The organism is Agromyces flavus (assembly GCF_900104685.1).
GTDB lineage: Bacteria > Actinomycetota > Actinomycetes > Actinomycetales > Microbacteriaceae > Agromyces > Agromyces flavus.
In genome coordinates this window covers 618,774-1,077,575 of sequence record NZ_LT629755.1, presented here as the reverse complement: position 1 = coordinate 1,077,575, position 458,802 = coordinate 618,774, and the positions used below count along the sequence as shown (strand labels likewise).

Below are 458,802 nucleotides of genomic sequence, written 5' to 3'. Positions count from 1 at the left end.
CGTCGGCCGAGAGCCGCTTGGCGGCGGCCTCGAACGAGATGCGCGTGCGGGTGGAGTCCTCGAAGAAGAGGTTCACGACCGTGCGGCCGCGGAGGGTCGGCAGCTTCTTGACCTCGCGCTCCTGGACGGCCGCCATGTCCTCGGCGACGTCGAGCAGGCCGATCGCGTCGTCGCGCGCGAGGTCGCGCGTGCTGAGCAGGTGCCTCACTCGTCGCCTCCCTCGATCGTCACGGCGTCGTCGCCGTCGACCTCGGCGAGCCGCACGTTGATGCGTTCACGCGCGGAGCTCGGCAGGTTCTTGCCGACGTAGTCGGCGCGGATCGGGAACTCCCGGTGCCCGCGGTCGACGAGCACGGCCAGTCGCACGGCGCGGGCACGACCGAGGTCGGCGAGCGCGTCGAAGGCGGCGCGGATGGTGCGCCCGGAATAGAGCACGTCGTCGACGAGCACGACGACCCGGCCGTCGATGCCGTCGCCCGGCACCTGCGTGGGGTGCGTCGCGCGCACCGGGTTGCGGCCCAGGTCGTCGCGGTACATCGTCACGTCGAGGGCGCCTGCGGGCACCTCGGCGCCGGCGATCCGGGAGACGATCCGCGCGAGTCGCTCGGCCAGCACCACGCCGCGCGTGGGGATGCCGAGGAGGACGAGATCATCGGCGCCGCGATTGGCTTCGAGGATCTCATGGGCGATGCGGGTCAACGCCCGCTCGAGGTCGGCCTGCTGGAGCACGGTGCGCACAGCGATGCAGACTCCCTTCTCCGCCTCACGGGACGGACTTCAAGGTTGTCGGTCGATCGATCCTACCAGCGGCACGGTGGAGCGGATGCCGCGGCTCCCGTCGTTCCGCTGGACGTTCCGCTACGGTTCGATCCATGCGAACGCGTCCGAGCCGCACTGTCGGCGCCGTCCTCGCGCTCATCGCCGCAGCGTGGGCGTTCGTGCTCCTGCCTCCGCAGCAGGCGGTGTGGTCCGGTGCCTACGCCATGCCACGCTGGCTGTTCGAGCTGAACCGGCTCTCGCCGTACGACGCCGTGCGGGACTGGCTGGTCGCCAACGGGCAACCCGACTTCTACCTCGTCTTCGGGGCCGCGGCCTCCGCGTCGTTCCTGCTGATCTGGCTCGCGACGGGTCCCGCGTTCGCAGCGCTCGGCTGGTCGGGACGGGCGCTCGGCTGGCTCGTGCTGCTGGGTGCCGCGATCACGCTGCTGAGCTACCTCAACCATCCGGATGACGCGCCGCTGCACGCCCTGTGGGGCGCCGAGGCGTTCGTGCTCATCGCGATCGGGCTCTGGGCCGTGGTCGTCGCGATCGCCGCCCCGCGCCGCGCCGGCATCCCCGCGTGGGAGCGCGTCGTGCTCGGCTGCACCCTGCCCATCCTCGTGCTCGCGACGCTCGGGCTCAGCTACTACCCGCACGGGACCCTGGTCGGACTCGGCCTCGAGGCCGCCGCGCTGGCGGCCTGGGGCGCGCGCCCTCCTCGCGCGAGTCCGGCGACGGTGGCCCCGGAGCCGGGCATCGCGGAGCGCGCAGCCTGAACGAGCGGAAGGGGCGCGACATCGTCTGTCGCGCCCCTTCCGGGTCGAGTGGCTCGGCGATCACCGGGTCTCGCTCCGCCCGCGAAGCACCCGAGAGGCGACGACGAGCGCCGCGGCGACGAGCACCACGTTCTTGGCGACGTACTGTCCGAGGAGGGTGGGGCCCGCCGCGGTGATGAGCTGGTCGGTGAAGAAGACGATCGGCGAGAAGATCCCCACGAAGGCGACCGCCAGGACCACCAGGCCCAGGCGCGCGTACCGGCCGGAGATGATCAGCAGGCCGGCGGTCGTCTCGATGACCGCCGTGAGGATCATGGCGAGCTGGCCGCCGACGATGCCGAACGTGAGGACACCCCAGGTCGCCTCGACGAGCGACTCGACCGGGCTCACGCCGGGGAAGAACTTCAGGACGCCGAACACGGCGAAGACGGCGCCGAGGGCGACGCGGAGGGCCGGGATGCTCCAGCGCTCGAGGAACGCCTTCAGGGCGGCCTCGGCTGCGGCGAAGCGGGCGAGAAGCGGCCGTACCCCCGCGAACGCGGGACGGTGCGACACGGGATGGAGCCGAGTGGGGGCGGAGAGCGTGGACATGGTGGTGCTCCTTCCAGAGCGACGTTGTGGGTGACATGCCGGAATGCGGCGATGTCATCCATGGAACCGGCGCGCGCTCGTGCCCGGATCCGGGCGCATCCCGGATCGCAGCGAGGGTTCCCCCTCCGTTTCCGTGCGGGTCGTCCCGGACGTCGTCTCGGGGTCGTGCGACATCCGCCCCTCTTCGGGGGCCGCGGCCCGACCGGCTCACGTGGTGCCATCGCACATGGCCGACGTGATGATCGCGGTGATGCCGTTCGCCGGGCACGTGGCACCGTTGGCGGCCGTTGCGAAGGCCTTCCTCGAGGACGGGCACGCGGTCCGCGTGTACACGGGCTCCGCGTACCGCGATCGATTCGACGCCACCGGGGCGGACGTCGTGACGTGGTCGCGCGCGCCGGACTTCGACGAGTACGACCTTCCGGCGACGTTCCCGACGCTCCGTGGCCGCAAGGGACCGATGCAGGCACTCGCGAACGTCGAGCATGTCTTCATCCGGACCGCCGCTGCGCAGGGCGACGACCTGCTGGCGGCCTACCAGGAGCGTCCATGGGACCTGATCGTCGCCGATGCCCTCAGCCTCGGTGCGCGGTTCGCGTCGGAGCACACCGTGACGCCCTGGGTAACCGTGTCAGTCGTTCCGCTCGCGATCCCCACGCCGGAGCTGCCGCCGCCGGGCTTCGCGATCCGGCCTGCGGGCGGACCGCTCGGACACGCGCGGGACCGGCTTCTGCACGCGATCCTTCCGATCGCGACCCGTCGACTCCGAGAGGCGTACGACGCACAGCGCGCGGCATCACGGCTCGGCCCGTCGCCGCAGCCCTTCGAACACGCCTTCCACTCCCCCGAGCTCGTCTGCGCAACCGGGATCCCGGAGCTCGAATGGCCTCGCAGCGGCTGGCCGGTCGCGGTGGAGTTCGTCGGATCGCTCACCCCGACCGGCGTCGTCGATGCCGCGTCCCCGCCGTGGTGGGATGACGTTCCCGCCGACCGCCCTATCGTCCACGTCACCCAGGGCACGCTGAACGTCCATCCCGACGACCTCATCCGTCCGGCGTTCACCGCGCTCGGCCGCCAGCCTGTCTCGATCGTCGCAGCGACCGGGCGCGCCGAAACGCCCGGGCTGCCGTTCCCCTCGCCGCCCAACGCGTTCGTGACCGGGCTGATCGACTACGCGAGGCTGCTGCCGAGAACGACCGCGATGATCACGAACGGCGGGTGGGGCGGCGTCCTCGCCGCCCTCTCGCACGGCGTCCCGCTCATCGTCGCCGGAGGCGACTTCGACAAGCCGGAGATCGCCGCGCGCGTCGCATGGGCGGGCGCCGGGATCGACCTGCGAACGGGCACTCCGAAGCCGCGGGCGATCCTCCGGGCGTGGCGCCGGCTGTCGAGCGATCCCGGCTATCGGGAGCGCGCCGAGCACCTCGGCCGCGAACTGCGCCGGCACGACGGGCCGCGCGAGGTCGTCGAGCACGCCATGCGGCTGCTCGACGACCGCAGATCCGGCTCTGCGCGGTGAGCGCGGTGCCGCGTGTCAGCCCTTGGAGTGGGAGACGGCCGCGAGCAGGCCGTTGACGAAACCGGCGGAGTCATCGGTCGAGAGCACCGTCGCCGCCTCGACGGCCTCGCTGATCGCGACGGGGTCGGGCACCTCGTCGTTGTAGACGATCTCCCACACGCCGATCCGCAGCAGGGCCCGGTCGACCGCGGGCATGCGCTCGAGCGTCCAGCCGCGCGAATGCGTCGTGATGAGCTCGTCGATCTCGTCGCGGTGATCGACGATCCCGTCGACGATCTCGCGTGCGTAGAGCCACGACGCCTGTCGCTCGGGCTCGTTGACGGCGCGCTCGGCCTCGACGGCGAGCAACTGCTCGACCGGCACCTGGCGCATGTCGGCCGCGTAGAGCAGGTCGAGGGCGCGCTTGCGCGCCTTCGTACGGGCGCTCACTAGTTCACACGGCCGAGGTACTCGCCCGAGCGGGTGTCGACCTTGACCTTCGTGCCCGTCTCGAGGAACAGCGGCACCTGGATCTCGTAGCCGGTCTCGACCGTCGCGGCCTTGGTGCCGCCGGTGGAGCGGTCGCCCTGCAGGCCGGGCTCGGTGTAGGTGATCTCGAGCACGACCGACGCGGGCAGGTCGATGTAGAGCGGGTTGCCGTTGTTCAGGGCGATGGTGACGGCCTGGTTCTCGAGCATGAAGTTCTTGGCGTCGCCCACGATGGTCGCCGGAACGGTGATCTGGTCGTAGTCGGTCGCGTCCATGAACACGAAGCCGTCGCCGTCGCTGTAGAGGTAGGTGAAGTCGCGGCGGTCGACGTTCTCGATGTCGACCTTGGCACCGGCGTTGTACGTGCGGTCGACGACCTTGCCGCTGACGACGTTCTTCAGCTTGGTGCGCACGAACGCGCCGCCCTTGCCGGGCTTGACGTGCTGGAACTCGATGACGCTCCAGAGCTGGCCGTCGATGTTGAGGACGACGCCGTTCTTGATGTCCGCGGTGCTTGCCATGGGTGGTCCGTTCGGTGGAGGAAGGGGAAGTCGATGGGCACGCGGGTGCGCGTGCGACCGATCGATTCTAGTCGAGACTACGGATGGCGCAGCAGCCAGTCGATCGCGAGCCGGTACGAGTCGGCTCCGAACCCCGCGATCACGCCCGTCGCCACCCCCGAGATGACGCTCGTGTGCCGGAACGCCTCACGCGCGTGCGGATTGGAGAGATGCACCTCGACGAGCGGGACGCCGGCCGTCTTCAGCTGCGCCGCGGCATCCCGCAGCGCATAGCTGTAGTGGGTGAACGCCGCCGGGTTCAGCACCACGGGCGTGCCGCGGTCGACGGCCTCGTGGAGCCATCCGACCAGCTCGCCCTCGTCGTCGGTCTGCCGCAGGTCGATCTCGACGCCGTCGGGCACGGAGGACGCGAGGTCGGCGCCGATGTCGGCGAGCGTCTGCGAGCCGTACACCTCGGGCTCGCGGGAGCCCAGCCGGCCGAGGTTCGGCCCGTTCAGGACGAGGATCGTGGTCATGCTCGAAGCCTATCCGCGCGGCATCCGCTCGCCCGCCGGCAGGTCAGGAGGCGATCTCCTGGTAGGCCGCGAAGAGCAGGGACTGGTCGGGCGCGAGCATCACCGTGGGCTTGGCGAGGTCGTCGAGGACGATGAACCGGAGCTGTCCGGCGCGCGCCTTCTTGTCACGCTGCATCGTCGCGAGCAGCGTGTTCCACCGCCCGGCCGGGTAGCTCGTCGGCAGGCTCAGCAGGTCGAGCACGCGCTTGTGCCGGTCGGCGACCTCGTCGGAGAGGCGGCCGGAGAGCCGGCCGAGCTCGGCCGCGAAGGCCATGCCGACGGCGATCGCGGCGCCGTGCCGCCACTGGTAGCGTTCCGCGTGCTCGACGGCGTGGCCGAGCGTGTGGCCGTAGTTGAGGATCTCGCGGACGCCGGCCTCGCGGAAGTCCTCGCTCACGACCTCGGCCTTCATGCGGATCGCGAGTTCGACCACGCGGCGGAACTGGGGCGTCGACGGGTCGGTCGCGACATCGGGGTCGGCCTCGATGATGTCGAGGATCTCGGGGTACCGGATGAACCCGGCCTTCACGATCTCGGCGAAGCCCGCCAGGATCTCGTTGCGCGGCAGGGTGTCGAGCAGCTCGAGGTCGCAGAGCACTGCCGTGGGCGCGTGGAACACGCCGACCAGGTTCTTGCCCTCGTTGGTGTTGATGCCCGTCTTGCCGCCGACCGCCGCGTCGACCATGCCGAGGACCGACGTGGGCATCTGCACGATGCGGACGCCACGCAGCCACGTCGCGGCGACGAAGCCCGCGAGATCGGTGATCGCTCCCCCGCCGACCCCGACGATGACATCGGTGCGCGTGAAGTCGGCCTGCCCGAGGATCTGCCAGCAGAACGCGGCGACCTCGACGCGCTTTGCCTGCTCGGCATCGGGAACCTCGGCCAGAAGCACGTCGTACCGATCGAGGAGCGACTCGCGCAGCGCGGCAGCCCGCGCTCCCAGAGTCGGCGGATGCACGATGAGCACCTTGGCGGCACCGCCCCCGATCGCGTCGGCGAGGCCGGCGATCACGCCGCGGCCGACGTTGACGTCGTAGCCCGTCTCGCCTCCGACTCGGATGGTGGTGGTGGCGTCCTCGGTCATGCTCGTGCTCCGGCCCACTCGGTGATCTCGGCGACGATCCTCGCGACCGAGCGGCGCGAGGTGTCGATGGTGAGGCCGGCGACCTCGGCGTACAGCGGCCGACGCTCGTCGCGGATGCGGATCCAGCGCTCGAGGCCGCCGTCCGCGATGAGCGGCCGGGTGCCGCCGCTCAGCCGCGGTGCGACCGCATCGGCCGACACCTGCAGCCAGACGACGGCGAGGCCGGCGAGGTCGCGGCGCGTCGCGGGGTCGAGCACCGCTCCGCCGCCGAGCGAGACGACCGCCTCCTCGCGCAGCGCTTCGGCGACCACCTCGCGCTCGACAGCGCGGAAGAACGACTCGCCCTCACGGGCGAAGATCTCCTCGATCGGACCGTGACGCTCGACGATGCGCTGGTCGGTGTCGACGAAGGGCGCGCCGACGGAGGTCGCGAGCCGCGAGCCGACCCGCGACTTGCCCGCGCCCATCGGCCCGACGAGCACGATCGGCAGCGGCACGGGCCGCGGCGCGCTCGCCGCCGGCCCGCCCGGCACGTCAGGCACGGACCGCGTCGGGGGTCGCGACCTCGCTCGCGAGCGCATCGGGGATCGCGGCGAGATACGCCTCGAGGTTCCGGCGCGTCTCGACGACCGAGTCGCCGCCGAACTTCTCGAGCAGCGCGTTCGCGAGCGTGAGCGCGACCATGGCCTCGGCCACCACGCCCGCCGCAGGCACGGCGCAGACGTCGGAGCGCTGGTGGTGCGCCGGCGCGGGCTCTCCCGTGGCGACATCGACGGTGGGAAGCGCGCGCGGCACGGTCGCGATGGGCTTCATGCCCGCGCGCACGCGCAGCACCGTGCCGGTCGACATGCCGCCCTCGGTGCCGCCGGCGCGATCGCTCGCGCGCACGATCCGGCCGTCGGCGAGGTGCAGCTCGTCGTGCGCGGCCGACCCGCGCCGCGTGGTCGTGAGGAAGCCGTCGCCGACCTCGACGCCCTTGATCGCCTGGATGCCCATGAGCGCGGCCGCGAGCTGCGCGTCGAGCCGGCGGTCCCAGTGCACGTGCGATCCGAGCCCCGGCGGAAGCCCGTAGGCGAGCACCTCGACGACGCCGCCGAGCGTGTCACCCTCCTTGTGCGCGTCGTCGACCTCTGCGACCATCCGCGCGCTGGTCTCGGCGTCGAAGCAGCGCAGGGGGTCGGCGTCGAGCGCGTCGACGTCGGACGGCATGGGCAGCGCGCTGCCCTCGGGAACGCGGACCGGCCCGATGGCGACGGTGTGCGACACGAGCCGGATGCCGAGCTCGCCGAGGAACGCACGGGCCACCGCGCCGAGCGCCACGCGCGCCGCGGTCTCGCGGGCGCTCGCACGCTCGAGCACCGGACGCGCCTCGTCGAAGCCGTACTTCTGCATGCCCACGAGGTCGGCGTGACCGGGACGCGGGCGCGTCAGCGGCGCACCGCGACCCCGCCCCAGCGTCTCGGGGTCGACGGGCTCGGGGCTCATGACCTGCTCCCACTTGGGCCATTCGGTGTTCCCGATCCGCAGGGCGACGGGGCTGCCGAGCGTCAGGCCGTGCCGGACACCGCCGGAGATCGCCAGCTCGTCCTGCTCGAACTTCATGCGCGCGCCGCGCCCGTAGCCGAGCTTGCGGCGGGCGAGATCGGCGCGGATGTCGTCGAGCGTGACGGGGATGCCGGCGGGAAGTCCCTCGAGGATCGCGACCAGCTCGGGGCCGTGCGATTCACCGGCGGTGAGCCAACGGAGCATGCCCACCATCCTCCCACAGCGCCGTCAGAGGGCCCGACGCATGACGTCGAGCACGCCCTCCTCGTCGGGCAGCGGCGCGAGCGGATCTCCGCCCACGAAGATGCGCACCTGCAACAGCGCCTGGTGCAGCAGCATCTCGAGCCCGTGCACGACGCGACCGCCGCGCTCGAGCCACGACGATGCCAGGAGCGTCGGCCACGGCGCGTACGCGACGTCGAGCAGCGTGGCCGCCGCGATCGGGTCCGAGGGCACCATTCCGAGGTCGGTGCCGCCCGGCACCGTGCTGATGACGAGGTCGGCGGGCGCGTGCTCTGCGAGCCGGGCGATCGGGCGGGTCTCGATCACGAGGCCCATGGCGTGGCCCAATTCGACGACGGATGCCGCGCGGCCGGCGTCGCGCACGCAGACCTCGACGCTCAGCGCCCCCAGTTCGGCCATCGCGATCAGCGCCGACGCGGCCGTGGCGCCTCCCCCGACCAGCACGCCGTGCCGGATCTCGTTGATGCCGGCGTCCGCGAGCGCGCGGACGATCCCGCCGATGTCGGTGTTGAAGCCGAGCCGGCTGCCGTCGTCGGCGAGCAGCAGCGTGTTGACGGCACCCGCGCGCTCGGCGAGCCGCTCCACGTCGTCGGCGATCTCGAGCGCCTCGGGCTTGAGGGGCATCGTGAGCGAGAGCCCCCGCCATTCGGGCCCGAGCCGATCCAGGTACGCGGCAAGCTCGCCCTCGCCGACCTCGGCGCGCTCGTACGCCCAGTCGGTGAGCCCGAGGCGGTCGTAGGCCGCCCGATGCAGCGCGGGGCTCTTGGAGTGCGCGATCGGCGAGCCCAACACCGCGAGTCGACGCGGACGACGGGCGCCGCGAGGGAGGGGCGCGCCCGTGGCATCCGTCGGCTCGGCCATCTACCCGTTCTCCTCCAGGTACTGCAGGAACTGCTGGACCGCGGCCTCGTGCTCCTCGAGCGTGGCCGAGAACACCGTCTCACCCGTCTCGAGGTTCACCGTCACGAAGTACAGCCACGGCCCGTCGGCCGGGTTGAGCGCCGCGTCGATCGCGACGTCGCCCGGGTTGCCGATCGGACCCGGCGGCAGGCCCGGGTGCACGTAGGTGTTGTACGTGTTGCTCGCATCGGCGCGCTCGGCGTCCGACGTCTCGACGGTCGAGTCGTCGCCGATGCCGTAGTGCACCGTCGAGTCGAACTGCAGCAGTCCGCTCGGGAACTGGTTCGGGTCGAGGCGGTTGCGGATGACGCGCGAGACCTTGTACGAGTCATCCGCCGAGCCCGCCTCGCGCTCGATGAGCGACGCGATGACGACCGTCTCCCAGCGCTGCTCGACGGGCACGCCGGCCGCGTCGAGCGCCTCGAACGACCGGTCGACGAGGGTCTGCACGACCTCCTGCGCCGTGACGTCGGGCGGGAACGTGTAGGTCGCCGGGAACAGGAACCCCTCGACGGAGGTCGCCTCGGCGGGCAGCCCGAGCGCCTGCGGATCGGCCGCCGCCGCCTGGAGCTCCTCGAGCGGGATGCCCGTGGCGGACGAGGCCGCCGCGAGCGCGTCGCGCGCCCAGAGCCCTTCCTGGATCACGAAGGTGTTCTCGAGCTTGTTCTCGGGGTCGAGCAGCGCATCGAGGGCGGCCTTCGCGCTCATCTCGCTCGCGAGCTGGTACGCGCCCGGGTAGAACGTGGGATGCGGCGACCGACTCGTCACCTCGTCGATGAACGCCTCGGCGGAGGCCACGACGCCCTCCTCCTCGAGGTTCGCCGCGATCGTCTCGCCGCCGTCGCCCTCGTTGATCATGAAGACGAGTTCGCCCTCGCCCGAACCGGTGTAGTCGGCGGGCGGCTCGAATCGCTGGAAGAACGCCGTGACCGGCTCCTGCAGCACGAAGAACCAGGCGCCCGCCCCGATGCCGACGAGCACGAGGAGCGCCACCAGGCAGCCGATCGCGCCGCGTCCGCGCTTGCGACCCGGGCCGCCCTGATCGCTCTCGCCGTGGGGGTCGATTGCCGCCGCGCGGCGATCCGAGCGGGAGGGCCGCGGGGCGGGATCGTCGTCCCAGGGTGCGAAGAGGTCGGCTCCGTCATCCTGCGCGTCGTGCACCACGGGACTGCGGCGCGGCGTCGCGGTACGGACGCGCTCCTCGCCGTCGGCGGTCGCTCCCGCCGCGAGCGCGTCGTCGCGGCCGTACGCGTCGTCGGAGTCGAACCCGTGGTCGACGGCCGTCGCCTCGCGCGGGGCACGCGTCGGCGCGGCGGCCGCGAGCTGCGCCTCGTACGCGAGGCGCTCCTGCTCGGCGCGCCACTCCTGCTCGGCCAGTCGCTCCTGCTCGGCCCGCCACTCCTGCTCGGCCAGTCGCTCCTGCTCGGCCCGCCACTCCTGCTCGGCCAGTCGCTCCTGCTCGGCCCGCCACTCCTGCTCGGCCAGTCGCTCCTGCTCGGCCCGCCACTGCTCCTTCGCCACGCGCTCCTGCTCGGCGCGCCATTCCTGCTCGGCGCGGCGCTCTTCCAGCTCTGCATTCCGACGGCGCTCCGCCTCGGCCTCGCGCTGCTCGATCTCACGGAGTTCGCGTCGGCTGCGCGGCGCCCGCGCCTCGCGCGCGCCATCCGGAGGAGTCGGCCGGTCGGAGCCGCGGCGACGCTCTGGGGGGAGCTGGGTCACGGGATTTCAGGATCCTTCGTCGGGGAGGACGGTTCGTCCGGGGGCGGTGCCCGATGCCCGCTCGGCATCGATGGCATGTTGCAGAATGATAACGGCTGCAGCTTGGTCGATGATCGGACGCTGCTTCTTCGACGACTTCCCCGCGGAACGCAGCGCCTGCTGTGCGCTGACGGTCGACATGCGCTCATCGACCAGGCGAACGTGTGCCCCCGTCGCCGCGAGCCGTCCGGCGAACGCGACGGCGTCGGCGGTCGACGCCGTCGGCTGGCCCGACAGCGAGAGCGGGTTGCCGACGACGAGTTCGATCGCCTCGTGCTCGGCGGCCAGGTCGAGGATGCGTCGGACGTCGCCGTCGTCGCCCTCGGCGCTCCTCGCGACCGTCTCGACCGGGACCGCGAGGATCACCGAGGGGTCGCAGCGCGCCACGCCGATGCGGGCCCGGCCGACGTCGATGCCGAGCCGCGCACCGGGACGCATGGTCATCCGCCGATCGCCGAGCGCGCGGCCGACAGCGCCGCGGGAATGGCGGCGAGGTCGTTGCCGCCGCCCTGGGCGAGGTCGGGCTTGCCGCCTCCACCACCGCCGAGGGCCGCGGCCATCGCCTTGGCGATGGCGCCGGCGTTCGCGCCCGCATCGCGAGCGGCGGGCGACGTCGCGGCGATCGCGAGCGGCTTGCCTCCGACCTCGCCGACGAGCGCGACGACGGATGCCGCGTCGCCGAGCCGGGCTCGGACGGAGGTCGCCAGCGAACGCAGCTCGTCACCGGATCCGATCCGGCCGACCGCCTCGATCACCGCGAGCACCTCACCGGCCCGCTGGGCCGTGGCTGCGAGCTCGGGGACGCGGTCGCTGAGCGCCTTCGCCTCGTAGGCCTGGATCTTCTTCTCGGCCGCCTTGAGGCTGGTGATCAGCTCGCCGACGCGATCGACGAGCGACTCGGGGCGCGTCTTCAGGGTCGAGGTGAGCTCCTGCACGAGCGTGCGCTCGGCCGCGAAGCGCCGGAACGCGTCCTGGCCGACGAGCGACTCCACACGGCGGTTCGACGCGCCCACCGACGACTCGCCGATGATGTTGATCATGCCGACCTCGGCGCTGCGCGCGACATGGGTCCCGGCGCAGAGTTCACGCGACCACGGGCCGCCGATGTCCACGACTCGCACGATATCGCCGTACTTCTCGCCGAACAGGGCCATGGCGCCGAGCGCCTTGGCCTCGTCGATCGGGAGCTCACGCGTGACGACCTCGAGGTTCTCGCGCACGGCGCCGTTCGCGACCTCCTCGATCTCGCTGCGCGTCTCGGCCGACAAGGCCTGGTTCCAGCCGTAGTCGAGACGCAGGTAGCCCGCCTTGTTGAACGAACCGGACTGGTGCGCGGTCGGCCCGAGCACCTCGCGCAGCGCGGCGTGCACGAGGTGCGTGCCGGAGTGCGCCTGGGTCGCCCCGCGGCGGTAGTCCTCGTCGACGAGGGTCGTCGCCGGAACGCCGACGCCCACCTCGCCGGAGGTCACCGTCACCGTGTGGCTGATGAGCCCCTTCACGGGCTTCTGCACGTCGAGCACTTCGAGCTCGAACCCGTCGCCCACGATGCGGCCCTGGTCGGGCGCCTGGCCGCCGGATTCGGCATACAACGAGGTCTCGGCGAGGATCACCTCGGCGGTCTGGCCCGCGATCGCGCGCTGCGCGGGCCGCCCGTCGACGAGGATGCCGAGCACGGTCGAGTCGGTCGTCAGGTCGGTGTAGCCCGTGAAGACGGTCTCGCCCTTCGCGCGGAAATCGCTGTACACCGACAGGTCGGCCAGTACCTTCTTCTTCGACTTCGCATCGGCCTTGGCGCGCGAGCGCTGGTCGGACATGAGGGTGTCGAACGCCTGTCGGTCGACCGCGAGCCCGGCCTCCTCGGCCATCTCGAGCGTGAGCTCGATCGGGAAGCCGTACGTGTCGTGGAGCAGGAAGGCGGTGTCGCCCGCGAGCCGGTCGGAACCCGCCTGCTTGGTCTTCGCGACCGCCGTGTCGAGGATCGACGTTCCCGCGGAGAGCGTGCGGAGGAACGCCGCCTCCTCGCCCACGGCGAGCTGCTCGATCTTCGCGTAATCGGTCGCGACCTCGGGGTAGGCGGCCTGCATCGCGTCGCGGGATGCCGCGAACAGGTCGTGGAACGTGGGCCCCTCGACCCCGAGCAGGCGCATGGCGCGGATGCTGCGACGCAGCAGGCGACGGAGGATGTACCCGCGGCCCTCGTTCGACGGAGTGACCCCATCGCTCATGAGCATGAGCGACGAGCGGATGTGGTCGGCGATCACGCGCATGCGCACGTCGTCGTCGTGGTCGGCGCCGTACCGTCGCCCGGAGAGCTCGGCCGCCCGGTCGAGCACCGGCCGCACCTGGTCGATCTCGTACATGTTGTCGACGCCCTGCTTGATGAACGCGACGCGCTCGAGGCCCATGCCGGTGTCGATGTTCTTCTTCGGCAGCTCGCGAACGATCGTGAAGTCGGTCTTCGACTTCACGTCGGCAATCAGGTACTGCATGAAGACCAGGTTCCAGATCTCCACGTAGCGGTCGTCGTCGGTCGCGGGTCCGCCGTCGATGCCGTACTCCGGGCCGCGGTCGAAGAAGATCTCCGAGCAGGGGCCGGCGGGGCCGGGCTGGCCGGTGTGCCAGTAGTTCGTGTCCTTGCCGAGGCCCTGGATGCGGTCGTCGGGCAGTCCGGCGACCCGCCTCCAGATGTCGCGCGCCTCGTCGTCGTCCTCGTAGACCGTGACCCAGAGATCCTTCGGGTCGAAGCCGTAGCCGCCGTCGGCCTCGGGCATGGTGAGGAGGTCCCACGCGAACGAGATCGCGCCCTCCTTGAAGTAGTCGCCGAACGAGAAGTTGCCGTTCATCTGGAAGAACGTGCCGTGGCGAGGGGTCTTGCCGACCTCTTCGATGTCGTTCGTGCGGATGCACTTCTGCACGCTGGTCGCCCGGTCGTACGGTGCAGGCACGACACCGGTCAGGTACGGCACGAAGGGCACCATCCCCGCGACCGTGAACAGCAGCGAGGGGTCGTCGGACACGAGCGAGGCCGACGGCACGACCGTGTGGCCGCGTGCGGCGAAGAAGTCAAGCCAGCGCTGGCGGATCTCGGCAGTCTGCATGGTTCCGTTCTGGTTCCTGGAATGGTGGAGCGTCCCGCGCGAGAGCGAGAGAGGTCGTGGAGGCGGAGCTAGCGGCCCTCGACGGCGGGCGCCTCGGCGGCGCGCAGCTCGGCCTCGCGTGCGTGGTACCCCTCGGCGACGGCGCGGCCGAATGCTCGCGCCTTCGCGTCGAGGCCGGCGAAGAACTCGCGGCCCTGCGCGGTGCGGTTGACCTGGTGCGCGACGGCGAACCCCGCCGCGACGCCGACGGCGAACCACAGGATGCTCTTCACGTGTCACTCCTCGAGAGGTCGAGCCCGGCAGCGTGCGCTGCGCACGCATTCATTCAGTCTAGGGCGTGGAGGGCACCGCGCGATGGGACGACGAACGGGGCCGCGGCGAACCGCGACCCCGTTCGGTGAGCCGTCCGACTAGCGGGCGGCGTAGTACTCGACGACGAGCTGCACGTCACACGTGACGGGCACCTCGGCGCGCTTCGGGCGACGCACGAGCTTGGCCTGCAGCTTGTCGAGCTCGACCTCGAGGTAGCCCGGGAGCTTCGGGAGCACGTCGACGTGGCCGCCGGCCGCGGCGACCTGGAACGGCTCGGTGCCCTCGGAGCGCTGCTTGACGCCGATGACCTGGCCCGGCTTCACGCGGAACGAGGGACGGTCGACGATGCCGCCGTCGACGGTGATGTGGCGGTGCACGACGAACTGGCGGGCCTGCGCGATGGTGCGGGCGAAGCCGGCGCGGAGCACGAGCGCGTCGAGGCGCATCTCGAGCAGCTCGACGAGGTTCTCACCCGTCAGGCCCTCGGTACGGCGCGCCTCGTTGAACGCGATGCGGAGCTGCTTCTCGCGGATGCCGTACTGGGCGCGCAGGCGCTGCTTCTCGCGCAGACGCACGGCGTAGTCGGAGTCCTGCTTGCGCTTGGTGCGGCCGTGCTCACCGGGAGCGTACGGGCGCTTCTCGAGGTACTTGGCGGCCTTCGGGGTGAGGGCGACGCCGAGCGCCCGGGAGAGGCGGGTCTTGCTGCGTGACTGGTTCGACACAAGTGTCCTTTCGGAAGAATCTCAAATGCGATTTCACGGCGCGCGGTCGCGCCGGAAGTCCGTGTCAGAGGGATTCGCCAAGGGTGGATCGGCTACAGATCGCACCCGTTCGCCGGTGATCCTCTCGCAGCCGCGCTCGAGGACCTGGCTTCAGGCCAACGTCGATGGTATCACGGGGAGGTCGCGACGCTCGACCCGCGCGCGACGTGCGACGCCCTCAGCGCTCGTCGCGCACGATGCGGCGCAGCTTGGCGAGGCGTGCCGAGACCTCGCGCTCGTTGCCGTGCTCGGTCGGTGCATAGTAGACCGCTCCGCGCAACGGATCGGGAAGGTACTGCTGCGGGACCACGCCGATCGGATCGTCGTGCGGATAGACGTAGCCCTTGCCGTGCCCGAGCCGCTTCGCACCGGGATAGTGCGCGTCGCGGAGATGCTTGGGCACCCGCCCCGCCTTGCCGGCGCGCACGTCGGCGATCGCGCGGTCGATGCCGAGGTACGCCGCGTTCGACTTCGGCGCCGTCGCGAGGTGCACGACCGCCTGGGCGAGCGGGATCCGGCCCTCGGGCATGCCGATGTACTGCACCGCGTCGGCCGCGGCGACCGCGACGCCCAGCGCGGTGGGGTCGGCCATGCCGATGTCTTCCGAGGCGAGCACGATGATGCGGCGCGCGATGAAGCGCGGATCTTCGCCGGCTTCGATCATGCGCGCCAGGTAGTGCAGCGCGGCGTCGACATCACTGCCCCTCACCGACTTGATGAACGCGGAGATGACGTCGTAGTGCTCGTCGCCGTCGCGGTCGTACCGGAGCAGCGCGCGGTCGACCGCGCGGGCGACGACTTCGGGCGTGATGACGGGTCGCGTCGCCCGGGCCGCCGCGTCGGCCGCGGCATCCGTGTCGTCGTCGCCCTCGCCCTCGCCCGCCGCGGCGTGCGCGGCCTCGCTCACCGCAGACACCGACGCCGCCTCGAGGGCGGTGAGCGCGCGTCGCGCGTCGCCCGAGGCCAGCCGCACGATCGCCGCGCGCGCCTCGGGCGTGAGCTCGACGGCACTGTCGAGGCCGCGCGGGTCGGCCACCGCGCGATCGACGAGCATGGCGAGGTCGTCGTCGTCGAGCGTCTCGAGCGTGAGCAGGAGGGAACGCGAGAGCAGCGGGGAGATGACCGAGAACGAGGGATTCTCGGTGGTCGCCGCGACGAGGATGACCCATCCGTTCTCGACGCCCGGCAGCAGGGCATCCTGTTGCGCCTTGGTGAAGCGGTGGATCTCGTCGAGGAAGAGGACGGTCGAGAGCCCGTACAGGTCGCGGTTGGCGCGCGCCTCCTCCATGACCTGCCGAACGTCGCGGACGCCGGCCGTGACGGCCGAGAGCTCGACGAACTTGCGCCCCGACGAGCGGGCGATCGCCTGCGCGAGCGTGGTCTTGCCGGTGCCGGGAGGGCCCCAGAGGATGACCGACACCGCACCCGACTCACCCGAGCGGTCGGCGGCCAGCGCCACGAGCGGTGAGCCGGGAGTGAGGAGGTGCTTCTGGCCCGCGACCTCGTCGAGGCTCCGCGGGCGCATGCGCACCGCGAGGGGGGTCGCGCCGGAACGCAGCCCCGGAGCCGAATCCACCATGCCGACCAGCGTAGCCGCGGCATCCGACACCGACGCCGCGGCCCGCACCGGCTGATTGGCACGCCGGGCCCGCTCCCCCGTAGAGTCTCCCCGCAGGACCCCCGAAGGAGCAGCGTGGCAGCGAACGACCGTCAGGCGCGCGAGGAGCGTGCGCGCCTCCGCACCTACCAGGCACGTCAGGAGGTGCACCGCCGCGCGGTGCACCGTCGCAGGCGCGACAACGTCATCGCGGGAGTGGGCCTCGCCGTCGTGCTCGCGCTGGCGGTCGGAGCGCAGCTGTTCTACTTCAACGGCGGACCGGGCGCTCCGGAGGCGTCGCCGACGCCCACGCCCTCCGCCACGCCGGCGGCCGTGCCCTCCGCCGACCTCGCCGAGGACCGCACCTGGACCGGTGCGCTCACACTGAACGACACGGCGCTCTCGGTCGAGCTCGACGGCGCCGCGGCGCCCCAGGCGGTCTCGAGCACGATCAGCCTCGTCGAGGACGGCTTCTACGACGGGGTCTCGTGCCACCGCCTGACGACCGAGGGCATCTTCGTGCTGCAGTGCGGCGACCCGAACGGCGACGGGACGGGCGGTCCCGGCTACAACTACGGTCCGATCGAGAACGCGCCGGCCGACGGCGTCTACCCCGCGGGCACCATCGCCATGGCCCGCCAGCCGGGGAACGCCGAGAGCCAGGGCAGCCAGTTCTTCATCGTCTACGAGGACACCACGCTGCCCGCCGACGACGCCGGCGGCTACACCGTGATCGGACGCGTCACCTCGGGACTCGACGCCCTCGTCGCCGACGTGACCGACCTCGGCACCTCCGACGGCTCCACGGACGGCCCGCCCGCCCAGCCGGTGACCATCACGGGCTTCTCCCTCGAGTGAGAGGAGCGGGCCCCGAACACCGTCGCGATGGTGACCGGGGGCCGGGCGGTCTCCCGATCCGGGGGTGCAATAGGCTTGATGCCGTCATCCGCCGCGCACGCGGCATCCGACGAACGACAGGGTGAATCAGTGACCGATTCAGCACAGCAGCCGTGGGGCCGCGTCGACGAGACGGGCACCGTCTTCGTGCGGACCAGCGAGGGCGAGCGCGAGGTCGGGCAGTACCCCGACGCCACCCCGGAAGAGGCGCTGGCGTACTTCGAGCGCAAGTACGCCGACCTCGCCGGAGCCGTCGGGCTGCTCGAGCAGCGAGTGCGTCGCGGTGCCCCGGCGGCGGATGTCGCGAAGGCCGTCGCCACCCTCCAGGAGAGCGTTGCGAACGCCCACGCCGTCGGCGACCTCGAGTCGCTCTCGCGTCGCCTCGAGGCGCTCTCGGGCACCACGCAGGAGCTCACGGCGCAGCAGCAGGCCGAGGCCAAGGCGGCGCTGCAGGAGGCGATCGCCGAGCGGACGCGCATCGTCGAGCAGGCCGAGGCGCTCGCCGCACAGGACCCGTCGAAGACGCAGTGGAAGCAGACGAGCGCCGAGCTCGACGCCCTCTTCGCGCAGTGGCAGAAGCACCAGCAGGACGGCCCGCGCCTGCCCAAGGGCGAGGCCAACGAGCTGTGGAAGCGGTTCCGCGCCGCCCGCTCGACCATCGAGCAGCACCGCAAGGCGTTCTTCGCAGAGCTCGATGCGGCGCATCGCGACGTCCGCCAGCGCAAGCAGCGCCTCATCGAGCGCGCCGAGGCGCTCGCCCCCCGCGGCGCCGACGGCGTGGCCGAGTACCGGGCCCTGCTCGACGAGTGGAAGCAGGCGGGACGCGCCGGCAAGAAGGTCGACGACACGCTCTGGGCGAAGTTCAAGGCCGCCGGCGACGTGCTCTTCCAGGCCAAGGCCGAAGTCGACGCGAAGGACAACGAGGAGTACCGCGCCAACCTCACCGAGAAGCTCGCGCTCCTCGACGAGGCCGACAAGCTGCTCGCCTCGAAGGACGCGCGTGCGGCTCGGAACGCCCTCAACGGGATCCAGCGCCGATGGGACGAGATCGGTCGCGTCCCACGCGACCAGGTCCGCTCGGTCGAGGATCGCCTGCGGAAGGTCGAGAACCACGTGCGCACGCTCGAGGACGAGCGCTGGGAGCGCGAGGACCCCGAGAAGAAGGCGCGCTCCGAGGGCATGCTGGGCCAGCTGCACGACGCCATCGCCAAGCTCGAATCCGAGCTTGCGGCCGCCGAGGCTTCGGGCGACGCGAAGGCCGCCGCGACCGCGCGCGAGGCGCTCGAGGCACGGCGCGCCTGGCTCAAGGCCGTCGGCGGCTGACGCCCGGCGCGCGATCCGTCCACACGGGCGGGGCGCCCGGCGTTGTCCACAGGACGCCCGGGGCGAGCTCCGCGGCACTCATCGGATGGCGCAGCATGGGGGCATGGCAAGGCTCCCCGCGGTGCTCGGCACCGATGACCTCCCGCTCGCCGAGCTCTCCGCGGCGCGCCTCGACGGCGAGCTGTTCCGCTTGGGCGCCGGGTGGTGCCCGATCGACGAGCCCGACCTGCCCGCGCTGCGCGCCGCCGCCGTCGGGCCGCGCCGCCCCCCGCCGATGATCATCGAGCGACGGTCGGCGGCATGGGTGCACGGCGCACTCCCCCGTCCCCCGCAGGTCGCCGAGTACTGCGTGCCGCACGAGAGCCGGGTGGCCGTACGCACCGATCCCGGCTGCGTCGTGCGCGAGGTGGCCATCGACGCGTCCGACATCGCCGAATACGGCGGCGTCCGATGCACGACGGTCGAGCGAACGGTCTTCGACCTGGTGCGGGATGTCGCCGCCGACGAGGAGGCGACGATCGAGATCGTGCGGACGCTGTTCACCGCGGCGCCGTGGGCCCGCCATCCGGTGCACCGCCGCGTCTCGTCGGCGCACCGGCTGCCGCATCGCGCGGTGGCGCTGCGCCGGCTCGCGGGCGCGCTCGCCGCCTAGCCGTCGTTGACGCGGTAGACGTCGTACACCGCGTCGATGCGGCGCACGGCGTTGAGCACCCGGTCCAAGTGGGTCGTGTCGCCCATCTCGAAGACGAACCGGCTGAGCGCGAGACGGTCGGTCCCGGTCGACACGTTCGCCGAGAGGATGTTGACGTGGTGCTCCGACAGCACGCGCGTGACGTCCGAGAGGAGTCCGGCCCGATCGAGCGCCTCGATCTGGATCTGCACCAGGAAGACGCTCTTCGAGCTCGGCGCCCACTCGACGTCGATCATCCGCTCGGGCTCGCGAAGCAGCGACTGCACGTTGTGGCACGACGACTGGTGCACCGAGACGCCCGAACCCCGCGTGATGAATCCCACGATCTCGTCGCCCGGGACGGGCGTGCAGCAACGCGCCAGCTTCACGAGGATGTCGGGGGCGCCGCGCACGAGCACGCCCGAGTCGCTGTGTCGCGGGAGCGGCCTCGTGCGGACCGGGATGGGAAGGTCGGGCTCGTCGACGTCGTCGACGTCGCGCACGAGCGCCACGACCTTCTCGATGACCGACTGCGTGGAGACGTGCCCCTCGCCGACCGCGGCGTACAGCGACGAGACGTCGTCGTAGCGCAGCTGCGCGGCGACCTCGGCGAAGGACTCCTGGCTCATCAGCTTCTGGAGCGGCAGGTTCTGCTTGCGCATCGCGCGGGCGATGGCGTCGCGACCGTGCTCGATGGCCTCGTCGCGGCGCTCCTTGGTGAACCACTGGCGGATCTTGCTCCGGGCCCGCGGGCTCTTGACGAAGTTCAGCCAGTCCTTGCTCGGGCCCGAGTCGGGGTTCTTCGACGTGAACACCTCGACCACGTCGCCGCTGTTCAGCGTGCTCTCGAGCGGCACCAGCCGGCCGTTGACCTTGGCGCCCATCGTGCGGTGACCGACCTCGGTGTGGACCGCATACGCGAAGTCGACGGGAGTCGCACCAGCGGGCAGGCCGATGACCCGGCCCTTGGGCGTGAAGACGTAGACCTCCTTGGCGCCGATCTCGAAGCGCAGCGAGTCGAGGAACTCGCCGGGGTCGGCGGTCTCGGCCTGCCAGTCGGAGATGTGCGCCAGCCAGGCCATGTCGGCCTCGTCGCGCGAGCTCGCGACCTCGGCGCGACCACCGGCCATCCGCTCCTTGTACTTCCAGTGGGCGGCGACACCGTACTCGGCGCGCTGGTGCATGTCGTGCGTGCGGATCTGGATCTCGACCGGGCGCCCCTTCGGGCCGATCACGGTCGTGTGCAGCGACTGGTAGAGGTTGAACTTCGGTGTCGCGATGTAGTCCTTGAACCGCCCCGGGAGCGGCGTCCAGCGCGCGTGGATCGAGCCGAGGATGGCGTAGCAGTCGCGCACGGTGTTCACGAGCACGCGGATGCCGACGAGATCGTAGATCTCGTCGAAGTCGCGGCCGCGCACGATCATCTTCTGGTAGATCGAGTAGTACTGCTTGGGTCGCCCGACGACCTTGCCGCGGATGCGGGCGGCCTTGAGATCCTCTGAGACCATGTCGATCACCGACTGGACGTACTGCTCGCGCTGCGGCGTCCGGCCCTTCACGAGGCTCTCGATCTCGGCGTAGAGCTTCGGGTAGAGCACCGCGAAGGAGAGGTCCTCGAGCTCCCACTTGATCGTCTGGATGCCGAGGCGGTGTGCGAGGGGCGCGTAGATCTCGAGCGTCTCGGTCGCCTTGCGCGCGGCGGAGTCGGCCGGGACGAAACCCCACGTGCGGGCGTTGTGCAGGCGGTCGGCGAGCTTGATGATGAGCACGCGGATGTCCTTCGACATCGCGACGATCATCTTCCGGACGGTCTCGGCCTGGGTGGAGTCGCCGTACTTGACCTTGTCGAGCTTCGTGACTCCATCGACGAGCATCGCGATCTCGTCGCCGAAGTCGGCGCGCAGCTGGTCGAGCGTGTATGCCGTGTCTTCCACCGTGTCGTGGAGCAGGGCCGCGGCCACGGCCTTCGAGCCGATGCCGAGGTCGGCGAGGATCTGCGCGACCGCGATCGGATGTGTGATGTACGGCTCACCGCTGCGGCGCTTCTGCCCTTCGTGCGCACGCTCGGCGACCGTGTAGGCGCGCTCGATCACCGAGAGGTCGGCCTTCGGATGGTGCATCCGCACGGTTCGGAGGACGGTGTCGACCGCGCCGGTCGGCAGGGCCTTCGAGAAGATCCGGGGTACGAGACGGCGCAGCGATGCCGTCGAGTTGACTCCGGTCTCGGTCATGCCCGCACCTCCAGACCTCAATTATCACCGCTCCGGGAGGAGCCGTGCGCCACCGAGGTCGGCGGGCACGGACCCTCAGGAGACGGGGACGGGACTCACGCCTGCGGCGGCCGAGCCGCCCGCGCGCTCGCGCTCCTTCAGCACCTTCTGGTCGTGCCGCTTGATCTCGGGCTCACCCTCTCGCAGCTGCGAGTAGAGCGGTGCGGCGATGAACACCGTCGACCACGTTCCGACGAGGATGCCGATGAGCAGCGCAAGGGAGATGTCGCGAAGGGTGTCGGCACCGAGCACGCCGGCACCGATGAACAGGATCGCGGCGACCGGCAGGGCGGCGACGACGCTCGTGTTGATCGAGCGCACCAGCGTCTGGTTCACCGCGAGGTTCACCGATTCGGCGAAGGTGCGGCGGGATTCCTGTCCGTCTTCGGCCGTGTTCTCGCGGATCTTGTCGAACACCACGACGGTGTCGTACAGCGAGTAGCTCAGGATCGTCAGCACACCGATGGTGGCGGCCGGGCTGATCTCGAAGCCGACCGCTGCATAGATGCCGACCGTGGCGATCAGGTCGCCGACGAGGGCGATGATGGCCGCGAGCGACATCTTCCACGTGCGGAAGTACAGCGCCATGATGATGGCGGCGAGCAGGACGAAGGCGATGAGGCCGATGAGGGCCTGCCTCGTCACGTCGGCGCCCCAGCTCGGGCCGATGAACGACGAGGTCACCTCGGACTCGGGCACGTCGTACGCCTCGGCCAGCGCGGCGGTGATCTCACGCGACTCGGCCTGCTCGAGCTGCTCGGTCTGCACGCGCACGCCGTCGCCGCCCACGATCGTGACGTGCGACACCGCACCCGGGACGACGGAGGCGACGGCATCGCTCGCGGGCTGAGTGGTCGCGTCCTGCACCCCGGCGATCTGGAACTGCGATCCGCCACGGAACTCGATGCTGAAGTTCACGCCTCGCAGCAGCGGAATCGCGATCGAGAGGATGATCAGCACCGCCGCGACGGCGTACCACTTCTTGCGGCCGCCGACGAAGTTGAACGAGCGCTTGCCCGTGTAGAGGTCGTTGCCGAACTGGGTGAGCCGGTTGGCCATCAGGACTCCTTGCCTTCGCCGGCGCCGACGGTGGCGTCGACCTGTGCTGCCTTGCGCTCGGCGATCGTCTGGCGCTTCTGCGCCTCGCGCGAGCTGGAGGCCGCCTTCTTCGCCGGCACGGCGACCGGCTTGCGGAACTCGGCACGGCCCCGGTAGACGGCGCCGAGCGCCTGCGGGTCGAGGCCCGACCAGGTGTGTCCGCTCGAGAAGAAGCGCGTCTGCGCGAGCAGCTGCAGCATCGGGTGGGTGAACAGGATCACGACGACGACATCGATGATCGTCGTCAGTCCGAGGGTGTAGGCGAAGCCCTTGACGCTGCCGACCGCGAGGATGAAGAGCACCACCGCGGCGAGCAGGTTGACGCCCTTGGACGCCAGGATCGTGCGGAACGCGCGCTTCCAACCGGCCTCGACGGCGCCGACGAGCGGACGGCCGTCGCGCAACTCGTCGCGCACGCGCTCGAAGTACACGATGAACGAGTCGGCCGTGAAGCCGATCGCGACGATCAGACCGGCGATACCGGCGAGCGAGAGCCGGTAGCCCTCGCGCCACGACAGGATCGTGATCGACAGGTAGGTGATGAGCCCCACGATCACGAGCGAGGCGATCGTGACGCTGCCGAGGGCGCGGTACTGGAACAGCGTGTAGATGACGACCAGGATGAGGCCGATGAGGCCGGCGATGAGGCCCGACTGCAGCTGCGAGGTACCGAGCGTCGCCGAGATGGTGTCGGACGACTGCACCTCGAAGCTGATCGGCAGCGCGCCGAACTTCAGCTGGTCGGCCAGGGCCTTCGAGGACTGCTGGTCGAAGTTGCCGGTGACCTGCGGCCGGCCGTCGGTGATCACGCCGTTCATCTGCGGCGCGGAGAGCACCGCGCCGTCGAGCACGAATGCGAACTGGTCGCGCGGCGTCTGTCCGTTGAGCGCGAACAGGCGCTGGCTCACCTCGGCGAACTGCTCGGTGCCGCGGTCGTTGAAGACGATGTTGACCGCCCACTGACCGGTCGAAGCGCCGGTCTGCGTCTGCACCATGCCGTTGGTCGCGTCGACGATGTCCTCACCGCTGACCTCGACCGGGCCGAGCAGGTACTTGATCTGGCGCGTGGTGTCGCACGTCACGAGCGGCTCGTCGGACGCCGCGACGTTGGCCTCGCCCTCGTCGAGCGCGGCGCAGTCGAAGGTGTCGAACTCGTCCTGCAGCGCGGGCGTGACCCAGTTCGGGTCGCTCGCGTCGGTCGGCTCGACGGTCGGAGTCGCCTGGAGCTCCTCCTCGGCGCCGTCGGTCGGCTCGGGGCTCGCGCTCGGGTCGATCGACTGGTTCGTCGCGGCATCCGCGAGCAGCACCGGACGCAGCTCGAGCTTGGCCGACGACTCGATGCGGTTGCGCGTCTGCTCGTCGAGCTCGCCCGGGATGCGGACGACCACGTTCGAACCCTCGGTGTTGATCTCGGCCTCGGCGACGCCCGAGGCGTCGACGCGCTGGCGGATGATCGAGACCGCCTGGTCGAGCTGCTCCTGCGAGACCGAGGCACCAGCCTCGACCTGCGGCGCGAGGATGATCTGCGTTCCGCCCTCGAGGTCGAGCGCGAGCTTCGGCGTCCACGAGCCGTTGCCCCAGATCACGCCGGCGGCGTTGATGCCGAACAGGGCGATGATGATGACGCCGAGCCACGTGAGGGATCGCACCGCCTTGCGGACGGGCGTGGGTCGGGAGGACCGCTTGGATGGTGCAGCCACTGATTCTGCTTTCTGTGCCGGAGCCCGGGCGTCGTCGCGCGGGCCGAGCGGTGGATGAGCTCTAGTCGTCGGACTTCTTGACGTCGGGCGTCTCGTCGCCCGGCGTCTCGTCGACGCGCTCGCCGAACTCGGGCTCGCCCTCTACCGCGGCCGGCGTCGTCGCCTCGACCGCGTCGACGACGCGCGCGATGGTCTGGCGGTGGACCGTCAGCACGGTGCCCGGGGTCGACTCGAGCTCCACCTGGTTCTCCTCTTCGTCGATGGAGAGGATCGTGCCGAACAGCCCGAAGTTGGTCATGACCTTGGCGCCCGGGACGACCTTCGTCTGCAGCTCGCGCGCGTCGCTCTGGCGCTTGCGCGAGTTGCGGAACATGAAGAAGATCAGCACCGCCAGGACGGCGAGCATGATGATGGTGAACGGGTCGAAGACCATGGGGTGGAAACCTTCCGGGGTGCGCAGCGCGCACGATCAAGGGCGGGGCGGCCGAAGCCTCCAAGGATTATAGGTCATCGATCGGAAGGGTCGTCGGACCCTCCACACCCTCGCGCACGAGCCCGAAGTGACGCCAGGCCGCCGGGGTCGCGACGCGCCCGCGCGGCGTGCGCGTGATCAGCCCGATTCGCACGAGGAAGGGCTCGACGACGGCCTCGATGGTCTCGGCCTCCTCGCCGACCGAAACGGCCAGCGTGTTGAGCCCGACGGGGCCACCGCCGAACCGCGTCAGGATCGTCATCATCACCGCGCGATCGAGCCGGTCGAGCCCGAGCGGGTCGACGTCGTACAGCTCGAGCGCCGCGCGGACGGCGTCGACATCGGCGCGCCCCCCGTGGACCAGGGCGTAGTCGCGGACGCGTCGCAGCAGCCGATTCGCGATGCGCGGAGTACCGCGGCACCGCCCGGCGATCTCGGCGATCGCCTCGCCGTCGATCGCGAGGCCGAGCATGGTGGCCGCGCGCGCGAGGACCTGCTCGAGCTCGGCCTCGTCATAGAACTCGAGGTGCGCGGTGAAGCCGAAGCGGTCGCGCAGCGGGTTGGGCAGCAGGCCGGCGCGAGTGGTCGCCCCGACCAGCGTGAACGGCGCGAGATCGAGGGGCACCGACGTGGCGCCGGCGCCCTTGCCGACCATGATGTCGATGCGGAAGTCCTCCATGGCGAGGTAGAGCATCTCTTCTGCCGAACGGGCCATGCGGTGGATCTCGTCGATGAAGAGCACCTCGCCCGGCACGAGCGAGGACAGGATGGCGGCGAGGTCGCCCGCGTGCTGGATGGCGGGACCGCTCGACATGCGCAACGGCCGGCCTCCCTCGTGGGCCACGATCATCGCGAGGGTCGTCTTGCCCAGCCCGGGAGGTCCGGCGAGCAGGATGTGGTCGGGCGTGCGCTGCTGGAGGGCCGCCGCCGAGAGCAGCAGCTGCAGCTGGCCCCGCACCCGGGTCTGCCCCACGAACTCCTCGAGGCTGCGCGGCCGGAGCGCGCCTTCGAAGGCGAGCTCGGCCTCGGACGCGAGCACGGGATCGGTGAGGTCGACCTCGGCGTCGCTCATCGCGCCCTCGCAGCCGACTGCGCCGGGCCCAGCCGAGCGAGCGTCAGGCGAAGCAGGGCGGGCACGGAGGCCGCCGCGACCGGATCGGCCGTCTCGAGGGTCTCGGCGAGCGCCTCGCCGGCGAGCTTCTCGGACCAGCCGAGCCCGGTCAGCGCGGCGAGGACGTCGTCGGCGATGCCACCGGCGGCGACCGGCGCACCCGACGGCGCAACGACGGGAGCGACCAGCTTGCCGGCGAGCGAGACCGTGATGAGCTTGGCCGTCTTGGGCCCGATGCCGCTCACGCGCCGGAACGCGGCGTCGTCGTCGGACTCGACGGCGCGAGCGACCTCGATCGGCGACATCGCCGAGAGCACGCCGAGCGCCGACTTCGGCCCCACCCCGGTCACGCCGATGAGCAGCTCGAACACGTCGAGCTCGTCTCGCGTCGCGAAGCCGAAGAGGGTCATCGCGTCTTCTCGCACGATGAGGGCGGTGTGCACGAACACGTCGTCGCCCTGGCGGCTGGACAGCACGAACGCCGGGGTGGCGTGCACCAGGTAGCCGACGCCCGCGACGTCGACGACGAGCGTTCCGCCGGAAGCCGAGGCCACACGGCCGCGCAGGGAGGAGATCACTCCTTCACCCTACGGGCGGCCCCCGACACGGCCGCGGCACGCTCAGCGGCGCGCCATGCCCTCTGTGCGGGCGTCAGCCCGGATCCGTCCCCGGCGCCGGAGGCTCGGGCACCCGCCGCGTCCGCGATCGCCGCGCCGGCGACTCCGCCGGTCCGCCACGCATGGCAGATCGCGAGCGCGAGGGCGTCCGCGGCATCCGCCGGCTTCGGCACGGCCTCGAGCCCGAGGATGCGGGCAACCATCGCGCCCACCTGCTTCTTGTCGGCGCGGCCGTACCCGGTGATCGCCGCCTTGACCTCGCTGGGCGTGTGCAGGGCGACCGGCAGCGCGCGTCGTTCGGCGATGAGCATCGCGACGCCCGAGATCTGCGCCGTGCCCATGATCGTCGACACGTCGCTGCGCGCGAACACGCGCTCGAGCGCCACGGCCTGCGGCCGGAGCTCCTCGACGATCGCCTCGAGCCCGTCGGCGATGCGGGCGAGCCGGCCCGGCGTCGCGAGTTCCGCGGGCGAGCGCAGCACCACCACGTCGACGAGGGTCGCGGTCCGGTCGGGCGCGACGTCGACGACGCCCACGCCGCAGCGGGTCAGCCCGGGGTCGATGCCGAGGACCCGCACCGCGACTACTCCGACTCGTTCTCGAGCTCGGCCTGCACCTCGGGCGTGAGGTCGAAGTTGCTGTAGACGTTCTGCACGTCGTCGCTGTCTTCCAGCGCGTCGATCAGACGGAAGACCTTCTTGGCGGTCTCGGCGTCGATCTCGACCTTGAGGTTGGGTACGAACTCGATGTCGGCCGACTCGTAGTCGAGGCCCGCCTCCTGCAGCGCCTTGCGCACCTCGACCATGTCGGAGGGCTCGGTGACGACCTCGAATCCCTGGGCGTGCGGCTCGATCTCCTCGGCGCCGGCCTCGAGGGCGGCCATCATGACGTCGTCCTCGGTCGTGCCGTCGCCGCTGACGACGATGACGCCCTTGCGGGTGAAGTTGTACGCGACCGAGCCCGGGTCGGCGAGCGTGCCGCCGTTGCGGCTGAGCCCGGTGCGGACCTCGGCGGCGGCGCGGTTCTTGTTGTCGGTGAGCACCTCGATCATGAGGGCCACGCCGTTCGGCCCGTACGCCTCGTACGTGATGTTCTGGTACTCGACCGCCTCGCCGCCGATGCCGGCGCCTCGCTTGATGGCACGGTCGATGTTGTCGTTCGGGACCGAGGTCTTCTTGGCCTTCTGCACGGCGTCGTACAGGGTGGGGTTGCCGTTGAGGTCGGCGCCGCCGAGCTTGGCCGCGACCTCGATGTTCTTGATGAGCTTGGCGAACGACTTCGCGCGGCGCGCGTCGATGACGGCCTTCTTGTGCTTGGTCGTCGCCCACTTGGAATGCCCGGACATGCGTCTCCCGTAACGGTGATCAGTACCGGGACATTCTAGGCCAGCGCACCGCCGTCACCGTCGACGCGGGCTCGGCGGGCCGTACCGGGGGGGATGCCGCGGCGGGGCGGTCTGCGTCGCCTCACGCGAAGGCGGCCGCCGCTCGGTCGGGGAAGAGCCGCACGAGTGCCCGCTCGTACTGCCGCCGGCCGATGACGCGGTAGGCGACGCGGATCGGGGCCGGCAGCTGGGTCGCGACCCACTCGTCGCGTTCGGCCTCGGGCACGCTGTCGATCATGAGCCCCAGCAGCAGGAAGACGGGCAGCGGCGGCTTGTGGCGACGCGCGTGGCGATGGATGTCGTCCCACTCCTCGTCGGAGAGCACGGCGTCGAGCACCGGGAACGCGTCGCGCTCCTCGTCGGCGAGGTGCTCCACGAGCAGGCGGTCGACCTCGTCGAGCTCGGCGGCCAGCCTCGCGGCCGCCGCGGCGTTCGCATGCGTCGCCCACTCGTCGATCAGCACGTCGACGGCGTCGAGACGATCGGAGACCGCCTGATGCTGGCGGATCATGAGCGCCACGTGGAGGCCGCAGGCCGGCGCCCGGTCGCGCATCGGGTCCCAGAAGAACTCGTCCTCGGTGCGGTGGTGCACGTGCAGCAGCGTCGTGATGCCGTGCAGGTGCTTCGCGAGGAACCTGGCGCGATCGGTGTCGCCCGGCTCGACATCCCGCACGAGACGCGGGGCGTCGGCGAAGAGCCGGCGGAAGATCCGGTGGATCACCACCACCTCGTCGCTGCGGCAGGTCGTGGCCGGGGCGGCGTCGAGCGCAGGTGCGCCGGTGCTGGGAAGTCGAGTGGTCATGCCCGAACACAACCGGATGTCGCGATCCGCCGCGCCCGTGCGGTCCCCCGTCCCACCCCGGGGCCATCCCCCGTTCATGGCCGGGGATGGCACTGAGTCCGCCTGACGGGCATACCGCAGGCGGCGCCATCATCAGAGCAGCTTCTCGAGCGTGCGCAGGTTCCGGTTGGTGGTGGTCGGCTTGAACGCGGGCCTCGCGAGCACCTTCGCGAATCCGGTGTCGACCGTGGTGCCCTTGACCGGGTTCCAGTAGACGACGCCGTCTCCGCGTTCGAGCGGATCCGCATGGGGGTCCGGCTCGCCTGCGGCCGTCATGAGCTCGTCGACGACCGATGGCTCCGAGGCGAAGACGACGTACGGCTGACGCGACGCATCGGTCGCATCGAACGGGAACGCCGCGACGATCGCCCGGAGGCGGCTGGGCGTGATCAGGACGATCCACGCCTCGTACCCGAAGCGGTCCGACAGGGCCCGCTCGATGTCGCGCTTCAGCGCGGCGGCATCCGCTCGATCGCTCTCGAACGCGACATTGCCGCTGGCGAGCACGGTCCGCACCCCGGTGAAGCCGAGCCCGGCGAACGTCTCGCGCAACTCGGCGGACTTGACCGTGACGCCGCCGACATTGACTCCGCGCAGCAGCGCGATCCAGTCGCTCATGCGGCCAGCGTAGGGCGGCCCGCCGTCATGGCCCGGGAATCCGCACCCCGACGGCGCGTGCCTCGAGCGCGGCCAGCGCTCGGATGGTTTCGCCGTCGCCACGACGCCATCCCGCGGCGGCGTCGGCGTCGGCGGCGAGGACGTCGAACAGGCTGCGGTCGGTCAGCGCGCGCAGCGCGAGCAGGTCGGCGCCGCCCGGACGCGTGAGGAGCGTGGTCGTGCGCCGCGCGCGAACCGCGCGCACGAGGCGTGGCGCCACCCACAGCAGGAGCACCACCCCGATGGGCAGGGCCGCGATGCCGATCGCGGCGAACAGCGCGATCCAGCCGACCACGTCCTGCTGTCCGCGACCCACCGACTCGAGCGTCGCCCCTGCCGCGCTGGCTCCGTCGAACGGTGCGGCGATGCCGGACCCGATGATCGGCACGTCGGCGAGGGTGTCCCCGATGTCGGTCATGCTGCCGCGGAATCCCGTGCCGGCCTCCTCGAGCTGCCGGCCCAGTGCGGCGAACTCCGTCACGAATCCGTGGAAGACCACGGCGGCCCACACCGCCACGGCGACCAACGCGAGCGCGACGAGGTCTCCGATGACCTGCGCCACACGGCGGCCGGCGAAATCCGAGTACAGCTTCATGCCCCCAACTCTGGCGTGGTCGCGGGCTCCTGCGCTATGCGATCGCCGCGGATGCCGACGCCGCGGCGCCCGCGCGTGCGCGCACCTTCGCGAGGAAGTACTCGTGGAACCGCACGTCGCCCTGGATCTCGGGGTGGAAGCTCGTGCCGATGAGGTCGCCCTGCTCGACGGCGACGACGCGGCCGTCGGGCAACGAGGCGAGCGGGGCGGCCTTCTCGCCCAGCGACTCCACGACCGGCCCGCGGATGAACACCGCGCGGACGGGCTCGCCGCCGAGCGCCGGGACCTCGAGATCGGTCTCGAACGACTGGTTCTGCGATCCGAACGCGTTGCGGCGCACGACCACGTCGAGCCCGCCGAAGTTCTGCTGGCCGTCGATCGCGTCGAGCAGCGTATCGGCGATCATGATGAGCCCCGCGCACGTTCCGTAGACGGGGAGTCCCTCGGCGATGCGGCGCCGCAGCGGCTCGGCGACCCCGAACGCGCGCGACAGCTTGTCCATGACGGTCGACTCGCCGCCGGGGATGACGAGACCGTCGAGCCCCTCCACGTCCTCGGGTCGCCGGACGAGCACGACCCGGGCGCCGAGCTCGGCCAGCACGCGCGCGTGCTCGCGGAAGTCGCCCTGCAGGGCGAGCACGCCGACCGTGGGGCCCGTGGCATCCGCGCGCCCCACGGACTCGTCGCGAAGCGTCACCATCCGCGCTCTGCGAGGCGGTGCGGCGCGGCGAGGTCGGCGACGTTGATGCCGACCATCGCCTCACCGAGCCCGCGCGAGACCTCGGCGATGACCTTCGGGTCGTCGTAGAACGTGGTCGCCTTCACGATCGCGGCGGCGCGCTGCTCGGGGCTGCCCGACTTGAAGATGCCCGAGCCCACGAACACGCCGTCGGCGCCGAGCTGCATCATCATCGCGGCGTCGGCGGGGGTGGCCACGCCGCCCGCGGTGAACAGCACCACCGGGAGCTTGCCCGTCTCTGCGACCTCCAGTACGAGCTCGTACGGCGCCTGCAGCTCCTTGGCCGCGACGTAGACCTCGTCGCGCGTCATCGACTTGAGCTGGTTGATCTCGGAGGTGATCTTGCGGATGTGCTTGGTGGCCTCGGACACGTCGCCCGTGCCCGCCTCGCCCTTCGAGCGGATCATCGCCGCGCCCTCGTTGATGCGTCGCAGCGCCTCGCCCAGGTTGGTCGCGCCGCACACGAAGGGGGTCGTGAACGCCCACTTGTCGATGTGGTTGACGTAATCGGCCGGTGAGAGCACCTCGGACTCGTCGATGTAGTCGACGTCGAGCGCCTGCAGGACCTGCGCCTCGACGAAGTGGCCGATGCGGGCCTTGGCCATGACGGGGATGGACACCTCGGCGATGATCGCCTCGATCAGGTCGGGGTCGCTCATCCGCGCGACACCGCCCTGCGCCCGGATGTCGGCCGGGACGCGCTCGAGGGCCATGACGGCCACGGCTCCGGCGTCCTCGGCGATGCGCGCCTGCTCCGGCGTGACGACGTCCATGATCACGCCGCCCTTCAGCATCTCGGCGAGGCCGCGCTTCACGCGGCTGGAGCCGGTCTGGGCAGTGCTCATCGGTGGTTCCCTTCGACGGATGACGCGCGATCGCGCAACTCGCGGACAAGACGGTTGCTTGGCCTAGGCCAAAAGATAGCATGGTCCCGACCTTGCTCTCAGACCAACGACGGATCGTGACATGACCCTCGAGATCACCGGCCGGTCGGCCGCCGACATCGCCGCCAGCGTCCGCGCGCTCATCGAACGCGGTGCGCTGTCACCCGGCGACCCGCTGCCGCCGGTGCGCAATCTCGCCGACGACCTCGGAGTGAACCGGAACACCGCGGTGGCGGCGTACCGGCAGCTCACGCAGGCGGGCATGGTCGTCACGCGCGGCCGCGGCGGCACCCGCGTGGCCGGCCGCTCCCCCGTCGCCCAGGAGGGCTTCGCCGCCGACAGCGTCCTCCGCGACGTCGCGACCGGAAACCCCGACCCGGACCTGATCCCCGACCCCTCTCGCGCCCTCACGGGCATGGCGGGCCGGCCGGTGCTCTACGGCGAGCCGGTGATCGACCCCGACCTCGAGCGCTGGGCCGACGCCTGGATGCGCGCCGACCTCGCGCCGTCCGACCTGCGACTCACGATCACGAGCGGCGCGGCCGACGCGGTCGAGCGCCTCCTCGCCCAGGCCCTCGTCCGCGACGACGCGGTCGCGCTCGAGGATCCGTGCTTCCTCACCAGCATCCACACGGTCCGCGTCGGCGGCTATCGCCCGGTCCCGGTCCCGGTCGACGACGAGGGCATGACCGTCGAGGGGCTTCGTGCGGCGCTCGACCAAGGCGTCCGCGCGGTGGTGTGCACGCCGAGGGCGCAGAATCCCACGGGCGCGAGCCTCTCCGAGCGACGCGCCGAGCAGCTGCGCGAGTTGCTCCGCGCCCACCCGTACGTCCTCGTCATCGAGGACGACCACTTCTCGATGCTCTCGCGCCGCCCCTTCCGCTCGCTCATCGGGCCCGACCACCGTCGCTGGGCGCTCGTCCGCTCGGTGTCGAAGTTCCTCGGTCCCGACATGTGCCTCGCGGTCACGGCCTCCGACCCCGACACCGCCGAACGGCTCGCCATGCGGCTCACGCCCGGCACGACCTGGGTGAGTCATCTCCTGCAGCGCCTCACGCTCGCGCTCGTGACCGACCCGTCGGTCGTGTCGGCCATCGGCGAGGCCGGTGCGCACTACGCCGCACGCAACGACGCGTTCGCCGCACGACTGACCGGGCTCGGCCTGCCCGCCGCAGCCGGCGATGGGCTGAACCTCTGGATCGCGCTCCCGGTGCCGGCGCGGGATGTGTCGGAGCACCTCATGCGGCGCGGCTGGCTCGCTCGAGCCGGCGACGAGTTCGCGCTCGGCGACGCCTCCGCATCGCGCCGGCTCCGGCTCACGGTGCACGACCTGGGCGAGGCCGACGCCGACCGCCTCGCGACGGACATCGTCGGCGCCGTTCGCGCTGCAGGCGGACGCCTCATCCCGACCGGGATGGAATGATCGAGGGGTGAAGGTCCTCTCGATCCAGTCCGCAGTCGCCTACGGCCACGTCGGCAACTCCGCGGCCGTCTTCCCGCTCCAGCGCATCGGCGTCGAGGTCATGCCGGTCTACACGGTCAACTTCTCGAACCACACCGGCTACGGGGCGTGGCGCGGGCCGCTCATCGACCCCGTCGACGTGCGCGAGGTCATCAACGGCATCGAGGACCGCGGCGCGTTCCCGAAGATCGACGTCGTCCTCTCGGGCTACCAGGGATCCGAGGGCATCGCCGACGTCATCCTCGACGCGGTCGGGCGCATCAAGGCAGCGAACCCCGAGGCCGTCTACTCGTGCGACCCGGTCATGGGCAATGCGAAGAGCGGATGCTTCGTGGCGCCCGCCATCCCGGTGCTGCTGCGCGATCGCGTGGTGCCCGCCGCCGACCTGATCACGCCGAACCAGTTCGAGCTCGGCTACCTCACCGGGACCGAACCCGACACACTCGAGACGACGCTCGAATCGGTCGACCTCGCGCGCGCGACGGGCCCGCGCACCGTGCTCGTCACGAGCGTCGAGCGGCCCGACCGCGAGGAGGGCACGATCGAGATGCTCGCGGTCGACGACCGGGGCGCGTGGATCGTGCAGACCCCGCTGCTGCCGATGAAGGCCAACGGGTCGGGGGACGTCACGGCCGCGCTCTTCACCGCGCACTACCGCCGCACGGGCGACGCGGCCGACGCGCTCGCACGCACCGCGTCGAGCGTGTTCGACCTGCTCGCGAACACCCACGAATCGGGTGAGCGCGAGCTGCAGCTCGTCGAGTCGCAGGAGTCCTACGCCCACCCGGTCATGCAGTTCGAGGTTCGCCGGGTCGGCTGACCGGGCTCAGCTCGGCCAGGCGTCGGCGATCTCCTGCCGCACCTCGCCGAGCAGGCGCGGGATCGCCTTGGTGCCGGCCACGATCGGGAAGAAGTTCGCGTCGAGCGCCCATCGCGGCACGATGTGCTGGTGCAGGTGCTCGGCGATGCCGGCTCCGGCGATACGGCCCTGGTTCATGCCGAGGTTGAAGCCGTCGCACCTCGACACCTGCTTGACGGTGCGCATCGCGATCTGCGTGAGCTCGCCGATCTCGGCGACCTCATCGGCGTTCGCCTGGTCGTAGGTCGCGATGTGCCGGTACGGGCAGACGAGCAGGTGTCCGCTGTTGTACGGGAACAGGTTGAGCAGCACGAACGCGTGCTCCCCGCGGGCCACGATGAGCGACTGCTCGTCGGAGAGCTTCGGCGCCCGGCAGAACGGGCACGTGTGCTCGTCGGGCTGCTCGCCCTGCTGGATGTACACGAGCCGATGCGGGGTCCAGAGCCGCTGGAACGCGTCGGGAACCCCGGCCAGGTCCGACGAGGCATCCGTCGGGACGCCGTCGAACTCGCCGTGGTCGTAGGAGGTCATGCGAACAGGTCGTCCCTCGTCGTCACCTGGCGACGGTCGGCGACGGCGTCGAGGATGCGCCGCTCGGCCTCGGCGATCGACACGCCGTTCTCCTGCGTGCCGTCGCGGAACCGGAAGCTCACGGTCTCGCCGGTGCGGTCGTTCTCGCCCGCGATGAGCTGGATCGGCACCTTCTGGGTGGTGTGCGTGCGGATCTTCTTCTGCATGCGGTCGTCGCTCGTGTCGAGCTCGGTGCGCACGCCCGCACCCGCGAGCTGGGTCAGGATGCCGCCGAGGTACGGCGCGTACTCGTCGGCCACCGGGATCCCGACGACCTGCACGGGAGCGAGCCACACCGGGAACGCGCCGGCGTAGTGCTCGGTGAGCACGCCGAAGAACCGCTCGATCGAGCCGAACTTCGCCGAATGGATCATGACCGGCTGCTGGTGCGTGCCATCCGCTGCGGTGTACTGCAGCCCGAAGCCCTCGGGCTGGTTGAAGTCGTACTGGATCGTCGACATCTGCCAGGTGCGGCCGATCGCGTCGCGGGCCTGCACCGAGATCTTGGGTCCGTAGAACGCGGCCCCGCCCGGGTCGGGCACGAGCTCGAGGCCCGAGCGTTCGGCGACCTCGCGCAGCACGTTCGTCGCGATCTCCCACTGCTCGTCGGAGCCCTTGAACTTGTCGGAGGCGTCGTCGCGCGTCGAGAGCTCGAGGTAGAAGTCCTCGAGGCCGAAGTCGCGCAGGAGGCCCAGCACGAAGTTCAGCAGGTGCTCGATCTCGGCGGGCGCCTGCTCGGGCGTGACGTAGCTGTGCGAGTCGTCCTGGGTGAGTCCGCGCACGCGCGTGAGCCCCTGCACGACGCCCGACTTCTCGTACCGGTAGACGGTGCCGAACTCGAAGAACCGCAGCGGGAGGTCGCGGTAGGACCGGCCGCGCGAGCGGTAGATGAGGTTCTGCATCGGGCAGTTCATCGCCTTGAGGTAGTACTCGCTGTTCTCGAGCTCCATGGGCGGGAACATCGTGTCCTTGTAGTACGGCAGGTGACCCGACAGCTCGAAGACGTGCGACTTCGTGATGTGCGGGGTCGAGACGTATTGGAAGCCCTCCTCGATGTGGCGCCGGCGGACGTAGTCCTCCATCTCGCGCTTGATCACGCCGCCCTTCGGGTGGAAGACGGGCAAGCCCGACCCGATCTCCTCGGGGAAGCTGAACAGGTCGAGCTCGGCGCCGAGCTTGCGGTGGTCGCGTCGCGCCGCCTCCTCGAGCCGGTGCTGGTACTCGCGGAGCTCGTCCTTGGTGGGCCACGCGGTCCCGTAGATGCGCTGCAGCTGCGGGTTCTTCTCGGAACCGCGCCAGTACGCCGCGGCGACCCGCATGAGCGCCCAGCCGTTGCCGATCATGCGCGTGCTCGGCAGGTGCGGCCCGCGACAGAGGTCCTTCCAGGCGACCTCGCCGGTCTTCGGGTCGACGTTGTCGTAGATCGTCAGCTCGGAACCGCCGACCTCGACCGACTCGCTCTCCTCGAACTGCTCGGTGCCGGTGGCGTGACCCTTCAGGCCGATGAGCTCGAGCTTGTACGGCTCGTCGGCCAGTTCGGCACGAGCCTCGTCGTCGCTCACGACGCGGCGCACGAACCGCTGCCCGGAGCGGACGATGCGCGCCATCTCCTTGTCGAGTGCCTTGAGGTCGTCGGGCGTGAACGGCTCGGCGACGTCGAAGTCGTAGTAGAAGCCGTCGGTCACGGGAGGCCCGATGCCGAGCTTGGCGTCGGGATTGACCTTCTGCACGGCCTGCGCCAGCACGTGCGCGGTGGAGTGCCGCAGGATGGCGAGACCGTCGGGCGAATCGATGGCGACCGGCTCGACGACATCGGTGTCCGTCACCGTCGTGGCGAGGTCCTTCAGCTCGCCGTTGACGCGCATCGCGACGACGGACCGGTCGGTGAAGAGCTCGAAGCCATCGGCCACTGGATCCACTCCCTGAGAGGTTGAGACGAACCCTTCAACTGTAGTGCGCGGCCGGCCGCGGACCAGCGCTCGCGGTTACTCCCCCGTCCGCTCCTTCGCAACCGCCTTCCGTGCGCGAGGGCGGGCTGCTTCGCTGTCCCAACCGGTCGACCCCTGGCCCTGGAACAAGGAGATGGTCGTGTGAGGATCCTGCTCTGGCACGTGCACGGCGGCTGGACCGACGCGTTCGTCCGCGGTCCGCACGAGTACCTCGTGCCCGTCGACGACCGGCGCGGGCCTTGGGGGCTCGGGCGAGACGACCGCGACTGGCCCGCCGCTCGCGAGGTGCCGTTCGCCGCACTGCGCGACGAGGAGGTCGACCTCGTCGTGCTGCAGCGGACCGAGGAGCTCGTGCTCGCGGAGGCCCTGCTCGGTCGCAAGCCGGGGGCGGAGGTGCCGGCGGTCTTCGTCGAGCACAACACGCCGCAGCCGCACGCCGCGACCACGCGGCATCCGCTCGCCGACCGCGATGACCTGCTCGTCGTGCACGTCACCCACTTCAACGAGCTCATGTGGGACGTCGGCCGCACCAGATCGACGGTGGTCGAGCATGGCGTGCCGGACCCCGGGCACCGGTACGTCGGCGACCTGGAGCGGCTGGCCGTCGTCGTGAACGAGCCCGTCCGCCGCGGCCGGATCACGGGGACCGACCTGCTCCCCCGGTTCACGGCGGCCGGCGGGATCGATGTCTTCGGCATCGACGCCGACCGGGTCCCGGCGGCGCTCGACATCGATCCGCAACGCGTGCGGCCGAGCGGGAACCTCTCGACGTCCGAGCTGCACGCCGCGATGGCGCGACGGCGCCTCTACCTGCACCCTGTGCGGTGGACGTCCCTCGGGCTCTCGCTGATCGAGGCCATGCACCTCGGGATGCCGGTCGTCGCGCTGCAGACGACCGAGGCCGCACGTGCGATCCCGCCCGGGGCCGGCTTCGTCTCGGCGAACGTCGGCGAGCTGGTCGCGGCAGCACGTTGGCTGCTCGAGGACCATGACGAGGCGATCCGGCTCGGCGCCGCAGGGCGCGAGGCGGCCCTTGAGCGGTACCGTCTGTCGCGGTTCCTGACCGACTGGGACGCCGTCATCGCCGACGAGGTCGAACGAGCGCGCGGGCGCGGGCGCGTCGTCGCGCTCAAGGGAGCCGGGGCGGGAAGCCGGCCTCTCGGGCGGGTCGGATGATGACCCGATCCGCAGGCGGGTGTCGGCTGGTGCGGAAACAGAAGAACCCCCGATCGCTCGGGGGTTCGTGTGGTGGGCGATACTGGGATCGAACCAGTGACCTCTTCCGTGTCAGGGAAGCGCGCTACCGCTGCGCCAATCGCCCGGGTTGAGTGAGCAGCGAGGTGCTCGTCTCGAGGTGGATACGGGATTCGAACCCGTGTATACGGCTTTGCAGGCCGCTGCCTCGCCTCTCGGCCAATCCACCGTTGCTTGGGTTCACCACCAAAGAACAGAACCGGCTTGCGCCGGTCTGATCAGAGCGGATGACGAGACTCGAACTCGCGACCCTCACCTTGGCAAGGTGATGCGCTACCAACTGCGCCACATCCGCGTTGTCGCTGTTTCGGCGACAGAGAGACTCTAACGGATGACGCGAACGAATCACAAACCGAGCGAGCCGAGTGGCACGTTCGCCCCGGTCACAGGGGCATTCCGAGCGCACATCCCGGGCGTGTCGGCGTGTTCGGGGCCCGCTCGGGACGCTGATCGCACTCCGTCCCGAGCGGGTCGCGCTGCCCCGGTGCGTCGACGCGCCCGGGCGCTGCGCCGATGTGCGTCACCCGCCCGGCGTGGGCTAGTATCGACTTCGCGGTCACGACCACCTCGTCGGCCGCACGACCTCGGGCGATTGGCGCAGCTGGTAGCGCGCTTCCTTCACACGGAAGAGGTCGTCGGTTCGAGCCCGGCATCGCCCACCACGAAGCCCCCGGTCCGCCGGGGGCTTTCGTCGTTCCCGCCCTAGCGCCGTGCGCCCCAGCCGTAGCGCTCCTCGAGCGCGGCGACGAGCCGTCCGTACCGATCGCGGTCGAGCGAGGCCGCCTCACGGCGCATCCCGCCGGCGTGGACCCGGAACACGCGATCCAGCCGGGCCCAACTCGGCCGCCCCTGCGGATCCCACGGCCCGGCGCCGAGCGCGAGCGCGTTGCGATCATGGTCGCGCGGCGTGCTCGTGAGCTGCACGGCCAGGAACTCCCCCGGCGCGCCCGCGGCGACGACCACCACGGGCCGGTCCTTGCCGCGACCGTCGTGCTCCTCGTAGGGCACCCACGTCCACACGACCTCGCCGGGGTCGGGCTCGCCGTCTCGATCGGGCGTGTACGAGAAGCGCACGCGTCCGATCCGAGCGGGGTCGAGCTCGACCGTCGCCGATGGACCCGTTCGACCGGGCCAGGACTCGTCGCCCTCCGCGCGCGGCCGCGGCGCGACATCCGGCAACCGACCCCGCCCCGAGCCGGTGAGCGAACGGATGACGCGCCCGAGGGCGGTGAGGAAGCGGCGGGTGTCTGGCACACCCGCACACTACCCTCACCGCCCTCGCGGTGATCCGGAGGATCAGACGGTCTCGAGCTCGTAGCCCTTCTCACCGTGCACGACCGTGTCGATGCCGGCGACCTCGTCCTCGTTCTTCACGCGGAAGCCGATCGTCTTCTGGATGATGAAGCCGATGACGTAGGCGAGCGTGAACGAGTAGAGCAGGACGGCGAGGGCCGCGATGGCCTGGACGAGCAGCTGCGTGCCGTCGCCGCCCATGAAGAGGCCGGTGCCGTTGGCGAAGAAGCCGATGTAGAGCGTGCCGATCAGGCCGCCGACGAGATGGATGCCCACCACGTCGAGCGAGTCGTCGAAGCCCCACTTGAACTTCAGGTCGATCGCGAGGGCGCAGACGGCACCCGCGATGACGCCGAGCAGGATGGCCCAGACCGGGTCGAGCGCGGCGCAGGCCGGGGTGATCGCGACGAGGCCGGCGACGGCGCCCGAGGCGGCGCCGACGGAGGTCGGCTTGCCATCGCGGATCTTCTCGACCACGAGCCAGGCGAGCAGCGCCGCGGCGGGAGCGGCGATCGTGTTCACGAACGCGAGCGCGGCCACGCCGTCGGCGGCGAGCTCCGAACCGGCGTTGAAGCCGAACCATCCGAACCACAGAAGCCCGGCGCCGAGGAGCACGAACGGCGGGTTGTGGGGCACGTGCGCGCCCTTCGAGAAGCCGACGCGCTTTCCGAGCACCAGGGCGAGCGCGAGCGCGGCCGCACCGGCGTTGATGTGGACCGCGGTACCGCCCGCGAAGTCGATCACGCCGAGCCCGAAGAACTCCTGCATGCCGTACGTCGTCCAGCCGCCGTACGCGAACGATCCGTCGTCGGCGAGGCCGAAGTTGAAGACCCAGCTCGCGACCGGGAAGTAGACCACGGTCGCCCAGATGGCGGCGAAGATCATCCACGCGCCGAACTTGGCGCGGTCGGCGATGGCGCCCGAGACGAGCGCGACCGTGAGGATCGCGAAGGTCGCCTGGAAAGCCACGAAGGCCAGCGGCGGGTAGGCGGCACCCTCAGGTGTCTCCAGCAGGCTGGTGAGGCCGATGGCCGACCAGTCGATGGACCACGGCGGGACCAGGCCCTCGGAGCCGGGGAACGCGATGGCGTATCCGTAGAGGACCCACAGCACGCCGATCAGGCCGAGCGCGCCGAAGCTGAGCATCATCATGCTGATCACGCTCTTGGCCTTGACGAGGCCGCCGTAGAAGAACGCGAGTCCGGGGGTCATCAGCAGGACGAGGGCTGCCGCGATCAGCAGGAACGCGGTGTTGCCTTGATCCATGTCGAACCTCTCTCAAGAATCTGGGGGGGCAGGTGCTGAACAGTTTCTTGAGAGGACGTTTCCGAACACGGCGTCGGATGTTTCGCGGTCGTTACGGGATTCGGCGTCGCGTAAACACCATGTTTCGCGGACCGGAGGATCGGATGTGAACTCGCGTCGCGCCGGCATCCGATCGCCCCGCGCGGCGTCGGCCGATGATCAGTCGTGCGGCGGGAGCTCGCCGGTCGTGAGGGCGATCATGCGCGACATCGAGCGCAGGTACTTCTTGCGGTATCCGCCCGAGAGCATGTCACCGCCGAAGACCCCGTCGAGCGGGACGCCGCTCGCGATGATCGGCACCTCGGCGTCGTAGACGCGGTCGATGAACGCGACGAGCCGCAGCGCGGCGTTCTGGTCGGTCAGCTCGTGGACCCCGGTGAGCGCGATGATCTCGAGCCCGTCGATGAGCTTGATGTACTTCGACGGGTGCACGGTCGCCAGGTGTGCGATGAGCGCGTCGAACGTGTCGAGCGAGACCCGATGGCCCCGGCCGGCGAGGGCGGACGCCGCGTGCTGCACGCTCGCGTCGTCGCCCTGCGTCTCGCTGTGCCCCTCGGTGTCGCGGCGACGGTAGTCGAGGCCGTCGATCCGCAGCGTCTCGAAGTTCGACGAGAGTGCATGGATCTCGCGGAGGAAGTCGGCGGCTGCGAAGCGCCCTTCGCCGAGCGCGTTCGGCGGCGTGTTCGATGTCGCGGCGACGCGCGTGCCACCGGCCATGAGCTCGCCCAGGAAGCGCGTCATGAGCATGGTGTCGCCTGGGTCGTCGAGCTCGAACTCGTCGATGCAGACCAGGCGCGCGCCGCGCAGCAGCTCGACGGCCGGCGCATAGCCGAGCGCGCCGACGAGGGCCGTGTATTCGATGAACGTGCCGAAGTACTTGGGTCCGTGGGCGACGTGCCACAGCGCCGCGAGCAGGTGCGTCTTGCCGACGCCGAAGCCGCCGTCGAGGTAGACGCCGGGCAGCTCGATGCGCGCAGGCCGCTTGCGCGAGAAGAACCCGCCGGGGCGCTGCGCCGCGCGCCATGCTCCGGCGAACTCCTTGAGCCGGTCGAGCGCGGCCTGCTGCGACGGGAAGTCGGGGTCGGGCCGGTACGACTCGAAGGAGGCGTGCTCGAACTGGGGCGGCGGCACCAGTTCGGAGGCGATCTCCGCACCGGTGATGGTGGGGTTCCGGTCGACGAGGCGCTCGGGGGCGGATGTCGCTGCAGTGGTCATCGGCGAGGGGCTCCCGTGTTGCACATGGTGACGGGCCCGGTGACGCCGACCGGCGCGCCGCGTAGATTCGTGGTGGACAGGTGACCAGCCTAGTCCGACGCCCCGCACCCCTCGTCCGACCGGACGACCCCAGGAGGTCCCCATGCCCGTCGATTTCGACCCCGCCGCCAAGCTGGCCGAGTACGCGCACCCCGAGCGCCTCGTCACCACCGAATGGCTCGCCGAGCGGCTCGGCCGGCCGGGCCTCGTCGTCGTCGAGTCCGACGAGGACGTCCTGCTCTACGAGACCGGGCATATCCCGGGCGCAGCCAAGGTCGACTGGCACACCGAGCTCAACGACCCGGTCGTGCGCGACTACCTGAACGGCGAGCAGTTCGCGGCGCTCGTCGGCTCCAAGGGCATCGCGCGCGACTCGACCGTCGTCATCTACGGCGACAAGAACAACTGGTGGGCGGCGTACGCACTCTGGGTCTTCACGCTGTTCGGGCACGCGGACGTGCGCCTGCTCGACGGCGGCCGCGACAAGTGGATCGCCGAGGGGCGGCCGCTCACAACCGAGCCGGCCACGGTCGTCCCCGTCGAGTACCCCGTCGTCGAGCGCGACGACTCCACCGTGCGTGCCTTCAAGGAGGACGTGCTCGCCCACCTCGGCAAGCCCCTCATCGACGTGCGCTCCCCCGAGGAGTACTCGGGCGAGCGCACGAGCGCCCCCGCCTATCCCGAGGAGGGTGCACTTCGGGCGGGCCACATCCCGACCGCGGCATCCGTGCCCTGGGCTCGCGCCGCCGCCGACGACGGCACGTTCCGCTCGCGCGCCGAGCTCGAGGCGATCTACCGCGACGAGGTGGGGCTGCAGGACGACGACGAGATCATCGCCTACTGCCGCATCGGCGAGCGCTCGAGCCACACCTGGTTCGTGCTCGAGCACCTCCTCGGCTACGACCACGTGCGCAACTACGACGGCTCGTGGACCGAGTGGGGCAGCGCCGTACGCGTCCCGATCGTGACGGGCACCGCACGCGGCGAGCTGCCCGCCCGCTGAGCCGGGGAACCCTCCAGCCGCCGGATGGGAGAATGGTCGGGATGGATGCCACGACCCTGCCCGCCGCACTCGCCGAGACGCGCGAGGACTTCCTCGCCCTCGGCGTGAAGGACCGCCTCACCCTGCTGCTCGACTTCTCGAACGAGCTCCCCGAGCTGCCCGAGCGGTACCGCGATCACCCTGACCTGCTCGAGCGCGTCGAGGAATGCCAATCGCCGGTGTACATCTTCGTCGAGCTGGATGACGCGGGGCGCGTGCACATGCATGCGACGGCTCCCGCCGAAGCGCCGACCACGCGCGGGTTCGCCTCGATCCTGGCGCAGGGACTCGACGGGCTCACGCCCGACGAGGTGATGGCGATCCCGTCCGATTACCCGCAGTCGCTGGGGCTGAACGAGGCGGTCTCGCCGCTCCGCGTGCGCGGCATGTCGGGCATGCTGGCGCGGGCCAAGCGTCAACTGTCGGCGCGACTGGCCGCCTGAGCAAACGGTTCAGCGCGCGGCGAGCCAATCGCGAACGAGCCCGCTCCAGCGCTCGGGATCGAAGTTCCACAGCCGCGTGTGGCGCGCCTCGTCGAAGACCTCGAACCGCACGAGGTCGGCGCGGACCGCCGCGAGCCGGCGCGACCCGTCGATCGGCACGAAGCCGTCGTCCTCGCTGTGCATGAGCAGGATCGGCACGTCGAGCTCATCGGCCCGAGCCACGGCATCGAGCGCCTCGAGGTCGATCGGGGCCGCCAGGCCCGTGAGCGTCCCGGCGACCGGCGCGCTGAGGACGCGCGCGACGGCGCCGCCGAGCTCGGCGGGCCAGCCGAGGGCACGGCCCTGGAATCGGAGGATGTCGGGCCAGTCGACCGCCGGCGACTCGAGCATCACGCCGACGAGGTGCTCTCGGACCTCGGCGGACCGGAGCACGGTCTGCAGCACGATGGACCCCCCCATCGACCATCCCATGAGCACGGTGCGCCGGGCGCCATGGGCCACCGCGTACCTGACCGCGGCGACCACGTCCTCCCACTCGGTGCCGCCCAGGCCGTAGCGGCGATCCTCGCTCTCGGGCGCCTCGCCGTCGTTGCGATAGGAGATCACGAGGGTCGACCAGCCGGCCTCGCGGGCCGGGGACACCGCGCGAAGCGTCTCGTGACGCTTCGCGCCTCGACCGTGCACCTGCACGACCCAGTCGGTCGAGGGCGCACCGGTCGTGTCAGGAGCCGGGATGAACCAGGCGGGCGCCGGTCCGAGCGGCGTTTCGACGACCACGTTCTCGTAGTGGTCGCCGACCTCCCACGGACCGAGGTGGTACCAGCCGCTGAGCCGGCCTCGCCCCGCACGGTCCAGGCGTCCGAAGTCGACGGCCTCGATCCGACGGCGCACCCGGTGGCCGTCGTCGTCGACCACCTCGCCGAGCCGGGCATGGCCCGAATCGTGCTCGAACCAGAGACCGTACCGGCCCGGGACGCGGGTGTCGGGGTTCGACGTGAGGGTGAGCTCGCCCGCGGCGAGATCGACGCTCTCGATGCGCAGGTCGTCCTCGCGCTGGGGTTCGGGGGTGACGACCCGACGCGCGAACACGACGGCGGTCGCGGCGGTCGCGGCGACGGCCGCGGCACCGAGCACCGCCACGCCGCCCAGCACTGCAGCGACCGGTCCCACCGTGCGCTCGAGTCGTGACATCCTGCCTCCCGGCTCTCGGCTGCTTCGCCGCGAGGTCGCGGCGCGCCGCCACGGACCCCCCTGATCCAGACTCTAGTCTGCACACGTGTCCGACTCGGCGGTGCCACCCCCGGAGTTCGCCGCGGCGCTCGCGTCGCTGCGGGGCGCCGCGCCGCGCCCGGAACTGCGGGTGTCCGAGATCACCGCGCCGTCCTCGCTCGCCCCGTGGGCCGTCGCCCTCTCGGCCGATGTCGGCACGGGCCGCCACGGCGACGACTCCGAGCTCGGCACCGGGCGGTTCGTGCTGCTCTACGACCCCGCCGAACCGGAGTCCTGGGGCGGCCGGTTCCGCGTGGTGTGCTTCGCGCAGGCGCCGCTCGAGACCGACATCGGCACCGACCCGTTCCTCGCCGAGGTGGCGTGGTCGTGGCTCGTCGACGCGCTCGACGCTCGTGGCGCCAAGTACGTCGCGGCATCGGGCACGGTGACGAAGATCCTCTCCACCGGGTTCGGCGAGCTCGCCCGCCAGGGCGACGGTGCCGAACTCGAACTCCGGGCCTCGTGGACCCCGCTCGATGAGGCGGCGGGCCCGCATGTGGAAGGGTGGAGTGAGTTGCTGTGCATGCTGGCAGGGCTGCCTCCATCGTCCGAGGGGGTGACGGCCCTTCCGCGACGGAGGAGGAGACGTGGCTGACGAGTTCCACGTGATCGGCTCCCGCGATGAGTACGACGAGGCCGTCGAGCGCATCGCGGGCGGCGAGGGGCCCGTGGCCGTCGATGCCGAACGTGCGAGCGGGTTCCGCTACTCCCAACGGGCCTACCTCATCCAGCTCTACCGCCGCGGCGCGGGCACGTTCCTGTTCGACCCGACCGAGCTCGACGGATTCGACGACCTCCAGTCGGTCATCCGCGACGTCGAGTGGGACCTGCACGCCGCGAGCCAGGACCTCGCGTGCCTGCGCGAGGTCGGACTCGACCCCGAGCGGATCTTCGACACGGAGCTCGCGGCGCGCCTGCTCGGCATGCCGCGCGTCGGGCTGGCCTCCGTGGTCGAGGAGCTCCTCGGCATCCGGCTCGCGAAGGAGCACTCGGCGGCCGACTGGTCGACGAGGCCGCTCCCCCAGCCCTGGCTGCGCTACGCCGCACTCGACGTGGAGCTGCTCGTCGACGTCCGCGACGAGCTCGCGCAACGGCTCGATCAGGCCGGCAAGTCCGACATCGCGGCGCAGGAGTTCGAGGCCACCATCCGTCGCGAGGCGAAGCCGCCCGCAGCCGAGCCGTGGCGCCGACTGAGCGGCATCCATTCGCTGCGCTCACCCCGCAACCTCGCGGTCGCTCGTGCGCTCTGGCAGGCTCGTGACTCGCTCGCCGCCGAGGTTGACACGGCACCCGGACGGCTCATTCCCGACGCCTCGATCCTCGCGGTGGCGAAGTCGCTGCCCGAGTCCAAGCGCGCGCTGGCCGATCTCAAGGCGTTCAACGGGCGCGCCAGCCGTACCGAGCTCGACCGGTGGTGGTCGGCCATCGAGGAGGCGCGCACGGCAGCTCCGCCCGCCGCGCGGGTGCCGAGCGACGCGCCGCCGCCGCCGCGTGCGTGGGCCGCCCGCAACCCGGAGGCCGACGCACGGCTCCGGCTCGCGAAGGCCGCGCTGGCCGATGTGGCGGAGCGGATGGACATGCCCGTCGAGAACCTGCTCACGCCCGATCACCTGCGCCGTGTCGCGTGGCATCCGCCCGCCGAGCCGTCGGCCGAGCACATCGCCGAGGCCCTCGCCGCGCTCGGTGCCAGGCCATGGCAGCTTGAGGCAACCACACAGATAATCGCCGATGCGTTTGTGAAGGCGGCACAATCGCTGGAGGACGCGACGCACGAGGCTTCGTAGGAACCGCCAACCGATTCCGCGTGCTCGGGATGCGTTCCTAGGATCGGGGCATTCCTCACTCGAAAAGGGAGCTGCAGCGTGGCTGAACGAGCTGATGTCGTGTTCGTCGACGGGGTCCGTACCCCGTTCGGACGGGCCGGCGAAAAGGGCATGTACTGGAACACGAGGGCCGACGACCTCGCCGTCAAGGCGATCAGCGGTCTCCTCGAGCGCAACCCCAACCTGCCCACCGACCGAGTGGACGACGTGGCCATCGCCGCCACCACCCAGCAGGGCGACCAAGGCCTGACGCTCGGCCGCACCGCGGCGATCCTCGCGGGCCTCCCGCTGAGCGTGCCCGGCTTCGCGATCGACCGTATGTGCGCGGGCGCGATGACCGCCGTGACCACCACCGGCGCCGGCATCGGCTTCGGCCAGTACGACGTCGTGATCGCCGGCGGTGTCGAGCACATGGGCCGCCACCCGATGGGCCTCGACGCCGACCCCAACCCGCGCTTCCTCGCCGAGAAGCTCGTCGCGGCCGACGCGCTGAACATGGGCAACACGGCCGAGCGCCTGCACGACCGCTTCCCCGAGCTCACCAAGGAGCGCAGCGACCGCTTCGGCATGCTCAGCCAGCAGAAGGTGCAGGCCGCCTACGACGCCGGGCAGATCCAGCCCGACCTCGTGCCGGTCGCGATCCGCACCCCGGAGGGCTGGGGCCTCGCCACCGAGGACGAGGGCCGCCGCCCCGAGACCACCATGGAGGGACTCGCGACCCTGAAGACCCCGTTCCGGCCCCACGGCAAGGTGACGGCCGGCAACGCCTCACCGCTCACCGACGGCGCGACGGCGTCGATCCTCGCCAGCGCGGATGCGGCGAAGGAACTCGGCCTGCCCACCAAGATGCGCATGGTGAGCTTCGGCTTCGCCGGCGTGCAGCCCGAGGTCATGGGCATCGGACCCATCCCGTCGACCGAGAAGGCGCTGAAGCGCGCCGGCCTGAAGATCGACGACATCGGCCTGTTCGAGCTCAACGAGGCGTTCGCCGTGCAGGTGCTGAGCTTCCTCGACCACTTCGGCATCGACGACGAGGATCCGCGCGTCAACCAGTGGGGCGGCGCCATCGCGATCGGCCACCCGCTCGCGGCGTCGGGCGTCCGCCTCATGATCCAGCTCGCCCGCCAGTTCGAGCAGCACCCCGAGGTGCGATACGGCCTCACGGCGATGTGCGTCGGCCTCGGCCAGGGCGGCAGCGTCATCTGGGAGAACCCGCACCACAAGCGCTACGGAAAGGGCCGCTGAAACAGATGACCGACTACTCGAAGATCGACTTCTCCGAGCTGGCCGCGGCGTTCGCCGACGACGAGGTCGTGACGCACTCGTACGTGCGCGACGTCCGCCTGCCGTCGGGCAAGGTGCTCGCACTCATCACGCTCGACAACGGGCGCGACCACACCCGGCCCTCCACGCTGGGGCCGGTGACGATGCTCGAACTCGGCGACCGGCTCGACGAGCTGAAGGCGCGCGCCGCCGCGGGCGAGATCAATGCCGTCGCGATCACGGGCAAGCCGTACTTCCTCGCCGCCGGCGCCGACCTGTCGAAGGTCGGCGAGATCCCGAGCCGCGACATCGCGCTGAAGATGGGCCAGCTCGGCCACCTGGTCTTCGGCAAGCTCGGCGAGCTCGGCGTTCCGTCGTTCACGTTCATCAACGGGCTCGCCCTCGGCGGCGGCCTCGAGGTCGCGCTGAACTCCGACTACCGCACCGTGGATGCCTCGGCGCCGGCGATCGCGCTGCCCGAGGTGTTCCTCGGCATCGTGCCGGCCTGGGGCGGCGCCTACCTGCTGCCGAACCTCATCGGCATCGAGAACGCGCTCCGCGTCGTCGTCGAGAACCCGTTGAAGAACAACCGCATGCTGAAGGCGAAGGACGCCCTCGAGCTCGGCATCGCCGACGTCATGTTCTCGCCGGTCAACTTCCTCGAGGACTCCCTCAAGTGGGCCGACGGCGTGCTCGGGGGCACGATCGTCGTCAAGCGGCCGAACGCTCCCGGCAAGCTCGAGCGGCTCGCCAAGTGGGACATCGCGATCAACATCGCCCGCAAGAGCCTCGAGGGCAAGATCGGCACCACCGCCAAGTCCCCGTACGTCGCACTCGACCTGCTCAAGGCCGCGAAGTCCGGCACGCGAGCCGAGGCGTTCGAGCGCGAGGACGAGGCGCTCGCCGACCTCGTCGCGGGCGACCAGTTCGTGGCATCCATCTACGCCTTCAACCTCGTGCAGAAGCGCGCGAAGCGCCCTGCCGGCGCGCCCGACAAGGACCTCGCACGCAAGGTCACCAAGGTCGGCATCATCGGGGCCGGCCTCATGGCCAGCCAGTTCGCCATCCTCTTCGTGCGCCGACTGCAGGTCCCCGTGGTCATCACCGACCTCGACCAGGCGCGGGTCGACAAGGGCCTCGGATACATCCGCGATGAGATCGGCACGCTCGAGCAGAAGGGACGCATCGACGCCGACGAGGCGAACCGACTGCGGGCGCTCGTGACGGGCACGACCGACAAGGCGGACTTCGCCGACTGCGACTGGGTCATCGAGGCCGTCTTCGAGGACCTGGCCGTCAAGCAGCAGGTCTTCGCCGAGGTCGAGCCCTTCCTTTCGGAGACTGCGGTGATCGCGACCAACACGTCGTCGCTCTCGGTCGAGCAGATCGGCGCCAAGCTCGCCCACCCCGAGCGCGTCGTCGGCTTCCACTTCTTCAACCCCGTGGCCGTCATGCCGCTCCTCGAGATCGTGAAGGCGCCGGCCACCGACGACGAGACCCTGGCCACGGCATTTGCCGTCGCCGCGAAGCTCAAGAAGAGCGCGGTGCTCACCGCCGACGCGCCCGGGTTCGTCGTGAACCGCCTGCTCGCCAAGGTCATGGGCGAGGCCGCGCGTGCGGTCGACGAGGGCACGCCCGTGCCGGTCGTCGAGAAGGCGCTCGCGCCGATCGGCCTGCCGATGGGCCCGTTCGAGCTCATCGACCTCGTCGGCTGGGCGGTCGCCGCACACGTGCAGGACACCATGGTCCGGGAGTTCCCCGAGCGGTTCTACTCGTCGGAGAACCTGCACGCGCTCGCGAAGCTCGGCGGCCCCGTCGTCGAGAAGGACAAGCACGGCAAGGTCACCGACCTCTCGAAGGACGCCAAGAAGGCGATCACCGTGGGCAAGTCCCCCGTCGACGAGGCGACCATCCTCCGTCGCGTCGAGGACGAGCTCGCGGGCGAGATCAAGCTCATGCTCGATGAAGAGGTCGTCGCGGCGGCCGAGGACATCGACCTGTGCCTCATCCTCGGAGCGGGCTGGCCGTTCCAGGCGGGCGGGGCGACCCCCTACCTCGACCGGGTCGGCGCATCCGAGCGCGTGTTCGGCGACACGTTCCACCACCCGCCGATCCGCGGCGTGGGCGCCTGACGAGACCGCGTACGAACGGCCCCCGACGCAGGATGTCGGGGGCCGTTCGTATGCTCGGCCGGTGACCAAGATCCAGTACTACGTGGCGTCCACGCTCGACGGCTTCATCGCCGACGAGCACGACGACCTCTCCTGGCTGCTGCAGTTCGGCATGGCCGACTTCAGCGAATCGTACGACCGGTTCTTCGCCGACGTCGGAGCGCTCGTGCTGGGTGCCACGACCTACGAGTGGGTCCTCCGCGAGGGCGCCGGATGGCCCTACGGCTCGCTGGCCACGTGGGTGTTCACGCACCGCGAGCTCCAAGTGCCCGAGGGCGCCGACATCCGCTTCGTCTCCGGACCCGTCGCGCCGGTCGCCGATGCCGCCGTCGCGGCCGCCGGCGAACGGAACGTCTGGGTCGTCGGCGGCGGTCCCGTCGCTGCCCAGTTCCTCGAGGCCGGGCGGCTCGACGAACTGCTGGTCACCTACATGCCCGTGGCGCTCGGACGCGGGCGCCCGCTGTTCCCTGTTGCGGCGGTGACGCCGCCCCTGCGGCTGGCCGGCGTCACGACGATGGGCGATGCGGTCGAACACGTCTACCGCATCGGCTGAGTGCCGTCACACCCGAGGCTGCGGACTCGTGTCGGCCGGAACGTCGATGCCCGCGTTGCGCGCGTGCGGCAGCTTGCTGCCGAGCACCATCGCGGTCACGTCGCGCGCGATGTGCTGCGGGGTCAGGCCGACGCGCTCCAGGATGTCGCCGCGCGCGCCATGGTCGAGGAACTCGTCGGGCAGGCCCACTTCGGTGACGGCCGTGTCGACGCCGGCCTCGCGCAGGTCCTGGCGGATCCGCGTGCCGATGCCGCCGACCCGGATGCCGTCCTCGATGCTCACGACGATCCGGTAGTCGGCCGAGAGGGCGATCACGCTGTCGGGCACGGGAACGACCCAGCGCGGGTCGACGACCGTGGCGCCGATCCCCTGCGCTTCGAGCCGCTTCGCGACCTCGAGCCCGATGCCCGCCATCGGGCCCACGGTCACCACGAGGACATCCTTGCGCTCGGATTCGACGAGCACGTCGACGCCGTCGTGGGTGCGGCGGACGGCGTCGTACTCGGTGCCGACGGTGCCCTTGGGAAACCGCAGCACAGTGGGGCCGTCGCTCACGCGGGTGGCCTCGCCGAGTTCCTCGGCCAGCCGCACGGAGTCACGGGGCGCTGCGATGCGGATGCCGGGCACCACCTGCAGGATCGAGAGGTCCCACACGCCGTGGTGGCTGGGGCCGTCCGGTCCGGTCACGCCGGCCCGGTCGAGCACGAACGTCACGCCGGCCTTGTGGAGTGCGACATCCATGAGCACCTGGTCGAAGGCGCGGTTGATGAACGTGGCGTACACGGCCACGACGGGGTGCAGGCCGCCGAACGCCAGGCCGGCGGCCGACGTCGCGGCGTGCTGCTCGGCGATGCCCACGTCGAACACGCGGCCCGGGAAGCGCTCGGCCATGCGGTGCAGCCCGGTCGGTCGCAGCATCGCGGCCGTGATGCCGACCAGGCGCTCGTCGCGTTCGGCGAGGCTCACGAGCTCGTCGGCGAAGACGCTGGTCCACGAGGGTGCCGACGCGGTCTCGAGCGATTCACCGGACTCGGGATCGATCTGGCCGACCGCATGGAACTGGTCGGCGACATCGCGACGCGCCGGCTCGTAGCCGCGGCCCTTCTCGGTGATGGTGTGCACGATGACGGGCGCACCGTAGGACTTCGCCTGGCGGAGCGCCTCCTCGACGGCTCGCTCGTCGTGCCCGTCGATGGGGCCGATGTACTTGATGTCGAGGTTCGAGTAGAGGGCCTCGTTGCCGCTGAACCGGCTGAGGAAGCCGTGCAGGCCGCCGCGCACGCCGCGGTAGATCGCCCGCCCGGGCGAGCCGAGCCGGTCGAACGCGCTCCGGCTGCGCAGGTGGAGGGTGCGGTACGACTGCTTGGTGCGCACCGAGTTCAGGAACCGCGCCATCCCGCCGATGGTCGGGGCGTACGACCGGCCGTTGTCGTTGACGACGACCACGAGGTTGCGCGTGTTGTCGTCGGAGATGTTGTTGAGCGCCTCCCACGTCATGCCGCCCGTGAGCGCACCGTCGCCGACGACCGCGACGACGTGGCGGTCGCCCTGCCCGGTCATCTCGAACGCCTTGGAGATCCCGTCGGCCCACGACAGGGAGCTCGACGCGTGCGAGCTCTCGACCACGTCGTGCTCGGACTCGGAACGCTGCGGATAGCCCGCCATTCCCCCGGTCTGCCGGAGCGTCGACAGGTCGCGGCGACCGGTGAGCAGCTTGTGCACGTACGACTGGTGGCCCGTGTCGAAGATGATCGGGTCGCGCGGCGAGTCGAACACGCGGTGGATCGCGATCGTCAGCTCGACCACGCCGAGGTTCGGGCCGAGATGCCCGCCGGTCTTCGACACGCTCGCGACGAGGACTTCACGGATCTCACGGGCCAGTTCATCGAGCTGGTCGTGCGTCAACGCGTCGAGATCGCGGGGTCCGCGGATCGTGTCGAGCAGCCTCATGCGTCGTGCCTCCGGAGCTGTGGGCGGCTGGTGCCACGGTTTCGTTCGAGTGTACGCCGGGGCACCTGTGAGCCCGGGCAGAGATCGGGGGCGGCGGGCCGAAGCCCGCCGCCCCCGATCCGGGTCGGTCTCAGACGAGCGAACGCAGGACGTACTGCAGGATCCCGCCGTTGCGGTAGTAGTCGGCCTCACCGGGCGTGTCGATGCGCACGACCGCATCGAACTCGACCGTCGCCTTGCCCTCTGGCGACTGCTCGCTCGGCTCGGCGACCACGTGGACCGTCTTGGGCGTGACCCCCTCGTTGAGCTGCTCGAGCCCCGTGATCGAGACGATCTCGGTGCCGTCGAGGCCCAGCGAGTCGGCCGACTCGCCGGCTGGGAACTGCAGCGGCACGACGCCCATGCCGATGAGGTTCGAGCGGTGGATCCGCTCGAAGCTCTCGGTGATGACGGCCTTGACGCCGAGCAGGTTCGTGCCCTTCGCGGCCCAGTCGCGACTCGAGCCCGAGCCGTATTCCTTGCCGCCGAAGATCACCAGCGGCGTGCCCTGCGCCTGGTAGTTCATCGACGCGTCGTAGATGAACGACTGGGGGCCGCCCGCCTGCGTGAAGTCGCGCGTGTACCCGCCCTCGACGCCGTCGAGGAGCTGGTTCTTCAGGCGGATGTTCGCGAAGGTGCCGCGGATCATGACCTCGTGGTTGCCGCGACGCGAGCCGTAGGAGTTGAAGTCCTTGCGGTCGACGCCGTGCTCGGTCAGGTACTGGCCCGCCGGGCTGTCGGCCTTGATCGAACCGGCCGGCGAGATGTGGTCGGTCGTCACCGAGTCGCCGAGCTTGGCGAGCACGCGCGCGCCCGCGATGTCGGTGACCGGCGTGATCTCGAGCGCCATCCCGTCGAAGTACGGAGGCTTGCGGACGTAGGTCGACTCGGCGTCCCACTCGAAGGTCGCGCCGGTCGGCGTCGGCAGGTTGCGCCACCGCTCGTCGCCCTCGAAGACGCTCGCGTACTGGCGCGTGAACATCTCCTCGTTGATCGACTCGTCGATGGTCTTCTGCACCTCGGCGGCGTCGGGCCAGATGTCCTTCAGGAAGACGTCGTTGCCGTCGGAGTCCTGGCCGAGCGGGTCGGACTCGAAGTCGAAGTTCATCGACCCCGCGAGCGAGTATGCGATCACGAGCGGCGGGCTCGCGAGGTAGTTCATCTTCACGTCGGGGTTGATGCGGCCCTCGAAGTTGCGGTTGCCCGAGAGCACGGCGGTGACGGCGAGGTCGTTCTGCTGCACCGCCGCCGAGACCTCCTCGATGAGGGGGCCGGAGTTGCCGATGCACGTCGTGCAGCCGTAGCCGACGGTGTAGAAGCCGAGGTCCTCGAGGTCCTTGGTGAGACCGGACTTCTCGTAGTACTCGGTGACGACCTTCGAGCCGGGAGCGAGCGTGGTCTTCACCCACGGCTTGGCCTTGAGGCCCTTCTTCACGGCGTTGCGCGCGAGCAGGCCCGCCGCGAGCATGACCGACGGGTTCGACGTGTTCGTGCACGACGTGATCGCCGCGATGGTCACCGCGCCGTGGTCGAGCGTGTAGCTCGTGCCATCCGCCCCCTGCACCTGCGTCGGCTTCGAGGCCGTCTTGGGTGCGTGCGAGTGGTGGTGGTGCACGTGCAGGTTGTGCTCGTCCTCGGGCGTGTTGCCGGGCGGGTCGGACGCGGGGAACGACTCTGCGACCTCGAGGTCGACCAGGTCGTGCTCGACGTCGGCGTAGTTGGTGAGGTCCTTCTCGAACTGCCCCTTGGCGTCGGCGAGGACGATGCGGTCCTGCGGACGCTTCGGACCCGCGATCGAGGGGACCACGGTGGAGAGGTCGAGCTCGAGGTACTCGGAGAACACCGGCTCGTTGTCGGCGTCGTGCCAGAGCTTCTGCGCCTTGGAGTAGGCCTCGACGAGCGCGAGCTGCTCGTCGCTGCGGCCGGTGAGGCGCAGGTAGTCGATCGTGACGTCGTCGATCGGGAAGATCGCGGCGGTCGAGCCGAACTCGGGGCTCATGTTGCCGATCGTCGCCCGGTTGGCGAGGGGCACGGATGCCACGCCCGAGCCGTAGAACTCGACGAACTTGCCCACGACGCCGTGCTTGCGCAGCATGTCGGTGATCGTGAGCACGACGTCGGTCGCCGTGACGCCCATGGGGATCTCGCCCGACAGCTTGAAGCCGACGACCTTGGGGATGAGCATCGAGACGGGCTGGCCGAGCATCGCGGCCTCGGCCTCGATCCCGCCGACGCCCCAGCCGAGCACGCCGAGGCCGTTGACCATCGTGGTGTGCGAGTCGGTGCCGACGCAGGTGTCGGGGTAGGCCTGCAGCGCCCCGCCGACTTCGCGCGTGAAGGTGACGCGGGCGAGGTACTCGATGTTCACCTGGTGCACGATGCCCGTGCCCGGCGGGACGACCTTGAAGTCGTCGAACGCGGTCTGGCCCCAGCGCAGGAACTGGTAGCGCTCACCGTTGCGCTCGTACTCGATCTCGACGTTGCGCTCGAACGCGTCGGGGCGCCCGAAGAGGTCGGCGATGACGGAGTGGTCGATGACCATCTCGGCCGGCGCGAGCGGGTTGATCTTGTTGGGGTCGCCGCCGAGCGAGGACACCGCCTCGCGCATGGTGGCGAGGTCGACGATGCAGGGCACGCCGGTGAAGTCCTGCATGACCACGCGCGCGGGCGTGAACTGGATCTCGGTGTCGGGCTCGGCCGTCGGCACCCACGACCCGAGGGCCTCGATCTGGTCCTTGGTGACGTTCGCGCCGTCTTCGGTGCGGAGCAGGTTCTCGAGGAGCACCTTCAGGCTGAAGGGGAGCTTCTCGTGCCCGGCGACGGTGTCGATCCGGTAGATCTCGTAGGAGGTGTCCCCGACTTGGAGCGTGTCCTTCGCTCCGAAACTGTTCACTGCAGACACGATGTCCTCTCCTTCGCGGATGCCGCCGACGCGACGTTCGTGGGCGGTGCCCGTGCCCTGGCTGCGGGCCCGCCCCAGCAAGGCTAGCCCAACGGCATCGCCTGCCGACAGGCTCGCGCCGGCACCCGTGATTTATCTCGATATCGAGATAACTGTATCACTCGGCGGCGGCCTGCTTCGCCGGGTAGACGGCGCGGACCACGAGCCACGAGAACACCAGCAGCAGCGCGTACAACGGGACGCCCATCAGCAGGCGCGTGGCGCCGAGCGCCTCGACGTTCCCCGCGAAGTAGAACGGAACCTGGACGAGCAGGCGGGCGACGAACATGCCCAGCCACACGAGCGTCAGGAACTGCATGGCCCGATAGGTGCGCTTGCGGCGTCGCCACTCGGTGCCGTCGCCCATGAGGAAGCCGACGACCAGTCCGACGAGCGGCCAGCGCACGAGCAGGGACACCAGGAGGGCGGTCGCGTACGCGGCGTTGGTGTAGAAGCCGAGGACGTAGTTGTCCTCCGCCCGACCCGTCCACAGCGACAGCGCCGCCGACGCCCCCACGCCGATGAGGCCCGCGATGGCCTGCGTCGGCTGGCTTCGGGTGATGAAGCGCACGATCGTGAAGACGACCGCGAGTCCGACGGACGCGACCAGCGCCCACACGAGTTCGCGGGTGAACGTGTAGACGATCAGGAAGACCAGGCCGGGAAGGATGGCCTCGGCGAGCCCGCGGATGCCGCCGAGCGCCCCGATGAGGTCGGCCGGCGTGAGCGAGTCCTCACGCGCGATCCGCCCGAGCCCCGAGCGCTCCGCGGCCGCCGCGAGCGACTGGCTCAGTTCGTCGGAGGGCGACGCGCCCGACGGCGAGGCGTCCCCGCCGGGGACATCGGGCTCGGACCGGGCGTCGCGCTGCTCGTCGGTCACGCCGTCGGACCGCCGGAGGACGGTGCCGGCATGCGAAGCGGGATCAGGTCGCGCGGCGGCATCGGCGTGGTGCCGCGCACCACGACGATGGAACGGAACAGGTCCTCGACCTTGGCCGCGGCGACCGGGTCGGCCGCCGCCTCGCCGGCGATCACGCCGCGGAGGAACCAGCGGGGTCCGTCGACGCCGATGAACCGGGCGAGGCGCATCTGGCCGGCCTGGCCGTCGGGCGTGGCGACGGGGATCTGAGCCAGCAGCTCCGGCCCGAAGGATCCCTCGCGGACCGTCGTCGTGCCGCCCTGGCGTGCGATCTGCTCGGCGATCTGGTCGCGGATCTCGTGCCACAGCCCGCTCGAACGCGGCGCGGCGAACGGCTGGACCTGCAGGGTCGAGTTGGCGTAGTCGAGTCCGACCGCCACGACGCGCTTGGTGCCCTCCTCGACCTCGAGGCGCAGGTGCAGGCCCTCGCGGGGCAGCACCTTGACGCCGCCGAGGTCGACGTACGGGCGGACCGGATTGGCCTCGGCCTCGTCGAGGGGACCGTTCGTCGCCCGGTCGGCGGGCGCGGACTTGGGGTGATCGACGGGGATGTCGTCGATGTTCTCGATGTCGCTCACGCGTGTACTCCTGACTGGTGTGCCCCGAAACCGGTGGACCCGAATCCGCCCTCGCCGCGCAAGCTGCCCGGAAGCCGTTCGACCTCGACGAACCGCGCGCGACTGACCGGCATGACGACGAGCTGGGCGATGCGGTCGCCCGCCTCGATCCGGTACGCGTCGCGCGCGTCGGTGTTCAGCAGCGCGACCTTGATCTCGCCGCGGTAGCCCGCATCGACGGTGCCCGGCGCGTTGACGATCGTGATGCCGTGCTTGAAGGCCAGGCCCGATCGCGGCACCACGAAGGCGACGTACCCATCGGGCAGCGCGATCGCGACCCCGGTTCCGACCGTCGCCCGCTCCCCCGGCTCCAGCACCACCGCTTCGGCGGCGTGGAGGTCGGCGCCCGCATCGCCCGGGTGGGCGTACGCGGGCAGGCGGTCGGCCGTGATCAGCACATCGACGGAATCGGTCACCGTTCGAGGGTAGTGCAGAAGTCTGGTCTGATAGACCCATGCCCGAGTACCGCGAACGGCTGTGGCCGACGCCCTGGATCTACCTGACGAGCCTGCTGCTGATCCCCGCGAGCATCCTGGTGCTCGCGCCCGTTTCGGTCCCGGCGGGCATCGTCACCGGCGTGCTCATGTATGCGGCGGTCGCGGGCTCGCTGTCGTTCACCGCACCGGTGATCGAGGTCGCCGACCGGATGTTCCGTGCCGGACGTGCCGAGATCCCGCTCGAGTACACGGGCATCGCGATTCCGGCGCTCGACGAGGCGGCACGCACGGAACGCGGCACCGGCCTGGATGCGCGTGCGTTCCTCGTCATCCGAGGGTGGATCCGCGACGTCGTGCGCGTGCCGATCACCGATGCGGCCGATCCGGCGCCGTACTGGCTGGTCTCGTCGCGCCATCCGAATGAACTGGCCGCCGCGATCAACGGATCGCGACGGCCACGGGTCGAAGAGGAGCAGGCCTAGGCGGCGCACTCCAGGCAGATCGGACCGAGCTTCGTCTCGTGGTCGATCTGCGAGCGGTGCTTCACGAGGAAGCAGTTCACGCAGGTGAACTCGTCGGCCTGCGGCGGGAGCACGACGACATCGAGCTCGACGTCGGACAGGTCGGCACCCGCCAGGTCGAAGCTGCCGGGGTTGTCGGCGTCCTCGACGTCGACGACACCCGACATCTTGTCGGGCACGCGCTCCTTGAGGGCCTCGATCGACTCGGAGTCGTCTTCGGTCTTCCGCGGCGCGTCGTAATCCGTTGCCATTCCCATCCCTTTTTCGGTGCCGAGGATTCGGCGGCCATAGTCTGCATCAATTCGATGGCGTAAGCAAACCGCTCACGAGCCGTCGTATCCGGTTGATTGGACAACTTCCGGCACGCCCGCCGTATTCCCGAGCCGTGCTTCGGCCGCGTGGCATCCTTGGGCGGAGACGAAGGCACGGAAGGGCTCTCGCGATGCAGGAACTGAAGGTGATCGGTGTCGAGAACGGCGCCCTCGTCGCGGCCTCCGATGACGGGGCGCGATTCCGGATCGAGATCGACGAGGTGCTGCAGTCCCGCATCCGTCACGCGGTGCCGCCGGCCGAGACGGGTCCGAAGCTGTCGCCCCGCGAAGTGCAGGCGCACATCCGCTCCGGGCTGTCGGCCGAAGAGGTCGCCGAGCTGACGGGTGCGTCCGTCGACTACATCCGCCGCTTCGAGGGGCCGGTGATCGCCGAGCGCGAACACGTGGTCACCTCGGCACTCGCGGTCCCCGTGCATGCCGCCGAGCACAGCGATTCCGACGAGCCGGCGTCGTTCGGCACGGTCGTGCGCGAGCGCCTGGCCGGCCTCGGCGCCCACGGCGAACGGTGGGCCAGCTGGAAGGACGAGGAGCGCGGCTGGATGGTCAAGCTCGAGTTCACGGCCGACGGCATCGACCACGACGCGCGGTGGTCGTTCGAGCACCGCAAGCAGGCGCTGCATCCGCAGAACGCCGACGCGATGACCCTCTCCCGGCACGGCGAGGTGCGCGGCGGCATGATCCCGCGCCTGCGCGCGGTCGCGCCCGATGACGAGCAGTCCCGGTTCGACAGCGGGGCCTTCACGTTCGACGTCCCGGATGTCGCGAACGACGACACCGCACCGCAGCCCGATCTCGTCGGGCCGCGCCAGCAGCCGGCACCCGCTCCCGCGTCCAGCCCGGCCGTCGCACGGGCGGCCATCAAGCGCGCCGACGAGCCCGAGCCGCCGAGCGGCGAGACCGCCGACCTGCTCGAGGCGCTGCGGCGTCGGCGGGGCGAGCGCGAGGCGAGCGGCTCGGTCGAGCGGATGCCACCGCCGTCGCCGGTCGCGCCCGCATCGTCGATCCGCGCCGACGTGCCCGCCGCCGAACCCGCTCCGGCCTCGCCGTCCGGGTCCGCGTCTTCGTCCGCCGAGGACGTTCCCGCGCCCGAGAGTCCGGTGGGTGCCGCGGCCCGTGCGCTGTGGGGCGGCAAGGCCGCGAGCCAGGCGCCGCGTGCGAAGAAGGGTCGCGCCGCGATGCCGAGCTGGGACGAGATCGTCTTCGGCGCGCGCAGCGACGACGACCTGGCCTAGGCCCCAACCGACCCGCCTCGCGCAGAGCTCGATCCGGCACCGCCGGGCCGCCTGCTGCCCTGCTATCATTCGAACACAGTTTCGAATGACGTGGAGGTCGGCATGCCGCGTACCCTCGAGCCCGCCGAGGTCTGGACCGGTGCCACGGGCGCACCCGAGCGGCTCGTGTGGCGGGCGCGGCGCTTCCGCGTCGACGACACGCCCACTCCCCTGGTCGGGCCGGCCGACTGGTGGCTCCCGTTCGACGGGCTCGACGTCGCTCCCGGCCGCCCGCCCCTCGCGATCACCGGCTGGCGGTTCCAGGCGAGCACCGCCGACGGCGAGACGCACGTGTTCGACGTCGGACACGACGGTCGGCACTGGCAGGTGCTGCGCGTCTTCGACTGAGCGTCGACCCGCGATGCGGTGGCGATGAGCCGGCTACGCCGACTTCTCGGCTCGCCTGGGCTTGGACGGAACGATCGTCGGCGCCGCGTTGTCGATGACGGTCTCCTTCGTCACGACGACCCGGGCCACGCCGGTGGTGGAGGGCACCTCGAACATGATCGGGCCGAGCACCTCCTCCATGATCGCGCGGAGGCCGCGCGCGCCGGTCTGGCGGAGCACCGCGAGATCGGCGATGGCCTCGAGCGCGGCGTGCTCGAAGTCGAGCTGAACGCCGTCGAGTTCGAACATCCGCTGGTACTGCTTGACCAGGGCGTTGCGGGGCTCGGTGAGGATCTCCATCAGCGCGGTGCGGTCGAGCGGGGTGACCGTCGCGACGACCGGGAGTCGCCCGATGAACTCGGGGATCAGGCCGAACTTGTGCAGGTCTTCGGGCAGCACCTCGCTGAAGAGCTCGGCCTCATCCTGCTTGGAGTGCAGGGGTGCGCCGAACCCGATGCCGCGCTTGCCCGCGCGCGACGAGATGATGTCCTCGAGTCCGGCGAAGGCGCCCGCCACGATGAAGAGCACGTTCGTCGTGTCGATCTGGATGAACTCCTGATGAGGGTGCTTGCGGCCGCCCTGCGGCGGTACCGAGGCCACCGTGCCCTCGAGGATCTTGAGCAGCGCCTGCTGCACGCCCTCGCCCGACACGTCGCGGGTGATCGACGGGTTCTCGGCCTTGCGCGCGATCTTGTCGACCTCGTCGATGTAGATGATGCCGGTCTCGGCGCGCTTGACGTCGTAGTCGGCCGCCTGGATCAGCTTGAGCAGGATGTTCTCGACGTCCTCGCCGACGTAGCCGGCCTCGGTCAGCGCCGTGGCATCCGCGACGGCGAAGGGCACGTTGAGCTGCTTGGCCAGCGTCTGCGCGAGGTAGGTCTTGCCGCACCCGGTCGGGCCGATGAGCAGGATGTTGGACTTGGCGATCTCGACGTCGTCGTGGGCGCGGTCGGCCGACGTGAGCGACGTCTTGGCTCGCACGCGCTTGTAGTGGTTGTACACCGCCACGGCCAGGGCGCGCTTGGCGGCATCCTGGCCGATCACGTACTCCTCGAGGAACGAGAAGATCTCCTTCGGCTTCGGCAGCTCGAACTCACCCGACTCCGGCTCGCCGGCCTCAGCGAGGCGTTCCTCGATGATCTCGTTGCACAGCTCGACGCACTCGTCGCAGATGTACACGCCCGGCCCGGCGATGAGCTGCTGCACCTGCTTCTGGCTCTTCCCGCAGAAGGAGCACTTGAGAAGGTCAGCACTCTCCCCGATGCGTGCCATCGCGTCCTCCCTCGCAACGAAATCTGATCCGAGCCTAGCCCGATGCGGCCCCGGTCGGGCCGATCCGCCACGGTTTGGCGGAAACGCGACGAACGAGGGGCGGATGCGTCATCCGCACCCGCCCCTCGTCGAACCGTCGGGCGCTATCGCGCGAGCGCCGGCAGCGTCTTGCGCGATGTGAGCACCTGGTCGATGAGCCCGTACTCGCGGGCCTCCTCGGCCGAGAGGATCTTGTCGCGGTCGATATCGGCGTTGACCTGCTCCATGGTGCGGTTGGAGTGCTTCGCGAGCGTCTCCTCGAGCCAGGTGCGCATGCGCAGGATCTCGGCGGCTTGGATCTCGATGTCGGACGCCTGGCCGTGACCGGCCTCGCCCATCGCCGGCTGGTGGATCAGCACGCGCGCGTTCGGCAGCGCGAGACGACGGCCGGGCGTGCCGGCCGCGGCGATCACGGCCGCCGCCGACGCCGCCTGCCCGAGCACGACGGTCTGGATCTGCGGACGGATGTACTGCATCGTGTCGTAGATCGCGGTCATGGCCGTGAACGAGCCGCCGGGCGAGTTGATGTACATCATGATGTCGCGGTCGGGGTCCATCGACTCGAGGACCAGCAGCTGCGCCATGATGTCGTCGGCCGACGCGTCGTCGACCTGCACGCCGAGGAAGATGATGCGGTCCTCGAAAAGCTTCGCGTAAGGGTCCTGGCGCTTGTAGCCGTAGGCCGTGCGCTCCTCGAAGCTCGGGAGGATGTACCGCGAGCCCGGGGCGGACACGCCGCTGAACGCGGCGCCGCCGAAAGCGGGGATGTTCATTCGCATTCTCTCTTTCTCAGGCCTTGGTGTCTTCGACCTCGGGGGCGGTGCCGCCGCCGCCGGACACGTCGAGCGCGGACTCGCGGATGTGATCGACGAAGCCGTACTCGAGCGCCTCGTGCGCGCTGAACCAGCGATCGCGGTCGCCGTCGCGGTTGATCTGCTCGACCGACTTGCCGGTCTGCGCCGCAGTGATCTCGGCGAGGCGCTTCTTCATGTCGAGGATGAGCTGCGCCTGCGTCTGGATGTCGCTCGCGGTGCCGCCGAAGCCGCCGTGCGGCTGGTGCAGCAGGACGCGCGCGTTGGGGGTGATGTACCGCTTGCCCTTGGTGCCGGCGGTCAGGAGGAGCTGTCCCATCGACGCGGCCATGCCGATGCCGACGGTGACGATGTCGTTCGGGACGAACTGCATCGTGTCGTAGATGGCCATGCCCGCCGTGATCGAGCCGCCGGGCGAGTTGATGTAGAGGTAGATGTCCTTCTTGGGGTCCTCGGCGGCGAGGAGCAGCAGCTTCGCGGCGATCTCGTTCGCGTTGTCGTCGCGCACCTCGGAGCCGAGCCAGATGATGCGGTCCTTCAGCAGTCGATCGAACACACTGGGCTGCAGTGTCGGTTCGGCCATGGATTTCGCTCCGTTTCCTTAGGCGTTGCAACGAATCTATCCGTTGGAACGCGCGTGAACCGGGCTGTTCGCCGTCGGCGGATGCCGCGCCGCGGAGCCGCCCCTCAGGGGGTCCTGCGAGTGCCGTCGACGCCCGGCGGGACCACGTCGCGCGCGTACGCGTCGATCGCGCGACCGTACTGGGCGAGGTGCGGTGCGAGGGCGACGAGGGCGACGGATGCCGCGGCATCCGGCCGTCCGAGGGTGGCGAGCGCGAGCGCACGGAAGGCGGCGACGGCGTCGGCCAGTTCGCCCGCGGAATCACCGATCGCGTCGAGGAGCTCGAGCGACTCGGCGGGTCGGCCGAGGTTGCGCACGGTGGACGCGAGCTGGATCTGCGCCTCGACGCGGGCGCGGCCCGCGAGGCCCAGTGCGAGCGCGCTGCGGTATCGGGGCTCGGCCTCCGCCTCCAGGCCTGCGAAGTCGCGCGCTCCGGCGGCCTCGAACGGACCGCGCGGGTCGTCCACGGGGAGTTCCGCGGCCAGCGCATCGATGCGGTCGATCACCGCGTCCTCGCCGATCTCGGCCGCCGTCGCCCAGACCTCGTCGACGCGGCGCTGCCAGTCGTCCATGGGTGTCCTCATCCTCTCGAAGACGACGGACGGGGTCGGGCAATGGTGCCCGACCCCGTCCGTGGTCGTCCGACGTACCGGTTACTCGGCGTCGGCCTTCTTGGCGGTGCGCTTGCGGGCCGGCTTCTTCTCGTCGACCGGCGCCTCGTCGGCCGCGGGAGCCTCGTCGGCATCCTCTGCCGCGGCCTTCTTGGTGGTGCGCTTTCGTGCCGGCTTCTTCTCGTCGGCAGTCGCCTCGTCGGCGGCGGCCTCATCGGCGGCGGGCTCGGCGGCCTCATCGGCGACGGCGGTGAACTCGGACAGGTCGACGGCGTTGCCGGCGGCATCCGCCACCTTGGCCTTGCCGAGTGCGATCGCGAGCGCCTTGTTGCGGGCGACCTCGCCCACCATGGCGGGGATCTGGCCGTTCTGGCTCAGGATCTGCACGAACTCGTTCGGTTCCATGCCGTACTGGGCGGCGCCCTGCACGAGGTACTGCGTGAGCTCCTCCTGCGAGACCTGGACCTTCTCGGCCTCGGCGATCTTGTCGAGGATGATCTGGGTCTGGAACGCCTTGGTGCTCGCCTCGGTGACCTCGGCGCGGTGCTCGTCGTCCTCGAGACGGCCCTCGGACTCGAGGTGGCGGTGCACCTCGTCCTCGATCACGCTGTCGGCGACGGGGACCTCGACCAGCTCGAGGAGCTTGTCGACGAGGAGGTCGCGCGCCTGGGTGCCCTGGCCGAAGGACTTGTTCTTGGCGACCTGCTCCTTGAGGCTGGCCGTGAGCTCGTCGAGCGTGTCGAACTCGCTCGCGATCTGCGCGAAGTCGTCGTCGGCCTCGGGGAGCTCGCGCTCCTTCACGGCAGTGACGGTGACCGTGATCTCGGCGGTCTCGCCCTGGTGGTCGCCGCCGAGCAGCTTCGAGTCGAAGGTCGTGGTCTCGCCCGCGGTGAGCGACTCGAGCGCCTCGTCGATGCCCTCGAGCAGCTCGCCCGAGCCGATCTCGTACGAGACGCCGCTGGCCGTGTCGACCTCGGCGCCGTCGATCGTGGCCACGAGGTCGAGGGTGACGAAGTCGCCGGTCTTCGCGGGACGGTCGACGGTGATCAGGGTGCCGAATCGGCTGCGGAGGCGCTCGAGCTCCTCGCCCACCTCGTCGTCGCCGACCTCGACCGAGTCGACGGTGAGCTCGAGGCCCGAGTAGTCGGGCAGTTCGATCTCGGGGCGCACGTCGACCTCGATGGCGAGGAGCAGGTCGCCCGAGAAGTCCTTCTCGTTCGGCCACTCGACGATGTCGGCCGACGGGCGGCCGAGCGGGCGGAGCTCGTGCTCGGCGACCGCGGCACGGTAGAAGCTGTCGAGACCCTCGTTGACGGCGTGCTCGAGCACGGCGGCCTTGCCGACCCGCTGGTCGATGATCGGAGCGGGCACCTTGCCCTTGCGGAAGCCGGGCACGTTGATCTGCTCGGCGATGTGCTCGTAGGCGTGGGCGATGCTGGGCTTCAGCTCCTCGGGCGTCACCGAGATGGTGAGCTTGGCGCGCGTCGGGCTCAGCTTCTCAACCGAAGTGGTCGGCATGGGGAAGTCTCTCCTGTTGTGTGAAGTACGTGGTCGAGCCGATGCGACTCGTCGGGGCGACAGGATTCGAACCTGCGACCTCCCGCTCCCAAAGCGGGCGCTCTAGCCAAGCTGAGCTACGCCCCGAGTCGCCGGCTTGACTCGCCGGTCCGGCGCGTCGGCGCGCCGAAGCACGCGATGCGCGGGATGGACCCGGGAAAGTCTACTGCACGCGTCGCGGCCGCCCCGCGTCGCGACCCGTCCGCAACCGTCCTGTGGACGGAGACTCCGTGTGCGCACCGAGGATCCGGCGTTCGGCGCGTGCCAGAGTGAGCGCATGACCGATCAGTCCCCGCCTTCGGCACCCGATCTGCGGCGCTGGCCGAGCGACCCTGCGCACCTGGTCGATGCGACGCTCTGTCCGGCCTGCTTCAGTCCGCTGCATCGGGTGGGCTGCGACGTGTGCGGGCTTCGGCTCGACGTGCCGGCCGCCGCAGAACTATTCGCCGCGGGCGTGCGCGTCCGGGATGCCGAACGTGAGCGCCAGGCCGTGATCGGATCGATGCGTGCCGCGCAGGCGCGAGCCGAGGTCGATGGGCGGCAGCCCATCCCGGCCGCACCGACCCCGCCCCCGCTGCCACCGGTGGCTCCCGAATCGGTCGCGTCCGTGCCCGTACCCATGCCCGCGCCGGTGCCGGTGCCGGTGACATCGGCCCCCGACCGCGGCTCGTCTCCCCCTCCTGAAGCGATCACGCCACCGCATGCGCCGGCCGGCACGCGCCCCCGACGGTCCGGCGTGCAGGTGCTCCTGCTCACCCTCGGCGTCGTCCTCCTCTCCGTCGCCGCGATCGTGTTCCTGCTCGTCGCCTACCTCGTCGCGACGCTCGAGGTGCGATCCGTCATCACGGCCGCGGCGAGCGTCCTCGTGCTCGCGCTCGCGTGGGTACTGCGTGCCCGGGGTCTCGGAGGCACGGCCGAGGGCGTCGCGGCGGTCGCGGTCGTGCTGCTCGTGCTCGACGTCTGGATCGTCCGCGCGAACGAGCTCTTCGGGACCGAGCGGCTCGACGAACTGGGCTACTGGGGCGGCGCGCTGCTGGTGGTCTCGGCGATCCTGGCCGCCGCTCGTTGGGTGAGCCGCGTGCGCGTCCCGGGATTCGCCGCGGCGGCGCTCGCGCCGGTCGGCGCCTTCCTCCTCGGGTTCGGCGCGTCACCCGATGACGAGGTCGGCACGGCGGCCTGGCTCGGCGGGCTGGCTGCCGTGGTCGCAGGCGCCATCGGCCAGTTCGTGCGGCCGACGGTGGAGCGCACCATCATGCTGGCCGGCGGGTTCGGCGGCGGTGCGATCGCGCTGGTCGCCGCGTCCTGGGCGCTCCCGACGATCTCGTGGGGCGCGACCTGTGCACTGCTCGCCTCGTCGGCGTCGTGGGTCGCGCTCCTCCTGGCTCGGTGGCGAGACGCCCGCACCACCGACGCCTGGACGCTCGGCGCCGCCGTCGCCGCGAGCGTCGCCGCGGCGCTCGCGCCGGCCATCGGCGCCGCATTCGAGCTCGATCGCGGCGAGGCGATCTGGATCGCCCCGGCATCCGCCGCCGGAGTCGCCGTCGTCGTTGCGGCGCTCACGCGTGCGGGCGGATCGCCCGGCCGCCACGCGATGGCCGCCTTCGTCGCCGCCGCCGTCGTCGCTGCCGCCGCCGCACTTCCGGCGATCCTCGTGGTTCCCGCACTCGCAGCCGACCTTCCCGCCGCGGCCATGGCCGGATGGCGCGCCGATGCGACTGCGCCACGCTCGCCCGGCGAACTGCTCGGCCTCGACGAGTTGCGCCTCGGCGCCGTGATCGCACCGCTCGCGCTCGCCGTCGGCGCCGTCATCGCGCTCGGCCTGCTGCGCCGACTCCGTCCGCTCGCCGCAGTTCCCACCGCGCTCGCGCTCACCGGCGCCGGCGCCGCCGCCGTCGCGGCTCCCACCCTCCTCGCGGTCATGGGCATCCTCCTCGGCGTGGCGATCGTCGCGCTGGTCGCCGCTGCGCTCCCCGCCGTCCGCTCCCTGCCGGGAGTCACCGCGGTGCTCGCCGTCTTCGGAGTGACCTCGGCCGCCACGGCCTGGGCCCTCTCGCACGCGAGTGTCGACCTGTGGTGGTGGGCGGTGCCCGTGGTGGTCGCGGCGGCCCTCGGCGGGCGTGCGCTCGCGAGCCGGGTATGGTCCGATCCGACCTCGGCCGTCGCCGCGCCGCTCCATACCGTCGCGGCGACCGCGATGGTGATCCTCGCCGCGTTCGCGCTGCCGGGATGGGCCATCGTGGCGGAGACGCCGTTCCCGGAGCCGTGGCGATCGGGAGTGTTCCTGCTCGCACTGACCGGTTCCGTCCTGGTGGCTGTGCCGGCGGCGTTCCCGCGGATGCCACGGACCGACCGCCTGGCGATCGTCGTCCCGTCGTTCGCAGCCGGCCTCGGCGGCAGCATCCTCCTCGCCGCCATGCCGCCCATGCCGCTCGACTGGATCCCGGCCGCCGTACTCGTCGGCTCCGGCGCGGCATGGATCCGATCCGACCTCATGCCCATCCGCCACGCGGCCGCAGCCATCGTGCCCGTCTCGATGGGATTCGCGGGCGCCGGACTCATGACGGCGTACGGGCCAACGGGCGGCGCGGGATACGGGATGGCCGCCGCGGCACTGCTGGCCGCCGTGCTCGCCCTCGTCGTCGTGCCGCACGATCAAACGACACATTGGGCGTGGAGCGGCGCCGTCGGCCTGGTCGCCCTCATCGCGCTCATCAGCACCATGGTCCCCCGGACGGACGCGGCCGAACCGTGGATCGTCCTGCTCGTCCTGGCACCCGTCCCGATCCTCATCGCAGCTCTCGACGGCGACCCGATCGGGGGCGCCTCGCCGACGCGCCACCTGTCCTGGCTGACGCTGGTGCTCGCGATCGGCAGCGTCTGGGCGTGGATCGGCGAGCAGGACGTGCGCGAGGTTGAGTCGTACACCCTCCCGCTCGCCGGGGCCCTGCTCGCCGCCGGCGCACTGATCATGTGGCGGCGCGCGTCGGTCGACGGCACCGCCGCCGGCCGGAGCGCCGTGCTTGCTTCCGCGGCCGCCGTCGCGGTGCTGCCCAGCGTCGCCACGGCCGGTGACTCGGAGCTCCGAGTGCTGGTCCTCGTCTCTTCCGGAACCGTCGCCGTCCTCGCGGGATTCTTCCTGCCGGAGCGTTTCCGAGGCGTGCCGGTGCGCATGCTCACAGTCGGTACCGGGTGGGTCGCGGTCACCGGCGCAGCCCTCGTTCGCGGCACCGCGGTCGCGCTGGGCGAACCCAGCCGGCTGATCATCGAGTTCTGGCCGCTCATCGCGCTCGCCGTGGGCCTCGCGGCGGCGGTCGCGTGGGTCCGCACGCAGAGCCGCCCCGCGGTCGCGGCCGAGTGGGCCTTCGTCGCCTCGGTGATCGCGGCGTGCGTCCCGACGCTGGCCGCCATCCTGGAGGATCGCCACGCACTGATCCGCGCGGCGGTCATGATGTCCGCGCTGGCCGTACTCCACATCGCCAATGCCGCCAGCGACGCACGGCCCATCGGCGGACCGGTCGTACGGTGGTCGAGCGTCGGGGCCTTCGTGGTCACCGGCATGCCCGCACTCACTGCCGGAACCGTCGATCCGTTCGACGTGGTGACCGTTCCGATCGCGATCGGACTGATCAGCGCGGGTTCCCTCGCACTGAGGAGGGACAGGACACTCGGCAGTTGGCCCGCACTCGGTCCGGGCCTGGCCGTGCTCCTGGTGCCGGCCCTCGTCGCCGACTGGACCGAACCCGAACTGTGGCGACTCGTCGCGCTCGGCGTGGTCTCCGCCGCGGCGGTCGCGGTCGGCGCAGCCCTCAGACTCCAGGCGCCGCTGCTCGTCGGCGGCGCGGTCCTCCTCGTCCATGGGATCGTGCAGCTCTGGCCGTACCTCAGCGCGTTCTACGAGGACGTGTGGTGGTGGCTGTGGCTCGGCATCGCCGGTGCGCTCCTCATCGCGATCGCGGCGACCTACGAACGCCAGGTGCGCCTCGCCCGCAGCGCCATCCGCACGATCGCAGCGCTCCGCTAGCCAGGCGCCCACGCCGACGCCGGTCACGGACCGGACCCGCCCGTGTACTACGATGATCGGGTGCCCGAGAGGGCGCACGGGGATGTAGCTCAATGGCAGAGCCTCAGTCTTCCAAACTGATGGTGCGGGTTCGATTCCCGTCATCCCCTCTCTGTGATGTCTCAGGACATCGTGAACGGCCGGACCCGCGGATGACGCGGGTCCGGCCGTTTCCGTTCCACCTCCTTCAGGGCCGGCAGAGGATTCTGCGATCAGGTGCATCCGATTCCCCGCCTGGAAGGGAAGTACAGGTATCGGGTGATCCCACCCGCCGACAGAAGGGGAAGTCCAATGAAGCGCATTCTCGCCACCGGATTCGTCGCCGCGCTCGCCACGTTCGGCGTCGCCGGCACCGCGCACGCTGCGCCCGCCGACGCGGCCTGCTTCGGTCAGGTGCACAAGACCATCAACACCGAGGGCGCCCTCGGATTCACGAACGTCGGCGACGTCGTCACGGCGCTCGGCGGCCAGGGCAAGAACGAGACCGCCAGGGGCATCTGCGGCGACTGACGCTCGCCGACCTCATCCACCCTGTCGTCGGCGGCTCGGAACCCCGTGTTCCGAGCCGCCGACTCGCGTGCCCGATGAGGTCCCTCCACGTCCCGTGCTCGGGAGTACTCTGGACGGTGCAGCAGCACCGTGGCCTCGAGGGGGTACGTCATGGGTGCAACCCGGTCGGAACGGACGCGGGTCATCGCCGATCTGGCGTGGCTCGGAGGAATGATCCAGGTGGCCTTCGGCACGGCCTTGCTCGTCGGCCCTGAGGCTCCCGTCGTCGCCGCGACGCTCGCGATGGTCGGCGGCGCGGCCGTGATGCTCGCCGGAACGCTCGTGCTGTTCGGCGTCCGCACCTCGTGGACCGTCGTCACGGTCGCCTTCGTGCTCTCCTTCGGAGCCGCGGTCTACGCGGCCTGGGTCGCCGCGCCCTACTGGAGGGGTGCCCTCATCGTGGCGGCGCTCGCGCTCGGCGGACTCGTCGTGGGATGGACGCAGCGCCGGCCCGCGCCACTCGATGCGCGCGCGGGTGATGCGTCGTGACGGGCTCGCCGTCGAACACGCGCTCAGGATCGCGGCACCGGTCGCGCATGCACCCGAGCCGGCCCGAATCGGGTCTGGCCGGCCGATGGACCGAGATCGACGGCATCGAGGTGTTCTACCGGGAGTCGCAGAACCCGCCCGACGCGCCGGTCATGATGCACGTGCACGGGTTCGGACTCTCGGGCCGGTACCTGCTCCCCACCGCGGAACGGCTCGGCGACGACTTCCACACGCTCGTCCCCGATCTCCCGGGCTTCGGGCGGAGCCAGCGGATGGCGAACGCCCTCGACGTCCCCGACCTGGCTCACGCCGCCGCGCGCTTCCTCGACGACCGCGGCGTCGAGGAAGTGACGCTCGTCGGAAACTCGATGGGATGTCCCGTCATCACGGAGTTCGCGTACCACCATCCCGACCGCCTCGAGCGAGCCGTGCTCGTCTCGCCCGCCGGCGGGCTGTTCAACCAGCCGCTCTCCCGCGCCATACGGCAGCTCAGCCGCGACGGCATGCGCGAACCGCCCCGCATGATCGGCGTCGCCGCGCCCGACTACCTCCGATTCGGCGTGCCGAGCACGCTCAGGATGTTCCGTGCGCTCACCCAGTACCCGTCCCTGGACCGGCTGCTGGACCTCAGCGTCCCGACGCTCGTGGTGATCGGCGATCGCGACCCGCTGATGCCGCCGCCGAGCCGCGTGCACGAGGTGGCGGCGATGACCGACTCGCACGTGCTCCTCGTGGGCATCCGCGGTGCCGCGCACGCCATCAACTTCAGCCACCCGGGCGAACTCGCTCACATCATCCGCCAGTTCATGGCCGACCGGCCGATCACGGACGACCCGGAGTCACCCGGGGTATCGCGCGTGGTCGAGATCCATCGCGGCCCGCACCATCCGCGACCCTCGACCGACTGAGACGAGCAGCCACGCCGTCAACCCCCCGCCGATCCGGTGGGAATCCCGGCGCGGCGTCCGACGTTCGGCGTAGCGTGGCATGCGTCACGTCATCGAGTGGAAGGGGACCACATGACCGACTCCAAGACCGCATCGAAGACCGCATCGCGGAAGCCCAAGGCACCGATGAAGGGGGCCGACCCCGAGGTCGCCTCGGGCGTGTCGCAGTTCTTCACCCCGATGGTCCATGAGCTGACCGCGCTCGCACTGAACGGGAAGCAGGCGCACTGGAACGTGCGCGGCCGCGACTTCCTCGAGGTGCACGAGTTTCTCGACGTCGTCGTGGAGCACGCGCAGGAATGGGCCGACCTCGCCGCCGAGCGGGTCGTCGCGCTCGGCCTGCCGATCGACGCACGCCTGGCGACCATCGCCAAGGAGAGCGATGCGGTGAACCCGTCGGCGGGCTTCAAGCAGTCCGACGAGACCATCACCGACGTGGTCGCGCAGATCGACGTCGCCACCGAGAAGGTCAACGCGGCGATCGAGGGCCTCGAGGAGCTCGACCCCACGAGCCAGGACGTCGCCATCGAGATCCGGCGCGGCCTCGACAAGGACCGCTGGTTCCTCGCGGCGCACGTGAGCGTGAAGTAATCGCGAGCGCCTCGCCGCCGCGAACGCGCGGCAGCGACGGGCCCGGGTGCACAATGCCGGTATGGCGGATGCGCCCGGGCCCGACCCGTCGCCGCCGGACTCCGGCGACGCGCTCGGAGCCGACGGCCTCACCGACGCCCAGAAGTCCCTCCGCGCCCAACTGCTCGCGACCGAACACTGGAGCCTGCTCGCGTCGCGCAGCACGACCCAAGGCGAAGTGCTCACGAGGATCGCGATCTTCCTCACCGTGGTCTCCGCCGGGCTCATCGGGCTCGGGATCCTCGGCAACGCGACCCAGTTCCGAGGATGGTTCGGAGTCGCGGCCCTCGGTGTCCTGTTCCTCCTGCTCCTGCTCGGCCTGATCACCATGCTCCGCGCCTTCAACACGGCGACGGAGGACCTCATGTACGTCCTCGCGATGAACCGGCTGCGGGCGGCGTACCTCGACCTCGACCCGGGCCTCGAGCCCTACCTGATGATGTCGCCGTTCGACGACATGCGAGGCTCGGAGGTCACGTACCACGTGTTCTTCCCGCGCCCGGCCACCCAGATCCTCGGCAGCTCGATGATGATCATCTCGGTCGTGACCTCCACCGTGGCCGGCCTCTTGGCGGGCGGGGTGGCGGCGTCGTTCGACGCGCCGGTCGGGGTGTGCGTCGCGGTGGGCGTCGTCGTCGGAATGGGCGCGCTCGTCTGGATGCTGCGCCGCGGGTACGACTTGTACCGTCGCGTGTGGCGCGAGCACACGCCGCTGCGACCTACGCCGCCGACGGCGTGAGGCCGCCTACCGGCGCAGCCACGCGAGCACGGCGAGCACGCGCCGGTGGTCGGTCCCGGAGTCCTCCAGCCCCAGCTTCTGGAAGATGGACGTCACGTTCTTCTCGACCGCCCCGACGCCGATGAACAACTGCGTGGCGATGCCCGAGTTGGTGCGACCCTCGGCCATGAGCTCGAGCACCTCGCGTTCGCGCGGCGTGAGGGCTGCGAGCGGGTCGCCGCGTCGCGAGAGGAGCTCCCGCACCACCTGCGGGTCGAGCACGGTGCCTCCGTCGTGCACGCGCTCGACCGCGTCCTGGAGGTCCTCGAGCGACGCGACGCGATCCTTCAGCAAGTAGCCCATACCGCCGTCGGCCGATGCGAGGAGCTCATGCGCGTACGTGCCCTCGACGTACTGGCTGAGCAGCAGCACCCCGAGCCCGGGCACCCGTCGTCGCAACTCGATGGCGGCTCGGACGCCCTCGCCGCGGAACGTCGGCGGCATGCGCACGTCGAGCACCGCGACATCCGGCCCCACCCGATCGACTTCGGACAGCAGCGCCTCGGCGTCGCCGTAGGCGCCGACCGTCTCGAAACCGGCCTCGTCGAACAGCCGCACGAGTCCCTCGCGCAGGAGCATCGAATCCTCGGCGAGCACGACGCGGATCGGACGGTCGGACGTGGCGGTCACGCGCCCACACTAGCGGCCGGCACGTACGGGAAGTGGGCGCCGATCACGGTCGGACCGCCGGCGGGGCTGTCGAGGACGAGCACCCCGCCGAGCCCTCGGACGCGCTCGTCGAGTCCGGCGAGCCCGTGGCCCGGCATCGCCGTCGCGCCGCCGTGCCCGTTGTCGGTGACCCAGAGGTCGAGCCAGTGACCGGAGGCGCCGGTGTCGCGAGTCGAGAGACGAAGCCGGATGGCGCTCGCCGACGAATGCTTGGCCGCGTTGGTGAGCAGCTCGGCCGCGATGAAGTACGCGTTGCGCTCGATCGCGGCGGGCAGCACGGCGTCCGCCGGGAGATCGAGCTCGAGTATCACCGGCACCGGGCTGCGACCGGCCAGCGATTCGAGCGCGCTCGCGAGGCCGCGGTCCTGCAGCAGCGGCGGCGCGAATCCGCGTGAGAGCGCGCGCAGCTCGTCCAGCGTGTCACGGGCCTGTTCGCGCGCCTCCCCCAGCAGCGAGCGTGCGGCGTCGGGGTCGGCCTCGAGCTTGCGCTCGATCGCGGCCAGGTCCATCTGCAGGCGCACGAGGCGCTGCTGCGGGCCGTCGTGGATGTCGCGCTCGAGGCGCCGCAGCGCGGCGTCCTCGGCCTGGACGGCCGCGCCGCGCGAGGCCGCGAGCTGCTGCACCTGGCGCTGGAGCGCCTCGGAGCGCCACGCTCCGAGCATGCCGCGCGCGATCTGATCGTGCATCCACGTGAGCCCAGCGGTCACGAACGGGAGCGTGAGGAGGAAGACGGCGCCGAGCAGGAACTGCGCGATGGATTCGCCGACCAGCGGCTCGACGTCGACGGCCGCGGCCCCTCCGGGCCAGATGCGGTCGAGCACCCACTCGTGCGGCCAGAACTCCCGCCCGTCCACGGGGATGAACATGGCCCAGAACCAGTACGTGACGCCGCCGAGACCGACCGCGAGCCAGACGACGGTGACGGTCCAGCTGAACAGCGCGACGATGGGGGCGACGATCATGCCGTGCAGCAGGTAGAGCCAGTAGTGCCCGTCGACGAAGGGAGCGAAGAAGGCACGCCACGGTCCGTCGCCGGCCGGGGCCGCGGCATCCCAGTTGGGTCGCCGGATCTCGGGGCGCCCGGCCCACGCCAGTCGCACGAGCTCGACCAGGCCGAAACCGCGTGCCGTGTAGAGCGCCGCGACCACGATCGCGAGGCCGACCACGACGACGAGCAGGCTCACGCCGGTCGAGAAGAGCGTGACGAGCACGACGAACCCGACGATCGCGATGGGGAATCCGAGCAGGAGGTAGCCGAGCTCGCGCGGCACCGCCGCCCACAGCCCGCCGTACCCGCGCCGTCGTCGCACGGCGGCGTCACCCGTCGGCTGTGCGGCGCGAGGCGCGCTCGCGGAGTCAATGGTGGTCATGATCGGTCTCCTCGGTCATCGTCGCACGCTGACCGGGCTCGACGACGGCGAACTGGCCCATCATCCCCTGGTCCTCGTGCCACAGCAGGTGGCAGTGGTACATGTACGGCGTGTCCGGATCGGCGTAGTCCTCGAACCGGAGGATCAGTTCGTACTCGGTCTCGGGCCGGACGAAGATCGTGTCCTTCCATCCGGCGAGCTCAGGCGGCGGCGCAGCGCCGTCGATCGATGCGATGCGGAACTGCACGTCGTGGACGTGGAAGCTGTGCGGCATCGCGCTGGCGTTCTCGACCCGCCAGCGTTCGGTGGTGCCGACGGTCGTCGAGTGGTCGATCCGGTCGAGCTGCATCTGCCGACCGTCGATCTGGAAGCCGTCGAGCGTGAAGGTCCGCGTCTCGACCACGTCCTCGGTGCCGACGGGCGGGAGGTCCGCGAGGCGGTCGGGCACGTCGGGGGCCGGGTCGAGCTCGGCTGCGGCGCGCAGCTCGAGCACGTCGAACTCGTCGGTCCCGCCGTTCATGGCCGCGATCGTGGGCTGCAGCCCCGCGGCGTCCGGCGTCATGACGGACTGGAGCGTGAGCCGCTCGCCGGGCGCCACGCGCACGAGCACCTCGGCGCGTTCGCCGGGCGAGAGCACGACGCGGTCGAGCGCGACGGATGCCTCGAGGAGCCCGCCGTCCGTCGCGATCAGCTCGGACTGCCGCCCGTCCTCCCACGTGAAGGCGTAGCTCCGGGCGGTCGATGCGTTCAGCAGCCGCAGCCGCACCAGCTCGTCATGGACCTCGGCGTACGGACCGCGCGCGCCGTTCACGAGCAGCTCGTCGCCGAGCCGGCCGGCGAAGCCCTGCGCGGACGACTCGATGCGACCCTCGTCGGTGAACGCGGCATCCTGGACGATGACCGGCAGGTCGTCGACACCGTACTCGCGCGGCAGCGGCAGCGCCGCCTCGGCGTCGTCGCGCACGAGGAACATGCCTGCGAGGCCGCGCGCGACGTGCTGCTCGGTCTCGCCGTGCGGGTGAGGGTGGTACCAGAGTGTCGCGGCGGGTTGGTCGATGGTCCACTCGGGCGACCATGCGCCACCGGGATCGATCATCTGGTGCGGACCGCCGTCCATCTCGGCGGGGAGGTGCATGCCGTGCCAGTGCACGATCGTCGCGACGTCCAGGCCGTTGGCGACGTCGACCCGCACGCGCTCGCCGCGATCGGCGACGAGCGTGGGCCCCAGGTAGGCGCCGTCGAAGCCCCAGGTCTCGCTCTCGACGCCGGGTGCGAATTCCGTCGTGCCGGCCTGCGCCTCGAGCGAGAAGACGCGGGTGCCGTCGGCGTCGATGGTCGACGGGGCGAGCGGCGGGATCGGCAGCGGCGTGTCGAAGTCGACCTCACCGACGGTCGACACGCGTGCCGGGCCGACGAGCCCGCACCCCGCGAACGCCACGGACACGGCGACGCCCGCGGCCAGGAGGCCGAGCGCAGTCGCAGCGGCGCGCGGGCGACGGACGGCGGAGGGTCGGGACGTGGCGATGCGAGCGTGCGGAGGCATGCATCCAGACTCGCGTCGGGTGCGCCGCCGCCCCAGCCGGCGGGCATCCGAAGCGGGACGGGGGTCAACCCCCGGCAGCGGTCGTGCCGGGGGCGTCAGCGAGCGTCGTGCGTGATGCGGCCCGCGAGGAGGGTGATCGTCACGGGCATCTCGCGCAGCTCGGCGCCCTCCGTTGCGACCGGGTCGCGCTCCACGATCGCGAGATCGGCCACTGCCCCCTCGCGGACCTCGGATCCGGCGCCGTCGGTCGACGCGGCGAGTGCGAGGCGCGCGTCGATCGCCTGCTCGGGATGCCAGGGCTCGCGGCCGTCGCGTGCGCGACCCACCGCGGCCGCGATGGCCGCCCACGGGTCGAGCCGCGCCACCGGCGCGTCCGAGCCGAGTGCGAGCTCGACGCCGGCGTCGGCGAGGTCGCGCAGCATGAACGCCCGATCGGTTCGTCCGGGCCAGTACCGCTCGGCGACGTCGCGGTCGTCCATCGCATGCTCGGGCTGCACGCTGGCCACGACGCCGAGACTCGCGAACCGCGCGAGGTCCTCGCGCCGCAGCAGCTGCGCGTGCTCGATGCTCGCGCGGCCGCCCCATCCGCTCGGCTGCACCGCTTCGAGCGCGTCGAGCGCGCGCTCGTTCGCGCGGTCGCCGATGGCGTGCACGGCCGGATCGAGGCCGATCTCACGGGCCCGCCGCAGGTGCGGCACGAGCTCGTCGTACGGCACGTTGGCCTGTCCGTACGGGTGCTCGTCGGGTCCGAGCCCGGGGTACGGGTCGACGCACCAGGCGGTGCGCGTGTTGAGCGAGCCGTCGGTGATCACCTTGTAGCCGCCCACCCGCACGAGCCCGTCGGTGCCCTCGATCGCGTCGCCCGTACGCAGTCGGGCATCGGCGGCGCGCTCGAGATGCTGGGTGTAGACGCCGAACCGCACGCGCAGGGCGTCGAAGCCCGCCGCGGCGCGACGCGCCCAGTCGTCGCGATTCCAGCGCATCTCGTAGTCGACCACGCCCACGACACCGCGTGCCGCGGCCGCGCGGGCGGCGTCGGCGACCCAGTCGTCCAGCACGTCGTCGGCGACGTCGTCGAGTTCGCGCACGAGCCGGAAGCAGTCGTCCTCGCGGAGCACGCCGCTCGCGCCGGCGCGCTCGAGCAGGCCGTGGCGGCGGCCGGCCGCGGAGTTCACCCAGCACGAGTGCAGGTCGCCCGACACCAGCACGACGGGGACGTCGCCGGCGACTCGGTCGAGCAGGTCGATGCGCTGCCGATCGGGCCAGAGGCCGTCGCGGTAGCCCATGCCGACCACCTCGCCGGCGCCGTCGCGCACGGCGGCCGCGACGAGCGCGGCCGCCTCGAGGGCCGAGGACACGGCGCCGAGGTCCAGGCGGCGCGCGGCCATCGCCCACTGCGCCAGGTGCACGTGCCGGTCCCACAGCCCGGGCACGATGAAGCGACCGTCGAGGTCGAGGCGTTCGGCAGCGGATGCCGCGTCCGCGACGCCACCCGCCGGTGCGGCTCCTGCGGGAACCACCGCCCGCACCGTTCCGTCGGCGACGTGCACGTCGACAGGCGCGTCGGCACCGGGCAGGCGCACGCCGGCGAGGAGCACGGGCGTCGCCGTCGGCGCGCCATCCGATCCGCTCACGCCTGGGCCGCCCGGAACGCCTCGTGCGTCCGACGCATCTCGGCCGCCAGCGCGGGGCTCGCGTACGGGCCGTCGCCCTCGAGCTCGGCGATGATGCGGTCGACGGTCTCGGCCGGCTTGTTCTGGCTCATCTTGTTCTTTGCGACGAAGCGCGTGATGGGGATGCGCAGGCCCACGGTGCCCGCCGAGATGCGGTCGGCGTACGCGGCGTTCTCGGGCGTCGATCGCATGCCGCGCGGCTCGGGCAGGCGCTGTTCGAAGTGGTCGACGAGGGCCTCGAGCACGCGCAGGTTCTCGTCGGCGTCGAGCAGTTCGGGCGTGCCGTGCAGGTGCGCGGTCACGAAGTTCCAGGTCGGCACCGCCGGGTTCGCGTCGTACCAACCGGGCGAGATGTAGCCGTGCGGGCCCTGCACGATCACGAGCACCTCATGGCGGCCGAGCTCGTGGACCTGCTCGTCGGGGCGGCCGACGTGCGTGAGCAGCACGATGCCCTCGGCGGTCTCGTCGAGCAGCACGGGGTAGTGCGACGCGACCAGCCCCGAGGCGTCCGTCATGCTCACGATCGTGGCCCACGGATGCTCGCGGACCAGCCGCTTGACGCCCTCCTCGCTGGCGAGGGTGAAGCTCGGGTTCTGTCTCATTCCGCTCCTAGGCCTGGCAGTACGGGCACCAGTACAGCTTGCGCCCGCCGATCTCCTCCATGGCGATGTTGGTGCCGCACACCCGGCACGGCAGCCCCTCGCGCTTGTACACCCAGTGCCGGTCGGCGCGGTTGGCCATCGCGGCCCGCCACGCCTCGTCGTCGAGGTCGTCCATGGTCATCATCTGGCCGGTCTCGACCCCGATGCGCAGCAGCTTCGCCCAGTCGCGCCAGAGGTGCCGCACGTGCTCCTCGGGCACCTGGCGGCCCGGCGTGTGCGGGTTCTGGCGCGCCCGGAACAGGAGCTCGGCACGGTAGACGTTGCCGATGCCCGAGACGACGTTCTGGTCCATGAGGAGGAGGCCGATCGGCGTCGGCTTGCGCCGCACGACGCTCGTGAACCGATCCTCGGCTTCGGGCCCGTCATAGAGGAGCGGGTCGGGGCCGAGCCGCGCGACCACCTGCTCGACCTGCGGTGGATCGAGCACTTCGCACGCCGTCGGCCCGCGGAGGTCGGCGACGACCGACTCGGTGAGGAGCCGGACGCGCACCTGCCCGACCGGTTCGGGCGGGAACGCCTCGAGCGCGTCGCCCTCGCCCTCGCGCTCGGACTCGGACATGCGCAGGCGCGTGCGACGGGGGGCGCCGATCGACGTGATCGAGTTCTCGCCGGCCGTGTCGAGCACGACGGCGTCGGGGTTCGGCCCGTCGAGGAACGTTCCCTTCTGGTTGGTCTGCCCCATGCGCCCGTTGGACGACGCGATGGTGGCATCCATCAGGATGTCGCCGGCGAAGTCCCACGCGCCGTACATGCCGAGGTGCACCCGCAGCCAGCGGTCGCCCTCGAAGCCGAGGAACATCTGCTTGCCCACGGCGCGGGCATCCGTCATCCGCCGCCCGTCGAGGTCGGCCGCGCCCTCGGCGAACCGGCCCTGGGGGCTCGAAGCGCGAACGAGATGGCCCACGAAGTTGCGCTCGAACTGGCGGGTGATGCGGTGGACGGAATGGCCCTCGGGCACCGGCGCTACTCCCCCGCCGGCGCCTCGGCCGACGCCTCGACACGCCGTGCTGAGCCCGTCGAAGCATCGACGCCCTTGCCCGCGATGTCGCCCGTGGTCTCGTACTCGGCGAGCTGCCCGATACGGCGCATGTGGCGCTCGTCGCCCGAGAACGGCTCGGCGATGAAGGCGTCGATGTAGCGGATCGCCTCTTCGACGGTGTGCTGGCGTGCGCCGATCGAGATCACGTTCGCATCGTTGTGCTGGCGCGCGAGGATCGCGGTGTCCATGCTCCAGACGAGCGCCGCGCGGATGCCGCGCACCTTGTTCGCGGCGATCTGCTCGCCGTTGCCCGACCCGCCGAACACGACACCGAGCGCGCGCACGCCCGCGGCCTGATCGCGTGCCACGGCGAGCGCGGCGTTGATGCAGAAGGCGGGGTAGTCGTCGAGCGCGTCGTACTCGGTGGGACCGTGGTCGACGACCTCGTGCCCGCCGTTGGTCAGGTGCGCCTGCAGCGTGCGGCTGAACTCGAGGCCGGCGTGGTCGGTCGCGATGTGGATGCGCATGGGGCAAGTCTAGGGATCCGGCACCCATCGGACGGCACGGCCGTGGGGCTGCGCCCACGCGAGCTGCACGCCGTCGAGTGCCACGACGACATCGGAGCTCTCGTTCGGCACGTCCTCGCGCACGCGGATGCCGGGCATCACGGTTCGCCCCTCCACCGAGAGCCAGTGTCCCGGGAGTCGGCGCACGTGCTCGGCGAAATGCGCTCGACCGGGAGCGTCGACGTAGGCGAGCACGGCGGTGTGGAATACAACGAGGGTCGCATCGGCCGGCGCCTCGGCGACGAGCGCGTCGAGCTCCGCATCGAGGTCGCCGGCCACGATGCGCGGGGGGTCGGCCGCCACGATCGCGGCAGCGGCCCGCAGGCGCGCGCGTCGGTCGTCGTGCTCGGGCCAGATGAGCGCGTCGAGCCACGCGAGGTCGTCGGGATCGCGGACGCCGAGCGGGTTGAGGTCGATGCCGCCACGCCAGACGACCTCGGGGAGGTGATCGGGCACGGGAACGGGCCCGGTCGTGGCGCAGTCGATGACGACCGGACTGGGTCCGTCGACGGGGTGGAGCAGCGGATGGCCCGGGTAACGGTAGCTGTACCGATCGGGGAAGAGGCAGAGTCCCGCGGACGTCCCGACCTCGAGGAGCGCGAGCGGACCGTCGATCGCGGCGAGCACCGGGATGTGGAGCGCGCATCGAGCCGCCTCGTTCGTCTGCGTGGCATGCGTCGAGGCCGTGGCCCGCACGTCGGACCAATGGGCTCGCAGCCAGTCGCGGAACGGCGGGTACGGCCCGGACGGCGCCCCGTGGAATCTCGCCGCCGTGAAGACGAGGTTCGGCTGTCGCTTCGCTGCGGGGAGCTCGTCGATGAGATCGATCGTTGCGGGATCGCCGGCGACGCCCAAGGCCCAGTCCGCGTAGACGGGCGACGTACCCCGCGCCTCGACCTCGGCGAACACCCGGTACCGTTCCGCGGTCGACTCCGCGGCATCCGTGCTCTCGCGCATACCGCCACGCTACGACCGCGTCAGGGCTGGGGTGCACGTCGCACGCGGGGCTAGGCTGATCGGGTTGCCCGCGCCACGAACGCCGGGCCGACGCATCCGTTCGACGCAGATGGAGACCCGCGTGCCTGGAGAGAACCTCACCCGCATCGAAGCCGAGGAGCGCGCCGCGCTCGTGACGGTGCACGACTACGACGTCAGGCTCGACGTCACGACCGGCCCGGAGGTGTTCCGCTCCGAGACGACCGTGCGGTTCGCCGCTCGCGAGGGGGCGTCGACGTTCATCGACGCGATCACGGCCGCCGTGCACTCGGTCACCCTCAACGGCGTCGAGCTCGACCCGGCCGAGGTGAGCGACGGCGTGCGCATCCAGCTTGCCGACCTGAAGGTCGAGAACGAGCTGACCGTCGTCGCCGATGGCCGCTACATGCACACGGGCGAGGGCCTGCACCGCTTCGTCGACCCGGTCGACGACGAGGTGTACCTCTACACGCAGTTCGAGGTGCCCGACTCGCGCCGCATGTACGCGGTGTTCGAGCAGCCCGACCTCAAGGCGGCATTCCGTTTCACGGTCACCGCGCCGGCGCACTGGCAGGTCGTGTCGAACTCGCCGACGCCCGAGCCGGTCGCCGCCCACGAGGGCGCCACGACCTGGGCGTTCGAGCCGACCCCGCGCATCTCGAGCTACATCACCGCGCTCATCGCAGGACCCTACGACGTCGTGCGCGACGAGCTGACCAGCGCCGACGGCCGGGTCGTCCCGCTCGGCGTCTTCGCGCGCAAGAGCCTCTCGGAGTACCTCGACGCCGACTACATCTTCGAGAAGACCAAGCAGGGCTTCGAGTACTTCGAGGCCAAGTTCGGAGTGCCGTACCCGTTCGCGAAGTACGACCAGCTGTTCGTGCCCGAGTACAACGCGGGTGCGATGGAGAACGCGGGTGCGGTCACCTTCACCGAGTTCTACGTGTTCCGCTCCAAGGTGACCGACGCCGTGAAGGAGCGCCGCGTCGTCACGATCCTGCATGAGCTCGCGCACATGTGGTTCGGCGACCTCGTGACCATGAAGTGGTGGAACGACCTGTGGCTGAACGAGTCGTTCGCCGAGTGGGCCTCGACGATCGCGACGGCCGAGGCGACCGAGTGGCACGGCGCGTGGACCACGTTCAACGCGATGGAGAAGAGCTGGGCGTACCGCCAGGACCAGCTGCCCTCGACGCACCCGATCGTCGCCGAGATCCGCGACCTCGAGGACGTGCTCGTCAACTTCGACGGCATCACGTACGCCAAGGGCGGTTCGGTGCTCAAGCAGCTTGCGGCCTGGGTGGGCGTCGACGCCTTCTTCGCCGGGGTCTCCGCGTACTTCCGCAAGCACGCCTGGGGCAACACGACGCTCGCCGACCTGCTCGCCGAGCTCGAGGTCGCGAGCGGCCGCGATCTCTCCGGGTGGTCCGGGCAGTGGCTCGAGACCGCGGGCGTCAACACGCTGCGTCCCGAGTTCGAGACCGACGACGACGCGCGCATCACCTCGTTCGCAGTCCTCCAGTCCGCGATCGCCGAGCACCCCACCATCCGCCCGCACCGCCTCGCGATCGGGTTCTACAACCTGAAGGACGGCAAGCTCGTGCGGGATCACCGCGTCGAGCTCGACGTCGACGGCGAGCGCACCGAGGTCGCCGAAGTCGTGGGCCTCGCGCGCCCCGACCTGGTGCTGCTCAACGACGACGACCTCGCGTACGCCAAGATCCGACTCGACGCGGCATCGCACGGCGTCGCCCTCGCCAACCTGTCCGAGATCGACGACTCGCTGGCGCGCGCGCTGGTGTGGGGCTCGGTGTGGGACGCCACGCGCGACGCCGAGACGCGGGCGACCGACTACCTGGCGCTCGTCCTCGGCAACATCGCGAGCGAGACCGAGTCGACGACGCTCCGCATCGTGCTGGCCAACGCGATCCTCGCCGCGAGCGCCTACACCGATCCCGCACGACGCGCCGACGCGCAGCGGCGGCTCGCCGACGGGTTCTGGGAGCTCTCGTCGCAGGCCGAGCCGGGCAGTGACGCGCAGTTCCAGTTCGTCAAGTCGTTCGCCGCGATCGCCGAGCGGGGATCGCACCTCGACGACCTCCAGGCACTCTACGAGGGCTCGCTCGAGCTCGACGGCCTCGCCGTCGACACCGACCTCGGCTGGGAGCTGCTCGTCGCGCTGGCCGCGGCCGGCCGGGCAGGCGATGACGAGATCGACGCGCGCCTCGCGACCGACGACACCGTGACCGGTCGCGAGGCGGCCGCGAAGGCCCGCGCCGCGATCCCGACCGTCGAGGCCAAGGAGCGCGCGTGGGCGTCGATCGTCGACGTCGACACCGCGTCGAACTCGGTCGTGCGCGACACCGCGGCCGGCTTCCTCCGCGCCGCCGACCCTGCGCTGCTCGAGGCGTTCGTCGAGCGCTATTTCGACATGCTCGAGCGCGTCTGGGAGCAGCGCAGCTACGCGATCGCCGAGAAGCTCGTCGACGGCCTCTACCCGTCGCCGCTCGCGAACGCCGCGCTGGCCGAGGCGAGCCGCGGATGGCTCGACGCCCACCCCGACGCGCCGCCGGCGCTGCGCCGCCTCGTCGTCGAGAGCCTCGCGGGCGTCGACCGCGCGGTGGCCGCCCAGCAGCGCGACGCGCAGGAGGCGTGAGGATGCCGGCTGCTGATCTCACCCGACTCGAAGCCGAGGAGCGGGCCGCCGTCGTGAGCGCGCCCGAGTACGAGGTCGTCCTCGACCTCACCGGCGACGACGGGCGGTTCCGCTCCGAGACCGTGGCGCGGTTCAGGGCGACGTCCGGTGCATCCACGTTCATCGAGTCCACCACGGTCGAGCTGCACGAGGTGATCCTGAACGGCGTCCGCCTCGACGCGGCATCCGTCTCGGACGGGCACCGGATCCGGCTCGACGGACTCGCTGCGGAGAACGAGCTGCGCGTGGTCTCCACGCGCGAGTACACGAACACCGGCGAGGGCCTGCATCGCTTCGTCGACCCGGTCGACGGCGAGGTGTACCTGTACACCGAGTTCGCGGTCGCCGAGGCGAATCGCGTGTACGCGGTGTTCGACCAGCCCGACCTGAAGGCGACGGTGCGGTTCACCATCACCGCACCCGAGCACTGGAGCGTGCTGAGCAACGCCCCCTCGCCCGAGGCCGTCGCGGGCGAGACATCCGGCACCGCCACGTGGGCGTTCGAGACCGGCCCCGTGATCTCGAGCTACATCGTCGCGATCATCGCGGGACCGTACGCCTCGTGGCGGGCGTCGGCGACGAGCCGCGACGGCCGCGAGGTCCCGCTCGGCCTGTTCACGCGCCGCTCGCTCGCGCAGTACGCCGAGCCCGAGGTCATGTTCGAGCTCGTCCGCGACGGGCTGGCGTTCTACGAGGCCGCGTTCGACGTGCCCTACCCGTACGGCAAGTACGACCAGATCTTCGTGCCCGAGTACAACTGGGGCGCCATGGAGAACGTGGGCGCGGTCACCTTCAACGAGTCGTACCTGTTCCGTTCGCGCGTGTCCGACGCGCGGCGCGAGCAGCGCGCGATCGTCGTGCTGCACGAGCTCAGCCACATGTGGTTCGGCAACTCGGTGACCATGAAGTGGTGGAACGACCTGTGGCTGAACGAGTCGTTCGCCACGTGGGCGTCGACCCTGGCCACCTCGCGCATCACCGAGTTCACCGACGTGTGGGCGACGTTCGCGACCGACGAGAAGACGCACGCGGCCGAGCAGGACCAGCTGCCCTCCACGCACCCGATCGTCGCCGACATCGAGCGGCTCGGCGACGTCGAGGTCAACTTCGACGCGATCACGTACGACAAGGGCGCCTCGGTGCTCAAGCAGCTCGTCGCATGGGTGGGGCTCGACGCGTTCCAGCGCGGCGTAGGCGCCTACCTCGCGAAGCACGCCGGTGGCAATGCGACGCTCGCCGACCTGCTCGCCGAGCTCGAGGCCGCGAGCGGGCGCGAGCTGGGCGACTGGTCGGGCAAGTGGCTCGAAACGGCCGGGGTGAACACCCTCCGCCTCGCGGTCGAGACGGATGCCGCGGGGCTGATCTCGTCGGCACAGGTGCTGCAGTCCGCCGCGGCCTCGCACCCGACGCTCCGGCCCCACCGCGTCGCGATCGGCGCGTACGACGACGTGGACGGCCGCCTGCAGCGCGTGCACCGCGTCGAACTCGACGTGGATGGCCCGACGACCGAGGTGCCGGGCCTGATCGGCCGCGCGCGGCCGGCCCTCCTGCTCGTGAACGACGACGACCTCACCTACGCGAAGGTCCGCCTCGACGACGCATCGTTCGGCACGGCGCGCGACCGGCTCGCCGAGATCGCCGACCCCGTGGCGCGCGCCGTCATCCTCGGATCCGCGTGGGACGGCGTCCGCGACGCCGAGCTGTCCGCCTCGGACTTCGTGCGGCTCGTCGTCTCGAGCGTCGGGCACGAGACGCAGTCCGCCGCACGCGCACTCGCGCTCGCCCGGCTCGAGATCGCGGTCGGTCGATACGTCGCCGAGGACCACCGCGCCGTGCTGGCCGAGGAGGCCGCCGACGCGGTGTGGGCTCTCGCCGAGCTCGCGCCGGCCGGTTCGGACGCGCAGCTGCAGTTCGTCAAGGCGTTCACTCGGCTGGCGTGCGTGCCCGCCCACGCCGACGTGCTCGACGCGCTCCGGTCTGGCGAGGTGCGGCTGGACGGGCTCGTGATCGACCTCGACCTGCGCTGGGAGATCACCATCGCCCGGGCCGCCCTCGGCGCGGCCGACGACGCGGAGATCGAGGCCGCACTCGCCGCCGACGACACTGCGAAGGGCCGCCAGCTCGCGGCGACCGCGAGCGCCGCGCGCCCCGATCAGGCGCTGAAGGATGCCGCGTGGCGGCGCGTGGCCACCGACACCACGCTGTCGAACGACGTCGCCCGGGCCGTCGCCGACGGGTGGCAGCGCACGATCGACCCCACGCTGCTCGCCGGCACGGTCGACGACTACCTCGCGATGCTCGAGCGCGTCTGGTCCGAGCGCAGCTTCACGATGGCGTCGCTCATCGTGCGGCGACTGTTCCCGGCACCGGTGATCGACCCCGAGCTCGCACGCCGCACGCGCGAGTGGCTCGAGGCCCATGCCGAGCCGTCGCCCCTCCATCGCCTCGTCGCCGAGCAGCTCTCCGAACTCGAACGCGCCCTCGCCGCGCGCGACCGCGACGCCGACGGCGTCGGGCACGCCGCCGCCTGACGCGGCCGCTGTCCCCTGATGGTCGGCGAGGCTGCACGACCGCGTCCAGCCCTCGCCGATCCGGCCTCAGTACACTGCTGCATCATGCGTCCGTTCGAAGAGCCCGCCCCCGAACCGATCGACATCTCCTCCCAGCTCGACGCGTTCTGGGCGACCCCGTGGGGCGCCATCCTCTCGAACGTGATCCAGGTCGCGCTGATCGTCCTGATCGCGCTCATCATCCGCTGGCTCCTGCACTTCGTGATCCGCCGGACCGTCAACCGGATCGTGACGGGCGTCAAGCGCAAGCAGGATGTCACCGACACGCAGGCCCTGGCCGCGTCACCCCTGGCCGCCGTACGCGTGGTGCAGCGCACCCGGACGCTCGGCTCGGTGCTGAAGAACATCGTGAACGTCACCCTGTTCATCGTGGTGCTGCTCGCGGTGGTCGGCATCCTCGCCCCGAACGTGCTCGGGTCGTTCACGCTGCTCTCGGCGGCGATCGGCGCGGGCCTCGGCTTCGGTGCGCAGAACATCGTCAAGGACGCACTCAACGGCCTGTTCATGGTCGTCGAGGACCAACTCGGCGTGGGCGACATCGTGGACCTGGGCTTCGCGACGGGCATCGTCGAGGAGGTCCGGATCCGCGTCACGAGCGTGCGCGACGTCAACGGCACGCTCTGGTTCGTCCGCAACGGCGAGATCCTGCGCGTCGGCAACATGTCGCAGGGCTGGGCCCGCGTGATCATCGACCTCGCGGTCCCCTACGAGGCCGACATCGACGAGGTCGAGGCGACGCTGCTGCGCACCGCGACCGAGATGGCGCAGACGGGCAAGTGGCGCTCGCGCATCCTCGAGAAGCCCGAGGTGTGGGGCCTCGAATCGGTGTCGGCCGAGGCCATGGTGATCCGCGTGGTGATGAAGGTCCGCACGTCGTCGAAGGACGACGTGGCGCGCGAACTCCGGGTGCGGCTGAAGAAGGCGCTCGACGAGATGGACCTGAAGCTCCCGAGCCTGTCGAGCGTGGTGCTGTCGGGCTTCGACGGCGTGACGCGCGTCAAGGGCGCGAAGCCGCCGAAGACCGCGCCGAACCCGGTGCTCGACCGCCAGCCGCCCTCCAAGCGCTCCCTGCGCGCCAAGCGGGCCGCCGCGTCGATCAGCGGCGCCGGTAGCGTCGCGGGCGATGCCGGACCCTCGACCGCCCTGCAGAAGCCCGTCAAGCCGGCGAAGCCGGCGAAGGACCCGGAGGCGTCGGACGGTCCGTCCGACGCCCAGACGAAGGACACCCCGTGAGCCTGCCCTCCCCCAGCTTCTACGACGAGATCGGCGGACGGGACACGTTCGTTCGGCTCGTGCACGAGTTCTACCGCGGCGTCGCGGACGACCCGGTGCTGCGCCCGATGTACCCCGAGCAGGACCTCGGCCCGGCGGAGGACCGCCTGCGCATGTTCCTCGAGCAGTACTGGGGCGGACCCACCACCTACAGCGAGCAGCGCGGCCATCCGCGCCTCCGGATGCGGCACCTGCCGTTCAAGGTGAACCCCGACGCGCGCGACCGCTGGCTGGCGCACATGCGCGCCGCGGTCGACACGCTCGAGCTCTCGCCCGTCGCCGAGGCGACGCTGTGGGACTATCTCCAGCGGGCGGCCTTCGCGATGGTCAACACCTTCGAGGAGTAGTCCGGCCGATCGCCCCATGCCCGCACCCCTGCGGCATCCGACGAGCCATCCGGTTGATCGGATACCGCGACCCGCCCGAGACGAAGGAGTCCCCCGTGGCCGCACCCTCCCCCGCCCCGCACCCCGAGTTCGATGCCATCGTGGTCGGCCACGGCCTCTCGGGCCTGGTGGCCGCCGCCGAGCTCGTCGACGCGGGCAAGCGCGTCGCCGTCATCGACCAGGAGTCCGACGCGAATCTCGGCGGGCAGGCGTGGTGGTCGTTCGGCGGGCTGTTCAACGTCGACTCGCCGGAGCAACGCCGGCTCGGGGTGCACGACTCGCTCGAGCTCGCTCGCGAGGACTGGCTCGGCAGCGCCGGCTTCGACCGCGACGAGGACGAGTGGGGCCGCCGCTGGGCCGAGGCGTACCTCCAATTCGCCGCGGGTGAGCAGCGGGCGTGGCTGCACGAGAAGGGCGTGCGGTTCTTCCCGATCGTCGGGTGGGCCGAGCGCGGCGGCGGCATGGCGATCGCACACGGCAATTCGGTTCCGCGCTTCCACATCACGTGGGGCACGGGTCCGGCGCTGGTCGCACCCTTCGAAGCCAAGGTGCGAGCAGGCGAGGCGGCCGGGCTCGTCGCGCTGCGGCCGCGGCACCGCGTCGACGAGCTCATCGTCGAGGACGGCGCGGTCGTCGGGGTGCGGGGCGCGGTGCTCGCGCCCGACGACGGCTCGCGCGGCGAGGCCTCCAATCGCGACGCGACCGGCGAGTTCGAACTGCGCGCACCGGCGGTCGTCGTCGCATCCGGCGGCATCGGGGGCAACCACGAGCTGGTGCGCGCCGCGTGGCCCGAACGACTCGGCGCTCCGCCCGCCACGATGCTGTCCGGCGTGCCGGAGTACGTGGACGGTCGCGGACTCGGCATCGCCGAGGCATCCGGTGCACGGCTCGTGAACGGCGACCGGATGTGGCACTACACCGAGGGGATCGAGAACTTCGACCCCGTCTGGCCGATGCACGGCATCCGCATCCTGCCCGGCCCTTCGTCCATGTGGTTCGACGCGACCGGCCGACGGCTCCCGCCGCCGCTCTTCCCGGGCTTCGACACGCTCGGCACGCTCGAGCACCTCGCGAGGACCGGTCACGACCACTCCTGGTTCGTGCTGACGCAGCGGATCATCGAGAAGGAGTTCGCGCTGTCGGGCAGCGAGCAGAACCCCGACCTGACGAACAAGGACATCATGCTGCTCGCCCAGCGCGTTCGCGCGGGGGCGACGGCGCCGGTGGAGGCGTTCAAGCAGCAGGGTGCCGACTTCATCGTCGCCGACACGCTCCCCGAGCTGCTCGACGGCATGCGACGGCTCTCCCCCGACGGGCTGCTCGACACCGCGAACGTCGAACGAGAGCTGGTCGCGCGCGATCGCGAGGTCGCGCACGAGTACTCCAAGGACCTCCAGCTCACCGCACTCCGCGGCGCCCGGAACTACGTGGGCGACAAGCTGCTGCGCGTCGCGCCTCCGCACCGGATCCTCGATCCGAAGGCGGGACCGCTCATCGCGGTCAAGCTGCACATCCTGACCCGCAAGAGCCTCGGGGGCATCCAGACCGACCTCTCCTCGCGCGCGCTCGGCGCCGACGGCACTCCGGTGCCCGGCCTCTACGCGGTCGGCGAGGCCGCAGGCTTCGGCGGCGGCGGCGTCCACGGGTACCGCTCGCTCGAGGGCACGTTCCTCGGCGGCTGCCTCTTCACCGGGCGCGCCGCGGGGCGTGCGATCGCCGGGCTCGCGACGCAGTGAATCCGAGCGGATGGCGCGGCGGCGCGCCATCCGCCGGACTCAGGCCTTGAGCGTCCAGGCCTTGCGACGCACGAGCACATGCCCGCGCCGCGAGCTGAGGCGCGTCCACGGCCCGGTCTCGAAGACCGAGATCGGGTCGTCGCCGAGGAAGCCGAGGCTGAAGGCGGCGAACGCCGCGCCGGCCGGCACGTACTCGAGCCCGTCGATGCCGCGGCCCCAGACCTCGGACCGCACGCGCTGCACGAGCTGCTCGCCGGTGCCATCGGGGATCGCCTTGGCGACCTCGTCGATGCCCGCTCGGGCCGCGCGCTCGAGGGTCGCGGCATCCGTCTCGCCCAGGGGCCGCCAGCCCCCGCGCGGCGGCGAGATGCCCGCCCACGTCACGGTGTTCACCTCGGGTGGGCGGGTCATCGTGACCGGACGGCCCTCGACCTCGTCGTCGTCTTCGCCGAGCGCGCCGCGCGCCCGCACGATCCGGTCGACGACCGAGCGCATCGGCACCACGACGTCGAAGTCGTCGGTCTCGAACAGCTGGAAGGTCCGCAGGCCCAGCACCGTGGGACTCTCGTCGAGGATGCCGCGCGGGTACAGGATCGCGGTGTAGACCGCGAGGATGCCGTTGCCGGCCACCAGGCGCACCGCACCGTCCTCGACGCGCGCCGCGCGCTGCAGGTACGTGTGGAGGTCGCCGAGCGACAAGCTGTCGGCGAGCGTGAATTGCTGGACCATGGCCTGTCTAGACTACCGAGAGAGCGCCGCGGCCCCCGCCGCCGGGCGCCCCCCGCCCGCGGGCGGTCCGGTGGCCGACCGACCCAGACGGAGGAACGATGAGCGGTTCGATCGACGGCCTGCTGAGCACGCTGCGGCTGACCGACACCGGCGCGCGCACCAACGAGGACATCTTCACCGGCCCGTCGCAGTGGATGCCGCTGGGCCGCGTGTTCGGCGGTCAGGTGCTCGCTCAGTCGATCGTCGCCGCAACCCACACGGTGCCCGACGACCGACGCATCCACTCGATGCACGGGTACTTCCTCCGACCCGGAGACGTGCAGCATCCGATCACGTTCTCGGTCGACCGCATCCACGATGGCCGGTCGTTCTCGACCCGGCGCACGCAGGCGTTCCAGCACGGCGAGCCGATCCTGTCGCTCATCGCGTCGTTCCAGACCCACGACGACGGGCTCGAGCACCAGCTCGAGATGCCCGACGACCTGCCCGATCCCGAGGGGCTGCCGACGACTGCCGACATCCTCGGCCACGTCGAGCACGACGTGGCGCGGTACTGGTCGAGCGAGCGCGCGTTCGACGTGCGGCACATCCCCTCGCCGGTGTACCTGACCGTCGACGGCGAGCGGATGCCTCGGCAGGCCGTCTGGATGAAGGCCTTCGGTCGCCTGCCCGACGACCCCCGCCAGCACCGCGCGGCGCTCGCGTACGCCAGCGACTACTCGATCCTCGAGCCGGTGCTGCGCGCGCACGGCGTCGCATGGGCCACGCCGGGCCTCAAGGTCGCAAGCCTCGACCACGCCATGTGGTGGCACCGCGACGCGCGGGTCGACGAGTGGCTGCTGTTCACGATGGAGTCGCCGTCGGCGAGCGGAGGTCGGGGCCTGTCGCTCGGCCGCATCTACACGCGCGAGGGCATGCTCGTGGCGAGCGTCGCGCAGGAGGGCATGGTGCGCGTGCCGGGCCCGCCGACGCCGGCATGAGGCGGCTCGCCGATCGCGGCGCGCCGCAGCTGCGTCACCGCCGCACATCCCTCGTGACGTGCTCCCGATATCGCAGAATGGCAGGGTGCCGCAGCACACGCGGCCTGACGAGGAGGCTGCACGATGGACGATGCCCGTGAACTGACGCGCCGGACGGCGATCGCCCTCGGCGGCGCCGGCGCGCTCGTCCTGGCCGGCTGCGCCCCCGGTGGAGACGGCGCCGGCGAATCCTCGGGCGGGTCCGGCGATTCGGGTTCGGGCCCGACCCCCAGCGCGGCGGCCGGCGAGGACGTCGCCGCGCTGGCCGACATCCCGGTGGGCGGCAGCATCTCCGCGACGATCGGCGACGAGCCCGTACTGCTCGCGCAGCCGACCGCCGGTGACGTGGTGGCCTTCAGCGCGATCTGCACCCACCAGCACTGCGTGGTCGCCCCTGCCGGCGAACGGTTCGAGTGCCCGTGCCACGGATCGGCGTTCGACGCGGCCACGGGCGAGGTGCTCAACGGGCCGGCATTGGAGCCGTTGCCGTCGGTCGCCGTGACGGTCGACGGCGACCGCGTGGTGACGAGCTGAGCACGCCGATGCTCGACTTCCAGTTCGCGGGGCTCCCGCTGCACGTCCTCCTCGTCCACGTCATGATCGTCGGCGTGCCGCTTCTCGCGGTGCTCCTCGTGGTCCTGTGCGCCTGGCCCGCCGCGCGCCGTGTGCTCTGGCTGCCGGTGCTGCTCGGCGCGCTGTTGCTGCTCGGCGTGATGTACCTCACGATCGAGGCGGGCGAGTGGCTCCAGGCGCGGGTGCCGGAGGCGCCGCTGATCGAGGCGCACACCGACCAGGGTGAGGACATCATCTGGTGGGCGATCGGCCTCGCGACGATCGCCGCATCGGTCGGTGCGCTCGCGATCGTCGAGAACCGCGAGCGACGCGGCCGAACCGATCCCGAGGTCGCGGCGAACCGCGGCATGACCGTATCGGCGCCGCGCCGCCGCCCGGGTCGCGTGGCCGTCGTGGCGCTGCTCTTGGTCGCGGCACTCGGCGTCGGCGCGGGCGCGGTGTGGACGATCGTGCAGATCGGCGAGTCGGGCACGCGCGCCGTGTGGGAGGGCTCGTTCAGCGACCAGCCGCTCTCGGATTGAGGCGCCCGCTCGGGCATCGACCGACGGGTCGGTTCAGCGCCGGCGGAACTCGAGCGATTCGCCGAGGTACGGCTCCCAGGCGGCGCGCTCCGCGTCGGTGATGCGCCGCGGCCGCTCGGTTGCGGCGTCGACCAGCACGATCGTCGTCACCGCGCGCGTGTAGAGCGTGCGGGGCTCGGCGCCCGCCGGCGAGTAGACCTCGTAGCAGACGTCGAGGCTCGCGCCACCCATGTGGCCGATCCACAGCTCGATGTCGAGCGGGAGCCGCTGGTACGGGATCGGAGCGAGGTACTCGACCTCCTGCCGCGCGATGAGGGTCAGCGTCGCGGAGCCCGGCGTCGCGTCGAGGACGGCGGTCGAGGCGCCGACGGCGTGCTCGGCTGTGCCGTCGTCGTTGACCCAGAACGCCTGGATGCGAGCCTCCTCGAGGAGGCTCAGCATCCGGGCATTGTTGACGTGCCCGTACGCGTCGAGGTCGCTCCATCGGAGTGGAGTGGGCACGTGCAGTCGCACGTCAGTCTCTCGTGAGCTTGCGGTACGTGGAGCGGTGGGGCTTCGCGGCCTCGGGGCCGAGGCGCTCGACCTTGTTCGCCTCGTACGCCTCGAAGTTGCCCTCGAACCAGTACCAGTTCGCGGGATCCTCGTCGGTGCCCTCGTACGCGAGGATGTGCGTGGCGATGCGGTCGAGGAACCACCGGTCGTGCGTGATGACCACCGCGCAGCCGGGGAACTCGAGCAGCGCGTTCTCGAGGCTGCCGAGCGTCTCGACGTCGAGGTCGTTCGTCGGCTCGTCGAGCAGCAGCAGGTTGCCGCCCTGCTTGAGGGTGAGCGCGAGGTTCAGCCGGTTGCGCTCACCGCCGGAGAGCACTCCGGCGCGCTTCTGCTGGTCGGGGCCCTTGAATCCGAACGTCGACACGTAGGCACGGCTGGGGATCTCGGTCTTGCCGACCTGGATGTAGTCGAGCCCGTCGGAGACGACCTCCCACAGGGTCTTGTTCGGGTCGATGCCGGTGCGCGACTGGTCGACGTACGAGATCTTGACGGTCTCGCCGATCTTGAGGTCGCCCCCGTCGAGCGGTTCGAGGCCGACGATCGTCTTGAAGAGGGTCGTCTTGCCGACGCCGTTCGGGCCGATGATGCCCACGATGCCGTTGCGCGGCAGCGAGAAGCTCAGCCCGTCGATCAACTGGCGGTCGCCGAAGCCCTTCTCGACCTTCTTGGCCTCGAGCACGACATCGCCCAGCCGGGGACCCGCAGGGATCTGGATCTCCTCGAAGTCGAGCTTGCGGGTGCGCTCGGCCTCGGCCGCCATCTCCTCGTAGCGCGCGAGACGCGCCTTGGACTTGGCCTGCCGGCCCTTCGCGTTCGAGCGCACCCACTCGAGCTCGTCCTTCAGGCGCTTCTGGAGCTTCTGGTCCTTCTTGCCCTGGACCTGGAGACGCTCGGCCTTCTTCTCGAGGTAGGTCGAGTAGTTGCCCTCGTACGGGTAGAGGCGACCGCGGTCTACCTCGCAGATCCACTCCGCGACGTGGTCGAGGAAGTACCGGTCGTGCGTGACCGCGAGGACCGCGCCCGGGTACTTCGCGAGGTGCTGCTCGAGCCAGAGCACGCTCTCGGCGTCGAGGTGGTTCGTGGGCTCGTCGAGGAGCAGCAGGTCGGGCTTCTGCAGCAGGAGCTTGCAGAGCGCGACGCGGCGCTTCTCACCGCCCGAGAGCACCGAGACCGGGGTGTCGCTCGGCGGGCAGCGCAGCGCGTCCATCGCCTGCTCGAGCTGCGAGTCGAGGTCCCACGCGTCGGCCGCATCGATGTCCTCCTGCAGCGTCCCCATCTCGGCCAGGAGCGCGTCGAAGTCGGCGTCGGGGTCGGCCATGGCCGCGGAGATCTCGTTGAACCGATCGATCTTCCCCTTGATCGGGCCGACGCCCTCCTGGACGTTCTCGAGGACCGTCTTCGACTCGTCGAGCTCGGGCTCCTGCATGAGGATGCCGACCGAGTACCCGGGCGTGAGCCGCGCCTCGCCGTTCGAGGGCTGGTCGATGCCGGCCATGATCTTCAGGATCGTGGACTTGCCCGCGCCGTTGGGACCGACGACACCGATCTTCGCTCCGGGCAGGAACGCCATCGTCACGTCGTCGAGGATGACCTTGTCGCCGACCGCCTTGCGGGCGCGCACCATTGAATAGATGTAATCCGCCATTTGCTACCAGTCTATGGGGCGCGTCTGGCCGATCAGGCAGTCACCGGTGCCGAGGGCTGGGCGCACCGCGCTGTGGTAGCCGTCGGACTTCGGGCCGTACTGGCCGACGAGGCACTCGCCCGCGAACCGCACCGAGAACTGGATCGAGTCGGCCGGATCACCGATGGTGGTCGCGTCGGCCGTGACCTGCATCGCGCTCTTCTCGAAACCGGCGGCGATCAGGGCATCGACGAAGTCGCGACCGCCCGCGCCGGCATCGGCGGCGATCGCCGCCCGGTTGATCGCATCGAAATAGGGCAGGTTGTCGGTCGCGGAGCCCTGGGGTCGCAGTGCCGGCGGCTCGGAGGCCGGCGGGACGGTCGCGCCGACCGACGGCGTCGCCTCCGGGCCGCTCGTGGACGGGGCGGGCGGCATGACCGCATCACGAGGCGTGCACGCCGCGAAGACGAGCACGCTCACGACGGTGATCGTCGCCGCGCCCACCGCCCGTCGCCGCATGCCACTCCTCGCCAGTCGTCGGCCGCCGCCCCTCGCGGTTGCCGGCAGCGCCGAGTCTATGGCCGACGGTTCGACCCGACGCGCCGCCCCGCGCCTCAGGCGCGAACGTCGTCGGCCACATGCTCCTCGAGTGCCTCATCGGCGTCGCGCAGTGGGACGTCGGAGGCCGACCCGTCACCGGAGAGAACCCAGCCGGCGCCCGGCGTCGCCCAGGCGTCTGCCGCCAGTGCGGCTTCGGTGGGCACGGCGTCGGTCGACGGGTCGTCGGAGGAGGCCGACGCGCGAGCCGCCGCCGACTTCGTGTACTCGGACGTGCCCCACGCCAGGTCGTGGCCGACCGAATCGGCCTCGATCTCGATCGCAAGCCCCGACTTCTCGGACGTCTGCCACTGGCGCACGCGGACGCGGCCGTGCACGACGACGCGCTGGCCCTTGCGCAGCGACTCGGCGGCGTTGACCGCGAGCTGGCGGAAGGTCGACACCGTGTACCAGTTGGTCTCGCCGTCGGTCCACTGGCCGGTCGCGCGGTCGAAGTAGCGGCGCGTCGATGCGAGCCGGAAGTTCGTGATCGGGAGTCCGGCGGGAGTGACGGTGTGCCGCGGGTCGCCGCCGATGGCGCCGGTCACGGTGATCTGGTCGGTCATGGGTGTGCTCCTCGGGTCGACGCCGCCGCGATTCGGCGACTCGCGGCATCCGGGGCCCTCGTGCCGGAACGACCCCGGATGCCGCTGACCACAGCATGCGCGGCGCCGGGCGCCATCCGTCGCCCCTGCCGTCGGCCCGTGGGAAACCGCGAACGACGCCGGGTTGTCGAGGAGGGCTCAGGCGACCACGAAGTCGGCGTACGATCGCCGGATCTTGTTGACCTTCGGCAGCGCGACGGCGAGGCAGTAGCCCTGGCCCGGGTTCTTCGCGAAGAAGTCCTGGTGGTACTCCTCGGCGGGGTAGTACTCGCCGAGCGGCTCGATGGTCGTCACGATGTCCCCGGGCCACCACTCCGCCGCGCGATCCCGCGCCTGCTCGAACAGCTCGCGCTGCCCGTCCTCCTGGAAGAACATCGCCGACCGGTACTGGGTCCCGACATCCGCTCCCTGACGGTTCAGCTGCGTCGGGTCGTGCAGGGTGAAGAACACGTCGAGGATCACCTCACGCGGGATCACGTCGGGGTCGAAGTCCACGCGGACCGCCTCGGCGTGACCCGTCGCGCCCGTGCACACCAGCTCATAGGACGGGTTCGGCACGGAACCACCGGTGTAGCCGGAGACGACGTCATCCACACCGCGAAGCGTGCGGTAGACGGCATCGAGGCACCAGAAGCATCCACCGGCCAGAACGAAGTTCTCCATCGCCTTAGGCTACCCACATGACCTACGCCGCCTCCCCCGACCGTTACGACCAGATGACGTACAACCGGATCGGGCGAAGCGGCCTCAAGCTCCCGGCGCTCTCGCTCGGGCTCTGGCACAACTTCGGCCACGACCGACCGCTCGACACCCAGCGCGCGATCGTGCGCCGCGCATTCGACCTCGGCGTCACGCACTTCGACCTCGCGAACAACTACGGGCCTCCGCCCGGCAGCGCCGAGGAGAACTTCGGGCGCCTGCTCGCGACCGACCTGAAGCCGTACCGCGACGAGCTCATCGTCTCGTCGAAGGCCGGCTACCTCATGTGGGACGGCCCCTACGGCGAGTGGGGCTCTCGCAAGAACCTGCTCGCATCGCTCGACCAGAGCCTCGGGCGCCTCGGCCTCGACTACGTCGACGTCTTCTATTCTCACCGTCCCGATCCCGACACCCCGGTGGAGGAGACGATGGGTGCGCTCGCGCACGCCGTCCGCCAGGGCAAGGCGCTCTACGCCGGCATCTCGAACTACTCGCCCGAGCAGACGCGGCGCGCCGCCGAGGCGCTCGCCGCCGAAGGCGTGCCGCTCACGATCCACCAGCCGCGGTACTCCATGTTCGACCGCCACATCGAGGACGGCCTCTTCCCGGTGCTCGACGAGGTCGGGGCGTCGGCGATCGTGTTCTCACCCCTCGCGCAGGGGCTGCTCACCGACCGCTACCTCTCCGGCGAGGTGCCCGCCGGCTCGCGGGCCGCGACGAGCCATTTCCTTCCCGCCGACCGCATCAGCGAGGACTACCTCGCGCGCGCGCGCACACTCAACGACATCGCGCTCGGGCGCGGCCAGTCCCTCGCGCAGCTCGCGCTCTCATGGGTGCTCCGCGTCCCGCAGGTCGCGAGTGCCCTGATCGGCGCATCGAGCGTCGCCCAGCTCGAGCAGAACGTCGCGGCCCTCGAGGCCGCGCCACTGACGCGCGAAGAGATCGAGGCGATCGAGCCCCACGCGGCGCACGGCACCGCGCTCGGCTGATCCCGCGGCGAGGCGCGCCGTGCGACCTGCGGCGGAGCGAACTCCCGCGGCGCTAGCCTGCGCACATGCAGTGGTGGAACGACTTCGTCGACTGGCTCGTCTCGGATGCCGCACGCCCGACTCTCTTCGCGGCGGCGGTCATCTTCGTCTCGCTCCTCGCCGCCGGCCTGCTGTCGGCCTGGATCGCCCGACGCGCGGTGCGCGGCATCATCCGCGAGCGTGATCGGGAGCTGCGCAACTCGGCCGTCGCCGCGCTCGTCGACGCCGCGACCGAGGCCTCCGTATGGAACTCGCTCACGCCGCAGGAGCAGGTGCTCGCCGATCGCGCGGTGGGCCAGGCCGACATCCAGCTGCGCCTCCTGCCTGTCCGTGGGGCGGATGTCGCGGCCGACTGGGCGGCCCACCAGCTCCACGAGCTCAAGCGCGCCTCGGCGACCTTCGGGTACCAGCTCGATCCGGCCGTGGTCGAGTTCCGCGAGCGCCTGCTCGAGTGGCAGCGTCATCCGTCGCGTACGCGACGCGACTTCAGGAACGACCTCGAGCGCTGGCGCCTGCAGCGCGACGAGCCCGGCGAGCAACTCGTCGCCGCGCAGGACTCGTGGGTCGCGACGCAGCATCACGACCGGTACGCACCCACGACGGGCGCGGAGACGCAGCCGGTTCCGCTCGACGCGTCGGCCTCCGAGGAGGACTCGGCGGACGCCGACACCGATCGGCGCCCGATCGGACAGCGCGACGCCGTCAGCGCCGACTGATCGCCCGCCCGGCGACTGCGGTCACTCCCGCCACCAGGCGTCGAACATCGTGACCGGCTCGGCGCGCTTGTGGCGCGTCTGCAGGAAGCGCGCCTCGATCTTCTCGGCGGCCGCCTCGTCGATCTCGCCACCCTCGAGGAACTCGTCGATGTCGGTGTAGCGCAGGCCGAGGTTCGCCTCGTCGGACTGACCGGGGTCATGATCGAGCAGGTCGGCGGTCGGCACCTTCTGGTAGAGCCGTTCGGGCGCGCCGAGGTGCACCATGAGCTCGCGGCCCTGCCGCTTGGTGAGGCCGGAGAGGGGGAGCACGTCGGCGCCGCCGTCGCCGTACTTGGTGAAGAAGCCGGTGACCGCCTCGGCGGCGTGGTCGGTGCCCACGACGAGCAGGCCGCCCTCGCCCGCGAGCGCGTACTGCGCGATCATGCGCATGCGGGCCTTGACGTTGCCCTTGCCGAAGTCGCTGATGGGCGCGCCGAGCGCCTCGGCGTAGTCGCTGGCCAAGCCGTCGACGCCACCCTTGACGTTGAAGTCGACGACCTCGGCCGGCTGGATGAAGTCGAGCGCGAGCTGCGCGTCGTCTTCGTCGCGCTGCACGCCGTAGGGAAGGCGAGCCGCCACGAACCGGGCGGCCCGACCCTCGGCGGCCATCTCGTCGACCGCGATCTGGCACAGCCGGCCGGCGAGGGAGGAATCCTGTCCGCCGCTGATGCCGAGGACCAGGCCCTTCGCGCCGGAAGCGGCGAGGTAGGCCTTCAGGAAGTCGACGCGCCGACGGACCTGCTCGGCCGGGTCGATGGAGGGCTCGACGTGCAGTTCTTCGATGATCCTGGCCTGGAGGTCGCGCATGCCACGACCCTACGGCACGCGTGTGACGGGCGGATGTCGCGGCCCCGGGGCTGCCCGGCGATGCCCTCGTCGGCTACCATGCGGACCAGCGCGAGAGGGGGATCCGCGTGACCGTCGACCTGTCCACGCTCGTGCTCGTGCCGGCGATCGCCGCGATCGCCCCGCTCGCGACACGCGCGGTCGGGCGCTGGCTGGCGATCCCGCTGGTCGTCTTCGAGATCACGCTCGGCATCCTGCTCGGGCCCGACGTGCTCGGCTGGGTCGAGCCCGACCGCTTCATCTCGCTCTTCGCCGACTTCGGCCTGGCGATGCTGTTCTACCTCGCCGGCCGGGAGATCGACTTCGCCGCGATCCGCGGCACGCCCACCGTCCGCGCGGGCATCGGCTGGCTGATCTCGCTCGTACTCGCGGTCGCGGTCGCCCTGCTGATCGAACCGGGCATCGGCGCCGCCTTCATCGCGATCGCGCTGACCTCGACCGCGCTCGGCGCTCTGCTGCCCATCCTCCGTGACGCCGGTCTCGTTCGCACGCCGTTCGGCGCGTCGATCCTCGCCATCGGGGCCGTCGGCGAGTTCGGGCCGCTCCTGGCCATCTCGCTGTTCCTCAGCGGCCGGTCGCCGCTCCACGCGGCCCTGGTGCTCATCGCGTTCGCCGTGATCGCGGGGGTGCTCATGTTCATCGCCGCGCGGGGCGACGGTGCCCGGCTGCACCGCGCGATCGAGGCGAGCCTGCACACGAGCGGGCAGTTCGTGGTCCGGCTCGTCATGTTCGTGCTGCTCTCGCTCGTCGCCCTCTCGATCTTCCTCGGGATCGACATGCTGCTCGGTGCCTTCGCGGCCGGCGTGCTCGGCAAGCTCCTGCTCCAGGGCGCGCCCGCACGAGAGGCCGAGATCACGGAGGCCAAGATCGAAGCCGTGGGATTCGGGCTCCTCGTGCCGGTGTTCTTCATCAACACCGGCATCACGTTCGACCTGCACGCGCTGGTGTCCGACACCCGCACGCTCGTGCTGCTGCCGGTCTTCGCGGTCCTGCTGCTCGTCACCCGAGGCATCCCGACCGCGCTGCTCGCGCGAAAGGGCTCGTCGGTGCGCGATCGGGTCTCGACCGGCTTCTTCGGTGCGACGGGCCTGCCGATCATCGTCGCGGTCACGGCGCTCGGAGTCGATGCCGGCGATCTCGACCCAGGTCTCGCGGCCGCTCTCGTGGGCGCTGGGCTCGTCTCGGTGCTGGTCTACCCGCTCGTGGCCCTGAGCATCCGGACGAGCCGGTCTCGGCGCCCTCGGCAGGAATCGAACCTGCGACCAAGAGATTAGAAGGCTCCTGCTCTATCCGCTGAGCTACGAGGGCCGATCGCCACCACGATACCCCAGCCGTCCGGACGCTCCGGGCAGCACGACCCAGCCGGTGTCGGGCCGCCGGATTAGACTCGCCGCATGGCATCCTCGAGTGACCGACTGGTCTGGATCGACTGCGAGATGACCGGGCTCGACCTCGAGGTCGACGAACTGGTCGAGATCGCGGTGGTCATCACCGACTACGACCTGAACCCCGTCGACGCCGGGATCGACATCGTGATCAAGCCCGACGCGAGCGCGCTCGAGTCGATGAGCGACTTCGTGCGCGCCATGCACACCGATTCGGGGCTCATCGACGAGATCCCGAACGGCGTCTCGCTGGCCGAAGCCGAGTACGAGGTGCTCGAATACGTGCTCAAGCACGTTCCCGACGAGCAGAAGGCCCCGCTCGCCGGGAACTCGATCGGCACCGACCGCGCGTTCCTCACCCGTTTCATGCCGCGGCTCGACGCGCACCTCCACTACCGCAACGTCGACGTCTCCTCGATCAAGGAGCTCGCCAAGCGCTGGTATCCGCGGGCATACTTCAACGCTCCTGCGAAGGACGGCGGCCACCGCGCCCTCGCCGACATCCTCGAGTCGATCCGCGAGCTGCAGTACTACCGCCGCGCGGTGTTCGTCGCCGACCCGGGTCCGACCAGCCAGGAACTGCAGGCCATCGCGGCCGACATCGTGGGCCATGGTGCGTCCGAGGACTCGCGCGAGGCCTCGCTCGAGCCCGCTCCCGTGTCATCGAGCGCCCCCAACGTGGTGTAATCTCGAAGGGTTGCCGATCGCGACGCGATCCGCACATGGTGGGTATAGCTCAGTTGGTAGAGCGCCTGGTTGTGGTCCAGGAGGTCGCGGGTTCAAGCCCCGTTACTCACCCCAAAGAGCGCCCGAGAGCGCCGGGTTGTGGTGCAGTACTCTGGGACGGGCCGCGGGTTCGAGCCCCGTCACTCACCCCAATGATTCCGGGAGCCGCCCGTGGAACTCGACGCCGAGGCCTTCGAGCAGCTCGTCGTCGATGAGCTCGACCAGCTCCCCGACGACATGGTCGACGGCCTCGAGAACGTCGTGTTCGTCGTCGAGGATCGCCCTGAAGACGGGTCGCTCGACCTGCTCGGCCTCTACGAGGGCACCGCACTGACCGAGCGCGACCGGTACGGGTTCGGCGAGATGCCCGACCGCATCGTGCTCTACCGCGAGCCCCTGCTCGCCGTCGCCGAGACCGAGGCCGAGCTCCGCGACGAGATCCACGTCACGCTCGTGCACGAGATCGCGCATTTCTACGGCATCGACGACGACCGGCTGCACGAGCTGGGCTGGGCATGACCGGCGCCGCGTTAGCCTGAGCGCATGAGTCGCTCCCCCGGACGCGTGATCGGCATCGCCGTCGGCACGCTCGCGATCCTCGCCGTCGGCGTGTACGGCCCGGCGATGCTGCTCGGCCCCCTGCCGGCGGTCTCCGTCCGCGTCGACGAAGCGCAGGCCGCCGCCGCCGAGCCGGCCGCCGTGGTCCTGCCCGACGATGGCGCGTCCGCCGTGGCGCTCGTCGGCGAGTCCGGCGAGGCCGAGCTCGTCGCCTCGCTCGCCGATGACGAGCCCGCGCCGATCGGCGGAGCGGCCAAGCTCGTCACCGCACTCGTGACGGTGGACTCGCTCCCCCTCGAGGAGGGGACGAGCGGTCCCGACATCCGGATCGGCGCCGCCGACTACTCGGCGTACCTCACCTATCAGGCAGAGGGGTCGCGCGCGTTGAAGGTCTCGCCCGGCGAGAACTGGAACGAGCGCGACGTCCTGCGTGCACTCATGCTCGCCTCGAGCAACAACCACGCCGACACGCTGGCGACGTGGTCCTTCGGCAGCGTCGAGAACTACGTTCGCGAGGCGAACGGATGGCTCGAGGAGCAGGGCTTCGCCACGCTTCGCGTCGCCGACGCGACCGGCTTGTCGGGCGAGAACGTGGGCACCGCGGCCGAACTTGCGCGGCTCGCGGGCCTCGTGCTCGCCGACCCGACGCTGGGACCGATGTTCCTCGCCGGCGAGGGACCGCTGGCGGCCGATGACCGCCGCATCCCCGATGTCATCGCGCACCTCGGCGGCGACGGGATCCGCGCGATGAGCCGCAGCTACACCGACGAGGCCGCGCTGTCCTTCGTGTTCACCGCCGAGATCGAGGTCGGCGACGAGACGCGGCGACTCGTGGGCGCCATGACGGGCGTCGACGACTACGAGACGCTCGATCCGGCCGTCCTGGCCGCCGTCGAGAGCATGCAAGCCGCCTCGGCGCCCATCGAGATCATCCCCGCGGGTGCCTCCTACGGCGAGGTGCGGGCCGCGTGGGGCGAGCGGGCGCGCCTCGTCGCGTCAGCTGCCCGAACGGATGCCGCCTTCGGTGCAGCGCCCGACGCGGCGACGGTCGCCGTCGAACCGTTCACCACCGCGGCGGCCGGACGACAGGTCGGCACCGTGACCGTGCGGCTCGGCGAACGCGACGTGAGCTCGGCACTCGAACTCGACGCGGCGATCCGCGACCCGGGGCCGGTCTGGCGACTCACGCACCCCGGCGAGCTGATCGGCGCGTTCCTCGACGGCAGCGCCTGACGGGCACGCGTCAGTCGTTCTCCTCGTCGTACTCGACCGGGTCGGAGTCGTCGGCGTCGAAACGGAAGCGCACGCGCAGCTGCCCGTTGACCTCGTGCTCCTCGACCGCGTCGTACCAGAACAGGGACTCGAGCCCGTCGACTGCGGCGACCATGCCGACGCGCTTCTCGGGCTTGCCGCCGACGAGCGCGCGCTGCTCGAAGTCGCCCTCGAGGGGGCCGTCGATGAACTCGGCGACGTAGGTCGATGCATCTGCCATGCCCCCACCGTAGTCCCGCGCGATGGCTCCGGTCATGCGCCGCGCGCGGCCCGGTCGCCGAGTCGGACCCGGATCACCGCGTGCTCGTTCAGCGCCGCCCGGACGAGGTACCGGCGCCAGTCCGCCTCCCACTCGTCCCAGTACGGGTCGAATGCGCCTCGGTCGCGCGCGAGCGCGCGCTCACGCCGCTCGATGTACGGTGCGTCGACCCAGACGCGGATGGCGTCGGGCCGATCCCGTCCGGCGCGGAAGGCGCCGCAGCCGTCGACGACGAGCGCCCGGCCCGGCCTGACCCGTTGCACTCCGCCGCCGCGGTCGGCGAGCCAGTCCCATCGGTGGACGGCGCCGACCGCGCCGCGCGAATTCGGCCCCACGAGCGAGACGGCCAATGCGGCCGCGCCGCGGCGAAGGCCGCGCCATCCGGGTATCGCCTCATCGACGCGCACCACGACGGGCTCGGCGCCCGGCCAGCCTCGCACGAGTACCGCGGCGAAGGTCGACTTGCCGGCACCGCTCGGCCCGTCCACCAGGACGAGCGGATGGCGTCGGCCCGCCGCGACGCGTCGGACCAGGCGCACCGCGGGCTCGAGCCCCATCGCGCCGCCGCGGGTCACGCCCACACCGGGTGGAACGTGCCCGCCCAGATCGACCCGGCGATCGCGATCGCCGCGATCGCGGCCGCCAGCACGAGCAGCACCGCGTCGACCAGCCCGACCCGCGATGGACGAGCCCAGGTGCGCGGCGCGTGCGCGCCGAATCCGCGGGCCTCCATCGCGGTGGCGAGCTTCGAGCCTCGCCGGATCGCGAGCACCAGCAGCGCGAACGCCATGGTCGCGGCGCGACGGATGGCGCCATGGTCGCCGATGCCCCGCGCTCGCCGAGCGAGCGACATCGCGCGCCAGTCCTCGACGAAGAGGCCCACGAGCCGCGTCGCCGCCAGTGCGCCGAGCACGAACCGCGCCGGGAGCCGGGCGATCTGCGCCAGCCCGTCGGCGAGGTCGGTCGGGTCGACGCGCATGAACAGCAGCGCGGCGGGCAGGCCGATCGCGAGGACGCGTACGGTGACCGCGATCGCGAGCTCGATCGAGCCATCGGTGATGCGCGCGAGCCACAGCTCCCAGTACACGGTGCCGGACGGCTCCCCGTAGAGGAGCATGCTGAGCCCGGCGACGGGAGCGGCGATCAGGATGGGCCAGGTCCGGCGTACGAGCACGGCCGGGGTCACGCCGGCCACGGCGAACAGCACGAGCTGGATGCCGAGCGCGATCGCGGCGCTCACCCAGTCGACGGTGAGCAGCAGCGGGGTCGTCAGCACCATCGCGGCCGCCAGCCGGGTGACCGGGTTCACGCGGTCGACGAACCGAAGCGTCGGCTGGACGTCGGTCGTGGCGAGCTCGTGCGCGGTCATGAGCGACTCCCGGCGGGGGCGCGCACGCCGAGCTCGAGCCGACGCTCGCCGAGCGAGGCGGTGAAGGCGAGGTCGTGGGTGACGGACAGCAGCGTGGTCCCACCCGCGACGAGCTCGTGCAGGAGTCGTACGAGCTCGACCCAGCCGAGGCGATCCTGTCCGAACGTCGGTTCGTCGAGGATCACGACCTCGGGACGGGTCGCGAGGACCGACCCCACCGAGAGCCGGCGGGCCTCGCCGCCGGAGAGCGTGAACGGATTGGCGCCCGCGAGATGATCGAGTCGGAGTCGTTCGAGGATCTCGCCGACGCGTGCGGTGACCGCGGCGGGACCGAGACCCAGCGCCCGCGGCGCCACGGCGACCTCGTCGCGGACGGTTGCGGCCACGAACTGGTGCTCCGGTTCCTGGAAGACCGTGCCGATCCGCGTGAGCAGGTCGCGCGAGCGCCACCGGACCGGGCTGCTCGGGAGCCCGCGCGCGAACCCGCTCGCGGCGATCACCGCGCCGGCGCGGGGTGCGAGCAGGCCGCCCAGCGTGAGCGCGAGCGTGGACTTGCCGGCGCCGTTGGGTCCGGTGAGCACGGTGGACGTCCCGCGCGGGAGCGCCAGCTCGAGCCCCTCGTGGAGCACCGTTCCGCGCGGTCGGCCGATGGCGAGGTCGCGCGTCGAGAGGAGCGCCGTGCCATCCGGAAGCGCGACGGTGGGCACGCCGGCCGCCGCCTCGGGCACGCCGAGCGGCACGCCGGGCACCCAGACGCCGGCGGCGGCCAACTCCGAGGCCCGCGCGGTGAGGATCTCGTCCGGCGCCCCGTCTGCGACGACGTCGCCGTCGGCGCCGAGGATGATCACGCGGTCGACGAGGTGCTGCCAGACCTCGACCCGGTGCTCCACGACGACGAGAGTCGCGCCCGTGCGCTCGAGGACGCGGCCGACGGCCTCGCGCACCTCGGCGACGCCCACCGGATCGAGGTTCGCCGTGGGCTCGTCGAGCAGGAGCAGCCCGGGCCGCATGGCGATCGCACCGGCGAGTGCGAGGCGCTGCTTCTGCCCGCCCGAGAGACGCGACGTCGGATGGTCCAGCGGAAGGTCGAGCCCCACCGCGTCGACCGCGTCCGCGACGCGACGCCAGATCTCCTCGCGCGGAACCCCGAGGTTCTCGCACCCGAACGCCACGTCGTCGCCGACTCGCGCCAGGATGACCTGGGAGTCGGGGTCCTGGAGCACGAGCCCGGCGCGCCCACGGGCTTCGGGTGCCGGCCGGCCGTCGATGCGCAGCGAGCCGACGGACTCGCCCTCATCGTCGCCTCCGAGGACGCCGGCGAGGGCGTGAAGCAGGGTCGACTTGCCGGAGCCGGATGGCCCGAGGAGCAGGACCCGCTCCCCCGGGTCGATCGCGAGGTCGATGCCCTGCAGCGCCGGGCGCACGCGGCCGGCGTGCCGCCACCCCCACCCCGTGGCGTCCACGCGGGCGGGGCGGGCGAGCGTGCGGTCGTGCTCCACGGGTCAGACCCGTCCGGTCACGTCCCGTCCGGCGGCGAATCGGTTGAGCGCGCCGGTCGCCGCGAGCGCGCGGACGACGAGCCAGCCGAGCAGTCCCGCGAGGATCGCGCCCGAGGCCACGACGGTGCCGAGGTAGAGGAACAGGAACTCGGCCGACTTCTGCAGGTTGCCGGACGTGAACAGCTCGAGCGTCCAGGCCCCCAGGCCCGCAGCCGCTCCGGCGAGCATCGCCGTGACGACGCCGAATCGGCGATAGCCCGTCGCGAGGAAGACCAGTTCAGCGCCCAGGCCCTGCGCGAGCCCGGAGTAGATGGTCTCGATGCCCCACTGGTTGCCGATGAGCGCGGAGACGATCGCCGCGAGCAGTTCGACGTAGAGGGCCGCACCCGGCTTGCGGATGATCAGGCCGCCGAGCACGCCGCCGATGAGCCAGATGCCGACGGCGACGCCCCCGAGTCCAGGCGTCAGCGCGTCGGCCGCGCTGAACCAGGCGTAGCCGACGTTGTTCCAGAAGAGGAACACCAGGCCGGTCGCCACGCCGATGACGCTCGCGACGACGATGTCGACGACGCGCCAGTGGGAGGTGCGCCGCGCGGACGTGTCGGTCGCCGTCTCGGCCGCGATCGGCTCGCCGGCGACGTCGTGGGTGCGGTCGGTGCCGCGGGTGGTCTCGTGCACTGTTCGTGCCCTTTCGTCAGGTGGAAAGCGGCACGGGAGATGAGATCGGATGCCCTCCCTGCGCTGGCATGACCCAGATCAGGTTCGACGGTCGAAGGTTGGAGAACCTTCCTCTCAGCCCGGCTCACCGGACTCCCGTGTTCGAGCACGAGTATACGCCCGCCGGCCGCGCATGACGCGCGCGTCGGCGGGCGGCGACGAGGATGCGCCTACTTCTTGAGCGCTCGGATGATGAGCCGCAGGGCCTTGCCGGTGACGGCGATGAACGGGATCGCGACGATGAGGACTCCGAGGATGTTGGGCTCGAATCGGACGTCGCCGCCACGGCTCACGTACGCGCCCAGCGGCACGGACCATCCCCCGCCCCCGCCGCCCGAGCCCTCGCCCTGCTCGGGGGCGCTCCCCGAGCCGCCGCCGAACCCGTACGCGCCGAGCGCGACGGGTACGACATCGACACCACCCAGCTGGACCTTGTCGGCATACGAGGTGCGGACCCCGACGCCGGCGACCTTGTCTGCGAGCTCGAGCACGAAATCAGCCATGCCGCCACGCTACCGGCGCCGAACCGACCCCGGTAGACCTTGACGGACGGAGCGAGTCGGCCACGTCACGGACGCGGGCGCTCCGACGACCGCCCCGACTCGTCGGCGTCGTCCCGCTCCCACCCGGCGCCGGCCGTCGGCATCAGGCCCGGCCCGCCGGGACGGACGAGCGCGGCCGGACGGACCGCGCCGCGACCGAACCTCCGGGTCACCTCATCGATGGTGCGCTCGGCATCGCGCCAGTCCTCGTCGGGGTCCCACAGCGGAGCGCCACCGCCCGCGTCGCGGAGTTGCTCGGCGCGCACGCCGATGAGGCGCACGCGACGCCCGTCGCCCACGAGCTCCCCGAGCGGGACGAGCGCCTCCTCGTAGATGCGGCGCGCGACATCGGTCGGCTCCGCGAGCGTGCGCGACCGGGTCACCGTGGTGAAGTCGCCGTAGCGGAGCTTCAGCGTCACCGTGCGCGCCACCAAGCCCGCCTTCCGCAGCCGCACGCCGACGTCGGCGGCGAGGCGGAGCAGCTCCCTGGCGATGTCGTCAGGCGCGACGAGGTCGTGGTCGAATGTCGTCTCGTGGCCGATGCTCTTCTCGACGCGCCGGGTCTCGACGTCACGCGGATCGATGCCGTTCGCCAACCGCGACAGCCGGGCGGCGAGCGCCGGGCCGACCGCCCGGGTCAGGGCGTCGAGCGGCATGGCGGCGACGTCGCCGACGGTGCGCAGTCCGAGCTTGAGCAGGGACTCCTCGGTCACGCGACCGACGCCCCACAGTGCCGAGACGGGCAGCGGGTGCAGGAACGCGGTGGTCTCGGCGGCCGGCACGACGAGCATGCCGTCGGGCTTGGCGCGACCCGACGCGACCTTCGCCACGTACTTGCTGGCGGCGACGCCCACCGAGCACGTGAGCCCGGTCTCGTCGTGCACGCGGCGTCGGATGGTCCAGGCGATCTCGGCCGGGCTGCCGTGCAGCCGGCGAGCGCCCGACACGTCGAGGAACGCCTCATCGATCGAGAGCGGCTCGACGAGCGGCGTGAGCTCGCGGAAGATCGTCATGACGCGGTCGGAGTACTCGGCGTACCTCCGGTAGTCGCCGCGCAGCACGACGGCGTTCGGACAGCGCTGCAGCGCGACCGACATCGGCATGGCCGAGTTGACGCCGTACCGGCGGGCCTCGTAGCTCGCCGCCGCCACGACGCCCCGGCCGGCGGTGCCGCCCACCAGCACGGGCTTGCCCCGAAGCTCGGGGCGTCGCAACAACTCGACGGAGACGAAGAAGGCATCCATGTCGACGTGCAGGATCGGCGTCGCCGAGTCGTCGACCGGACCCGTCGTGACCTGCCGCGACGAGCCGTCCTGCCTGCTCATGCTGGGACCCTAGCGGGGACCGCCGACCCGGGTCGGATCAGAACCCGCCGAAGTCGCCGCCCCCGAAGTCGCCGCCGAAGTCGCCTCCGAAGTCTCCGCCGGAGCCGCCCCAGTCGCCCCCGCCGAAGTCGCCGCCCGCGTCTCCCGCGCCCGCGTCGCCGGCGCCCGCGTCTCCGGCGTCGCCGCCGTCGGTGCCCGCGGCGTCAGCGCCGTCGGCTCCGGCCGCGTCGAACGACGAGGCATCGGGCAGGAACGCCTGCGCGATCGCCGACCCGATCACGACACCCGCAACGGTGCCGAGCAGCGAACTGCCGACCATCGACCCGAACGACGGACCGCCACGGCCGTATGCGCCGCCGCCTGCCGGCGCGCCCGCGAAGGCGCGCTCCATCGAGCCCGGCTGTCGCAGCTCCTGCCGGGTCGCAGCCCGGGCCAGGGACTGCGGGTCGTCGGACGCGAGCCGCTCCCCTGCCGGGGCCTGCTCGGAGAGCGAACGGAACACCTGCTGGCGCTGCTCGGGCGTGAGCTTCGCGAACGCCTCGGCGTGGACCGCTTCGATCGACTCGGGCGGCGCGGTGCGCAGGAGATAGCGGTAGCGCTCGATCGCGAGCTCGTCCTCGCTCAGCCGACGCTGCTGGGGCGCCTGCGGCACCTGCGGCGCGGACTGGCGGGCGCGATCGTCGTCGCCGCCGAAGAGTCGGTCAAGGAATCCCATGATGTCCTCACTCTCGTAGGGATCGACAGCGTATCGGCACCCGCCTCGAACGGGCTGGGAACCCGCTATTGCTCGCTGCCGGCCCGCTCGAGGACGAGCTCGCGCACGCGCGCAGCGTCGGCCTTGCCCTGCATCGCCTTCATGACCGCGCCGATGACGGCGCCCGCGGCCTGCACCTTGCCGTCGCGGATCTTCGCGAGCACGTCGGGCTGCGCAGCGAGTGCCTGGTCGATCGCGGCGACGAGCGCACCGTCGTCGGAGACGACGGCGAGGCCGCGCGCCTCGACGATCTCGCGCGGCGAGCCCTCGCCCGCGATGACGCCCTCGAGCACCTGGCGGGCGAGGCGGTCGGTGAGGGTGCCCTCGTCGACGAGCGCGGCGAGCTCGGCGACATCCACGGGCTCGACCAACTCGCTCGCATCGGTGCCCTGCGCGTTCGCGATGCGGGTCAGCTCGCCGGTCCACCACTTGCGCGCGGCGGCGGGCGTGGCGCCCGCCTCGACCGTGGCGAGCACCTCGTTGAGCAGGCCGCCGTTGACGACGCCCTGGAAGTCGATGTCGCTGAAGCCCCACTCGGCCTTGAGGCGGCGCCGACGCGTGGCCGGCGGCTCGGGCAGCGCGGCCCGCAGCTCCTCGATCAGCGCGGGGTCGGGCTCGACCGGCAGCAGGTCGGGCTCGGGGAAGTACCGGTAGTCGTCGGCATCGGACTTGGGGCGGCCGGGGCTCGTGGTGCCCGTGTCCTCGTGCCAGTGACGGGTCTCCTGCGTGATGGTGCCGCCGTCGGCGAGGATCGCCGCCTGCCGCTGGATCTCGTAGCGGACCGCGCGCTCGACCGAGCGCATCGAGTTGACGTTCTTCGTCTCAGTCCGCGTACCGAACTTCTCCTGGCCCTTGGGACGCAGCGAGACGTTCGCGTCGCAGCGCAGGTTGCCGCGCTCCATGCGCGCCTCGGAGATGCCGAGCGAGAGCACGATGTCGCGGATGGCGGCGACGTACGCGCGCGCGAGTGCTGGCGCATCCGCCCCGGCCCCGACCACGGGCTTCGTCACGATCTCGACGAGCGGCACGCCCGCGCGGTTGTAGTCGACGAGCGAGTACTCGGCGCCGTGGATGCGGCCGGTCGCGCCGACGTGCGTGAGCTTGCCCGCGTCCTCCTCCATGTGCGCCCGCTCGATCGCCACCTGGAAGACGCGGCCGTTCTCGAGCTCGACCTCGACCGACCCCTCGAACGCGATCGGCTCGTCGTACTGCGAGATCTGGTAGTTCTTGCCGAGGTCGGGGTAGAAGTAGTTCTTCCGAGCGAATCGGCTCGACGGCGCGATCGAGCAGCCGAGCGCGAGGCCCAGCGAGATCGAGTGACGCACGGCCGTGCCGTTGACGACCGGGAGGGAGCCGGGCAGGCCCATGTCGACCGGCGCGACGAGCGTGTTCGGCTCGGCGCCGTGGTAGGCGCTGTTGGCCGGGTTGGGTGCCGGCGAGAACATCTTCGTCGTGGTGTTGAGCTCGACGTGCACCTCGAGCCCGATCACCGGCTCGAAGCGCTCGAGGGCCTCGTCGAAGTCCATCAGTGCCGCGCGTGCCATCAGACCACGCCCTCCTCGGTCGCCATGAGTTCGTGGGTGGACAGGTCGGGGGCCTGCGCGAGCAGTGGACCGCCCCACTGGTCGACGAGCAGCGCCTCGAGCGCGCCGCCGACGTTGTAGAGGCGGGCGTCTTCGCGCGCCGGCGCCAGGAACTGGATGCCGACCGGGAGGCCGTCTTCAGGAGCGAGGCCCGCGGGCACCGAGATGCCGGGCACGCCCGCGAGGTTCGCCGGGATCGTCGCGACGTCGTTGAGGTACATCGCGAGCGGGTCGTCGAGCTTCTCGCCGAGCTTGAACGCCGTGGTCGGCGCGCTGGGCGTCGCGAGCACGTCGACCTTGCCGAATGCGGCGTCGAAGTCCTGCTGCACGAGCGTGCGGACCTTCTGCGCGCTGCCGTAGTAGGCGTCGTAGTAGCCGGCCGACAGGGCGTAGGTGCCGAGGATGATGCGGCGCTTGACCTCGGGACCGAAGCCGGCTTCGCGCGTCGCCGCCATGACCTCTTCGACCGTGCCGCCGCCGTCGGGCACGACGCGCAGGCCGAACCGAACGGAGTCGAACTTCGCGAGGTTCGACGAGGCCTCGGCGGGCAGGATCAGGTAATAGGCAGCGATCGAGTACTCGAAGCTCGGTGCGGCCACCTCGACGATCTCGGCGCCGTTGCGCTCGAGCAGTTCGAGCGCCTCGTGGAAGCGCTGGCGCACGCCCGCCTGGAAGCCGTCGGTGTCGAGCTCCTTCACCACGCCGATGCGCAGGCCCGAGACATCCGCTCGCCGCACGGCCTCTGCCATGGACGGCCACGGATCGGGGATCGAGGTCTGGTCGTGCGGATCGTGCCCGGCGATGACGTCGTGCAGGAGTGCCGCGTCGAGGACGGTGCGGCTGACCGGCCCGACCTGGTCGAGCGAGGACGCGAGTGCGATCGAGCCGTAGCGGCTCACTCCGCCGTACGTGGGCTTGGTGCCGACGGTTCCGGTCACGTGCGCGGGCTGGCGGATGGATCCACCGGTGTCGCTGCCGAGCGCCAGCGGCGCCTCGAAGGCCGCCACCGCGGCGGCGGACCCGCCGCCCGAACCACCCGGGATCCGCTCGAGGTCCCACGGGTTGTGCGTCGGGCCGTACGCCGAGTGCTCGGTCGAGGAGCCCATCGCGAACTCGTCCATGTTGGTCTTGCCGAGCAGCACCATGCCGGCCTCGCGCACCTTGCGCACGGGCGTCGCATCGTAGGGCGGCACCCAGCCCTCGAGGATCCGCGAGCCGGAGGTCGACGGCATGCCCTTGGTGACGAGCACGTCCTTGATCGCGATCGGCACGCCCGCGAGCGGGCCGAGCTCCTCGCCGGCGGCACGGCGACGATCGACCTCGGCGGCGGCCTCGAGTGCGGCGTCGTTGACGTGGAGGTACGCGTGGACGGCACCGTCGACAGCGGCGATGCGGTCGAGGTGCGCCTGGGTCGCCTCGACGGACGACACCTCGCGCGAGGAGAGCCGGTCGGCGAGGTCGGCCGCGCTCAGCCGGATCAGGTCGCTCACTGCTCCTCCCCCAGGATCGCCGTGACGACGAAGCGGGTGCCGTCGTGCTCGGGCGCGCCGGAGAGCACCTGCTCGAGGCTCAGGACGTCGGACGGGACGTCCTCGCGCAGCGGGTTGTGCAGCGGGATCGGGTGGCTCGTCGGCGAGACCTCGGGCGTGGCGACCTCGCTCACCTTCTCGACCGCCTGCATGATCTGGCCGAGTTCCGTGGTGAGGTGGCCGATCTCTTCCTCGGTGAGCGCGATGCGAGCGAGGTTCGCGAGGTGCGCGACCTGCTCGGCGCTGATTTCAGACATGCTGCTCCGTCGTATGGGGATGGGGATGCCAGCGATTCTATCGAGGCGCGCCGAACAGGCCGACGCCGTACTTCTGCAGCGCCTCGTACGCGTCGCCGTAGGTCTGCGGCTCGGCTTCGCCCTCGTCGCCGTACTTGGCGATGAGCATTCCGAGCAGGCCGCGTGCCGGTGGGCTGAGCGGAGCCGTGCGATGCGCCTCGGCCGGGTGCGGGGCGGATTCGGGATTCGGCGGCGTGTACTGGGGCGTGGTGGCCGGCCAGGTGAGCGGATGCCGCGGGGTGTCGAGGGTGAGCGCGTTGCGGAGGTCGGGCGCGCCGTCGTCGCGGTCGGTGAGGGGGTCGAGCTCGTGCAGCTTGCACAGGGTGGCGATCACGGACCCATGGTGCATCTGGTCGTGGATGATGCCACCCTCGGCGGTGTACGCCGAGATCGCGATGGCCGGGACACGGCAGCCCAGCCGGTCGAACGTGAATCCCATCTCACCGGGCTTCGCGTCGGGGTGCGGCGGCGTGGCCGACGGCGGCGCGACGTGGTCGTACGTGCCGCCGTGCTCGTCGAACGTCAGGAGCAGCATCGTGTTCATCGCGTTGGACCCGCCCTCGGTCGCGCTCGCGCGGATCGCGGAGTAGATGCGGTGGAGGAGCAGCTCGCCCGCGCGGACGTCGGAGATCGCGCTGTCGGTGACCTCTTCACCCTCGACCACGGTCTGGCGGAGCGGCCCCACCGGTGGGTGGAAGTCGTTGTGGTCGTAGATCATGCGCGGCTCCACGAACGAGTAGGGCGGGAGCTTCCCGTCCTCGACGTCGGTCCAGAACCGGGACATGGGCGCGAAGTGGTCGGTGCGCCAGTACTTCTCGAGTGCCGGCGCATGGATGAACCCGGTCAGCGAGATCAGCTGCAGGTCGTCGAAGTAGATCCGCCAGTCCAGCCCTGCGTCCTCCAGGCGGTTGAAGATGGTCGGCGCGGCCTTCGCCTCGAGCCACTTGAGGTAGCCGTCGTCGCCGCCGCGGTTGGTGACGAACCCGTGCGAGGTCGAGGCGTGGAAGAACGAACGGTTGCAGAACGTCTGGCTGGGCACCGCGCAGTGCCAGGCGTCGTAGACCGCGAAGCCCTTCGCGAGCGTGGTCGTGACGGGCAGCATCTCGGGCGAGAACGAGCCCATGATCTGGTGGATGTCCCGGTCACCGTCGTGCCGGACGTCGTGATCGACGTGGTGGGCGTAATCGACGACGAAGCCGCCCATGGTGGGTCTCGCACCGGCGTCGGGCGCGTTGTAGGGCTCGCGCATCTCGTCGACCGGTGCCGAGGCGTTCGACGCGGGGCGGATGGTGCCGAACAGCTGGGTGTTGACGTGGGGGAACTCCTCGCCCGGATCGGGGTCGGGCCGGCTCATGATCACGTCGGTCGGCCCGGCGTACACGTGCGCGGAAACGCTCGTGCCGGACGGATCGGTGTTCGCATACTCGCCGAATGCGAGCCCGTCGAACGTGGCCCGGTCAGGAAGGGTGTCGGCGTCGTAGAGCCAGCCGAGGAAGTTGTCGAAGGAGCGGTTCTCGCTCATGACCACCACGAGATGATCGAAGCCGGGCGTGCGTCGCGCCGTCGGCGTCGACGGGAGCGCGGCGATTCCCTCCGCCCCCTCGGTCACGCCCGCGGAGTGTCCGACGGTGGCGCCCACCGCGGCGGCGCCGCCGCCCGCGACCACTGCGGCGGCGCCGGCGACACCGCCGAGCTTCAGGAACTCGCGGCGCGACGCGCCGCTCGCCCGGGTCTCGTCGTCCCGGACGTCGTCGTCATCCGCCATGCGGCCCCCCTCAACCGAGCGCGTCGGGTCCTTCCGTGACGAGCACGGCGAACTGCGCCGCGTCGATCACGCGCACGCCGAGCTCTTCGGCTTTCGCCAGCTTGGAGCCGGCACCCGGACCGGCCGCGACGAAGTCCGTCTTCTTCGACACGCTCGACGCCGCCTTGCCGCCCGCGGCGATGATGGCCTCCTGCGCGCCTTCTCGGGTGAAGCCGTCGAGACTGCCCGTCGCCACGACCGTGAGGCCCGCGAGCACGCCGTCGATGTCGCCGGCCCGGCCGGGCCCGGGGTGCCCGGGCGTCGCGAACTGCACGCCCGCCGCCGCCCAGCGTTCGACGATCTCGCGATGCCAGTCGGCCTCGAACCAGTCGATGAGCGAGTCGGCGATGATGCCGCCGACGCCCTCGACGTGGGCGAGCTCCTCGCGGCTCGCGGCGCGGATCGCCTCGAGTGAGCCGAAGTGCTCGGCGAGCGCGCGCGCGGCGACCGGACCGACGTGCCGGATGTTGAGTGCCACGAGCAGCCGCCACAACGGCTTGGTCTTGGCCTTCTCGAGCTCGTCGAGCAGCTTGGTCGCCGCGCCCGAGGGAAGCAGTTCACGATGGGACTTGCGGACGCCGGCCCTGCGGCGCTCGGCCTGGTCGAGGTGCTCGGTGCCGGGCGGATAGGTCGCCGGGCCGTACTTCTGGAACGGTGCACGTCGGACGGGCTCGCCCGTCGCGTCGTCGATCTTGACCTCGCCGGTCTCGGCGTCGCGCACGACGACCTGGATCGGGATGAGCTCGTCGAGCGTCAGGTCGAAGAGCCGGGCCTCGGTCTCGAGCGGGGGGACGGCCGGAACGGTCGGCTGCGTGAGCGCTGCGGCCGTGACCTCGCCGAGGGCCTCGATGTCGAGCGCACCGCGCGACCCGATGTGCTCGACCCGGCCGCGCACCTGCGCCGGACACGACTCGGCGTTCGGGCACCGCAGGTCGATGTCGCCCTCCTTCATCGGGCGGAGCGGCGTGCCGCACTCGGGGCACTCGGACGGCATGTGCCATTCGCGCTCGGTTCCGTCGCGCAGCTGCTCGACCGCGCCGAGGATCTCGGGGATCACGTCGCCCGCCTTGCGCAGCACGACGGTGTCGCCGATCATCACGCCCTTGGCCTTCACGATGCCCTGGTTGTGGAGCGTCGCCTGTCGCACCGTCGATCCGGCGACCTTGACGGGCTCCATGATCGCGTAGGGGGTCGCCCGGCCGGTGCGACCCACGCCCACGGCGATGTCGATGAGCTTCGTGTGCACCTCTTCGGGCGGGTACTTGAACGCGATCGCCCATCTCGGCGCACGGCTGGTTGATCCGAGCTCGTCGTGCAGGGCGAGCTCGTCGACCTTGACGACGATGCCGTCGATCTCGTGCTCGATGTCGTGCCGGTGCTCGCCCCAGTGCTCGATGAACCCGGCGACCTCGTCGACCGATGGGAGCACGCGGCTGTACGGCGACACCGGGAGTCCCCACCCCGCGAGCAGCGCGTAGATGTCGGACTGCGCCTCGACGGGCGGGCGCTCCCACGCCCCGATGCCGTGCAGGTACAACGAGAGCCGGCCGAGCCGATCGCGCATGAGCTCGAGGTCGAACGCGCTCTTGCGCTCGCGCCGCTGCCTGAGGCTGCCGGCCGCGGTGTTCCGTGCGTTGGCGAACTCGGGGAACCTGGTCTTGATGGACGCCTCGGGCCGGCCCTTCGCCAGCTCGTCGGCCACATACGCCGCCTGGAGATCGCGCTGCCGCCGGTTGAGCGCCTCGAACTCGCTCGTCGCGAGGAACACCTCGCCGCGCACCTCGAAGAACGAGGGGAACCCGTCTCCGGAGAGCCGGCTCGGGATCGCCGGGATGAGCTCGACGTTCTCGGTGATGTCTTCTCCGACACGGCCGTCGCCGCGTGTGGTCGCCGTCTCGAGCACGCCGTCGCGGTACGCGAGGCTGATCGCGAGCCCGTCGATCTTGAGTTCGCTGAGCCACTGCACCGGTCGCGCGGCATCCCGCTCCGCCTTCACCGCCCACTCGCGGAACTCGTCGACGGAGAACACGTTGTCGAGGCTCAGCATGCGCTCGGCGTGCTCATGCTCCGGGAATCCGGCGGAGGCGACTACCGCACCGACCTGCTGGGTCGGACTGTCTTGGCCGACGAGTTCGGGGAACGCGCGCTCGAGCGCCTCCAACCGGTGGAACGCCGTGTCGTACTCGGCGTCGGAGAGCGGCGAATCGCCGTCGCCGTAATAGGCGAGGCGCGCACGGTCGATCAGCTCGGTGAGCCGTTCGACCTCGGCGCGTGCGGTCTCGAAGTCGGCTGCGATGTCGCTCACACGGGCAATCCTAGGAGCCGCCTCCGACGTCGGGGCTGGCTCGGACCGGCTGCCCCGGAGAATCGCGGGCCCCGGGGCTCCGCCTCACGTGACGACGAGTGGGGTGCGCGGCCCCAGCCGCGCACCCCTCTTCGGCGCCGCGCCCCGCCCCCGGGCGTCAGGCGCCGAAGCCGGCGGCGTCCACCTTGCGGTGGTACCGCGTCCCGGCCTTGCCGCCGAGGATGGCTCCGCCGAGGCTCGCCAGGATGACCAGCACCAGCGTGACGATGCCGGCGACCGTCAGTTCGCCCTCGGTCACGGGGATCCGCGGGAAGGTGTTGAGGTTCGCGAGGATGTCGTACTGCGAGCCGGCGATCGCTGCGATGACGGCACCGACGACGGCGATGACGATGGCCCACAGCCAGACGGCGAGGCCCTGCTTCATGCCGTTGAACCGCGCCATCCGACCGGCCACGTAGCCGCCGGCGAAGTAGGCGACGAACAGGATCACGAGCAGCGCGATGGCGCCGACGATGCCGATCGTCTGGGCGTTCTCGGCGGCGGCCTCGTCGACCGCCTCGCCGAGCGTGCCGAGCCCCAGCGCCGCGCCGGTCGCGGCCAGCAGCGCAGTGAGCAGCACGGCGACGCCGACGGCCGTCAGCCAGCCGAAGAACGCCGAGCCGAACTTGATGCCGCCGTACCGCTGGCGCTGCCGGTCCACGACCGCGGCTCGCAGCGCCGGGTCGGACACGAGTCGCTCGTCCCGAGCGGCGTCGCGGTGACGGGCCGCCACCTCGCGGTCGTCGCGGACGCCGTCGCCGTCGCGGTCCGCCGCGACCTCGCGGTCGTCGCGGACGCCGTCGCGGTCCCGGTCCACGCCGACCTCGCGGTCGTCGCGGTCGCCGTCGCCGTCGCGGTCCGCCGGAGTCGGCGGATACGGATCGCGGGCGGGTCGATCGGATGAGGTGCTCATGACAGGTCCCCTCTCGTGGTGTGCGCCGCACACGGGTGGTGCCTGCGGCGCCGTTCCCGACGATACGGCGGCGAGGGGTCGGCGTCAGGGGCCTTGACAGAGGGCGTCGAAGCGCCCTCACGGTGCAGCGAACGTACGGCCGACGTTCAGGTTGGGCAGCTCAGCGTCGGCGCACCGGCCAGTGAGCCGTGTCAGGCCTCGAGCCCGACGCGGTCGACCCGCCGGTGGTAGCGCACGCCCACCGTTCCGCCGAGCACGGCGCCCCCGATGCTCACGAGCACCAGGGCGACCGCGGCACCGATCCAGGCGACGGTGACGAGCTCGACCGAGACGGGGATGCTGGGCACGGCGTCCCGTCCGGCGGCGACGAAGCCGAAGCGCCCGTCGAGCAGGCCGATCGCGACGGCGGCGGCGATGCCGATGACGACGGCCCAGCCCCAGACGGCGAGACCCTGCGCGGCGCCGCTGAACCGCGCCATCCGCCCGGCCACGTAGCCGCCGCAGTAGAAGGAGACGAGCACGATCGCGAGGATGATGCCGATCACGATCCACCCGACGGTGACGCCGTCGAACGGACCGAGCCCGCCGGTCGCCCACGGGTCGGGGATGACATCCAGCCCGATCACGGCCGTCACGACGACGACGACGCCCGCGAGGATGGCCCCGGTCGCCGTGGCCGTGAGCCAGCCGAAGAACGCCGACCCGATCTTGGGACCGCCGAACGCCTCGCGCTGTCGTTCCGCGACCTCTTCCACCGTGATCGGACGTTCGTCGATCGGGTCGTCCCACTGTCGGGGCGCCGGATCGATCACGGCGGTCGTCGCCGTGGTCGGAGCCGGTTCCAGGTTCCGGAAGGGCTCGGCGGGGTCTCGGTTCGGGTCGGCGGGGTACAGCGGGTAGGACACGACGGCTCCTCGGACTCGCGCGCGCCGGTGGGGGTGGCCGGCGCCAACCCCAGAGAATCTACGCGATCCACCCCCGATCGGGGTACACGACGCACTCAGGCGTCAGCCGGCACCGCGCTCACCGTCCGGTCGATCGTGCACTGGCCGAGCACGCGCGTGCCGACGTAGACCACCGCGGTCTGGCCTGGTGCGACGCCGTCGAGCGGCGTGTCGGGAAAGACGACGAGCTCGGTCGAGCCCGAGGAATCCGCCTGGACTCGTGCGACCGCCGGCACCGGATCGGCGTGCGCGCGGATCTGCACCTCGCAGGCGAACGGATCGGCAGGCTCGGCGGGCGGCTCCCCCGCCCAGGTGTACCGCGAACCGGCGATCTCGGCGATCGCGAGCGCCTCCTTCGGCCCGACGACGACGGTGTTCTCCTTCGGGCGCACCTCGAGCACGAAGCGCGGCTTGCCGTCGGCGGCCGGGGTGCCCAGCCGCAGGCCCCGCCGCTGGCCGACCGTGTAGGCGTGCGCACCCTCGTGCGAGCCGACGACGGCGCCGGTGCGGTCGATGATGTCGCCGGTGGCGACGCCGACCTTCTCGCCGAGCCATCCGCGCGTGTCGCCGTCGGGGATGAAGCAGATGTCGTGGGAGTCGGGCTTCTGGGCGACGCTCAGACCACGGCGCGCGGCCTCGTCGCGCACGAGCTGCTTCGACGGCGTCTCGCCGAGCGGGAAGTAGGCGTGTGCGAGCTGCTCGGCCGTGAGCACCCCGAGCACGTACGACTGGTCCTTGGCCCACGCGCTTGCGCGGTGCAGCTCACGGCGGCCCGCGGCATCCGTCAGGATCGTCGCGTAGTGCCCGGTGCACACGGCGTCGAACCCGAGCGCGAGCGCCTTCTCGAGGAGCGCCGCGAACTTGATGCGCTCATTGCACCGCATGCACGGGTTGGGGGTGCGGCCCGCGGCGTACTCGGCGATGAAGTCGTCGACGACGTCGGCCTTGAACCGCTCGGAGAAGTCCCACACGTAGTACGGGATGCCGAGCACGTTCGCGGCCCGCTGGGCGTCCATCGAGTCCTCGATCGTGCAGCAGCCGCGGCTTCCCGTGCGCAGCGTGCCGGGCATGCGGCTGAGCGCGAGGTGCACGCCGACCACGTCGTGCCCCGCGTCGACGGCGCGCGCCGCCGCGACGGCGCTGTCGACGCCGCCGCTCATCGCTGCCAGGACCCGCATGGGTTCCAGTGTACGAACCCGGTCCTGAGCGGATGCCGCGCGGCCGCCCGATCAGCGGTCGAAGCTCGTGACCCTGTCGGCCATGCCCGCGCGAGTCGCGCGCTCGACCGCACCGGGCAGCGCCGCGAGGAACGCGTCGACGTCGGCGTCGGTCGTGGACCACCCGAGCGTGATGCGCAACGCCCCGCGCGCCTCGGCCTCGGTGCGACCCATCGCCAGCAGCACGTGCGACGGCTCGGGCACGCCGGCCTGGCAGGCCGATCCGGTCGAGACGGCGACGCCCGCGGCATCCAGCAGGAACAGCAGCGAGTCGCCCTCGCAGCCCGGGAAGGAGAAGTGCGCGTTCCCCGGAAGCCGGGCGCCGGGGTCGGAATCCCCGGAGAGTCGCGCGTCGGGCACGGCGTCCGCGACGCCCGCGACGAGCCGATCGCGCTGCCGCGCCATCCGCTCGTGCTCGATCTCGCGCTGTTGGGCCGCGACGCGGGCCGCCGCCGCGAACCCCGCCGCGGCCGCGACATCCTGCGTGCCCGAGCGGATGCGACGCTGCTGCCCGCCGCCGTGCAGGAGCGGCTCGATATGCGTCGACCGGTCGAGCACGAGGGCGCCGATACCGACGGGCCCGCCGATCTTGTGGGCCGAGACGCTGATCGCGACCAGGCCCGAGCCCGCAGGCGCGGCCGTGTCGCGCCGCACCGCGTGCAGGTCGATCGGCACGTGCCCGTACGCGGCGATGGCATCGACGTGGAGCGGCACGCCGGCTCGCGCGCAGAGCTCGGCCGCCTCGCGCACCGGCTCGATCGTGCCGACCTCGTTGTTCGCCCAGAGCATCGTGACGAGGGCGACGGATGCCGCGTCGCGCTCGAGCGCGGCGGCGAGCGCGTCGACCCGGAGCCGGCCCACCTCGTCGACCGGGAGTTCCTCGACCTCGGCGCCCTCGACCTCGGCCAGCCATCCGACGGTGTCGAGCGTGGCGTGGTGCTCGCCGGCGGGCAGGAGGATGCGGCGGGCGCCGGCCTCGCGGTGACGGCGCCAGTACAGCCCCTTGATCGCGAGGTTCACGGCCTCGGTGCCGCTGCCCGTGAAGACGACCTCGATCGGGTCGGCGCCGAGCGTCGCCGCGACCTGCTCGCGCGACTCCTCGAGCAGGCGCTTGGCGTTCTGGCCCGCGCTGTGGATCGACGCCGGGTTGCCGACGAGGTGCAGCGCGCTCGTCATCGCGTCGATCGCCTCGGGGCGCAGCGGGGTCGTCGCCGCGTGATCGAGGTAGACGGGGTCGCGGCCGGGCATCGCGCACCTCCTGATCGGGAACCGGTTCCCTTCGAACTACTGTAGTTCGCATGTCTTCGGCCGATCCGCTCCGCGACCTCGGGGTGCGCACCGGACCGGACGGAGGCACCGTCCGGGTGTGGTCCGAGCACGCGACGTCCGTGGAGCTGGTCGTCTTCGATCCCGAGGACCTCGATTGGGCCGCGGCCCGAGTGCCGCTCGTGCGGGGTGCAGACGGGGTGTGGGAGGCGGCGTCGGCGGCACTGGTCACCGGCGCACGGTACGGGCTCAGGGTGGACGGTCCGGCGGGCGTCGAGCATGCCTTCAATCCCGTCCACACGCTCCTCGATCCGTGGGCGCGCGGTCTGCAGGTGGCGGGCGACGGCTCCTGGCGCGGCGTCGTGCTCGATTCGCTCGCCAGCGAGGGGTTCGATTGGGCCGGTGCGGCGAAGCCGCGCGTGGCACTCGACCACACGGTCGTCTACGAGGCCCACGTCCGAGGATTCAGCCGACTCAATCCTCGGATCCCCGAGGCGCTCCGCGGCACCTACGCGGGCCTCGCGCATGACGCGTCGCTCGAGTACCTGACCGGGCTCGGCGTCACCACGATCGAACTGCTCCCGGTGCAGGCGTTCGTCCCCGAGCAGCGGCTCGTCCGGCAGGGGCAGGTCAACTACTGGGGATACAACACGCTCGGATTCTTCGCGCCGCACACCCCGTACGCGAGCGCCGCGGCGCAGGCGGGCGGTCCCGCCGCGGTGCGGCGCGAGTTCGCGGGCATGGTCAAGCGGCTGCACGAAGCGGGCCTCGAGGTCGTGCTCGACGTGGTGTACAACCACACCGCCGAGGAGGGTCGGCAGGGTCCGACGTACAGCTTCCGCGGCATCGACAATGCGGCGTACTACCGGCACGACGTGCACGGCCGCTACGTCGACACCACCGGCTGCGGCAACACCCTCGACTTCGGCCACGACGCGCCGGTTCGACTCGTGCTCGACTCGATGCGGTACTGGGCCGAGGAACTCCAGGTCGACGGATTCCGCCTCGACCTCGCGGCGACGCTCGGACGCGACGAGCTCGGCGCGTACTCCCCCGACCATCCGCTCCTGCAGGGCATGCTCGCCGATCCCGTCATCGGCGCCTCGAAGCTCATCGCCGAGCCGTGGGACGTCGGCCCGTTCGGCTGGCAGACGGGCAACTTCGCGGCGGGCTTCAGCGAGTGGAACGACCGCTACCGCGACCGCATGCGCGACTTCTGGCTCGGCGACCTGCGTCGCGAGCGCGCGGGCGAGGCGGGCAGCGGCATCGGCCGCTTCGCCACGCGACTCGCCGGATCGTCCAACACGTTCGCCCACGAGCGCGGGCCGCTCGCGAGCCTCAACTTCATCACCGCGCACGACGGGTTCACGCTCGCCGACCTCACGGCCTACGACGTCAAGCACAACCTCGGCAACGGCGAGCACAACCGGGACGGCGCCGACCACAACAACTCCTTCAACCACGGCGTCGAGGGGCCGACGGATGACGGGACCATCGCCGCGGCGCGCCGGCGCAGCATCCGGAACCTGCTCGGCACGCTGCTGCTGTCGGCCGGCGTGCCGATGCTCACCGCCGGCGACGAGTACGGTCGCAGCCAGCGCGGCAACAACAACGCGTACTGCCACGACTCCGAGCTGACCTGGCTCGCGTGGGACGGCGGCGATCGCGACACCGCACTCGAGGCGACCGCGCGGCACCTGCTGCGCCTGCGCCGCGAGAACCCGGCATTGCGGCCGGTCCGCTACGGCCGCTTCGGCGAGACCGTGCCGAGCGCGTCGCAGATGGACTGGTACAACGCCGACGGCGCGACCATGACCATCGACCACTGGAACGACGCCTCGCAGCGCACGCTGCAGTTCATGGCGGCCTCGACGCCCGAGTTCGAGGAGTACAACCGGATCCTGCTCGTCGTGCACGCCTCGGAGACCGAGGCCGCGGTGCTCCTTCCCGACCACCCCGGCGTCGAGGACTACGAGCTGCTGTGGGACTCCGCGCGCGAGGAGCCCGACGGCGACCTCGGCACGAGATTCGAGCCGGGCGATCGGATGCCGGTGGCGCCGCAGTCGATGCGGCTGTTCCGCGCGCACGGCGAGCCCTCCCCCGGGCCGGTCGATACGGCAGCCGCGAGCATCGACGTCGACGTACTGCCGGATGCCGACGATGCGACCGCGCCCGACGAGCGCGCGAGGGCGCAGTGATGGCCAGGAGGGCGGATGCCTCGGTCGGAACGCCCGCGACGGTCGCGCTGACGCGCGCCGGCATCGCCTTCACGGCGCACCCCTACGAGCACGACCCGCGCGCCGCGGCCTACGGACTCGAGGCCGCGGAGAAGCTCGGGATCGAGCCGGCACGCGTGTTCAAGACCCTGCTCGCGACCGTCGACGGCGGGCTCGCGGTCGGCATCGTGCCGGTCGCGGACCAGCTCGACCTGAAGGCGCTCGCGGCGGCGCTCGGCGGCAAGCGCGCCGAGATGACCGACCCCGCGCTCGCGGAGCGCAAGACCGGCTACGTCGTCGGCGGCATCAGTCCGATCGGGCAGAAGACGCCGCTGCCGACCGTGCTCGACGAGAGCGCCATCCTCTGCGAGACGGTGTTCGTCTCGGGTGGACGCCGCGGCCTCGACCTGGAACTGACGCCCGACGACCTCCTCGCGATCACCGCCGGCCGCTACGCCCCGATCGCCCGCCCGCGCTGAGTTCGGCGGACACGTCCGTTTCAGGAACACGGAGGCTTCTCAGGACCATCTCGCAGATGCGGTCCTGATCAGCCTCCGTCTTCCTGAAACAGCGTGTGGGTCAGGAGGCGGCGGCGACGAGGCCGAGTTCGGCGGTCGTGAGCAGCATCGGATGGCGCGGCACGACGCGCACCGTGTACCCGAACGCCCCGGCGCGGTCGAGCGTGATCGTGCCGACGTAGACGCGGGTCGCGGCATCCGTCGTCGACTCGCCGTCGGGATCGAGCACGGCCACTCGGGCGTCGTCGATGCGGTCGTCGCCGTGCGAATGGCCGAAGACCACCTCGACGGACACGTCGTCGGGGCTCAGCCAGCCGAGCGCGACGTGGGCGCGCAGGTGCAGCTGGTCGCCCACGTGCGGCGTCGAGTCGAGCCCGCCCGACTCGACGTGCGAGACCTGCACGCCCTCCCACGCGGCCCGCACGCCCGCGACCCATTCCGCGAGCTCGCGAGCCCGCTTTGCGCCGTTCGCGGCGACGAGCTCGGCGTGTTCGGCCGCGGGCCGGTACAGGCGCTCGACGTACTCGCGCACCATCCGGTCGGCTCCGAGCTCGGGCGCGAGGTGCGTGAGCGTTCGGCGCACGCGCGTCATCCACTCGGTCGGCACGCCGTCGTGGTCGCGGTCGTAGAACAGTCGCGTGATGCGGTGCTCGATGAGGTCGTACAGGGCGGATGCCTCGATACGGTCGCGCTCGGACGCATCGGGCGCGGCATCCGCCGTCGGGATGACCCAGCCGTGGTCGTCGGCGGCGTACTCGGCCCACCATCCGTCGAGGATCGAGAGGTTGAGCGCCCCGTTCATCGCGGCCTTCATGCCCGACGTGCCGCACGCCTCGAGCGGGCGGAGCGGGTTGTTCATCCACACGTCGCAGCCCGGGTAGAGCGTCTCGGCCATGCCCATGTCGTAGTCGGGCAGGAACACGATGCGTTCGCGGAGCTCGGGCCGCTGCGCGAACTGCACGAGGCGCTGGATGAGGCGCTTGCCCTCCTCGTCGGCCGGGTGCGCCTTGCCCGCGATCACGAACTGCACCGGACGGTCGGGGTTGGTGAGGATCGCGGCGAGGCGCTCGGGATCCTGCAGCATGAGGGTGAGCCGCTTGTAGGTCGGCACGCGCCGCGCGAACCCGATCGTGAGCACGTCGGGATCGAGCACACGTCGCACCCAGTCGGGCGCGACGGCGCCGGCGTGCTGGTCGGCCCACGCGGCTGCCAGGCGACGGCGGGCGTCCTCGACGAGCTGGAGCCGCATGCCGCGCTTGACGCTCCACAGCTCGGCGTCGCTCACGGCGGGGCTCAGCCAGTCGGCGTGCTCGGTGTCGCCCGTGCCGAGGCGCTCCTCGGCGAGCTCGAGCAGGGCGGGGTCGGTCCATGTCGGCGCGTGGACGCCGTTGGTGATGGAGGTGATCGGCACCTCGTCGGCGTCGAAGCCGGGCCAGAGGCTGGCGAACATGGATCGGCTGACCTCGCCGTGCAGTTTGGAGACGCCGTTCGCGTGCTGCGCGAGCCGCAGGCCCATCATGGCCATGTTGAACGCGCTCTCGTCGGGATGCACCCCGGGCTCCAGGCCGAGCGGCAGCGCATCGGCGGGATCGACGCCGGGCAGCAGGCCCGATTCCAGGTACTGCGCCACGAGCGCGCGATCGAATCGATCGATGCCCGCGGGCACGGGCGTGTGCGTCGTGAACACCGTGCCGGCCCGGACGACCTGCAGGGCCTCGGCGAACGTGAGCCCCTCGCCGATGCACGCCGAGATGCGCTCGAGGCCGAGGAAGCCCGCATGCCCCTCGTTCATGTGGAACACGTCGGGGAGCGGTCGCGCCACGAGCTCGGACCATGCGCGCAGCGCCCGGACCCCGCCGATGCCGAGCAGCAGCTCCTGCTGCAGCCGGTGCTCGCCGCCGCCGCCGTAGAGCCGGTCGGTGACCTGGCGCAGGTCGTCGTCGTTCGCCGGGATGTCGGTGTCGAGCAGCAGCAGCGTCACCCGGCCGACGGCCGCCTGCCAGACGCGCGCGTGCAGGCTGCGGTCGCCCGGGACGGCGAGCGTGACCTGGACCGGCGTGCCATCCGCCCGGCGCAGCACCGAGAGCGGCAGCCCGTCGGGGTCGAGCGCCGGGTAGCGCTCCTGCTGCCAGCCGTCGGGCGCGATGGCCTGCGAGAAGTAGCCGGCCTTGTAGAACAGGCCCACCGCGACGAGCGGCACGCCCAGGTCGGATGCCGCCTTGAGGTGGTCGCCTGCGAGGATGCCGAGTCCGCCCGAGTACTGCGGCAGCGCGGCGGTGATGCCGAACTCGGGCGAGAAGTACGCGATCGTCTTCGGCGTCCCGAGGGCGAGGGACTGGTACCAGCGCGGCTCCCCGAGATATGCGCGCAGCGCGTCGCGCTCGCGCTCGGCCCAGCCGAGGTAGCCCTCGTCGTTCGCGAGTTCGTCGAGGCGGCGCGGGTCGACGTCGCCGAGGAACGCGATGGGGTCGCGCTCCGAGCGCCGCCATCCGACCGGGTCGATGTGCTCGAACAGCCGACGGGTCGGCTCGTGCCACGACCAGCGGAGGTTCGCGGCGAGCTCCTCGAGCGCGCTGAGCTGCGGCGGCACCACGGCCCGGACGGTGAACTTGCGGATCGGCTTCACGGGTTCAACCCTAAGCGGGGTCGTGTGTCCGGCAGGTGAACGGATGCCTCTGCTCCGCTCGGGATCCGTAACCAAAGGTTTTGGACACAAGCTTTGGTAAGGTGAGGGACATGCGAGCGGATGTCGCCGAGTGGCCGCCCGTCGAGTACGAGGCCCGTGCGTGGGTGCGGACGGGCGCCGAGATCGCCTCGCGCCGCGCGCTCCGCGCCGCGAGCGGCCCGTATCGCGCGTCCGTCCCGCCGCTCATCGCCGATCGCCGGGCGATCCTGTCACCCGAGGTCCTGGCGACGGCCGACGACGCCAGCCGCGAGCTGACGCGATTCGACAGCGAGGTCGGACACATCACGGCACCGTTCGCCGCCATCCTGCTGCGGACTGAGAGCGCCTCGAGCTCCGAGGTGGAACGGCTCACGGCGAGCGCGAAGCAGGTCGCACTCGCCGAGCTCGGGCAGGCGCGATCCGGCAACGCGCGACTCGTGGTGGCCAACGTCCACGCGATGAACGCGGCGATCGACCTCGCCGACCGCCTCGACGAGGCCGCGATCATCATGATGCATCGCGCGCTCCTCGAGGAGACGGCACCTGGGGTCGTCGGCGGCTGGCGCTCCGAGCAGGTCTGGATCGGCGGCGGATCGATCTCGCCGCACTCGGCCGAGTTCGTGCCGCCCCACCACGATCGCGTCCCCCAGCTCATGGCCGACATGATGCGCTTCGTACAGCGGACCGACCTGCCGGTGCTCGCGCACGCGGCGCTCGCGCACGCGCAGTTCGAGACCATCCACCCGTTCCCCGATGGGAACGGCCGGACCGGGCGCGCGCTCATCCAGTCGATGCTGCGTGCCGGCGGAGTAACGGAGAATGTCGCGGTGCCGGTCTCGGCCGGGCTCCTCCATAACACCGAGGGGTACTTCGGTGCGCTCGACGCCTATCGGGCGGGCCGGGCCGAGGAGATCGTCGACGCCCTCTCGGAGGCGTCGTTCGCCGCGGTCGAGAACGGTCGTGCCCTGGTCGCCGACATCCGGGAGGCGTCCGCACGGTGGAACGCCGTCGTGACGGCGCGCGCCCATTCGTCGGTGCACCGCGTGACGGCCTTCCTGCTCACGCAGCCCGTCGTCAACGTGCAGGCCGTGGCTGCGGCCGTCGACGTGAGCGAGGTCGCCGCCGCGGGCGCCCTGACCCGGCTCGAGGAGGCCGGCGTGCTGAGCAGGGCCTCGAGTGGCCCCCGCTACCGCGTCTGGCAGGCCGACGAGATCCTCGCCGCGCTCGATGCGTTCGCCGCGCGAGCGCGCCGACGACGACGGGCGGCGCACTAGCTCCCGGCGGCACGCTGCGCAACCCGGCCTGCCGTTCCCCCGGCATCCGCGCTACGGTCGGAACGTGACCAGCCGACCCGTTCGTGCCGGCCGGATCCCCGTGACCCGGCTCACGCCCGCCCTGCCAGATCCGCGTTGGAATCCGAAGGCGTTCGCCGGGGAGGTGGTCCCGTTCCGCGCCACGGTCTTCCGCGAGGGGCACGACCTGGTCGGCGCGATGCTGGTCCTCACCGATCCCGCTGGAGCGGTGCAGCGGCACCGGATGACGGCCCTCGCGGCGGGCACCGATCGCTGGGAGGCGCGGGTCCGGCTCGACGGGATCGGCACCTGGACGTGGCACGTGACGGGCTTCGGCGACGAAGTGGGCACGTGGATCCACGACGCCGAGGTGAAGATCGACGCGGGAGTGGACGTCGAGCTCATGTACGAGATCGGCGCGCGCCTCGCCGAGCGCGCGGCGGCCCAGCCCGAGCGTCCGGCCGCCGTCCGCAAGCGGCTGAAGGCCTACGCGACGGCCCTTCGCGACACGGCGGCCGCGCCATCCGCTCGCCGCGCGCTGCTGCACGACCCCGTGCTCGCCGAGTTCGACGCGCGACCGCTCGCACGGTTCACGACCGACTCCGAGGAGCAGGCGCTGCTCGTCGAGCGCCGTCGAGCGGGCGTCGGCTCGTGGTACGAGTTCTTCCCCCGCTCCGAGGGGGCGCGGCAGCTCAAGAAGAACGGCGCCTGGAAGTCCGGGACGTTCCGGACCGCGCAGAAGCGGCTCGACGGCGTGGCGGCGATGGGCTTCGATGTCGTCTACCTGCCGCCGATCCATCCGATCGGCGTCGCATTCCGCAAGGGACCGAACAACACGCTCACCCCGGGGCCGCACGACCCGGGCTCGCCGTGGGCGATCGGTTCGGCCGCAGGCGGTCATGACACGGTCCACCCCGACCTGGGCAGCCTGGCGGACTTCCGCGCCTTCGTGCGTCGCGCCGCCGCGCTCGGCATCGAGATCGCGCTCGACCTCGCGCTGCAGGCCTCCCCCGACCACCCGTGGGTCGCCGAGCACCCCGAGTGGTTCACGACCCTGCCCGACGGCACGATCGCCTACGCCGAGAACCCGCCTAAGAAGTACCAGGACATCTATCCCGTGAACTTCGACGACGACTTCGAGGGTCTCGTCGCCGAGGTGACGAGGATCGTGCGGCTCTGGATGAAGCAGGGCGTGCGCATCTTCCGCGTCGACAACCCGCACACCAAGCCGCTCGCGTTCTGGGAGCGGCTCATCGGCGACATCAACGCGACCGACCCCGACGTCGTGTTCCTCGCCGAGGCGTTCACGCGCCCGGCCATGATGCAGGCCCTCGCGATGGTCGGCTTCCAGCAGTCGTACTCGTACTTCACGTGGCGGAACACCAAGGCCGAGCTCGAGGAGTTCCTGACGAGCGTGTCGCAGGAGACCGCCGACTTCATGCGGCCCAACCTCTTCGTGAACACGCCCGACATCCTGACCGAGTACCTCCAGTTCGGCGGCCCGGCGGCCTTCACGGTGCGGGCGACGATCGCCGCGACCGCCGCCCCGCTCTGGGGTGTGTACTCGGGCTTCGAGCTGTTCGAGTCGGTCGCGCGCCCGGGCGCCGAAGAGGCCATCGACAACGAGAAGTACGAGTACAAGCCTCGCGACTTCGCCGCAGCCGAGGCCGAGGGCCGGTCGCTCGCGCTCTACCTCGGCATCCTCAACCGCATCCGCGCCGAGCACCCCGCGCTGGGGCAGCTGCGCAACATCCGCTTCCACTACAGCGACGACGACTCGGTGCTGGTGTACTCCAAGCACTTGGAGGGCCGATTCATCGACGGGCGCGCCGACGACGACCACGACACGATCCTCGTCGTGGCCAACGTCGATCCGCACTCGGTGCGCGAGACCACCGTGCACCTCGACCTCGCGGCCATCGACGTGCCCGCCGACCGTCCGTTCGCGGTCGAGGACCTCGTCACCGGCGAGCGCTGGGACTGGGGTGAGCACAACTACGTCCGGCTGGACGCGTTCACCCAGCCCGTCCACATCCTCCGAGTGATTCGAGGCGCCTCATGACCGACACCTCCCACGTCCAGGCGCCGGCGGTGTCCGATGACCTGCTCCTCGCGGTCGCCGAGGGGCGTCACCACGAGCCGCATGCGGTGCTCGGACAGCACGGGTTCGACGCGCCCGGACAGGGCGGTGCGCACACCGTCATCCGCGTGCGACGCCCGCTCGCGGCGTCCGTCGACGCGTTGCTCGACGACGGCACCGAGCTGTCGCTCGAGCACGTCGCGCACGGAGTCTGGGCGGGGTCGGGTCCGTTCGGGCCGACGGGCTACCGGGTGCGCGCCCGCTACGGCGACGGCAGCGAGTGGACGACCGACGACCCCTACCGGTACGCGCCCACGATCGGCGAGGTCGACCTGCACCTCATCGGCGAGGGCCGGCACGAGGAGCTGTGGAAGGTGCTGGGCGCGCACCACCGCGAGTTCCCGTCGGTGACGGGCCCGCTCCGCGGCGTCTCGTTCACGGTCTGGGCGCCGCGGGCACGCGCCGTCCGGGTCGTAGGCGACTTCAATCGCTGGGACGGCACCGGCCACGCCATGCGGAACATGGGCTCGAGCGGTGTGTGGGAGCTGTTCGTGCCCGACCTCGAGCCGGGTGCCGCCTACAAGTACGAGATCCTCGCCCAGTCGGGTGAGTGGATCATGAAAGCCGACCCCATGGCGCGTCGCGCCGAGGTGGCACCCGCCACCGCCTCGATCGTCACCACGTCGCAGCACGAGTGGGCCGACGGCGACTGGATGGCGGGGCGCGCGCAAGCGAATCCGCACGAGCTGCCCATGAGCATCTACGAGCTGCACCTCGGCTCGTGGCGCCCCGGCAAGGGCTACCGGGACATCGCCGACGAGCTCATCGAGTACCTGGAGTGGCTGGGCTACACGCACGTCGAGTTCCTGCCGCTGGCGGAGCATCCCTTCGGCGGCTCATGGGGCTACCAGGTGACCGGCTACTTCGCGATCACCTCGCGGTTCGGATCGGCCGACGACCTCAAGTACCTCATCGATCGGCTGCATCAGGCCGGCATCGGCGTGATCATGGACTGGGTGCCCGGCCACTTCCCCAAGGACGAGTGGGCGCTCGCGCGCTTCGACGGCGAGCCGCTCTACGAGCACGCCGACCCGCGACGCGGTGAGCAGAAGGACTGGGGCACCCTGGTCTTCGACTACGGCAACCCGCGCGTGCGCAACTTCCTCGTCGCCAACGCGTTGTTCTGGTTGGAGGAGATGCACGTCGACGGCCTGCGTGTCGATGCCGTCGCCTCGATGCTGTACCTCGACTACTCGCGCGACGAGGGCGAATGGCTGCCCAACTGGTACGGCGGCCGCGAGCACCTCGAGGCGATCGGCTTCCTGCAGGAGGCGACGGCGACGGCGTACAAGCGCAACCCCGGCGTCGTGATGATCGCCGAGGAGTCCACCTCGTGGCCCGGCGTCACGGCACCGACCTCCTCGGGCGGCCTCGGATTCGGCTACAAGTGGAACATGGGGTGGATGCACGACACCCTGCAGTACATCCAGCGCGACCCGATGTACCGCTCGCACCACCACGGCGAGCTCACGTTCTCGTTCCTGTACGCGTTCAGCGAGCACTTCATCCTTCCGATCAGCCACGACGAGGTCGTGCACGGCAAGGGCTCGCTCGTGCGCAAGATGCCGGGCGACCACTGGCAACAGCTCGCCAACACGCGCGCGTACCTGGCCTACATGTGGGCGCACCCGGGCAAGCAGCTCCTCTTCATGGGCCAGGAGTTCGGGCAGCTGTCGGAGTGGAGCGAGGAACGCGGCCTCGACTGGTGGATCCTCGACCAGCCGACCCACCGCCAGCTCGCCGAGCTCGTCGGCCGGCTCAACCGCACCTATCGCGACACGCCGGCCCTCTGGCAGCTCGACGACGACTCCGACGGGTTCGACTGGGTCGAGGGCGGCGCGGCCGACCTGAACGTGATCGCGTTCCTCCGGTACGACCGCGAGCGCGGGCCGCTGCTGTGCGTCGTGAACTTCGCGGGTCGACCGCACGAGGGGGTGCGATTGGGCCTGCCACTCGCCGGACGCTGGCGCGAGGTCCTGAACACGGACGCCACGGAGTTCGGCGGCTCGGGCGTGGGCAACCTCGGCGGCGTCGACGCGACCGACGAGCCCTGGGGCGGCAAGCCCGCCTCGGCGACGTTCACGCTGCCGCCGCTGGCGGCCGTCTGGTTCCGGCCCGAGTAGGCACGAGCCGGTCAGATCAGGTTCAGTACAGGAGCATCGCGAGCCGTTGGCGGGCGGCGCTCACGCGCGGGTCCTCGACTCCGACCACCTGGAACAGCTCGAGCAGGCGCTCGCGCACGGTGTTCTTGCCGACGGCGTCGAGCTTCGGGAACAGCTCGAGCAGGCGCGCGAACGCGTCCTCGACGTGCCCGCCCGACAGGTCGAGGTCGGCGACGTCGAGCTGCGCATCGATGTCGTCGGGGGCGGATGCCGCGCGGTTGCGGATCTCGTCGAGGGTCTTGCCCTGCAGTCGTCCGAGCAGGTTGGCCTGCGCCAGGCCCGCGACCGCGAGGTCGTCGCGCGGGTCCTGCGCGATCGCGGTCCGGTAGGCGGAAGCCGCGGCAACGTAGTCGCCCCGGCTGATGGCGTCGAACGCCTCCTGGTGCAGCGGGGGCAGCGGCTCCTCGACCGGCTCCTCCGGCTCGTCGGACTCCTCGGCGCCGTCAGCGCCCGGCACGCGGCCGTCGACGCCGTGGCGCGCGGCGATCTCGAGGAGCTGGTCGAAGACCTGCTCGATCACGTCGTCGGGTTGCCCGCCCTCGAACAGCGGCACGGGCTGCCCGCCGACGAGCGCGACGAGGGTCGGGATGGCGCGCGCCTGCAGGGCCTGCACGAGCTGCGGGCTGGCATCGGCGTCGGCTGCGGCCAGCACGAGCCGGCCGTCGCGCGCGCGGACGAGGCGTTCGAGGGTCTCGACGAGCTGCACGGACTGCTCGCTCCACGAGGCCCACAGCGCCACGACGACGGGGATCGAGCGCGAGAGCTCGAGGACCTGACCGAAGCCCTGGTCGTCGGTCGCGACGACCACCCCGCCCGGGACGGGGCCTCGCCCTGCGCCGCCGTTCGCGCCATCCTGCGCACGACGCTCCTCGCGGTGCACGAGTCCGGACAGGTCGACCGCGCCTCTGAGGTTGGCGGGCTGCTGCGGGGGAACGGCGTTCGTCACGGGACCTCCGATGCTCCGATGAGGGACTCCGACCAGCCGAGCAGGCGGATCTGCTCGTCGGCGCCGACGGCCGGGACGTAGAACATGAGCTGGATGCCGACGACGCGCTGGACGCCCTTGGCGCTCTTGTCGTCGAAGCCCGAGAGCGCACGGCCCGGTCCGGGCTCGAAGCCGACGGTTCCGCCGTCGTTGGGCGTGACCTTCTCGGTCTGGTTGATCGACACGGTCACGAGCGCGCCGGAGTCGTTGGTCGCGAGCGCGACGGTCGGGCTGTCGCCCACCACGTTCGAGAACGCGATGTCGGCCGTGTCGGGCAGGCTCTCGGCCGTCGCCTTCTGTCCCTCGACGCCGAGCTGCTGGAGGACCACGTCTCCCTCGGGGTCGAAGAACTCGGCGAACTCGGACTCGGGGCCCTTGAGCAGCACGTCGGCGTAGGCCGCGGCGACTTGGCCGGTCGGCATGACGAGTCCCTTGAACTCAGGGCTGATCGGCGGTGCGCCGATGCTCGCCGGAGCCACCTCGGGCACGTCGGCGTCGGGGACGAGAGCCGTCGCGTACACCACCTTGTAATTCTCGCGCGGCGACTCCTGGCGCATCACGAGCGCGGTCGGGGCGACCGTCTCGTCGTCGCTGTTCTTGGCGATCGTGAGGACGGTGCGCGGCCAGCCCGTGGCCTGCTGCGGCAGCGTGAGCGTCAGGGGGGCCGCCGGAATCGCGGGCAGCGCCGGGTGGTCGGTCACGGAGCCGCGGATGACGTAGTTGGCCTTGCGCGCCTGGAACGCGGGGCCGGCGAAGCGCTCGGTGAGGCGCTGGACGTCGCGCGACTCGTCGACCTCGGTGGTGAACACCGCGACGCTGCGCATGATGCGCTCCATCTGCGGGACGGTCACGGCCGGGACGACCTCGGCCTCGCCCTCGGCCGCGGTGTCATCGGCGGGCTGATCGGTCGCCGCGGGCGTCGCGGGTGCCGAGGTCTCGGGCGTCGCCGCGAAGTCGGGCCAGTAGTCCGACGAACACGCCGAGAGTGCGATCGCGGGGACGAGCAGCACCGGGAGCAGCGCGACGCGCCGGGCACGCCCCGACGTGCGACGGGGCCCGGCACCGGATGCCGCCGCTCGCTGCGATCGCGTCGGACGCGGCGCGCGCGTGAGCTTGCCCTTCGGTCCCTTCGGGAGGTTGCGCCGCGGGCCGCGCGACCGGCGATGCGCGAGCACCCCGGAGATCACGAGCGCGATGCCGACGAGGAACACGAGCCCGCCGCCGGCGATGAGCGGCCCCGCCCACGGCGTGGAGTTGTCGAGGGGCCAGGCGACGACGATCCGGCCCGGCGCGGGCTCGGTGCCGTCGGAGGCCAGGAGCACCGAGATGCCCTCGGGCACGTCGATGGTCGTGGTGAGCGTGCGATCGCCGGTCAGCTCGTCGAGCCACAGGTCGCTGCCGGCCGGCGAGGCGGCCGGCTCGGCCGTCTCCTCCGCGCCCTCGGCATCGGGCGCCGGAGTCGCTTCGGGCTCGGTCGTCTCGGGCGTCTCGCCCTCGGCCGACTGGCCCGCGACGACCTCGTTCGTGAACTCGCCCGCGTCGGCGTCGTACCCGACCGACACGTAGGAGTCGTCGCCGATCCACGCTTCCACGTCGTCCGTCCGCCCGTAGGCGAGGAACACGGTCTCCGATCCGGAGACCGTGATGGTCTGCTTGCCCGATTGCGCCGCGAGCGCCTCGGGCTCGAGCACGATGTAGTCCGCCTGATCCTCGACGACGGTTCCCAGGGAGATCCGATCGGGCTCCAGGAAGACCGTCCGTTGCGCGATGCCGAAGCCGATCATCACAGCCGCGGCGGCGAACGCCAGAATGGCGAGAACGAATCGCACGCAGTTACCTCCAGGCCGCTCACGCGGCATCCGACAAAGACACCCCACACTACCGACGCTGTCTGGGAGTCTCCTAACCGATGACTGGATGTCGCGGGCGGGCGTCGTCGGGCCGGACGGGGGGTACGGCGGACACGATCACAGGACGGACACGGTGCCCCCGGGGCGCGCCCGGCCGTATGATCGGAGGCGACCCGCGCGCCCCACAACCCCCCACATCGCGGGACACGGACCCCGGAGGAAGAATTGGCCGTCGAAGAGACCGAGTTCACGCAGGTATTCCGCGGATACGACAAGGACGAGGTCGACCGGAGCATCAACGCGCTCCGCCGCGAGATCATCACCGCGAACAACGCGACCGGCGAGCTGCAGAAGGAGAACAAGCGCCTCCTCACGCGCATCGACGAGCTGACCGGCGAGCTCGAGGAGGTCGGCAGCCCGACCTTCTCCGGCCTCGGCACCAAGCTCGAGAACACGCTGCGCGTCGCCGAGGAGCAGTCGACCCGGCTCATCGCGCAGGCCGACATCGACGCCGAGAAGCTCCGCCGCGCCGCGGAGGACGAGGCGCACCTCATGCGCTCCGACGCGCACGAGCTCGCCGAGCGCACCCTCTCCGAGGCGCGCGCCCAGGCCAACCGCCTGCTCGAGAACGCCCGTGCCGAGGCCGACGACATGGTCGCGCGTGCCCAGGAGGCGAGCGAGCAGCTGCGCGAGGACGCGAACCGCGACGCCGCGGCCATCCAGGGCGCCGCATCGACCGAGGTCGCCGAAGCGCGCTCGACCGCGAAGCGCGAGGCGGCCGCCCTGGTGGCCGAGGCCGAGCGCAAGGCGGCCGAGATGCTCGTCGCGGCGAACACCGAGGCCAACGAGGCGCGTGCCGCCGCCGCGGGCCTGCAGGAGGAGACCGAGCAGACCCGCGCCGAGGTCGCGATCGAGCTCGACCAGAAGCGGGCCGAGCTCGCCAAGGAGACCGAGCAGGCGCGCATCGACCTCGCCCGTGAGACCGAGCAGGCACGCCTCGACCTCGAGCGCGAGACCGCCGAGTCCCGGGCCGCGATCGAGGCCGAGGTCGAGGAGCGCCGCGCCGCGCTCGAGCACGAGCTCGAGCAGGCCCGCACCGACCTCGAGCGCGAGCTCGAGGCCGCGCGCGCCAAGCTCGTCGAGCAGCGCGAGCAGACCTCCGTCGACCTCGAGCGCGAGTCCGAGACCGCGCGCCTCAAACTCCAGCACGAGCTCGACCGCATCCGCGCGAAGCACGCCGCCGAGCTCGACCAGATGCGCGCCGACCTCGCCCTCGAGCAGGAGCAGGCCCGTGCGGACTTCGAGGCCGAGGCCGAGCAGGCCCGGATCGACCTCGACAACCAGCTCACGTCGATGAAGAAGAAGACGACGCACGAGGTGAACCGCATGCGTCGCGAGATCGAGCGGGCCCGCATGGACCTCGACGCCGAGCTCGCGACCAAGCGCGACGAGGCCGAGCAGGAGCTCCTGGCGGCGCAGCAGGAGGCGGCCGAGCAGACGAAGAAGTTCCTCGCCGACGCGAACGCCGAGCTCGAAGAGGCCATCGCCCGCACCAACCAGAGCCGTGCCGAGGCCGAGCGCCTCGAGACCGAGGTCCGCAGCGAGGCCGCTGCGTCCCGCGAGAAGGCCGACGAGGAGGCGCGCGAGCGGGTCGCCGCCGCGCACGCCCAGGCGCGCAAGCTCATCGCCGACGCCGAGGAGCGCACGCGGTCCCTCGTGGCCGACGCCGAGGACCGGCTCGCGCAGATCAAGATCGAGCGCGACGCGGTCGCCGGCTACTTCGAGAGCCTGCGCGGAGTCCTCACGCAGGCCGAGCAGGTCGCGAACCGGAAGTAATCGAGCGGAACGGGTCGGGGCGCGTCGGTGAGGATCCAGAACGCGTTCCGGCTCGCGCTCGTCGGCACGCTCGGCGTCGGCGTCGGCCTGCTGATCCTCTCCGCCGTCGCCAGCCTGTCGACGATCCTGACCTACATCGGAGCCGCGCTGTTCCTGGCCCTCGGCCTCGAGCCCGCCGTGAGCGGGCTCGAGCGCCGAGGGCTTCCGCGTTGGGGCGCGATCGTCCTCGTCATCCTCGGGGTCGCGGCCGTCGTCGCGGCCCTGCTCCTGGCAGTCATCCCGATCATCGTCGACCAGGTCGCCGAGCTCATCGCGCAGGTGCCCGGCATCGTCGCGCAGCTGAACCGCGTCGACTGGATCGAATGGCTCCAGGAGCAGTTCCCGCTGCTCAAGATCGACGAGATCAGCGAGCAGGCGGGCGCGGCGCTCACCGACTTCTTCACCAATCCCGACAAGCTGAGCGAGCTGCTGGGCGGCGTCTGGGCCGTCGCCCTCGCCATCGGGGGCGGGGTGTTCGCGGTCATCGTCGTCGCGGTGCTCACCGTGTACTTCACGGCGTCGCTCGACGCGATGAAGCGGGCCACGTATCAGCTGGTTCCCGCCTCACGACGCGCGCGGTTCGCCGACCTCACCGAGCAGATCACGCAGTCCGTCGGCCGCTACGTCATCGGGCAGGTGTCGCTCGCCGCCGTCAACGGCTTCCTGAGCTTCATGTTCCTGTCGATCATCCGCGCGCCGTTCCCCGCGGTGCTGGCGTTCATCGCCTTCCTCTTCTCGCTCGTGCCCCTCGTCGGCACGCTCACGGGCTCGATCATCATCGTGCTGCTCTGCCTGATCCCCGGGCTCGGGTCGCCCCTCACGGGGCTCGTGGCGGCGATCTACTACCTGATCTACATGCAGGTCGAGGCGTACGTGCTCTCGCCCAGGATCATGAGTCGCGCGGTCAAGGTTCCGGGCGCCCTGGTCGTCGTCGCCGCGCTCGCGGGCGGTGCGCTGCTGGGCATCCTCGGAGCGCTCGTCGCGATCCCCATCGCGGCCGCGGCACTGCTGATCATCAAGCAGGTCGTGATCCCGCGCCAGAACGAGCGCTGACGCGCCTCACGCCTCGGGCTGGGCGACGGATGCCGCGGGCCAGTGCGTCGGCAGCGGCAGCGCCGCCGGATTCACCGCGCGGACGATCTCCTCGAGTACTCGGCGCGTCTGCGACTCCCCCACCCAGAGGTGCTTGCCGCCCTCGACGTCGATGCGCGTGAGGTGCGGAAGGCCGGCGAACCGCTCTGCCGCCTCGGCGGGCTTCAGGTAGTCGTCGTGCTCGGGGATGATCGCCACGAGCGGCACCGGCGCCGAACGCCACCGTGCGAGCTCCTCGTCGGTGGTGCGGTGCAGGGGCGGCGACAGGAGCACGGCGCCCGCGATGCCGTGTTCGAGGCCGTACTTGAGGGCGAGTTCGGTGCCGAAGGACCAGCCCACGAGCCACGGGACGGGCAGGCCGCGTTCCTCGACGAAGCGCATCGCGGCAGCGACATCGGCGCGCTCGGCCAGGCCCTCGCCGAACGCACCCTCGCTCCGGCCCCGTGGCGACACCGTTCCGCGGGTGTTGAAGCGCAGCACGGCCAGGCCCGCGAGCGCCGGCAGCCGGGCGGCGGCCTTCCGGATGATGTGCGAATCCATGAACCCGCCGGCAGTGGGCAGCGGATGCAGCGTCACCAGCGTCGCGACGGGCGGACGGTCGACCGGGGTCGCCAGCTCGCCGACGAGCCGCAGCCCGTCGCTCGTGCGCAGCTCGATCTGCTCCCGGTGCGCCGGGAGTTCGACCCCCGCGCGGATCTCGGTCATCGTCTCGTCGGTCACGTCGGTCCGATCCTCCAGCAGTGCGTGTGCCAGTGCCGTCGCGAGGCGAGGTCGGCAGCGTCGCCGAGCACACCGTCGGCCCGCCACGCCACCAGGTGCGCGACACCCGGCTCGATCTCGAGGCGGCATCCCGGGCAGAGGTACGCCTTCACGGCCTGGGCCTCGCTCACGGGCTGCACGTTCCACTCGCGGCCTGCGCGCACCTCGGTGCGGCGCCATCCGGCCGTGAGCCGTTCGACGTCGAGTTCGGGATGCGGCTCGCGCGACTTGGCCGCACGACCACGGGAGCGGTGCGAGCGGGCCATGACCTCAAGTGTACGGTCGGCTCGGAGCGCGTCGGGTCGGCCGGTCAGTACCAGCCGTTGGCCTCGGAGTGCGCCCAGGCGCCGCAGGGCGTGCCGTACCGGCCCGAGATGTACCCGAGGCCCCATTCGATCTGGGTCGCGGCGTTCGTCTCCCAGTCGGCTCCCGCGGTCGCCATCTTCGAGCCGGGCAGCGCCTGCGGGATGCCGTACGCGCCACTGGGGTTGTACGCGTTCACCCGCCAGCCCGACTCGCGGTTCCACAGGGCGACGAGGCAGTCGAACTCGGTACTCGGCCAACCACGGGCCGCGACCGCACCGGCCGCGTACGCCTGCGCCGATCCGGGGTCGGGCACGATGGCGGGCGGCGCCCAGCCGGCACCGGCGGGCTCGGGCTCGGGCTCGGGCTTCTTCTCGACGAGGTAGCCCTCGGCGGCGACGGATGCCGCGGCGATGTCCCCGTCGACGGCGTACTCCTGGACGGCCTGCCCGCCGAAGCGGTCGACGGGCGTGTACGTCGACGAGGCGGTCGCGCCCGAGTACGGGTCGACGATGTTGACGAGCAGGAAGCTCACCGATGCGGCGAAGGCGAAGGTCACGGTCGCCGCCTGCTTGATCGGACCGGCGACGCGGTTCCGGGCGGGCGACGAGACGTTCGCGCGGGACGCCTCGCGCGCCCGCGGCGCCGGGTCGTCGCGGCGCATCGCCGCAGGGCGGACGGGAGCGGACGAGCGGGGCACGTTCACCCGCGCGTACTCGCGTGCGGAATCGGCCGGCGATACGCCATGCTCACCCGAATGCCTGCCCACGATTGGACGAGTGTATCGGAGGGACCCGTCCGGGTCGAACCGGACCGTCACCGGACGGCGAGCATCACGTCGACGACCGCGTCGAGGACGAGGTCGACCTGCGATTCCCGGTACCCACCGCGCTGCGCCGTGAAGACGACCCCGCGCACGTCATCGATCGCGATGGGCCATCCGTCGCGGAAGTACCGCGTGAGCCGTTCGGCGAATCGGTCGACCTCGCGCACGTTGTAGCCGAGCGCCAGCACGCTCACCCGATCGAAGCGCTCGCCCTCGGGGCGCGCGAGCCGGTTCGCCACGACCTGCGCGGTCGTGCGGGCCTCGGCGAGCCAGGCGTCGTCGCCGTGGAGGCGCGAGGCGATCTGGCGCTCGCGGTACGCGAAGGCGTCCTCGAGCCGCTCCATGGCCGCATCGACATGCGCCGTCGAGAAGCCGCCCTTCTGCATCGAGAAGGCGGTCAGGCGGATCCGCTCGGCATCGAGTTCGGGGTCCTCGCGCTGGGGGCGCCCGTCGTACGCGCGCCGGGCTCGCTGGAAGAAGTCCTCGACCTCGGTCGTCTTGTAGCCCAGCTGGTTCTTGCGGGCACGGGGGAACGTGGCATCCACCGCACCAGTATCGCGCACGTTCACCCGAACACCCGGAAGGCCGCGTAGGCGACCGCGGCCGACGGCAGGATCGAGTCGAGACGGTCGAGGACGCCGCCGTGCCCGGGCAGCCACGAGCTCATGTCCTTGATGCCGAGGTCGCGCTTGATGAGCGATTCGGCGAGGTCGCCGAGCGTGGCGCTCAGCATGATCGCGGCGCCGAACACGATCCCGAACCACCACGGTTCGCCGAGCATGAACACGGCCAGGATGACCCCCGCGAGCCCGCTCGAGAGCACCGCGCCGCCGAATCCCTCCCAGGTCTTCTTCGGGCTGATCACGGGGGCCATCGGATGCTTGCCGAAGGCGAGCCCGAACCCGTATGCGCCCGTGTCGGTCGCGACGACGATGATGATGAACGCGAGGGTCCACCACTGGCCGCCCTCGGCCGCCGTCAGCACGACCGCGAACGTCGCGAGGAACGTGACGTAGCCCTGCACGAAGATCCCCGCGCCGAGGTCGCGGGCGAGACCCCGCGAGCTGCTCGACGCCGCTCGCACGCTCGGCACCGCCTGCTCGGCGAGTCGCCAGGCCACGACGAGCACCATGCCGCCGAGCACGGCGATCAGCTGCCCGGCCGCGCCCCCGTAGTACGCCACCGGAACCGCCGCCACCGCGGCGACGACCGTGGGGATGCGCGGGACCAGGTACCCGCCGTGGCGCAGTGCCGCGGCGAGCTCGGAGCTGGCGAATCCGGCCACGACGACCGCGAAGACCATGAACAGCTCTTTGACGACGAGCAGGCTGAGCAGCAGCACGCCGCCGAACCCGAGGCCGATGAGGATCGCGACCAGCAGGTTCCGGCCCGTGCGTGCGTTGATGCGCTCCTGCGCCTGGTCGAACTGGGCGCGAGAGGTCTCGAGCTGCCGCTCCAGGTCGACGCGCGCTTGGTGCATCTGCGCGCGGAATTCCGCCCGCGTCGAATGCTGTTCGTCGCCGGCGTCCGGACCCTCGCCATCGGGGACGCCTGTCATGGTGGTCCTAGACCTCGAGGAGCTCGGCTTCCTTGCGCTTGAGCGCATCGTCGATCTGGTCGACGTGCGACTTCGTCACGTGCTCGAGCTCCTTCTCGCCGCGGGCCACCTCGTCGTCGCCGACCTCGCCCTTGAGCGCCTCGAGATCGTCCTTGGCCTTGCGCCGGATGTTGCGCACCGACACGCGCGCATCCTCGGCCTTGGATCGGACGATCTTCACGTACTCCTTGCGCCGCTCCTCGGTGAGCTCGGGGAGCGTGACGCGCACGATGTTGCCGTCGTTGGTGGGATTGGCGCCGAGGTTCGGGGTGTCGCGGATGGCCTGCTCGATGTCCTTCAGGGCGCTCTTGTCGTACGGCGTGACGACGAGCGTGCGCGCCTCCTGGTTCTGGAGCGAGGCGAGCTGCGACAGCGGCGTCGGCGTGCCGTAGTAGCTCACCATGATCTTCTGGAACAGCTGCGGGTTCGCGCGCCCGGTCCGGACGGTGGCGAAGTCGTCCTTCGCGACCTCGACGGCCTTCTGCATGCGTGCACTTGCTTCGGACAGAACATCCGCGATCACGGGGACTCCTTCTCTCGGGCTCGGGCCAGTCTATCGAGCGAGTGCCGGCTCGCCGTTGCTCACGACGGTGCCGAGTTCCTCGCCCAGGATGGCCTTGGTGACGTTGCCGGCGGGCTCCATCCCGAACACCAGCATGGGCATGCCGTTATCCATGCAGAGGCTGAACGCGGTCGAGTCGACGACCTTGAGGCCGCGCTGCAGCGCCTCCTGGTAGCTGATGCGATCGAGCTTGCGTGCGTCGGGGTTGGTGCGGGGGTCGTCGGTGTAGACGCCGTCGACTCCGTTCTTCGCCACGAGCACCACGTCGGCGTCGATCTCGAGCGCGCGCTGGGCGGCGACGGTGTCGGTCGAGAAGTAGGGCAGACCCGCTCCGGCGCCGAAGATCACGACCCGGCCCTTCTCCATGTGCCGCTCCGCGCGGCGCGGGATGTACGGCTCGGCGACCTGCGTCATCGAGATCGCGGACTGCACGCGCGTCTCGGCCCCGGCCTGCTCGAGGAAGTCCTGCAGGGCGAGGGAGTTCATGACCGTGCCCAGCATGCCCATGTAGTCGGCGCGCCCGCGATCCATCCCGCGCTCGGACAGCTCGGCGCCCCGGAAGAAGTTGCCGCCGCCGACGACGATCGCGACCTCGACGGTGCGTGCGGCGTCGGCGATCTCGCGGGCCATGGCACTGACCACGTCGGGATTGACCCCGAGCGCGCCGCCGCCGAACGCCTCCCCCGACAGCTTGAGCATGACCCTGCGCTTGCGTTCCGTCATCAGCGACCGATCCTTCCCCTCTGGGAGTCAAAACTAGTGGTTCGCCGGTCCGGACCGCAGCGACCCGACCCGTTCCGCCCGGCTGCGGGCCGGGCGGCATCCGGTGTGCCGCGAGGTGTCGCGGCATCCGGACACAGCAAAGGAGCCCGGATCGCCGAGGCGATCCGGACTCCCCTGTCGCAACTTACGCGCCGACCTTGAAGCGGGCGAAGTCGGTGACCGTGAGGCCCGCGTCCGAGACGACCTTGCCGACGGACAGCTTGTTGTCCTTGGCGTAGTCCTGCTCGAGCAGCGCGACCTGCTTGAAGAAGGCGCCGAGGCGACCCTCGACGATCTTCGGCAGCGCGGCCTCGGGCTTGCCCTCCTCGCGCGTGATCTGCTCGACGATCGTGCGCTCCTTCTCGACGGCCTCGGCCGGGACGTCCTCACGCGTGAGGTACTCCGGCGCGGCGAACGAGATGTGCTGCGCGATCGAGCGCGCGGTCTCGGCGTCGTCGCCCGAGTAGCCGAGGACCACGCCGACCTGCGGGGGCAGGTCCTTCGAGGTCTTGTGCAGGTAGATCGAGAAGTGCTCGCCCTTGACGAGGCGGACGCGGCGCAGCTCGACCTTCTCGCCGAGGATGGCGGCATCCTCGTCGATCACGACGGCGACGGTCTTGCCCTCGGCCGGCGCGGCCAGGGCGGCCTCGACGGTCTCGGCGCGAGCCGCGGCGACCGCCGCGAGCACGCGGTCGGCGAGACCGACGAACTTGTCGCCCTTGGCGACGAAGTCGGTCTCGCAGGCGAGCTCGATGAGGGTGGCCGTGCCGTCGCCGTTGTCGGCGGCGGCGACGAGGCCCTCGGCGGTCGAGCGGTCGGCCCGCTTCGCGTTGCCCTTCGCGCCCTTCAGGCGGAGGATCTCGACGGCCTTCTCGAGGTCGCCGTCGGCCTCGACGAGCGCGTTCTTGGTGTCGACCATGCCGGTGCCGAGGCGCTCGCGCAGGGTCTTGACGTCTTCGAGGGTGAAGTTGGCCATGTTGTGGCAGTCTCCTGGACTCGTGGTCTGGCTGGTGGAGTGGGGGTGTTACTTGGTCTCGGCAGCAGCCGCGCCCTCGGCGTCGGCCTCGGACTCGGTCGCGGCGACCTCGGCGGCCGCCTCGTCGACGACCTCGGCGGCTTCGGCCTGCGCCTCGGACTCGGTGCCGGCGACCTCGGCCGTCTCAGCGGACGACTGCGCGGGGGTCTCGGCAGCACCGGCCTGGAGCAGCTCCTGCTCCCACTCGGCGAGCGGCTCGGCCTCCTCGCCCTCCTCGGGCTTCTGGTGGCGCTGGATCAGGCCCTCGGCCGCGGCGTCGGCGATGATGCGCGTGAGCAGGCTCACGGAGCGGATCGCGTCGTCGTTGCCCGGGATGGGGTACTGGACCTCGTCGGGGTCGCAGTTGGTGTCGAGGATGCCGATCACGGGGATGCCCAGCTTCTTGGCCTCGTCGATCGCGAGGTGCTCCTTCTTGGTGTCGACCACCCAGAGCGCCGACGGCGTCTTCGCGAGGTTGCGGATGCCGCCGAGCGACTTGTGGAGCTTGTCGAGCTCGCGCTTCTTGAGGAGCAGCTCCTTCTTGGTGAAGCCCGAGGTGGTGCCCTCGAAGTCGAGCTCCTCGAGCTCCTTCATGCGCGCGAGGCGCTTGGAGACCGTGGCGAAGTTGGTGAGGAGGCCACCGAGCCAGCGCTGGTTGACGTAGGGCTGGCCGACGCGCGTCGCCTGCTCGGCGATCGACTCCTGCGCCTGCTTCTTGGTGCCGACGAAGAGGATGGTGCCGCCGTGGGCGACCGTCTCCTTGACGAAGTCGTAGGCCTTGTCGATGTAGGCCAGCGACTGCTGCAGGTCGATGATGTAGATGCCGGAACGCTCGGTGAAGATGAAGCGCTTCATCTTCGGGTTCCAACGGCGGGTCTGGTGCCCGAAGTGCACGCCGCTGTCGAGCAGCTGGCGGATGGTGACGACGGCCATGGCCGTACTCCTTCTGATCTCAGTTGTCGCTCCGGCCGGCGGCCGGGAGCCCTGGTGCCCGGCACGGCTCCGCCGGCTCGTGCTTCGAGGAGACGAGCGGGACTGAGTGGAGTCGGTGGCCGAATGGGCACGCGTAGTCGCCCCGACACGCGGGACGCTCCGGACATGCTATCACGCGGTCGCGCGCCGACCCGCCCTCCACAGGCGCGCATGGCGGGGTCCGATCCCCCTATGAATCACGGGTCAGGGGTACGGATGTCACGCCGGGCATGTTCGACGCATGACCCGCACCGCCCGCCATCCCGTCCCGCGCGCCGCGCTCGGCCTCCTCGTCGGTCTCACGCTGCTCGTCGCACCCGCGTCCGCGTCCGCATCACCGTCCGCGACGGTCCCCCGACCGGCTCGAGCCGATGCGGCCGCCGAGCCGACGTGGAGCTGGCCGGTCGGCCCGCCCATCGCACTCGTCGAGCCGTTCCGCGCACCGCCGACGCCGTACGCGGCGGGTCACCGCGGGATCGACCTGGCCGTGGCGCCGGGCGGATCGGTTCGCGCACCGGACGACGGGGTCGTCTCGTTCGCCGGGCCCGTGGCCGGACGACCGGTGCTCTCGATCGATCACGGTGACGGCGTCGTCAGTTCGATCGAACCCGTCGCGGCGTCCGTGACCGCAGGGGTCGCGGTCGCCGAAGGCGAGCCGATCGGCGTCGTCAGCTCCGGCGGCCACTGCGATGCTCGGTGCGTACACTTCGGCGTCCGCGTGCACGGCGAGTACGTCTCGCCCATGCTGTTCCTCGGGGGCGTCCCGCGCGCAGTGCTCCTCCCGCTCGCCGACTGAGTCGTGCCCCGATCGGGCATCGCACCGGTCACGCGCGCGGGTGCGCGGTCCGATACGTCTGCTTGAGCCGCTCGGCGGAGACGTGGGTGTAGATCTGCGTGGTGCCCAGGCTCGCGTGGCCCAGGAACTCCTGGACGGCGCGCAGGTCGGCGCCGCCGTCGAGCAGGTGCGTGGCCGCGCTGTGCCGGAAGGCGTGCGGTCCGGCCGGACCCGAGCCCGGGACGTCCCGAAGCAGGTCGGCGACGAGCCGGTGCACGCTCCGGACGCCGAGCCGCCCGCCGCGCACGCCGAGGAACGCGGCGCGGGTGCCATCGGCCGGCCCGGCTGATCGTCCGCCGTCGCCGCTCGCCGCGGTGAGGAGCACCCGCCTGGCGTGGTCGAGGTAGCGGTCGAGCGCCGCCGCAGCGGGTGCGCCGTACGGGACGACCCGCTCCTTGGCTCCCTTGCCCACGACGCGGACCGTCCGGTTGCCGCGGTCGATGTCGTCGACGTCGAGCCCGACCAATTCCGAGACGCGGAGTCCGCACGCGTAGAGCAGTTCGACGATCGCGAGATCCCGGACGTGAACCGGGTCTCCGTCCTGGGCCCTCGCGCCCAGGCCGGCGAGGAGCTCCCCGACCGCGGGAGCGGCGACCACCCGCGGGAGGGTGCGATTGGCCCTGGGCGCGCGCAGCCGGACCGCCGGATCGGCCGGAACTGCGCCGGTGCGTTCCATCCACGCCCCGAACCCGCGCGCTGAGGCCGCCCGCCGGGCGATCGTCGCCCTCGCCGAGCCGCGTTCGGTCGCGACCCAGAGCCAGTCCCGCAGGAGATCGAGGTCGAGTCCCGTCTGCGCGCGGACGCCACGCGACTCGGCGAACACGACGAGGTCGGCGAGGTCGGACGCGTACGCCGCGACGGTGTGGGGCGAATACCCGCGCTCGACCCGCACGTGGTCGAGGTACCGGTCGACGAGCGAATCGAGCGGGACGACGGCCGATGCGCGCGGGGCGCGCAACGATCCCGACCCGTCCGCGTCGGTCATCCGCCGGTGGCCTCGCGCTTCCGTGAGAAGCGTTCCAACCGGCCCGCGTCGTCGAGGTCTTCGACCTCGCGCAGGAACTGCTCGCCGAAGCTCGTGATCTCGGCGAATGCACCGACGGGTACGACCGAGCTGACGACGCCGTCGTCGAAGAAGTGCACGAGGGAGACCGAGTGCCCGCCGTCGATGCCCACGAGTTCGCGCGGCGGCGCGGAGAGGTCCATCGTGTACGCCAGCGAACCCGCGACGAACACCGGGATGCCCGCGAACTCGCCTTGGGTCGGGTAGTGCAGGTGCCCGCCGAGGATGGCGCGGACGTCGCGTCCGCGGATGACGTCGGCGAACTCGTCTTGGCCCCTGAGCTCGAGCACGTCCATGAGCGCGAGGGGCGTCGCGATCGGTGCATGGTGCAGGGCGACGACGGTTCCGTGCTCGGCCGGCTCGGCCAGGACCTCGTCGAGCCAGTTCAACGTGGAGCTCTCGAGCACGCCGTGGTGGTAGCCCGGAACGCTCGAGTCGAGGGTGACGATCCGCAGCCCATCGACCTCGATCACGCGGTTGACGGGCCCTCCAGGCTCGGGCTCGCCGAGGAGGATCTCGGCGAAGGGCGTGCGCTCGTCGTGGTTGCCCATGACCCAGATCAGCCGCGCACCGGTCTCGTCGGCGAGCGGCTGGAGCGCATCCCGGATGCGCCGATAGGCGTCGGGTTCGCCGAGGTCGGCGACGTCTCCGGTCACCAGGATGGCGGCGAGCGAGCCCGCGAGCCGCCGCAACTGCACGATCGCGCGATCGAGGTGCGCGACGGTGTCGGCGAGGCCGCCGAGCGGCGCGCCTCCGGCGAGGAAGTGCGTGTCACTGAGGTGTGCGATGACGTGGCGTGCCGCGGGGTACCGGCCGAGCCGAGGATGGTCCATGTCTACCTCCGCGGCCAGCCTAGAGCCACGGGCCGCGGCGGCGTCAGCGTCAGGCGGAGCGCCGCCGAACCCAGCCGTCGGCGACGCGCCGCGCCAGCCCGGTCGCTTCGAGGGCGCCGAGGCCGCCCAGGACCGCGCCGGTTCCGAGACGGGATCGCTCCGCCAGCTCGGAAACGGTCCGTGACCGGCGCACGCCGAGCGCGTCGAAGACGCGGCGTTCCGCTTCGGTCAGGTCGTCGAGCGCCCCGTGGACGCGTCGAAGGATGGCGCCGTCGTCGGTGGCGCCGTCGTCGGTGATGCCATCGCCCAGCGCGGCCCCGTCGAGGCCTTCGCCCTGGCTGGCTTCCGCCGGCAGGCGCGCCGCGACGAGTTCGGCCATCTGCGAGGCGTCCGTGACGCAGACCGCGTCGAACTCGCGCAGGAGGCGATGGCACCCCGCCGACGCCGGGCTCGTGACCGGGCCGGGTACCGCACCGAGCGGGCGACCGAGCGCCGCCGCGTGACCCGCGGTGTTCAGCGAGCCGGACCGGATGCCCGCCTCGAGCACGACCGTCGCATCGGCGGCTGCCGCAATCAACCTGTTGCGCTGGAGGAACCGCCAACGTGTGGGCGCCGCGCCGCACGGGAGTTCGGAGACGACCGCGCCGGTGTCGGCGACGCGGCCGAGCAGCGCCTCGTGACCGACCGGATAGAACCGGTCGACGCCGCCGGCGAGGAACGCCACCGTCGTGCCGCCGCTGGCGAGCGCGGATCGGTGGGCGGCGCCGTCGATGCCGTAGGCGCCGCCCGAGACGATCGCGAAGCCCCGATCCACGAGCCCTGCGGCCGCCTCGACCGTGACGTGCTCGCCGTAATGGGATGCGGCGCGCGCCCCGACGAGCGCGATGGAGGGCGACTCGGCGAGCGCATCGACGCGACCGCGCACCCACAGCGCGCGGGGCCCATGCGCCTCGAGTCCGCGCAGCCCGTCGGGCCAGGCCGCGTCGGAGGGGATCAGCAGACGCGCGCGCACTCGCGCCGCCTGCTCGACGGTCCGCACGAACGCCGCGTGGTCCACGCGCGGACGCCAGCGGTCCAGCCCCGCGACCAGCTCGCGTGCGGCGACCTCTGCACCGTGCTCGACGAGCGATGCGGACCACTCGGACTCGGGGCGGTGCTCGATGAGCGATGCGGCCGTCCATTCGACGCCCAGGGCGTCGATGATGCGCCCCAGCACGCCGTCGCCCGGTTCGGAGACGTATCCGAGGATGGCGGCGGCGACGACGGTAGACGCGGGCGCCGGATCATCGGCACCGCGCAGCACGAGGAGCGCTTCGGACACGTCGGCCGCGGTCGTCTCGAGCCGGCTCATGCCGCCATCCCCTGTCGCATGTGGAGCGCCCGGCCGACGTGCTCGGCCGCGGGCCGGTCGGCCCCCTCGAGGTCGGCGAGCGTCCACGCCGTCTTCAGCACGCGGTCGTACCCGCGCATCGTCACGGAGCCGCGTTCCAACGAGGCGTCGAGTGCCCGGGTGGCACGACCTCCGGGGTGCATGCCGCCCTCGCCGCGCAACCATGGCCCGGGTACCTGCGCATTGGTGCGCCACGGAGTCCCCTCGAGCCGGGCGGCGGCGGCGTGTCTCGCGCGGTCGACGATCGTACGGGCCTCAGCCGAGGTCAGGCGCCGCTCGTCGGCCGGCATCCGCAGCTTGGCCGGCGTGATGCGGTTCACCCAGAGCTGCAGGTCGACGCGATCGAGCAGCGGCCCGGAGATCCGCGCGAAGTACCGCCGCTTGGCCGATGCCGGGCACGTGCAGCCGTCGGAGGGCGAGTCGCCTCCGCCGCAGGGACACGGGTTCGCGGCGAGCACGAGCTGGAAGCGTGCGGGATAGGTCGCCACGGCGTTGGCGCGGTGGATGCTGATCTCGCCCGACTCGAGGGGCTGGCGCAGGGCGTCGAGCACCGACGACGGGAACTCGGGCGCCTCGTCGAGGAACAGCACCCCGTGCGAGGCGCGTGCGGCGGCGCCGGGCCGGATCACGCGGCTGCCGCCGCCCACCATGGCCGCGGCCGACGCGGTGTGGTGCGGCGCCTCGAAGGGCGGCCGGATCGAGAGCGTCCCGCCGACGCGCTGCCCGGCGAGGGAGCGCAGGGACGCGACCTCGAGGGCCGCCTCTGGACTGAGATCGGGCAGTATGCCGGGCAGTCGCGACGCCAGCATCGTCTTTCCGGCGCCGGGCGGACCGGCGAGGAGGAGATGATGCCCTCCCGCGGCCGCGGTGAGCAGCGCATCGATCGCCTCGGGGTTCCCGACCACATCGGCGAGGTCACCGGCGGGTGTTCGATCGCGGCCGGGGGTCGCCTCCGCGTCATCGGTGACCATCACGGGCTCGGCGAGGACGGCCGCCGCGTCGTCGAAGCGGCCGCCGTGTCGCACTGCGGCATCGAGCAGGGACGTGACGCCGACGACCTCGATGCCAGGGACGAGCCGCGCTTCGGCGGCGTTGGCCGTCGGCACCATGACGCGCTCCAGCCCTGCGCGCGCCGCCGCGAGGACGGACGGCAGGACGCCATGCGTCGGACGGAGCCGACCATCGAGGCCGAGTTCGCCGAGGTGCACGAAGCGATCGACCGAGGTCGGATCGACGCGCCCCGCAGCGGCGAGGCACGCCATCGCGATCGCCAGGTCGAATCCTGATCCCTGCTTCGGCAGGGCGGCGCGCGAGAGGTTGACCGTGAGCCGTCGTGACGGCAGCGGACAGCCGGCATTCGTCGCCGCCGACCGCACGCGCTCGCGTGCTTCACCCAGTGCGGCATCGGGCAGGCCGATGATGACGAAGGCGGGCAGCTGCGACGAGAGGTCGGCCTCGACCTCGACGACGGATCCGGCGAGACCGACGAGCGCGATGGAGCGCGTTCGCGCGACCGGCATCAGGCGATCCCCTCGAGGTGCTCGACGATCGCCGGCGACGAGGACGGCGCGAACACGGCGACCGCATCGATGCGGATGCGCCCGGCGGGAGCGCCGCGTTCGCCGCACCACTCGAGCGCCAGACGACGCAGGCGCGCGAGCTTGCGCGCGGTGATCGCCTCGAACGGGTGGCCGAAGCCGTCGCCGGCGCGCGTCTTGACCTCGACGAAGACGGTCTCGTCTCCGTCGCGCGCCACGAGGTCGAGTTCACCGTGGCGGCAGCGCCAGTTGCGGTCGATGACGCGCATGCCGCGCGACTCGAGGTGTTCGGCCGCGAGCTGTTCGCCGCGCCGTCCGAGTTCGGTGTTGTGGGCCATGTGCCCAAGGGTGCCGACTGAGGCCGGTTCACCGGCGCGACGGCGGCCGACCGGTGGCGAACCCGCTGCGCACGTTCCTCTGGGGAGGACGGCTCACGACCGTCGATCAGTCGGCGGGGTCGGACTCCGACTGCCCGAGCGGGATCGGCACGCCGTCGACCACGAGCGACTCGATCCTCGCGTTCCTCGGCGACTCGGGCCGGTCGTCGATGGAGGGTGGGCTGCTCTCCAGGACGCACGCCCGCTCCACGTCGACGTCTCGGATCGGGAACTCCGCGATGCGGCCGCGCGGGATCGGCACGAAGGTACCATCCACCTCGATGGTCTTCCATCCGGCCCCGACCTCGAGCACCAGGCGGTGCTCGCCCGTGAGCACCAGGGCGACCGTGGCCCGCGTGGGGCGGTGCGCCGCCCGCTCGTACGTGATGCCGGCCCGCCAGTCGGACGCACCCGGTGCCGCGGTGATGGTCGCGACCCCGTCCCGATCCTGTGCGGATGGCTCGGCGGGTGTGCGCTCGACAGGGCGGAGTGCGATCGGCGTCGTCTCCGCCGGCGCAGCGATCGGCTTCTCGGCGGTCGTACGCGTGGACGCGTCCACGTCGCCGCGACCGCGCAGCCCTCGGACCTCCCGAGCGAGCAGGATGGCGGATCCCACGTACCCGGCGGCGATCGCCAGGACCGACAGCGGCAGGACCCAGTCGGGCCCGGAGTCCCCGGCGCTGTCCCGGATCAACCCGCTGACGATATCGGTTCCGCTGGCGACGATCAGCCAGGCGCCCGGGAAGCCGAGACTGGCGGAGAACGTCGAGTCACCGGACCGGCGGGCCACGAGCCGGCCGCCGACGAGCAGCCACCCGCCGAGGAGGACCATCGCCACATCGAAGAAGAAATGGCTCCAGCCGACGAAGTCGAAGTCGTAGCGGCTGAGGCCGACCACCACGACGATCACGATCACCGTCGCCGCTGCGGAGATCACGGCGGGCACCATGCCGTCGCGTCCCGGACGTGCGAGGTAGTGGAGACACATGGCCGCGAGGCCGGCCGCCAGGACGATGAACGCGAGGGTGTACAGCGGGACGTCCTGCTCGGGCGTGGCGCCGAGGGCCAGAACGCCCGCGACCGCGAGCAGTCCCGCGGCGACGAACCCGAGCACCACGGCGGCGAGCCCGCCGCTCGAGCGTCCGACCGGCTGGACGACCGCCGGCTGTGGAGCAATGACCGCGGCGGCGGGCCGCTCCGAAGGTTCGGCCGGGACATGCGGGGCGTGCCCGGATGCACCCACGCGGGCCGCGTCCGCCGCCTCCGCCTCCGGCTCCAGCTCCAGCTCCGGCGCGACCTCGTCCTCCGATCCCGGAGCCTCCGGTTCCCCCGCACCGAGGGGTTCGGGCTCGACGAGCGGCGCCGGCGCCGCGACATCAGCGATCTCGAACAGCCGCGCGTCGCCGTCGCGGAGGAACAGCACAGGCGTCCCGAACTCCGTCGCGACCATCGCCCCGATGATGGCCCGGCGGGCGGGTGCGAGCGCGGCGTCGACCGGAAGGCCGCGCGCGAGGCCGGTGTACAGGCTCTCGCTGAAGGCGATGGCCGCATCATCCGTGATCTCGAACTGCATGCCGATGACCGCCGGGATGTCGAAGTTCACGAGGCTGGTCGCCACGCCGGAGAACGGGTCGACGTGCGAGGTGCGCGCGCCTTCGCAGGCGTTCAGGACGACCAGGCGCAGGCTCGCCTCATCCTGCAGCATGGCGCCGATGTCCTCGCCCGAGACGTCGTGCGCGCGGCCCTGGGGCGTCTCGAGCACGAGCACTCCGGATTCCGTCGCCTCGTCGTAGGCGCCGTGGCCGATGTAGTGCAGCACGTGGATGGTGTCGGGCTCGGCGATCCGTCGACCGAGTTCGCCGAGCGTCGCCCGGTCGAGCCAGGTGAGCTCGACGAGCCCCGCGCGTCGCGGTCCCTCGAGCGCGCGTTCGAGGTTGCGTCGCTCGGCATCGGCATCCAGCTCCGGATACCCCGACGGGCTGCTGACCATCGCGAGGATGCGCAGCGGCAACCGCACGGGATGCGGGTGCGGCGCGGAATCGACGTCGAGCGCGCGGACCACCGGGGTCATGGTCGACTGGGCGATGAACCGCGGCCGCTTGTACAGGAACTCCCACGGGAGGCGCATGAGCTCCGGTGAGCCGGACAGCCGCAGCGTGATGCGCAGGCCGCGTTCCCGCTCGGCCGCAGCGCTGCGGGCGGAGTAGTACACCGTGCCGACGTCCTCCCTGATGAGGGCGTCGAACAGCGTCGAGCCCAACTCCCGGATCGCCTGCATGCGGTCGTCCGCGCTGCCGCGCCGGCGACGAGCCAGTCCGACGCGCTGCACGAAGTCGTCGAGCTCGAGGTCGCTGATCGGGGGACGGAACGATCCTCGCGCGGTGCGTCCGTCGGGCGCGGTCGCGAGCACGCGATACGAGCCGTCGGCGTCGCGGTCGATGCGAAGCTGGAGGTCGTCGTATCCGTTCACCGCGATCACCCGCCCGCCGTGCGACCCCACTTCAGCGCGATGCGGAAGTTCGCGTCACCGCCGGCTCGCGCGATCACGAGGTTCGAGTCCGCCGAGATCTTCACCGAGAACTCCACCTCGACCTCGTCGGGCCACTCGGAGGATTCGCGGATCTCGCGGACGATGCCCGAGACGATCGGCCCGATCCGGCCCACGACCTGTTCGAGGCTCCGCCCGGCTTCGACCACCACCGACTCGGGGCGTCCGCCGCGCATGACCGGACCACCGGAGCCGAGCTCGGTCGTCTCGACGAGCACGGTCCCGCCGTCCTCCGATGTGAATGCGAGCACGTCCCCCACGGCGCATCACCCCCGACCCGTTCCGGCGGCTCTGGGCTCATCCTCCTCCGAATGGCGCACGAACGCCATCGGGGCCCGCCCCGAGATCAGGGCGACGGGGCGAGCGGATGTCGCGGGCTACTCCTCGAGCGCGAGGTCCTTCGGTAGCTCGAACTCGCGGGTCGCGAGCTCCTCGACGTTCACGTCCTTGAACGTCAGCACGCGCACGGCCTTCACGAAGCGATCGGCGCGGTAGACGTCCCAGACCCAGACGTCCTTCATCGTGAGCTCGAAGTAGAAGTCGTGCTCGGTGTCGCGCCGCACGAGCTCGACCTCGTTCGCGAGGTAGAACCGGCGTTCGGTCTCGACCACGTACTTGAACTGCGCCACGATGTCGCGGTATTCGCGGTAGAGCGCGAGCTCCACTTCACGGTCGTAGTCGTCGAACTCGTCCTCATCCATCGCTGATCATCCTACTTCGAGGTCGAACAGCGACGGCGCGGCTTCGGCGGGCCGCTCGTGCAGCCACGTCTGGCGGTGCAGCCCGCTCGGGCCGTGCTCGGCGATCGCGGCGAAGTGCGCCGGGCTCGAGTAGCCCTTGTTCTCGTGCCAGTGGTAGAGCGGCGTCTCGTCGTGCGCGCGGCGCATCCCGCGATCGCGGTGCACCTTGGCGATGACGGATGCCGCGGACACCGATGCGCAGTCGCGGTCGGCCTTGATCCGGGTGACAACCTGGGCGCGGTGCTCGATGGACTGGCTGAGCCAGTCGTAGTTGCCGTCGAGCAGCAGCGGGGCGCCGGCGACGAGCCCCCGGTCGATCGCGAGCCGTGCGAAGGCGCGCGCCCCGGCGAGGCCGAGGCAGGCCATGATGCCGAGGCGGTCGATCTCGTCGGCCGACGCCTCACCCACGGCGGACGTGAGCACCCAGGACGCGGCGCGCGGCGCCAGCAGTTCTCGCTTCGGCTCGGGCAGCATCTTCGAGTCCCGCAGGCCGGCCGGCATGCGGCGGACGGTCGCATCGATGACCACGATGCCGACGCTGACGGGGCCGGCGAGCGCGCCGCGGCCGACCTCGTCGCATGCGAGCACCACGGGCGCTCCCCCGGCCAGCAGTTCGCGCTCGATCCTCAACGTCGGCACGCCGGCGGGACTCACGTCACTCGGCTCCCTCGTCGACTCCGGCGAACACCTGCGGGTAGTTGTCGAGCCAGGTCCAGTGCGAGACGGGCCAGCTCACGACGACCGCGCGACCGACGACGTTCTCCATCGGCACGAAGCCCTTCAGCGGCGTCTCGGTGTTGTAGCGCGAGTCCTTCGAGTTGTAGCGGTTGTCGCCCATGACCCAGAGCGAGTCGTCGGGCACCGTGACATCGAAGTCGTCGCGGGAGACCTTGCTCTCGCCCGGCGGCAGCGCGACGTACGGCTCGTCGAGCGGCACGCCGTTGACGCTCATCTGCCCGAGCGCGTTGCAGCACACCACGTGGTCGCCGGGAAGGCCGATGACGCGCTTGACGAGGTGGTCGTTCGAGTCGGGGGCCGACAGCCCGACGAACGCGAGGAACCAGTCGACCGCGGCGACGAGGGGCGGCTGCGACTCCTCGGCGCGCGCGGGGAGCCATCCGCCCGGGTCCTTGAACACGACCACGTCGCCGTGCTCGATCGGCATGACCTCGGGCGTGAGCTGGTTGACGATGATCCGGTCGTCCTGCACGAGGGTCATCTCCATCGACTGCGACGGGATGAAGAACGACCTGATGAGGAAGGTCTTGATGAGGAACGACACCAGCACCGCGACGAGGAAGATCACCACCAGGTCGCGCAGGAACAGCAGTGTGCTCCGGCGGCGCGATGACGGCGTCCCGGAGTCGGCGCGTTCGTCGCGCGCGGTGCGTGTGTCTTCAGTCATGAAACGGCTCGAGCTCCCCGCCCCAGTCTAGGGGCGAGGAGCTCGTGCGGATGACGCGGTGCGATCGGGAAACGCCGATCAGTTCTCGCGCTTCTCCTTGATCTTGGCCTTCTTGCCGCGCAGCTCGCGGAGGTAGTACAGCTTGGCGCGACGGACGTCACCGCGGGTGACGACCTCGATGCGGTCGATGACCGGCGAGTGCACCGGGAACTTGCGCTCGACGCCGACCTGGAAGCTGATCTTGCGGACCGTGAAGGTCTCGCGCACGCCCTCGCCCTGGCGGCCGATGACGACGCCCTGGAAGACCTGGATGCGCGAGCGGCTGCCTTCGATGATGTTGACGTGCACCTTGACGGTGTCGCCGGGGCGGAAGTCCGGGATGTCGGAGCGGAGGCTCGCGGCGTCGACGTGGTCGAGGATGTGCATGATGGTTCGCTCTCTGCGCCCGCAACCGGTCGAACGCGGATCTGGATGGGAAAGTGTCTGGTGCCGCTTCGCGCGATTCCTCGCGGCGTGCGAGCCCCCCGGAGGCAGGGCCGTGCGGCGGCACGATCGTCCATTCTGCCAGATGGCAGGGCCTGCGGCCAAAAGCGGGTTGACGGATGGCGCGGTGCCGGCCGAGCCCGGTCGGCGGGCTTCAGTCGCGCCGCTGCTCCCAGCTGCGTTCCTCGCGGATCACGATGACCTCGCCGGCATCCTCGGGACGCCGCGTCTCGGCTCGCCCGGGGATGCCCGAACCCGGCGCCGCGCCACCCGTCGCGGCGAGTCGCTCGTACTCGGCCATGGTCGCTCGGACGCGGCGCGCGCCGTCGCTCAGCAGCCGCCAGATCGCGTACCAGAACGCGCCGATCGCACCGACCATCGCGAGGATCGCGAACGTGATGCCGGCGTCGCCGTAGAACCCCGCGCCGACGATGAGCAGGTGCCACACACCGAGGACCGCGACATCCGCCCAGTCGACGGCCCTGTCGCGTCGCACGTCGGGACGGGCCGCGATGAGCAGCGCCACGACCCCGAGCGTGATGAAGGCGATGGGCGTGGCGAACATGAGCCCGATGACGCCCCAGCCGCTCGAGCCGAAGATCGCGTAGCCGATGAGCAGCCACACGGGAAGCACGATCGCGGCGGCGAACTGCCACCGGTAGAACCCGCGTCGGATCAGCATGCCGCCAGCGTACCGAGGGCACCTGCGCGCGCGCCGGGTGTTCACTCAGGGCGGAGCCGACAGAATGGTCCACGGAGAGGATGAGCGTGATCGAACTGAGGACCCCTGCCGAGATCGAGCAGATGCGCCCCGCAGGCCGTTTCGTGGCGAGCGTGCTGGACGCCACGTCGAAGGCGGCCGCCGTGGGCGTGAACCTGCTCGAACTCGATGCGCTCGCGCACGAGATGATCCGCTCGGCGGGCGCTGAGAGCTGCTACATCGACTACCATCCCTCGTTCGGCGCGAGCCCGTTCGGCAAGGTGCTGTGCACCTCGGTGAACGACGCGGTCCTGCACGGCCTCCCCCGCGACTACCGGCTGAAGGACGGCGACCTGCTGAGCCTCGACTTCGCCGCCTCGGTCGACGGCTGGGTCGCCGACTCCGCCGTCTCGGTGGTCGTGGGGACGCCGCGCGATGAGGACCTGCGCCTCATCGACACGACGCAGCGCGCGCTCGAGGCGGGCATCGCGGCCGCGCGGCCGGGCAACCGCATCGGCGACATCTCGCGCGCGATCGCCGACGTGGCCAAGGCCGAGGGCCTCTCGATCAACACCGACTTCGGCGGCCACGGCGTCGGCCGCACCATGCACGGCGAGCCGCACGTGCCGAACAACGGCCGGCCCGGTCGTGGCATGCCGCTCAAGCCGGGCCTGGTGATCGCGATCGAGCCGTGGTTCCTCCACACGACCGACCGCATCTTCACCGACCCCGACGGCTGGACCCTCCGCAGCGCGGACGGCTCACGCGGCGCGCACTCCGAGCACACCGTCGCGATCACCGACGGCGACCCGATCGTGCTCACGAAGCGCGGCTGAGCCGGCCGGGGCTCGGCGCCGCGTCGCGTCATCCGTCGAGTTCGACCTCGATCATCCCGCCGACCACGCGCGTGCGATAGGTCCGCAGCGACAGGGTCGGATCGGTGAAGCACTCGCCCGTGCCGAGGTCGTACACCTCCTTGTGGAGGGGTGACGCGATGGTCGGACGGTCGCCGCGCGACCCGACGATGCCGCGCGCCATGACCGGTGCTCCCGTGTGCGGGTCGCGATGGTCGACCGCGTAGACCTCGTCGGCGGCGACGCGCACGAGCGCGACCCGTCGGGCGTCGAGCAGCGCGACCTCGCCCCATCCGGGTTCGAGGTCGGTCGCGGCGCACGCGCGCTGCCAAGTGGTCGTGATCTCGATGGTGGACGTCATCTCGGCTCCTCCGGCTCGGTGCCTCCGACGCTAGGCCCGCCGTGTTACCCGAGCCCCATCGCGCGTGTTTCGCGGCGGTGAAACCGTCCTCACACGGCCGTCCTCGGCTCGTAAGGTCCCGGAGCGGTTGCGTTACGACCACGAAACAGGGCCGAAACGCCCCCGCCCTACGCTCGCCGTCAACTCGAGCCGGGGAGGCCAGCCATGAACGAGACCGCGAACGCCGCGTCCGCCACGCGACACGTCGTCGTCGTCGGCGGCGGCCCGGCGGCGCACCGCCTGGCCGACAGCCTGCACGCGCGCGACACCGAGCGACGGCTGCGCGTGACCGTGGTCGGCGAGGAGCGCTGGGCGCCCTACGACCGGGTCGCGCTCAGCACGCGCCTGGCGGACGGCGGGACCGATCTGAGCCTGCCGGCGACGCCGTGGGACGACGGCCATGTTCGCCTGCTCACCGGCGAGCGCGTCGTCGCGGTCAGCCGCGCGACGGGCACGGCGACGACGGATTCGGGCCTGGAGCTCCGCTGGGACGAGCTCGTCCTCGCGACCGGGTCCAGCGCGCCGGTGCCCGAGATCCCCGGATCCGAGCACGCTCGCGTCTACCGCACCATCGACGACGTCGACGCGCTCGTCGCCGAGACACGTGAGCTGGCCGAACGTCTCGGCCGCGCGCCGCGCGCCGTCGTCGCGGGCGGCGGACTGCTCGGCCTCGAAGCGGCGGGCGGTCTCGCCGACCTCGGCGCCGACGCGGCGATCGTGCACTCGGGCAAGTGGCTCATGTCGGCCCAGCTCGACGAGGGCGCCGGACGCGCGCTCGGCCGCATCATCGCGGGCACGGGCATCGAACTGCACCTCGGGATCCGCCCCGCGAAGGTGCTCACCAGCAGCGGCGGCGTCGTGGGGGTGGAGCTCAACGACGGCCGCCGCGTCGACGCCGATCTCGTCGTGTTCGCGATCGGGATCGCGCCGCGCGACGAGCTGGCTCGAGCGATGGGGCTCGAGCTCGGCCCGCGCGGCGGCGTCGCCGTCGACACGGCGTGCGCGGCATCCGTGCCGAACGTCTGGGCCATCGGCGAGGTCGCGAGCGTCGAGGGCCGCTGCACGGGCCTCGTCGCGCCGGCGAACGCCATGGCCGAGGTGGTCGCCGATCGGCTTCTCGGCGGTGCGGCGGAGTTCACCACCGTCGACGACGCGACCAAGCTCAAGCTCGCCGGCGTGGATGTCGCGAGCTTCGGCGACGCGCTCGCGCGCACCGAGCAGGCGCTCGAGATCGTCTATGCCGACCCCGCGCGCGGGCTGTACCAGAAGCTCGTGATGACGGATGACGCGAAGACGCTGCTGGGCGGGATCTTCGTGGGCGACGCCTCGCCGTACGCGTCGCTGCGGCCGCTGCTCGGCACCGAGCTCTCGGGCGAGCCGGCAGCCTATCTCTCCGCATCGGGCATGGAGGCGCCGGGCGGCGACGAGCTCCCTGCGGCCGCGCTCGTCTGCGCGTGCAACAACGTCCCCGCCGGCGCCATCCGCGACGCGGTGACCGGGCCGCACGGCGGCCACGACGCGAGCTGCACCGAGCTGGGTGCGCTCAAGACGTGCACGCGCGCCGGCACCCAGTGCGGCTCGTGCGTGCCGCTCGTGAAGAAGCTGCTGGAAGCCGAGCTGAAGAAGTCGGGCCAGGCCGTCTCACGCGCGCTGTGCGAGCACTTCGCGATCTCGCGCCAGGAGCTGTTCGAGTCCATCCGGGTGCTCGAGCTCACCTCGTTCGAGGAGATCGTCGCGCGGCTCGGCACCGGACGGGGCTGCGACGTCTGCAAGCCCGTCGTCGCATCGATCCTCGCCGCCCAGCACGGCGCGTACATCCTCGACGGCGGTCGCGGCGGCCTCCAGGACACCAACGACCGCGCGATGGCGAACATGCAGAAGGACGGGACCTACTCGGTGGTCCCACGCATCCCGGCCGGCGAGATCACGCCGCAGAAGCTCGCGGTCATCGCGCAGGTCGCGACGGACTTCGGCCTCTACACGAAGATCACGGGCGGCCAGCGCATCGACCTGTTCGGCGCCCGCCTCGAGCAGCTGCCCGACATCTGGAGGCGGCTCGTCGACGCCGGATTCGAGTCGGGCCAGGCGTACGGCAAGGCGCTGCGCAACGTGAAGAGCTGCGTCGGGTCGACCTGGTGCCGCTACGGCGTGCAGGACTCGGTCGGCATGGCGATCCGCCTCGAGCTGCGCTACCGGGGCCTGCGCTCGCCGCACAAGCTGAAGTTCGGCGTCTCGGGCTGCGCGCGCGAGTGCGCCGAGGCGCGGGGCAAGGACGTCGGCGTGATCGCCACCGACCAGGGCTGGAACCTGTACGTCGGAGGGAACGGCGGCTTCCAGCCGGCGCACGCGCAGCTGCTGGCCGGGGACCTCGACGATGCGACGCTTCTCCGGTACATCGACCGCTACATCATGTACTACATCCGCACGGCCGACCGGCTGCAGCGGACCGCCCGCTGGATCGAGGACATCGAGGGCGGGCTGGCGCACGTGCGCGACGTCGTGGTGCACGACTCGCTCGGCCTCGCCGACGAGCTCGAAGCCGCGATGTCCAAGCACGTCGACACCTACGAGGACGAGTGGGCGGCCACGCTCGCCGACCCCGACCGGCTCAGACGATTCCGGTCCTTCGTGAACGCGCCGGAGGCCGCCGACACCCCGCTCGCGCGCATCGAGGAACGCGGGCAGCTGCGCCCGGCCACGGCCGAGGAGATCGCCCGCGGCGACGCGGTGCTGGTCGCCGGGCCCACCATTCCGGTGCGCGGGGCCGACGCATGACGGGCCGCGTCACGCTCGTCGGCGGCGGACCCGGCCGCGAGGACCTGCTGACCATCGCCGCCGTTCGGGCGCTCGGCGCCGCCGACGTCGTGCTCTACGACCGGCTCGCCCCGCACGCCAGGCTCGCCGAACTCGCTCCCGACGCCGAGCTCGTCGACGTCGGCAAGCGACCCGGGCATCACGCCATCCCGCAGCAGGAGATCGAGGCGCTGCTCGTCGGCCACGCGCTCGCGGGCCGGCACGCGGTCCGCCTCAAGGGCGGCGACCCCTACGTGCTCGGACGCGGCAGCGAGGAGGTGCTCGCCTGCCACCGCGCGGGGGTTCCCGTCGAGGTCGTCCCCGGCGTGACGAGCGCCGTCGCGGTCCCCGGCGCCGCCGGCATCCCGCTCACCCACCGCGGCGTCAGCCACCTGTTCACGGTCGTCTCAGGGCACGCGCCGCTCACCGACGACGAGCTGCGGCACCTCGCAGGCCTCGGCGGCACGATCGTCGTGCTCATGGGCGTGAACACGCTGCCGATGCTGACTGCCGGCCTCGCCCGGCACGGCATGCGCGCATCGATGCCCGTCGCGATCATCGAACGCGGCTTCCGCCGCGATCAGCGGACGACCCTCGCCGACCTCGGCGGCATCGTGACCCTCGCGGGCGTCGCGCGCGTGACCTCGCCGGCGGTCATCGTCGTGGGCGAGGTCGTTCGCCTTGCACACGACGGCGACCAGGACGCGAGCGTATTGATGGAACGCGCGGCCGGCCTTGCGGCGGTGGCCACATGACCGACCAGGCGGAGTGCGCGATCGGGTTCCGCCCCGACCAACTGCAGGGGTTCCGGATCGGCGTCACGAGCGACCGGCGATCCGGGGACCTCATCGACGCGTTCGTGCGCCGCGGCGCGCAGGTCCTGCACGCGCCGACCATCCGCATGGCGAACGCGAGCTCCGACGAGCCCGTCATCGCCGACACGCGCGCGATCATCGAGGCCCGCCCCGACGTCCTGCTCGCGACGACCGCCTACGGCGTCCGCCGGTGGTTCGAGGTCGCGGATGCCGCGGGGCTGGGCGACGACCTGCTCGACGCGCTGCACGAGACGGCGATCCTGGTCCGCGGCCCGAAGGCACGCGGCGGCATCCGGGCCGCGGGGCTCGACGACGTCGGCATGAGCGCGGAGGAGACGACCGAGTCGCTCATCGACGAGGTGCTCGCGAACCATCCGCGGGGACTCACCGTCGCGGTGCAGCTCCACGGCTACCTTCCGCCGGAGGCGCTCGACCGTCTGCGCGATGCGCACGACACGGTGCTCACGGTGGAGCCGTACCGGTGGATCGACCCCGACTTCACGGACGAGCGCGTGGACCGCCTGATCGAGGCCGCCTGCACGGGCGGCCTCGACTGCATCACGTTCACGAGCGCGCCGGCCGTCCACGCACTGCTCGGGGCCGCCGAGGCGCGAGGCCGCCACGACGACCTCATCGACGCGATGCGCGGGCCGGTCGTCGCGGCGGCGGTGGGTCCGGTCACTGCCGCGCCGCTGCTCACCGCCGGGATCGACGCGCTGCAGCCCGATCGCTTCCGGATGGGCGCGATGATCCGGCAGGTCTGCGAGCACCTCGAGACCGAGCGGATCGTCAGGCTCCAGACCCAGCTCGGTCCGCTCGCGCTGCGCGGCTCGGCCGTCGACCTCGGCGGACGCCGCGTCGAGCTCGCCCCGCTCGGCCTCGCGATCCTGCGCACGCTCGTGCAGGCGCGTGGCACCGTCGTCTCCCGGGACCGGCTCGCGGCGAGCATGCCGGGCACGACCGACGAGCACGCGCTCGAGGTCGCGCTGAGCCGGCTGCGTCAGACCCTCGGCGTGCCGGGGCTGATCGCCACGGTCGTCAAGCGCGGGTACCGGATCGATGTGTGACCACCGCCTCACACAGCCCACCTCCGAGGGTGAGCAAGTGGGAACGCAGGGTTCACAGCCCGCGCCATCCAGGGAAACACGGCGTCGATAGCGTCGGCGACACCACCTCGAATCCTCGAGACCGAGACCTCCCGGAGGCACCGATGACCGACACCATCCAGGCTCCCCCGCCCGCCGCGACGGATGCCGCGACCCGCACCGCGAGCGCGACCGACGAGGGACTCCTCACGACCCGGCCCGGCCGCTGGATCCACGGCTGGGACGCCGAGAACACCACCCAGTGGGAGCGCGAGGGCCGACGTATCGCCCGCCGCAACCTGAACTGGTCGATCTTCGCCGAGTTCCTCGGCTTCGTCGTCTGGCAGCTCTGGAGCATCGTGGCCGTGGCACTGCCCGCCGCCGGGTTCCAGCTCTCGACCGGCGAGCTGTTCTGGCTCATCTCGATCCCGAGCCTCGTGGGCGCGACGCTCCGCATCCCCTACTCGTTCCTCGTGCCGATCTTCGGCGGCCGCAACTGGACGATCATCTCGGCCGGCCTGCTGCTCGCCCCGACGATCGCCCTCGCGATCTGCGTGTCGAATCCCGAGACGCCGTTCGGCGTCCTCCTCGCGGCCGCCGCGCTCGCGGGCTTCGGGGGCGGGAACTTCGCGAGCTCGATGTCGAACATCACGTACTTCTACCCGCAGCGGGAGAAGGGCTGGGCGCTCGGATTGAACGCCGCCGGCGGCAACCTCGGCGCGTCGGTCGCGCAGTTCACGGTGCCGATCGTCATCACGATCGGCGCCGGCGCGACGCTGAACCTGCCGTTGGCCGGGCTCGTCTGGATCCCGCTCATCGTCGTGGCGATGTTCGGAGCGTGGCGGTACATGGACAACCTGTCCAACGCCAAGGCCGACCTCTCGGGTTCGGCCGCGGCGCTCAAGGAGCCGCACCTCTGGCTGCTGTCACTGCTCTACATCGGCACGTTCGGCTCGTTCATCGGCTTCGCGAGCGTGTTCCCCAAGCTCATCGCCGACCAGTTCCCCGAGTTCTCGGCCATCCACGTGCTCGGTGCGACCGTGTCGCTCGCGTTCCTCGGTGCACTCGTGGGCTCCCTCGCACGCCCGTACGGCGGCCGGCTCTCCGACCGCTTCGGCGGTGCGCGCATCACGATGATCGCGTTCGCCGCGATGGCCGGCATCACGGCGGCGGTACTCGCGACCCTGCCGCTCGGCAGTTTCTGGCTGTTCCTGGGCCTGTTCCTGATGCTGTTCGCCACAGCCGGAATCGGCAACGGCTCGACCTACCGGATGGTGCCGATCGTGTTCGCGATGCGGTCGGGGCGCGGCGCGGGCGACGTGTCGACGCAGCGCAAGGCCGCCGCCGCGCTCGGCCTCATCTCGGCGATCGGCGCGTACGGCGGCTTCCTGATCCCGCAGGCGCTGAACCTGTCGTTCCAGACGACCGGGAACTACGCGGGCGCGTTCCTCGGCTTCATCGCCGGGTACGTGGTGCTGCTCGCCCTCACGTGGGCGGTGTACGTCCGCCCCCGCCACCTCCGCGAGCACAAGATCTGAATCGAGCACGCATGACCGACGGCCCCGTCCCCACGCACTGCCCGTACTGCGCCCTGCAGTGCGCGATGACCCTCACGACGACGGATGTCGCGGACGCCGCGACCACACCCGTGACGGTCGCCGGCCGCGACTTCCCCACGAATCGCGGCGGGCTCTGCAAGAAGGGCTGGACGTCGGCGGAGCTGCTCCGAGCACCGTCTCGCCTCGGCGCCCCGCTCGTGCGGGGCGCCGATGGCGCGCTCCGGCAGGCGAGCTGGGACGAGGCCCTCGACCTCGTCGCGGCCCGGCTGCGCGACATCCGCTCGGAGCACGGCGCCGACGCGGTCGGCGTCTTCGGCGGCGGCGGACTCACGAACGAGAAGGCGTACCTGCTGGGCAAGTTCGCCCGGCTGGCGCTCGGCACGAGCCGGATCGACTACAACGGCCGGTACTGCATGTCGTCGGCCGCCGCCGCGGGCAACCGCGCGTTCGGCGTCGACCGCGGGCTGCCGTTCCCGCTGGCCGACCTCGACGACGCCGAGACGATCCTGCTGCTGGGCACCAACGTCGCCGAGACCATGCCGCCGTTCATCGGCCACCTCGCGGGCGCGCAGGCCGCGGGCGGGCTCGTCGTCGTCGACCCGCGGCGCACCGCGACCGCGAAGCTGACGGACGACGGCAAGGGGCTGCACGTGCAGCCGGCACCCGGCACCGACCTCGCGCTGCTGCTCGGCATCACGCACGTGGTGATCGCCGAGCGACTGATCGACGAGGCGTACGTCGCCGCGCGCACCACCGGGTTCGAATCCGTGCGACGCAGCGTCGCCTCGTGGTGGCCCGAGCGCGTGCAGGCCGTCACCGGGGTCGCCGCGCCGACCGTCCGGCGCCTCGCGCGTCGCCTGGCGGCCGGCGGCAACACGTACATCCTCACGGGCCGGGGCGTCGAGCAGCACGTCGACGGCACCGACACGGCGACGGCGGCCATCAACCTCGCACTGCTCCTCGGCCTGCCCGGGCGGCTCGGCAGCGGCTACGGCACGCTGACGGGCCAGGGCAACGGGCAGGGCGGGCGCGAGCACGGCCAGAAGTGCGACCAGCTCCCCGGCTACCGCAAGATCACCGATCCCGACGCCCGCGCGCACGTCGCCCGGGTGTGGGGCGTCGATCCGGCGGAGATCCCCGGCCCGGGGGTACCGGCCATCGAACTGCTCGGCTCGCTCGGCCAGCCCGGCGGCGTGCGAGCGCTCATGGTGCACGGCTCCAACCTCGTCGTCTCGTCGCCCAATGCGGCAGCGGTGCGCCGCGGGGTCGAGGCGCTCGACCTGCTCGTGGTGTGCGACTTCGTGCTCTCGGAGACCGCGGCGATGGCCGACGTCGTGCTGCCGGTGCTGCAGTGGGCCGAGGAGGAGGGGACGATGACGAACCTCGAGGGTCGCGTCATCCGTCGGCGTCGTGCCCTCGCCCCGCCGCCGAGCGCGCGCGACGAGCTGTGGATCATGCACGAGCTGGCGCGGCGACTGGGCTCGACTGCGGCCTTCGACACCGACCCCGAGGCGGTGTTCGAAGAGCTCCGGCTCGCGTCCGAGGGCGGCATCGCCGACTACTCGGGAATCGACTACGCACAGCTCGACGCCGGCGAGGCGATGTACTGGCCGTACCCTCGCGGAAGCGCCGGCACTCCCCGCCTCTTCGCGGACCGCTTCGCGCACCCCGACGGGCGCGCTCGGCTCGTCGCGGTCACGGTCCGCGCCGCGGCGCATCGCTCCGCGGCCCGGGGTGAGCTCACGCTCGTGACCGGCCGTCTGCTCGAGCACTACCAGAGCGGCGCGCAGACCCGACGGGTGCCCGAACTGCTCGAGGCACAGCCCGAACTGCGCGCGTCGCTGCATCCGGCCACCGCGGCCCGCCTCGGCATCGCCGACGGCGACCCCGTCGAGCTCGCGAACGGTCGCGGCACAGTGCGCGGCCGAGCACGGGTCACCACCGACATCCGGCCCGACGCGGTGTTCCTGCCGTTCCACTACGGCGACGATCAGGCGGCCAACCTGCTCACCTCCGACGCGGTCGATCCGATCTCGTCGATGCCCGAGTTCAAGACCAACCTCGTGCGCGTCACGAGCCTCGCGGAAGCCGGAGCCCCCGCATGACCGAACCGCTCAGGATCGTCCTCATCGGCTACGGGCCGGTCGGCGCCCGCTTCGTCGAGGAGCTGCTGCCCGAGGTCGCGGCCCGTCGCATCGTGGTCACGGTCGTCGGCGGCGAGCACGCGGAGGCGTACAACCGCGTGCTCGTGGCCGACTACGCGGTCGGCAACACCGAGCTGGACGCGATGCTCGTGGGCGACCGCGAGGCCGCACAAGCCGCCGGGGCGCGCGTGCTCCTCGGCGTGGCGGCGACCTCGATCGACCGCTCGGCGCGCGTCGTACGGTGCTCGAACGGCGAGGCGCTCCCCTACGACCGCGTGGTGCTCGCGACGGGCTCGCGGGCGAACGTGCCGACGCTCGACGGGGTCGAGCGGCACCGCCGAGACCTCGCGTCGCTCGAGAAGCACGCGTCGACGCTCGTGGCTCGCGACGACGCGCTCCCCGCGGGCATCACCGCGCTCCGCGACCTCGATGACGCGCAGCGCGTGCTCGAGGCGGTGCGCGGCCGCCGTCGCGTCATCGTACTCGGCGCAGGCGTGCTCGGGCTCGAGCTCGCCCTCGCGGCGCAGCACGCCGGAGCGCAGGTGTGCGTCGTGCACCACGGCCCGATCCCGATGCCGCGCAACCTCGACCGCGGGAGCGGACAGGTGCTGCGTGCGGCGCTGCGACGCACCGGCATCACGGTCATCGCCCACAGCCGAGCCGAAGCCGTCGGATTCCGCACCGACGAGGACGGCACTCGTCGGTTCGACATGCTCGTGACGGCCGACGGCAAGCAGCTCCGCGGCGACCTCCTCGTGCTCTCGTGCGGCGTGAGCCCGCGCAACGAGCTCGCCACGCTCGCGGGGCTGCGAACCGCCACGGGCGTCGTGGTCGGCCCCGACCTGCGGAGCTGGACCGACCCGGACGTGTACGCGATCGGCGACTGCGCGCAGGTCGTCGAGCGCACCGACGAGACCGCCGGACGGCGCGACCTCCCGGGCGCACCATCCGGCCTCATCGGACCGGGCTGGCGCCAGGCCTCGTGGCTCGCGGCCGCCCTGGCCGCCGAGGTGGCTGGCATCGGCACCGAGGCGGCGCTGCCCACCGAGCGCGAGCCGATCGTGATGCTCAAGGCCGAGCACGTCGACGTGGTGGCCGTCGGCGACGTCAGCGCAGATCCGTGGGACGACGACGCGCTCGCTCCGCGGCGGCGTGTCGCCCAGTGGGCCGACCCCGAGCACCTGCGCTACGTGAAGATGGTCACCGAGGACGGCGTCCTCACGGGGTTCGCGAGCGTCGGGATGCCGCGCACCGCGGCCGAGCTCACGCTGCTGTTCGAGCGGGGCGGCGAACTGCCCGCCGACCGGTCGTTGCTGCTCAGATTCGACGGGCCGGACTACGACCCCGCCGGGGACGCGGACGCCTTCGCACCCGAGACCACGGTGTGCTGGTGCAACGGCGTCACGGTCGGTCGCATCGAGGAGTCCGCCGCGTGCGGGCACGGGACCGTCGAGTGCGTCGGCCGCGACACCCGTGCCGGGACCGGGTGCGGCGGCTGCCGCGGCCGCATCGCGGAGGTGCTGGCGCGCACCGCGCAAGCGGACGGCGCGCCATCCCTCACCGCCTGAGCGTCTCGGGCGGGAGCGCCCTCAGGCGCGCTCGCGCCGCTCGTGCCCGACCGCGGCGTAGCGATCGATCACGAGGTCGACGAGCGCACGCGGCGCGGGCTCGTCGGGCAGCAGCAGCGGGTCGGCGATCACGTCGGCCCCGGAAGTCGTGGCCTGGTCGTAGAAGGTTCCCGGTGCGAGCAGGTACGGGCCGACGACCACGCGCGAACCCGGGTGCACCTCGCGGATCATCTCGATCGCGTCGGGCAGCCGCGGGATCGCCGCCGCGATGAACCCTGCGGTCACCGAGCGCCCGAGCCGCTGGCCCAGCCGCCGCGCCGTCTCGAAGCACTCGCGGACCGCGCGCGGATCGTTCGATCCGGCGGCGGCCAGGAGGACCGTGTCGCCGTCGGCGAGGCCGAGCTCGTCGAGTCGCTGCGCGAGCACCTCGACGAGGCGCTCGTCGGGTCCGAGCTCGGCGGCGAGCCGCGCGGAGCCGCCGATGCGGTCGAGTCCCAGCGAGAGCCCGGTGCGCACGTGGAAGCCCGCGGAGAGCACGAGCGGCACGATCACGGCATCCGGCTCGGCCGCCGCCTCGAGGGCTGAGCTGACGTCGACGTTGCTCGCATCCACGAACGTGATCGACACGCCCAGGTCGGGGCGGGCGGAGGCGACACCGTCGGCGAGGCGGATCACCGCCTCGCGGTTCGCGGTGGACGGCGTGCCGTGGGTCACGGCGACGAGACGGAGCGGGGGAAGTCCGGCGCGCTCCGGCGATCCTCCGGATCCACCCGTCCGTCCCATGACCCGACCCGCGCTTCCCGGCGGGATCCGGTGTCAGCCGCCGGTTTCGACGCTATTCAGGGCGTGTTTCACGGAACCGACCCGAGTGTTTCCGGCGCGTGAAGAGTCCCTCACTCGGGCGACGCGGACGCGTCATCGGCAAGGAGCTCGGGTCGCACGCGTCGCGTGCGCTCGACCTGCTGCTCGCGACGCCATTCGGCCACGCGGCCGTGGTGGCCGGAGAGCAGCACCGGCGGCACCTCGAGCCCGCGCCACACGGCGGGCTTGGTGTAGCTGGGGTATTCGAGCAGGCCGTCCTCGTGGGACTCCTCGACGAGGCTCTCGGGGTTGCCGACGACCCCGGGCACGAGCCGGCCCGCGGCCTCGATCATCGCCATCACGGCGACCTCGCCGCCGTTCAGCACGTAGTCGCCGAGGCTGATGGGGCGCACGCGCATGCGCGCGGCGTAGTGGTCGACCACGCGCTGGTCGATGCCCTCGTAGCGGCCGCACGCGAAGACCAGGTGCTCCTCGGCGGCGAGCTCGCGCGCGGTCTGCTGCGTGAAGGGCTCACCCGCCGGAGACGGCACCACGAGCAGCGCGTCGGACGGGCCGTCGCCGACGATCGCGTCGAGGGCCTCGCCCCAGGGCTCGGGCTTCATGACCATGCCGGCGCCACCGCCGTAGGGCGTATCGTCGACGGTGCGGTGCCGGTCGTGCGCGAAGTCGCGCAGGTCATGCGTGCGCACGTCGATCAGGCCGGTCTGCCGCGCCTTGCCGAGCAGCGACAGGTCGAGCACGTCGAAGAACGACGGGAAGATCGTGACGATGTCGATCCGCACGATCGGCTCCTAGTCGGCGTCGGGCCGGTCGTCGGATGCCTCGGCGTCGCCGCCGTCGGCGGGTTCGGGCTCGTCGGGCAGCTCCTCGAACAGGCCCGGCGGCGGGGTGACCGTGACGGTGCCCGCCTCGAGGTCGACGGCCGGAACGATGGCCGAGACGAACGGGACCATGACCTCACCGCGACCGGTCTTCACGACGAGGAGGTCCTGGGCGGGCAGGTGGTCGACGTGGGCGACCTCGCCGACCCGCTCGCCGTCGCGGATGACGGCCAGGCCGACGAGCTGGTGGTCGTACCAGGCATCCGGCTCCTGGTCCTCGTCGGCCGGCTGGTCGACCCAGAGGATGGCCTTGACGAGGGCCTCGGCCGCCGTGCGGTCGTCGACGCCCTCGAAGAACCCGACCGGATGGCCGTTGTACCAGCGCAGTTCGCGGAGGGTGAGGTGCTTGCCGTGCCACGGTGACGATTCGGGCACCTGGAGCGAGAACTCGGCGCCCGGCACGAAGCGGCGCTCGGGATCGTCGGTGTACAGCTCGAGCTTGATGGCGCCCTTGAGCCCGTGCGCCTTGGTCAGCCGGCCGACGCGGAGCTGCTGCGGGCGGTTCGCCGCGGCCACGTCAGTCGTCGGTGTCGACGACGTCGACACGGACCCGGCGACCGTCGGCGAGGGCGGCGACGATGGTGCGCAGCGCCTTCGCGGTGCGACCGGACCGCCCGATGACGCGGCCGAGGTCCTCGGGGTGCACGTGCACCTCGAGGACCTCGCCGCGTGCGCTCGACGCGGAGACGACCTTCACCTCGTCGGGGTGATCGACGATCCCCTTGACGAGGTGCTCGAGCGCGGAAGTGAGCAAGGCCTACGCCTCGTCCGATGCGGCCTCGTCGGCAGCCTCGGCGGCCGGCTCCTCGGCCTTGGCCGGCTTCTCGGCCTTGGGCTTGACGACCGACTTCTTGGCCTCGTCGACCGTGAACTCGGCCTTGGGCTCGGCGGTGCGGACGGTGCTCTTGGCGTCCTTGTCGCCCTTGAACTTGCCCCAGTCGCCGGTCAGCTTCAGGATGGCGCGGACCTGCTCGGTCGGCTGGGCGCCGACGCCGAGCCAGTACTGGGCGCGGTCGGACTTCACCTCGATGAACGAGGGCTCCTCGGTGGGGTGGTACTTGCCGATCTCCTCGATCACGCGACCGTCGCGCTTGGTGCGCGAGTCGGCGACGACGATGCGGTAGTACGGGGCACGGATCTTGCCGAGCCGCTTGAGACGGATCTTGACAGCCACGATTCTCCAGAATGTGTAGAAAGAGGTTGAACCGATCGCCTGGAGCGTGGGGTGCACACCCGGCGGAAGCTCGAAGGGTCGGACCACGGCCGGATAGAGGGTCGGGCGGCGGTCCAACCGCCTATTCTGCCAGATCCTCGCGCGGGCCGCGAACCGGGTCGGCCTCTCGGAGCGAGTCCACCCGCTGGCCGATCGACAATGCGCGCTACGTGACATATTACGCATTACTCCTTAGACTTGCCCGAATGGCCGGGGTACTCGATTCCATCCAGCTGATCGACGGCGTTGCGGTGGAGGCGCGCGTGACGATGCGCGCCGCGATCCGCGCCGTTCAGGAGCTCGTGCGCGGCGGGTTCGATCCCGACTCCGACCCGCCGCGGGGCATCGTCGACGTCCCCGGGGGCCAGCTGCTGCTCATGCCCTCCGCGATCGAGGGCCTCGCGGGTCAGAAGCTCGCCACCGTCGCGCCGGGCAATCCCGCGCGCGGCCTCGAGCGCATCCAGGCGGTCTACGTCGTCCTCGACGGCGACACGCTCGCCCCCGTCGCCATCATGGACGGCACGGCGCTCACGAGCCTGCGCACGCCCGCCGTGTCGGCCGCCGTGCTCGACGCCACGGCGACCCCCGACGCCTCGTCGCTCGTCGTGTTCGGCACCGGGCCGCAGGGCCTGCGTCACGTCGAGGCGACGGCCGCCGTCCGCGACCTGCGACGCGTGCGCATCGTGGGTCGCGACCGGGCGAAGGCCGAGCGCGCGAGCGACGCGGCGCGGGCGTACGTCCCGCACGCGGACGTCGCGGTGGGCGGCCCGGACGATGTCGCCGGCGCCGACCTCGTGGTCTGCGCGTCGACCGCGACCGAACCGCTCTTCGGCGCCGGACTCGTCTCCGACCGGGCCGCGATCGTCGCGGTCGGATCGCACGAGCCCGACCAGCGAGAGCTCCCCGGTACGCTCCTGGGCCGCGCCCAGGTCATCGTCGAGACCGGCCGCATCGCGCGCACGGAAGCGGGCGACGTCATCATGGCGGTGGCGGAGGGCCACCTCTCCCACGACGACGTCGTGCCGATGGCTCGCATCCTCGACGGCCGCCAGCCCGTGCGCTTCGACCGGCCGCGCGTGTTCAAGACCTGCGGCATGGGATGGCAGGACCTCGCCGTCGCGAGGCTCGCGCTCGAGACGGGCGTCGCCGGCGCCGGAGGGACGGACTGATGCGCTGGACCACCGAGGACTGGCACACGGCCGGCGAGCCGTTCCGCATCGTCGAGGGCGTGGCGACCCGAGGCGCCACCGTCGCCGAGCGACGGATCGACGCGATGACGGGCGACGCCGACGCGGTGCGCCGATTCCTCTGCCTCGAGCCGCGCGGCCACGACGACATGTACGGCGGATTCCTGACGCCGCCCGACGACGACGGCGCCGACTTCGGCGTGCTGTTCTGGCACAAGGACGGCTTCTCGACCGCCTGCGGGCACGGCACCATCGCCCTCGGCGAATGGGCGGTGCGCACCGGCCGCGTCCCAGCTCCCGACGATGGCGAGGCCGTCGTCACGATCGACGTCCCGAGCGGTCGGGTGCAGGCACGGGTGCAACGCGAGGACGGGCGCACGACCGGCGTGGTGTTCCGCAACGTCGAGTCGCGCGTGCTCGCGCGCGGCATCCGCCTGGCGACGACGCGCGGCGACGTCGAGGTCGACCTCGTGTTCGGCGGAGCCGTGTATGCGACCCTCCCCGCCGCGGCCCTCGGGCTCGACGTGACCCCCGGACACACAAGCGATCTCATCCGGCTGGGCCGCGAGATCAAGTGGGCGCTGAACGACCATCCGGCCGCGCAGCTCGAGGATGCCCACCTCTCGGGCGTCTACGGGACGATCCTCTTCGACGACCTGGGCCGCACCGACGACGGCCCATGGCAGCGCAACGTGACCGTGTTCGCCGACGGGGAGGTCGACCGCAGTCCCTGCGGCTCGGGCACGGCGGCGCGCGTCGCCCTGCTCGCGGACACGGGCGCCCTCGGCGACGACGAGGTCCTCACACACGACTCGATCATCGGCACGCGCTTCCGGGCCCGAGTGGCCGAGCGCACCGCCGACGGCGTGATCCCCGAGGTGACCGGGCAGGCCTACCGCGTGGGCCGGTGCGAGTTCGAGCTCGACGAGGGCGACCCGCTCGTCGACGGATTCAGCCTGCGCTGAGCACATGACGGCGCCCCGGGCACGAGATCGTCCCCGGGGCGCCGTCACGCGCCATCCGCCGTCGGCTCAGTACTCGCCCGCGAGGCTCCCCCACCCGGCCGAGCGACCGGCGGCGCTCCGACGCTGCGGAACGCCCCACGGGTTGTCGTCGCGCAGCGGCGGGGGAAGCAGGGCCTGCGGTGCGCCCTGGTACGCCACACCCCGGAGGAACCGGGTGATCGCCGCGGTGCCCACGCTCGTGGCATCCGTCGTCGTCGCCGGGAACGGACCGCCGTGCTGCATGGCGCTCGTCACCGACACCCCGGTCGGCCAGCCGCCGAACAGCACCCGGCCGCTCGTCTCGGCGAGGGCATCGACGAGTTCGGCGAGCCCGCCGTCGGCCAGCTCGTCGTCGCGCGCGTGCACGGTCGAGGTCAGGTTGCCGGGGAACAGCTCCCGATGCAGCTCGGGCAGCGCCGCGACGTCGTCGTATCGGACGATCACCGACAGCGGGCCGAAGGACTCCTCGAGCAGTTCGTCGCGGTGGTCGCGGAGCGTCTCCACGTCGACCTCGACGACGGTCGGGGTCGCGAACCGCTGGTCGTCCTCATCGACACGGACGGTGCCCTCGGCGAGGATCGACACCCCCCGCGCACCGAGCACGGAAGCGCGGCGCTCCTCGAAGGCGCGGCCGATGCCGGGATTGAGCAGGCGGTGCTCCGCGACGGTCGCCGCCGCCGCCGCGACCGGCTGGAGCGCGGCATCCGCCGGAACGAAGAGGAAGCCGGGCTTCGTGCACAACTGGCCCGCCGAGCCGGAGACCGAGCCGAGGAAGCCCTGCAGCAGTCCGGGCTCGCTCGCCACCGCGCCCGCGGTGGCGTACACCGGGTTGACGCTGCCGAGCTCGCCGTAGAACGGTATGGGACGCGGCCGCGAGGCCGCGATATCGGCGAGGAGACGGCCCACGTGGGTCGAGCCGGTGAACGCGCCCGCCCGGATGCGGTCGTCTCGGAGGAGCGCGACGCCGTTCTCCTGCCCCTCCACGAGCTGAAAGACGCCGTCGGGCATGCCCGCCGAGGCGAGTGCCGCCGCGACGACCTGCGCCGTCCGGCGCGAGAGCTCCGGGTGGCCCGAGTGCGCCTTCACGATGAGCGGGCACCCCGCGGCCAGCGCGGCCGCGGAGTCGCCGCCCGCGACCGAGAATGCGAACGGGAAGTTCGAGGCGGCGAAGTTCAGCACCGGCCCGACGGGCTCGAGCACGCGGCGCACGTCGGGTCGGGGGCCGATGACGTAGTCGGGGTCGGCGTCGTCGATGCGGGCGTCGAGGTACGCCCCGTCGACGATGACCTCGGCGAAGAGCCGCAACTGGTTCGTGGTGCGTCGCACCTCGCCGGTCAGCCTCGCCTCGGCGAGCCCGGTCTCGCGCGTCGCGATCGCGATGAGCTCCTCCGAGGCGGCGTCGAGCGCGTCGGCGACGGCGACGAGCGCCCGGGCGCGGGCGCGTGGCTCGGTGTCGGCGAAGGGGCGCGCCGCGCGCGCGGCGGCTGCGGCGATCCGGTCGGTGTCCATCGATCCTCCTGGTCGTCGGGTCGGGGCTCGCGTCAGAAGACGAAGCCCTCGGGGAACGGGTCGTCCTCGTCGAGGAAGTACTGGCCGATGCCGGTGACCCAGGCGCGGCCCGAGATCGTCGGCACGACCGCGGGCACGCCGCCGACCTCGGTCTCGCGCAGCAGCCGGCCGGTGAACTCGCTGCCGATGAACGACTCGTTCACGAAGTCGGTCTGGAGGGCGAGTTCGCCTCGTGCGTGCAGCTCGGCCATGCGGGCGCTGGTGCCCGTGCCGCAGGGCGAGCGGTCGAACCAGCCGGGATGGATCGCCATCGCATGGCGCGATCGCACCGCGTCGGAGCCCGGCGCGATGAACTCGACGTGATGCACGTGGTTCGCCCCCGAGAGCTCGGGATGGCGCGGCGGCTTCTGCTCGTTGATCGCGTCCATGATCGCGAGGCCGGCGCGCAGGATGTCGGCCTGGCGCGTCCGGTCGAACGGCAGCCCGACGGCGTCGAGGTCGACGAGGGCGTAGAAGTTGCCGCCGAACGCGACCGAGTAGGTCACCTCGCCGTAGCCGGGCACGTCGATCGTCTCGTCGATCCGCTCGACGAAGCTCGGCACGTTCTCGATGGTGACGCGCTTCGCCCGACCGCCCTCGACGTCGACGCGCGCGACGACGAGTCCCGCGGGCACGTCGAGCCGGATCTCGGTGACGGGCTCGGTCACCTCGACCATGCCAGTCTCGACGAGCACGGTGGCCACGCCGATCGTGCCGTGGCCGCACATCGGCAGGAACCCGCTCGCCTCGATGAAGACCACGCCCCAGTCGGCGTCGTCGCGCGCGGGCGGCTGGAGGAGTGCGCCGGACATCGAGGCGTGGCCCCGCGGCTCGTTCATGAGCATCCCCCGCAGCCCGTCGAGGTGCTCCATCGCCCAGAGGCGCCGCTCGTTCATCGTCGCACCGGGAATCCGGCCGACGCCGCCCGTGACGACGCGCGTCGGCATGCCCTCGGTGTGGGAGTCGACGGCCGAGACCACCCGGCGGGCTCGCATCAGGCGACCGCCGCCGATCGGGCCGCGAGTGCCGCGAGCGCGCGCTCGGTGTCGGCCGTCACCTGCGCGTGCTGCTCTGCCGAGAGCGGCCCGCGCGGCGGGCGGGTCGGGCCGCCGTACGAGTTTCCGCAGATGTCCATCGAGAGCTTGATGGCCTGCACGAACTCGGTGCGCGAATCCCAGCGGAACACCGCGACGAGCTGCTCGTACAGCGCCTTCGCCTCGTGCCACTTGCCGTCGGCGCACAGGCTGTACAGTTCGACCGCCTCGCGCGGGAAGGCGTTCGGGTAGCCGGCGAACCAGCCCACGGCGCCGTTCACCATGAGCTCGAACAGCACGTCGTCGGCGCCGGCGATGATGTCGATGTCGCACAGCTCCTTGATCTCGTAGACCCGGCGCACGTCGCCCGAGAACTCCTTGATCGCGACGACCTCGGGGATCTCGGCGAGCTTCGCGACCGTCGAGGGCACGAGGTCGACCTTGGTGTCGAACGGGTTGTTGTACGCCATGATCGGCAGCCCGACCTTCGCGACCTCCTCGAAGTGCGAGATGACCTCGCCCTCGTTGGCGCGGTACACCGTCGGCGGGAGCAGGAGCACGCCGTCGGCGCCGTCCTCGCGGGCGTACTCCGCCCACTTCCGTGCCTGGTGGCTGCCCACGCCGTGCGCACCGGCGATGACGATGCCGCGACCGTCGACGGCCTCGACGGCGACCTGGATGACCTTGCGACGCTCCTCGTCGGTGAGGGACGAGTACTCGCCGAGCGACCCGTTCGGGCCGACGCCGCGGCATCCGTTCGACATGAGGAAGTCGACGTGCTCGGCGAACCGGTCGTAGTCGACGGCGAGCCCCGCGGGGGCCGACGGGTCCTCCGTGAAGGCGAGGGTGGTGGCGACGACGACGCCGCCGAGGTCCATGTTCTGCTCGGTCATTGCTGCTCCTGGTGCTGGGTGTGGTGGTCGTGGAGGCCGGCGAGTTCCCCGATGCGGATCGAGGAGAGCACCGGCCGGTGGTCGTAGTCGACGGATGCGGCGACGAGCGCTTCGACGCTACGCCCGCACGTGCGGCCCTGGCACGCGCCGAGTCCGGCCCGGGTCGCGAGGCGCATCCCGCGGCTCGACGCGTCGGCGTACTCGGCGATGCGGGCCCGAGTGACCGACTCGCATCGGCAGACGATCGTGGCGTCGTCGAGCCACCCCGTCCATCCGGGTCGGATGGCGTGCGTCGCGAGTCGTTCAGCGAAGGCGTGCATGCGCCGCCGTGCGGCGAGGACGCCGCGGAGTCGGGGGTCGTCGAGCTGCCCGCCGGCGGCCGTGAATCCGGCGACGGCGCCCTCGGCGAGCGCCGCGTCGGCGCCAGCGATGCCGGTGACCTCGCCGGCCGCGAACACGCCGTCGGCCGTCGTGGCCTGGCGCTCGTCGACCTCGACGAAGCGGTCGGGCGAGATGGCGCAGCCGGCCTGGATCGCGGCCTCGAGGCGTGGCGTGAAGCCGTGCCCGAGGGCGACCGAGTCGCACTCGACGATTCGCCCGGCTCCCGGGACCGGGCGCCACTCGGCGTCGATGCGCTGCACGGTCACGGCCTCGACGGCGCGATCGCCGTGGATGCGGGTGACGGCGCTGCCGAATCGGTAGGGCGTGCGATGGCGGACCAGGTCGCCCACGTACTCCGCCAGCTCGCCGGCCTTGCCCGCGGCGCCCGCGAGCTGCCACGGCGATCGGCCCCAGCCGCGCACGATCGCGGCGGATCCGACGGCCTCGACGACCTCGGCGACCGTGCCGCCGGCCAGGCCGATGCTCGCGGCGACCGGCAGCAGGAAGGGTCCGGCGCCGGCGACGACCGTCCGCCGGCCCGGCGCCACACCGTCGCGCTTGGCGAGCGCCTGGGCGGCCCCGGCGGTGACGACGCCCGGCAGCGTCCATCCCGGCACCGGCAGGGCACGATCGTGCGCACCCGTCGCGATGACCAGGGCGTCGGCCTCGACCGTGAGGCCCGCCCGGCCGGCCGAGTCGGCCGGCCCGACGAGTGCGTGCACGCGGAGGCCGCCGTCGGTCTCGATGCGCCAGACGCTCGCCTGCGCGTGCACGGCCGCTCGGCCGAGGGCTCCGCGGAGCCGCTCGAAGCGCGCCCACTGGTGCTGCATGCGCCGGTCCGTCAGCGCTTCGTGGTGCCGCCAGAACTGTCCGCCCGGGCGCTCCGCCTCGTCGAGCACGGTGACCTGGGCGCCGCGTGCGAGGGCGGCCTGCGCGGCGGCGAGCCCGGCCGGTCCGGCTCCGAGGACGACGACGCGGCGGCTCATCGCGATTCCCGTTCGATCACGTCGCCGTCGCGCGCGGTGCGCTGGCAGGCGCGCACGCCCTCGACGCCGTTCACGGTCACGAGGCAGTCCTGGCAGATGCCGATGCCGCAGAAGACGCCGCGTTCGGCGCCGGCGGCAGTGCGCCAGCTGCGGTGCCCTGCGCCGATGAGGACGCCCGCGATGGTCTGCCCGTCGCGCCCCTCGAGCGCGGCCCCGTCGAGCACGATCCGGATGCTCATGCCGCCACCTCGAGACTCGCGCGCGTCGGCAGGAACGGCATCGGGTCGAGCGGCGCCGGTGTGCCGAGCACCGCATGCGCGATGAGCTCGCCGGTGGTCGGTGCGAGGCCGATGCCCGCGCCCTCGTGACCGGCGGCGTGGAAGAGCCCGTCGACGCGGCCGTCGGCGCCGATCACGGGAACGTGATCAGGCGTGTAGGGGCGGAACCCCACGTAGCTGCGAAGGAGCATCGTGCCGGCCAGGAACGGGAAGAGCCGCGTGGCCTTCGCGGCGATCTCGGTGATCGGGGCGAGCGTGTCGTCCGTCGAGAACCCGACGCGTTCGCGGCTGGAGCCGATCAGCACCGTGCCTGCGGGCGTCGACTCGACCACCGTCGACGTCTGGAGCGCGGCGTCGCTCGACCCGACGGCTCCGACGTAGTCGGCGTCGTACACCTTGTGGAACACGCGCTGCGGCATCGGCGTGGTGACCAGGATGGCGCCGCGTCGCGGCCTGATGTCGAGGCGAGCGCCCAGCAGCGATGCGACCGCGCCCGCCCACGGCCCGGCGCAGTTCACGACCGCGTCGGCCAGGATGTCCCCGTCCGGCGTGGCGACGCCGGCCAGGCGATCGCCGACCAGGACGGGCCCCGTGACCTCGGTGATACGGAACTCGGCACCGAGACGGCGAGCGCGCGCCAGCATCGCCTGCGTGGCGAGGCTCGGCTGCACCTGGGCGTCGTCGGGGTAGTGGATGCCGCGCACGACCTCGGGGCTGAGGTGCGGCTCGAGTCGGCGGAGCTCGTCGGCTGAGAGGGCATGGGCTCGGATGCCGATCACGCGCTGGGATGCGGCGAAGGCGTCGAGGGCGGCGGCACCGCCCTCGAATGCGACGACCACGCCGCCCTTCTCCTCGAACTCGGTCGCGGGCTGCCCCGGCCCCCGGTCGTCGTCGAGCCGCGCGGCGAGGTCGCGCCATGCGCGGCGGGCGACGATCGCCAGGTCGGCCTCGGCGCCGGGTGCCTTGTCGGAGACGAGGATGTTGCCCTCGCAACGGCTGGAGGTCTCGGCCGCGACACCGACGCGGTCCACGACGACGACCTCGGCGCCGGCTTCGGTCACCGCGAGCGCGCAGGACGCGCCGATGGCGCCCGCACCGACCACGACGACCCGCATACGCTGCCTCCTCCTTGTGATACGTGACATATTACTCACCCGTACGCGGATGCGCACCCGCGAATCGCGGGCACGCTCCGGTGTCAGGCGCCCAGATAGGCCTCGACCACGCGCGGATCGCGCGCGAGCTCATTCGCCGATCCCGAGAGCGTCACGGCTCCAGTCTCGATGACGTACGCCCGATGCGCGATCTTCAGCGCCGCGCGCGCGTTCTGCTCGACGAGCAGCACGGTCGTCCCCTGCGCGTTCACGGCCGAGACGACCTCCATGACCTGCTTCACGACGAGCGGCGCGAGGCCCATCGACGGCTCGTCGAGCAGCAGCAGCCTCGGGCCGCCGATGAGTGCGCGGCCGATCGCGACCATCTGCTGCTCGCCGCCAGAGAGGGTGCCGCCCTGCTGTCGGCGACGCTCCGCCAGGCGAGGCATGAGTTCGTACACGTGCGCGATCCGCTCGTCGATGCGGCGCTTGTCGCGCACCGAGTACCCGCCGAGCAGCAGGTTCTCGTGCACGGTCATCGTCGAGAAGATCCGCCGGCCCTCGGGCACGTGGATGAGTCCACTCGACACGATGTTCCACGGCTTCGCGGTCGCGAGATCGGTGCCGTTCCACCGCACCGAGCCGGCCTTGGGCCGGACGAGTCCCGACAGCAGGTTCATGGTCGTCGACTTGCCGGCACCGTTGTTGCCGAGCAGGCAGACGATCTCGCCCTCCCCCACGGTGAAGCTCAGCCGCCGCAGCGCGTGCACGCGCCCGTAGTAGACGTCGACGTCCTGCACCTCGAGCGCCGTCATCGCACGCCACCGTCCTTCCCATCGGATGCCGCGGCGCCGGCGGTCGCGCCAAGCACGTCGGCGATCGCCTCCGCCGACACCGTGCCGGTTCGCAACCGCGTCGCATCGATCGGTTCCGCGTCGTCATCGACGCCCAGGTAGGCCTCGATGACCAGCGGGTCCGCCTTGATCTCGGCGGGCGTACCGTCGGCGATCTCCTTGCCGTAGTTGAGCACGACGATCCGCTCCGCGAGTTCCATGACCATGCCCATGTCATGCTCGATGAGCACGACCGCGACGCCGAGGTCGCGGATCCGGCGGATCAGGGCCATGAGCGACTGCTTCTCGTTGTGGTTCAGGCCTGCCGCGGGCTCGTCGAGCAGCAGCAGCTTCGGGCTCGTGGCGAGCGCCCGGGCGATCTCGACCCGGCGCTGTTCGCCGTAGGGCAGCTGGCCCACGTAGAGGTCCTCGTCATCCTGGAAACCGACGAAGTCGAGCCATCCGCGCGCCTCGCGGACGCACGCCTCCTCGGCCCGGCGATATCCAGGCGTGTGCACGAGGGTCGACCAGAACCCCTCGCGCAGGTTGGCGTGCATGGCGGTCTTCACGTTCTCGAGCACCGAGAGCTCCCGGAACAGCCGGAGGTTTTGGAACGTCCGTGCCATCCCCCACTTCGTGACCCGCGACGGGAGCACCCGGTAGAAGCCGAAGCTCTGCAGCAGGTGCACGAGCCGAAGGGCGTGCCAGGGCTTGGGCACCTCTCGGACGATGCGCTTGCCGTCGAAGACGACCGAGCCGGATGTCGGGAGGTAGAAGCCCGAGATGCAGTTGAACGCGCTGGTCTTGCCGGCGCCGTTCGGTCCGATCACCGCGAGGATCTCGCCCTCGCGCACGTCGAAGCTGAGCCCGTCCACGGCCTTCACGCCGCCGAACTGCAGTCGCAGGTCGCGGACCTCGAGCACCGCGCTCATGCCTGCCTCCCTTCCTCGGCGTCGGTGGCGGGCAGGCCGTCGACCGACTCCATGACGCTCGGTTCGACGTCGGGCACGCCCTGGTCGATCGCGCCGACCGCCGAGGTGAACGGCGGTGGTTGCGGCCGTGTGCGCTTCAACCACGGCAGCACGGCCGTCGCCGGCCACAGCCCCGCGGGGCGGAACAGCATGACCACGACGAGCAGGATGCCGAAGATCAGGTATCGCCATTCGGCGAAATCCCGCAGGAGTTCGGGTGCGAGCGAGACGAACAGGGCGCCGATGATGACGCCGGGCGTCGAACCCATCCCGCCGAGCACGACCGCCATGAGGATCAGCGCCGAGTACAGGAACTGGAAGCTGTTGGGGCTGATCGCCGACAGGTGCGTCGACATGAGCTGTCCCGCCATCCCGGCCCAGACCGCGCCGATGATGTACGCCGAGATCTTCGCCACGTAGGTGTTGATGCCCATCGCCTCGGCAGCGTCCTCGTCGTCGCGCACGGCCTTCCATGCGCGGCCGAGCTTGCCCTTGGCGAGGCGGCCGGCGCCGATGACCCCGACGACGACCACGACGGTCGCGACGAAGTAGTAGAAGACGACGTACCCGGGGAATTCGAGGCCACCGATGGCGAAGCCGTCGTCGAAGCTCCAGCCGCCGAAGTCCCACGAGGGGATCCCGTGGATGCCCGACGGACCCCCGGTGATCTCCAGGTTGTTCGCGGTGATGCGGATGATCTCGCCGAAGCCGAGCGTGACGATCGCGAGGTAGTCGCTGCGCAGTCGGAGGGTCGGGCCGCCGATGATGACGCCCGCGACGATGCAGGCGACGATCGTGGCCGGGAGCGCGAGCCACATGGGGAATCCGAGCACGGTCGTGAAGATGCCGGACACGTAGGCGCCGACCGCGAAGAAGGCGATGTAGCCGAGGTCGAGGAGTCCGGCGTAGCCGACGACGACGTTCAGGCCCATGCAGAGCATGACGTAGATCAGCGCGCTCGTCGCGATGGACATCGTGTATCGGGAGGCGTCGAGGAAGGGCAGCACGGCGAGCAGCAGGACGGCGAGGACGCCGAGCGCGCGCAGGAAGCCGCTCTGCGAGGTGAAGACGCCGCGGGCCGGGCGCGGACGGTCGAACAGCGGGGCCGGCGCGCGCAGCGGCGCGTTCTTCAGCGCGAGGTCGAGGTCGCGTGCCATGTCACATCCTCTCCACGACGCGGGCGCCGAGCAGGCCCGTGGGCTTGAACGTGAGGAACAGGATCAGGAAGGCGAACGAGAACACGTCACGCCATTCGCCGCCGAACCAGGCGGCCCCGAACGATTCGAGCAGGCCGAGCAGGAGTCCGCCGAGCATCGCGCCGTAGAGGTTGCCGATGCCGCCGATGACGGCGGCCGTGAACGCCTTGAGCCCGATGATGAAGCCCATCAGGAAGTCGATCGAGCCGTAGTACGCACCGGCCATGACGCCCGCGGCACCGGCGAGCGCTGACCCGATGAAGAAGACGGTCGCGATGACGCGGTTGACGTTTACGCCCATGAGCTGGGCCCCCTGCGGGTCGAGCGCGATCGCGCGCATGGCGCGGCCCTCGCGGGTCCGCTCGACGATGTGCGCCAGCACGAGCATGAGCGCCGCGGCGATGACCACGAGCACGAGCTGCGAGGCGGTGATGCGCATGCCGGCGAAGTCGAAGCCGGTCGACTCGAGCCGGATGGGGAACGCCTCGGGATTCGGGCCGAAGATCTGGCGCACGCCGTACTCGAGCGTGAACGAGACGCCGATCGCGGTGATCAGCACGGCGAGTCGCGGGCTCTTCCGCAGTGGCCGGTAGGCGATCCGCTCGATGCCGACGCCGATGAGGCCGGTCGTGACCATCGAGAGCAGCAGGATGACCACGAGCAGCGGGATCGAGGTCTCGTTCGAGATCCCGAACGCGTTGAGGGTGAAGAACCCGACGAACGCGCCGAGCATGTAGAGGTCGCCGTGCGCGAAGTTCAGCAGCTTGATGATCCCGTAGACCATGCTGTAGCCGAGCGCGACGAGGGCGTAGAACGACCCGACGATGAGGCCGTTCCAGATGAGCTGCATCATGTGATCAGACTCCTTCCGATGGCGGTCGGGACGGGCGGCGCGCGGCCGCCCGTTCCCACGGCTCAGCCCTGCAGGTCGTCCTCGAGGACGAACGCACCGGACTCGGGGTCGATCCCGACGATGACGAACCCGCCGCCCGACAGGGTGTGGTCGTCGGTGAAGGTGAGCGGCCCCGCGAAGGTGTCGAACCCGTCGAGGGCCTCGATCGCGGCGATGACGTCGTCGGTCTCCGTGCTCCCTGCGTCCTCGATCGCCTGCGCCACGACGCGGACGGCGTCGTAGGACTGGGTCGAGTACGGGCCGGGTGCCTCACCCGCGAGCTCGGTGTACGAGGCGATCCAGTCGTCGGCGCCTTCGATCATGTCGGGCGTCTGGGTGAACGTCGCGACGACGTTGTCGGTGTAGCCGGGACCGGCGATCTCGGCGAACTTGGCGTCGACCGAGCCGTCGCCCACCAGGAAGGTGCCGTCGTAGCCCGCGTCGGTGGCCTGGCGGACGATCAAGCCGCCCTCCTGGTAGTAGCCGGTCCAGTAGACGAGGTCGGGCTGCTCGCTCGCCAGCTGCGTGGCCACGGCCGAGTAGTCGTTCTCGCCCGGCGTCACCGTCGCCTCGAACGCCACGTCGAGGCCCGCCTCGCCGGCCTGCTCGACGAAGGATGCTGCGAGGTCGGCCGAATAGGACGTGGCGTCGTCGATCGCCGCGACCGTGGTCGCACCGATCTTCTCGGCATACTGCACCGCGGCGGCGGCCTGCTGCGTGCCCGTGCCGTTGATGAGGAACACGCCGGGCAGCCCCTGGACGAGCTCGTTGGAGTTGGCGGCCGGGATGATCATCGGGATGCCGGCTTCGTCGAAGATCGGCAGCGTCGGAAGGGTCGCACCCGAGCAGTACCCGCCCACCGACGCGTGGACGCCGTCGGTCACGAGCTTGTTCGCACCGGCCACCGCCGTGGTGGCATCGCACGCGTCATCCTCGACGACGAGCTCGAGGTCGCGACCGAGCACGCCGCCGTCGGCGTTGAGCTCGTCGATCGCGAGCTGCGCGCCGTTCTGCATGTAGGCGCCGAACGCCGACTCGCTGCCCGAGAACGGCGCGAGCATGCCGAGCGTGATGGGCCCGTCCTCGCCGCCCTCGTCACCGCCGCCGGCGAGGCCGCCCGAACACCCGGTCAGGGCCAGCAGGAGGCTCGCGCCTGCGGCGAGCGGGAGGAGGCGCGCGCGGCGCCGGGGTCCGTGGGACATGGGTCTCTCCTCAATGCGACGTTGCAGGGACCCGCTCGCGCGTCATACGTGACATATCACTACGGGCGGTACGTGACATATTACCGATGCGCGGCGCGTGCGCAAGTCACCCGACTGGCGGGGGGACCGCGCTCGGGCGCTAGTCCTCCTGCCGACCGCTCCAGAGACCCGAGACGTGCCCGATGTGCCGTCGCATGAGTGCCTCGGCGCCCTCGCCGTCGCCCTCGACGAGCAGGCGGACGAGTTCGGCGTGCTCGAGCGACGAGTTCTCGAGCTCGTCGGAGTCGGCCAGGTTCACCAGGCCGACCAGTCGCGTCTGCTGCCGCAGCTCGCTCACGAGCTGCACGAGCCGTCGATTGCCGGTGCGTTCCAGCAATGCGAGGTGGAACCGGGTATCGGCTTCGAGGTAGTCCTCGAACCGCCCTTCCCGGCCGGCGCGCACGATCTCGTCGGCGAGGTCACGCAGCCGCGCGACGGTCTCGTCGGGCAGGCTGCCGGCCAGTGACCGCATCGGCGGCGCCTCGAGCAGGCGCCGGATCTCGCCGAGCTCGCGCAGCTCGTTGGCCGACACTGCGGTGACTTCGAACCCGCGATTGCGGAGGGGGCTCAGGAACCCCCGCCGGGCGAGGTTCAGCATCGCCTCGCGCACGGGGGTCGCACTGACCCCGAACTCGCCGGCGAGGGTCGGCACGGTCAGGACCGTGCCGGGGGCGAACTCGCCGGCCACGATGCGCGACGACAGCGTGCGCTCGACCTGTTCACGGAGGCTCAGCACCTCGAGCACGCGCATCGACGAGCCGCTCATCGTCCCTCGCAGTGGTGACGCATCATGCGGCACATCGTACTCGTACGTTACGTTCGCAACCCCGAGCCGATGCGGCCCCGTGCGATGATTGCCGCAGATTCCCGCTCGACCCGACGGAGGCGACCATGCCGATCGAGTTCGCACGGTCCGAGCGCTCGACCGTGGGCATCGAGTGGGAGATCGCCATCGTCGACCGGGCGAGCGGCCAGCTCGCGTCCGTGGGCGATCGGGTGCTCGCCGAGCTCGCCGGATCCGACGGCACGCCGCATCCATGGATCACCTCGGAGCTGCTCACCAACACCGTGGAGCTCGTAAGCGGCGTCCACCATCACGTGGCGGGCGCGGTCGACGACCTCACCGGGCAGGTCGCCGAAGTGCGCGCCGTGCTCGACCGCCTGGGCGAGTACGAACTCATCTGCAGCGGTTCGCATCCCTACAGCCAGTGGTACGACCAGCACCTCACAGACAAGGCCCGCTACCACAAGCTCATCGAGCGCACGCGCTGGTGGGGGCGCAACATGATGATCTGGGGCATCCACGTCCACGTCGGCATCGAGGAGCGCGACAAGGCACTGCCGATCCTCGACGGGATGCTCGCCTTCGTGCCGCATCTCCAGGCGTTGTCGGCATCCAGCCCCTACTGGGCCGGCGTCGAGACCGGCTACGCCTCGAACCGCGCGCTCATGTTCCAGCAGTTGCCCACGGCCGGACTGCCCTATCCGCTCCCCGACTGGGGCGCGTACGAGCGCTACGTCGACGACCTCGTGCGCACCGGTGTCATCGAGGACCACACCGAGGTGCGCTGGGACATCCGGCCGTCGCCGCGCTGGGGCACGGTCGAGGTGCGAGTCTGCGACGGCGTGTCGTCCGCCGACGAGATCGGCGCCATCGCGGCCCTCATCCAGTGCCTGGTCGAATGGATGTCGGGCCGGCTCGACGCCGGCGAGACGCTTCCGGTGCTGCAGCCGTGGTACGTGCGCGAGAACAAGTGGCGGGCGGCTCGCTACGGCATGGACGCCGAGGTCATCACGGACGTCGCAGGAACCGAGCGGCCCGTCGCCGACGACCTCGCCGACCTGGTCGACACGCTGTCCCCGATCGCCGACCGCCTCGGCTGCCGTCAGGAGCTCGAGCGCGTGCGACGGACGATCGAGGGCGGTGCGGGCTACCAGCGCCAATTGGCCGTCGCCGCCGAGCACGACGGCGACCTCACCGCGGTCGTCGCGCACCTCGCGCGCGAGCTCCGGGAGGGCACCGGCCGCTGAGCGCCGCAGCTACGCGGGGATCCGGCGCGTCCGGATCAGTTCGGAGAACCAGCGCGCACTCGCCTTCGGCAGCCGCTCGAGCGTGTCGTAGTCGACGCGCACGATGCCGAAGCGCTTCGAGTAGCCGTACCCCCACTCGAAGTTGTCCATGAGCGACCACACCTGGTAGCCGCGCAGGTCGACGCCGCGGGCCATGGCCCGGTGCGCGGCGGTGAAATGCCGGCGGAGGTAGTCGATGCGGTCGTGGTCGTCGACCTGCGGGCCGTCGGCGCCGTCGGTGACGACGTCGTCGAAGGCGGCGCCGTTCTCAGTCACCATGAGCGGCACCTCGGGGTAGGCGCCGTGCAGTGCCACCAGGAGGTCCTCGAGGCCCGACGGGTCGATGTTCCAGCCCATCGCGGTGTAGGGCCCGGGCTGCTCGAGGAACTCGACGTGCTCGGACCCGGGCCACGGCGTGCCGCCCATGTCCTTGTGCCCGTCGGCGTTCACGCGCGGCGAGACGCCGTCCCACATCCGCACCGTGACGGTCGAGTAGTAGTTGACGCCGAGCAGGTCGATGGGCTGGGCGATCAGCTCGGTGTCGCCGGGCTTGACGAACGCCCAGTCGGTGACCGCGGCCGTGTCCGCGATGACGTCCTCGGGATAGCCGTCGCCGAAGATCGGACCGAGGAACACCCGGTTCGCGAGCCCATCGATCCGCCGCGCGGCCTCGTGGCCGGTCTCGCCGGACGGGCGGATGACGTGGAGGTTCAACGTGATCGAGAACCCGGGGTCGTTGGTCACCACCTCGCGCAGCGCGCGGACCGCGAGTCCGTGCGCGAGGTTGAGGTGATGCACGGCGGCCAGCGCCTTGGCGCCGTCCATGAGCCCCGGTGCGTGCGCTCCGGACCCGTACCCGAGGTAGGAGGAGCACCACGGTTCGTTGAGCGTCGTCCACACGGAGACGCGGTCGCCGAGCCGCTCCCCCATGATGCGCGCGTACTCGGCGAACGCGTCGGCCGTCGCCCGGTTGGTCCAACCACCCTCGTCCTCGAGTGCCTGCGGGAGGTCCCAGTGGTACAGCGTCGCGATGGGGCGGATGCCGCGGGCGATGAGCCCGTCGACGAGGCGCTCGTAGAACGCGAGCCCGGCCTCGTTCGCGGGCCCGCGTCCGGTCGGCTGGATGCGCGGCCACGCGATCGAGAACCGGTACGCCTCGAGTCCGAGCTCGGCCATCAGGTCGAGGTCGGACTCCCAGCGGTGGTAGTGGTCGCACGCGACGTCGCCGGTGTCGCCGTTCCAGACCTTGCCGGGCGTGTGGCTGAACGTGTCCCAGATCGACGGTCCGCGGCCGTCCTCGCGCGCGGCACCCTCGATCTGGTACGACGCCGTCGCGGAACCCAGGAGGAAGTCGGGGGCGAACTCGAGGCCCGAATCGCGGTAGTCGGCGTTGCCGGTGGTCATCGTGCGCTCCGTCTCAGCGGCCGAGGAACTTCTGGAGTGCGGCGAGCTCCTCTTCGCTCGGCGCACCCTTCGCGCCGTCGCCGCCCAGGCCGAAGCCCGATCCGGCGGGCGCGTTCGAGGCGCCGGCCGGCGAGACGCCGGACGCGATCGCGGCGTTCTCGGCGGCGCGCTTGGCCGGGTTGCCCGAGCGCGAGCCCGACGACTTCTTCTTGCCCTTGGCGGCCTGGCGCTTGCCGCCGCCGTACGTGCCGACGCCCGGGATCGGCCCCATGCCCGGGACCTGCGGCACGCCGCCGCGAGCGACGGTCTTCATCATCTTCGCGGCCTGCTCGAACCGCTGCACGAGCTGGTTCACGTCGGTCACGGTCATGCCCGAGCCCTTGGCGATGCGCAGACGCCGCGACCCGTTGAGCAGCTTGGGATTGCGCCGCTCCGCGACCGTCATCGACTGGATGATCGCCTCGGTGCGCACGATCTCGCGCTCGTCGAAGTTCTCGAGCTGCTGCTTCATGCCACCCGCGCCCGGCAGCATGCCGAGCATCTTCTTGATCGAGCCCGCACCGCGCAGCTGCTGCATCTGCTTGAGGAAGTCCTCGAGCGTGAACTGCTCGGTCGCGAGCTTCTCGGCGACCTTGAGCGCCTCTTCCTCGTCGAAGGCCTGCTGGGCCTGCTCGATGAGCGTGAGGATGTCGCCGAGGTCGAGGATGCGGCTCGCCATGCGGTCGGGGTGGAACGGCTCGAAGTCGTCGAGCCCCTCACCCGTGGAGGCGAAGATGATCGGCCGGCCGGTGACGGAGGCCACGGAGAGCGCGGCGCCGCCACGTGCGTCGCCGTCGAGCTTGGAGAGCACCACGCCGGTGAAGTCGACGCCGTCCTGGAAGGCCTTGGCGGTGACCACCGCGTCCTGGCCGATCATCGCGTCGATGACGAACAGCACCTCGTCGGGGTTCGTCGCCTTGCGGATATCGGCGGCCTGCTTCATCATCTCGGCATCGACACCGAGGCGGCCGGCGGTGTCGATGATGACCACGTCGTGCTGGGCGCGCTGGGCCTGCGCCACCGCGTCCTTCGCGACGCGCACGGGATCGCCCACCCCGTTTCCGGGCTCGGGGGCGAACACCTGCACTCCGGCCTGCCCGCCGACGACCTGGAGCTGGTTGACCGCGTTCGGACGCTGCAGGTCGGCGGCGACGAGCAGCGGCGTGTGGCCGTCCTTCTTGAGCCACTTGGCGAGCTTGCCCGCGAGCGTGGTCTTGCCGGCGCCCTGGAGGCCCGCGAGCATGATGACCGTCGGCGGGGTCTTGGCGAACTGCAGGCGGCGCTGCTGCCCGCCGAGGATGCCGACGAGCTCCTCGTTGACGATCTGCACCACCTGCTGCGCGGGGTTCAGCGCCCGGTTCACCTCGTCGCCGAGCGCGCGCTCGCGCACGGTCGCGGTGAACGACTTCACGACGTCGAGCGAGACGTCGGCGTCGAGCAGCGCGCGCCGGATCTCGCGGACGGTGCCGTCGACGTCGGATGCGGAGAGCTTGCCCTTGGTGCGGAGGTTCTTGAACGTCTCGGTGAGACGGTCAGACAGGGTCCCGAACGTTGCCATAGTGGGCAGAAGTCTACTTGGCCCGGAAGGGCACCCGGTGTGCGCCCCTACGCGTCGTGGCGGACGTCGACGATCTCGCGCCCGATGTCGATCGTGGCGACCAGGCGGGCGTCGACGTCCTCGGGCGCGAGACCGTACTCGAACTCCGCGAACGTCTCGCCGTCGCGGTCGGCGTCGGGGCGGAGGTCGACGCGCACGAGCGAGAGGGATCGCAACGCGTCGATGTCCCGGTCGCCGGAGTCGCGCGTGATGGCGTCGGCTGCGGCATCCGCTTCATCGCCCTCGCCGTCGAGCACCGCCCGCAGGAAGCGCACGACCGGCGACGCGGACGAGTCGAGCTGGCCGACGAAGAGCGTTCGCAGCTCGTCGTCGACGAGCTCGAGCTCGCCGATCAGGGTCGCCGCGGCGTCGAGGGCCGCGGTCGAGACGAGGTCGGCATCGGCGTCGAGCACGACCTCGACGTCCTGGTCGGCGTACTGGAACCGCTCGGACCAGTAATCGCCGACGAGCCCGAAGTAGTCGTGTTCCATCGACATGCGCCCTCCCCCTCCCGTCAGCCGACGAGCTTCTGGGCGAACACGTGCGGCGTGAACCCCGTCAGGTCGTTGATGCCCTCGCCCTGCCCGATCAGCTTGATCGGCAGGCCCGTCTTCTCCTGCACGGCGATCACGAACCCGCCCTTCGCGGAGCCGTCGAGCTTGGTGAGCACGAGGCCGGTGACGCCCCCGTGCTCGATGAACGCCTCGGCCTGCGCGAGCCCGTTCTGGCCGGTCGTCGCGTCGAGCACGAGCAGCACCTCGCTGATGGGCGCCTGCTTCTCGACGACGCGCTTGATCTTCGAGAGCTCGTCCATGAGGCCGCCCTTGGTGTGCAGTCGCCCGGCGGTGTCGATGATGACGATCTCGGTTCCCGTGGCCTTCGCGTACTCGATGGTCTGGAAGGCGACCGACGCGGGGTCCTGGCCTTCGCGCTCGGGACGCACCACCTGGGCGCCGGCGCGCTCGGCCCACGTGGCGAGCTGCTCGACCGCTGCGGCGCGGAACGTGTCGGCCGCGCCCACGACGACGCTGCGGCCGTACGTGCGGAGGAACCGCGCGAACTTGCCGATCGTGGTGGTCTTGCCGACGCCGTTCACGCCGACGACGAGGACGACTGCGGGGCGCTCGGTGAGCTTGAGCGTCGGGTCGTACTTCGAGAGCCGTTCCTCGACGAGCTCGCGCAGCATCCGCTGGACATCGCGCGGGTCGGTCGTCTTGTACCGCTCGACCTGCGCCTTGATGCGGTCGACGATCTCCTCGGTCACGGCTGGTCCGAAATCGGCGCGGATGAGGGCCGACTCGAGGTCGTCCCAGGTGTCCTCGTCGATGGTCCTCGCGCCGAACACGTTGCGGAGGGCCGCGCCGAGCGACCACGATGCGCGTTCTGCCATGCCGTCCAGCCTACGGGCGATGCGGATGGCGCGAACTCACGCCGCGTCGGGTGCCGACCCTCCGGTCATCACGGCACCACCTGCAACGCCGACTTCGCGATCACCTGCTCGAGGACACCTCGGGGGTCCGCCTTCCGGCACTCGACGGAGATGATGAAGCCGAAGCCGGGCTGCACGAGCGCCCGCGCAGCGGTGACCGTACCCCCTCGGCCGTCCGCCTCCTCGTACAGACGGGCGCCGGCGAGGTCGTTGCCGGGGACACCGAGTGCGATCCCGCCGTCCTCCGCCGCGTCGGTCACCTCCTCAAAGGGGAGGTCGAGCCACACCGCGAGCAGTTCGTCACTCGCCGTCCGGTCCTCGCCGGAGGCGCGCGTTTCGGGGGTGAGAAGATTCTGCTCGAAATCAACCAGGCAGTCGCCGTCGTTCGCGCGGTACTGCCACGACCCGTCGTTCCCAGCGCCTTCGTCGAGCGTCCACGAAGGATCGGTGGTGAGTGCGCCGTCGACCCACGCTGCCGCGGACGTCTCGATCAGCTCGTCGCCCGCGTCGAAGTCGAGGGTGTCGACGACGTTCCAGTCCGCTCGGCCGATGCCGACGACCGAGCCATCCGGTCCGGCGACCTCGGCGAGATGGTCGAACAAGTCCTGGCTGCTCGCCCCGGTCATCCCTCCGGGTTCGCACTCGAGCCGGATGATCATGGCCGTGTCGAGGGCGCCGAGGACTCGCGCCGCGGCGAGCCAGGCGCCGCCGTCGCTTCGCGACCCGCCGAGGACGCGGAATTCGATGGTCATGTCGCGGCCGACGACGGGGTATGGCACGTCGGACCCGTTCTCGGCGATGGCTTCAGCAGGGATTCCCACGACCTGAGAGAAGTACTGGTCCGACAACGCGCGGTCATCCAGCGAGAGGTCGAGCCCGTCGAGCGAGCCGAACTGGTGCGACCGCGTGCTGACGCATCCCTGGTCGTCGAGGTGGACCTCCTCCCAATCGTCGCGCTGATGCACGACCGCATAGCCGTGCGCCATGTCAGCGGGGACGACATGCCAGCCCGCGATCCAGACCGCTGGGTCGAGGTCGGCTCCCGCCTCGAACGTCAGGACGTCGGGAAGCGGGTTCGCGTCCGGGGTCGGTTCGAACGGGGGCGCCGTCGACTCCTCCGGTTGGGACGGACTCGTGGTCTCCGCCACAGATCCGGCGGAACAGCCTGCGAGCGCGGCCACGACGATGGTGCTCACGAGCCACGGGAGCCACTTCTCGTCCGCCATGGGCGGATCATCCCACCGCAGCCGCCTCCCGCGACATCCCCCCGTACGGGGCTGCGGATACGCGATCAGGCCGCGCGCACGCGGATACCCGGGCCCGCGAAGCCTCGCAAGGCCTTGCCGCCAAGCCGGGCCTCGGGAAGCATCGGCCGCGACGGAAGGAGACCCCCATGCCCCTCGTCGGATTCCACGCGTCGCACGAGCAGCTTCCTCCGAGCGCGCTCCTCGACGCCGTCGTGCAGGCCGAGCAGGCCGGGTTCGAGGCCGCCATGTGCAGCGACCATTGGGCGCCCTGGAGTGTCCGGCAGGGCCACTCCGGCTACGCCTGGAGCTGGCTCGGCGCTGCCCTGCAGGCGACCTCGTTCACGCTCGGGGTCGTGACGGCGCCCGGCCAGCGCTACCACCCGGCCGTCGCTGCGCAGAAGATCGCGACGCTCGGCGAGATGTTCCCGGAGCGGTTCTGGGCCGCCCTCGGCAGCGGCGAGCGCATGAACGAGCACATCACCGGCGATCCGTGGCCCGACAAGGACACGCGCGACCGGCGGCTCGCCGAGTCGATCGACGTGATCCGGCGCCTGCTGGCCGGCGAGCAGGTCGACCAGGACGGCATCGTGCCGGTGCACGAGGCACGGCTCTGGACGCGGCCCGACGCCCCGCCGGCACTGCTCGCCGCCGCGGTCTCCCCCGAGACCGCGGTCGAGACCGCCGGCTGGGCCGACGGCGTCATCACGGTCGACCAGGACCGTGCCGCGCTCCGCGACTTCATGCAGGCCTACCGCGAGGCGGGCGGACGCGGCCCGATCTGCGTGCAGGTGCACCTCAGCTGGGCGCCCACCGACGAGCAGGCCGTGGCGATCGCGCACGACCAGTGGCGGCAGAGCCTGGTCCCCGCCCACGAGGCGTGGGAGCTCGAGCAGCCCGAGGACTTCGACCGTCGCACGGCGGACGCGACCCCCGAGAAGGTCGCGACGACGCTGCTCGCGACATCCGACACCGGCCGTCATCGCGACGCGCTGCTCGAGCTCGCCGACACGGGCGTCGACCGCATCTACCTGCACCACGTCGGCCAGGAGCAGCGCGGGTTCATCGATACGTTCGCCGAGCACGTCCTGCCCGAGCTCACGGCGGTGGGGCGATGAGGATCACGGACCGCAGCGACCTCTGGTGGAAGACCGCGGTGGTCTACTGCCTCGACGTCGAGAAGTACCTCGACTGGAACGACGACGGCGTGGGCGACTTCGAGGGGCTCGCCCACCGCCTCGACCACCTCGCGGGGCTGGGCGTGAGCTGCCTGTGGCTCATGCCGTTCCAGCCGTCTCCGCGCCGCGACGACGGATACGACATCACCGACTTCCTGACGGTCGACCCCCGGCTCGGCTCCCTCGGCGACTTCGTCGAGTTCATGCGGACGGCCCGGGACCGCGGGATGCGCGTCATCATCGACTTCGTCATGAACCACACGTCCGACCAGCACCCCTGGTTCCGCGAGGCGAGGCGCAGCCGCGAGTCGCGCTTCCGCGACTTCTACGTCTGGCGCGACGAACCGCCCGCGAAGCAGCAGGAGGTCGTCTTCCCGGGCGAGGAGTCGAGCGTGTGGGAGTACGACGAGCGCACCGACCAGTACTACCTGCACAGCTTCTACCGTCACCAGCCCGACCTCAACATCGCGAACCCGAGGGTTCGCGACGAGATCGCGAAGACCATGGGGTTCTGGCTCGAACTCGGCGTCTCGGGGTTCCGCGTCGACGCAGTGCCGTTCCTCATCGAACCGCCCGCCGGAGTCGACGTCGGCGATCCGCACGAGTTCCTCCGCGACATCCGTCGCTACCTGCAGCGCAGGTCGAGCGAGGCGATCATGCTCGGCGAGGTGAACCTGCCGTACGCCGGGCAGGTCGAGTTCTTCGGGCACGTCGACAAGCCCGCCGAGCTCGCCCTGCAGTTCGACTTCCCGGCCATGCAGCGCATGTACCTGTCGTTCGCACGCGAGGACGCGACCCCGCTCGCGGAGACGCTGGCGTCGCGACCGGAGCTGCGGATCGAGGCGCAATGGGCCAATTTCGTTCGCAACCACGACGAGCTGACCCTCGACCAGCTGAGCGACGACGAGCGCGAGGAGGTGTTCGACGCGTTCGCGCCCGAGGAGGACCAGCGCATCTACGGCCGGGGCATCGCCCGACGCCTGCCGCCGATGGTCGACGGCGACCCGCGCCGCGTCGAACTCGCGTACAGCCTGCTGTTCTCCCTGCCGGGCACGCCGGTGCTGTTCTACGGCGAGGAGATCGGCATGGGCGAGAACCCCGACCTCGGGGGGCGCATGGCCATGCGGTCGCCCATGCAGTGGTCGACCGAGGCGAACGGCGGGTTCTCGCGGGCTCCCGCACGCAAGCTCGTGGCGAAGCCGCCGACCGACGGGTACGCGCCGGAGCACGTCAACGTCGAGTCGCAGATGCACGACGAGGGCTCGCTGCTCGCGAAGATCCGGGTCTTCGCGCACCGGTTCCGGAGCTCGCCCGAGATCGGCTGGGGCCGGTTCGAACTGCTCGAGACCCGCGAACGGTCGGTGCTGGCGCATCGTCTCTCGGCCGACGTCGGCAGCTTCATCGCGGTGCACAACTTCGCCGCTCGGCCCGTCACCGTCGAGCTCGCCCTCGGCGAGGTGCCCGAGCAGGCGCGACTGTCCGACCTGCTGTCCGAGAACGTGGTCCCGATCGACGAGCGAGGCCGGGCCGAGGTGGAACTCGGCGCGTACGGGTACCGCTGGTTCCGCATCGTCGATTCCCGCGACCGCCGGCTCACCTGAGCCGTCGGGTTCGACGTCAGCTCGCCTTCGCCTCGAGCTCCTCGCGCACGCGCTGCCCCACGACCGCCGACACGCCGTCCTGGCGCATCGAGACGCCGTACAGCGCGTCGGCGATCTCCATCGTGCGCTTCTGGTGCGTGATGACGATGAGCTGGCTCGACTCGCGCAGGTCCTCGAACGTCGTGAGGAGGCGGCCGAGGTTCGCGTCGTCGAGCGCCGCCTCGACCTCGTCCATGATGTAGAACGGGCTCGGCCGCGCCTTGAAGATCGCGAGCAGCAGGGCGACGGCCGCGAGCGATCGCTCGCCGCCCGAGAGCAGCGACAGCCGCTCGATCTTCTTGCCGGCCGGCTTCACGCTCACCTCGATGCCGGTCGTGAGGAGGTCGTCGGGGTTCGTGAGCGAGATGCGGCCCTCGCCGCCCGGGAAGAGCACGGGGAAGACCTCGGTGAACGCGGCGCGCGTGTCCTCGAACGCGGCGCGGAAGATCGACTCCATGCGCCCGTCGATCTCCTCGATGATCGTGAGGAGATCCTTGCGGGTGTTCGCCAGGTCGGTGAGCTGCTCGGTCAGGAACTGGTGGCGCTGCTCGAGCGCCGCGAACTCCTCGAGGGCGAGCGGGTTGACACGGCCGAGCTGGGCGAGCTTGCGCTCGGCCGCCTGGAGGCGCTTCTGCTGGTCGGCGCGCTCGAAGGGCCGCGGCTCGGCGTCGGCATCGCCGTCGACCGGGATCGGCTGGTCGGGCCCGTACTCGGCGATGAGGACGTCCTCGCCGAGGCCGAGCTCGCTCTCGGCGCGCTCGACCAGCGAGGCGACGTGGAGCTTCTTCTCGTAGATGCGCAGCTCGAGGCCGTGCACGTCCTCCGTGACGGCGTGCAGGCGTTCGCGAACGGATGCCTCGGCGCGCCGCGCGGCCTGGACCTCCTCGTTGCGGCTCGCCCGCTCGGCCTCGGCCGCCGCGAGTGCGACGCGCGCCTCGGCGACGGACGCACCGATCGACGCGAGCACGGGCGGGAGCGCCTCGGCGACCCGCATCGCCGACGCGAGTTGCGCGCGGCGGACGACGGCCCGGCGAGCGGCCTCCTCGGCCGCGCGCCGTTCGGCGTCGTGCTGGCGCTCCATCGCGGCGATCCGCACCTCTTCCGCACGGACGCGCTCGCGCGCGGTCTCGAGCCGCAGGCGTGCCTCGACTTCGCTCTCGCGCGCACGCTCGAGCGCGCCGAGCGCGCCGTCGCGCCGCTCGGCCTCGAGCACGGGTCGCGGCTCGGACCTCGCCGCCTCGAGGTCGGCCTTGGCGTCCGCTGCGGCCCGGTCGGCCTCGGCGATCCGCTCCTCGGCGGTGCGCAGCGCTTCGGCGAGGCGCTCGGTCTCGCCGGCGGCGGCCTCGGCCTGCACGCGAGCCCGGTTGAGTGCCTCGGTGCGTTGGGCGAGCTTCGCGTCGAACTCCCGGAGCGCGGCGAGCGCCAGCTTGGACCGCTCCTTCGCGTGCTCGGCGAGGCCGCGCTGCTCGTCGAGGTCGAACCGCGCGCGCTCGATGTCGGCGCGGACCTCCTCGAGACGGGCCTGGGCGCGGTCGCGCTCGGCGAGCAGCTCGATGCGGCTCTGCGTGCGGCCGGAGCCGCCGCGCACGACGTAACGGCCGACCACCGTGCCGTCGCGCGTGATCACGGTCGCGGGCCGATCGAGCGCGGCCAGCCCGGGCTCCGCGACGCGCACCGCGTCGAGGTCGTCGGCGATGAGCACCTCGCCCAGCAGGCCGAGCACCCCGGATGGCGCGCCCACGACGTCGACCGCCGCGACCAGACCGGGCACCGCGAGCGCAGGCGGCGTGGCGCGACCGGGTTCCGCGATGGCGAGCGCCACGCGACCGAGATCGCCGTCCATCGCGGCCGAGACCGCGCGCAGGGCCGCATCGCGGTCGTCGACGAGGACCGACTCGGCCAGCGAGCCGAGCGCCGAGGCGATGGCCGCCTCGTATCCCGGTTCGACGCGCAGGTGCTCCGCGAGCAGCCCGCGCACGCCCGGGGTGCCGGAGGCGACGAGGGCCGCCGACCCGTCCTTCTGGTCGAGTGCGAGCGAGAGCGCCCCGACGCGCGCCCCGAGGGCATCGCGCTCGCGCTCGCGCTCGTGGAGTGCCTCGCGGAGCCGCTCGATCTCGGACTCGGCGTCGAAGACCGCGGCTTGGGCGAGTTCGTACGCCTCGTCGAGGTCGGTTTCCGCGCTCGGATCGGCATCGGACTCGGCTTCGACGCGTACGAGCTCGGCGGCGGCCGCCTCGCGCCGCAGCACCGCGGCATCGAGCGCATTGCGGTGCCGCAGCACCTCGCCGCGCACCGCCGCGAGCTTCGAGGCCGCCGCATCCGCGCGACCGGCGAGCTGCGACGCGCGCAGGTCGTAGGCGCTCACCCGCGCGGCCTGCGCCGCGATCTCCTCGTCGACGGCGTCGAGCACCGTCCTCGCCTCGCGCGTTGCGGACGCCGCCTGCTCGAGCCCTAACGCGGCGTCGCCGACGGTCTCGCGAATGCCCTCGAGTTCGGCGCGCGCGGCATCGATGTCGGCGCGCGTGAGCGTGGGCGCGGCCTCGGTGCCCTCATCGGCCGCCGAGAGCAGCGCGATCCGCTGTCGGGCGAGCGAATCGAGCGAGCGCAGGCGCGCCTCGGACTGCTCGAGCGCGAAGCTCACCGCACGTGCGACGTCGACCTCGTCGCCGCCGGGCGCCTGCTCGAGGCGATCAATGCGCGCCTGGTGCCGTTCGAGCTCCTGTTGCAGCACGAGGCGCTCGGCGTGGCGCTCATGCTCGGTCCGGCCCGCCGCATCGAGCGCGCGTCGCAACTCGACGACCTCGTCGGCCACGAGCCGGGCCTTCGCGTCGCGCACGACCGCGGCGATGCCGGCCGCCTCACGCGCGACCTCGGCCTGGCGTCCGAGCGGCTTGAGTTGACGTCGCAGTTCCGCCGCGAGGTCGGTCAGGCGCGTGAGGTTCGCCTGCATGGCATCGAGCTTGCGGAGCGTCTTCTCCTTGCGACGGCGGTGCTTGAGGATGCCCGCCGCCTCCTCGATGAAGCCGCGGCGGTCCTCGGGGCTCGCGTGCAGCACCTGGTCGAGCTGGCCCTGCCCGACGATGACGTGCATCTCGCGGCCGAGGCCCGAGTCGCTGAGCAGCTCCTGCACGTCGAGGAGGCGGCACTGCTCGCCGTTGATGGCGTACTCGCTGCCGCCGTTCCGGAAGAGCGTGCGCGAGATCGTGACCTCGCTGTACTCGATGGGCAGCGCGCCATCCGAGTTGTCGATCGTCAGGCTCACCTCGGCACGGCCGAGCGGGCCCCTCGTCGAGGTGCCGGCGAAGATGACGTCCTCCATCTTGCCGCCGCGCAGGGTCTTCGCGCCCTGCTCGCCCATGACCCACGCGAGCGCGTCGACGACGTTGGACTTGCCCGAGCCGTTGGGTCCGACGATGCAGGTCACCCCGGGCTCGAAGGCGAAGGTGGTCGGCTGCGCGAAGGACTTGAAGCCCTTCAGGGTGAGGCTCTTGAGGTACACGACCACCCTTCCGACTGCCGAGCGCTGCGGACTACGGTAACCGACGATCCGTCCGCGGCCGGTCGCGCTCGCCGCGCGAGCGCCGATCGGCCATTGCCGCGCGCCGGTACGCGCCGTAGGCTGGCGGGCTGCACGCACGTGGGCGAGAGGGGGCCGCGTGAGCATCGACATCCGCCCGATCGGGGTGCCCGAACGCCTGGACGGCGCCGACGGGGCCGAGCTCGGCGCATACGCCGAGCTGATCCGGCGCCTCGACGAGGAGACGCTGTCGACCGCCGACCTGAGCCGGCGACCGCGCGAACTGCTGGAGGACCTGCGCGAGTCCGACTACACGAAGCGCATCGCCTTCGGGGCGTTCGACGGCGGCCGGCTCGTCGGCTTCGCCGAGGTGCATTGGGAGCTCGACGACGAGGCCACGACCGCGTACATCCCCATGCTCGGCGTGGATGCGACCCGACGACGCGAGGGCATCGGCTCGAGGCTGCTCGCGGCGGCCGAGACGGCGGCGCGATCGGCGGGACACCCCACCACGGTGCTCTCAGCCGAGCACCTGATCGATGGCGACCCTGCCGGCACGCCGCGCGTGCGGGCGCCCCAGGGCGACGCGAGCATCGCAGCCGACGCGGCCACCGCCCGGTTCGCACACGCGCACGGCTATGCGCTCGGACAGCTCTACCGGATCAGCGCGATGGACGTCGCGGGTCGCGACGCCGAGTTCAGGGACCGCCTGGCCGCGGCGAGCGCGGCGGCGACCGACGCATACCGCGTCGTCTGCTGGACGGACCGGGCGCCCGAGGACCTCGTCGACTCGCTCGCGCACGCGCATGAGCGGATGTCCGTCGATCCTCCGGCCGGTGCCATCGCGTACGAGTTGGAACCGTGGGATGCCGCGCGGGTGCGCGATGAGGACGAGCGGTCCATCGCCTCAGGACGAACCAAGCTCACGGCCGCGGCCGTGGCACCCGACGGCGAGGTCGCGGGCTTCACCGAGCTCTCGCTCCTGCCGGACTCGCCCGCCGTCGAGCAGTGGGACACCATCGTGCTCGCACCGCACCGGGGACACCGGCTCGGCATGCGGATCAAGCTCGCCAACCTCGTCGCGCTCGGCGACCTCGACGCCGCGCGCGACCGCGTCTACACGTGGAACGCCGACGAGAACGAGCACATGCTCGCCATCAACGTGGCGCTGGGCTTCCGTCCGTTCGCGCTGGAGTCGACGTGGCAGCGACCGGCAGCTAAGCCGCCCGGCGCGGCATCCGGAGCCGCTGACACCGCGGGCAGCGGTGCGACGACCGGTTCATGAACGCCTCGCGCACGATCGGCGTGCCGCATCGCGGGCAGGGTCGGCCGGCCTGCCCGTAGGCGTTGAGCGAGTGGGCGAAGTAGCCCGACGCGCCGTTGACGTTGACGTACTGCGCGTCGAAGCTCGTGCCGCCCTCGGCGAGCGCCTTCTGCAGCACGGCCCGCACCGCCATGAGCAGTTCGCGCACACGTCGCGCGCTGAGGGTGTCGCCGGGCTGCTCGCCGTGCAGGCGCACGGCCCACAGCGCCTCGTCGGCGTAGATGTTGCCGATGCCCGAGACCAGGCTCTGGTCGAGCAGGATGCGCTTGACGGCCGACGTGCGACGACGCACCGCGGCCGAGAACGCATCGTCGCGGAAGGCCGGGTCGAACGGGTCGCGGGCGATGTGCGCGACCTGCGACGGGATCGATCGCGCCCAGGGCCCGGTGACGTCGGCGGAGAATCCCGCGACCTCGCCGTCAGCGGTCGGCAGCAGGCGATCCACCGCCATCGATCCGAAGATGCGCTGGTCGACGAAGTCGACGCGCAGCTCGCCGTGCGCCGGATGCTCGAGGTGCAGCCGGATGCGGGCGTGCCGGTCGTCGCCGGGATGGTCGGACGTGCGCAGCAGCAGCTGTCCGCTCATGCCGAGGTGGCCGACGAGTGCGTCGCCGCCGGCGAGCGGCATCCAGAGGAACTTGCCCCGGCGGACGGCCGCCTCGATGCGCTCGCCCGTGAGTCGTGCCTCGAAGTCGCCGGACGCCGCCGCGTGGCGTTTCAACGAGCGCGCGTCGAGCACCTCGACCCCCGCGATGCGAGCACCGGTGACCGCGGGCGCAAGACCGGCCCGCACGACCTCGACCTCGGGCAGCTCGGGCACGTCAGCGGTCGCTCAGGAGCGTCCACGCCTCGAGGGCTGCAGCCATCTCGGCCTGCTTCTTGCTCGAGCCCTCGCCGGACGCGGAGACGAGGTCGCCGACCGACACGGTCGCGACGAAGTGCTTGTTGTGGTCGGGCCCGCTCTCGGTGACGACGTACACGGGGGCGGGGGCGCTGCGGCGCGCCGCGATCTCCTGCAGGCTCGTCTTGGGGTCCATCGCGGCGCCGAAGCGCTCGGGATCCTTCATGAGCGGCGTGACCAGGCGCAGCACGAGGTCGGTCGCGACCTCGCCGCCGCGATCGAGGTAGACCGCGCCGATGATCGCCTCGACGGTGTCGGCGAGGATCGACGGCTTGTCGGCGCCGCCCGTCAGCGTCTCGCCCCGGCCCAGCCGGATGTAGGGTCCGAGCCCGATCGTGCGGGCGACCTCGGCGAGCGCGGCCGACGACACGAGGCTCGCGCGGCGCTTCGCCAGCTCGCCCTCGTCGAGCTCGGGGTGGTCGGTGAACAGCCGGAATGTGACGGCCTGGCCGAGGATCGAGTCGCCGAGGAACTCGAGGCGCTCGTTGGTCGGGATGCCGCCGTTCTCGTACGCGAACGACCGGTGCGTGAGTGCGAGGAGCAGGAGTTCGGGGTCGAGCTCGACGCGCAGCGTGCGCTGCAGCTCGGCGAGCTCGTCGGCCCCGGTGTCCGTACGCTCAGCGCGCCTCACGACCGGTCGTTCGGGAGTCTCGGGCCGACTAGACGTCGGCGACCTTGCGGCCCTTGTACTCGAGGAACAGCGGGGTGCCCGCCGAGTCCTCGACCACCCGCGCGCGGTGCGGGAGGCTGTAGGTGACCTTGCCGTTCTCGACGGTCTTGACGAGCGTGGGGGCCTCGGCCTTCCACTGCGAACGGCGCGCGTGGGTGTTGGCGCGTGACTTCTTCCGCTTGGGAACAGCCATGACTCTCTCTCAATCTCTCTTCTGGTCGGCGTCGGATGCAGCATCCGCGCCCTCGTCTTCGGAAGCCCTGAACCCTGCGAGCGCAGCCCATCGGGGGTCGTTCTCGACACGGGTGACGAGTTCCGGATGATCTGCCAGACGCAGCCCGGTCTCTGGGTCGAGACCTGGGCAATCCGGCCGGCACACCGGCTGGAAGGGCAGTGCCAGCACTACCGCATCTCTGATGAGCGGTTCAAGATCCACGTGGTCGTCTTGAACCTCATACTCGAAAGCTTCCCCAGAATGATACGCGAAAAGCTCTTGGAACTCGACTCGGACCGGCAGTGCGATGTCGATGAGGCACCGGCCGCACTCCCCCTCGGCCGTCGCGTCGACGTCAGCCGTGACGAGCACGCCCTCGTGCACCGACTCGAGCCGGAGGTCGATCTCGATCTCGGAGCCCTCGCGCACGCCGACGAGCCCCTCGCCGAACGGCTCGGGTGCCGGCAGGTCGAGTCGCTCCTCGCGCATCTCGCCGGGCTTGTTGAGGAGATCGCGCACGTTGACGCGGAAGGGGGTCTGCTGGACGGCCACGATCGACGATTCTACGCGCCGCGCGGGACGGCACGGCCGACCACGTCGCGTCCCGCCGCCCGCAGCGAACGCGGGAGCAGCACGGCCTCCGCTCGACGCGATGCCGGCGCGTCGGCACGCAGCGCGGCCGACGCCACGGCGAGGTCGCGCGCGAGATCGGTTCGCGCCGGCGCGTCCACGGGCGTCGCGGGACCGTAGCGTTCCCGTTCCACCGCGTCGCGGAGCCGCAGGGCGGCACCGGCCGCGGCGCCCGGCGGGTCGCCGTGCACGGCGAAGGCCGGTCGACGCATGAGCTCGGCGGTGAGCACGCGGGCCGTGCGTCGGTCGTCGACCGGCAGGCCGAGGTCGACGGCGGTCGCCGCGAACTCCCGCCACGCAGCGTCCGCGGGTTGCGGGCCGGTGCGGATGCGACGCCGTCGTCCGACGCGCAATCCCCATCGGATCGCGGCGGGCAGCAGCACGAGCCCGATCGCGAGCACGACCACGCCGGCACCGCGGAGGAAGTCCACGCGCGCCGCGAGTGCCGCGGCGTCGTCGCCGAGCGCGCTGTCGGGGTCGCCGTCGGGGCGCCCCGTGGATCCGGGCCCGGTCGACGGCGCCGTCGGCACCACGCCCTCGGTGTCCTCCCCCGCCCCGAGCCGCGAGTATCCGGGAACCGTGCCGCGGCCGGGAGTGGGCTCGAAGGGCACCCAGCCCACGCCCTCGAAGTACAGCTCGGGCCAGGCGTGCAGGTCGTGCGAGTCCACGGCGACGACCACCTCGCCGTTCTCGCGGGCATCGGTCGCGGTGCCCGCGGTGTAGCCGACCGAGATGCGCGAGGGGATGCCGATCTCACGCGCGAGCACCGCCATCGTCGACGCGAAGTGGATGCAGTACCCCTCGCCCGCCTCGAGGAACGCGGCGATGACGTCGAACCCGCCGCCGTCGTACCCGCCGGCGACCGGGGCGTCCTCGGAGTACTCGAACGACCCGCGCAAGTAGGCCTGGATGGCGACGGCGGCGTCATAGGGCGTCGGCGCGGTTCCGGCCACCTCCTGGGCGGTCTGCGCGATGATCGGCGGCAGGTCGTCGGGCAGCTCGAGCGTCGACTCGGCGACCGCGCTCGGGTCGGGTGCGCCGGCGGCGCGCAGCTGCCCGACGCTCGGCTGCACGTCGAGGTGCGTCAGCTGGTAGCGCTGCTCCAGCGTCGTGGAGTCGACGCTGCGGACGTTCAGGGAGCCGGTGTCCCAGAACCACGATCCGCGCACGCCCTCGACCTCGGCGGTCGGATACGGGAGGGGCAGCCACGCGGTGCGGACCTGCTGCGTGTCGACCGAGATCGTGCGCTGCGGCGCCAGGACGTCGTCGGCGAGGCCGTCGGGCCGCGGCAGCGTGTCGAGCGTGTGATCGCCGTCGACCGCTCGCTCACCGGCCGTCCAGACCTCGCCCTCGAGGCGCTGCACCGTGAGCAGCGTGAAGTACGGGCGGATCCCGTCGGGCGAGACGTACGTGAACGCGGGCACGGGGTCGGGACGCCGGAGGTCCCGGCCCAGCTCGAGGTACGGGCTGACCCCACGCGCGAACAGCGTTCCGGGTCCGCCGCTGCCGAGCAGGAAGCTCGTCGAGATGCTGGGCGTGGCGGCCGTGATGACGGATGCCGCGAGCAGCCCGATCGCCGCGAGGCCGAGCGATGCGCCCATCGTCGACACGATCGGGGCGCGCTTCGGCGCGATGACCATCGGCGCGTCGTCGCGCTCGTCCTCCTGGAGCAGCTCGGCGCTGCGACGCACGCGCACGTCGACCCGCAGCAGGAGCAGGTAGGCCGCGGCCGTCAGTACGAGCGCGCCCACCTCGGCGCCGGCCTCGACGAAGAGGCCGGGCACGAGCACCGGCACCAGGATCGGCACTGCCGCGAGCGCCGGGAGCCGGACCGTCTGCACGATGAGGTCGAGCAGCACCGCCACCACGCCGACGCCGACGCAGATGGCGAACACGAGGGCGGGCACCGGGATGGCCGGCACCGACTGCTGCTCGATGGTGCGGCGCGCGCCTTCGGCGAGTGCGCCGAAGGCGTCGAACGTGTCGGGCGTGGGGATGATCAGCGCGATGCTCGTCGTGCCGCCGAAGAGCAGCGTGAGCGCGAGGATCAATGCGGCGACCTCGAGCGGCGGCACGACCGAGGGCGGGGTCCGGATGGCGCGCATGCCCGCGCCGCCCCCGATCACGGCGACCGCGACGATCGCACTCGCCCACCACCATCCGCTGCCGGTGATGAGGGGCCCGAGGGCGGTCGTGGCGACGAGCAGGAGCAGGAGGGTCGCACCCGAGAGCGCGAGGCTCTGCGGCGTGGTCAGGAGGAGGCGGTCAGGACGCACCGGGACCTCCCGAGCGCGCGGCCTCGCGCGCGGAGCGCCAGGCGTCCGACCAGGCGGCAGGCAGGTCGACCGGCCGGCGCACGCGCACCACGCGCCAGTCCGCTTCCTCGAGGCGCTCGACGACGGCCGTCGAGGCGGATTCGGCGACGAACGCGATCGCGGGCTCCACGCCGGGCCGCAGTGCCACGAGCGACTCGACGGCCGCGGGCGCGGGCTCGACCAGGACGACCAGCGCCGGCATTCGCGCGTCGCGGCGTGTGCGCACCACGCGCGCCGCGGCCGCCGGATCGACCTGCCGCGGGTGCTCGCGGCGCGCGTCCCGACGCGGCGGCTCCAGCCGCGCCAGGTCCTCGAGCAGCCCGGCCTCGCCGCCGGGCGACCGGTAGCCGCCGGCTTCGGCGGCGATGGCGCGCGTGGTGACGTCGGGATCGTCGACGGGATCGAGCCGCACGCGGAAGCCGTGCGCCAGCAGGTGCACGCCGAGGGACGCCGCGATCTCGACGCCGAGCTCGAACGCGGGGTCGAGCGTCGCGCCGACACGCTCGTGCCCGCCGGCGACCGGATGGTGCGAGCGTCCGCCGAGCGCGGTATCGAGCAGCAGGCGCACCTCGGGGTCGCCGCGCTGCTCCTCGTCGCGCACCATCAGCTCGCCCCGTCGGGCCGTGGCCGCCCAGTGCACTCGGCGCATCGGGTCGCCGTAGCGGTACTCGCGGGCGATCAGTTCGTCGCTGTTGGGATGCGTGCGCTTCTGCAGCGCGTTGACCGTGCCGTCGACGCTCGCCACCACGCCCGGCTCGGTGTCGAGCGGCGTCACTCGCGGGGTGACGACGAGTTCGCGCGGCGTGCCCACGATGCGATCGATGCGGGCCAGTCCGAACGGATCGCTCACCGCGATGCTCAGCGGCCCGACGTCGAAGACGCCGCGACGAGGCGTGCGAAGCCGGTACTCGAGCCGCACGGTGTCGTCACCGGTCGGCAGCATCCCCTCGTGGCGACCGACGGCGGGAAGCACCGCCTCACCGGGCGGATGCAACGCCGGGTGCGCGAGGTCGCGCCAGTGCGCACCGTCGAACGCTCGCCGGCTGCGGTTCTGCACGCGCAGCCGCACGAGGACCGAACCGCCTGCGCCGACGATGGGCGGCTCGAACATCCGGGTGAGCGCGAGCCGGGGCGCGCGCAGTGCGAGGAAGCCCAGCGCAGCCAGCGGCATCGCCAACCCCACCGAGGCGAGCAGCATGATGTCGCGCAGGTCGAACCACAGCGCCAGCACGAACAGGGCGCCGCCGATGGCCATCAACGCGATCCCCCGCCGCGTCAGGCGCGGTCGCGCCTGGGCGCGTGCGGCGCGGACCCGCGACATCGGTCTCACTCCCTCCGTGCGCTGCCCACCGGGACGGGCGTCTCGGACACGACGCGACGCACGATGGCGTCGATGAGCGGGCCGCCGTCGCGATCGTGGCCGCCGACGGCGCGGCTGGTCGGCACGAGGCGGTGGGCGAGCACCGGCACCGCCAGGGCGTCGACGTCGTCGGGCAGGACGAAGTCGCGGCCGTGCATGGCGGCGTGGGCCTTCGCGGCCCGGATCAGCTGGAGGGTCGCGCGCGGGCTCGCCCCGAGGCGCAGCTGCCGGTCGTCGCGTGTGGCGCGCGCGAGCTCGACCGCGTATTCCTTGACGGGCTGCGAGGTGAAGACGAGGTGCACCGCGGCGATCATCGCGCGGAGCTCGTCGAGCGACACCACGGGCTGCAGGGAGTCGAGCGGGCTCGCGGTCTCGCGCTGCGCCAGCATGTCGAGCTCGTCGACCGGGGCGGGGTAGCCCATCGAGATGCGCGCCATGAACCGGTCGCGCTGGGCCTCGGGCAGCGGGTACGTGCCCTCCATCTCGACCGGGTTCTGCGTGGCCACGACGGTGAACGGCTGCTCGAGCCGGTACGTCGTGCCGTCCGCCGTCACCTGCCGCTCCTCCATGCACTCGAGCAGCGCCGACTGGGTCTTCGGGCTCGCGCGGTTGATCTCGTCGCCGATCACGATGTTCGCGAACACGGGCCCGTGCTTGAACTCGAACCGCCGCGAGGACTGGTCGAAGACCGACACGCCCGTGACGTCGGACGGCAGCAGGTCGGGCGTGAACTGGATGCGGCTGACCGTGCAGTCGACCGAGCGCGCGAGCGCCTTGGCGAGCATCGTCTTGCCCACGCCTGGCACGTCCTCGATGAGCAGGTGGCCCTCGGCGAGCAGGACGGTCAGCGCCGCCGTGACGGCGTCGCGCTTGCCGCTGATGACCGTCTCGACGTTGCGGACGACGGCCGCGGCACGCTCACCGACCTCGGCGATGCCCATCGGAGGCATGGCCGGTGCCTCGGTCACGGTCATCGGCTCGCTCACGGTCGCATCGCCCCCTGCAGGTAGTCCGCGACGGCGTGCGGCACGTACGGGCTCACGTCGCCGCCGAGCGCCGAGACCTGGCGCACCAGGGAACTCGAGACGTGGGCGTTCGCCGGATCGGGAAGCAGGAACACCGTCTCGACGCCCGCCAGGTGCCGGTTCACGATGGCCATCGGGGTCTCGTAGCCCACGTCGACCTGCGAGCGGATGCCCTTGACGAGCACCGATGCGCCGACGTCGGTGCAGTAGTCGACGAGCAGTCCCATGCTCCACGACGCCACGACGATGTCGCCCGGGATGTGCGCGTCGGCGATCGCCTGCTCGATGAGCGCGACGCGTTGGGCGATCGGCAGGAGTGCGGACTTGTCGGGGTTGTGCACCACGACGACGTGCAGCTGGTCGTACAGACCTGCGGCCCGCTCGATCACGTCGAGGTGGCCGAGCGTAACGGGGTCGAACGATCCGGGAACGACGGCGATCCGCTGCATACGGCCAGCGTAGTGTGCGAGCGGCGCCTCGGAGCAGCTCGGCGAGAGTCTCAGCCCCTGCTCAGGTACTCGCTCGCCTCGTCGTCGAGGCGGCGGCGGACCGCCGCCGCGAGGGCGGAGTGCGACGCGAGCCGTGGGTCGTCGGCCAGCACCTCGGCGGCCGCCTCGCGCGCATCGGCGATGAGGTCGCCGTCACGGGCCACGCGGAGGAGCTTCAGGGAGGACCGACCGCCCGACTGGATGGCGCCGAGCACGTCGCCCTCCTGCCGGAGCTCGAGGTCGACGCGGGCCAGCTCGAACCCGTCGAGTGTGCCCGCGACCGCGTCGAGCCGTTCGCGCGCGACGCTGCCCGCCTCGGCGCCCGTGACGAGCAGGCACAGTCCGGGCACGCTGCCCCGGCCGACCCGCCCGCGGAGCTGGTGCAACTGCGACACCCCGAACCGGTCGGCGTCGACCACGACCATGGTGCTCGCGTTGGGCACGTCGACGCCCACCTCGATCACCGTGGTCGCGACGAGCACGTCGAGATCGTGCCCCGCGAAGGAGCGCATCACGTCGTCCTTCTCGTCGGCGGCCATGCGGCCGTGGAGCGGTGCGACGCGCGCGTCGGCCAGGTTCGGGTTCGCCCGCACCTCGGCGAGCACCGAGGCGACGGATGCCGCGGGGCCCGCGGTCGGCGCCGGCTCGCCCTCGGGCGGGTCGGCCTCCTCGGCGACCTTCGCATCGATCGCCGGGCAGACGACGAAGCCCTGGCGACCCTGTGCGAGCTCCTCGGCGAGCCGCTCCCACACCCGGGCGCGCCAGGCGGGCCGCTCGGCCAGCGGCACGACGTGCGTCTGGATTCCCGCACGGCCGGCCGGCAGCTCGCGGATGGTCGACACGTCGAGGTCGCCGAAGACGGTCATCGCCACCGTGCGCGGGATCGGCGTCGCCGTGAGCACGAGCACGTGCGGATGGCGGCCCTTGAGGCGGAGCGCCTCGCGCTGCTCGACGCCGAACCGGTGCTGCTCGTCGACGACGATGAGCCCGAGGTCGGCGAACGAGGTCGTGTCGCCCAGCAGCGCGTGGGTTCCGACGACGATCCGCGCCTGGCCGGCGGCCACGCGCAGGGCCGCCTTGCGCCGGTCGGCGGCGGGCAGCTGCCCGGTGACCAGCGTCGGCATCACCTCGGCGGAGAGCTCGGGACCGAGCATGCGCACGATCGACCGCAGGTGCTGCGCGGCGAGCACCTCGGTCGGCGCGAGGAGCGCCGCCTGGCCGCCCGACTCGGCGACCACGAGCATCGCCCGGAGTGCCACCACGGTCTTGCCCGAGCCGACCTCGCCCTGCACGAGCCGGTTCATCGGGACCGGTTCGGCGAGGTCGTGGAGGATCTCGGCGCCGACCGCGTGCTGGTCGTCGGTCAGTTCGAACGGCAGCGCCGCCTCGAAGCGCTCGAGGAGGCCGCCGGGAGCGGGCTCGCGACGGACCGCCTCGTGCGCACGTGCCGCCGCACGTCGCTCGAGCAGCGCCGTCTGCAGCACGAAGGCCTCGGTGAAGCGGAGCGTGCGCCGTGCGGCCTTCCAGTCGACGTCGCGTTCGGGCCGGTGCACGAGCTCGAGCGCCTCGCGATGGGTGAGCAGGCCGCGTGCGCTCCGCACGCCGTCGGGCAGCGGATCCTCGACGGGGCCGAGCCCGTCGAGGATGAGCGCGACCGCGTTCTGCACCTGCCAGCTCGACAGGCTGCCCGTCGCGGGGTAGATCGGGATCGGGGCGGTCGCCCAGCGCACCGCCGCGGCATCCGCACCCGAGACCGGCTGCGCCTCGTCGAAGAGCTGGTAGTCGGGATGAGCGAGCTGGCGGGCGCCGCGGTAGTCGGAGACCTTGCCGGCGAACATGCCGCGGACGCCGGGCCGCAGCTCGTTGGCCCGCCACTTCTGGTTGAAGAAGGTGAGCGTGAGGATGCCGGTGCCGTCGGAGATCTTGGCCTCGAGGATCGATCCGCGGCGCGAGCGCATCGTGCGTTCGCGGACCTCGAGCACCTCGGCGACGATCGTGACGTTCTCGTCGAGCGGAAGCTCGGCGAGTGCGGTCAGCTCGCCGCGGGTCGCGTACCTCCGGGGGTAGTGCGCGAGCAGGTCGCCCACGGTCGTGTAGCCCCATGCGCGCTGCAGTGCCTGGGCGGTCCGACCGCCGAGCGCGGTCGTCAGCCGGCTGTCGAGCGTCAGTGCCCCCTCCGCCACGCGTTCGGCCGTCATGGCTCGATCGTAGGCTCCGCCTCCGTCGTCGCGGCGGTGAGCGCCTCGATCTCGGCCTGGACGTACGTGTCGTCGGGCCGCGCGCGCGCGAGCTCCCGCTGCAGCTCGAGCGCCTCGTCGGTGCGGCCGAGGCTGCGGAGCGCCCGGCCCACGGACCAGCGGGCGACGTGCTGCTGGCCGGCGGTGCCGTACTGGTCGGCCGCCTCGACGGCCTTCTCGAAGTGGTAGAGCGCAGCCCCCGCATCGCCGCGATCGTGCTTGGTCCAACCGAGGTTGTTGTGCAGCGCGACGCCCCAGCGCTTGAGTCGCGGGTCGCGCACGCCGTCGAGGATGTCGAAGCCCTCGGCGGCCCACTCCTCTTCGTGGCCGGTGTCGTTGAGCGCGAGCATGTGGAGTGCGTCGAGGACGAGGAAGGTCGATCCGGAGAGCGCAGCCTCGCGGACGGCCCGGGTGAGGTAGGGCACCGCTTCGTCGCCGTGCTCGGATGCCGCGGCGATGCGGCCTCGCTCGAGCGCGATGCGCGCCACGAGCTCGGCCGACTCCTCGGGCGTCTCGCCCTCGCGCTCGGCGGCCTCGAGTTCGGCGAGCACGGCGAGCGCCTCGTCGTCGCGGTGCTGGATGCCGATCGCGCGCGCGAGCTGCGTGGCCATCACGGCGCGTTCGTGCGCCGAGTGCTCCTCGTCGGCGGCGGCCGCGCGGAAGCGCTCCTCGCTCGCCGCCGGATCGGCGAAGTCCCAGAGTCGGTCGATCGTCTGCTGTTCGTGCCCCCGGTGGCGGGACGGATCGGCGTGCAGGGCGTCGGTCATGTCTTCCACGTCTCCATCATGGCAGCGCCGGAGGGGCGCCCGTTATGCTCCCGAGACATGACCCGCATCATCGCCGGCGACGCCGGCTCGCTCACGCTGGCCGTGCCCAGGTCCGGCACGCGGCCGACGAGCGACCGGGTGCGCGAGGCGATCTTCTCGGCGCTCGAGGCACGCGACGCGATCGACGGGGCGGTCGTGGTCGACCTCTACGCCGGATCGGGCGCCCTCGGCCTCGAGGCCGCGAGCCGAGGCGCGAGCGAGGTGGTGCTCGTCGAACGGGCGAAGGCGGCCGCCGACGTGTGCCGGCGCAATGCGACGGCCGTGGCGCGGGCCGTGCGGCGCCGCGCGCCGCGCATCCGGGTCGAGGTCCGCAGCGTGCCGACGTACCTCGAATCGGCGCCGGGCGGGATCGACCTCGCGTTCATCGACCCGCCGTACGACCTCGGCGAGCGTGAGCTCGCCCGCGACCTCGAACTGCTCGCGCCGAGGCTCGCCGACGATGCGACCGTGGTGGTCGAGCGCAGCTCGCGCTCCCCCGAGCCGACGTGGCCGCGCGGGATCTCGCCCGAGCGCCGTCGCGACTACGGCGAGACGACCCTCTGGTGGGCCTCCGCTGCGCCCGCGACGGCTCAGCCCGAGACGCCGTCCCAGCCGGAGTAGGGGTCCCAGCCGCTGGTGTCGACCGGCTCGCCGTCGAGCGTCAGCCGGCCGGCCTCTCCGGTGGCGGTGCCGATGACCTCGAACGGATGCGGCAGCGCGGCGCCCGGCGGGAACGCGGCGAGCAGCCCGTGGTCCTCGGCGCCGGCGAGCGCGATGAGCGGGTCGGCGCCGAGCGCGTCACTCCGGAAGTCGACGCCGACTCCGCTCGCCTCCGCGAGGCGCCGCGCGTCTCGGGCGAGCCCATCGCTCACGTCGAGCATCGCGGTCGCCCCCGCGAGCGAGGCGGCGATACCGGCCGCGACCGGCGGCCTCGGCGAGAGTTGGGCGCCCACGAGTTCCGGATGGCGGTCGCGCACGGCGGCGGCTCGCGCGGCATCCGGCTCGCCCGCGGCATCCCGCGCCTCGGCGAAGAGCAGCGCGAGCCCGCGCGCCGCGTCGCCGCGTGCGCCGGCGTGCCCGATGAGGTCGCCCGGTCGAGCTCCGGATCGGAGCACCGGCGCGCGTCCCTCGAGATCGCCGAACGCGGTGACCGCGATGGTCAGCGCGTGCGACGCGGACAGGTCGCCGCCGACCACGCCCGCTCCCGGCGCGAGTTCGGCCAGCGCATCGCGCAGGCCGTCGGCGATGCCCTCGAGCATGGCGACCGGCAGGTCGGTCGGCGCCGCGATCGAGACCACGAGCGCGGTCGGCCGCGCGCCCATCGCCGCGACGTCGGTGAGGTTGGTGGCTGCGGCCTTCCAGCCGAGGTCGTGCGGCGTCGACCAGGCGAGTCGGAAGTCGGGGCCGTGCACCATCATGTCGCTCGTCACCACGTACCGGCCGTCGGGCGCCGCGACCACGGCTGCGTCGTCGCCGGGGCCGAGCAGCGATGCGTCGCCCGAGCGCAGCCTCGGGAGCACCCGCGCCAGCACCGCCGACTCGCCGAGCTCGCCGATCGTGGGCGAGGACTCGTGCGCAGGGGGCTCCATGGCTCCCACGGTAGCGTGGAGGCGATGTCCGCTCCCCGCTCCCGCCGTGCCCCGCGCGCGCTGCCGAGGCTCGTCGCCGCGGCATCCGTCGCCGTCGCCGCCCTGACGGCGCTCACCGCCTGCAGCCAGCCCGTGCCGTTCGATCCGGCGCCCGACGCCGCCGACCCCGACTGCGCAGCGGTCGTGGTGCGGCTGCCCGACGAGGTCGCCGGCCAGGCCGAGCGCGAGACCAACGCCCAGGGCACCGGCGCGTGGGGCTCGCCCGCATCGGTGCTGCTGCGCTGCGGCGTCGAGCCGCCGGGCCCGACGACGCTCCGCTGCGTGAGCGTCGACGACGTCGACTGGATCATCGACGAGTCCGACGCGCCGCGCTACCGCTTCACGACCTACGGACGCACGCCCGCGGTCGAGGTGGTCGTCGACAACGACGTCGTGGCGGGCACCACCGTCATCACCGACCTCTCCCCCGCCGTCGCGGCGATCCCCGCCGAGGGCGGGTGCACCGACCTCGAGGAGCTGCCGGCGGAGCAGTGACCCGCGGCTACCGGGCGCCGCGCGCGACGCCGAGCTCGATGAGCTCGGCGATCAGCTCGGGATAGCTCACGCCCGAGTTCGTCCAGCACGTGGGGAACATCGAGATCGGCGTGAACCCGGGCAGCGTGTTGACCTCGTTGACGACGAACTCGTCGCCGGTGTGGAAGACGTCGACGCGCGCGAGCCCCTCGCCGCCGATCGCGGCGAACGCGCGCTGCGCGACGCGCTGAAGCTCGCCGGCCTCGCCGTCGCCGAGGTCGGCCGGGCAGACGAGCTCGACGCCCGCGCCGTCGAGGTACTTGCCCTCGAAGTCGTAGAACTCGCGCCCGGTGAGCACGATCTCGCCCGCCACGCTCACGCGGGCCGGCCCGCCGTCGCGCGACTCGAGCACGCCGCACTCGATCTCGCGGCCCACCACAGCGGCCTCGACGAGCACGGTTCGGTCCTCGGCGAACGCGACGTCGAGCGCGGAGTCGAGCTCGCTCCAGTCGGACACCTTGCTCACGCCGACCGACGAGCCCCCGCGCGCGGGCTTGACGAAGGCGGGGAGCCCGAGGCTGCGTACCCGACGCTCCCAGAGCTCGCGGTCGCCGTCCCACGCCGCTCGGGTCAGGGTCACCCACGGCGCGACCGGGATGCCGGCGCCCTCGAGCACCGTCTTCGTGACGTGCTTGTCCATGCCGATGGCCGACGCCAGCACCCCGTTGCCGACGTAGGGCAGCCCGAGGAGCTCGAAGAGCCCCTGGACGGTGCCGTCCTCGCCGAACCGACCGTGCAGGATCGGGAACACCACGTCGACGTCGCCGAGCGAGGACTCCGTGCCATCCGCCCCGACGACCCGCAGCTCACGGCTCGCCGCCGACTCGGGCCACCGCACGCGCGAGCCGTCGTCGGCCACCTCGGGCAGGTGCTCGGGGTCGAGCGCGAAGCGTGCGGGGTCGTCGCTCTCGAGCACGAAGGCGCCCTCGCGGGTGATCCCGACCGGGATCACCTCGAACCGGTCACGGTCGATCGCCGACAGCACCCCGCCCGCCGTTGCGCAGCTGATCGAGTGCTCGCTTGACCGCCCGCCGAAGAGCAGAACCACCCTGAGCTTGTCCATCCATCGTCCTTTCGCCCTTGGGCTCGTCGTCGGTCGTGAGGTGCGGCGCGATGTCCTTGGGTGCGAGCGTTCCCGCCAGCACCTGGCGGACCTGCTCGACGATGGGCATCCCGACGCCCTTGGCGCGCGCCAGCTCGAGGATCGGACCGACCGAGGCGAGTCCCTCGGTGGTCTGCTGCATCTGGTTGACGACCTCGGGCAGCTTGTAGCCCTGGCCGAGCAGGCGCCCGGCGGTGTTGTTGCGCGACAGCGGCGACTGGCACGTCGCGATGAGGTCGCCGAGGCCGGCGAGGCCCGAGAGCGTGTCGGGGTGCGCGCCGTAGGCGACCGCGAAGTCGGTCATCTCGACCAGGCCGCGCGTGATGATCGACGCCTTCGTGTTCTCGCCGTAGCCGGCCCCGTCGACGATGCCGATGGCGACCGCGATGAGGTTCTTCAGTACGCCGCCGAACTCGGTGCCGATGACATCCGTGTTCACGAACGAGTGGAAGTACTTGTTGCGGGCCACGGATGCGACGGCCTGCGCCGTCTCCATGCTGGTCGAGGACACCACGGCGGCCGTGGGCTGCTCGCGTGCGATCTCGAGCGCGAGGTTGGGTCCGGAGATCACCGCGATCTGCGATTCGGCGATCGGCAGGATCTCGGCGATCACCTCGCTCATGCGATGGCCGGTCGACTTCTCGACGCCCTTCATGAGCGACACGAGCACGGCGTTCGCGTGCAGGTGCGGTTCGGCCTGGATCAGGTTCTGCCTCAGCGTCTGGCTCGGCACGCACACGTACACCTGCTCGGCGCCCGCGAGCGCGAGGTCGAGCCGGCTCGTGGCGCGCAGTCCGATCGGCAGGTTGATGCCGGGGAGGTAGTCGCTGTTGCGCTTCGCCTCCTGGATCTCGCGAGCCAGCTCGGGCCGGCGAGCCCACAGCATGACGTCGGCGCCGCCGTCGGCGAGGATCTTGGCGAAGGTGGTGCCCCAGCTTCCGGCGCCGAGCACGGCCACGCGCCTGCCGGGCGCACGTCGGCCCGGCGTCCTAGCCATCGAGGCGCCCCGTCTCCTTCTGGCCGTGCTTGACGGGGTCCCAGCGTTCTGCCGGCGGTGTCTCACCGCGAAGCTCGCCGAGCAGCGCCGCGATCGCGTCCATGAGCTCGTTGGTGGCCGCCGTGAGGTTCGCGGTGTCGAGCGGCTTGTCGACGTAGGCCGAGAGGTCGAGCGGTTCGCCGATGATCACGTCGACGGTCTTGCGCGGGAACAGGCTGAGCTTCTTGCCGTATCGCGGCAGGATCGCCTGCGTGCCCCAGTGCGCGGCCGGCACGACCGGGATGCCGCGCTCGAGCGCGATGCGCACCGCGCCGGTCTTGCCACGCATCGGCCACATCTCGGGGTCGCGCGTGAGCGAGCCCTCGGGATAGACGATGACCATGCGCCCCTCCTCGACGAGGCGCTCGGCCGCGCGGATCGCCGCGTGGCTCTGGCTGCCCGCGCGCTCGACCGGGATCTGGCCCGAGGTGCGCAGGAACCAACCGAGCACGGGATTCTTGAACAGCGACGCCTTCGCGAGGAACCGCGGCGCGCGGCCGAGCTTCCACGAGGCGACCCCCATCACCAGGGGGTCGACCTCGCTGTAGTGGTTCGGCGACAGCACGAACGCGCCGGACTGCGGCATCCGCTCGCCATGGTGGAAGCGGTACTTCACCGACAGGTTCCAGAGCGGGAGGATGAGCGCGGCCAGCACCCAGAAGAACGAGGGACGGCGCTTCTCGGCGCCGCGCTTCACCGCAGGCGCGGCGGCGGGGTCATGTCGGGGCACTGACCCATTATCCTTCGAGCGCGAAGTCCGCTCCGAGCAGCTCCAGCTTGGTGATGAAGTTCTCGTAGCCGCGTGCGATGATCCCGACGTTCGACACGGTCGAGCGCCCCTCGGCGGTCAGCGCCGCGATGAGGTGGCTGAACCCGCCGCGCAGGTCGGGCACCTCGATGTCGGCGCCGTGCAGCTGCGACGGGCCCGAGATTACCGCGGAGTGCTTGAAGTTGCGCTGGCCGAACCGGCACGGGCGACCGCCGAGGCACTCCTTGTGCACCTCGATCGACGCGCCCATCTCGACGAGCGCGTCGACGAAGCCGAAGCGCTGCTCGTACACGGTCTCGTGCACGATCGAGACGCCCTTGGCCTTGGTCAGCGCGACCACGAGGGGCTGCTGCCAGTCGGTCATGAAGCCCGGGTGCACGTCGGTCTCGATGATGACCGGCTTGAGCTCGCCACCCGGGTGGTAGAAGCGGATGCCGTCCTCGTGGATGTCGAACGCGCCGCCGACCTTGCGGAACACGTTGAGGAACATGAGCATCTCGGCCTGGCGCGCGCCGCCGACGAAGATGTCGCCCTCGGTCGCGAGCGCCGCGGCCGCCCAGCTCGCGGCCTCGTTGCGGTCGAAGAGCGCGCGGTGCGTGTAGCCCTGCAGCTTCTCGACGCCTTCGATGCGGATGACGCGGTCGGTGTCGACCGAGATGATGGCGCCCATCTTCTGCAGGATGTTGATGAGGTCCATGATCTCGGGCTCGATCGCCGCGCCCGACAACTCGGTGATGCCGTCGGCGAGCACCGCGGTGAGGAGGACCTGCTCGGTCGCGCCCACGCTGGGGTACGGCAGTGAGACCTTCGCCCCGTGCAGGCCGTTGGGGGCCGACATGCGGATGCCGCTCGGGAGCTTCTCGACGATGGCGCCGAAGTTGCGGAGCACCTCGAGGTGGTAGTCGATCGGCCGGTCGCCGATGCGGCAGCCGCCGAGGTCGGGGATGAACGCCTCGCCGAGGCGGTGCAGCAGCGGCCCGCAGAACAGGATGGGGATGCGGCTCGAGCCCGCGTGCGCATCGACCTCGGCCATGTGCGCCGTCTCGACGGCCGACGGGTCGAGCACGAGGTCGCCCTCGTCGGCGCCCTCGGTCACGGTCACGCCGTGCACCTCGAGCAGCCCGCGCACGATGCGCACGTCGCTGATGTTGGGGACGTCCTTCAGCACGCTCGGGGTGTCGCCGAGGATCGCCGCGACCATCGCCTTCGTGACGAGGTTCTTCGCGCCCTTCAACTCGATCCGGCCGCGCAACGGCTTGCCGCCGTTGATCGTGATGCGGTCGACCGGGAGGCCGACCGCCGTACCGTGCTGCTTCGCGTCATCCACGAGTGTGTTCACTCAGTTCCCTGTCTCTGCCGGCTCCCGGATCGGGAGCGTCGTCGGCCGCCACGCCTCACGGTGCGACTCGAACTCGGCGATGGCCGGCTCGTCCCGGAGGGTGAGCCCGATGTCGTCGAGTCCCTCCAAGAGCCGCCACCGAGTGTAATCGTCGATGTCGAATGAAACCGTGAGTGAGCCGATGCTCACCGTACGCTCAACCAGATCGACGGTCGCGGATATTCCCGGCTGCGCCTCGATCTCCTCCCAGATGCGCTCGACGTCCTCGTAGGCCACGAGCGCGGCGAGCAGGCCCTGCTTGCCCGCGTTGCCGCGGAAGATGTCGCCGAACCGGCTCGAGATCACGACCTGGAAGCCGAAGTCGCGCAGCGCCCAGACGGCGTGCTCGCGGCTCGACCCCGTGCCGAAGTCGGGACCGGCGACGAGGATCGACGCACCCGCGTACTCCGGGCGGTTGAGCACGAATTCCGGGTCCTGCCGCCATGCTTGGAAGAGGGCGTCGTCGAAGCCGGTCTTGGTGACGCGCTTGAGGAACACCGCCGGGATGATCTGGTCGGTGTCGACGTTCGAACGGCGCAGCGGGGCGGCGACGCCGGTGACGGTGCTGAACTTCTCCATGTCAGATGCCGCCCTTCGCGCCGGTGGTCGAGTAGGCGGGGCCCGCATCGAGACCTCCGGATGACTCCTGCTCGAGGTCCCACGGGCTGGACAGCGTGCCGCGCACGGCCGTCGCGGCCGCGACGAGCGGTGAAACCAGGTGGGTACGACCGCCCTTGCCCTGCCGCCCCTCGAAGTTGCGGTTCGAGGTGGAGGCGCAGCGCTCGCCGGGCGCCAGCTGGTCGGGGTTCATGCCGAGGCACATCGAGCAGCCGGCGAAGCGCCACTCGGCGCCGAACTCCTCGAACACCTTGTCGAGGCCCTCGGCCTCGGCCTCGAGCCGCACGCGCGCCGAACCGGGCACGACCATGACGCGCACGCCGTCGGCCTTCTTCCGACCCTTGACGATGGACGCGAACGCCCGCAGGTCCTCGATCCGGCTGTTCGTGCACGAGCCCATGAAGACCGCGTCGACCCTGATGTCCTTCAGGGGGGTGCCGGCCGCGAGGTCCATGTACTCGAGGGCGCGCTCGGCCGCGGCACGCTCGTGCTGGTCGTCGATCGCGGCCGGGTCGGGCACGACGTCGCTCAGCGAGACGCCCTGGCCCGGGTTCGTGCCCCAGGTCACGAACGGCTCGAGCTCGTTCGCGTCGATGAACACCTCGGCGTCGAAGACGGCGCCCTCGTCGGTGGGCAGGGTGCGCCAGTACTCGACGGCAGCGTCCCAGTCCTCGCCCTGCGGCGCGTGCGCGCGACCCTGCAGGTACGCGAAGGTCGTCTCGTCGGGCGCGACCATGCCGGCGCGGGCACCGGCCTCGATCGACATGTTGCAGATGGTCATGCGGCCGTCCATCGACAGCGAGCGGATGGCGCTGCCGCGGTACTCGAGCACGTAGCCCTGCCCGCCGCCCGTGCCGATCTTCGCGATCACGGCGAGGATGATGTCCTTCGCGGTCACGCCCGGACGCAGCTCGCCCTCGACCGTGATCGCCATGGTCTTGAACGGCTTGAGCGGCAGCGTCTGCGTGGCGAGCACGTGCTCGACCTCGCTCGTGCCGATGCCGAACGCCATCGCGCCGAACGCGCCGTGCGTCGAGGTGTGGCTGTCGCCGCAGACGACGGTGATGCCGGGCTGCGTGAGGCCGAGCTGGGGCCCGACGACGTGGACGATGCCCTGCTCCTTGTCGCCCAGCGAGTGGATGCGCACCCCGAACTCCGCGGCATTGCGGCGCAGCGTCTCGATCTGGGTGCGGCTCGTGGGGTCCGCGATCGGCTTGTCGATGTCCAGCGTCGGGGTGTTGTGATCCTCGGTCGCGATCGTGAGATCAGGCCGGCGGACGGGGCGGCCCGCCATCCGCAGGCCGTCGAACGCCTGAGGGCTCGTGACCTCGTGCACGAGGTGCAGGTCGATGTAGATGAGGTCGGGCGTGCCGTCCTCGCCCTTCTTCACCAAGTGCGCGTCCCAGACCTTCTCGGCCAGGGTGCGCGGGCGATCGGGGATGTTCGGGTACTGCTCAGTCGCTTCCGCGGTCATGAATGCGTTCTTCCTCGTGACGGGTGTGGCAGCCGACGACGAACTCCGCGACGGGGAAGGCCGTCAGAACGAGGCCCCGTCGCGGCGGAGAAGGAGGAGCCGGCCGCTGAGCACGTTCGCAAGGGTATCACCCTGCGGCCGCGATCCCCGCCCCGCCGGCGTAGGCATGGACGTCATCCCGACGTGCTCCATCCGGATTCGAGATGCGCCCATGTCGACGAGGCTATCGACACCTCGCGACGTTCGGAGCGCGCTCGCACGCGACCTCGGTCACGGTTCCTCGAATGCGGGTGGAAAGGTATCCGCCGGATACGTTTCCACCCCTTCTGTGCGCGGGAACACGGCCGGCCGACGCGTGTCGCCGTCCTGTCAGCGGCGACACGCGGACCGGTGCGGGCGAGCACGATCCGTCACGGGACCTCGTCCTGCTCGGGTGCGACGTCGGCCAGGAACGCGACATCACCGAGCAGCAGCACCGCTTCGGCCGGAACCGGGGTGGGGATGCCGGGCTCGAGCTCGATGGGATCTCCGCCTTCCGGCCAGATCCGCACCCCGTTCGTGGACCGCAGGTCGGTCGCGAGGAGCCGATCGACCTCGACCACCAGCAGGACGTGCGTCTTGGAGACGGAACGAAGGGTGTCGAGGATCGCGACCGGCGTGCCGCCGCCCGGGACGGTGTCGGGCTGCGGATCGCGGCCCGCGACCACACGATCGTGCACCACGAACTCGATCCCGTCGGCGCTACGGAGGCGCCATGCCCGCGGCCGCGCCGGCGCAGCCGGCGCGGCTGGCGCGGCCGCCATCGAGGACGGCACGGGCGCCTCACCCGGGGGCTGAGTCGGCAGGGCGGGCCGCGTCGCTCGCGGGGGCGGTGCGACGGGCGTCACCGGGCGGAAGACGGGGAGCCGGTCGGGCGCGCGGATGGTCCGATCCGGAGTCGCGCCGGTGGTGGTCCCCTTGTCCGGCGCGTCGGGCACCAGCCCGGGCGGCGGCACGATGAAGTCGGGCTCGCTCACGCCCCCCACCTTAACCGCCGCGTCCGCGGCGACGCATCCGGTACCGCGAGACGAACCGCCGCAGCCGGCCAGCGGCCGCCGCGACCGCCGCCGCCGCGGCATCCGCCTCGGACCATCGCCGGTCGACCGACGCCGGCGCCAGGTCGCCCGCGCCGAACACGTCGCGGTCGACGGTCGCGGCCAGCGTCGAGAGGCGCACGCCGTCCTCGCCGGTCCGCACTTCTCCGAGGCCCTGCTCGTCGAGCTGGCGCTCGAGCGCGCGCGCGGTCTGCAGCCTCGAGGAGCGCTCGGGCGGTTCGAAGCCGAGCTCCGCGTATCGGTCCACGAGCTCCTCCCAGGCGCCGGCCGCCTGCCGGTCGCCGGTGCCGCGGTGACGGATCGCGCGCCGCCGGCGCTTGGCGAGCGCGACCGCGAGCATCGGCAGCAGCACGATCGCAGCGGGGATGCTCACGCTCAGGATGATCGCCCACGCCCACGCGGGCAGCTGGAAGGGCCGGTCGCGGTCGTCGTCGTCGGTGTCGTCGATCTCGACCGTGGTGAGGAGCTCGTCCTCGGCCTGCTCGGCACGCGGCGGCTGGCGCACCTGCGGCTGCGGCTCGGACTTCGGCTTCGGCGTCTGCTCCTGGGGCACATCCACGTTGTCGGGCGTGGGCCGGAACGAGACCCAGCCGACGCCCTCGAACGGCACCTCGACCCAGGCCGTCACGTCGGACCCGAGCACCTCGACCTCGCCGGCGCCGTCGGCGACCTCGGGGGCGTAGCCCATGACCACGCGCGACGGGTAGCCCAGGTGACGTGCCATCAGGGCCATCGCCGCGGCGTACTGCTCGGCGTCGCCGACCATCTGCGTGCGCGTGAACAGCTCGATGAGCCGGTCGGCCCCGTGGCCCGCGCGCGAGGGGACGGCGTCGCTGGCGAGGCCGTGGCTGAGGAACCCGTTGGTCTTGAGCCCGCGCTCGATGGCCCGCAGCTGCTCGATGGGGCTGGCCGCCTCGCCGGCGTACTCGTCGGCCTTCGCCGCGACGACGTCGGGCAGGTTCTCGACGATCGGCAGGGTCAGCTGCGCGACCGGGACGTCGGCCAGGTCCTCGTCGTCGGGCTCGCGCTGGATCCGCGACTCGAGGCGGTAGCGTGCCCCCTCCGCGACGCCGCTCGTGAGCACCGCGGTGCCCGCCGCCGCGTTGTAGCGCAGGTCGCCGGCGCGCTCGGCGGCATCCGCGTCGAGCAGCTCGAGCTCGGAGCCGTACCCGACGGTCGGCAGCCAGACGTCGTCGTACGCGAGCACCTCGACCTCGACCGATCGGGAGCTGCCGAGGTCGGCCAGCTCGGGCGCGGGCAGGGTCGTGCCCACGATCGCGTATCCGCCGTCGGTCGCGGCCTGCTCGGGCCCGGCGACGTTCCACAGGCGACCCGTGTACGAGTCCATCCCCGCGAGCCGCACGGTGTCTCCGGGCTCGAGGCCCGCGACCGTGAACAGCGGCTCCTCGGCGAGGTCCTTGGTGTACTCGCGGAACCCCGCCAGCGGGCTCGCGAACTGCAGCGGGTCGAAGGGCGGGACGACCTCGTCGCGGAGCACGAAGCGCTGGGGCGCGATGGGCGCCAGCGCCAGTCCCGCCACCGCGCCGACGATGACGGCCCCGGCCACGACCGCGGCCGAACCGGTCAGCTTGCGCCGGCGCAGGCGGGTCGCGCCATCCCCGGCCGTCTCGACCTGCGCACCCCGGCGCCAGGCGATCCACGTCAGCGCGACCGCCGCGAACGCGACGCCGCGGATCGCGGCGAGGAACGACTCGTCGGTGCCGAGCAGGATGCCGGAGAGGAACAGCACCACGGGCCCGATGAGCAGCACGGCCCCGCGCAGCGGCGAGCGCCTCACCGAGAGCCAGCGCAGCACGAGCATGCCGCCGACGAGCGACACGACGGTCGCGGCGGCGTACGGCACGGCGGCGACGTACGCGGGCGCTTCGACCGGTGCCGAGATCGTCAGGATGTCGGCCCACCCGTGGACCGCGCCGATCGCGAGACCCGCGAGCGACGTCAGGCTCGGCAGCACGACGAACAGCGCCGCGTCGGGCATCACGAACGGCGTGCCGACGAGGAAGTACAGCGCGATCCCGAGCAGGACCGTGGTGAGGACGTTCAACCGCCACAACGTGCCGAGCACCGCGGCGAGCGTGCCGACCACGAGGCCGGCGACGGCGGCGAGCAGGAAGTCCAGCCCGCCGAAACTCGTCTCCAAGCCCGCGATGGCGAGCAGCGACAACAGCGACAGCACGCCGAGGTCGGCGAGCGCGGTGCGCGGGATGCGCGTCACGGGCGGACCCTCCGCACCAGGCGGGACAGCTCGTCGAGCGTGCCGACCGTGACGACCGTCGACTCGCCGACGCGCGTGATGCGCGAGGCGGCGCCGAGCTCGGCCCGGAACACGAGGATCTGCGTGTCGGACCCGAACACGGTCTCGACGGCGCGGAACTCGGCCAGCGGCGCGATCGAGCCGCCGACCACGATGACGACGCTCGGGGTCGGCACGCGCTTCGCCGCCTCGCGGACCACGTCGCGCACGGGCAGGGCGCCCGATTCGACCGGCGCGATGCGGCTCGTGTCGTCGAGCAGCGCGGTGGGCGTCGCCGTGTTCAGCCGCAGCCGATCCGTCGCCGTCGCGAGCCGCGTGGCATCCCGGATCACCTGCACGCCGAGCGACGCGAGGACCGAGACGGCCAGCTCGAACTCCTCGTCGGACGCATAGTGCGCGCGGTTCGTCGCCTGCACCAGGAGCAACTGCGACCGTCGGGTCTCCTCGTACTGGCGCACCATGAGCTGCCCGGTGCGCGCCGACGTGCGCCAGTGCACGTTCCGCAGCGCATCACCGGGCTCGTACGCACGCAGCGCGTGGAACGAGATGTCGTTGTCGGTGATCGTCTTGGTGATCTCGCCCTCGAGATCGCGTACCAGGCCTGCGGCCGACGGCTTCAGGCGCGCCGTCACGGGGTGCACGAACAGCTCGACCGGCTCGGTCCAGCGCACCTCGCGGCGCAGCAGGCCGAGCTGGTCGCCACGAACGGACGCCGCGGGTCCGGCCGTGATGACGGCGCGCCGCTGCGTCGGCACGGCGAACAGCTCCTCGTGCTGCCCACCGGCGGGGATCGACGGGATCACGAACTCCGCGAGTCCGCGACCGACGGGCAGCTCGAGCTGCGAGGGCACGGATGTCGCGTCGGCGACGTTGTGCACGACGAGCCGGCCGAGGGCGCGCTCCCCCGCGACGACTCGCCGGGGCTGCAGCTCGATCTCGACCCGGTACCGCATGCGGCCGAAGACGAACGGCACGGCGAGGAGCAGGGCAGCCAGCAGGGTCGCCCCGACGAACGCGAGCTCGATCCATCCGAGGGCCCATGCCAGCCCGAGCGCGACCACCGCGGCGACGAGCACGAGCCATCCGACCGGGCTGACGACGCCGGTCACCGGCTCGGCGAATGCGGCCACCCGGTCACCGGCGCGTCTCGCCGATGCGAGCCCGGTGCGAGCGGATGCCGCGATCGAGCGGCGCACGGAGCGCAGCGCGATGCGCGCCTGCGACGGAGGTGTCGCGGGCGTGGCCGGAGTGTCGGTGTCGAGCGTCATGCCGCCCGGTACGCCGGCGGTGCGACGTCGACGAGCACCTTCGAGACGATCTCGTCGGCCGTGACGCCGGCGAACTCGGACTCGGGGTCGACGATGATGCGGTGCGCGAGCACCGGCACGGCCAGCTCGCGCACGTCGTCGGGCGTGACGTACGTGCGGCCGCGCGAGATGGCCCACGTCTTCGCCGCGCGCGCGAGCGCGAGCGCGCCGCGCATGCTGACGCCGAGCGCCGAGTCGCGGTGCTCGCGGGTGGCCGACACGATCTGGTTCAGGTACGACAGCACGGCGGCGTCGACGTGGACATCGGCGGCGAGACGGGCCATCGTCGTGACCGAGCTCGAGGCGATGATCGGCGACACCTTCGAGGCCCGCGCCCGGTTCGCGGAATCGAGCAGCAGCGTGACGGCCGTGTCGTGGTCGGGGTACCCGAGCGAGGTCTTGATGAGGAACCGGTCGAGCTGCGCCTCGGGCAGCGAATAGGTGCCGGCCTGCTCGACGGGGTTCTGGGTCGCGATGACCATGAACGGACTGCCGACCTCGTAGCTCACGCCGTCGACCGTGACGCGGCCCTCCTCCATGACCTCGAGCAGCGCGGACTGGGTCTTCGGGCTGGCCCGGTTGATCTCGTCGGCGAGCACGATGGAGGCGAAGATCGGCCCGCGGTGGAACTCGAACTGGCCCTTGCCCTGGTCGTAGATGGTCACGCCCGTCACGTCGGAAGGCAGAAGGTCGGGCGTGAACTGGATGCGCGAGTGGGTGCCGTCGAGCGTGTTGGCGAGCGCCTTCGCGAGCACGGTCTTGCCGGTGCCGGGGAAGTCCTCGAGCAGCACGTGCCCCTCGGAGAGCATCGCGGTCACGACGAGTTCGATGATGTCGCGCTTGCCGAGGATGGCGCGGTCGACGTTGTCGACGAGCTTCGAGAAGGCGTCCTGGAACCACAGGGCCTGGTCTTGGGTCACTGGCATGTTCATTCCTTGTTCTGCAGCCGGGTACCGGTCACGTGGATCACCACGTGTTGTACGGGATGTTGTTCCATTGCGAGCCGCTGATCGCTCCGAGGGTGCGCGAGGTGCCGCCGCTGACGTTCTCGAAGCGCACGGCGATCGTCTCGCCGGCCGGGCGCACGCCCAGGTGGTTCTGCAGCTCGAGCCGTCCGTCGGCGGCGACGTCGTAGGTGCCCTTCCAGTTGCTCCACGAGCCGTTCACGGTCACGTACACCTGGTATCGACCGGGGTCCATGTTGCTCCACGAGATGCGAACGTTCGCGCACCCGCCCCCGCCGCTGTCGCACGCCCGGCTGCCGCCCTTGCCGATCGAGCCCGAGGGCTGGGGGTTCTGCACGCCCACGTTGGCCGATTCGATGGTGCTGGTGCCGCCGCCGTTGTTGTTCACGGCGCGCACGTCGACTCGGTGCGTTCCCGCGCCGATGTTCCCGAACGAGGTCGACGTGCCGTTCACCGTCTTCCAGCCGTTGCCGTCGATGCGCGCCTCGTAGTGCACGCCGCCGCCGCCGGTGTCGCTCGGCGGGTTCCAGTCGACGTTCACGGTGGTCGGTGCGGTTCCGGCGGCGCTCGCGGTGACGTTGCGCGGTGGGCTCGGCACGCCGTACGGCGTCTCCGACGCCGACGGGCTGGACCACTCGCTCCAGCCGATCCCGTTCTGCGCGCGGACCTGGAAGTCGTAGGCCGTTCCGTTCCGGAGCCCGCCGAACTGCTGGTTCACGCCCGCATCGCCGGCGCCGAAGGACCTCGTCTGCCCGTTGTACTCGACCTCGTACGCCGAGATGGGCGAGTTGTTGTTCGCCGGCGCACTCCACCGGATCGTGATCGTGCTGTCACCGTGGTTCACGATCGTCGGCGCCGCCGGCTTGTCGGGCTCGTCCCTGACGACCACCGTGATGCGACCCTGCGTCTCGCGCGCCGGATCCCTCGTGCCGTCCTGGATCCGGTAGATCACGCTCAGCGTGCCCGTGAACGCCGCGCCCGTGCGGACCGTGACGTTCGAGTCGGTGAAGCTCACCGACGCGTTCGCGCCCACGCTCTGCTGGTCGATCTGCGCGTCGACGACCCGGAGCGGCGCATCGGGCGCGAAGGGGTTGAAGTCGTTGGCGAGCACGTCCATGGTCTGCGTGTCGGCACGCTGCATCTCGAACGGCCCGTCGTCGTTCGCCTGCGGCATCGCCCTCGTCGACGAGACGACCTTCACGTCGACGTATCCGGGAACCGTGAACTCGTTGAACACGACGTCGAACGCGATGCGCACCTCGGTGCCGGGCTGCACGCCGAGCGGCGACGACACCCGCAGGATCGAGCCCTCGACGATCTCGGCCTGCACGTCTGCCGTGGCGCCCGTGAGGTTGCGGTACTCGACGCGCTGGATGTTGTCGGGGTTCGGGTGGTCGGTCGAGGACCGCAGGTCGACGTCGAGCGGCGCCTCGCCCGCCTCTATCGTCTCGCTCCTCGGCGTGAACGTCGGCGGCGCGTCGTTGAAGTTCGGGTCGCCCACGGTGATCGGGATCGTGAGGATGGCGGTCCGGCCCACCGGGTCGTCGGCGCTCGCGCCGTCGGTCACCTCGAAGGTCACCGCCGCCGGGCCTCGGTAGTCGGCGGCGGGGACGAACTGGAGTGCCGTACCGCTCACGAACGGCGATTCGCTCGAGTTGGTGGAGGTGGCGTTGAGGATCAGCGCGGGGTTGCCGGAGGGCACCTCGACGAGGTCGTCGACGTTCCAGCTGATCCGCCCGTTCATCGGCACGATGATCTCGCCGAGCTGCTTGAGGTACGGCGCCGGGAACTTGGCCTTCTCCTCGGCCAGCAGCTCCTCGGGCGTCTTCGGACGCTGGGTCTCCTCGACGGTGTCGTCGCCGGACGGCACGGGCGGCACGATCACGAACGCCATGGCCGAGAGGTCGTCCAGCTCGTTCGTCAAGCGGTAGGCGACGGCGTACCGCTCGCGACCCGGCGTGACCTGGATGGTGCCGTCGGAACCGACCTCGGCGCGACCGGCGTTGGGACCCTCGACCGTGACGGCGAGGTCCTCGACGAGCCCGCCGGGGTTCGTCGCGTCGGAGAGCGGGTCGACCGTGATGGGCTCGCCGTCGATGACCTGCTCGGGCTCGATCACCTGGTCCTCCGCCGTCGGCGGCTCGATGACGGCATCCTCGGTGACCGCGACCTGCAGGAACGCCGTGTCGGCACCGCCGTGCCCGTTCGAGATCTCGTAGCGGATCGTGTACGCCGACTCCTGCTCCGGGGCGGTGACCACGATGCGGCGGCGATCGCGGATCTCGGCCTCGATGCCGTCGTCGACCTCGGGGAGGTCGGCCACGTGCAGCCGGTAGCCGCTCGGGTCGGAGTCGTTCAGGAGCACCTCGACCGACGCGGTGCGGCCGGGCTTCATCTCGATCGTGTCGTCGACCGCCTTGGGAGGCAGCTGCACCTCGGGGCGCGGGATGACTCCGATGCGGATGGTGCCGGTCGCCGTCGCCCCGAAGGTGTCGCGCACCTCGTAGGTGAACTCGTCGGTGCCCGCGGAGCCCGTCAGCGCCTCGTAGGTGATCGACGTGCTCGTCCGCTCGATGACGCGACCGAGTTCGGGAGCGGCGTCGATGCCCGCGAGGGTCACCGAGTCGCCGTCGGGATCGAGCTGGTCGAGCGGCACGTCGATCTTCACCGCCGAGCCCGCGAACGTGCGCGAGGTGAGCGGCGTGGGCAGGGGCGCGCGGTTCTCACCCGCGTCCTTCGCGACGACCGTGAACCGGACGGCGGCGCGAGCCGATTGTTCGTAGTCGTCGCCGACGGTGTACACGGCGCTGTAGACGCCGGGCTCCTCGGGCGCCTGGAACCGCACCGTGTCGCCGTCCACGAAGGCGAGGCCGTCGGGTGCCTCCACCTCGACGAGGTCGGGCTGCACGTGCAGCTTGGCCGCATCGGGGTGGTAGTCGTTCTCGAGCACCGGCACGGTCACGATGTCGCCCGCTCGCACGATCGCGCCGTCGTCGACGGCGACGGGCGGCTGGTGCTTCACGAGCGGCGGAACGGGCACGACCGTCACGGTCGCCGTCGACGAGTTCACGCCGTCGGAGACCGTGTACGCCACCTGGAGCTGGGTGTCGACCGCCTGGGACGCGGTGATGCGCAGCACCGTGTTCGTCAGGATCTCGACCGAGACGAGTCCCTCGGCATCGGCGTCGTCGATCGACTGCACCGCCAGCACCCGTCCCGACGGCGAGACGTCGTTGGCGAGCACCGGGACGGTGAGCGGTTCGCCGGCACGCAGGTACGCCGTGTCCTTGACCGCGATGGGCGGCGGCGATTCCGCCGGCTTCTCGACGGCCTGCACGCGGACGAGCCCCTTGCTCACCGACGCGCCGGCGCCGACGTCGTAGAGGAACACGTACTCGCCGGGCGCCTGCGCCGCGAAGGCGATCGTGCCGCGCTCGGGGTTGGGGGTGACGAGCGCGTCATCCGGGACCTCGGCGACGGCCAGCAGTTCGAGCCCGGCGCCGGAGGGAGACAGGTCGTTCGCAAGGGGCTCGATGAGCTGGGTCTCGCCGACGAAGACGCGCGCGAAATCGGGCGTGCCGATCGGATTCAGCGTGCCCGTCGGCTTCACCTCGACGGTCAGCGTGCCGGCCGCCGTCGTCTGCCCGTCGGAGACGGTGAACTGGACTTCCTTGGTGCCGAGCTCGGCCGACCGGTGCTCGAAGGTCACGTACCCGTCGGGGCTCGACCGCACAGTGTCGCCGCCGGTCGGCGAGGCGTTCACGAGGTAGAGGTCGTCGCCGTCGGGATCGTTCCAGTCGGCGAGGACGTTGTACGAGATCTTCTGGCCCTGCTCGACGCTGATCGCGCCGCTTCGCATCGAGGCCGGGGCGGCGTTCTCGCTCTGCGGGACGATCCGCACGTTCACCGCGGCCTCGGACACGCCGCCGCGACCGTCGTCGACGCCGTACCGGAACGACACGCTGCCCGCCGCGCCCTCGGCCGGCGAGAACTGGAGCGCGCGGCCGCCGTCGATCAGCTCGAGCCCACCCGAGGCGGACGACACCTCGGACGTGGAGGCGATCGTGAGCACGTCGCCGTCGGGGTCGGTGTCGTTCTCGAGCACCTCGAGCACCGTGGTGCGCCCGGGGCGCACCCCGTAGTCGTCGTCGCGCGCGACGGGCGGCCGATTGACGTCGGTCCGCTCCGCCAGCGTGTCCTCGAAGGTCTGCTGCGCCGACTTCTCGTCGCCCTCGAGTTCGTCGCTCTCCTCGGGCGGGGTGACCTCCTCCCAGTTGTCGACGAGCCGCAGATCGGAGTCGACGAGCCAGGAGTTGCCGTTGGTGAGGTCGTTCAGGACGATCACGTCGCGGTTGACACGGAACTCGAGGCGGGATCCCGCGGTCGGCTGCTCGATCGCCACGGACTCCGGCTCCTGTCCGTCGCATGCGGCGACGTACCGCTGGCCGGCGGCCCACGCGCCGTGGACGCAGGACCCGAGTCGCACGGGCGCCGCGACCTCGTCTGGGCTCTCGGCGGCGACCTCGGCGCCACTGGGAATGGTGAGGATCTCGCCGCCGCCGAGCGGCACGTCGAGCAGGTCGGTCGCGGTCGCGAGCACCACCCGGTCGCGCTCGGGTCCGGACTGCTGGAGTCGCAGCGCCGCTTCGGGCAGTTCGATCCGCCGCCCGTCGACGAGGACCGCGTTGCCCTCGACGTCGAAGACGACCGCGCGCTCGCCGACCGCGGCGATCTGGTGCCGGCCCACCTCGGCGAGCTCGCGAACCTCGGGTTCCATCGCGTCCTTCTTCAGGGCGATGAGCTCGCCGTCGCCGGGCGAGGTGGCGAAGATCGTTCCGGTCGCGCTCACCGCGACCTCGGCGTCGTCGCCGAGCTTCGCGATGGGGTCGGTGCCGCGGTAGTCGAACGAGAGCTCGGCCGCGGCGGGCACGCGCCAGAGCTCGCCCTCGGGCGAGAGCACGGCCAGGATGTCTCCGCCGTAGGCGAGCGACGACGCCGGCGGCACGTCGATACGCTGCACGAGCGTCGTGAACGACGGGTCGATCCGCTCGACCGATCCCACGCTCGGATCGAACAGGAACGCGTCCTCGCCGTCCTGGAACACGTCGATCTCGTTCGTCGCCGTGGCCACGGCCGCGTCGAGCTCCTCGATCTGCCGGTTGAGCCGGCCTGCGAGCAGTTCCTCGGCGTTGGTGACCCACACCTCGCGGGCGCGCAGGTCGGGGTCGGTGACCGGGAACCCCTGGTGGATCACGGCGATGCCGATCGGCACCCCGGCGAGCACGGCGAGGGCGGTCGCGGAGGCGACGTTCCGGCGCGAGCGCACCCAGGACCTCAACGTGACCAAGCTCGTCTCCCCCGGGTGCCGTCCGTCGGTAGGGCGTCGGATGGCGCCGCCGAGACCGGCGGGCCGGGCATCACGCTAACACGGTCGCGCGAACCCCAGAAATGGGGACTCCTGCCCATCGGAATGCATGAATCGGAGAGCGGCCTCCGCCCTCGGTTCCGGTCAGGCGGAGGTCGGCCGACCGCCGTCGGAGCCGTCGCCGTCGAGCAGCACGAGGTCGTCGGTGCTGACCAGCCGCGTCGCCACGGCGTACTCCACGAGCCGCGCACGGCGGTTGACCGCGAGCTTGCCGCGACCGCCGCGCAGGCCGTCGACGCCGATCTTGTCGAGCTTCTCGCACACGTTGTCGAGCTTGCGGTTGAACGTCGTCATGCTCCAGCCGAGGCGTGCCGCGGCCTCGGCCGAGGAGGGTACGGTCGCACGCCCGGCCGAGGGCTGCGACAGCACGTGCTCGGCGAGCGCGACGACGAGCTGTCGCTGGCTGGTCGTGAGGGTCACCGGCAGGATCGTGGTGCCGCCGTCGGCGGGCGCGGCGGTGAGCGAGGTGTTGTAGAAGTCCTCCTCGGCGTGGATGGTGAAGTCGTAGGTCGTCGCGCCCGCACTGAACATGACGTGCACGGCCTGGAACACGAGCGGCAGCTTCGCGCCGGGAGCGACCCAGGCCTGGACGCTGCCCGTGGCATCCGAGACCGTCGCCGATAGGAGCTGGCCGACGTTCGAGAGCCACCAGAGCCCGAACTCGCTCGAGAGGGTGAGGAAGGTGCGGTGCAGGTAGGGGTTGTCGTCGATCGTGAGATCGGATTCGCGGCCGATCGTGAACGTGCGATCGGCCTCGACGGTGTACCACTCGCCGCAGTACTCGACACGGAGCGGCCTCATGACGAGCACCCCGTGACCGGCTCGGACGTCTTGCTGCCCCGCTGGACCTGCACCTCGATGCACACGGTCGCGCCGCCGGCGACGCCCTCGACGACGATCTCGGGTCCGGTCGCCACGGCCGTCGCCCCGGAGCCGTCGGCGCGGTGCCATCGGTAGCGGTCGCCCTCCTCGGCGTCGGCGTGCGTGACGGCGAACACGACACTCCCATCGGCGGCGCGCACCCCGTCGGCCACCTCGGGCGCGGGCACCCGCGCCGCGATGACGGCATCCTGGGATGGCGCGTCGGTCGGAGCGGGCTCCTCGCCGCCCGGTCCGCCGAGCGCACCACCGAGCGCGACCGCGGCGCCGATCGCGACGAGCAGCGCGGCCGACGCGGCGGCGGCGATCGCGATCACGACGCCCCTGCGGCGGCCGGACGGGGCGGGCGGAGCGGGCGTCTCCGTCGTCGTCGACTCGCGGGTCATCGCGCCCGCGCCACCACGCAGCACCGTGCCATCGTCGACCACGGCGGTCGACGCGGCAGGCGCCTGGGCGTCGACCTGGCGGACGCTGCGCGCGCGCGTCACGTCGTCGCCGAGCGCCTGCACCTGCGCGGCATCCGGGGTCGGTGGCGTGACCGACGCCGGCGGTGCATCGGCGTGCACGACGCGCACCGATCGCGCCCGCGTCGCCGCCTCTCCGTCGCCGTCGGCGTCGCCGCCGGTGGGTGCCGCACCGCGCGGCTCGGCGGCCGGCGAGGCGCCCGGCAGGCTCGGCACCTCGATGCCCGTGACCGAGTATCCGAGCTCGAGCTCGATGCGCTGCAGGGCGCGTCCGAACTCGACCGCGCTCTGGTAGCGATCCTCGCGCCGCACGGCCATTCCGGTCGCGAGGACCGTCTCGAGGCTCGCCGGCACGTCGTCGCGACCGACGGGCGTGATGCGGCCGCGCTCGATCCGTCCGATCAGGTCGAGCGGCCCGTTGGAGCGGCCCGGGATCTCGAACGGCGTGCGCCCCGCGAGGAGCGTGTGCACGGTCGCCGCCAGCGCGAAGACGTCGCTGCGCGTATCGGGTCGCGGGTCGTCCTCGAACAGCTCGGGAGGCGACCACGGCACGCTCATGCCGACCGCGGCTCGGTCGGAGCCCGTGCCGGAGCCCGTCGCGGCAGGGTCGGCCAGGAACGACACGGTGTGCACCGGCAGGTCGCCCTCGAGGTCGGACGAGATGCCGAAGTCGCTCAGCGCCGGCCAGCCGTAGTCGTTGGTGAGCACGTTCGCGGGCTTGATGTCGCGGTGCAGGATGCCGGCGGCGTGGGCGGTGGCCACGGCGCCGCAGAGGCGGATGCCGGTGCGCAGCGCATCCTCGACGCTGAGCGGCTGCCGCTTGTACCGTTCGGAGAGGCTCGGGCCCGAGCAGTACTCCATGACGAAGTACGGTCGACCGTCGGCGGACACGTCGGCATGGAAGATCGTGACGATGAACGGGTGCGCCGAGAGGCGCGCCATCAGGTTGGCCTCGGCGACGAACTGCGCCCGCGTGCTCGCGTCGATGTCGTCGGCCAGGAGCACCTTCACGGCGACCTTGCGTCGCGGCAGTCGCTGCTCGTAGAGGAAGACGTCGGCGAAGCCGCCGGACCCGAGCAGGCCGAGCGGCGTGTAGCCGGGCAGGTCGGGCGGCGATGACGGCGTGCGGCGCATCAGCGCACCACCACCTGGATGGTCCATCCCCCGCCGAGGTCGATGACCGTGTCGGGCAGCACCGGGGTCGACTCCGCCGGACGGAGGCGCAGGGGTGCCTGACCGGGCGCGACGATGTGCGTGCCGTTGCGGGACTCGAGGTCGGTGACGACGGCCGTGCCGCCCTCGACGGCGACGCGCAGGTGGGTGCGCGAGATGTCGGGATCGCCGGCGCCGATCACGACCGGACGGGGCATCCGCGACCCGGTCACCCGGCCGATGACGGGCGCGCGTCCGAGCACGAGCTCGCCGACGATGGGCTCGATGGACCCGTCGGGCAGCCTGAGTGCGAGCGCGGCCGCGGCGTCGGGCGCGTCGGACGCACGTGCGGCGGGGTCATCGCGGCGGCGTTCCTCGCGGAGGCGACGGATGTCGGCGCTGGCGACCGTGAGCCCGTCGTGGTCGCCGAGCGCGGTCGGTGCGACGATGGCCGACGACGGAGACGAGATCGCCGGCGGCGCGGCGGAGGCGTCCACGGCGATTCCCGGGGGCGGCACGATCACCGTCGTCGGCACGGCGGACTCGGCGGGGGCGGGGCCGCGCGGGATGCGCGGTCGCTCGGTGCGCGAGAACCCCACGACCGTGTCCTCGGGCACCATGGTGCGCTCGTCGGGCCGTTCGGCTTCGACGGGCGCCGTGACCGGCGCGACCGGTTCGCCGGCCTCCGCCGACCCGACCAGGGCCGGGTCGGTCGGTGCCGGCGACGCAGATACCGACCAGTCGATCGCGGCGGCGGCCACGATCCCGGAAACGAGGGGAAGGCGCGCCGCCGCGGAGGCCTCGCGCGCCGTGTCGCCGACCCCGTCGGCCGACACGTGCACGCGAGACGCGTCGCCGACGCGCTCCTGCCATGTGGACACCTGCGCGCCGGACACGTCGACCTCGCCGAGTCGCACGGTGAGCGGACCGCGTACCACGGCACGCGCGGAACCGTCGGCGCGCTCGCGGACGACGAGCGCGAAGCTCGGCGTGGCGGTCACGCCGCCACCCGCCAGTCGGTCGATCACGCGAGCCGCGGCATCCGGGGCGTCGAGGCCCGCCCACAGGGCCACGACATCGTCGCGGCGCTCGGCCGGCAGCATCAGCAGCGCATCACCGCGAACGGCGACGAGCCAGCGCCCCCGGTCGTCAGGCAGGTACTCCGCCACCCTGGTCCCCCGTTCCCCTCGGCCTGGTCTGCTCGACCTCGGCGGGCAGCGCCGCGTCGCGATCGCGCGTCGCGCCGCCGTCGTCGGACTCGCCGCCGAGATCGGACTCGACGACCACGGCCGTCACGTTGTCGCGCGCCCCCGCCGCGAGGGCGACCTCGATGAGCTCGCCCGCGAGACCCGCGGCGTGCATCGCGTGACCCGCGAGGATCTGCGCGATGCGCTCGTCGCCCACCTCCTTCGAGAGTCCGTCGGAGCAGATCAGGAACACCTGGCGCCCGGCCGCGGGGATGAGCCACACGTCGGGCTCGACGACGTCGTCGGCGCCGATCGCGCGCGTGATGACGTTGCGGTCGGGATGACGCTCGGCGTCATCGCTGCTGATCAGGCCGGCGTCGACGAGCTCCTGCACCGCCGAATGATCGACCGTGACCTGATCGAGCCTCCGGCCGTCCCACGCGTAGACGCGCGAGTCGCCGACGTTGAAGACCATCCAGTGCAGACCGCGACCCTCACCGGCGTCGACCAGCACCACCCCGGCCACCGTGGTGCCGGCGACCGCCGTTCCCTCGTCGCCGTCGGCCGAGAGCGCCCGGACCACCTCGTTGGAGCTGTGGATGGCATCGAGTACCTGCTCGGGCGTCGACGGCCGTCCGGTGTCGAGGTGACGCGTGAACGTGTCGACCACGGCCCGACTCGCCGCATCGCCACGAGCATGGCCGCCCATGCCGTCGGCGACCACGTAGACCGGAGCGTGCGCGAGCAGCGCATCCTCGTTCACCGAGCGGACGTTGCCCACGTGCGTGCGGGCGCTGTGCGCGATGCGCGCCGAACCGCTCGGGATGGGGACGACACCGCTGCCATCAGACGTCACGAGATCGGATCCTCTCTGAAGGGTTCGGGCCGTCGCCGAGGGCGCAGTCGCTCAACGCTAGCAAGCGCCGGGCGCCTGCCGCGCATCGCGACCGCGTCTGTGGAGAGGCTCAGCGCGGAGCGGAGGTCTCGTCGCTCGCGCGCTCGGCGCGGTCGCCCTCCTCGGTGAAGTGCGGGATCTCCTCGCCGAGCGTGTGGCCGCGGCGGCGTGCGTCGAGGTTCGCCTTGACGAGGCTCGCGACGGTCGCCACGGCCATGGCACCGATGATGACGGCGAGCGAGGTCCACGTGGAGATGTCGGGCGCCCACTCGATGTGCTCGCCGCCGTTGATGAACGCCAGCTCGTTCTCGTGCATCGCGTGGAGCACGAGCTTCACGCCGATGAACGCGAGGATGAACGCGATGCCGTACTTGAGGTACTCGAGGCGCTCCAGCAGGCCGCCGAGGAGGAAGTACAGCTGCCGCAGGCCCATCAGGGCGAACACGTTCGCCGTGAAGACGATGAACGGGCTCTGCGTGATGCCGAAGATCGCCGGGATGGAGTCGAGCGCGAAGATCAGGTCGGTCGTGCCGATGGCGACGAACACGATCAGCATGGGCGTGAAGAACCGCTTGCCGTTGATCACGGTGCGGAGCTTGATGCCGTCGTAGTCGTTCGTGATCGGCAGCCGACGGCGCAGCACGCGGATGAGGGCCGAGTCCTTGCCGTCGTCCTCGTGGTCGCCGAAGGCCTGGTTGAACGCCGTCCAGAGCAGGAACGCGCCGAAGATGTAGAAGATCCAGCTGAAGTTCGCGATGAGCTGCGCCCCCAGCAGGATGAAGATGCCGCGCAGGACGAGGGCGAGGATGATGCCCACCATGAGCACCTCCTGCTGGTACTTCCTCGGCACCGCGAACCTGGCCATGATGATGACGAACACGAACAGGTTGTCGATCGACAGGCTGTACTCGGTGAGCCATCCGGCCAGGAACTGCGCCCCGTGCTCGGCGTCGCCGATCACGAACATCAGCCCGGCGAAGATGAGCGCGAGCACGATGTAGAAGACGACCCAGAGCGTCGACTCGCGGAACGACGGCACGTGCGGCCGCTTGATCACGAGCAGCAGGTCGGCGACGAGGATGAGGGTCAGCACGATGAGCGAGCCGACTTCGAACCAGAGGGGAAGCTGGGTCACGAGGCGCCTTTCGAAGGGTGAGCAGGGACGGTGGAGCCCGAAAGTCTCTCCCGGCTGCACCCGTGGTGCGCCGCCGCGACCGGAGCGGCATCGGCGGCGCTCGTACTGACGATCGTGGCCCGGGGCGCGAACCCCGGCGGGATACTCCCCTTCGCTCGGACGAGTCTAGCGGTCGATCGGCGACGCGCCGAACATGACGAAACGCCCCCGGCATGACTGCCGAGGGCGTTTCGGTGTGTTGGTGACCCCAGCGGGATTTGAACCCGCGCTACCGCCGTGAGAGGGCGGCGTCCTAGGCCGCTAAACGATGGGGCCTCGTCGCAACGTGTTCGAGTATGTCATACGGGTTGCGCGCATTCCAAATCGAGCGGCTGGCCCGTCGATCGGGCGGGTCAGGCGAACACCGACAACGCGCCGGGCACGACCTCGACCTCGATCGGCAATGCCCCGATCCGCTCGCCGTCGGCGTACGCGACGATGCCGTCGGCCTCGAGCCGCACCCGGCGGGCCCGGACGAACTCGACGGCCGGATGGTCGACGTGCTCGCCCGCGAACACGCGCGGGAACACCGAGATCAGCCCGAGGCGCGAGAGCGGATGCACGATGAAGACGTCGAGCAGCCCGTCGGAGAGGTCGGCGTGCGGCACGATGCGCATGCCCCCGCCCAGCGAGGGCGTGTTGGCGATGGACACGAGCATCGCGGACTGCGCGCGGTGGGCCCCGTCGAGCGTCATGACGTACCTGCGGGGGCGGAACGTCGCGAGTTCGCGGACCAGCGCGAGCGTGTACCGGCTCGGACCGCGCGGTCGCACCATCCGGTTGGCCCGTTCGTTGACCACCGCGTCGAAGCCCGCCGACAGGACGCACGCGAACCACGTGCGAAGCTCGCCGTGATGCACCAACCCGAGGTCGATGGTCTGCGGCGGCCGCTTCAACGCCTCGACCAGCGCGTCGATGCCCGCCTCGGGCTGCTCGTGCGGCAGGCCGAGCGCCCGTGCGAAGTCGTTGCCGGTGCCGGCTCCGACGACGCCGAGCGGCACGCCCGTGCGCGCGAGGATGTTGACGCCCATGGAGACCATGCCGTCCCCGCCGACCACGACGAGCCCGTCGGTGCCCTGCTCGAACGCCGACTGCGTCTCGCGGCGCAGCAGTTCGAAGTTCTCCTCGCGGAGCAGGGCGACCTCGTACCCCTCGTCGGCCAGGCGCTCGGCCACCGCCGGCCCGACCCAGCGGTTGCGCCCGAACGAGGCGTACGGGTTCACCGCGATGAGGAGTCGGCGGGGGCCACGCGTCATGCTGCGATTGTGGCAGGCAACCCCGTTGCGCGTGCTCCGGACACGGTGTTGGCTCTGACCATGCGCGTCACCAAGCTCGAGCATGCCGCCCTCGTCGTCGAGCACTCCGGCAACCGGCTGTTCATCGACCCGGGCAAGTTCACGACTCCGATCACCGAAGCCTCCGGCGCGCTCGCGGTCGTGGTCACCCACCAGCACGACGACCACTGGACGCCCGAGCAGCTCGGCCGCATCCGCGACCGCAATCCCGAGGTGCGGGTGTTCGGCCCGGCCGGGATGGCCGACGCGGCCGCCGAGGCCGGTGTCGAGGTCGAGCGCGTCGCACCCGGAGACGAGTTCGAGGTCGGCCCGTTTCGGATGCGGTTCTTCGGCGGCCGGCACGCGATCATCCACTCGTCGATCCCCGTCATCGACAACGTCGGCGTCCTCGTCAACGACGCGCTCTACTACGCGGGCGACTCGTTCGCGGTCCCGCACGACGTCCAAGTGGAAGCGCTGGCCGCCCCGGCGGGCGCACCCTGGATGAAGATCGCCGAGGCGATGGACTACATCATGGCGGTCGCGCCGCGGCGGGCCTTCCCCACCCACGAGATGGTGCTCTCCCGCGCGGGAAAGGACCTCTCGAACGCCCGGCTCAAGTGGGCGACCGAGCAGCACGGCGGCGAGTACCTCGCGCTCGAGCCGGGCGACTCGTTCGACCTGTAGCGGTCCCACAACGGCCGGCCGCCGACCCTGACCGGCCCTTGGCGGATTCCGCCCAACTTTCCGGCGTTGCGTTGACGAGTCCACAACGCCTCTGCCAGATTCGTGCCACTTTCGCGCGCATCGGGGCGCCGGGGGCCGGATGTCGCGGCCGCAGGCCTCCGCGTTGCGTCACGAGTGGCGGCGCGCCCGCACCACCGCGCCGTCGTCCTGCACCCCCCGACCCGGGCCGCTTCGTCGTGCCCGGACCACAGGAGCCTCAATGACGAGAATCGACCACGCGCCGCACCGGCACGGCGTGGGCGTGCGGATCGCGGCGATCGCCGTGACGATCGCGCTCATCGCCCTGGCGGCGTTCTTCCTGCTCACCACCAACACAATCTCGGCAGGGGCGAAGAGCCTCTCCGACGGCGCCGGACAGGCCGACGCCGGATCCTCCGAACTGGCCGACGGCGCCGAACGGCTCGCCGCGGGCGCCGGCGAGGTGAGCGACGGCGCCGAGACGGCGGCCGCAGGCGCCGACAAGGTCGCCGACGGGGCCGAGAGCGCCGCAGCCGGCGCCGCGAAGGTCGAGGCGGGCGCCGCGAAGGCCGCCGCGGGCGCCGTCGAGTTGTCGGACGGTGCCGCACGCAGCGCCTCGGGTGCGAACGACCTCTCGGCGGGCGCGGAGCGTGCCGCGAGCGGCTCGAACCTGCTGTCCGATGGAATCACCCGGGCGAACGACGGCGCGGCACGCCTCGCGGACGGCGCCGGCCGCACCTCGTCGGGCGCCGGCGCGCTCGCCGGCGGCGCGGCGAGCGCGAGCGCGGCCGCCGGCACCATCGCCGGCGGCGCGGCCTCACTCGACGCGGGCGTCCGCGCACTGGCGGACGGTGCGGGCAAGCTCGATGCGGGCGCGGGTGCCCTGGCCACGGGGCTCCAGCAGGCCGACGCGGGTGCGGCGGCACTCGCCCAGGGCTCCGTCACCCTCGCGGCCGGAGCGGCATCCGTCCGCGACGGCGCGTCAGGTGTCGCTGCGGGCAGCGCTGATCTCTCCGCCGCGCTGACGGCATTCCACGCCGCGCTCGTCGATGCGGGGGCCGATGCGGCGCTCGTCGCGCAGGCGGCCGCGCTCCGCGACTCGGCCGCGGGGCTGTCGGGGGCCGCGGGCGCGGTCTCGGCCGGCTCCAAGTCGGTCGCCGCGGGCGCCGAGTCCACGCGTGCCGGCCTCGACACGCTCGCCGCGGGCGTCCACTCGGCGCACGGAGGCGCGGTGGCGCTGCGGTCCGGCGCGACGACGCTGTCGGATGGCGCGGACGCCGCCGCCGCCGGATCGAGCCGGCTCGCCGCCGGCACCGCCGAGCTCTCGGCGGGCACCCGCAAGGTCGCCGACGGCGCGTCCGCGGTGGCCGCGGGTGCGGCCCAGGTCAGCAGCGGCGCGGCGAACCTGCGCGGCGGCACCGCGACGCTCGACGTGAAGGTGGACGAACTGGTCGCCGGCACGGAGAAGCTCGCGAGCGGCTCCGCGGAGCTGGCCGCGGGAGCGCAGCGCCTCTCGACCGGCGCGAGCGAGCTCGCCACGGGCACGGGTGCGCTCTCGACGGGCGCACGGGGCCTCTCCGACGGCTTGGACGAACTCGCCTCCGGCTCGTCGGAGCTGGCGGTCGGCACGCAGACCCTCGCCGACGGGAGCATCGTCCTCGCCACGGGCGCGACCGACCTCTCCGATGGCGCGGCGCAGCTCAGCGACGGCAACGGACAGCTCGCGGCGGGCTCGGCACAGCTCGCGGCGGGGACGCAGGGCGTCTCCCCCGGCGCACTCCTGCCGTGGATGCTCGTCTTCGGGGCGCTCGTGTTCGCAGCGCTCGCCGCGTGGGCGGTGCACCGGGTCCGTCACAGCCGGCTCGCGGTGACATCCGCCTGACCATCGGCTCCGCGGCCATGATCGGCCGCAGGAGGGCGCCCGCTCAGTCGAGCGAGGCGTCCTCCTCGCCGTCGGTGCCGTCGGTGCCGTCGGTGCCGTCGGTGCCGTCCGTACCGTCGGTGCCATCCGTTCCATCCGTGCCGTCGGGATCCGGATCCGGATCGGGCGACTCGTCCACGACCTCGATCGCGACCGTCATGTCGGCTGCCGGGCCGCCCACGGGCTTCACCCTGAGGACGGTCTGGAACACGCCGACCCCGCCGGCGGTGAAGGCCAAGGTGATGGCACAGGCCTCCTCCGTCGAGACGATCGCGCCGCTGCATCCGTCGCTGTCGATCGAGAACTCCTGCTCCGGACCGATGGCGATCGACTCGATCGTCACGGGGTCGCTGCCGTCGGGGTTCACGTCGAAGTGCGCGAAGTAGGGCATGCCGTCGGGGAACTCGACCCTCGGACGGGACGCCCCGCCGGTCTCGACCCAGGTCAGGCGCACCTCGTTGGTCTCGACCGGAAGCGGCTCGGGCTCCGGTTCGGGTTCGGGAGCCGGGTTCGGGTCCGGGTCAGGTGCCGGAGTCGGCTCGCCGGACCGTTCGGCACCGGGCTGCGCGAGCGGGTCGGCCGTCGCGCACCCGCCGAGGAGCGCGACCATCAGTGCAACGGCGGCCGCACTCGCCTTACGTGGGATGTCGTTCATGTCATCCACCTCCAGCCGTGAATTCGAGTCGGATGTCCGCCTCATCGCGCAGCACGATCACGGGACCGTCCCCGCTGCGCCATCCGTCGGGCAGCAGGAAGTACGAGCCATCCGACTTCAGCAGCAGGCGCAGTCCCTCGTACCGGACCGCATAGCGCCCGCCGTCCTCGACGGGCTCGGATTCCACGGGCGCGCTGAGCCCGAGCGGTGCGGCGCTGTACACCACGACCGATGGAAGACGTTCGAGCTGCTGCTCCACATCGCGCCCGCGCCCGCGCCCGAGGGCGTCGGCGTAGAGGGTCGACGCCCAGAACAGGCTCGCGACGACGATCGTCGCGGTGAGGATCACGCCGCTGCGGCCCCAGAGCCGCGCGAGCCGAAGGTTCGGATCGGACGCGGTCCGCCGCAACACCGACGCGGCCGTGCCCGCGAGCGTCGCGCTGACCCCGAGGAGGAGGGGCGCCGCGAGGTAGTGCGTGCCTGGTGCGAATCCGACGAACATGGCGCGCAGCGCCACGATCAGCCCGAACAGCGAGACCGCGAACACGATGATGGCGCCGATGCGGACCGGGGACCGCATCGCGGGGCGGTCGAGCAGCACATTGACGCCGGCGAGCAGGCTCACCCACAGCAGCCCGGCGAGGCAGATGAGGATCACCGGCACGATGACCGCGTCGGCGCTGCGCAGGATGTAGTCAGTCGGTGTGAAGCCGAACACGCTGGCATCGACGCCGAGGTACCGGCTGCGCGCGTTCGTCAGCGTCCAGCCGAACCAGAACGCCAGCGCGGTGAGCACCGTCGTGAACGGCAGCAGCACGCCGAGCCATTCGATGACCACCTTGGACGTCGAGGCGGGTGGCGGAGACGGCGGCGGCGCGTCAGTCGGAGGTGCTTCGTCCGGGGCGTTCGTCGTGGTGGCCGGAGGCGCACCGGGTCCCGTGTCCTCGTGGGATTCGGGGACGCGGACGTCGACCTCGTTCCGACCGTCCATCGCGATGCTCCGGATGCCACGTGCCGGACCGGGTCCGGCGCCGTGTGGGATCCAGCGTGGCACGCGCGGGCCATCGCGTCATCAGGGATGCCACGGAATCCCGCCGATCACGAGGCGTCGGAGGCGCGTCGCTCAGTCGTTGCCGCGGCCGTTCCCGTTGCCGTTGCCGTTGCCGTTGTTGCCTGGTCCGTCGCCGCCGCCACCGTCGCCGCCGCCGCCGTCGCCGCCGCCATCGCCGCCGTCATCCCCGGACCCGTCGGGTGAGGACCCCGGTCCGGTCACCGGACCCATGCCGGCCTGGGTGAAGGGATCGCCGCCGTACTTCGCCGCGGCCACGGACATGACCTCGGGCCACATGCGGTGGCGCGCGGTCGCCGCACTGCCGGTGTCGAACGAGATCCCACGCTGGTTGGCGTCGCCGTTCACGCTGAGGACGGCGACCGCCGTGGCGACCTTCGAGCTCGCGCCGACCATCCAGGTGTCCTTCGCCCCGTCGGTGGTGCCCGTCTTGCCGATGAGCGGCACGGATGGCACGGTGGCGTTGTTCGAGGCCTGCGCCGTGCCGCTCGTCATCACCGCACCGAGCGCGGTGTGCATCGCCGCCGCCACCTCGGGCGTCACCGACTGCGTGCACGTCGTCTTGGGCACCGGGATCTCGTTGCCGTCACGACCGACGATCCGATCGATGGCGATCGGGGTGCAGGTCTTGCCGTTGTTCGAGATGCCGGCGAAGGCCACGGCCATGCTGAGCGGTGCCACCTCGTTCGTCCCGATCACCGAAGAGGGCCCCTGCACGAGCGGGTCCCCGTCGGCGCGGTGCACGCCGAAGGCCTCGGCACGCTTGCGGATGTTGCAGAGGTCGAGCTCCTTCGCCATCCCGATGAAGCCCGTGTTGATCGAGCCGATGGTCGATTCCATCGCGCTGTAGTTGCCGCCGGATTCGTTCGCGTCGTTGCGCGGATTCCAGTCTCCTGCGAAGTGCGGACCGAGGCAGCTGTCCTGGAACGTGCCCCAGTTGCTCTTCGGCGCCGAGTCCACTCGTTCACCGAGGCCGTGCCCGGAGCTCAGCCATTCGGCGAGCGTGAAGACCTTGTACGAGGATCCGGGTTGGAAGCCGCGCGATCCGCCGTAGGCGAAGTCGGTGTTGTAGTTGATGCTCGTGAACTGCGGTCCCTTGGCGAGCACGGCGGGATCCTGGCTGTAGACGCGGTTCTCGGCCATCGCGAGCACGCGACCCGTGCCCACCTGCACGCTCGAGATGACGCCGCCGACGTCCCATCCGGGATACGTCGCCGGCACATGCGTGCCGATCGCACGGACCGCGGCCTGCTGGAGGTCGAGGTCGAGCGTCGTGTAGACGTCGTAGCCGCCGCGCCGGAAGTTGAGCATCCGGGTCTCCTGGTCCTCGCCGAACGTCGGATCGTTCTGGAGGATGTTCTTGACGTAGTCGCAGAAGTACGCGCTGCCGCCGGCGGTCTGGCATCCCGTGCTCGGCTCGTGGATGCTCGGCTCGACCGGCGTGGCCACTGCGGCGTCGTACTCGGCCTGGGTGATCTTCTGCTCCTCGAGCATGCTGCGCAGGATGTAGTTGCGGCGCCCGGTGTTCTCGGCGTATCCGTTCGCCGCGCCGTTGGTCTCGCTGTCCGGCTGGTCGAGCCGGAACTTCCCGGGATTGTTGACGATCGCGAGCAGCGACGCCGCCTGCGGCAGGCTCACGCTCGCCGCGGACATGCCGTAGTAGTAGTTCGCGGCGGCCTCGATGCCGTAGACGGTGCCGCCGAATCCGGCGATGTTGAGGTAGCCGAGCAGGATCTCGCTCTTGGTGTACCGCTTCTCGATGCCGATCGCGAGCCGCATCTCCTTGAGCTTGCGGTCGATCGTGGTCTCGGTGACCGCGTCGTAGCAGCCGTCGGCCTCCTCGGGCGAGGCCGCATTGCGCTCGCATTCCTGAACGCGCACGTTCTTGACGTACTGCTGGGCGATCGACGAACCGCCCTGCGTCTCGCGGCCGGTCGCGGTGGTGGCGGCGGCGCGCATGGTGCCCTGCAGGTCGACACCGCTGTGCTCGTAGAACCGCGGGTCCTCACCGGCGATCGCGGCGTCCTTCACGTACTGGTTGATCTGGTCCCAGCCCACCTCGACGCGGTTCTGGTCGTAGAACGACGCGAGCAGCACGGCCTTGCCGTCGGACTGGGTGGCGTAGATGTTGCTCTTCTCGGAGAGCTCGCCGATCTCGAGGTAGCTCGGCAGGTTCTCGAACATCGAGATGGTGCTGGATGTCGCGACCCCGACCGCCGCGATGGCCGGCGTCACCGCCGCCGTGAGGAGCAGGGCCGCTGCAGCGCTCGCCGCCACCAGTCCGACGAAGCCGCCGACGACGCCGACCGGCGTCCGCGTCTCCTGGAAGTCGCGGTTGCGCATGTTGCGGAACCCGGGCTCCATCGACCACCTCCGAGTTCCCGCACCGGTCGCCCCGGCACCTGTTCGGGGGCCGTTCCGACCCCCGAGAACCATGGAACCTCAGCCGGCGGGAGTTGTCCAGCCGGGGCGTCGGCACGCCGGAACGCGAGGAGCGAACCACGCGGCCCCCGCACTCCTCCGGGCGTTCCGCAGGGCGGATCCCCGTCAGCCCGCGGCGGCGGTCGGCTCGTGTTCCGCCGGGCGGTGCTCGATGTCGTCGACGTGCGCGCGGGGCATCGCGACGGCGCCCGCGATCGTCGCGACCGCCGCGATCGCCACGCCGATGAACACCGCGGCCGACGCGCCCTGGATCGCCGCGGCGGAGTGCGCGCCGAGCCCCGAGGCGTCGATCATCGCGTTGGCGACGGCACCGAAGATCGCGACTCCGACGGCGCTGCCCATCGAGCGCAGGAACATGTTCGCGCCGGTGACGACGCCCCGCTCGGACCACGGGACCGACGACTGGGCGGCGATGAGCGTCGGCGATGCCACGAGCCCGAGGCCCAGGCCGACGACGAAGCACGCGATCGCCGTCGTCACCGGGTTCGGCACGAACGTGGCTGCGATGAGCCCGACGGTGCCGAGCACGGCGATGCCGAGGCCGAGGAACGCGGTGTTGCGGAAGCCGATGCGTAGGAAGAGGCGACCCGACTGCGACGCGGAGATCGGCCAGCCGAGCGTGAGGGCCGCGACCGAGAGTCCGGAGATGAGCGGCGTCGCGCCCGCCGACACCTCGAGGAACGTCGGCACGTACGAGGTCAGGCCGACGAGCACCGCGCCGACGCCGAACGACATCAGCGAGGTCGTGACGATGAGCCGTCGCGAGAACACCCAGAGCGGCAGCACCGGCTCGGCTGCGCGCCGCTCGATGAGCACGAACGCCACGAGGAGCAGCGCCGCGACGGCGAACGCGCCGATCGACTGCCACGAGCTCCACGCCCAGGCCTGCCCACCCTCGAGGACGGCGAGGATGAGCAGCGTGAGCCCGGCGGTGAGCACGACCGCTCCGGCGATGTCGATGCGATGCTTCTTGCGCTCCACGGTCTCGTGGTAGTTCCGGATGAGCATCCATGCCGCGAGGATGCTCAGCGGGATGTTGACGAAGAAGATCCAGCGCCACGAGAGGAACTCGGCGAAAACGCCGCCGAGCGAGGGCCCGATGACGGATGACGCGGCCCAGACGCTCGCGATGTAGCCCTGCACCCGGGCGCGCTCGCGCACCGTGTAGATGTCGCCGGTGATCGTGATCGACACCGGAAGCACGGCTCCGGCGCCGAGACCCTGGATCGCACGGAAGACGATGAGCGACGTCATGTCCCATGCGAAGCCGGCGAGGATCGAACCGAGGAGGAAGGTGCCGGCGCCGACGAGGATGATCGGCTTGCGACCGACGGTGTCGGCGAGCTTGGCGTAGACCGGCACCGAGACGGCCTGGGCGAGCAGGTAGATCGAGAACAGCCACGGGAACTGCGCGAAGCCGCCGATGTCGGCCACGATCGACGGCACGGCCGTCGCGAGGATCGTCGCCTCGATCGCCACCAGCCCGGTGCACAGCATCAGCGCGATCAGCACAGGTCCACGTTCGGAGCGGAATCCCACGGCGGTCTGCTCGGTCACGTTCCTCCTCCTGGGCAGCCGCGCGGAGCGGCCCCACCTATGGCCAACGCGAGGATGCTCCGGGCATTCCCGGGCACGCTCAGCTGGTCGGGCCATCACCCGGGGGGCGCGCGGGCCGAAGGCCGGATTGCCCCCGATCGGGGCGCATCGCACGATGAGCGCTCGGCGTAAGATCCGGCCAAGTCACGCAGACGGGGGGACGCATGACTGTCAGCGATGGTGCCGCCGCGCCGGCACCCGAACTGCCGTCGGACTCGATAAGCGCGTGGGTGGACGCACGCAGGCCGCGTGCCGCCCGGGTGTTGACGGCGGTGTTCCTCCTGCTGGCCGCGTTCATCATCGTGCTCGAAATCGATCGACTGATCGCCGGATCGTTGAGTCAGGATGGTGCCGGCTCCCCGCTCGGCAGCGTGATCGGGCCGTTCGCGCTGGCGAGCCGAGAAGCGTGGGGTTACTGGGCGTCGAACGCCGCAGCCGGCACGGGATCGGTGGCCTGGCTCATCGGGATCTCGCTCGCAGTCGACCTGCTGATCATCGTGGTCTACGTTTGGATCTTCCGCCGCCTGATCAAGCGCATGACCCCGGCCCGGAGACCGGCAGCGAGCGCCACGCTCGTGGCAGCCGTCGTTTTCGAGGCGGTCGAGTTCGTACTGCTCGTCATCGGCGCCATCCTCCTCGCGTCTGGCGGGGCAGGCCACGTCATCGTGACATCCGAGCTGTTCGGCGTGCTGGTGGCATGCGCTTCCACCGGGAAGTGGGTGTTCCTCGCGCTGCTCGTCGTACTCCTCCTGCGTGATCACGTGGAGGGCGTACGCCGTTCGGGATCGCGAGGGTTCATCGCAGAGCTCTCAGTGCGAATCGGCCAGGCACTCTGGGTGCATCGTCTGTCGGCATTCCTGATCGCGGGGCTCTTCCTGTTCGCATGCATCCCATCCGACGGCGTGCTCGACCAGCTCCCCGACATTCAACGTCAGTGGGTCGGTATGGGTTGGCCCGGTCTGGGTCATGCGATCGCCGCCGGCGCCGCGGTCGGTGTGGCAGCGCTGTGCGCGCTCGTGCTGGGGCGCGCGCGCTCTCGCGCGCTGGTGTCGGCGGCGGACGGATTCAACTCCTACGCCGTGCCGACGAGCGGCCGCGACGTGATCTGGTGGCTGGTGCCGATCGGAATCTGGGTCGTCCTCTTCCTCCTCACCCTGCGAACGACCGGTGATGCGGGGTTCGCGCCGATCGCCGCGGTGTTCCTCGCCATTCCGGCGATCGTGATCGCCTCGTACTTCGTCACGGCATGGTGGCCGTCGAACATCGATGGACGCGTCGACTATCCAGTGCGTGCGGAGTACGCATGGCTGGTCGGCGACCTGACCGCCGCGGCGACCGTGGGCATCGGCGGGCTCGGGTTGATACGGTCGTTCACCGCGCCTGTGCTCGCCGGGCCCGGTCTCAGCGGCGGAGGCTGGCCGTACGCCGGATCTCTGGCTGCGCTCATCACTGGCGTCGTCGTGGTGATGGCGGCGCCGAGGATCGTGCTGTGGCACGCCGTTCCGGATCCGCTCCTCGATCCGGCGCAGCGCCTCGACCGCCCGGAGGATGCCGCGCTCGCTCATCGACACCGGACCCTCCTCGTAATCTTCTTCCTCGCCGGCGTGGCCATCCTCGCGTTCCTCGCGTTTTTCCCGATCCAGCTAGCAACCTTGCTCGGCGGGGCTGCCGTCACCGTGCTCGCGCTCACTGCGTGGGGCGCGGTGCTCGGCGCGTTCACGGTGGCGGTGCAGGACCGGCAGCCGGCGCCGCTCTTCCGCGTGATGCGCTTGCGCGCGAATCCGGTGCTGACGCTCGCGATCACGATTCCGCTGATCGTGTCGATGATCCTGGCGCTGGTCGACCGCGACGACCCGGCGCTGCACGCCGCCCGGGGAGCCGTCGAGGCGTCCCAGACCGATGACGCAGGGGAAGATGAGGGCTTCCGTTCGGTGGTCGATACACGCCTGGCCGCGCTCGCCGAAGCCGGATGCCTTGCCGGCACCAACGGGGGCGAGACGTTCATCCCGGCGGTGGTCGTGGTCGCCGAGGGCGGAGGCATCCGCGCCGCGTACTGGACGACCCGAGCACTCGAGGCCCTTCGCGACCATGGTGGATGTCTGGCCGACTCCATCCTCTTGAGCAGCGGTGTCAGCGGCGGCTCGGTGGGCCTTGCCGCCACCGCTGCCAGCACGAAGGAATCCGGCGCGAAAGCGGATCTGCGAAAACTGGCCGGTCCGACGACCGTGGGGACCGGCGTCGCGGCTCTGCTCGTCGGCGACCTGCTCGCAACCGACACCGGCGTCCACTTCCCATCACTGTGGAAGAACAAGACGGCATGGCAGGATCGTGCCGCGCTCATCGAGCAGACGTGGATCGACGCGGTTCCCGGCCTCGCGGATCCGGTTGCGCTCGCGGCGTCGGATCGCATCGGCATCCCGGTGCTGAATTCGACCGACGCGCGGAGCAAGTGCAAGCTGCTCGTCGCGAGTCACGTCGCCGGGTCGGGCGAACTCACGTGCGCATCGGGCGCGATGTCGCCCGCGGCCACGCTCCCGATGGGCTCGGGCTGCTTCGCCCGAATGGATTGGGCGACCTCGGCCATGCTGTCCGCCCGGTTCCCGATCATCACGCCGGCCGCTCGCCTGGGCGAGCGCGACGGATGCGGCACGGAAGACCTGCAGCTGATCGACGGAGGATATGCCGAGGGATCGGGACTCGGCACCGCCGCCGATCTCGCACCGACGATTGCCGATGCGATCGCCGAATGGAACATGGAACACGATGATGCGAATCCGATCGTTCCCGTCTTGGTGTTCATGAAGAACTCGGCGGGATACGACCTTCGGGAGGACCTGGACGCGGTCTCCGCCGAGCCGCTGGTCCCCGTCGTCGGGTTCGCGGCGGCGTCGAAGCAGGCGGCGCAGTCGGCCTGGATCCAACGCATCGGCGGCGCCTTCGGAACGGTTGGCACAGGATCGGATGCCGCGAGTCAGGCCATCGACGATATCCACGACGTGTTGCCCGCCCTGACCGTCGTCGTCGCACCATCGACCGAGCCCGCGGTCGTGCCGCCGCTCGGCTGGGCATTGTCCGGATACAGCACCGGAAGCCTCGACCGCGCGATCGCGACCCAGCTTTGTCCGTCTCTTCGCGATGGCGTGCCGACGCTGCGGAGCCTCACCGCGATGGTTCCGGACGCGACGCCGGCGGAGTGTTCGGACCGGGCGCAGACCGACTGACCGCTCAGGCCTCCCGACACGCTCACGGTCCGGTAAGGCCCCGAAGCATCGCCTGCTGTGTGAGAGATCGCCACTCAGCTCGTTCTGGTCGCGCGAGTCGCATGGAAGGAGTCGACACCGCCGGAACCGTCGAGCTCGGACCGTGCAAGGGGTTGAGTCGGACCCACGACGCGTGAGTATGTTCGTGCCATGTCCTCGCCGACCGACCAGCTGGCGCCCGCGTTCGAGATCGACTCGCGGCTCACCGAGATCGAGCGCCGCGTGGATCTGCTCGTCAACGTGACTCCGCTCAACTCCGCGGAGGCGTGGGCGGACTTCGAACGGAGTGACTTCGGCACGGCCCCCACGCTGCGGCTGCGGCCGTTGGACTTCGACCCCGACCTGACGCGGCGTGACCTGTACAACCTCGAGGTCGAGAATGTCGACGATCCGGCGCTGCATTCCCTCTTCCGAGCGAAGCGGGACGAGATCGCCCGGCAGATCACCGCGTTGGAGGACCGCGACACGTCGCGGTTCCTCTACGGGTCGCTGCAGCTCTACGGAACGGTGGCCCCTGCGCTGGCCGCGGCGGCGGAGGAACTGCTCGAGACCATCCCCCCGCAGGCGCCGAGCACCCAGACCGTCACCGCCGGGGCGTTCGCCGACGCCGCCCGTGCGGAGTTCGAGCGCTACCGCGCCGTGTATCCGGACTTCCCCGTCCGCGTCGAGGTGCGCGACGACATCTCCGAGCTCATGGTGTCGTTCGGCCACCTGCTCATCCCGGAGTCCGCGGCGTTCCGGGCCGACCGTGTCGAGCCGTTGCTGCACCACGAGGTCGGCACCCACGTCGTCACCTACCAGAACGGTGCCCGGCAGCCGTTGGAGCTGCTCACCATCGGCCTTCCCGGTTACGACGAGACCCAGGAGGGCCTCGCGGTGCTCGCCGAGTACCTGACGGGTGGCTTGGACCCGCGGCGGCTGCGTGTGCTCGCGGCGCGAGTGGTCGCGGTCGGCAAGGTGCTCGACGGCGCGGGCTTCCTCGACATCTTCGAGTCGCTGCGGGCCGAACATCGCATCCCGGCGCGGACCGCGTGGTCGATCGCCATTCGCGTCGTCGTCGGAGGCGGCTCGGTGAAGGATGCGATCTACCTGCGCGGAATCACGCGGATCCTCGACGCACTTGCCGAGGGCAATCGCCTCGACGTCCTGCTGGTCGGCAAGCTCGCCTTGGACCACATCCCCTTGGTGCAGGACCTGCTCGATCGCGAGGTGCTCCATCCGCCGTGGATCCGGCCACGCTGGCTGGATGTGCCCGGTGCGCAGGAGCGTCTGGCACGTCTGCGCGAGGGCGCGTCGGTCACCGATCTCTACGAGGAAGGAGTGGCGGCATGAGGCTCGCTTTCCTGGTCAACGACGTCGACACCGAGATCGACGAATACGCGACCACCCGGCTCGCCAGGGCCGCATCCAGGCGCGGTCACGAGACCTGGTACGTCGGCGTCGGGGACTTCGAGCTCGGCAGCAGCGACGGGCAGTTCGCGGCCATGGCTCGCGCTGCGAGGTGGAAGAGCGACGACACCCTGGCGAGCTTCATGGAAGGGATCAAGGCGCGTGACGCCGAGCGCGTCGTCATGGACGACCTGGACGCGCTGGTCCTGCGCAACGAGTCGATCGACGACCTGCAGGAGCGACCGTGGGCCAGCCCGATGGGCGTGGTGTTCGGACGGATGCTTGCCGACCGAGGCGTGACGGTGGTCAACGACCCCGTGAATCTCCATCGCGCTACCAGCAAGCTCTACCTCGAGGAATTCCCCGAGTCGGTCCGACCACGGTCCCTGGTGACGCGAGATCCCGAAGCGATCGAGCGGTTCGTCGACGAGATCGGCCGCTCCGTCGTCAAACCGCTGTACGGGGCCAAGGGTCGCAACGTCTTCATGATCGAGGGCCCGGGAGAGACCAACCTGACGCAGATGACGGAGGCGGTGCTGCAGGAGGGCTACGCCATCGTCCAGGAGTTCATCGACGGAGGCGAAGACGGCGATGCCCGGATCTTCCTGCTGGAGGGTCGCATCCTCGAGCGCGACGGCAGGCAGGCCGCCTTCCGTCGCGTGCCCACCGGCAATGACCCGCGCGCCAACATCAGCAAGGGTGGTCGGTCGGTGCCCCTCGAGATCGGCGAGGCCGAGCTCGGCATCGTCGAGGCGATCGGCGACAAGCTCGTCGCCGATGGCATGTTCCTCGTGGGCATCGACGTGATCGGTGACAAGATCGTGGAGATCAACCCGGAGAGCCCCGGCGGGTTCCAGAGCGTCGAGCGGCTCTACGACATCGACATCGCCGAGACCGTTATCGAAGCCCTGGAGCGCCGGGTGGTCGCGGGGTCCTGATCCACTCCGCCGTACGGCCGCCATGCCATGTAGGGGGCGCCGTGGGATACTCCCGGGTGTGAGCACGCCGTTGCAGGAGCTCCTGGTCTCACACGTCGAGCGGGGGACCATTCTGGGCGCCGTTGCCCTCCTCGGTTCCGCCGATCACCCGCCCGACACGGTCGCAGTCGGCTCGATGGCAGTGGAGGGACCCCCGATGCGGCCGGATGCGATCATGCGCATCCAGTCGATGACGAAGGCGATCACCAGCGCGTCCGCCCTGCGTCTGGTCGCGATGGGACGGTTGGGCTTGGACGACCCGCTCGTGCGATGGCTGCCCGAACTGGCCGACCGTCGCGTGCTGGTCTCGCCCACGGCGGCATTGTCCGACACGGTGCCTGCGGCGCGGCCGATCACGTTGCGGCACCTGCTCACCAACACCAGCGGATACGGAATGATCCTCGTCGACTCCCCGCTGCGGCGCGCGATGGTCGAGAACGGCACCGATGCAGGCGTGGGTCCGGTCATGTTGGGCTCACAGGAGTGGCTGTCACGGCTCACCGACCTGCCGCTCGCGTTCCAGCCGGGTGAGGGATGGCGGTACCATCACTCCTTCGCCATCCTCGGCATCTTGATCTCGCGCGTCACCGGTCGGCCTGCCCGCGATCAACTGCGCGACGATCTGTTCCGCCCGCTCGGCATGGTCGACACCGGATTCCGCGTACCCGTCGAGAAGGTGCATCGGCTTCCGGCGGCGTACCGGCAGACGGAGATGGGCCCCACTGAGACCGAGCCGGCCGGTGGGGGGTTCCACGTTGGCGACCCACCGTTCGAGGAGAGTCACTCCGAGCTGGTGTCGACCGCCGAGGACTACCTGGGATTCCTGCGGATGCTGGTGCACGGCGGCGTCGCGCAGACCGGACCGGCACGAGGCGAGCGGATGCTTCCGATCGAGCTGGCCGCTGCGATGGTCAGCGACCAGACTCCCGCGGCCGCCAAGGCGCCCGACAGCTTCTTCTCCCCGACGTTCTGGGACGAGACGGGGTGGGGGTATGGCGTCAGCGTGGCGACGAGTGGCCCACACCGCGGACGGTACACCTGGTTGGGAGGGCAGGGGACGACCTTCCACGTCGACCCGGATGGCACCATCGGCATCCTGCTCACGCAGCGCGAGGTCGACGACGAACTCATGGGGCTCTTCTCGGAGTTCCAGGGCCTGCCTCGCGGCTGAACCGCCCCGCGCGGAACATCGGCCGAAGCTGCGAGATGCTCCGTCGAAAGCGGCACAGACCAGCTGAATCGGACATGCCGGGAGGATCGCTCCAGATACGCGAAAACCCCGGGCGTGACCGGGGCTTTCTCACTGCTGGGGTACCTGGACTCGAACCAAGAACAACTGAACCAGAATCAGCCGTGTTGCCAATTACACCATACCCCAATGGCCCCGGAACGAGTTCCCGGGCCGACATGTAACTCTAGCCTACGGTCGGACGCTCGCCAAAACGGCGAGGGCACCCGGGCGCGTCAGCCGATGAGCGCCGCGAGGCGGTCGATCCGCTCGAGCGAGTCGACGCGGCCGAGGATCTGCATCGACTCGAAGAGCGGCGGCGAGACGCGTCGTCCGGAGATCGCGACGCGGATCGGGCCGAAGGCGACACGGGGCTTCAGGCCGAGTCCGTCGACGATCGCGTCGCGCAGCGCCTCCTCGATCTCGTCGGTCGTCCACGACTCGCCCGGGAGCCGCTCGAGCGCCTCGCGCGCGGCCGCGAGCACCGCGGGAGCGTCGGCCGGAAGCGACCCGACGGCCGCCTCGTCGTACTCGAGGGTCGCGGCATCCGTGAACAGGAAGCCCAGCATGCCAGGTGCCTCGCCGAGCAGGGCGATGCGCTCCTGCACGAGCGGTGCGGCCTCGGCGAGGATCGCCTCCTGGCTCGGGGTGAGGGGCGAATCGACGACGCCGGCCGACTGCAGGTACGGCACCGTGCGTGCGGCGAAGTCCGCGACATCCAGCCGGCGCAGGTGGTCGCCGTTGATCGCCTCGGCCTTCTTCAGGTCGAAACGGGCGGGGTTGGGGTTGACGTCGGCGACGTCGAACTTCGCCACGAGCTCGTCGCGGCTGAACACGTCGCGGTCGGCCGAGAAGCCCCAGCCGAGGAGCGAGAGGTAGTTCACCAGGCCCTCGGGGATGAAGCCGCGGTCACGGTGGTGGAAGAGGTTCGACTCGGGATCGCGCTTCGAGAGCTTCTTGTTCCCCTCGCCCATCACGTACGGCAGGTGGCCGAACCGCGGGATGGAGCTCGCCACGCCGACGTCGATGAGCGCGTGGTAGAGGGCGATCTGCCGCGCGGTCGACGAGAGAAGGTCCTCGCCGCGGAGGGCGTGCGTGATGCCCATGAGCGCGTCGTCGACGGGATTCACCAGCGTGTACAGCGGCGCGCCGTTCGGGCGCACGACGACGAAGTCGGTGGTCGATCCGGCCGGGAAGTCGATCGGCCCGCGCACGAGATCGTCGAAGCCGAGGTCGAGGTCGTCGGGCACCAGCAGCCGCAGCGCGGGCTCGCGTCCCTCGGCCCGGTACGCCGCCCGCTGCTCGTCGGTGAGGTCGCGATCGAAGTTGTCGTACCCGAACTGCTTCGGGCGGCCCGCCGCCTCGTTGCGCGCGTCGATCTCGTCGGCCGTGGAGTAGCTCTCGTACACGTGCCCGGCCGCCTTCAACCGCTCGACGACGTCGCGGTAGATGTCGAGGCGCTGCGACTGCCGGTACGGTGCGTGCGGCCCACCGACGCCGATGCCCTCGTCCCACTCGAGGCCGAGCCAGGTGAGCGCGTCGATGATCTGCTCGTAGCTCTCCTCGGTGTCGCGCGCCGCATCGGTGTCCTCGATGCGGAACACGAACGTGCCACCGGTGTGGCGCGCGTACGCCCAGTTGAAGAGGGCCGTGCGCACCAGGCCGACGTGCGGGGTGCCGGTGGGCGACGGGCAGAAGCGCACGCGGATGTCGCTGCCGGTCGCGGTGGTCGTGAGGTCGGTCGTATCAGGCATCGCCGTCAATGTTACGGCCCGCGGATCGCGCGGTCCGACGGCCCACCAGACGGGTGAGGAGGTCGGCGGCGACCGCCACGGCCGGTATCCCTGTGCCGCCCCTGGCCGCGACGAGGTGCAGGGTGCGCCGGTCGTCGTTGACGGTGGCGCGCACCGCGACTCCGGGCCGGGCACCCGCCGACTCCACCGCGAGTCCGGGCAGCACCGCGACGCCCAAACCGCTCGCGACGAGCTCCTCGACGGCGACGAAGTTGTCGGTCTCCACCGCGATGGTCGGCTCGAAGCCGGCGACGTCGCACAGCTCGAGCAGGTGGCCGCGGCACCGGGGACAGCCGGCGATCCACCGCTCCCCCGCGAGGTCGGCGAGGTCGACGGCGTCGCGCGCGGCGAGCGGATGGTCGGCCGGCAGCACGACGTGCATCGGGTCGACGCCGATCGCGCCGACCTCGAGTCCGCGGGCGCTCTCGCGGTGCGGGTCGCTGCGGTCGCCGGGATAGCTGAAGGTGAGCGCGAGGTCGGCACGATCCTCGCGCACCGCTCGCACCGCCTCGGGCGGCTCGGCCTCGACGAAGCTCACCTGCACGCCCGGGTGCTGCGCGGCCATCTCGGCCATGAACTCCGGGACGACCGTCGGCGACGCCGAGGGGAACGCCATCAGCCGCACGCGGCCGGACCGGAGTCCGCGGAGCTCCGCGAGCTCGCCGCGCGCGGCTTCGAGCGTGGTGGCGATCGTCGTGCCGTGCCTCGCGAGCAGCCGGCCGGCCGCGGTCAGGCGGATGCCGCGCCCCGTGCGCTCGACGAGCGCCATGCCGGCGCGCGCCTCGGCGCGGCGCATCTGCTGGCTCAGGGCGGGCTGGCTGAAGCCGAGCGCGGCGGCGGCTGCGGTGATGGTGCCGTGGTCGGCCACCGCTCGGAGCACGATCAGGCTCATTGCGTCGAGATCGGCGGCGCCGGGATGGATCGGGTCTGCGGCGGCGGGCATGACCCAACGATAAGCCCTGCTTATGCAATCGATCCAGAGGCAGGTCTCGACGAATCGGATGTCGCGGCGCAGGCTGGTCCACATGCGAACCGAGACCCCATCCACCGCTCGAACCGCTTCGCGTGCCCTGCCGGAACTGCGCTTCGCCGCCGGCCGCGGCTATCTCGCCGCGTGCACGCTCGGCATCCCCGCCGCGGCGACCGTCGAGGCGCTCGAGCACGACCTCGCGCGCTGGTCCTCGGGGTCGGCGTCCGCTGCGGAGTACACCGGAGTCGTGAAACGCGCCCGCGGCCACGCGGCGACACTGCTGGGCGCATCGCCCGATCGCGTCGCGGTCGGCTCGCAGATCTCACCGTTCGTCTCCCTCGCCGCGGCCTCGGCACCCTCGGGCGCCGAGATCGTGTGCGTCGACGGCGACTTCAGCTCGGTGGTCGCCCCCTTCCTCGCGCGCGGCGACCTCAGCGTGCGGCACGCCCCGATCGACCGACTCGCCGACGCGATCGGACCTCGCACGTGGTTGGTCGCGTTCTCGCTCGTGCAGTCGGCCACGGGCGAGCTCGCGGATGCGACATCCGTCATCGCCGCCGCCCGGTCGGTCGGTGCCCTGGTGCTGATCGACACCACGCAGGCCACGGGCTGGATGCCGACGGACGGCCTGGACGCCGACCTGATCGTGTGCCACGCCTACAAGTGGCTGTCGGCGCCGCGTGGCGCTGCGTTCATGTCGGTGAGCGACCGGGCGCTCGACGAGCTCGTCCCGCTCACCGCCGGCTGGTACTCCGGCGAGGATCCGTGGGCGTCGTGCTACGGGCCCGATCTGCACCTCGCCGCGGGCGCGCGCCGGTTCGACGTCTCGCCCGCGTGGCACGCGTGGGCCGGCGCCGAGGCTGCGCTCGGACTCGCCGCGAGCCTCGACATGTCGGCGGTCCGCGAGCATGACCTGGCACTCGCCGCCGCGTTCCGCGAGCGCCTCGACCTCCCCTCGGCGCCGAGCGCGATCGTGACGTGGGCCGACGCCGACGGAACCGACCTCGCGCGCCTGACCGCGGCGGGCATCACGGCGTCCGGACGTGCCGGACGGGCGCGCGTGGCGTTCCACCTGTGGAACGACCTCGACGACGTCGACCTCGCCGCCCGCGCGCTCGGCCGCTGATCGCGCCGATCGTCCGGTCGGATCTTGACCGGGCGGTCAGTCGGGAATAGCGTCGCAAATGGACCCCCGGATCGGGAGTCGCCACCTGTCGAAGGAGGGTGAGTTCGAATGCGGAAATGGACGCGTTGGGAGGACTGGGTCGCCGTCGGCGTGGGCGCCGTCGTCGCCCTGTCCGGAATCTTCCTGGAGCGCGAAGGCGCCTCGATGGTCTGGATGCTCGTGCTCGGCGTCCTGCTGGTCGCCTCCGGCCTCGTGAACCTCGCGATGCCCGGCCTGGTCGCCACCGAATACGTGCAGCTCGGCCTCGGCGTACTGCTCTTCATCGCCCCATGGATCGGCGGCTACGCCTCCGAGATGGGGACCACCGCGTGGATCTCGTGGATCGGCGGCGCCGTCGCGGCGATCGTCGCGGCGCTGGCCATCAGGCCGGCGATGCACATGCACGACCAGGCGATCCCGCACTGACACGGCACGAGCAGCGGGGGCGGCGGATGCGACCGGCGCCCTCGTCGCTCGCTCGGGAGGCCCCATGACCCGCAACCCGCAGACGCGGACGCGCATCCTCGATGCGGCCGAGCGCCTCTTCGCGGAGCGCGGCTTCGACGCGACGCCCACGGCCGCGATCGCCGACCTCGCGAGCGTTCCGAAGGGCCTGCTCTTCTACTACTTCCCCAGCAAGACCGATCTACTCCGCGCGCTCGTGACCGAGCGCCTCGACCTCGATCCGATCGACACGACCGACCTCGTGGCGCCGGGCGATCCGGCCCGCACCCTGCTCAACGTCACGCGCCGACTCCACGAACTCCAGGAGGCGTCCGAGGTGCGACGCGTCATCGTCTGGCGGGAGGAGCGCACGCATCCCGAGGTGCGCGCGAGGCTCGGCGACTACCGCCGGCAGCTGCAGAACATCGTCGAACGCGTGCTCGGCGCGAGCGTGATCCATCCGATCGCCGCACGTCGCCTGCGCACCGCCGCCGCGGCATGGGTCGCGATCATCACGGCCGCCGCGCCATCCGCGACCGCCGACCGGGGGTCCGATCCGCGCGAGGAGCCCGCCGGACTGCCCGAACTGGCCGACCTCATCTCCGCAGGTCTGGGCGCACCCGGGGCCTGAGCCGTCCTGCCGGGCGTCCGCTACGCCGGCACGCGCACGGGGTTCGCGAGCGTCCCCAGCCCCGAAACGGTGACCTCGACTCGATCGCCGTCCTCGATCGGCCCGACGCCTGCCGGCGTGCCCGTGAGGATCACGTCCCCGGGCAGCAGGGTGAACACGTTCGAGGCGTACGCGACGATCGTCGACACCGAGTGCACCATGTCGGCGAAGCTGCCGCGCTGGCGTCGCTCGCCGTTCACCGCGGTCTCGATGACGCCGCGCTCGAGGTCGATCTCGGTCGAGATCACCGGGCCCAGCGGGCAGAACGTGTCGAATCCCTTCGCACGCGTCCACTGGCCGTCGCGCCGCTGCAGGTCGCGTGCCGTCACGTCGTTCGCGATGGTGTAGCCGAAGATCACGGATGCCGCGTCGGCCTCGCTCACGCGGCGCGCCACGCGTCCGATCACGACCGCCAGCTCGCCCTCGTGCTCGACCTGCGCGCTCTCGGGCGGCAGGACGATCGCGTCGCCCGGACCGATCACCGACGTATTGGGCTTGAGGAACAGCAGGGGCTCGGTCGGCGCCTCGCCGCCCATCTCCTCGGCATGCTCGCGGTAGTTCTTGCCGACCGCGACGACCTTCGACCGCGGGATCACGGGCGCGAGCAGTCGCGCCTCGCCGAGCGGCACCCGCTCGCCGGTCGGATCGTACCCCGCGAAGAGCGGATCGGACTTCAGCACGACGAGCTCGTGCTCCTCCTCGTCGACGATGCCGAACGAGATGGACTCACCGTGGGCGAAGCGCGCGACCTTCATGCCGCCAGCCTACGTGGCGGCGTCGATCGGCCCGGCGACGTCGGGGATGAGCCGCTTGCCGAGCGACACCGCCCCGTCGGGCTCGTACCCGAGCGTGCGGTACCACTCGATCACGCTGGTGTTCGTCGATCGGACCTGCAGGTTGAGCTTCGGACAGCCGCGCTCGACGAGCAGTCGCTCGGCCTCGGCCATGAGCTGTCGGCCCAGCCCGGAGCCGCGCCGCGTGGCGTCGACCGCGAGGTAGTTCACCCAGCCGCGGTGACCGTCGTAGCCGACCATGGCCGTGCCCACGACGGCACCCGCCGCCTCGGCGACGAGGAAGAGCTCGGGCTGCACCGTCGACTTCCGCTCGATATCGCGGTACGGGTCGTTCCACGGCACGACGAGCCCCGCCGCCCGCCAGAGTGCGACGACGGGCTCGGTGTCGGCGGCCTCGAACGCGCGGATGCGCGCCGAGACCGCGACGCCGTTGCTCGACGCGTTCACGCGTCCAGGCGCACCATCCAGCCGTGCCGGTCCTCGACGCGGCCGTACTGGATGCCGGTCAGCTCCTCGCGCAGCGAGAGCGCCAGCTCTTCCGCTCGCGCGCCCGAGTGCACGATCTCGAAGTCCTCGGCGAGCAGTCGGCCGATCGGCACGACCACCGCCGCGGTGCCGCACGCGAACGCACCGACGATGTCGCCGGAGGCCGCGCCCTCGCGCCACTCGTCGAGCGTGACGCGGCGCTGCTCGACCTGGTGGCCTCGGTCGGCCGCCAGGCGCAGGATCGAGTCGCGCGTGATGCCCTCGAGGATCGAGTCGGACTCGGGCGTGACGAGCGTGCCGTCCTTCTTGACCAGCACGACGTTCATGCCGCCGAGCTCCTCGAGGTACTTGCCCTCGTCGAGGAAGAGCACCTGCTGGCAGCCCTTCTCATACGCCTCGGCCTGCGGCAGCAGGCTGGAGGCGTAGTTGCCGCCCGTCTTCGCCGCACCCGTGCCGCCCTTGCCGGCGCGCGCGTAGTGCGTCGACAGCCAGATGTTCACGGGCTGCACACCGCCCGGGAAGTACGCGGCCGCCGGGCTCGCGATGAGGTAGTACGCGACCTTCTTGGCCGGGCGCACTCCCAGGAACGCCTCCTTGGCGTACATGAACGGACGCAGGTACAGGCTCGTCTCGGGGGCGCTCGGCACCCAGTCGGCGTCGACCGCGATGAGCTGCTTGAGCGAGTCGATGAAGTACTCGACGGGCAGCTCCGGCAGCGCCATCCGCCGCGCCGAGCGCTGCATGCGCGCCGCGTTCTCGTACGGGCGGAACGTGCGGATGGAGCCGTCGGCGTGCCGGTACGCCTTGAGGCCCTCGAAGATCTCCTGCCCGTAGTGCAGCACCGCCGCCGCCGGGTCGAGCTGGATCGGCCCGTACGGGGAGACGCGCGGACGGTGCCATCCGCCTTTCTCGGACCAGCAGATGTCGACCATGTGGTCGGTGAAGTGGTTGCCGAAGCCGGGATCGGCGAGGACCGCCTCGCGCTCGGCGGCCGACTTGGCGGCGTCGTTGCGCGTGACCTGCCAGACGAGACCGGCGGCCGAGGGCGACTTGAGGGTGAGGTTCGAGGTGGTCAAGGTGTTCCTCCTTCGGGAGCGGAAGTCAGTGGGCGCCCACGGGGGCGCCGATGCGTGCGGCGATCGCGTCGCCGATCTCGGAGGTCGAGCGCCGCGCGTCGCCACGGTCGGCGATGTCGGCGGCGACCGCCTGGCGCACCTGCTCGGCGGGCCCGCCGTGACCGAGGTGGTCGAGCAGCAGGGCGACCGAGAGGATCGCGGCGGTCGGGTCGGCGATGCCCTTCCCGGCGATGTCGGGCGCGGAACCGTGCACCGGCTCGAACATGCTCGGGAACCGGCCGTCGGGGTTGATGTTGCCCGAGGCCGCGAGGCCGATGCCGCCGCTGATCGCGCCGGCCAGGTCCGTGAGGATGTCGCCGAAGAGGTTGTCCGTGACGATGACGTCGAATCTAGCAGGATCCGTGACGAGGAAGATGGTCGCGGCGTCGACGTGCAGGTAGTCGACCGCGACATCCGGGTACTCGGATGCCACGGCGTCGACCGTGCGCTTCCAGAGGGAGCCGGCGAACACGAGCACGTTGGTCTTGTGCACGAGCGTCAGCTTCTTCTTCGCGCGGGCGGATGCCGCGGCGAACGCATAGCGCACGACGCGCTCGACGCCGTAGGCGGTGTTGACCGAGACCTCGTTCGCGACCTCGGCGGGCGTGCCGACGCGGATGGCGCCGCCGTTGCCGACGTACGGTCCCTCGGTGCCCTCGCGGACCACGACGAAGTCGACGTCGCCGGGGTCGGCGAGCGGGCTCACGACGCCGGAGTACAGCACGCTCGGGCGCAGGTTGACGTAGTGGTCGAGTTCGAACCGCAACCTCAGGAGCAGGCCGCGCTCGATGTTCGCGCCCGCGAGCCGCGGGTCGCCCGGCACGCCGCCGACCGCGCCGAGCAGGATCGCGTCGTGGCCCTTGATGGCGTCGAGGTCGTCGTCGGTCAGCACGTCGCCGGTGTCGAGGAAGCGGGCGGCGCCGAGCGAGAACTGCGTGCGCTCGAACTCGACGTCGGCTCCGCTCGTGGCGGCGTCGAGCGCCTTGAGCGCCTCGCCGACCACCTCGGGACCAATCCCGTCGCCCGGGATCACCGCGAGCCTGACCGTCTGTACCATGAACACTCCTTCGTCCGCCAGCCCTCCCAGCGTACTGTCCGCCCGGAGGCTCGCTCACTACACTCGGCCTCAGGTGGCGGGTGATCGCCAGCCGCCGATCGCGGCGCTCCCCGCCGCCCGAGTGAAAGGCACCGTCATGAGTCTCGGTCTCGGAATCGTCCTCTTCGCCATCGGCGCCGTGTTCGCGTTCGCGCTCAACGTGGCAGTGGACTGGATCAACCTGCAGATGGTCGGCTACATCCTGATGGCCGCCGGCGCCGTGGTGATCATCCTGGGCATCATCCTGCTCGTACGCCGTCGCAGCGCGGTCTCCACCTCGCGAACGACCGTCGACCCGGCCACGGGCTCGCGGGTCACGCGCAACGAGACGTCCCAGACGGACGACGGCACGACGTACTGACCCGGTCGATCGACCGGCCCCGAAGGGCGCCCCTCACTCCGAGGCGGCGCGCTTCGGCTCGTTCAGCGTGGTCGCCGCGACGATCGCCGCGGCGACCATGAGGGCGACGCCGATGAACGCCGTCACGACCACTCCGCCGTCGAATGCGTGTGCGGCCGAGGTCGCGAGCGCCGCGGCATCGGCCGGGGAGAGCGACTCGGCGACGGTGACCGCGCCAGCGAGCGTCTCGCGCGCGGCATCCGCTTCGGCCGTCGTCAGCGACGACGGCAGCTCGATGGCCGATCGGTACCAGGCCGCCACGATGCTCCCGAGCAGCGCCGTGCCGAGCACCGCGCCGAGCTCGTAGGCCGTCTCGGACACTGCGGACGCCGCTCCCGCCTTGGCCGGTGGAGCGCTCGAGAGGATGAGCTCGTTCGAGACCGTCTCGGCAACGCCGATGCCGAGGCCGAGCAGCACGAACGCGGCGATGAGCCATCCGACGCCCGTCTCCGCGGCGAGCGCGACGACCAGGTAGCCGCCCGCCGAGATCACGAGTGCCGCCGGCACCAGCACGCGCGGCCGGATGCGCCGGGCCAGCGGAACGACCGAGAGCCCGGCGATGATCATCATCGCCAGCCCGGGGGTCAGCGCGAGCCCGGCCTCGACCGGCGAGAGCCCCGCGATGAGCTGCAGGTGCTGTGACACGAAGAAGAGGAATCCGACCAGCGCGATGACGCTGAGCAGGTTCACCAGCACGCCGCCGCCGAACGAGCCGGTGCGGAAGAGGCGCATGTCGAGCATCGGCGTCTCGGCTCGCAGCTGCCGGCGGACGAACACGACCCCGAGCGCCGGGCCGACGACGACGGCGGCAAGTCCGATCGGGTCGATGCCCTCGGTGGCGAGGTGCTTGATGCCGTAGACCGTGCCGCCCATCGCGGTAAGCGAGAGGAGGATGCTGGGCACGTCGATCCGCCCCGGCGCGGGGTCGCGGCTCTCGGGGATGAGCAGGGGCAGCAGCACGAGCAACGGGACGAGCACGGGGACCGCGAGCAGGAAGACCGAGCCCCACGCGAAGTGCTCGAGGAGCACGCCGCCCACGATCGGGCCGAGCGCGCTGCCGGCCGCGAACCCCGACGCCCAGATCGCGATCGCGACGCGTCGCTGCTCGCGGTCGACGAAGACCGAGCGGAGCAGCGAGAGCGTCGAGGGCATGAGCATGGCGCCGAAGAAGCCGAGCGCCGCACGCGAGGCGATCAGCGTCTCGGCGGTCGGCGCGAAGGCGGCCGCGATCGAGACCAGTGCGAAGCCCACCGAGCCGATGAGCAGCATGCGCCGGCGGCCGAAGCGATCGCCGGCGCTTCCCATCGCGACGAGCAGCGCCGCGAGCACGAGCGGGTACGCGTCGATGATCCAGAGCTGCTGGGCGGCGGTCGGGCCGAGATCGCGTGCGATCTCGGGCAGCGCGAAGCTGAGGACCGTGTTGTCGACCGAGACGAGCATCACGGGAAGCATGAGCACGGCGAGCGCGAGCCAGCGACGGCGCGACCCGCCCGCCGCGGTTCGGCCGGGGTCGGCGTGCGTGATGGCGGATGCCGCGACATCCGGGGTTGCAAGGGCGGTCGTGTTCGTCTCGTGGTTCATGATCGGGTTCCTATAACTATACCGTCTGGACGGTAGAGTATCAGATCCCACTGAGGCCGCCGGTCGCTACGATCGGAGCCATGAGCCGCCCTCCTGCTGCCCGCGACGCCGTCCTCGACGCGTTCGAGGGCATCCTCATCGAAGCCGGCGAACGCGCGGCGACCCTCGACGCGACCGCGAAGGCTGCCGGCGTCTCGAAGGGCGGCCTGCTCTACCACTTCGCGAATCGGGAGGCGCTCGTCGAGGGCGTCCTCGAGCGGTTCTCACGCCTCGTCGACGAGGACATCACCGTGCTGGAGCTCGCTCCTGAAGGGCCCGTCGCGTACTACGTGCGTTCGTCCGTCACGGTCGGGGGGCCGCTCGACCGCGCCGGGGTCGCCGCGACCAGGCTGGCGCAGGCCGGACACGAATCCGCCGCGCAGACGATACGGTCGGTGCGCCAGCGCTGGCTCGAGGCCGTGCGACGACACGTCGCCGACCCGACGGTCGCCCTCGCGATCACGCTGATCGGCGACGGGCTCTACTACGACTCGGCGCTGCACGGCCAGGACCCCGAGCTCGGGGTCGACGCGCCACCGCCGGCGCAACTCGATGCGCTCGTGGCGCTGCTCGAGCGGCTGGCTACGACTCCGTGATGTCGACCTCGACGAACACGGCGGCGTCGATCGCCGTGCGCACGCGCTCGAGCACCTCGGCCGGGACCGGCGAGTCCACGGTGAGCACCGACAGCGCCTGACCGCCGGCCTCGCGACGGGCGATCTGCATGCCGGCGATGTTGATGCCGGCCTCGCCGAACTCGCCGCCGTAGACCGCGACGATGCCGGGGCGATCGGTGTAGATCATGACGATGTGGTGGTCGGCGATCGGCACCTCGATCTCGTAGCCGTTGATGCCCACGAGCTTCTCGATCTGCTTCGGACCGGTGAGCGTGCCCGAGACCGACACCTGCGTGCCGTCCGCGAGGGCGCCGCGCAACGTGATCACGTTGCGGTACTCGGGGCTCTCGGCGTCGGTGATGAGGCGGACCGCGACGCCGCGCTGCTCGGCGAGCAGGGGCGCGTTGACGTACGAGACCGTCTCGCTCACGACGTTCGTGAAGAGGCCCTTGAGCGCGGCGAGCTTGAGGACGCTCACGTCGTAGTCGACGAGTTCGCCGTGCACCTCGACGTCGAGGCTCTCGAGCGGACCCTGCGCGAGGCCGGCGAAGAGCTGACCGAGCTTCTCGACGAGCGGGATGCCGGGACGCACGTACGGGTCGATGACGCCGCCGGCGACGTTGACCGCATCGGGCACGAGCTCGCCGGCGAGCGCGAGGCGCACCGACTTCGCGACCGAGATGCCGGCCTTCTCCTGCGCCTCGTCGGTCGACGCGCCGAGGTGCGGCGTGACGATCACGTTGGGCAGCGCGAGCAGCGGCGACTCCTTCGGCGGCTCCTGCACGAAGACGTCGAGGCCGGCGCCGGCGATGGTCTTCGCGGCCAGCGCGTCGTGGAGCGCGTCCTCGTCGATGAGGCCGCCGCGCGCGACGTTGACGATGAAGGCGGTCGGCTTCATCTTGGCCAGCTGTTCGGTGCTGATCATGCCGGTCGTCTCGGGGGTCTTCGGCATGTGGATGGTGATGAAGTCGCTGCGCTCGAGCAGGTCGTCGAGCGTGACCGTCTGCACGCCCAGCTGCTGCGCCCGGGCGGCGGTGATGTAGGGGTCGTAGGCGATGACCTCGACGCCGAACGCCTGCAGACGGGCGGCGATGAGTGCGCCGATCCGACCGAGGCCGATGATGCCCACCGTCTTCTCGTAGAGCTCGACGCCCGTGTAGGCGGAGCGCTTCCACTCCCCTTGCGCGAGCGCTGCGTGCGCGGCCGGGATGTGGCGGGCCAGGCTGAGGATGTGGCCGACCGTGAGCTCGGCCGCCGAGATGATGTTCGACGTCGGCGCGTTCACGACCATGACGCCGGCCGTCGTCGCGGCCTTGATGTCGACGTTGTCGAGGCCCACGCCGGCACGCGCGATGACCTTGAGCTTCGGCGCGGCTGCGATCGCCTCGGCGTCGACCTTCGTCGCCGAGCGCACGAGGATGGCGTTCGCGTCGGCGAGCGCGGCGAGCAGCGCCGAGCGGTCGGTGCCGTCGACGTTGCGGACCTCGAAATCGGGCCCGAGGGCGTCGACGGTGGCGGGCGAGAGTTCTTCGGCGATCAGCACGACCGGCTTGCTCAACGGACGGGTCCTCACTGCGATTGGAAGCTGCGGCGCGATCGCACCGCGGAAACGTCGCGCCGACGACGTCGGGGGCGCGGATGACGCGGCCAGCCTACTTCAGCGGTGGCGCCGCTCCCGAATCGTGTGACGCGCGCAGACGAGCACGGCGTGGGTCTCGCTGCGCTCAGGCGAGCAGCGCGCCGGGGCCGAACATGAGCAGGATGTCGAGGTAGAGCGCCGCCGAGACCGCGAGTCCGCAGAGGTACAGGGCTGCCTGGACGGGCGCTGTCCGTCGGCGGCCGAGCAGGAACGCGGCGGCGAAGAGCACGACGGGGAGGACCGCGGCGGCGATGAGGACGAGCCATCCGACGCCGTTGATCGAGGTCTCGAGCGCCGAGGCGACCTGCGTCATGCCGATGAGGTTGCCGACCGCCTCCCAGGCGTCGTACGCGAAGAACAGGCCGAACGCGATGGCGAGCGTCAGCTCGAGCCAGAACGGCGTGCGGCGTGCGGGGGCGGTCGCGGTGACCTCGTCGCCGGTGCTCACGCGGTCACCCCCGCCACGAACGCGATGGGCAGCAGCACGATGGCGCCGATCAGGAGCCAGACGATGCGAGCTCGGGTGCGGCCGCGCGTCAGGGCGAAGGTCACCCCGAACCACAGCGCCGGCGCGAGCACGGCGAGCCAGAGTCCGAGCGCGAACATGAATTGGCCGAGCGGATCCGAGGCGGTGTTCTGCACGCGCAGCACGCTCAGGATCCAGCCGAGCGTGTAGAGGAGGTACACGCCTCCGAACACGCCGAGCAGCACGAGCTCAGCCGAGCCGGGCTGGGCGGGCGCGCCGTCTTCGTCGGCGGTGTCGTCGACCGCGTCATCGGGCGAGCTGGACGTCGCGGCATCCGTCGCGCCTGCCGAGGCGAGCGGTACAGGCGTCCCGACCTTCTTCCAGCCCGGCGCGAGCGACCCGTCGTCGTCGCCTTCCCAGCGGAGCGCGTCATCCTCGTCGTCAGGTTGGCGGCTCATGCCACCAGACTAGCGATCCGGATGACGCGCTCAGCGCTGGTGCGTGCGGGTGTCAACGGCCGGCGAGGTCGAGGTCGAGACGGCGCTCGGCCTGGTCGCGATACTCGGCCCGCGGCGCGAACGCCTCGACCCGGTTCTGGGCACGCTCCACCTCGTGGCTGATGTCGCTCGCGCGGCGCTCGGCGAATGAGAAGCCGGGGGTGGTGGTCCCGGCGCAGGCGCCGAGGCCGGTGGTCAGCGTCGCGGCGAGGGCGATGCCGATGGCGGTCTTCCATGTGCGCTTCGTGGTGTTCATGACCGCATGCTCGTGCGCGCCGGTATGGAGCTGTGACGCGATCGGTATGGAATGGGTATGGCTCAGGCTCCACGATCGTTGACATCGTCACATGCGGATCCGGCGTGCCGGATAGCCAGTCGCGACCTCACCCACGACGAGTGGCTGACCTCCCTCGCGGATCTGGGGCTCCTCTCGCTCGACGTGCAGTTTCGCCGGAGGCTGACCATCGCGCCGAGTACGTGTCGTCTGCGCCGCTCGACGGGCGACGACACCGACGGCGGGACCGGCACGTCACCCGCCCCGCCGTCCGCGTCCGTTCAGTGCGAGATCCAGAGGCGCCGCTCCGCGACGTCCGGGATCGCAGTCGACTCGTTCAGTTCGCCGCGCATCCATTGGCGTCGCTCGGCGACGTCGGGGAGCGCAGGTGCCGGCGTGCGCGGTGCGGTCACCGAAGCACCGCCGTTCACCGGGGGCTCACCGAGCAGGAGACGTCGTTCAGCGACATCCGTTCGGGAACTCGGTCGCAATGCGAGTTGTCGCTCGGCGACATCGGTGAGCGATCGCTCCTTCGAGGACGTGTCGACCTTCGAGGCCGTGCCGGCGCAGCCGGCGAGCGAGGCGATGAGCGCGGCAGCGGCGAGTGCAGCGGCGGCGCGGGTTCCGGTCTTGGTGTTCATGCTCGCAGCGTCGCTCCTGGCGGTATGCGCTCGACGTGCGAACGGTATACATCCGGTATACCCCTCGAACCGGGACGTTGACATCGCTTCCTCGCGAGGCGAAGACTGCGGCCATGGGCGTCCGGGTACTCGGCCCCGTGGAAGTCGACGAAGGGCCGATCAGCCCGAGAGAACGCATCGTCCTCTCGGTGCTCGTGGCACGTTCGGGCGAAGTCGCGAGCCTGGATGAACTCGCCGACGCGCTGTGGCCCGAGCAGGTCGCGTCCACCTGGCCGAAGCAGGTGCAGGCGACGATCACGCGCCTCCGCCGCACGCTCGGGACTCGCGCCATCCGGACCGAGGCGGGCGGCTATCGTCTCGACATCGATCCGGACTCGATCGATGCGGTGCGCTTCGAGCGGCTGGTCACGGCGGCGCGCGGGCACGCCCTCGACGGCGACCCCGCGCGAGCCGTCGACGGGTTCCAGCGCGCGCTCGCGCTCTGGCGTGGCAGGCCGTACCCCGACCTCGCGGGCTGGCCGCCCGGAGCCGCCGAAGCCGATCGGCTCGCCGAGATCCGGTCGGATGTCGACGAGGAACTGGCTGGCGAGCGGTTGCGCCTCGGCGACCATCGCGCGGTGATCCCCGAGGCGGAGCGACTCGTTCGCGAGTCACCGCTCAGGGAGTCGCGATGGGTGCTGCTCGCGACCGTTTTGTACCGGAGCGGGCGTCAGGCGGACGCCCTCGCCGCGATCCGAGCGGCGCGCGAGCGCCTCGGAGATGAGCTCGGCATCGACCTCGGCGAGGAGTTGGAGTCGCTCAAGTTGGCGATTCTCCGCCACGATCCCACGCTCGCGCCGCCCGATGCGCCTGGCGACGTGAGCCCCGCCTGCCCCTATCACGGGCTACATCCGTTCGGCGTCGAGGATGCGGACGACTTCTTCGGGCGCGACGCGGACATCGCCGCGGCGCTCGCACGGCTCGCACGAGCACCGTTCCTCGCGATCTCCGGCGCATCGGGCAGCGGCAAGTCCTCGCTCGTGCGAGCCGGAGTGGTTCCGGCCCTGCAACGGCGCGGCGACCGTGTGGCGATCTTCACGCCCGCACATGACGTCGACATCCGCGTTCGGGACGCGGCCGGATCGTCGGGCGGAGCTGACGTGATCGTCATCGATCAGTTCGAGGAGGTCTTCCACGCCGGGCGTTCGGACGTCGACGGGACCGCGACTGCGATCGTCGACGCCGTCGAGGCAGGCACGAACGTCGTCGTCGTGGTCCGGTCGGACTTCCTGGACGACTGCGCGGCACATCCCGAGCTCGCGCGACTCGTCGCCGAGGGAGTGCATCTCCTCGGACCCATGGGGCCGGATGCGCTCAAGGCCGCGATCGAGGAGCCGGCCCGGCGCGCGGGACTCCGTCTCGAGCCCGGACTCGTCGAGGTGATCGTGCGGGATGCGGCGGGCGAGCCGGGGGCGCTCCCGCACATGTCTCATGCGCTCGTCGAGACCTGGCTCCGGCGCGAGGGCGCGACGCTCACGGTCGCGGGGTACGAGGCGTCGGGCGGCATCTCCGGCGCCATCGCCCAGTCGGCGGACCGGCTCTACCAGTCGATGGACGCGACACAGCGCGCCCTCTGCCGATCCGTGCTGATGCGGCTCGTCGCCTTGGCACCCGACGGCAGTCCGGTTCGACGCCGCGCCGCAGCGAAGCCGCTCCGGGCGGATGCCGCCCGCGACGAAGTGCTGGCGATGCTCGCCGGTTCGCGACTCGTCAGCGCGGAGGCGGACTCCGTCGCCGTCGCACATGAATCGCTCGCGACCGCCTGGCCGCGCCTGCGCTCCTGGCTGGAGGAGGACGCCGAGAGTGCACGTACCTTGGCCGCGATCGCGGCGGCCGCCGAGACGTGGAACGCCGACGGGCGGCCTGACGATGAACTGTATCGGGGCGGCCGCCTCCAGGCCACGATCGACTGGCGCGAGACATCCTCACCCGACCTCACCGAGGTGGAACGCGATTTTCTCGACGCTTCGCTCGACCGCGACCAGAGCGAGCGTCGCATGGAGGCCGAACGCGCCCGACGGGACCGTCGGCAGAACCTGAGGCTGCGTTGGGCGCTCATCGCAGCCGCCGCGCTGGTGGTCGTGACGGTCATCGCGTCAGCCTTCGTCTTCGTGAAAAGCGACGAGGCCGAGCAGAGCGCTCTCGACCGGCAGATCGAAGCCCTCACCTCGACCTCGCTCGCGCTGCGCGAGTCCGACCCGGGTGTGGCGGCGTTGCTCGCGGCGGAACTCCATCGGCGGTGGCCCGACGACTCCCGTTCCTATTCGGCGCTCTGGGGGACCGTCGCCGTCGGCGACGGCCTGGCCTCGCGGCTCCGGTTCGCCCACGGCGACAGGCTGGTGGGCGCCCCGATTCCGGGCACTCGTACGGCGATCCTCGTACGTGACGTTTCGTCGGACGAGGGCTCGAGGAAGCCGGTGGTCTCGATCGTCGACATCGACACGAGCAGCGAGGTCCGCGAACTCCCCGTCGAGGTGAAGTCGGAGTCCACCTGGTTCCCGCGTACCGTGCGCGTCAGCGCCGACGGGTCGGTCGCCGCCGTCCAGACGTCCTGGAACCGCGATCCCGACGATCCGGAGTCGTGCTGCCTGAACTTCATCGACCTCATCGACCTGCGCAGCGGAGACCGTCTGGTCGACACGATCGAACTGGACTCACGAACGGGCAACGCGTTCGCGATCACCCCCGACGGCTCGAGGGTCGCCCTGATCCATCCGATCACCGGCGAGTTGATCGTCATCGACACGGCCACCGGCCGGCTGCTGACTCCCCTGCCGGGTCCGCCGGAGAAGTACCAGGGGGTCGAGGGACGCTACACCACGGTCTCGATCGCGAGCGACGGCACGTATCTCGTCGGTGGCCCCGGGAGCATCATCGTGCACGATCCGACGACGTTCGAGGTGATCGACCGGGTCGAGTTGCCCGATGCCATGAACGAGTGGGTCGTCCTGGAAGTGGACGACGACCTGATCTTCGCCGCCGGCATGGAACGTCTCGGTCTTGTCGACCGACGGACCGGCGAACTGCGTTGGCAGCGCGAGGTCGACCCGACGACCTGCCTGGATGCCGTGGTTCCGCCGGCCTCGGGGACGCTGCTGTGCCGGGACGTCCCCGGCACGATCCTCGAGTACGATCTCGCAACCGGTCAACCCACCGGCCGATCGTTCCCGAGCCTGTCCGACTGGACGAGGAGCCTCGACCTGCTCGATGACGACGAGTTCCTGACGATCGCCGAGCGTGAGGGCCCGTTCCTCGCCCATTGGCGCCTGGATCAGGCTCCATCGGTGACGACGCGGGTCGCGCCGGGCCGAATGGTGGTCGACGGGTTCGGCGACGGCGGACGGCTCGTCGTCACGGCGCCGGCGGGCTGGCGTCCCGAGGAGAACGTCGGCGGCGTGCAACTCTGGGACGTGGAGGCGGATCGTCCCCTCGGCCAGTCGTACGACGCGCTGGTGTGGGCCGACGACCAGCACGCGTTCGCCTGGCATCCGGATGGCGATCCGACGGTCGTCGACGTGCTGACCGAGGAGTCGAGGAGCCTGCCTCCGCTCTCCGAGGACGGGCTCGTGTCGACGCTTTCGGGAGGCAATGGCCCGCTGGCGTTCGTGGTCGATGGCGAACGGGTCACCGCGGTGGATCCCGGTACGGGCGAGGCGATCGGGTCGCCGATGGTCGTTCCGGGGGTTCAGCTCGCTCAGTGGTCGGGCAGCGTCGCGGAACTCGGCGATGGACGCCGCGTCGCGGTGAACTGGTTCGATCCTGACGAGCTGCGGATGCTCACCGCCATGTTCGACCTCTACACCGGCGAGGAACTCGCGCGCGGGCTCGCCGACGACGGTCCCGTCGTCGCGACCGGCGAGGCGGAATTGCTGAGTGCGAGCACGGCACGCCTGACGCGCAGCGACGCCGAGCTCGAGGCGCTCGCGGCGTTGCCCACGTCAGGCGTCGCCGCCCGGGCCATGCAGCTCACGGCAAGCGAGGACCTGCTCCTGATGGACGACTGGGACAACCGTCTCTCGCTCTACGACATGGGCGACGCCCGCCGCCTGGGCACGCCCCTCCGCGTGGTCGCTCAGGACGGGCAGGACTTCCCGGCGAGCTTCATCAGCCGCGACGGCACCCGAATTGCCACCAACTCGGAGTACGGCGTCCTCATCTGGGACATCCGACCCGAGCGGCTCGCCCAGGCAGCGTGCCGCCTGGTCGGTCGCGAGCTCAGCGAACTCGAGTGGAAGGCGTACTTCGGAGAGGAGCCGCAGGTCGCCACCTGCGCTTGGATCCTCGACGAAGCCAGCGCCGCCGTCGACGCGGAAGGTTGACGGAGAAGGGGGCCGCCCGCCGCCGGCCCCCTTCGGGTCGTTCAGTCTCCGGCGGACCAGCCGGGTGCATCGCCCTCGGCGGCCATGCGTGCGTGGACGAGGAGGTCGTTCAGGTAGCGGTCGGCGGCCTCGTGGAGCGACCGCGTCGCGAGGTCGTGGCGCACCTCGAGTTCGCTCACGTAACGGTCGGCGGCCGAGCGGGCGAGTGCAAGGTGGAGGGCGGCCGAAACGGGAGCCCGGTTCGCGGCGTTGCCCGCGGCTGGCCCGGACACGGCCGCGTTCTCGGCGGCCGCGCACCCGGCGAGCGTGCCCGCCAGTGCCACGAATGCGGCAGCGGCGGTGAGGCGAAGGGTGGTCGTTGCGGTGTTCATGCCATCCACGTTGCGACGACGTGGTATCCGGTCGCCCTCGGGGGGTATGCAGGTGGTATTCGCGGTATTCGCAGATCATTGACGCCTGCGTCGCACAGGCGAACAATGCGGAGCATGAGCGTCGGCGTCTTCGGCCCGCTCAGCCTTGACGGAGCTTCATTGAGACCGAGAGAGCGCACGCTGCTCTCGGCGTTGGTCCTTCGCGCGGGACGGCCGATCACGACCGACGAGCTCGCCGAGGCACTGTGGAGCGACAGCCTTCCCGAGACATGGACGAAGCAACTCCAGGCGTCGATCGGTCGGGTTCGAGTGGCGATCGGTCGCGACGCGATCGAGACGACGCCGGGTGCGTACACGCTGCGAATCGACCCCGACACCGTCGATGCCGAGAGATTCGAGCGGTTCGCGGCATCCGCTCGCCGACACCTCGACGAGGACCCCGCTCGCGCGCTGGATGCGGCGCAACGCGCGCTGGAGCTCTGGCGTGGTACGCCCTACGCCGACATCGGGTCGTGGCCTCCCGCCGTCGTGGAGGCGGGCCGCCTCGACGAGGTGCGGATGGAGCTAGAGGAGCTGCGGGTGGACGCCCGCCTCAGGCTCGGCGAGGCCGCGGCATCCGTCGCCGACGCCGAGAGACTCGTTCGCGAGGCGCCGCTGCGCGAGGGACGCTGGGTCCTGCTCGCCACGGCCTTGTACCGTTCCGGACGGCAGGCCGATGCACTTGCGGCGATCCGCGCGGCGCGCGATCGACTCGCCGACGAGCTCGGTGCCGAGCCGGGTACCGAACTCGCCGACCTCGAGCTCGCGATCCTGCGCCACGACGACGCCCTCGACCCGGGCGACGTGCCGGAACGACCGAGCACGGCGTGCCCCTATCGCGGCCTCCAGCCGTTCGGCGTGGAAGACGAGGAGGAGTTCTTCGGGCGCGACGCCGACATCGATGCCGCACTGGCGCGGATCGGCCGGTCGCGTTTCCTCGCCATTTCGGGGGCGTCGGGGAGTGGCAAGTCCTCGCTCGTGCGCGCGGGCGTGGTCCCCGCGCTGCAACGACGAGGCGACCGCGTCGTCATCCTGACACCCGAGCAGGACCTCGACGTGCAGATCAAGCACGCGGTGTGGTCCGGGCGCACCGACGTCGTGGTCATCGACCAGTTCGAGGAGGTGTTCCACGGCGGCGAGGCCGACCTCGACGCCGCCGCCGGTGCCATCACCCAAGCCGTGCTGACGGGCACGATCGTCATCCTCGTCGTTCGGTCCGACTTCCTCGACGACTGCGCCGGACACCCCGACCTGGCACCCCTCGTCGCCGAGGGCGTCCACCTCGTCGGCCCGATGGCGCCGCCGGCACTCCGCCAGGCGATCGAGGAGCCGGCTCGACGCGCCGGACTGCACCTCGAGTCGGGACTCGTTGAACTGATCCTGCGTGATGCCGCGGGTGAGGCCGGCGCCCTGCCCCACCTGTCGCACGCGCTCGTCGAGACCTGGATCCGTCGCGAGGGTGCGACGCTCACCGTCGCCGGTTACGAGGCGTCCGGCGGCATCTCGGGCGCGATCGCGCAATCCGCCGACCGTCTCTACGAGACGATGGACACCGACCAGCGCGTGACCTGCCGTTGGCTCCTGCTGCGTCTCGTCGCACTTGCGCCAGACGGTAGTGCCATTCGACGCAGGGTGCCGTCGAAGCCGCTCCGAGCGGATGGCGCACGGGAGCAGGTCCTCTCGATGCTCGCCCGCGCGAGGCTCGTCAGCGCCGAAGCCGACTCCGTCGAGGTCGCGCACGAGTCGCTCGCGACGGCATGGCCGCGCCTCCAGGCGTGGCTCGAGGAGGACGCCGAGGGGACGCGCATCCTCGCGGCAGTCGCCGCTGCTGCAGAGGCGTGGAACGCAGCGGGTCGACCAGAAGACGATCTGCTGCGCGGCGCGCGTATGCAGGCGGCCCTGGAGTGGCGTGACGCCGAGCCCCGCGACCTGACCGACGTCGAGCGCGCCTTCCTCGATGCATCCGCCACCCGAGCCACCGCCGAGCGGAAGCAACTCGAGGATCGCGCTCAGCGGGACCGGCGCCAGAACCGGCGATTGCGCACCCTGCTTTCCGTCGCAGCCGGTTTGATCGTCCTGCTCGTCGGCGCCGGATCCGTCGCCGTGGTGACTTCGCAGGAGGCGAACGCACAGCGCGACAGCGCCACGCTCGAGGCGCTCCTCGCTACCTCGATCGCGCTTCAAGCGTCGGAACGCGACGTGTCCGCGCTCCTGGCCGCGGAGGCCTATCGGCGGTGGCCGGACGATCCGCGTACTCGATCCGGCCTCGTGAGGGTGCTTCGGGTGCCGACGGCCTGCTCGGCACCACTCTCACCGCGCCGACCGGAAACGTGTTCGGGAACCTCATCCCCGGCACCCAAGACGCACTGATCGTCACGGCTCCCGGGGACGCCAGCATCCGCGACACCGGGACGGGAGAGATGCGCGAGGTCCTGGAACTCGGCTTCGAACCCGATCCGGACGCTGCCGACATGCTCGTCGAAGTGAGCGGCGACGGTCGGATCGGTGCCGTTCTGTCGCCTGCCCTCACGTCTGGCGGTCTGCGCCGGCTCGGCCAATCCACGCGATCAAATCTCGTGGTGTTCGATCTCGAGCGCGCTGAGCCAATCTGGGGACCGACTCGTATCAACGTGGGATCCGGCGCGCTCGCCATCAACGAGGACGGCTCAATCATCGCCCTCGCGGATGTCTTCGACGGAGCCGTGTCACTCGTGTCGACCAATGTTCCTGGCCTCCGCGGTATCACGAACGAGACGGTGAACAGCGTGCCCACGTCATCGTCTGACGAAGGGGGCCACTCGCGCACGTCGTCCCTCGCGTTCGATCCAAGTGGCCGCCTGCTGGTCGGACGATTCGACGATCGGGTGGACATCATCGATCCCGAGTCGGCGACCATCTCGGCCACCATGCGGATTCCCGGCCAGCCCGTGAACGCCGCGATGGCCGTGAGCAACTCCGGGATCGTGGTGGGGTCGGGGGGCCCCGACCTCATCGCGATGGAACCCGAGGGCAGGCGGGTTCGATGGTCGACGGACCTAGGAGGAACCGACCGCGGCCAGTGCAGTCGGCTCGCCATCTCCGAACCGAGGCAACGGGTGTACTGCGGAAGCGCATCCGGGCGGGTCACTGTCTTCGATCTCGCGGACGGGGCCCCGGTGCCGGCCGAGGAGATCGGACCGTTCTACGGGGCAGTCGGGAATCTCGACGTGGACGCCGATGGCTCGATCCTGACCGCCATAGGGGGCGGTCAGCCGACCATCTCGCGATGGCAGCTCGACGGCGTCGGCGTGGGCCGACGGCTCATCGCCCCCGGCCAGATGCTGGCCGGCCCATATTCGTACGAGGGCTCGTTCGTCGTGACGGCACCGCAGGCCGAACCGCGAATCGAATCAAGGGTGTCTCCTCTCTTCACGGAACAGATCATCGAGGGCGTCGTCGCCATGAACACCGAAACCGGCGAGGCGGGGTATCGATTCGATGAGGCGGTGAGCGATGTCGGCTGGGCTCGAGACCGGAGATTGTATGCACGATCGGCCGAGGACACCCTGCTCAGGATCGTCGCCGCGGACACCGGAGATCCGGTCGGAGAGCCGATCTGGGGCGTGTCGGTGCTCGTGCCCTCGTCGGCGGGCACGACGCTGTTCGCATTGCGCGACGACGGTCTGATCCGCGAACTCGATCCACGGACTGGCAGGTGGGCCGGTGATCCGTGGGGCACCCAAGGCATTCCCACATGGCTCTCGGTCGCACCCGACGGCGACACGATCGTCGTGTCGCACTGGAGCGACGGATCTCCGCGCGAGAACGAAGACGCCTCTGCGAGCGACCAGGAGGGCACATGGCTGGCGATCTTCGATGCCGAGGATCATCGGCTCCGGTCCGACGATCCCATCGCACTCGACGCTCACGTCATGCTCGATGACGGCGAGCTCATCGGCGTGCAGGGAACCGGAATGGGTCGGTACACGACTGATCCCCTCGTTCGCATCGGCACCCTCTCCGGCGGGACAGGGAACCTCGGGAACCCGTCGCTGAGTCGTGACGCGAGCACCCTGCTCATGCTGACCGACAACGGGAACGCGCTGCTCTACGACACCGGGTCCGGGGTCCGGATCGGCGAGCCGTTCGACACCGACAGCCGGCTCCTTCCCCGGGGATACCTCCGTCCGGACGGCCTCGAGATGGCCCTCTCGATGCCTGAGGGCGTCGTCGTGTGGGACCTCGATCCCGATCACCAGTTCGAGCACGTGTGCCGGATCGCCGGCCGCGACCTCACCGACAACGAGTGGCGCACGTACCTCGGTGAACTCGCCGACTGGCACAGCACCTGCGGCTTCGATCCCGCCGGCTGACGCCGCCGGACCAGCCTACGCGCGTCCCCGGTATGCAGTCGGTATGGGCGGTATGCGTCCGCGATTGACGTCCGGTCGACAACGGCGAACAATGCGGAGCATGAGCGTGGCGGTCTTCGGCCCGCTCACTCTTGAGGGGGTCTCGCTCAGTCCGAGGGAGCGTAGGTTGCTTTCGGCGCTGATCCTTCGCGCCGGACGGCCAGTCACGGTCGACGAGCTCGGCGAGGCGATCTGGAGTGAGGCCCTCCCCGGGACATGGACGAAGCAGCTTCAAGCGTCCATCGGATTGGTACGTGGCGCGATCGGCCGGGACTCGATCGAAACGAGTCCCGGCGCGTACACGCTGCGCATCGACCCTGACGCCGTCGACACCGAGCGCTTCGAGAGGTTGGCGACATCCGCTCGCGATCACCTCGAAGTCGACCCCGCGCGCGCCCTCGACGCCGCGCAACGCGCACTCGAGCTCTGGCGCGGCACACCGTACGCCGACCTGGCGTCGTGGCCGCCCGCCGTCGTGGAGGCAGGGCGGCTTGACGAGCTTCGCATGGAGCTCGAGGAGATTCGGATCGACGCGCACCTCAGACTCGGCCAGGACACGGCATCCATCGCCGATGCAGAACGCCTCGTGCGCGAGGCTCCGCTGCGGGAACGACGGTGGGCGCTGCTCGCCACGGCGCTCTACCGCAACGGCCGCCAAGCCGATGCCCTTGCAGCCATACGCGCGGCTCGCGAACGCCTCGCAGACGACCTCGGCGCGGAACCCGGCGCAGAGCTGTCAGCTCTCGAGGTGGGCATCCTGCGTCATGACGACTCCCTCGACCCGACGGACATGCCTGCGATCCCGAGCGCTGCCTGTCCATATCGCGGGCTGCAGCCGTTCGGAGTCGAGGACGAGGACGACTTCTTCGGCCGAGATGGCGACATCGACGCCGCTCTCGCCCGCATCGCCAGGTCGCGGTTCCTTGCCGTATCCGGCGCGTCGGGCAGCGGCAAGTCCTCCCTTGTCCGAGCCGGCGTGGTTCCAGCCCTGCGGCGGCGCGGCGACCGCGTCGTCATCCTCTCCCCCGAGCACGACCTCGATGTGCGGATCAAGCACGCCGTGTGGTCTGGTCGCACCGATGTCGTCGTGGTGGACCAATTCGAGGAGGCCTTCCACGCCGGCGAGGCCGATGTCGACGCCGCCGCGCGCGCCATCACCGAGGCCGTGCTGACGGGCACGATCGTCATCCTCGTCGTGCGTTCCGACTTCCTCGACGAGTGCGCCGCGCATCCTGATCTGGCGCCCCTCGTCGCCGAAGGCGTTCACCTCGTCGGGCCGATGGCTCCCGTCGCACTGCGCCGGGCGATCGAGGAGCCTGCCCGACGTGCGGGCCTCCGCCTCGAACCCGGGCTCGTCGAACTGCTCCTACGGGATGCCGCCGGCGAGGCCGGCGCGCTCCCCCACCTGTCGCACGCGCTCGTCGAGACCTGGCTGCGACGCGAGGGTGCGACGCTGACCGTTGCGGGCTACGAGGCAGCCGGCGGGATCTCGGGTGCGATTGCACAATCGGCCGACCGCCTGTACCAGGCCATGGATCCCGACCAGCGCGCGACGTGCCGACGGCTCCTCCTGCGGCTCGTGGCCCTCGCGCCCGACGGCAGCCCGATCCGCCGACGGGTCCCGTCGAAGCCCCTGCGAGCGGATGCCTCCCGTGACCAGGTGCTCTCGATGCTCGCCCGTTCCCGCCTCGTGAGCGCCGAGGCCGATTCCGTCGAGGTCGCACACGAATCGCTCGCGACAGCGTGGCCCCGCCTGCGGGCCTGGCTCGACGAGGATGCCGACGGTGCGCGAATCCTCACCGCAGTCGCCACCGCGGCGGAGGCGTGGAACGCGGCAGGTCGCCCCGCGGACGATCTCCTCCGCGGTGCGCGCCTGGAGACGGCCGTCGAATGGCGCGACGCCGAGACTCGGGACCTGACCGACGTCGAGCGAGCATTCCTCGAGGCATCCGACGCGCATGCCACCGTGGAACGGGAACAGGTCCTGCAGCGCGCAGTTCGCGACCGGCGCCAGAATCGGCGGCTCCGGACGCTGCTCGCGGTGGCCGCGGGCCTCATCGTGCTGCTCGTCGGCGCCGGGTCCGTCGCCGTGGTCTCGTCGCAGGAGGCGCGAGCGCAACGGGACAGCGCGACCCTCGAGGGACTCGTCGCCACCGCCCTCCGGCTGCAGACCTCGCAGCGCGACGTCGCCGCGCTCGTGGCCGCCGAGGCGTATTGGCGTTGGCCCGACGACCCCCGCGCACGCTCAGGACTCATGGGCATCCTGCAGGGCGCAGGCGGATTCCTCGGCACGGCCGTCGTCGCTTCGAGCGGCAACGCGTACGGAAGCGTCATCCCGGGCACGGATCACGCACTTATCGTCACGACCGCCGGGAACGCCGGTATCCGCGACACCGCGACCGGACGCATGCTCGAGGAACTGGATCTCGGGTTCGACCCCGGCCCCGCACGTCCGACACCGCCGCTCGTCGAGGTGAGCGGCGACGGCCGTATCGGTGTCGTGGTGTGGCCGTCTCAGCCGGAATCTGGCAGCACCGATGACTCGCACCTCGTCGTGTTCGACCTCGAACGCGCCGAGCGCATCGAGGGTCCGACCGACATCGACGTCGGGGCGGGCGCGCTCGCCGTGAATGCCGACGGTTCCACCATTGCGATCGCGGATTCCAGCAACGGCGCAGTGACGCTGAGATCGACCTCGGACAGGCGTGGGCGCGGAATCGTTGGGGAGAAACCTACAGCACTCGCCGGCGACGGCATCCCGGATGGCGGCATCTACGCGAATACCGCAGCACTGGCGTTCGATCGCGGTGGTCGGCTCCTGGTCGGACGCCTCGATGACCACGTCGACATGATCGATCCCGATTCCGCGACGATCTCGGCGACCATCGCAGTGCCAGAATCGACAGCGCACGCCGCCATGACGGTCGGCGACTCCGGAATCGTGATTGCATCAGGAGAATTCGGACTGGTCGCATTCGAGCCCGACCTCCGCCAAGTCCGTTGGTCGACGGAATTCAGCTGGCCGCTCCCACCTGAGGAGTGCAACTGGCTCGCCGTATCGGAGTCGATGCAGCGCGTGTATTGCGGAAGCCGATTCGGGAGGATCAGCGTCTTCGATCTCGCGGACGGCGCGCTGGTTCCCGCCGAAGAGATCGGGCCCGTCTACGGCGACGTCGGGACGATCGACCTGAGCGCCGACGGCGCTGTGCTGACGGCCATCAGTGGTGATCGGCCGGTGATCTCCCGGTGGCAGCTCGGTGGCCTGGGCCTCGGGCGTCGGCTTCTCGCTCCAGGGCACATGCTGGCCGGACCGTACTCGTTCGAGGGCTCGATGGTCGCTACAGCCGCACAAGCCGACCTTCCGGCCATTGCAGAAGAGTATGTCGAGATGCGCCCGGCCCTCGTCGTGCGACGGATTCTGGAGGGGGTCGTCATCGTCGATACGGCGACGGGCGCTCCGACGTACGAGTTCGACGAGGCGGTGAGTGAGGTCAGCTGGGCACGAGACGCACGACTCTTTGCACGTGGGTCTGAGCACGGGCTTCTCGGCATCGACGCGGACACCGGAGCAGACCTGGCGCCAGCGGTTGATCTGGATGCCTATGATGGCGGCCTCTGGCCTTCGGTCGACGGCACGAGACTGTTCGCCTTGTCGGGGACCGACGACGTTCAGGAGCTGGATCCACGGACGGGTGACCCGGTGGGCGAGTCGTGGCGTGTCGGCGGATTCCCGCTTCGGATCTCGACCACGCCTGAGGGCGACCGGATCGCGGTGACCTATGGGAGTCACGAGGGGACGGGAGGCAACCCCGGGACGCGGCTGGCGATCTTCTCGACCGAGGGGCATCGCCTCCTGTACGACGAGCCCGCGGAGATCGGGGCGCACATCATGCTCGAGAACGACGAACTCATCAGCATGGAGGGCACTCGCATGGGCCGGTACGAGACCGATCCCCTGGCGCGGGTGGGAACGATCGCCGGCGCGGCGGGCAGATTCGAGCATCCGTCATCAAGCGACGACGCTCGGCTCCTGTTGGTGACGGTCGGGGATGACACGGCGATCCTGTACGACACGGCGACGGGAACCCAGATCGGCGAAGCGTTCCCCACGGATGGTAAGCCCATCCCGCAGGGGTACCTCCGTCCCGACGGCCTCGAGATGGCCCTCTCGATGCCCGAGGGCGTCGTCGTGTGGGACATGGATCCCGACCACCAGTTCGAGTACGTCTGTCGCATCGCCGGCCGTGATCTCACCGAGAACGAGTGGCGCACCTACCTCGGCGACCTCGGAGACTGGCGGAGCACCTGCGGCTTCGATTCGGTCGACTGACGACGGGCGGGGCCGGCGCAATCCGACCCCGCCGCGCCGTCATCACCCAGCCGTGGTGAGCCTGGGATCGATCCGCGGACGATCGACCCGCGACGGATCGACCTGCGACGACTCGATCGGGGCTGCCTGTCGGGCGCCATACCGGTCGCGCAGCTCCGCGGAGGTGATCGACGTCAAGGGGCTCAGGACATCGTCGACGGCCTGAAGCGAGATCCACTCGCGGACGGTGTGACGCCCACGGGGATCGTTGTCGTCGGGCACGAAGCGAGCGGAGCCGGATGCAGCTCCACCGACGGCGATCTTGGGCGCGGTGCCCCTCGATCCGGCGGCGCTTGCGCAGCCGGCGAAGGTGACCGCGAGGATGGCGGCGCATGCCGCCGCGGTCAGGCGATGGGTCTTGGTCGTGGTGTTCATGCTTCGAAGCTGCGACGTCGGGGTATCGGCCCCGGCCCCGGCCGGTATCGGGACGGTATCGGTGGGGCGCCCGTTGCATTGACGCGTATCACGCTGGGGCGAAGAATGCGGCTATGAGCGTGGGGGTCCTCGGCCCGCTGCTCACCGACAACGGGCCGTTGAGCCCGAGGGAACGATCGGTTCTCTCGGCGTTGGTCCTCCGCAGCGGATTCCCCGTCTCCCCCCACGAGTTGGCTGACGCGGTCTGGGGCGACGACCCGCCGGGCACCTGGCCGAAGCAGGTGCAGCACGCCGTCAGCCTGCTGCGCCGGGCTCTCGGCTCCCGGCTGATCAGGACTGGGCCGGGCGGGTACACGATCGTGCTCGACCCGGACTCGGTGGATGCGCGTCGGTTCGACCGACTCGTGGAGGCCGCCCGCGCGCACGCCGACGACGGTGATCCTGCGCGCGCGATCGACGCGCTCGATCGCGCACTCGAACTCTGGCGCGGTGCACCGTACCCCGACCTGCCCGAATGGCCGCCTGCCGTCGTCGAGTCGGCGCGCCTCTCGGAGGTGCGCGTCGAGGCCGAAGAACTCCTCCTCCGCTGCCGACTGGCGCTGGGCGGGCACGCGTCGGTGATCGCCGGCGCCGAGCGTCTCGTCCGCGAGCAGCCCCTGCGAGAGCAACGTTGGGTCCTGCTCGCCACCGCGCTCTACCGGAACGGAAGGCAGGCCGATGCCCTCGCGGCGATCAGGTCGGCGCGCCAGCGTCTGGCGGAGGAGCTCGGGATCGAGCCGGGCGAGGAGCTCCGCGGGCTCGAACTGGCGATCCTGAGGCACGACTCAGTGCTCGACGTCGGGGAGCCTCCCGCGACGCCGAGCGACGCGTGCCCGTACCACGGCCTCACGGCATTCGGGGTCGACGACGAGGAAGACTTCTTCGGTCGCGGCGAGGACATCGGCGCAGCCCTCGACCGCCTCGCGCATTCGCCCTTCCTGGCGGTGACCGGAGCATCCGGCAGCGGCAAGTCGAGCCTCGTTCGTGCCGGTCTCGTGCCCGTCCTGCGGCGGCGAGGCGATCGTGTCGTGATCCTGACCCCGTCGGCGAAGCTCGGCGCGGCCGTTCGAGATGCGATGGCCGGGGCTCGGCGGGCGCCGGTCGTCGTCGTGGTGGACCAGTTCGAGGAGCTCTTCCATACGGGAGCCGGGACCCACGACGTGGACGATGTCGCCCACGCCCTCGCCGAGGCGATCGAGCAGGGGGCCTCGATCATCCTCGTGGTGCGTTCCGACTTCCTCGACGACTGCGCTGCCCAGCCGGAGCTTCGCCGGCTGTTCTCGGCAGGCGTGCACCTGGTCGGTCCGATGTCGCCGGAGAACCTCCGCGCGGCGATCGAGCAGCCCGCGCGCCGCGCCGGACTCCGTCTCGAGCCCGGCCTCTCCGAGCTGATCCTCCGGGATGCGACGGGAGGCAGCGGTTCGCTCCCTCACGTCTCGCACGCGCTCGTCGAGACCTGGCTTCGTCGCGAGGGCGGCACTCTGACGGTGGCCGGTTACGAGGCATCCGGTGGCATCTCCGGCGCCATCGCACAGTCTGCGGACCGGCTGTACCAGTCGATGGATGCGCGCCAACGGGCCCTGTGCCGCTCGACGCTGGCACGGCTCGTTGCACTCGCTCCCGACGGCAGTCCCGTGCGTCGGCGGGTGCCCTCGCGTGCACTCCGAGCCGATCCCTCGCGAGACGAGGTCCTCGCCCTGCTCGCCGATGCACGGCTCGTGAGCACCGAGGCCGATTCCCTCGCCGTCGCCCACGAGTCGATCGCGACCGCGTGGCCGCGACTCCACGCCTGGCTCGAGGAGGACGCGGAGGGCACGCGGCTGCTCGCCTCGCTCTCGCTCGCCGCGGAGGCATGGGACGCCGACGGCCGCCCGGATGAGGACCTCTACCGCGGAGGTCGCCTGCAGGCGGTGCGCGAGTGGCGCGAAGCCGAGCCGAGGGACCTCACCGACACCGAGTCGGCCTTCCTCGCCGCGTCCTCCGCGCGGGAGACCTCGGAGCAGGAGGCGCTCGCCGAGCGCGCCCGGCACGACCGCCGGCAGAATCGGCGGCTCCGCAGCACCTTGGCGATGGCGGCGGGGCTGATCGTGCTCCTGGTCGGAGCCGGGTCGGTTGCCATGGTGTCGTCTCGCGAAGCGAGCGCCCAGCGGGACAGCGCCACCATCGAGGGCCTGGTCGGCATGGCGCTCGCCCTTCGAGACTCCGAACGCGACGTCTCGGCCCTGCTCGCCGCGGAGGCCTATCGGCGCTGGCCGGATGACCCGCGCACGCGATCGGGCCTCATGGGAGTGCTTCAAGGAGCCGGAGGATTCCTCGGGAACGCGTTCATGCCCGGTGTGAACCACGCCTACGGTGCTGTGATCCCCGGGACCGAGCAGGCGCTCGTCGTAACGGTCGACGGCGAGCTCGCGATTCGAGATCTCGAGACCGCCCAAGTCGCACGGGATCTGGACCTCGGATTCCAAGCCGATGTCAATGGGCCGATCCTCGTCGCGGTGAGCGGTGACGGCCGTGTCGGCGCGGTGCTCTGGTCGACCGAGTCCGTCGAGATCCCCGGACAGCTCATCGGCGTGGCAAGCGCGTCCCAGCTCGTCGTGGTGGAGCTCGCGAGCGGACGTCATCTGGTCGGCCCGACACCGCTCGATATCGGCGCCGGCGCGCTCGCCCTCGATCGGACCGGCTCGATCGTCGCCGTCGCCGCTGCGCGGGACGGCGCGGTCACGCTCGTCTCGACCGATTCGGGCGAGCGGCGCCCGATCGCGGGTGATCGTCCGATCCCCCTCGACCGCGACACGCTCGCCGTCGCCATGACGTTCGACCCGGCGGGGCGCCTCATCGTCGGCCGGCTCGGGACGAGCCTCGACGTGATCGATCCGGCCTCGGCGAGAGTCGTGGACTCGATCGTCGTCCCCGAGGGCTCCGCGCACCAGGCGATCGATGTGACCCCGTCTGGTCGTATCGTGGCTGCCGGGGACAAGGAGCTCATCGCCGTCGATGCTGCCGCGAAGCGCGTCGTCTGGTCGCGCGAGCTCGGCGGTCAGACATACGGACCGTGCTACTGGCTGGCCGTATCCGAACCGCACGACCGCATCTACTGCGGCAACAGATACGGACGCATCACCGTATTCGTACTCGAGGACGGTCGCGCGACCGGCGAGAGCTTGGACTCCCTGCTCGGCGACGTCGGCACGATGGAGGTCTCGCCCGACGGGGCGGTTCTCACGACGATCAGCGGCACCGAGGCAGCGATCTCCCGGTGGAGTCTCGACGGCGGGGGTGCTGCGCACCGGCTCGTCGCGCCGGGCGCGACCGCGGTGGGAGGCTACTCGTTCGAGGGCAGTTCGATCGTCGTGGCCCCGCCGCACCCCGGATCGATCAGCGAGTCGCCGTGGGTCGGCGCAGCGGTCGTGGACACGCGAACCGGCGCTCAGACCTATGAGCTCGACGGTGCGGTCAACGCCGTCGGCTGGGCTGCCGGGCGCCGGCTCATCGCCAACTACCCCGACGACCTCGCCTTCCGCGTCGTCGATCCCGACCGCGGAGCGCCCATCGGCGAGCCACTCGACCTGCACAGGTACTGGGTCGATCTCGACGGCGCGGTGATCCATGCGATGGACCCCGAAGGCCGGATCGTCGACCTCGACTCGGCGGACCTCGAGCCCGTCGGAGACCCGCTCGCCTTCGACGGCTGGCCCATCTGGTTCGCCAAGTCCCCAGATGGCCGACGCATCGCGGTCACGTACTTCGGGGAATCCGCTCTCGCGCCGGACGGCACGCCCGTGTCCACGCACGTGACGATCATCGACGGGGACGACGGGCAGGTCGTGGAGGATCGTGCCCTCTTCATCGGAGGCACGGTCATCCTGGATGACGGCAGGCTGATCGGCCTCGAGGACAACCGCATCGGATGGTACGAGACGGACACGCTCGACCGCACCGGATCGCTTCCCGGAGCCGCGGGCGGCCTCGGCATCCCGGCGTTGAGCACCGACGCGCGAACGCTTCTCATCAGCGCGGCGGACGGCTCGACGATGCTGTACGACCTGCCGAGCGGAACCCGGATCGGCGAGCCCCTGCACGCCGACCCCGCGACCCCGCTCGCCGAACACCTGCGCCCCGATGGGATGGAGCTCGCGCTGTCGATGCCCGAGGGCGTCGTCGTCTGGGACCTCGATCCCGAGCACCAGTTCGACGCGGTTTGCCGAGTCGCCGGCCGTGACCTCACGGCCGATGAGTGGAGAACGTACCTCTCGGACCTCGGCGAGCCGCAGAGCACCTGCGGCTTCGACTCCGCCGACTGACACCGACGGCGGGGCCGGCCGAAGCCGACCCCGCCGCGCAGGCGGTCCGCGGAGATCAGACCACGGGCGTCCCGTTCCTGACGAGTCGCCAGTTCTCGACGTGGAAGTCGGCCGGGTCGATCGTGCCCTGCGCCGAGGCGTACGACACGATGGCCTCGCGGATGGCCACCTGCGCGTTGTAGACCACCGGTGCGGTCGCGATGTGCGGGAAGCCACCGCCACCGGACTGCCGGTAGTTGTTGACCGCGACGAGGAACTTCTGGTCGGCCGCGACGGCTGCACCGTTGAAGGAGAGGCCGACGATGCGCGAGCCGACCGGCTGAGAGATGTCGACGCCGTAGTCGACGCCCGAGAACTGGTCGTAGTTGTAGTCCGGGATGGTCGGCGATTGGGGGGTCGGCCATGGGGCGTTCGTCCATGCCGCCGGGTCGACCGGGGCATCGGGCGCCACCTGCTTGAAGTACTTCGCCGAGTACTCGAGGTACTCCTTGATCTGGGCGCCCGTGAGCACCGAGGCCATGAGCGTGTTGTCGTAGATGTACAGCCCTGCGACATCCTTGATGGTCACCTCGCCGGCCGGGAACGTGGCGCCGCGGTTGAACGGTGCCGCGATCGACACGATGGGCAGCGCCGCCTCGGGCGTGCCGGCCACGGCGGCCGCGACCGTCGCGGTCTGGACCTCGTTCACGTAGTCGAGGATCGCGGTGTCCTTCCAGCACGCCTCGGCGGCCGACAGGGCCTGGGTGGAGACGGCCACCGGCGTGTTGACGTACTTCACCACTGCCTCGTGCTGCGCGCGCACGACGGCGACGAGCTCGGGGTCGTCGACGACCGTGTTGGTGTTGATGGTGCAGGCGGAGCCCTTCGTGACGCTCCACTTGCCGCGCGAGAACTCGAGATCCAGGTCGAAGACGCTGAGGCGCTGGCCCCAGTTCTTCGGTTCGCTCATCACGACCGTCTTTCCGGTGACCGTGTTCGTCACGAGCCGCTCGGGCACGTCGACGTGGGCGTGCCCGAAGAGGATGGCGTCGATGCCGGGCACCTGCTCGGCGACGAGCTTCGCCGCATTCTCGACGGGCAGGTCGCTGCCGTACGACGATGTGCCGCTCTCACCCGAGTGGGCGCTGACGACCACCACATCCGCGCCCTCGCGACGCATGACCGGAACCCACCGGGCCGCAGCCTCGACGAGGTCGAGCACCTCGATCTTGCCGCTGACGTTCGCCTTGTCCCAGATCACGACGCCGGGGTTCGTGAGGCCGAGCACGCCGACGCGGACCGGCGGGCGCCCCTTCACCTTCATGGTCTTGATCGTGTACGGCGTGAATGCGGGCACCTTCGTGCCGGCGTGCACCGCGTTGGCGGCGAGCACGTCGGCGTCCATCTGCGAGATCCAGTAGTCGAGGAACTCGAGCCCGTAGTTGAACTCGTGGTTGCCGAGTGCGACGGCGTCGTAGCCGATGGCGTTCATCTGCGCCGCGATCGGATGGGTCGCCCCGCTCTCGGTCACCGGGTCGACGAGCGCGTAGTAGAAACCGAGCGGCGACCCCTGGATGGTGTCGCCGGCGTCGAACAGCAGTGTGTGGTCGCGACCGCGCTTCTCGCGGATCTGCTTGACGACGCTGGAGACGCGCGCGAGGCCGATCGCGTTCTGATCCCTGTCGCTGTACGTCGCGTCCTTGTAGTAGTCCCAGTTGACGGCGTTGCTGTGCAGGTCGGACGTGCCCATGATCGTGATCTTGAGGGAATCATCGCGCGGCGCGGCCTGGGCGGCGCCGGGCCAGCCGGCCGCCGCGAGCACGGAGGCCGCGGACGCGCCGACCAGCAGGTTGCGTCGGCTGAAGCCGGAGCCGGAGGTCGTGGGCTCGACCTCGTCGTCAGGCACGGCGCAGGAACACCAGCGCGGGGTGGGCTCAGGGTGAGTGTGTCGGGTCATGGAGAGGATGCGATCATGCCGCGTCGGTTCGTGACAAGGGGTCGGCACGGTTTTGCTCATCTGCGCATGACGGAGATCGCACAGGGCACTGATCTCCGGGGCTACCGCCAGGCGACGGCGGCGACCTCGACGGGGTCGGCTATCCCCTTGAGGGACAACGACCGACGCTCGATCGGCAGGTCGTGCCGCCGTGAACCGACGATCGTCGCGGCGCTCACGAGGATCTCGGACCCGGATGCGGCCATCCCGATGCGCGCCGCGAGGTTGACGCCGCCGCCGATGTAGTCGAGCCCCGTCCGGCTCGCCTCGGCGCGGTGGACGCCGATCCGCACCTCAGGGGCGAACGCGTGCTCGCGCCGCAGGTCGGCCAGTTTCCGCTGGATGGCCACGGAAGCATCGACGGCCTGGTCCGGATCGTCGAACGCGAGGAAGAACCCGTCCCCGGTCTCCTTGATCTCCTGCCCGCCGTGTTCGGCCACGGCGGCGCGTACGGCCTGATCGTGCCACCTCAGGATGCGGGTCCAGGCCTCGTCGCCGAGCAACTCGGTGAGTCGTGTCGAGTCGACGATGTCGGTGAAGACGAAGGTCCGCACCACCCTCGGCAGGCCGCCATCCAGCGGTCCGCGAGCCGAGCCGTCGAGCGCGCTCGCGTCCAGGGACGCCTCGATCGTGGCGATCAGCCGCTCGGTGCGATGCACTTCGGGGACGGCCCCGAGCCGCTCGAACACCAACAGGGCGGCCCGTGCCTCGACGATCGCGGCATCGGCGTCACCGGCGGCCGCGTGGACGTCGGCGAGACCACGACGTACGATCGCCGTCTCGAAGGGCGCCTCCGCAGCCGTGTACAGCGACGCCGCCAGCAAGAGGTCCCGGCGAGCGTCGTCGAGCGTGCCCTCCGCCGCCTCGACCGCACCCATCGCCGCCGCCGCAGCAGCCTGCGGCACACCGGTCGGGAACTCCGACGCGATCCGGCCGAGCTCCTCGGCGGCCGCTCGTGCCGTCATCGCGTCGGATTCGGCCAGCGCGATCTCGACCTGTGCCTGCAGCAGCGGCAGGCGATGGGGCCCGGTGTCCGGCGTCGCCCGCCAGGTCGGCGTCGGCACCGGTCCGTCCAGAGCCCATCTGATGCCCGTCGCCGCGACCTCGACCTTGCCCTCGGCGAGTCGCAGCAACGACATCGCGGGTTCGGGGTCGGTCCCCAGCGCATGCGCCTCCACGAGGGCCGCCTCAGCGCCTGGGAGGTCGCCACGGCGCAGCCGGATCTCACCGACCTGGTAGAGCGCCGTGCCGACGGCAGCAGGCACGAAGCCCGCGAGCTCGACCGAAGCCTGGCGGGCCTCCGCCTCGGCCTCGAGCCAATCACCGCGTCGACGCTTGATCTCGGACCTGAAGACGCGGCACATGCCGGGATAGCCGTTGATTCCCTCGCGCCGGCACCACCGGTCCTGCGCCTCGGTCCATTCGGCGGCACGGGTCCACTCGCCGATCGAACTGTACGTCTCGATTCCCGTGCAGCAGATGCCCCCTGCGATGTCCGGCTCGATCTCGCCGGAGACGGCCGTGACGGTGGCTTCGTCGACGAGTGCCAGACCCTCGATCACCCGGCCGGTCGAGACGAGTGCCGAGCCGCGCTCCGCCATGGCGAAGGTCTCGAGGTCGCGGTCGTGGTGGCGCCGACCGATGTCGAGGGCCTGAGTGGCGTTGGCGAGGGCGCCGTGCTCATCGCCCACGAGGGCGTCGTGGAAGGCCTGCATCGCTGCGAGCCATCCGTGGCCGGGGTTCTCCGGCACCTGGTCGAGGAGGCCCTGAGCCCGCTTGAGCCACGCGTTGGCGACGGGATAGGCATTGCGGAAGAGGTGGTCACGGGCGAGCGTCACGGCGAGCCGGGCGGCCACGGCGCCGTCGTGCTGCGCGATCGCCGAGGCGAAGGCCCGTTCACGCACCTCGATCGCCATGGGCAGCTTGCCCACCCACCACGCCGCCTGGGCCAGCAGCACGAGGTCGGCGGGCGCGAGCGCCCCCGCCTCGTCCTCGGCGCTGAGCAGGTCGAACGCTTCACGCCACGAGTGGCGCCCGAGCGCCGCCCGGGCGCGTTCGACCGGTGAGCCATCGGTCACATGGGTCATTCTCCCACCGGCAGCACGCCAGGACGCGTGCCCCGGCGACGTCGGACCCGATGTTCGACCTGTCGCTTCAGCGAAGCGACCGATCGAGACGGCACGCGACAGCCCGTCCCCCGTGATCGGGGAACGGGCTGTTCCGAAGCGGGCCGTCGAGCGCCAGAAGCTCGCGAGCGACCTCGCCGTCGGCGCCGGACCAGGGCCGGCGCCGCATCAGCACAGTGACGGAGAGGACGGCAGGTCCGCTCGCGTCAGCGAGCGACCTCGCCGTCGGCGCCGGACGAGGGCCGGCGCCGCATCAGCACAGTGACGGAGAGGGCGGCAGGTCCGCTCGCGTCAGCGAGCGACCTCGCCGTCCACGTAGTCGTCCTCGTCGACCTGGGTCCACGAGAAGAGCTTGCGGAGCTCGCGACCGGTGGTCTCGATGGGGTGGCCCTCGCCCTTGGCGCGGAGCTCGAGGAACTCCTTGGCGCCGTTGTCCTGGTCGTCGATGAAGCGCTTGGCGAAGGTGCCGTCCTGGATGTCGGCGAGCACCGCCTTCATGTTCTCCTTGACGCTCGGGTCTATGACGCGCGGGCCCGAGACGTAGTCGCCGTACTCGGCCGTGTCGGAGACCGACCAGCGCTGCTTCGAGATGCCGCCTTCCCACATGAGGTCGACGATGAGCTTGAGCTCGTGGAGCACCTCGAAGTACGCGATCTCGGGCTGGTAGCCTGCCTCGGTCAGCGTCTCGAAGCCGTACTGCACGAGCTGCGACACGCCCCCGCAGAGCACGGACTGCTCGCCGAACAGGTCGGTCTCGGTCTCCTCGGTGAACGTCGTCTTGATGACGCCCGCGCGGGTGCCGCCGATGGCCTTGGCGTACGACTTCGCGAGGTCCCACGCCTGGCCCGAGGCATCCTGCTCGACCGCGATGATGTCGGGGATGCCGCGGCCCGCGACGAACTCGCGGCGCACAGTGTGGCCGGGGGCCTTCGGCGCGACGAGGATCACGTCGACGCCCTCGGGCGCCTGGATGTAGCCGAAGCGGACGTTGAAGCCGTGGCCGAAGACGAGCGCGTTGCCGGGCGCGAGCTGGTCCTTGACCGACTCGGCGTAGATGTGGCGCTGGAACTGGTCGGGCGCGAGGATGACGACGACGTCGGCCCACGCCGCGGCGTCGGCGACGTTCTTGACCTCGAAGCCGGCCTCCTCGGCCTTGGGCTTGGACTTGGAGTCGTCCTTCAGGCCGACGACGACCTGGACGCCGGAGTCGCGGAGGTTCTGCGCGTGCGCGTGGCCCTGCGAGCCGTAGCCGATGACGGCGACCTTCTTGCCCTGGATGAGCGAGAGGTCGGCGTCCTTGTCGTAGTAGATCTCAGCCATGTTGCGGTTCTTTCTCCTTGGTTGGGTTCGATGAGCGGATGTCGCGACGCGCGTCGCGCCATCCGGGATCAGCTCTTGAAGACGCGCTCGGTGATCGACTTGCCGCCGCGGCCGATCGCGAGGAGGCCGGACTGGGCGATCTCCTTGATGCCGTAGGGCTCGAGGACCTTCAGCAGGGCGGTCGTCTTGCCGGAGTCGCCGGTGACCTCGATCACGAGAGCGTCGGTCGACACGTCGACCACGCGGGCGCGGAACAGGTTCACGGCCTCGAGCACGGCCGATCGGGTCGAGTTGTCGACACGCACCTTGATGAGCAGGTGCTCGCGCTGCACCGACTGCGCGGGGTCGAGCTCGACGATCTTGATGACGTTGACGAGCTTGTTCAACTGCTTGGTCACCTGCTCGAGCGGAAGGTCCTCGACGTCGACGACGACGGTGATGCGCGAGAGGCCGTCGATCTCGGAGTGGCCCACGGCGAGCGACTCGATGTTGAAGCCGCGGCGGGCGAAGAGCCCCGCGACGCGGGTCAGCAGACCGGGCTTGTCCTCGACGAGGAGGGAGAGCACGTGGGTCGACATGTCAGTCCTCCTCCTCGCTGAACGCCGGCGAATGGTCTCGGGCGTACTGGACATAGCTGTTCGACACGCCCTGCGGGACCATCGGCCACACCATGGCGTCGGCCGACACGACGAAGTCGATGACGACGGGGCGGTCGTTCGTCTCGAGCGCGAGCTTGATCGCGGCGTCGACCTCGTCCTCCTTCGTGACGCGGATGCCGAGCGCGCCGTAGGCCTCGGCCATCTTCACGAAGTCGGGCACGCGCACGGTGTCGTGGCCCGTGTTGAGGTCGGTGTTCGAATAGCGCCCGTCGTAGAACAGCGTCTGCCACTGACGCACCATGCCGAGCGAAGAGTTGTTGATGACCGCGACCTTGATCGGGATGTCGTTCAGGGTGCAGGTCGCGAGCTCTTGGTTGGTCATCTGGAAGCAGCCGTCGCCGTCGATCGCCCACACGGTGCGGTTCGGCTCGGCGACCTTGGCGCCCATGGCCGCCGGAACGGCGTAGCCCATGGTGCCGGCGCCGCCGGAGTTGAGCCAGGAGTTCGGCCGCTCGTACTTGATGAACTGGGCCGCCCACATCTGGTGCTGGCCGACACCCGCGGCGTAGACGCCCTCGGGGCCGGTCAGCTCGCCGATCCGCTGGATCACGTACTGGGGAGCGAGGAGCCCGTCGGAGGTGGGCGAGAAGCCGAGCGGGTATTCGTTCCGCAGGCCGTCGAGCGTGGCCCACCAGTCGGAGAGGTCGGGCTCGGTCGTCTTGATGGTCTCCTGGTACGCGGCGAGCAGGTCGACCAGCACGTCCTTCGCATCGCCCACGATCGGCACGTCGGCCGTGCGGATCTTGGAGATCTCGGCGGGATCGATGTCGACGTGCACGACCTTCGCGTCGGGCGCGAAGAGCGCGGCCTTGCCGGTCACGCGGTCGTCGAACCGTGCGCCGAGCGCGACCAGCAGGTCGGCCTCCTGCAGCGCCAGCACTGCCGGCACCGTGCCGTGCATGCCGGGCATGCCCAGGTGCTGCTCGTGCGAGTCGGGGAACGCGCCGCGCGCCATGAGCGTCGTGACGACCGGGGCCTTGGTGGCCTCGGCGAGGGCCAGCAGCTCGTCGGACGCGCCCGCGCGGATGATGCCGCCGCCGACGTAGAGCACGGGCCGCTTGGCCTCGACGATGAGCTGCGCCGCGGCGAGGACCTGCTTGCCGTGCGCCTTGGTGATCGGCCGGTAGCCCGGCAGGTCGAGCTTGGGCGGCCAGCTGAACGAGAACGTGGCCTGCTGGGCGTCCTTCGTGATGTCGACGAGCACGGGACCCGGGCGACCGGTCGATGCGATGTGCGCCGCGGAGGCGATCGTCGCCGGGATGTCCTCGGCGCGCTTGACCAGGAACGAGTGCTTGGTGATCGGCATGGTGATGCCGACGATGTCGGCCTCCTGGAACGCGTCGGTGCCCATGAGGTTCGAGAACACCTGGCCGGTGATCGCGAGCAGGGGCACCGAGTCCATGTGGGCGTCGGCGATCGCGGTGACGAGGTTCGTGGCGCCGGGGCCCGACGTGGCGATCGCGACGCCGAGCTTGCCGGTCGCCGAGGCGTAGCCCTCGGCGGCGTGACCGGCGCCCTGCTCGTGCCGGACCAGGATGTGACGCAGCTTGCGGCTGTCGAGCAGCGGGTCGTAGACGGGGAGGATCGCGCCGCCGGGCAGCCCGAACACGTCGGTGACGCCGAGCAGTTCGAGCGAGCGGACGACGGCCTGGGCTCCGGTGAGCACCTCTGGGCTGCCGTGCGACTGCGACAGGGTGGCGGGCGATGGCACGGGCGCGGATTCCGTGGTCATTCGGTTCCTGTTCATGGTGGACGGTGAGTTCGGGACAGGCGAAACGCCTCAGCCCGTGGTCGCGCCTTCGGCAGCGGAGCGCACGAGCTTGGAGTACTTCGCGAGGACGCCTCGGGTGTAGCGCGGGGGAAGCGGAGCCCAGCCGTCACGGCGGGCTGCCAGCTCGGCCTCGTCGACCAGTAGATCGATGGAACGAGCCGCGATATCGACCCGAATCAGATCACCATCGCGCACGAAGGCGATCGGACCTGCGTCGACCGCCTCGGGTGCTATGTGGCCGATGCACAGGCCGGTTGTGCCGCCGGAGAATCGACCGTCCGTCAAGAGTAGTACATCTTTTCCGAGCCCAGCGCCCTTGATGGCGGCCGTGATGGCGAGCATCTCGCGCATGCCCGGGCCGCCCTTCGGGCCCTCGTAGCGGATCACCACGACGTCGCCGTGCGAGATCTCGCCGTTCGTGAGCGCGTCCATGGCGGCACGTTCGCGCTCGAACACGCGGGCCGGACCCTCGAACGTGGCGGCGTCGAACCCGGCCGTCTTGACCACGGCGCCCTCGGGCGCGAGCGAGCCGTGCAGGATCGTGAGGCCGCCCGTCTCGTGGATCGGGTCGTCGAGCGAGCGGAGCACCTCGCCGTCGAGCGGCGGGATGTCCATCTCGGCGAGGTTCTCGGCGAGGGTCTTGCCGGTGACCGTGAGTGCGTCGCCGTGCATGAGCCCGGCGTCGAGGAGCGCCTTCATGAGCACGGGCAGGCCGCCGCGGCGGTCGACGTCGTTCATGACGTACTTGCCGAACGGCTTGAGGTCGCCGATGTGCGGCACCCTGGCGCCGATGCGGTTGAAGTCGTCGAGCGTGAGCTCGACGTCGGCCTCGCGCGCGATGGCGAGCAGGTGCAGGACGATGTTCGTCGAGCCGCCGAGCGCCATGCCCACCGCGATGGCGTTCTCGAACGCCTTCTTCGTGAGGATCTGGCGGGCCGTGATGCCGGTCTTCAGCAGGTTGACGACGGCCTCGCCCGAGCGGTGCGCGTAGTAGTCGCGTCGGCGGTCGGCCGACGCGGGCGACGCGGAGCCCGGCAGCGACAGACCCAGGGCCTCGGCGACGGAGGCCATGGTGTTGGCCGTGTACATGCCGCCGCAGGCTCCTTCGCCTGGCGCGAACGCGCACTCGATGCGCTTGGCGTCGGCCTCGCTCATCTTGCCGGCCTTGACCGCCCCGACCGCCTCGAACGAGTCGATGATCGTGATGTCCTTCTCGGTGCCGTCCTCGAGGCGGACCCAGCCGGGCGCGATCGAACCCGCGTAGAGGAACACCGACGACAGGTCGAGTCGCGCGGCGGCCATGAGCATGCCGGGAATGGACTTGTCGCATCCGGCGAGCAGCACCGAGCCGTCGAGCCGCTCGGCCTGCATGACGACCTCGACCGAGTCGGCGATGACCTCGCGCGAGACGAGCGAGAAGTGCATGCCCTCGTGGCCCATCGAGATGCCGTCGGAGACGGAGACGGTGCCGAACTGCAGCGGGTATCCCCCGCCGGCGTGCACGCCCTCCTTGGCGGCCTGCGCGAGGCGCGCGAGCGAGAGGTTGCAGGGCGTGATCTCGTTCCACGAACTGGCGATGCCGACCTGCGGCTTGTCCCAGTCGGCGTCGCCCATGCCGACCGCGCGGAGCATGCCCCGGCTCGTGGTGGCCTCGATGCCATCCGTGACGACGCGACTGCGGGGCTTGGGATCGATCTCCGACATATCGTCGAGTCTAGAGGCCTCCGACGGGCCGTTTGGCCGCGGCGGCGGGCCTCCGAGGGCCTGCGTCAGCGGGCGGCGTCGCGCCGATCGGCGAGCAGCTCGAGCAGTTCGGCGACGTCGTCGGGTCCACGCAGGCGAAACGCGGCAAGCGACTTGCCCTGGCCCACCTTGACGCCGACGTCGTCGATGTCGAGCGTCGCGAACGCGTCCTCGTCGGTGATGTCGTCGCCCACGTAGAGCACCGCGTCGGCACCGACGTGCTGGCGGAGCCGGGTGAGCGCCTCGCCCTTGTCGCTCGCTCGCACCGCGAACTCGAGCACGTTCTTCCCGCTTCGGGTCGACAGGCCGGGCAGGGCGGCATCCACTCGTTCGCGTGCGACGCGCTGCAGCGCCGCACCGGCCGTCGCGCTGAGCTTGCGGGTGTGCAGCGCGATCCCGGCGGGCTTGCGCTCGACCCAGGCGCCGTCCGACGAGGATGCCGCGTCCTCGACGATCTCGATGAGCTGCTCGAGGCTCGTCAGCTCGCCCTCCCGCAGGTCGAGCGTGACGCCGCCGCCGTCGAGCTGGAGCTCGACGCCGTGCGACCCGCTCAGCAGCGCCGCGACCGGTGGCGCCGCGACATCCTTCAGGCTGTCGAGCGCGCGCCCGGACACGAGCGCGACGCGCGTGTCGTCGGCGTCGGCGAGCCGTTCGACGGCCGTTCGCGCGCGCTCGGTGGAGCGGGCCTCGTCGGGACGATCGACGATCGGGGCGAGCGTGCCGTCGAAGTCGAGTGCGACGAGCAGCCGAGGCATCTCGGCGAGACGGGCGATCGCGGCGCGCAGGCCGTCCGGCACGCCCGGGGAGATCGGACCGGCGCCGGTGAGCGTTTCGAGGAACGTCGCGGACCAGTTCGCCACGTCGTTGTCGCGCACGCGCTTGCGCAGCGCACGCATCCGTCGAGCGCGCTCGCGCTTGGGCATGCGCGCGGCCTCGACCATCGCATCCTTGAGTCCGTCGATGTCGTGCGGGTTGACGAGCACCGCCTGGCGCAGCTCGTCGGAGGCGCCCGTGAACTCGCTGAGCACGAGCACGCCATCGTCGTCGTAGCGGCTGGCGACGTACTCCTTGGCGACGAGGTTCATGCCGTCGCGCAGCGCGGTGACGAGCATGACGTCGGCGGCGAGGTAGAGCGCCGCCATCTCCTCCCTCGGGTAGCCGTGGTGCAGGTAGGTGATCGCCTGGTGGCCGAGCGTGGAATGGTCGCCGTTGAGCCGGCCGACCTGCAGCTCGATCTCGTCGCGCAGCTGCCGGTACGTGTCGACGCGCTCGCGCGACGGGCTCGCGACCTGGACGAGCGTGGCCTCCTCGACGGAGAGCCGACCGTCTCGCAGCAGTTCGCCGAACGCCTTCATGCGATGGCGGATGCCCTTGGTGTAGTCGAGGCGATCGACGCCGAGCATCACGATGTCGGGATCGCCGAGGCTCTTGCGGATCTCTCGCGCGCGCTCCTGCACCTCGGGCCGGCGGGCCATCTGCTCGAACGCCGCGGCGTCGATCGAGATCGGGAAGTGCCGCGCCACGACATGGCGGACCTTCCCGTCGTCGTCGCGGACGTCGATGACCGTGCCGCGCGTGCGGTAGCCGAAGAGGCGGCGCACCGCGCGCGAGAAGTTGCCCGCGTCGGCGGCGCGCTGGAACCCGATCACGTCGGCCCCGAGGAGCCCGGCGATGACCTGCCGACGCCAGGGCAGCTGCGAGTAGATGCCATAGGCGGGGAACGGGATGTGGTTGAAGAAGCCGATCACGAGGTCGGGTCGGATCTCGCGGAGCATGCGCGGCACGAGCTGGAGCTGGTAGTCCTGCACCCACACCACGGCGCCGTCGGAGGCCGCGTTCGCGGCGGCCTCGGCGAACCGGCGGTTGACGCGGACATAGGCGTCCCACCACTCGCGGTGGTAGCGCGGCGGCGCGATCACGTCGTGGTAGAGCGGCCAGAGCGTGTCGTTGGAGAAGCCCTCGTAGTAGTCCTCGACCTCGTCGGCCGACAACGGCACGGGCACGATGGTGATGCCGTCGTGCTCGAACGGCTCGAACTCGCGCTCTGCGACGCCGGTCCATCCGACCCAGGCGCCGTCGGCGGCGCGCATGACGGGTTCGAGCGCCGTCACGAGCCCGCCCGGCGACGCCTTCCACTGCGTCTGCGCGCCCTCGCCGCCGAGGTAGTCGACCGGCAGTCGGTTCGACACGACCACCATGTCGTAGACGGGGGCGATGTTCGGCGCGGCAGCGTCGGTGGCGGGCTTCACGGCGTCGGGTCCTCCTCGCGGACGGCTCGCGTTTCAGGCTAACAGTCCCCACAGGTCCCACCCCGTGTCCAGCGTTCCGGGCTAGACTGCGAACCCCATGATCCGCATCGGTATGAGCACCACCTGCGTGTATCCACTCGAACCCGAGCATGCCTTCCGTCTCGCGAAGGAGGCCGGGTTCGACGGCATCGAGATCATGGTGACCCAGGAAGTCACCACGCAGCAGGCCGACGGCCTCGTCGAGATGGCCGAGCGCTGGGACCTGCCGATCCTCTCGATCCACGCACCCGTCCTGCTCCTGACGCACTTCGTGTGGGGCCGCGACCCACGGGTGAAGCTCGCGCGCACCGCCGAGCTCACGAAGGCCGTCGGCGCCGACACCGTCGTGGTCCACCCGCCCTTCCGCTGGCAGGCGAGCTACGCGCTCGAGTTCCTCTCGATCGTCCGCGACCTGTCCGCCGAGCACGGCGTCGAGATCGCGGTCGAGAACATGTTCCCGTGGCGTGCCGCCGGCCGGAACATGAAGGCGTACATGCCGGGCTGGGATCCTCGCGACATGGACTGCGACGCCGTCACGCTCGACTTCTCGCACGCCGCGCTGTCGGGCGTCAACAGCCTGCAGTATGCCGAGGACCTGGGCGATCGCCTGCGCCACGTGCACCTCTGCGACGGGTCCGGCGCGATCGGCGAAGGCCAGATCTTCGACGAGCACCTGCTTCCGGGGTACGGCCGCGAGCCGGTCGCCGAGACGCTGCGGATGCTCACCGACCGCGGCTGGGACGGCTCCGTCGTCGCCGAGATCAACACCCGGAAGGCGAAGTCCGAGGGCGAACGGCTCGACATGCTCCGCGAGACCGTCGCCTTCGCCCGCGATCACACCGCGACGATCGACTCCCCCGCGCACGAGTCGCCGCTCCGGCGAGCGATCGACGCGATCCTGCCCGGCCGCCAGGGCTGATTCGCGCGCGGCCGGCGCTCCGGGCTCAGGCCGGCTGCGCGGCGAGCCTCGCCGCGGGCCGGATGGCACGGCGCCGGCCGACGACGAACGCCGTGCCCACCGCGCCGAGCACCGCGAACAGCGCCGTGACCCCGGCCGCGGCCCAGACCGCGGGTCCACCGGCACCCGAGACGATGTGCTGCATGCCCTGCACCGCCCAGGTGAGCGGGAGGAACGGGCTGATCGCCTGGTAGGGACCGCTCACGATCTCGAGCGGGTAGAGGCCCCCGGATGCCGCGAGCTGCAGCACCACGAGCACGAGCGACACGATCGTGCCGGCCCGCCCGAGCCAGGCGCTGAGGAACGCGTGCACGGCCGTGAAGGCGACCGCCAGGAGCGCTGAGCAGGCGAGCGTCTGCGGCAGCAGCGCCCAGTCGACGCCGAGCGCCGTGTGCATGAGCACGACGACCGCGGCGGCCTGCACGAGCCCGACGAGCGAGCCGCGGAAGAGCGTCCGCGCGACGAGCCGACCGGTGGGCGCAGTGCTGGCCAGCGCCTCGCGCGTGAACGGCCGGAACACGAGGAACAGCGCCATGGCGCCGAGCCAGAGTCCGATCGGCCCGAGCAGCATCGCCACGACCTGCCCGACCGAGTCGATCTCGTGGTCGCGCGTGGCCTCCGCCACGACGGGATCGGCCACGACGCCCGCGGTCTCCTCGGGGTCGAGGTCGCTCAGCGACGAGGTGCCCTCGGCGCCCTCGGCGAGGCCGTCGGCGAGCTCCTGCGTGCCGCCCGCGAGCTCGGACGCGCCATCCGCCGAAGCCGAGGCGCCCGCCTCGAGCCGCGTCAGACCGTTCGCGATGCCGCTCACGCCGGTCGCGATGCCCGTTGCGCCGTCGCGGATCTGCGGCGAACCTGCCGCCGCCTGGTTCGCGCCGTCCGAGAGCTGCGAGATGCCCGACTGGAGCCCGTCGACACCCGATCCCGTCCCGGCCACGAGCTGTCGGCCCCCGGCCACGAGTTGGGCGAAGGCATCCGCCGTACCCGCCCGGAGCGCGTCGCCGCCGGCGCCGAGCTGGCTGAAGGCGTCCGCGGTGCCGGCTTGGAGGGCGTCGCCGCCCTCGACGAGCTGGGTGAAGGCCCCGCCGGTCTCCGCGACGAGGGTGTCGCCGCCGTCGGCGAGCGCGTGCGCCTGCGCGGCATAGGCCTCGATCGCCGCCTGGGCGGCGGCACCGGTGGGGTCGGCCTGGATCAGCGCGGGGATCGACGCGGCGAGGTCGTCGGCGGCGTCGGCGAGTGCCGCCACGTTCCCGACGTACTCGCCGGTTCCGGCGGTGATGCCGTCACCCGCGGTGTCGATGCCGTCGACGTAGCTGCCGATGCCCGAATCGACCCCGGATCCCGCGGCGCGGACCCCACCGACGTACTTCGCGATCCCGCCGTCGATGCCGGTCCCGGCTGCCTCGACGCCGCCCACGTACTGAGCGACGCCCGAGGTGATGCCGTCGAGCGCGGCCGCCTGCTGGTCGAGCGTCGCGACACCGCCGGCGAGTTGCTCCACGCCGGCCGTGTACTGGTCGATGCCCGACGCGTAGGCGGAGGCGCCGTCGGCAGCCTGGCTCGTTCCGGCCGCCGCTGAGCCGAGTCCGCTCGCGAGCTGGTCGAGGCCCGTCGAGAGGGAGTCGGCGCCGTCGGCGAGCTGCCCGGCGCCGTCGGCCGCGTCGCCGAGCGACCCGCCGACGGTGACGAGGTTGCCGTAGAGGCCCTCGAGGTACTGCGTCGTCAGCTCGTTGCCGAAGGCCGTCGCGACGGCATCGCCGACCGCGCTGCCGACCACGCCCGCGAGGTATCCGTGCGCGTCATCGGTGCGGATGTCGAGCGAGGCGGTGGTGGGCGCGTCGCCGGAGAGCGAAGTCACCGACTCCGAGAAGTCCGGCGGGATGGTGAGCACCGCGTACGCGTCGCCGGCGGCGAGCGCGTCCGCGGCCTCCTCGTCGTTCGAGATGGTCCAGTCGAAGCCCGTCTGGCCGTCGCCCGTCAACTCGGTGACGAGCTGCCGGCCGGCGAGCACGGGCTGCTCCTCACCGTCGGGCGTGGTCATCGTCACCATCTCGTCGTTGTTCACCACGATCGCGGGGATGGCGTCGAGTCGCTCGTCGGCACCGCCGATCGCGCCGGCGACGAGGCCGGCGACGGCCAGCGGCACGGCGGTCACGACGGCGAGCAGTGCGGCGCGCCGCCCGCGGCGGCGGGCGGGGGTCGGGTCGGTGCGGGTCATCGGCGTGCCTCCAGCGGGCGGGTCACGAGATCGAGCGAGCGGATGCCGCGGCCGTCGAGGGCCGCGCGAGCGGGGGCGAGGTCGGCGCCGGCCGGTGCCGTCGCGACGAGCACCACGCCGGCCGGGACCAAGCGGGCGAGGGCGGGCCACGCCCGATCGCCGCCGGCGCCGTCGAGGTCGACGACGACGGCGCGGGGGCGCTCGGCGAGCGCGGCGGCCACCGACACGAGGAGCCGATCCAGCGGGTCGAGCTCGTCCACCGGGGTGTCGGGGTCGATCGCGCGCGTACGCAGCGCGAGGGGGTCGGCGGACGCGGTCCGCGCTTCGGCGACGCGGCGGAGCGCGGCGTCCGTCGCGGACCGGGTCGAGTCCAGGCGGTACCAGGCTCGGGTCGCGTCGATGCGGGCGGCGATGAGCTCGCCCGCGGTGCCCGCGGCCGCGCCATCCGCCGTGCCGTCGGTGATCGCCACGCGCTGCATGACGGCGCCCGCGTCGGTGGGCAGCGGAAGCCCGAGCACGGCGAGCCGGCCGCCCGCGGGCAGCACCCGCCCGGCGAGCGTCGCGGCGAGCATCCTGCGCTCGGCGGGCCGACCGCGGACCACGAGCGCGCCGCCCCGAGGGAGCTCGATCGAGAGCGGCCCGATCGGCTCGGCCGGGTCGCCGACGAGGAGGTCCTCGGCGAGCACGTCGGCGTCGCGCGCCGCAGCCCACTCGGACTCGGCGAGATGGGCGCGAAGCCCCTCGCCCTCGATGTCGACGTCGGGCAGGATGCGAGCGAGCCACTTCGGCAGCCACCAGGCGCCGCGCCCGGCGAGGGCCATCGCGGCGGGCACGAGCGTCATGCGCACGAGGAACGCGTCGAATGCCACGCCGATCGCGAGTGCGAACGCGATGCCCTTGATCACGCCGGTGCCCTCGGGCACGAACGCGAAGAAGACGAAGAACATGATGAGCGCCGCGGCCGTGACGACGCGCGCCGCATGCTGGAAGCCGTGCACGATCGAGCTGCGCGGCTCCTTCGTCTTGACGTACTCCTCGCGCATGCCCGAGACGAGGAACACCTCGTAGTCCATCGCGAGGCCGAACAGCACGGCCATGAGCAGGATCGGCAGGAAGCTCAGGATGGGCCCCGGCTCGACGTGCATGAGGTCGGCGAGCCATCCCCACTGGAAGACGGCGACCGTCACGCCGATCGCGCCGAACGCCGAGAGCAGGAAGCCGAGCGCCGCCTTGATCGGCACGAACACCGAGCGGAAGACGATGAGCAGCAGGATGATCGAGAGCCCGACGACGATGAGCGCGAACGGGATGAGCGCGTCGGTGAGTCGCTGCGAGATGTCGATCGACACGGCGGTGTAGCCGGTGACGGCGATCGGCGTGCCGAACTCGTCGACGATCTCGTCCTCGAGGTCCCGGATGTCCTGCACGACCTGCTTGGTCTCAGGGTCGGTCGGCGCGCTGTCGGGGACCACCTGGATGATCGCGGTGTCGACGGTCTCGTTGGGCAGGCCGTCGCCCACGTAGGCCACGCCGTCGACCTGGGCGAGTCGCGCGCCGATCGCGTCGAGGTCCTCGAAGATGTCGGTCGTCTGCGTGATGTCGACCGTGACGATGAGCGGGCCGTTGTAGCCCTCGCCGAAACCGGCCGCGATCATGTCGTAGGCCTCGCGCTGGCTCGAGCCGGCCTCGCCCTGGCCGCCGGGCAGGTTCAGGTCGAGGCTCGCGGCCGGGATCGCCGCGGCGCCGAGCAGGCCGACGACGAGCAGCACGAACACGACCGGCGCCTTGAGGACCGTGTCGACCCAGCGGCGGCCGAGCGTCGGACGACCGCCCTCGTCGTGCGCGACGCCGCGGCGGTGCGCACGGCTGCCCGGCTTGGGCGCGAGCCGACCCTTCGCGAGGCCGAGCAGCGCGGGCAGCAGCGTGGTGGCGCCGATGACGGCGATGAGCACGGCGAACGCGGCGGCGACGCCCATGACGCTGAGGAACGGGATGCCGACGACGAGCAGGCCGAGCAGCGCGATGATGACCGTGAGGCCGGCGAAGACGACGGCGCCGCCGGCGGTGGCGACCGCTTCGGCGGTGCTCTCCTCCGGATCCATGCCCCGGGCGAGCTGGGTGCGGTGACGCGACAGGATGAACAGCGCGTAGTCGATGCCGACGGCCAGGCCGATCATGACGGCGAGCATGGGTGCGGTGCTCGAGACAGGCGCGAACGCCGCGACGAGCGAGATGCCGCCGAAGGTCGCGGCGACGCCGAGCAGCGCGGTGAGCAGCGGCATCCCGGCCGCGAGCAGCGAGCCGAAGGTGATGAGCAGCACGACGCCCGCGAACAGCACGCCGAACGCCTCGGTGATGGTCAGGCCGAACGTGGTGTCCTGGAAGACCTCGCCGCCGAAGGCGACCGTCATGCCGGCGTCGCGACCCGCCTCGCCCGTGGCCAGCACGGCGTCGATGGACTCCTGCGTCACGTCGGTGGTCGGGCCGTCGAACTGCACCTGGATGTAGGCGGTGCGCTCGTCGCTCGAGACCTGGTCGCCCGCGTACTCGTCGAACGGTCCGAGCACGTTCGAGACGCCCTCGACGTCCTCGAGGTCGGACTCCATCGCCTCGATGGCGTCGCGATACCGGTCGTCCTCGACGGACTCGCCGTCGGGCACCTCGACGACCGCCTTGGCGGAGGCGCCGGCCGTCTGCGGGAAGACCGCCGCGAGCTGGTCGATCGCGTCCTGCGACTCGGTGCCGGGGATGGCGTACGACTCCTGGAGCTGGCCGCCCAGGCCGATGCCGAGGCCGAGCAGGGCGCCGAGCGCGACCGCCCAGGCGATGATGACGATCCAGGCGCGACGGAAGGCGGCGCGTCCGATGCGGTGCAGGAAGAGGGCCACGGGTTCTCTCTCGGTGGGGGCGGCGTCGGGTCAGGCGGCAGTGGGAGCGAGCAGTTCGCCCACCACGTCGTGGAGGGCGGCGTAGAGCTCCTCGTCGGCGGGCCGCAGTTCCTCGTCGGTGAAGGTGCGTCCGGCGGTGAGCAGGAATGCGGCGCCGCCGAGCGCGATGCCGAGCCGCACCTGGTCGGCGACGCTCTCGCGTGGCTCGCACATGGCCGCGGCGAGCCGACGGACCGACGTGTTGGCGCGCGCGATGATCGGCAGCTCGGAGAGGCTCGGACCCTGGATGAGGAACACGTGCACGGCCTCGCGGTGAACCAGGAGGAGGTCGACGATGCGGTCGACCAGTACGCGGCGTCGCTCGGGGCCGCTCCCTCCGAGGTACTCGTCGAGGACCGCCTCGAACTCGGCCACGGCCGGCTCGATGGCGGCCTCGAGCAGGGCCTCCTTGGAGGCGTAGTGGTAGAGGACGCTGGACTTGGAGTAGCCGGCTCCATCGGCGATGTGCTGCAGCGAGGATGCCGCGAACCCGACGGTCGCGAACTGCTCGAGTGCGGCCTGCTTGAGTTCCTCGGCGGCGCGCACGCGCGACGAGGGCTTGACGTCGGTGGGCATGCGACGAGCGTACTTGACCGATCGGTCAGATCCTGCACGATCGGTCAGCCTTCGCGGCGTTCTCCCAGCCGCGCGCTGTCAACCGGTCGCCGGTGCCGCATGCCGGGCGGTAGCGTTGCGGCATGCGCAAGTACCTCTTCAGTACGGCGGTCCTGAGCTCGATCTTCAGCGCGGTCGGCGTGATCCGCGCCACGACCGCGGGTCCGCGCGACTGGAGGCTCCTGCTCATGTGGGTCTCCTGGGCGGCGACGTTCGCGATCGCGCTGGGCACGGTCGCCGACGAGCAGAAGCGCCGCGAACTGGCGGAGTAGCGCCGGGCGGCGTGTCCGCTCCGGCATCGCGCCGCGCGTGCCGGACACTGGTGAAGACCACCCGCTGCCGAGTCCGCGACGAGTCCGCGACCCGAGCGCCCGACCGAGAGGACACCGATGTTCCGCCGCTGGCGCCGCGCCCGGCTCGCCGCCCAAGCCGCCGCCCACACCGCTGCCGCTCCGTCGCCCCGCGCGACGGCGGCCGACCTCCGCGGCGAGCACATCTTCGAGCTCGTCAACGCCAGGCTCTCCCGGTTCATCGGCCCCGACGGCCAGTGGGCGCTCGTCCGCCGCACCGCCGACGACTCCGACCGCATCTTCCAGGCCATGCTCACGCACCAGATCGCGGCCGAGGTCACGCGCGCGATCCTCGAGGAGCGCGAGCAGGTCGCCGTCGTGGTGCCCGCGGAGGAGGCATCCCTCGCGCTGAGCTGGTCGCCGGCGCCGCTCGTCATGTGGGCCGACCCGGTCGACCTCGGCGCCGACGAGGACGCGATCGACGAGACCGACGCGCCCCGGCCCGCCGAGGCCGACGCGATCGAGGTCGCGCGCGCCGCCTGACCGGCCTCCGGCCGTGTCGGGCGCGACCCGGCACTCCAAATTCGGGCGTCGATTCTTGTACGGCGATTTCGAGCGGCTCCCCCGCCGCCGTTCGTAGCGTGATCGTGGGCTGATCGCCCACCACGCCGATCGACGGGAACCGCATGACCGCCACCCAGTCCCCCGCGCCCGCCTCCGCGCCGGCGCGCAGCCGCGCCCGCACCTCCGCTCGCGACCTCGCCCAGATCGCGGTGTTCGCCGCCCTCATCGCCGCGCTCGGACTGCCCGGCGCATTGTCGATCGGCGGCATGGCGGTGCCCATCACGTTCCAGACGCTCGGGGTCATGCTCGCCGGCGCGATCCTCGGGGCGCGCAAAGGTGCGCTCTCCGTCGTGCTGCTGCTCGCGCTCGTGGCCGCCGGCCTGCCGCTGCTCGCCGGCGGCCGCGGCGGCATCGCCGTGTTCGTGGGGCCCTCGGTGGGCTACCTGATCGGCTGGGTGCTCGGCGCGTTCGTCATCGGCTGGCTGACGGCCCGCCTCCTGCCCCGCTACCGGGTCCTGCCGGCGCTCGCCGCGACCGCGTTCGGGGCATCGTCGTCATCTACCTCGTCGGCGTGCCGGTGTTCGCGGCGATCACGGGCACTCCGCTGACGGTCGCGCTCGTCGGTGCGGCCGTGTTCCTCCCCGGCGACCTGCTGAAGGTCGTGGTGACCGTGCTGGTCGCCAAGGGCGTGCACCGCGCGTCGCCCGGCCTCATCGAGCCGGCGCCGTGGCCGTGGCGCCGCGCGGTGGAGCAGCGCGACGCATGAGCGACTGGCTGCGCGGCCGCGACGAGCGGGTCGCCCTGGCGTTCGGCGGCGACGCCGTGCGCTTCGGCGAGCTCGCTCGTGCGGTCGACGCGGCCGTGCTGCCGTCGGGCAGAGGTCCGGTCGGATGTCCCGTGGGGACCGATGCCGTCGACCTGGTCGTGACCGTGCTCGCGTGCCTCGCGCGCGGCCGCCCGGTGGTCGTCGGTGCCGACCAGGCTGACGCCGATCGCGTCGCCGACGCCCTGCCGGATGGCGCCGAGCTCGCGTTGACGACGTCCGGCTCGACCGCTCGGCACGGCGAGCCGCCCCGCCTCATCGCACGCACGAGCGCCTCCTGGCTCGCGTCCGCCGGGCCGCTCGCGCAGCTCGCGGACGTCGGGCCCGCGGACCGCGTCGCCGTGACCGGACCGCTGCACGTGTCGATGCACCTCTACGCGGTGCTCCACGCCCTCTGGCTCGGCGCGATCGCCACCGACCGGCTGGATGGCGCGTCCGTCGTGCATGCGACGCCCACGCGCTTCGCGCGACTGCTCGAGCGTCCCGACGCGCCGCGCGCCGCGATCGTGGCGGGGGCCGCCATGGACGATCGGTTGCGCGCACGGGTCGCGGAACGCGACATCCGCCTGACGGAGTACTACGGCGCAGCCGAGCTGTCGTTCGTGCTCGCCGGATCGGGCGGCTCGCTCAGCGCGTTCCCCGGCGTCGACGTGGAGCTCCGCCGGAGTGCCGGCGGCGACGAACTCTGGGCGCGGTCGCCGTACCTCGCGCTCGACGTGGTCGGCGGCGAGATGCGACGCGACGACCGCGGCTTCGCGACGGTGGGCGACTTGGCGGAGCGCGCCGCCGACGGCGGCATCCGGGTACTCGGGCGCGGGGATGCGGCGATCACGACGGCGGGCGCGACCGTGCCCGCCGAGTCGCTCGAGGCCCGTCTCGACGCGATCGCCGGTGTCCGCGCCGCTGCCGTCATCGGCGAACCGCACGAGCTGCTCGGCGAGCGCATCGCGGCGATCCTCGAGCTCGACGACGGCGTCTCGCTCGAATCCGTCGTCGCTGCCGCTCGGGCCGAGTTCTCCCCCGTCGAGCTGCCTCGCCGCTGGTTCGTCCAAGAGCTTCCACGGACGGACTCCGGAAAGATCGCGCGCGGTGCGCTGCGCGCCGCGGCCGCGGCCGGCGAGCTCGGGGATGGGCACCCGTGAGCGCCGACCGTCTCGCTCCGGTGATCGTCGCGGCGCGTCGCACCGCGATCGCCACCGCCTCGCGCGGCTTCGCGAACCACACCGTCGACGCCCTCGCCGCGCCGGTGATCGCCGGCGTCGCCGCGGCGGTCGCACCATCCGGCCTGCCCGTCGACGACGTCGTGCTCGGCAACTGCATGGGACCGGGTGGTGACCTCGCGCGCGTGGCCGCGCTGAGGGCGGGACTCGGCGCCGACGTGCCCGGCGTGACCGTCGATCGGCAGTGCGGGTCGGGACTCGACGCGGTCATGCAGGCGGCGTCGCGCGTCCGGGCCGGCGATGCCGCAGTGGTCATCGCGGGCGGTGCCGAGTCGGCGTCGACCGCGCCGCACCGGCACTGGCCGGGTTCGGGCGAGCGCTACACGCGCGCGCCGTTCACCCCCGTCGGCTTCCCCGATCCCGACATGGGCCCGGCTGCCGAGCACCTCGCCCGGGTTCGCCGGATCCCCCGGCACCGGCAAGATGCGTGGGCGGCGCGATCGCACGCGCGGGCGGTTGCGGCACAGGCGGCGGGCGCGTTCGACGACGAGATCGTTCCCGTCGACGGGGTGGCGCGCGACGACCGGCCCCGTGCCTCGATGGATCTCGCCCGCCTCGAGCGGTTCGCGCCGGCGTTCGCGCCCGCGTCCGCCTCGCTCGCGCGGGACGGTGCACGGCCGGGCGGCACGGTCACGGCCGGCAACTCGTGCGGCTTCTCCGACGGCGCCGCGGCGATGGCGGTCACGACGGCCGAGATCGCGCGGGAACTCGGCCTCCCGGCGCTCCGGGTGCGCGCTGCGGCCGTAGCCGGCGGCGACCCCGCGCTCCCCGGGCTCGGTGCCGCGCCGGCCGCGCGCGCGGCGCTCGCCCGCGCCGGCATGACCGTCGCGGATCTCGGTTCCGTCGAGATCACCGAGGCGTTCGCCGCGCAGCTCCTCGCCGTCAGCGACGACCTCGGCCTCGACGAGGAGACGATCTCGGCCGACGGTGGGGCGATCGCGCTCGGCCATCCGTGGGGCGCGTCGGGCGCCATCCTGCTCGTCAGGCTCGCCGCGCGCATGCTCCGCGACGGCGACGACGGCCGCGCCGGGCTCGCCGCGTGCTCGATCGGCGGCGGGCAGGGCATCGCGATGATCGTGGAGCGGGTCGCATGAGCATCATCCGGTTCGACGGCGTCTCGCACGACTTCGGTGACGAACGCGTCGTCGACGGCGTCACGCTCGAGTTCGCCGAACGGCGCGTCGGCATCGTCGGCGCCAACGGCTCGGGCAAGTCCACGCTCGCGCGCATGATCAACGGTCTCGTCACGCCGACCGCGGGCCGCGTCGAGGTCGACGGGCTCCACGTGGCGCGCCACGGACGCGAGGTGCGCCGCCGGGTCGGCTTCGTGTTCACGAACGCCGACACCCAGATCGTGATGCCGACCGTGCGAGAGGACGTCGCCTTCACGCTGCGGCGGCACCGGCTGCCTGCGACGGATGCCGCTGCCCGCGTCGATGCGACCCTGGAGCGCTTCGGACTCGCGGACCTCGCGGACCGGCCCGCGCACCGGCTCTCGGGCGGGCAGAAGCAGCTGCTCGCACTCGCCTCGGTACTCGTCGGCGAGCCGTCGATCGTGATCGCCGACGAGCCCACGACCCTGCTCGACGCGCGCAACGCGCGGCTGATCGCCGAGCACTTCGAAGCGCTCGACGAGCAACTGGTCGTCGTCAGCCACCAGCTCGACCTGCTCGAGTCGTTCGATCGGGTGATCGTCATGGAGGCCGGACGCGTGGTGGCCGACGACGCCCCCCGCCCCGCACTCGACGCCTACCGGGCGCTGATCGGATGAGTCGCACATGATCGGCGTCTACCACCCCGGCACCTCGGTCGTGCATCGCGCCGCGGCACTCGCCAAGCTCGGGCTGCTCGCGGTCGCGGTGACTCTCGTGGCGCTCCTGCCGTCGCTCCACGCACTCGGGATCGCCGCCCCGCTCGTCGTGGGTCTGATTGTGCTCGCCCGCATCCCGGCTCGCCTCGCGTGGCGGCAGATCACGCCGATCCTGTGGCTGCTCGCGTTCGCCGTGCCCGTGCAGTGGATCTTCGCCGGCTGGGAGGCTGCCGCGACGATGGGCCTTCGCCTCGTCCTCGCGGTCGCGCTGGCCGCGGTCTACACGCTCACGACGCCCGTGTCGGCGACGCTCGATGCGATGCAGGCGCTGCTGCGGCCGTTCCGGCGATGGGTTGACCCCGACCGGATCGGGTTGGCGCTGGCGCTCGCCATCCGCTGCGTCCCGCTCCTCGCCGAGCTCGTGCGCGAGGTGCTCGAGGCGCGCAAGGCGCGCGGCGCGGAGGGTTCGCCCACGGCGCTCGCGGTCCCGGTGATCGTGCGCGCCCTGCGCACGGCGGATCACCTCGGCGAGGCGCTCATGGCCCGCGGCGTCGAAGACTGAGACGCGCCGCGGCCGACACGCCCGGCGGTGTCATCGGGGACCGGCAGACTGGTCGATCGCCGACCCGACGGCCGACCGAAGGAGCCACCCACCCCGATGATGGGCGTCACCCATGCCACGAGCGGCGCCGCCGCGTGGATCGCGATCACCAGCACGCTCCCCATCGTCACCTCCGGGGCGTATCCACTCGACCCGTTGGGGGTGCTCGCCGGCACGGCGGTGTGTGCCGGTGCGGCGCTGCTGCCCGACGCCGACCACCACAGCGCGACCATCGCGCACTCCGTGCCGGTCCTCGGTCGGATCGCGACCGGGACGGTCGGCATGCTCTCGGGCGGGCATCGACAGGGCGCACATTCCCCGATCGGCGTCGCGATCGTCGCGGCCGGCGCCTGGGCGCTGACGCTCGCGACCCTCGTGACCGACGAGTTCGGCACCATCGCGATCGGCGCCGGCATCGGCGCGGCCGCCCTGACAGCTTTCGGCCTCAAGGCGCGGGACTTCGTGCGGACGTGGCTCGCCGCGTGGGCGCTGGGGCTGCTGCTCGGCGCGTTCATCGTGCTGTTCGCGCCCGAGCAGGTGGCGTGGTTCCCGCTCGCCGTGACGCTCGGCTTCGTCGTCCACCTCGCGGGCGACTTCCTCACGACCGGCGGACTCCCCGGCCTGTTCTGGCCGTGGGTTCCGCGCCCGCCCGAGACGCTCCATCCGGTGCCCGTGCTCAACCGCGTCTGGATGCCGAACGGCTACATGGCCCTGCCGATCCTCGGCGACACCGGATCGGTGCGAGAGGCACTGCTCGGCGCGCTCCTGGGCGTCTACTGCTTCACCGGCTTCGCGCACGAGGGCCTGCTGCTGCTCGGCGTCGACCTGTACGCGTTCTGGTGAGCCGGATGTCTCAGCTCCCGCCCCATGGCATCGGACGGCCGGGGGCACGTGCGCTGTCGTCGGGCATACGGGGCAACGAGGTGCCGCCGGCGCGGATGCAGAGCCAGCGCAGCTCGCCCGGGCTGTCGGGAAGGGCGCGCCAGGTACGCAGGACCCCTTGCCCGACGCGGACGACGGTGCCGGGTCCCACCGCGACGACGTCGTCGTCGAGCCCCATCTCGCCGCTTCCCTCCAGGAAGACGTAGAGCTCCTCGATCTGCGCGTGCACGTGCCAGTAGCCGGCCTCCTCGCCCGGGGCGAGCGCGTTGGCCGACATCCCGATGTACTGCATCGTCAGGTCGTGGTCGACGATCCGCCTGCCCTGTCGTGACCGGCCTGCGTCGAACCCACCGAAGTGCTCCCGCCACTCCGATGGCGCACCGATCTCCACGACCTCGTAGTCCGTCATCCGCCCTCTCCTCGTGCGACCGTGCTCCCGCTGCCTTGCGATGCACCCACGGACGACAGAAGCCCGGCACGACGCGAATTGCGCGGTGCCGGGCTTCGTTCCGTGCACCCCCAGGGACTTGAACCCTGAACCCACTGATTAAGAGTCAGTTGCTCTGCCGATTGAGCTAGAGGTGCGTTTCGGTGGGATTTTCACAACCCCGAACCGAGGATCAACGGTATCAGGTGGGCATGCCGATCGCGAAATCGTCCCGCGGCCGGGCGTGCCGCGTCATCCGTCGCCGGCTCAGGCCCCGCGGCTAGGCTGAACGGGTGACGGATGCCACGACCCCGCCGGAGCCCGATCAGACCGAGCGCGACGCCGAAGCCGACCTCGACGACCTCGCGCTCGACAACGACCTGGCGCTCGCGCTCGAGCTCGCCGACCTCGCTGATCGCGCCGCGATGGACCGCTTCCGCGCCGTCGACCTGCGCGTCGACACGAAGCCCGACCGCACGTTCGTGACCGAGGCCGACCTGGCGGTCGAGCGCGCCGTGCGCGAGCTCGTCGCACAGCGACGGCCGGGTGACGGCGTGCTCGGCGAGGAGTACGGCACCGAGGGATCGGGCGCGCGGCAGTGGATCGTCGACCCCATCGACGGCACGGCCAACTTCCTTCGCGGCGTGCCCGTGTGGGGTGCGCTCATCGCGCTCACCGTCGACGGAGTGCCCGTCGTCGGGGTCGCGTCGATGCCGGCGCTCGGGCGTCGGTGGTGGGGCGCGCAGGGGCTCGGGGCGTTCACGACGGACGCGCCCGGCGCGCAGCCCCGTGCCATCCGGGTGTCGTCGGTCGGCGAGCTCGCCGACGCGTCGCTGAGCTTCCAGAGCATCGCCCAGTGGCGCGACGCCGGCCGACTCGACCGCCTGCTGGCGCTCGGCGAGCGCGTCTGGCGCGACCGCGCGTACGGCGACCTCTGGTCGTATTGCCTGCTCGCCGAGGGGCTCGTCGACGTGGTCGCCGAGTTCGACCTCAAGCCGTGGGACATCGCCGCCGCGGTGCCCATCGTCGAGGCCGCCGGCGGTCGGGTCACGTCCACGGGCGGCGCCGCGCTCGGCGACGGCAGCGCGCTCGCGACGAACGGTCGCCTGCACGATGCGGTGCTCGAGGTACTCGGCGGCGACAGGGCCTCCGACCGCGCGTGACGCGCGTGGCGTCATCCGCTCCCGGTTCGTCGTACTCTTGACGTGAGGGCCGGGGGGCCTCGAGGGGATGTGCGGCGATGGAGGCCAGACGGCATCGCACGGTGCACCAGCAGCATGAGCTGGGGCCCGACGACGACCCGTACGTCGCGTACCTGCTCTGGCGCGCCGAGCGCGACGCTGCGGCCGCCGAGGCAGGCGATGACCGCGACGACGGCAGCCCCGCCGACGCGGGAGATCGGCCCGTCGCCGCGTCCGCAGCCGTCAGCGCACGCGCGCCCGTGGGCTTCTCGTCGTGGCTGCGCCGGCTCGCGATCTGGAACCGCAAGGCCGGGTGAACCTCGCCACGATCAGGACGCGTCGGTCGCGCTGTCCGACACCGCGGCGCCGTGGTGCCCGTGCGCCTCGCGGATCTCGCGGCGATGCTCCGCGTAGCGCACCGACTCGACGACGATGAGCACACCGCCGGCGACGACCAGCACCGCCAACGCCACGAGCGGCGGCAGCAGCGCCGCGACCGGCGTCGCGGCGAGCACGAGCACGGCCGCACCGAATCGCAGCCACTTGACGCGTCGTGCCACGCGAAGCCAAAAGAACCCGATGCCTGCGAGATAGCACGACACTCCCCCGTACAGCGCTGCGGCCCCGAACAACCCGAGCGGCTTCGCGTCCTCGACGTGGGCGATGACGTCTTCGACACCGAGCGCGGCGAGGACGATCCCGGCGATGAGCAGCAGGTGCAGGTAGGTGTAGCCGTCGATCGCGAGTCCGGCCCGCTCCACGCCGCGCAGGCGTGCGAGCTCGCGTTCGGCCGCGAGCGCCGTCGTGTCGAAGTAGATCCACCAGAGCAGGATCGAGACCAGCATGGCCAGCGCCGAGCCGATGATGATGGGAACGCTCACGGGCTCGCGCGCGGCGCCCACGCCGATGGCGACGATCGACTCGCCGAGCGCGAGGATGATGACCAGCCCGAAGCGTTCCGCCCAGTGCGCGGCGGAGTGCACGCGCCAGTTGCCGCCCGAGGAGGTCAGGTAGGTGAGCAGCACGTCGAGGACGAGCGCGATGAGCCACAGCCAGGTCTGCAGGAGGGGGTCGGCCACGAGCGCGCCCGCGATGAGGAACCCCGACCCGGCGACGAGTGCGAGCGATGTCCGGAGGATCTGGCGTCGGAGGGGCGGATCCTCCGCCGCCGCGATGTAGTAGAGCGTCAGGTGCGTGACCCGCACGACCATGTACGCGATCACGAGCACGAGGGGACCGAACAGCCCGCCAGGGAGGTCGACGTAGGCCTCGGGGATGACGAGTGCCACGACGAACATCGCGATCATCGCGACGGCCATCCCGAGCTTCACGCCGCCCTCGTCAACGTGCGTCTGGTTCGCAAGCCACGCGTACGACACCCACGACCACCAGAGCAGGGTGAGGATGGTGAGCGCCTGGAGCACGCCGATCGCACTGTGCGTCGCCGCCATGTACTGCGTCACCTGCGTGAACGCGAAGACGAACACGAGGTCGAAGAAGAGCTCGAACGTCGTCACCCGGTGCGCCTCGTCGGAGACGCGGAACCCCTTGGCCGGAGCCAGTCGCCACTGCATGCCGAACAGTCTTCCGGCAGCCGCCCCCCACGGGAAGTACCCGCGAGCAGCGGCTAGCGTGGACGGCATGGTGCACGATCTCGCGAACCGCGACGACGTCGAGCGGCTCGTCGTCGCGTTCTACGAGTCCGCGTTCCGCGACCCGCTGATCGGGCCCATCTTCACCGAGGTCGCCCGCATGGACCTCGCCGCCCACCTGCCGATCATGTGCGACTTCTGGGAGACCGTGCTGTTCCGCAGCGGGGCGTACCGGCGCAACGCACTCCAGGTGCACGTCGCTTTGCACGCGCGCCATCCGCTCACCGGCGAGCACTTCGCGCGGTGGCTCGAACTGTGGGATGCCACGGTCGACGCGCTCTACACGGGACCCATCGCGGAGCGAGCGAAGGTGCAGGCGGAGCGCATCGCCGGGTCCATGCAGCGCCGCCTCGCCGGCCGCTCGGGCAGCGCATTCGAGACCGTGGCACGCCAGGAGGCGTGACCCTCGGAGTGAGGCTGTCCGCGCGGTGGCGCTCGCCGATATGCTGGCGCCGCCCCGCATCCCTATGGGGCTCCCATGAATGACAGGACTCCCATGACCACGACCCGAACCATCGCGCGCACCGTCGCGCTCGCCGCCGCCGTCATCGTCGCCGGCACGCTCTCAGGATGCAGCTTGATCGGCGATCTGCTGCCCGCGCCACAGCCCCAGCGCGACGAGACGACGCAGGAGATCACCGAGAGCGGCGACGCCGACGTGTTCACCCTCAAGGTCGGCGACTGCCTCGAGATGCAGGAGGGCGAGCAGGTCGAGACCGTGCCTGTCGTGCCCTGCGACCAGCCGCACACCGACGAGGTCTACCACGACTTCGAGATCGCCGACGGGGAGTTCCCGGGCGATGCCGCCGTGAACACCGCAGCAGAGGAGGGCTGCGTCGCCGCGTTCGAGCCGTTCGTCGGCCTGCCGTACGACTCGTCCGAGCTGTACGTGGCCTGGTATGTGCCCACGCAGGAGTCGTGGGAGGGCATCGACGACCGCATGGTGTCGTGCACCATCACCGACCCGAGCGGACCGGTCACGGGCACGCTCGAGGGCGCCGCGTACTGACGCGGCCACTTTCCAGTCACGACGAAGGCCGCCCCGAACGGGGCGGCCTTCGTCTGGCTCTCCGAGCGTGCGATGACGGCCGATGGTGGAGATGGGGGGAATTGAACCCCCGTCCATCGCTGCAATTCCGCGCCTTCTCCGGGCGCATCCTGTGAAGCGTTCTGCTCGGCCCCGACCCTTGCCACAGGCAGCCAGGTCGACGGGCCCAGCCTGAAGAAAGTCCCGTACGACGCTCAGGCGACGTCGTACAGCGAGTTCCCTAGATGACGCCAGCGACCGGGGCGGGAACAGACCCGGACTGACGGACTATCGGTCTCGCTTAGGCAGCGAGAGCGAAGTCGGACTGCTTCGTATTGGCAGTTATTGGTTCGCAGGGAGCGTTCACGAGATAACCCTGCATCCTCGGCCCGCTTCTCGCAGTCTCACAGGCGATGTCGAAACCGATCATCCCCATGTCGCGCCGTCCGATTCGCATCGGAGGGCGGGCCATCATCGCACGCTGTGGAGTTGCCAACACCGGGCGGCGATCCGTTGAACCGCCTCTTGCCCGGCCTTACAGTCTAGAACAGGCGACGCCGCTCCGCCATTCCCGAGCGGGCACCGACCACTCGAGGAGCCGCATGCCCACGATCATCGCCGTGACCGGTCGCGCCGAGGAACGCATCGAACCCGAGCTGGGCGCGGTCTCGCTCACCGTCGGCAGCTCCGGCGGCGACCGCGACTCGATCCTGCGCTCCGTCGGCGAGTCGCACGAGCGCCTGCTCGAGGAGGTCCGCGAGCTCGACGCGTCGGGCGCGCTCGAATCATGGTCGGCGGGCCAGTTGCGCGTCTGGTCGCATCGCCCATGGAACGCCGAGGGACGCCAGCTGCCGCTCGTGCACCAGGCGAACGCCGACGTCGAGGTGGTGTTCCGCGACCTCGGCGTGCTCGGCACGTGGGTCGGCTCGGTGTCCGGCACGCCGAACGTCGCGGTCGGCGGCATCGACTGGCGACTCACGGATGGCACGCGCGACCGCGTGCAGGAGGCGGCGCAACGCGGCGCCGTCGCCGATGCCGTTCGCAAGGCGGGTGTCTACGCCGAGGCACTCGGGCTGGGCTCGCCGGCGCCGGCCGAGCTCGCCGACCACGGAATGCTGTCGGAACAGCCCGCGCCCATGATGCACAAGGCCAACCTGGTGCGCGCGATGGCGGCGGACGCAGGCGGAGGTCCCACGCCGGAGTTCGCGCCGGCGAAGCTCGTGCTCGAGGCATCCGTCGACGCGCGCTTCACGGCGGAATGACGCCGCGAGCGCGACGTCTCAGCCCCGCTCGATGAGCCAGGTCTCGAGCGCTTCGAGCTCTTGCCGCTGCAGGCCCGATGCGAGGAGGTACTCGCGAGCCGAGCCGTGCTGACGCTCGACTTCGTCGAGCGCCGACTCGAGCGCCTCGCGCGGGCTCCCGCCCATGAGCGTCCGCAACGCCGGGGTGTCGGGCACGCCGTAGCGGCCGATGAGCGCGACCATCTCCTCGAGCCACTCGCCCGCGAGATGCGATTCGGTGAGGACGTAGTCGGCGATGACGGACTCGCGCTCGACGCCGGCGCCGAGCAGGGCCATCGCGACGACCATGCCCGTGCGGTCCTTGCCTGCCGTGCAGTGCACGACGACGGCGCGATCGCCGGCAGTCGGCAGCGCGCGCAGCGCGTCGACGAGGATCGGCGAATGGCGGGTCACGATGCGGTGGTAGAGGGCCTCGAGCGAGATGCCGCGTTCGCCCTGCGACGCACCCGACCCCTCGAAGACGGGCAGGCGGTGCACCTCGACGTCGAGCCCGTCCAGGTCGTCGGGCATGAGGCGCGCCTCATTGTCGTCGCGGAGGTCGATGATCATCCCCACGTCGAGCCGGCGCAGCGCGTCGCGGCCCTCGTCGCCCAGCCGGTGCAGGCCGTCGGAGCGGAACAGCGCACCCCGACGCACGACGCCGTCGCGGGCCGGCAGTCCGCCGACGTCGCGGAAGTTGTACGTGCCCGGCACGGGGATGCGCGTCGAGATCTCCACGGGCGGAGCCTACCCCGCGTGGCTGGGATCATTTCCGAGAAAGTACTTTCCCGAGTGGCAAGTACTTGCTATCCTCCTCCCATGGACCGAGACGACCGCCAGGACGCCGATGCCAACGCTCCGACCCCGGATGCCGCGACCGCGGCGGCGCACCTGCGCGAGGCCGCGGCGGCCGGCCGAACCGTCGCGGTGCAGGGTTCTGCGTCGGCCTCGGCGTGGCTCACCGGGCTCGCCGCGGCATCCGCCATGTACCTGTTCTCACTCGGCTGGTTCGAGCGTTCCGACGAAGGCCCCATACTCGCGCTCTCGCTCGCATTCGCCGCCGTGCTCGGCGTGCTCTCGATCGTCCACCTCCGGCGCCTGCGAGCCGCGAGCCTCGGGTTCTCGCGCCGGTTCGGCATGGCCGTCGGCGGTTGGGGCATCGCCTTCGCGGTCTCCCTCGCGCTCGGGCTGCTGCTGTACCCGGCCTCGCCCGTCTTCTTCGCGCTCGCCGCGATCGCCACCGCCGTCCCGCCGCTGCACGGTTCACTCCGCGAGCTGGTGGTCGTGCGTGGCTGAGCCGGCCCATCCTCGCCACCACCTCGACCCGCTGCTCCAGCGCCCGGTCCCGTTCTCGATCGCCGCGCTGCTGGCCGCTGCCGACGAGGCCGAGTTCGCGTTCGTGCGCGACTCGATCGAGCTCACCGACTCGGCGCTCAGCAAGCAGGCGGCCGCACTCGAGGCCGCCGGGTACGTGGCGATCCGCAAGGGGTTCGTCGGCAAGTTCCCGCGCACCTGGCTGTCGATGACGCCGCAGGGGCGGGCGGCGTTCGCCGCGCACCTCGACGCGCTGCGACGGATCGCCGGCTGAGTGGCGCGCCCTGGGGTGGCGCCCGCCGGGCCTACTCCCCCAGGTTCCGCCGGGAGGCGATGGCGCGATCGGCCTCGCGCTTGTCCTGGCGCTCGCGGAGCGCCTGGCGCTTGTCGTACTCGCGCTTGCCCTTCGCGACCGCGAGCTCGACCTTGGCCCGGCCGTCCTTGAAGTAGAGCGACAACGGGACGAGCGTGTACCCGCCCTCCTTCGTCTTGTGGCTGATCTTCACGATCTCCTGCTTGTGCATGAGCAGCTTGCGCTTGCGGCGCGGCGCGTGATTGTTCCACGTGCCCTCGGTGTACTCGGGGATGTGCACCGCATCGAGCCAGATCTCGCCGCCGTCGATGAACGCGTAGCCGTCGACGAGGGACGCCCGGCCCTGCCGGAGCGACTTCACCTCGGTGCCGGAGAGCACGATGCCGGCCTCGTAGGTGTCCTCGATCAGGTAGTCGTGGCGCGCCTTGCGGTTGGTCGCCACGACCTTCTCACCGCGTTCCCTGGCCACGACCTGCTCCTCGCTTCGAAATGACGGATGCCCCGGGGCATCCGGAAGCACAGCCTGTCAGTCTAGCGTCACACGCGCAGGTACCGGCGGATCGCGATGGCCGCGGAGACCGCCGCGAGCAGCACGCCCACCCCGACGAGCAGGGGCACGACGAGCAACGCGTCACCGAGGTCGACGAAGGTGAACGACAGCGTGTCGGTCAGGTAGCCCTGGACGAAGAACACCACGATCGCGACCACGGCGGCGCCGGCGAGCAAGGACCCGATGAGTCCCGCGAAGACGCCCTCGAGCACGAACGGCGTCTGGATGAAGCGGTTCGACGCCCCCACGAGCCGCATGATGCCGAGCTCCTTGCGTCGCGAGAAGGCCGAGAGCCGGATGGTCGTGGCGATGAGCAGCGCCGCCGCGACGAGCATGATCGCGGCGACCGCCACCGCAGTGTAGCTCGCGGTGTTGAGCACGTTGAAGATCTGGTCGAGGTAGCGGCGTTGGTCGACGACCTGCTCGACGCCTGCGAGGCCGGCGAGGCTCTCGGCGATGACGTCGGACTGCGAGGGGTCGACGAGGTTCACCCAGAACGTCTCGTTGAGCACGTCGGGGGTGACGTAGTCGGCGGCCGGCGTGCCCGCGAACTGGTCCTGGAAGTTCTCGTACGCCTGCTCGCGGTCCTCGAAGTAGTACTCGTCGATGAACGGATCGAGCGTGTCGCTGTTCAGCTGGGCCTCGACGGCCTCCTTCTGCTCGGGCGTCGCCTCACCCTCGACGCAGCCCTCGGCGGTCGACACCGCCGTGCAGAGGTACACCGCGACCTGGGCCCGGTCGTACCAGTAGCCGCGCATCTGCGCGATCTGCAGCTGCAGCAGCGCGGCGGTGCCCACGAAGGTGAGCGAGACGAACGTGACGAGCACCACAGAGATGACCATGGTGGCGTTGCGCCGCAGGCCGTTGGCCGCCTCGGCGAGCACGAGACCGAACCTCACTTGACCGGCCCCACTTCCTGGTCGTCATCGCCGGGGCGTGGCCCGGCGGGGCTGCGCAGGCCGAGTCGCTCGGCGAGCGTGAGGTTGGCGGACTTCTTGGCGCTCGCGGGCGGAGCCGGTCGTCCGGGCGGGCCGTCGGGCTCGGCGTCGTCCCTGCCCGCGGCGGGGATCCGCTCGACCGGCGCGGTCGCCGCCGCCGTGATCGCGGCGGCCTCGTCGGTCACCTCGTCGGTGGCCTCCGGCTCGACGTAGAGCGGCGGTGCGTCGCGCATGACCTCGGCGGTCACCTTCGGGGCGGCGCGCTTCGCCTTGGGGGCGGATGCCGCAGCCGCCGTCTCCTCCGAGCGCAGCGCGGCGACGACCGCGTCGGCGTCCTCGCCGGTGGCCGGGATCTCCGGCGAGGCCGAGTCGAATCCGGATGCGTCCTGCAGCACATCCTCGGCGGTCGCGGGTTTCGCCGTCGGCGCCTTCTTGGTGGTCCGACCGCGGCTCGGCTTCGCCGCCTTCGCCTCGGCCGGAGTCGCGTCGATCTCGGCGGCCTTCGTCGGCGCGCTCTCGGCGGCCTTCGCCGGCGCGCTCTCGGCGGTCTCGGTCGCGGCGGCCTTCGCCGTGTCGGGCTCGGCGGCCTCGGTCGCGGCGGCCTTCGCCGCGTCGGGCTCGGGGGCCTTGCTCTTGCGCGCCGCCGCAACCGCGGCAGCCGCGGCGGCCGCGGTCGCCGCCGTGCTGGCCGCGGCCGACTCACTCGCCGGCGTCGCGGGCGTCGCGGCGGCCGGCTCGACCGCGGGGGCGGGCGCCTCCGCCGGTGCCGCGGTCGCGCCCTTCCGCACCGCGCTCTTGCGGGCGGGCCTCCTGCCGCGCCCCTTCGTCGCGCCCGGTTCGCGCGTCGGCACGACCGATGCCGCGGCGGCCGCGGCATCCGTCGCTTCGATCTCGACGGCGATCGCCTCGGCCGAGATGCCGTAGCCCGCGCTGCGCTCGTCGCGCACGACCTCGCCCGCCGAGAGCTCGATGACGCGACGCTGCATCTGGTCGACGATGCCGGCCTCGTGCGTGGCCATGATCACCGTGGTGCCACCGGCGTTGATGCGCTCGAGCAGCGTCATGATGCCGGCGCTCGTCACGGGGTCGAGGTTGCCGGTCGGCTCGTCGGCGAGCAGGATCTGCGGCTTGTTGACGATCGCGCGGGCGATCGCCACGCGCTGCTGCTCACCGCCGGAGAGCTCGTGCGGCAGCCGCTTGCCCTTGCCGTCGAGTCCCACGAGCCGCAGGGTCTCGGGCACGGCGGTCTGGATGAAGCCGCGCGACTTGCCGATCACCCGCAGCGCGAACGCGACGTTGTCGAAGACGTTCTTGTTCGGCAGCAGCCGGAAATCCTGGAAGACGACGCCCAGGTTGCGCCGGAAGTACGGGACCTTGCGCGTCGAGATGCGCCGCAGGTCCTGGCCGAGCACGTGGATCTGGCCCGTGGTCGGCCGCTCCTCCTTCAGGATGAGCCTGAGGAAGCTCGACTTGCCCGATCCGGACGCGCCGACGAGGAACACGAACTCGCCGCGCAGGATCTCGACCGTGACATCGTCGAGGGCCGGCCTGCTCTGCCCGTGGTAGGTCATGGTGACGGAGTCGAAGCGGATCATCGCGTTCGAGCCTAGGCAGCATCGCTGCGAAATGGGGCAGCGACACCGGAAATCGTGCGGCCGTCACCGACCGTCTGATGACCCGGGCTCAGGCCGGCGTCTTCGCCAGCTCGGCGGCGACCTTCTCGGCCCACGCGTCGATCGCGTCCCAGTCGCGGAAGTCGCCGGTCGGGAGCGCATCGTTCTCGGGCATCCAGTGCAGCATCTTGTGCGGCCCGCGGAGCTTGTCGGGGTCGAGGGCACCGAAGAACACCATGGTGCCGCGCGGGTGCAGTTCGTCCTCGTACTCCTCGAACTGCTTGGGCCGCGCGCCGACGAGCACGTCGTTGCCGTCCTTGTCGACGCGCGCGGTGCCCAGTGGCCCGCTGCTGAAGAGCCAGGTCGGTCGCTGCTCCAGCAGTTCCCGGTTGCGCCGGACGAACTTCCGCGCCTCCTTGCGCCAGTTCGACATGTACGCCGCGCTGCCGATCACGAAGGCGTCGAAGCCCTCGGGATACTCGACGGCGTCGCAGCGCTCGACGTCGACCTCGTGTCCGGCGTCGCGAAGTCGATCGCCGATCCGATCCGCGATGCCCCTCGTCGCACCGTACTTGCTCGAGTACGCGACCAGCACGCGCATGACCCCCACCTCCGCTGTCGGCTCCGATCCGCCTACACCGCCGAACCCTACGCGCCTGCCTCCCGCGCGCTGAGAGCCGAAGGTCCCCTCCCCTCCCCCTGCCGGTGCCGACCCGAGGGGCGTAGGTTGGAGAAGGACCGACCGAGGCTGGGAGGCTTCGATGACCGTTCCGCTCATCGGCGTCGTCGCCGATCGCAAGTCCGCGAGCTCGGGGGCGTGGGTCGACATCCCCACCGACGCGCTCGCCCACGCCTACATCTCCGCGCTGCAGGAGGCCGGCGGTGCACCGCTCATGTTCCCGAGCCTCGACGTGCACCTGGCCGACCCCGACCGGCTCCTCGACCTCATCGACGGACTGTTCCTGCCGGGCGGTCGCGACATCGACGCCGAGCTGTACGCGAACGAGGCCCATCCGTCGAACGACCCGCCGCTGCGCATCCGCGACGAGCTCGAGTTCGCGCTCGTCCGTGGCGCCCGCGAGCGCGGCATGCCGATCCTCGGCGCGTGCCGCGGCATGCAGGTGATGAACGTGGCGCTCGGCGGCACGCTCGAGCAGCACATCGGCGACCGGCTCGACCTCACCCCGCATCGCGCGGTCGTCGGCGAGAAGACCGAGCACCCGGTCGCCATCCACGAGGGCACGCTGCTGCACAGCATCACGCACGACGACGAGTTCGACATCTCGTCGCATCACCACCAGGCCGTCGACCAGCTCGGTGAGGGGCTCGTCGCCTCGGCGAGCGCGCCCGACGGGCTCATCGAGGCGATCGAGACCACCGACGGCTCGTTCTGCCTCGGCGTCCAGTGGCACCCCGAGGAGCGGCTCGATCCCGAGGGCATCACGCTGATCAAGGCGTTCATCTCGGCGGCCCGAGCGCATGCCCGGGCGGAGGCGCCGGTCGAGGCGGTCGCGAAGGCGTCGTGATGCGGATGGCGCGGGGCCGCGCCATCCGTCAGCCGCCGGTTACTCGCCCGACTGCTGCTTCTGCTTGCGCCACTTGATGCCGGCGGCGATGAACCCGTCGAGGTCGCCGTCGAACACCTTCGACGGGGTGCCCTCTTCGTACTCCGTCCGCAGGTCCTTCACCATCTGGTAGGGCGCGAGTACATACGAGCGCATCTGGTCGCCCCAACTCGCGGTGATGTTGCCCGCGAGTTCCTTCTTCTGGGCGGCCTCCTGCTCCTTCTGCAGCAGGAGCAGGCGCGACTGGAGCACGCGCATGGCGGCCGCTCGGTTCTGGATCTGCGACTTCTCGTTCTGCATCGACACGACGATGCCGGTCGGGAGGTGCGTGATGCGCACGGCGGAGTCGGTCGTGTTGACGGACTGGCCGCCGGGGCCGCTGGAGCGGAAGACGTCGACGCGGATGTCGTTGTCGGGGATGTCGACCTCCTGCGCCTCCTCCATGAGCGGGATGACCTCGACTGCGGCGAAGCTCGTCTGCCGCTTGCCGGCCGCGCCGAACGGGCTCATGCGCACGAGGCGGTGCGTGCCGGCCTCGACCGACAGCGTGCCGAATGCGTACGGCGCGTCGATCTCGAAGGTGGCGGACTTGATGCCGGCCTCTTCGGCATAGCTCGTGTCCATGACCGTCGCGCCGTAGTCGTGCTTCTCGGCCCAGCGCAGGTACATGCGCATGAGCATCTCGGCGAAGTCGGCGGCATCCACGCCGCCGGCACCGGCGCGGATCGTGATGACCGCGGGCCGCGCGTCCCACTCGCCGTCGAGGAGCGTCTGCACCTCGAGGTCGCCGATCGTCTTCTCGAGCGAGGCGAGCTCGGCGCGCGCCTCGGCGGCCGACTCCTCGTCGTCGGCCTCCTGCGCGAGCTCGACGAGCACCTCGAGGTCGTCGAGGCGCTGCTCGATGCCGGTGATGCGCGTGAGCTCGGACTGGCGGTGGCTGAGGGCGCTCGTCACCTTCTGGGCCTGCTCGGGGTCGTCCCACAGGTCGGGGGCGCCGGCCTGGTCGCTGAGCTCGGCGATGTCGGCCTGGAGGGCGTCGACGTCGACGACGGCGCGGATGTCGCGGAAGGTGGTGCGCAGGGAGGCGATCTCCTGCGTGAGGTCAAGATCCAACATGGCGCCGTCCAGCCTAGTGGTGCGGCATGTGGGCGGGCTGCGTGCGGCACCTTCCGCGCGGGACCGCGGTGCGGCAGGCTCGTGCCGACGGGAGGCATGCGATGGAGGTCATGGACTGGCTGCTCGACGCAGATCCCGCGATCCGCTGGCAGGTGATGCGCGACCTGGGCGACGAGCCGGCCGAGGAGATCGCGGCCGAGCGTCGCCGGGTCGGCACCGAGGGGTGGGGTGCGCGGCTGCTCGCGCTGCAGGCCGACGACGGGCAGTGGGGTGGCGGCACGTACTCGCCGAAGTGGATCTCGACGACGTACACGCTCCTGCTCCTGCGGCTGCTCGGGCTCGATCCGGAATCACCCCAGGCGCGCGACGCCGTGCGTCGGGTACGGGACGGCGTGACGTGGAAGCGGAGCGGTGACGCGCCGTTCTTCGGCGGCCAGGCCGAGACGTGCATCAACGGGATGGTGCTCCAGCTGGCGTCGTACTTCGGCGAGACCGGCGACCTCGTCGAGGCGCTCATCGACGGGGTGCTCGGCCAGCAGCTCGACGACGGCGGATGGAACTGCGAGGCGCCGCTCCATTCCCACCGTTCATCGTTCAACACCACCATCCTCGTGCTCGAAGGCCTGCTCGAGCGCGAGCGCTCGATCGGCCCGGATGCGGTCATCGCCGCGGCACGCTCCCGGGGCGAGGAATACCTCCTCGAACGCCGGCTCTTCCGCTCGCGCTCGACGGGCGAGGTCATCCGGCCGGCGTGGACCCGGTTCTCGTTCCCGCCGCAGTGGCATTACGACGTCCTGCGCGGCCTCGAGTACTTCCGCTCGGCCGGCGGTGCTCCGGACGACCGGTGCGCCGAGGCGATCGACCTGGTGCGCCGCCGCCGACGCGACGACGGTCGGTGGCCGCTGCAGAACACGCACCACGCGCGCACGCACTTCGAGATGGAGGACGGCGACGGCAACCCGAGCCGCTGGAACACCCTCCGCGCATTGCGGGTGCTGCGCTGGTGGGATGGCGCACGGACTGCGCAGGCATAGCATCGAGAGGATGACCGGCACCGCGCACTCGTTCTCGTGGCGGTCGATCGTCCTCCCTGCGTACCTGCCGACGCTGCTGTTCTCGCTCGGCGAGGGCGCCATGATCCCGGTGATCCCGGTCGTCGCCACCGAGCGCGGCGCCTCCCTCGCGCTGGCGGGCCTCATCGCGGCGATGCTCATGGTCGGCGAGCTGCTCGGCGACCTGCCCGCCGGATGGCTCGTGGCGAGGATCGGCGAGCGAGCGGCGATGATCGGCGCGGCGGCGCTCGCGTCGGCCGGGACGCTCCTCGCCCTCCTGGTGCCGACCACCTGGGCGCTCGGCATCGGCGTGTTCCTGCTCGGCCTCGCGACCGCGGTGTTCGGCCTGGCGCGGCACGCGTTCCTGACGAGCTACGTGCCCGCCGCCGTTCGGGCGCGGGCGCTGTCGACGCTCGCGGGCGTGTTCCGCGCGGGTTGGGCGATCGGCCCGTTCACGGCGGCGGCGATCATCGCGTGGACGGGCTCGTCCGCGGCCGTGTTCTGGGTGCTCGTCGCGTCGTGCGCCGCGGTGGTCGTGGTGCTGCTCGTGCTGCCCGACCCCGAGAAGGTGTTCGGGGCCGCGCTGCGGGCGCGCGCGACATCCGTCACCCCCGTCGGCGGCGCCGATGGCAGCCCAGCGGATGGCGCTGGCGGCGTGTGGCACGCGATCGTCACGTACCGCGGCGTGCTGGCTCGCATCGGCACGGGCGTCGGCGTGTTGGCCGCGCTGCGCGCGAGTCGCACCGTGATCCTGCCTCTGTGGGCGGTCTCCATCGGTATGCGACCGGATGCCGCAGCGCTCGTGATCGGCATCGCCGCGACCATCGACTTCGCGCTCTTCTACGTCAGCGGCCACGTCATGGATCGCCATGGCCGGCTGTGGAGCGCCATCCCCGGACTCGTCGGCCTGTCAGTCGGGCACATCGTGCTCGCGTTCACGCACGACGTTCCCGCCGCCGTCGCCTGGTTCACGGGCGTGGCGATCCTGCTCGGCATCGCCAACGGGCTCTCGAGCGGCGTCATCCTCACGGTCGGCGCCGACCTCGCGCCGAAGGCGCACCCGGCACCGTTCCTGGGCGCCTACCGGACCATCGCCGACGCCGGACAGGCAGCCGCGCCGCTCGCCGTCGCCGCGGTAACGTCGGCGCTGTCGATCATGGTCGCGAGTGCTGCGATGGGCGTGATCGGCCTCGTCGGTGCGGCCATGCTGTGGCGGTGGATCCCGCGGTACGTGCCGCGCCAGCCGCGGCATCCGGCCCCTGATGACGCAGAGCGCGACGAGGGATGGACGCCCGCCGCCGACACCTGACGCCTTCCACATGCCGGCCGTCGATGCAAGCCCGTGGGCCCGGCGCCGCGGCGGCAGTACCGTCGAGCGTGACCCGAAGGATCGCCCGCGCATGAGTACGCCCTCCACGCTCGTCGCCGACCGGTACCGCCTGGTGAAGATGATCGGCGCCGGTGGGATGGGCGTGGTCTGGGAGGCGTGGGACGAACGCCTGCATCGCGCCGTCGCCCTGAAGATGTTGCGAACGCGGCCCGAGCTGACGGATGAGGAGCGGGAGGCCGCGACGAGGCGCGCCATGCGCGAGGCCCGCCTCAACGCCGGTCTGCATCATCCGCATGCCGTACCGGTCTTCGACGTCGTCGAGCACGAGGGCCAGCCGTGCATCGTGATGCAGCTCATCGATTCGACCCCGCTGTCGACGCTGCTGCGCGAGCACGGCACGTTCTCCCAGGCGGAGACCGCGCGCGTCGGCGCCGAGGTGGGTTCGGCGCTCGCGGCCGCGCATCACCGCCGCATCGTGCACCGGGACGTGAAGCCGGCGAACATCCTCATCCGCGAGGACGGCTCGGCGATGATCAGCGACTTCGGCGTCGCGTACGCGCTCGGCGACGCGAGCATCACGGCGACCGGACTGATGTTCGGCACGCCGGCGTACCTGGCGCCCGAGGTGGCGCGGGGCGAGGCGTCGACGTTCGCCTCCGACGTGTTCTCGCTCGGGTCCACGCTCTTCGCCATGCTCGAGGGTGCGCCGCCGTTCGGCACCGACGCCAACGCGATCGCGCTGCTGCACCGCGTGGCTCACGGCGACCTGCCGAAGCCGACCCGCGCCGGACCGCTCGAGCCGCTGCTGCTCGACATGCTCTCGCCCGAGGCGAAGCATCGGCCCGACATGAAGCACGTCGTGTCGGAGCTGACGGCCCTCGAGCTCGAGCCGGAGCCCGAGCCCGCGGTCGCAGCCGCAGACGAGACCGAGGCGGATGGTGCTGCGCCGACGCTCCCGCTCGCCGGCGCCGCCGCGGGCGCGGCTGCTGCTGCGGTGATCGGATCGGCCGCCGAATCGCCCACGCTTGCCCATGACGAGCCGACCGCCGCGACGGAGCGGCTCGACGAGCCACCCGCCGCCGCGGCGCAACCTACGGAACGGCTCACGGACACCGCTCCGGAAGCGACCGGACCGACCGGACCGACCGAGCGCCTCGACGCCACCGCACCCACGGAACGACTGGACGAACCCGCCGGAGAGCGCACGGGACCGACCGAGCGGGTGGCCGCGCCGCCGCTGTTCCCATGGATGGCCGAGCCGGCGCCCGTCGCCGAGTCCGCGCCCGTCGCTCAGCCTGCCGCGCAGCCAGAGGCGGACGCTCCGGCTCGACGACGACGCAGGGGCGCGCTGATCGGCGCGCTTGTCGCCGTCGCACTGCTCGCAGTCGGCGGCCTTCTGCTGTTCACGACGCTCCGACCCAACGACGGCACCGCCGCCGGACCGAGCGCTGAGCCGACCGCGCCGGTGACCGAAATACCGACGGCCACCACGGCCGCACCTGAGTCGTCGGAACCACCGGTCACCCAGCCGCCATCCGCGACGCCGCAGCCCACGCCGACCCCGGCGCCAGAGGCGCCGACCGGCGAGCAGCGCGCCATCCAGATGCTGGTGGACTACTACGCCCTGGTGCCGGGCGACCTCGATGCCGCCTGGCCGATGATGACCGACGACTACCAGGTGAACCACGTCGGAGGCCGCGACGCGTACGGCGCGTTCTGGAGCGAGGTGACCGACGTCGCGATCTCGGCTGTCACCGCATCGAGCCCGAACGATGCGCAGGCCACCCTCACCTACACGTTCGCCGACGGTCGCACCGTTCAGGAGGTGACCGCGTACCGCCTGGTCGACGAGGGCGGCGCGCTGAAGATCGCGGCGACCGAGGTGCTGAGCAGTACCGCCCTGTAACGCCGACTCGAGGCCTGCTCGGTTTTCCTTGACAAGCGCCGTCGGATCGCAGGAGAGTGTGGCGTAGGGTCCGCAGAGCGCCACGAAGCGCGGCGAGTACCAGTGCGCACAACGCCGTCGCATCCACCCCTGGCCGGAGTCGGACCGGTGGGAGTCGTGATGACTGGGAACCGCTTCACTCGGAACCGCCTCGTGCTCGGCGTCGCCGCGCTCGCCCTCGGACTCGCCACACTGAGTCCCATCGGCGCGAACGCCGCGGAGGACGACGAGGCGCTGGACATGTACACGGCCGATGTGACGGCGGCCGAGGCAGCGGACATCGCCGCGGCCGGGTTCGACGTCGTGAACAGCGAGGTCACCGAGGACGGCCTGAGCGTCGACCTCGTTCTGACCGCCTCGGAGGCGAAGGCACTGAACGGGCGCGGCCTGGACGTCAAGGTCAAGAAGAACAAGGACGGCAAGTCGGCGCGGCAGCTGGCGGCCGAGCAGGCCGAAGCCGGCTACACGGTGTGGAGGTCGTGGGACGAGCCGGGCGGCATCCGCGACGAGCTCTACCAGCTCGCCAAGAAGAACCCGCAGCTCGTGAAGCTCGTGGTGCTCGGTCACACGTACCAGGGTCGCGAGATCATCGCGGTCAAGCTGACCCAGGCCGCGAAGCCGACTCCCGACGGCTCGCGCCCGGCGGTGCTGTACAGCTCCACGCAGCACGCCCGCGAGTGGATCTCGACCGAGGTGAACCGCCGACTCCTGCACTACTACATCGACGGCTGGAAGTCGGGCAACCAGGAGGTCAAGAACCTCCTGAAGAACAACGAGCTGTGGTTCGTGCTCGTGGCCAACCCCGACGGGTATCAGTACACCTTCGACACCGAGCGGCTGTGGCGCAAGAACCTGCGCGACAACGACGGCGACGGTCAGATCACCCGGGCCGACGGCGTCGACCCGAACCGCAACTACCCGGCGCACTGGGGCTACGACGAGGAGGGGTCGTCGTCTCAGCCGAACAGCGACACCTACCGCGGACCTGCGAAGGGCTCCGAGCCCGAGACCCAGGCGATCATCTCGTTGTACGATCGCGTCGACTTCTCGTTCCAGGTCAACTGGCACTCGTTCGGGCAGTGGCTGCTGTACGCCGAGGGTTGGCAGACGGGCACGCCCACCGCTGACGACGCGATCTACTACGCGCTGTCGGGCAACCACGACGACCCGGCGATCCCCGACTTCGAGCCGGGGCTCTCGTCCGACGTGCTCTACGTGACGAACGGCGAGACGACCGACTACGCGCACGCCGAACGCGGGACGCTCGGCTGGACACCCGAGCTCGGGGAGGGCGACGATGAAGGCGGGTTCGTGTTTCCCGACGACGAGGACCAGGTGCAGGCGGAATTCGAGCGCACCCTGCCGTTCTCGCTCGACATCGCGAAGTCCGCGGCCAACCCCGTGGAGCCCGTGTCGCACCTCGGCCTGGAGACCAAGCCGTTCTACCTGAAGAGCGACGACACCTACAAGTACGGCCTGCCGCTGGCGAACTTCACGTTCGACTACTCGTACGGCGACCCGCAGGAGGTGCGCGTCATCGCCCGACGGAACCTGGGCGACGTGACGCTCAAGTACTCGATCAACGGCGGCGACCCGATCAGCGCGACGACCGAGGAGTGGACCGGCGGTGACCGCTACGGCGGCCAGACCGGTGTGCACTACGCGGTCATGCGCGGATTCGTCACCGGCACCGATCCCGGCGACGACGTCGAGGTCTGGTTCGAGGGCGGCGGCGAGGTGAGCGACTCGTTCACCTACGAGGCTGTCGGGGAGTCCACCGACGACGTGCTGATCGTGGCCGCCGAGGACTACACGGGCGCCTCGCCCGTGCAGGTCGGCGGGCCGAACTACCTGAGCTCCTACGAGCAGGCACTCGAGGCGAACGGCACGGGCTACGACGTGTACGACGTCGACGAGCGCGGTCGCATCGCGTCGGATGCGCTCGGCGTGCTCTCGCACTACGACGCGGTCATCTGGTACACGGGCGACGATATCGTCACCCGCGAGCCCGGGTGGGGCGCGGGGACCGCCTCTCGCCTGGCCATGGATCAGATCCTCGAGGTCCGCGACTTCCTCAACGAGGGCGGAAAGGTGCTGTACACGGGCCAGTACGCGGGGTTCCAATATTCGACGAACACGGCCCAGCTGTTCGATCCGACGGAGGCGAACGCGCAGTGCACGTCCGACGCGACGGTGGCAGCTCGCTGCCGGCTGCTCCGCGGATCGCCGCAGAGCGACGGGACGCACGACGTGCTGCAGTACTGGCTGGGGGCGTTCCTCGTGAACAGCGACGCGGGGACGAACGACGACGGCGACCTCCTCGACGTGCTCGGTGTGGACACACCGTTCGAGGGCAGCGAGGTCGGCTTCAACGGCGCCGACAGCGCCGAGAACCAACTGCATTCGGACTCGTTCATCACGACGAGCGGCATCCTCGATCCGGCGCTGTACCCGCAGTTCGAGAGCTGGGTCTCTGCGAAGTGGGACCGCGTGGGCGGGCCGTTCGAGCCGCACACCGGCGACTACTACGCCTACTCGCAGATCGCGGATGTCTCGTACAAGCGGATCACCCGCACGCTCGACGTTCCGGCCGGCGGCGCCCAGTTGTCGTTCTGGACGTCGTACAACACGGAGGAGAACTGGGACTTCCTCACGGTCGAGGCGCACACGCCGGGCCAGGACGATTGGACGACGTTGCCCGACCTGAACGGGAACACCACGCAGAACACCGGCGACAGCTGCCCCGAGGGGTGGAACGAACTGCACCCGCAGCTCGACTTCTACCAGACGCTCAACGAGGACGCGACCTGCGAGCCGACCGTCGAGGGCGGCGGTGCGTGGAACGCCGCCTCGGGCGACTCCGACGGCTGGCAGCAGTGGACGGTCGACCTCAGCGGCTACGCCGACGCCGGCCAGGTCGAGGTGTCGATCGCGTACATCAGCGACTGGGCCACCCAGGGTCTGGGCGTGTTCATCGACGATATCGAGGTGTCCACGGGCGAGGGCTCGACCTCGTTCGAGGGAGAGGACTCGAACGGCTGGGTGGTCTCCGGGGCTCCTCCGGGCAGCGCGCCGAACCCGAACGACTTCACCTTCACGACGGCGGCGGGCTTCCCCGAGGCCGCGGTGGTGGCGACGCCGCACTCGCTGTTCAGCGGCTTCGGCTTCGAGGGAATCACGGGTGCCGACGTTCGAGCCGACTGGATGGGTCGCGCGGTGGAGTACCTGCTCACCGATTAGGGGGACGGACTGGCCGACGTGCGCTCAGTGGAACACCGAGCGCGCGTCGGCCGACCTCGAGCGACGGCGCGCCCGCGCGCCTGAAACCCCACGGCGAGACGTCGCACCTGGCCGCCCGGAACAGCCATCCGCGACCTCTCGCGGCACGAAGCGAGCGGATGGCGGAGGGCGCTCAGCCAGGGATGGGCCACGAGCGGGCCGGCGTGGCCAGCGGGGTTTCAGTGGAACACCGAGCGCGCGTCGGCCGTGACCTCGAGGGGCACGGTTACCGGAAGGAACTCCGACGAGATGGGCGCATGCCACGTGGCTCGCAGCGTGACGGTCGCGCTCCGTCCGTCCGCGGAGTCGGCGCGCACGAGCTCGAGGTTCTGCAACGAGTGGACCGCGTCGCCGAGGTAGTCGGTCGCCGCGGCGCGGACCGAAGCGGTGTCGAGGTCGAACTCGAGCCGACCTTCCGCGACCCGGACCTCATCGAGGCGCCAGGACTCCGCAGCCGCGAGCGCTGCGCCGTCGGCGAGCGTGAAGAGCCGCTTGCGCTCCAGGTAGAGCGACGTCGCTGAGACGACCACGAGCACGAGTGCCAGGCCGAGTACGCCGTAGAAGATCGTGAGCAGCAGCGTCGAGCCGCGTTCGTCGGACCGCATCCGATTCATGACGCGCCCGCGAAGCGCGACACCGTGTGCGTCGCGCTCGACTCGAGCCGCACCGTACCGATCGAACTGGACGCCAGCGCCTGGGGCACGAGCGGAAGTGGAACGGCGACCCCCACACGCACCGTCACCCGGGAGCCCGGCTCATCGCACGGCGCAGAACAGGAGACATCGACTGACGCCGAGCCGTCATCCACGCCGTAGTCGGCCAGCACCACGCGAACCGTGCGCGCGACGTCACCAACCGGACCTGCGCCATCCGCCTGGTGCACCGCGACACGGGCCGCTTGCCGCGCCGCACCCTCGACGCCGAGCGCCGCCGCCTGGATCGAGGCCACGGCCAGCACCAGGTAGACGAGCGGCACAAGGAGGATCATGCCCACCGTCAGGAATTCGAGCGACGCGGAGCCGCGCTCCCCGGCGAGCAGGTCACTCGATCGTCTCGAGCGGCGCATGCCCGGTCACCTCCAATCCGCGCTCGGGTCCGAGCAGCCCGACGAGGGGGAGCATGGTGCGCACGGACACGGCGATGGCAGGGACGCCGCCGACCGACGTCGTGGACGCGCTGACGTCACCGGCGCACTCGGCGGAGATCGCGGCCCCGATGAGTGCGCGGGTGCGCTGGACGCCGGCGTCGACGGAAGACCCCGCGAGCGCCGCGTAGCGAGCGCCCTCGGCGGCCGCGTCGAGCACCGTGTTGCGAACGTGAAGCGCCAGCGCGAGTTGGACGACCGCGAGCAGGAGCGCCGTGAGGAGCACGCCGACGAGCACGAACTCGGCGACGGCCGACCCGGTCTCGTCGAGGAGTCGCGTCAGAACCCGGTCACGCGGCCGATCGCCTGGTCGAACACTCCGGACAGCGCCGGACCCGCGAGTCCCCAGATGACGATGACGAGTCCGGCCGTCATGAGCGTGATGAGCACCCAGCCCGGCACGTCCCCTCGCTCGTCGGCGAGGCGTCGGAGGATCCGGTTCGGCATGTGAGGTCCTTTCGATGGGGCGAAGTCGTCGCGGGCGCATCAGAATCCCGCCTGGAGTACGAGGTAGCCGGGGAAGAGTGCGAACGCGATGGTGACGGGAAGGATGAGGAAGATCAGCGGCACCAGCATCGCGATCTCCTTGCGACCGGCGAGCTCGATGATCGTGCGCTTGGATTCGGCGCGCGCATCGCCCGCCTGCGATCGGAGCACGTCGGCGAGCGGTGCACCACGATCGAGGGCGCCCAGAACTTGGTCGAGCGCCCTGCTGAGCGCGGCGTGCTCGAGGCCGTCGCGCAGCTCGGCGAGCGCGGTCGGCAGTGGAACTCCGGCGCCGACCGCGGCCACCACGCGGGCGAACTCGGTGGGGAGTTCCCCGGAACCGGTGCGCGCGACGCGGCGGAGCGCCTCGAGCATGCCCTCGCCGGCAGTCAGGCTCAGGGTGAGGAACTCGAGCATGGTCGGAAGCTCGGATGAGATCCGCGCGAGCCGTCGGCGCGCCGAGCGCTGCAGCAGCCAGTCGCGTGTCACCGCGCCGGCGACCGCGGCGACTGCGGGCACGGCGGCCCGCACCACCGGCGGCATGGCGACGAAGGATGGCGCGAACAACGCGAGTGCGGCGCCGAGCGCGAACGCGAGCCCGGCCCACGCGAGCTGCTCGCCGCGGAACCGCTCGACCGTGGCATCCACCCCGGCTTGGCGGAGACGGCGTGCGACCGTCTCATTGCCCCCGAGCAGGCCGTTGAGCCCGCTGCGGAGTCCTCGCAGCATCGGCATGATCAGCATGCCGAGGACCGAGCCGGGGTCGGCGTCGGGGCGCGACCGCATCGCGCGCGCCTCGGCGGAGAAGTCCGTGATGTACGGCGCGACGCGGTCGACCAGCCGGGCGCGGCCGAGCCGCGGCGTGGAGGCGATGACGAGCCATGCACCGAGCCCCAGCACCGCGCCGAGAGCGATGGCGATCGCGGGGATCGCGCTCAGGTGAACCATCGGCGCTCCTCGGGCAGGCGTCCGAGGCCCAGCATCAGCCGGTAGGCGATGATCGTGACCGCCACGCCGGCGAGGATGAGCACGGTTCCTGCGGACGAGTCGTACGCCGCCAGGGTTTCGGGGCGGCTGGCGAGCACGAGCAGGAGCAGCCACGGAGCTGCCACTCCGAGGCGAGCGGCGTTGCGGATCCACGACTGCCGGGCGACCACCTCGGCGCGCAGGCCGGCATCTTCCCGCAGGTAGGTCGAGAGGCCTCGCAGCACCGATGTGACGTCCGTGCCCCCGACCTCTCGCGCCATGCGGAGCGTCTCGAGGATCCGGTCGGCGACCGGGTCGGCCAGCCGCGCCTTGAGCGAGTCGACCGCTGAGCCGAAATCCCCCGTGCGTCGGAACTCGTCGTCGAAGCCGGCGAACGCCGACCGCGTCGCCGCCGGGCCGAGCTCGGCGAGTGCGCCGATGCTGTCGGGCAGCGACATCCCAGCACGCACGGAGGCGACCAGGTGGTCGACGACGTCGGGCCAGATGGCGCGGTTGGCCGCCCTTCGACGGTTGGCTCGGGACCTGATCACGAATGCGACCACGAGGCCGCCGAGCGCACCTGCGACCGCGGTGAGCACCGGTACGGCGAAGATCGCCTGGGCGAGCGCCGCAGCGACGACGGCGAGGATGATCGCGACGACGACGATGGCCGTGAGGGGCACGCCGGGGATGCCGGCGAGGGCGAGCTCGTCGGCGACGACGGATCGGCGCGGAGGTCGCGGCGATTCTCCGGGTCGCCTCGGCCACATCCAGGTCGATCCGACGAGCAGCAGGCCGACGCCGAGCGTCGCACCGAGCAGTATGCTCACGCCGCCGCTCCCAGCACGATCGCCGGGTCCAAGCCCGCGGCGTTGAACTTCTCGAGGCGAGCCGGGTGCGAACCCGTCGCCGCGAGTTCCCCGCGGTCGAAACCGAAGAGTCGGTCGACCGTGACGGCACCGCCGACGACCTCCCCGGTCGGCGCGGCGATCTCGACGACGCGTCGGTGCCCGTCACGGTCGATGGCGAGGTGCACGACGATGTCGATGCAGCTCGCCACGGTAGGCACCACGAACGCCGAGTCGATGTTGCGACCCGCGAGCAGCGGGAGGGTGCACAGCTTCGCGAGCGCATCGCGTGCCGAGTTCGCATGGATCGTGCACATTCCGGGCACTCCCGAGTTCAGCGCGATGAGGAGGTCGAGACTCTCGGCCTCGCGCACCTCGCCGACGACGAGCCGATCCGGTCGCATCCGGAGCGCCTCCTTGATCAGGCGCCGCAGGGTGATCTCACCCGTGCCCTCGAGGTTGGGTTGCCGGCATTGCATCGACACGAGATCGCGCACGTCGAGGTCGAGCTCGAACGTCTCCTCGACCGTCACGACGCGGTCGGACGTGCGGGCACTCGACATCAGCGCGTTCAGCATCGTGGTCTTGCCCGTGTGCGTCGCCCCTGAGACCAGGATGTTCGCTCCGGCGAGCACGCTCATGCGGAGGAACTCGGACGCCTGCCGGCTCATCGACCCCAGGTCGACCAGCTGCCCCAGCGACCGGATGCGTTGCTGGAACTTCCGCACGTTCACGGCCCAGTGCGACCGCGTGACATCCGGGATGGCGACATGGAGCCGCGACCCGTCGGGCAGGGACGCATCGACGAACGGCGACGACAGGTCGACCCTGCGGCCCGAGTGCTGCAGCATCCGCTCGACGAGGTCGCGCACCTCGCGGTCGGACAGCACGAGCGTGGTCAGTTCGGGCACGCCGGCGCGCGCGACGAAGACCCTCGTCGGCGAGTTGATCCAGATCTCCTCGACCGTCGGGTCGTCGAAGAACGGCTGCAGCGGGCCGTACCCGGTGATGGATGCCACGACCTCGCGCGTCGTGCCGGGCTCGTCGCCGAGCGGGGCGTGCGCGCCGGCGAGCGCGCGCTCGGAGTAGCGACGGACCTCCTCGACGGCGTAGCGCGCGGCGAGCGCATCGTCGCGGGCGAGGTCGACGCCCTCTCGGAGCACCCGACCGCGCACCCGCTCGGCGATGGTGCGCACGGGGTCGGACATGCGCTCCATCTTGGCGATGCGCGCCGATCAGGGTCGGAACTTATCCACACCCGGCGGGCATCACTGCGAGTGATCGCCCACGAGCTCTGTGAATGCCGGCTCGTCGCGGATGGGATCGAGGTCGGAGTCGGTCTGCGCGTGGCCGCGGAACTCCTCCGACATCTCGATGGCCTGCCGGAGGTGGCGCAGCGCCGCCTCGGGCCGGCCGGTCTGCGCCTCGCAGCAGGCGAGGTTGAAGAACAGCAGCGGATACTGCGGGCTGGCGTCCACCGCGACCTCGAGGCGGTCGGCGACCGCCGCGAAGTCCCCCGCCTCGTACAGCGGCACGAGCGGAGCCCAGAGCTCCCACCCGCGGGCGTCGTACGCCTTCCCGGGGGTGCCCTCCACGAGGAGGATCGTCGTCCCGTCCTCCGCGGCGGTGGCCGATCGCGGCGTGCGGGGCGCCGCGGAGACGAAGGTGCCCGCGGGTGCGTCGACCCGTTCGCCGTCGAGCTCGAAGACGGCGTGGCCGCGCAGCACGAGGAAGAGCTCCTCATCGGCGGTGGGGTCGCCCTCGTCGTGGAAGTTGATGATCGTATCGCCCGCCTTGCGGGCGGTCCAGGCGGTCGCTCCGAACGCGCTGATGCCGAGGTGGTGCCGGATGGGCCGGTAGAAGCTCCCGGCGTCCTCCAACTCCTCGATCTCGTCGAGCCTCGCGACCTGATAGGCGGCCACGCCGCACCTCCTGAGTTGGGAACCGGGTCAGACCCCGTCGGCCGGGCGCGGCGGCGGTGGCGCGGCGCTCGCGTCGGCGTGGGGCTGCTCCTGGGCGGGCTTCTTCGGCACGATCCGAAGCTCCGGAGCGCGCGACACGAGCAGCCATGCCGGAAGGATGATCACGCACAGCCACGGCAGCAGGGCGATGTCGCCCGAGACGGCGGCGGCCATGAACAGCGAGATCCAGCCGTCGCGCGTCGCGACGAGCAGCATGCCGATGAGGCCGCACGCCACCGCGAGGCCGAGCGGGAAGCCGGGGATCACAGCGGCCGCGAACATCCCGATCGCGACTCCGATGAACGTCGCCGGGAAGACGCGTCCGCCGCGGAAGGCGGCACTCGCAGCGACGACGAGCGCGGCGATCTTGACGAACGTGATGAGCACGAGATCGCCCGCCGAGTACGCATCAGGGTTCTCGAGCATCTCGCCCATCTGCTCGAGCCCCTTGAACAGCGTGATCGGGCCGCCGAGCAGGCCGAGCAGGCCCAGCACGAAGCCGCCGAGCGTGGCGATCAGGATGGGGCTGCGCAGCGCGTGGAAGGCGCGGTGCACGATGGGCAGCGCCACCACCGCGATGAGTCCGAGCAGCACGGCGACGCACGCGACGAGGATGCCGACGAGCATGTCGAGCGGGTCGACCGTGCTCGGCGGCACGTCGAACACGAGCGGCGGCTGTCCGAGCACGTGCATGGTCGCGGCGCCGGCAGCCGCCGACCCGAGCGGGAGGAACAGCTTGTCCCACAGGGCCCCGCCGCCACGTACCGCGGCGAGCGCACCCGTGAACAGCAGCGCCGCACCGACGGGCGTGCCGAACAGCGCGCCGATCGTGCCCGACGCGGCCATCAACATGGCCAGGCGCGGCGGCACCGCCGGCATGAAGCGGGCGAGCAGCGCGACCGCGAGCGAGACGTTGATCAGGATGATCGGGTTCTCGGGGCCGAGGCTGACGCCACCCGCGAGGCCCAGCACGGTGACGATCGCCATGCTCGGCAGCACGCGCAGCTTCACCGGCGGTTCGAAGAGCTCGGTCGTGGCCGAGTCGGGCCCGCCGTGGCCCGGGATGAACTGCAGTCCCAGCCCCACGAGCAAGCCGGTCGTCGTGAGGACGACGACGATCCACCATCCGCTCGGATCGATGCCGAGCCCCTCGGGCAGCGTGGTCCAGACGTAGTCCTCGATCACGCCCGCGATCGCCTCGAGGCCCCAGAGCATGAGCGCGGTGATGATGCCGATGATGAGCGCCGGCACCGCGAGGAGGGCGAGCTGGCGTGGCGTGGGCGCGGGAAGTTCGGCCTGGTCGGTCCGAGCGTCGGTCATGACCACCTCCTGGCGGGAGAGGTGCGCCATGCTGCGGCGTCGTCGCCGCCCGTCCCCCACCCCACACACTAGGGCGTGAGCGGGTCGACGCGCGCGAGGAAATCCGCTAGATCGTGGCAAGGATGCGGCCCACGCCGAGCACCACGCCCGCGATGCCGAGCAGCAGCAGCCAGATGCGAGCCCGCCCGAGCTCGGGCGCGGCCATCTCGGCGAGCGCGAGAGCCGCAAGCGAGACCGGCACCGTGAACCAGATGCCCGTCACCCACAGGACCACGGAGAGCCCCGCGAGGACGAGCACGGCGGTCTTCACGGCATCGGGCCACTCTCCGTCGGTGCGGCGATGCAGATCCAGTTCGGGGCGGGTCATGGTGTCTCCGCCTTCGACGCTAGGCGGCGCCGGATGTCTCGGGGACGGGCTTGACAGCGCGGGCGCAGCTCCCCCGGCCTCAGTCCAGTTCGGCGAGCTCGTCCTCCGCGTCCTCGACGCCGACCTCGGCGCGGTCGTTCGCGTCGGTCGCGGACTCGTGCTCCCGCCGCGCGGTCCGAGCCTCGCGATCGGCGTCACCCAACTCATCGCGCAACTCGTCCAGGCGCCGCTCGAGCTCGTCGCGCTCCTCGCGCAAGGACTCCAGCCGGCGGGTCGCCGCCTCGAGCCGCTCGGTCGCGGCGTCGAGCGTGCCGCGCGTCTCGTCGGCGTGCTCGCGCGCCTCGCGCAGTGCGGCCTCGGCGCGGTCGCGCGCCGCACGACGCTCGGCCGCGGCATCCGCCTCGGCCTCCTCGTCGCCCTTCGCCGTGCCCTTCGCCGCGTTCTTCTCGACCCCCGGCTCGCCCGTCGTGGGCGCACCGGCTCGCTTCGGCCGTGCTCGCGGCGGTGCAGCGGATGCCTCGCCCGCGACGGCCCCGTCGAGGTCGACGTCGGACCCCACGGCCTGGAGGGCCCGCACGAGCCGCCCCGTCCGCACCACCACGCCGGCGTCCTCGGACACGGTCGCGGCCACGAGCGTCCGCTCGACCTCGTCGAGCACGGCACGCGACGGCGACCGGTCCGCGGCATCCGCCACTTCGACCGCGGCGCGCAGCAGGTCGCCCACGATCTCGCGCCGCTCGGCCACGAGCGCAGTCATCGCGCGACCGTCGCCCGACGCCTGCGCGTCGGCGAGCTCGCCCCCGAGGCCCGCCAGGTCGGCCACCCGGTCGGCGTGCTCGCGCGCGAGCCGGTTCACGATCCAAGCCGACGGCGAGGGCCGCTTGAGCGCGGCGATGCGCTTCGCGAGCGCCGGGTCGCCCGGCTTCGCCTCGGCGGCCCGCGCGTTCCGCGCAGCCGTGAACTCCTCTGGCACGAGCGCGTAGAGCGCATCGGCGGCCTCGGTGAGCGCATCGGTCGTCGCCATGACCCCATCATGGCGCGACCGCCCCACCCTCACACCGTCTCGAGGTACTGGTGCACGAGGCTGACGGCGACCGAGCCCTGACCCACCGCCGACGCGACCCGGCGGATGACGTCATGCCGCACGTCGCCCGCGGCGAAGATGCCGGGCACGCTCGTCTCCTGCGGCAGCGGGTCGCGCTTCAGCTTCCAGCCCTTCGGACGCTCCCCGTTGCGGACGAGGTCGAGGCCGGTCAGCACGAAGCCGTGGTCGTCGGTCTCGACGAGGTCGCGCACGAGGTCCGACCCGGGGACCGCGCCGATGAAGACGAACATGGCGTCGGCCGGCATAGTCGACTCCTCGCCGGTCGTCCGGTCGCGCAGCTGCACCGATTCGAGCCGCTGCTCGCCCGTGAGCGAGCTGATCTCGGTGTGCGGGATCACCGTGATGGTCGGCGCCAGCTCGATCTGGTCGATGAGGTACTGGGACATGCTCTTCGCGAGCGAGTCGGCGCGCACGATGATCGTCACCTGCTCGGCGTAGCGCGACAGGAACATGGCGCCCTGCCCCGCCGAGTTCGCACCGCCCACGACGACCACGCGACATCCGGTGTAGTCCACCGCCTCGCTGGCCGCCGCGCCGTAGTAGACGGATGCCCCGAGCAGCCGGTCCTCGCCGGGGATGCCGAGCGTGCGCGCCTCGACGCCCGTTGCGAGCAGGAGCGCGCGCGAACGCAGCTCGCTGCCGTCGTCGAGCGTGACGATCTTGTAGGTCTCCTCGAGGCGGATGCCGGTGACCGCGAGCGGGCTCAGGATCTCGGCGCCGAGGCGCTTGGCCTGCGTCACCGCGCGACGCGCGAGGTCGGCCCCGCTGATGCCGTGGGGGAAGCCGAGGTAGTTCTCGATGCGCGAACTGGTTCCCGCCTGCCCGCCGGGCACCTCGCGCTCGACGACCGCCGTGCGAAGCCCCTCGGACGCGCCGTACACCGCGGCAGCCAGGCCCGCCGGACCAGCCCCGATCACGATGAGGTCGTAGAACGGCGCCTGCGCGGGCGCGCGCAGGCCGATGCGCTCGGCGAGCGTGTGCAGGTCGGGGCACGCGAGCACCGTGCCGTCGGGCAGGAACACCACCGGCAGCTTCGACTTGCCGTCGCGCGTCGCCTCGACGAGTGCGCGGGCCGCCTCGTTCCGGTCGATGTCGAGCCACTGGTACGGGATCTGGCTGCGGGCGAGGAAGTCCTTGACGGCGTGCGTGGTCGGCGACCACAGCGTGCCGGCCACGCGGATGCCCTCGTAGACCGGTGGGGTGTTGGCGTGCCACTCGTCGAGCAGGTCGTTGAGCACGGGGTAGAAGCGCTCGTCGGGCGGATCCCACGGCTTGAGCAGGTAGTAGTCGAGGTCGATCGCGTTGATGCTCGTGATGGCGGCATCCGTGTCGGCGTACGCGGTCAGCAGCACGCGCTTGGCATCGGGGAAGTGCTCGATCGCCTGGGTGAGGAACTCGGTGCCCGTCATGCCCGGCATGCGCTGGTCGACGACGAACAGCGCGATGGGGGTGTTGCGGCGTTCGAACTCCTCGACCGCCTCGAGGGCCTCCTTGCCCGAGCCGGCCTTCACGATGCGGTACTCGGTGCCGTAGCGGGCCGCCAGGTCGCGGGCCACCGCGTTGAGCACCTGCGGTTCGTCGTCGACGGTCATGATCACGGGTTTGACCATCGGATCACACCTCCTCGGGCTGGGGTGAGGGGTCGTGCCGGGGGTCGCGGTCTTCGTCGTCCGGCGCGAAGTCGATCGGCAGGCGCACGGTGAACCGCGTGCATCCGGGCCGCGACTCGAGGTCGAACTGCCCGTGATGCTTCTTGACGACGATGCTCCGCGAGATCGCCAGGCCGAGCCCCGTGCCCTGGCCGGGCGGCTTCGTCGTGAAGAAGGGGTCGAAGAGTTTCGAGCGGATGTCGGCGGGCACGCCGGGCCCGTCGTCCTCGATCTGCACCTCGACCCAGGGACCCTCGCGGCGCGCCCGGATCGTGAGCGTGCCCACGCCCTCCATGGCGTCGGTGGCGTTGTCGATGAGGTTCGTCCACACCTGGTTGAGCTCGCTCGCGTACGCCTGGATGGTCGGCAGGTCGCGGTCGTACTCCCGCACCACGAGCACACCTCGCTTGAGCTTGTTCTGGAGAATGACGAGCGTGTTGTCGAGGCCCGATCGCACGTCGACGTCCTGCACGGGGGTCTGGTCCATGTAGGTGTAGGTCTTCATCGCCCGCACGAGGTCGACGATGCGATTCGTGCCGACCACGATCTCGGACAGCAGCGAGTAGATCGCCGCCTTCAGCCCGAGCCACTCCACGACCACCGGCAGTTCGTCGGCGCTGAAGACGTCGCAGAGCTCCTCGAGGTCGTCGCGCGAGACGCCGAGGCTCACGAGCGATGGGGCGATCTCGAACCCGGATGGAACGTCGCGCGCCTCGAGCCAGTCCTCAAGCTCGGCCTCCCGATCGCTGCGTTCCACCGCGGCGAAGCGCATCGGCTGGTACGCGCGCTCGGATGCGAGCGCATCGAGCTCCGCAAGCCGGTCGAACTGGGGGTGGTCGAGGCCCAGGCGGCCGACCTGCATCCCCACCTCCTGCAGCCGAGCGAAGACGACGACGGCCTGATCGGCCCCTCTCTGGGCCGCCGAAGCGGGATTGTTCATCTCGTGCGCCATCCCGGCGCTGAGCTTGCCGAGCGAGGCCATCTTCTCCTGCAGGATGAGCTGGTCCTGCATCGTGCCGATCTGCTGCAACGACTCCTCGAGCTCGGCGTTGCGGCTGCGGAACTCCTCCTCCTTGGCGCGGAACTCCTCCTCGCTGCGGCGCAGCGCCTCCTCGGCTGCCTTTCGGTCGCCGAGGTCGCGGAGGATGCCTGTGTAGTAGCGGTCGCCGCGGACCGTCCAGGTCGACAGCGACAGCTCGACCGGGATCTCGTCGCCGGCTTTCGTGAGCGCCGACAGTTCGACGGTGCGGCCGATCAGGTGCGCCTCCCCCGTCTGCGTGAAGTGCGTCAGTCCGGCGCGGTGGAGCTCGCGGTAGCGCTCGGGGATGATGACGAGCTCGAGCTGCCGCCCGATCGCCTCCGCCTCCGTGTGTCCGAGCATGCGGGTGGCCGCCGAGTTCCACGAGAGGATGCGGCCGGTGTGGTCGATCGAGATGATCGCGTCGATCGCCGACTCGATGACCGAGCGGAACCGCTCCTCGGCCTGTGCGCGCTCGCTGATGTCGCGGATGATGCCCGTGTAGTAGCGGTCGGAGTCGAGGAACCACGTCGTGAGCGAGAGCTCGATCGGGAACTCCGTGCCGTCGTTGCGGAGTGCCGCGAGCTCGACGGTCGAGCCGATGACGTGCGTGGGGCCGCCGCTGCTCACGCGGTGGATGGCGGTGCGGTGCCGGTCGCGGAACCGTTCAGGGATGATGAGCTCGAGCTTCTGGCCGACGGCCTCGGCTTCGGTGTGCCCGAACAGCGTGGTCGCGGCACTGTTCCAGCTGCGGATCACGCCGTCCGCGTCGGCGGACACGATGGCGTCGGTGGACGACTCCATGACCGAGCGGAAGTTCGCATCGGACTTCCGGAGCGCGAGCCGTGCTCGCGAGACGGTGACCTGCCGCTCGATGCGCGCGAGGACCTCCCTCGCGTCGAACGGAGTCGAGATGAGGTCGTCGCCCGACTCGAGGGCGCGGACGCGCTTCTCGGTGTCATCGTCGTCGGCCACGAAGACGACGGGCAGGTCCCGACCCTGTCCATGCCGATGAAGGTCGTCGACGAAGTCGAACGGGTCGACGTGCTCGAGCGCCGTGTCGACGATGATCAGGTCGGGCTCGTGCGCGAGCGCGGTTCGCGTCGGCGTCTCGTCGCCCCGCGCCGTGAGCAGGTCGTACCGCCCGCCGTCGAGGATGTGGCGCAGCTCCTCCACTGCGCCGGCATCGTCGTCGGACACCACGAGGATCAGCCCTCGGTCGGCCATCCAGTCCCTCCTCGCCGCGTCCTTGCGATCCGGTCGGTCCTTGAAGGTCAGGTTAACCCCGCCGAGCGGCGCCGGGCCATCACCCGTCCGGGGCGCGCGCCCCTCGCCGACGCCGGACACGGTGATCCGGATGGCGCGGTTGCGCCGGAGCGGCGTCGGCGTCGAGTACATTCGGCCTCGAGCGACGGTGCTCCCGGGGGACGACGAGGAACGGAGGACGGATGCTGACATCCGAATCGGCGGAACCGCAGGAGCACGACACGGCGGATGTGGTCGAGCTGGTCGACCGCATCGTCGCGGAGGAACTCGAGGCCCTGCGACGTGCGTTCGGCGAGGGAGCCGAGTTCGCGATCACCCGCGCGGGCCGTCGTGACGAGACGCTCCACCGCCTCGAGTGCCCCTCCGTCGAGCCGCACCTCGACCGGCGTGCTCGCTGGACCGACGAGCATCGCCGGCGGCTCGCCGCCGACGACACGTACCGCATCCCGCTGCCGGCACTGCTCACGCGGGAGCGCGCGGGCGCGATCTCGGGCATGCGCGGCTGCAAGGTGTGCTGGCCGAACCTGAGCGGCACCGAACCGCGGCCGCTCAAGCGGATCACGGCACGCGGACTGCGGCCCCAGCACGCGGGTCGCGTGATCGCGACACCCACGGGCGAATCGCTGGGGACCATCATCCGCTCGACCCCTCGCCGCGGCGCCGACCTCTTCGGCGTGGAGCACGACGAGATCGAGGTGGTGACGTCGTCGCGCACCATCCGCTATGCCCCCGATGAGGACGTGCACCTCTGGGACCTGCCGAGCGATTCGCAGGCGATCGAGCGCAAGCTCCGTCTGTTCACGCAGCTCGGCTCGGGACCGTCTCCCGCCGCCTAGACTGGGCGAGCACTCGCGGGAGTGGTGAAACCGGTAGACACGCAGGATTTAGGTTCCTGTGCCTTCGGGCGTGTGGGTTCGAGTCCCACCTTCCGCACGCTCGTCCTGACGCCTACGACGGACCGCCGCCGAGGTCGCCGAACAAGAATCCCGAGTGGCGTTCCTTCTGCCGCTCGCGCTCCATCGGGTCGATCTCCTGTGGTTCGCTGCGGTCCTGCTCCGCGGTCGCGTCCGCGCCGCGGCCGCGGGGCGCGGCGGTGGTCTCCTTTCCCAGACGATCCTTGGCGGCCCGCTCGACGAGGACCGGGACGAAGTCGCGCACCGGCCGGCCGTCGTAGCGCTGGTGCTCCTCGTCGACGACCTCATCGACGCGCTCGCGCGTCGCGTCGGGGTACTGCTCCATGAGCCGCGCGGCCACATGCTCCATCGCCTGCTGTTCGTCAGGTCCCGTCGTCATGTCGGAAGTCTGCGACGCCCGACGGCGGGAGCACAAGGAGGTGGGGACGGTGTGCGTGGCGACAGCGGGCGTGCAGGTACGAATCAGGCCGCCAGGGACGCAGCACGCGCGTGCAGCCATGGTGGGTCGTTGTCTTCGACGGGCTCGTGAAGATCGGTCTCCGTCGGGGGCGGCGCGGGCGGCGCTGGCAGCGGAGTGCCGGGTCGACCGACGGGGGTGAAGGGTCGTTCGGGGTGGGTGGTGAGGTGGTGTCCGGCGGGTGAGGTCCACCGGATGGTGCCGCCGGGTTCGTGGACCATTCGCCAGCCGGTGTGGTGTTTCAGGCGGTGGTGGGCGCGGCAGAGGTGGGCGAGGTTGTCGGCGTCAGTGCGGCCGCCGTGCGCCCACGCGGCGGTGTGGTCGAGGTCAGTGGTCGTGGCCCGGCGGGCGCAGCCGGGGAACCGGCAGCCGCCGTCACGGACCCGGACATACCCGGCGAGGTCGGCCCCCGCCCGATAGGTCGTGCGCCCGTAAGAGAGAGCGGCGCCGCTCTCAGGATGCACCAGCAGGCGGTGCAGCGACGGCGCGTGCCCGGCCAGGCGGCGCGCAGTATCGGCGTCGATCGGACCGTACCCGTCCAGCTCGGCGGGTTCGTCGCTGACACCGAGGAGGGTGAGCACGGGCACGGTGACCACGATCTTGCCCGCGACCCGTCCGGTGGCCGCGGCCAGGAGCCGGTCGGGGTGGTCGAGGGTGCCGGAGAGCAGCAGGTCCGCCGCCACATCGGCAGCGCGTTGCGCGGTAGTGCGCGGGTCGGGCCGCTTGGGGTCGCCGGCATCGGCGAGAGCGTCGAGGCGGGCCATGATCGCCACGGCCCGGTCGGCCTGGAGGAACAGGCTGAGCCACGCCATCCCGTCCGGCGCCGGATCCAACGCCACCCGACGATTCAACGCGGCGCGGGCGTGCCGGTCGGACAACGATTCCGGATGGAGGCGTTCCCGGAGCCGGTGCAGCCGACGGCGGAACGCCGCACTGGTCCGGGACCCGGCGTCCATGAGCGCGACCCGTTCGACCTCGTCGGCGGCCTCGCCGGGCAGGGTCGAGGTGACCTCGAGCAGCGACCGGACATGGGCGCCGCTGAGCTCTCCGGCGGCCAGTGCGGCGAGGGTCGCGGCGCGTGGCCCGGCCAGTCGGGTCGCGTCGGCGACCAGCCGGCCCGCGGTCGCCTCGGGCACCACCAGGGTGGTCGCCAGCTCGGCCACGAACGAGCGGGTCGCGAACTCCCGCTGCGCCGCCGTGGACACCTCACCGACACCCTCGAGGCGGGCGTGTCGCACCCTGGCGGACTCGACCAGGCGGAACTGCTCGGCCTGCGCCCACCGCATAGTGCGCTCCAACGACACGACCCGCGCCAACTCCTCCGCCAGCGCCACGTCCTCGGTCGCGGTGCGGTCGACCGAGGGCGTCTGCGCCCCGGCCGACGGTCGGGCGAACGCCTCCTCGAGCCATCCGTCACCGACGAACGCCTCATCGATCAAGTCGCCCTCGCCGGCACCGCCCATCCACTCGAGCAGCGGTGTCGAGGGCGGCGTCATACGAACAGTCAACCAACACCCACCGACATCCGAACGACGCAGGAACACCTGACGAGGGCGAGATTCCAACACCCCGTCCTGCCACCGCCGACCTCCTCTGCCACACTGTCCGCATGCCGAACGCTCCCGTCGACATCGCCGCCGCGCACGCGCTCTGGGACCACTACCGAGCCGCCCACCCGGATCGTGCGACCGATACCGAGCTGCCCTCGGTCGAGCAGTTCGGGGACCATCCCGCGCTCACCGATGAACTGCTCGGGCTGGTGCTCGACGGCGCCAAGCGGGCGACCGCGTCGCTCGTCGCGGAGTTCGCCGCGGAGTCGCAGGCGCTCCCCCGGATCGGCAGCCACTGGATCGCGTGCGATTCGACCGGCCGCCCCCGCGCCATCCTGCGCAGCACCGAGTTGCGGATCGGCACGTTCGCCGACGCTGACGAGGAGTTCGCTCACGACGAAGGCGAGGACGACCGCACGCTCGCCTCGTGGCGAGAGAACCACCGTCGCTATTGGCAGCGCGTCGCACCCCGCTCGGCTTCGAGTGGACCGAAGCGCACGAGATCGTCTTCGAGCGATTCGAGGTCGCCTGGCGCGACGACGGCGACGGCGGGGGCGCCGAATCCGGGATGAGCGCGTAGCATCCAGACAGGCGATCTCGTCCCTGCAGCCACGAGATCGCGCCGCTGACGCCCGACGTGCCGGATCCCGCCGCCGGGCGAGGAGAAGACCCGGGAGGTGGCGGAGTGTCTCAGGAGGCTCGAACCACCGAACCCCCGCGTCCGCCGAGCTCGCCCGGCGAACGCCTCCCTCTCCCGCGGCCCTCCGGGAGGGCGACGGCGAGCGGCCTCCTCGCGGCAGTGCTCGGCCGCATCGCGCCCAACCTGCTGATCCGGATCGCGGGGCGGACCACCGAGGCGGGCATCCCGCCGTTCGTCGACCTCCTGCGCATCGCCGAGCTCTCCGGCAACCTACCCGCGACCGACCCGTCGTCCACGCCCGCCGCGCTCCTGACGCGCTTCCCCCACCTCGCCGAGGTGACGTTCGAGGATGTCGTCGTTCCTGGACCGCACGGCCCGGTGCGCGCCCGCACGTACCGCCCGCCGCATCCCAACGGCATCGGGCTCGTCTGGGTGCACGGCGGCGCCTTCATCGGCGGCGACCTCGATCGCGCCGATGCCCACTGGCCATCTCTCGAGTTCGCGCACCGAGGTATCAGGGTCGTGTCGCTCGACTATCGGCATGCGGTCCGGGGCGTGCACTATCCCGTGCCATCCGACGACGTACTGGCCGGATGGCGCTGGGCCGCGTCGCACGCGCGGGAACTCGGCGTGGCGCCCGGCGCGCTCCATCTCGGCGGCTCCAGCATCGGAGGCAACCTTGCCGCGGGCGTCGCGAAGCGACTCCGCGACTCCCGCCCAGGGACCGACACGATTCCCGCCGGACTCGTGCTCGTCACCCCGTTCCTGCACCCCTTCGGAGCCCCGTGGCCCACCGGGATGCTCGAGCGCATGCGGGCCGCGACCACCAACGCCGTGGTCTCACCCGAGGACCTCACGCACATGGCCTGGAACTACGCGGGACGTCGGAGCGTGCTCGACGACCCCTACGCGTTCCCCGCCAACGGCGACCTCACCGGCCTCCCGCCCACGCTCGTGATCACCGAGGAGATCGACACGATCCGCACCTCGGGGGAGGACTTCGCGGAACGCCTGCGCGCTGCCGACGTGCCCGCAGTCGTGCGCATGACGCCCGGCGCGGCGCACAGCTCGATGAGCCGGCCCGCCGAGCCGACGGCACAGGTCACGCTCGACGCCGTCGCCGAGCACCTGCTCGGTCGGTGGTCACCGCGGGCGGCGTGAACCCACCCGGCTCGCTCGACTCGATCAGGCGCCGGCGCCGGCCCCCACGCCGGCCGGTGCCGGGCAGTACAGCTGGGTGCGTTCGCCCGACCGGTCGACGCGATGCTCGGCCATCGGGGCGCCGCAGATCGGGCATCGAGGGTCGGCCGGCGGCTCGTACGGTGCCTCGGGACGCCCGATTCCCACCTGAGCCGGTCCCGTGAAGGTGTAGACGAAGCGGTTCAGCCGGTTGAAGAACCCGCGCCTGCCTGCGAACGGGTTCGCCAGGACGCCGTCACTGTCGGGATTCCTTCGTGCCATGATGATTAGTATACTAAACGAATGACCAGCCTCGTCGACACCGAGTCGGACGACCTCCTCCTGCTCGAACGGCAGTTGTGCTTCGCGTTGGCCGTGACGTCGCGGTCCGTGATCGCCGCCTACAGGCCGATCCTCGAGCCGCTCGGCCTGACGCATCCGCAGTACCTCGTCATGCTGACGCTCTGGGAACGAGAGCCCCGGTCCCTCAAGGAGATCTCGACCGTGCTCCGGCTCGAACCGGCAACCCTCTCACCCCTCGTCAAGCGGCTCGAGGCCGCCGGCTATGTGTCCCGGGAGCGATCGGCAGACGACGAGCGTCAGCTCGCCCTCCGCCTGACCCCGACCGGGGACGCACTTCGCCGCGAGGCCAGGGCGGTGCCGGAGAAGGTGGTCGATGCCCTGGGCATCGGAATGGACGAGCTCGTCGACCTGCACGCCCGGCTCAGCGCCATCCTGCAGCGCATCTCGCCGCTCACGGACGCCGGGTAGGACTTCCTCAGCCCTCGTCGTTGTAGTACGGCCACGGAAGGAACCGCCGTTCGCCCCGCCGATCCGGCCCCTCGAGCGTGACCTCCCCCGTCGCCGCCCATTCGACACCTCGCGGGAACATCCGGATGAACTCGATCCGACGGAACGTGTCGATGTCGTGGCCGATCGTGATCGTGAACGACCGGCCCGTGCCGTACTCGTTGATCCACGCGATGGGCTGGTCGGTGTTCATGCCGTTCAACTCGGCGATGCCGCCTTCGGGGATCTCGACCGGATAGTGCGACATCGGCCAGACGGGCGCCTTCTCGTAGGCCTCCAGGTCGTCGAAGGTCGTCAGCAGCACCTGAGCACCCTCGTACAGGTTCACGCCCGTGAGGATGTCGTCGCCGGTGACCGTCCAGCGGGCGCTGATCCCGTCCGTGATCGGATGCCGCGGCTCGACGGTGTCGAGCTGCGCCTCGCCCCACGGCCGGGGACGAAGGCCGGTCTCATACGCGCTCAGCTTCGCACCCCGCATGACGTTGTACTCCTCGGGGTAGCCCCAGCGGTCCTCCTGCGCGGCGGAGCCGTGGAACCACACGATGCCCTTACCGTCGTCGTGGACGAACTTCAGGATCGCGGCATCCGTTTCCGCTCCGAATCCGACGGCCTTCTCGAAGAACCCGTCGCGACCCTCGAACACGACGATCAGCACGTCGTACTTGTCGATGATCTCGGCACCGAGGCCGCGCGGGTCTTCGACGACGCGCACCCTGAAACGCCCGGTGTCCTCCAGGAGGGTGGTGATCCACTGGTTGTGCAGCCGGAAGCTGCGGAACTCGTTGTCGTGCTCCCGGGTCATGTGCCCCGAGAGGATGAGCACGTTCAGCAGTTCGGTCATGTGAGGGCTCTCTCATTTCGCGTGTCCGACGTCGTGGTGGACGGTCCTTGGAGGATGGGAGCGAGGACGTGCTGCATCTCCCACCCGTTCAACATGACGCTCGTGGCAGGGTGCGGCGTGAAGTCGCTCTCCACGACGATCCAGCCGTCGTAGTCGCACTCCCGGAGGGCGCGCACGAACTTCGTCGAGTCGACCAACCCGTCCGAAGCTCCCAGCTCGAGGAACCAGCGCGGCACCGCCCGGGATCCGCCCGCCCTCAGCACCCCGTACTCCGCCGCCGGCTGCCGGTACTCCTCGAGATCGTCCACGACGGCGGCGTTCTTGAGCTGGACGTGGACGACTCGATCGGCGTGGCGCTCGAGGAAGCGGACGGGGTCGATGCCGGCGATGGTCAACTCGGCCGTGTCGAGGGTGAGGCCCACCACATCGGGGTCGCTTGCCGCGACGAACCGCTCCAACCCGCCATCCGCCCGGAGCCCGGACAGGAAATCGAAATGGAGCCCGAGCCTTACGCCGTACTCGGCGATCGCCTCGCCGACGAGCTGCCAGGTGGATGCGAGGCGTTCGATGGCGGCGTCGTCGAGCGGTCCCGTGCGACCCGCACCGGCGCACGGGCGAGCGACCAGGACACTCCCGCCGAGCTCTTCGAGCGCCTTCGCGAGCCACCGAGCATGTTCGACGAGCAGGGGCCGCGCCTCGGGGTCGAGCGGATCCGTTCCGTGGGAGAGATCCTCCTGGAACGGCGCGGTCGGATCCCATACCCAGCTGCTCACGGAGTCGAGCGCGGCATCCTCGACGAATTCACGAAAGCCCGCCACCGAGCCGAAGTTGGCAGCGATCTGCGTCGGATTCCCCAGCGGCTCCCAACGCCCGCTGCCGGCGCTCAGCTCGACGCCGGTGAATCCGGAGATCGAGATGACCCGGAGCGCCCGCTCATGTTCGCGGCGCCGGGTGAAATCGTCGAACTGCGGCTTGAACTGGTTGATTCCGTACGACCATCGGATCATCGTCCCGACTCCTCTGCCGCAACGCGCTCGAGGACGTTCTTCGCGTACCAGCGGGCGATCGCGGTGCTCTCGGCGTGGTCCCCGCCGAGCTTGTTCGCCTTGTCGTGCTCGACCGTGAGCCATCGGTCGTAGCCGTTGCGCACGACGGCGCGCATGAAGGCCTCGAAGTCGACGAGGCCGCCCTCGTCGCCCATCTCGTAGAACCAGCGCGGGGTCGTCTCGGCCATGATCTCCGAGTCGGGTCGGCGGCGGTAGTCGCCGATGAGGTCGCGGTGGCGGGTGTCCTTGAAGTGGAACCCGGTCACACGGTCCGCGTACTGCTCGTAGAACTCCACGGGATCCACCGATGCGATGCAGTGCTGGGCGGTGTCGACGAAGAGGTTCACGAACCGGGGGTCGGTGTTCGCGTAGAACGTGTCGAGCTCCTCCTTCGACTGGATGCCGCAGAAGAACTCGTGGTGACATGTCAGTTTCACACCGGCGTCACCCGTGATCTCGCCCACCTTGTTCCAGAGGTCGGCCGTGATCTTGATCTTATCCTCGGTGACCGGCTCCATGTCGTAATAGAGCGTGGCCGGCATCACGATGATGTTGTCGAGCTCGATGCCCGACCAGCGGTCCATCGTGATGCGGAAGTCCTCGAGGATGTTCTCGTGCGTCTCGGGCAGGTGCGGCGCATAGTTCCGAGTGTCGTAGTCGGCCGCGTGGAAGATGTTCACGATGCGTTCGAGCCCACGCTCGCGCACGAACTCCTGGTAGTTCGCCACCGACCCGTACATCCCCATGATCTGGTAGTAGCGGAAGTCGAAGGTGTCGATCGCGTCGTATCCGACCGCCGCGACCTGCTTCAGGAAGCGGTCCATCGTGTCGTGCGATTCCCACTGATCGATCGGGCCGTGCGGCGACTGGCTGCGCCAGTGGTCCATGTAGCTCCACTTCATGGCCGACCTCACGCCCTCGTCGCGAATGCCGCGTCGAAGGACGCGTGCGGGGGCGTGATCTCAGCGAGCTTCCGCACGAAAGCGAGGGCTTCGGGCGCGCCGACCAGCCGGTCCATCCCGGCGTCCTCCCACTCGACGCTCGTCGGCCCGTCGTAGCCGATCGCGTTCAGCGCCCGGAACAGCGGCTCCCACGGCACCTGGCCGTGTGCGGTGGACACGAACGTCCACCCGCGGCGGGGGTTCGCCCATGGCAGGTGCGAGCCGAGCACGCCGTTGCGTCCGTCGAGGTTGGTGATCGATTCCTTCACGTGCACATGGAAGATGTGGTCGGCGAAATCGAGCACGAACGCGACCGGGTCCAGCTGCTGCCACATGAAGTGCGACGGGTCGAAGTTCAGCCCGAAGCTCTCGCGGTGACCGATCGCCTCGAGCGCCGCCTTGGCGGTCCAGTAGTCGTACGCGATCTCGCTGGGGTGCACCTCGAGCCCGAACCGGACCCCCACCTCCTCGAACACGTCGAGGATCGGGTTCCACCGGTCGGCGAAGTCCTGGTAGCCCGCCGCGATCCACTCGTCCGACGCGGGCGGGAACATCGCCACCGCCTTCCAGATCGACGACCCGGTGAACCCGTTGACGGTCCTCACGCCCAGCTTCGCCGCGATCCGGGCGGTGTCCTTCATGTCCTCCGCGGCGCGCTGCCGCACACCCTCGGGATCCCCGTCGCCCCAGACGCGGTCGGACAGGATGTCGCGGTGGCGCTGATCGATCGGGTCGTCGCAGACCGCCTGGCCGGTGAGGTGGTTGGAGATCGCCCACACCTTCAGCCCATTGCGCTCCAGAATGTCCAGCCGGGACTGCACGTATGCGTCGTCGTCCCAACGCGATACGTCGAGGTGGTCACCCCAGCAGGCGATCTCGAGGCCGTCGTAGCCCCACCCCCCTGCGAGCCGCGCCACCTCCTCGAACGGGAGGTCGGCCCACTGGCCGGTGAACAGCGTGATCGGACGAGGCATCCCAGCTCCTTTGCTCTGTCGTCGGTTCGAATTCATCGAGAGGCGGGGACCGAGGCGCCGACCGGGACCCATGCGGAGCCGCGCTCGGAGCTCTGCTCCACCGCATCGAGCACCCGCTGCACCGAGAGGCCCTCCGCGAAGGAGGGGTGCGGGTCAGTGCCCTCGGCGATGGCGGTGATGAGGTCGACCACCTGGTGGCTGAACCCGTGCTCGTAGCCGAGCATGTGACCCGCGGGCCACCACGCTGCGACATAGGGATGCTGCGCCTCGGTGACGAGGATCCGGGTGAAACCCTGCGTCTCGGCCGGGGCGGTGCGGTCGTAGAACCACAGCGTGTTGAGGTCCTCGAGCTCGAACCGGAGGGCGCCCTTGTCGCCGGACACCTCCAACGTCAGGGCGTTCTTGCGCCCCGTCGCGAACCGGGTCGCCTCGAACGAGACGAGCGCGCCGGTCGACAGGCGACCGGTGAAGATCGCGACATCGTCGACCGTCACTTCGCCGTACCCCTCGGCCGCCGTCCCCGACAGGCCCGAGCCGGAACCCTGCAACGGCCGCTCCCTGACGATCGTGTCGAGCACACCCGACACGGCGGTCACGTCCAGACCCGTCACGAACTGCGTCATGTCGATGATGTGCGCGCCGATGTCTCCGAGCGCACCCGAGCCGGCGTGCTCCTTCTGCAGGCGCCACGCCAGCGGCATCTCGGGGTCGACGAGCCAGTCCTGGCGATATGCCGCACGAACCTGCGCGATCCTTCCGACGGCTCCCTGAGCGATGAGGTCGCGAAGGAACGTCACCGCAGGCACGCGGCGGTACGTGAAGCCGACCATCGACCGGACGCCGTGGGCAGCCGCGCGGGAAGCAGCATCCGCCATCGCCTCCGCTTCCGCCACGGTGTTCGCCAGCGGCTTCTCGCAGAGCACGTGCTTGCCCGCCTCCAATGCCGCGATCGCGATCTCGGCGTGCGAGTCGCCTGGCGTCACGATGTCGACGATGTCGATGTCGTCGCGCGCGATCACCGCGCGCCAGTCGGTCGCCGACTCCTGCCAGCCCCAGTGCGCCGCAGCATCCGCCACCGCCTCTGCATTGCGCCCAGTCACGACGGCCATCTCCACCGCCGCGGGCAGCTCGAACACCCTGGGTGCCTGACGCCACCCCACCGAATGCGCAGCCCCCATGAACCCGTACCCGATCATCGCGACCCGCAGGGGCCGGGTCTCGCTCATGTCAACACCAGCTCGCGCTGAACGGGAACCCGGTTGGTCACGTAGCGCCCGGGGCCGCCGTCGACGCCCGGCATGATCTGCATGTAGAGCAGACGCATGGTGAGTGCGACCTCGACGGTGACCTTCTCGCCCGCCGACGGAGCGCGTCCGAGATCGATCAGGATCTCCGGGCGGTCCGCCACGAACCACAGGGTGTCCCATTGCTCGGGGAGCTCCTCGATGCGGTACTCGCGACCGTTGAGCACGAAGCGGAGCTTCTCGGTGGCGATCGGCTCGCCGTTGACGGATGCCGCGACCCCGTCGACCGCGGAAAGCCAGAGGCTGCGGTACCAGGGAAGCTGCACGGAGACGGCGAGGCCGGAATCGGTGCGGCGCACGTCGTCGTCGGCGAACAGGGAATCGTGGGTGGCCATGGCTCCTCCGAGCAGGTCAGACGTACGTGTCGGTGAAGGTCCCGTGCGGAACGGGCGGCTCCGGCTCGAGCCTCTGCACCGTCTCGGGGCTGTACGGGTGGTTGGTGGAGGGCACCGGCTCGTCGGCCGGCGGCATGAAGACGGGCTTGCCGTCGTCGCCGAAGTACATCAGGTCGAGGTCGAACGCGCCCTGGTTCTTCAGGCCGAAGCTGACCCAGTTCTCCTCGAAGGGGGCCCGGGCGAGCTCGTAGCAGCGGAACTTCCAGAACTTCCACTCGCCGTCCTGCTTGAGGAAGTCGATCGCGTACTTGCACCACACCCAGTGCGCCCAGACCTTCTTGCCGAGCACCTCCTCAGGCGAGTACATGTCGGGGAACGCCTCGGCGACCTTCGGGTCGGTAAGGCCCGACTCGGTGCCCGCCATGATCCACACGCCCTTGGCGGTCCTGCCGTCGGCCGCGACCTCGATGACCGGGGTGGTGGTGGCGTGCAGGATGAGCTTTCCGACGGGATGCGGGCGACCACGGTGGTAGTCGGTCACGCTCTTCCAGGTGGTGTACTGCCCCGCGTTGGTGTAGCGCGCGCGGATGCCCTCGGTGCCCTCCTTCACCCACATCGGGATGATCTGCTCGTCCTCGAAGGCGTTGTGCAGGTACATGTAGCGGTTGAACAGGTTCTCCACCTGTCCACGGTCCTCCGCGCGCTGCGCGAGGGCGCGCGCGGCGGCGACCTCCTCGCGCAGGGCGGCCAGTTCCGACTGGAGCTCGGCGAGCGTGGCGGGGGCGATGGTGTCAGACACGTGCGGCCTCCTTGGCAGCGACGGTTTCTTCGATGGCCCTGCGCATGAGGGCATGTTGCTTCTTCACGAGGTCGATGGGGTCGTCCTCGCCGAGGTCGGCGAAGGCGTGACCTTCCCACTCGCTCGAGAGGTAGCCGGTGTAGCCGCCTTCGACGAATTGGCGGACGATCCGCGGGATGTCCATCGCGGGCTCGTTTCCGTTGTCGTCGATGGCGTAGAACTTGGCGTGCACGTGGAAGATCTGCGGCATGATGTCGAGCCACTCCTCGGGCGGCACGAGCCCGTGCATGTTGAAGGCGAGTCGCGTGAAGGGGCCGAAACGCAGGAAGTCGACGCCGTCGGCAGTGAGGACGTCCTCGAACTCCTGGTTGCGCACGTGCATCGGCAACGGCTTGTGCCAGATCTCGTCCATGATCGGGAAGTACTTCTCGTCCATCCCCATCTTGCCAAGGGTCCGCAGCAGGGTCGGCGAGAGGCTGTGCATCGTCGATGAGAAGTCCGCGGTGAAGCCCAGGCGCTCGCTGCCCAGCTCGTCGTACAGCTCGCGGATCTGGACGACCTTGGGGCTGTTGGGCCCTTCCGGCGCGTGGATCTCGTAGCCCAGGTACTGGTCGTACTCCTCCGCGAGCGGGAGCAGGCTGCGCAGCAGTTCCCTCCCCGCGGAACGGATGACGATCCTGCGGAAGCCGAGCGTGTTCGCCGTCTTCAGCTGGCGGGCGAGGAAATCGTGCTCCTCGTCTGGCGTCATGTCGCGGTCCTTGCGGCGACCCATGTCCAGATTCGTGCCGACCGCACTCGCCTCGAGGCCGTACTTCTCGAGGGAGTCGAACCACAGCTTCACGAACTCGTCGTCGACGTCGGGGTACGTGCGCAGGAGCTGGGCGATGTTGAACTCGACTCCGGGGCCGATGCCCTCCTGATGCACGGCGGCGATGAGCGTCTCGGGCGTGTAGAGGCCGGCGGCGAACTCGCTCGTCATCGAGTAGAGGGTGGTGCCGAGCTTGATGCCGGTGCCGGCGATGCCGTCCCGTTCCTGAGCCTGTCGAAGGGCGGTCATGCGGATGCTCCTTGGGTGGTGGGCAGCCAGGCGGCGAGCTGGGCCCGCGCCTCGGCGAGGTCGGTCGTCATGCGCGAGCCGGCGTCGGCGGCGGCAGAACGCTGCACGGCCTGCTCGTCGCGGATGATGTCGAACGGGCTCTGCCAGGAGTTCCAGTGCCAGCCCTCGTACTCGCTCGAGATCGCGCCGTTGTAGCCGTTCTGCACGAGCAGGCGAATGAGGTCGCGCACCGGGACCGACGGCTCCTCGTGCTGGTCGTCGATGCCGAAGAACTTGCCGTGCACGTGCTTGATCCACGGGAAGATCTCGAGCCAGTCGTCCACGCGGGCCGGGCCGAACAGGCCGGTCGCGTTGATGCCCATGTCGATCCCGAGGTCGGGTCGCCCGTGCTGGGCGGCGAGGCCGATGAAGCGACCGAAGCGCTGACCGTGCTCGGCTTGGTCGGCCGGGGGGCCCTGCTGGAAGAACTCGTCCCACAACCCGGTGACGGCGTTCAGCAACTCTTCCGAGGCGCCGCGGCGGCGGTACGCCTCGATGAGCGAGGGCGCGAAACCCGAGACCGTCGCACCCCAGTCCATCGTGAAGCCGAGGAAGGGCGAGCCGACCTTCTCATAGCGGTCGCGCAGCGCCAAGATGCGCGGGTGCGAGGCGTACTGGTCGGCGTGCACTTCGAGCGCGAGCGTGACGCCGTACTCCTCGGCGATGGGGGCGAGCGCCTCCATCGAGTCGGGCGTGATCGAGATCTGCACACGCGCGATCGGGAAGCCGAGCTTCGCCGCGGCGGCGATCTGGCGGCGCATGTACTCCAGCAGTTCGTCCTGCGTGAGCAGGCGATCGCGATGGATGCCGATGTCGGCGTTGACCGCGAGCGAGGTCGTGACCAGCCCCGTCTCGGCGATGAGGTCCTTGAACCAGCCGGCGTAGTTGTCGTCGATCTCGGGGAAGCCGCGGAAGCTCGAGAACCCGATGATCTCCAGGCCCGGGCCGAAGCCCTCGGCCGCTGCCTTGCGGATGAGGCCCTCGAGGTCGTACTCGCGGCCGTGGAAGGCGCGCGTGAAGCTGTAGAGCGTCACGCCTTGGATGGGCGTGCCGAGTTCCGGTCCCTGAGCCTGTCGAAGGTTCATGCCGCCACCGCCTTCTTGGCCCTCATGGTCTTGGAGTCCTTCTCTTCGATGTGCAGCACCTCGTCGGCGCCGATCACGATGTACGGGATGTAGAGGACCAGCTCGACGGCGACCTTGTGCTCGCCATCCTCTGCCACCGGGACATCGCCGGACAGCACCGCCGAATCGGTGGGGAACCACCACTCCTCGGTGTTCGGCACGAGCTCGGCGAACGTGAACGTCCTGCCGTTCATCTCCCACCGGAGCGACTCTGCGGGCGCCTCGACGCCGTCGACGCTGAGCTTCGCGCCGGCGATGCACGACGCCGGGAGCGCCCGGTACCAGGGCAGGCGGACCTCGACCGAGGCACGTGTCCCATCGGTCGTGAGCGTGCCCTGCTCGATGATGCGATCGGGGATCACGTGATTCTCCTGACTACTTTGTCTATGTTTCTACACTCTAATGTCTGAATCAGACAGAAGCAAGCTCTCGGGTGATTCTGCGGGCTCCGCGGACGGCGAGCGCCACCGAGGTGACGGTCGGGTTGCACGCGGTGGCCGTGGGAATCACGCCGTTGCCCGCGACGAAGAGGCCCGGGATTCCCCACACCTCGCTGTCGGGGCTGCACACCGACCTTCCGTCGTCGGTCTCGCCCATGCGGGTCGTGCCCTGGTAGTGCAGCGACGCGCCCAGCGGCATCGTGAACGGCTGGTCGCCGATCGGCTCTCCGACCGCGTTCGCGAGCGCGACGATCTCCTCTCGCGCTCGGTCGAGCACGGCGTGGTCGCGGTCGGTGAGGCGGTAGTGGATCGTCATCGCCGGCATGCCGTAGCTGTCGACCCTGTCGGCCGAGAACTCGACTCGGTCGTCCCACTGCAGATCCTTCGCGCAGAAGAGTCCGAGGCCGACGATCGAGCCCGGCACGACGGGGTCGTCGTCCGCGAGTGGCACGGGCGAAGCATCCAACTGCATGATCTGTCCGTGGAACGGCATGTCGTCGGTGAACGGCACCCAGCTCACGCCGCTCTGCTCGCTGAGCGCTCCGGATGCCGCGACCTGCTCGGCCGCGGGAGCCTCCACATCGCGCAGTCGAGCGGCGTAGACCACCTGCGCCTGGTCGTTGAGCGTGTGTCCGAGCGCGGCGGGCCGAATGCCGGAAACCCACAGCAGCTGCGGAGTCCGCAGCGCGTCTGCGGCGACCACCACGAACCGTGCGCGCACGGCGTGCTCCTCGCCGGAGCGCAGGTCGCGCACCGTCACGCCGACGGCGCGACCCTCTTCCACGAGCACTGTCGTGACCAGCGACTCGTCGAAGAGCGTGAAGTTCGGGTTCTGGCGCGTGACGTCGCCGAGCACGATGTCGGATCCCGACCAGACCAGCCGCCCGTCGGCCCGGCGGTGCACGGCCAGGGGCATGCGCTGCACCCGCGCCCACTCCTCGCGGCCCTCGTCGACCGCCGCGGCGAGCCGCTCTCGGACGAGCGCGGTGAAGGGCGCACCGTCGAAGGCATCCATCGTCACTCCGAGCAGGCGATCCGCCTCGCCGAGCAGCTCGTCGAGGTCGGGAAGGAAGGCGATGCGCTCGCTCCCGCCCGGGCGCGGGCACGCACCTGTCCAGTGGGCTGCCATGCCGCCGACGTTGCTCGAGAAGGCGGCCACCGGAAGGCCATCCTCCCCGTCGAGTCGATAGCCGGTGGGAAGCAGGTAGGTGCCCGGACGTGCGCGACGCATTCCATCGGTCACCGAGCCCGGACCGCGCGTGGTGGCCTCGTCGGCCGCCGGGCCCTGCGAACGCCGCTGCGCCTCCTCGCGCTTCGCCTGGTCCTCGATGTTCTTCACGTGGGCGCCCGGCGGGTCGGACACCGTCGGGCCGACCTCGAACATCGCGATCGAGGCATCCGGCGTCTGCTCGCTCAGGATGCGTGCGTAGGCGGCGCCCGTCGGGCCGCTCCCCACGATGGCGACGTCGACCGATTCGGGGTAGCGAGCCGCTTCGTCTCGCTGCGCTCGCTCAGGACGAGTCATGCCGACGCCGCCACTTCGCGGATGAAGGCGACGGATGCCACGGACTCGACCGTCGGGTAGTACTCCAGGCCGATCGGTCCGTCGTAGCCCGACGCGCGCAGGATTCCGAGGCGCTCCGCCCAGTCGAGCGATCCCGAGCCGGGCTCGCCGCGGCCCGGTGCGTCGGCGAGCTGCACGTACTTGATGAGGCCCTCGGCGTTCGCGAGCTCGGCCGCCATGTCCTCGCCCTCGACAGCCGAGTGGTAGATGTCGTAGAGCACGCCGAAGAACGCCGAGTCCACGCCCTTGGCGACGTAGACGCCCTCGGCGGTGCGGTCCAGGAGCGAGCCGGGGTGGTCGACGCGCACGTTGACCGGCTCGAGCACGAGGGTGATCCCCGACCCGTCGATCTGGGCCACCGCCTTCTGGAAGATCTCGATGAGCTTGTCGAGCTGCACCTGGCGCTTCCACCCGCCGAAGCCGGTGCCGCTTCCCACGACGATGCGCGGGCAGCCGAGGTCTTGCGCGATCGCGACGCCTTCGTCGAGCTTGCGGAAGAACTCGGAGTGGTCCCACGGCGGGATCATGAACTGCGTGCGCGGCTCCGAGAGCTGCGCAGTGAGCTGCGTGCCGGTCTCTTCGAGCGCCGCTTTGAGGGCAGGGAGGTCCTTCGGCTGCGACGGCGCGTCCGAACCTGTCGGGCCCCACATCTCCACGGCGTCGAACCCTGCCGCCGCGGCGGCGCGCACGCGGTCGTGATAGTCGCCGGCTTCGGTGAAGAGCAGTTCGATGTTGGGTGCGAGTTGGTACACGGGTGCTCCTGATGGGTGTGTTCGGATGTGATGGGCGACGTGCGGCGCGGGTCACCCCGCTTCCGCTCGACGATCCGGCCGCCCCCGAATCGGTGCCGCGACGTCAGCCCTTCAGGCCGCCGGCGAAGCCCTGGATGAAGCGCTTCTGCGCGAACATGTAGAAGAGCAGGATCGGGATCATCGAGATGATCACGACCGCGAAGATCTTGTTCCACGCCGAGACCAGGCCACCCACGTACGTGTACATCGCGACGGGAAGGGTCTGGGTCGCCGATCCGCCGAGGAAGATCAGCGAGTTGAAGAAGTCGTTCCAGACGATGAGTCCGGCGAGGATGGCGACCGTGCCGGTGGCCGGCGCCATCAGCGGGAGCACCACCCGGAAGAACGCCTGCGTCGGCGACGCGCCGTCGATGACGGCCGCCTCCTCGTACTCCGTCGTGAGGCCGCGGAAGAAGCTCGCGTAGAGGAAGATCGACAGCGGCAGCAGGATGCCGATCCAGAGCAGGATCATGCCCAGCGCGTTGCCCGTCAGCCCGACCGAGCGCGCACCGATGTACAGCGGAACGGTGCCGAGCTGCGCCGGCAGGATGATCGCGATCAGCACGAGGTAATAGGTGAGGTTGCTCCACGCCTGCGTGCGCCGGGCGATCACGTAGGCCGTGATCGAGCCGAGGAGCACGAGGCCCGCGATCGCTCCGACCGTGATGATCACGCTGTTCAGGATGCTCATCGGGATGCTGTTGCGTCCACCGGTGGTCAGCACCTCGACGAACGCTCCGAAGTCGATCGACGAGGGCGGCGCCATCGCGCTGGTCGTCAGCACCTCCTGGTCGTCCTTCAGCGCAGTGACGATGAGCAGGTAGAACGGCAGCAGGCCGACGAGCGTGACCAGCCAGACGAGCAGCTCGCGGAACGCGGTGAGCTTGGTGTAGCGGAACATGGACGTCAGGCCTTCCCGACCGAGCGGTCGCGGGTGATGTACTGCTGGAAGATGGCGAACACGAGGATGATGAGCGTGAGCACCAGGGCGAGCGCCGAGCCGAAGCCGAACTGGCCGAGCGAGAACGCCTGCTTGTAGACCTGCGTCGCGAGCGTCTCGGTCGCGCCGGCGGGTCCGCCGCCGGTCAGGGCGAGGATCTGGTCGAAGATACGCAGGCCCTGGATGATGCCGAGGGTCGTCGCGATGGCGATCGAGGGGCGGATGGCGGGCACCACCACGTGCCAGAACCGGCCCCAGATGCCTGCGCCGTCCAGCGCCGCGGCCTCCTCGATCTCGACGGGAACGCTTGCGAGGCCTGCGAGGTAGATGACCATGACGAAGCCGGTCTGCTGCCAGACGACCGTGATGAGGATGGCCCAGATCGACCAGGTCGGGTCGGCGAGCCAGACCTTCTGGAACTCCTCGAGCCCGAGCAGGCCGAGGAATCCGTTGAGCGGCCCGTCGAACTGGAAGATGAACTTCCACACGTATGCGACGGCCAGCGGGCTGAGCACCACCGGCATGAACAGCAGGGTGCGGAGCAGGTACCGGGTCTTCAGCATGCGATTGATCGCGAGCGCATAGAGCAGGCCGAGGACGTTCGTGAGGATGACCGAACCGAACGCGAGGAACAGCGTGTTCCACACCGAGCCGAGCAGCTGCGGGTCGTTGAAGATGCGCTCGAAGTTGTCGAGGCCGATGAAGTCCCAGTCGCCGAGGCCGGTCCAGTTCGTGAAGGCGAAGAAGCCGCCGGTGAGGGTCGCGACGTAGTGGACGCCGATCACGACGAGCACAGCGGGCAGTGCCCACCACCAGTGTCCGAACTGGAGAAGCGGCCTCCGGCCGCGCACCCGGGGCGGCGGCGTGTTCCGCGCGGAGGGCGGCACGGTGATGGTGCGAGTGCTGTCCTGTTGGATCGTCACGGTCATCTGCTTCCTGACGTCGTCGTCAAGCGCTTCGGGCATCGAACGCTCAGGAAAAATGCTCCCACGCTTGCGTCGGAAACACACATTAGTTATCGCGATATGGCATATAAGTGCGCGACGCGACCGGCCGAGCGGGGCGGATGGAAGGATTCAGAGCCATGAGCTCCGACCGCCTGTGGAACGCCTTCGTCGACCCGCCCGACGAGTCACGGCCCCGCGCGTGGTGGCACTGGATGGACGGGAACGTCGACCCGGTCGGCGTCGAGCGCGACCTCCGCTGGCTGCACGCGGTGGGCGTGCGCGGCGCGCAACTCTTCGACGGCGGGATGGGCGGACCGCTCGTGATGCCCCAGCCCGTTCGGCCGGGCAGCCCGGAGTGGCTGGAAGCGGTCGACACCGCCGAGCGCGTCGCGGCGGAGCTCGGCATGGAACTGGCCGTCGCGACGTCGTCGGGATGGAGCGCCTCGGGTGGACCGTGGGTCGAGCCCGACGACGCGATGAAGAAGGTCGTGTGGGCCGAGGTCGCGGTCACCGGCTCGGGGACGGAACCGGTCGTCGTCGAGCTGCCGGACCTGCCGGCGGTCGCAGGGCCGTACCAGGACAGCCCCCGGTGGGGCGCGGCATCCGACTCGCGCTGGGCGACGGACTGGCGGGTGCTCGCTTTTCCGGCGAACGCGGGGCACGAGCCCCTCGCTCCGACACGGGTCCACGCCTCGGCGCCTGTCGGCGACGTCACGTCGCTGACCGACGGCCTGTTCGGTCCGTCGCTCACGCTGCCGCGCGACCCGGACGGCTGGTCGTCGGCATGGATCGAGCACGAGTTCGACCAGCCGGTGACAGTGCGCTCCGTCGCGGTCGGGCTGCCGGGTCCGCGCGGGTTCGGGGCGGCACCGCCGCCTACGGCGGTGCTGCAGGCGAGCGACGACGGCGCGGCGTACCGGGATGTCGCAGAGCTTCCGGCGTCGGCGATCCCCGCACGCACCGCGAGCTTCCCGGCGGTGACCGCACGGCGCTTCCGCCTGGTGCTCTCCGCGGCGAGCGCCGCGGATGCGCTTCCGCCTCTGGCGGATGGCGTGCGGATGCCGCCCGTGCTCCGGAAATCCGATGCGTTCGCGATCTCGGAGTTCGCGCTCCACACCGGCGGGCGCGTGCACGTCGGGGAGGCCAAGGCCGGATTCGGTGTCGTGGCGGACTACTTCGCGGTGCCCACGCCCGCCGATGCGGGCCCAGACTCGGGCGTCGTGGATCCCGCCACGGTCGTCGACGTCACCGGACACGTGCACGAAAGCGTCCTCCGGTGGGATGCGCCGCCCGGGCGCTGGACGATCCTGCGGCTGGGCGCCTCGCTCACGGGACAGACCAACGGGCCCGCGCCCGCGGACTCGACCGGACTGGAGGTCGACAAGCTCGACGGCGAGCGCGTGCGCCGGTACCTCGCCACGCACCTGCGGCGCTTCGGGGTCGAGGGTGCGGGAGCGCCATCCGCCTCGCCGGGCTTCACGGCGCTGCTCAGCGACAGCATCGAGGCCGGCCCGCAGAACTGGACCGAGCGCATCCACGAGCACGTCGCGCGCCTGCGCGGCTACGACCCGACCGCGTTCCTGCCGACGCTGGCCGGCTACCTCGTCGGGAGCGCTGAGGGGTCGGATCGGTTCCTGTACGACTACCGCCGAACCCTCGCCGAACTGCTCGCCGGCGAGTACTACGGGACGCTGGCTGAGGAGGCGCATCGCCGAGGCATGGCCTACTACGCCGAGGCCCTCGAGGACGGGAGACCCCAGCTCGGCGACGATCTCGCGATGCGCGCGCACGCCGACGTGCCGATGGGCGCGATGTGGACCTTCGATCCGGCCGACGGGCCGCGTCCGACCTATGTCGCCGACGTCAAGGGCGCTGCCTCGGTCGCGCATGTGCACGGCCGGAAACACGTCGGCGCCGAAGCGTTCAGCTCGTTCGACCAGCCCTGGTCGTGGACGCCGCAGAACCTCAAGCACGTCGCCGACCTGCAGCTCTCGCTCGGCGTGACGCGCTTCTGCATCCACACCTCGCCGCACCAGCCGCTCGCGGCACCTCCGCCGGGCATCGCCCTGGCACCCTTCCTCGGACAGGCGTTCACCGTGAACGAGACGTGGGCGTCGATGGCCGGTCCGTGGATCGACTACCTGGCGCGATGCTCGGCGCTCCTTGCGATGGGCCGGGCCGACGTCGACGTCGCCGTGTTCGTCGGCGAGGAGGCGCCGGTCACGGGCCTCTTCGAGCATGCCCTCGACACGGCGGTGCCCTCGGGGTTCGACTTCGACTACGTCGGCGCCGGCGCCGTGCGCGACGTGCTCCGGGTGGTCGACGGGTCGATCGAAGCCGACGGCGCGACGTACCGCGCCCTGTACCTCGGCGGGTCGAGCGAGCGCATGACGCTGCCGACGCTGCTCGCCATCGAGCGCATGCTCGACGCCGGCGCCACGCTCATCGGGAACCGCCCCGTGGCGTCGCCGTCCCTCGCCGACGACGCGGATGCCTTCCGAGCCGCCTGCGACCGGGTCTGGAGCGCGGGCCGGGCGCGAGGACGCGTCGTCGCCACCCCGAACCTCGCCGCGGCCCTCACGGGACTCGGCCTGCGGCCGGCGCTGTCGGTGGACGGCCCGCCGGTGCGGCGGATCGGGCGGATCATCGACGGTCGTCGGGTGACGTTCCTCGCGAACCCGGCCGAGGCATCGGTCGAGCTGCGCCTGACGACCGATCGCAACGCTCCTCCGCTCGTGGCGTGGGATCCGGTCGCCGTGCGGACGCTGGCGCTGGAGCCGGCTGTCGCGACCCACACGCCGGAGGGCCGCATGGCGTACACGGTGTCCCTTCCTCCGTTCGGGTCGATCTTCGTGCTCGAGTCGGACACGCCGCCTCGGGCGCCTGGAGCGGAGCGCATCGTGAGGATGCCGCTCGAGGGGACGTGGACGCTCAGCCTGCCGGACGGCTTCGAGGCCTCGGTCTCGCCCCGGCCGCGGCGGTGGACCGAACTCGACGATCACGCGCGCGCTTTCTCGGGAATCGGCACCTACCGCCTCGACGTCGAGCTCGAACCCGCGCAACTGGATGCGCACCGAGTCGAGCTCGACCTCGGGTCGGTGCACGACATCGCCCGCGTGACGCTGAACGACGTGGAGTGCGGCATCGCGTGGACGGCCCCGTTCCACGTCGACGTGACCGCGGCGCTGCGGCCCGGCCGGAACACCATCGAGGTCGAGGTGGCGACGCCCTGGCGCAACCGGCTCATAGGGGAAGCTGGTGCGCCGAGCGGCGACCTGCTCGAACCGCTGACGCGCGTCTTCGAGCCGACCGCTTCGCCGCTTCCAGCCGGGCTCGGCGGGCCGGTGACGCTGATCGCCCACGCCGCCGTTCCGATCGAGCGGATCGCGTGATCAGCGGGACTATTGTGCCGCATAACCACTACTAATGTCAGAATCGGGCGGATGTGTGTCAGGCTGAACCTGCGGCCGCAGAGCCGCGCCAGCACCCAGGCTGGCGACAACGACGTCAGGAAAGGGCCGAAATGCCTCAGCACGCACAGCACCCCGCGACCATGCCACTGCGATGGTCGCTCCTCGTGGCGCCGGTCGCCGGCGCCCTGATCCTCTCCGGCTGCGCCGCCGGCGGTGGCGATGACGGCGGCGACTCAGGAGGCGACTCCGCGGCGGCCGACAGCTTCTCGGTCATGGTCGCCCAAGCCAACGACCAGGACGTGGCGTACCAGGAGCTCATCACGCAGTACTCCGAGGAGACCGGCGTCGACGTCGAGGTGATCCCCTACCCGTCGGAGGCGTACAACACGCAGCTCACGACGCAGCTCCAGGCCGGCAACGCGGCCGACGCCATGATCCTGGCGCCGGGCACCGGCCAGCCCATCTCGGTCATCTCGCTCGCCGAGGCGGGCTTCCTCGAGCCGGTCGACGAGACCTCCGCCGACGTCATCCCCGAGGGCACCGAGTCGATGTACGAGGTGGACGGCAAGATCTACGCGCAGCCGACCTCGCTCTCGGTCTCCGGCTTCGTCTACAACCCGGCTGCGGGCGAGGAGGTCGGCGTGGACGAGTTCCCGTCGTCGTTCGACGACCTGCTCGAGGCCTGCAAGACGGCCCGGGACGGCGGCAAGTCCTTCGCCGTGATCGCGGGTGGCGTGCCGTTCAACACGGGCCTCCTCGCCCAGATCGTCTCGGCGACGCGCGTCTACGCCGAGACGCCCGACTGGAACCAGCAGCGCGCCGACGGCGACGTGACGTTCGCGGACAGCGACGGTTGGAAGCAGACGCTCGAGGACATCATCACGATGAACGAGGAGGGCTGCTACCAGGACGGCGCCGCGGGTGGAACGTTCGACTCCATCACCAACGGCCTCGGTGGCGGTTCGGCGCTCAGCGCACCGGTTCCGGGCTCGGCGGCGACGTCGATCAACGCGGGCGCGGGCCTCGAGACCGACGTCCAGGCCTTCCCGCCCGCTGACGGACAGGACGCCTTCGCGCTCGCCTCGGCGAACTACGCGTGGGGCATCAACGCGGCCGCCGAGGACGGCGCCAAGGCCGCGGTGCAGCAGTTCCTCGACTGGGCCGCCGAGCCCGAGCAGGCGAAGACCTTCGCGGACCTCTTCGGCGCCGTGCCCATCTCCGGCATCAGTGCCGACACGCTGCTCCCCGTCTACCAGCCGATCGCCGAGCTGCTCGAGTCGGGCGCCTACGCGGGCCTTCCGAACGCCGAGTGGCCGAACCCGGCCGTGTACGACGCCCTCGGCGTCGGCGTCCAGGGCCTCCTGACCGGCCAGAAGACCGTCGACCAGGTGCTCGAGGAGATGGACGCCGCCTGGGGTTGATCCGGCGTCGTACTGCCTCCTGATCACCACGCCTGATCGCACCGACCGGATCGCCGTCCGGGGCTTCGCACCCCGGACGGCGATCCGCGTTCCGCCCTGATCCATGAAGGAGTTCCGATGCAGCCGAGCGACCGGGTCCGTGCCCTGCTCGACGAGCTGACCTCGGCCGAGAAACTCGGCCAACTTCAGATCGTCTTCCGGCCGGCGCTCGAGGACGCGGCACGACTGGTCCGCGACGGCGTCGGCTCGGTGTTCTGGCCACGGTCGGCCGCCGCGACGAACGCCCTGCAGCGCGTCGCCGTCGAGGAAACCCGGCTCGGCATCCCCCTGCTGGTCGGTCTCGACGTCATCCACGGGCAGCGCACGATCGGACCGGTGCCGTTGGCCCAGGCGGGGAGCTTCGACCCCGAGCTCGTCGGGGACCTCGCTCGGCTCGCCGCCGCAGAGGCCCGATCGGGCGGCGTGAACTGGACCTTCTCCCCCATGCTCGACGTATCGCGGGATCCTCGCTGGGGACGAGTCGTCGAAGGCTTCGGCGAGGACGTGCACCTGACGTCGGTCATGGGGCGTGCGATGGTGCGCGGCTATCAGGGAACCGACCTCTCCGCTCCGGACGCGATCGCCGCGACGGCGAAGCACTTCGTCGCCTACGGCCAGCCCGAGGGGGGTCGGGACTACAACACCGTGGACGTGTCCGAGCACCGAATGCGCAACGTCTATCTCGAGCCCTTCCGCGCCGTCGTCGACGAGGGAGCCGCCGCCGTCATGGCGGCCTTCAACACGGTTGCCGGCGTCCCGATGCACGTCAATCGGCGCCTGCTGACGGGTGTGCTCAAGGAGGAATGGGGCTTCCACGGCGTCGTCGTGGGCGATGCCGAAGGAGTGCGCAACCTCATTCCGCATCGCGTCGCCGCGGACGAGGCTGACGCCGTGCGACTCGCCTACGAGGCGGGCCTCGACGTCGAGATGGGCGGCGCGCCCGCAGACCTCTCCGACGCAGAACTCTCCCTGATCGACGGCGCCCGGCTCGACGACGCTGTCACCCGAGTCCTGTCACTCAAGGAGCGTCTCGGACTGTTCGACGATCCCTACGTCGACGAAGACGCCGAGATCACCGAGCCGACCGCAGACGGTCGGCGGCTCGTGCGCCGCTCCGCCGCGCGCGCGTGCGTCCTGCTGCGCAACGACGGGACGCTCCCCCTCGCCTCCCCGCGGCGCGTGCTCCTGACCGGTCCCTACGCCGACTCCACCGACCACCTCGGCGCGTGGACGCAGCACTTCGGCGCCCGAGCGGGCACGATCGCCGATGAGCTGCGCGTGCGCCTGCCCGATGCCGTGCTCGAGGTCGTCCCCGGCGTGGACTTCCTCTCCGACGACGCGTCTGGCATCTCCGCCGTCATCGGCGCCGCCCGATCAGCCGACGTCGTGGTGATCTGCGCGGGCGAGCCGAGTGCGCTCTCCGGCGAGGCGGCGTCGCGCAGTGATCTCCGCCTGCCGGGCCGGCAGGAGGAGCTCATCCGGGCCGTTGCCGGCACCGGCACGCCGTTCGTCGTCGTGCTCGAGTCGGGCCGTCCTCTCGTCGTGGCGGACTGGATCGACCACGCGCCTGCGGTGCTCGCCGCGTGGCACGGTGGGACCGAGGCGCCCGCCGGGATCGTCGACGTGCTGCTCGGCGACGAAGACCCCGCGGGGCGTCTGCCGATGTCGTGGCCGCGATCGGTAGGGGAGATCCCCATCCACTACGCCCACGAGAACACGGGACGCCCGGCTACGACGGGCGGCACCCTCACCGTCGACGAGGCCGACGTGGGACTCCACGGGCCCGACAACCTGCAGGACAAGTACACGTCGAAGTACCTCGACCTCGACCTGGGACCCCAGTTCTCGTTCGGTCACGGCGCGAGTTACGCGGCGTTCGCACATGACGCGCCGACCGTGTCGGCCGAGCAGGTCGCGCTCGCCGACCTGCATGCCGGTGACACCGCGACGTTGTCCGTCCAGGTGACGAACACGTCGGTGCGCACGGGAGACGAGGTAGTGCAGGTGTACGTCGAAGACCTCGTGGCCACCGTCGCACCGCCGGTCCGCCGACTCGTGGCGTTCGAGCGCCGCACGCTCGCGCCGGGAGAGATGGCGACCTTCTCGTTCGACATCGGCGTCGATCAGCTCGGGTTCTGGGCGACGGATGCCGCGCAGCCGGCGTTCGCGGTCGAACCAGGACGCTTCCGGCTCCATATCGGAGCGACCTTGGCCGCGACACAGCCCGTCGACCTCTGGGTCCGATGACCGGCGATTCAACGCAATTCTTGTTCGGAAGGGAGCAGTGATGGAAAAGCCACTCAAGATCCTCGTGGTGGGAGCCGGACTCGGCGGGTTGGTCGCCGCGATCGCGCTCGCGCAGATCGGAGCGAAAGTCGACGTCGTCGAGATCAAGGAGGACAACAGCGTCCCCGGTGTCGGATTCGGCCTGAGAGGGAACGGCCTGCGCGCCGTACGCGAAGTCGGTCTGCTCGAGGCGTGCATGCAGTTCGGCAGCGAGTCCACAGGGGTGAACTATGTGGACCCGCAGGGCCGGCATCTCTGCACCCTGAAGTACGGCATCTTCGAGGAGGGCCTGCCCGGAGTCCTGAGCATGCCCCGACTCGACTTCCTCGATGCCGCGACAGCTCGGGCGCTCGAGGTCGGCTGCGTCATCCGCATGGGGACGACGGTCGCCGCCATGCAGCAGGACGCCGACCGCGTCACCGTCACCTTGAGCAGCGCCGAGACAGAGGAGTACGACCTCGTCATCGGATTCGACGGGATCAACTCCCAGATCCGCCGGGAGTACTTCGGTGCGCAGTACGACCCGACCCCCGTGGGCGGCGTCGCGTGGCGCTCTGCTCTTCCGATCGCGCCGGGCATGACGGGCAACATATTCATCCAGGGTGCCGGGGGAAAGCTCGTCCTCACTCCGCTGTCCAGCGAGATCATGTACGCGGTGCTGACCGTCGCCGAGGAAGGGCGTCCGCGTCACGACCCGTCGAAAATGGGGCAGATCATGTACGAGCGGGCTCGCGCGCTCATGGGCCATTCGGACTTCATGGCCGACTCGCTCGAGCACCTCCGGGAGTCGACCTCCGTCGCCTACACGCCCTACTCGATCACCTGGGTGCCCTACCCCTGGTTCCGCGGGCGCATCATGATCATGGGCGACGCGACACACGCCATGACGCCGTATCTGGGCTCGGGTGCGGCGATGAGCATCGAGGACGGCATCGTCCTCGCACACGAGCTCGCGAAGGACCAATCGCTCGTGGATGCGCAGCTGTCATTCATGGCACGACGTCTGCCCCGAGTGCGGGCCGTGCACGAGCGGTCGCAGGAGACGATGTACCAGGAGTTCGATTCCGTGTCGCCGGAAGCCTTGCAACGGCGCCTGGAGTTCCTGAGGACCGAAGAGCCCCTCGCGAACGAGTACGCCAATCGGCTGCTGGCGCAGCCCTACTGAGGAGTCGGAATGCAGAAGTCGAAGCAGGAGATGCGCGTACTGGAGGTCGACGCGAGCGATGTGCGCGCGTGGAAGTCGCACAAGGGCGCGGCCGGAATCCCCGGATCCGCGCCCGGGCACCCGGGATACCCCGACATGACGCCGCTGTGGCGTGATGCCGGCGTGACGCTGGTGCGCTCGTATGACTGGGTGTCTCGACTCGACACCCGCAACAATCCCGCGAGCCTCTTCCCCGACTGGGATGCCGACCCTGCCGATCCGGCCAGCTACAACTTCGCGGCGACGGACGCGTGGGTGGAGGCCGTGCATTCGGTCGGCGCCGACGTCCTCTTCACCTTCGCGAGCTCCATCCCGCAGAACAAGCTTCCCGCGTTGGACCTGGCGAAGTACGGCATCGTCGTCGAACACGTCGTGCGCCACTACGCCGAAGGCTGGGCGGACGGTCCTGTCAAGACGATCCGCATGTTCGAGTTCGGGGACCAACCCGATCTGGGGCCACTGCACTTCGTCGGGCGACCCGAGGAGTTCTTCGACATGTATGCGGAGTTCTGCGCGGCGGTCAAGCGGGTCGATGACACTCTGATCGTCGGGGGTCCTTCGCTCGCGTTCCCCCTCAACGCCGACGCGGACTACCGCGAGGGGTTTCTCTCGTTCGTGCACGAGCGAGAGCTGCCGCTGGATTTCTTCTCGTTCCTGTGGTTCACCGATGCCACACGCGACCCCATGGACTTCCGGTTCCTCGCGACGGAGTTGCGTGCGCTGCTGGATGCCTCCGGCTTCCCGGACACCAAGCTGATGCTGTCCTACTGGAACTATCTGGGGATCCCCGCCAACGACGCTCCTGCGGCCGAAAAGGCGGCGTTCCAAGCGGCATCCATGATCTACCTGCAGGACGCGCCCGTCGACTATGCCATCTTCTTCCGCGCCGACAGCGGAAAGGATCCTCACTACGGCTTCGTCGATCCGGCGGGCGTCCACGGACGAGATGGGTCGCCTGACGAGCGCGCCGTGGCCTTCTCGCTGATCGGCCGCGCCATGACCGGTGAGCGGCTCGGGGTGTCGGGCGGAGACCAGACGGGCTTCGCCGCCCTCGCCGGCCGTGACGGCGACGTGGTTCGCATCCTCGTCTCGAACTTCGAGGCGCCGGAGTCCGCCCTCGCCCGGAGAGAGAGCGATGAGTTCGTGTTCCGCATCCCGATCGGCTCGGAACGGATCGAGCTGGGACTCCGTCTGCCTCCGCAGCGCGACGTGCTCGCGTCCACGGGTGTCGAGTCGGCGCGCATCGCGCTCGTCGACCTTCCGTGGAGTGGCTGCGACGTGTCGATCACGGAGCAGTCGCTGCATGGTCCACGGGGAGAAGCGCGCCACGAGCACGTCTCCGAATCCGGATCGCTCGACCTGGATGTCGAGATCGAGCCGCAATCCGTGCTGCTGATCGAGCTCAGCCTTCAGGAGCGTTGAGCGGGCGGTACCGGAAGTCGCGGAAGCGGACCGAGCCCTCTGCGGCGGCGTAGAGGGCCGGCCGCAGGCTCTGCAGGTCGCCCATCGTGTTGACGTGGTAGCCCGAGGTCTCGTAGCGGATGGCGTGTCGCGTCCACTCACCGCCCGGCCGCCGGTACCACGCGGTCACGATGTGCCGGTCGTTCTGCAGCCGCAGCTGCAGCCGGCGGACCGCGGGGGCGGGCTCCCGCCAGTGCGTGACGTGTCCCCCTGCGTAGCTCAGCATCCGCTCGCCGTCCATGCCCATGCCGCAGAACAGCCTGTTGTTGAAGTAGAGGAGCAGACCGCCCTCGGCATCGCCGTCGGACAGTTCCACGTCGACCTCGACCTCGTAGGCGTGCTGATCCGCGATGACCGCGAGCGGCGACGTGTCGCCGGGGGACGTGCCCTTCCCCGCGAGCACGAGGCCGTCACCGTCGACGCGAAGCCGCTCGACCTCGCCGGGCGAGGGCGCGTGGAACGTCCACCGCTCCCCCAGCCGGAGGGTCTGGAAGTCGTCGTGGAACGGGGCAGCCGCTCGCTGCGGCGCGGCGCCGATCGGGGCCGTGAGCTCGCCGCCGATGTCGGTCGCGCCGAGGGGCCACCCGTCGTCGGTCCACGTCACGGGCTCGAGGAGGATCTGCCGGCCGAGGGATCGGTAGCCGTTCTCGTATCCGTGCGAGACCATCCACCAATCGCCCTCGCCTGTACCTCGCACCAGCGTCGCGTGCCCGCGCGACCACCACCTCTCGGCGGCGTCCGTCGTGCGGGTCACCGGGTTGTGCGGGCTGTTCTCCCACGGGCCGTGCACCGACCCGGAGCGAGCGGCGATGACCATGTGGCCGGTCGCGGGGCCCGCCGTGCCTCCCACTGCACTCACGAGATAGAGCCACCCGTTGTTCCAGAAGAGCTTCGGCCCCTCGAGCGCATACGCCTCGGTGATCCACTCGTCGGGGTAGCGCCAGCCGTCGTACACCTGCTCGAGCTCCCCGACGGTCGCGAGGCCGTCGTCGGTCAACCCGATGCGACGGATGCCGTTGACGAAGAGGTACCGCTTGCCGTCCTCTCCCACGACGTGGCCCGGGTCGATCGCGCGGCGGATGCCGAGGTCGATCGGCTCCGACCACGGTCCTTCCATCGAGTCGGCGTGGATCACGAAGATCGCCGGCGCCGTGAGCGTCGACCACGGCGCAGGAATGAAGGGGATGTAGATGAAGAAGCGTCCGTCGTGCTCGGCGATGTCGACGGCGAACGTGCTGCCGATCGGCTCATCGAGGGCAGATCCCGCGTACGTCCAGTTCACGAGATCGCGCGAGCGGTAGAGGAGCAGGCCCGGGGCCGATTCGAACGAGGAGTACGTCATCCAGTACTCATCGCCGACCTTGATGACGGCGGGGTCGGGGCGGTCGCCGCCGAGGACGGGATTGCGGAAGGTGGTGGTCTCAGTCATCGGTCGATCTCCCCTCTGACATCTGGTTCACGGCGCTCCTTCGTCCACCGGGCGATCGCTTCGAGCGTCGGCAACGCCGTCGGATCGGCGGGCTCGTCGATATGGCCATGATCGGCGCCGACCTCCAGATGCAGCGTCACATCGACGCCCGCTTCCTCGAGCTGGTGCGCGAACGCCTCACCCGACGGTCGCAGCCCGTCCTTCTCGCACACGACGACGAGCGACGGCGGGAAGCGGTCGGCGGCTCCGAGTGCCGCGAACGCGTGCGGGTCGGCGAGCGCCTCGATGCTTCCGACGAAGTTCAGGGACAGTTGACCGTGGGGCGAGTCCGCATCGACCTCGGCGGACGCCTCGGGACCGTTCGGATGCACGACGGGGTAGACGAGCACGAGTCCCGCCGGCAGACCCTCCCCGCTGTCGCGCAGCCTGGCGGTCGCCCCTGCCGTCAGGTTGCCGCCCGCGCTCGCGCCGCCGAGCAGGACTGCGCTCGCCGGGACGCCGAACAGCTCGTCGGCGTGTGCGACCGCGTGGCGCCATCCCACGAGCACGTCGTCCGACGGCTCGGGGAAGTGGGTTTCACCGAGGCACTTGACGTAGTCGAGGGCGAGCACGGGGATGCCGCGCGACGCCAGCTCGAGGGCGACCCAGTGCGACTCCGGCATGTCGAGGTGCCCGCCGATGAAGGCGCCGCCATGCACCCATATCAGGGCGCGACCGGATGCCTCGGCCGCGGCATCCCGATACCGCCGGGCCGGAATGAGGCGTCCGTGCGGGCCGTCGATGCGGAGGTCGGCGGTCTCCACTGACGCGAGGTGCGGGAAGCGGCGCGTGAGCGAGGCGGTGTCGATGTCTGGGCGAGGGTCCTCGGGCTCGCCGTTCTCGGCGAGCCAGCGCACGGCCTCCGCGAGCGGCATGCGCCGGAAGTCCGGCACGGTCGTCGCGTCCGGATCAGCCATGGACGCTTCCCTTCATCCGAGTCGTTCCTCGCGCTTGGTGAGGTCCGCCGCGAGGAATGCCGCCACGACGGCTCGATTGCGTTCTCGCAGTTCCGCGTCGCTCATGCCGGCTGCACCGCCCGCATGCTGGCGCGGATCAGGTCGTGCTGGCGGCGCACGAGCAGCAGCGGGTCGACCTCGCCGAGCTCGGCGAACGCGTGGCCCTCCCACTCGCTCGACCAGTAGCCGCGATACCCGCCCTCGACGAAGACACGTACGAGCTCGGGGTAGTCGATCGCGGGCTCCTGGCCCTGCTCGTCGATGTCGTAGAACTTCGCGTGCACGTGCAGGATCTGCGGCATGATGTCGGCCCACTCGCGCGGGTCGACGTGGCCGTGCATGTTGAACGCGAGGTGCGCGAACGAGCCGAGGCGGCCCGGGTCGAAGTCGCGGCCGCGCAGGTAGCCGATGAACTCCTCCTGGCGCTCGCGCATGGGCGCGTCGGTCGCCCAGATGGCCTGCAGGCGGTCGATCGCCTCGTCGTCGAGGCCCGCGCGGCGCACCGCACGCAGCAGCGTGGGCGACATCGCGTGCATGGTCGATGAGAAGTCGGCGACGAAGCCGAGCAGCGGCGAGTCGAGCTCGGCGTAGGTCTCGCGGACCTTCAGGATGGGGTCGGCGTTCGGGCCGAGCGGCGCGTGGATCTCGTAGCCCAGCTTGAGGTTCAGTTCCTCGGCCACGGGCAGCAGCCGACGCAGCAGCTCGGGCTTGGCAGACTGGATGCGCACGAGCGGGAAGCCCAGCTTCGCCGCACCGCGGAACAGCGTCTCGCTGAACGCGAACTCCTCGTCGGGCGTCATGTCGCGGTCGCGGCGGCGCCCCATGTCGAGGTTCGCGCCGAACGAGCTCGCGTCGAACCCGTGCCGGTCGAATGCGTCGCGCCAGGTGCGCACGAACCCGTCGGAGACGACCGGGTAGGTCGGCAGCACCTGCGACGCGACGATCTCGATGCCCGGGCCGATCCCGAGCTCGGCGACGCGGTCGAGCAGGCCGTCGAAGTCGTACCAGCCCGCGCGGAACTCCGCGCTCGCGGAGTAGAGCGTGAGGCCGAGCTTGAACGGGTCGGCGTCCGTCGCGGTCGGCGGCGGCGCGACATCCGTCGCCAGTGCCGGGACGCGCGCGTCGTGGTCGGTGACCGTGAGGGCGAGCGACTGGCGCACCACGTTGGGCACGTACATGCCCGGCCCGCCCTCGGCGCCGGGCGCGATCTGCATGTAGGGCAGGCGCAGCTCGCCGAAGACCTCGACGTCGTGGGTCTCGCCGAGCGCGACGGGCTGGCCCCGCTTCGCGATGAGCAGCGGATGCGCCTGCAGGTACCAGAGCACGTCGCTCTGCTGCGGCAGCTCGTCGAGCGCGTAGCGCACGCCGCCGAGCTCGAACGCGAGATCCTCGGCGGCGACCTCCTCACCGTCGACCGTGAGGCGCAGCGTCGAGACCGACGAGAGCCAAAGGCTGCGGTACCACGGCAGCGTGAGCGAGAGCGCGAGGCCCTCGGGGTGGGTTCGCAGGCTGTCCGCCTGGATGAGGCCGTTCGGCATGGTCGATGTCCTGTCCTGGGTGGTTCGTGAAGCGGATGCCGCGGCTCAGAGCCCCGCGGCGATGCGGCGGATGAGCGAGTGCTGGCGTCGCACCTGCTCGATCGCGCGCCACGGCTCGCGCTCGCCCTCGTACTCGCTCGAGAGGTAGCCGGTGTACCCGGCGTCCTTGAGGGAGCGGAGCACCGGCTCCCACGGGATCTGCTGGTCCTGCTGGTGCTCGTCGATGTCGTGGAACTTCGCCTGGATGAAGACGACGTACTTCGCGATGTCGGCGATGTCGGCGGGGTCGACGCCGATGCCGTCGAGGAACGCGGGGCGCTGCCCGGGCAGCTCGCCGGGCCGCAGCGGGATGGGGCGGTCCTGGAAGATGCCGGTGTCGAGCAGCAGGCCGAAGTGCGTCGTGCCGGTGCGCTCGATGAGGTCGATGTAGTCGTCGACGACCGGGTGCTTGATCGGCGTCGGCGAGTGGATCTCGGGGCAGATCACGACGTCGAGCTCGGCGGCCAGGTCGAGCGAGCGCTCGACCGACTCGGTCCAGATCGGGTCGGGCACGAGGTCGCTCGACACCACACCGATCTTCGGCCGCACGAACCGGAAGCCGAGGCGCTTCGCGAGCCGCAGGTCGCGCTGCAGCATCCCGGCCCCCTCCTCGGCCGTGAGCCGGCGCGCGTTCGGTCCGCTCGAGTGCAGGCGCGTGTCGATCCACGAACCGTAGTTCGTCGGCTCGAGGCCGTAGCGTTCGAGCAACGCGAACCACCGGTCGATCCAGTCGGTCGTCGGCTCCGGGTACCCGGCGACGTGGCCCTCGCCGAGGATCTCGACGCCCGTCGCGCCGACGTCGGCGACGTGCGCGAGCGCGGTTTCGAGGTCGAGCACCGTGCCGTAGTCGGTCATGTAGCTGTACAGCGAGACGCCGTACTTGAACGGCCCGCCGTCGCCATCCGGCGAGAGCGTGATGTGCCTGCTCACCCGATACGTGCTCGGCTGGTGTTCCTCCGGGATGTACGACATCCGCAGGCGCAGCTCGATCGACACCTCGTGCGTGCCCTGCGGGAGCCCGCCCTCGAGCGGCACGGTCACGACGGCGGCCTCCTCGAGCGGCCACCGCACGCCATCGGAGTCCCACAACTCGCCGAGCGTGTACGTGCGCCCACCGAAGGTCCAGCGCGGCACGTCCGCCGCGACGTCCGCGAGGTCGCCGACGCGCACCGCGATGCCGTCGATGAGCGACGCCGCCATGCCTCGGTACGACGGCATCCGCACGCGGATCTGGAAGCCGGTGACCCGGTCGCCCTCGCGGACGTTCCGGAAGCCGGTGGACTGGATGAGGTCTCGTTCGAGCAGCATCGTCGCTCTCTCTCGTGGTCGGTTCGGGTGGATTTCGGGTGGATTCAGGCGGTGACGGATGCCGCGGTGTCGGCCGAGAGCTCCTCGACGGCCTTCCGCGCCCCGCGCACCGCGATCGCGACGCTCATGAGCGTCGGGTTCATGGCCGTCGCGGTCGGGATCAGGGCGTTGCCGCCCACCACGAGTCCGTCGACGCCCCAGACGCGCGACCACGGATCGGCGACCGACGTGCCGTCGTCGGTCGCTCCCATGCGCATCGTGCCCTGGTAGTGCAGGCTCGAGCCGTTCGGCAGGAGCCGCGGTTCGGCGACGAAGGTGCCGAGCGCGTCCCCCGCGCGACGGAGGCGCTCGGTCGCCGCCTCGATCTCGGTGAGCTCGCGCTCGGTGAGCTCGTACTGGACGGTCATGTTCGGGAAGCCGCGGTAGTCGAGCTCGTCGTCGTCGAAGGTGACGGCGTCCTCGTAGCGGGGGAACTTGCGCATGCCGTACCCCATGTTGACGTAGCCCCAGCGGTTGTTCGCGAGGGGGTGCCCCGGGTCCATCGGGAACGGAGTGGTCTCGGAGTACATGACCTGCAGCGCGTACGGGTGCCCGGGCTCCGAGAACGGGATGCGGTTCACGGCCGCGACCGGGTCGGCCGCGTTCGCGGAGCGACGGGCGAGCTCGGCGTCGAGCTCGTCCTCGGTCGCGTAACGGCCCATCCGCTCGCCGTCGAGTGCGACGGTCGAGATGACGACGGGGTGCTCGGTGAGGTAGTGCCCGAGCGCCTTCGGACGGATGCCGGACGCCCAGAGCAGTTGGGGGGAGCGGAAGGCGTCGGCGGCGACGACGACCAGGTCGGCCGGCACGAACGCCGTCTGCTTCGTGCGCAGGTCCTCCACCGTGACGCCGGTGACGCGGTCGCCGTCGCGCTCGATGCGGCGCACGAGCGACAGGTCGCGCAGTTCGAACCGCTCGGCGAGCGGGCTCCCCGGCTCGATGAGCGGGCCGAGCACCGCGTCGGCGCCTGCCCAGCGCATGCTGCCGTCGGGCTGCGGGTCGCCCGCGACGGGCAGCGTGCTGGGACCGTAGCCCTCGGGCAGCTCGCCGTCGAACTCCTCCGAGAGCAGCGAGCGGATGCCGCGTCCGACGGCGGAGTCGGCGAACGCCGCATTCTGCTTGTGCAGGAGGCGCTCCGCTTCGACGATGAGGTCCTCCCACTCGTCGTCGGGGATGAAGTCGACCTTCTCGCTGAATGCCGGACGCGGGATGGCGCAGGTCCAGTGCGCGCCCTGTCCGCCGACGTTCGTGGACCCGGCAGCAGCGGGGAAGGTCCGCGCGTGCGCCGAACCTTCGCCGCCGAAGTCGAACAGGTGCGTGCCCTGGCGCGCCGTGAACATGCCCTCGACCGCGGTCGCGGCCGGGATGCCGAGCGACTCTCGGTGCTCGCCGGCCTGCGGGCCCTGCGACATCTCGCGGGCGCGGGCCTTCTCGTCGGGGTCGGCGATGTTGCGGACGCTCTCACCGGGGCGGTCGGTCAGCTGGGGGCCGGCCTCGAACATCACGACGCGGGCATCGGGCAGTCCTTCGAGCAGGAGGCGTGCGTACGCCGAGCCGATCGGTCCGCTGCCGACGACGGCGATGGTGGGGTGGTGCGACATGTGCGTCTCCTCTTCGAGTCTCACGCGGCGGCGGGTTCGGTGACGGATTCGGTGGCGGACGGCGCCGGCTCGTCGGACAGCCGGCCCGGCGGGAGCAGGATCGCCGCCACGATTCCGATCGCGTAGGTGATCGCGAGCGCGGCGAACACGGGCACGAAGACGTCGCCATAGATCTGCGCGACCTCGGCCTGCACGGCGGGCGCTGAGCCGTGCACGAGGGTGGGGGTGAGCGAGGAGGCATCGAGCGACGCGGGCAGCTGCGCGGCGACGCCGGCGCCGATGACGCCGCCGATGACCGCGGTGCCGAGCGTCGAGCCCATCTGCCGGACGAGGTTCGTCGTCGCGGTGATCGTGCCGGTCTCGTTCCGCGGCACGGCGCCCTGGACGACGGCGATGACGAGGCTCATGAACGCTCCGGTGCCGATGCCGACGGCGAACATCACGATCATCGGCACCCACAGCGGCGTGCCGACGGGCAGCAGCGCCATGACGAGCAGGCCGGACGACGCGAGGGTCGTGCCGAAGATCGTGTACCCGCGGTAGCGGCCGGTGCGGCTGGCGAGCCATCCGGTGCCGAGGTTCGCCACCAGCATGCCGAACACCGTCGCGATCGGCACGAGCCCGGACACCGTCGCGCTGGTGCGATACGCCATCTGGAAGTACGTGGGCAGGTAGGCGGTGACCGAGAACAGGCCGATGCCGATGATGGCCGACAGGGCGACGCCTGCGGCGACGGTCCGGTCGGCGAAGAACCCGAGGGGCACGATGGGCTCGCGTGCGCGCATCTCGATCGCGAAGAAGGCCGCGAGTCCGATGCCGGCGACGGCGAATGCCACGATCGCGGCGAGCGCCGACCCCGGGTGGCCGATCCACGTGACGCCGAGCACGAGCGCGACGAGTGCGACCGTGAACGTCACGGCGCCGCCGTAGTCGAAGCGCCGGGGAGCACCGGTCTCGACGTGCGGCACGGCGAAGGCGGCGAGCACGAGCGCCGCGAGGCCGAACGGGAGGTTGATCCAGAACACCCACGGCCAGCCCCAGTAGTCGGTGATGACGCCGCCCAGGACGGGGCCGACGAGGATGGCGATGGGGAAGGCGGCGCCGATGATGCTCATGTAGCGCGGGCGCTGTCGCGGGGTGGTGACGTACGCGACGATCGTCTGCGACATCAGCTGCACGCCCGCGGAGCTCATGCCCTGCGCGACGCGGGCGATGACGAGCTGCGTCATGTCCTGGGCGAAGCCGCACGCGAGCGAGGCGACCAGGAAGACGGCGACCGAGGTGAGGAATACGAGGCGCGGCCCGACGAGGTCGCCGAGCTTGCCGAGCACGGGGAACAGGGCCGTGCCCGCAAGGGTGTAGCCGACCACGACCCAGCTCATCTGCTCGAGTGCGCCGAGCTCGCCCGCGACGGTGGCGAGCGAGGTCGCGACGATCGTGTGGTCGAGGGCGCCGAGGAAGGCGACGGTGAGGAGGGAGGCGACGAGGAGGCGGAGCCGGAGCGGAGAGAGCGACATACGTGGATTGCCCGAACGATCGAGCCGTCGACGCGACCGGATGTGCCCTCGCTCGCGACCTCGCGGCGAGGATCGGATCCGACTGGATCCCGACGTCATGTCGATTCTAGGCTATCTTTCGTTGGAAATCAACTAAAGACCCCAGCTCAGGTCGAGACGAGGGCGTCGGCCGCCATCGCGTCATGGCGCAGCTCGCCCAGGTCCTTCACGGAGGCGCCGTCGGCGACGACGTCGATGGCGCGACGCAGCGCAGCCCTGGACGCGGACTCGTGGAGCGCCGGCGAAATCGCGACCCCGCGCGCGGTGCCGGTCGAGAGACCGCAGCGCCCGATCGGCGCGTCGATCTCGAGTTCGGTCGTGGTCTCGCCGAGGGCCCGTATCCGCAGCACCGGGCCGCCGGCGGTCGACGCGGTCGCGATCAACGACCCGGCCGGGTGACCTCCGTCGCTGCGGCGCAGGAGCGCGGCGCCTCCGCGTGCGGCGACCACCATCGGCCCCCCGCCGAAGACGCGCAGCCACCCGATCGCATCGCGCACCAGTGCGGGGAGGTGGGACGGTTCGGCGCGGCACTCGGCGACGACCACGCGCGGTGTCTCGCCGTCCCGGGCCGCGATCGCCTGCGCCACGAGGTCGTGTCGAAGCCGAGGCCGGTGGATGAGCACCGGGACGTCGGTACGGGCGGCCAGGATGTCGATCGCCTCGACGGGCACGCGCACCGGATCCGCCACGAGCACCGCGCGCGCACCGCCGTCGACCGAGTCAGCAGCGACGTCCCACCATTCGGCCGCGCCGTCGACGACGACGACCGCATTGCGCGGTTCGCCTGTCGAATCGACGCGGTGCGGAAGCGCGGCCACGGCGACGCGGAACTCGGGCAGCGACCCGGCGAGGTGGACGCGAGTGGTCATGCCCCGGTTCCTCGTCGCACCGCGGCCGCCGCCGCCTCAGCGAGCTCGATCGCGAACAGCGCGTCGTCGAGGATCTCGTGGTACTCCATCGTCGCGGCACCGTCGAGCAGTTCGGCGAGAGCGCCCCACTCGCGGAGATAGCCGTCCTCCGGACTGCGCGGATAGGACGTCATGCGGAGCTCGCCGGTGCGCACGCGCACCTCGGCGCTCCCGGTGTGCACGAATGCCGGAGGGAACTCCACGTCGAGGCGGTCGGTCGACGTGTCGATGGCGATCCGCCACACGGGATCGGGGCCGTCCGGCACCATCACGGCCACCAGGAGGACGGGAATGCCGCTCGCCCTGAACCCGATCGCGTACCCGATCGGCGGGACCGGCACGGCGAAGTCGACGCCCTCGAGGTCGGGAGCCAGGTCGCGGACGACCGGCAGGTCGTGCACCGCGAGCCCGAGCACCAACTGCCGGATGACGCCGGCTGCGAGGTCGGGATCGGCGAGGTCGGGTGCGCCGCGCCCGGGCGCCCCGGCCGGCGAGAGCTCGGTCACGGCGGAATGGAATCGCCCGTTCGGTGGCAGGGCGACCGTGGCCGAGATCGCACGGACTTCGGACCGCAGCGAGACGAGGTGGTGCTTGGCGCGGCTCCACGCGGGGTCGTACAGGTGGTTCGTCGCGACGACGAGCGGAACGCGCGCAGTGCGGCACGCCTCGACGATGGCACGCGCGTCGTCGGCATTCGTCGCGAGCGGCTTCTCGCACAGGATGGCGCGAACGCCGGCCTCCAGGCTCTCCTGCACGTGCCGCGCATGCTCGGAGGGCGGGCTGCAGATCGCCACGACCTCGACCGCGGGATCGGCGAGCAACTCGTCGGTGCCGCTCGAGGCGGCGGCACCGTTGCGGGCCGCGAGCTCGGCCGCGCGGCCAGAGCCCGAGTCGGCGACGTGCACGACCGCGAACCGATCGGCGAGCCGGTCGAGGGTCGGCAGGTGCAGCGCCGAGACCCCCGGCCCTGCGCCGATCACGCCGACACCCCACGCCATGCCGCATCCCCGTTCCCGTGCATCGTCGCCACTTTGGCCTCGACTATACAAAAGTTCGCGTGACTTTGGTCTATCGCGCTGCGGAATCGTGTCCAAGCGCCTCCGTTGTGTCAGAATTCAGTGCATGACACGCGAGTCCACGCTGCGGTTCGGCGCCCAGACCGACGAGGTCACGAGCCTGCTTCGCATCGTGAACATGGTTCGCACCGGTGAAGCCACGACGCGGCCCGAGATCGGCCGCCTCACCGGACTGGGGCGCGGCGTCGTGACGCAGCGCGTCGACCAGGCGATCGAGATGGGCTTCCTCGCCGACGGCGAGTTCGCGCCGTCGTCGGGCGGCCGAGCGCCGCGCACCCTGCGGTTCTGCTCGGAGCAGGGGCGCATCATCGTGTGCGCGTTCGGCGCGCTGCACCTCCGCGTCGGCATCGCCTCGCTCGACGGCGACGTCATCGACGACCGCCACGCCGCGTGGGACATCGCGCGCGGGCCCGCCGAGACCATCGATCGAGCCCTCGAGATGCTCGACGAGATCCTGTCCGCACACGACGACATCCCCGTCTGGGGTGTCGCCGTCGGCATCCCCGGGCCGGTCGACTTCGACAGCGGCCGGCCCGTCGCTCCCCCGATCATGCCGGGGTGGAACGACTTCGACCTGCGGCGGCGCTTCGAGGAACGCTTCGACGCCCCGGTCTGGGTCGACAACGACACCAACCTGCTCGCGTTCAGCGAACGCTCGCGACGCCCCGACGAGCGACTCGATCTCATCTTCTTCAAGGTGGGCACGGGCATCGGCGCCGGGCTGCTCTCCCACGGCCGCATCCACCGAGGGGCGAATGGCGCCGCGGGCGACGTCGGCCACGTGCGCGTGCGCGACTCCGACACGCCGTGTCGTTGCGGCAAGGTGGGGTGCCTCGAGGCGGAGGCGGGAGGCTGGGCGCTGGTCCGGGACGCGCAGCGCGCCATCGAGGGGGGTGCCACCGGGGCGCTGGCGCGGCACGCCGAGCAGGGAACCGCGATCACGCCGGAACTCATCGCCCTGGCGGCGATGAACGGCGACGCCCTCGCGATCTCGCTCATCCAGCGGTCGGCACGCCTCGTCGGCGAGTCGATCGCCGCCCTCGTCAACATGTTCAACCCGGCCGTGATCGTCGTCGGCGGGGCGGTGTCGTCGGCGGGCGAGGTGTTCCTCGCCGAGGTGCGGCAGCGCGTCTACGAGCTCTCGCTCCCGCTCGCCACGCGCGACCTCAGCATCGTGCGCTCGCTCGGCGACGAGAAGGAGCCGCTCCGCGGCGGCGCCGAGATGGTGCGTGAACAGCTCTTCGAGGCTACGTTCCCTCGCTGGTTCGCCGCGGGGCGACCGCTGATCCGCGAGGTCATGCCCGTGGCATCCTGACCACTTCTTCCTTTTTCCGACATAAGAGCGTATCTTTCTGGCTTACCGACGACGCGGAGGAGTGCGCCCGCACATGAGCCTGCCCATCCTGCTCGACGACGCGCTGGAGCGGACCGCCGACGGGTTCGCACTGCGCCTCAGCCTGCCGTGGATCCGGTCGCTGCCGGTGTCGAGCCTCTCCGAACTCCGGGTGTCGATCGACGGCACGGCGGTCGAGGACCTCCGCGCTCGGCCCGACGGCGAATGGTGGTTCCTCCAGGATCGGCTCCTCGTCGAGGCCGGTGATCCCCTCGAAGAGGGCGAGCACGAAGTGGCGGTGTCGTTCCGCCTGGTGATCCCCTACCTGCCGGCCGGACCCGACGCGCCACTGACGCTCCCGTTCCATGCCGAGCGCACGCTGGTGGCGTCTTCCGCTGACGGTCGAGCAGCGCGCAGCGCGTCTCGATCCGCTGGTCGAGGAACGCGCAGCGCGTCTCGAGACCCGCAATCCCCCCGAGACCTCCCCACCTCGTGGACTCTGGCCGCGAGCGGCTTCAACTGGACCCCTGACGTCGTACGCGCCGAGCTGCCAGCCGCCGAGATCACCGCTGGGATCGTGCGCGACGGCGTCGCCTCCGTCATCGAGATCGAGCCCGGCCAGCTGTGGCGCAGCTTCCCCGAGCCGGTGGACTCCGAGATCGACGCATTCCGTGCCGACCTCGGCGCGGCCGGCGGCACGGTGAGCATCGCGGGAGGGAGCCTCGACGACTGGGCGCCGGACGGGCGGCGACGGAACGAGGACGAGCGTCTCGCGTTCGTGCTGCCGCAGCTGCACGCGGCGCATCGCCTCGGGGCGATCGGAGTGCGCCTGCCCATCGGCCAGGCCGGACCGGCCCTGCTCGCTCGGCTCCTCCCCGTCCTGCACGAGCTCGGCCTCGTGCTCTTCGAGGAGGCGCAGGGACGCCAGACGCCCGCCGACCCGGAAACTGCCCGGGCACTCGACGTCATCGCGGCGCTCGACGACCCGCACGTGCGCGTGCTCGTCGACATCAGCATGCTCATGCCGGAGCTGCCGGTGACGTACGTCTCGGCGCTCGAGGCGGCCGGCGTGGAGCGTTCGCTCGTCGGTCGCGTCGCGGCCGGATGGCGCGACCCCGCAACCGTCGACGTGCTCGTGTCCGCCCTGCGCTCCGGTGCAGTGCCGCCCTCGGCGCACGCGCTGTTCATGGACATGCTCGTGCGATTCGGTCGTTCCGAGCCGACGGCGCTGCGCGACATCCTGCCGCTCGTGGGAGCGTTCCACCTCAAGTTCTGGGACCTCGAGGACGCCGAGCATCGCGTCTCCCGACCGATTCGCGACCTCGGCGCCGTGCTCTCAGGCTCGGACTTCGCCGGCACGCTGTGCAGCGAGTGGGGCGGTCACGAGTGGCTCGACGCCGACCCTGCGGAGATGACGCGGGGGCACCTCGAGCTCGCGGCGAACGCGCTCGCGGAGGGGGCCGAGTCGGGCCGCAGGGGTCACGATCGCGCATCACCGGTCGCGATGCCCTCACGGTAGGGATTGATGCGGTGGATAGACTGGAAGTCCGACCTCAGCGAAGGATCACAGCGACGTGTCCGACACCCAGCCGCCCCTCTCCCGGCTCGACCTCAACCTGCTCGTCTCGCTCGATGCGCTGCTCACCGAGCGGAGCGTCACGCGCGCCGCCGAGCGCCTGCATCTCAGCCAGCCCGCGCTGAGCGCGTCCCTCGCGCGACTTCGCACGCACTTCAACGACCCGATCCTCGCGCGTACGGGGAACACCTATGAGCTGACCCCGCTCGCGTCGCGCCTGACCGAGCACACGGCCGCAGCGCTCGATGCCGCGCGCCGCGTGTTCGAGAGCTCGGCCGAATGGGATCCCAGCCAGTCGACGCGCGACTTCGCGATCTACGGCTCGGACTACAGCGTTGCGACCACCGGCCGGCGCGTCGCGGCGCTCGCCGCCGAGCGAGCGCCCGGCGTGCGGTTCCGCTTCATGATGCACAACCCGCAGATCGTCGAGGATGCCGTGAACCGGCTCCGCGGCGCCGACGCCCTGCTCATGCCCCACGGCTTCCTCACCGACCTCCCGTTCACCGACCTGTGGGCGGACCGCTGGGTGGTCCTCGCCTCCCAGACGAACGACGCCATCCGCGACGAGGTCACGCTCGAGAATGTCGCGCGCCTTCCTTGGGTGTTCACCTACCAGTCGCGGTCGGCGTTCACCTCGGCCACCCGGCAGATCCAGCAGCTTGGCATCGAGCCACGCGTCGAGGCCGTCGTCGAGAGCTTCCTGCTGTTGCCGATGTTCGTCGCCGGCACCGATCGGCTCGCCCTGATCCAGGCGAGCCTCGCCGACTACGCGCGCGACGCAGGCGGTGTGCGCGTCTTCGAGCCGCCGTTCGACGCGACGCCGATCCACAACGCGATGTGGTGGCATCCGGTGCACCGACGCGACCCCGAGCACGAATGGCTGCGAGGCTTGTTCGTCGAGGCGTCGGCAGATCTGGGCGAGGCGGCCTGAGGTCCGCTCGTCAAAGGCGTTCGCGGGCGCGCGACCGGGTGCGGGCCGGCGGGATCCCAGGCACCGGTCGCGCCCGTCCGACCGTGTTCCGGATCTCGCCGATCCCCTCGACGCGCATGACGACCTCGTCGCCGGCGGCCAGCGGCGGCGGAGTCAGCTCGCCCGCGCGTCCCCATAGCTCGGCGAGGCATCCGCCGTTGCCGGCCGTTCCGGACCCGAGGACGTCGCCCGGCACGACCCGCGAGTCGCGCGACGCGTAGGCGACGAGCTCGCCGAACGGCCACCCCATGTTCGACAGCAGGTCGTGGCCGACGCGCTCGCCGTTGACGAACACCTCGACCCGGATGGCGAGGAACCCCTCGTCGTCGACCAGGCCGCCGAACTCGTCGGCGGTCGTGATCCAGGGCCCGAGCGTCGTCGCGAAGTCCTTGCCCTTGGCGGGGCCGAGCCGCACCTTCATCTCACGGCCCTGCACGTCGCGTGCCGACCAGTCGTTGAAGATCGTGTAGCCGAAGATGTGCGCCGCGCCCTCCGCCGGCGTGAGGTCCCGCCCGTCGGATCCCTCGATGCCGCCGATCACGGCGCCGACCTCGAGCTCGAAGTCGAGCCGCTCGGTCGCGGGCGGCCGCACCTCCTCGCCCGTGGCAATGATCGAGTGCGGGTTCGTGAAGTAGAACGTCGGGTACGTGTACCACTCGTCGGCGACGTGGCTCGCGCCGTCGACCGATGCGGTGACCCCCTCGACGTGCTCCTCGAAGGCGACGAAGTCGCGCACGCTCGCGGGCACGAGCGGCGCGAGCAGCTCGACCTCAATGAGCGGCAGGGCGGATGCCGCGGGGTCGGCCTCGACCTCGGCGGCCAGCGCCGGCAGCTCGGCGAGCCCGGCCGCGAGCACGTCGGCCACCGTCAGCCCTCGCGGGAAGGCGACGACGCCGTCGCCGATCACGAAGCCCTCGCCGATCCCGCCAGCGTGCGTCCACCGCGCGATCCTCATGCGACTCCCCCGGCCGCGACGGCGCGGACACGGCCCGTCGGCAGCCGCGAGCCCAGAAGCTCGACGGCGTTGCCGGACAGCACCGCACGCTCGGCCGACGCGTCGAGCGCGGCCTCGCGCACGCGATCGACGGGATCGTCGACGCCCATGTCGAACGGGTAGTCGGTGCCGACGAGCACGCGGTCGGCGCCGGCGGCCTCGACGAGCGCGCGCAGCGCACCCGGCGTGTGCACGAGCGAGTCGAAGCGCAGGCGCCGGAGGTACGACGACGGGAGGTCGCGGCATCCGTGGGCCTCGGGCCGCACCTGCCACGCGTGGTCGGAGCGGCCGAGGAACGTCGGCAGGTAGCCGCCGCCATGCGCCGCGACGAGCTTGAGGCCCGGATGCCGGTCCATTACGCCCGAGAAGATGAGGTGCGAGAGCGCGACGGCGTTCTCGACGGGCTGGCCGACGGTGTTCGAGAGGTAGAACCGGTCGAGGCGTTCGTCGAGGCTGCAGCCGAAGGGGTGGAGGAACACGATCGCGTCCAGCTCGACGGCCCGCGCCCAGAACGGCTCGAGGCGCTCGTCGGAGAGCTCGACCTCGCCCGCGAACGACGAGAGCTCGACGCCGGCGAGCCCATGGCCGACGACGGCGTCCTCGAGGGCGGCGATGAGCAGGTCCGGGTGCTGCAACGGCACGAGGCCGAGGCCGACCAGGCGGTCGGGCGCGCCCGCGACGTGCTCGGCGATGGCACGATTCGCCTCCCGCGCCGCCCAGGTCGCGAGCTCCTCGCTCGCCCAGGGGTAGTAGTGCGACGGCGACGGCGACACGACCTGCACGTCGACGCCCTGACGGTCCATCTCGGCGAGGCGCGCGTCGAGCGAGGTGAGCAGCGGCATCCGCTCGCCGATCATTCGCCCTGAGGCCGCGAGGCTCTCCGGACCGTTGCGCCGTGCCTCGAGGGCCTGCGCCGCGGCGAAGCCCTCGGGGTCGCGCTCGGCGACAGCCTGCTGCAGCGCGGGCAGTAGGAGGTGCGCGTGCACGTCGACGACCGGTTCGACGCGCTGGGTCGGGGCGCCGCTCATGCCGGCTGGCTCACGAGCATCGCGACGCGCCGCATCAGGCCGGGCACATCGGCATCCTGCACGTGGTCGATCTGCCACTGACCGAGCTGCACGGACGCCTCGACGACCTCCGTCGCACGCGGCAGGCGCCGGGCGTGGAACTCGTCCCACAGGGACTGGTCGACCTCGTCGCGCTCGAGCAGCAGCTCGGAGAGCACGAGCGCATCCTCGGCCGCCTGCGCCGCGCCCTGCGCAATCGTGGGCGGGCAGCTGTGCGCCGCCTCGCCGATGATGACCGCACGACCGCGGTTCCACGCGTCGGGCACGACGTGCTTCGTGAACCACGTGTAGTTCACGCGCGACGCATCGTCGAGCGACTCGCGGATCTCGTTCCACGGCCCGCCGTACGCCTGCGACAGGCCCTTCATCACCTCGACGCCCTCCTCGGGCGACGACAGGTGCCGGTCCTGTGCGGGCTCGACGAGGAAGGCGTACATCATCTCGTCGCTCGTCGGGGTGTACCCCGCGATGTAGACGGGGCCGCCGTAATACAGGTCGGTCTGCGTGACGTCCTTCGGGCGCGGCACGAAGGCGCGCCAGATGCCCATGCCGGTGCGCTCGGGCTCGACCTCGATGCCGAGCTGCTTGCGGATGTCGGAATTGAGGCCGTCGGCGCCGATGAGCAGGTCGTAGCGGCCCGTCGATCCGTCCGAGACGGTCACGTCGACGCCGTCGTCGTCCTGCGTGAAGCTCGTCACGGTCGCGCCGTAGTGGATGCGGGCGCCCAGCTCGGTCGCGCGGTCGGCGAGGATGCGAGCGAGGTCGGGGCGGTACATCCCGGCGACCGCCGGATACTCGGGGCCGCCCGTCCGAGCGTCGGGGATCTGCGCGATGAAGGGCGCGTCGGGGCCGGGGGCGCGCAGGCCGGTCTGGTCGAAGCTGTAGCCGGCTCGCTCGACCTCGTCCCAGACGCCGAGCCGGTCGAACACGCGCAGCGCGTTTCCCTGCAGCGTGATGCCCGAGCCGAGGGCCGACAGGTCGGGCTTCTTCTCGAAGACGTCGACCTCGACGCCTCCTTCGGCGAGCAGGATGGCGGCGGCGGTGCCGGCGACGCCGGAACCGACGATCGCGACGCGGGAGACAGCGGACATCAGGGGATCCCTCCGTTGGGTTCTCAGGGCTTACTTCAGGGCGATGGGGTTGACGGGCGAGCCGACCGCGCCGGTGATCGGCAGCGGCGGGGCGACGAGCAGGAACTCGTACACGCCGTCCTCGGCGCAGTCGGCGGCGAGCGCCTCGAGGTCCCACATCTCGCCGATCGTGAGCCCCATGTTCGGGATCACGACCTGGTGCAGGGGCTGGAACGCGTCGTCGAACTCGTTCGGCCGTACCTCGAAGCCCCACGTGTCGGTCGCGATCGCCGCGATCTCGGTGCGGTGGAGCCATCCGGCTGTGGTGAACGAGAGCCCTGCGCTCGGACCGCCGGCGTAGCCGTTCCAGCCGTCGCGGAGGGCGCGGGCGTAGCGGCCCGTGCGGACGAGCACGAGATCGCCGCGACCGACGGCGCTCGTCGCGCCCTGAGCGGCGATGCACGCCTCGAGGTCGGCGGTCGTGATCGCGTACCCCTCGGGCAGTTCGCCCGCGGGGCCGTCCTCTGAGGCCTCGGGCCGCAGGTACCGGCCGACGTCGAGCAGGACCCCGCGTCCGACGAGGGCGGATGCCGCGTGCTCGATGCCCGTGACGAGGTCGCCGTCGCTCGTGACCACCTGCCCCGCAGGCCGGCCGTTCCACGCGACGCCGTGGTCGAAGATGTGCCCGAGCCCGTCCCACTGCGTGGAGCACTGGAGGGGCATGGCGATGACGTCGTCGGCGCCGCCGAGGCCGTGCGGGAAGCCCTGCGTGCCGGCCGCCGCGTCGGTGCCGGTGTCGAGCATGGTGTGCACCGGGTTCGTGCGCCGGCGCCAGCCCTGCTGCGGGCCGTTCATGTCGAACGGCTGCGAGAGCGAGAAGCTCGCGCCGCGCCGCACGAGGCCGGCGGCACGTGCGCGCTCGGCGTCGCCGATGAAGTTGAGCGTGCCGAGGCGGTCGTCCTCGCCCCAGCGACCCCAGTTGCGGTACGCCTCGGCGGCCTCTGCGACGTGGCGGGCGGGGTCCGTGCGATCGAGCCGCGCCGGATCCTCGGTGGGCGTGGTACGGGTTTCGAGACGGCGCCGGGGCGCCTCCTCGACCCTCGCGTCCGGGGTGCTCATCGCGACCCCGCCTCGGCGACCGCGCGCACCGTCTGCGCGCCGAGTCCCTCGATGGCGCCGACCATGACGTCGCCGTCGCGCAGCATCCGGCCGTGCACGATGCCGTTGCCCGCCGGGCTGCCCGTGAGCAGCAGGTCGCCGGGCAGCAGCGGCATGTTCTGCGAGGCCCCGGCGATGAGCGCCGGCAGGTCGAAGAGCAGGTCGGAGGTCGTGGCATCCTGCATCGTGTCGCCGTTGAGTTTGAGCTCGAGGTGCAGTTCGCCGGGGTTCGCGACGAACTCGGCCGGCACGAGGAACGGGCCCGTCGGGAGGAAGCCCGGGGCGTTCTTGCCGCGGTACCAGTCGGTGCCGATCTCCTTCATGTCCTCGCGGAACACGAGGTCGCGCGTCGTGATGTCGTTGACGATGGTGTAGCCGGCGACGTGCTCGAGGGCGTGGTCGCGGTCGACGCGGTAGGCGGCCTTGCCGATGACGACGGCGAGCTCGAGCTCCCAGTCGTGCTGGTCGCTGTAGCCCGGCAGCACGAGGTCGACGTCGTCGCCGACCACGGCCGCGGGCAGGCCGATGAAGAAGTACGGGGTGCCCTCTCGCGCGCGGCGGTCCATCATCTCGGCCGCCCACTCGCGCAGTTCCTCGATCGGGCGCGGGTCGTTCTTCGCACGGCCGGCCGCGACGAGGTCGATGACGTGCGTGCGGTAGTTCGCGCCGGTCTGCAGCACCTGGCGCGGCGTGACGGGCGCCGTGAGCGTGACGTCGGCGAGCGGATGCCACGTGCCGTCCGCCTGCTCGGCGATGCGGCGCAGTCGCCCCCACGACTCGGGCGCCTCGGCGAGGAACGCGTTGAGGTCGCCGGCGCCGAGCTCATCGGGCCCGATCTCGCGCACGCGCTCCCCCGCGACGAGCCCGAGCCGGGGCTCCGACTCGACCGCCGACCCGTCGGGACGGAAGCGGACGATCGCGAAGGGGGCGGTCAGGCCGGCGGACGACGATGTCACGGGTGGGTCTCCAATCACGCGCGCAGCGATGGGCGGCGTGGATCCAGTCAAACGCGTCGACCGGTATCAGTGAAGGGGCGATCGATGATGGAGTCCATCATCACCGCTGATGAGCTCAGCGCGGGGCGGCGCCCGCTCCCGCTTCGACCGCGTCGGGCGGCGTGAGCGTGTGCGAGGTCGATGCCGCGGCCGCTGCGGCCTCGAACTCCGTCGGCCGACGGGTCACGTGGCGCGCCACGAGCAACGCGAGCGCGATGCCGAGCGCGCACCAGATGCCCATCGCGATCGACGACCACGAGAACGCCTCCGCGAGCGCCTCCGCGTCGGATTCGCCGGCGTCGACCCGACGCGCGGTCACGCCGCTGTAGACCGATGCGACGATGGCGGTCATCACCGCCGCGCCCACGTACCGCGCCATGTTGGAGATGCCCGAGGCGGCGCCCACCTCGCCCGGTTCGACGCATGCCGTCGAGAGCGACGAGCACGGGCCGTTCTGCAGGCTCATCCCGGCCGCCACGCCGATGAGCGGGAGCACGAACAGCGCGTAGGTCCAGCTCGCCTGGACGAACGCGAGGGCGATGAATGACACCGTCATGATGACGAAGCCCACGGCGATCGTCGTGCGCGCGCCGATCCTGCCCACGATCGGCGTGATGAGCGGAGCGATGACGACCGCGGCCGCCGCCACCGGCAGTGTCGCGAGGCCCGCCTGGAACGCATCCATGTCGAGCGTCGCCGGGTCCTGGAAGTAGAGGCTGACGACGTACATGATGGCGTTCACCGTCCCCGAGCCGAGCAGGATCGACAGCGTCGCCCCGACGAGGATCTTGTTGCGGAGCAGGCTGAGGTCGAGCAGCGGCGCCTTCACCCGCCGCTCCACCAGCACGAATCCGACGGCGGCGAGGATCGTGATCGCGAAGCACGACAACGTGGGCAGCGATGCCCAGCCCCACGCGCTGCCGTTGGTGAGTCCGAAGATCAGCGGCGCCAGGATCGCGGCGATGAGCACGGTCCCCGTCCAGTCGATCGAACGCGACCGGTTCGGGTCGCTCGACTCCTGCACGGCCACGAAGGTCAGCGGCACGCAGGCGGCGGCGATCGCCGCGTCGATCCAGAACAAGCCCTGCCATCCGAGCGTCGAGGCGAGCAGACCGCCGACGAGCGGCCCGGCCGCCGCGCCGATCGCGGATGCCGCACCCCACAGCGTCACGGCTCGCAACTGCGCCTTGCCGGTGTTCGACGCCGACAGGAGGCTCATGCCGCAGGCGAGGATCGTCGCGCCCGACGCGCCCTGGATGCACCGGCCCGCGATCACGCCGATGCCCTCCTGGGACAGCGCGATGAGCACGCACGACGCGATGAACAGGAACAGGCCGCCGAGGAAGATCTTCCGCCGTCCGAACACGTCGCCGAGCGCCCCGGAGGTCACGATCACCGCGGCGCCGACGAGCGAGTAGCCCGTGACCGCCCACTGGAGGGTGTCGGTCGGCGTGCCCGTGTCCTCGGAGATCGCCGGGATCAGGATCGACACCGCCGACGTGTTCGCGTTCACCACCAACGCCGAGACCGAGGTCGCGATGAGTGCGCCCTGCGCGTACCGCTTCGTTGCCGCCGTGGTCGTGTCGCTCGTCGAATCCCCCATGCAGGCTTGCTAGCACGGGATGCAGCCCTGTGAAGTGACTTTGGTCAGTCGCCCGTGAGCGCGCGCGCGATCGGCAGCCCGCCGCCGTGTCCGGTCAGCCCGCCGTCGACGGCGATCTCCGTCGCGGTCACGAACGCGGCATCCGGTGAGAGCAGGTGCACGATCACCGCCGCGACCTGGGCGGGCGTGCCGGTGCGGGCGAGCGGCGTCGCCACGAGGTTCGCGTCGCGGAACGCGACCGGTGCGCTCGCGGTCATCGGCGTCTCGATGAAGCCGGGGCTGACGAGGTTGACCCGGATGCCGCGCGGCCCGAGTTCCATCGCAGCGGTCTTGGTGATGCCGCGCAGCGCCCATTTGCTCGCGCCGTAGGCGATGCCGTAGTGCGCCATCGTGCCGGCGGCCGAGCCGACGTTCACGATGGAGGCGCCGTCGCGCATGAGGGGCGCGAGTGCCTGGATGCCGAGTGCCGGACCGGTCGCGTTCACGGCGAACGCCGCGGCGAAGTCGTCGGCCGTGGCGTCGTGCAACCGGGCACGTCGGGTGATCCCGGCGGCGTTGACGAGTCCGTCGATGGACGGCTCGCCGCCCGCCGGCCTGAGCTGCTCGGCCAGGACGACCCATTCGCCCGGCTGACTCACGTCGAGACGGACCCGCTCGACGTCGCCGGGCGACGGCGCGCCATCCCAGGCAAGGTCGGCGGCGATCACGCGCGCGCCCGCGTCGGCGAGTGCGGCGGCGGTCGCCGCGCCGATCCCGGATGCCGCGCCCGTGACCACGTACGTCCGGTCCTCGTGCGAACCCATCGGCGGCCCCTTCCCTGCGAACGTCCGAGGTTCCATCGTCTCGTGCACGCGACCGCATGATGCGTCCCATCACGGATCGCGATGACGCGTCGGCGTGCGCCATCCGTACGCTGTGTGCAGGCAGGAGGCAGGAACGCATGACCGGACCCGACGACGACCCGCGGTCGCCGCTCGACCCCGCCCGGCTGTTCTCGTGCCACGGGCAGGTCGCGATCGTGACCGGCGGGTCGTCGGGAATCGGACGAGCGGCCGCCGAAGCGCTCGCCGCGGCGGGCGCGCGGGTGCTGATCGCCGGTCTGCCCGAATCCGATCCGGAGAGCGTCGGCGCCGCCCTGCGCGAACGCGGGCTCGAGGTCGTGGGTCTCGAGACCGACCTCGCCGCCCCCGGTTCGGCGCAGGTCGTCGTCGACGCCGCGGTCGACCGGTGGGGACGCCTCGACACCGTCGTGGCGAACGCGGGGGCCGCCCTCGACGCGCACGGCCCGATCGACCTCGATGCGCTGGACCGCATGTACGCGCTGCACGTGCGGTCGATCGCCGAGCTCGCGAACGCGGCCGTGCCGGTCATCGCCGACGGCGGCGGCGGCGCGTTCCTCGTCATGTCGAGCCTCGCGGGCCTGCGCGGCAACCGGGTCCTCTCGGGGTACGGCATCACGAAGGCCGCCAACGCGCAGCTCGTCCGGAACCTCGCAGTCCAGTGGGGACACGCAGGCGTCCGCGCCAACGCCATCTCGCCCGGCGTGATCGCGACCGACTTCGCCCGGCCGATCACGGAGGATCCCGGTGTCGCCACGGAGCGTCGAGAACGCACCCCGCTGGGACGGTTCGGTCGCGTCGACGAGGTCGCCGGCGCGGTCGTCTGGCTCGCGTCATCCGCCGGCGCATTCGTCACCGGCCAGAACATCGTCATCGACGGCGGCACGCTCGTGGCGGACTGAGGCGGCACCGACGCCGCGTTGGCATACTGGACGCACGCCGTTCGGACGGAGGACTCCCATGGCCGACCTCGTCGCCCTCGCTCGGAAGCACCTGGATGTCGCGCTCGCCGACGAGCACGGGCGCAGCGCTGAGCTGATCCTCCGCGACGGGCCCATGCGCCAGACCATCATCGCGCTGCGCGACGGCGTGGAGCTCGGCGAGCACAATGCGCCCGCTGCCGCGAGCATCCAGGTCCTGGAGGGGCGTGTCCGCGTGACCGGGCAGGACATGGCCGAGATCGACCAGGGCCGGCTCGACGTGCTGACCCACGACCGGCACTCGGTGCTCGCGCTCGAGGACTCGGTGTTCCTGCTCACGACCGTGACCAGCATCGAGCCCACCCGGGGGCCCGAGCGCGCACGCTGACCCGCTGTGCCGGGTTCGCCGACGTCAGGGCGAGGGGATGGAGTCGGCGACCGTGAACGGCGCGCCCGTGGCATCCGTCACGTGCTCGACCGTGACGCCGGGCGAGAGCTCGACGAGCACGAAGCCGTCGTCGGTCACGTCGAACACGGCGAGGTCGGTGATGATCCGGTCGACGCACCGGCGCCCGGTGAGCGGCAGCGTGCACTCCTGGACGAGCTTCGCCGAGCCGTCCTTCGCGACGTGCTCCATGACGACGATCACGCGCTCGGCGCCGTTGACGAGGTCCATGGCGCCGCCCATGCCCTTGACCATCTTTCCGGGCACCGCCCAGTTGGCGATGTCGCCGTGCGCCGAGACCTGCATCGCCCCCAGCACCGCGGTCGTGATGCGGCCGCCCCGGATCATCCCGAAGCTCGCCGACGAGTCGAAGTACGCCGCACCGGGCAGGACGGTGACGGTCTCCTTGCCGGCGTTGATGAGCTTGGGGTCCTCCTCGCCCTCCCACGGGTAGGGGCCGACGCCGAGGATCCCGTTCTCGGAGTGCAGCACGACCTCGACGCCCTCGGGCAGGTGGTTCGGGATGAGCGTCGGCAGGCCGATGCCGAGGTTGACGTACGTGCCGTCCTCGAGCTCGCGGGCCGCGCGCGCGGCCATCTCGTCGCGGGTCAGCGGCATCAGGTGTCCTTCCTGGGGCGGGTGGTGACCTTCTCGATGGGCAGGTCGGCGGCCTGCTCGGGCGTGAGCTGCACGACGCGATCGACGTAGATGCCGGGCAGGTGGATGTCGTCGGGCCCGAGCTCCCCCGGTTCGACGAGCTCGTCGACCTCGGCGATCGTGACCCGCCCGGCCATGCCGGCGAGCGGGTTGAAGTTGCGGGTCGACTTCTCGAACCGCAGGTTGCCGTGCCGGTCGCCGACCGCGGCGCGCACGAGGCCGTAGTCGGTGCGGATGGCACGCTCGAGCACGTACTCGCGGTTCTTGCCGAACGAGTCGAACGGCCGCATCTCCTTCGGCTCGCTCGTGAGCGCGACCGACCCGTCGGGCGCGTAGCGCAGCGGCATCCCCCCGTCGGAGACCGCCGTGCCGGCGCCCGTGGCGGTGTAGAACGCGGGGATGCCGACCCCGCCGGCACGAAGCCGCTCGGCGAGCGTGCCCTGCGGGGTCAGCTCGACCTCGACCTCGCCCGACAGGTACTGGCGGGCGAACTCCCGGTTCTCGCCGATGTACGACGCGATGATGCGGCGGATGCGGCCCTCGGCGAGCAGCAGGCCGAGCCCCCATCCGTCGACGCCGCAGTTGTTCGAGACGACCTCGAGATCGTCGACGTCGCGTTCCAGCAGCGCGCGGATGAGCGTGATCGGCACGCCCGACAGGCCGAAGCCGCCGACGGCGAGCGAGGCGCCCGACGGGATGTCGGCGACGGCCTCGGCGGCCGTCACGTAGGTCTTGTCCATGGTTCTCCGAGGGTCAGGGGGTCTGGCCGGGGGTGTCCGAGGCGGCCGGGGCGTCCGAAGCGGAAGTTGCGCCGTCCTGTTCGGCGAACACTGCGCGCATGATCGCGAGCGCCGAGTTCGAGGCGGGCAGGCCCGCGTAGAGCGCGGTATGCAGGAGCACCTCGGCGATCTCGTCGCGAGTGAGTCCGTTCCGCTGGGCGGCGCGCACGTGCATCGCGATCTCGTTCTCGTGGCCCCCGGTCGTCAGGCTCGCGAGCGTCGCGATGGACCGTTCGCGCCGGGTCAGGCCCGGGCGCGCCCAGATGTCGCCCCAGGCGTACCGGGTGACGAAGTCCTGGAACGCGGCGGTCTCGCGCGTCGTCGCGGCGATCGCGCGGTCGACGTGCGCGTCGCCGAGCACGCTGCGGCGCACCGTCATGCCACGATCGCGGGCGACGGATGCCGCGCCGTCCCGCTCGGCGCGCTCGATGTGCTGCGCGATCAGCTCGGCGGCCGCCGCGGGTTCCTCGAGCACGGCCAGGTGCGACGCCCCGTCGAGAGCGACGTGCCGCCCGCCGGGAATGGCATCGGCGAGGTCCTCCATCGAGGCCGGGGTCGTGACGGCGTCGTGCTGTCCGCTGATCGCGAGCGTCGGCATCGGCAGGGTGCCGAGGTCGGCCGTGCGGTCGAAGTCGGCGAGCGTCTCGGCGCAGCGCGCGTACGACTCGTCGTCCACGTCGACGAGTGTCGCGAGCGAGCGAGCACCGGCGCCGCTGCCCTCGCGCTCGAGGAAGCCGGGCGCGAACCAGCGCGAGGCGCTGCCTGTCACGAGCGAGGCGGTGCCGCTCGCGCGGACCGACGCGGCCCGCTCGGCCCAACCCTGCGCGGTGCCGATGCGCGCGCCGCTGCAGCTCATCACGAGGCTGCGCACCCGATCGGGATGCGTCGCGGCCAGCTCGAGGGCGATGGCCCCGCCGAGCGACACGCCGGCGAGGTGGAACGCGCCGCCGCCGGCCTCGTCGACGACGGCGAGCACCGCGTCGGCGAGCTCGCCGATGGTGACGGCGTCGACGATCGACGGGCTGGCACCGTGACCGGGCAGGTCGATGCGGAGGATGCGCAGGCCCGCCGTCCGATGGTCGGCACGAAGGCGGGTGACGACGCCGTCCCACAGTACGGACGTCGTGCCGAGCGAGGGCAGCAGCACGAGCAGCGGGTTGACGGCCGCGGGCGCGGCACCGGGCGCGAACGAGCCGAGGAGTCGGGGAACGGTCATCGGGTGACCTCCGAATCGGTGAGGCGGGTGAAGCGCGCGATCGCACGGTCGACGATGCGGTCGGATGCCGCGGCGAGGACCTCGACGTCGGGCCGCGCACCCGCGGACCCGGCAGCGTCGAGGATCGCGGCCGCGCGGTCCGCGTCGAAGTCGAGTCCGTCCAGCAGACGAGCGGCCGCGCCGGACGCGGACCGAGCGAGGCGCACGAGCCGGCGCAGGGCCGCCCACTCCGCGTGCCAGCGCCCGGCCGAACGCTCGTCGCCGGCCACCGCGGCACTCGCGATGACCTCCAGCAGAACGGGCGCCTCGACCGCGGCGGCGGTGATCGCGACGGCGTCGACGGGGTTGCGCTTGTGCGGCATCGCCGACGAGCCCCCGGCGCTCGCCAGGCGGACCTCGCCGATCTCCTCGCGTGAGAGGAAGGTCGCGTCGCCGGCCATGCGGCCGAGGGCGGCGACGGCGGTCGCCGCGGACGACGCGACGGCGATCACCGGGGTGCGCTCGGTGTGCCAGGCACGTCCGGGATCGGCCAGGCCGAGGCGAGCGGCGAGCGCCGAGCGGACGTCGTCGGCCGCGCCGGGGCGGCCGGCCGCGGCATCCGCCGCCGCACCCGTGCCCACGGCGCCGCCGAACTGCACCGGGAACGCAGTCGCGTGGATGGTCGTGATGGCCGAGCTCACGCCGTCGAGCCAGCCCGCGGCGAGCACGCCCAGCGTCGATGCCTCGCCGTGCCGCGCGAGCGACCGCGCGATGCGCGGACTCTGCCGTGCGGCGTGCGCGAGCATGGCCAGCCGCCGGCCGGCCTCGACGAGGGATGCGCGCGACGCGACGAGCGCATCGCGTGCGACCAGCATCAGCGCCGTGTCGACGACGTCCTGGCTGGTCGCGCCGAGGTGCAGCCGCTCGGACGCGAGGCCCGCAGCCTCCAACTGCGCTCGCAGCAGCGGGACGAGCGCGACCACCGGCACGCCGTCGTGCTGCACCCCGGCGAGCAGCGCGTGGCGATCGAGCGCGCCAGGGTCGAGCGCGTCGGCCTGCGCCTCGAGGAACTCATCGAGCTCGCTCGCCCAGCCGAGCAGCAACGCCCGCTCGACCTCGACCATCGCGGCGAGCACCGCGTCGTCGTCGGTGCCGGACGCATCGGCAGCGCCGGGATCCACGAGTCCCCAATCCGTCATGCCACCATCCTCGTCAGACCTCGGTGCCGTAGTCGAGGAACACGGTTTCGCCCTCGCCCTGCAGGCGGATGTCGAAGCGATAGGAGCGCGGTGCGTCGGGCTCGGCGATGAGGGTGCCTCGGCGGGCCTCGTCGACACGGCCGAGCAGCGGATCCGACGCGTTCGCCTCCGCCTCGTCGCCGAAGTACGCACGCGTGAAGAGGTGCTGCAGCACGCCGCGCGCGAACACCGTGACGAGCAGGTACGGTGCCGATCCGTCCCGCATGGCTCCGGGCTTCAGGGTCGTGAAGGAGTAGCGCCCGTCGCGGTCGACGGCCGCGCGGCCGAAGCCCGCGAAGCCGTGCGGATCGCGTGCGAAGGAGCCGCGCTCGGTGGAGGCCCGCCCCGCGGCATCCGCCCCCCAGATCTCGACGAACGCGTCGGGGATCGGGTCGCCGGCGCCGTCGAGCACCGTCCCGTGCAGGCGGATCGCATCGGGCTGCCACGGCGCACGCACGTCGGGACCGCCGGCGTACGGCAGCGCGTAGCCGAAGAACGGACCGACGGTCTGCGACGGTGTCTGGCCGAGCGCGCCGCGGTGCTCGTCGGCGTGCGCGTCGGCGCCGGGGAGGTCGGTGGCGTCGAACGCCTCGCCGGCGCCCGTCTCGTCGGCGCGGCCCGCGGAGGTCTGCTCAGGCATGGTCGGCGTCCTCCGGTTCCATCCAAGTCGACTTCGGGCCGGTGAGCACGACGTCCCATCGGTAGCCGATCGCCCACTCGGGTTCGCTCACGTCGTGGTCGTACTGCGCGACGAGCCGTTCGCGGGCGGCGGGGTCGACGATCGACTGGTAGATCGGGTCGAGCGCGAAGAGCGGGTCGCCCGGGAAGTACATCTGCGTCACGAGACGCTGCGTGAAGGCCGTGCCGAAGAACGAGAAGTGGATGTGCGCGGGCCGCCAGGCGTTGCGGTGGTTCTTCCACGGGTAGGCGCCGGGCTTGATCGTCGTGAGCCGGTACGAGCCGTCGTCGCCCGTGATGAGGCGGCCGACGCCCGTGAAGTTCGGGTCCAGCGGCGCCGGATGCTGGTCGCGCTTGTGCACGTACCGTCCCGATGCGTTCGCCTGCCAGATCTCGACGAGCTGGTTGCGCACCGGCCGGCCGTCGCCGTCGAGGATCCGGCCCGTCAGGATGATGCGCTCGCCCAGAGGCTCCCCGGCGTGCTGGATCGTCAGGTCGGCTTCCTCGGCGGCGACGTCGGTGTGGCCGAACGCCGGCGAGACGAGCTCGATCTCCTCGGGGTCGGCGCGCACGAGCTCGTGCGTGGGGTGACGAAGCGTCGCAGAGCGGTACGGTGCGAAGTCGCGTCGGGGGTGCGCGGCGAGGGGCCGGCCGGCGGATGTCGCGGCCTCCGTCTCGTGCCGGTGGCGCTCGGCGATCTCGTCGCTGATCTGCCGCTGCGTGGTCTCGGGCTGGGATGCGGGCGGGTGCATGGTCACTCCGTCGTGAAGGGAAGGCCGGCGTACTGCTCGGCGAGGCTCTGCATGGCGGCGTGCGAGCCGGTGACGTACTCGAGCTGGCCGACCTGGCTGCGGTAGCGGAACGCGCGCGCCGAGGCATCCGGCACCTCGTGGTGCACGTGCAGCATGTCGGTCATCCACTGCGAGAACTGCTGCACCTTCCACTGCCGGGCGAGCGCACGGTCGCTGTAGCGCGCGAGTCCGCTGTCGTCGCCGGCGCGGTGGTCGAGGATGGCGCGAGCCAGCAGCGCCACGTCGGCGATCGCGGAGTTCAGGCCTTTCGCGCCCGTCGGCGGCACGATGTGCCCTGCGTCGCCCGCGAGGAACATGCGGCCGTGCTGCATCGTCGAGACGACGAAGCTTCGCATGGGCGTGATCGACTTCTCGGTGATGGGGCCCTCGGTCAGCTCCCACCCGTCGACGCCGAGGCGGGTCTGCAGCGCGTCCCAGATGCGCGCGTCGCTCCAGTCGTCGATCGACTCGTCGGGGTCGACCTGCACGTAGAGGCGCGAGACCTCGAGCGAGCGCATCGAGTGCATGCCGAACCCGTCGCGGTGCAGCGCGTAGATGAGGTCGTCGGTCGAGGGCGGCACGTCGGCGAGGATGCCGAGCCACCCGAACGGGTAGGTGCGCTCGAAGACCTCGATGCCGCCGTCGGGGATCGTGCGACGGCACACGCCGTGGTAGCCGTCGGCGCCGACGACGAAGTCGCACTCGAGCTCCTCGGTCGCACCGTCCTTCGTGTAGATCACGGTGGGCCGCGAGCCGGCGACTCCCACCGGCTCGACATCCTCGGCCTCGAAGACCACGTGCGAGCCGAGGCGGTCGTGCTCGGCGAGCAGGTGCTTCACGAGCGCCTGCTGCCCGTAGACCGTGACCGTGCGGCCCACGAGGTCGACGAAGTCGACGTGGTGGCGCTGCCCCTCGTACTGCAGGTAGATGCCGTGGTGGGTGAGGCCGCGCTCGCGCAGGTCGGCGTCGAGGCCGTGCTCGGCGAGCAGGTCGACCGAGCCCTGCTCGAGCACGCCGGCGCGGATGCGGCCGAGCACGTGCTCGCGGGTCTGGGCCTCGAGGATCACGAACGGCACGTCGGCCTGCGCGAGGAGGTGGCCGAGCATCAGGCCGGCGGGGCCGGCCCCGATGATGGCCACGGAGGTGGACTGTCGCACGTGTACGCCTCTCACGTCACTGGGAAGGACCCGACGAGCATGCCGCCGCTGGGCGGCATCCGGAACCACCCTTCCACTGAGCGGAAGGAGCGGTTTCGGCGAGCTCACTCCCCCTGCGGGCGGTACCCCAGCGCCGAGGAGATGCCGCGCGCTGCCATCCGCACGCCCAAGGCGAACTGCGGTTCGGCCACGCGTTCGACGTGCGCGATGATCGACACCGCCGCGACGACCTCCCCCGTGGCATCCCGCACGGGCGCCGCGACCGAGAATGCGCCGCTGGTGAGCTCCTCGACCGACGTCGAGATCCCGAACGACCGGATCTCGGCGAGCCGGCGTCGCAGGTCGCGCTCCTCGGTGAGCGTGTTCGGCAGGTACTTCCGCGGGCCTGATGCGAGCACCTCGTCGAACACCTCGATGGGTGCGTGCGCGAGCAGGACCAGGCCGACACCGGTCGCGTGCAGCGGCAATCGCGAGCCGACGTCCGAGATGACCGGGACGGCCCCCGGCCCCGACAGGCGCTCGAGGTAGATCGCACCGAGGCCGTCGCGCACGGCGAGGTGCACGTGCTCGCCCGTCGCCTCGAGCAGGTCCTCGAGGTAGGGCATCGCGATCCGACGCAGGCGCAGCGCCGTCGGCTGCCGGACGCCGAGCCGCCAGAGCCGCATGCCGACGCGATACCGTCCGTCGTCACCGCGCACGAGGCCGCCCCATGCGACCCACTCCCGCACGAGCCGGTGCGCCGTCGAGAGGGGCAGGCGTGCGCGCGACGCGATCTCGGTCAAGCCGAGCGATTCGCGTCCGGCGAAGGCGTCGGCGATGGCGAAGAGCTTCTCCGCGACCGACCGCGAATCTGCGCCACCGCCCGACATGCGCACATCGTACGGCAACCTCATCCATCCGACCGATGACCGCCATCAAGAGATTCGGCTTCCCTGATACCCCGCGACGGCCGACAGTGGAAACGTGCCGCTCGTCGGCACCCGAACCACGCGGTCGTCATCACCGCACCCCGACTGAAGGATCGACGATGATCAAACTCCTCTCCCACCTCTCCTACCTCGAGATCGCGGCGCCCGACGTCGAGGCCTCCGTCCGCTTCTACGAGGAGCAGGTCGGTCTTCGGGTCCAGTCGCGCGCGAACGGCAAGGTCTACCTGCGCTCCTGGGGCGACTACTACAACTACTCGCTCGTGATCGCCCAGGGTCCCGAGCCGGCCCTCAACGTCATGGCGTGGCGCACGTCGAGCCCCGAGGCGCTCGACGAGGCCGCGAAGCGCGTCGAGGACGCGGGCGTGACCGGCGAATGGATCGACGCAGGACACGGCCACGGCCGCTCGTACCGCTTCACCGGCCCCTGGGGCCACACGATGGAGCTCTTCTGGGAGGTCGAGAAGTACGTCGCGCCCGAGGAGTTCAAGTCGGTCTTCCCGGACCGCCCGGAGAAGCGCACGCAGCACGCCGTGGGTCCGCGTCAACTCGACCACGTCACGGTCGCGGCATCCGACGTGCGCGCGTTCACGCAGTGGTACCGCGACGTGCTCGGCTTCCGCATCATGGCCTACACGACGCTCGACGACTACCCCGTCACCGTGTTCGGCGTGATCACCACGAACGAGAAGTCGCACGACCTCGGCGTCGTGCTCGACAGCTCCGACCGCCCCGGCCGCGTGAACCACTTCGCGTTCTGGGTCGACTCGCGCGAGGAGCTGCTCCAGGCCGCCGACGTCCTCATGGAGCGCGGCACCCACATCGAGTACGGCCCGTCGATCCACGGCGTCGGCGAGCAGAGCTTCCTCTACTTCCGCGACCCGAGCGGCATGCGCATCGAGTGGAACACGGGCGGCTATCGCAACTACGTGCCCGACTGGGAGCCCGGCGAGTGGAAGCCGTCCACCGGCTCGAACAACCTCTACCGCAACGGCGCCATGCCGATGTCGATGACCGAGTCCTTCCCGCCGGACCCCGGCAAGCCCACCGCGACCGAGGAGGGCATCGTTCCGGGAACCGAGGAGGCGATCCTCAACCCGTACGCCGTGCAGGGTCGCGGCTAGGACGTGCGCGGCCCGACCGGCCTCCTCTCCGGTCGGGCCGGGCGCAGCGCGAGACGACGGATGCCGCGGGGGTGGAGCCCGCGGCATCCGTCGTGTCATGCCGCCGAGTGCTCAGTTCCCCCAGAAGGCCCCGGTCAGTCCCACGCTCGCGAAGTACTCGCGCGCCTCGACGGGCTCGCGCCGGCGATACGGCGAGTCGAGCCGTCCCTCGTACCAGTGCGCCGCGAGGCGCCACAGCGTCGCGAGGTCCATGACGTACCCGTGGTCGTTGCCGGTGCGTTCGAGCCAGTCGTCGACGTGCTCTGACGAGCAGAAGACGCGCTGGTGCTCGCACGCGTGCACCACGTCGTCCCAGATGTGCGCCACCGGGGTGAGGAAGTGCGCCACCTGCGGGCCGTCCGGCGCTGCCTCGCGCGTGACCGTCCACGAGTGCGCCGCGCCGCAGGCCGGGCACGTCGTCGCGATGAGTGCGGACGGTTCGTCGGGCACGAGGTGCGGGATCGCGAAGGCGTCCCACGCGCACCCGCCCCACCACAGCGTCCGCTCGCCCATGACCGAGAACGCGAAGTTGCGCGTCGCGAACGGATGCGCGAGCACGATGCGGTGGTCGCCGTCGAACACGACGTGCCGGGCGGTGGCGAGCGCCTCGAGCGATTCCTCGACCTCGGATGGCTCGAGCGAGGTCGTGACGGCGAGCTCGTCGATCCCGGGCAGGCGTCCGGTTGCAGCGAGCGCTCGGTAGACGGCGAGGCGGACCGCCTCATCGCGATCGTTCACCCGTCGAGTCTTGCGCGCGCCCGGCCGCGCCGACCAGCCCCCGGACGGGGCGACCAGCCCCCGGACGGGGAGCCGCTCACGCGAGCGACAGCACGAACGACAGCACGAAGCCGGCCGCCGTGCTCAGCGCGACGGCCGGACCACCGTGCTCGAAGGCCTCGGGCATGAGCGTGTCGGCGAGCGAGGCGATCACCGCGCCCGCGGCGAACGCCAGGGGCAGCGAGATGGTCTCGGCATCGGTGTTCGCGAGCGGCCCCGCGCCGAGGGGCACGGCGACGGCCGTGAGCGCGGCCGCGATCGCCCACATGCCGACGATGGACGCCGACGAGCGCCCCTGCGCCTTCATCGACGAGGCGCCCACCAGCGCTTCGGGCAGGTTCGAGACGAAGATCGCGGCGAGCAGCGCGAGGCCGCCGGCCGCCTCGCCGAGCGAGACGCCGAGCGCGAGGTTCTCGGGCGCCCCGTCGAGCGTGACCGCGGCCAGCAGTGCGAGCCCCGCGGTGCCACGCGTCGAGGCCGAGGTCGGTGCGCGGTCGGCGGCCGCGGCATCCGTGTCGAGCTTGACGCTGCCGGGAACCTCGGCGCTCGGCTGCGGACGCGAGCCCGCCTGCGCCCAGCGATCGAGCAGCGCGCTGAGCACGGTGAAGACCAGCGCGCCCAGGAGCAGCCCGCCTGCCGCACGCACGATGCCGCCGCGTTCGTACGCGTCCTCGAACAGCTCGAACGTGAGGGCCGTGATGAGCGCGCCCGCCGCGAACGAGAGCATGATCGCGAGCAGGCGCTTCGGCAACTGCCACCGCACGCCGATCACCGCGCCGATGACCAGCGAACCGGAAGCCACGATCCCGAACAGCAGGGCCGCCCACATGGCTTCAGTGTCCGTGGAACGCCACCTGCCCGCGAGGGGTTGACGGGCGGGCGGTGCGGACCGTCCGGTGGAGGTCAGGCGATGTCAGGCGCGGCCCTTGAGGATCATGTGCCAGTACACCCACGGCAGGATGTGCCGGTCGAACACCCAGGAGAGGCGCCGCTCCCGCGACAGCGTCTTCCAGAACGGGATCGTGGGCTTCAGCCGGTACCGGTCGTCGAACTCGGCGAACACGACGGTGGATCGCGACACCGTGAACGGGCACACGGAGTACCCGTTGTAGCGCGTGGCGGGCTCGCGGCCGTGGAGCACGGCGAGGAGGTTCTCGGCGAGCACCTTCGTCTGCTTCCGCAGCGCTCCGCCCGACTTCGAGTTCCGGGTCGCCGCCGCGTCGCCGAGCGACCAGACGTTCGGGAACCGCACGTGACGGAGGGTCTCCGGGTCCACCTCGACGAATCCGCCGGCATCTCCGGGCGCCGGAAGGCTCGTCGACTTCAGCCAGTCGGGAGCCGACTGCGGCGGCACGACGTTGAGCACGTCGTACCGCAGCGTTTCGGCCGGACCGCCGCGCGTCGATCCGATCTCGACGGTGCGGTGTTCACCGTCGACCGATCGCACCTCGGTCTCGCATCGCAGCTCGATGCCGTACTCGGCGATCTTCCGCTCGAGCTCGCGATCGATCTCGGGGATGCCGAACACCGTCGGGTCCGGCACGATCATCACGACGCGGATGTCGCCGAGCACCCCGGTCGCGCGCCAGTAGTCGCACGCCAGGTACATGGGCTTCTGCGCCGCACCCGCGCACTTGGCCGGACCGGGCGGCTGGGTGAACACGACCGTGCCGCGGCGCAGCTCCCGGAGGAGTCTGGAGGCCTTCGAGACCAGCTCGTACTCGTAGTGCGAGGCCACTTCGGGGGTGCGGATGGCGGCGGCGAGGCCCGGGATCCGGTCCCAGTCCAGCTGGATGCCGGGACACACGACCAGGTGGTCGTAGGCGACGGACCGACCCGAGGCGAGCGTGACCGTGGCCCGCTCCGGATCGATGTCGTCGACCGCGTCGCGGATCCACCCCACGCCGCTCGGCATCGCCTCGGCCTGGGGCCGCACGGTCATGCTGAGACGCGCCCTCCCGCCCGCGACGTGGGAGAACAGCGGCTGGAAGCGGTGCTCCTCGCGGGGTTCGATCACGACGACGTCGTCGACCCCTTTGCGATGCAGCCGGCCCGCCACCGACAGTCCCGCGTTCCCGCCTCCGACGACCACGACGCGGTGATGGATCATCCGTCTCGCCTCCACGAACTCGAGCTGCGGGTGCAGCCCGGGTCACGCTATGCGGCGGACGGCGCGGCCGCGACCCGTTGACGCGGCCGTGACGGAGGCGTAGTCCGCCGGGTCGTGGGTCGTCCGACACCGCGGCCGCCACGGACCGCGCCGCCGACGCGGAGCGACCCGCGTCGACGGCGTGGAGGCGACCCGGGTCACCGGCGCGCGCCCTCCTTCTCGTGGTCCAACTCGCCGACGATCGCGGCGATCGCCTCGGTCGACGGCCGCTGCTCGCGTTCGACCTCGGCGCGCTCATCGGTCGACAGGTGGTCGTCGACGCTCATCGTGGTCTCGTCGAACGGCCGCTCACCCGAGAGCACCGACCGCAGCTGGTCGCGGTCGAGCTCCTTGGTCCAGGTGCCCACCAGCAGGGTCGCGACGGCGTTGCCGGTGAAGTTGGTGAGCGCGCGAGCCTCCGACATGAACCGGTCGATGCCGACGATCACGCCGACGCCGTCGACGAGGTCGGGGCGGTGCGCCTGCAGGCCGCCGGCGAGCGTCGCGAGGCCGGCACCGGTCACGCCCGCCGCGCCCTTCGAGGCGACCATCATGAACAGCAGCAGGCCGATCTGCTCGCCGATCGCGAGCGGCGTCCCCATGGCCGAGGCGATGAACAGCGACGCCATCGTGAGGTAGATCGCGGTGCCGTCGAGGTTGAACGAGTACCCCGTCGGAATCGTGACGCCGGCGACCGGCTTGGACACGCCGGCGTGCTCCATCTTCGCGATGAGGCGCGGCAGCGCGACCTCGCTCGATGAGGTCGAGACGATGAGCAGGTACTCGCGGCCGAGGTAGCGCATCATCGAGAAGATGTTGACCCGCGCGACGGCCCAGAGCAGCGACCCGAGCACGACCACGATGAACAGCACGCACGTGATGTAGAACGCGACCATGAGCGTGCCGAGCGAGATGATGGCGGCGACGCCGGTGTTGCCGACGACCGCGGCGATCGCGCCGAACGCGCCGATCGGGGCGACCCACATGATCATCGCGAGGATCCGGAACACGAGCGCCTGGATCTGCCGGATGGCCCCGAGGATCGGTGCGCCCTTCGCGCCCATCTTCTGCAGCGCGAAGCCGACGAGCAGCGCGACGAACAGCACCTGGAGGATGTTGCCGTCGGTGAGCGCCGCGAGCAGCGACGTCGGGATGATGCCGAGGATGAACTCCTCGGTCGTCTTCGCCTCGCCGGATCCGGCGTCGTAGGAGGCGCCCGCGATGTTCAGGCCCTCGCCGGGGTGGATGAGGTTGCCGACCACGAGGCCGATGCCGAGCGCGAACGTCGACATGACCATGAAGTACAGCAGCGCCAGTCCGCCGACCTTGCCGACCGTCGCGGCCTTGGCGATCGAGCCGACGCCGAGCACGATCGTGCAGAAGATGATCGGGGCGATCATCATCTTGATGAGCAGGACGAATGCGTCGCCGATCGGCTTGAGGCCGACCGCGAACTCGGGGGCCGAGAGGCCCACGGCGATGCCGGCGACGACCGCCGCGATCACCGCGATGTAGAGGTAGTGCGAGGAGTCGATCCTCCGTCGGGCCTTCGAGCCGTCGACGCGAGACTGGAGCGCCATTGCCGTCCCTGTCTTCCTTGGTCGGTCATCGCCGGTGGCGACGATTCGGGGTGTCGGGCCAGCATGCGCGGGCGGATGGCGCGCCATCCGCTTGTGTTCATACTGTTCGCGGCAGGACCGGCTGCGGTGACCGACCCGGGACGTATCGTGAGAGCGGACAGCGACGTTGCGAGGTGGACATGGTGCGATGGGTGCGCGGCTGGAGCATCGCCGCCAAGCTGTTCGCGCTGCAGCTCGCCGTGATCGTCGTGCTCGCCGTGATCGCCGTGGCGCTCATCTGGGCCGACGCGCGCGCCGACGTCGAACGGGATGCGGCCGCGAAGTCGATGGCGGTCGCGCAGACCATCGCGAACGATCCCTTCGTGGTCGACGGTGTGCAGTCCGACGACCCGACCGCCGAGCTGCAGCCCTACGCCGTCGACGTCATGCGCGAGGCCGAGGTCGACTTCATCACGATCATGGCGCCCGACCGCACGCGCTTCACGCACCCCGATCCGACGCAGATCGGGCAGCAGTTCCTCGGCAACATCGACCGGGCGCTCGCGGGCGAGCCGTTCAGCGAGACCTACACGGGCACGCTCGGGCCGTCGGTGCGGTCGGTGGTGCCGATCGAGGATGCCTCGGGCGAGGTCGTCGCGCTGGTCGCGGCGGGTATCACGGTGTCGAACACCCAGGTCGCGCTCGGCGGGCGGATCGCGACGGTGATCGTCGCGGCCGCCGTGATGATCGCGCTCGGTGCGCTCGGATCATGGTTGCTCAGTCGCTACCTGCGGCGCGTCACGTGGGGTCGCGGCGCCGAGGAGATGAGCCGCATGTTCGCGTACTACGAGGGCGTGCTGCACTCCATCGGCGAAGGGCTGGTGCTGCAGGACGACCGCAACCGGGTCGTGCTCGCCAACGACCGTGCCGCCGAGCTGCTCGGACTGCCGAAGCCCACGGGTCGGCATGCCGCACCGGCGCCCCTCGACGCGCTCGGGCTCGCGCCGTCTGTCGCCGAGGTGCTGGCGCGCACCGACGCCGTCATCGACGAGATCGTCGTCACACCGACGCACGTGCTCGTGGTCGACCGCGACGTGATCGTCTCGCGGCTCCGACCCGGCGACCCGCACGCGCGCCGGGTGGGAACGGTCACGACGCTGCGCGACCACACCCGACTGCAGGAGCTCACGGGCGAGCTCGCGAACATGACCACGCTCTCCGACGCGCTGCGCTCGCAGGCGCACGAGTTCGCGAACCGCCTGCACACCATCATCGCGCTCATCGAGCTCGGACGATCCGACGAAGCCGTCGAGCTCGCCTCGAGCGAGCTCGCGCTCAGCCAGGCGCTCGCCGACCGGCTGCTCTCGGCCGTGGAGGAACCGGTGCTGCTGGCCCTGCTGCTCGGCAAGGCCGCGCAGGCCGGCGAGCGCGGCATCCGCTTCGAGGTCGACCTGCCCGAGCGGCTCGCGACCACCGGGATCGACCCCCGCGAGACCATCACGATCGTCGGCAACCTCATCGACAACGCGCTCGACGCGGCCGCCTCGACGCCTTCGCCGGCCGTCGAGGTCTCGATCGCCACGCGCGACGGACGGCTGGTCGTCGCCATCGCCGACAGCGGGCCGGGGCCGCGTACCGGGGCGCGGGTCTTCGACCTCGGCGTCTCCACGAAGCCTCGCGAGGCGTCGGATGGCGCGGGGGCCTCCTCGCACGGCCATGGCATCGGGCTCGCGCTCGTGCGCCAGTCCGTCGCGCGCCTGGGCGGCGACATCCGGGTGGAGGGCTCGCGCTTCGAGGTCGCCCTGCCGCTGCCGACGGCGTCGACCGCTCCGGTGCCGGGGGCTCGCGATGCCTGACGACATCCGCGTCCTCGTCGTCGAGGATGAGCGCCTCACCGCCGAGGCGCACGCCGCATACGTGGGCCGCGTCTCGGGATTCGAGGTCGCCGGCGTCGCGCACACCGGGGCCGAGGCCGTGCGCCGGCTGCGGGACGCCCGTCGACCCGACGGGTCCATCGCCGGCATCGACCTGATCCTCCTCGACGTCAACCTGCCCGACACGACCGGCATCGAGCTGTGCCGCTCACTTCGCGCGGCCGGCATCGAGATCGACGTCATCGCGGTCACGGCCGTGCGCGACGCGGCCGTCGTGCGCTCGGCGGTCGCCCTCGGCATCGTGCAGTACCTCATCAAGCCCTTCGCCTTCGCCGCGTTCGCCGAGAAGCTCAACGCCTACCGGGACTACCGCTCGCGTGTGGGGCGAGCGGAGGTCACCGACCAGCAGGAGGTCGACGCGTCGTTCGCGGCGCTGCGAACGACGTCGGGCGCCGACCTGCCGAAGGGACTCACGCGCGAGACGCTCGACCGGGTGCGCACCGCAGTCCGCGATGCCCCCGCGGGCGGCGTCTCGGCGGCCGAGCTCGCGGGCCGTCTCGACCTCTCGCGCGTCACTGCGCGCCGGTACCTCGAGCACCTCGCCGACACCGGTGCGGTGGAACGCGCCAACCGCTACGGCACGCCCGGCCGCCCCGAGGTGGAGTACCGGAGGCGCTGAGCCGCCCGGGCGACGCGGCCCCGAGTCATCCGCTCGGCGGATTCGGGGGCGGGCCCCACCCCCGTGCGGACTCCGCTCGGTAGACTGCACGGACACCACGCCGCCCGCGACCCGGCCACGGCCGTGCCCGACGACAGGAGCACCACGACGTGATCCATACCGCGCTCATCCCCTGGCTCGACCCCGAGTCGATCATCCAGGCGGCCGGTCCATGGGCGCTGCTCGTCGTGTGCTTCATCGTGTTCGCCGAGACGGGCCTGCTCGTGGGCTTCCTGCTGCCCGGAGACACCCTGCTGATCATCTCGGGCCTGCTGTCGAACCCCGACGTCGTGCCGCCCAACGGCGTGTTCGGCGTCTCGGTCTGGCTCGTCGCGCTGCTCATCGGGTTGTCGGCGTTCGTCGGAGGCGAGGTGGGCTACGAGATCGGGCACCGCGGCGGCCCGAAGGTGTTCGAACGCAAGGAGAGCGGCCTCTTCAGCGTCAAGAACGTCGAACGCACCAATGCCTTCTTCGAGCGCTTCGGCGGCCTGACGATCATCCTCGCGCGGTTCGTGCCGGTCGTGCGCACCTTCGCACCCGTCGCGGCCGGCGTCGGCCACATGCACCGCGCGCGGTACTCGCTCTACAACTTCATCGGCGCCGTCATCTGGGGCTTCGGCCTCACCATGTTCGGCTATCTCGTCAGCTTCATCCCGCCGGTCGCCGACCTGGTCCGCGACTACATCGACATCATCCTCCTGATCGCCGTCGGCGGGACTGCGCTCATCACCGCATGGCACTACTTCAGCGAGCGCCGCAAGGCCCGGAAGGCCGAGGAGGCCGGAGCCGACGTCATCACCGACGAGCACGAGGCCGAGGAGCTCGTGCTCGACCCCGACGTCTTCGACCGCCCTCCGCACCTCGAAGGAGACCACGGGCACGACGGTCACGGCCGCAGCCGGGGTCACGGCGACGAGGGTCCGCCCGCCGATCGCTGATCCCGCACGCGGGGTGCGGCGCCCGCGCCCCGGGCCTACACTCGGCCGCATGAGCTTCCTCTACGAAGAGAAAGCCTCACGCTCCGCACTCGTCGACGTCGTCTGGAGGACCGTCGATACGAGCGACGGCACCTATCTCGCCGCCGCCGATGCCTGCTGGGACATGATCTTCTCCGATCTGGCCGCAGGCGGCCGCCGCGTGCTCCTGAGCGGGCCGTCGTCGCAGCCGACGCCGGTGCCGTACACCGCCGGGAACCGGAACATCGGAGTCCGATTCGTCCAGGGCTGCTACTTCACGCACTGCGCGGCCGCCGACATGTGCGATCGCACGATCGCGCTCAGGATGCCGCAGGCGACGGCCTTCGACCTGGCGGACGTCCGGTGGCCGTTCCCGGACTACGAGACGGTCGACGACCTCGTGGAGGCGTTCGCCGCCCACGGGCTCCTCGCACACGATCAGATCGTCGAGTCGATCCTCGTCGGGCGACCCCCGGGGGTCTCCGTCCGATCGGTGCAGCGGCATTTCGCCAAGGTCACCGGACTCAGTCCTCACCACGTCCGGCAGATCTCACGCGCGCGGGCGGCGGTGAACCGACTCCAGACGGGCGAGGCGATCGCCGACGTCGCCTACGACCTCGGTTACGCCGACCAGTCGCACCTCACGCGTGAGGTCAAACGGCTCACCGGATGCACGCCGGGCCAGTCGCAGCACCGCGGCGAGCCGGTCTGACGCGGTCGGATGTCGCTCGCGTTCAAGACGCACGGCGGTCGATCGGCTTCACTTCTGGGTCGGGCACTCCGGTGACCGAACGGAGCGCCGAACCGCGGATGCGCTCCGAGAGGACTGAGAGACATGGACATCCGACCGACCACGATCGCCATCCCCGACGCCGACCTCGCCGACTTGAACGATCGGCTCGAACGGACACGGTGGCCGAGCGACCTCACCGGGTCATGGGAGCGTGGGACACCGGTGTCCTACGCGAAGCGACTCGCCCGGTACTGGCGCACGCAGTACGACTGGCGCGAGGAGGAGGCGAAGCTCAACCGGCTGCCGCAGGTGACGGCGATCATCGAGGGCCAACCGATCCACTGCTTCCACGTCCGCGCCGCGGATGATGCCGCTGTGCCACTTCTGCTCGTGCACGGCTACCCGTCGTCGGCGGTCGAGTTCGCCGCCGTGCTGCCGATGCTCGCCGACGCTGGTCGGGGCACGATCGACGGCATGCGGGCGGATGGCGCGGCTCCGGAGTTCCACGTCGTCGCGCCCTCCATCCCGGGCTGCGGATTCTCGATCCCGCTCATGAGCCACGGGTGGGACATCGTCCGTACCGCGCACGCGTTCGACGAGCTCATGCAGGCGCTGGGCTACGACCGCTACGCGGTGTTCGGCGAAGACGTCGGCGCCGGCGTCATCGAGCAGCTCTGCCTCGACGCCGGCGACCGTGTGCTGGGTTCGATCTCGGCGACCGACCCGGGTGCGATCGCGACCCAGTACACGCCGCCCACCGACCACCTCACCGCCGACGAGCACGAGCGGCACGAACGGCTGAAGGATGCGCGGACCGAGGACTTCGGCTACCTCGCGCTGCAGACGACGAGGCCGCTCAGCGTCGCCTACGGCCTCACGGACTCGCCGATCGCCCAGGCGATGTGGATCGTGGAGAAGTTCCGGGAGTGGACCGACCCCGAGCGCGAGCTGCCCGAGGACGCGGTCGATCTCGACGCGCTGCTCACGCTCGTCACCGTGGCGTGGTTCGGCCGGAACGGAGACGGCGAGGTCAACCTGCTCTACGAGGCGGCGCACGCCCAGGCAGCGTGGGGACGCCACCACGATCGACCGCAGGGGATGGCGGCGTTCGGCGAGGAGCCGCTCATGCGGCGCATCCTCGATCCCGACGGGCGCCTCGCGTTCTGGAGCGAGCATCCGCGCGGCGGTCACTTCCCGGCGATGGAGGCACCGGAGCAACTCGTCGGCGACCTCCGCAGGTACTTCGCGGGGCTGCTCGCCGCCTGACTCGACCGCGCGCTACGCGTGCGTCGCGTGCTCGTGCTGCCCGCGACCCGAGGGCTCGAGCTGGAACGTGGAGTGATCGACGTCGAAGTGCTCGCTGAGGCATCCGCCGAGCTCGTCGAGCAGCGCGCCGACCCGATCGTCGGCGAAGACCGCGGGCTCGACCTCGACGTGGGCGCTGAACACGTGCGCCCCGGTCGTGATCGCCCACACGTGCACGTCGTGCACGGCGACCACGCCGCGCGTGCGCAGGATGTGGTCGCGGATCTCCGCGACATCCGTCTCGGCGGGCGTCGACTGGCTGAGCACGCGCATCACGTCGCGCAGCAGCAGCAGCGCGCGCGGCACGATGAGCACCGCGATCGCGAGCGACGCGATGGCGTCGGCGGCGTTCCATCCGGTGGCGACGATCACGAGTGCCGCCCCGATGACGAGCACCGAGCCGATCGTGTCGCCGAGCACCTCGAGGTAGACGCCGCGAACATTCATGGACCCTTTCGCGCCGCTTCGCAGCACGAGCATCGCGGCGACGTTCGCGGCGAGCCCGGCGAGCGCGACCGCAAGCATGAGACCGCCCGCGACCTCGTGCGCCTCGCCCTCGGTGCCCGAGACGAGTCGATCGATCGCGCCCGCCGACACCGTCACGGCCACGACGATGAGGATCACGCCGTTGGCGAGCGCACCGAACACCTCGAAGCGCCGGAAGCCGTAGGTCTGCCGGTCGTTCGCGGGGCGAGCGGCCACGACCGCCGCACCGAGTGCGATGACCAGGCCGAGGAGGTCGCTCGTCATGTGGCCGGCATCGGCGAGCAGTGCGAGCGACCCGCTCAGCACCCCGCCGACCACCTGCACGACGAGGAATGCGCCGATGATCGCGATCGCGATCACGAGCCGCCTGCGATCGGTCGACGCGGAGCCGTGGTCGTGTGCGTGTGCCATGTCCATTCCAGCGTAGGCCGGATGTCGCGGCGAGGCTCCTGACGGGAATGAGTCCCGTTCTCAGCCGAGACCCTCGCGGAATCCGCGCCGCCATGTCTCGTATCGCGGCTGCCAGCCGAGCTCCCGCTTCGCCTTCGCGTTCGAGGACCCGCGGACGGTGGTCATCATCGCGATGCCGTGTTCTCCGAGCAGCGGCCGCGCAACCCAGGCCGGGATCCGCAGCGGCGGCTTCGCGCCCAGCACCCCGGTCAGATCGGGAAGCCACTCCGAGACGGGTGCCGGTTCGTCGTCGACGATGTTGTAGGCACCGGGCGCGCCTCGCGTGACCGCGGCCGCCGTGGCCGATGCCGCATCCTCGATGTGGCAGAACGACCACACACCGGCGCCGCCTCCGACGACCGGGAGGCGACGGGCGCGGACCATCTCGACGATCTGGCCGCCGCGACCGAGCAGCTGGCCGGGGCCGTACAGGCCCCCGTAGCGCACGGCGAGGCCGCCGACCTCGGTGGTGACGGACTCGAGGTACCGGATGGCCGCCAGCGTCTGCCGCGACGGACCGGTCGGCGTCGGATCGAGCGGGTCCTCCTCCGTCTTGACGGGGCCGCCCGTGCGCTCGTTCGGCCAACCGGTGAAGCTCTGCGCGATGAACCGCACCCCGCCGACCTCGGCCGCGGCGGCGAGCAGGTGGTCCGTGCCGCGGGTCCGGAGTTCGTTCGTGGCGGCGAAACCCTCGTCGAAGCGCCGGAAGTCCGGCATGGGGCCGCCGAGCGCGGTCAGTTCGTGCACGACGACCTCCGGTGCGGATTCGAGGACGGCCCTGCGGACCGAATCCGCGTCGCCCGGATCCATCACCACTCCCGTGGCGCCGGCCCGTTCGATCGCACCGAGTCGCGTCTCGCTTCGCGAGGTTCCCGCCACCCGATGGCCGGCCGCGACCAGGAGTGGTACCAACCGTGATCCGACCGCTCCGGTGGCGCCGGCGACGAAGACTCGCATGTCCGTCCTTCCTCTCGTCTCACCTCCTCCGACGGATGAGCGCGGCGCCGTGTGACACGCTGTGCCATCGTTGGAGGATGACGGAGCCCGGCGACGCCCTGGCGGACCTCCGCCCGCTGATGTTCTCCATCGCCTACCGGATGCTCGGCAGCGTGACCGAGGCGGAGGACGTCGTGCAGGACGCGTACCTGCGACTGCATGAACGCACGCGTGCGGGCGAGGAGATCCGCCGTCCCGAGGCGTTCGCGACCACCGTCACGACACGTCTCGCGATCGACGCGCTCCGATCCGCGCGGCGGAACCGCGAGCTGTACGTGGGTTCGTGGCTGCCCGAACCGCTCCCCGATGCGAACGCCGACCCGGCGCACCGCGTCGAGCACGACGAGACGCTCTCGTTCGCCTTCCTCGCCGTCCTCGAACGGCTCGGCCCCGTCGAGCGGGCGGTCTTCCTCCTGCGCGAGGTGTTCGACGTCGACTACTCGACGATCGCCGGCATCGTCGAGCGGTCCGAGGCGAGCTGCCGTCAGGTGCTGCATCGCGCGCGGTCGCGCATCGCCGACGGTCGTCCGCGGTTCGACCCCGACGTCCGCCGCGACGCGGTGCTCATCGAGCGCTTCTTCGACGCCCTCTCGGCCGGTGACGTCGACGCGCTCGCGCGCACGCTCGCAGACGACGTCGTGTTCTACGGCGACGGCGGTGGAAAGGCCCCGGCCATCCGCCGGCCGATCGAGGGGCGGGTCGCCGTCGCGCGATTCCTCGCTGGCCTCGTGCGACGCGGCGAGCCCCTGCCGATCACGATGGAGCGGGTGCAGGCCAACGGGGAGGCAGCACTGCGGATCTCCACCGGCGGTGCGACGCTCAGCGTGCTCATGGTCCACGCGGCAGGTGGTCGGATCGCCGCGGTCGGCAACCAGCTCAATCCCGACAAGCTCCGCCATCTCGGCCCGGTCGGCGACCTGGAGGCGCTGATGGCACAGGGTGCCCGTCCGCCGGATCGAGGTTCGGAGGCGGGCGGGTCCGACGGGGCTCAGCCGCCGGGCACCACCACGCCGGTCTCGTAGCCGAGCATCACCAGTCGGGACTGGACGGGGGCGCCGCCGCGCTAGCCCCGGGCGCGCTCCGCCGCGATCCGCTCGAGCTCGGGCAGGAGCGCTCCGAACGCCCGCGCTCGGTGGCTGTGCGCGTTCTTCACCTCGGGCGCCAGCTCGGCCGCCGAGACGTCGAAGTCGTCGGGAAGGAAGATCGGGTCGTACCCGAAGCCGTTCACGCCCGCCCGACGCGTCGCGATACGCCCCGGCCATGTGCCGACGGCGGCGAACTCGTACGGCGCCGCGCCCGCGGCATCCGGCACGACGAGCGCGATCGTGCAGTGGAAGTGGGCCGTGCGGTGCGGGTCGGCGATGTCGGCCAGCTGCGCGAGCAGCAGCTCGAGGTTCGCCTCGGCGCCGCGGCCGGGTCCGGCCCAGCGTGCCGAGAAGATGCCCGGCGCGCCGCCCATCACGTCGACGGCGATCCCCGAGTCGTCGGCGAGCGCGATGCACCCGGTGTGGGATGCCGCGGCGCGCGCCTTGATGAAGGCGTTCTCGTCGAATGACGTGCCGTCCTCGATCGGCTCGGGTCCGTCGTACGGCAGCACCGTGATGCCCGGCACGTGCTCGCCGAGGATGTGCTGGAACTCGGCGACCTTGTGCGCGTTGTGCGTGGCGAGGACGACCTCGAGCGCGGGGCGCGACACCGGCTCGGCCCTCACTCGCCCGCGAGCGAGGCCTCGAGCGCCGCCCGCTGCACGCCGGCGAGCTCGTTCGTGCCGGCGAGCGCGAGGTCGAGCAGCTGGTCGAGCTCGCGACGGTCGAACGGCGCGCCCTCGGCGGTGCCCTGCACCTCGACGAAGAGTCCGCGGCCGGTGGCGACGACGTTCATGTCGGTCTCGGCGCGTACGTCCTCGACGTAGGCGAGGTCGAGCATCGGCGTGCCGTCGATGATGCCGACCGAGACCGCGGCGACGGTGTCGATGAGCGGGGTCGACTTCTGGCCGATGAACTTCTTGCCGCGCGCCCATTCGATCGCGTCGGCGAGCGCGACGTAGGCGCCCGTGATCGCGGCGGTGCGGGTGCCGCCGTCGGCCTGCAGCACGTCGCAGTCGATCTGGATCGTGTTCTCGCCGAGGGACTTCATGTCGACGACGGCGCGCAGGCTTCGACCGATCAGGCGGCTGATCTCGTGCGTGCGACCGCCGATGCGTCCCTTGACCGACTCGCGGTCGTTGCGCGTGTTCGTCGAGCGCGGCAGCATCGCGTACTCGGCGGTGATCCAGCCCGTGCCCTTCCCGGTCATCCACCGCGGCACGCCGTTCGTGAAGCTCGCGGTGCAGAGCACCTTCGTCCGGCCGAAGGAGATGAGCGCGCTGCCCTCGGCGTGCGCGCTCCACCCGCGTTCGATCACGACGTCGCGCAGGTCGCGGGGCGTGCGGCCGTCGGCGCGCACGAGGTCGGGGGCGGGGTGGTCGGTCATGCGGTCTCCTGTCGATGCGATCGGTCCGCGAGGCGGTGGGGCAGGGTGAGGGCGCCGGTCTGCACGAGCTCGACGCGGTCGATGTCGGGACCGATGAGGCGGTTCGCGAGGTCGAGGAACGCGTCGGTCGAGTCGCCCGTCGCCTCGAAGCGGTGGGTCGGGGGCCGGGTGCTCCGGCGCTCGAGTCCCTGCGAGACGAGCACCCGATAGACGTCGTTCGCCGTCTCGACGTCGCTCGACACGAGCCCGACGCCCTCGCCCATGACGTACGAGATCGCGCCCTTGAGGAACGGGTAGTGCGTGCAGCCCAGCACGAGCGTGTCGACGCCCGCCGAGCGCAGCGGCGCGAGGTACTCCTCGGCGACGGCGAGCACCTCGGGTCCGATCGTGACGCCGGACTCGACGAACTCGACGAACCGCGGGCACGCCGCCGAGAACAGCGCCAGGTGCGGCGCGGCGGCGAAGGCGTCGTCGTAGGCGCGCGACTGGATGGTGCCGGCCGTGCCGATCACGCCGACCCTTCCGCTGCGCGTGGTGGCGACGGCGCGGCGCACCGCCGGCTGGATGACCTCGACCACGGGTACGTCGTAGCGCTCGCGCGCATCGCGCAGCATGGCCGACGACGCCGTGTTGCACGCGATGACGAGCATCTTCACGCCCTGCGCGACGAGGTCGTCGAGCACGGCGAGGGCGTAGCGCCGCACGTCGGCGATGGGCTTCGGCCCGTAGGGCGAGTGCTCGAGGTCCCCGACGTAGAGGATGGCCTCGTTCGGGAGCTGGTCGCGCACCGCGCGGGCGACGGTGAGTCCGCCGACGCCGGAGTCGAAGATCCCGATCGGTGCATCCGTCACGGTCACCCAGCCTAGATCAGCGCGCCGGGGCGGATGGCTCGGCAAGGGCCTCCCGGATGGCGCGCGCGACGCGCCCCGCCGCGGGATGGCGGTGCGTCCGGTGCCACGCGAGCCGCACCTCCATCGGCGGCGCATCGGCGAGCGGCACGAAGACGACGCCCGGCCGCGGATAGTGATGCGCCGTCGCCTCGGAGGTGACGCCGATCGCATCGCCCGCGGCGATGAGGTCGAGCCATTCCTCGACATCGGCGGTGTCCGTCATCGGCGGCACGTCGGCGCCGACCGCCTGCCACAGCGTCGGCGTCGTGGTGCCCGCGCGCGGGTCGACGGCGACGACGAACGGCACGAGCTCGGCGAGGTCGACCGCTTCGCGCTCGGCGAGCGGATGATCGACGGGCATCGCGACGACCCGACGCTCCCGGCCGACCACCTCGCCCTCGAGGTCGGTGCGATCGAGCGGATGGCGCAGCACCGCGAGGTCGACGCGTCCCTCGACGAGCCCGGCGTCGCGCGAGTTGATCCGCACGAGCCGCATCGGGCTGTCGGGGTGTGCACGGTTCCACGCACGCAGCACCGGCGTGGTGTGCGCGCCGAGGGCCGCCCACGCGTACCCGACGCGGATGACGCTCGGCTCGCCGCGCAGGTCGGCGAGCGCGCGGTCGAGCTCCGCGAGCACCCGGCGCGCCGTCCCGGTGAGCGCGGCCCCCGCCTCCGTCGGTTCGACGCGCCGCGTCGTGCGGTGCATGAGCGCGGTGCCGACCTCGTGCTCGAGTGCCGCGAGCGAGCGTGACACGGCGGCCTGCGACATGCGCAGTCGGTCGGCCGCCGCCGTGAACGAGCGTTCCTCGTCGACGGCGACGAGGACGCGGAGATGGCGGAGTTCGACATCCATGCGTCCAGCGTATCGATCTGCCCGGATTGCATTTCTCATCGCAACGGTCTCGATCTAGCTTGGATGCATGATCCGCCAGCGAAACGGGCTCGACGCCGCCGCCGTCGTGGTCGGTGCCGCGTCGGTGCCCGTCGGCGCGGCGCTCGGCGCCACGATCTTCCCGTTCGTCGGACCGGCGGGCGTCGTGGCCCTGCGCCAGGCCTTCACCGCGCTCATCCTGCTCGGCGTCACCCGACCGCGACTGCGGCGTCTCGGCTGGGCGTCGGTGCGCCCGGCGATCGCCCTCGGCGGCGTGCTCGTCGTGATGAACCTCTCCGTGTACGCGGCCGTCGAGCGCATCGGCCTCGGCCCGGCGGTCACCCTCGAGTTCCTCGGCCCGCTCGCGCTCGCGCTCCTCGCCTCGCGTCGCCGGCTCGACCTCGCCTGCGCGGTGGTGGCCGGGGCGGGCGTCGTGCTGCTGACGGGCAGCGTGCCGGGCATCGATCCGCTCGGCATCCTGCTCGGCCTGACCGCGGCGGCCGCGTGGGCGGGCTACATCCTGCTGAGCCAGCGGGCCGGGCGCACGCTGCCCGGCCTCCAGGGCACCGCGATCGCGAGCCTCGTCGCGGCCGTGCTCACCTCGCCGATCCTCGTGCTGACGCTGGTCTCACTCGCGCCGCACGAGGTCGCCCTGGTCCTCGCGATCGGCGCCGCGGCGGCCGTGCTGTCGTCCGCACTCCCCTACTCGATCGACCTGGTGGTGCTGCGCCGGATGCCGCGACAGCGGTTCGGGGTCCTGCAGAGCGTGCATCCGGCCGCCGCGGCGATCGCCGGGCTGGTCGTGCTCGGCGAGACCCTGTCTCTCTGGCAAGTCGCCGGGCTCGTGCTCGTCACGCTCGCGAACGCGGTCGCCGTCGGTGTGGCGCCCGGCCGGCCGCCGGCACCGCAGGCCGCCCGCCCCGAGGTCACGCAGGCCCCGCGCCATCCGGAGCCCGCGCACTAGGCTGAGCGGCGTGACCGGCTCAGCTGCGCTCCTCACCGACCGATACGAGCTCACGATGGTGGACGCCGCCCTGCTGGACGGCACCGCCCACCGCGAGAGCCTGTTCGAGGCGTTCGCCCGCCGCCTGCCCGCGGGCCGGCGCTACGGGGTCGTCGCGGGCACCGGCCGGCTGCTCGAGCTCATCGAGCAGTTCCGGTTCGAGGACGCCGAGCTCGAGTTCCTGCGCGAGCAGCACGTGGTGCGTGACGCGACCCTCGACTGGCTCGCCGACTACCGCTTCCACGGCGACGTGTGGGGCTACCGCGAGGGCGAGGCGTACTTCCCGGGCTCGCCGCTGCTCACCATCCAGGCGTCCTTCGCCGAGGCCGTCATGCTCGAGACGGTCGTGCTCTCGGTGCTCAACGCCGACTCGTCGGTCGCCAGTGCGGCGGCGCGAATGGTCTCGGTCGCACTCGGCCGACCCATCGCCGAGATGGGGTCGCGGCGCACCAACGAGCGCTCGGCGATCGCCGCCGCACGCGCGGCGTACATCGCCGGGTTCGACGCGACCAGCAACCTCGAGGCCGGGCGCACCTGGGGCATCCCGACGATGGGCACCGCGGCCCACGCGTACACGCTCCTGCACGACAGCGAGGAGGCCGCCTTCCGCGCCCAGGTGAAGGCCATGGGCCCCGGCACGACGCTGCTCGTCGACACCTACGACATCGCGCAGGGCGTCGAGACGGCGGTGCGCGTGGCCGGCACCGAGCTCGGAGCCGTGCGCATCGACTCCGGCGACCTGCCGACCGTCGTGGCCGACGTGCGCGCCCAGCTCGACGACCTCGGTGCCGTGAACACGCGCATCACCGTCACGAGCGACCTCGACGAGTACACCATCGCCGCGCTGTCCGGCGCGCCGGTCGACGCGTACGGCGTGGGAACGTCGGTGGTCACGGGGTCGGGTTCGCCCGCCGCCGGCATGGTCTTCAAGCTCGTCGCGCGACGCGGCGAGGACGGCGAATGGGTGAACGTCGCCAAGGCGTCGTCGAACAAGCTGAGCGTCGGCGGGCGCAAGAACGCGGCCAGGCGGCTCGACTCGACGCGGACCGCGCGCGAGGAGATCGTGTTCGTCGGCGACGGGCCCGAGGGTGAGGCCGAGTTCGAGCCGGGCGACGAGCTGCGACCGCTCATGGTGCGACTCGTGCGCGAGGGCCGGGCGGATGCCGCGTACACGGGCCAGGCGGGTGTCGAGGCCGCACGCACCCACCGGGCCGAGGTCATGCAGGAGCTCCCGGTCGAGGCGTTCCGGCTCGGACGCGGGGAGCCGGTGATCCCGACGACCTACCGTTGAGCGATCGCGTGCGCGTCAGCCCTGCTTCAGCCGCTCGTAGATCTCCTTGCACGTCGGGCACACCGGGAACTTCTCCGGGTCGCGCCCAGGGGTCCACTTCTTTCCGCACAACGCCCGCACCGGCTTGCCGGTGATGGCCGACTCGAGGATCTGCTCCTTCTTGACGTAGTGCGAGAACCGCTCGTGGTCTCCGGGCTCGATGTTCTCCTCTTCGAGGAGCTTCTCGAGTTCGCGGTCGAGCACGGACGTGCCGCCGCCGGGCGCATCGGGGTCGGCGATGCTCGCCTGCACGGGTCGGATCATGCGGACGAGTCTACGCCGCGATCAGGCGCGCACGGCCGCCGCGAGGATCTCGGGTCCGCGGCGCTCGAACACGCGCCCGCCGCCCCAGATTCCGAGTGCGAGCACCACCAGGCCGAACCCGACGCCGGCGGCGAGCGATGCCGCGTGCCACGCCGGATCGCGGAAGATCCCGAGCGCCGCGAACGCGATCGCAGGCCCTGCGACCAGGATCGAGCCGAACATCGTGAAGGACTGCACGAGCGCCGTCACCGCGCCCGTCGACTGCGGTGCCTGGAACGGGCTGTCGCCCGGCTTGACCACCGGGTACGGCATGGCCGCCGAGGTGATCGAGCCGAGCCCGAGGCCGCCGAGCAGGAGGGCCGTGCTCACCCCGAGCAGCGAGGGCAGCAGGCGCCAGTCGTCGAGCACGAACACCGTGATCGCGCTGCCGAGTCCGATGACGAGGATGCCCGAGATGAGCACGGGAACGAGGCGCCCGATGCGATCGGCGGCGCCGCGCACGCCGGACGCGACATGCAGCCACACGGCGGTGCTGTCGTATGCCGTGTCGTTGTGCAGGCTCCAGCCGAGCAGGAGGCACACGAGCGGCACGGGGATGAGCCCGAGGTACAACGGCGGGACGCCCGCGATGCCCAGCGGCACCGCCACGAGGATCGGCGTGATCGGCACCATCAGCAGCGCCACCCAGTAGCGCGCGTCGCGGAACCAGTAGGTGATGCTGCGCGCGGCGATGGCGCCGGTCGCGCCGTGCGGCATCCGCCCGAACCATCCGAGGCCGTGGTAGCTGCGCGCGGCCGCCTCACGTCCGGGCGTCACGAGCATCCGGGAGACGAGCGCCCGCCATGCCACCCACGCGAACCACACCGTCGCGGCGGCGATGATCAGCTTCAGGATGGCGGCGCCCCACGCGCCGGAGGCGGCGTCGCCCGGGACGGCGAAGGCCGCGCCGAGCGGGGTCCACGACAGGGCGCCCGCGATCGCACCGATGGCCCGCCGACCCGAGTTTGCCCAGTCGACGGTCGTCAGCGCGACGATCACGGGCGCGGCCATGACCACGAGCAGCACGCCGATGACGCCCGCGACATCGCGCGAGCGCCGGGTTTCGAGGAGCATGCCGGCGAGCCCGGCGGTGAGCCGTGCACCGAGCAGGCAGGTCGCGAACGCGAGGGGTGCGGCCAGGAGTGCGAGCAGGGTCTCCCCCGCGCCCCGCGACCACGTGACCACCGTGCCGCTGAGCGCGATCACGAGCGCGAGCGCCGGCACGCCGATCGCCGCGGCGAGCGCGAGGCCCAGCGCGAGCGTGCGGTTCGGCATGCCGAACAGCGCGAACCGCCTCGGGTCCATGGTGTCGTCGACGCCGAAGACCAGCGGGACGAGGAGGAACCCGAGCACCGTGGCGGCACCGGCCACGACGATGCCGTCGCGGATCAGCTCGACGTCCTCCGCCCCGCGGAGGCCGACGAGGAGGGCGAACACGAGGATTGCGAAGCCGAGCCCGTAGATCAGGCCCACGACGATCCCCACGACCTGCCACGTGCTGCGCCGGAAGATGTTCCCGAGCAGCCGCAGCTTCAGTCGGAGAAGCTGTGCAACCATTCCATGCCCTCCGCCGCCTTGCGTCCGCCGGCGAGCTCGACGAATCGGTCCTCCAGGGTCTGCCCGCCGCGCACCTCGTCGAGCGTGCCCGCGGCGAGCACGCGACCGCCGACGATGATCGCTGCCGAGTCGCAGACGCGCTCGATGAGATCCATCCCGTGGCTGGAGAGCAGGACGGTGCCGCCGCCGCCGACGTACCGCTCGAGGATGTCGGTGAGGTTGGCCGCCGAGACGGGGTCGACCGACTCGAACGGCTCGTCGAGGACGAGCACGCGCGGCGAGTGGATCATCGCGCACGCGAGCGCGATCTTCTTCGTCATGCCGGCGGAGTAGTCGGCGACGAGGCGGTCGAGCGCGTCCTCGAGGCCGAACGCGGCGGCGAGGTCGGCGCTCCGCTCGAGCACGGTCGCGTGGTCGAGGCCGCGCAGCGAACCCGAGTAGTAGAGCAGTTCGGAACCCGTGAGGCGGTCGAACAGGCGCAGCCGGTCGGGCAGCACGCCCGTGATCCGCTTCGCCGCGTGCGGCTGCTTCCAGACGTCCACGCCGTGGATGTGCACCGCGCCGCCGTCGGGGCGGAGCAGGCCGGTCACCATCGAGAGCGTCGTCGTCTTGCCCGCGCCGTTGGGGCCGACGATGCCGTAGAACGAGCCGGCGCGCACGTCGAGCGTGATGCCGTCGACGGCCGTGGTGTCGCCGTAGCGCTTGACGAGACCTTCGATCGTCAGCACGCGGGGCGCGTCGGCGGGCGGTGCCGGGCGTGCGACGCGCAGCGTGCGCTTCTTGCGCGGCGCGGTCTTCGGCGATGTGACCGGGATCACGGCGACCCCGCGCTCGGCGCCGACGGCACGGTCGTCGGCGACGACGCGGTCTTCATCGGCGGGCCGGTCATCGTCGGCGGCCGCGGGTGCGGCCGGGGCGGGAAGGGGCGCGGCGAGGACCGGATCGGGAGTCACGGGTTCGGCGACGGCGCGCTCGGCGGCGGGCGGCTGCGCTGCCGACGCTGCGGCGCCGGCGACCGCCGCAGTGACGACGCGGGCCACGGCCGGATTCGAGCCGTCTTCGCCTCGGGGCGCGGGCTCGGCCGCTTCGGCCGGCTCGGGCGCCGATTCAGGCTCGGGCGCCGATTCAGGCTCGGGCGCCGATTCGGGCACGGGCACCGCGACCGGCGCACGCTCCGGAGCGGCCTCGGGCGCGGGAGCCGCCTCGGGAACGGATTCGGGCTTCGATTCCGGAGCGACCACGGATGCGGTCGCCGGCTCGGCGACCGGCTCGACGATGGTGGCGGCCTCGGGCTCCCCCGGCTGCGCAGGCGCAGTCGGCTCGAGCACGGCGGTGTCGGTCGGCTCGTCGATCGAGGCCGGCGCCGTCGTCGCAGCCGCGGTGGCCGGCGCCGGAGCCGCAGCCGTTCCGGTGCCCGACTCCCCCTCGGGCCGGCGCGGGGTGCGCTCGGCGGCCGTCGTGTCGGTCGTGATCGCCGCGGCGACGCGCTGGCGCGAGGGCGTGGCCTTCTTGCGTGCATCGGCGCTGCGCGCGCGCGACTTCGCGGCGGATGCGGACGGCGTCCGTGCGGACTTCGCCGCCTCGCCGCGCGCGGCGGCGGCCGACGACGACGCGGCCCGCGAGGCGGTGCTGCGCTTGGAGGCCGGGCGCGACTCGGCGGCACCGGCCTCGATGCCGTCGGGCACGGTCGCGTCGGTCGTCTCGGCGGCCGCACTCGACGCGGCGGCCTGCGATCGCCGGGAGCCGGACTTCCTCGCGGACGGCTTCTTCGGTTCGGACTGCGACGTGGATGTCGCCGACGCCGAAGCCGATGCCGACCTCGCCGGCTTCGAACCGGTCGAGCCGGCTTCGGTCGACGTGGTGCCCGTCGACCTGGTCTTCGCCGGCTTCGACGGCGTGCGGGGCGACCGTGCGCGCGGGGCTCGCTCACCGGACGAACGAGCGGCCGCAGGCGCGTCCGCATCCCCCCGATCGGAAGGCACCCCCGTGCCGGTGCCTTCGGGAGTCTCGTCGTCAGGACGCGATGGCGAAACGGAAGTCACCCGGACAACCTACCAACCAGCCCGTGCCGGACGCTGGAGAACGCCGTGATCCGCGCGCCGCCGGGCTCGTGGTACCCGTTCGAGGCCTGAGCAAGTACTGGGCATCGCATCACGATCGGGCTACGGCTTGTCAACGGGTTCGGTGTCGGCGAAGCCCCTCGGGTATCCTGAGAACCGGCATAACGGCGTGTCCAGAAGAGAACTTGCGGATGAATCCCCGGCGAACTCGTGTGAAACGAGTGCGTCGCGGCATCCGATCGACGAAGGAGATGCAGTGACCACGCAGATCGTGATCCTCGCAGCCGGCATGGGGAGCCGGCTCGGGCGTTCCCTCCCCAAGCCGTTGACCGAACTCAGCGATGGCCGCACCATCATGCGCCAGCAGTTCGACAACATCGAGCACGCCTTCGGCCGCAACGCGGGCGTGACGATCGTCGTGGGCTACAAGCTCGAGCACATCATCGAGGCGTTCCCGCAGGCGTCCTTCGTCTACAACGAGGAGTACGACCAGACCAACACGTCGAAGTCGCTCATGCGCGCCCTGCAGGCGTCGCAGCCGGGCGGCGTGCTCTGGATGAACGGCGACGTCGTGTTCGACCCGCGCATCCTCGACCGCGCCCTGCCCTTCATCGCGCGCGACCAGTCGTTCGTGACGGTCAACACCGCCAAGGTGTCCGACGAAGAGGTGAAGTACACCACGAGCGCCGAGGGCTACATCAAGGAGCTCTCCAAGACCGTCAAGGGCGGCCTCGGCGAGGCCGTGGGCATCAACTACATCTCGAGCCGCGACAAGGCCGTCTTCCTCGCGCACCTGCAGCGGGTCGGCGCGCAGGACTACTTCGAGCGCGGCCTCGAGCTGGCGATCGAGCAGAACGGCCTCCTCGTCGAGCCGATGGACGTCTCCGACCTCTACGCGGTCGAGATCGACTTCGCCGAAGACCTGGAGCGCGCGAACCACTTCGTCTGATCTGCGGAGTACCACAGCACGAGGAGCGGATGCCGCGAGGCATCCGCTCCTCGCATGTCCGGGCCCTGCACGGCGGGCCTCTACGATGATGAACGTGATGAGCTACGCGGACTCGCATCCGTTCTCGCGGACGCCGTGGGCCGGGTACCGGCATTCGCTGTGGCTCCTCACGACGCGCGACCTCAAGGTCCGGTACTCGACGTCGGCGCTCGGCTACCTCTGGTCGATCCTCGATCCGCTCGTCATGGCGGGCATCTACTGGTTCGTGTTCACGCAGGTGTTCCAGCGGCCTGTCGGGACCGAGCCGTACATCGTGTTCCTGCTCTCGGCGCTGATGCCCTGGATGTGGTTCAACGGCTCGGTCTCCGACTCGACGCGCGCGTTCCTGAAGGATGCCAAGCTCGTCCGCTCGACCAAGCTCCCGCGCACGATCTGGGTCAACCGGATCGTGCTGTCGAAGGGCATCGAGTTCCTCCTCTCGCTGCCCGTGCTCGCCCTGTTCGCCGCGCTCTTCGGCGCCGGCGTCGGATGGGAGCTCGTGCTCTTCCCTTTGGCGATCGCGCTGCAGGCGACGCTCACGGCGGGCGTCGGCCTGATCATCGCGCCGCTCGTGGTGTTCTTCCGCGACCTCGAGCGCGCCACCAAGCTGGTCCTCCGGTTCCTGTTCTACGCATCGCCGATCGTGTACGGCACCAGCAACCTGCCCGAGGGGCTGCACTTCTGGGCGGCATTCAACCCGCTCACGGGCATCTTCGGCCTCTACCGCTCGGCCTTCTTCCCCGACGAGCTCGACTGGTTCGCGGTGGGCGTCGCGGCCGCGATGTCGCTCGCATTCCTCGCTGTCGGGCTCTGGGTGTTCCGCAGCGCCGAACGCCAGGTGCTGAAGGAGATCTGATGCCAGAGGCCGCCATCCGAACCGACGGGCTCGGCATCCGGTTCCGGCGCAATCGCCGGGGCCGACGCTCGTTCAAGGACCTGCTGTCGCGCCGCCGGCGTCGCATCCGCCCCGACGAGTTCTGGGCGCTCCGCGACGTCTCGATCGACGTGAGCCCGGGCGAGGCGATCGGCGTCGTCGGCCGCAACGGCCAGGGCAAGTCGACGCTGCTGAAGCTCGTCGCCGGGGTGATGCTGCCCGACGAGGGCAGGGTGGTCGTCAACGGCGGCGTGGCGCCGCTGATCGAGATCACCGGCGGTTTCGTCGACGACCTGACCGTGCGCGACAACGTGTACCTGACGGCGGGCCTGCACGGCATGACGCGGCCGCAGATCGACGCCAAGTTCGACGAGATCATCGAGTTCGCCGAGATCGGCGACTTCCTCGACACCCCGTACAAGCACCTCTCGAGCGGCATGAAGGTGCGCATCGCATTCGCCGTCATCTCGCAGCTCGAGGAGTCGATCCTCCTCGTCGACGAGGTGCTCGCCGTCGGCGACAAGGCGTTCCGCGAGAAGTGCTACCGGCGCATCGAGGAGATGCTCGCGGGCGGTCGCACCCTGTTCTTCGTGTCGCACAACGAACGCGACCTCCGCCGGTTCTGCACGCGCGGCCTCTACCTCGACAAGGGTCGGCTCCTGCTCGACGGCCCGATCGACGAGGTCCTCGAGCGCTACAACGCCGAGTACGGCACGGGGTAGGTCCGTCCCGCGCGTCAAGCCCCCTGGCCGGATGCGGCGTCCGGCGGTCCTTGCCACCCGGTCCGCCTAGGATCGACGGCATGTCCGATCGCGTCCACCGCATCACGTCGATGGGGCCGAGCACGCCGCAGGAGGGCGACGAGGCCGCCACCGATGCCACGGATGCCACGGAGCGGGCCGTCGGCCTGGAGCGCACGTTCGACCGCCTCCTGTCGATCCAGCGCCCGATCGTCGTCGCGCACCTGCGGAGCATCCGGCGCCATCACCCGACGGCCACGCCCGACGAGCTCATCCGGATCCTCGAGCGCCGGTACCTGACCGCAGTCACCACCGGCGGCGCCGCCGTCGGCGCGACCGCCGTGGTGCCCGGCATCGGCACGGGCGTGACGCTCGCCCTCTCGGGCGTCGAGACCGCGGGCTTCCTCGAGGCCACGGCGCTGTTCGCCCAGTCCGTCGCCGAGGTGCACGGGCTCCACATCGACAATCCCGAACGCGCCCGGGCCCTGGTGATGACGCTCATGATGGGCCGGGAGGGCGTCGACCTCGTGCGCCAATTCGCCGCGCAGGCGACCGGCGTCGGCGTGGCACGGAACGCCTACTGGGGCGAGGTCATCACGAGCGGGCTGCCCAAGGCCGTCATGGGGACGGTCGTCGATCGGCTCCGGCACCTGTTCGTGCGCCAGTTCGCGGTGCGCGGCGGCGCGGGCATCATCGGGCGCGCCATCCCGTTCGGCATCGGCGCCGCGATCGGCGGCATCGGCAACCACGTGCTCGGTCGCCGGGTGCTGCAGCAGTCGCGGCTGGCCTTCGGCGGCGCGCCCAGGTTCCTGCCGGCCGAGCTCGAACCGCGCGGGCCGGGCGAGCCGGCCGCGTCCCGGGCGATCCGACGTGGCGGCGCCTTCGGCGAGGCACTGCTCTCGCTGCCGGGGCGCAGCATCCGCACCGCCGGGCGCGCGCTCGGGCGTCGCCGCGGCGCGGCCGAGCACGACCGCACCGCGGCGGTCGACGACGGATCCGCGCGCACGACCGACGAGCGCGCCGGCTGACTCAGTCGACGTCGACGTCGTCGGACTGCTCGGCCGCCTCGCCCTCGGCGTCGTGCTCGTCGATCTCGGGATCCGTCGCGTGCAGCGCCGCGAAGCGCTCCCACTCGGCCATGAGGCCGTCGACCGCCGCGTGGAAGCGCGCGGTCGTCACGCCGGAAGTGGTGTCGCCGAAGTAGCGCTCGACCCAGTAGCCCAGCCGTTCGAGGGCGTCGGCGTCGTGTGCGACCTCGCTGACGCGCGCCGCCATCGCCTCGCCGTCGGCGGCGTCGAGCCATTCGCACGCCGACAGGTAGCCGCCCGTATCGATCTGCGCCTCGCGATGTGCGGGGCGGGTGACGAGGAGCGGTCTGCCCGCGGCGAGCCGGTCGTAGACCATCGCGGAGATGTCGACGACGGCGACGTCGGCGGCCGCGAGCTGCCAGCCCAGGTCGGGCCCGGTGTCGACGACATGGTGCGCAGCCGCGTCAGCCGCGTTGGCCTGTTCGAGCATGCGCATGATTTCACGGTTGGCGGCGCCGTACTCGTGGTCGACCACACCGGAACGCGGGTGCGGCCGGTAGATCACCCGGTGGCGTCCGGACGCGATGAGCGAACGAACCAGCTCGACGCCGTGCGAGGCGATCGAGCCGTACGCCGCGGCGCCGCGATCGCCCTCCCACGTCGGCGCGTACAGAACGACCTCGCGATCGTCCTGGGGGTACGGCAGTGGTCGCCCGTCGAGGTAGTGGTCGGCCTGGGGACGACCGATCGGGATGGCGCGCTTGTCGAAGTCGTAGTCCCAGAGCACCTTCTCGAGCCGGGCGCGCGCGGCATCGCCGGCGATGAGCGCGTAGTCGTACGCCTTGAACTGGTTGGTGGTCATGTACATCTTGTCGGACTCGCCGTGGTTGATGAACACGTGCCAACGGCGGCCGTACCTCATCATCTGGAAGTTCTTCGCGTTCTGGTTCACGTAGAAGATGAGGTGCAGGTCCTGCTCGTGGATCACCTGCTCGAGGTCGGCGACGCGGCGGACGTACGCGACCGGGATCGGCGACTCGTCGCGCAGCGCGAGCGCGGCGCCCGACGCCCGACTGAGGATCAGCACGGGGTGCCGCTCGGCGAGGGTGGCGAGCGGCTTGTACCACTGGCGCAGCTGGTAGAGGTTGACCTTGCCGTCGGCGAAGTAGACCCCGATCCGGTATCGGTGCGGCTCGGGCGGCCGGACCCCGGCCAACCGGCGCTGATCGGTGCGCGACCTGACGACGTTCCTGACCAGCTTCACGGCGCGGCGCGCGTCTGTCCTCAAACCCACCGTCCAAGGGTAGCCGTCGCCGGGGCGCGGCGCGGGGGTCAGATCACGGGCGGCCGGCCGGCGCGCGTCATCCTCCAGACCGTGCGCCAGTGCAGCGGGCGACGCGGCCCCGGGTCCTCACGCCATCCTGCCCGCCATCCCCCGAACCAGGCCCGCAGGGCGGCCGGGTCGCGGTACCACCGCAGCACCTGGATCGCCGTCCAGGAGCCGACGTAGATCGGCACGAACACGGCAGGGAGGTTGCGCCGCGCGAGCCAGACGCGGTTGCGTGCGTTGAGGCGGTAGTAATACTCGTGGCGGGCGGGGTCGATGACGGGATGCGCGGCCTCGAGGTCGCCCGCGTACCACGCTCGATGACCGACGTCCCACACGCGCCACGCGAGCTCGATGCCCTCGTGCGCGTAGAAGAACGGGTCGGCCCAGCCGCCCGTCGCGTCGAACGCCGGCCGCGGCATGAGCACGGCACCCTCCCAGCATGAGAAGACGTCGCTCGAGTGGGCGGGGTCGCCCTTGCGGATGCGCGGGATCCACCGGCGCGGAGCGGTGAGCCCCGTCGGGTCGACCACGCGGGGCTGGACGAGCCCGAGATCGGGATGCTCGGCGAGCAGCCGGCATCCGTCGGCCAGGAAGGTCGCGCTGGGGAGGAACGCGTCGTCGTCGAGGAAGAAGAGCACGTCGCCGACCACGTGCGGCACGCCGCGGTTGCGGCCGGCCGGGATGCCGAGGTTCTCGGGCAGGTGCACCGTGCGCACGTCGGGCGGCAGGGGCGGGTCGGCGGTGGTGGGATCCCAGCCGTTTCCGACGCAGACGACGTCGACCTCCACGTCGACCTGGTCGAGCACACTCCGGATGCCGCGGGCCAGGTCCTCGGGACGTCGCCCCATGGTCAGGACGACCACGCCGACCCGCGTCGGCGTCACCGCATCGGTCGACGTGTCAGGCCCGGACACGGCGAGACGCCATGATCGCGACGAAGTGGCCCAGGAGCGCGAGCACCGCGAGCGGCAGCAGCACCGCGACGACGACGCGGTCGACGAGGGGCTGACCCGCGAACAGGCCGATGACGGCCGCCGCGAACGCGATCAGGGTCAGCTCGACCGAGTGGTAGAGCCGGTGGAACGGCACGAAGCGGGCCGCTCGGCGCAGCTTCGCGATGAGGCCGCCGCGCGGCGCCGTCTCACCGTGCGTATCGGCGAGCTTCGGCAGGCCGGCGTTCGCGCGGGCGACGTGCACCATGTCGTTCAGCGCCTTGTTCAGCACGATGACGAGCGCGAGCATCGCACCGATCGTGGTCCACAGGAAGTCCTCGGGGAACTCCAGCGGGTAGGCCGCGGCGCGGATGCCGAGCGCGAGCGGAATGAGGGCCTCGGTCGAGTAGTGCCCCACCTTGTCGAGGAAGACGCCCGCCGGGCTCGACGTGCGCCGCCACCGTGCGACCTCGCCGTCGCAGCAGTCGACGAGCATCTGCAGCTGGCCGAGCACGACCGCGAGCAGCGCGCCCCAGATGCCCGGGATGAGCAGCGCCGCGGCGGTCGACCAGCCGACGAGGATCATGAGGCCGGTGACGCCGTTCGCCGAGATGCGGGTGCGCAGCAGCAGCCATGTGAGATACGGCGACAGGTTCCGCAGGTACAGCGACGCGGTCCAGTGCTCGGCGTTGCGTCGGCCGCGCACCTCGGGCGGCTGCGTGACCGCCCGCAGCTCGGCGATCGACGACGGCCTGCCGCGTTCGGGCTCGGTCCAGGTCATGCTCACCTTCCCGTGTGGCTCGCGATGTTGCTCGTGAGCGAGAGGTAGCCGAGCACGAAGCCCGTGCCCCATGCCACGTGGATGCAGGGCAGCACCACGAGGAACCACGCCGCCGTGGCCGCACCACGCCCGCGAGCGTACACGAGCGTGGCGAGGACGACGAAGAGCAGGTACACGAGCGGGACGATGAATCCCGCGAGCATCCACGGCAGCGCGCCGACCGCGAGCTGCACGAGCCCGCCGATGCCGAGCAGGAGGCCGAGCACGACGCCCACGACCATGGCCGGGGGGATGAAGTACCGGATGCCGTTGTCGGCGGGGAAGCGCCGCGCGAGCTCGCCGCGCCACAGGCCCGTGGAGAACATCTGGCGTGCGAGCCGCTCGACGCTCGAGCGTGGACGGTAGGTCACCGCGAGCCTCGGCGTGAACCACACGAGGCCGCCGGTGTCGCGCAGGCGGCGGTTGAGCTCCCAGTCCTGGCCGCGCTTGATGCGCTCGTCGAACAGACCCACGCGCTCGAGCGCGCTGCGCCGGAACACGCCGAGGTACACCGTGTCGGCCGGACCCTCGTCGCCGCCGACGTGGAAGGCCGAGCCGCCGAGGCCGACCGGCGTCGTGTAGGCCAGCGCGACCGCCCGCTCGAACGGCGTCTCGCCGCGCGCGTCCATGATGCCGCCCACGTTGTCGGCACCGGTGCGGACGAGGGCCTCGACCGCGATCCGGGTGTAGTCGGGCGGGAGCATCGAGTGCGAATCGACGCGGACGACGACCGGATGCGTGGCCGCGCGGATGCCGAGGTTCAGGCCCGCGGGCGTCGATCCGACCTCGTTGTCGAGCACGCGGACGCGGGCGTCGCGCGCCGCCAGGTCGGCCACGAGTTCCGCCGTCCCGTCGATCGAGGGTCCGAGTGCGATGAGCACCTCGACGGGACCGTCGTAGTGCTGCTCGAGGATGGACGCGACCGCCGCACGCACGTGCGACGCATCGTTCAGCACGGGCATGACATAGGAGACGCCGATCGGCGGCGACAGGTCCGCCGGATGGTGCTGCTCGGGCATGGTCCTCACTCGTGCACGGGGTCGATCGAGCCTAGCAGCCGGGCTCCCCCGCGCCGCCGTCCACCCCGCCGCAGGGAACGGGCGTCGCGGCCGGGCAGACGGACGGGACCGGACCCCGCAGGGCCCGGTCCCGTCCGGTGGAAGCGGAGGCGACCCGGGGCTCAGCCCTCGAAGGTGCCGAGCGTGACGGTGACCGTCTGCGAGTCGCCGTCGCGCGTGAACGTGACCTCTGCGTCGGCCCCACCGGCCAGCGCACGCACCTGCGCCGTCAGGTCGGTCTGGTCGCTGATCGGCACGCCGTTCAGCGCCGTCACGACGTCGCCGGACTGCAGTCCCGCCGCCTCGGCCGCGCCACCGGCCGACACCTCGGAGATCAGCGCGCCGACCGTGTCGCTCTCGCCACTGGCCTGCGCCGACGTGACGGTCGCGCCGAGGAGGCCGTGCGTCGCCGCACCGTTCTCGATGATCTCGTTGGCCACGCGCTCCGCGAGGTTCGCGGGCACCGCGAAGCCGACGCCGATGTTGCCGGCCTGGCCCGAGTCGCCGGTCGAGAGGATCGCGACGTTCACCCCGATGAGCTTGCCGTCGGAGTCGAGCAGCGCACCACCGGAGTTGCCCGGGTTGATCGCGGCATCCGTCTGGATGACCGGGATGGAGATGAGGCCGCCGCTCTGGGACTGCTGCTGCTGGCCACCGCCCTCCTGTCCGTCGAAGTTCCAGAAGTCGAACGGGCTCTGCTGCGACTCGTCGCCGCCGTCCTGGCCGTCGTCGGGGGTCGTGGGCGCGGCCGACGACTCGACGTCGATGCTGCGGTTCAGCGCGCTGATGATGCCGTCGGTGACGGTGCCCGACAGGCCGAGCGGTGCGCCGATGGCGATCGCCGTGTCGCCCACGTTGAGCTCGTCGGAGTCGGCGAACTCGATGGGCGTGAGGCCCGACGCGTCGACGAGCTTGATCACGGCGAGGTCGCTGAGCGGGTCGGTGCCGATCAGCTCGGCCTGGTAGAGCCGGCCGTCGTCGGTCTTCACCTGGATCGTGGGCGTGCCCGTCGCGCCGTCGAGCGTGACCACGTGCGTGTTCGTGAGCACGTAGCCGTCGTCGGACAGGATGATGCCCGAGCCGGTGCCCTGGCCCTCGCCCTGGGCGCCCGCGACCTCGATGGTCACGACGCTCGGGCTCGCCGACGCGGCGACCGCGCTGACCTGGTTCACCGAGTCGGTGTCGTTCACGACGATGCGCTCGGCGCCCGACGAGGTCTGCGTGGTGGTCGCGTCGTCGCCGCCGACGACCAGGGCCGTGACGCCGGCGCCCGAGGCGCCGCCGATGAGGGCCGCCGCGACGATCGCCGCAGCGACGCCGAGGCCGACGCGACGCGGCTTTGCCGGTGCGGGGGCGGCGGATGGCGCGGCGGGACCGCCGAACGCCGGCGGGACGATGCCCGAGCCGCCCGACGCGGCCGGCGCGGCGGACTCCGCAGGCGAGGTGGCGCCGGGGACCGGAGCGGTCGGCGCGGTCTGAGCCGCCTGACCCGGGGCCGGGGCGGCTGCGGGCTCGTGGCGGTACTCCGGTGCCACGTACGGCTGCGGCGCCTGGCCCGGCGTGTAGACGGTGCCGGTCGCACGCGGCGCGCTCTCGGCCGCGGCGGGCTCCGAAGCGGCGGGCTGCGGCGCTTCGGTGCGCGTCTCCGCGGGCTCGGGGATGGTGGTCTCAGGGCGGGCTTCGGACTCCTGGTCGTGCCCGCCGGTGGTGGTGTCGGTCATGGTCGCTCCCTTCCAGCGAAGCCAGCATCGCCCTGCAAGCTGTGCGGCGCGTCGGCGGTTTCTATGACGGACCTATGCCGGTGCCGGGAACCGACCGGGCGCCCACGCAAGCGTAACGAACCCACCGTGACGTACGGTGTGAGCGTGGAACCCGCCCGCTCCCCTCGTCTCGCCCCGTGGCAGCGCACCGCGGAGGGCGCCGGCCTGCTCGCCGCCGACGGCACCGTCGCCGCGACCGTCTTCGCCGAGATGAGCGCACTGGCCGTGTCGACCGGCGCGATCAACCTGGGCCAGGGCTTCCCCGACGAGGACGGCCCGCGCGAGGTGCTGGAGGCCGCGCGCGAGGCGATCGCGCACGGCGTCAACCAGTACCCGCCCGGTCCGGGCATGCCCGCGCTGCGCGAGGCGATCTCCCGCCACCAGCACCACTGGTACGGCCTCTCGGTGGATCCGATGCGCGAGGTGCTCGTGACGGCCGGCGCCACCGAGGCGCTCGCGGCGACGCTCCTCGCGTTCGTCGATGACGGCGACGAGGTGCTCACGTTCGAGCCGTCGTACGACGCGTACGGCGCCCTCATCGCGCGTGCCGGCGGCATCCATCGCACCGTTCCATTGCGGTTCCCCGACTGGCGGCCCGACCACGACGAACTGCGCGCCGCCGTGACCGATCGCACCCGGATCATCCTCGTCAACTCGCCGCACAATCCCACCGGCGCCGTGCTCGACCGCGCCACGCTCGAGCTGGTCGTCGAGCTCGCCCACGAGCACGACGCCCTCATCGTCACCGACGAGGTGTACGAGCACCTCGTGTTCGACGGCGAGCACGTGCCCGTCGCCACGCTGCCGGGCGGATGGGAGCGCACGCTGTCGATCTCTTCGGGCGGCAAGACGTTCAACACGACGGGGTGGAAGATCGGCTGGGTCACGGGTCCCGCCGCCCTCGTGACGGCCGTGCTCGCGGTGAAGCAGTACCTCACGTTCGTCAACGGCGCGCCGTTCCAGCCGGCGATCGCCGCGGGGCTCGACCTCCCCGATCGCTTCTTCGCCGAGGCATCCGCCTCGCTCGCCGCGAAGCGCGATGTGCTCCTCGCGGGTCTCGAGGCGGCCGGCTTCGCGACATCGGTCCCGTCGTCCGGCTACTTCGTGGTGGCGGATGCCGCGGCCCTCGGCGAGCCCGACGGGCCGGAGTTCTGCCGCGATCTGCCGCACCGCGCGGGAGTGGTGGGCGTACCCGTGACCGCGTTCGTGCACCCCGACCGACGCGACTCGGTGCGAAGCCTCGTCCGGTTCGCATTCTGCAAGCGCCGCGAGGTGCTCGAGGAGGCGTCGGCGCGACTCGCCGCGCTCACTCCTCGCGAAGGGGCGCCGGCCGCTCGGTGACGGCGAAGCGCCGCAGCGCGAGCGCCGGGTTCAGCCGCCGCACCGCAGCGATCCGTTCGGTGGAGATCCATGCGACCGCGACGTCCTCCTGCTCGCCGATCGTCGCGACCTCGACGCCCATGGGATCGACGATCATGCTGTTGCCCGCGCCGACCGGCGGCGCGTGGTCGGCCGCGACGACGAAGGCGGTGTTCTCGAGCGCCCGCGCGGTCGTGAGCGTGCGCCAGTGCGCCTCCTTCAGCGGCCCGCGCACCCACTCGGCGGGCATGCAGATCACGTCGGCGCCGGCGTCGACGATACGACGCGAGACCTCCGGGAACCGCACGTCATAGCAGGTCTGGAGGCCGAAGCGGATGTCGCCGACCGCGAAGGTCTCGGGATCGGCGATGTCGCCCGGGGCGACCCACTCGGACTCGCGCTGGCCGAACGCGTCGTAGAGGTGCAGCTTGCGGTATCGCGCGACGATCCCGTCGCCGGGCGCGATCGCCACGACCGTGTTGGCCACCCGCCGCTGTCCGTCGAGCTGCTCGATCATCCCGGCGACGACGTGCAGCCCGAGCCGGTCGGCGATCGCGCGCAGTTCGCGGGTGAACGGTCCGTCGACCGGCTGCGCGGCATCCAGCCAGTCCGTCCCCGGCGTGGGCGTGAACCAGCTCGAGTACTCGGGGAAGACGACCAGGCGAGCCCCGCGCGCGGCCGCGCGTTCGGCCAGGCGCTCGATCGAGGCCAGGTTCGCAGCGGCGTCGTCACCGGGTGCGAACTGCGCCGCAGCGACCGCGAACTCCGTGCCATCCGTCTGCATGGCCCTCAGCCTACGGCGGGCGCGAGGGCTGACCACTGGTGCGCCGACCATGCGTTCGGAGTAAGTTCGAAGGAGCCCGGAGACCTCATCGAGGTCGAGGAGGCGTATGGATCATCGGACCACGCCTGATCCGCGATCGCGGCACGGACGTCGGGCCGCCGACGTCGGGTCGAGCGAGCCGGCATGTCTGCTCATCGCCGACCTCTCCGGCTACACGGGCTACCTGACCGGCGTCGAACCCGATCACGCACGCGACATCCTGGCGGACCTCATCGGAACCATCGTCGACGGTCTGCGTCCCGCGTTCCGGCTCGTCAAGCTCGAGGGTGACGCCGCCTTCGTGATCGCATCCGGCGAGCGCATCGACGGCTCGCTGCTCCTCGACACCGTCGAACGGTGCTACTTCCGGTTCAGACGGCGGCGGCGCGACGTCCGCCAGGCGACGTCGTGCCCCTGCAACGCGTGCGCCCGGATCCCGGATCTCGACCTCAAGTTCGTGGTCCACCACGGCGCGATCCTCGAGCAGCGCGTGGCCGGGCAGGACGAGGTCCTCGGTTCCGACGTGATCCTCGTCCACCGCCTGCTCAAGAACCACGTGATCGCCGCGACGGGAATCGACGCGTACGCGTTGTTCAGCGGCGCGTGCGCCGATGCGATGGATGTCGACCTGGCCGCGCTCGGGCTGAAGTCCGCGAACGAGACGTACGACCGGATCGGGACGGTTCCGATCTGGGTCCTCGACCTGGAGCGTCGGTGGCGCGAGGAGGAGTCGAGGTCGCACGTGGTCGTCGACGCCTCGGATGTGCTGATCGGGCTCGAGACCAGGACCTCGGCGCCCCCGCAGGTGGCGTGGGAGTTCCTCACGGCGCCGGGTCGTCGACTGGAGTGGGAAGAGGGACTCACCGGGCTCGAGGTGCTGGCGGTGGGAAATCGACGTGGCGTCGGGACGACGAATCACTGCCTCCACGGTGACGAGACCATCGTCGAGGAGGTGCTCGACTGGCGGCCGTACGACGACGTGACGCATCGGACCACGTTCACCACCCCGCTCGGATCGGTCACGGTGCTGTCCACCACCGAGTTCGAGCCGACGCCGGATGGTGGGACGCTCATCCGCCATCGCATCGGATCGCCCCGGACCATCCGGGAGCGTCTCGTCATGAAGCTCCTCGGCTCACGCCTGACCGCGTCGCTTCGGGCGAGTGCCGTCGCCCTGACTGGCGAACTCGATGCGGTCTCGCAACGCTCGGGCAACCAGGTCGACGAACCGGACCTCCCTCGCGCGGGACGGGACGGTCCCCTCGCCGGGCTGGCGTGACCATCGGTTCGCCCGGGGCGCATATCAAACACGATCCGGATGGCGTTGGCAAGACCTGTCGCGGCTCATAGTCGGATGGTGTACTGGCCCGATCAACGCGCGCGATCGACACGAGACCGCACGCTCGATCGGCCCCTACGCCGACGGACGGACCGTCTCGGGGCGGCGGGGGCCTCGACAGAGGGGAACACGCTGTGCTCCGAACACCACGCGGCGTCATGGGCGCCGTCGCCGTGGGCGCCGCCGCGATCACGATCGCCGTTGCATCCGCCACACCGGCCGCGGCCAGTCACGGAGGTGACCTGCCCGGCGAAGAAACGATCACGCTGCCGATCAACGACAGCGAGGCCGGCGGCACGTACGAGCAGGACTTCACCCGGGTGTACGCCGGCGAGACGCCGGACGGTACGCCGGTCTATATCTACGTGCCCGAGGACACGCCGCTCGACGGCAGCGCGCCCGAGGGCGTCGACAGCCTCGACCCGGCGTTCGACCACAACCCCGACGATGAGTTCGTGCCCTGCGAAGACCGCGATGTCGCGGACTTCACCATCACGCAGGAACAGATCGACTACATGGGCGACCAGCTCGCGAACCAGATCGTCGCGGTCGACGAGGAGCACTTCGGCCCCATGGATGCGGCCGATCCTGAGCACCCCGAGAGCGACTCGCTCGTCATGGTCGTCTACAACGTGCAGGACGCCAACTACTACGACTGCGCCGAGACCACCTACACGGCCGGCTACTTCGCGCCGGAGTTCATCGACTCCTCGAGCATGAACGTGATCGTCATCGACGCGTTCGACTGGGCGAACCGGGTCGGACCCGCGGACTCGGAGTGGAACGACGACGACCCGTCCAACGATGCGCCCACCCTCTACGAAGGCGTGATCGCGCACGAGCTCGAGCACCTGCTGCACAACTACAGCGACCCGGGCGAGCTCAGCTGGGTCGACGAGGGTCTCGCCGACTTCGCGGTGTTCCTCAACGGCTACGACGTCGGCGGATCGCACCTGACCTACCATCAGGTGTTCTACGCCGACACCTCGCTCACCCGATGGGGTGGCGGCTTGCAGAACTACGGCGCGGCCTACACCTTCTTCCAGTACCTCTGGGAGCAGGCCGGCGGCAACGGCGACGGGACGTACACCCCCGACAAGGAGTACGACGGCGCCGGCGGCGACCTGCTGATCAAGCTCATCTTCGAGAACGAGCTGAACGGCATGGAGGGCGTGCAGGCGGCGATCGACGCATTCAACGCCGAGACGGGCGCCGACCTTCGCTCGGTCGAGGAGCTCTACCGCGACTGGGCCGTGGCGGTCTACCTCGACGATGAAGACTCCGACGTCTTCGACATCAAGGCCGTGAACTTCGGCGACCCGAAGGACACGAGCTGGACGATGGACATCGCCGACGACCAGTTCTGGGGCGGCCGCGGCGACAACCGAGGCGCGCAGCCCGCCGCCAAGTGGGACCGCCGCACGAACGGGCAGAGCGGCGTGGCAGTCCCCTACGGCATCCAGGTCGAGCGGTTCCGCAACCCCGGACCGACGGTCGAGCTGTCGTTCGCCGGCGAGCCGACCACGCAGGTCGCCCCGCACAGCGGCGACACGCACTGGTACGCCGGGTACGAGAGCCAGTCCGACCACGTCCTCGACGTGGAGACCGACGGCGACGTCGAGACGCTCGACTTCTGGACCTGGTACTTCATCGAGGAGGGCTGGGACTACGGCTTCGTCGAGGCGCTCGTCGACGGCGAGTGGGTCACCGTGCCGCTCGTCGACGACTCGGGCGCGACGGTCACGACCGACGACGACCCCCACGCGAACAACGAGGAGGGGAACGGCCTGACCGGCACCTCGGGCGGCGAGTACTTCGTCGACGAGCCCGAGTACGTCCACCTCACCGCGCAGCTGCCTGAGGGCACGACCGACGTGCAGTTCCGCTACTCGACCGACGCGGCGTACCTCGACACCGGATGGTTCGTCGACGACGTGATGGTCGACGGTGCGGCCGCGACGCTGTCGTCCGACGAGGGTGAGTGGTTCGAGACGACCGGCCTCCAGGACAACAACTGGACCGTGCAGATCATCTCGAGCTGCGACCTCACGCCGGGCGTGGAGAGCGACTTCGAGATCGTCGACGAGGCCGGGAACTACGTGTACCGCCTCGAGCAGGACGAGATCACGCTCGCCCTCGACACGCGATGCGCGAACGGCTCGAAGCGCGACTTCGCGGTGCTCGTGTCCAACCTGCCCACGGGCGACCTGGACACGCTCGATGCGGGATACACGCTGACCGTCACCAACACGAACACCGGCAACGGCAAGAAGGGCTGACCCGCCCGCACGACGGAAGGCCCCGGTCCGATCGGACCGGGGCCTTCCCGTCTGCATTTCCAGTCTACCGGCGGACCGGGGGCTTGCCGCAAGCACCCGGTGAGGGCGCAGAATGGGCGGCCGACCTGCGATTCCCTGCTCGAGGAGTTCTCCTGACCGTCACCGCCTTCGCCCTTCCCGACCGCCTCGCCCACAAGGCCGACCCCGCCCTGATCGCCGACGACGAGCGGCACTTCGCCGCCATCGCCGGGCGGCTCGACGAACTCGCCGCCGACGTGTCCGGTCGCCTCGACGATGCCCGCCGACAGCGCACTGGAGGCGGGCAGTCCGCGCTCGACCGCGATCTCGAGGTGCACCGGCTGACCGCCCGCCTGCGCACCCTGCGCCGGTTCGGACTGGACCTGTGCCTCGGCCACATCGTCGACGCGCAGCACCACGAGCCGATCTACATCGGGCGGTTCGGGCTGACGGATGACTCGGGCCGGCGACTGCTCGTGGACTGGCGTTCCCCTGCCGCCGAGCCCTTCTTCGCGGCCACGCACGCCGACCCGAGGGGCCTCGTCCATCGCCGCCGCTACCGCTGGACGCGCGGGCGCGTGACGGACTACTGGGACGAGGCGTTCACCGAGGACGAGCTGCGCGGGCACGCCGCGGCGCTCGACGACCAGTCGGCGTTCATCGCGAGCCTCGGCGAGAGCCGATCGGCACGGATGCGCGACGTGCTGGGCACCATCCAGGCCGACCAGGACGCGATCATCCGCGCCGGTTCGCGCGGCGCGCTGGTGGTGGACGGCGGCCCGGGAACCGGCAAGACCGTCGTGGCCCTGCACCGCGCCGCGTACCTGCTCTACGCGGACCCACGGCTCGCGCACCGGCGCGGAGGCGTCCTCGTCGTCGGTCCGAGCGTGCCGTACCTCGACTACGTCGCCGACGTGCTGCCCGGGCTCGGCGAGGAGGGCGTGCGCAGCTGCACGTTGGCCGACCTCGTGCCCGAAGGCGCCGGCGCCGTGCACGAGACCGACCCGGTGGTCGCACGACTGAAGTCGACGGTGGCCATGGTGGCGACGATCGACGCGGCCGTCGCCTATCACGAGCAGCCGCCCACGGAGCCCATCACGGTCGAGACCGAATGGGGCGGGGTCGACGTGGAACCGGAGGACTGGGCGGAGGCCTTCGCAGCGCCTGAGCACGGGACGCCGCACGATGAGGCCCGCGCAGAGGTCTGGCAGGAACTGCTGCGACTGATCTGCGACCGGCACGATGACGTGTCACCACACCTGCTCCAACGGGCGCTCGCACAGAGCGTCGAACTCACGGGCGCCTTCCGGCGGGCGTGGCCGTTGCTCGATCCGGCGGGTGTGGTCGCCGATCTGTGGTCGGTCCCCGAGTACCTGCGTCGTTGTGCGCCGCACCTCGCGCCGGGTGAGGTCGACCTCCTTCAGCGCTCGCATGCGCGCGCGTGGACGGTGTCCGACCTGCCGCTGCTCGATGCGGCTCGGGCGCGGATCGGCGATCCCGATGCCGCGGCCCGGCGGCGCCGGCGCGAGGCGGCCCTGGCCGACGAGCGCGAGCAGCGTGAGATGGTGCTCGAGCACCTCATCGCGGCCGACGATTCGGAGATGGCGGTGATGTCCATGCTCCGAGGGCAGGACGTGCGGGCCGCACTCACCAGCGCGGACGAGGACGTTCGCACGGAGGTCGACCTCCTCGCGGGCCCGTTCGGACACGTCGTCGTCGACGAGGCGCAGGAGCTGACGGATGCCGAGTGGCTCATGCTGCTCCGGCGGAGTCCGTCGCGCAGCCTCACGATCGTCGGCGATCGGGCTCAGGCTCGACGCGGCTTCGCCGAATCGTGGTCCGAGCGACTCGCATGTGTCGGCATCGATCGCGTCACGATCGCGACGCTCGGCATCAATTACCGCACTCCCGAGGAGGTCATGCTCGCCGCCGAGCCCATCATCCGCGCCGCACTGCCCGACGCCAACGTGCCGACCTCGATCCGCCGAACGGGGGTGCCCGTGTCGTACGCCTCACTCGACGAGCGCGACGCGATCCTCGACGCCTGGCTCGCCGAGCACGAGCAGGGCGAGGGGATCGCGTGCGTGATCGGCGACCTGACGTTCACCGGCTCGGCCCGGATCCGATCGCTCACCCCCCGACTCGCCAAGGGACTCGAGTTCGACCTCGTCGTGCTCGTCGATCCCGACTCGTTCGGCTCGGGCGTCGAGGGCGCCGTAGACCGCTACGTCGCCATGACGAGGGCCACCGGCCGGCTGGTGGTCCTCTCGCGCGACTGACGGCGACGCGCCGCCTGCGGGTCGGGTGGGTGAGCGGGCCTGCTCAGACCCGGGACGGGTGGAGTCTCGCTCGCACCCGGTCGACGATGGCGAGGAGGTCGGCGGTCGTGGCCTCGAGCTCATCGAACGCGTCCAGCAGGTCCGACCTGCCGGTGCCTGCCTCAGCGGCGAGGAGCAGGTCGGTGCAGACGTTGAGCGCGGCAGCCCGGGTGCTCGCCGCCAGGGTCGCCGCGGCCACGCCGACGTCGGCGAGGAGCAGCGTGCTCGAATCGTCTCCCAGCTCCTGCAGTACCGGCACCAGCTTCGAGGCGAACCGGCCGAGCGACGCCGCCGACTCGGCGGCCACGAGACTCGCATCGCGCCGCGCCGTCGACCGGTCGTGCGGATCGTCCGGCTGGTTCGCCGCGGCGAAACCCGCCGAGGCGTCGGCGTCCTGGTCCGCCATCGCGGGCGCGGCGTCGCGGATCGCGGCGGAGAACGCCTCCAGCGACCGCCGGTGCACCTCTTCGTCGGGCGAGTTCCGCCGGGTGCGGTGCGCGACGACCATCTCCGCGAGCGCGGCCGCCATGCCCGCCATCAGCGCGGCGGCGGCACCACCGCCCGGACCCGGTCCGGTCGAGGCGAGCGACCGCAGCCACTCGGAGATGGGCTCGTCGGCCGTCAGTCTGCCGTCCATGGAACGAGGCTAGACCCCGCGACAGGGGATGGCTTCTCGCCTGCGCGCCATCCGCCGGAAAGCCAGAGGCCGGTATCGGATGTCTCCGATACCGGCCTCTGATTGGTTGCGGGGCAGTGTGTGGTTTCAGGACATCGTTGACGGGTGTGTCGGGACATCGACGACAGCGTGGATGTGTCGGGACATCGTTGACGGGCTCGACGATGGGGCATGTCGAGAGGGAACCGGAATCGTGTCATCGCCCACGCCATCGTCGACGGCGGCTTGACCGCCGCGGACGCCGCCGCACGGTTCGGGATCAGCCGGCAATGGGCGAGCACGCTGGCGAACCGGTACCGGGAAGGCGGCGACGACGCGCTCGAGCCACGCTCCCGCAAGCCACGGCGATCACCGACGCGCACCACCGAAGGCATGCGGCAGCGGATCCTGACGCTTCGAACCGAACTGGCCGGCGCCGGGCTCGATGACGGCGCCGAGTCGATCCGCGATCGGCTGACCCGCGCCGGTGAGAAGGCCCCGAGCGTGTCCACGATCTGGCGGATCCTGCGCGCTGAGGGCGTCGTGATCCCGCAACCGCAGAAACGGCCGCGGTCCTCGATCATCCGGTTCGAAGCCGTCCAGCCGAACGAGACCTGGCAGTCCGACTTCACCCACTGGCCCCTCGCCGACGGCACCGACGTGGAGATCATCTCCTGGCTGGACGATCACTCCCGATACCTTGTGCGCATCAGCGCGCACGCCCGCGTGACCGGCCCGATCGTGGTCGCCACCTTCACCAGCGCCGCGGATACGCACGGGCTGCCCGCGTCCACCCTGACCGACAACGGCATGGTCTACACCACCCGGTTCGCCCGCGGCGGCAGCGGACCGAACGGGTTCGAGACCCTGCTCGGCCGGCTCGGGATCACCCAGAAGAACGGCTCACCCGCGCACCCGCAAACCCAGGGCAAAATCGAACGCTTCCACCAGACCCTCAAGCAGTGGCTCCGACGGCAACCGCCCGCCGACACGATCCAAGCCCTGAACCAGCAGCTCGAGCACTTCCAGGAGCTGTACAACGAGCACCGCCCGCATCGCGCGATCAACCGAAGCACCCCCGGCGAGGCGTACCGGTCGCTCCCGAAAGCCGAACCCCGACTCCGCCACGGCGACGAGCACTGGCGGGTCCGCTACGACACCGTCGACAACGTCGGCACGATCACCATCCGCTACGCCGGCCGACTCCGACACCTCGGCATCGGCCGCGCCCACGCCGGCACCCCCGTCATCCTGCTCATGAACGGACCGCAAACCCTCGTCACCGCCAGGCACACCGGCGAACTCCTCGCCGAACACATCATCGATCCCGGCCGCGACTACCAACCCCGGAAACGACAGAAGCCCCTCCCGAAGGAGGGGCTTCATGTCAACGATGTCCCGGAACATCTGTAAACGATGTCCCGACACATCACATGGTTGCGGGGGCAGGATTTGAACCTACGACCTCTGGGTTATGAGCCCAGCGAGCTACCGAACTGCTCCACCCCGCGGCACAAGAGATAACACTAGCACGGCTTCCGAGGGCGGTCGAATCGGGGGTGCAGGCCGGGCGCGTCGGCGGTGTCGGGGTCTCGGTACGCCGCTTCGCGGCTACTCGACGACCGCGGACGCGCGCGAGGCGACGACCTCGTACGACAGCGGAAGCCACGGCTCGGCGGGCCAGCCGTACATGCCGTCGCCCTTCGGCACGGCGATCGGGAAGATCTGCCAGGGCACCTCATGGTGCTCGGCGAACCGCTCGATGGCGAGGCCCGCATCGCGCATCGCGCCGAGCACTTCGCCGAGCGGATGGATCCACTCCACCGTCCGCGAACTGGCGAGCCTCGCCTCGGGGTCGGCGTAGTCGCTCGGGTCGTCGAACTCGATCACGTCGGTCGAGGTGTACGGGTACGAGAAGACCGGGAGGCCGCCCGGTCCGCCGTCGCCGTCGAACACGAACGCCGCGGGGTGCCCGTCGGCGAAGTACAGGCCACCGCCGGGCTTGAGGAACCAGGCGATGATGCGCGCCCACTCCGCGACATCCGGAAGCCAGCCGATCGTGCCCCACGTCGTGAAGACGAGGTCGAACGACTCGGGCTCGGGCAGCCGGTGCCGAGCGTCGTACACGTTCGCCTCGATGAAGCGGGCGCGGTCGGCCACACCGAGCTCGGCCGCCATCCGCCGGGCCTCCTCGACCGCAGGTCGGGAGAAGTCGAGGCCGACGGCCGTGGCGCCGGCGTTCACGAGGGAGAGCGTGTCGGAGCCGAAATGGCACTGCAGGTGCAGCACGCGCACGCCGTCGAGGCCGTCGGGGAACAATCGTGCGATGCCGGCGGCCGCGATCGGGTCGAGCTGGCTGCCGCCCGCGCGCAGGTCGGCACGGTCGTAGAACGGCGACGCGACGTGCACGGGCACGCGCTCGTCCCAGTTCGCCCGGTTCGCGTCGAGCCAGTCGCCGCTCGTCAGGTCGAGGTCGCGGTCGCGTTCCACGGCCGGCCGACCGTCAGTTCCCGGACGGCGCCTCGGTGGCGGGCGGCTCGGTCGCCGGCGCCTCCGCACTGCCCTCGTCGGCGAGCACGATGAGCTCGGAGATGATCTCGGCGAGCTCGGCGTCGGCCTGGCCGTAGGCTGCCCAGTCGCCGTCCTGCAGCGCCTGCTGCTTGTCCTCGATCACCTGGCGGGCCCGATTGAGCAGGGCCTGGAGCTCGGTGTCCTCGGTGGCCGGCTGCTCGCCGCCCTCGTCGGGCGTCTGGCCGGGTTCGGTCGGCTCGACCTCCTCGTCGCCAGCGGCAGCACCCGAGTCGCCGCCGAACAGCACGTTCAGCGCTTCGTCGAGGGTGTCCTGGAAGGCGATCTGGTCGCCGAAGGCCACGAGCACCTTCTGCAGCACCGGATAGCTCGTCTCACCGGTCGACCGGACGTACACGGGCTGGACGTACAGGAGGCCGCCGCCGACGGGCACCGTGAGCAGGTTGCCGTTGATCACGTCGGACTGCCCCTGCTTCAGCAGGTTCAGCGACTGCGACACCGTCGGATCGGAGTTGAAGGTGTTCTGCACCTGGCCGGGACCGGGCACGTTATCGTCCTCAGGCAGGGAGAGCAACCTCAGCTTGCCGTAGCCCTCAGCCCGCTCACCGTCCTCCGCTCCCGCGTTGGAGTCGACCGCGAGGTAGCCGCGGAGCACGTTGCGGCTCTGCGTGCCTCGCGCCTCGGGGATGAAGGTCGAGTAGATCGAGTAGGTCGGCGCCTCCTGGCCCGGCATCTGCATCGTCAGGTAGTACGGCGGCTGCAGGAGCGTGCTCGCCGAGCCCTGGGTGGGGTCCTTGGGCGTCGTCCACGCGTCCTCGCGCGAGTAGAACGCGTCGGACTCGGTCACGTGGTAGCGCCCCAGCACCGCGCGCTGCATCTTGAAGAGGTCGGCCGGGTAGCGCACGTGGCTCATGAGCTCGCCGGACATCTCGCTCATGTCCTGGATGGCGTCGGGGAAGATCTTCGCCCACGTCTGCAGGATCGGGTCCTCGGTGTCCCACGCGTAGAGGGTGACGCTGCCGTCGTACGCGTCGACCGTCGCCTTCACCGAGTTGCGGACGTAGTTGACCTCGTCGAACGCGAGCGGCTGCTGGACGCCCTCGCTGTCGGAGATCGCCTCGCTGTAGCTCACCTTGTTGGAGTAGGGGTACTGGTCGGAGAGGGTGTAGCCGTCCACGATCCAGACGACGCGACCGTCGACCACGGACGGGTAGGTGTCGCTGTCGAGCGTGAGGAAGGGCGCGACCTTCTGGACGCGCTCGATGGGTGAGCGGTCGTAGAGGATCTGCGACTCGTCGTTGACCTGGTCGGACAGGAAGATCTGCTCGGACTGGAACTTCAGCGCGTAGACGAGCTTGGTGAAGAGGTTGTCGAGCTTCGGGCCGCCGTCGCCCTCGAACGTGGTCTGCTGCGGCTCGCCCTCGCCGCCGGCGGGGAAGTCGAGCTCGATCGCCTGCTCGCCCTCGGGCGCGCCCACGATCGAGTAGTCGGGCGAGTTCTCGCCGAAGTACACGCGCGGCTCGAACTCGGGCAGGTTGCCGGTCGAGGGGATGCCCGACTGGATGAACACGGGCTGGCCGTCGCTCGAGCGCTGGTTTCCCGCCGCCGCGACCAGGCCGTAGCCGTGCGTGTACACGAGGTGGCTGTTGAACCAGGTCTGGGCGTCGCCGAGGCCCTCGAGGTTCAGGTCGCGGATGGCGACGACGGTGTCCTGCGTCGTGCCGTCGATCTCGTACCGGTCGACGTCGAGCGTCTCGGGGAACTGGTAGTACTGCCGGAACTGCTCGAGCTGCCGGAAGGCGGGGCTGATGACCGCCGGGTCCATGAGGCGGATGCTCGCGGTGGTCTCGGCATCGGCACGGAGCGCCCCCGGCTCAGCGTCGGTCACGGCCTCGTACTGCACCTCTTCGATGTCGGAGACGCCGAACGCGTCGCGCGTCGCCTCGATGTTCCGTTGGATGTACGGAGCCTCGAGCGCACGAGCGCTCGGGTCGACCTGGAAGCGCTGGACGACCCACGGGTACAGCGAGCCGATGAGCAGGCTCGACACGATGAGCAGCACGGCGCCGATGAGCGGCAGCCGCCAGCGGCCGAGGATCGCGGTGATGAGGAACAGCACCGCGACGACCGCCGCGATGACCGACAGGATCTGCCGGCCGGGGATGGTCGCGTTGACGTCGGTGTACGAGGCACCGGTGATGAGCGATCCGGCCTCGGTCACGGTGGCGTACTGGTCGAGCCAGATGCTCACGGCCTGCAGCAGCAGGTAGAGACCCGCGGTGATCGCGATCTGGATCCGCGCGGCCTTCGAGATCACGACCTCGCGGCCGCTGATCCGGATGGCGCCGTAGAGGTAGTTGGTCGCGATGACGAGCAGGCCCGACAGCAGCACGACGGCCGAGGCGAACCCGACGATCGAGCGGTAGAACGGCAGCTCGAAGACGTAGAAGCCCACGTCCAGGCCGAACTGCTCGTCAGTCGATCCGAACGGCGTGCGGTTCAGCCACACGAGCACCGAATCCCAACGGCTGGCCGTCGAGACGCCCGCGAACACGCCGAGCACGATCGGGATGCCGTACATCGCGAGGCGACGCAGCGGCTCGAAGATCTCCTTGTACCGATCGAGCTGGGAGTTGAGCTTGGCGTACACGGGACGCGTGCGGTACGCGATCTGGATCGAGATCCACACCGGCAGCGCCATCGCGAGGAAGCCGATCACGAACAGCACGATGCGCGCGATCCACTCGGTCGCGAGCACCTCGACGAACCCGAGCTGCTGGTACCACAGCACGTCGGCGTAGATGCCGGCGAACACGAAGAAGGCCACGACGAGCGCACCCACGATGCCGATCGTGATCGCGATCGGCGCTCGGCGGCGCGGCATCCTCGGTTCCTGGGGCTGGGCTGTGGACACTCTCGGCCTCATTCGGGGTCGGGGCGGGATCGACTTCCCATCCTAGGGTCGCCGAACTTGGAAACGGCTGCGGGCCGGCTGGGCAGCCGATAACGCTCCGGTCACGCCTCGCAGCGGGCGAAGGAGGCCATGTCGCCGTCCTCGGCGGCGGTCTCCACGATGGTGCGCGCCTCCTCGAGCGTGGTCACCGCGTAGACGTCGAGTCCGTCGGGCACGTGGCCGACGACCTCGTCGCAGTTCGCCTCGGGTGCGATGAACAGGTCGGCCCCGTCGTCGTGAGCGGCCCAGAGCTTCTGGCGGATGCCGCCGATGCCGCCGACCGCGCCATCCGAGTCGATCGTCCCGGTGCCGGCCACCTGGTCGCCACCGGTCATCGCACCCGGGGTCAGCTTGTCGACGATGCCGAGGGCGAACATCATGCCGGCGCTCGGGCCGCCGACGTCGTCGAGGCGGATCTCGACGTCGATGGGGAATTCGTACTCCATCCGCACTCCGACGCCCAGCACCGCCTGCCCGTCGACGTCCTCGGGCGTCGCCTCGAGCGTCAGCGTCTCATCACCCCGGCGCACCTCGAACTGCGCGGGCGTGTCGGTGCCGTGCTCGCCCAGGGCCGAGCGCAGTTCGTCGACCGAGTGCACAGCCTCGCCGTCGACCGACAGGATCACGTCGTCGGGCTCGAGCACGCCCTCGGCGGGCGTGCCGTCGCCGATGCCGACCACCGTCACGTCGCGCGGGAAGTCGTAGCCGAGCTCGACGAGGGCGGCCGCGATCGCATCCTGCTGCGAGTCGACCATCTGCGCGGTGTTCTGCGCGTTGCGGTCCTCCTCGCTGAGGCCTGGCGGGAACAGGGTCTCGACGGGGACCACTGCGCGGCGCGGGTCGAACCAGGCCGCGGCGACGTCGAGCCATCCCGGCGTGCGGCCGGGCTGTCCGACCGCCGCCACGGTCAGCAGGTCGAGCGAGCCGTCGGTCGGGTACGTCTCCTCGTCGGGGATGTCGATCAGCGGGACATCCTCGCCGTCGATCTCGGACGTGCCGAGCGTGTCGTAGATCGGACCGGGCTGCTGGATCACGTACGGCGAGGGCAGCAGCGCGAAGACCAGCGCGGTCGCGACGGCGACCGCGACCGCGATCCAACCGAGGCGCTCGCGACGCGAACGCCGGCGGTCGGAGACGGAGTCGGCCGTGCTGAAGCTCGCGGAGGCGCCATCGGTCTCGGGCCCGAACAGCGACATGCCGCGACATCCTCTCCGGGTGCCGGATGGCGGCCCCTGCCGGGGCCGGCGCTGTTCGCGACGGGCGGACACCCGGAAGGTCAGCCTAGGCCATTTCCCGGCGAGGAAGCGGGGCGGCGGCGGTAGCGTGGAATGCCGAACGAGGGAGGTGGCCCGAGTGGCCGAAGGCGACGAGGAACGCGACCGGAACCCCGAGGACGAGTTCCGCGACATGCTCCGCGAGCTGCTGTCCGGATCAGGCGGCATCGACGCGTCGAAGCTCGCCGATGCGGCCGGGCTGCCCAGCGATCCGGCGAGCCTCGCGGCCATCTTCAGCCAGCTGCAGCAGGCCATGCAGCGCTCCGCCGACGAGGGCATCGACTGGTCGCTCGCGCTCCGGCAGGCCGAGCAGCGCGCCTCGTCGGGGCAGCGCCAGCTCGCACCCGCCGAGTCCGACCGGCTCGACACGGCATTCGACCTCGCCGCGCTGTGGCTCGACGAGGTCGTGGATGTCTCCGCGCTGCCGGGCACGCCCGAGCTGCTGACCCGCCGGTCGTGGGCCGCGGCCACGATGCCCATCTGGTCGCAGCTCGCCGAGCCCGTCGCGCTCAGCATCGCCGACTCGCTCACGCGCGTCATGAGCGAGCAGGCGCCCGAAGAGCTGCGCTCGATGGTGCAGGGTGCCAGCCGGATGATGCGGGGCATCGGCGGCGCGATGTTCGCCATGCAGCTCGGGCAGGTCGTGGGCCAGCTCTCGACCGAGGTCGTGTCGGGCGGCGATGTCGGCATCCCGCTGCTCGAAGACGGCCGAGCCGCGCTGCTGCCGCAGAACGTCGCCGAGTTCGGCGACGGGCTCGACATCCCGGCCGACCAGGTCGAGCTCTACCTCGCGGTGCGCGAGCTCGCGCACGCCCGGCTCTTCCGGCACGCTCGGTGGTTGCGGCTGCACCTGATCACCGCGATCACGGCCTTCGCGCGCGGCATCGACGTCGACGTCGAGCGACTCGAGGAACTCGCCGAGGGATTCGACCCGTCGAACACCGACGAGCTCCGCGACGCGGTCGCGAACGGCGCGCTGCTGCGCCCGAAGAGCGCCGAGCAGGAGGCCGCACTGGCGCGGCTCGAGACGATGCTCGCGCTCGTCGAGGGCTGGGTCGACGTCGTCACCGCGGATGCCACGTCGCGCCTGCCGACGTCCGACGCCGTCGCCGAGACCATCCGTCGCCGGCGCGCCACGGGCGGTCCCGCCGAGTCCGCGCTCGCGACGCTCGTCGGACTCGAGCTGCGTCCCCGCCGCCTTCGCGACGCCGCGGCGATGTGGCGGGCGGTCACCGACGCGGTGGGCGTCGCCGCGCGCGATGCGCTCTGGGCGCATCCCGACCTGCTTCCGACCGCGGTCGACCTCGACGACCCCGCGCCGCTCGCGGCACGGCTCGCCGCCGGCGGGCAGGCGGCCGGCGAGGCCGACGCCGAGTTCGACGAGGCGCTCGAGGCGCTGCTTCGCGGCGACACGCCGAGCGCCGATGCCGGCGACGAAGGCGAAGACGGCGACGGCGGCGACGCACCCGATGCGACGCCCGACGCCGAGACGCCCGGCGACCGCCCCTCCTGATCCGATCGTCGGGCCTGTGGACGGAGCCCGACGCGCTCCGTCCGCCTGCGGCATGCTTCCGGCATGACGCCGCGACTGGATCCCGCACTCCCCCACGTCTGGCGCTCGCCGCGCGAACTGCAGCTCGGCGGCGCTCGCCCCGTCGCGGTGCTGCCGGATCCGGGCCCCGCCGAGCTCGGTGTGCTCCGCGCGCTCATCTCGGGGGCCTCCGTCTCGACGCTGCGCACGATCGGCACCGCGCTCGGTGCCTCGGAGACCGAGGTGGATGCCCTGCTCGACCGCCTCGCACCGGCGTTCGCGACCGAACCGGCCCGGTCGACGAGTGCCCGGGTCGCGCTCGCAGGCGACCGGGACGTCGTCGATCCGCTCGCCTCGCTCCTCGTCCGCCTCGGGCACCGCCCGGCCCACGCGGCGCCCGCGGACCCCGCCGAGATCGACGTCGCCGTGCTCGTCGGGGCGTGGGTCATCGCGCCGGCGGCGCACCTGCCGTGGCTCTCCGCCGACCTGCCGCACCTCGCCGTCGTCCTCGACGAGGGCGGGGTCGAAATCGGCCCGCTCGTCCGGCCCGGCCACGGCCCCTGCCTCCGCTGCCTGCATCTCTGGCGGCGCGACGCGGATGCCTCGTGGCCGGCGATCGCGGCGCAGCTCTCGGTGGCTCCTCCGCCTCCGCGATCGGCCCGCGCCGAGCACGAGGCCCTCGCGCTCGCGGCATCCGTCGTCGACGACCTCGCACGCACGCGCCGCACGGCCCTCGACGCCGCGGTCGTGCGAGTCAGCGGCGCGGCCGGTTCGCACCCACCGGCACTCCGGCCGATCGGCGCGCATCCGGAGTGCGGATGTCGAGCTCCCGCAGGAACCGCGACGGCTCCCGCTCGCCTCGATGCGCGGCGGCCCGCGCCGCCCAGCTCAGCGTCAGCCGCCGCCGTGCCCGCGTGAGGCCCACGTACAACAGACGCCGCTCCTCGTCGATGGCCTCGAGGCCGGTCGCGTAGGCGATCGGGAGCATGCCCTCGGTGAGACCGACGAGATGCACCTCGTCCCACTCGAGCCCCTTCGCGGAGTGCAGGGTCGCGAGCGTGACCGCGGCGATCGCCGGCTCGTGCTGCGCCTCCGCGCGCGCTCGGAGGTCGTCGGCGAACGCCCGCAGGGTCGTGCCCGGCGGCAGGTCGTCGACCAGTCGCGCGATGGCGTTGAGCGACTCCCACCGGTCGCGGACCGCACCCGGGCCCGGCGGCGGTTCGACCGACCAGTCGAGCGAGCGCAGCACGTCGCTCACGGCCTTGAACACGGGCTCGTCGGTGGCGGCGAGCGCCTGCGCCCGGATCGCGTGCACGGCCTGGCGCACCTCTGCGCGATCGAAGAACCGCTGCGCCCCGCGCACGCGCGCGGGAACGCCCACCTCGCCGAGCGCCTGCTCGAGGAGCGCGGACTGCGAGTTCACCCGGAGCAGCACCGCGATCGCCTCGGCCGGGACGCCCGCGTCGATGCGGGCGCGGATGCGCGTGGCGACGCCGCGGGCCTCGGTCAGCTCGTCGGGGAAGGCGACGACCACGGGCGCAACGCCGTGCGCCGCGGCGGCGGCGGCCGGTCGCGCGGGCGGCGCGGCCGCGCCATCCGCCACCGCCGGATCGCCGCCGTCGGCCGGCGCCGCGACGAGTCGCAGCGCGCCCGGTCGCCCGCGCATGAGGCGATTCGCGACCTCGACGATCTCGGGCGTCGACCGGTAATTGCGCTCGAGGCGCACGAGCGTGGCCTCGGGGTGGCGGCGCTCGAAGCCGAGGAGATACTCGGCCGACGCACCCGCGAACGAGTAGATGGTCTGGCTCGCGTCGCCGACCACGCACACCTCGTCGCGGTCGCCGAGCCACAGGTCGAGCAGCTGCTGCTGCGCCGGCGAGACGTCCTGGTACTCGTCGACGACGAAGTGCCGGTACCCCTCGCGCACCTGCATGGCGACCGCGGGTTCGGACTCGATCATGCCCGCGGTGGCGAGCAGGACGTCCTCGAAGTCGATCATGCGGCGCTCGTCCTTGAGCGTCTCGTACGCGTCGACCAGCGAGAGCAGCTGCTCGGCGTCGAGCGTGCCCGGGGCGCCGCGACTCGCGAGGCGCGCACGGTACTCGTCCATCGAGAGGCCGGTGACCTTGCGCACCTCGATCTCGGCCGCGACATCCCGCAGCGTCGCCGTGTCGACCTTCAGCCTGCAGCGCTCGGCCGCGAGGCCCAGCAGCCGGCCCTTGAACTCGAGCACGCGCGGTGCCGGACCGCCCGCGACGATCGGCCAGAAGTGGTTGAGCTGGGCGAGCGCGGCCGCGTGGAAGGTGCGCGCCTGGACGCCGCCCGCACCGAGTGCGCGGAGTCGGGCACGGAGCTCGGCCGCGGCGCGCGTCGTGAAGGTGAGCGCCATCACGCGCGCCGGGTCGTACGATCCCGAGGCCACGCCGTACGCGATGCGGTGCGTGATCGCGCGCGTCTTGCCGGTGCCGGCGCCGGCCAGCACGCACACCGGGCCGTTCAGCGCCTCGGCGACGATGCGCTGCTCGTCGTCGAGCGCGGCGAGCAGCGGATCGGCATCGGTCATGAGGTCGACCACGGCAGCGACGACGACAGCGGACCGCCGTACCAGCGCTCGAGCATCCACCTCGCGATCGACGTCTCGCCGGGCAACCCCACGCGCCCGAGCGCTGCCGTCAGCTCGTCGCGGTCGAACCAGCGGAGCTCGAGGATCTCCTCGCCGTCGGGCACGGCGGTGACCGAGGCCCCGTCGGCCACGCGGGCGCGGAACGCGCACATGAGGCTGGCCGGGAACGGCCACGGCTGTGAACCGAGGTACTCGACGCGATCCACGATGAGCCCCGTCTCCTCCGCGATCTCGCGGACGACGGCCGCCTCGAGCGACTCCCCCGGCTCGACGAAGCCGGCGAGCACCGAGAACCGGTCCTGCTGCCACATCGCGTTGGAGCCGAGCAGCACCCGGTCGTCGTCGTCGGTGACGAGGACGATGACCGCCGGATCGGTGCGCGGGAACCGCAGCGCATCCTCGGCGAGGCACCGTCGCGCCCACCCCGAGGCGACCACCTCGGTCGGACTCCCGCACCGTGCGCAGAACGCATGCGTGCCGTGCCAGTTCGCGAGGGCGACCGCCTGGATGGCGAGCCCCGCGTCGCGATCGTCGAGCTGCGTCGCGACCGTGCGCAGGCCGGCCCAGCCGTCGTCGTCGGCGAGGCCGGCGGCCGGGTCATCGTCGAGCACCCACGCCTCGATCGGGCTTCCGGTCGACAACGGGTCGCCCGCGCCGTCCACGCTGTCGCCCAGCGTGCGGCCGAGGTAGCAGCGCAGGGCCGGCGCCGGCAGCGACGACGGATGGCGCAGGCCGAGCACGCGCGAACCTGCTGCGTCGCCGAGGAGCACCTTGCCGTCGCGCACGACGAGGACGCGCGCGTTCGGGTCGGCATCGAAGGCGGCTTCGCGACCGACCCCCGAACGGCTGATCGCATCGCGGTCGAGGTGCTCGCGCGCGAGGGGCGGCGCGTCGGGTTCGAGCACGGGGCACCTCTCGCTTGCGGCCGGAGTCGTCGGGAAGGCGTGGCGGTCGCCGGGCAGGCGGGGACACCTGCTTAGGCTGTGTGCCATGGCCAGACCCCTACTCACTCTAGCCGCGTTGGCCACGGCCGCGGTGGCCGGACTCGAGGTACGGGCGGCCCGGGCGCACACCCGCGATGCGGGCGGCGCGTTCGACGCCGTCGAGCTCCACTCCACCGACGGGCGACGCCTGCTCATCCGCGCCCCGCGCACCCAGACCGCCGAGTCGGAGCAGTCGGCCGACCTCGTGGCCCTGCGGGCGCTCACGCTCGGCATCCGATCCCGGCTGCCGTTCGCCGTGCCCGAGTTCCTCGGGCAGGCGCCGATCGGTCCCACCCGCGCCGTGGTGACCGAGTTCATCCCGGGCGCGGTGCGCTCGGCCGACGAGTTGACCGCGAACCCCGCGCTGGCCGCCGACATCGGCCGCGCGATCGCCGCCATCCACTCCCTGCCCCCGGGCTTCATCGGCGATGCCGGTCTGCCGCGACGCACCGCCGCCGAGGTGCGCGAGTCCGCGGTGGCAGTGATCGATCGCGCAGCCGACACCAACCGGCTCCCGGCCGCGCTCGTGCGCCGCTGGGAGGAGGCGACCGATGACGACACGCTGTGGCGGTTCGCGCCGACCGTCGTCAACGGCCAGCTCGGCGCGGAGTCCCTGCTCGTCGAGGGCGACCACGTCACGGGCATCGTGGGCTGGGCCGCGCTCGCGCAGGACGATCCCGCACGCGACCTGCACTGGATCCTCACCTCCACCGGGGCTGCCGCCGAGGAGGCGCTGGCCGCCTACGTGTCCGCGCGATCGGGCGGTGCCGACGCCGAGCTCGCCCGCCGGGCGCTGCTGCACGCGGAACTCGAACTCGCGCGCTGGCTGCTGCACGGCATCGACACGCGCGACGACGCGGTGATCGACGACGCCGTCGGCCTGCTCGACGGACTCGTCGCGAGCGTGCACGAGCAGTCGTCCGAGCCCCTCACGAGCGATACGGGGCCGATCCTCGCGGTCGCCGAGGTCGAGCGCCTGCTCGACGAGACCCCGCGCGACGTCGTCGCCCGGGACGCCGGGTCGACCATGCTCACCGACAGCTACGACGTCGAGGAACTGCGGCGACACCTCGACGCCGACCGGGCGGATGACGTGGATGCGCCGACCGGCTCACCGCCGATGGATGCGACCGCGCCGATCCCGCTCGACCTGAGCGACTGGGGCGACGCGTCGCCCCCGGCGAACGGCGCTCGCGACCGCACGGCCTGACTTCGGCCGTCGGCGCAGCGCGACGGCGCCCGCGCCTACCCCGAACCCGCGCGGGGGATCGTCAGCTCCCGCCGGCGACCGCGCTGCGTACGGCGTCGGGCACCTCGGGAGCGGCAGTGCCGCCGGTCGACGCGGCCGCATCCGCACCGGCCCGTGACGCGACGGTGGCCCATGCGCGCCGGATCGCCCCCTCGTCGTAGAGCACGTCGGGGCGGAGCACCCGATCGTCTTCGACGTAGTAGAACACGGCGTCGATCGCGCTCGCGGGCACCCCGGCCCAGCGGGCGTAGGCGAGCCGGTAGAGCGCCAGCTGCGTCTGGCGCAGCTCGAGCTCGCGCGCATCGCGCGGGGCCGCTCCCGTCTTCCAGTCCACGACCTGGTAGCGGATGCCGCGCCCGCCCGCCTCGGACGCCGGGTCGACCTCGTACACCGCATCGAGCTTGCACACGAACACGTGCTCGTCGAGGGGCAGGTGCAGCTCGAGCTCGACTGCGATGGGCCGGCGGTCGGCCCACTCGGATGCGGCGAACGTGGCGCGCAGTCGTTCCAGCCGCGATTCCACGGGGTCGTCGACGAGTTCGTCGGCCGGCAGGTCGAACGCGAGGTCGAGCTCGTCGAGGTCGGGCGAGGTGCCGTCGACCGGCACCGCTCCACCCGCGCCGGCGCCGCCGGTCGAGCGCTGCTCGACCCACGCGTGGAACAGGGTGCCGATGCGGGTCGCCCGGTACGGACGCTGCGGCATGGGCCGGGCGATCTCGGCGGCGACCGCCCCGGGATCGTCGACGTAGTCCTTGAAGCGCGACGCGGGCACGCGGGTCGGCACTCCGGGGGCGACACCGCCTTCGGCGCGGCGGCGGCGCTCCTCGAGCAGCATCCGGAGATCGTCCGCCAGCGCCGGTCCGATGTCGGCGCCGCTCGGGCCCGATGCCGCCTGTCGGACGGCGTCGGCCGCGCGCACCACAGCCGGCCGGCGTGCCCCGAGGGGGTCGAGCGGCCAGGTCACGCGGGATGCCTCCGCCGCGCGAGGGTTCTCGTCGTGCTCGGGGAGGGCCGGCAGCACGGCGGGATCGATGAGGCCGATCGGCACGAGCTCGCGGAGGAAGGTGCTCGGCCCTCGGGGCGCCTTCTGCGTCGCCCACCACGATCCGGTCAGCAGGAGTTCGGACCGCGCACGCGTGACGCCGACGTAGGCGAGCCGCCGTTCCTCGTCGGCGTGCCGTTCGCGATTCTCGGCGGCATAGGCGCGCACGGCCTCATCGAACTCGGCCTGGCTCTGCGCTCCGCGCCATGCGAGCTCGGGGATCTCGTCGCGGTCGCCCCGGAATTCGTCGGGGAGCATGCCGAAGGCGAGCCAGCCCTTGGCGCTGCGCGGCGTCGCGGGCAGCTCGCCCTCGACCATCCGCGGGATCGCGACGGCGTCCCACTCCAGGCCCTTGGCCCCGTGGATCGAGAGGACCTGCACGGCACCCGGTTCGGGGTCGTCCTGTCGGGGGCTCAGGCGATCGCGCTGCTCGGCCTCGGTGAGCCACCCGAGGAACGCGCCGAGCGTGGCGTGCTCGGCCGTGTCGGCGAATCCGGCGACGAGATCGCCGAACGTCTCGAGGCTCGCCGGGCCCAGTGGTTGCGCCGGGTTGGCGGCGACCTCGATGTCGAGCAGGAGCTCCTGCTGCACGAGCGTCACGAAGTCGACCAGGCCCAGGCCTGCGCGTCGCCGCAGCGACTGCAACTGCGCGCCCGCTCGGCGCAACCGCGCGAGGCCCTCGGTCGTGAATCGCGCCAG

The 458,802-nt window shown here is 71.3% G+C and carries 403 protein-coding genes, 13 tRNA genes, 1 other RNA gene and 1 riboswitch (2 of these 418 running past the window's edge); of the genes, 138 read left to right on the top strand and 279 right to left on the bottom strand.

The window, feature by feature from the left end:
* Together BLT99_RS05125 and pyrR are read right to left on the bottom strand one after the other, a co-directional pair.
* On the bottom strand, nt 1-208 hold the start of the coding sequence (locus tag BLT99_RS05125; protein ID WP_092669831.1) for an aspartate carbamoyltransferase catalytic subunit. 746 nt of this gene lie to the left of the window's left edge; only the first 208 of its 954 coding nucleotides appear in the window; the start codon lies at nt 206-208; the stop codon falls past the left edge of the window.
* Entirely contained in the window at nt 205-744 is a 540-nt protein-coding gene (pyrR, locus tag BLT99_RS05120; RefSeq protein WP_092669829.1) for a bifunctional pyr operon transcriptional regulator/uracil phosphoribosyltransferase PyrR, read from the bottom strand. The genes BLT99_RS05125 and pyrR overlap by 4 nt, the downstream gene beginning before the upstream one ends.
* Nucleotides 745-872: 128 nt before the next feature.
* Here pyrR and BLT99_RS05115 point away from each other — a divergent pair, with 128 nt between their 5' ends.
* Complete coding sequence (locus BLT99_RS05115; protein WP_092669827.1) at nt 873-1,535, top strand: hypothetical protein; 663 nt, start codon at nt 873-875, stop codon at nt 1,533-1,535.
* Between the two features lie 60 nt (nt 1,536-1,595).
* Here the strand turns inward: BLT99_RS05115 and BLT99_RS05110 are convergent, their stop codons facing one another.
* Nucleotides 1,596-2,126: a DoxX family protein gene (locus BLT99_RS05110; protein ID WP_092669825.1), complete on the bottom strand. Its 531-nt coding sequence runs from the start codon at nt 2,124-2,126 to the stop codon at nt 1,596-1,598.
* 214 nt (nt 2,127-2,340) lie between these two features.
* Between BLT99_RS05110 and BLT99_RS05105 the strand changes: the two genes are divergently transcribed.
* Nucleotides 2,341-3,645: a glycosyltransferase gene (locus tag BLT99_RS05105; protein ID WP_157674937.1), complete on the top strand. Its 1,305-nt coding sequence runs from the start codon at nt 2,341-2,343 to the stop codon at nt 3,643-3,645.
* Nucleotides 3,646-3,660: 15 nt separating this feature from the next.
* Here the strand turns inward: BLT99_RS05105 and nusB are convergent, their stop codons facing one another.
* From nusB to BLT99_RS05040, 13 genes are all read right to left on the bottom strand, one after another.
* Nucleotides 3,661-4,074, bottom strand: coding sequence for a transcription antitermination factor NusB (nusB, locus tag BLT99_RS05100; RefSeq protein ID WP_092669821.1), 414 nt, complete (start codon nt 4,072-4,074; stop codon nt 3,661-3,663).
* Complete coding sequence (gene efp, locus BLT99_RS05095) at nt 4,074-4,634, bottom strand: elongation factor P (RefSeq protein ID WP_092669819.1); 561 nt, start codon at nt 4,632-4,634, stop codon at nt 4,074-4,076. The genes nusB and efp overlap by 1 nt, the downstream gene beginning before the upstream one ends.
* A 77-nt stretch (nt 4,635-4,711) precedes the next feature.
* A complete protein-coding gene (gene aroQ, locus BLT99_RS05090; RefSeq protein ID WP_092669817.1) occupies nt 4,712-5,149 on the bottom strand; it encodes a type II 3-dehydroquinate dehydratase in 438 nt (145 codons plus the stop codon).
* Nucleotides 5,150-5,192: 43 nt separating this feature from the next.
* On the bottom strand, nt 5,193-6,275 hold the full coding sequence (aroB, locus tag BLT99_RS05085; RefSeq protein ID WP_092675661.1) for a 3-dehydroquinate synthase: 1,083 nt from the start codon (nt 6,273-6,275) through the stop codon (nt 5,193-5,195).
* Nucleotides 6,272-6,817: a shikimate kinase gene (locus BLT99_RS05080; RefSeq protein ID WP_229724650.1), complete on the bottom strand. Its 546-nt coding sequence runs from the start codon at nt 6,815-6,817 to the stop codon at nt 6,272-6,274. The genes aroB and BLT99_RS05080 overlap by 4 nt, the downstream gene beginning before the upstream one ends.
* Nucleotides 6,810-8,024, bottom strand: a complete 1,215-nt coding sequence (gene aroC, locus BLT99_RS05075; protein ID WP_092669815.1) for a chorismate synthase — start codon at nt 8,022-8,024, stop codon at nt 6,810-6,812. Before aroC ends, BLT99_RS05080 begins: the two co-directional genes overlap by 8 nt.
* Nucleotides 8,025-8,048: 24 nt before the next feature.
* Nucleotides 8,049-8,924 carry a shikimate dehydrogenase gene (locus BLT99_RS05070; RefSeq protein WP_092669813.1) on the bottom strand — a complete coding sequence of 292 codons (876 nt, stop codon included), beginning with the start codon at nt 8,922-8,924 and terminating at the stop codon, nt 8,049-8,051.
* Complete coding sequence (gene mltG / locus BLT99_RS05065) at nt 8,925-10,682, bottom strand: endolytic transglycosylase MltG (RefSeq protein ID WP_092669811.1); 1,758 nt, start codon at nt 10,680-10,682, stop codon at nt 8,925-8,927.
* 6 nt (nt 10,683-10,688) lie between these two features.
* Nucleotides 10,689-11,159 carry a Holliday junction resolvase RuvX gene (gene ruvX / locus BLT99_RS05060; RefSeq protein WP_092669809.1) on the bottom strand — a complete coding sequence of 157 codons (471 nt, stop codon included), beginning with the start codon at nt 11,157-11,159 and terminating at the stop codon, nt 10,689-10,691.
* 2 nt (nt 11,160-11,161) lie between these two features.
* Nucleotides 11,162-13,819 (bottom strand): alanine--tRNA ligase, encoded by a 2,658-nt coding sequence (gene alaS, locus BLT99_RS05055; RefSeq protein WP_092669807.1) that lies wholly within the window; start codon nt 13,817-13,819, stop codon nt 11,162-11,164.
* Between the two features lie 68 nt (nt 13,820-13,887).
* Complete coding sequence (locus BLT99_RS05050; RefSeq protein ID WP_092669805.1) at nt 13,888-14,091, bottom strand: hypothetical protein; 204 nt, start codon at nt 14,089-14,091, stop codon at nt 13,888-13,890.
* Between the two features lie 138 nt (nt 14,092-14,229).
* Nucleotides 14,230-14,853 (bottom strand): 30S ribosomal protein S4, encoded by a 624-nt coding sequence (gene rpsD / locus BLT99_RS05045; RefSeq protein WP_092669803.1) that lies wholly within the window; start codon nt 14,851-14,853, stop codon nt 14,230-14,232.
* A gap of 217 nt (nt 14,854-15,070) precedes the next feature.
* Nucleotides 15,071-16,471: a replication-associated recombination protein A gene (locus BLT99_RS05040; protein ID WP_092669801.1), complete on the bottom strand. Its 1,401-nt coding sequence runs from the start codon at nt 16,469-16,471 to the stop codon at nt 15,071-15,073.
* A gap of 114 nt (nt 16,472-16,585) precedes the next feature.
* Here BLT99_RS05040 and BLT99_RS05035 point away from each other — a divergent pair, with 114 nt between their 5' ends.
* The 3 genes from BLT99_RS05035 to BLT99_RS05025 all read left to right on the top strand — a co-directional run bounded on the left by BLT99_RS05035 (nt 16,586) and on the right by BLT99_RS05025 (nt 19,361).
* Nucleotides 16,586-17,347, top strand: coding sequence for a peptidylprolyl isomerase (locus BLT99_RS05035; RefSeq protein WP_092669799.1), 762 nt, complete (start codon nt 16,586-16,588; stop codon nt 17,345-17,347).
* Nucleotides 17,348-17,476: 129 nt separating this feature from the next.
* Nucleotides 17,477-18,709 carry a DUF349 domain-containing protein gene (locus BLT99_RS05030; protein ID WP_229724652.1) on the top strand — a complete coding sequence of 411 codons (1,233 nt, stop codon included), beginning with the start codon at nt 17,477-17,479 and terminating at the stop codon, nt 18,707-18,709.
* A gap of 103 nt (nt 18,710-18,812) precedes the next feature.
* Entirely contained in the window at nt 18,813-19,361 is a 549-nt protein-coding gene (locus BLT99_RS05025; RefSeq protein WP_133988543.1) for a type IV toxin-antitoxin system AbiEi family antitoxin, read from the top strand.
* Here BLT99_RS05025 and BLT99_RS05020 read toward each other — a convergent pair.
* The 13 genes from BLT99_RS05020 to pdxS all read right to left on the bottom strand — a co-directional run bounded on the left by BLT99_RS05020 (nt 19,358) and on the right by pdxS (nt 31,708).
* Entirely contained in the window at nt 19,358-21,610 is a 2,253-nt protein-coding gene (locus BLT99_RS05020; protein ID WP_092669793.1) for a RelA/SpoT family protein, read from the bottom strand. The two genes, BLT99_RS05025 and BLT99_RS05020, sit on opposite strands and share 4 nt — an antisense overlap.
* Before the next feature lie 75 nt (nt 21,611-21,685).
* A complete protein-coding gene (secF, locus tag BLT99_RS05015) occupies nt 21,686-22,708 on the bottom strand; it encodes a protein translocase subunit SecF (RefSeq protein WP_092669791.1) in 1,023 nt (340 codons plus the stop codon).
* A complete protein-coding gene (secD, locus tag BLT99_RS05010; RefSeq protein ID WP_092669789.1) occupies nt 22,708-24,447 on the bottom strand; it encodes a protein translocase subunit SecD in 1,740 nt (579 codons plus the stop codon). Before secD ends, secF begins: the two co-directional genes overlap by 1 nt.
* 61 nt (nt 24,448-24,508) lie before the next feature.
* Complete coding sequence (yajC, locus tag BLT99_RS05005; protein WP_092669787.1) at nt 24,509-24,880, bottom strand: preprotein translocase subunit YajC; 372 nt, start codon at nt 24,878-24,880, stop codon at nt 24,509-24,511.
* A 67-nt stretch (nt 24,881-24,947) separates the two neighbouring features.
* Nucleotides 24,948-25,991: a Holliday junction branch migration DNA helicase RuvB gene (gene ruvB, locus BLT99_RS05000; RefSeq protein WP_092669785.1), complete on the bottom strand. Its 1,044-nt coding sequence runs from the start codon at nt 25,989-25,991 to the stop codon at nt 24,948-24,950.
* Nucleotides 25,988-26,608: a Holliday junction branch migration protein RuvA gene (gene ruvA / locus BLT99_RS04995; protein WP_092669783.1), complete on the bottom strand. Its 621-nt coding sequence runs from the start codon at nt 26,606-26,608 to the stop codon at nt 25,988-25,990. Before ruvA ends, ruvB begins: the two co-directional genes overlap by 4 nt.
* Complete coding sequence (ruvC, locus tag BLT99_RS04990) at nt 26,605-27,225, bottom strand: crossover junction endodeoxyribonuclease RuvC (RefSeq protein ID WP_092669781.1); 621 nt, start codon at nt 27,223-27,225, stop codon at nt 26,605-26,607. The genes ruvA and ruvC overlap by 4 nt, the downstream gene beginning before the upstream one ends.
* Nucleotides 27,226-27,230: 5 nt before the next feature.
* Nucleotides 27,231-27,992, bottom strand: coding sequence for a YebC/PmpR family DNA-binding transcriptional regulator (locus BLT99_RS04985; protein WP_092669779.1), 762 nt, complete (start codon nt 27,990-27,992; stop codon nt 27,231-27,233).
* 121 nt (nt 27,993-28,113) lie between these two features.
* Nucleotides 28,114-28,833: a hemerythrin domain-containing protein gene (locus BLT99_RS04980; protein ID WP_157674936.1), complete on the bottom strand. Its 720-nt coding sequence runs from the start codon at nt 28,831-28,833 to the stop codon at nt 28,114-28,116.
* Nucleotides 28,834-28,965: 132 nt separating this feature from the next.
* Complete coding sequence (locus BLT99_RS04975) at nt 28,966-29,490, bottom strand: DUF1697 domain-containing protein (RefSeq protein ID WP_092669775.1); 525 nt, start codon at nt 29,488-29,490, stop codon at nt 28,966-28,968.
* A gap of 25 nt (nt 29,491-29,515) precedes the next feature.
* Nucleotides 29,516-30,124: a hypothetical protein gene (locus BLT99_RS04970; RefSeq protein ID WP_092669773.1), complete on the bottom strand. Its 609-nt coding sequence runs from the start codon at nt 30,122-30,124 to the stop codon at nt 29,516-29,518.
* A gap of 34 nt (nt 30,125-30,158) precedes the next feature.
* Nucleotides 30,159-30,824: a pyridoxal 5'-phosphate synthase glutaminase subunit PdxT gene (pdxT, locus tag BLT99_RS04965; protein WP_092669771.1), complete on the bottom strand. Its 666-nt coding sequence runs from the start codon at nt 30,822-30,824 to the stop codon at nt 30,159-30,161.
* Nucleotides 30,818-31,708 (bottom strand): pyridoxal 5'-phosphate synthase lyase subunit PdxS, encoded by an 891-nt coding sequence (pdxS, locus tag BLT99_RS04960; RefSeq protein WP_092669769.1) that lies wholly within the window; start codon nt 31,706-31,708, stop codon nt 30,818-30,820. The genes pdxT and pdxS overlap by 7 nt, the downstream gene beginning before the upstream one ends.
* Before the next feature lie 121 nt (nt 31,709-31,829).
* On the opposite strand from pdxS, the gene BLT99_RS04955 reads away from it, so the two are divergent.
* Complete coding sequence (locus BLT99_RS04955) at nt 31,830-33,170, top strand: aminotransferase class I/II-fold pyridoxal phosphate-dependent enzyme (RefSeq protein WP_092669767.1); 1,341 nt, start codon at nt 31,830-31,832, stop codon at nt 33,168-33,170.
* Nucleotides 33,171-33,177: 7 nt separating this feature from the next.
* On the top strand, nt 33,178-34,029 hold the full coding sequence (pdxY, locus tag BLT99_RS04950; RefSeq protein WP_092669765.1) for a pyridoxal kinase PdxY: 852 nt from the start codon (nt 33,178-33,180) through the stop codon (nt 34,027-34,029).
* Nucleotides 34,030-34,035: 6 nt separating this feature from the next.
* Here the strand turns inward: pdxY and BLT99_RS04945 are convergent, their stop codons facing one another.
* Both BLT99_RS04945 and thrS read right to left on the bottom strand, forming a co-directional pair.
* Nucleotides 34,036-34,599 (bottom strand): HIT family protein, encoded by a 564-nt coding sequence (locus tag BLT99_RS04945; RefSeq protein ID WP_092669763.1) that lies wholly within the window; start codon nt 34,597-34,599, stop codon nt 34,036-34,038.
* Entirely contained in the window at nt 34,596-36,503 is a 1,908-nt protein-coding gene (gene thrS / locus BLT99_RS04940) for a threonine--tRNA ligase (protein ID WP_229724717.1), read from the bottom strand. The genes BLT99_RS04945 and thrS overlap by 4 nt, the downstream gene beginning before the upstream one ends.
* 225 nt (nt 36,504-36,728) lie before the next feature.
* Between thrS and BLT99_RS04935 the strand changes: the two genes are divergently transcribed.
* Nucleotides 36,729-37,763, top strand: coding sequence for a glycosyltransferase (locus tag BLT99_RS04935; RefSeq protein ID WP_092669759.1), 1,035 nt, complete (start codon nt 36,729-36,731; stop codon nt 37,761-37,763).
* A 70-nt stretch (nt 37,764-37,833) separates the two neighbouring features.
* Here BLT99_RS04935 and BLT99_RS04930 read toward each other — a convergent pair.
* The 3 genes from BLT99_RS04930 to BLT99_RS04920 all read right to left on the bottom strand — a co-directional run bounded on the left by BLT99_RS04930 (nt 37,834) and on the right by BLT99_RS04920 (nt 38,136).
* A tRNA-Val gene (locus tag BLT99_RS04930) sits at nt 37,834-37,908 on the bottom strand.
* A 31-nt stretch (nt 37,909-37,939) separates the two neighbouring features.
* A tRNA-Cys gene (locus tag BLT99_RS04925) sits at nt 37,940-38,010 on the bottom strand.
* A gap of 53 nt (nt 38,011-38,063) precedes the next feature.
* Nucleotides 38,064-38,136: transfer RNA gene (locus tag BLT99_RS04920), tRNA-Gly, on the bottom strand.
* A gap of 291 nt (nt 38,137-38,427) precedes the next feature.
* Here BLT99_RS04920 and BLT99_RS04915 point away from each other — a divergent pair.
* Nucleotides 38,428-38,503: transfer RNA gene (locus BLT99_RS04915), tRNA-Val, on the top strand.
* 40 nt (nt 38,504-38,543) lie between these two features.
* Here the strand turns inward: BLT99_RS04915 and BLT99_RS04910 are convergent.
* From BLT99_RS04910 to zapE, 3 genes are all read right to left on the bottom strand, one after another.
* Nucleotides 38,544-39,095, bottom strand: a complete 552-nt coding sequence (locus BLT99_RS04910) for a type II toxin-antitoxin system PemK/MazF family toxin (RefSeq protein ID WP_229724655.1) — start codon at nt 39,093-39,095, stop codon at nt 38,544-38,546.
* 42 nt (nt 39,096-39,137) lie between these two features.
* Nucleotides 39,138-40,400: an ammonium transporter gene (locus BLT99_RS04905; protein WP_092669757.1), complete on the bottom strand. Its 1,263-nt coding sequence runs from the start codon at nt 40,398-40,400 to the stop codon at nt 39,138-39,140.
* 198 nt (nt 40,401-40,598) lie between these two features.
* Nucleotides 40,599-41,654, bottom strand: coding sequence for a cell division protein ZapE (gene zapE / locus BLT99_RS04900; protein ID WP_092669755.1), 1,056 nt, complete (start codon nt 41,652-41,654; stop codon nt 40,599-40,601).
* 142 nt (nt 41,655-41,796) lie between these two features.
* Between zapE and BLT99_RS04895 the strand changes: the two genes are divergently transcribed.
* Both BLT99_RS04895 and BLT99_RS04890 read left to right on the top strand, forming a co-directional pair.
* Nucleotides 41,797-42,696: a sulfurtransferase gene (locus tag BLT99_RS04895; RefSeq protein ID WP_092669753.1), complete on the top strand. Its 900-nt coding sequence runs from the start codon at nt 41,797-41,799 to the stop codon at nt 42,694-42,696.
* Nucleotides 42,697-42,737: 41 nt separating this feature from the next.
* Nucleotides 42,738-43,178 carry a SufE family protein gene (locus BLT99_RS04890; protein ID WP_092669751.1) on the top strand — a complete coding sequence of 147 codons (441 nt, stop codon included), beginning with the start codon at nt 42,738-42,740 and terminating at the stop codon, nt 43,176-43,178.
* Between the two features lie 9 nt (nt 43,179-43,187).
* Here BLT99_RS04890 and BLT99_RS04885 read toward each other — a convergent pair whose 3' ends face one another.
* Complete coding sequence (locus BLT99_RS04885) at nt 43,188-44,369, bottom strand: alpha/beta hydrolase family protein (RefSeq protein WP_092669749.1); 1,182 nt, start codon at nt 44,367-44,369, stop codon at nt 43,188-43,190.
* 85 nt (nt 44,370-44,454) lie between these two features.
* On the opposite strand from BLT99_RS04885, the gene BLT99_RS04880 reads away from it, so the two are divergent.
* The 5 genes from BLT99_RS04880 (at nt 44,455) to BLT99_RS04860 (ending at nt 50,257) form a co-directional block, all read left to right on the top strand.
* Nucleotides 44,455-45,042 carry a DUF3000 domain-containing protein gene (locus tag BLT99_RS04880; RefSeq protein ID WP_092669746.1) on the top strand — a complete coding sequence of 196 codons (588 nt, stop codon included), beginning with the start codon at nt 44,455-44,457 and terminating at the stop codon, nt 45,040-45,042.
* Nucleotides 45,035-46,231, top strand: coding sequence for an HRDC domain-containing protein (locus tag BLT99_RS04875; protein WP_092669744.1), 1,197 nt, complete (start codon nt 45,035-45,037; stop codon nt 46,229-46,231). The genes BLT99_RS04880 and BLT99_RS04875 overlap by 8 nt, the downstream gene beginning before the upstream one ends.
* 78 nt (nt 46,232-46,309) lie before the next feature.
* Nucleotides 46,310-47,515, top strand: coding sequence for a thiolase family protein (locus tag BLT99_RS04870; protein ID WP_092669742.1), 1,206 nt, complete (start codon nt 46,310-46,312; stop codon nt 47,513-47,515).
* Between the two features lie 5 nt (nt 47,516-47,520).
* Entirely contained in the window at nt 47,521-49,665 is a 2,145-nt protein-coding gene (locus tag BLT99_RS04865) for a 3-hydroxyacyl-CoA dehydrogenase NAD-binding domain-containing protein (RefSeq protein ID WP_092669740.1), read from the top strand.
* Nucleotides 49,666-49,726: 61 nt separating this feature from the next.
* Nucleotides 49,727-50,257, top strand: coding sequence for a dihydrofolate reductase family protein (locus BLT99_RS04860; protein ID WP_229724657.1), 531 nt, complete (start codon nt 49,727-49,729; stop codon nt 50,255-50,257).
* 6 nt (nt 50,258-50,263) lie between these two features.
* On the opposite strand, the gene dxs is transcribed toward BLT99_RS04860, so the two are convergent.
* From dxs to dut, 5 genes are all read right to left on the bottom strand, one after another.
* On the bottom strand, nt 50,264-52,207 hold the full coding sequence (dxs, locus tag BLT99_RS04855; protein ID WP_092669738.1) for a 1-deoxy-D-xylulose-5-phosphate synthase: 1,944 nt from the start codon (nt 52,205-52,207) through the stop codon (nt 50,264-50,266).
* A gap of 130 nt (nt 52,208-52,337) precedes the next feature.
* Nucleotides 52,338-55,148, bottom strand: a complete 2,811-nt coding sequence (gene acnA / locus BLT99_RS04850) for an aconitate hydratase AcnA (RefSeq protein WP_092675652.1) — start codon at nt 55,146-55,148, stop codon at nt 52,338-52,340.
* A 157-nt stretch (nt 55,149-55,305) separates the two neighbouring features.
* Nucleotides 55,306-56,067 carry a DUF3159 domain-containing protein gene (locus BLT99_RS04845; RefSeq protein ID WP_092669736.1) on the bottom strand — a complete coding sequence of 254 codons (762 nt, stop codon included), beginning with the start codon at nt 56,065-56,067 and terminating at the stop codon, nt 55,306-55,308.
* Nucleotides 56,064-56,684: a DUF3710 domain-containing protein gene (locus BLT99_RS04840; RefSeq protein ID WP_092669734.1), complete on the bottom strand. Its 621-nt coding sequence runs from the start codon at nt 56,682-56,684 to the stop codon at nt 56,064-56,066. The genes BLT99_RS04845 and BLT99_RS04840 overlap by 4 nt, the downstream gene beginning before the upstream one ends.
* Nucleotides 56,681-57,139 (bottom strand): dUTP diphosphatase, encoded by a 459-nt coding sequence (gene dut / locus BLT99_RS04835; RefSeq protein ID WP_092669732.1) that lies wholly within the window; start codon nt 57,137-57,139, stop codon nt 56,681-56,683. The genes BLT99_RS04840 and dut overlap by 4 nt, the downstream gene beginning before the upstream one ends.
* Before the next feature lie 38 nt (nt 57,140-57,177).
* On the opposite strand from dut, the gene BLT99_RS04830 reads away from it, so the two are divergent.
* Entirely contained in the window at nt 57,178-57,642 is a 465-nt protein-coding gene (locus tag BLT99_RS04830; protein ID WP_092669730.1) for a DUF3093 domain-containing protein, read from the top strand.
* Here the strand turns inward: BLT99_RS04830 and BLT99_RS04825 are convergent.
* On the bottom strand, nt 57,639-57,932 hold the full coding sequence (locus tag BLT99_RS04825) for a DUF4193 domain-containing protein (protein ID WP_092669728.1): 294 nt from the start codon (nt 57,930-57,932) through the stop codon (nt 57,639-57,641). The genes BLT99_RS04830 and BLT99_RS04825 overlap by 4 nt on opposite strands.
* Before the next feature lie 191 nt (nt 57,933-58,123).
* Here BLT99_RS04825 and sepH point away from each other — a divergent pair, with 191 nt between their 5' ends.
* Nucleotides 58,124-59,245, top strand: coding sequence for a septation protein SepH (gene sepH / locus BLT99_RS04820; protein WP_092669726.1), 1,122 nt, complete (start codon nt 58,124-58,126; stop codon nt 59,243-59,245).
* A gap of 102 nt (nt 59,246-59,347) precedes the next feature.
* Nucleotides 59,348-59,632: a hypothetical protein gene (locus BLT99_RS04815; protein WP_092675650.1), complete on the top strand. Its 285-nt coding sequence runs from the start codon at nt 59,348-59,350 to the stop codon at nt 59,630-59,632.
* Nucleotides 59,633-59,665: 33 nt separating this feature from the next.
* Here BLT99_RS04815 and clpX read toward each other — a convergent pair whose 3' ends face one another.
* From clpX to BLT99_RS04785, 6 genes are all read right to left on the bottom strand, one after another.
* Nucleotides 59,666-60,943 (bottom strand): ATP-dependent Clp protease ATP-binding subunit ClpX, encoded by a 1,278-nt coding sequence (clpX, locus tag BLT99_RS04810; protein ID WP_092669724.1) that lies wholly within the window; start codon nt 60,941-60,943, stop codon nt 59,666-59,668.
* A 143-nt stretch (nt 60,944-61,086) separates the two neighbouring features.
* Nucleotides 61,087-61,755, bottom strand: a complete 669-nt coding sequence (locus BLT99_RS04805; protein WP_092669722.1) for an ATP-dependent Clp protease proteolytic subunit — start codon at nt 61,753-61,755, stop codon at nt 61,087-61,089.
* 16 nt (nt 61,756-61,771) lie between these two features.
* Complete coding sequence (locus BLT99_RS04800; protein WP_092669720.1) at nt 61,772-62,377, bottom strand: ATP-dependent Clp protease proteolytic subunit; 606 nt, start codon at nt 62,375-62,377, stop codon at nt 61,772-61,774.
* Nucleotides 62,378-62,481: 104 nt separating this feature from the next.
* On the bottom strand, nt 62,482-62,988 hold the full coding sequence (locus BLT99_RS04795) for a tetratricopeptide repeat protein (protein WP_092669718.1): 507 nt from the start codon (nt 62,986-62,988) through the stop codon (nt 62,482-62,484).
* Nucleotides 62,989-63,069: 81 nt separating this feature from the next.
* On the bottom strand, nt 63,070-64,545 hold the full coding sequence (gene tig / locus BLT99_RS04790) for a trigger factor (protein WP_092669716.1): 1,476 nt from the start codon (nt 64,543-64,545) through the stop codon (nt 63,070-63,072).
* A gap of 51 nt (nt 64,546-64,596) precedes the next feature.
* Nucleotides 64,597-64,671, bottom strand: a tRNA-Pro gene (locus BLT99_RS04785).
* Between the two features lie 190 nt (nt 64,672-64,861).
* On the opposite strand from BLT99_RS04785, the gene BLT99_RS04780 reads away from it, so the two are divergent.
* The 7 genes from BLT99_RS04780 to BLT99_RS04750 all read left to right on the top strand — a co-directional run bounded on the left by BLT99_RS04780 (nt 64,862) and on the right by BLT99_RS04750 (nt 71,998).
* On the top strand, nt 64,862-68,605 hold the full coding sequence (locus tag BLT99_RS04780) for an SCO7613 C-terminal domain-containing membrane protein (RefSeq protein ID WP_133988544.1): 3,744 nt from the start codon (nt 64,862-64,864) through the stop codon (nt 68,603-68,605).
* Nucleotides 68,606-68,683: 78 nt separating this feature from the next.
* Nucleotides 68,684-68,754, top strand: a tRNA-Gly gene (locus BLT99_RS04775).
* A 181-nt stretch (nt 68,755-68,935) separates the two neighbouring features.
* The gene (locus BLT99_RS04770; RefSeq protein WP_092669712.1) at nt 68,936-69,154 is read left to right on the top strand and encodes a hypothetical protein; all 219 of its coding nucleotides are present in this window, start codon (nt 68,936-68,938) and stop codon (nt 69,152-69,154) included.
* Between the two features lie 150 nt (nt 69,155-69,304).
* Nucleotides 69,305-69,682: a hypothetical protein gene (locus BLT99_RS04765; protein ID WP_133988545.1), complete on the top strand. Its 378-nt coding sequence runs from the start codon at nt 69,305-69,307 to the stop codon at nt 69,680-69,682.
* Nucleotides 69,683-69,729: 47 nt separating this feature from the next.
* Nucleotides 69,730-70,590 (top strand): alpha/beta fold hydrolase, encoded by an 861-nt coding sequence (locus tag BLT99_RS04760; protein WP_092669708.1) that lies wholly within the window; start codon nt 69,730-69,732, stop codon nt 70,588-70,590.
* Between the two features lie 111 nt (nt 70,591-70,701).
* Nucleotides 70,702-71,220 (top strand): Dps family protein, encoded by a 519-nt coding sequence (locus BLT99_RS04755; protein ID WP_092669706.1) that lies wholly within the window; start codon nt 70,702-70,704, stop codon nt 71,218-71,220.
* Nucleotides 71,221-71,281: 61 nt separating this feature from the next.
* Nucleotides 71,282-71,998, top strand: a complete 717-nt coding sequence (locus BLT99_RS04750) for a hypothetical protein (protein ID WP_092669704.1) — start codon at nt 71,282-71,284, stop codon at nt 71,996-71,998.
* A 6-nt stretch (nt 71,999-72,004) separates the two neighbouring features.
* On the opposite strand, the gene BLT99_RS04745 is transcribed toward BLT99_RS04750, so the two are convergent.
* From BLT99_RS04745 to BLT99_RS04710, 8 genes are all read right to left on the bottom strand, one after another.
* Nucleotides 72,005-72,667: a response regulator gene (locus tag BLT99_RS04745; RefSeq protein ID WP_268238583.1), complete on the bottom strand. Its 663-nt coding sequence runs from the start codon at nt 72,665-72,667 to the stop codon at nt 72,005-72,007.
* Nucleotides 72,664-74,076 carry a sensor histidine kinase gene (locus BLT99_RS04740; RefSeq protein ID WP_092669702.1) on the bottom strand — a complete coding sequence of 471 codons (1,413 nt, stop codon included), beginning with the start codon at nt 74,074-74,076 and terminating at the stop codon, nt 72,664-72,666. Before BLT99_RS04740 ends, BLT99_RS04745 begins: the two co-directional genes overlap by 4 nt.
* Nucleotides 74,063-75,619, bottom strand: coding sequence for a multicopper oxidase family protein (locus BLT99_RS04735; protein ID WP_172802963.1), 1,557 nt, complete (start codon nt 75,617-75,619; stop codon nt 74,063-74,065). Before BLT99_RS04735 ends, BLT99_RS04740 begins: the two co-directional genes overlap by 14 nt.
* A 95-nt stretch (nt 75,620-75,714) precedes the next feature.
* Nucleotides 75,715-77,253 (bottom strand): amidohydrolase, encoded by a 1,539-nt coding sequence (locus BLT99_RS04730; RefSeq protein ID WP_197675525.1) that lies wholly within the window; start codon nt 77,251-77,253, stop codon nt 75,715-75,717.
* Nucleotides 77,250-77,894: an FMN-binding negative transcriptional regulator gene (locus tag BLT99_RS04725; RefSeq protein WP_092669700.1), complete on the bottom strand. Its 645-nt coding sequence runs from the start codon at nt 77,892-77,894 to the stop codon at nt 77,250-77,252. Before BLT99_RS04725 ends, BLT99_RS04730 begins: the two co-directional genes overlap by 4 nt.
* Before the next feature lie 7 nt (nt 77,895-77,901).
* Entirely contained in the window at nt 77,902-78,912 is a 1,011-nt protein-coding gene (locus BLT99_RS04720; protein WP_092669698.1) for an Fpg/Nei family DNA glycosylase, read from the bottom strand.
* 5 nt (nt 78,913-78,917) lie between these two features.
* Nucleotides 78,918-79,460 carry a ribose-5-phosphate isomerase gene (locus tag BLT99_RS04715; RefSeq protein ID WP_092669696.1) on the bottom strand — a complete coding sequence of 181 codons (543 nt, stop codon included), beginning with the start codon at nt 79,458-79,460 and terminating at the stop codon, nt 78,918-78,920.
* 9 nt (nt 79,461-79,469) lie between these two features.
* Nucleotides 79,470-80,456 (bottom strand): DUF2332 domain-containing protein, encoded by a 987-nt coding sequence (locus BLT99_RS04710; protein ID WP_092669694.1) that lies wholly within the window; start codon nt 80,454-80,456, stop codon nt 79,470-79,472.
* A 121-nt stretch (nt 80,457-80,577) separates the two neighbouring features.
* Here BLT99_RS04710 and pepN (BLT99_RS04705) point away from each other — a divergent pair, with 121 nt between their 5' ends.
* From pepN (BLT99_RS04705) to BLT99_RS04685, 5 genes are all read left to right on the top strand, one after another.
* Nucleotides 80,578-83,130 carry an aminopeptidase N gene (gene pepN / locus BLT99_RS04705; RefSeq protein WP_092675639.1) on the top strand — a complete coding sequence of 851 codons (2,553 nt, stop codon included), beginning with the start codon at nt 80,578-80,580 and terminating at the stop codon, nt 83,128-83,130.
* A gap of 2 nt (nt 83,131-83,132) precedes the next feature.
* The gene (pepN, locus tag BLT99_RS04700) at nt 83,133-85,700 is read left to right on the top strand and encodes an aminopeptidase N (RefSeq protein WP_092669692.1); all 2,568 of its coding nucleotides are present in this window, start codon (nt 83,133-83,135) and stop codon (nt 85,698-85,700) included.
* Between the two features lie 84 nt (nt 85,701-85,784).
* A complete protein-coding gene (locus BLT99_RS04695; RefSeq protein ID WP_092669690.1) occupies nt 85,785-86,972 on the top strand; it encodes a mechanosensitive ion channel family protein in 1,188 nt (395 codons plus the stop codon).
* Nucleotides 86,973-86,974: 2 nt separating this feature from the next.
* Entirely contained in the window at nt 86,975-87,358 is a 384-nt protein-coding gene (locus BLT99_RS17835; protein ID WP_092675636.1) for a globin, read from the top strand.
* Nucleotides 87,359-87,453: 95 nt separating this feature from the next.
* Nucleotides 87,454-89,133, top strand: a complete 1,680-nt coding sequence (locus BLT99_RS04685) for an FAD-binding dehydrogenase (protein WP_092675633.1) — start codon at nt 87,454-87,456, stop codon at nt 89,131-89,133.
* A gap of 39 nt (nt 89,134-89,172) precedes the next feature.
* Here BLT99_RS04685 and BLT99_RS04680 read toward each other — a convergent pair whose 3' ends face one another.
* Entirely contained in the window at nt 89,173-89,862 is a 690-nt protein-coding gene (locus tag BLT99_RS04680) for a hypothetical protein (protein ID WP_092669688.1), read from the bottom strand.
* A gap of 98 nt (nt 89,863-89,960) precedes the next feature.
* On the opposite strand from BLT99_RS04680, the gene BLT99_RS04675 reads away from it, so the two are divergent.
* From BLT99_RS04675 to BLT99_RS04665, 3 genes are all read left to right on the top strand, one after another.
* A complete protein-coding gene (locus BLT99_RS04675) occupies nt 89,961-90,842 on the top strand; it encodes an acyl-CoA thioesterase (RefSeq protein ID WP_172802962.1) in 882 nt (293 codons plus the stop codon).
* Nucleotides 90,843-90,965: 123 nt separating this feature from the next.
* Entirely contained in the window at nt 90,966-91,415 is a 450-nt protein-coding gene (locus BLT99_RS04670; protein WP_092669686.1) for a Rieske (2Fe-2S) protein, read from the top strand.
* 8 nt (nt 91,416-91,423) lie between these two features.
* Nucleotides 91,424-91,975 carry a hypothetical protein gene (locus tag BLT99_RS04665; RefSeq protein WP_092669684.1) on the top strand — a complete coding sequence of 184 codons (552 nt, stop codon included), beginning with the start codon at nt 91,424-91,426 and terminating at the stop codon, nt 91,973-91,975.
* A 33-nt stretch (nt 91,976-92,008) separates the two neighbouring features.
* Here BLT99_RS04665 and BLT99_RS04660 read toward each other — a convergent pair whose 3' ends face one another.
* The 5 genes from BLT99_RS04660 to msrA form a co-directional block, all read right to left on the bottom strand.
* The gene (locus BLT99_RS04660) at nt 92,009-92,488 is read right to left on the bottom strand and encodes an acyl-CoA thioesterase (protein WP_092669682.1); all 480 of its coding nucleotides are present in this window, start codon (nt 92,486-92,488) and stop codon (nt 92,009-92,011) included.
* A 1-nt stretch (nt 92,489) separates the two neighbouring features.
* The gene (gene ettA / locus BLT99_RS04655; RefSeq protein ID WP_092669680.1) at nt 92,490-94,172 is read right to left on the bottom strand and encodes an energy-dependent translational throttle protein EttA; all 1,683 of its coding nucleotides are present in this window, start codon (nt 94,170-94,172) and stop codon (nt 92,490-92,492) included.
* A gap of 3 nt (nt 94,173-94,175) precedes the next feature.
* Nucleotides 94,176-94,670, bottom strand: coding sequence for a DUF6993 domain-containing protein (locus BLT99_RS04650; RefSeq protein WP_092669678.1), 495 nt, complete (start codon nt 94,668-94,670; stop codon nt 94,176-94,178).
* A gap of 95 nt (nt 94,671-94,765) precedes the next feature.
* Complete coding sequence (locus tag BLT99_RS04645) at nt 94,766-95,314, bottom strand: single-stranded DNA-binding protein (RefSeq protein ID WP_092669676.1); 549 nt, start codon at nt 95,312-95,314, stop codon at nt 94,766-94,768.
* Nucleotides 95,315-95,491: 177 nt separating this feature from the next.
* Nucleotides 95,492-96,016: a peptide-methionine (S)-S-oxide reductase MsrA gene (msrA, locus tag BLT99_RS04640; RefSeq protein WP_092669674.1), complete on the bottom strand. Its 525-nt coding sequence runs from the start codon at nt 96,014-96,016 to the stop codon at nt 95,492-95,494.
* Nucleotides 96,017-96,033: 17 nt separating this feature from the next.
* Here msrA and BLT99_RS04635 point away from each other — a divergent pair, with 17 nt between their 5' ends.
* On the top strand, nt 96,034-97,041 hold the full coding sequence (locus BLT99_RS04635) for an aldo/keto reductase (protein ID WP_092669672.1): 1,008 nt from the start codon (nt 96,034-96,036) through the stop codon (nt 97,039-97,041).
* A gap of 65 nt (nt 97,042-97,106) precedes the next feature.
* Nucleotides 97,107-97,796, top strand: coding sequence for a cation:proton antiporter (locus tag BLT99_RS04630; protein ID WP_092669670.1), 690 nt, complete (start codon nt 97,107-97,109; stop codon nt 97,794-97,796).
* A 21-nt stretch (nt 97,797-97,817) separates the two neighbouring features.
* Here BLT99_RS04630 and nadE read toward each other — a convergent pair whose 3' ends face one another.
* On the bottom strand, nt 97,818-98,642 hold the full coding sequence (nadE, locus tag BLT99_RS04625) for an ammonia-dependent NAD(+) synthetase (RefSeq protein ID WP_092669668.1): 825 nt from the start codon (nt 98,640-98,642) through the stop codon (nt 97,818-97,820).
* Nucleotides 98,643-98,749: 107 nt separating this feature from the next.
* Here nadE and BLT99_RS04620 point away from each other — a divergent pair, with 107 nt between their 5' ends.
* The gene (locus BLT99_RS04620) at nt 98,750-99,955 is read left to right on the top strand and encodes a cation:proton antiporter (protein ID WP_092675627.1); all 1,206 of its coding nucleotides are present in this window, start codon (nt 98,750-98,752) and stop codon (nt 99,953-99,955) included.
* Here the strand turns inward: BLT99_RS04620 and BLT99_RS04615 are convergent.
* Nucleotides 99,917-99,989 (bottom strand) — tRNA-Arg (locus BLT99_RS04615). The genes BLT99_RS04620 and BLT99_RS04615 overlap by 39 nt on opposite strands.
* An 86-nt stretch (nt 99,990-100,075) precedes the next feature.
* Here BLT99_RS04615 and orn point away from each other — a divergent pair.
* The 4 genes from orn to BLT99_RS04595 all read left to right on the top strand — a co-directional run bounded on the left by orn (nt 100,076) and on the right by BLT99_RS04595 (nt 102,583).
* Nucleotides 100,076-100,753 carry an oligoribonuclease gene (orn, locus tag BLT99_RS04610; RefSeq protein WP_092669666.1) on the top strand — a complete coding sequence of 226 codons (678 nt, stop codon included), beginning with the start codon at nt 100,076-100,078 and terminating at the stop codon, nt 100,751-100,753.
* A gap of 38 nt (nt 100,754-100,791) precedes the next feature.
* A tRNA-His gene (locus tag BLT99_RS04605) sits at nt 100,792-100,867 on the top strand.
* Nucleotides 100,868-100,963: 96 nt separating this feature from the next.
* Nucleotides 100,964-101,311, top strand: a complete 348-nt coding sequence (locus tag BLT99_RS04600; protein WP_092669664.1) for a metallopeptidase family protein — start codon at nt 100,964-100,966, stop codon at nt 101,309-101,311.
* Nucleotides 101,312-101,335: 24 nt separating this feature from the next.
* The gene (locus BLT99_RS04595) at nt 101,336-102,583 is read left to right on the top strand and encodes a serine hydrolase family protein (protein ID WP_092669662.1); all 1,248 of its coding nucleotides are present in this window, start codon (nt 101,336-101,338) and stop codon (nt 102,581-102,583) included.
* Nucleotides 102,584-102,593: 10 nt separating this feature from the next.
* Here BLT99_RS04595 and BLT99_RS04590 read toward each other — a convergent pair whose 3' ends face one another.
* The 17 genes from BLT99_RS04590 to BLT99_RS04510 form a co-directional block, all read right to left on the bottom strand.
* Nucleotides 102,594-102,842, bottom strand: a complete 249-nt coding sequence (locus BLT99_RS04590) for a hypothetical protein (protein WP_092669660.1) — start codon at nt 102,840-102,842, stop codon at nt 102,594-102,596.
* A 32-nt stretch (nt 102,843-102,874) separates the two neighbouring features.
* Nucleotides 102,875-103,456, bottom strand: coding sequence for a nucleoside/nucleotide kinase family protein (locus BLT99_RS04585; protein ID WP_133988546.1), 582 nt, complete (start codon nt 103,454-103,456; stop codon nt 102,875-102,877).
* Nucleotides 103,453-104,250, bottom strand: a complete 798-nt coding sequence (locus BLT99_RS04580; protein WP_092669656.1) for an energy-coupling factor transporter transmembrane component T family protein — start codon at nt 104,248-104,250, stop codon at nt 103,453-103,455. Before BLT99_RS04580 ends, BLT99_RS04585 begins: the two co-directional genes overlap by 4 nt.
* The gene (locus tag BLT99_RS04575) at nt 104,247-105,749 is read right to left on the bottom strand and encodes an ABC transporter ATP-binding protein (RefSeq protein WP_229724659.1); all 1,503 of its coding nucleotides are present in this window, start codon (nt 105,747-105,749) and stop codon (nt 104,247-104,249) included. The genes BLT99_RS04580 and BLT99_RS04575 overlap by 4 nt, the downstream gene beginning before the upstream one ends.
* 3 nt (nt 105,750-105,752) lie before the next feature.
* Nucleotides 105,753-106,427 (bottom strand): ECF transporter S component, encoded by a 675-nt coding sequence (locus BLT99_RS04570; protein ID WP_308209002.1) that lies wholly within the window; start codon nt 106,425-106,427, stop codon nt 105,753-105,755.
* A gap of 38 nt (nt 106,428-106,465) precedes the next feature.
* Nucleotides 106,466-106,576, bottom strand: a riboswitch (TPP riboswitch).
* Between the two features lie 60 nt (nt 106,577-106,636).
* Entirely contained in the window at nt 106,637-106,969 is a 333-nt protein-coding gene (locus BLT99_RS04565) for a hypothetical protein (protein ID WP_092669654.1), read from the bottom strand.
* Between the two features lie 65 nt (nt 106,970-107,034).
* The gene (locus tag BLT99_RS04560; RefSeq protein ID WP_092669652.1) at nt 107,035-108,333 is read right to left on the bottom strand and encodes a DNA polymerase IV; all 1,299 of its coding nucleotides are present in this window, start codon (nt 108,331-108,333) and stop codon (nt 107,035-107,037) included.
* A 37-nt stretch (nt 108,334-108,370) separates the two neighbouring features.
* Complete coding sequence (locus BLT99_RS04555) at nt 108,371-109,048, bottom strand: hypothetical protein (RefSeq protein ID WP_092669650.1); 678 nt, start codon at nt 109,046-109,048, stop codon at nt 108,371-108,373.
* Nucleotides 109,049-109,113: 65 nt separating this feature from the next.
* Nucleotides 109,114-110,631 (bottom strand): Asp-tRNA(Asn)/Glu-tRNA(Gln) amidotransferase subunit GatB, encoded by a 1,518-nt coding sequence (gatB, locus tag BLT99_RS04550; protein ID WP_092669648.1) that lies wholly within the window; start codon nt 110,629-110,631, stop codon nt 109,114-109,116.
* A complete protein-coding gene (gene gatA / locus BLT99_RS04545) occupies nt 110,631-112,160 on the bottom strand; it encodes an Asp-tRNA(Asn)/Glu-tRNA(Gln) amidotransferase subunit GatA (RefSeq protein WP_092669646.1) in 1,530 nt (509 codons plus the stop codon). Before gatA ends, gatB begins: the two co-directional genes overlap by 1 nt.
* The gene (gene gatC, locus BLT99_RS04540) at nt 112,157-112,456 is read right to left on the bottom strand and encodes an Asp-tRNA(Asn)/Glu-tRNA(Gln) amidotransferase subunit GatC (RefSeq protein ID WP_092669644.1); all 300 of its coding nucleotides are present in this window, start codon (nt 112,454-112,456) and stop codon (nt 112,157-112,159) included. The genes gatA and gatC overlap by 4 nt, the downstream gene beginning before the upstream one ends.
* A gap of 37 nt (nt 112,457-112,493) precedes the next feature.
* Complete coding sequence (locus BLT99_RS04535; RefSeq protein ID WP_092669642.1) at nt 112,494-114,260, bottom strand: alkaline phosphatase family protein; 1,767 nt, start codon at nt 114,258-114,260, stop codon at nt 112,494-112,496.
* Nucleotides 114,261-114,270: 10 nt separating this feature from the next.
* Nucleotides 114,271-116,604 (bottom strand): NAD-dependent DNA ligase LigA, encoded by a 2,334-nt coding sequence (gene ligA / locus BLT99_RS04530; RefSeq protein WP_229724661.1) that lies wholly within the window; start codon nt 116,602-116,604, stop codon nt 114,271-114,273.
* A 157-nt stretch (nt 116,605-116,761) separates the two neighbouring features.
* Complete coding sequence (locus tag BLT99_RS04525; protein ID WP_092669638.1) at nt 116,762-117,556, bottom strand: hypothetical protein; 795 nt, start codon at nt 117,554-117,556, stop codon at nt 116,762-116,764.
* A gap of 191 nt (nt 117,557-117,747) precedes the next feature.
* Entirely contained in the window at nt 117,748-118,461 is a 714-nt protein-coding gene (locus BLT99_RS04520; RefSeq protein WP_092669636.1) for a hypothetical protein, read from the bottom strand.
* 95 nt (nt 118,462-118,556) lie between these two features.
* Nucleotides 118,557-119,678, bottom strand: a complete 1,122-nt coding sequence (mnmA, locus tag BLT99_RS04515) for a tRNA 2-thiouridine(34) synthase MnmA (protein ID WP_092669634.1) — start codon at nt 119,676-119,678, stop codon at nt 118,557-118,559.
* A gap of 51 nt (nt 119,679-119,729) precedes the next feature.
* Nucleotides 119,730-120,965: a cysteine desulfurase family protein gene (locus tag BLT99_RS04510; RefSeq protein ID WP_092669632.1), complete on the bottom strand. Its 1,236-nt coding sequence runs from the start codon at nt 120,963-120,965 to the stop codon at nt 119,730-119,732.
* A gap of 50 nt (nt 120,966-121,015) precedes the next feature.
* Between BLT99_RS04510 and glgX the strand changes: the two genes are divergently transcribed.
* The gene (glgX, locus tag BLT99_RS04505) at nt 121,016-123,181 is read left to right on the top strand and encodes a glycogen debranching protein GlgX (RefSeq protein WP_092669630.1); all 2,166 of its coding nucleotides are present in this window, start codon (nt 121,016-121,018) and stop codon (nt 123,179-123,181) included.
* Complete coding sequence (gene ybaK, locus BLT99_RS04500) at nt 123,181-123,678, top strand: Cys-tRNA(Pro) deacylase (protein WP_092675618.1); 498 nt, start codon at nt 123,181-123,183, stop codon at nt 123,676-123,678. The genes glgX and ybaK overlap by 1 nt, the downstream gene beginning before the upstream one ends.
* A 100-nt stretch (nt 123,679-123,778) precedes the next feature.
* Here ybaK and glgP read toward each other — a convergent pair whose 3' ends face one another.
* Nucleotides 123,779-126,343, bottom strand: coding sequence for an alpha-glucan family phosphorylase (gene glgP / locus BLT99_RS04495; protein WP_092669628.1), 2,565 nt, complete (start codon nt 126,341-126,343; stop codon nt 123,779-123,781).
* A gap of 110 nt (nt 126,344-126,453) precedes the next feature.
* On the opposite strand from glgP, the gene BLT99_RS04490 reads away from it, so the two are divergent.
* From BLT99_RS04490 to glgB, 3 genes are all read left to right on the top strand, one after another.
* On the top strand, nt 126,454-127,656 hold the full coding sequence (locus BLT99_RS04490) for a Fic family protein (RefSeq protein ID WP_092669626.1): 1,203 nt from the start codon (nt 126,454-126,456) through the stop codon (nt 127,654-127,656).
* Between the two features lie 121 nt (nt 127,657-127,777).
* On the top strand, nt 127,778-129,736 hold the full coding sequence (locus tag BLT99_RS04485) for an alpha-1,4-glucan--maltose-1-phosphate maltosyltransferase (protein WP_301296051.1): 1,959 nt from the start codon (nt 127,778-127,780) through the stop codon (nt 129,734-129,736).
* A complete protein-coding gene (gene glgB / locus BLT99_RS04480) occupies nt 129,733-131,937 on the top strand; it encodes a 1,4-alpha-glucan branching protein GlgB (protein ID WP_092669623.1) in 2,205 nt (734 codons plus the stop codon). Before BLT99_RS04485 ends, glgB begins: the two co-directional genes overlap by 4 nt.
* Before the next feature lie 22 nt (nt 131,938-131,959).
* On the opposite strand, the gene BLT99_RS04475 is transcribed toward glgB, so the two are convergent.
* Together BLT99_RS04475 and BLT99_RS04470 are read right to left on the bottom strand one after the other, a co-directional pair.
* Nucleotides 131,960-132,922 carry a tetratricopeptide repeat protein gene (locus BLT99_RS04475; RefSeq protein ID WP_092669621.1) on the bottom strand — a complete coding sequence of 321 codons (963 nt, stop codon included), beginning with the start codon at nt 132,920-132,922 and terminating at the stop codon, nt 131,960-131,962.
* Nucleotides 132,919-134,790, bottom strand: coding sequence for a hypothetical protein (locus tag BLT99_RS04470; protein ID WP_092669619.1), 1,872 nt, complete (start codon nt 134,788-134,790; stop codon nt 132,919-132,921). Before BLT99_RS04470 ends, BLT99_RS04475 begins: the two co-directional genes overlap by 4 nt.
* A 246-nt stretch (nt 134,791-135,036) precedes the next feature.
* Between BLT99_RS04470 and BLT99_RS04465 the strand changes: the two genes are divergently transcribed.
* Both BLT99_RS04465 and BLT99_RS04460 read left to right on the top strand, forming a co-directional pair.
* On the top strand, nt 135,037-136,647 hold the full coding sequence (locus BLT99_RS04465) for a DivIVA domain-containing protein (protein WP_092669617.1): 1,611 nt from the start codon (nt 135,037-135,039) through the stop codon (nt 136,645-136,647).
* 27 nt (nt 136,648-136,674) lie between these two features.
* Complete coding sequence (locus BLT99_RS04460; protein ID WP_092669615.1) at nt 136,675-137,739, top strand: AI-2E family transporter; 1,065 nt, start codon at nt 136,675-136,677, stop codon at nt 137,737-137,739.
* Nucleotides 137,740-137,745: 6 nt separating this feature from the next.
* Here BLT99_RS04460 and BLT99_RS04455 read toward each other — a convergent pair whose 3' ends face one another.
* From BLT99_RS04455 to rpsB, 9 genes are all read right to left on the bottom strand, one after another.
* The gene (locus tag BLT99_RS04455) at nt 137,746-138,483 is read right to left on the bottom strand and encodes an alpha/beta hydrolase (RefSeq protein ID WP_092675615.1); all 738 of its coding nucleotides are present in this window, start codon (nt 138,481-138,483) and stop codon (nt 137,746-137,748) included.
* Between the two features lie 11 nt (nt 138,484-138,494).
* The gene (locus BLT99_RS04450) at nt 138,495-138,803 is read right to left on the bottom strand and encodes a hypothetical protein (RefSeq protein WP_092669613.1); all 309 of its coding nucleotides are present in this window, start codon (nt 138,801-138,803) and stop codon (nt 138,495-138,497) included.
* Nucleotides 138,804-138,847: 44 nt separating this feature from the next.
* Nucleotides 138,848-139,609, bottom strand: coding sequence for an aggregation-promoting factor C-terminal-like domain-containing protein (locus BLT99_RS04445; RefSeq protein WP_229724665.1), 762 nt, complete (start codon nt 139,607-139,609; stop codon nt 138,848-138,850).
* 47 nt (nt 139,610-139,656) lie between these two features.
* Nucleotides 139,657-140,211: a DivIVA domain-containing protein gene (locus BLT99_RS04440; RefSeq protein ID WP_092669612.1), complete on the bottom strand. Its 555-nt coding sequence runs from the start codon at nt 140,209-140,211 to the stop codon at nt 139,657-139,659.
* A gap of 20 nt (nt 140,212-140,231) precedes the next feature.
* Nucleotides 140,232-141,224 carry a phosphatidate cytidylyltransferase gene (locus tag BLT99_RS04435; protein WP_229724667.1) on the bottom strand — a complete coding sequence of 331 codons (993 nt, stop codon included), beginning with the start codon at nt 141,222-141,224 and terminating at the stop codon, nt 140,232-140,234.
* A gap of 7 nt (nt 141,225-141,231) precedes the next feature.
* Entirely contained in the window at nt 141,232-141,786 is a 555-nt protein-coding gene (gene frr, locus BLT99_RS04430; protein WP_092669610.1) for a ribosome recycling factor, read from the bottom strand.
* A 30-nt stretch (nt 141,787-141,816) separates the two neighbouring features.
* Nucleotides 141,817-142,548, bottom strand: a complete 732-nt coding sequence (pyrH, locus tag BLT99_RS04425) for a UMP kinase (RefSeq protein WP_092669608.1) — start codon at nt 142,546-142,548, stop codon at nt 141,817-141,819.
* Nucleotides 142,549-142,732: 184 nt separating this feature from the next.
* Entirely contained in the window at nt 142,733-143,563 is an 831-nt protein-coding gene (gene tsf, locus BLT99_RS04420) for a translation elongation factor Ts (protein WP_092669606.1), read from the bottom strand.
* Nucleotides 143,564-143,611: 48 nt separating this feature from the next.
* On the bottom strand, nt 143,612-144,535 hold the full coding sequence (gene rpsB, locus BLT99_RS04415; RefSeq protein ID WP_092669604.1) for a 30S ribosomal protein S2: 924 nt from the start codon (nt 144,533-144,535) through the stop codon (nt 143,612-143,614).
* A gap of 280 nt (nt 144,536-144,815) precedes the next feature.
* Here rpsB and BLT99_RS04410 point away from each other — a divergent pair, with 280 nt between their 5' ends.
* On the top strand, nt 144,816-145,370 hold the full coding sequence (locus tag BLT99_RS04410) for a murein hydrolase activator EnvC family protein (RefSeq protein WP_092669602.1): 555 nt from the start codon (nt 144,816-144,818) through the stop codon (nt 145,368-145,370).
* Between the two features lie 28 nt (nt 145,371-145,398).
* Here the strand turns inward: BLT99_RS04410 and BLT99_RS04405 are convergent, their stop codons facing one another.
* From BLT99_RS04405 to BLT99_RS04350, 12 genes are all read right to left on the bottom strand, one after another.
* Nucleotides 145,399-146,394: a tyrosine recombinase XerC gene (locus tag BLT99_RS04405; RefSeq protein ID WP_092669600.1), complete on the bottom strand. Its 996-nt coding sequence runs from the start codon at nt 146,392-146,394 to the stop codon at nt 145,399-145,401.
* Nucleotides 146,391-147,305 carry a phosphodiesterase gene (locus BLT99_RS04400; RefSeq protein WP_092669598.1) on the bottom strand — a complete coding sequence of 305 codons (915 nt, stop codon included), beginning with the start codon at nt 147,303-147,305 and terminating at the stop codon, nt 146,391-146,393. The genes BLT99_RS04405 and BLT99_RS04400 overlap by 4 nt, the downstream gene beginning before the upstream one ends.
* Before the next feature lie 49 nt (nt 147,306-147,354).
* Nucleotides 147,355-148,656 (bottom strand): DNA-processing protein DprA, encoded by a 1,302-nt coding sequence (dprA, locus tag BLT99_RS04395; protein WP_092669596.1) that lies wholly within the window; start codon nt 148,654-148,656, stop codon nt 147,355-147,357.
* Entirely contained in the window at nt 148,653-150,215 is a 1,563-nt protein-coding gene (locus BLT99_RS04390; protein ID WP_092669594.1) for a YifB family Mg chelatase-like AAA ATPase, read from the bottom strand. The genes dprA and BLT99_RS04390 overlap by 4 nt, the downstream gene beginning before the upstream one ends.
* Nucleotides 150,215-150,571: a YraN family protein gene (locus tag BLT99_RS04385; protein WP_092669592.1), complete on the bottom strand. Its 357-nt coding sequence runs from the start codon at nt 150,569-150,571 to the stop codon at nt 150,215-150,217. The genes BLT99_RS04390 and BLT99_RS04385 overlap by 1 nt, the downstream gene beginning before the upstream one ends.
* Nucleotides 150,572-150,677: 106 nt before the next feature.
* Entirely contained in the window at nt 150,678-153,089 is a 2,412-nt protein-coding gene (locus BLT99_RS04380; protein ID WP_157674935.1) for a CHAT domain-containing protein, read from the bottom strand.
* Nucleotides 153,086-153,418 (bottom strand): CU044_2847 family protein, encoded by a 333-nt coding sequence (locus BLT99_RS04375; RefSeq protein WP_092669588.1) that lies wholly within the window; start codon nt 153,416-153,418, stop codon nt 153,086-153,088. The genes BLT99_RS04380 and BLT99_RS04375 overlap by 4 nt, the downstream gene beginning before the upstream one ends.
* Before the next feature lie 117 nt (nt 153,419-153,535).
* Entirely contained in the window at nt 153,536-153,859 is a 324-nt protein-coding gene (locus BLT99_RS04370; protein ID WP_092669586.1) for a DUF2469 family protein, read from the bottom strand.
* 6 nt (nt 153,860-153,865) lie between these two features.
* Nucleotides 153,866-154,552: a ribonuclease HII gene (locus tag BLT99_RS04365; protein WP_092669584.1), complete on the bottom strand. Its 687-nt coding sequence runs from the start codon at nt 154,550-154,552 to the stop codon at nt 153,866-153,868.
* A 1-nt stretch (nt 154,553) separates the two neighbouring features.
* The gene (gene lepB / locus BLT99_RS04360) at nt 154,554-155,303 is read right to left on the bottom strand and encodes a signal peptidase I (protein WP_092669582.1); all 750 of its coding nucleotides are present in this window, start codon (nt 155,301-155,303) and stop codon (nt 154,554-154,556) included.
* 78 nt (nt 155,304-155,381) lie between these two features.
* Nucleotides 155,382-155,729 (bottom strand): 50S ribosomal protein L19, encoded by a 348-nt coding sequence (gene rplS / locus BLT99_RS04355; protein ID WP_092669580.1) that lies wholly within the window; start codon nt 155,727-155,729, stop codon nt 155,382-155,384.
* 211 nt (nt 155,730-155,940) lie between these two features.
* Nucleotides 155,941-156,468 (bottom strand): hypothetical protein, encoded by a 528-nt coding sequence (locus tag BLT99_RS04350; protein ID WP_092669578.1) that lies wholly within the window; start codon nt 156,466-156,468, stop codon nt 155,941-155,943.
* Between the two features lie 86 nt (nt 156,469-156,554).
* Here BLT99_RS04350 and map point away from each other — a divergent pair, with 86 nt between their 5' ends.
* On the top strand, nt 156,555-157,322 hold the full coding sequence (gene map, locus BLT99_RS04345; protein ID WP_092675606.1) for a type I methionyl aminopeptidase: 768 nt from the start codon (nt 156,555-156,557) through the stop codon (nt 157,320-157,322).
* Nucleotides 157,323-157,350: 28 nt separating this feature from the next.
* On the opposite strand, the gene nirD is transcribed toward map, so the two are convergent.
* On the bottom strand, nt 157,351-157,701 hold the full coding sequence (nirD, locus tag BLT99_RS04340; RefSeq protein WP_092669576.1) for a nitrite reductase small subunit NirD: 351 nt from the start codon (nt 157,699-157,701) through the stop codon (nt 157,351-157,353).
* A gap of 204 nt (nt 157,702-157,905) precedes the next feature.
* On the opposite strand from nirD, the gene nirB reads away from it, so the two are divergent.
* From nirB to BLT99_RS04310, 6 genes are all read left to right on the top strand, one after another.
* Nucleotides 157,906-160,515 carry a nitrite reductase large subunit NirB gene (gene nirB, locus BLT99_RS04335; RefSeq protein ID WP_092669574.1) on the top strand — a complete coding sequence of 870 codons (2,610 nt, stop codon included), beginning with the start codon at nt 157,906-157,908 and terminating at the stop codon, nt 160,513-160,515.
* Nucleotides 160,512-161,288 (top strand): uroporphyrinogen-III C-methyltransferase, encoded by a 777-nt coding sequence (gene cobA, locus BLT99_RS04330; protein WP_092669572.1) that lies wholly within the window; start codon nt 160,512-160,514, stop codon nt 161,286-161,288. The genes nirB and cobA overlap by 4 nt, the downstream gene beginning before the upstream one ends.
* A complete protein-coding gene (locus tag BLT99_RS04325) occupies nt 161,285-162,415 on the top strand; it encodes a uroporphyrinogen-III synthase (RefSeq protein WP_092669570.1) in 1,131 nt (376 codons plus the stop codon). The genes cobA and BLT99_RS04325 overlap by 4 nt, the downstream gene beginning before the upstream one ends.
* 143 nt (nt 162,416-162,558) lie before the next feature.
* The gene (locus BLT99_RS04320) at nt 162,559-163,971 is read left to right on the top strand and encodes an MFS transporter (RefSeq protein WP_092669568.1); all 1,413 of its coding nucleotides are present in this window, start codon (nt 162,559-162,561) and stop codon (nt 163,969-163,971) included.
* Nucleotides 163,972-163,982: 11 nt separating this feature from the next.
* Nucleotides 163,983-166,097: a molybdopterin oxidoreductase family protein gene (locus BLT99_RS04315; RefSeq protein WP_092669566.1), complete on the top strand. Its 2,115-nt coding sequence runs from the start codon at nt 163,983-163,985 to the stop codon at nt 166,095-166,097.
* Nucleotides 166,094-167,704, top strand: coding sequence for an NAD(P)/FAD-dependent oxidoreductase (locus BLT99_RS04310; protein WP_092669564.1), 1,611 nt, complete (start codon nt 166,094-166,096; stop codon nt 167,702-167,704). Before BLT99_RS04315 ends, BLT99_RS04310 begins: the two co-directional genes overlap by 4 nt.
* Before the next feature lie 21 nt (nt 167,705-167,725).
* Here the strand turns inward: BLT99_RS04310 and BLT99_RS04305 are convergent, their stop codons facing one another.
* From BLT99_RS04305 to rpsP, 5 genes are all read right to left on the bottom strand, one after another.
* Nucleotides 167,726-168,418, bottom strand: coding sequence for a sirohydrochlorin chelatase (locus tag BLT99_RS04305; protein WP_229724669.1), 693 nt, complete (start codon nt 168,416-168,418; stop codon nt 167,726-167,728).
* Between the two features lie 179 nt (nt 168,419-168,597).
* On the bottom strand, nt 168,598-169,308 hold the full coding sequence (trmD, locus tag BLT99_RS04300) for a tRNA (guanosine(37)-N1)-methyltransferase TrmD (protein ID WP_092669560.1): 711 nt from the start codon (nt 169,306-169,308) through the stop codon (nt 168,598-168,600).
* A 9-nt stretch (nt 169,309-169,317) separates the two neighbouring features.
* Nucleotides 169,318-169,923 (bottom strand): ribosome maturation factor RimM, encoded by a 606-nt coding sequence (gene rimM / locus BLT99_RS04295; RefSeq protein WP_092669558.1) that lies wholly within the window; start codon nt 169,921-169,923, stop codon nt 169,318-169,320.
* A 1-nt stretch (nt 169,924) separates the two neighbouring features.
* Nucleotides 169,925-170,161 (bottom strand): RNA-binding protein, encoded by a 237-nt coding sequence (locus BLT99_RS04290; RefSeq protein WP_092669556.1) that lies wholly within the window; start codon nt 170,159-170,161, stop codon nt 169,925-169,927.
* 3 nt (nt 170,162-170,164) lie between these two features.
* Nucleotides 170,165-170,581, bottom strand: coding sequence for a 30S ribosomal protein S16 (gene rpsP, locus BLT99_RS04285; protein WP_092669554.1), 417 nt, complete (start codon nt 170,579-170,581; stop codon nt 170,165-170,167).
* 245 nt (nt 170,582-170,826) lie between these two features.
* Between rpsP and BLT99_RS04280 the strand changes: the two genes are divergently transcribed.
* Both BLT99_RS04280 and BLT99_RS04275 read left to right on the top strand, forming a co-directional pair.
* Nucleotides 170,827-171,789 (top strand): ornithine cyclodeaminase family protein, encoded by a 963-nt coding sequence (locus BLT99_RS04280; RefSeq protein ID WP_229724671.1) that lies wholly within the window; start codon nt 170,827-170,829, stop codon nt 171,787-171,789.
* The gene (locus tag BLT99_RS04275; RefSeq protein WP_092669552.1) at nt 171,789-172,772 is read left to right on the top strand and encodes a proline racemase family protein; all 984 of its coding nucleotides are present in this window, start codon (nt 171,789-171,791) and stop codon (nt 172,770-172,772) included. Before BLT99_RS04280 ends, BLT99_RS04275 begins: the two co-directional genes overlap by 1 nt.
* Nucleotides 172,773-172,838: 66 nt before the next feature.
* Here the strand turns inward: BLT99_RS04275 and BLT99_RS04270 are convergent, their stop codons facing one another.
* The 12 genes from BLT99_RS04270 to BLT99_RS04215 form a co-directional block, all read right to left on the bottom strand.
* Nucleotides 172,839-174,320: an aldehyde dehydrogenase (NADP(+)) gene (locus BLT99_RS04270; protein ID WP_092669550.1), complete on the bottom strand. Its 1,482-nt coding sequence runs from the start codon at nt 174,318-174,320 to the stop codon at nt 172,839-172,841.
* A 32-nt stretch (nt 174,321-174,352) separates the two neighbouring features.
* Nucleotides 174,353-175,354 carry a proline racemase family protein gene (locus BLT99_RS04265; protein ID WP_092669548.1) on the bottom strand — a complete coding sequence of 334 codons (1,002 nt, stop codon included), beginning with the start codon at nt 175,352-175,354 and terminating at the stop codon, nt 174,353-174,355.
* Complete coding sequence (locus BLT99_RS04260; protein ID WP_092669546.1) at nt 175,354-176,286, bottom strand: dihydrodipicolinate synthase family protein; 933 nt, start codon at nt 176,284-176,286, stop codon at nt 175,354-175,356. The genes BLT99_RS04265 and BLT99_RS04260 overlap by 1 nt, the downstream gene beginning before the upstream one ends.
* Nucleotides 176,283-177,653 (bottom strand): FAD-dependent oxidoreductase, encoded by a 1,371-nt coding sequence (locus BLT99_RS04255; protein ID WP_092669544.1) that lies wholly within the window; start codon nt 177,651-177,653, stop codon nt 176,283-176,285. Before BLT99_RS04255 ends, BLT99_RS04260 begins: the two co-directional genes overlap by 4 nt.
* Entirely contained in the window at nt 177,650-177,892 is a 243-nt protein-coding gene (locus tag BLT99_RS04250) for a (2Fe-2S)-binding protein (RefSeq protein WP_092669542.1), read from the bottom strand. Before BLT99_RS04250 ends, BLT99_RS04255 begins: the two co-directional genes overlap by 4 nt.
* Nucleotides 177,889-179,046, bottom strand: a complete 1,158-nt coding sequence (locus BLT99_RS04245) for an NAD(P)/FAD-dependent oxidoreductase (protein WP_092669540.1) — start codon at nt 179,044-179,046, stop codon at nt 177,889-177,891. The genes BLT99_RS04250 and BLT99_RS04245 overlap by 4 nt, the downstream gene beginning before the upstream one ends.
* A gap of 83 nt (nt 179,047-179,129) precedes the next feature.
* On the bottom strand, nt 179,130-179,840 hold the full coding sequence (locus tag BLT99_RS04240) for an ABC transporter ATP-binding protein (RefSeq protein WP_092669538.1): 711 nt from the start codon (nt 179,838-179,840) through the stop codon (nt 179,130-179,132).
* Nucleotides 179,837-180,790 carry an ABC transporter ATP-binding protein gene (locus tag BLT99_RS04235; protein WP_092669537.1) on the bottom strand — a complete coding sequence of 318 codons (954 nt, stop codon included), beginning with the start codon at nt 180,788-180,790 and terminating at the stop codon, nt 179,837-179,839. The genes BLT99_RS04240 and BLT99_RS04235 overlap by 4 nt, the downstream gene beginning before the upstream one ends.
* Nucleotides 180,787-181,986, bottom strand: coding sequence for a branched-chain amino acid ABC transporter permease (locus BLT99_RS04230; protein ID WP_092669536.1), 1,200 nt, complete (start codon nt 181,984-181,986; stop codon nt 180,787-180,789). Before BLT99_RS04230 ends, BLT99_RS04235 begins: the two co-directional genes overlap by 4 nt.
* A 1-nt stretch (nt 181,987) precedes the next feature.
* Nucleotides 181,988-182,878, bottom strand: a complete 891-nt coding sequence (locus BLT99_RS04225) for a branched-chain amino acid ABC transporter permease (protein ID WP_092669535.1) — start codon at nt 182,876-182,878, stop codon at nt 181,988-181,990.
* A gap of 62 nt (nt 182,879-182,940) precedes the next feature.
* Nucleotides 182,941-184,119 (bottom strand): branched-chain amino acid ABC transporter substrate-binding protein, encoded by a 1,179-nt coding sequence (locus BLT99_RS04220; RefSeq protein ID WP_092669534.1) that lies wholly within the window; start codon nt 184,117-184,119, stop codon nt 182,941-182,943.
* A 139-nt stretch (nt 184,120-184,258) separates the two neighbouring features.
* Nucleotides 184,259-184,924, bottom strand: coding sequence for a GntR family transcriptional regulator (locus BLT99_RS04215; protein ID WP_092669533.1), 666 nt, complete (start codon nt 184,922-184,924; stop codon nt 184,259-184,261).
* A 125-nt stretch (nt 184,925-185,049) separates the two neighbouring features.
* Here BLT99_RS04215 and BLT99_RS04210 point away from each other — a divergent pair, with 125 nt between their 5' ends.
* Nucleotides 185,050-186,189, top strand: coding sequence for a glutamate--cysteine ligase (locus BLT99_RS04210; RefSeq protein WP_092669532.1), 1,140 nt, complete (start codon nt 185,050-185,052; stop codon nt 186,187-186,189).
* A gap of 9 nt (nt 186,190-186,198) precedes the next feature.
* Here the strand turns inward: BLT99_RS04210 and BLT99_RS04205 are convergent, their stop codons facing one another.
* The 5 genes from BLT99_RS04205 to BLT99_RS04185 form a co-directional block, all read right to left on the bottom strand.
* Entirely contained in the window at nt 186,199-187,632 is a 1,434-nt protein-coding gene (locus BLT99_RS04205) for a GH1 family beta-glucosidase (protein WP_092669530.1), read from the bottom strand.
* 13 nt (nt 187,633-187,645) lie between these two features.
* Nucleotides 187,646-189,229 carry a signal recognition particle protein gene (gene ffh / locus BLT99_RS04200; RefSeq protein ID WP_092669529.1) on the bottom strand — a complete coding sequence of 528 codons (1,584 nt, stop codon included), beginning with the start codon at nt 189,227-189,229 and terminating at the stop codon, nt 187,646-187,648.
* A gap of 47 nt (nt 189,230-189,276) precedes the next feature.
* Nucleotides 189,277-189,765 (bottom strand): hypothetical protein, encoded by a 489-nt coding sequence (locus tag BLT99_RS04195; RefSeq protein WP_092669528.1) that lies wholly within the window; start codon nt 189,763-189,765, stop codon nt 189,277-189,279.
* A gap of 17 nt (nt 189,766-189,782) precedes the next feature.
* Nucleotides 189,783-190,658, bottom strand: a complete 876-nt coding sequence (gene ftsY / locus BLT99_RS04190; protein ID WP_092669527.1) for a signal recognition particle-docking protein FtsY — start codon at nt 190,656-190,658, stop codon at nt 189,783-189,785.
* A 68-nt stretch (nt 190,659-190,726) separates the two neighbouring features.
* Nucleotides 190,727-191,923, bottom strand: a complete 1,197-nt coding sequence (locus BLT99_RS04185; RefSeq protein WP_092669526.1) for a hypothetical protein — start codon at nt 191,921-191,923, stop codon at nt 190,727-190,729.
* A gap of 167 nt (nt 191,924-192,090) precedes the next feature.
* Between BLT99_RS04185 and BLT99_RS04180 the strand changes: the two genes are divergently transcribed.
* Both BLT99_RS04180 and BLT99_RS04175 read left to right on the top strand, forming a co-directional pair.
* Nucleotides 192,091-193,059 (top strand): TIGR03885 family FMN-dependent LLM class oxidoreductase, encoded by a 969-nt coding sequence (locus BLT99_RS04180; protein ID WP_092669525.1) that lies wholly within the window; start codon nt 192,091-192,093, stop codon nt 193,057-193,059.
* The gene (locus BLT99_RS04175; protein WP_092669524.1) at nt 193,056-194,720 is read left to right on the top strand and encodes an alpha-amylase family protein; all 1,665 of its coding nucleotides are present in this window, start codon (nt 193,056-193,058) and stop codon (nt 194,718-194,720) included. The genes BLT99_RS04180 and BLT99_RS04175 overlap by 4 nt, the downstream gene beginning before the upstream one ends.
* 16 nt (nt 194,721-194,736) lie before the next feature.
* Here the strand turns inward: BLT99_RS04175 and smc are convergent, their stop codons facing one another.
* Complete coding sequence (smc, locus tag BLT99_RS04170) at nt 194,737-198,258, bottom strand: chromosome segregation protein SMC (RefSeq protein ID WP_092675600.1); 3,522 nt, start codon at nt 198,256-198,258, stop codon at nt 194,737-194,739.
* A gap of 157 nt (nt 198,259-198,415) precedes the next feature.
* Here smc and BLT99_RS04165 point away from each other — a divergent pair, with 157 nt between their 5' ends.
* On the top strand, nt 198,416-199,561 hold the full coding sequence (locus BLT99_RS04165) for a GNAT family N-acetyltransferase (RefSeq protein WP_092669523.1): 1,146 nt from the start codon (nt 198,416-198,418) through the stop codon (nt 199,559-199,561).
* Here BLT99_RS04165 and mutM read toward each other — a convergent pair.
* Genes mutM through BLT99_RS04115 form a run of 10 tightly spaced genes read right to left on the bottom strand, consistent with a single transcriptional unit; the run spans nt 199,494 to nt 210,216 of the window.
* Nucleotides 199,494-200,420, bottom strand: a complete 927-nt coding sequence (mutM, locus tag BLT99_RS04160) for a bifunctional DNA-formamidopyrimidine glycosylase/DNA-(apurinic or apyrimidinic site) lyase (RefSeq protein WP_092669522.1) — start codon at nt 200,418-200,420, stop codon at nt 199,494-199,496. The genes BLT99_RS04165 and mutM overlap by 68 nt on opposite strands.
* Nucleotide 200,421: 1 nt before the next feature.
* Nucleotides 200,422-201,132, bottom strand: a complete 711-nt coding sequence (rnc, locus tag BLT99_RS04155) for a ribonuclease III (protein WP_092669521.1) — start codon at nt 201,130-201,132, stop codon at nt 200,422-200,424.
* A 28-nt stretch (nt 201,133-201,160) separates the two neighbouring features.
* Nucleotides 201,161-201,364, bottom strand: a complete 204-nt coding sequence (gene rpmF, locus BLT99_RS04150) for a 50S ribosomal protein L32 (RefSeq protein WP_092669520.1) — start codon at nt 201,362-201,364, stop codon at nt 201,161-201,163.
* Between the two features lie 9 nt (nt 201,365-201,373).
* Nucleotides 201,374-201,937 (bottom strand): YceD family protein, encoded by a 564-nt coding sequence (locus tag BLT99_RS04145; protein WP_229724673.1) that lies wholly within the window; start codon nt 201,935-201,937, stop codon nt 201,374-201,376.
* Nucleotides 201,938-201,948: 11 nt separating this feature from the next.
* Entirely contained in the window at nt 201,949-204,291 is a 2,343-nt protein-coding gene (locus BLT99_RS04140) for a transglutaminase family protein (RefSeq protein WP_092669519.1), read from the bottom strand.
* Nucleotides 204,281-205,651, bottom strand: a complete 1,371-nt coding sequence (locus BLT99_RS04135; RefSeq protein WP_092669518.1) for a DUF58 domain-containing protein — start codon at nt 205,649-205,651, stop codon at nt 204,281-204,283. Before BLT99_RS04135 ends, BLT99_RS04140 begins: the two co-directional genes overlap by 11 nt.
* 5 nt (nt 205,652-205,656) lie before the next feature.
* Nucleotides 205,657-206,640: an AAA family ATPase gene (locus tag BLT99_RS04130; protein ID WP_229724721.1), complete on the bottom strand. Its 984-nt coding sequence runs from the start codon at nt 206,638-206,640 to the stop codon at nt 205,657-205,659.
* A 32-nt stretch (nt 206,641-206,672) separates the two neighbouring features.
* Nucleotides 206,673-207,164 (bottom strand): pantetheine-phosphate adenylyltransferase, encoded by a 492-nt coding sequence (coaD, locus tag BLT99_RS04125; RefSeq protein ID WP_092669517.1) that lies wholly within the window; start codon nt 207,162-207,164, stop codon nt 206,673-206,675.
* 50 nt (nt 207,165-207,214) lie between these two features.
* A complete protein-coding gene (locus tag BLT99_RS04120; protein ID WP_092669516.1) occupies nt 207,215-209,401 on the bottom strand; it encodes an ATP-dependent DNA helicase RecG in 2,187 nt (728 codons plus the stop codon).
* The gene (locus BLT99_RS04115; RefSeq protein WP_133988548.1) at nt 209,398-210,216 is read right to left on the bottom strand and encodes a tetratricopeptide repeat protein; all 819 of its coding nucleotides are present in this window, start codon (nt 210,214-210,216) and stop codon (nt 209,398-209,400) included. Before BLT99_RS04115 ends, BLT99_RS04120 begins: the two co-directional genes overlap by 4 nt.
* A gap of 48 nt (nt 210,217-210,264) precedes the next feature.
* On the opposite strand from BLT99_RS04115, the gene BLT99_RS04110 reads away from it, so the two are divergent.
* On the top strand, nt 210,265-210,867 hold the full coding sequence (locus tag BLT99_RS04110) for an RsmD family RNA methyltransferase (protein ID WP_092669514.1): 603 nt from the start codon (nt 210,265-210,267) through the stop codon (nt 210,865-210,867).
* Here the strand turns inward: BLT99_RS04110 and thiL are convergent.
* On the bottom strand, nt 210,837-211,835 hold the full coding sequence (gene thiL, locus BLT99_RS04105) for a thiamine-phosphate kinase (RefSeq protein ID WP_092669513.1): 999 nt from the start codon (nt 211,833-211,835) through the stop codon (nt 210,837-210,839). The genes BLT99_RS04110 and thiL overlap by 31 nt on opposite strands.
* Before the next feature lie 24 nt (nt 211,836-211,859).
* On the opposite strand from thiL, the gene BLT99_RS04100 reads away from it, so the two are divergent.
* Nucleotides 211,860-212,369: a DUF3515 family protein gene (locus tag BLT99_RS04100; RefSeq protein ID WP_092675592.1), complete on the top strand. Its 510-nt coding sequence runs from the start codon at nt 211,860-211,862 to the stop codon at nt 212,367-212,369.
* A 7-nt stretch (nt 212,370-212,376) separates the two neighbouring features.
* Here the strand turns inward: BLT99_RS04100 and BLT99_RS04095 are convergent, their stop codons facing one another.
* The 18 genes from BLT99_RS04095 to BLT99_RS04010 all read right to left on the bottom strand — a co-directional run bounded on the left by BLT99_RS04095 (nt 212,377) and on the right by BLT99_RS04010 (nt 236,858).
* Nucleotides 212,377-213,471, bottom strand: coding sequence for a D-alanine--D-alanine ligase family protein (locus tag BLT99_RS04095; RefSeq protein ID WP_092669512.1), 1,095 nt, complete (start codon nt 213,469-213,471; stop codon nt 212,377-212,379).
* Nucleotides 213,371-214,507 (bottom strand): NAD(P)H-dependent glycerol-3-phosphate dehydrogenase, encoded by a 1,137-nt coding sequence (locus BLT99_RS04090; RefSeq protein WP_092669511.1) that lies wholly within the window; start codon nt 214,505-214,507, stop codon nt 213,371-213,373. Before BLT99_RS04090 ends, BLT99_RS04095 begins: the two co-directional genes overlap by 101 nt.
* Nucleotides 214,500-215,276, bottom strand: a complete 777-nt coding sequence (locus BLT99_RS04085; RefSeq protein ID WP_229724675.1) for a lysophospholipid acyltransferase family protein — start codon at nt 215,274-215,276, stop codon at nt 214,500-214,502. Before BLT99_RS04085 ends, BLT99_RS04090 begins: the two co-directional genes overlap by 8 nt.
* 7 nt (nt 215,277-215,283) lie before the next feature.
* The gene (gene murA / locus BLT99_RS04080; RefSeq protein ID WP_092669510.1) at nt 215,284-216,654 is read right to left on the bottom strand and encodes a UDP-N-acetylglucosamine 1-carboxyvinyltransferase; all 1,371 of its coding nucleotides are present in this window, start codon (nt 216,652-216,654) and stop codon (nt 215,284-215,286) included.
* Nucleotides 216,655-217,272, bottom strand: a complete 618-nt coding sequence (gene leuD, locus BLT99_RS04075; RefSeq protein WP_092669509.1) for a 3-isopropylmalate dehydratase small subunit — start codon at nt 217,270-217,272, stop codon at nt 216,655-216,657. It abuts the gene before it with no gap.
* A gap of 1 nt (nt 217,273) precedes the next feature.
* On the bottom strand, nt 217,274-218,785 hold the full coding sequence (gene leuC / locus BLT99_RS04070; RefSeq protein WP_092669508.1) for a 3-isopropylmalate dehydratase large subunit: 1,512 nt from the start codon (nt 218,783-218,785) through the stop codon (nt 217,274-217,276).
* Between the two features lie 410 nt (nt 218,786-219,195).
* The gene (locus BLT99_RS04065) at nt 219,196-219,801 is read right to left on the bottom strand and encodes an FHA domain-containing protein (protein WP_133988550.1); all 606 of its coding nucleotides are present in this window, start codon (nt 219,799-219,801) and stop codon (nt 219,196-219,198) included.
* A gap of 10 nt (nt 219,802-219,811) precedes the next feature.
* A complete protein-coding gene (locus BLT99_RS04060; RefSeq protein ID WP_092669506.1) occupies nt 219,812-222,115 on the bottom strand; it encodes a transglutaminase-like domain-containing protein in 2,304 nt (767 codons plus the stop codon).
* The gene (locus BLT99_RS04055; RefSeq protein WP_092669505.1) at nt 222,112-223,422 is read right to left on the bottom strand and encodes a DUF58 domain-containing protein; all 1,311 of its coding nucleotides are present in this window, start codon (nt 223,420-223,422) and stop codon (nt 222,112-222,114) included. Before BLT99_RS04055 ends, BLT99_RS04060 begins: the two co-directional genes overlap by 4 nt.
* Nucleotides 223,419-224,387 (bottom strand): AAA family ATPase, encoded by a 969-nt coding sequence (locus BLT99_RS04050; protein WP_172802961.1) that lies wholly within the window; start codon nt 224,385-224,387, stop codon nt 223,419-223,421. Before BLT99_RS04050 ends, BLT99_RS04055 begins: the two co-directional genes overlap by 4 nt.
* 40 nt (nt 224,388-224,427) lie before the next feature.
* Complete coding sequence (locus tag BLT99_RS04045) at nt 224,428-229,773, bottom strand: Ig-like domain-containing protein (protein ID WP_133988551.1); 5,346 nt, start codon at nt 229,771-229,773, stop codon at nt 224,428-224,430.
* A 162-nt stretch (nt 229,774-229,935) separates the two neighbouring features.
* On the bottom strand, nt 229,936-230,652 hold the full coding sequence (locus tag BLT99_RS04040) for an FHA domain-containing protein (protein ID WP_092675586.1): 717 nt from the start codon (nt 230,650-230,652) through the stop codon (nt 229,936-229,938).
* Complete coding sequence (locus tag BLT99_RS04035; RefSeq protein WP_229724677.1) at nt 230,649-232,355, bottom strand: serine/threonine-protein kinase; 1,707 nt, start codon at nt 232,353-232,355, stop codon at nt 230,649-230,651. The genes BLT99_RS04040 and BLT99_RS04035 overlap by 4 nt, the downstream gene beginning before the upstream one ends.
* Entirely contained in the window at nt 232,328-233,515 is a 1,188-nt protein-coding gene (locus tag BLT99_RS04030) for an FHA domain-containing protein (protein ID WP_092669501.1), read from the bottom strand. Before BLT99_RS04030 ends, BLT99_RS04035 begins: the two co-directional genes overlap by 28 nt.
* Nucleotides 233,496-234,389 carry a PP2C family protein-serine/threonine phosphatase gene (locus BLT99_RS04025; protein ID WP_229724679.1) on the bottom strand — a complete coding sequence of 298 codons (894 nt, stop codon included), beginning with the start codon at nt 234,387-234,389 and terminating at the stop codon, nt 233,496-233,498. The genes BLT99_RS04030 and BLT99_RS04025 overlap by 20 nt, the downstream gene beginning before the upstream one ends.
* A 109-nt stretch (nt 234,390-234,498) precedes the next feature.
* On the bottom strand, nt 234,499-235,563 hold the full coding sequence (locus BLT99_RS04020; RefSeq protein WP_092669500.1) for a TerC family protein: 1,065 nt from the start codon (nt 235,561-235,563) through the stop codon (nt 234,499-234,501).
* Between the two features lie 239 nt (nt 235,564-235,802).
* A tRNA-Glu gene (locus tag BLT99_RS04015) sits at nt 235,803-235,878 on the bottom strand.
* A gap of 77 nt (nt 235,879-235,955) precedes the next feature.
* Nucleotides 235,956-236,858, bottom strand: a complete 903-nt coding sequence (locus BLT99_RS04010; RefSeq protein ID WP_092669499.1) for a diacylglycerol/lipid kinase family protein — start codon at nt 236,856-236,858, stop codon at nt 235,956-235,958.
* Nucleotides 236,859-236,918: 60 nt separating this feature from the next.
* Between BLT99_RS04010 and BLT99_RS04005 the strand changes: the two genes are divergently transcribed.
* Together BLT99_RS04005 and BLT99_RS04000 are read left to right on the top strand one after the other, a co-directional pair.
* Entirely contained in the window at nt 236,919-237,563 is a 645-nt protein-coding gene (locus tag BLT99_RS04005) for an MBL fold metallo-hydrolase (protein WP_092669498.1), read from the top strand.
* Nucleotides 237,564-237,822: 259 nt separating this feature from the next.
* Nucleotides 237,823-239,463 carry a YhgE/Pip domain-containing protein gene (locus BLT99_RS04000; RefSeq protein ID WP_166670922.1) on the top strand — a complete coding sequence of 547 codons (1,641 nt, stop codon included), beginning with the start codon at nt 237,823-237,825 and terminating at the stop codon, nt 239,461-239,463.
* 43 nt (nt 239,464-239,506) lie between these two features.
* On the opposite strand, the gene BLT99_RS03995 is transcribed toward BLT99_RS04000, so the two are convergent.
* The 4 genes from BLT99_RS03995 to BLT99_RS03980 form a co-directional block, all read right to left on the bottom strand.
* Nucleotides 239,507-240,157: a hypothetical protein gene (locus BLT99_RS03995; RefSeq protein WP_092669496.1), complete on the bottom strand. Its 651-nt coding sequence runs from the start codon at nt 240,155-240,157 to the stop codon at nt 239,507-239,509.
* Between the two features lies 1 nt (nt 240,158).
* Complete coding sequence (locus BLT99_RS03990) at nt 240,159-240,995, bottom strand: hypothetical protein (RefSeq protein ID WP_133988552.1); 837 nt, start codon at nt 240,993-240,995, stop codon at nt 240,159-240,161.
* Nucleotides 240,996-241,280: 285 nt separating this feature from the next.
* Nucleotides 241,281-243,590, bottom strand: coding sequence for a transglycosylase domain-containing protein (locus tag BLT99_RS03985; protein WP_166670923.1), 2,310 nt, complete (start codon nt 243,588-243,590; stop codon nt 241,281-241,283).
* Nucleotides 243,591-243,773: 183 nt separating this feature from the next.
* The gene (locus BLT99_RS03980) at nt 243,774-245,165 is read right to left on the bottom strand and encodes an MFS transporter (protein ID WP_229724722.1); all 1,392 of its coding nucleotides are present in this window, start codon (nt 245,163-245,165) and stop codon (nt 243,774-243,776) included.
* A gap of 263 nt (nt 245,166-245,428) precedes the next feature.
* On the opposite strand from BLT99_RS03980, the gene BLT99_RS03975 reads away from it, so the two are divergent.
* From BLT99_RS03975 to BLT99_RS03960, 4 genes are all read left to right on the top strand, one after another.
* Nucleotides 245,429-248,485: an MFS transporter gene (locus BLT99_RS03975; RefSeq protein ID WP_133988553.1), complete on the top strand. Its 3,057-nt coding sequence runs from the start codon at nt 245,429-245,431 to the stop codon at nt 248,483-248,485.
* Nucleotides 248,486-248,674: 189 nt separating this feature from the next.
* Nucleotides 248,675-249,856, top strand: coding sequence for a flavohemoglobin expression-modulating QEGLA motif protein (locus tag BLT99_RS03970; RefSeq protein ID WP_092669490.1), 1,182 nt, complete (start codon nt 248,675-248,677; stop codon nt 249,854-249,856).
* Nucleotides 249,853-250,851: an ATP-grasp domain-containing protein gene (locus BLT99_RS03965; protein WP_092669489.1), complete on the top strand. Its 999-nt coding sequence runs from the start codon at nt 249,853-249,855 to the stop codon at nt 250,849-250,851. The genes BLT99_RS03970 and BLT99_RS03965 overlap by 4 nt, the downstream gene beginning before the upstream one ends.
* Before the next feature lie 22 nt (nt 250,852-250,873).
* Nucleotides 250,874-252,061 carry a serine hydrolase domain-containing protein gene (locus BLT99_RS03960; protein ID WP_092669483.1) on the top strand — a complete coding sequence of 396 codons (1,188 nt, stop codon included), beginning with the start codon at nt 250,874-250,876 and terminating at the stop codon, nt 252,059-252,061.
* A gap of 135 nt (nt 252,062-252,196) precedes the next feature.
* Here BLT99_RS03960 and BLT99_RS03955 read toward each other — a convergent pair.
* From BLT99_RS03955 to BLT99_RS03945, 3 genes are all read right to left on the bottom strand, one after another.
* Nucleotides 252,197-252,268 (bottom strand) — tRNA-Gln (locus tag BLT99_RS03955).
* A gap of 86 nt (nt 252,269-252,354) precedes the next feature.
* Complete coding sequence (gltX, locus tag BLT99_RS03950) at nt 252,355-253,872, bottom strand: glutamate--tRNA ligase (protein ID WP_092669482.1); 1,518 nt, start codon at nt 253,870-253,872, stop codon at nt 252,355-252,357.
* Nucleotides 253,865-254,854 carry a LysR family transcriptional regulator gene (locus BLT99_RS03945; RefSeq protein WP_092669480.1) on the bottom strand — a complete coding sequence of 330 codons (990 nt, stop codon included), beginning with the start codon at nt 254,852-254,854 and terminating at the stop codon, nt 253,865-253,867. The genes gltX and BLT99_RS03945 overlap by 8 nt, the downstream gene beginning before the upstream one ends.
* A gap of 82 nt (nt 254,855-254,936) precedes the next feature.
* Here BLT99_RS03945 and BLT99_RS03940 point away from each other — a divergent pair, with 82 nt between their 5' ends.
* From BLT99_RS03940 to BLT99_RS03930, 3 genes are all read left to right on the top strand, one after another.
* On the top strand, nt 254,937-256,007 hold the full coding sequence (locus tag BLT99_RS03940; RefSeq protein ID WP_092675580.1) for an aminotransferase class V-fold PLP-dependent enzyme: 1,071 nt from the start codon (nt 254,937-254,939) through the stop codon (nt 256,005-256,007).
* Nucleotides 256,008-256,115: 108 nt separating this feature from the next.
* Nucleotides 256,116-256,472, top strand: a complete 357-nt coding sequence (locus tag BLT99_RS03935; RefSeq protein WP_092669478.1) for an SPW repeat domain-containing protein — start codon at nt 256,116-256,118, stop codon at nt 256,470-256,472.
* 64 nt (nt 256,473-256,536) lie between these two features.
* Nucleotides 256,537-257,121, top strand: a complete 585-nt coding sequence (locus BLT99_RS03930; RefSeq protein WP_092669471.1) for a TetR/AcrR family transcriptional regulator — start codon at nt 256,537-256,539, stop codon at nt 257,119-257,121.
* A 20-nt stretch (nt 257,122-257,141) separates the two neighbouring features.
* Here the strand turns inward: BLT99_RS03930 and BLT99_RS03925 are convergent, their stop codons facing one another.
* The 4 genes from BLT99_RS03925 to BLT99_RS03910 are packed head-to-tail and all read right to left on the bottom strand — an operon-like array spanning nt 257,142 to nt 260,612.
* Nucleotides 257,142-257,915, bottom strand: a complete 774-nt coding sequence (locus BLT99_RS03925; protein WP_092669470.1) for a fumarylacetoacetate hydrolase family protein — start codon at nt 257,913-257,915, stop codon at nt 257,142-257,144.
* A gap of 9 nt (nt 257,916-257,924) precedes the next feature.
* Complete coding sequence (locus BLT99_RS03920; protein WP_092669469.1) at nt 257,925-258,401, bottom strand: GNAT family acetyltransferase; 477 nt, start codon at nt 258,399-258,401, stop codon at nt 257,925-257,927.
* Nucleotides 258,398-259,516, bottom strand: a complete 1,119-nt coding sequence (locus tag BLT99_RS03915) for a branched-chain amino acid aminotransferase (RefSeq protein ID WP_092669467.1) — start codon at nt 259,514-259,516, stop codon at nt 258,398-258,400. Before BLT99_RS03915 ends, BLT99_RS03920 begins: the two co-directional genes overlap by 4 nt.
* A gap of 25 nt (nt 259,517-259,541) precedes the next feature.
* The gene (locus tag BLT99_RS03910; RefSeq protein ID WP_092669466.1) at nt 259,542-260,612 is read right to left on the bottom strand and encodes a 3-isopropylmalate dehydrogenase; all 1,071 of its coding nucleotides are present in this window, start codon (nt 260,610-260,612) and stop codon (nt 259,542-259,544) included.
* Between the two features lie 136 nt (nt 260,613-260,748).
* Between BLT99_RS03910 and BLT99_RS03905 the strand changes: the two genes are divergently transcribed.
* The gene (locus BLT99_RS03905; RefSeq protein ID WP_092675577.1) at nt 260,749-261,012 is read left to right on the top strand and encodes a DUF6458 family protein; all 264 of its coding nucleotides are present in this window, start codon (nt 260,749-260,751) and stop codon (nt 261,010-261,012) included.
* 33 nt (nt 261,013-261,045) lie between these two features.
* On the opposite strand, the gene BLT99_RS03900 is transcribed toward BLT99_RS03905, so the two are convergent.
* Complete coding sequence (locus BLT99_RS03900) at nt 261,046-262,632, bottom strand: MFS transporter (protein ID WP_092669465.1); 1,587 nt, start codon at nt 262,630-262,632, stop codon at nt 261,046-261,048.
* A gap of 80 nt (nt 262,633-262,712) precedes the next feature.
* On the opposite strand from BLT99_RS03900, the gene BLT99_RS18160 reads away from it, so the two are divergent.
* Complete coding sequence (locus tag BLT99_RS18160; RefSeq protein WP_092669464.1) at nt 262,713-263,267, top strand: TetR/AcrR family transcriptional regulator; 555 nt, start codon at nt 262,713-262,715, stop codon at nt 263,265-263,267.
* Here BLT99_RS18160 and serA read toward each other — a convergent pair.
* From serA to BLT99_RS03870, 5 genes are all read right to left on the bottom strand, one after another.
* Nucleotides 263,254-264,846 (bottom strand): phosphoglycerate dehydrogenase, encoded by a 1,593-nt coding sequence (gene serA / locus BLT99_RS03890; protein ID WP_092669463.1) that lies wholly within the window; start codon nt 264,844-264,846, stop codon nt 263,254-263,256. The genes BLT99_RS18160 and serA overlap by 14 nt on opposite strands.
* 166 nt (nt 264,847-265,012) lie before the next feature.
* On the bottom strand, nt 265,013-265,375 hold the full coding sequence (locus tag BLT99_RS03885; RefSeq protein WP_092669462.1) for a hypothetical protein: 363 nt from the start codon (nt 265,373-265,375) through the stop codon (nt 265,013-265,015).
* A complete protein-coding gene (locus tag BLT99_RS03880; RefSeq protein ID WP_092669459.1) occupies nt 265,372-265,851 on the bottom strand; it encodes an Asp23/Gls24 family envelope stress response protein in 480 nt (159 codons plus the stop codon). The genes BLT99_RS03885 and BLT99_RS03880 overlap by 4 nt, the downstream gene beginning before the upstream one ends.
* Nucleotides 265,852-265,903: 52 nt before the next feature.
* The gene (locus BLT99_RS03875; protein ID WP_092669458.1) at nt 265,904-266,146 is read right to left on the bottom strand and encodes a hypothetical protein; all 243 of its coding nucleotides are present in this window, start codon (nt 266,144-266,146) and stop codon (nt 265,904-265,906) included.
* Nucleotides 266,147-266,445: 299 nt separating this feature from the next.
* Nucleotides 266,446-266,805, bottom strand: coding sequence for a hypothetical protein (locus BLT99_RS03870; RefSeq protein ID WP_092669457.1), 360 nt, complete (start codon nt 266,803-266,805; stop codon nt 266,446-266,448).
* A gap of 113 nt (nt 266,806-266,918) precedes the next feature.
* On the opposite strand from BLT99_RS03870, the gene BLT99_RS03865 reads away from it, so the two are divergent.
* A complete protein-coding gene (locus BLT99_RS03865) occupies nt 266,919-271,163 on the top strand; it encodes an nSTAND1 domain-containing NTPase (protein ID WP_092669456.1) in 4,245 nt (1,414 codons plus the stop codon).
* Between the two features lie 41 nt (nt 271,164-271,204).
* Here BLT99_RS03865 and BLT99_RS03860 read toward each other — a convergent pair whose 3' ends face one another.
* Nucleotides 271,205-271,534: a hypothetical protein gene (locus tag BLT99_RS03860; protein WP_092669455.1), complete on the bottom strand. Its 330-nt coding sequence runs from the start codon at nt 271,532-271,534 to the stop codon at nt 271,205-271,207.
* Nucleotides 271,535-271,648: 114 nt separating this feature from the next.
* On the opposite strand from BLT99_RS03860, the gene BLT99_RS03855 reads away from it, so the two are divergent.
* From BLT99_RS03855 to BLT99_RS03845, 3 genes are all read left to right on the top strand, one after another.
* Nucleotides 271,649-273,943, top strand: a complete 2,295-nt coding sequence (locus BLT99_RS03855) for an AfsR/SARP family transcriptional regulator (RefSeq protein WP_172802960.1) — start codon at nt 271,649-271,651, stop codon at nt 273,941-273,943.
* The gene (locus tag BLT99_RS03850) at nt 273,904-275,925 is read left to right on the top strand and encodes a WD40 repeat domain-containing protein (protein ID WP_172802959.1); all 2,022 of its coding nucleotides are present in this window, start codon (nt 273,904-273,906) and stop codon (nt 275,923-275,925) included. Before BLT99_RS03855 ends, BLT99_RS03850 begins: the two co-directional genes overlap by 40 nt.
* A 100-nt stretch (nt 275,926-276,025) precedes the next feature.
* Nucleotides 276,026-280,294 (top strand): nSTAND1 domain-containing NTPase, encoded by a 4,269-nt coding sequence (locus BLT99_RS03845; RefSeq protein WP_172802958.1) that lies wholly within the window; start codon nt 276,026-276,028, stop codon nt 280,292-280,294.
* A 42-nt stretch (nt 280,295-280,336) separates the two neighbouring features.
* Here the strand turns inward: BLT99_RS03845 and BLT99_RS17545 are convergent, their stop codons facing one another.
* Nucleotides 280,337-280,708: a hypothetical protein gene (locus BLT99_RS17545; protein ID WP_157674933.1), complete on the bottom strand. Its 372-nt coding sequence runs from the start codon at nt 280,706-280,708 to the stop codon at nt 280,337-280,339.
* Between the two features lie 113 nt (nt 280,709-280,821).
* Between BLT99_RS17545 and BLT99_RS03835 the strand changes: the two genes are divergently transcribed.
* The gene (locus BLT99_RS03835) at nt 280,822-285,048 is read left to right on the top strand and encodes an nSTAND1 domain-containing NTPase (RefSeq protein ID WP_166670927.1); all 4,227 of its coding nucleotides are present in this window, start codon (nt 280,822-280,824) and stop codon (nt 285,046-285,048) included.
* A gap of 55 nt (nt 285,049-285,103) precedes the next feature.
* Here the strand turns inward: BLT99_RS03835 and BLT99_RS03830 are convergent, their stop codons facing one another.
* The 7 genes from BLT99_RS03830 to BLT99_RS03800 form a co-directional block, all read right to left on the bottom strand.
* Nucleotides 285,104-286,984: a bifunctional metallophosphatase/5'-nucleotidase gene (locus BLT99_RS03830; protein WP_092669436.1), complete on the bottom strand. Its 1,881-nt coding sequence runs from the start codon at nt 286,982-286,984 to the stop codon at nt 285,104-285,106.
* A 101-nt stretch (nt 286,985-287,085) separates the two neighbouring features.
* The gene (locus BLT99_RS03825) at nt 287,086-289,101 is read right to left on the bottom strand and encodes an adenylate/guanylate cyclase domain-containing protein (protein WP_157674932.1); all 2,016 of its coding nucleotides are present in this window, start codon (nt 289,099-289,101) and stop codon (nt 287,086-287,088) included.
* A 339-nt stretch (nt 289,102-289,440) separates the two neighbouring features.
* Entirely contained in the window at nt 289,441-290,469 is a 1,029-nt protein-coding gene (gene ilvC, locus BLT99_RS03820; RefSeq protein WP_092669434.1) for a ketol-acid reductoisomerase, read from the bottom strand.
* Nucleotides 290,470-290,537: 68 nt separating this feature from the next.
* A complete protein-coding gene (gene ilvN, locus BLT99_RS03815; RefSeq protein ID WP_092669432.1) occupies nt 290,538-291,047 on the bottom strand; it encodes an acetolactate synthase small subunit in 510 nt (169 codons plus the stop codon).
* Between the two features lies 1 nt (nt 291,048).
* Nucleotides 291,049-292,860 carry an acetolactate synthase large subunit gene (locus BLT99_RS03810; RefSeq protein ID WP_092669431.1) on the bottom strand — a complete coding sequence of 604 codons (1,812 nt, stop codon included), beginning with the start codon at nt 292,858-292,860 and terminating at the stop codon, nt 291,049-291,051.
* 48 nt (nt 292,861-292,908) lie between these two features.
* Nucleotides 292,909-294,603 (bottom strand): dihydroxy-acid dehydratase, encoded by a 1,695-nt coding sequence (gene ilvD / locus BLT99_RS03805; RefSeq protein ID WP_092669430.1) that lies wholly within the window; start codon nt 294,601-294,603, stop codon nt 292,909-292,911.
* Between the two features lie 65 nt (nt 294,604-294,668).
* Nucleotides 294,669-296,840 (bottom strand): bifunctional alpha,alpha-trehalose-phosphate synthase (UDP-forming)/trehalose-phosphatase, encoded by a 2,172-nt coding sequence (locus BLT99_RS03800; RefSeq protein WP_172802995.1) that lies wholly within the window; start codon nt 296,838-296,840, stop codon nt 294,669-294,671.
* 148 nt (nt 296,841-296,988) lie between these two features.
* On the opposite strand from BLT99_RS03800, the gene BLT99_RS03795 reads away from it, so the two are divergent.
* The gene (locus BLT99_RS03795) at nt 296,989-297,849 is read left to right on the top strand and encodes a sugar phosphate isomerase/epimerase family protein (RefSeq protein WP_092669429.1); all 861 of its coding nucleotides are present in this window, start codon (nt 296,989-296,991) and stop codon (nt 297,847-297,849) included.
* 25 nt (nt 297,850-297,874) lie between these two features.
* Here BLT99_RS03795 and BLT99_RS03790 read toward each other — a convergent pair whose 3' ends face one another.
* From BLT99_RS03790 to BLT99_RS03780, 3 genes are read right to left on the bottom strand one after another with little or no spacing between them, the layout of a single operon-like run.
* Nucleotides 297,875-300,106: a YhgE/Pip domain-containing protein gene (locus BLT99_RS03790; RefSeq protein WP_092669428.1), complete on the bottom strand. Its 2,232-nt coding sequence runs from the start codon at nt 300,104-300,106 to the stop codon at nt 297,875-297,877.
* Nucleotides 300,103-302,994, bottom strand: coding sequence for an MMPL family transporter (locus BLT99_RS03785; protein ID WP_092669427.1), 2,892 nt, complete (start codon nt 302,992-302,994; stop codon nt 300,103-300,105). The genes BLT99_RS03790 and BLT99_RS03785 overlap by 4 nt, the downstream gene beginning before the upstream one ends.
* Nucleotides 302,995-303,024: 30 nt before the next feature.
* Nucleotides 303,025-303,609: a TetR/AcrR family transcriptional regulator gene (locus BLT99_RS03780; protein WP_092669426.1), complete on the bottom strand. Its 585-nt coding sequence runs from the start codon at nt 303,607-303,609 to the stop codon at nt 303,025-303,027.
* Between the two features lie 122 nt (nt 303,610-303,731).
* Here BLT99_RS03780 and BLT99_RS03775 point away from each other — a divergent pair, with 122 nt between their 5' ends.
* The 9 genes from BLT99_RS03775 to BLT99_RS03740 all read left to right on the top strand — a co-directional run bounded on the left by BLT99_RS03775 (nt 303,732) and on the right by BLT99_RS03740 (nt 309,799).
* Nucleotides 303,732-303,920 carry a hypothetical protein gene (locus BLT99_RS03775; RefSeq protein WP_092669425.1) on the top strand — a complete coding sequence of 63 codons (189 nt, stop codon included), beginning with the start codon at nt 303,732-303,734 and terminating at the stop codon, nt 303,918-303,920.
* A gap of 117 nt (nt 303,921-304,037) precedes the next feature.
* Entirely contained in the window at nt 304,038-304,481 is a 444-nt protein-coding gene (locus BLT99_RS03770) for a hypothetical protein (protein ID WP_092669424.1), read from the top strand.
* Nucleotides 304,482-304,624: 143 nt separating this feature from the next.
* On the top strand, nt 304,625-305,110 hold the full coding sequence (locus BLT99_RS03765) for a biotin transporter BioY (protein WP_331712591.1): 486 nt from the start codon (nt 304,625-304,627) through the stop codon (nt 305,108-305,110).
* Nucleotides 305,074-305,268, top strand: a complete 195-nt coding sequence (locus BLT99_RS18230; protein WP_331712590.1) for a hypothetical protein — start codon at nt 305,074-305,076, stop codon at nt 305,266-305,268. Before BLT99_RS03765 ends, BLT99_RS18230 begins: the two co-directional genes overlap by 37 nt.
* Entirely contained in the window at nt 305,265-306,467 is a 1,203-nt protein-coding gene (locus tag BLT99_RS03760; protein WP_133988556.1) for a class I adenylate-forming enzyme family protein, read from the top strand. The genes BLT99_RS18230 and BLT99_RS03760 overlap by 4 nt, the downstream gene beginning before the upstream one ends.
* A complete protein-coding gene (locus BLT99_RS03755) occupies nt 306,464-307,639 on the top strand; it encodes a thiolase family protein (RefSeq protein ID WP_092669422.1) in 1,176 nt (391 codons plus the stop codon). Before BLT99_RS03760 ends, BLT99_RS03755 begins: the two co-directional genes overlap by 4 nt.
* Nucleotides 307,636-308,316, top strand: a complete 681-nt coding sequence (locus tag BLT99_RS03750; protein ID WP_092669421.1) for an energy-coupling factor ABC transporter ATP-binding protein — start codon at nt 307,636-307,638, stop codon at nt 308,314-308,316. The genes BLT99_RS03755 and BLT99_RS03750 overlap by 4 nt, the downstream gene beginning before the upstream one ends.
* Nucleotides 308,317-308,323: 7 nt before the next feature.
* The gene (locus BLT99_RS03745) at nt 308,324-308,917 is read left to right on the top strand and encodes an energy-coupling factor transporter transmembrane component T family protein (RefSeq protein WP_092669420.1); all 594 of its coding nucleotides are present in this window, start codon (nt 308,324-308,326) and stop codon (nt 308,915-308,917) included.
* Nucleotides 308,918-309,013: 96 nt separating this feature from the next.
* Nucleotides 309,014-309,799 (top strand): metal-dependent hydrolase, encoded by a 786-nt coding sequence (locus BLT99_RS03740; RefSeq protein WP_092669419.1) that lies wholly within the window; start codon nt 309,014-309,016, stop codon nt 309,797-309,799.
* A gap of 10 nt (nt 309,800-309,809) precedes the next feature.
* On the opposite strand, the gene BLT99_RS03735 is transcribed toward BLT99_RS03740, so the two are convergent.
* Nucleotides 309,810-310,247 (bottom strand): cupin domain-containing protein, encoded by a 438-nt coding sequence (locus tag BLT99_RS03735; RefSeq protein ID WP_092669418.1) that lies wholly within the window; start codon nt 310,245-310,247, stop codon nt 309,810-309,812.
* A 103-nt stretch (nt 310,248-310,350) separates the two neighbouring features.
* A tRNA-Lys gene (locus tag BLT99_RS03730) sits at nt 310,351-310,423 on the bottom strand.
* A gap of 222 nt (nt 310,424-310,645) precedes the next feature.
* On the opposite strand from BLT99_RS03730, the gene BLT99_RS03725 reads away from it, so the two are divergent.
* Entirely contained in the window at nt 310,646-311,428 is a 783-nt protein-coding gene (locus tag BLT99_RS03725; protein ID WP_229724724.1) for an inositol monophosphatase family protein, read from the top strand.
* Nucleotides 311,429-311,529: 101 nt separating this feature from the next.
* Entirely contained in the window at nt 311,530-311,763 is a 234-nt protein-coding gene (locus BLT99_RS03720) for a hypothetical protein (protein ID WP_157674931.1), read from the top strand.
* Between the two features lie 12 nt (nt 311,764-311,775).
* On the opposite strand, the gene BLT99_RS03715 is transcribed toward BLT99_RS03720, so the two are convergent.
* Nucleotides 311,776-313,020, bottom strand: coding sequence for a low temperature requirement protein A (locus tag BLT99_RS03715; RefSeq protein WP_157674930.1), 1,245 nt, complete (start codon nt 313,018-313,020; stop codon nt 311,776-311,778).
* 67 nt (nt 313,021-313,087) lie between these two features.
* Here BLT99_RS03715 and BLT99_RS03710 point away from each other — a divergent pair, with 67 nt between their 5' ends.
* Nucleotides 313,088-313,501, top strand: coding sequence for a group III truncated hemoglobin (locus tag BLT99_RS03710; RefSeq protein WP_092675571.1), 414 nt, complete (start codon nt 313,088-313,090; stop codon nt 313,499-313,501).
* A 93-nt stretch (nt 313,502-313,594) separates the two neighbouring features.
* Nucleotides 313,595-314,107 carry a septum formation family protein gene (locus tag BLT99_RS03705; protein WP_157674929.1) on the top strand — a complete coding sequence of 171 codons (513 nt, stop codon included), beginning with the start codon at nt 313,595-313,597 and terminating at the stop codon, nt 314,105-314,107.
* Between the two features lie 83 nt (nt 314,108-314,190).
* Here the strand turns inward: BLT99_RS03705 and ssrA are convergent.
* Nucleotides 314,191-314,559: a transfer-messenger RNA gene (ssrA, locus tag BLT99_RS03700) on the bottom strand.
* 168 nt (nt 314,560-314,727) lie between these two features.
* Here ssrA and BLT99_RS03695 point away from each other — a divergent pair.
* The gene (locus BLT99_RS03695) at nt 314,728-315,387 is read left to right on the top strand and encodes an SIMPL domain-containing protein (RefSeq protein WP_157674928.1); all 660 of its coding nucleotides are present in this window, start codon (nt 314,728-314,730) and stop codon (nt 315,385-315,387) included.
* Between the two features lie 18 nt (nt 315,388-315,405).
* On the opposite strand, the gene BLT99_RS03690 is transcribed toward BLT99_RS03695, so the two are convergent.
* A complete protein-coding gene (locus tag BLT99_RS03690; RefSeq protein ID WP_092669395.1) occupies nt 315,406-316,143 on the bottom strand; it encodes a tyrosine-protein phosphatase in 738 nt (245 codons plus the stop codon).
* 81 nt (nt 316,144-316,224) lie between these two features.
* Here BLT99_RS03690 and BLT99_RS17965 point away from each other — a divergent pair, with 81 nt between their 5' ends.
* Nucleotides 316,225-316,701, top strand: coding sequence for a hypothetical protein (locus tag BLT99_RS17965; RefSeq protein ID WP_229724685.1), 477 nt, complete (start codon nt 316,225-316,227; stop codon nt 316,699-316,701).
* On the top strand, nt 316,694-316,993 hold the full coding sequence (locus tag BLT99_RS17960; protein WP_229724687.1) for a winged helix-turn-helix domain-containing protein: 300 nt from the start codon (nt 316,694-316,696) through the stop codon (nt 316,991-316,993). Before BLT99_RS17965 ends, BLT99_RS17960 begins: the two co-directional genes overlap by 8 nt.
* Nucleotides 316,994-317,024: 31 nt before the next feature.
* Here the strand turns inward: BLT99_RS17960 and smpB are convergent, their stop codons facing one another.
* The 4 genes from smpB to BLT99_RS03665 all read right to left on the bottom strand — a co-directional run bounded on the left by smpB (nt 317,025) and on the right by BLT99_RS03665 (nt 320,734).
* A complete protein-coding gene (smpB, locus tag BLT99_RS03680) occupies nt 317,025-317,501 on the bottom strand; it encodes an SsrA-binding protein SmpB (RefSeq protein WP_092669393.1) in 477 nt (158 codons plus the stop codon).
* A 68-nt stretch (nt 317,502-317,569) separates the two neighbouring features.
* Nucleotides 317,570-318,481 carry a permease-like cell division protein FtsX gene (gene ftsX, locus BLT99_RS03675; RefSeq protein WP_092669392.1) on the bottom strand — a complete coding sequence of 304 codons (912 nt, stop codon included), beginning with the start codon at nt 318,479-318,481 and terminating at the stop codon, nt 317,570-317,572.
* A complete protein-coding gene (ftsE, locus tag BLT99_RS18225; RefSeq protein WP_092669391.1) occupies nt 318,478-320,115 on the bottom strand; it encodes a cell division ATP-binding protein FtsE in 1,638 nt (545 codons plus the stop codon). The genes ftsX and ftsE overlap by 4 nt, the downstream gene beginning before the upstream one ends.
* A gap of 88 nt (nt 320,116-320,203) precedes the next feature.
* Complete coding sequence (locus tag BLT99_RS03665; protein ID WP_092669390.1) at nt 320,204-320,734, bottom strand: flavodoxin domain-containing protein; 531 nt, start codon at nt 320,732-320,734, stop codon at nt 320,204-320,206.
* A gap of 160 nt (nt 320,735-320,894) precedes the next feature.
* On the opposite strand from BLT99_RS03665, the gene BLT99_RS03660 reads away from it, so the two are divergent.
* Nucleotides 320,895-321,659: a gamma-glutamyl-gamma-aminobutyrate hydrolase family protein gene (locus BLT99_RS03660; RefSeq protein WP_092669389.1), complete on the top strand. Its 765-nt coding sequence runs from the start codon at nt 320,895-320,897 to the stop codon at nt 321,657-321,659.
* 39 nt (nt 321,660-321,698) lie between these two features.
* On the opposite strand, the gene prfB is transcribed toward BLT99_RS03660, so the two are convergent.
* On the bottom strand, nt 321,699-322,814 hold the full coding sequence (prfB, locus tag BLT99_RS03655) for a peptide chain release factor 2 (protein ID WP_092669388.1): 1,116 nt from the start codon (nt 322,812-322,814) through the stop codon (nt 321,699-321,701).
* 110 nt (nt 322,815-322,924) lie between these two features.
* Between prfB and BLT99_RS03650 the strand changes: the two genes are divergently transcribed.
* The 4 genes from BLT99_RS03650 to BLT99_RS03635 all read left to right on the top strand — a co-directional run bounded on the left by BLT99_RS03650 (nt 322,925) and on the right by BLT99_RS03635 (nt 330,381).
* Nucleotides 322,925-323,848: a hypothetical protein gene (locus tag BLT99_RS03650; RefSeq protein ID WP_308209003.1), complete on the top strand. Its 924-nt coding sequence runs from the start codon at nt 322,925-322,927 to the stop codon at nt 323,846-323,848.
* 10 nt (nt 323,849-323,858) lie between these two features.
* Entirely contained in the window at nt 323,859-325,175 is a 1,317-nt protein-coding gene (locus BLT99_RS03645) for an MFS transporter (RefSeq protein WP_092669386.1), read from the top strand.
* Nucleotides 325,176-325,266: 91 nt separating this feature from the next.
* The gene (locus tag BLT99_RS03640; RefSeq protein WP_157674927.1) at nt 325,267-327,102 is read left to right on the top strand and encodes a serine/threonine-protein kinase; all 1,836 of its coding nucleotides are present in this window, start codon (nt 325,267-325,269) and stop codon (nt 327,100-327,102) included.
* Between the two features lie 159 nt (nt 327,103-327,261).
* Nucleotides 327,262-330,381 carry a M14 family metallopeptidase gene (locus BLT99_RS03635; protein WP_133988557.1) on the top strand — a complete coding sequence of 1,040 codons (3,120 nt, stop codon included), beginning with the start codon at nt 327,262-327,264 and terminating at the stop codon, nt 330,379-330,381.
* A gap of 218 nt (nt 330,382-330,599) precedes the next feature.
* On the opposite strand, the gene BLT99_RS03630 is transcribed toward BLT99_RS03635, so the two are convergent.
* The 13 genes from BLT99_RS03630 to BLT99_RS03575 all read right to left on the bottom strand — a co-directional run bounded on the left by BLT99_RS03630 (nt 330,600) and on the right by BLT99_RS03575 (nt 342,511).
* Nucleotides 330,600-331,025, bottom strand: a complete 426-nt coding sequence (locus BLT99_RS03630; protein ID WP_229724690.1) for a pilus assembly protein TadG-related protein — start codon at nt 331,023-331,025, stop codon at nt 330,600-330,602.
* A gap of 5 nt (nt 331,026-331,030) precedes the next feature.
* Complete coding sequence (locus BLT99_RS03625; protein WP_157674926.1) at nt 331,031-331,414, bottom strand: hypothetical protein; 384 nt, start codon at nt 331,412-331,414, stop codon at nt 331,031-331,033.
* 46 nt (nt 331,415-331,460) lie between these two features.
* A complete protein-coding gene (locus BLT99_RS03620) occupies nt 331,461-331,847 on the bottom strand; it encodes a TadE/TadG family type IV pilus assembly protein (protein WP_092675568.1) in 387 nt (128 codons plus the stop codon).
* Nucleotides 331,844-332,011, bottom strand: coding sequence for a hypothetical protein (locus BLT99_RS17755; protein ID WP_166670928.1), 168 nt, complete (start codon nt 332,009-332,011; stop codon nt 331,844-331,846). Before BLT99_RS17755 ends, BLT99_RS03620 begins: the two co-directional genes overlap by 4 nt.
* A 39-nt stretch (nt 332,012-332,050) precedes the next feature.
* The gene (locus BLT99_RS03615) at nt 332,051-332,998 is read right to left on the bottom strand and encodes a type II secretion system F family protein (RefSeq protein ID WP_229724694.1); all 948 of its coding nucleotides are present in this window, start codon (nt 332,996-332,998) and stop codon (nt 332,051-332,053) included.
* Nucleotides 332,986-333,846 (bottom strand): type II secretion system F family protein, encoded by an 861-nt coding sequence (locus BLT99_RS03610; protein WP_092669367.1) that lies wholly within the window; start codon nt 333,844-333,846, stop codon nt 332,986-332,988. Before BLT99_RS03610 ends, BLT99_RS03615 begins: the two co-directional genes overlap by 13 nt.
* A complete protein-coding gene (locus tag BLT99_RS03605; protein WP_172802957.1) occupies nt 333,843-335,072 on the bottom strand; it encodes a CpaF family protein in 1,230 nt (409 codons plus the stop codon). Before BLT99_RS03605 ends, BLT99_RS03610 begins: the two co-directional genes overlap by 4 nt.
* 60 nt (nt 335,073-335,132) lie before the next feature.
* Entirely contained in the window at nt 335,133-335,786 is a 654-nt protein-coding gene (locus BLT99_RS03600; RefSeq protein WP_092669356.1) for a cupin domain-containing protein, read from the bottom strand.
* 27 nt (nt 335,787-335,813) lie between these two features.
* Entirely contained in the window at nt 335,814-337,145 is a 1,332-nt protein-coding gene (locus BLT99_RS03595) for an ion channel protein (RefSeq protein WP_092669355.1), read from the bottom strand.
* Between the two features lie 106 nt (nt 337,146-337,251).
* Entirely contained in the window at nt 337,252-337,512 is a 261-nt protein-coding gene (locus tag BLT99_RS03590) for a hypothetical protein (RefSeq protein ID WP_092669354.1), read from the bottom strand.
* A 79-nt stretch (nt 337,513-337,591) separates the two neighbouring features.
* Complete coding sequence (locus tag BLT99_RS03585; RefSeq protein WP_092669353.1) at nt 337,592-338,536, bottom strand: hypothetical protein; 945 nt, start codon at nt 338,534-338,536, stop codon at nt 337,592-337,594.
* A 29-nt stretch (nt 338,537-338,565) separates the two neighbouring features.
* Nucleotides 338,566-340,227: an FAD-dependent oxidoreductase gene (locus BLT99_RS03580; RefSeq protein ID WP_092669352.1), complete on the bottom strand. Its 1,662-nt coding sequence runs from the start codon at nt 340,225-340,227 to the stop codon at nt 338,566-338,568.
* 4 nt (nt 340,228-340,231) lie between these two features.
* Complete coding sequence (locus BLT99_RS03575) at nt 340,232-342,511, bottom strand: PAS domain S-box protein (protein ID WP_166670929.1); 2,280 nt, start codon at nt 342,509-342,511, stop codon at nt 340,232-340,234.
* A gap of 221 nt (nt 342,512-342,732) precedes the next feature.
* Between BLT99_RS03575 and BLT99_RS03570 the strand changes: the two genes are divergently transcribed.
* Nucleotides 342,733-343,386 carry a hypothetical protein gene (locus BLT99_RS03570; RefSeq protein ID WP_133988558.1) on the top strand — a complete coding sequence of 218 codons (654 nt, stop codon included), beginning with the start codon at nt 342,733-342,735 and terminating at the stop codon, nt 343,384-343,386.
* Between the two features lie 15 nt (nt 343,387-343,401).
* Nucleotides 343,402-343,483 (top strand) — tRNA-Leu (locus BLT99_RS03565).
* A 15-nt stretch (nt 343,484-343,498) separates the two neighbouring features.
* Here the strand turns inward: BLT99_RS03565 and BLT99_RS03560 are convergent.
* Nucleotides 343,499-343,843, bottom strand: coding sequence for a three-helix bundle dimerization domain-containing protein (locus BLT99_RS03560; protein ID WP_092669349.1), 345 nt, complete (start codon nt 343,841-343,843; stop codon nt 343,499-343,501).
* 83 nt (nt 343,844-343,926) lie between these two features.
* Nucleotides 343,927-345,417 (bottom strand): HNH endonuclease signature motif containing protein, encoded by a 1,491-nt coding sequence (locus tag BLT99_RS03555; protein ID WP_092669345.1) that lies wholly within the window; start codon nt 345,415-345,417, stop codon nt 343,927-343,929.
* A 113-nt stretch (nt 345,418-345,530) separates the two neighbouring features.
* Here BLT99_RS03555 and BLT99_RS03550 point away from each other — a divergent pair, with 113 nt between their 5' ends.
* A complete protein-coding gene (locus tag BLT99_RS03550) occupies nt 345,531-346,043 on the top strand; it encodes an ASCH domain-containing protein (protein ID WP_308209004.1) in 513 nt (170 codons plus the stop codon).
* A 227-nt stretch (nt 346,044-346,270) separates the two neighbouring features.
* Nucleotides 346,271-347,272 (top strand): alpha/beta hydrolase fold domain-containing protein, encoded by a 1,002-nt coding sequence (locus BLT99_RS03545; RefSeq protein ID WP_157674925.1) that lies wholly within the window; start codon nt 346,271-346,273, stop codon nt 347,270-347,272.
* Nucleotides 347,273-347,296: 24 nt separating this feature from the next.
* Here the strand turns inward: BLT99_RS03545 and BLT99_RS03540 are convergent, their stop codons facing one another.
* Nucleotides 347,297-347,572, bottom strand: a complete 276-nt coding sequence (locus BLT99_RS03540) for a hypothetical protein (RefSeq protein ID WP_229724697.1) — start codon at nt 347,570-347,572, stop codon at nt 347,297-347,299.
* A gap of 21 nt (nt 347,573-347,593) precedes the next feature.
* Here BLT99_RS03540 and BLT99_RS03535 point away from each other — a divergent pair, with 21 nt between their 5' ends.
* Complete coding sequence (locus BLT99_RS03535; protein ID WP_092669343.1) at nt 347,594-348,061, top strand: MarR family winged helix-turn-helix transcriptional regulator; 468 nt, start codon at nt 347,594-347,596, stop codon at nt 348,059-348,061.
* Between the two features lie 7 nt (nt 348,062-348,068).
* On the opposite strand, the gene BLT99_RS03530 is transcribed toward BLT99_RS03535, so the two are convergent.
* The 14 genes from BLT99_RS03530 to BLT99_RS03465 form a co-directional block, all read right to left on the bottom strand.
* The gene (locus BLT99_RS03530; RefSeq protein WP_092669342.1) at nt 348,069-348,941 is read right to left on the bottom strand and encodes a ThuA domain-containing protein; all 873 of its coding nucleotides are present in this window, start codon (nt 348,939-348,941) and stop codon (nt 348,069-348,071) included.
* Nucleotides 348,938-349,948, bottom strand: coding sequence for a sugar phosphate isomerase/epimerase family protein (locus BLT99_RS03525; RefSeq protein ID WP_092669341.1), 1,011 nt, complete (start codon nt 349,946-349,948; stop codon nt 348,938-348,940). Before BLT99_RS03525 ends, BLT99_RS03530 begins: the two co-directional genes overlap by 4 nt.
* On the bottom strand, nt 349,945-350,889 hold the full coding sequence (locus BLT99_RS03520; protein ID WP_197675524.1) for a sugar phosphate isomerase/epimerase family protein: 945 nt from the start codon (nt 350,887-350,889) through the stop codon (nt 349,945-349,947). Before BLT99_RS03520 ends, BLT99_RS03525 begins: the two co-directional genes overlap by 4 nt.
* An 8-nt stretch (nt 350,890-350,897) precedes the next feature.
* A complete protein-coding gene (locus tag BLT99_RS03515; protein ID WP_092669340.1) occupies nt 350,898-351,902 on the bottom strand; it encodes a sugar phosphate isomerase/epimerase family protein in 1,005 nt (334 codons plus the stop codon).
* 32 nt (nt 351,903-351,934) lie between these two features.
* Entirely contained in the window at nt 351,935-353,098 is a 1,164-nt protein-coding gene (locus BLT99_RS03510; RefSeq protein WP_092675555.1) for a Gfo/Idh/MocA family protein, read from the bottom strand.
* Between the two features lie 26 nt (nt 353,099-353,124).
* Nucleotides 353,125-353,541 (bottom strand): C-glycoside deglycosidase beta subunit domain-containing protein, encoded by a 417-nt coding sequence (locus BLT99_RS03505; protein WP_092669339.1) that lies wholly within the window; start codon nt 353,539-353,541, stop codon nt 353,125-353,127.
* Nucleotides 353,542-353,557: 16 nt separating this feature from the next.
* Entirely contained in the window at nt 353,558-354,340 is a 783-nt protein-coding gene (locus BLT99_RS03500; protein ID WP_092669338.1) for a nuclear transport factor 2 family protein, read from the bottom strand.
* Nucleotides 354,333-355,397, bottom strand: a complete 1,065-nt coding sequence (locus tag BLT99_RS03495) for a sugar phosphate isomerase/epimerase family protein (protein WP_092669326.1) — start codon at nt 355,395-355,397, stop codon at nt 354,333-354,335. The genes BLT99_RS03500 and BLT99_RS03495 overlap by 8 nt, the downstream gene beginning before the upstream one ends.
* A complete protein-coding gene (locus BLT99_RS03490; protein ID WP_092669325.1) occupies nt 355,394-356,521 on the bottom strand; it encodes a sugar phosphate isomerase/epimerase family protein in 1,128 nt (375 codons plus the stop codon). The genes BLT99_RS03495 and BLT99_RS03490 overlap by 4 nt, the downstream gene beginning before the upstream one ends.
* Nucleotides 356,518-356,922, bottom strand: coding sequence for a C-glycoside deglycosidase beta subunit domain-containing protein (locus BLT99_RS03485; RefSeq protein ID WP_092669324.1), 405 nt, complete (start codon nt 356,920-356,922; stop codon nt 356,518-356,520). Before BLT99_RS03485 ends, BLT99_RS03490 begins: the two co-directional genes overlap by 4 nt.
* Nucleotides 356,923-356,971: 49 nt before the next feature.
* Complete coding sequence (locus tag BLT99_RS03480) at nt 356,972-358,525, bottom strand: GMC oxidoreductase (RefSeq protein ID WP_092669323.1); 1,554 nt, start codon at nt 358,523-358,525, stop codon at nt 356,972-356,974.
* Nucleotides 358,522-359,316 (bottom strand): TIM barrel protein, encoded by a 795-nt coding sequence (locus BLT99_RS03475; RefSeq protein ID WP_092669322.1) that lies wholly within the window; start codon nt 359,314-359,316, stop codon nt 358,522-358,524. Before BLT99_RS03475 ends, BLT99_RS03480 begins: the two co-directional genes overlap by 4 nt.
* Nucleotides 359,317-359,419: 103 nt before the next feature.
* Entirely contained in the window at nt 359,420-360,256 is an 837-nt protein-coding gene (locus BLT99_RS03470) for a carbohydrate ABC transporter permease (RefSeq protein WP_092669321.1), read from the bottom strand.
* A gap of 5 nt (nt 360,257-360,261) precedes the next feature.
* On the bottom strand, nt 360,262-361,224 hold the full coding sequence (locus BLT99_RS03465; protein WP_092669320.1) for a carbohydrate ABC transporter permease: 963 nt from the start codon (nt 361,222-361,224) through the stop codon (nt 360,262-360,264).
* A 155-nt stretch (nt 361,225-361,379) separates the two neighbouring features.
* Here BLT99_RS03465 and BLT99_RS03460 point away from each other — a divergent pair, with 155 nt between their 5' ends.
* From BLT99_RS03460 to BLT99_RS03440, 5 genes are all read left to right on the top strand, one after another.
* Nucleotides 361,380-364,634 (top strand): glycosyl hydrolase, encoded by a 3,255-nt coding sequence (locus BLT99_RS03460; protein ID WP_229724700.1) that lies wholly within the window; start codon nt 361,380-361,382, stop codon nt 364,632-364,634.
* Between the two features lie 131 nt (nt 364,635-364,765).
* A complete protein-coding gene (locus BLT99_RS03455) occupies nt 364,766-366,076 on the top strand; it encodes an ABC transporter substrate-binding protein (RefSeq protein WP_092669318.1) in 1,311 nt (436 codons plus the stop codon).
* A gap of 117 nt (nt 366,077-366,193) precedes the next feature.
* The gene (locus BLT99_RS03450; protein WP_092669317.1) at nt 366,194-368,362 is read left to right on the top strand and encodes a glycoside hydrolase family 3 N-terminal domain-containing protein; all 2,169 of its coding nucleotides are present in this window, start codon (nt 366,194-366,196) and stop codon (nt 368,360-368,362) included.
* A 40-nt stretch (nt 368,363-368,402) separates the two neighbouring features.
* A complete protein-coding gene (locus tag BLT99_RS03445; RefSeq protein WP_157674924.1) occupies nt 368,403-369,566 on the top strand; it encodes an FAD-dependent monooxygenase in 1,164 nt (387 codons plus the stop codon).
* Between the two features lie 135 nt (nt 369,567-369,701).
* Nucleotides 369,702-371,027 (top strand): GH39 family glycosyl hydrolase, encoded by a 1,326-nt coding sequence (locus BLT99_RS03440; protein ID WP_157674923.1) that lies wholly within the window; start codon nt 369,702-369,704, stop codon nt 371,025-371,027.
* On the opposite strand, the gene BLT99_RS03435 is transcribed toward BLT99_RS03440, so the two are convergent.
* The 8 genes from BLT99_RS03435 to BLT99_RS03400 all read right to left on the bottom strand — a co-directional run bounded on the left by BLT99_RS03435 (nt 371,008) and on the right by BLT99_RS03400 (nt 381,477).
* Nucleotides 371,008-372,495 carry a family 43 glycosylhydrolase gene (locus BLT99_RS03435; RefSeq protein ID WP_092669314.1) on the bottom strand — a complete coding sequence of 496 codons (1,488 nt, stop codon included), beginning with the start codon at nt 372,493-372,495 and terminating at the stop codon, nt 371,008-371,010. The genes BLT99_RS03440 and BLT99_RS03435 overlap by 20 nt on opposite strands.
* Nucleotides 372,492-373,451: an alpha/beta hydrolase gene (locus BLT99_RS03430; RefSeq protein WP_092669312.1), complete on the bottom strand. Its 960-nt coding sequence runs from the start codon at nt 373,449-373,451 to the stop codon at nt 372,492-372,494. The genes BLT99_RS03435 and BLT99_RS03430 overlap by 4 nt, the downstream gene beginning before the upstream one ends.
* A 101-nt stretch (nt 373,452-373,552) precedes the next feature.
* Nucleotides 373,553-375,028, bottom strand: coding sequence for a C-glycoside deglycosidase beta subunit domain-containing protein (locus BLT99_RS03425; protein ID WP_092669302.1), 1,476 nt, complete (start codon nt 375,026-375,028; stop codon nt 373,553-373,555).
* Nucleotides 375,029-375,073: 45 nt separating this feature from the next.
* Entirely contained in the window at nt 375,074-376,375 is a 1,302-nt protein-coding gene (locus tag BLT99_RS03420) for a C-glycoside deglycosidase beta subunit domain-containing protein (protein ID WP_092669301.1), read from the bottom strand.
* 44 nt (nt 376,376-376,419) lie between these two features.
* Entirely contained in the window at nt 376,420-378,015 is a 1,596-nt protein-coding gene (locus BLT99_RS03415; protein WP_092669300.1) for a GMC oxidoreductase, read from the bottom strand.
* Between the two features lie 20 nt (nt 378,016-378,035).
* A complete protein-coding gene (locus BLT99_RS03410; RefSeq protein WP_092669299.1) occupies nt 378,036-379,532 on the bottom strand; it encodes an MFS transporter in 1,497 nt (498 codons plus the stop codon).
* 146 nt (nt 379,533-379,678) lie between these two features.
* The gene (locus BLT99_RS03405; protein ID WP_092669298.1) at nt 379,679-380,440 is read right to left on the bottom strand and encodes a hypothetical protein; all 762 of its coding nucleotides are present in this window, start codon (nt 380,438-380,440) and stop codon (nt 379,679-379,681) included.
* Complete coding sequence (locus BLT99_RS03400) at nt 380,437-381,477, bottom strand: Gfo/Idh/MocA family protein (RefSeq protein ID WP_092669297.1); 1,041 nt, start codon at nt 381,475-381,477, stop codon at nt 380,437-380,439. Before BLT99_RS03400 ends, BLT99_RS03405 begins: the two co-directional genes overlap by 4 nt.
* A gap of 124 nt (nt 381,478-381,601) precedes the next feature.
* Here BLT99_RS03400 and BLT99_RS03395 point away from each other — a divergent pair, with 124 nt between their 5' ends.
* The 3 genes from BLT99_RS03395 to BLT99_RS03380 all read left to right on the top strand — a co-directional run bounded on the left by BLT99_RS03395 (nt 381,602) and on the right by BLT99_RS03380 (nt 385,395).
* Nucleotides 381,602-382,870, top strand: coding sequence for an ROK family protein (locus tag BLT99_RS03395; protein ID WP_092669296.1), 1,269 nt, complete (start codon nt 381,602-381,604; stop codon nt 382,868-382,870).
* Between the two features lie 73 nt (nt 382,871-382,943).
* On the top strand, nt 382,944-384,407 hold the full coding sequence (locus BLT99_RS03385; protein WP_229724703.1) for a sugar phosphate isomerase/epimerase: 1,464 nt from the start codon (nt 382,944-382,946) through the stop codon (nt 384,405-384,407).
* Nucleotides 384,408-384,462: 55 nt separating this feature from the next.
* Nucleotides 384,463-385,395, top strand: a complete 933-nt coding sequence (locus BLT99_RS03380; protein ID WP_092669295.1) for a LysR family transcriptional regulator — start codon at nt 384,463-384,465, stop codon at nt 385,393-385,395.
* A 10-nt stretch (nt 385,396-385,405) separates the two neighbouring features.
* Here BLT99_RS03380 and BLT99_RS03375 read toward each other — a convergent pair whose 3' ends face one another.
* The 7 genes from BLT99_RS03375 to BLT99_RS03345 all read right to left on the bottom strand — a co-directional run bounded on the left by BLT99_RS03375 (nt 385,406) and on the right by BLT99_RS03345 (nt 393,124).
* Nucleotides 385,406-386,389, bottom strand: a complete 984-nt coding sequence (locus BLT99_RS03375) for a fumarylacetoacetate hydrolase family protein (RefSeq protein WP_092669294.1) — start codon at nt 386,387-386,389, stop codon at nt 385,406-385,408.
* The gene (locus BLT99_RS03370; protein WP_092669293.1) at nt 386,386-387,456 is read right to left on the bottom strand and encodes an amidohydrolase family protein; all 1,071 of its coding nucleotides are present in this window, start codon (nt 387,454-387,456) and stop codon (nt 386,386-386,388) included. Before BLT99_RS03370 ends, BLT99_RS03375 begins: the two co-directional genes overlap by 4 nt.
* Nucleotides 387,453-388,586, bottom strand: coding sequence for an FAD-dependent oxidoreductase (locus BLT99_RS03365; RefSeq protein ID WP_092669292.1), 1,134 nt, complete (start codon nt 388,584-388,586; stop codon nt 387,453-387,455). Before BLT99_RS03365 ends, BLT99_RS03370 begins: the two co-directional genes overlap by 4 nt.
* Before the next feature lie 30 nt (nt 388,587-388,616).
* Complete coding sequence (locus BLT99_RS03360; RefSeq protein ID WP_092669291.1) at nt 388,617-389,684, bottom strand: cyclase family protein; 1,068 nt, start codon at nt 389,682-389,684, stop codon at nt 388,617-388,619.
* Nucleotides 389,681-390,679, bottom strand: coding sequence for a fumarylacetoacetate hydrolase family protein (locus BLT99_RS03355; protein WP_092669281.1), 999 nt, complete (start codon nt 390,677-390,679; stop codon nt 389,681-389,683). Before BLT99_RS03355 ends, BLT99_RS03360 begins: the two co-directional genes overlap by 4 nt.
* 115 nt (nt 390,680-390,794) lie before the next feature.
* Nucleotides 390,795-392,321: an MFS transporter gene (locus BLT99_RS03350; protein ID WP_092669271.1), complete on the bottom strand. Its 1,527-nt coding sequence runs from the start codon at nt 392,319-392,321 to the stop codon at nt 390,795-390,797.
* A 44-nt stretch (nt 392,322-392,365) separates the two neighbouring features.
* Nucleotides 392,366-393,124, bottom strand: a complete 759-nt coding sequence (locus BLT99_RS03345) for an SDR family oxidoreductase (protein ID WP_092669270.1) — start codon at nt 393,122-393,124, stop codon at nt 392,366-392,368.
* 137 nt (nt 393,125-393,261) lie between these two features.
* On the opposite strand from BLT99_RS03345, the gene BLT99_RS03340 reads away from it, so the two are divergent.
* On the top strand, nt 393,262-394,062 hold the full coding sequence (locus BLT99_RS03340) for an SDR family NAD(P)-dependent oxidoreductase (RefSeq protein WP_092669269.1): 801 nt from the start codon (nt 393,262-393,264) through the stop codon (nt 394,060-394,062).
* A 58-nt stretch (nt 394,063-394,120) separates the two neighbouring features.
* Nucleotides 394,121-394,468: a cupin domain-containing protein gene (locus BLT99_RS03335; RefSeq protein ID WP_092669267.1), complete on the top strand. Its 348-nt coding sequence runs from the start codon at nt 394,121-394,123 to the stop codon at nt 394,466-394,468.
* Nucleotides 394,469-394,492: 24 nt separating this feature from the next.
* Here the strand turns inward: BLT99_RS03335 and BLT99_RS03330 are convergent, their stop codons facing one another.
* The 8 genes from BLT99_RS03330 to BLT99_RS03295 form a co-directional block, all read right to left on the bottom strand.
* The gene (locus tag BLT99_RS03330) at nt 394,493-395,143 is read right to left on the bottom strand and encodes a CoA transferase subunit B (RefSeq protein ID WP_092669265.1); all 651 of its coding nucleotides are present in this window, start codon (nt 395,141-395,143) and stop codon (nt 394,493-394,495) included.
* Nucleotides 395,143-395,922, bottom strand: a complete 780-nt coding sequence (locus BLT99_RS03325) for a CoA transferase subunit A (protein ID WP_092669263.1) — start codon at nt 395,920-395,922, stop codon at nt 395,143-395,145. The genes BLT99_RS03330 and BLT99_RS03325 overlap by 1 nt, the downstream gene beginning before the upstream one ends.
* A 13-nt stretch (nt 395,923-395,935) precedes the next feature.
* Nucleotides 395,936-397,177: a bifunctional 3-oxoadipate enol-lactonase/4-carboxymuconolactone decarboxylase PcaDC gene (gene pcaDC / locus BLT99_RS17950; protein ID WP_092669260.1), complete on the bottom strand. Its 1,242-nt coding sequence runs from the start codon at nt 397,175-397,177 to the stop codon at nt 395,936-395,938.
* The gene (locus BLT99_RS03315; protein ID WP_092669255.1) at nt 397,174-398,355 is read right to left on the bottom strand and encodes a lyase family protein; all 1,182 of its coding nucleotides are present in this window, start codon (nt 398,353-398,355) and stop codon (nt 397,174-397,176) included. The genes pcaDC and BLT99_RS03315 overlap by 4 nt, the downstream gene beginning before the upstream one ends.
* Before the next feature lie 13 nt (nt 398,356-398,368).
* Entirely contained in the window at nt 398,369-399,034 is a 666-nt protein-coding gene (gene pcaG / locus BLT99_RS03310) for a protocatechuate 3,4-dioxygenase subunit alpha (RefSeq protein WP_092669252.1), read from the bottom strand.
* On the bottom strand, nt 399,027-399,824 hold the full coding sequence (gene pcaH, locus BLT99_RS03305) for a protocatechuate 3,4-dioxygenase subunit beta (RefSeq protein WP_092669250.1): 798 nt from the start codon (nt 399,822-399,824) through the stop codon (nt 399,027-399,029). The genes pcaG and pcaH overlap by 8 nt, the downstream gene beginning before the upstream one ends.
* A gap of 2 nt (nt 399,825-399,826) precedes the next feature.
* Complete coding sequence (locus BLT99_RS03300; protein ID WP_229724706.1) at nt 399,827-401,020, bottom strand: 4-hydroxybenzoate 3-monooxygenase; 1,194 nt, start codon at nt 401,018-401,020, stop codon at nt 399,827-399,829.
* A gap of 104 nt (nt 401,021-401,124) precedes the next feature.
* A complete protein-coding gene (locus BLT99_RS03295; RefSeq protein WP_092669248.1) occupies nt 401,125-401,889 on the bottom strand; it encodes an IclR family transcriptional regulator in 765 nt (254 codons plus the stop codon).
* Nucleotides 401,890-402,047: 158 nt separating this feature from the next.
* Here BLT99_RS03295 and BLT99_RS03290 point away from each other — a divergent pair, with 158 nt between their 5' ends.
* Nucleotides 402,048-403,070, top strand: a complete 1,023-nt coding sequence (locus BLT99_RS03290) for a VOC family protein (protein ID WP_092669247.1) — start codon at nt 402,048-402,050, stop codon at nt 403,068-403,070.
* Nucleotides 403,071-403,181: 111 nt separating this feature from the next.
* Here BLT99_RS03290 and merB read toward each other — a convergent pair whose 3' ends face one another.
* The 4 genes from merB to BLT99_RS03270 form a co-directional block, all read right to left on the bottom strand.
* Complete coding sequence (merB, locus tag BLT99_RS03285) at nt 403,182-403,847, bottom strand: organomercurial lyase (RefSeq protein WP_092669246.1); 666 nt, start codon at nt 403,845-403,847, stop codon at nt 403,182-403,184.
* A 76-nt stretch (nt 403,848-403,923) separates the two neighbouring features.
* Nucleotides 403,924-404,715, bottom strand: a complete 792-nt coding sequence (locus BLT99_RS03280) for a ZIP family metal transporter (protein ID WP_092669245.1) — start codon at nt 404,713-404,715, stop codon at nt 403,924-403,926.
* 84 nt (nt 404,716-404,799) lie between these two features.
* The gene (locus BLT99_RS03275; protein ID WP_092669243.1) at nt 404,800-405,996 is read right to left on the bottom strand and encodes an NAD(P)/FAD-dependent oxidoreductase; all 1,197 of its coding nucleotides are present in this window, start codon (nt 405,994-405,996) and stop codon (nt 404,800-404,802) included.
* 197 nt (nt 405,997-406,193) lie between these two features.
* Nucleotides 406,194-407,615: a cation:dicarboxylate symporter family transporter gene (locus BLT99_RS03270; RefSeq protein ID WP_092669242.1), complete on the bottom strand. Its 1,422-nt coding sequence runs from the start codon at nt 407,613-407,615 to the stop codon at nt 406,194-406,196.
* A 179-nt stretch (nt 407,616-407,794) separates the two neighbouring features.
* Here BLT99_RS03270 and BLT99_RS18155 point away from each other — a divergent pair, with 179 nt between their 5' ends.
* The 5 genes from BLT99_RS18155 (at nt 407,795) to BLT99_RS03245 (ending at nt 413,141) form a co-directional block, all read left to right on the top strand.
* Entirely contained in the window at nt 407,795-409,450 is a 1,656-nt protein-coding gene (locus BLT99_RS18155) for a sensor histidine kinase (RefSeq protein ID WP_092669241.1), read from the top strand.
* Nucleotides 409,443-410,147, top strand: a complete 705-nt coding sequence (locus tag BLT99_RS03260; RefSeq protein WP_092669240.1) for a response regulator — start codon at nt 409,443-409,445, stop codon at nt 410,145-410,147. The genes BLT99_RS18155 and BLT99_RS03260 overlap by 8 nt, the downstream gene beginning before the upstream one ends.
* Before the next feature lie 152 nt (nt 410,148-410,299).
* Nucleotides 410,300-411,124 (top strand): DedA family protein, encoded by an 825-nt coding sequence (locus tag BLT99_RS03255; protein ID WP_092675546.1) that lies wholly within the window; start codon nt 410,300-410,302, stop codon nt 411,122-411,124.
* A gap of 49 nt (nt 411,125-411,173) precedes the next feature.
* Nucleotides 411,174-411,854: a helix-turn-helix domain-containing protein gene (locus BLT99_RS03250; RefSeq protein ID WP_092669239.1), complete on the top strand. Its 681-nt coding sequence runs from the start codon at nt 411,174-411,176 to the stop codon at nt 411,852-411,854.
* Nucleotides 411,855-411,977: 123 nt separating this feature from the next.
* Nucleotides 411,978-413,141 (top strand): epoxide hydrolase family protein, encoded by a 1,164-nt coding sequence (locus tag BLT99_RS03245; RefSeq protein WP_092669238.1) that lies wholly within the window; start codon nt 411,978-411,980, stop codon nt 413,139-413,141.
* Nucleotides 413,142-413,153: 12 nt separating this feature from the next.
* Here the strand turns inward: BLT99_RS03245 and BLT99_RS03240 are convergent, their stop codons facing one another.
* Complete coding sequence (locus tag BLT99_RS03240; RefSeq protein WP_092675543.1) at nt 413,154-414,077, bottom strand: cation diffusion facilitator family transporter; 924 nt, start codon at nt 414,075-414,077, stop codon at nt 413,154-413,156.
* A gap of 60 nt (nt 414,078-414,137) precedes the next feature.
* Nucleotides 414,138-415,073: an NAD-dependent epimerase/dehydratase family protein gene (locus tag BLT99_RS03235; protein ID WP_092669237.1), complete on the bottom strand. Its 936-nt coding sequence runs from the start codon at nt 415,071-415,073 to the stop codon at nt 414,138-414,140.
* Nucleotides 415,074-415,150: 77 nt separating this feature from the next.
* On the opposite strand from BLT99_RS03235, the gene BLT99_RS03230 reads away from it, so the two are divergent.
* A complete protein-coding gene (locus BLT99_RS03230) occupies nt 415,151-416,134 on the top strand; it encodes an RNA polymerase sigma-70 factor (RefSeq protein WP_092669236.1) in 984 nt (327 codons plus the stop codon).
* 41 nt (nt 416,135-416,175) lie between these two features.
* On the opposite strand, the gene rdgB is transcribed toward BLT99_RS03230, so the two are convergent.
* From rdgB to BLT99_RS03210, 4 genes are read right to left on the bottom strand one after another with little or no spacing between them, the layout of a single operon-like run.
* Entirely contained in the window at nt 416,176-416,808 is a 633-nt protein-coding gene (gene rdgB, locus BLT99_RS03225) for an RdgB/HAM1 family non-canonical purine NTP pyrophosphatase (protein ID WP_092669235.1), read from the bottom strand.
* 11 nt (nt 416,809-416,819) lie between these two features.
* Entirely contained in the window at nt 416,820-417,584 is a 765-nt protein-coding gene (rph, locus tag BLT99_RS03220; protein WP_092669234.1) for a ribonuclease PH, read from the bottom strand.
* Nucleotides 417,581-418,435: a glutamate racemase gene (gene murI, locus BLT99_RS03215; RefSeq protein ID WP_092675540.1), complete on the bottom strand. Its 855-nt coding sequence runs from the start codon at nt 418,433-418,435 to the stop codon at nt 417,581-417,583. Before murI ends, rph begins: the two co-directional genes overlap by 4 nt.
* 16 nt (nt 418,436-418,451) lie before the next feature.
* Complete coding sequence (locus BLT99_RS03210; RefSeq protein WP_092669233.1) at nt 418,452-419,327, bottom strand: LysR family transcriptional regulator; 876 nt, start codon at nt 419,325-419,327, stop codon at nt 418,452-418,454.
* Between the two features lie 67 nt (nt 419,328-419,394).
* Here BLT99_RS03210 and BLT99_RS03205 point away from each other — a divergent pair, with 67 nt between their 5' ends.
* The gene (locus tag BLT99_RS03205) at nt 419,395-420,309 is read left to right on the top strand and encodes an EamA family transporter (protein WP_092669232.1); all 915 of its coding nucleotides are present in this window, start codon (nt 419,395-419,397) and stop codon (nt 420,307-420,309) included.
* Nucleotides 420,310-420,319: 10 nt separating this feature from the next.
* Nucleotides 420,320-421,639 carry a nicotinate phosphoribosyltransferase gene (locus BLT99_RS03200; protein ID WP_092669231.1) on the top strand — a complete coding sequence of 440 codons (1,320 nt, stop codon included), beginning with the start codon at nt 420,320-420,322 and terminating at the stop codon, nt 421,637-421,639.
* 15 nt (nt 421,640-421,654) lie between these two features.
* On the opposite strand, the gene BLT99_RS03195 is transcribed toward BLT99_RS03200, so the two are convergent.
* The 3 genes from BLT99_RS03195 to BLT99_RS17935 are packed head-to-tail and all read right to left on the bottom strand — an operon-like array spanning nt 421,655 to nt 424,866.
* The gene (locus tag BLT99_RS03195; protein WP_092669229.1) at nt 421,655-421,942 is read right to left on the bottom strand and encodes a DUF3039 domain-containing protein; all 288 of its coding nucleotides are present in this window, start codon (nt 421,940-421,942) and stop codon (nt 421,655-421,657) included.
* 21 nt (nt 421,943-421,963) lie between these two features.
* Complete coding sequence (locus tag BLT99_RS03190) at nt 421,964-423,538, bottom strand: hypothetical protein (RefSeq protein ID WP_092669227.1); 1,575 nt, start codon at nt 423,536-423,538, stop codon at nt 421,964-421,966.
* Complete coding sequence (locus BLT99_RS17935) at nt 423,514-424,866, bottom strand: ABC transporter ATP-binding protein (RefSeq protein ID WP_231945697.1); 1,353 nt, start codon at nt 424,864-424,866, stop codon at nt 423,514-423,516. The genes BLT99_RS03190 and BLT99_RS17935 overlap by 25 nt, the downstream gene beginning before the upstream one ends.
* 130 nt (nt 424,867-424,996) lie before the next feature.
* Here BLT99_RS17935 and BLT99_RS03180 point away from each other — a divergent pair, with 130 nt between their 5' ends.
* The 5 genes from BLT99_RS03180 to BLT99_RS03160 all read left to right on the top strand — a co-directional run bounded on the left by BLT99_RS03180 (nt 424,997) and on the right by BLT99_RS03160 (nt 429,228).
* A complete protein-coding gene (locus BLT99_RS03180; RefSeq protein WP_133988559.1) occupies nt 424,997-425,629 on the top strand; it encodes a hypothetical protein in 633 nt (210 codons plus the stop codon).
* Between the two features lie 225 nt (nt 425,630-425,854).
* A complete protein-coding gene (locus tag BLT99_RS03175) occupies nt 425,855-426,547 on the top strand; it encodes a phosphocholine cytidylyltransferase family protein (protein WP_092669220.1) in 693 nt (230 codons plus the stop codon).
* A 97-nt stretch (nt 426,548-426,644) separates the two neighbouring features.
* The gene (locus BLT99_RS03170; RefSeq protein ID WP_092675533.1) at nt 426,645-427,442 is read left to right on the top strand and encodes an ABC transporter permease; all 798 of its coding nucleotides are present in this window, start codon (nt 426,645-426,647) and stop codon (nt 427,440-427,442) included.
* Nucleotides 427,442-428,182, top strand: coding sequence for an ABC transporter ATP-binding protein (locus BLT99_RS03165; protein ID WP_092669219.1), 741 nt, complete (start codon nt 427,442-427,444; stop codon nt 428,180-428,182). The genes BLT99_RS03170 and BLT99_RS03165 overlap by 1 nt, the downstream gene beginning before the upstream one ends.
* 80 nt (nt 428,183-428,262) lie before the next feature.
* Nucleotides 428,263-429,228 (top strand): hypothetical protein, encoded by a 966-nt coding sequence (locus BLT99_RS03160; protein ID WP_188434403.1) that lies wholly within the window; start codon nt 428,263-428,265, stop codon nt 429,226-429,228.
* A gap of 1 nt (nt 429,229) precedes the next feature.
* Here BLT99_RS03160 and BLT99_RS03155 read toward each other — a convergent pair whose 3' ends face one another.
* The 5 genes from BLT99_RS03155 to BLT99_RS03135 all read right to left on the bottom strand — a co-directional run bounded on the left by BLT99_RS03155 (nt 429,230) and on the right by BLT99_RS03135 (nt 435,089).
* Nucleotides 429,230-430,522 (bottom strand): CDP-glycerol glycerophosphotransferase family protein, encoded by a 1,293-nt coding sequence (locus BLT99_RS03155; protein ID WP_092669218.1) that lies wholly within the window; start codon nt 430,520-430,522, stop codon nt 429,230-429,232.
* A gap of 38 nt (nt 430,523-430,560) precedes the next feature.
* Nucleotides 430,561-431,406 carry a glycosyltransferase family 2 protein gene (locus BLT99_RS03150; protein ID WP_092675530.1) on the bottom strand — a complete coding sequence of 282 codons (846 nt, stop codon included), beginning with the start codon at nt 431,404-431,406 and terminating at the stop codon, nt 430,561-430,563.
* A gap of 52 nt (nt 431,407-431,458) precedes the next feature.
* Nucleotides 431,459-432,271 (bottom strand): CDP-alcohol phosphatidyltransferase family protein, encoded by an 813-nt coding sequence (locus BLT99_RS03145; RefSeq protein WP_092669217.1) that lies wholly within the window; start codon nt 432,269-432,271, stop codon nt 431,459-431,461.
* A 2-nt stretch (nt 432,272-432,273) separates the two neighbouring features.
* Entirely contained in the window at nt 432,274-433,329 is a 1,056-nt protein-coding gene (locus BLT99_RS03140) for a glycosyltransferase family 2 protein (protein WP_229724711.1), read from the bottom strand.
* A gap of 161 nt (nt 433,330-433,490) precedes the next feature.
* Nucleotides 433,491-435,089, bottom strand: a complete 1,599-nt coding sequence (locus BLT99_RS03135; protein WP_092669216.1) for a S1C family serine protease — start codon at nt 435,087-435,089, stop codon at nt 433,491-433,493.
* A 144-nt stretch (nt 435,090-435,233) separates the two neighbouring features.
* Here BLT99_RS03135 and BLT99_RS03130 point away from each other — a divergent pair, with 144 nt between their 5' ends.
* Complete coding sequence (locus BLT99_RS03130) at nt 435,234-436,469, top strand: aminotransferase class I/II-fold pyridoxal phosphate-dependent enzyme (protein WP_229724712.1); 1,236 nt, start codon at nt 435,234-435,236, stop codon at nt 436,467-436,469.
* Here the strand turns inward: BLT99_RS03130 and BLT99_RS03125 are convergent.
* Nucleotides 436,435-437,271: a carbon-nitrogen hydrolase family protein gene (locus BLT99_RS03125; protein ID WP_092669214.1), complete on the bottom strand. Its 837-nt coding sequence runs from the start codon at nt 437,269-437,271 to the stop codon at nt 436,435-436,437. The two genes, BLT99_RS03130 and BLT99_RS03125, sit on opposite strands and share 35 nt — an antisense overlap.
* 106 nt (nt 437,272-437,377) lie before the next feature.
* On the opposite strand from BLT99_RS03125, the gene BLT99_RS03120 reads away from it, so the two are divergent.
* From BLT99_RS03120 to helR, 3 genes are all read left to right on the top strand, one after another.
* On the top strand, nt 437,378-438,589 hold the full coding sequence (locus BLT99_RS03120; protein ID WP_092669213.1) for a DUF2652 domain-containing protein: 1,212 nt from the start codon (nt 437,378-437,380) through the stop codon (nt 438,587-438,589).
* Nucleotides 438,590-438,783: 194 nt separating this feature from the next.
* The gene (locus tag BLT99_RS17930) at nt 438,784-440,928 is read left to right on the top strand and encodes an immune inhibitor A (RefSeq protein ID WP_229724713.1); all 2,145 of its coding nucleotides are present in this window, start codon (nt 438,784-438,786) and stop codon (nt 440,926-440,928) included.
* Nucleotides 440,929-441,080: 152 nt separating this feature from the next.
* Entirely contained in the window at nt 441,081-443,225 is a 2,145-nt protein-coding gene (gene helR, locus BLT99_RS03115; RefSeq protein ID WP_229724726.1) for an RNA polymerase recycling motor ATPase HelR, read from the top strand.
* 43 nt (nt 443,226-443,268) lie between these two features.
* On the opposite strand, the gene BLT99_RS03110 is transcribed toward helR, so the two are convergent.
* Entirely contained in the window at nt 443,269-443,901 is a 633-nt protein-coding gene (locus tag BLT99_RS03110; protein WP_092669210.1) for a cyclodeaminase/cyclohydrolase family protein, read from the bottom strand.
* 210 nt (nt 443,902-444,111) lie between these two features.
* On the opposite strand from BLT99_RS03110, the gene BLT99_RS03105 reads away from it, so the two are divergent.
* Nucleotides 444,112-445,332, top strand: a complete 1,221-nt coding sequence (locus tag BLT99_RS03105) for an IS481 family transposase (protein ID WP_092669208.1) — start codon at nt 444,112-444,114, stop codon at nt 445,330-445,332.
* A 21-nt stretch (nt 445,333-445,353) separates the two neighbouring features.
* On the opposite strand, the gene BLT99_RS03100 is transcribed toward BLT99_RS03105, so the two are convergent.
* The 4 genes from BLT99_RS03100 to BLT99_RS03085 form a co-directional block, all read right to left on the bottom strand.
* Nucleotides 445,354-445,430 (bottom strand) — tRNA-Met (locus BLT99_RS03100).
* Nucleotides 445,431-445,530: 100 nt separating this feature from the next.
* On the bottom strand, nt 445,531-446,409 hold the full coding sequence (locus BLT99_RS03095; RefSeq protein WP_157674922.1) for a class I SAM-dependent methyltransferase: 879 nt from the start codon (nt 446,407-446,409) through the stop codon (nt 445,531-445,533).
* 13 nt (nt 446,410-446,422) lie between these two features.
* Complete coding sequence (locus BLT99_RS03090) at nt 446,423-449,332, bottom strand: UPF0182 family membrane protein (protein WP_172802956.1); 2,910 nt, start codon at nt 449,330-449,332, stop codon at nt 446,423-446,425.
* A gap of 131 nt (nt 449,333-449,463) precedes the next feature.
* Nucleotides 449,464-450,597 (bottom strand): YlbL family protein, encoded by a 1,134-nt coding sequence (locus BLT99_RS03085; protein ID WP_092669204.1) that lies wholly within the window; start codon nt 450,595-450,597, stop codon nt 449,464-449,466.
* Between the two features lie 211 nt (nt 450,598-450,808).
* On the opposite strand from BLT99_RS03085, the gene BLT99_RS03080 reads away from it, so the two are divergent.
* Nucleotides 450,809-452,188, top strand: coding sequence for a zinc-dependent metalloprotease (locus BLT99_RS03080; RefSeq protein WP_092675521.1), 1,380 nt, complete (start codon nt 450,809-450,811; stop codon nt 452,186-452,188).
* Nucleotides 452,189-452,960: 772 nt separating this feature from the next.
* On the opposite strand, the gene BLT99_RS03075 is transcribed toward BLT99_RS03080, so the two are convergent.
* Both BLT99_RS03075 and nudC read right to left on the bottom strand, forming a co-directional pair.
* Nucleotides 452,961-454,769 carry an ATP-dependent helicase gene (locus BLT99_RS03075; protein WP_172802955.1) on the bottom strand — a complete coding sequence of 603 codons (1,809 nt, stop codon included), beginning with the start codon at nt 454,767-454,769 and terminating at the stop codon, nt 452,961-452,963.
* Nucleotides 454,766-455,734 carry an NAD(+) diphosphatase gene (gene nudC, locus BLT99_RS03070; RefSeq protein WP_229724849.1) on the bottom strand — a complete coding sequence of 323 codons (969 nt, stop codon included), beginning with the start codon at nt 455,732-455,734 and terminating at the stop codon, nt 454,766-454,768. The genes BLT99_RS03075 and nudC overlap by 4 nt, the downstream gene beginning before the upstream one ends.
* Nucleotides 455,735-455,849: 115 nt before the next feature.
* On the opposite strand from nudC, the gene BLT99_RS03065 reads away from it, so the two are divergent.
* The gene (locus tag BLT99_RS03065) at nt 455,850-457,022 is read left to right on the top strand and encodes a phosphotransferase (RefSeq protein ID WP_157674921.1); all 1,173 of its coding nucleotides are present in this window, start codon (nt 455,850-455,852) and stop codon (nt 457,020-457,022) included.
* Between the two features lie 61 nt (nt 457,023-457,083).
* Here the strand turns inward: BLT99_RS03065 and BLT99_RS03060 are convergent, their stop codons facing one another.
* Nucleotides 457,084-458,802: the 3' portion of an ATP-dependent DNA helicase gene (locus tag BLT99_RS03060; RefSeq protein WP_092669198.1), read on the bottom strand. Its footprint extends 1,641 nt past the window's final position; 1,719 of the gene's 3,360 nt are visible here — the last part of the coding sequence; the start codon falls outside the window, past its right edge — the gene reads right to left on this strand; it ends in the stop codon at nt 457,084-457,086.

What these genes read in the sequence shown, in the direction of transcription:
- BLT99_RS05115 (WP_092669827.1), top strand. Translation starts at nt 873, where the DNA reads ATGCGAACGCGTCCGAGCCGCACTGTCGGCGCCGTCCTCGCGCTCATC.
- BLT99_RS05110 (WP_092669825.1), bottom strand. Translation starts at nt 2,126, where the DNA reads ATGTCCACGCTCTCCGCCCCCACTCGGCTCCATCCCGTGTCGCACCGT.
- efp (WP_092669819.1), bottom strand. Translation starts at nt 4,634, where the DNA reads ATGGCAAGCACCGCGGACATCAAGAACGGCGTCGTCCTCAACATCGAC.
- aroQ (WP_092669817.1), bottom strand. Translation starts at nt 5,149, where the DNA reads ATGACCACGATCCTCGTCCTGAACGGGCCGAACCTCGGCCGGCTGGGC.
- aroB (WP_092675661.1), bottom strand. Translation starts at nt 6,275, where the DNA reads ATGACCGAGGACGCCACCACCACCATCCGAGTCGGAGGCGAGACGGGC.
- aroC (WP_092669815.1), bottom strand. Translation starts at nt 8,024, where the DNA reads ATGCTCCGTTGGCTCACCGCCGGTGAATCGCACGGCCCCGAGCTGGTC.
- BLT99_RS05070 (WP_092669813.1), bottom strand. Translation starts at nt 8,924, where the DNA reads ATGGCCGAGCCGACGGATGCCACGGGCGCGCCCCTCCCTCGCGGCGCC.
- ruvX (WP_092669809.1), bottom strand. Translation starts at nt 11,159, where the DNA reads ATGCGTCCCGGTGCGCGGCTCGGCATCGACGTCGGCCGGGCCCGCATC.
- alaS (WP_092669807.1), bottom strand. Translation starts at nt 13,819, where the DNA reads ATGCAGACTGCCGAGATCCGCCAGCGCTGGCTTGACTTCTTCGCCGCA.
- BLT99_RS05040 (WP_092669801.1), bottom strand. Translation starts at nt 16,471, where the DNA reads ATGGTGGATTCGGCTCCGGGGCTGCGTTCCGGCGCGACCCCCCTCGCG.
- BLT99_RS05025 (WP_133988543.1), top strand. Translation starts at nt 18,813, where the DNA reads ATGGCAAGGCTCCCCGCGGTGCTCGGCACCGATGACCTCCCGCTCGCC.
- BLT99_RS05020 (WP_092669793.1), bottom strand. Translation starts at nt 21,610, where the DNA reads ATGACCGAGACCGGAGTCAACTCGACGGCATCGCTGCGCCGTCTCGTA.
- secF (WP_092669791.1), bottom strand. Translation starts at nt 22,708, where the DNA reads ATGGCCAACCGGCTCACCCAGTTCGGCAACGACCTCTACACGGGCAAG.
- yajC (WP_092669787.1), bottom strand. Translation starts at nt 24,880, where the DNA reads ATGGTCTTCGACCCGTTCACCATCATCATGCTCGCCGTCCTGGCGGTG.
- ruvB (WP_092669785.1), bottom strand. Translation starts at nt 25,991, where the DNA reads ATGAGCGACGCCGAGGTCGACCTCACCGATCCCGTGCTCGCGTCCGAG.
- BLT99_RS04985 (WP_092669779.1), bottom strand. Translation starts at nt 27,992, where the DNA reads ATGTCCGGGCATTCCAAGTGGGCGACGACCAAGCACAAGAAGGCCGTC.
- BLT99_RS04980 (WP_157674936.1), bottom strand. Translation starts at nt 28,833, where the DNA reads ATGACCACTCGACTTCCCAGCACCGGCGCACCTGCGCTCGACGCCGCC.
- BLT99_RS04975 (WP_092669775.1), bottom strand. Translation starts at nt 29,490, where the DNA reads ATGAGCGACTGGATCGCGCTGCTGCGCGGAGTCAATGTCGGCGGCGTC.
- BLT99_RS04970 (WP_092669773.1), bottom strand. Translation starts at nt 30,124, where the DNA reads ATGAAGCTGTACTCGGATTTCGCCGGCCGCCGTGTGGCGCAGGTCATC.
- pdxT (WP_092669771.1), bottom strand. Translation starts at nt 30,824, where the DNA reads ATGGTGACGCTTCGCGACGAGTCCGTGGGGCGCGCGGATGCCACGGGC.
- pdxS (WP_092669769.1), bottom strand. Translation starts at nt 31,708, where the DNA reads ATGAGCACTGCCCAGACCGGCTCCAGCCGCGTGAAGCGCGGCCTCGCC.
- BLT99_RS04955 (WP_092669767.1), top strand. Translation starts at nt 31,830, where the DNA reads ATGACCCTCGAGATCACCGGCCGGTCGGCCGCCGACATCGCCGCCAGC.
- BLT99_RS04945 (WP_092669763.1), bottom strand. Translation starts at nt 34,599, where the DNA reads ATGACCTCCTACGACCACGGCGAGTTCGACGGCGTCCCGACGGATGCC.
- thrS (WP_229724717.1), bottom strand. Translation starts at nt 36,503, where the DNA reads ATGCGCGTCAACGGCGAGCTGAAGGACCTCGCCACGACGGTGACGGAC.
- BLT99_RS04905 (WP_092669757.1), bottom strand. Translation starts at nt 40,400, where the DNA reads ATGGATCAAGGCAACACCGCGTTCCTGCTGATCGCGGCAGCCCTCGTC.
- zapE (WP_092669755.1), bottom strand. Translation starts at nt 41,654, where the DNA reads ATGACCACTGCAGCGACATCCGCCCCCGAGCGCCTCGTCGACCGGAAC.
- BLT99_RS04895 (WP_092669753.1), top strand. Translation starts at nt 41,797, where the DNA reads ATGCCCGTCGATTTCGACCCCGCCGCCAAGCTGGCCGAGTACGCGCAC.
- BLT99_RS04890 (WP_092669751.1), top strand. Translation starts at nt 42,738, where the DNA reads ATGGATGCCACGACCCTGCCCGCCGCACTCGCCGAGACGCGCGAGGAC.
- BLT99_RS04885 (WP_092669749.1), bottom strand. Translation starts at nt 44,369, where the DNA reads ATGTCACGACTCGAGCGCACGGTGGGACCGGTCGCTGCAGTGCTGGGC.
- BLT99_RS04865 (WP_092669740.1), top strand. Translation starts at nt 47,521, where the DNA reads ATGACCGACTACTCGAAGATCGACTTCTCCGAGCTGGCCGCGGCGTTC.
- dxs (WP_092669738.1), bottom strand. Translation starts at nt 52,207, where the DNA reads ATGAGGCTGCTCGACACGATCCGCGGACCCCGCGATCTCGACGCGTTG.
- BLT99_RS04830 (WP_092669730.1), top strand. Translation starts at nt 57,178, where the DNA reads ATGCCCGAGTACCGCGAACGGCTGTGGCCGACGCCCTGGATCTACCTG.
- BLT99_RS04825 (WP_092669728.1), bottom strand. Translation starts at nt 57,932, where the DNA reads ATGGCAACGGATTACGACGCGCCGCGGAAGACCGAAGACGACTCCGAG.
- sepH (WP_092669726.1), top strand. Translation starts at nt 58,124, where the DNA reads ATGCAGGAACTGAAGGTGATCGGTGTCGAGAACGGCGCCCTCGTCGCG.
- BLT99_RS04815 (WP_092675650.1), top strand. Translation starts at nt 59,348, where the DNA reads ATGCCGCGTACCCTCGAGCCCGCCGAGGTCTGGACCGGTGCCACGGGC.
- clpX (WP_092669724.1), bottom strand. Translation starts at nt 60,943, where the DNA reads ATGGCACGCATCGGGGAGAGTGCTGACCTTCTCAAGTGCTCCTTCTGC.
- BLT99_RS04805 (WP_092669722.1), bottom strand. Translation starts at nt 61,755, where the DNA reads ATGAACATCCCCGCTTTCGGCGGCGCCGCGTTCAGCGGCGTGTCCGCC.
- BLT99_RS04800 (WP_092669720.1), bottom strand. Translation starts at nt 62,377, where the DNA reads ATGGCCGAACCGACACTGCAGCCCAGTGTGTTCGATCGACTGCTGAAG.
- BLT99_RS04795 (WP_092669718.1), bottom strand. Translation starts at nt 62,988, where the DNA reads ATGGACGACTGGCAGCGCCGCGTCGACGAGGTCTGGGCGACGGCGGCC.
- tig (WP_092669716.1), bottom strand. Translation starts at nt 64,545, where the DNA reads ATGCCGACCACTTCGGTTGAGAAGCTGAGCCCGACGCGCGCCAAGCTC.
- BLT99_RS04780 (WP_133988544.1), top strand. Translation starts at nt 64,862, where the DNA reads ATGACCGATCAGTCCCCGCCTTCGGCACCCGATCTGCGGCGCTGGCCG.
- BLT99_RS04770 (WP_092669712.1), top strand. Translation starts at nt 68,936, where the DNA reads ATGAAGCGCATTCTCGCCACCGGATTCGTCGCCGCGCTCGCCACGTTC.
- BLT99_RS04765 (WP_133988545.1), top strand. Translation starts at nt 69,305, where the DNA reads ATGGGTGCAACCCGGTCGGAACGGACGCGGGTCATCGCCGATCTGGCG.
- BLT99_RS04760 (WP_092669708.1), top strand. Translation starts at nt 69,730, where the DNA reads ATGCACCCGAGCCGGCCCGAATCGGGTCTGGCCGGCCGATGGACCGAG.
- BLT99_RS04755 (WP_092669706.1), top strand. Translation starts at nt 70,702, where the DNA reads ATGACCGACTCCAAGACCGCATCGAAGACCGCATCGCGGAAGCCCAAG.
- BLT99_RS04750 (WP_092669704.1), top strand. Translation starts at nt 71,282, where the DNA reads ATGGCGGATGCGCCCGGGCCCGACCCGTCGCCGCCGGACTCCGGCGAC.
- BLT99_RS04740 (WP_092669702.1), bottom strand. Translation starts at nt 74,076, where the DNA reads ATGACCACCATTGACTCCGCGAGCGCGCCTCGCGCCGCACAGCCGACG.
- BLT99_RS04735 (WP_172802963.1), bottom strand. Translation starts at nt 75,619, where the DNA reads ATGCCTCCGCACGCTCGCATCGCCACGTCCCGACCCTCCGCCGTCCGT.
- BLT99_RS04725 (WP_092669700.1), bottom strand. Translation starts at nt 77,894, where the DNA reads ATGAGACAGAACCCGAGCTTCACCCTCGCCAGCGAGGAGGGCGTCAAG.
- BLT99_RS04715 (WP_092669696.1), bottom strand. Translation starts at nt 79,460, where the DNA reads ATGCGCATCCACATCGCGACCGACCACGCCGGCCTCGAGTTCAGCCGC.
- BLT99_RS04710 (WP_092669694.1), bottom strand. Translation starts at nt 80,456, where the DNA reads ATGCGCGAGAGCACGGATGCCGCGGAGTCGACCGCGGAACGGTACCGG.
- pepN (WP_092669692.1), top strand. Translation starts at nt 83,133, where the DNA reads ATGCCGGCTGCTGATCTCACCCGACTCGAAGCCGAGGAGCGGGCCGCC.
- BLT99_RS04695 (WP_092669690.1), top strand. Translation starts at nt 85,785, where the DNA reads ATGCGTCCGTTCGAAGAGCCCGCCCCCGAACCGATCGACATCTCCTCC.
- BLT99_RS04680 (WP_092669688.1), bottom strand. Translation starts at nt 89,862, where the DNA reads ATGGTCCAGCAATTCACGCTCGCCGACAGCTTGTCGCTCGGCGACCTC.
- BLT99_RS04675 (WP_172802962.1), top strand. Translation starts at nt 89,961, where the DNA reads ATGAGCGGTTCGATCGACGGCCTGCTGAGCACGCTGCGGCTGACCGAC.
- BLT99_RS04670 (WP_092669686.1), top strand. Translation starts at nt 90,966, where the DNA reads ATGGACGATGCCCGTGAACTGACGCGCCGGACGGCGATCGCCCTCGGC.
- BLT99_RS04665 (WP_092669684.1), top strand. Translation starts at nt 91,424, where the DNA reads ATGCTCGACTTCCAGTTCGCGGGGCTCCCGCTGCACGTCCTCCTCGTC.
- ettA (WP_092669680.1), bottom strand. Translation starts at nt 94,172, where the DNA reads ATGGCGGATTACATCTATTCAATGGTGCGCGCCCGCAAGGCGGTCGGC.
- BLT99_RS04650 (WP_092669678.1), bottom strand. Translation starts at nt 94,670, where the DNA reads ATGCGGCGACGGGCGGTGGGCGCGGCGACGATCACCGTCGTGAGCGTG.
- BLT99_RS04645 (WP_092669676.1), bottom strand. Translation starts at nt 95,314, where the DNA reads ATGACCGACCAGATCACCGTGACCGGCGCCATCGGCGGCGACCCGCGG.
- msrA (WP_092669674.1), bottom strand. Translation starts at nt 96,016, where the DNA reads ATGGAGAACTTCGTTCTGGCCGGTGGATGCTTCTGGTGCCTCGATGCC.
- BLT99_RS04635 (WP_092669672.1), top strand. Translation starts at nt 96,034, where the DNA reads ATGACCTACGCCGCCTCCCCCGACCGTTACGACCAGATGACGTACAAC.
- BLT99_RS04630 (WP_092669670.1), top strand. Translation starts at nt 97,107, where the DNA reads ATGCAGTGGTGGAACGACTTCGTCGACTGGCTCGTCTCGGATGCCGCA.
- nadE (WP_092669668.1), bottom strand. Translation starts at nt 98,642, where the DNA reads ATGCGCGACCTCCAGGCCAGGATCATCGAAGAACTGCACGTCGAGCCC.
- orn (WP_092669666.1), top strand. Translation starts at nt 100,076, where the DNA reads ATGGCATCCTCGAGTGACCGACTGGTCTGGATCGACTGCGAGATGACC.
- BLT99_RS04595 (WP_092669662.1), top strand. Translation starts at nt 101,336, where the DNA reads ATGAGTCGCTCCCCCGGACGCGTGATCGGCATCGCCGTCGGCACGCTC.
- BLT99_RS04590 (WP_092669660.1), bottom strand. Translation starts at nt 102,842, where the DNA reads ATGGCAGATGCATCGACCTACGTCGCCGAGTTCATCGACGGCCCCCTC.
- BLT99_RS04580 (WP_092669656.1), bottom strand. Translation starts at nt 104,250, where the DNA reads ATGACCGCGCACGAGCTCGCCACGACCGACGTCCAGCCGACGCTTCGG.
- BLT99_RS04565 (WP_092669654.1), bottom strand. Translation starts at nt 106,969, where the DNA reads ATGGCTGATTTCGTGCTCGAGCTCGCAGACAAGGTCGCCGGCGTCGGG.
- BLT99_RS04560 (WP_092669652.1), bottom strand. Translation starts at nt 108,333, where the DNA reads ATGAGCAGGCAGGACGGCTCGTCGCGGCAGGTCACGACGGGTCCGGTC.
- BLT99_RS04555 (WP_092669650.1), bottom strand. Translation starts at nt 109,048, where the DNA reads ATGGGATTCCTTGACCGACTCTTCGGCGGCGACGACGATCGCGCCCGC.
- gatB (WP_092669648.1), bottom strand. Translation starts at nt 110,631, where the DNA reads ATGGCACGCGCGGCACTGATGGACTTCGACGAGGCCCTCGAGCGCTTC.
- gatC (WP_092669644.1), bottom strand. Translation starts at nt 112,456, where the DNA reads ATGTCTGAAATCAGCGCCGAGCAGGTCGCGCACCTCGCGAACCTCGCT.
- BLT99_RS04535 (WP_092669642.1), bottom strand. Translation starts at nt 114,260, where the DNA reads ATGGCGGATGACGACGACGTCCGGGACGACGAGACCCGGGCGAGCGGC.
- BLT99_RS04525 (WP_092669638.1), bottom strand. Translation starts at nt 117,556, where the DNA reads ATGAGCACCTCATCCGATCGACCCGCCCGCGATCCGTATCCGCCGACT.
- mnmA (WP_092669634.1), bottom strand. Translation starts at nt 119,678, where the DNA reads ATGCGGGTCCTGGCAGCGATGAGCGGCGGCGTCGACAGCGCCGTCGCG.
- BLT99_RS04510 (WP_092669632.1), bottom strand. Translation starts at nt 120,965, where the DNA reads ATGCCCGGCCGCGACCCCGTCTACCTCGATCACGCGGCGACGACCCCG.
- glgX (WP_092669630.1), top strand. Translation starts at nt 121,016, where the DNA reads ATGTCTTCGGCCGATCCGCTCCGCGACCTCGGGGTGCGCACCGGACCG.
- ybaK (WP_092675618.1), top strand. Translation starts at nt 123,181, where the DNA reads ATGGCCAGGAGGGCGGATGCCTCGGTCGGAACGCCCGCGACGGTCGCG.
- BLT99_RS04490 (WP_092669626.1), top strand. Translation starts at nt 126,454, where the DNA reads ATGCGAGCGGATGTCGCCGAGTGGCCGCCCGTCGAGTACGAGGCCCGT.
- glgB (WP_092669623.1), top strand. Translation starts at nt 129,733, where the DNA reads ATGACCGACACCTCCCACGTCCAGGCGCCGGCGGTGTCCGATGACCTG.
- BLT99_RS04455 (WP_092675615.1), bottom strand. Translation starts at nt 138,483, where the DNA reads ATGACCGAGATCCGCGCGGGGGTCGAACTCCCGGCGCACCGGGAGCAG.
- BLT99_RS04450 (WP_092669613.1), bottom strand. Translation starts at nt 138,803, where the DNA reads ATGGCCCGCTCGCACCGCTCCCGTGGTCGTGCGGCCAAGTCGCGCGAG.
- BLT99_RS04435 (WP_229724667.1), bottom strand. Translation starts at nt 141,224, where the DNA reads ATGACAGGCGTCCCCGATGGCGAGGGTCCGGACGCCGGCGACGAACAG.
- pyrH (WP_092669608.1), bottom strand. Translation starts at nt 142,548, where the DNA reads ATGACGGAACGCAAGCGCAGGGTCATGCTCAAGCTGTCGGGGGAGGCG.
- tsf (WP_092669606.1), bottom strand. Translation starts at nt 143,563, where the DNA reads ATGGCCAACTTCACCCTCGAAGACGTCAAGACCCTGCGCGAGCGCCTC.
- rpsB (WP_092669604.1), bottom strand. Translation starts at nt 144,535, where the DNA reads ATGGCCGTCGTCACCATCCGCCAGCTGCTCGACAGCGGCGTGCACTTC.
- BLT99_RS04410 (WP_092669602.1), top strand. Translation starts at nt 144,816, where the DNA reads ATGACCCGCACCGCCCGCCATCCCGTCCCGCGCGCCGCGCTCGGCCTC.
- BLT99_RS04405 (WP_092669600.1), bottom strand. Translation starts at nt 146,394, where the DNA reads ATGACCGACGCGGACGGGTCGGGATCGTTGCGCGCCCCGCGCGCATCG.
- BLT99_RS04400 (WP_092669598.1), bottom strand. Translation starts at nt 147,305, where the DNA reads ATGGACCATCCTCGGCTCGGCCGGTACCCCGCGGCACGCCACGTCATC.
- dprA (WP_092669596.1), bottom strand. Translation starts at nt 148,656, where the DNA reads ATGAGCCGGCTCGAGACGACCGCGGCCGACGTGTCCGAAGCGCTCCTC.
- BLT99_RS04390 (WP_092669594.1), bottom strand. Translation starts at nt 150,215, where the DNA reads ATGCCGGTCGCGCGAACGCGCTCCATCGCGCTCGTCGGTCTCGCCGGA.
- BLT99_RS04385 (WP_092669592.1), bottom strand. Translation starts at nt 150,571, where the DNA reads ATGGCCCACAACACCGAACTCGGACGGCGCGGCGAACAGCTCGCGGCC.
- BLT99_RS04370 (WP_092669586.1), bottom strand. Translation starts at nt 153,859, where the DNA reads ATGGATGAGGACGAGTTCGACGACTACGACCGTGAAGTGGAGCTCGCG.
- lepB (WP_092669582.1), bottom strand. Translation starts at nt 155,303, where the DNA reads ATGACTGAAGACACACGCACCGCGCGCGACGAACGCGCCGACTCCGGG.
- rplS (WP_092669580.1), bottom strand. Translation starts at nt 155,729, where the DNA reads ATGCACATCCTCGACCACGTCGACGCCGCGAGCCTCCGCTCCGACATC.
- BLT99_RS04350 (WP_092669578.1), bottom strand. Translation starts at nt 156,468, where the DNA reads ATGCTGATCCGACGCGGGTTCTACCGGTGGCAGTTCGCCGCCGCGATC.
- nirD (WP_092669576.1), bottom strand. Translation starts at nt 157,701, where the DNA reads ATGACGTCCACCATCGAGATCACGACCACTTGGCAGCGCGCGTGCGCC.
- nirB (WP_092669574.1), top strand. Translation starts at nt 157,906, where the DNA reads ATGAACGAGACCGCGAACGCCGCGTCCGCCACGCGACACGTCGTCGTC.
- cobA (WP_092669572.1), top strand. Translation starts at nt 160,512, where the DNA reads ATGACGGGCCGCGTCACGCTCGTCGGCGGCGGACCCGGCCGCGAGGAC.
- BLT99_RS04325 (WP_092669570.1), top strand. Translation starts at nt 161,285, where the DNA reads ATGACCGACCAGGCGGAGTGCGCGATCGGGTTCCGCCCCGACCAACTG.
- BLT99_RS04320 (WP_092669568.1), top strand. Translation starts at nt 162,559, where the DNA reads ATGACCGACACCATCCAGGCTCCCCCGCCCGCCGCGACGGATGCCGCG.
- BLT99_RS04315 (WP_092669566.1), top strand. Translation starts at nt 163,983, where the DNA reads ATGACCGACGGCCCCGTCCCCACGCACTGCCCGTACTGCGCCCTGCAG.
- BLT99_RS04310 (WP_092669564.1), top strand. Translation starts at nt 166,094, where the DNA reads ATGACCGAACCGCTCAGGATCGTCCTCATCGGCTACGGGCCGGTCGGC.
- BLT99_RS04280 (WP_229724671.1), top strand. Translation starts at nt 170,827, where the DNA reads ATGGCCGGGGTACTCGATTCCATCCAGCTGATCGACGGCGTTGCGGTG.
- BLT99_RS04275 (WP_092669552.1), top strand. Translation starts at nt 171,789, where the DNA reads ATGCGCTGGACCACCGAGGACTGGCACACGGCCGGCGAGCCGTTCCGC.
- BLT99_RS04270 (WP_092669550.1), bottom strand. Translation starts at nt 174,320, where the DNA reads ATGGACACCGACCGGATCGCCGCAGCCGCCGCGCGCGCGGCGCGCCCC.
- BLT99_RS04265 (WP_092669548.1), bottom strand. Translation starts at nt 175,354, where the DNA reads ATGCGAGCCCGCCGGGTGGTCTCGGCCGTCGACTCCCACACCGAGGGC.
- BLT99_RS04260 (WP_092669546.1), bottom strand. Translation starts at nt 176,286, where the DNA reads ATGACCGAGCAGAACATGGACCTCGGCGGCGTCGTCGTCGCCACCACC.
- BLT99_RS04255 (WP_092669544.1), bottom strand. Translation starts at nt 177,653, where the DNA reads ATGAGCCGCCGCGTCGTCGTCCTCGGAGCCGGACCGGCCGGGCTCGCC.
- BLT99_RS04250 (WP_092669542.1), bottom strand. Translation starts at nt 177,892, where the DNA reads ATGAGCATCCGGATCGTGCTCGACGGGGCCGCGCTCGAGGGGCGCGAC.
- BLT99_RS04245 (WP_092669540.1), bottom strand. Translation starts at nt 179,046, where the DNA reads ATGCGGGTCGTCGTGGTCGGTGCGGGCGCCATCGGCGCGTCCTGCGCG.
- BLT99_RS04240 (WP_092669538.1), bottom strand. Translation starts at nt 179,840, where the DNA reads ATGACGGCGCTCGAGGTGCAGGACGTCGACGTCTACTACGGGCGCGTG.
- BLT99_RS04235 (WP_092669537.1), bottom strand. Translation starts at nt 180,790, where the DNA reads ATGAGCGCGGTGCTCGAGGTCCGCGACCTGCGACTGCAGTTCGGCGGC.
- BLT99_RS04230 (WP_092669536.1), bottom strand. Translation starts at nt 181,986, where the DNA reads ATGGCACGCGACCTCGACCTCGCGCTGAAGAACGCGCCGCTGCGCGCG.
- BLT99_RS04225 (WP_092669535.1), bottom strand. Translation starts at nt 182,878, where the DNA reads ATGATGCAGCTCATCTGGAACGGCCTCATCGTCGGGTCGTTCTACGCC.
- BLT99_RS04220 (WP_092669534.1), bottom strand. Translation starts at nt 184,119, where the DNA reads ATGTCCCACGGACCCCGGCGCCGCGCGCGCCTCCTCCCGCTCGCCGCA.
- BLT99_RS04215 (WP_092669533.1), bottom strand. Translation starts at nt 184,924, where the DNA reads ATGAGCGGCTCGTCGATGCGCGTGCTCGAGGTGCTGAGCCTCCGTGAA.
- BLT99_RS04210 (WP_092669532.1), top strand. Translation starts at nt 185,050, where the DNA reads ATGCCGATCGAGTTCGCACGGTCCGAGCGCTCGACCGTGGGCATCGAG.
- BLT99_RS04205 (WP_092669530.1), bottom strand. Translation starts at nt 187,632, where the DNA reads ATGACCACCGGCAACGCCGACTACCGCGATTCGGGCCTCGAGTTCGCC.
- ffh (WP_092669529.1), bottom strand. Translation starts at nt 189,229, where the DNA reads ATGGCAACGTTCGGGACCCTGTCTGACCGTCTCACCGAGACGTTCAAG.
- BLT99_RS04195 (WP_092669528.1), bottom strand. Translation starts at nt 189,765, where the DNA reads ATGTCGATGGAACACGACTACTTCGGGCTCGTCGGCGATTACTGGTCC.
- ftsY (WP_092669527.1), bottom strand. Translation starts at nt 190,658, where the DNA reads ATGGCAGAACGCGCATCGTGGTCGCTCGGCGCGGCCCTCCGCAACGTG.
- BLT99_RS04185 (WP_092669526.1), bottom strand. Translation starts at nt 191,923, where the DNA reads ATGGCGGACGAGAAGTGGCTCCCGTGGCTCGTGAGCACCATCGTCGTG.
- BLT99_RS04180 (WP_092669525.1), top strand. Translation starts at nt 192,091, where the DNA reads ATGCCCCTCGTCGGATTCCACGCGTCGCACGAGCAGCTTCCTCCGAGC.
- BLT99_RS04175 (WP_092669524.1), top strand. Translation starts at nt 193,056, where the DNA reads ATGAGGATCACGGACCGCAGCGACCTCTGGTGGAAGACCGCGGTGGTC.
- rpmF (WP_092669520.1), bottom strand. Translation starts at nt 201,364, where the DNA reads ATGGCTGTTCCCAAGCGGAAGAAGTCACGCGCCAACACCCACGCGCGC.
- BLT99_RS04135 (WP_092669518.1), bottom strand. Translation starts at nt 205,651, where the DNA reads ATGTCGCGGGTCCGCGCCGCACGCGCCCAGGCGCGACCGCGCCTGACG.
- BLT99_RS04130 (WP_229724721.1), bottom strand. Translation starts at nt 206,640, where the DNA reads ATGCCTCCGATGGGCATCGCCGAGGTCGGTGAGCGTGCCGCGGCCGTC.
- coaD (WP_092669517.1), bottom strand. Translation starts at nt 207,164, where the DNA reads ATGCAGCGGATCGCCGTCGTTCCCGGATCGTTCGACCCCGTTACGCTC.
- BLT99_RS04120 (WP_092669516.1), bottom strand. Translation starts at nt 209,401, where the DNA reads ATGACGGCCGAACGCGTGGCGGAGGGGGCACTGACGCTCGACAGCCGG.
- BLT99_RS04110 (WP_092669514.1), top strand. Translation starts at nt 210,265, where the DNA reads ATGACCCGCATCATCGCCGGCGACGCCGGCTCGCTCACGCTGGCCGTG.
- thiL (WP_092669513.1), bottom strand. Translation starts at nt 211,835, where the DNA reads ATGGAGCCCCCTGCGCACGAGTCCTCGCCCACGATCGGCGAGCTCGGC.
- BLT99_RS04100 (WP_092675592.1), top strand. Translation starts at nt 211,860, where the DNA reads ATGTCCGCTCCCCGCTCCCGCCGTGCCCCGCGCGCGCTGCCGAGGCTC.
- BLT99_RS04095 (WP_092669512.1), bottom strand. Translation starts at nt 213,471, where the DNA reads ATGGACAAGCTCAGGGTGGTTCTGCTCTTCGGCGGGCGGTCAAGCGAG.
- BLT99_RS04090 (WP_092669511.1), bottom strand. Translation starts at nt 214,507, where the DNA reads ATGGCTAGGACGCCGGGCCGACGTGCGCCCGGCAGGCGCGTGGCCGTG.
- leuD (WP_092669509.1), bottom strand. Translation starts at nt 217,272, where the DNA reads ATGGAGAAGTTCAGCACCGTCACCGGCGTCGCCGCCCCGCTGCGCCGT.
- leuC (WP_092669508.1), bottom strand. Translation starts at nt 218,785, where the DNA reads ATGACCGCGGAAGCGACTGAGCAGTACCCGAACATCCCCGATCGCCCG.
- BLT99_RS04055 (WP_092669505.1), bottom strand. Translation starts at nt 223,422, where the DNA reads ATGACGCTCGACACCGACACTCCGGCCACGCCCGCGACACCTCCGTCG.
- BLT99_RS04050 (WP_172802961.1), bottom strand. Translation starts at nt 224,387, where the DNA reads ATGCCAGTGACCCAAGACCAGGCCCTGTGGTTCCAGGACGCCTTCTCG.
- BLT99_RS04040 (WP_092675586.1), bottom strand. Translation starts at nt 230,652, where the DNA reads ATGAGGCCGCTCCGTGTCGAGTACTGCGGCGAGTGGTACACCGTCGAG.
- BLT99_RS04035 (WP_229724677.1), bottom strand. Translation starts at nt 232,355, where the DNA reads ATGGACCATCCAGGTGGTGGTGCGCTGATGCGCCGCACGCCGTCATCG.
- BLT99_RS04010 (WP_092669499.1), bottom strand. Translation starts at nt 236,858, where the DNA reads ATGACGCGTGGCCCCCGCCGACTCCTCATCGCGGTGAACCCGTACGCC.
- BLT99_RS04005 (WP_092669498.1), top strand. Translation starts at nt 236,919, where the DNA reads ATGCGCGTCACCAAGCTCGAGCATGCCGCCCTCGTCGTCGAGCACTCC.
- BLT99_RS04000 (WP_166670922.1), top strand. Translation starts at nt 237,823, where the DNA reads ATGACGAGAATCGACCACGCGCCGCACCGGCACGGCGTGGGCGTGCGG.
- BLT99_RS03995 (WP_092669496.1), bottom strand. Translation starts at nt 240,157, where the DNA reads ATGAACGACATCCCACGTAAGGCGAGTGCGGCCGCCGTTGCACTGATG.
- BLT99_RS03985 (WP_166670923.1), bottom strand. Translation starts at nt 243,590, where the DNA reads ATGGAGCCCGGGTTCCGCAACATGCGCAACCGCGACTTCCAGGAGACG.
- BLT99_RS03980 (WP_229724722.1), bottom strand. Translation starts at nt 245,165, where the DNA reads ATGCTGTGCACCGGGCTGGTGGCGATCGAGGCGACGATCCTCGCGACG.
- BLT99_RS03975 (WP_133988553.1), top strand. Translation starts at nt 245,429, where the DNA reads ATGACTGTCAGCGATGGTGCCGCCGCGCCGGCACCCGAACTGCCGTCG.
- BLT99_RS03970 (WP_092669490.1), top strand. Translation starts at nt 248,675, where the DNA reads ATGTCCTCGCCGACCGACCAGCTGGCGCCCGCGTTCGAGATCGACTCG.
- BLT99_RS03965 (WP_092669489.1), top strand. Translation starts at nt 249,853, where the DNA reads ATGAGGCTCGCTTTCCTGGTCAACGACGTCGACACCGAGATCGACGAA.
- BLT99_RS03960 (WP_092669483.1), top strand. Translation starts at nt 250,874, where the DNA reads ATGCCATGTAGGGGGCGCCGTGGGATACTCCCGGGTGTGAGCACGCCG.
- gltX (WP_092669482.1), bottom strand. Translation starts at nt 253,872, where the DNA reads ATGCCTGATACGACCGACCTCACGACCACCGCGACCGGCAGCGACATC.
- BLT99_RS03945 (WP_092669480.1), bottom strand. Translation starts at nt 254,854, where the DNA reads ATGCCCGCCGCCGCAGACCCGATCCATCCCGGCGCCGCCGATCTCGAC.
- BLT99_RS03940 (WP_092675580.1), top strand. Translation starts at nt 254,937, where the DNA reads ATGCGAACCGAGACCCCATCCACCGCTCGAACCGCTTCGCGTGCCCTG.
- BLT99_RS03935 (WP_092669478.1), top strand. Translation starts at nt 256,116, where the DNA reads ATGCGGAAATGGACGCGTTGGGAGGACTGGGTCGCCGTCGGCGTGGGC.
- BLT99_RS03930 (WP_092669471.1), top strand. Translation starts at nt 256,537, where the DNA reads ATGACCCGCAACCCGCAGACGCGGACGCGCATCCTCGATGCGGCCGAG.
- BLT99_RS03925 (WP_092669470.1), bottom strand. Translation starts at nt 257,915, where the DNA reads ATGAAGGTCGCGCGCTTCGCCCACGGTGAGTCCATCTCGTTCGGCATC.
- BLT99_RS03910 (WP_092669466.1), bottom strand. Translation starts at nt 260,612, where the DNA reads ATGGTACAGACGGTCAGGCTCGCGGTGATCCCGGGCGACGGGATTGGT.
- BLT99_RS03905 (WP_092675577.1), top strand. Translation starts at nt 260,749, where the DNA reads ATGAGTCTCGGTCTCGGAATCGTCCTCTTCGCCATCGGCGCCGTGTTC.
- BLT99_RS03900 (WP_092669465.1), bottom strand. Translation starts at nt 262,632, where the DNA reads ATGAACCACGAGACGAACACGACCGCCCTTGCAACCCCGGATGTCGCG.
- BLT99_RS18160 (WP_092669464.1), top strand. Translation starts at nt 262,713, where the DNA reads ATGAGCCGCCCTCCTGCTGCCCGCGACGCCGTCCTCGACGCGTTCGAG.
- BLT99_RS03880 (WP_092669459.1), bottom strand. Translation starts at nt 265,851, where the DNA reads ATGAGCCGCCAACCTGACGACGAGGATGACGCGCTCCGCTGGGAAGGC.
- BLT99_RS03875 (WP_092669458.1), bottom strand. Translation starts at nt 266,146, where the DNA reads ATGAACACCACGAAGCGCACATGGAAGACCGCCATCGGCATCGCCCTC.
- BLT99_RS03870 (WP_092669457.1), bottom strand. Translation starts at nt 266,805, where the DNA reads ATGAACACCAAGACCGGAACCCGCGCCGCCGCTGCACTCGCCGCTGCC.
- BLT99_RS03865 (WP_092669456.1), top strand. Translation starts at nt 266,919, where the DNA reads ATGGGCGTCCGGGTACTCGGCCCCGTGGAAGTCGACGAAGGGCCGATC.
- BLT99_RS03860 (WP_092669455.1), bottom strand. Translation starts at nt 271,534, where the DNA reads ATGAACACCGCAACGACCACCCTTCGCCTCACCGCCGCTGCCGCATTC.
- BLT99_RS03855 (WP_172802960.1), top strand. Translation starts at nt 271,649, where the DNA reads ATGAGCGTCGGCGTCTTCGGCCCGCTCAGCCTTGACGGAGCTTCATTG.
- BLT99_RS03845 (WP_172802958.1), top strand. Translation starts at nt 276,026, where the DNA reads ATGAGCGTGGCGGTCTTCGGCCCGCTCACTCTTGAGGGGGTCTCGCTC.
- BLT99_RS17545 (WP_157674933.1), bottom strand. Translation starts at nt 280,708, where the DNA reads ATGAACACCACGACCAAGACCCATCGCCTGACCGCGGCGGCATGCGCC.
- BLT99_RS03835 (WP_166670927.1), top strand. Translation starts at nt 280,822, where the DNA reads ATGAGCGTGGGGGTCCTCGGCCCGCTGCTCACCGACAACGGGCCGTTG.
- BLT99_RS03830 (WP_092669436.1), bottom strand. Translation starts at nt 286,984, where the DNA reads ATGACCCGACACACTCACCCTGAGCCCACCCCGCGCTGGTGTTCCTGC.
- ilvC (WP_092669434.1), bottom strand. Translation starts at nt 290,469, where the DNA reads ATGGCTGAGATCTACTACGACAAGGACGCCGACCTCTCGCTCATCCAG.
- ilvN (WP_092669432.1), bottom strand. Translation starts at nt 291,047, where the DNA reads ATGTCGACCCACGTGCTCTCCCTCCTCGTCGAGGACAAGCCCGGTCTG.
- BLT99_RS03810 (WP_092669431.1), bottom strand. Translation starts at nt 292,860, where the DNA reads ATGACCACGGAATCCGCGCCCGTGCCATCGCCCGCCACCCTGTCGCAG.
- ilvD (WP_092669430.1), bottom strand. Translation starts at nt 294,603, where the DNA reads ATGTCGGAGATCGATCCCAAGCCCCGCAGTCGCGTCGTCACGGATGGC.
- BLT99_RS03800 (WP_172802995.1), bottom strand. Translation starts at nt 296,840, where the DNA reads ATGGTGGTCGTGTCGAACCGACTGCCGGTCGACTACCTCGGCGGCGAG.
- BLT99_RS03795 (WP_092669429.1), top strand. Translation starts at nt 296,989, where the DNA reads ATGATCCGCATCGGTATGAGCACCACCTGCGTGTATCCACTCGAACCC.
- BLT99_RS03790 (WP_092669428.1), bottom strand. Translation starts at nt 300,106, where the DNA reads ATGACCCGCACCGACCCGACCCCCGCCCGCCGCCGCGGGCGGCGCGCC.
- BLT99_RS03780 (WP_092669426.1), bottom strand. Translation starts at nt 303,609, where the DNA reads ATGCCCACCGACGTCAAGCCCTCGTCGCGCGTGCGCGCCGCCGAGGAA.
- BLT99_RS03775 (WP_092669425.1), top strand. Translation starts at nt 303,732, where the DNA reads ATGCGCAAGTACCTCTTCAGTACGGCGGTCCTGAGCTCGATCTTCAGC.
- BLT99_RS03770 (WP_092669424.1), top strand. Translation starts at nt 304,038, where the DNA reads ATGTTCCGCCGCTGGCGCCGCGCCCGGCTCGCCGCCCAAGCCGCCGCC.
- BLT99_RS03765 (WP_331712591.1), top strand. Translation starts at nt 304,625, where the DNA reads ATGACCGCCACCCAGTCCCCCGCGCCCGCCTCCGCGCCGGCGCGCAGC.
- BLT99_RS03760 (WP_133988556.1), top strand. Translation starts at nt 305,265, where the DNA reads ATGAGCGACTGGCTGCGCGGCCGCGACGAGCGGGTCGCCCTGGCGTTC.
- BLT99_RS03750 (WP_092669421.1), top strand. Translation starts at nt 307,636, where the DNA reads ATGAGCATCATCCGGTTCGACGGCGTCTCGCACGACTTCGGTGACGAA.
- BLT99_RS03745 (WP_092669420.1), top strand. Translation starts at nt 308,324, where the DNA reads ATGATCGGCGTCTACCACCCCGGCACCTCGGTCGTGCATCGCGCCGCG.
- BLT99_RS03740 (WP_092669419.1), top strand. Translation starts at nt 309,014, where the DNA reads ATGATGGGCGTCACCCATGCCACGAGCGGCGCCGCCGCGTGGATCGCG.
- BLT99_RS03735 (WP_092669418.1), bottom strand. Translation starts at nt 310,247, where the DNA reads ATGACGGACTACGAGGTCGTGGAGATCGGTGCGCCATCGGAGTGGCGG.
- BLT99_RS03715 (WP_157674930.1), bottom strand. Translation starts at nt 313,020, where the DNA reads ATGCAGTGGCGACTGGCTCCGGCCAAGGGGTTCCGCGTCTCCGACGAG.
- BLT99_RS03710 (WP_092675571.1), top strand. Translation starts at nt 313,088, where the DNA reads ATGGTGCACGATCTCGCGAACCGCGACGACGTCGAGCGGCTCGTCGTC.
- BLT99_RS03705 (WP_157674929.1), top strand. Translation starts at nt 313,595, where the DNA reads ATGACCACGACCCGAACCATCGCGCGCACCGTCGCGCTCGCCGCCGCC.
- BLT99_RS03695 (WP_157674928.1), top strand. Translation starts at nt 314,728, where the DNA reads ATGCCCACGATCATCGCCGTGACCGGTCGCGCCGAGGAACGCATCGAA.
- BLT99_RS17965 (WP_229724685.1), top strand. Translation starts at nt 316,225, where the DNA reads ATGGACCGAGACGACCGCCAGGACGCCGATGCCAACGCTCCGACCCCG.
- ftsE (WP_092669391.1), bottom strand. Translation starts at nt 320,115, where the DNA reads ATGATCCGCTTCGACTCCGTCACCATGACCTACCACGGGCAGAGCAGG.
- BLT99_RS03665 (WP_092669390.1), bottom strand. Translation starts at nt 320,734, where the DNA reads ATGCGCGTGCTGGTCGCGTACTCGAGCAAGTACGGTGCGACGAGGGGC.
- BLT99_RS03660 (WP_092669389.1), top strand. Translation starts at nt 320,895, where the DNA reads ATGACCGTTCCGCTCATCGGCGTCGTCGCCGATCGCAAGTCCGCGAGC.
- prfB (WP_092669388.1), bottom strand. Translation starts at nt 322,814, where the DNA reads ATGTTGGATCTTGACCTCACGCAGGAGATCGCCTCCCTGCGCACCACC.
- BLT99_RS03650 (WP_308209003.1), top strand. Translation starts at nt 322,925, where the DNA reads ATGGACTGGCTGCTCGACGCAGATCCCGCGATCCGCTGGCAGGTGATG.
- BLT99_RS03645 (WP_092669386.1), top strand. Translation starts at nt 323,859, where the DNA reads ATGACCGGCACCGCGCACTCGTTCTCGTGGCGGTCGATCGTCCTCCCT.
- BLT99_RS03640 (WP_157674927.1), top strand. Translation starts at nt 325,267, where the DNA reads ATGAGTACGCCCTCCACGCTCGTCGCCGACCGGTACCGCCTGGTGAAG.
- BLT99_RS03635 (WP_133988557.1), top strand. Translation starts at nt 327,262, where the DNA reads ATGACTGGGAACCGCTTCACTCGGAACCGCCTCGTGCTCGGCGTCGCC.
- BLT99_RS03630 (WP_229724690.1), bottom strand. Translation starts at nt 331,025, where the DNA reads ATGCGGTCCGACGAACGCGGCTCGACGCTGCTGCTCACGATCTTCTAC.
- BLT99_RS17755 (WP_166670928.1), bottom strand. Translation starts at nt 332,011, where the DNA reads ATGCCGAACCGGATCCTCCGACGCCTCGCCGACGAGCGAGGGGACGTG.
- BLT99_RS03615 (WP_229724694.1), bottom strand. Translation starts at nt 332,998, where the DNA reads ATGGTTCACCTGAGCGCGATCCCCGCGATCGCCATCGCTCTCGGCGCG.
- BLT99_RS03605 (WP_172802957.1), bottom strand. Translation starts at nt 335,072, where the DNA reads ATGTCCGACCCCGTGCGCACCATCGCCGAGCGGGTGCGCGGTCGGGTG.
- BLT99_RS03595 (WP_092669355.1), bottom strand. Translation starts at nt 337,145, where the DNA reads ATGACCGACGCTCGGACCGACCAGGCCGAACTTCCCGCGCCCACGCCA.
- BLT99_RS03590 (WP_092669354.1), bottom strand. Translation starts at nt 337,512, where the DNA reads ATGACCCGCCCCGAACTGGATCTGCATCGCCGCACCGACGGAGAGTGG.
- BLT99_RS03585 (WP_092669353.1), bottom strand. Translation starts at nt 338,536, where the DNA reads ATGGCGACGACCGATGCGCTCACCGAGGCCGCCGATGCGCTCTACGCG.
- BLT99_RS03580 (WP_092669352.1), bottom strand. Translation starts at nt 340,227, where the DNA reads ATGGTCAAACCCGTGATCATGACCGTCGACGACGAACCGCAGGTGCTC.
- BLT99_RS03575 (WP_166670929.1), bottom strand. Translation starts at nt 342,511, where the DNA reads ATGGCCGACCGAGGGCTGATCCTCGTGGTGTCCGACGACGATGCCGGC.
- BLT99_RS03570 (WP_133988558.1), top strand. Translation starts at nt 342,733, where the DNA reads ATGCTGACATCCGAATCGGCGGAACCGCAGGAGCACGACACGGCGGAT.
- BLT99_RS03560 (WP_092669349.1), bottom strand. Translation starts at nt 343,843, where the DNA reads ATGACGACGGGACCTGACGAACAGCAGGCGATGGAGCATGTGGCCGCG.
- BLT99_RS03555 (WP_092669345.1), bottom strand. Translation starts at nt 345,417, where the DNA reads ATGACGCCGCCCTCGACACCGCTGCTCGAGTGGATGGGCGGTGCCGGC.
- BLT99_RS03550 (WP_308209004.1), top strand. Translation starts at nt 345,531, where the DNA reads ATGCCGAACGCTCCCGTCGACATCGCCGCCGCGCACGCGCTCTGGGAC.
- BLT99_RS03540 (WP_229724697.1), bottom strand. Translation starts at nt 347,572, where the DNA reads ATGGCACGAAGGAATCCCGACAGTGACGGCGTCCTGGCGAACCCGTTC.
- BLT99_RS03535 (WP_092669343.1), top strand. Translation starts at nt 347,594, where the DNA reads ATGACCAGCCTCGTCGACACCGAGTCGGACGACCTCCTCCTGCTCGAA.
- BLT99_RS03530 (WP_092669342.1), bottom strand. Translation starts at nt 348,941, where the DNA reads ATGACCGAACTGCTGAACGTGCTCATCCTCTCGGGGCACATGACCCGG.
- BLT99_RS03525 (WP_092669341.1), bottom strand. Translation starts at nt 349,948, where the DNA reads ATGATCCGATGGTCGTACGGAATCAACCAGTTCAAGCCGCAGTTCGAC.
- BLT99_RS03520 (WP_197675524.1), bottom strand. Translation starts at nt 350,889, where the DNA reads ATGAAGTGGAGCTACATGGACCACTGGCGCAGCCAGTCGCCGCACGGC.
- BLT99_RS03515 (WP_092669340.1), bottom strand. Translation starts at nt 351,902, where the DNA reads ATGCCTCGTCCGATCACGCTGTTCACCGGCCAGTGGGCCGACCTCCCG.
- BLT99_RS03510 (WP_092675555.1), bottom strand. Translation starts at nt 353,098, where the DNA reads ATGATCGGGTACGGGTTCATGGGGGCTGCGCATTCGGTGGGGTGGCGT.
- BLT99_RS03505 (WP_092669339.1), bottom strand. Translation starts at nt 353,541, where the DNA reads ATGGCCACCCACGATTCCCTGTTCGCCGACGACGACGTGCGCCGCACC.
- BLT99_RS03495 (WP_092669326.1), bottom strand. Translation starts at nt 355,397, where the DNA reads ATGACCGCCCTTCGACAGGCTCAGGAACGGGACGGCATCGCCGGCACC.
- BLT99_RS03490 (WP_092669325.1), bottom strand. Translation starts at nt 356,521, where the DNA reads ATGAACCTTCGACAGGCTCAGGGACCGGAACTCGGCACGCCCATCCAA.
- BLT99_RS03480 (WP_092669323.1), bottom strand. Translation starts at nt 358,525, where the DNA reads ATGACTCGTCCTGAGCGAGCGCAGCGAGACGAAGCGGCTCGCTACCCC.
- BLT99_RS03470 (WP_092669321.1), bottom strand. Translation starts at nt 360,256, where the DNA reads ATGTTCCGCTACACCAAGCTCACCGCGTTCCGCGAGCTGCTCGTCTGG.
- BLT99_RS03465 (WP_092669320.1), bottom strand. Translation starts at nt 361,224, where the DNA reads ATGACCGTGACGATCCAACAGGACAGCACTCGCACCATCACCGTGCCG.
- BLT99_RS03460 (WP_229724700.1), top strand. Translation starts at nt 361,380, where the DNA reads ATGAGCTCCGACCGCCTGTGGAACGCCTTCGTCGACCCGCCCGACGAG.
- BLT99_RS03455 (WP_092669318.1), top strand. Translation starts at nt 364,766, where the DNA reads ATGCCTCAGCACGCACAGCACCCCGCGACCATGCCACTGCGATGGTCG.
- BLT99_RS03450 (WP_092669317.1), top strand. Translation starts at nt 366,194, where the DNA reads ATGCAGCCGAGCGACCGGGTCCGTGCCCTGCTCGACGAGCTGACCTCG.
- BLT99_RS03445 (WP_157674924.1), top strand. Translation starts at nt 368,403, where the DNA reads ATGGAAAAGCCACTCAAGATCCTCGTGGTGGGAGCCGGACTCGGCGGG.
- BLT99_RS03440 (WP_157674923.1), top strand. Translation starts at nt 369,702, where the DNA reads ATGACGCCGCTGTGGCGTGATGCCGGCGTGACGCTGGTGCGCTCGTAT.
- BLT99_RS03435 (WP_092669314.1), bottom strand. Translation starts at nt 372,495, where the DNA reads ATGACTGAGACCACCACCTTCCGCAATCCCGTCCTCGGCGGCGACCGC.
- BLT99_RS03430 (WP_092669312.1), bottom strand. Translation starts at nt 373,451, where the DNA reads ATGGCTGATCCGGACGCGACGACCGTGCCGGACTTCCGGCGCATGCCG.
- BLT99_RS03425 (WP_092669302.1), bottom strand. Translation starts at nt 375,028, where the DNA reads ATGCCGAACGGCCTCATCCAGGCGGACAGCCTGCGAACCCACCCCGAG.
- BLT99_RS03420 (WP_092669301.1), bottom strand. Translation starts at nt 376,375, where the DNA reads ATGCTGCTCGAACGAGACCTCATCCAGTCCACCGGCTTCCGGAACGTC.
- BLT99_RS03415 (WP_092669300.1), bottom strand. Translation starts at nt 378,015, where the DNA reads ATGTCGCACCACCCCACCATCGCCGTCGTCGGCAGCGGACCGATCGGC.
- BLT99_RS03410 (WP_092669299.1), bottom strand. Translation starts at nt 379,532, where the DNA reads ATGTCGCTCTCTCCGCTCCGGCTCCGCCTCCTCGTCGCCTCCCTCCTC.
- BLT99_RS03405 (WP_092669298.1), bottom strand. Translation starts at nt 380,440, where the DNA reads ATGACCACTCGCGTCCACCTCGCCGGGTCGCTGCCCGAGTTCCGCGTC.
- BLT99_RS03400 (WP_092669297.1), bottom strand. Translation starts at nt 381,477, where the DNA reads ATGGCGTGGGGTGTCGGCGTGATCGGCGCAGGGCCGGGGGTCTCGGCG.
- BLT99_RS03395 (WP_092669296.1), top strand. Translation starts at nt 381,602, where the DNA reads ATGACACGCGAGTCCACGCTGCGGTTCGGCGCCCAGACCGACGAGGTC.
- BLT99_RS03385 (WP_229724703.1), top strand. Translation starts at nt 382,944, where the DNA reads ATGAGCCTGCCCATCCTGCTCGACGACGCGCTGGAGCGGACCGCCGAC.
- BLT99_RS03375 (WP_092669294.1), bottom strand. Translation starts at nt 386,389, where the DNA reads ATGAGGATCGCGCGGTGGACGCACGCTGGCGGGATCGGCGAGGGCTTC.
- BLT99_RS03370 (WP_092669293.1), bottom strand. Translation starts at nt 387,456, where the DNA reads ATGAGCGGCGCCCCGACCCAGCGCGTCGAACCGGTCGTCGACGTGCAC.
- BLT99_RS03365 (WP_092669292.1), bottom strand. Translation starts at nt 388,586, where the DNA reads ATGTCCGCTGTCTCCCGCGTCGCGATCGTCGGTTCCGGCGTCGCCGGC.
- BLT99_RS03360 (WP_092669291.1), bottom strand. Translation starts at nt 389,684, where the DNA reads ATGAGCACCCCGGACGCGAGGGTCGAGGAGGCGCCCCGGCGCCGTCTC.
- BLT99_RS03350 (WP_092669271.1), bottom strand. Translation starts at nt 392,321, where the DNA reads ATGGGGGATTCGACGAGCGACACGACCACGGCGGCAACGAAGCGGTAC.
- BLT99_RS03345 (WP_092669270.1), bottom strand. Translation starts at nt 393,124, where the DNA reads ATGGGTTCGCACGAGGACCGGACGTACGTGGTCACGGGCGCGGCATCC.
- BLT99_RS03340 (WP_092669269.1), top strand. Translation starts at nt 393,262, where the DNA reads ATGACCGGACCCGACGACGACCCGCGGTCGCCGCTCGACCCCGCCCGG.
- BLT99_RS03335 (WP_092669267.1), top strand. Translation starts at nt 394,121, where the DNA reads ATGGCCGACCTCGTCGCCCTCGCTCGGAAGCACCTGGATGTCGCGCTC.
- BLT99_RS03330 (WP_092669265.1), bottom strand. Translation starts at nt 395,143, where the DNA reads ATGCCGCTGACCCGCGACGAGATGGCCGCGCGCGCGGCCCGCGAGCTC.
- BLT99_RS03325 (WP_092669263.1), bottom strand. Translation starts at nt 395,922, where the DNA reads ATGGACAAGACCTACGTGACGGCCGCCGAGGCCGTCGCCGACATCCCG.
- pcaDC (WP_092669260.1), bottom strand. Translation starts at nt 397,177, where the DNA reads ATGACCGTTCCCCGACTCCTCGGCTCGTTCGCGCCCGGTGCCGCGCCC.
- BLT99_RS03315 (WP_092669255.1), bottom strand. Translation starts at nt 398,355, where the DNA reads ATGACGGATTGGGGACTCGTGGATCCCGGCGCTGCCGATGCGTCCGGC.
- pcaG (WP_092669252.1), bottom strand. Translation starts at nt 399,034, where the DNA reads ATGCCTGAGCAGACCTCCGCGGGCCGCGCCGACGAGACGGGCGCCGGC.
- pcaH (WP_092669250.1), bottom strand. Translation starts at nt 399,824, where the DNA reads ATGCACCCGCCCGCATCCCAGCCCGAGACCACGCAGCGGCAGATCAGC.
- BLT99_RS03295 (WP_092669248.1), bottom strand. Translation starts at nt 401,889, where the DNA reads ATGTCGGGCGGTGGCGCAGATTCGCGGTCGGTCGCGGAGAAGCTCTTC.
- BLT99_RS03290 (WP_092669247.1), top strand. Translation starts at nt 402,048, where the DNA reads ATGATCAAACTCCTCTCCCACCTCTCCTACCTCGAGATCGCGGCGCCC.
- BLT99_RS03280 (WP_092669245.1), bottom strand. Translation starts at nt 404,715, where the DNA reads ATGTGGGCGGCCCTGCTGTTCGGGATCGTGGCTTCCGGTTCGCTGGTC.
- BLT99_RS03275 (WP_092669243.1), bottom strand. Translation starts at nt 405,996, where the DNA reads ATGATCCATCACCGCGTCGTGGTCGTCGGAGGCGGGAACGCGGGACTG.
- BLT99_RS03270 (WP_092669242.1), bottom strand. Translation starts at nt 407,615, where the DNA reads ATGGCGCTCCAGTCTCGCGTCGACGGCTCGAAGGCCCGACGGAGGATC.
- BLT99_RS18155 (WP_092669241.1), top strand. Translation starts at nt 407,795, where the DNA reads ATGGTGCGATGGGTGCGCGGCTGGAGCATCGCCGCCAAGCTGTTCGCG.
- BLT99_RS03260 (WP_092669240.1), top strand. Translation starts at nt 409,443, where the DNA reads ATGCCTGACGACATCCGCGTCCTCGTCGTCGAGGATGAGCGCCTCACC.
- BLT99_RS03250 (WP_092669239.1), top strand. Translation starts at nt 411,174, where the DNA reads ATGAGCTTCCTCTACGAAGAGAAAGCCTCACGCTCCGCACTCGTCGAC.
- BLT99_RS03245 (WP_092669238.1), top strand. Translation starts at nt 411,978, where the DNA reads ATGGACATCCGACCGACCACGATCGCCATCCCCGACGCCGACCTCGCC.
- BLT99_RS03240 (WP_092675543.1), bottom strand. Translation starts at nt 414,077, where the DNA reads ATGGCACACGCACACGACCACGGCTCCGCGTCGACCGATCGCAGGCGG.
- BLT99_RS03235 (WP_092669237.1), bottom strand. Translation starts at nt 415,073, where the DNA reads ATGCGAGTCTTCGTCGCCGGCGCCACCGGAGCGGTCGGATCACGGTTG.
- BLT99_RS03230 (WP_092669236.1), top strand. Translation starts at nt 415,151, where the DNA reads ATGACGGAGCCCGGCGACGCCCTGGCGGACCTCCGCCCGCTGATGTTC.
- rph (WP_092669234.1), bottom strand. Translation starts at nt 417,584, where the DNA reads ATGACCGACCACCCCGCCCCCGACCTCGTGCGCGCCGACGGCCGCACG.
- BLT99_RS03210 (WP_092669233.1), bottom strand. Translation starts at nt 419,327, where the DNA reads ATGGATGTCGAACTCCGCCATCTCCGCGTCCTCGTCGCCGTCGACGAG.
- BLT99_RS03205 (WP_092669232.1), top strand. Translation starts at nt 419,395, where the DNA reads ATGATCCGCCAGCGAAACGGGCTCGACGCCGCCGCCGTCGTGGTCGGT.
- BLT99_RS03195 (WP_092669229.1), bottom strand. Translation starts at nt 421,942, where the DNA reads ATGATCCGACCCGTGCAGGCGAGCATCGCCGACCCCGATGCGCCCGGC.
- BLT99_RS03190 (WP_092669227.1), bottom strand. Translation starts at nt 423,538, where the DNA reads ATGGTTGCACAGCTTCTCCGACTGAAGCTGCGGCTGCTCGGGAACATC.
- BLT99_RS03170 (WP_092675533.1), top strand. Translation starts at nt 426,645, where the DNA reads ATGAGCTACGCGGACTCGCATCCGTTCTCGCGGACGCCGTGGGCCGGG.
- BLT99_RS03165 (WP_092669219.1), top strand. Translation starts at nt 427,442, where the DNA reads ATGCCAGAGGCCGCCATCCGAACCGACGGGCTCGGCATCCGGTTCCGG.
- BLT99_RS03160 (WP_188434403.1), top strand. Translation starts at nt 428,263, where the DNA reads ATGTCCGATCGCGTCCACCGCATCACGTCGATGGGGCCGAGCACGCCG.
- BLT99_RS03150 (WP_092675530.1), bottom strand. Translation starts at nt 431,406, where the DNA reads ATGGGGCGACGTCCCGAGGACCTGGCCCGCGGCATCCGGAGTGTGCTC.
- BLT99_RS03145 (WP_092669217.1), bottom strand. Translation starts at nt 432,271, where the DNA reads ATGACCTGGACCGAGCCCGAACGCGGCAGGCCGTCGTCGATCGCCGAG.
- BLT99_RS03140 (WP_229724711.1), bottom strand. Translation starts at nt 433,329, where the DNA reads ATGCCCGAGCAGCACCATCCGGCGGACCTGTCGCCGCCGATCGGCGTC.
- BLT99_RS03135 (WP_092669216.1), bottom strand. Translation starts at nt 435,089, where the DNA reads ATGACCGACACCACCACCGGCGGGCACGACCAGGAGTCCGAAGCCCGC.
- BLT99_RS03125 (WP_092669214.1), bottom strand. Translation starts at nt 437,271, where the DNA reads ATGCAGACGGATGGCACGGAGTTCGCGGTCGCTGCGGCGCAGTTCGCA.
- BLT99_RS03120 (WP_092669213.1), top strand. Translation starts at nt 437,378, where the DNA reads ATGGATCATCGGACCACGCCTGATCCGCGATCGCGGCACGGACGTCGG.
- BLT99_RS03110 (WP_092669210.1), bottom strand. Translation starts at nt 443,901, where the DNA reads ATGGACGGCAGACTGACGGCCGACGAGCCCATCTCCGAGTGGCTGCGG.
- BLT99_RS03105 (WP_092669208.1), top strand. Translation starts at nt 444,112, where the DNA reads ATGTCGAGAGGGAACCGGAATCGTGTCATCGCCCACGCCATCGTCGAC.
- BLT99_RS03090 (WP_172802956.1), bottom strand. Translation starts at nt 449,332, where the DNA reads ATGCCGCGCCGCCGAGCGCCGATCGCGATCACGATCGGCATCGTGGGT.
- BLT99_RS03085 (WP_092669204.1), bottom strand. Translation starts at nt 450,597, where the DNA reads ATGTCGCTGTTCGGGCCCGAGACCGATGGCGCCTCCGCGAGCTTCAGC.
- BLT99_RS03080 (WP_092675521.1), top strand. Translation starts at nt 450,809, where the DNA reads ATGCTCCGCGAGCTGCTGTCCGGATCAGGCGGCATCGACGCGTCGAAG.
- BLT99_RS03075 (WP_172802955.1), bottom strand. Translation starts at nt 454,769, where the DNA reads ATGACCGATGCCGATCCGCTGCTCGCCGCGCTCGACGACGAGCAGCGC.